Source organism: Mycolicibacterium diernhoferi, from assembly GCF_019456655.1.
GTDB classification, from domain to species: Bacteria; Actinomycetota; Actinomycetes; order Mycobacteriales; family Mycobacteriaceae; genus Mycobacterium; species Mycobacterium diernhoferi.
Genome location: NZ_CP080332.1, coordinates 2970298 through 3421135 on the forward strand (window position 1 = coordinate 2970298; position 450838 = coordinate 3421135).

The window sequence follows — 450838 nt, forward strand, 5'->3', positions numbered from 1 at the left end:
TCCACCCGACCACACTCGGTTACGCCGCCTCGTCACCGCCGCGTTCTCGGCACACGCGATACGCGGGTTGCGTCCGGCCGTCGTCGACATCGCCGACGAACTGCTCACCGCGATGAGCCACCGTGCGCCGGGCCGCGTCGATCTCATGCAGTCGTTGGCTCTGCCACTGCCGATCCGGGTGATCGGCGAGCTACTCGGTGTCCCACCGGCAGCCCGTACCCGGTTCTCTTCGCTCGTGCATCCCGTCCTGAGCTCCAGCGATCCCGACGAGGAGCGTCGTGCAGGGGTGGAGTTGACTCAGCTCTTGCAGACGATCGTCGCTGCCAAGCGGAAGGAACCGGCCCACGATGTGCTCGGTCACCTCGTCCATGTCCGCGACAACGATGATCGGCTCAGCGAGGACGAGTTGCTGGGCACGGTATTTCTGCTGATCGTCGCCGGCTATGAGACGACGGTGAACCTCATCGCCAACGGTGTACTGGCGCTGCTCCGCCACCCGGCGCAGATGGCGGCACTGCGCGCTGACCGATCCCTGCTGCCCGCCGCCGTCGAAGAGACGCTGCGGTTCGAAAGCCCACTCAACACCGCGACCGTCCGATTCACCGGTGAACCGATCCGTGTCGACGGCATCGAGATCCCGGCCGGAGAACTGGTGGTGATCGCCCTGCTGGGCGCCAATCACGACGAGCGTCGGTTCCGCGACCCCGACACCTTCAACCTGCTCCGCACCGACAGCCGCCATCTCGCGTTCGGTCACGGCATCCATCACTGCATCGGGGCGCCACTGGCCCGGATGGAAGCCGAGATCGCGCTGGAAGGACTGCTGTCGCGTTTCCAGCACATCGAACTGGCCACCGATGAACCGCTGAAGTACCGGTCGAGCATCTTGATGCGCGGACTTCTGAGCCTGCCCGTCCATATCGGTGGCCGACGCTGAGCCTGCCCGCCTGGATCCTCGACGACGGGGATCCACCTGAGATCCAAAGGACATGTCATGAGCACGCTTCTCCACATCGACTCCTCGGTCCGCACTGCGGGATCTGTCAGCCGCGCGCTGACTGCGCGCGCAACTGCCCGGTGGTGCGCGGTCAATCCGGCTGGGACGGTGAAGTATCGCGACTTGGCTGCCGATCCGATACCGCACCTGAATGCCTCGAATGGTCTGGCGTTGATGACGCCACCGGAGCGACACAACCCCGCCGAGGCCCGGACCTATGCGTTGAGCAAGAGCCTCATCGACGAGATCAAGGCGGCAGACACCGTGGTGCTGGGTATGCCCTTGTACAACTATGCCGCGCCCAGTTCGGTGAAGACCTGGGTCGACCATATTGTCGCCGGCGGATTGTCGTTCACCCCTGACGGCACCGGCCTGCTCGCAGCGACGGACTTCGTCGTGATCGAGAGCCGCGGCGGCAGTTACCTTGAAGGCACTCCGAAACATGGTTGGGACCACGCGGAATCATGGATTGCACATGCTGTTTCGTTGACCGGACTCAAACCGCAGATCATCGTTGCCGAGCTGACCATGGCCACCGATGACGCCCGCATGGCCCACCATCGGCCGCTGGCCGAGCAGAGCCTGCAGCGCGCACGCGCGGAGATCGACTGCCTGTGGGGTGGAGTGCCGACCATGGCAGTGCCGCCGAGAGAGGCGGCACAGCTTGGTCGGCTGCGCGGGTGAGGCGTGGGCCCGCCGGGATCAGTCGAACATGACGACCGCACGCCCGACGATGTCGCCGCGACCCAGCGCTTCGAGACTGTCGTTTAGGTCGTCGAGCTTCGTGGTCACCACGTTGTGTCTGATCTTCCCCTCGGCGGCGAGGGTGAGGACCTCCTGCAGGTCGGTGCGGTTTCCCCAGAACGACCCGAAGGCGCCCAGGCCACCGATTCCGGTGACGACCACCGTCCGCCTCATGGCCGGGGATCAAGGGGAGACTCAGGGGCAAGAGGTCACAGAAGTAGCCGTCCAGAAGCTGATAGTCACTGCGACACATGCCCGTGGCCTTGACCTTGAGCAGCACCTGTCCGGGCCCCGGCTCGGGAACGGGTACCTCATCGATCTCGAGTGGTCGCCGGAAGTCGTGAATGCGTGCGGCTTTCATCTTCATGGTTGCCTCTTTCGGAGAGAAACATGGACCTCGGTGGCCATGAGGCTTTGATACCTTCGGAATTCTCACCAGAGGTGGCCGCGTGGGCGTTCTGTGTGCAAGCTGCACACACATTCGCCGAAGGCGCTGTCGTCGACATGGGTGGCCCTCTCGGTGCTAGGAAAACCTCGGTCTGTGTCCCGTGCCGCGGCACCGCCAGCATGGCTTCATGAGTGTGCAGATGGATTGCGAACGAAGCGGGCAAACCCCCGCTGACTCTTGATGATTCGTTCCTTCAGAACCCGTACCTCGTTTCGGCCGATCGGCCGGCCACAATCACAACAGAAGGAGCACTCGTGAGTATCGACATGGCCCATGCGGACGGCACGCTGCGCCACGATTACGTCATCGTCGGCGCCGGGTCTGCCGGATGCGTACTGGCGGCCCGGTTATCCGAGAACCCGGACACCAGGGTGCTGTTGTTGGAATCCGGACCTGAGGACACCCGGTCCGAGATCGCCGTGCCACTCGCGTGGCCGGCCCTGTGGGGGACCGAGGTCGACTACGCCTACGACACGGTTCCGCAGGCGGGCACCGCCGGGCTCCGGCACGACTGGCCGAGGGGACACACGCTCGGGGGCAGCAGCAGCATCAACGCGATGGTGTTCCTGCGTGGGCACCCGAACGACTTCGACAGCTGGAATTGTCCCGGCTGGGACTACGAGTCGGTGCTGCCGTATTTCAAGCGTATGGAAACGGTGGAGGGTGGCGATCGGCGTTACCGTGGCACAGACGGCCCGATGCGCCCGGCACGGGCCCATCCGGACGCGGCCAACCCGCTGTCCGAGGTCTTCATCCGGGGGGCTGCCGCAGCCGGTTTCCCGCTCACCGACGACTTCAACGGCGCATGTGCGGAGGGCGCCGGCTGGCACGATCTGTCGATCACCGGCGGTGCACGGCAGAGCACCGCCAGGGCCTACCTGCACCCGGTGCGCGGCCACAGGCCCAATCTGACCGTCCGGACCGGAGCTCGGGCCCGCAAACTGATCATCGACGGAAACCGTTGCATCGGTGTCGAGTTCGATCAGATGGGTCGGACCATGTCGGCGTTCGCCGGAGTCGAGGTGATCGTCAGCGCGGGTGCGGTGGACTCGCCGAGACTGCTACTGCTGTCGGGAGTGGGTCCGGCGGCCGAACTCGAGGCCATCGGCGTCGAGGTGGTCCACGACCTACCCGGGGTCGGCCGAAACCTGCACGACCATCCGGCGTGCGGGGTGGTGTACGAAGCCGCACAGCCGTTACCCGTCGGACAGCACAACCACGCCGAAACGTCGATGCTGTGGCGCAGCGACGCGTCCCTTGCCGGCCCTGACATGCAGCTCATGTTCATCCACGTGCCGTTTCACCCGCCGCACCTGTCCGCGCCCGCGAACAGTTTCACGTTCGGGGTCGCTCTGATGGCGCCGGAGGCGCGCGGATCGATCCGTCTCTCCGGGCCGCAACCGCAGCGTCCACCGCTCATCGACCCGAACTATCTCGGATCCGAGGCCGACCTGCGGCGGATGGTCGACGGCATCGGGGTGGCGCGTGAGATCGCGGCCAGCGAGCCGTTCGCCCCGTGGCGTGCTCGCGAGGTACTGCCCGGGCCCGACGCCGCCGATCCGAAGGCGTTGCGTTCCTTCTTGTCTACCGCCGCGTGCACCTATTACCACCCGGTGGGCACCTGCATGATGGGTCTGGGTTCGGACGCGGTGGTGGACCCCCGACTGCGGGTGCACGGCCTCGAAGGTCTGCGGGTGGCGGACGCGTCGGTGATGCCGAGAGTGGTGTCGGTGAACACAAACGCCGCCACCATCATGATCGGGGAGAAGGCGGCCGACCTGATCCTTCAGGGGGCTCTGGAAGGCTGATCAACCCGATCCCCACCTCAGCGCGACGAGTGCTGCCGCGGCCGGCCGGTCAGCCGGCCGTGCGCAGCACCGCGAAGGACTGCCCGGGGATCACGGTTCCGTCGGCCGAACTACCGGGCTCTTCCCAGGCCAGGACGGTATCCCCGCGCACCGGCACGCGCACCGCGTCGACCCCGAGATTGCAGACCACCGCCAGCGCGCCCCGCCGCATGATGATCCAGCGTGCCTCCTCGTCGTACTGCACCCGCAGATGGGTCAGCCATGGGTCGGCGAGATCGGGTTCGGTGCGGCGCAACGCGATCAGCCCCCGGTAGGCCGCCAGCAGTCGGGCGTGCTCACCGTCGGTCACCTCGGCCCAGTTCAGCTTGGATCGCAGGAACGTCTCGGGATCCTGCGGGTCGGGAATCTCGTCGGCATCCCAGCCGTGCGCGGCGAACTCGGCCTTGCGGCCCTCGGCGGTGGCGCGGCCCAGTTCCGGCTCCGGATGTGAGGTGAAGAACTGGAACGGGCTGCTCGACCCCCACTCCTCACCCATGAACAGCATTGCGGTGTAAGGAGATCCGAGTGCCAGTGCCGCCTTGACGGCCAACTGCCCGGCGGTCAGGTTCTGCGAGGGGCGGTCACCGGTGGCGCGATTGCCGACCTGATCATGGGTGAGGGTGTAGGCCAGCAGTCGGGTCGCCGGAATGGTGGCGGTGTCCAGCGGCCGCCCGTGCCGGCGGGCCCGGAACGACGAGTAGGTACCGGCATGGAAGTAGCCGTGCTGCAACGTCTGCGCCAGCGCCTCAAGAGTGCCGAAGTCACCGTAATAGCCCTGCCGCTCACCGGAGACCGCCGTGTGGATGGCGTGGTGGATGTCGTCATCCCATTGCGCGGTGAGGCCGAGGCCACCACGGTCCCGCGGAGTGATCAACCGCGGATCGTTCATGTCGCTCTCGGCGATCAGGGACAGCGGTCGACCCAATTCTGCCGCCAGCGCGTCGGTTTCGGCGGACAACTCTTCGAGGATATGGATCGCAGTGGTGTCCACCAACGCATGCACGGCGTCCAGGCGCAGACCGTCGGCACCGAAATCGCGCATCCAGCGCAGCGCACAGTCGATGATGTAACGGCGTACCTCGTCGGCGCCCGCATCGGCGATGTTGACCGATTCACCCCACGGATTGGAGCCGGTGGACAGGTACGGACCGAACCGCGGCAGGTAGTTCCCGGACGGCCCGAGATGGTTGAACACCGCATCGATGAGAACCCCGAGCCCGTGGGAGTGACAGGCATCGACGAAGCGCAGCAGCGCATCCGGTCCGCCGTAGGGTTCGTGCACCGCGTACCAGAGCACACCGTCATAACCCCAGCCGTGGGTGCCGCTGAAGGCGTTGACGGGCATGAGTTCCACGAAGTCGACGCCCAGATCGACCAGATGGGGCAGCTTCTCGATCACCGCATCCAACGTGCCCGTCGGACTGAAGGTGCCGATGTGCAGTTCGTAGATGACCGCGCCCTCGATGGAGCGCCCGGCCCAGGTCGGTGCGGGGCCCGGCGGGCTCCACAGTTGCGACGGTGCGTGCACTCCGTCGGGCTGGCGCGGCGAGCGGGGGTCGGGCAGCACGGTGTCGTCATCGTCGAGAACGAACCCGTAGCGGCTGTCCGGTGCGGCCGGCACCGTCGCGCGCCACCAGTCACCGGACGTCCGCTGCATCGGATACAGCGCGCCGTCCACGTGCAGCCGGACACGTTCGGGACGCGGCGCCCACACCGCGAAGTCGCGCTCAGCCATCGACTCGCTCCAGCAGTGCCACCGGCAGATCGGCGAACAGTTCGGTGGCCGCCGGGGCGCCCGCATGGGTGCGGCCGGTCAATCGGTCGATCCACATTCCCTCCGGCAAGGTGAGAATTGTGTCGCCCCAGCCGGTTTCGGCGAGCTTCACCGTCCACCGTGACACCGCCACCAGGACATCGTCGCCGCGCAGGAAGGAGATCAGGTGGGCCGCGGCCGACCCCGTGGCCGGTACCGGCCGATAGCTCCCGTCCAGGAAGACGTCCGGGCGGTCCCTGCGTAACCACAGCGCGGCACTGACCACCCGCATCTTCGGGTCGGTGCGTGCCCGCAGCGCCGCGCGCCGCACCGCGTAGTCCACCGGTCTGCGGTTGTCCGGGTCCACCAGGCTGTCGTCGAACAACTCGGTGCCCTGATAGACGTCCGGGACACCGGGAACGGTGAGCGCCAGCAGTTTCTGGCCGAGGCTGTCGTTGTGGGCGTGCGGATCGGCGCGCGCCACCAACGCCGTCAACTCCTTGGAGACCGGTCCGTCGATGATCGCGTCGATCCAGTCGTGCACGCCCGCTTCGAACTCGGTGTCCGGATCATTCCAGCTGGTGTACGTCGCCGCCTCCCGGATCGCCTTCTCGGCATAGGCGTGCAGCCGGGTGCGCAGGGCATCGGTCACCTCACCGTCAACCGGCCAGACCCCGAAGATGTTCTGCAACAGGAACAGTGTCGTCTCCTGGTCCGGGGCGAGCACGACCTTCGACCACCGGTCGACGCGCTCGGCCCACTCGTGTGCCAGCTGGGACAGCACGCCGATCCGGGCCCGCACATCCTCGCTGCGCTTGGTGTCGTGGGTGGACAGTGTCACCATCGCGTGCGGCCACAACCGGGCCCGGGTGGCGCAGCGCTCGTGGAACTCCGCCGCGCTGACCCCGAACAGTGCGGGTTCGCCGCCGACCTCGTTGAGCGAGACCAGCCGCGCGTCGCGGTAGAACAGGCAGTCTTCGACCGATTTCGCGGTCACCGCCCCGCACAGCTGCTGGATGCGGGTGGCGGCCTCACCGTCGTGGGCCAGTGCGGCGGCCACCAATTGCAACGGCGGGTCCAGTTCGGGGCGGGCCCGTACCGTGCCCGCGATGGCCGTCGGGGCGATCCAGGCGAGGTCGAGATAGTCGAACCGGTACACGTGCACATGGGCCAGCAGCGCGCTGACGGCGTCGGCCAACAGCGGGTGATCGGCACCGGCGTCCGCGACGATGGCCCGCCGTACCCGGGCCAGTTCGCTGCCCAGGGTGACCGTCGCGGATGCCGTCTTCAAGTCCGCGACGCGTTGTTCGTCGGCGCTGTAGTCGACGCCGGTGGACTCGTAGAGCGCGGTCAGGGTGGGTTCGGCCGCGGGATCGATGAACAGGCCGCCGATTTCGCGGAGCGCGTCGTAGCCGGTGGTCCCGTCCACCGGCAGACCGGTGTCGAGCGCCTCCTGCGGCGCCAGGATCTTCTCGATGACGATCCACGCCGCGGGGCCGACGAGGTCACGCAGGTCGGTGACGTACCCGGCCGGTTCGGCCAATCCGTCCGGGTGATCGATCCGTAACCCGTCGACGAGCTCCTCGGTGAACCAGCGCCCGACCTCGGCGTGGGTCGCTTCGAACACCTCGGGGTCTTCCTGGCGTAGACCCGCCAACGACGTGATGGAGAAGAACCGGCGGTACCCGCACAGATTGTTGCGCCAGCCGATCAGCTTGTAGTGCTGGCGGTCGTGCACCTCGCGGCCGGATCCACCGGCGGTACCCGGGGCGATCGGCCACACCCGGTCACCCAGTCTCAGCACGTCCCGATCGACGGTGAGGTCGTCGACGTCCTCGTCGGATTCCAGCACCGGCAACACGATTCGGCCCCCGGGGTCGAGGTCCCAGTCGATGTCGAAGTAGCCGGCGTACGCGGACTCGCGGCCGTTCGTGAGCACATCCCACCACCAGGCGTTCTGCCGTGGGTCGTCGACGCCGACATGGTTGGGCACGATGTCGACGACCAGGCCCATGCCGCGGGCGCGCGCCTGCGCGGACAGCGCGGCCAACCCGTCCGCGCCACCGAGGGACTCGGCCACCGTCAGCGGGTCGGTGACGTCGTAACCGTGCGTGGACCCCTGGGCGGCGGTCAGGATGGGGGACAGGTAGAGGTGCGAGACGCCGAGGTCATCGAGGTAGTCCAGCAGCTCGACGGCATCGGTGAAGGTGAACGCATCGCCGCGCATCTGAAGGCGATATGTGGAGAGCGGGACACCCATCAGCCGTTACCGCCTAGGTCGTTTTCCGGAGCACCCGAAGCGATCGTGCCTGCAGTGCGATCTTCTCGCCCGCAGATATCGTCACCTCGTCGGCACCGGCGGGATCGCCGGTGTCCAACGCGGTTACCCACTTTTGCGCGTAATCATCCGGTGGCAGCACGAATTCCAGCGGTTGGTCGTGTGCATTGAAACACAGCAGGAACGAATCGTCGCGTACCCGCTCACCGCGGGCGTCGGGCTCCGGGATGGCCTCACCGTTGAGGAACACCGCGATGCTCTTGCCGAAGCCGGAATGCCAGTCCTCGGGGGTCATCTCCACGCCGGCCGGTGTCAGCCAGGCGATGTCGCGTTCGTCCTCACCGCTGCGGATGGGGTTGCCGGCCAGGAACCGCCGCCGCCGGAACACCGGGTGCTTCTTGCGCAGTGCCACCGCCTTGCGGGTGAAGTCCAGCAGTTCGGCGTTGTCCTCGAGTTTGGACCAGTCCACCCAGGCGACCGGCGAGTCCTGGCAGTAGGCATTGTTGTTGCCGCCCTGGGTGCGCCCGATCTCGTCGCCGTGGCTGATCATCGGCGTGCCCTGGGACACCATCAGGGTGCCGATCACGTTGCGCATCTGACGGGCGCGCAGGGCCAGGATCTCCGGGTCGTCGGTCGGGCCCTCGACGCCGCAGTTCCAGGACCGGTTGTGGCTCTCGCCGTCGCGGTTGTCCTCGCCGTTGGCCTCGTTGTGCTTCTCGTTGTAGGACACCAGATCGGCCAGGGTGAACCCGTCGTGACACGTGACGAAGTTGATGCTGGCACCGGGCCGCCGGCCGGTGTTCTCGTAGAGGTCCGAGGAGCCGGTCAGCCGGGAGGCGAACTCACCGAGGGTGGCGGGCTCGCCCCGCCAGTAGTCGCGCACGGTGTCGCGGTACTTGCCGTTCCATTCGGTCCACAGCCCGGGGAAGTTGCCGACCTGGTAGCCGCCCTCGCCGACGTCCCACGGCTCGGCGATCAGCTTGACCTGACTGATCACCGGGTCCTGTTGCACCAGATCGAAGAACGCGCTCAGCCGGTCGACGTCGTAGAACTCGCGGGCCAGGGTGGAGGCGAGGTCGAACCGGAAACCGTCGACGTGCATCTCCAGCACCCAGTACCGCAGCGAGTCCATGATCAGCTGCAGGGTGTGCGGGTGGCGCGCGTTGAGGCTGTTGCCGGTGCCGGTGAAGTCCTTGTAGAACTGTTCCTCACCGTCGAGCAGGCGGTAGTACGCCGCATTGTCGATGCCGCGGAAGTTCAGCGTCGGCCCCAGGTGGTTGCCCTCGGCGGTGTGGTTGTAGACGACGTCGAGGATCACTTCGATCCCGGCCTCGTGGAAGGAGCGCACCATCGCCTTGAACTCGGCGACCGCGCCGCCCGCGTGCCGGCTGGCCGCATACCCGGCGTGCGGCGCCAGGAAGCCGAAGGTGTTGTAGCCCCAGTAATTTCGCAGTCCCAGGTCGAGCAGCCGGTGGTCGTGCAGAAATTGGTGCACCGGCATCAACTCGATGGCCGTCACGTTCAGCGACTTGAGGTGCTCGATGATCGCCGGGTGCGCCAGGCCGGCGTAGGTGCCGCGCAGCTGTTCGGGGATGTCCGGATGCATCTGCGTCAGGCCCTTCACATGGGCCTCGTAGATGACGGTCTCGTGATACGGGGTTCGGGGCGCTCGGTCCGAGCCCCAGTCGAAGAACGGGTTGATCACCACGCTGGTCATGGTGCTGCCGAGGGAGTCCACCGGAGGCTCCGCACGGGTGACGGCCGGGTGCTCGGATTGCGGATCGTAGGAGTACAGCGCCTGGGTGAAGACGAAGTCGCCGTGGAAGGACTTGCCGTACGGGTCGAGCAGCAGCTTGCTGGGGTCACAGCGGTGGCCGGCGGCCGGGTCCCACGGCCCGTACACCCGGAACCCGTAGCGCTGGCCGGGGCTCACCGTCGGCAGGTAGGCGTGCCAGACGTATCCGTCCACCTCATCCAGCGGGATTCGCTGCTCGGTGCCGTCCTTGGCGATCAGGCAGAGCTCGACATTGTCGGCCACTTCGGAGAACAACGAGAAGTTGGTCCCGGCGCCGTCATAGGTCGCCCCGAGCGGGTAGGGCGTGCCCGGCCAGACCGTGATGTCCATGTCACCACCAGCCGGTGGCAGCTGCCAGCTGACGACCCAGTTCGTTGGTCATGGTGCGCATGTACGTCGCCGACAGGTGGTGAGAGTCGTGATACATCAACACATTTCCCTCCACTACGCGACAGAAGTCGGGCCGGCACACCGCATCGCTCATATCGAGTGGCTTCAGGTTCGGGAACCGTTTCACGAAGGCCAAGGTCGGGTTGTCGTCGGACAGTACCGCAGCACGCTTGACCCCGCAGGAGACGGCGTCCCCGCCGTCGGCCAGGCAGTCGGCCGGGAAAAAGGGCTTGTTGTTGCTGCGCACCAGCCAGGGTGTGTCGCGCATGGCCAGCACGTCGATGCCGGCATCGAGGAACTCTTGCCAGATACCGACATAGAACCCCGGCATCACATCGCCGGGCTTGATGTTCCACGGCCGGGTCGAGGTGGTGAAGACGTAGTCGGGCTTGTCCGCCAACAGCTTCGGCATCACCTTTTCGTTCCACTCCCGGCACTTCGGGTAGGGCCGGTTGTCACCCATCACGAGCGGCTTCTGCTCGGTGGTCAACGGGCAACCCATCTTCAGGTAGGTGACCACCTTGAAGTCGTGCATCCGGCCCAGCAGGTCCAGCGCGGTGAGCCAGTGCTCGGCGTGCGAACCGCCCGCCAGCGCAATCGTGCGTTGGGCGTCCTTGTTGCCGTAGGTGCAGTTGATGACGTCGACATTGCTGAAGTCGCTGATGCAGCCGGCGTGGGTGGATTCCGGGACGTCGTCCTTGGCCTCCAGCACCGTGGGCCGCATCGGCAGTTTGGGCACCTTGGCGTTGTTGATCAGTGCCCGGGCGCCGGGGTAGTCGCGGGCCGACAGGCCGGACAGTTCCTTACCGCTGGCCCGTTCGACGGTGACGTGCTCGCGCCAGGTGAACGAGGTGGCGGTGAGCGTGACACCCAGCAGGGTGACGATCGAACCGAGGACGATGGTCGGGCGGCGCATCCGGGTACGCCACGGCACGACGACCTCGTTCACCTGCCGCGGGGCCGGCGCCTTGTAGCGCAGCGGGGTTTCGACGTAGCGGGTCGTCAGCCAGGCCAGGACCCCGGACACCAGCAGCACGATCGCACCGTCGAGGAAGCCGGCATGGTCGCGGCCGCTGTAGGCCAGCCAGAAGATCAGCAGCGGCCAGTGCCACAGGTACAGCGAGTAGGCCATCGATCCGAGCGCCACGAACGGCTTGCTGGCCAGCAACCGGTTGGGCAGGGGCAGTTTCCCGCCGGTGTGGGGATCGGCGGCGCGGTTGGCCGCGGACAGGATGAACAGCACGGTCGCACCGACGGGCACCAGGGTCCACGGGCCGGGGAATTCGTTCACCCCGTCGATGAACCAGCCGCACAGCAGGATGGCCAGCAGCGAGACGGTGGCAACCACGGTGCGGACCCACATCGGCCAGCGCACGTAGGGGACCAGGGCGCCGATCAGCGCGCCGAGGGTCAGCTCCCAGGCACGGGCGAAGCTGTTGTAGTACGCCACGGCCTGATCGGTGTTGTGCGCGATGATCGCGTACACGAACGAGGCGACGGTCAGCGCGGTCAGCACGACGATGAAGACCCAGCGCAGATGCCGGCCGAGCGGTCTGCGCAGCAGATAGGCGAACGCGAAGATGATCGCCAGCAGCGCGATGTAGAACTGGCCCTGCACCGACATGGACCAGATGTGCTGCAGCGGGCTGACGGTCTCACCGGCGCGCAGATAGTCGGAGGCGGTGCTGGCCAGCTCCCAGTTCTGGTAGTAGCCGAGGCTGGCCAGGCTCTGGTCGGCGAAGGTCTCCCAGCGTGTCTCGGGCTGGATGAGGATGGTCAGCACCGCCCCGGCGGCGAGCACCACGATCAGCGCGGGCAGCAGCCGGCGGACCAGTCGCACCACCTCGGGTACCGGGCGCAGCACGGTGGAGGTGTCCAGAGCCGCGCGCAGCAGCCGACCGCCGAAGAAGAAGCCGGACAGCGCCAGGAAGACGTCGACGCCGCCGGACACCCGCCCGAACCAGACGTGGAAAACGGCTACCAGGGCGATTGCGACCCCGCGCAGTCCGTCGAGGTCATGTCGGTAGAAGCCCGAGTCGCGCGTACCCGATCTGGGTTTGGCGGCCGGCGCGGACCCGGTGCGGGCCGCGGGTCGGGAGGGAGCGAGGGTCATCATGGTCGGGGAGTCAATCTACCGAAGAATGCTGGGTGACTCAGGTCGCGGGCGTGACGTCACACCTGTCGCGCGAGGCGATAGGGTCCGGTGCCATGCCTGCGTTGACGCCGTCGGAGATCAGCGCGATCGACGCCGCGCACATCTGGCACCCGTACAGCACCATCGGTGCCGGGGCATTGTCGCCGGTGGTGGCGCTGGGCGCCAAGGGCGCCTGGCTCACCGTCGAGCACGGCGGCGAACCCGTCGAGGTGCTCGACGCGATGAGCTCGTGGTGGACGGCGGTGCACGGGCACGGCCATCCCCGGCTGGACGCCGCGATCACGGCGCAGCTCGCCACCATGAACCACGTCATGTTCGGCGGCCTGACCCACGAGCCGGCGGCCCGGTTGGCGCAGCTGCTGGTGCAGATCACCCCGGCCGGCCTGGAGACGGTGTTCTTCAGCGATTCGGGATCGGTGTCGGTGGAGGTCGCGGTGAAGATGGCGCTGCAGTACTGGCGCAGCCGGGGCCGCCCGGCCAAACACCGATTGATGACGTGGCTCGGCGGCTACCACGGGGACACCTTCACCCCGATGAGCGTGTGTGACCCCGACGGTGGCATGCACTCGATCTGGACCGACGTGTTGGTGCGCCAGGTGTTCGCCCCGCAGGTCCCCGGCGGCTACGACGCCGACTACGTGGCGGCCCTGGAACAGCAGCTGGCCGAACACGCCGAGGAACTGGCCGCCGTGATCGTCGAGCCGGTGGTCCAGGGCGCCGGTGGCATGCGCTTCCACGACCCGCGCTATCTGAACGATCTGCGCCGGATGTGCGACGAGCACGGGGTGCTGCTGATCTTCGACGAGATCGCGACCGGTTTCGGGCGCACCGGTGAACTGTTCGCCGCCGACCATGCCGGCGTCACCCCCGACATCATGTGCGTCGGCAAGGCGCTCACCGGCGGGTACGTCACCCTTGCCGCCACCCTGTGCACCGCGCACATCGCGCAGACCATCAGCGCGGGGGAGCCCGGCGCGCTCATGCACGGCCCGACCTTCATGGCCAACGCACTGGCATGCGCGGTGTCGGTGGCCGCGGTCGAGCTGCTCCTGGAAGGGGATTGGCGGACCCGGGTCCGGGACATCGAAGCGGGGCTGCGGGCCGGGCTGGAGCCGGCCCGAACACTGCCGAACGTCGCCGACGTGCGGGTGCTCGGCGCCATCGGCGTCATCGAGATGCGCGAGCCCGTCGACATGGCGGTCGCCACCGAGACCGCGCTCCGACACGGGTTGTGGCTGCGGCCGTTCGGCAGGCTCGTCTACGCCATGCCACCGTTCATCTGCACCGCCGAGGAGGTCGACCAGATCGGTGCGGGCATGGTCGAGGTCGCGCGTGCATTAACCTGAACCGTGAATTGAACACCGTTCAGGAGAGGCTGCACCCGTGACCCGAACCGGTCTGTCCCCGCTGGCCTGGCTCGCCGATGTCGAGAAACGTCGCCGCGCCGAGGGGTTGCGCCGCTCGCTGCGGGTCCGGCCGCCGGTCGGCACCGAACTCGATCTCGCCTCCAACGACTACCTGGGGCTGTCCCAGCACCCCGCCGTGCTGGACGGCGGCGTGCAGGCGCTGCGCACCTGGGGCGCCGGCGCCGGCGGATCGCGGCTGGTCACCGGCAACACCGAACTGCACGAGGAATTCGAGTCCGCGCTGGCCGGCTTCGTGGGCGCCGAGTCCGCGCTGGTGTTCTCCTCGGGGTACACCGCAAACCTCGGTGCGGTCACCGCGTTGACCGGCCCCGGCGCACTGCTGGTCTCCGATGCACTGACCCACGCCTCCATCGTCGACGCCTGCCGGCTGTCCAGGGCCCGGGTCGAAGTGACCCCGCACCTCGATGTCGCGGCCGTCGAACGGGTGCTGGCCACCCGCTCCGAGGAGCGCGCCGTGGTGGTCACCGAGTCGGTGTTCAGCACCGACGGGGTGCTGGCCCCGCTGCGCGAACTGCACGAGGTGTGCCGCCGGTTCGGCGCCCTGCTGATGGTCGACGAGGCGCATGGGCTCGGCGTGCGCGGAGCCGGTGGCCAGGGGCTGCTGCACGAGGTCGGTCTGGCCGGTACACCCGACGTGATCATGACGACGACGCTGTCCAAGGCGCTGGGCAGCCAGGGCGGCGCCGTACTGGGCCCGGCCGCGGTGCGGGCGCATCTGATCGACACCGCGCGGTCGTTCATCTTCGACACCGGTCTGGCGCCGGCCGCCGTCGGCGCCGCATCGGCCGCGCTGCAGGTGCTCATCGCCCAGCCCGAACTGGCGACCGCGGTGTTGGCGCGGGCAGCCGAACTCGCGCAGATCTGCGGCATCGATGAGGTGCCCACTTCGGCGGTGGTGTCGGTGATCCTGGGCGATCCCGATGTGTCCGTCGGCGCGGCCGCGGCCTGTCTGGAAGGTGGCGTGCGGGTGGGCTGCTTCCGGCCGCCGACCGTCCCGGCCGGCACCTCACGGCTGCGACTGACCGCGCGCGCCTCGCTGAGCGATGAGGAAATGGTGTTGGCGCGCCAGGTCCTCACCGATGTGCTCGGCGCTGTGCGGTCATGACCTTTCTGATGGTGACCGGCACCGACACCGGCGTCGGTAAGACGGTGACGACAGCCGTGCTGGCGTGCGCGGCGCGGTCGGCGGGCCTGGACGTCGCGGTGTGCAAACCGGTACAGACGGGCACCGCCGACGGGGATGACGATCTCGGCGAGGTCGGCAGACTGTCCGGGGTGACCGCCCTGCACGGCGGCTGGCGATATCCCGAGCCGCTGGCCCCGGCGGCCGCGGCCGATCGGGCCGGGCTGCCGTTACCGACCCGCGGCGAGCTGTTGGATGCGCTGCACGCGGCGGATGCGCCGGACAGGTTGACGATCGTGGAGGGCGCCGGCGGGCTGCTGGTGCAGCTGGGCGCCGACGGGGTGACGCTGCGCGATCTGGCCGCGGAGTTGTCGGCCCCGGTTCTGGTGGTGGTGGCCGCGGGACTCGGCACCCTCAACCACACCGCGCTGACCCTGGAGTCGCTTGCCGGGCAAGGTATTTCCACCGCCGGTCTGGTGATCGGCGCCTGGCCGGAGTGCCCGGGTGTCGCCGAGCAGGGCAACCGGGAGGCGTTGGCGCAGCTGGCCGAACTGCGCGCGGTGCTGCCCGCCGGGGCCGCGCCGTTGAGCCCGGAGGGGTTCGAGATGCTCAGCACCGAGGCCTTCGACGAGAACTGGATCGCGAGTCTGGTGTAGCCATGGTGCATTCGGTCGAACTGCTGCTGGACACGGACGCCGATGCCGCCGTCCGCCGCGTCTGGGACGGACTCGCCGAGGCCGGGGTGCGCAGTCAGTCCGCGCATCGGTCGCCGACCAATCGCCCGCACGTCACCATGACGGTCTCCTCCGGGCTGTCCGATCAGGCCGATGATGCCTTGACCGCGGTGCTGGACCGGCTGCCGCTGCCGTGCCGACTCGGAGCCCCGACGCTGTTCGGGCGTGGCCCGTTCACCCTGGTGCTACTGGTGGTGCCGTCGGTGGAACTGATGGACCTACACAACGAGGTGCATCGGATCTGCCTGCCGCACATGACGTCCGGGCCGCTTCCGCATGCTGAACCCGGACAGTGGACGCCGCACGTCACGCTGGCCCGGCGGATGGACGCCGATCACCTACGAGACGCGATGACGGTGGCTTCGGCGACGACCCCGATCGTCGGTGAGTTCGTGGCCATCCGGCACTGGGACGGCGACGCCCACCGCGAGCACCCGATTGGCATGCCCGGCTCGACCGGTTAAAACGGTGGTGGGTCCGGGTCGCTGCCGGAATGGACCCCGCCGCTCAGGATGTCGTCGATGATGTCGCTTTTGTTCAATCCCTCGGCGCGCGTAGTGCTGTCCTTCGCTGCTGACGCGAGGGCGAGTTCGGTTGCGTTGCGGGTGCGTTCGGCGTTGATGCGGTGTGCGCGGTCCTGGGCGCGGGTGCGTTGCCGGGTGGGCATCTTGGCACTGCTGTGATCGTCGTGGATGAGGCTGATGTGTCGCGGCGGCGGGACGGTGGTGTGGATGTTCCAGTGCGGGAACAGGATCGCCGCACCCGGGGTACTGACATAGGTGTGCCCGGTCGGCGAGGTCCATTCCGTGGCGCCGTCGGGCCGTGCCTTGACGGTCCAGCCGTTCGGGCCGGAGCGGAACGTTTTCACCAGATGATGTTCACGGCACAGCGGACGCAGGTTGCCCGGATGGGTGGCCCCGGCCGGCCACGGGATCACGTGGTCCAGATCGCAGCGGTGCGCGGGTTTCGAGCAGCCGGGGAAGCTACAGGTCTGTGAGCACATCCGCACGAACGCGGTCAGCGCCGTGGAGGGCCGGTATTGACGTTCGGTGGGCAGGTCGGCGACCTCGCGCAGGGGCCGGACCTTGGCGCCGGTGGCGATGAGGTCGGCCAGCATGGCGGCCGGGATGACGGTGCCGTCGAGCATCACCCCGGCGCCCGCCCCGGGGACGGTGGCCGCGGGCGCGGGGGTATGGGCCGCGGGCTGGGCCGGCGCGTCCGGTTCCGGGGTCGGCGCCGGCGTTCCCTCAGGCTCGGTTTCGGGTTCGGTAGGTGTGGGACCCGAATCGAGCCCGGGCTCATCCGTGGGCTGCGGCCCAGGCCCGGTCTGTGGGGCGGGCCTCGCATCGGCACCGGGCACCTGATCGGCCAGCATGTAGATGTTCACCGCCATCGACCGCGGATCTTTCCCACTACCCGCACAGCCCGGGTCCCCGCACCGGCAGGCCAACCGCTGCAGCGACGGCCCGACGATGCCGAGGGCACCCAGGGCATCGGCGCGGCGCTCCCGCACGGTACGCGGATCATTGGCGCACACGGTGTCCGCGAGATCATTGAGGCGCTGCTGCAGGGCCTGCTTGTCAGTCGCCCGCAACCGCCCCCAGAACGAGCACACCCCGTTGGGGTCATCACGGTCATCGAACTCGACATAGAGATCCTTGGCGGCCGCCTGGGACCGGATCACCGCGATCGGGTCGAACTTCTCCACCCACAAATCCACCGCCCGGATCAGCGCGGCTTCCGACAACGCCCCGTACTCGGTGGCTTCTGCGGCGATCGCGGCATCGATCAACGCCAACGCATCCTCATCGGTCACCAGATGGGTACGCCAGGTGATCTCCCCGATCACCCTCGCCGACACCGCCCCCGACCCGAACAACGCCGCGGTCCGCGGCAGCCGCTCCCGCAGCGCCACCCCGATCCGCATCTGAGTCGAGGCCGCATGCGGACTCAGATTGCAGGCCGCACCCACCTGCGCCTTCGCGAACGCCCACCCATCGACCACCTGATGGGCGATCACGTCATCCTCGTCCTCGCACTGCCGGGCCGTCACCTCGGCGACCAACGCCAACCGTCGTGCCGCCATCGCAGCCTCGCCCCGGGTCGCGGCCGTCAACGCGGAGATGAGCTCCTCATCGCCCATCCCCGCCAACGCGACCCGATCGAACATATGTTCGACATTACCGGACCCCTGTGACGCGCGCCACAAAGAAGGTCCCCGGCTGTGGATAACTCAGCGGGCCCGGCGCCAAGCCCGGCGGGCCTATTCGACGGTCAGGTCCCGGTGCGCCGCGATACCGTCCACGAGCAGGCCGAGGCCGAACTCGAATCGGTGGCCGGCATCCTCGGTGAGGGCCGATTGGCTCTCCGGGAGCTCCGCGCCCGCAGCGTCCCACTGCAGCCGGGACTGTTCGTCGACTGTGAAGCCCAGTACGTAGTACACGACGGTCCGGGCGGCCAGTTCGGCATGCGCGGAGTCGATGCCGGACTCGGCGGTGGCCCCGGCGAGTCGCTGCAGGACCTGCGTCATCGCCTCGGACTGGCCGGCGGCGAAGCTTGCCGACACCAGTTCGGCACCGTCGGTGTGCGAGAGCAACGCATCTCGCAGGCGGCGGCAATCCGCACTGACGTGCTCGCGCCAGCCCGCGGCGGACTCCGCAGATCGCAACGCGGGCTGCAGGATTCGGTCGGCCACTGCACCGAGCAGTTCCTGCTTGTTGGCGAAATGCCAGTACAGGGCACCCGGGCTGACGCTCAGTTCGCGCGCAAGCCGGCGCATGGTCAGGTCGGCGATCCCGAAATTGTCCAGGATCGCCGTGGCGGCATCGACGAGGTCATGTTTGTGCAGCTGCACACCGTTACTCTAACCTGAACGGTGTTCAAGTCGAGACCGTAGGGACTGATTTAGGGAGAAGCACCGGTGACGGACATTCTGGTTCAGGCGCGCGAGCAGGTACTCGAGCGCGGCGTCGGCCTCGATCAGGACCAGACCCTGCAGGTGCTGCAGTTGCCCGACGATCAGCTCGACGCGCTCCTGGAACTCGCGCACGAGGTCCGGATGAAGTGGTGCGGTCCGGATGTCGAGGTCGAGGGCATCATCAGCCTCAAGACCGGCGGCTGCCCCGAGGACTGCCATTTCTGTTCGCAGTCCGGCCTTTTCGCCTCGCCGGTGCGCAGCGCCTGGCTCGACATCCCGAGCCTGGTAGAGGCCGCCAAACAGACCGCCAAGACCGGCGCCACCGAGTTCTGCATCGTGGCAGCCGTCCGCGGACCCGACGAGCGGCTGCTGTCCCAGGTCGCCGCCGGCATCGAGGCGATCCGCAACGAGGTCGACATCCAGATCGCCTGCTCGCTGGGCATGCTCACCGAGGAGCAGGTGCAGCGCCTGGCCGATATGGGTGTGCACCGCTACAACCACAACCTGGAGACCGCCCGCTCGTTCTTCACCAATGTCGTCACCACCCACACCTGGGAAGAGCGCTGGGACACCCTGCGCATGGTGCGCGAGGCCGGTATGGAGGTCTGCTGTGGCGGCATCCTGGGCATGGGCGAGACCCTCGAACAGCGTGCCGAGTTCGCCGCGAACCTGGCCGAACTGAACCCGCACGAGGTACCGCTGAACTTCCTGAACCCGCGCCCGGGTACCCCCTTCGGTGACCTCGAGGTGCTGCCGGCCGCGGATGCGCTGCGGGCGGTGGCGGCGTTCCGCCTCGCGCTGCCGCGCACCATGCTGCGCTTCGCCGGTGGACGCGAGATCACCCTCGGCGACCTGGGCGCCAAGCAGGGCATCCTGGGCGGTATCAACGCCGTCATCGTCGGCAACTACCTCACCACGCTGGGCCGTCCCGCCGAGGCCGACCTGGAACTGCTCGACGATCTGCAGATGCCGATCAAGGCTCTGAACGCCACGCTGTAGAAATTAGTGGTGATGCTCGAGATGAGTGAGAGCCCGGCCCTGCCCGCGCCGGTCGGCGCCGGTGTCTACAACGTCTACACCGGTGCCGCCGTCGACGGCGCCGCCGGGGCCGTCATCCCGACTGCTGCTCAGCTGGGGCTGGAACCGCCGCGGTTCTGCGCCGAGTGTGGTCGCCGGATGATCGTGCAGGTCCGGCCGACGGGCTGGTGGGCCAAGTGTTCGCGGCACGGACAGGTGGACTCCACCGACCTGGATATGCGCCGATGAGCGCTTGCGCGAAGAGGAAACTGGCACGATGAGCGCTTGCGCGAAGAGGAAACTGGCACGATGAGCGCTTGCGCGAAGAGGAAACTGGCACGATGAGCGCTTGCGCGAAGAGGAAACTGGCACGATGAGCGTTAACCCCCCACCTCGTCTCTCGCACCGCGCCGCGGCCCTGCGCATCATCGGAACCCTCACGGTCGCCGGTGTCGCGATCGGGGCACTGTGGGTTTTGCTGGCGCCGCCGGTCCAGGGTGTGGTGGCGCTGACCCGCTCCGGTAACCGGGTGCGGGCCTACCTCGGCAGCGATTCCGACCACTTCTTCCTGGGCGCGTTCCTGTTCATCGGACTGCTGAGTGCGCTGGCTGTCGTCGCCGCGGTGGCGGTGTGGCAGTGGCGGGCGCATCGCGGCCCTGCGCAGGTCCTGGGCCTCACCGCCGGTATGGCTGCGGCCGCCGGTGCCGCTGCCGGAGTCGGTGCGGCACTTGCACATTGGCGCTTCGGCACCGTCGACGTGGACGGCGCGCCGGTCAGCGAGGCGAATCGGGTGCACTACGTGTTCGAGGCGCCCGCGGTGTTCTTCGGGCACGCGCCACTGGTCGTCGCGGCGAGCATCGTGGTGCCTGCCGCGGTGGCGGCACTGACCTACGCCCTGCTGACGGTCTCGACCACGCGTGACGATCTGGGCGCCTGGCCGCCGGTCGACTACGCCGGCGTGTACCCGCCCCGGGTCGTTCCGGCCGCAGCGGCGGACCCGGTGGCCGATCGACCCGCCGCCCCGCACGCTGCTCCGTAGCCGAACCGCTCGGCGCGGAAAAACATAGCCCCCACAAAGCCGGCTCACAGCGTTATATTTCGGGCGCATATCCGGGGCTCAGTCGTGCGCACGCAGGAATCCCCGTTCGACGTGACGAAACCTGTGGAGAGCCGCCATGCCGCTGCTGGAGTACAAGACGACCCCGTCGTGGTTGCTGGAACCGCGTCGACGGGCGGTGTCGCTGATTCCGATTCCGCTGATGCGCAAGGCCCTGTACCTGATGATGATCCGCAAACGTGGCAACTTCACCGACCCGCAGACCTTCAACGAGAAGGTGAATTGGCGGATCTTCAACGATCGGCGGGACCGGATCGTCAAGGCCTGCGACAAGATGTGGATGAAGGAGATGGCCCGGGAGGCGTACCCGGGAGCGGACCTGCGTATCCCCGAGACCCTCTGGTCGGGAACCGATCTGCGGGACGCCCCGGACCTCACGACGTTGCAGCCGTGGGTGCTCAAGCCCAACGCCAGCAGCGGGCACGCACTCTTCGGCCCTGATGCGGACACCGATCTGGACGCGTTGGTACGCAAGACCCAGGTTTGGTTCGAGGAGACCCCGCTGGAACTGGGTGAGTGGGGCTACAGCGAGGCCCGCCCGCTGCTGTTGCTCGAGGAGCGCATCCCGACCCCGGACGGTAAGGCGCCCGTCGACTACAAGTTCTTCGTGTTCGACGGCCGCGTCGAGCTGGTCCAGGTGAATCGTGGCCGATTCGGCACCCGGCAGACCGCCACGTTCCTGGACGCCGATTGGCGCCGGCTGCCGGTGCGCTGGCGCATCCAGCCGGTGGCCGACGAGCCGAGGCCGGCCGAGCTGGACAAGATGCTGGAGATCGCCTCCACGCTCGGAGCCGACTGGGATTTCATCCGGGTCGACCTGTACGCCGTCGACGGCGAGGTCTGGTTCGGCGAGTACACCCCGTATCCGGGCAGCGGACTGCTGCGCTACAAGCCGATGAGTTTCGACGTGGAGCAGGGGCGGCACTGGAAGCTGCCGGCCCTCGTGGACGTGCAACGCGGCCGGCCGTGATTTCGTGCACGACGGGTGTGTGGAACCGCAGAATGTGCGGCTGAACGCCCGAGTTGACGTACGGGTCAATTTTGGTTCGCCGCGCTTGCGATACCTCGGCAGGACCTCGAGCTAAGGCGCTGGTCCCGAGCAATATCGGTGAAATTGATTGCGGCCGAAACTAATTCATCCGCAACTACTTTGCGGAGCAACGGTGGCGTGATCTTGAATTTGCGGTGTTCGGACGTCGATTGGGGGTTAGCGTTCTGCCGACGCCGGCCGTAGATGTCCGGCGCGTGAGCCGGAGCGGGGGCACGATGTCCTGGTCATCACATCCCAGTATGGGGTCGTCATCGGGGTCCGTGCGACACCTGGCGCCGCAGCAGGTTCGGCTCCGTTGGGCCGATGAAGGACGCACCGGTTGCAGCGTGCAACCGGCGGGCAGTAACTCGTCGGATGAGGTTGTCCGGTGCCCGCGCTGAAATATCGCACCACCCCACGCTGGTTGTCCGGTTCCCGCCAATGGGTCATCGACAGAATTCCGGTGCCGCTGATGCGGCGGGGCCTGTACCTCATCGTTTTCCGCAAGCCCGGCAACTTCACCGATCCGAAGACCTTCAACGAGAAGGTGAATTGGCGGATTCTCAACGACCGCCGGGATCGCATCGTCAAGGCCTGCGACAAGATGTGGATGAAGGAGATGGCCCGGGCGGCCTACCCGGGGGCGGATCTGCGCATCCCCGAGACCCTCTGGTCGGGAACCGATCTGCGGGACGCCCCAGACCTCACGACGTTGCCGCCGTGGGCGCTCAAGCCCAATGCCAGCAGCGGGCACGCGGTGTTCGGCCCGGACGCCGACACCGACCGGCAAGCGCTGATCGAGCAGACCCGCGACTGGCTCCGTGAGACGCCGGCGGAGTCTGGTGAGTGGGGCTACGCCCAAGCTCGCCCGGTCCTGCTGCTAGAGGAGCGCATCCCGACCCCGGACGGACTACCGCCCACCGATTACAAATTCTTCGTCTTCCAAGGGAAGGTTGCGTTCATCCAGATCAATTGCGGACGCTTCCAAGGGAAGTTGACCGCCAGTTTCATGGACGTGGACTGGCGTCCGTTGCAGGTCTGCCAGCCTGGCAGGCCGGTGGTTGAAATGGAGCGTCCGCCGGAGTTGGACAAGATGATCGACTTTGCCCGCACCCTGGGCGCCGGGTGGGACTTCATTCGTATCGACTTGTACGCCATCGACGGTGAGGTCTGGTTCGGCGAGTACACCCCGTATCCGGGCAGCGGGCTGCTGCCCTTCAAGCCGATGAGTTTCGACGTGGAGCAGGGTTGGCACTGGAAGTTGCCGGCCTTGGATGACGTCCAGCCCGGCCGGCCATGAAGCCGCAGCCCGGTCAGCGGTCGAGCACCGACATCGGCAGTCGGTGCACCCGCCGGCCGGTCAGCACCTTGGCGGTGATGACCGCCAGCCGCGCCATGCCCCTGTAGGTCGACGGGTTGAACAACGTCGGCCACTTGGTGCGCAGCAGGTGCTCTTCGAGTGGACGTTCGGCGAACCGGTCGGACAACCAGCGCAGGGCCATCGGCGCCGACATCGGGTGCAGCAGCAGATGCTCGCTGAACAGGTCCCGGTGATAGGTGACGTTCGCCCCGCCGGAGGAATAGGCGTCGGCGAGTTCGTCGATGCCGTCGACGGAGATGATCTCGTCGTGCACCGCCTGGATGATCAGGACCGGGGGCGTCGGTACGGCCGTTCCCAACTTGATGTCCTCGAAGACGTGCTGCACCTCGGGGGTGGACAGGACCTGTTCCAGCGGCTGATCCAGCAGGTCACCCATATCGGTGCGCCACAACCGCACGATGGCTTCGACCGTGGTCATGTGGTGCAGCTTGTCGAGCAGCGCGCGGCCCTTCTCGCTGGCGTGCTCGGCGATGATCTTCTGCAGGCCGGGGTAGACGTCGGCGAGAGCCGCGACCACCAGCGCGGGCAGCGCCGCGGCGAAGGTGCCGTTGAGCTTGCGGAAGGTGCGGCCCAGATCCCCGACCGGGGACCCCAGCACCGCGCCGACGATGTTGAGTTCGGGCGCGTAGGTACCGCTCATCTCGGCGGCCCACGCGCTGGCCAGCCCGCCCCCGGAGTAGCCCCACAGCCCGATCGGCCCTTCCGGTGACAGCGTGAGCTGCTCGGAGGTCAGGGCCGCACGCAGCCCGTCGAGCACCCGGTAGCCGGGCTCGTACGGGGTGCCCCAGGACCCGTTGACGCCCTCATGGTCGGGCACCGACACCGCCCAGCCTTCGGCGATGGCGGCGGCCACCAGCAGCATCTCGAACTGCGGTACCGATCCCGGGGCCACCGCGTGCCGGCGCAGGGCATAGGAGGGGAAACATCGCGACGAGATGGCGTCGATGGCGCACTGGTAGGACACCAGCGGGCAGAGCGGCTCGGGCCCGCGTTCGGCCGGGATGACCACCGTGGTGGCGGCGGCCTCGGGATTGCCGTTCATATCGGTGGTCCGGTACAGCAGTTGGACGGCGCGCACCTGCTGGGGGATCAACCCGAGGAAGGCCAGCTCGACATCACGGCTGCGCAGCACGGTGCCGGGGGTGGCGTGCCGGAAGCCTTCGGGAGCGACGTAGAAGGGATCGTCCTTCGGGAGCTGCGGACGCGCGGCGCGGTCCAGCTCTTCGTGGGGGACGGCACCGATCCACTCAGCGTCAGCAGAGGCGGCGGAACCGGCGAGATCCATCCGGGCATTCTTACTTAAGAATGGTCTAAGAATCCACTCCGACTCACCCTGGTGGCCTTAATGCCGCAAATTCGTCGGTGACCCGATACCGGGCCTCGGTGAAGCGGTACAACGCCGCGGGCCGGCCGCCGTTGCGGCCCGAGCGCGCCGTGGTGCCGGTCCGGGTGATGACCTTGCGGCGCTCCAGCACCCGTTGCAGGTTGGTCGCGTCCACCGGGTGCCCAAGTGCCGCGCTGTAGATGTCGCGCAGTGTGGATAGTGCGAATTCCTTTGGGGCCAGCGCGAACCCGATATTGGTGTAGGACAGCTTCGCGATCAGCCGGGCATGCGCGTTGGCCACCATGGTGTGGTGGTCGAAGGCCATCGGCGGGAGGTCCGAAACCGGGTGCCAGCGGGTGTCCGACGGCAGCTCGGGGTTGGCAGGGGAGGGCACCAGGCCCAGGAAGGTCGACGCGATGGTGCGTGGCCCGGGCACCCGGTTCGGGTCGGAGAAGACCGCCAACTGTTCCAGATGGGCCAGTTCTCGCAGGTCGACCTTCTCGGCGAGCTGGCGCCGCACCGAACTGGTCATGTCCTCGTCGTGTCGCAGCTTGCCGCCCGGCAGTGACCAGGCGCCGCGCTGCGGATCCATGGCGCGTTCCCAGAGCAGAACGCTGAGCTCGGGTTTCTTCGTGGACAGTTGCCGAACCTGGAGCACGACTGCAAGCACTTCGTGGTGGGTGCTAGCATGTGGCATGTTTTCGATTGTAAGTCGAAAACCTGGATCGGCCAAAAGGAGACCGCCATGACCGTCCTTGACCGGACCGCGCAGCTGAGCAGCGTGCTTGCCTCGGGCATCGTCGATGGCCCCGGCGGCTACGGCGGAATCGTCGCCGACGAGCAGTGGGCGGCCGAGATCCGCCGCCTCGCCGATCTGCGCGGGGCGACGCTGCTGGCGCACAATTACCAGCTGCCCGCCATCCAGGACGTCGCCGACCACGTCGGGGACTCGCTGGCGCTGTCGCGGATCGCCGCGGAGGCGCCGGAGGACACCATCGTGTTCTGCGGTGTGCACTTCATGGCCGAGACGGCCAAGATCCTGTCCCCGGAGAAGACGGTGCTGATCCCCGACCAGCGGGCGGGCTGCTCGCTGGCCGATTCCATCAGCGCCGACGAACTGCGCGCCTGGAAGGACGAGTTCCCGGACGCCGTGGTGGTGTCCTACGTCAACACCACCGCCGCGGTGAAGGCGCTCACCGACATCTGCTGCACCTCCTCGAATGCCGTCGAGGTGGTCGCCTCCATCCCGGAGGACCGCACTGTGCTGTTCTGCCCGGACCAGTTCCTGGGCGCCCATGTCCGGCGCGTCACGGGCCGCCAGAACCTGCACATCTGGGCCGGCGAATGCCACGTGCACGCCGGGATCAACGGCGACGAACTGGCCGACCAGGCCCGCGCGCATCCCGACGCCGAACTGTTCGTGCACCCCGAATGTGGTTGCGCCACATCGGCGCTGTACCTGGCGGGGGAGGGCGCGGTGCCCGAGGACCGGGTCAAGATCCTGTCCACCGGGGGCATGCTCGACGCAGCCCGAGCGACCCAGGCCCGCCAGGTGCTGGTGGCCACCGAGGTCGGCATGCTGCACCAGTTGCGCCGTGCCGCACCCGAAGTCGACTTCCTTGCGGTGAATGACCGGGCGTCGTGCACCTACATGAAGATGATCACCCCCGCGGCGTTGCTGCGCTGCCTGGTCGACGGCGCCGATGAGGTGCACGTGGACGCCGATGTTGCCGCGGCCGGACGACGCAGCGTGCAGCGCATGATCGAGATCGGACAGCCCGGCGGCGGGGAATGACCAGCCCCGCTTGCGGGGGCGCCGGGTACTGGCAGCAGCGCGCCGACGTCGTCGTCATCGGTACCGGGGTCGCCGGTCTGGTGGCGGCATTGGCCGCCGCCCGGCAGGGCCGAAAGGTACTGGTACTCAGCAAGATTGCCGAGACCGCCACGTTCTACGCCCAGGGTGGCATCGCGGTGGTGCTGCCCGACTCCTTCTGTGAGGACGGGGACTCCGTCGACGCGCACGTCGCCGACACCCTGGCAGCGGGCGGCGGGCTGTGCGATGCCGAGGCGGTCCGATCCATCGTCGCCGGCGGGTACGACGCGGTGGCCGACCTGGTGGCCGACGGTGCGCACTTCGACGAATCCACCCCCGGACACTGGTCGCTGACCCGCGAGGGCGGGCACAGCCGGCGGCGGATCATCCACGCCGGCGGCGACGCCACCGGCGCTGAGGTCCAGCGCGCACTGAACCTTGCCGCCACCCATCTCGACATCCGGCGCAACCACGCCGCCCTGCAGATCTGTCACGACGGCGACCAGGTCACCGGGGTGCTGGTACACAGCCACGACGGTCTCGGTGTCGTGCACGCGCCGTCGGTGATCCTGGCCACCGGCGGGCTGGGGCACCTGTACTCGGCCACCACCAACCCGGACGGCTCCACCGGCGACGGACTCGCGCTGGCCCTGCAGGCCGGCCTCAGCGTCACCGACATCGAGTTCATCCAGTTCCACCCCACCATGTTGTATACCGGCCCGGCCGGCGGGCGCCGCCCGCTGATCTCGGAGGCGCTACGCGGCGAGGGCGCGGTTCTCGTTGACGGCCAAGGCGATTCCATCACCGCAGGGGTGCATCCGCTGGGCGACCTGGCACCTCGCGACGTGGTCGCCGCCGCGATCGACGCGCGGCTGCGCGACACCGGCGAGCGCTGCGTGTACCTGGACGCCACCCGCATTCCGGCTGTGGCCGAACGCTTCCCGACCGTGACCGCCGCCTGCCTGGCCGCCGGTATCGACCCGGCCGTCCAACCGATCCCGGTGGTGCCAGGCGCGCACTACAGCTGCGGCGGTGTCCGCACCGATGTGCACGGCCGCACCGATCTGCCCGGACTGTTCGCCGCCGGCGAGGTGGCCCGCACCGGTATGCACGGCGCGAACCGGTTGGCGTCCAACAGCCTGCTGGAGGGCCTGGTCGTCGGCGGCCGGGCCGGCCGCGCCGCCTCGGCGCACGCGCACGGCGCGGGGACGGTCCGCGCCGACGCACCCCAGACCCTGTCCGTGCCGGTGCTGCCGCGACCGGCCCTGCAACGAGCCATGAGTGAGCACGCCTCGGTGGTGCGTGATGCCGACGGCCTGCGCCGTCTTGCCGACCTGCTGGCGGACGCCCCCCGGCGGCCGGTCACCGACCGGGCCGGCGCCGAGGATGCGGCCCTGACCCTGACGGCGCGCGCCATCTCGGCGGCGGCCGCCGAACGCACCGAATCCCGCGGTTGCCACCATCGCGCCGACTACCCGCAATCGGATACCGCACAAGCGATCAGCGCGTCGGTACGCATCGACGCCACCGGGGCGCCGGCCGTCAGCGCGCCGGTCGGAGCCCGCTGATGACACAGACGCCCCAAGGAGTGCCGGTGACCCCCGCCGTGACAGGACTGTCCGCAGCCGAACTCGAGGAGGCCCGGGCCCTGATCACCCGGGCGCTCGACGAGGATCTGCGCTACGGCCCGGATGTCACCACGCTGGCCACCGTTCCCGCCGATGCGACGACCACCGCGTCCATGGCCACACGGGAACCGGGTGTCGCCGCCGGGGTGGACCTCGCCCTGCTCGTGCTCGACGAGGTGCTCGGCGCCGACGGGTACACGGTGCTGGACCGGGTCGCCGACGGAACCCGCCTCGAGGCCGGCCAGTCCCTGCTGCGCGTCACGGCACCGGCGCAGGGGCTGTTGACCGCCGAGCGCACCATGTTGAACCTGGTCTGCCATCTGTCCGGGATCGCCACCGCGACCGCCCGCTGGGTGGCCGCCGTCGAGGGCACCCACGCACAGATCCGGGATACCCGTAAGACATTGGCGGGCTTGCGGTTTCTGCAGAAGTACGCGGTGCGCGTCGGCGGCGGGGTGAACCACCGGATGGGCCTCGGGGATGCCGCGTTGATCAAGGACAACCACGTCGCCGCGGCCGGTTCGGTGCTGGCCGCGCTGGAGGCCGTGCGCGCCGCCGCACCGGGTCTGCCGTGCGAGGTCGAGGTCGACTCGCTCGAGCAACTCGACGACGTGCTCGGCGCAGGGGTGGAGCTGATCCTGCTGGACAACTTCCCGGTCTGGCAGACCCAGATCGCGGTGCAGCGTCGCGATACCCGCGCGCCGGCAACGAAACTCGAATCATCGGGTGGGCTGTCGCTGGAGTCCGCGGCGGACTACGCGGCGACCGGGGTGGACTACCTGGCCGTCGGCGCGCTCACGCATTCGGTACGCGTGCTCGACGTCGGCCTGGACACCTAACCGTCGCTGCCGTCGGCACCGTTGCCGCTGGTCGCGGTGGACCCGGTGCCCGTTCCTCCGGCGCCGCCGGTGCCGCCGGGGGCACCCAGCCCGCCGCGCCCACCGTCACCGCCCAAGCCGCCGCGGCCGGTACCGGTTGTGGCAGAGGCATTTCCGCCGTTTCCTCCGTTGCCGCCCTTCTGGAACAGGCTGCCCCGGCTGGACCCGCCGTTACCGCCGCGCCCGCCGAACGCATTGCCTGCGTCGGTCTCGGCGGCGCCGCCCGCGCCGCCCTTGCCGCCGCGCCCGATGCCCGCGCCTCGACCACCGAGCCCGCCGTTGCCCGCCGTGGCGTTGCCGGTCTCGGCCTGGGCATTGCCACCGGTTCCGCCGCGGCCGCCGGTGCCGACGAGCGATGCGTGACCGCCGTCCCCGCCGCCGCCCGCATACCCGTCGGTGGTGCCCCGCGCGGAGCCCCCCATCCCGCCGCGGCCGGCGTTGCCGATGATGCTGTTGCCGCCGTTGCCGCCCACAGCGCCAGTTGCCAGCCCGGAGTCTGACGTCCCCGTGCCGCCCGCTCCACCCGCACCACCGTTGCCGATCAGCCCGGCGCGCCCACCGTGCCCGCCGGCCGCCCCTCGCGCGGCACGATCGGTGGCGTACGCGTCGCCACCCTTGCCGCCCGCTCCGCCTGAGCCGACAAGCTGACCGCCGTTGCCGCCGTTGCCGCCGATGCCGCCGATGTTGGAGGCGGTACCGACACCGGTGTTGATGCCTCCCGCGCCACCCTTGCCGCCGTTGCCGATCAGGCCCGCATCGCCACCATCGCCGCCCCTACCTCCCAGGTGGCCGTTGCCTCCGGCACCGCCGTTGCCGATCAGCCCAGCTTTTCCGCCGTCACCACCCGGACCGCCGTTCATCCCGTCCCCACCTCTGCCACCGATGCCGAGCAGCAGGCCACCGTCGCCGCCCTTACCGCCGGTGAGGCCGGTGCCTCCGGCACCGCCGTTGCCGATCAGCCCGGCTTTTCCGCCGGCACCGCCCTGCTGGCCGTTGATCGTGTCGCCGCCCCTGCCGCCATTGCCGATCAACCAGCCGCCGTTGCCGCCCTTCTGCCCGGGCGCACCGGTCGCGCCGTTACCGATCAACCAGCCCCCGTTCTGGCCGGGCTCAACTCCGTTGCCGATCAGCCAGCCGCCGTTGCCGATCATCGGCCGGATGTCCTCACCGACGACGAACGCGACCGCGTGGCCGCCGCCGGTGGTGGCCAGGGTGGCGGCCGGGGTCGCGAGGGTGCCGGCGCTCAGCGACCGGTCGTCCTCGGTGTCCGTGCGCAGCACGGTGCGGTCGCGGGTCGTCGCCGACGGGACCGACTCATCATCGATCTCGACCGAGGCCGTCACCCTGGCCACCACCGGCGCCGAGGGAACAGCCACCGGGGTGTAGAGCGTGTTGGGAGTGGCCACCGCAGTGAACAACGGTGCCGAGGTGGCGACGGGCAGGATTGTCGGCGCCGCCAGAGCGACGGGAACGGCGACGGCAGTGGCCGGTCCGGGCGGTGCCGGCGTGTCGATAACGGCGACACCGGTCGCAGTAAGGATTCCGGCGGCCATTACGGAAGTGAGGATCGCGCGCTTTGCCGTCGTCGAATTGGCAGGCCTCATGGCGGCATGTCCCTTCATCGGTGAGGGTGCAGAGTGGGGAAAGTGACCGAGCGTCGAGATGTTGCGTTGAAAAGTATTCATACACGCCAGTGATTAGATGTGCAGGAGTGTTGATAAAGCTCGTTGACAAGCATGAATGCGCGTCTGCGATCCCGCAGGGACGCAGTTTCCGGCGCTTGCTGAACTGTATTCCGCGTAGCCCAGGGAATGGCAACACGCTCCGTGGTGAACGATCCGGTTCGACGCCGGATTTACCCGGTGGGATCAACCTTCAGCAAAGCTGAAAAGCAATGGATTCCGTTTGCTGACGCCGCCGATTCAGGCGGCGGCAGCGCCCTTGTGTACCAGCGACAGCAATGCCGCGGCGGTGGCGAACAGTCCGGAGAAGACCCGGTTGAGCACTTTCTGCTGGCGCGGTGTGTGCAGCCAGTCGACCAGTCTCGCCGCCAGTCCGGTGTACAGACCCATCACCACCAGGTCGACCACCACCATCGTCACGCCGATGGCCAGGTACTGCGGCAACAGCGGCGCGGTGGGCACCACGAATTGCGGCAGCACGGCCAGGAAGAACACCAGCCCCTTGGGGTTGGTGGCGTTCACCAAAAATCCACGGACCAGTAGGGCCCGGCGCGTGGTGTCCGCCGGATCGCCGATCTGCTCACGAAGGTCGCGCGTCGCTGTCCGCCATTGCCGCACGGCCAGATAGATCAGGTAGCCCACGCCGAGCCACTTGATCACCGTGAACGCCACCACGGAACTGGTCACCACCGCGCCCAAGCCGATCGCGACCAGGATCAGCTGCAACATCAGGCCGATCTGCAGGCCGAGGATGCTCCAGTATCCGCGCCGCAACCCACAGTTGATGCCGGTGGCCATCGACTGCACCGCCCCGGCCCCTGGAGACACACTGATCGCGAGCGCCGCACCCAGGAACGTCAGCCACACCTGCCAGGACATGCGGTCAGTGTCGCAGAACCCGGCAAGCGAATATCAGGCGATATCGGCCACGAACACCCCGGCCTTGCGGGCCCCGATCCGGGCGATCCACGGCAGCGCCGGGTCCGAGGTGCCGGCCTCCAACACCCGCGGGTTGACCAGGTGCAGATCCTTGCGGAAGACGTGGATGTCCGCCTGGCCGGCGGCCAGCACGTTCTTCACCCAGTTGGTCTTGCCGTGGGCGAGCAGGATCGCCAACGTGTTGCCCTTGCGGTAGGACGTGACCGGGGTTTCGTAGGCCTTTCCGGAACTGCGTCCCGTGTGTTTGATCACGCTGAACCCGGGCAGTTTCCTGCTGATCGGGGTCATCACCGGGTTGATGTATTTGATCTGGAAACTCTCCAGCCAGGGCGGAAAGATCATCGGAACGCCCGCGACGTTGTTCGGGTGCTCGTTTCTGTTCGGACGGCTGGACCCTGATGGCGACGCGGACATGACGGCTCCCGAATTCGATTTGGCCTGCTCTGGGACAATGGTGGCGTGACATCCCCTCGATCCCTCATGTCCCGCATCGACCTGCGCGGCGCGGATCTGTCCGCAGCCCGGTTGCGGACAGCGCTGCCGCGCGGCGGCGTCGATGTGGACGCGGTGGTACCAAAGGTCCGTCCGATCGTCGACGATATCGCCGCGCGGGGCGCCACGGCAGCCCTTGAGTACGGCGAATCCTTCGACGGTGTCCGGCCGGAGACCGTCCGGGTCCCCGCCGAGAAGCTGCAGACCGCGCTGACCGAGCTGGACCCCGCCGTACGCGCCGCCCTCGAAGTCGCCATCGAGCGGACCCGGGTGGTGCACGCCGATCAGCGCCGCACCGACACCACCACCACGCTCGCGCCCGGCGCCACCGTCACCGAACGCTGGGTGCCCGTCGAGCGGGTCGGGCTCTACGTGCCCGGCGGCAACGCCGTCTATCCGTCCAGCGTCGTGATGAACGTGGTGCCCGCCCAGACCGCCGGCGTCGACTCGCTGGTCATCGCCAGCCCACCGCAGGCCCAGTTCGGCGGACTGCCGCACCCGACCATCCTGGCCGCGGCCGCCCTGCTCGGCGTCGAGGACGTCTGGGCCGTCGGCGGCGCCCAGGCCGTCGCGCTACTTGCCTACGGCGGCACCGACACCGACGGCACCGAGTTGCCCCCGGTCGACATGATCACCGGTCCGGGCAACATCTACGTCACCGCCGCCAAGCGCATCTGCCGCTCCCAGGTCGGCATCGACGCCGAGGCGGGCCCCACCGAGATCGCGATCCTGGCCGACCACAGCGCCGATCCGCGGCACATCGCCGCCGACCTGATCAGCCAGGCCGAGCACGACGAGATGGCCGCCAGCGTGCTGGTCACCGACAGTGTCGCCCTTGCCGATGCCTCCGATCTCGAGGTGCAGGCGCAGTTGGAGACCACCAAGCACCACGAGCGGGTGACCGCCGCGCTGACCGGTAAGCAGTCCGCCATCGTCCTGGTCGACGACATCGACGCCGGCCTGCGCGTGGTGAACGCCTACGCCGCCGAACATCTGGAGGTACAGACCGAGGACTCCGCGGCCGTCGCCGCCCGGGTCCGCTCGGCCGGCGCGATCTTCGTGGGCGCCTGGTCACCGGTCAGCCTCGGCGACTACTGCGCCGGCTCCAACCATGTGCTGCCCACCGCAGGGTGCGCGCGGCACTCCAGCGGCCTGTCCGTGCAGACCTTCCTGCGCGGCATCCATGTCGTGGAGTACGACGAGGCCGCGCTCAAAGATGTCTCCGGGCACGTGATCACGCTGTCGAAGGCAGAGGATCTCCCTGCCCACGGTGAAGCGGTACGCCGGAGATTCGAAAGGTAGCAATGGCGAAGATCACCCTGGCAGACCTGCCGCTGCGGGAGAACCTGCGCGGCAAGTCCCCGTACGGGGCGCCCCAACTGGCGGTGCCGGTGCGGCTGAACACCAACGAGAACCCGCACCCGCCGACCGCGGCGCTCATCGAGGATGTGGCGGCGTCGGTGCGCGACGCGGCGGGCGAGTTGCACCGCTATCCCGACCGGGACGCGGTGGCCCTGCGTACCGATCTGGCCGCCTATCTGACCGGCCAGACCGGCGTCGAGGTGACCGTCGAGAACGTGTGGGCCGCAAACGGGTCCAACGAGATCCTGCAGCAGTTGCTGCAGGCGTTCGGTGGGCCGGGGCGCAGCGCCATCGGTTTCGTGCCGTCGTATTCGATGCACCCGATCATCTCCGACGGCACCCAGACCGAATGGCTGGAAGCCGCCCGCAGCGAGGACTTCTCGCTGGACGTGGACGCCGCGGTCGCCGCCGTCACCGCCAAGACACCCGATGTGGTTTTCCTGGCCAGCCCGAACAACCCGTCCGGCCAGAGCATTTCGCTGCAGGATCTACGCCGGGTGCTCGACGCGGCCACCGGCATGGTGATCGTGGACGAGGCCTACGGCGAGTTCTCGTCGCAGCCCAGCGCGGTGACGCTGATCGGCGAGTATCCGGCCAAGCTCATCGTCACCCGCACCATGAGCAAGGCGTTCGCGTTCGCCGGCGGCCGACTCGGCTACCTGGTCGCCGATCCGGCCGTGATCGACGCGCTGCTACTGGTCCGGTTGCCCTATCACCTGTCCTCGCTGACCCAGGCCGCCGCCCGGGCCGCGTTGCGGCACGCCGACGACACACTGGGCAGCGTCGCGACGCTGATCGCCGAACGCGAACGCATCACCGCGGCGCTGACCGAGATGGGTTTCCGGGTGATCCCCAGCGATGCGAACTTCGTGCTCTTCGGCGGATTCGCCGACGCTCCCGCGGTCTGGCAGAGCTACCTCGACGCCGGGGTACTGGTCCGTGACGTCGGCATCCCCGGATTCCTGCGCACCACCGTCGGGCTGGCCGACGAGAACGATGTACTGCTCGACGTGAGCGCCAAGATCGCCGCGTCGGGCGTCCTCGGCGGCAGCGAAGCCTCGAAACAACAAGCCCCACAAGGAGCCTCGTCATGACGCGTCGCGCAAGAGTCGAACGCAAGACCCGCGAATCCGACATCGTCGTGGAGATCGACCTCGACGGCACCGGTCAGGTCGACATCGACACCGGGGTCCCGTTCTTCGATCACATGCTGACCGCCCTGGGCAGCCACGCCAGTTTCGATCTCACCGTGCACGCCAAGGGCGATGTCGACATCGAGGGCCATCACACCGTCGAGGACACCGCGATCGTGCTCGGCCAGGCGCTCGGCGAGGCGCTGGGGGACAAGAAGGGCATCCGCCGGTTCGGGGACGCCTTCATCCCGATGGACGAGACGCTCGCGCACGCCGCCGTGGACGTGTCGGGCCGGCCGTACTTCGTGCACACCGGTGAACCGGACTACATGGTGGAGTTCACCATCCAGGGATCGTCGGTGCCCTACCACACCGTGATCAACCGGCACGTCTTCGAGTCGCTGGCGTTCAATGCGCGGATCTCCCTGCACGTGCGGACCCTGTACGGGCGCGATCCGCACCACATCACCGAGGCCGAGTACAAGGCGGTCGCCCGCGCGCTGCGCCAAGCGGTCGAACCCGACCCGCGGGTGTCCGGCGTGCCGTCCACCAAGGGCGTTCTGTGAGTTCCAAGGTCGTCGTCCTGGATTACGGGTCCGGCAATCTGCGCTCGGCGCAACGCGCCGTGGAACGGGTGGGCGCCGAGGTCACCGTCACCGCCGACGCCGCGGAGGCCTTCGAGGCCGACGGTCTGGTGGTGCCCGGGGTCGGCGCCTACCAGGCGTGTATGGCGGGCCTGCGCGACATCGATGGCGAGCAGATCATCGCCAAGCGACTCGCGGCGGGCCGCCCGGTACTCGGTGTCTGTGTGGGTATGCAGATCATGTTCAGCCGCGGTGTGGAGTTCGGCGTCGAGACCGACGGCTGCGGTCAGTGGCCCGGCGCGGTGACCCGACTCGACGCGCCGGTGATCCCGCACATGGGCTGGAACGTCGTCGACGCGCCGAAGGACAGCACGCTGTTCCGCGGCCTCGACGCCGATACCCGGTTCTACTTCGTGCACTCCTACGCGGCCCAGACCTGGCAGGGCGACCCGGACGCGCTGCTGACCTGGGCCACCCACGAGGTGCCGTTTCTGGCCGCAGTGGAGAACGGGCCGCTGTCGGCCACTCAATTCCATCCCGAGAAGAGCGGCGACGCGGGCGCGACGCTGCTGCGCAATTGGGTCGAGAGCCTCGGCTGACGAGGCAAGTAAGGTAATCGCACGTGTCTCTGATTCTTCTTCCCGCAGTCGATGTCGTCGAGGGCCGCGCCGTGCGCCTGGTTCAGGGTGTGGCAGGCAGTGAAACCGAGTACGGCTCGGCACTGGATGCGGCCCTGGGCTGGCAGCGCGACGGCGCCGAATGGATCCATCTGGTCGACCTGGATGCGGCGTTCGGCCGTGGCTCCAACCGCGAACTGCTCGCCGAGGTGGTCGGGCAGCTCGACGTCGCGGTGGAACTGTCCGGCGGTATCCGCGACGACGAGTCGCTGCGGGCCGCGCTGGCCACCGGCTGCCGGAGGGTGAACCTCGGAACCGCGGCGCTGGAGAACCCGCAGTGGTGTGCCGCGGCGATCGCCGAGCACGGCGACAAGGTGGCCGTCGGCCTGGACGTGAAGCTGGAGAACGGGGACTACCGCCTGCGTGGACGCGGCTGGGAGACCGACGGTGGCGACCTGTGGCCGGTGCTCGATCGGCTTGTCGGCGAAGGCTGTTCACGCTTCGTGGTCACCGATGTGAGCAAGGACGGCACGCTCAACGGCCCGAACCTGGAACTGCTCGGCGCGGTCACCGATCGCACCGACGCCCCGGTGATCGCCTCCGGCGGGGTGTCCAGCCTGGACGACCTGCGCGCCATCGCCACGCTGACCGAGCGCGGCGTCGAGGGAGCGATCGTCGGTAAGGCGCTCTACGCCGGGCGTTTCACGCTGCCCGAGGCGCTCAGCGCGGTCGCCGGCTGATGATCGAGCCCGGGAAGCTCGCGGCGCTGCTGGCGACCGCCGCAGATGTCCTCGACGACGCGTCGGGTCCCTTCGTCGCCGGGCACCGGGCCGACTCCGCAGTCCGCAAGCAGGGCAACGACTTCGCCACCGAAGTGGACCTCGCCATCGAACGTCAGGTGGTGGCCGCGCTCACCGAGCGGACCGGTATCGGTGTGCACGGTGAGGAATTCGGGGGTGCCCCCATCGATTCCGAACTGGTCTGGGTGCTCGACCCGATCGACGGCACCTTCAACTATGCGGCCGGCTCGCCGATGGCGGCGATCCTGCTCGGGCTGCTGGCCGACGGTAAGCCGGTCGGCGGGCTGACCTGGCTGCCGTTCACCGGTAACCGCTACATCGCGGCCGTCGGCGGCCCGGTGCGCGACAACGGGACCGAGTTGCCGGCGCTCAAGCACACCACCACGCTCGCGGATTCGATCATCGGAATCCAGACGTTCAACATCGACTCGCGCGGACGCTTCCCGGGCCGCTACCGGGCCGAGGTGCTGGCCAATCTGAGCCGGGTGTCCTCCCGCATCCGCATGCACGGTGCCACCGGTGTCGACCTGGCGTATGTCGCGGCCGGGATCCTCGGTGGCGCGATCAGTTTCGGCCACCACATCTGGGATCACGCCGCGGGCGTGACGCTGGTGCGCGCCGCCGGTGGCATCGTCACCGACCTGTCCGGTGCCGACTGGACCCCGGAATCGAAATCGGCGCTGGCGGCCGCTCCCGGCATCCACGAGCAGATACTCGAATTGGTGGCCGCCGCCGGTTCCCCGGAGGATTACTGACATGGGTGTAGCGGTTCGGGTCATCCCGTGCCTGGACGTCGATGACGGCCGGGTGGTCAAGGGTGTCAACTTCGAGAATCTCAGGGACGCCGGCGACCCTGTCGAACTGGCGGCCGCCTATGACGCCGCGGGCGCCGACGAGTTGACCTTCCTGGATGTCACCGCCTCGTCGTCGGGTCGCAGCACCATGCTCGACGTGGTGCGCCGCACCGCCGAGCAGGTGTTCATCCCGTTGACGGTCGGCGGCGGGGTGCGTTCGGTCGCCGATGTGGACGTCCTGTTGCGGGCCGGCGCCGACAAGGTCTCGGTCAACACCGCGGCGATCGCCCGTCCGGAACTGCTCGCCGAGCTGTCGCGTCAGTTCGGCTCGCAGTGCATCGTGTTGAGTGTGGATGCCCGCACGGTGCCCGAGGGATCCGCCCCGACCCCGTCGGGCTGGGAGGTCACCACCCACGGCGGGCGCCGCGGCACCGGCATCGACGCGGTCGAATGGGCCCGCCGCGGAGCCGAACTCGGGGTGGGGGAGATCCTGCTGAACTCGATGGACGCCGACGGCACCAAGGCCGGTTTCGACCTACCGATGCTGCACGCGGTGCGCGAGGCGGTGACGGTGCCGGTGATCGCCAGCGGCGGCGCGGGCGCGGTGGGCGACTTCGCCCCCGCGGTGAAGGCCGGAGCCGATGCGGTGCTCGCCGCCAGCGTGTTCCACTTCGGTGAGCTCACGATCGGTGAGGTGAAGGCCGCCATGGCTGCCGAGGGGATCGAGGTCCGATGAGCGCAGCGAAGAGGGCGAATCCAGGTGAGGTCCGATGAGCGCAGCGAAGAGGGCGAATCCAGGTGAGGTCCGATGAGCGCAGCGAAGAGGGCGAATCCAGGTGAGGTCCGATGAGCCTCGATCCCGCGATCGCTTCGCGCCTCAAGCGCAACGAGGCCGGCCTGTTCACCGCGGTGGTACAGGAACACGGCACCGGTGACGTGCTGATGGTCGCCTGGATGGACGACGACGCGCTGGCCCGCACCCTGGAAACCCGTGAGGCGACCTACTTCTCGCGGTCCCGGGGTGAACAGTGGATCAAGGGCGCCACCTCCGGGCACACCCAGCACGTGCATTCGGTGCGCCTGGACTGCGACGGCGACTGTGTGCTGCTGGTGGTCGATCAGGTCGGCGGGGCCTGCCACACCGGCGATCACACCTGCTTCGACGCCGATCTGCTGCTGCCGGCCGACGACTGAGCACGTACCCGTTCCTCGTCGCTTCGCTCGCCCCGGCGATGCGGTGCCGGGACTTGTCGGTACCGTCGGCCACAATGACCTGGTGAAGAACGACGACCGGGCGCCCGACACCGCCGCGGCCCGCAAGGCGCGCGGCGCGTTCTTCACCCCACCGCAGATCACCCGGTACCTGGCCGACTGGGCGATCCGCAGCAGTGCGGACGCGGTCCTCGAGCCGTCCGCCGGCGATGCCGCCTTCCTGGTCGCGGCCACCGAACGGCTGCGCGAACTCGGGGCCGAGGCGCCCGCCCTCGACGGGGTGGAGATCCACCCGGCCAGCGCCGCCACGGCGCGGCGCCGGGTCGCCCAGGCCGGCGGCAAGGCCCGGATCCGCACCGCGGACTTCTTCGACATCACCCCCGAACCCGGCTACACCGCGGTGCTGGGCAACCCGCCCTACATCCGCTACCAGGAATTCCGCGGTAAGCAGCGGGCGCAGTCCCGGCGGGCGGCGCTGCACGCCGGGGTCACCCTGTCCGCGCTGGCCTCCAGCTGGGCGGCCTTCACCGTGCACGCCGCGCTGTTCCTGCGCCCCGGCGGCCGGATGGCGCTGGTGCTGCCGGCCGAGCTGCTCAGCGTCAACTACGCCGCGGCGGTACGCAAATTCCTGTTCGACCGGTTCGCCAGCGTCGAATTGGTGATGTTCGACGAGCAGGTGTTCCCCGGGGCCGAGGCCGATGTGGTGCTGCTGCTGGCCGACGGATTCGGCGCCGGGCCGTCCGGGCATGCCGTCATCCACCGTGCCCGCAACGCCGAGTCGCTGACTTCCGAACTGGTGCAACGTCATTGGTCGCCGGTCGATCCCTCGGACAAATGGGTGAGCGGGCTGATCGGCAGCCGCGCGGTCGACGAGTTGCAGACCCTGCATGACGGCGGCCGGTTCAGCACCCTGGAGCACTGGGGTGACACCACCTTGGGCATGGTGACCGGCAACAACGGCTTCTTCGCGTTGTCCCCGGCCCGGGTGTCCGAACTCGGGTTGCGCTCCGCGGATCTGCTGACGCTGTCCCCACCCGGCAGCGGGCACCTTCGCGGGCTGACCCTGTCGCCGGGGCAGTTGGCGAGCCTCGGCGCCGACGGGAAGTCGGTGCACCTGTTCCGGCCCACCGGGCGACTGTCGGCGGCCGCGCAGCGCTACGTCGAGGCGGGCCACGCCGCCGGGGTGCATCTGGCCTACAAATGCCGGGTCCGCACCCCCTGGTATCTGGTGCCATTGGTCGCACCGGCCGACCTGCTGCTCACCTGTATGAACGCCGACACGCCACGGCTGGTCACCAACCGGGCCGGGGCGCATCACCTGAACTCGGTGCACGGGGTGTACCTGCGCTCGGAGTTCGCCACCCTGGGCCGGGACCTGTTGCCGTTGGCCGCACTGAACTCGGTGACCCTGCTGCACGCCGAGATGGTCGGCCGCGCCTACGGCGGCGGGGTGCTCAAGATCGAACCGCGCGAAGCGGATCGCTGGCTGGTGCCCAGCCCGGAACTGATCGCCGAACGGGCGGACGAACTGCGGGCCGTGCGGCGCACCGTGGCCGCGCTGCTGGGCAAGGGCCGGTTGCTGGATGCGGTCGACGCCGTCGACGACGCACTGGCCCTGAACGCCGATCTGGAATCGGTTCAGGCGGCGCGTCATTCACTGGCCTCCAGAAGGGCGGTAAGGTCTCGGCGTGCCCGCTGAGCCCTCGACGAAAGCCACCGCGTGGGCCATCTTCGACCGGATCGTCGCCGACGCCGCGCCCGGCGGGATTCATACCAACCCCTGGGTGAAGATCGGCGACACCCCGACCTTCCAGCCCGACTTCCGGGTGCTGCGCAAGCTGCTGGGGGTGCCGCTGTACCTGGACGCACCCTCGACCACCGGTGTACCGGCGCTGGCCCTGGACGTGTGGATGTCCTACGAACTGCGCCGGGCGGGATTCGACGCCGATGCGGTGTGGCCGCGCCCCACCGATCCGCGGATCATGCCCAGCGCCATCGCCGCCCTGCTCGAGGCGCTCCCGCAGAAGGAGCGCCTGCTCATCGAGCAGCGGTTGCGCCGGTCGATGAAGGGGGTCGCCGGTTCCAGCGCCAGCGTGCTCGGCAAGCACTACATGAAGCAGGTCGACGTGGTCATGTCGGACTGGGACACCGGGCCCGAATTGCTGATCAGCACCAAACGGATGGACTCCAGCTTCGGCAAGAACGCCGCCAACCGGGTCGAGGAAAGCTACGGCGACGCCAAGAATCTGCGACTGAGGCATCCGATGGCCGCGCTCGGCTTCGTCTACGGGCTGCGCTCGACGATCCTGTCCTCGGAGCCCGACAAGGCCGAGTGGCTGATCGACCTGCTCGGCAAGCTCGGCACCGAGGACGACGCCTACCACGCCGTGGCACTGGTGATGATCGACTATGACGCCGACCTCACCGAGGCCGCCGGCGAGGAAGTCGACAGCGTCGAAAAGGCGGAACCCGACACACTTTTCGAGATCGTCGATGTCGCCACCGCCGCAGTCGACGCGGCGCTGGCCGCCCTGCCGGACATCGCCATCCGGCATGACGTGGTGCCGCCGCAGCTACAGCCGGCCCGATTCCTGGAGATCATGGTCAACCGGGTCATCGAGACCACACCGGTCACCCGGCACCGCGAGGCCCGGCGCCGGCGCAACAGCGCACCCGAGGGTTAGATCACCCGCGAGCTGGCTTTTGCCCGGGCGCTCCACCGACCGTCGGAGAACCCCACCGTCACCGGGTGCCGGAACGCCTCGGTGACGTTCTCGGTGGTCACCGTCGTGCGCGCGTCACCGGCGGCCACCGTGCGGCCCTCACCGATCAGCAGCGCATGCGTGGTGCTGGTGGGCAGTTCCTCCAGGTGGTGCGTCACCAGGACCGACGCCATCTCCGGATGCGTAACATCCAGCGTGTCAATGGTTTCCAGCAACTGCTCGCGGGCGGCCACGTCCAGTCCGGTGCTGGGCTCGTCGAGCAGCAGCAGCTTGGGCTCGGCGATCAGCGCCCGGGCGATCAACGCCCGGCCCCGCTCGCCGTGCGACAGCGTCGGCCACACCGCGTCCGCGCGCGCCGAGAGCCCGACGGTGTCGACCAACTCGTCGGCCCGGCGGCGCTGTTCGGGGCTGGGCGTCCAGTGCGCCGCGGTGTCGACGGTGGCGGTGAACCCGGTCAGCACCACCTCCCGGACCGTCAGCGGGTACTGCAACCGGTGCCGGGGATTGACGTGCCCGATGGAACGGCGCAGCACCGTCAGGTCGGTGCGCCCCATCTGCGCGCCCAGGATGCGCACCGTGCCGCTGCTGGGAAACGTCACGGCCGCACAGAACCCCAGCAGGGTGCTCTTTCCGGCACCGTTGGGTCCGAGCAGCGCCCAATGCTCCCCGGCCTGCACCGTCAGTGAGATGCCGTCGATGATCTGCTTGCCGTCGCGACGGAAGGTGACGTCGCAGATCTCCAGTACCGGTGTCACCGGGCGCGGGCCCGCAGCACCTCGAGCGCCTTGTCGGCATGGGTGTCCATGCTGAACTCGCTGGAGATCACCTCGAGCACGGTGCGGTCGGTGTCGATCACGAACGTCGTCCGCTTCACCGGCATGAACTTCCCGAGCAGTCCGCGCTTGACCCCGAACGCGGTGGCCACGGCGCCGTCGGCATCCGAGAGCAGCGGGTAGTCGAAGCCCTGCTGGTCGGCGAACTTGGCCTGCTTGTCCACCGCGTCGGTGCTGATCCCCACCCGGGATGCGCCCACGGCGGCGAACTCGGCGGCCAGATCGCGGAAGTGACAGGCCTCCTTGGTGCAGCCGGGCGTCATGGCCGCGGGATAGAAGAACAGCACCACCGGACCGTCGGCGAGCAACGCGGTCAGGCTGCGGCGGGTGCCGGTCTGATCGGGCAGTTCGAACTCGGCAGCCCGGTCACCGGTCTTGATGAGCGTCACGGCTGCATACGCTACGCCGAGCGACTGACGGCCGTCTGGGAAGATTGACCCCGTGCAACCACCTTCGCCGTCCGCCACGCTGGCCGTCACCACGACTCGTGAGGTCTTTCGGGAGCTCGCCGCCGGGCATCGGGTGGTCCCGGTGACCCGTAAGGTGCTCGCCGACAGCGAGACACCGCTGTCGGCGTACCGCAAGCTGGCCGCCAACCGCCCCGGCACCTTTCTGCTGGAGTCCGCGGAGAACGGCCGGTCCTGGTCGCGGTGGTCGTTCATCGGGGCCGGCGCGCCGTCGGCGCTGACCGTCCGCGACGGCCAAGCGGTGTGGCTGGGCAGCACCCCCCAGGACGCGCCGTCCGGCGGTGACCCGCTCGGCGCGCTGCGCAGCACCCTGGATCTGCTGGCCACCGCCGCGCTGCCCGGACTTCCGCCGCTGTCCTCGGGGCTGGTCGGGTTCTTCGCCTACGACATGGTGCGCCGGCTGGAGCGTCTTCCCGAACTCGCCGTCGACGACCTGGGCCTGCCGGACATGCTGTTGCTGCTGGCCACCGATATCGCCGCCGTGGACCATCACGAGGGCACCATCACCCTGATCGCGAACGCGGTGAACTGGAACGGCACCGACGAGCGGGTGGACGAGGCCTACGACGACGCGGTGGCCCGGCTCGACGTGATGACCGCCGCGCTCAGCGAGGCGCTACCGTCGGCGGTGGCCACCTTCAGCCGTCCGCAGCCGCAGTTCCGGGCGCAACGCACCGTCGAGGAATACAGCGCGATCGTGGACAAGCTGGTCGGCGACATCGAAGCCGGTGAGGCGTTCCAGGTGGTGCCGTCGCAGCGCTTCGAGGTGAGCACGTCGGCCGACCCGCTGGACGTCTACCGGATGCTGCGGGCCACCAACCCGAGCCCGTACATGTATCTGCTCAACGTCCCGGACGGCGACGGCGGACTCGACTTCTCCGTCGTCGGTTCCAGTCCCGAGGCATTGGTCACGGTGAAGGACGGCAAGGCCACCACCCATCCGATCGCGGGGACCCGTTGGCGCGGGGACACCGAGGAGGAGGACCTGCTCCTGGAGAAGGAGCTGCTGGCCGACGAGAAGGAACGCGCCGAGCATCTGATGCTCGTCGACCTCGGCCGCAACGATCTCGGCCGGGTCTGCGAGCCGGGCACCGTGCGGGTGGAGGACTACAGCCACATCGAGCGCTACAGCCACGTCATGCACCTGGTCTCCACGGTGACCGGCCACCTGGCCGGCGACAAGACCGCGCTGGACGCCGTCACGGCCTGCTTCCCGGCCGGCACGCTGTCCGGGGCGCCCAAGGTCCGCGCCATGGAACTCATCGAAGAGGTCGAACTGACCCGGCGCGGCCTCTACGGCGGCGTGCTGGGCTACCTGGACTTCGCGGGCAACGCCGACTTCGCCATCGCCATCCGGACGGCGCTGCTGCGCGACGGCACCGCCTACGTCCAGGCCGGCGGGGGAGTCGTGGCCGATTCCAAGGGGCCCTACGAGTACAACGAGTCCGCCAACAAGGCCAAGGCCGTGCTGAGCGCGATCGCGGCCGCCGAGACGCTCACCCAACCGCAGTCCCCGACGCCATGATCAGGATCGCGCAGGCCCTCCTGGTTGTCGGTGCACTGGCGCTGTGGCTGGCCTCGCGCCTGCCGTGGGTGGAGGTCAGCACGTTCGACGGCCTCGGGCAGCCCAAGACCTCGACGCTGTCTGGTGCGGAGTGGTCCACGGCGCTGGTCCCGCTCGCGCTGGTGCTGCTGGCCGCCGCGGTCGCCGCGCTGGCGGTACGCGGCGCGCTGCTGCGGGCGGTGGCCGTCCTGGTGGCGGTGACCGGGGCCGGGATCGCCTATCTGGGCATCAGCCAGTGGGTGTTGCACGATGTGGCGGTCCGCGGCGCGAACCTCGCCGAGGTGCCGGTCTCGGCGCTGGTGGGCTCCCAACGCTTCTACTGGGGCGCCGGCATCGCGGTGGTGGCGGCGGTGATTGCGCTGGTCGCGGCCGGTTTACTGATGCGCGCGGCGGCGACGGCGCGGCCCGGCGCCACCCGCTACGCCAACCCGGCGGCCCGCCGTGACGCGGTGCGGTCCGAGACGGCCGACGGCGCGAGCGCCGATGACATGACCGAGCGGATGATGTGGGATGCGCTGGACGAAGGCAGCGATCCCACCAGTGAGCCGGGCCCGCCGGAACCGGGCACCGATCCGGACAAGAAGGGTCGGTGACGGATGGTGTGGCGCAGCCGACTAACCTCATGACATCAAGCGGGGTCGATGTGGACCCTTCCGGGGGGAACCCGGCCGACGGTAAAGGACGATGGCCAATGAGTTCGGCAACCGTGCTCGACTCCATCATCGAGGGAGTCCGCGCCGACGTTGCCACCCGTGAAGCTGCCGTGAGCTTCGCCGATATCAAGCAGCGGGCCAAGGATGCACGGCCACCACTTGACGTGTTGGCCGCACTCCGAGCGCCCGGCATCGTTGTGATCGCCGAAGTCAAGCGTGCCAGCCCGTCACGAGGTGAGCTGGCGTCGATTGCAGATCCGGCAGAGCTGGCGCGCGCCTACGAGGACGGCGGCGCGCGCGTCATCAGCGTGCTGACCGAGGAACGCCGTTTCCACGGCTCGCTCGACGACCTGGACAATGTGCGTGCCGCGGTGTCGATCCCGGTGCTGCGCAAGGATTTCATCGTCGGGCCGTACCAGATCCACGAGGCCCGTGCGCACGGTGCGGACATGCTGCTGCTGATCGTGGCGGCGCTGGAGCAGAAGGCCCTGGAGTCGATGCTCGACCGCACCGAATCCCTCGGGATGACTGCACTGGTGGAGGTGCACACCGAGGAGGAGGCCGACCGGGCGCTGCAGGCCGGGGCCACCGTCATCGGCGTGAACGCCCGTGACCTCAAGACCCTCGAGGTGGACCGCGACTGCTTTGCGCGGATCGCACCGGGGCTGCCGTCGAACGTGATCCGGGTCGCCGAGTCCGGCGTCCGGGGCACCGCCGATCTGCTCGCCTACGCCGGCGCCGGCGCCGATGCGGTGCTCGTCGGGGAGGGCCTGGTCACCAGCGGTGACCCGCGCAGCGCCGTGTCCGATCTGGTCACCGCCGGGGCCCACCCGTCGTGCCCGAAACCCGCCCGCTGATCCTCACCGATGAGCTCGCACGAAAAGAACCTGTAGAAATGGGCGATATCGCCGGCCCCGAGCTGCCGCAGACCAGCGCCGCACTCGCCGAACCCACCAGCCACGACCCGGACACCAAGGGGCATTTCGGGCCCTACGGCGGACGGTTGGTCCCCGAGGCCCTGATGGCGGTCATCGAGGAGGTCACCGCGGCCTACGAGAAGGCTCGCAGCGATCAGACCTTCCTCGACGAACTGGATCGATTGCAGCGCCACTACAGCGGGCGCCCGTCCCCGCTGTACGAAGCGGAGCGCCTGTCCGCCCACGTCGGTGGTGCGCGGATCTTCCTGAAGCGAGAAGACCTCAACCACACCGGCTCCCACAAGATCAACAACGTGCTGGGGCAGGCGCTGCTGGCCCGGCAGATGGGCAAGACCCGGGTCATCGCCGAGACCGGCGCCGGCCAGCACGGGGTGGCCACCGCGACCGCGTGCGCGCTGCTCGGGCTGGAGTGCGTCATCTACATGGGGGCCGTGGACACCGCACGCCAAGCGCTCAACGTGGCCCGGATGCGGTTGCTCGGCGCCACGGTGGTCTCCGTGGAGTCCGGATCGAAGACCCTCAAGGACGCCATCAACGAGACGTTCCGTGACTGGGTGGCCAACGCCGACAACACCTTCTACTGCTTCGGGACAGCGGCCGGACCGCATCCCTTCCCGCTGATGGTTCGCGATTTCCAGCGCATCATCGGCCTGGAGACCCGGGTGCAGATCCGCGAGCAGGCCGGCCGGCTGCCGGACGCCGTGGTCGCATGCGTCGGCGGCGGATCCAACGCGATCGGCATCTTCCACGCCTTCATCGATGACCCCGCGGTCCGGCTGGTCGGGTTCGAGGCGGCCGGCGACGGCGTCGAGACCGGACGGCACGCCGCGACGTTCACCGGCGGGTCGCCGGGGGCGTTCCAGGGGTCGTTCTCCTACCTGCTGCAGGACGAGGACGGCCAGACGCTCGAATCCCATTCCATCTCAGCCGGTCTGGACTACCCGGGCGTCGGCCCCGAGCACGCGCTGCTCAAGGACGCCGGACGCGCCGAGTACCGGCCGATCACCGACACCGAAGCGATGGACGCGTTCCTGCTGCTGTGCCGCACCGAAGGCATCATCCCGGCCATCGAGTCGGCGCACGCGGTGGCCGGGGGTGTGAAGCTGGCCGCCGAACTCGGCGCCGGGGCGATCATCGTGGTCAACCTGTCCGGCCGCGGCGACAAGGACGTGGAGACCGCTGGAAAGTGGTTCGGAATCATGGAGGACGCGTGAGCGGGGCCAGCGGACCGAGTCGCCTCTCGGCGGTCTTCGACAGCTGCCGGGCCGAGGGCCGCTCGGCACTCATCGGTTATCTGCCGACCGGTTATCCCGATGTCGAGACCTCGATCTCGGCGATGACGGCGATGGTCGAGTCCGGCGCCGACATCATCGAGGTGGGCATCGCCTACTCCGATCCCGGAATGGACGGCCCCACCATCGCCCGCGCCACCGAGGCGGCGCTGGCCGGCGGCGTGCGCGTGCATGACGCGCTGCGCGCGGTCGAGGCGATCAGCAACGCCGGCGGGCACGCTGTGGTGATGAGCTACTGGAACCCGGTGCTGCGCAAGGGCGTCGACACGTTCGCGCGCGACCTGGCCGCTGCCGGCGGCCTCGGGCTCATCACCCCCGATCTGATCCCCGACGAGGCCGACGAGTGGCTGGAGGTCTCCGACCGGCACAACCTCGACCGGATCTTCCTGGTGGCCCCGTCATCGACCCCGGAACGGCTCGCCATGACGGTGCGCGCATCCCGCGGGTTCGTCTACGCCGCATCGACGATGGGTGTGACCGGCGCCCGTGACGCGGTGTCCAATGCCGCGCCGGAGCTGGTGGCCCGGGTCAAGGAGGTCTCCGACATCCCGGTCGGAGTCGGCCTGGGCGTCCGCTCGCGTGAGCAGGCTGCCGAGATCGGCGCCTACGCCGACGGGGTGATCGTCGGATCCGCTCTGGTGTCCGCGCTCGACGAGGGGTTGCCCGCCCTGCGATCCCTGACCGCCGAACTGGCCGAAGGCGTTCGGCAGGCGGTACGCGCATGACGGTGACGACCCTGGCCTACATCCCGAGCCCCGCTCAGGGTGTCTGGTACCTCGGCCCCGTCCCGCTCCGCGCCTACGCCCTGTGCATCATCGTCGGCATCGTCGCCGCGCTCGTCATCGGTGACCGTCGCTGGGAGGCCCGCGGCGGCGAGCGTGGCGTGATCTACGACATCGCCTTGTGGGCGGTGCCGTTCGGTCTGGTCGGTGGCCGGCTCTATCACGTCCTGACCGACTGGCCGACCTACTTCGGGGCGGGTGGCGCCGGGCTCGGTGCGGCATTCCGGATCTGGGACGGCGGTCTCGGAATCTGGGGTGCGGTGGCGCTCGGTGCCGTCGGTGCGTGGATCGCCTGCAGGCGGCGCGGTATTCCGCTGCCCGCGTTCGGTGATGCGATTGCACCGGGAATCATCCTGGCGCAGGCGATCGGTCGGCTCGGCAACTACTTCAACCAGGAACTCTACGGGCGCGCCACAGATCTGCCGTGGGGCCTGGAGATCTACGAGCGGGTCGATGCCGCCGGATTCCGGGACACCCTCAACGGGGTGTCCACCGGGAAGCTGGTGGCCGTCGTGCACCCGACGTTCCTGTACGAACTGCTGTGGAATCTGCTGATTTTCGCGCTGCTGATCTGGGCGGACCGGCGCTTCAAGCTCGGCCACGGCAGGGTGTTCGCGCTGTACGTGGCCGGGTACTGCCTGGGCCGGTTCTGGATCGAGTTGATGCGCAGCGATACCGCGACGCTGATCGCCGGGATCCGGGTCAACTCGTTCACCGCGACATTCGTGTTCATCGCCGCCGTCGTCTACATCATGGCGGCGCCCAAGGGTCGTGAGGATCCGGCGAGCTTGCGGGGCAACGCCCCGGCCGATCGGGATGCCGCGGCCGAGGAACCAGCCACCGAGGTGATCGCGGCGGGCGCGATGACCGGTGTCGTCGCAGCGGCCACGGCCGCGGGTGCGGACGAGGCGGGTGCGGACGAGGCGGGTGCGGACGAGGACGAAGGCACCGCCGCTTCCCAGGAGCCCGACCTCGCCGTCGTGGACGCCGCCGAAGAGGCCGATGAGGTCGAAGAGGGCGTCGCTACCGAAGTGCTCGTGGTGGCCGAGGCCGACCAGGAGGCCGACGGGTCGGCGGAAGCAGAGCTGGCCGACGAACTCGACGCCGAGGAGGAGGCCGCAGCCGAAGAGTCTGAGGCCGAGAAGTCGGTGGCGGAAGCCGAGGGCGAAGCCGAAGCGGAAGCGCTTGAGTCCGAAGCCGATATCGAGGCCGAGGCCGAAGCAGAAGCGGAGCTGGCCGACGCGCTCGACGCCGAAGAGGAAGCCGCTACCGAAGAATCGGCGGCTGAAGCCGAGGCCGAGGTGGAAGCCGAAGCGCTTGAGTCCGAAGCCGATATCGAGGCCGAGGCCGAAGCCGAAGAGCTCGAGGGCCAAGCCGACGAGGACGCCGACTCGGAGACCGAAGCCGAAGCCGAAACCGAGGTGGCCGAAGCGGAAGCCACCGACGAAGCCGAACTCGAAGAGGCCGAGGCTGAAGCAGAAGCCGAAGAACTCGAGTCCGAAGCCGATTTGGCCGAAGACGCTGAGCAGGACACCCCGGCAGTCGACGAGTCCACGGGTGAAGCGGAGGCTGTCGAATCTGTCGTCTCCGATGAGGCCGAGGCCGAAGAGATCGTCGCCGAGGTGCTCGAATCGGTCGATGCTGCCACCGCCGAAGCCGAAGACGTCGACGGCGATGAAGTCGAGGCCGAAGACGTCGAAGCCGAATCCGGTTCGGCCACTGAAGAGTCCGAGCCACCGGCCGCTCCGCAAGCGCCTGCTGCCACCCCCGCTGCTGCTGGTAAGACTTCTCGTCGCCCGCGGTGGTTGCGGCGGAAGGGCTGACCGGCCACGCATTTCCACCGGCAGGTCACGGCCGCGCCAGGATTTGTTTCGGTGATATTTCCGCGGTGAGTCCACCGTGAGTACCGCTGCGCACCACCGCCCCCGGCGGCGTCGTGAGTTGGTGTTGACAAACACGACACCGCGGGGCAACGGATGCGGCATCGCCGGCACATAGCTTTCCTCTCAACCGTTTCCGCTGCTGGGAGGACCTCGTGCTCAAGACAAGCCGCAACCGAGACATCGTGCACTGGGATGCCGAAGATGTCGACGCCTGGGAGGGCACCGACGGCCGGACCCCCGGCAAGGACATCGCGAAACGCAATCTGATCTGGTCGATCTTCGCCGAGCACGTGGGCTTCTCGGTGTGGTCCATCTGGTCGGTGATGGTGCTGTTCATGCCGCAGGACGTGTACGGCATCGACGCTGCCGGCAAGTTCTACCTGGTGGCCATGCCCACCCTGGTCGGCGCCTTCATGCGTATCCCGTACACCATCGCGCCCGCCCGATTCGGTGGCCGCAACTGGACGGTCGTCAGCGCACTGCTGCTGCTGATCCCGCTGGCGATGACGCTGTGGGTGATGGCCCAGCCGGGCACCTCCTACACCACCTTCATGGTCGTCGCGGCGTTCGCCGGCCTGGGCGGCGGCAACTTCGCCTCCTCGATGGCCAATATCAACGCCTTCTACCCGCAGCGACTCAAGGGCTGGGCGCTGGGCCTCAACGCCGGCGGCGGCAACATCGGCGTGCCCTTCATCCAGTTGATCGGCCTGCTGGTGATCGCCACCGTCAGCAACACCGCCCCCTACCTGGTGTGCGCGATCTATCTGGTGCTGGTCGGCCTGGCCGCGGTCGGGGCCGCGCTGTTCATGGACAACCTCGGCAACCAGCGTTCGAATCTGAGTGCCATGGCAGAAGCATTGCGCTACAAGGATTCCTGGGTGATGAGCTTCCTCTACATCGGGACCTTCGGCTCGTTCATCGGGTTCTCGTTCGCATTCGGTCAGGTGCTGCAGATCAACTTCCTGGCCGGCGGTGACACCCCCGCCCAAGCCTCGCTGCACGCCGCGCAGATCGCATTCCTGGGTCCGCTGCTGGGCTCGATCTCGCGTCCATTCGGCGGCAAGCTGGCCGACCGCATCGGCGGCGGGAAGATCACCCTGTACGTCTTCGTGGCGATGATCTTCGCCGCGGGCATCCTGGTGGCCGCCGGCGTGCTGGACGACTCGATGGCGGGGGCACCGACCGGGGCCCAGATGATCGCCTACGTGGCCGGATTCATCCTGCTGTTCATCCTGTCCGGTCTGGGCAACGGCTCGACCTACAAGATGATCCCGTCGATCTTCGAGGCCAAGGCGCAGGGCCACGACGAGTGGAGCAAGGACGAGAAGGCCGCCTGGTCGCGCAGCATGTCCGGCGCACTGATCGGCTTCGCCGGGGCGATCGGCGCACTGGGCGGCGTATTCATTAACATCGTGCTGCGGATGTCCTACGTCAGCGACGCGAAGTCGGCCACCAACGCGTTCTGGGTGTTCCTCGGCTTCTACGTGGTCTGCGCGTTCGTCACCTGGTTCGTCTTCCTGCGGATGGGCGCGGCCCGCCAGAGCCCCGCGGACGGCCGGCTGCCCGAATCCGCCGTCACCGCTTGACCTGCAATTTTCATCCGGACGAGCTGCCCTTGCAGCGAGCTCACCGAGGGGCGGGGCTCGCTGTGAGGTGCAGTTTTCGTCGCGCTAACGTCGCCTCAAAGGAACCGGAACAGTGCCCGCTGACGATGGTGACATGACGGCACCCGGCACCACCCGCACCGCGTGCTCCTATTGCGGAGTGGGCTGCGGCGTGGAGGTGAGCACCGCCCCGGATCCGGGCACCGGGCTGCCCGTCATCGCGAAGGTCAGCGGAGACAAGCTGCACCCCGCCAACTTCGGCCGGCTGTGCACCAAGGGGGCCACCCACGCCGAGTTGATGGCCGCGACCGACAACCGGCTGACCACCGCACTGGTCCGCGGAACCCGGGGTGGACAACCCACACCGATGCCGGTGGACGAGGCGGTCGCCGAAGCGGGCCGGCGGCTACGCGCCATTCTCGACACCCACGGCCCCGACGCCGTCGCGCTGTACGTGTCCGGGCAGATGTCGCTGGAGGCCCAGTACCTGGCCACCAAACTGGCCAAGGGCTACCTGCGCACCGTGCACATCGAGTCGAACTCCCGGCTGTGCATGGCCAGCGCCGGCACCGGATACAAGCAATCCCTGGGCGCCGACGGCCCGCCCGGCTCCTACACCGACTTCGAGTCCGCCGACCTGTTCCTCGTCATCGGCGCGAACATGGCGGATTGCCATCCGATCCTGTTCCTGCGGATGGCCGACCGGCTCAAGGCGGGCGCCAAGCTCATCGTGGTGGACCCGCGGCGCACCGCCACCGCCGACCGGGCCGACCTGTACCTGGCGATCACGCCCGGCACCGATCTGGCGCTGCTCAACGGGCTGCTGTACCTGCTGGTCGAAAATGGGGACATCGACCAGGATTTCATCGCCGAGCACACCGAGGGCTGGGACACCATGCCGGCGTTTCTGGCCGACTATCCGCCGGACCGGGTCGCCGAGATCACCGGGATCCCGGCGGCCGACATCCGTGCCGCGGCCGCGATGATCGCCGCAGCGGGGGAGTGGATGACCTGCTGGACGATGGGCCTGAACCAGAGCACGCACGGCACCTGGAACACCAACGCCATCTGCAATCTGCACCTGGCCACCGGCGCCATCTGCCGCCCCGGCAGCGGCCCCATGTCTCTGACCGGTCAGCCCAACGCCATGGGCGGGCGTGAAATGGGCTACATGGGGCCCGGATTGCCCGGCCAGCGCGTCGTGCTCTCGGCTGAGGACCGGGCCTTCTGCGAGGAGCAGTGGGGGCTGGAGCCGGGCACCATCCGCCCCGATGTCGGACCCGGCACGGTGGCGATGTTCGAGCAGGCCGCCGCCGGTCAGATCAAGGCGTGCTGGGTCATCTGCACCAATCCGGTTGCCAGCGTGCCCAATCGGGACACCGTTATCCGTGGGCTGGAGACCGCCGAGCTGGTGATCACCCAGGACGCCTACCGCGACACCGCCACCAACCGCTACGCCGACATCATGCTGCCCGCCGCCCTGTGGGCCGAAACCGACGCGGTGATGATCAACTCGGAGCGCAATCTGACGCTGCTGCCGCAGTCGGTGCCACCGGCCGGTGAGGCCAGAGCGGACTGGGAGCTGATCTGCGGTGTGGCCGAATACCTGGGTTTCGGAGATGATTTCGCCTACAAGTCCAGCGCGCAGATCTTCGACGAGATCCGCCGGTTCGCCAACCCGCGCACCGGATACGACCTGCGCGGCGCCAGCTACGAGCGGTTGCGCGAGACGCCGCTGCAATGGCCCTGCCCGCCCGGGGACGATCATGATCGCCATCCCATCCGGTACCTCAACGACGGGGTTTCCCAGACGTTGCACGTCGACGAGCACGGGCATCGGCCCCGGCTGGCGTTCGCCACCCCGTCGCGGCGCGCCAGGTTTTTCGCCCGGCCGCACATGGACGCCCGCGAACTTCCCGACGACGAGTACCCGATGGTGCTGAACACCGGGCGCCTGCAGCACCAGTGGCACACCATGACCAAGACCGGACAGGTGGCCAAGCTCAACAAGCTCAACGGCGCGCCCTTCGTCGAGATCCACCCCGAAGACGCTGCGGTGCTGGGGATCACCGGACGGCATCGGGTCGAGCTCACCTCCCGGCGCGGCCGGGCCGTGCTGCCGGTCCTCATCACCGATCGGGTGCAGCCCGGCAACGTGTGGGCACCGTTCCACTGGAACGACGAGCACGGTGAGCACCTCACGGTCAACGCGCTGACCAATGACGCCGTCGACGCCGATTCGCTGCAGCCCGAGCTGAAGGTCTGCGCGGTCCGGCTGCGCCCCGTCGCAACCGAGCGGCCCGACCCGCTCGGACTGGCCGGCACGGCACCGGAATTCAGCCAGGACGAACGGTGCTATCTGGCCGGCTTCTTCACCGGCCTGGATGCCCACCCCGTCGGGGTACCGGTGCTGCCGCCGACGGCTCCGGTGCGGGCGCAGGTCCGGCTGTGGGTCGACGGTCTGCTCGCCGGAACCTACTCGCGGGCCACCGGCGAGACCGGTGTCGAACCCGACGACGAAACCGGACCGATGGTGTTGTGGGCATCCCAGACCGGCAACGCCGAGGAGTTCGCCGCCCGACTGGCCGGACGGCTGCCCGGCGCCCGCCTGGTCACCATGAACGAGGCCGCCCTCGAGGACGTCGCGGCCGCCGAACAGGTGGTGTTCGTCACCAGTACATTCGGTGACGGCGGACCGCCGGACAACGGCGCTGAGTTCTGGGAGCGCCTCGCATCCCCGGACGCGCCGGCCCTGCACGGAGTGCGCTACGCAGTGCTGGGCATCGGCGACAAGGCCTACGACAACTTCTGCGGGCACGCCAAATCCCTGGATGCCCGGTTGACCGACCTCGGCGCCAGCCGGACCCTGCAGCGCGTCGACTGCGAGATCTACGACGAGGTGCCGATGGCGGCCTGGGCCGAGCAGCTGGTCGCCGATCTGGGCTGCAGCGATACCCGGGGCACATCGGCTCCCGCGGTTCCGGCGCCGCTGAACCGAAACGCCCCGGTGCTCGCCCCGCTGTGCCGCAACACCCGGCTCACCCCGTTGTCGGCACGGAAAGAGGTGCGACAGTTCGGCTTCGACATCTCCGAACACGTCGCCGAGCGCGGTGTGGGCTATTCCGTCGGCGACTCGCTCGGCGTGTTCGTCACCAACGCGCAAGAGTCGGTGACGGCCTGGCTGGCCGCGACCGGACTCTCCGGCAACGAGGTCATCGAGGTCGACGGCGCCGACACCGATCTGCGCAGTGCGCTGACCTCGTCCTACGACATCTGCCGGATCACCCCCAACCTGTTGGGCTTCGTCGCCGAGAACTGCCGGGAGGCCAGGCAACTACGCAAGCGCCGGGACAGCCTCGACGGCTGGTTGGAGGGCCGAAACGGGCTCGACATCGTCGAGGAGTTCGCCCTGCGGGCCGACCCGGTCCAATGGCAGGACGCGCTGGTCCGACTGACTCCGCGGCAGTACTCGATCAGTTCCAGTCCGCTGGTCAGCCCCAACGAGATACATCTGACCGTGTCGGTGGTGCGCTACCGCAGCGCGCGGGGCGCCATCCGGGGCGGGGTGGCGTCCACCCACCTGGCCGACCGGGCCGCGTCGGTGCCGGTGTTCGTGCAGCGCTCGCCCAATTTCCGGCCGCCCGCCGAATCGTCGACCCCGATGATCATGGTCGGCCCGGGCACCGGGATCGCCCCCTTCCGCGGCTTCCTGCAGGAACGGCGCGCCCTCGGACACACGGGCCGCAATTGGCTGTTCTTCGGCGACCAGCACCGCGCCGAGAACTTCTACTACCGCGAAGAACTGGAGCAGTGGGTGGCCGATGGGCTGCTCAACCACCTCGACCTGGCGTTCTCCCGTGACCAGGCCAACCGGATCTATGTGCAGCACAAGATGCTTGACGCCGGCGCCGAACTGTGGCGCTGGATGGAGGACGGCGCGCATGTCTACGTCTGCGGTGACGCCACCCGGATGGCCCGCGACGTCGACGACACGCTGACGAAGATCATCCGCACGTACGGGTCGATGTCCGCCGAGGCCGCCCACGACTACAAGAAGGAACTCGTCGCGACGAAACGGTACGTCCGCGACGTGTACTGAGCCTCCCCGCCGGCCGCCACGCACAATGGAACGGTGAGCGACGAACCAGACACCTACGTCCGGGTGTACGCCTCCCGCGTGCACAATCTGCGTGGCGTGGACGTCGCCGCCCCACGCGACGCGTTCGTGGTGTTCACCGGCGTATCCGGATCGGGCAAGTCCTCGCTGGCATTCGGCACCATCTACGCCGAGGCACAGCGACGCTACTTCGAATCCGTGGCGCCGTATGCCCGCCGGTTGCTGCTGCCCAACGACGCGCCCAAGGTCGACGACATCACCGGTCTACCGCCCGCGGTGGCGTTGCAGCAGCGACGCGGGGCCACCAGCAGCCGGTCCACCGTCGGGACCGTCACCACCCTGTCCAACCTGCTGCGGATGCTGATGTCGCGGGCCGGGACCTATCCGCCCGGCGCCACCGAACGCCTGGACTCCGATGCGTTCTCCTCGAACACCGTCGTCGGCGCATGCCCGGACTGCCACGGCCTGGGCCGTATCCACCGGGTCACCGAACAGACCTTGGTGCACGACCCGACGCTGACCATCCGCGAGGGCGCGGTCTCGGCCTGGCCGGGCGCCTGGCAGGGCCAGAACCTGCGCGACATCCTCATCACACTCGGCTACGACATCGACAAACCGTGGCGCAAACTGCCCAAGCGCCAACGTGATTGGATCCTGTTCACCGACGAGCAGCCCACCGTCGAGATCGACCCGAGCCGGCATCCGGTCACTGCGGAGTACTACTACAACGGCACCTTCTCCAGCGCCGAACGCCACATCCGGCACACCTTGGCGAACTCGCAGAGCGCGATGATGCGACGCCGTGCCCTGCAGTACGTGGACAGCATCGACTGCCCGGCGTGCGGCGGCGCCGGCCTGCGGCCCGAGGCACTCGCGGTGACCTTCGCCGGCCACAACATCGCCGAACTGGTGGCGCTGCCACTACAGATGCTCGCCGATGTACTCGAACCCGCCGCCACCAGAACCGAATTCGACGCCGCCTACGAGTCCACCGAATCCGGCGAGCACACCGAGGTGGCCACCATGATCGCCGCCGATCTGGTGGCCCGGATCGCGGTGCTGGTCGACCTCGGGCTGGGCTACCTGAGCCTGAATCGGCGCACCCCGTCGGTGTCGCCCGGTGAACTGCAACGCCTGCGGCTGGCCAGCCAGCTGCGCGCCGGGCTGTTCGGCGTGCTCTACGTCCTCGACGAGCCGTCGGCGGGTCTGCACCCGGCCGACGCCGAGACCCTGCTCGAGGTGCTGGACCGGCTGCGGCGCGCCGGGAACTCACTGTTCGTCGTCGAACACGATATGGACGTGGTGCGCCGCGCGGACTGGATCGTCGACGTCGGCCCCGGTGCCGGGGAGCAGGGCGGTGACGTGCTCTACAGCGGCCCGGTGGCCGGGCTGGCCGACGTCGAGCGCTCGATCACCCGGCGCTACCTGTTCGATGCCCGGCCGACGTCGAGAACCACGACCCGGACGCCGACAGGCACGCTGAGCCTGCGCGGCATCGCCTTCCACAACCTGCGCGGTGTCGACGTGGACATCCCGTTGGGCACGTTCGTCGCGGTCACCGGGGTGTCCGGCTCGGGCAAGTCGACGCTGGTCTGCAAGGTGCTCGGCGACGTGATCGCCCGCGAACTGGGCATCTCCGAGCCGGTCGAGGACAGCGGCGACGGTGACACCGAACTACTCGACATCGACCAGGACGCCAGTATCGGGGTGCGCGTGGACGGGGCCGAGGTGATCGACCGACTGGTCACCGTGGACCAGAAGCCCATCGGACGGACACCGCGGTCCAACCTGGCGACCTATACCGGGCTGTTCGACGCGGTGCGAAAAGCGTTCGCCGACACCGAGGAAGCCCGTCGGCGCGGCTGGAGCGCCGGGCGGTTCTCGTTCAACGTGGCCGCCGGCCGGTGCGACACGTGCCAGGGCGAGGGTTTCGTCGCGGTGGAGCTGCTGTTCCTGCCCGGTACCTATGCCAGGTGCCCGGCGTGCGGCGGCGCCCGCTATTCGGACGAGACACTGGAGGTCACCTACCGGGACCGCACCATCGCCGACGTGCTGGCCATGACCGTGGACGAGGCCGGCGAGTTCCTGGCCGATCTACCCAGCGCGGCAAGGAGTCTGGCCACCCTGCGCGACGTCGGGCTGGGGTATCTGCGGCTCGGGCAACCGGCCACCGAACTGTCCGGCGGCGAGGCGCAACGCATCAAACTGGCCACCGAACTGCAGCGCGCCAAGCGCGGGCACACGGTGTATGTGCTCGACGAGCCCACCACCGGCCTGCACCCCGCCGACGTGGAGCTGTTGGAGGCCCAGCTACACCGCCTGGTCGACGCCGGGAACACCGTCGTGGTGGCCGAACACGATATGTCCGTGGTGGCCGGGGCCGACCACGTCATCGACCTGGGCCCAGGGGGTGGGGACGCGGGTGGCACGGTGGTGGTGGCGGGCACCCCACGGCGGGTGGCCGCGCACAAGACCAGCCGCACCGCACCGTATCTGGCCGCGGCCCTGACCTGAGCTACACCGCGTCGATATCGCGGGCGGCGCCCTTGTCGGCCGACAGCGCCAGGGCCGCATAGGCGCGCAGGGCGGCCGACACGGTGCGCTGACGATCCTTCGGGCGGTAGCCGCCGGAGGCCTCCAACGCCGCGCGGCGGCGGTCGAGTTCCTCGTCGGGCACGTCGACCTGGATGCTGCGGTGCGGGATGTCGATGGTGATCAGATCGCCGTCCTGCACCAGGGCGATGGTGCCGCCCGCGGCTGCCTCGGGGGAGACGTGGCCGATCGACAGGCCCGATGTGCCGCCGGAGAACCGGCCGTCGGTGATCAACGCACACTGGGCGCCGAGCCCGCGGCCCTTCAGATATGCCGTGGGATAGAGCATTTCCTGCATACCGGGCCCACCCTTGGGGCCCTCGTAGCGGATCACCACGACGTCGCCGGGCTGCACCCGCTTGTTGAGGATGGCGTCCACCGCATCCTCCTGGGATTCCAGCACCACGGCCGGGCCGGAGAACTTCCAGATGGATTCGTCGACGCCCGCGGTCTTGACGATGCAGCCGTCCACCGACAGGTTGCCGCGCAGCACCGCCAGACCACCGTCGGCGGAGTAGGCGTTGGCCATGTCCCGGATGCAGCCGTTCTCGGCGTCGGTGTCCAGGCTCTCCCACCGCTCGGACTGGGAGAACGCCGAGGCCGAACGCACACAGCCCGGTGCGGCGTGGAACAGTTCGACCGCCTCGTCGGTGGCCGATCCACCGCGAATGTCCCAGTCGCGCAGCCACTGTGCCAGCGAACCGGTGTGCACGGTCTGCACGGTCTCGTGCAGGTGCCCGCCGCGCCACAACTCGCCGAGGATCGCCGGGATGCCGCCGGCCCGGTGCACGTCCTCCATCAGGTAGTGGCCGTTGGGGGCGACCTTGCACAGGCAGGGGACCATCTGGCTGCGCTTCTCGATGTCCTCGAGGGTGTAGTCCAGTTCGGCCTCGCGCGCGGCGGCCAGCAGGTGCAGCACCGTGTTGGTGGACCCGCCCATCGCGATGTCCAGGGCCATCGCGTTGTCGAACGCCTCACGGGTGGCGATGGCCCGCGGCAGCACGCTTGCATCGTCGTGGTCGTAGTAGCGACGCACGATGTCCATCACGGTGGCACCGGCCTTCTCGTAGAGGGCGCGGCGCGCGGTGTGGGTGGCCAACACCGACCCGTTGCCGGGCAGGGCCAGGCCCAGCGCCTCGGTGAGACAGTTCATCGAGTTCGCGGTGAACATGCCCGAGCACGACCCGCAGGTGGGGCAGGCGGCCTCTTCGATACGGGCGATGTCGTCATCGGAGACCTCGGTGTTGACGGCGTCGGCGATGGCGGACACCAGGTTCAACCGGGTCTTCACGGTGCCGTCGACCAGCATGGCGGTGCCGCCCTCCATCGGCCCGCCCGAGACGAACACGGTGGGGATGTTCAGGCGCAGCGCGGCCATCAGCATGCCGGGGGTGATCTTGTCGCAGTTGGAGATACACACCAGCGCGTCGGCGCAGTGCGCATTGACCATGTACTCCACCGAGTCGGCGATCAGCTCGCGCGACGGCAGCGAGTACAGCATGCCGCCGTGGCCCATGGCGATGCCGTCGTCGACGGCGATGGTGTTGAACTCGCGCGGCACGCCACCGGCGGCCGAGATCGCCTCGGACACGATCCGGCCGACGGGCTGCAGGTGGGTATGACCGGGGACGAACTCGGTGAAGCTGTTGGCCACCGCCACGATCGGCTTGCCGATGTCGGAGCCGGCGACGCCGGCGGCGCGCAGCAACGAGCGCGCCCCTGCCATGTTGCGACCGTGGGTGACCGTGCGAGACCTGAGTTCAGCCATAACACACAGCGTGCCGTTCCGGGCACCTACGTGGGAAGACGGTGTTGATACTAGTACTGGCACTACTACCCTGAGGGAGTGGACAAGAAGAGTCGCCAGCGCGCGGTGCTGGGGGAGTTCCTGCGGGCCCGGCGCGAGGCCGCCCCGCGCGCCGAACTGGGGTTCCCGGCGGTGCCCCGGATGCGTACGGCCGGGCTGCGCCGGGAGGAGGTCGCGGTGCTGTCCGGGGTGAGTGCCACCTGGTACACCTGGCTGGAGCAGGGCCGCGACATCAATCCTTCCAAACAGGTGCTCGACGCGGTGGGCCGCGCGCTGCGGCTCTCACCCGCCGAACACGACTACGTGCTTGCCCTCGGCGGCTACACCGCGGACTCGGCCGCCACCGTGGACGCCGGACCGCCGCCGCCGCACATCCAGCGGTTCCTCGACGCGCTGGCCGGATATCCGGCGTTCGCCATCGGACCGACCTGGACCATCGTCGCCTGGAATCGGGCGTACGCGGCGCTGTACCCCAACGTCGAGACGATCGCGGCCGCCGACCGCAATCTGCTGGCGCTGGTGTTCCTGGATCCCGCCATCCGGGAGTTGTTGCCGGACTGGGAGATCGACAGCCAGCGGTTCCTGGCGGAGTTCCGGGCCGAGGCCGGGCCGCGGGTGGGCGAGCCGTCCTACACCGCGCTGATCGACCGGCTGTTCGCCGAGAGTGAGCACTTCCGGGCGGGCTGGCAGGCCAGCAGCATCGAGCGGTTCGCCTCTCGGGAGCGCCGGTTCTTCAACGCCCGCGTCGGTGAGTTGCGGCTCGAGCATCATCAGCTGACACCCGCGGATGCACCGGATATCCAGATCGTGGCGTATCTGCCGGTGCCCGGCAGCGGGGCCGCAGAACGATTGGCAGAGTTGATCACTGGATGATCGAAAGAGAGTGTGTGTCCGAGGGGGGACTTGAACCCCCACGCCCGTTAATAGGGCACTAGCACCTCAAGCTAGCGCGTCTGCCATTCCGCCACTCGGACATTTCTCCGCGCCGTCGGCGAGGAGCGACTAAGGCTAACGGATAGGGGCGCTCAGTCCCAAACCAGCACCGTGAAGAGGTGCGTCACCTCACCCGTCGGCGGGCACGCGGTGGTACGAATGGTGACTGTGACCGTGCCTTCCGCCAGCTCCGCCGACGAGGTCGTCGACCTCGTCAGCAAGCTGATCCGATTCGACACCTCCAATACAGGTGACCCGGCGACCACCAAGGGCGAGGCCGACTGCGCGGAATGGGTGGGCGACCGACTCCGCGAGGTCGGCTACACCACCGAGTACGTCGAGGCAGGAGCACCCGGGCGAGGCAACGTGTTCGCCCGGCTGGCCGGCGCCGACCCGAACCGCGGCGCGCTGTTGATCCACGGCCACCTCGACGTCGTCCCCGCCGAACCGGCCGACTGGAGCGTGCACCCGTTCTCCGGGGCGGTCAAGGACGGCTACGTGTGGGGCCGCGGCGCGGTCGACATGAAGGACATGGTCGGCATGATGATCGCCGTCGCCCGGCACTTCAAACGCCACGGCATCGTGCCGCCGCGGGATCTGGTGTTCGCGTTCGTCTCCGACGAGGAGCACGGCGGCACCTACGGGGCGCAGTGGCTCGTCGACAACCGGCCGGACCTGTTCCACGGGGTCACCGAGGCCATCGGGGAGGTCGGCGGCTTCTCGCTGACGGTGCCGCGCCGCGACGGCGGTGAGCGCCGCCTCTACCTGATCGAAACCGCCGAGAAGGGCCTGGCCTGGATGCGGCTGACGGCGCGCGGGCGGGCCGGACACGGTTCGATGGTGCACGACGACAACGCGGTCACCGAGGTGGCCGAGGCGGTGGCCCGGCTGGGCCGGCACGAATTCCCGTTGATCCTGACCGATCCGGTCGCCCAGTTCCTCGCCGCCATCTCCGAGGAGACCGGTTACGAGTTCGACCTGGACTCACCGGACCTGGACGGCACCATCGCCAAGCTGGGCGGTATCGCCCGGATCATCGGCGCCACCCTGCGCGACACCGCGAATCCGACCATGCTCAAGGCCGGCTACAAGGCCAACGTCATCCCGGCCGTCGCGGAGGCGGTGCTGGACTGCCGGGTGCTGCCGGGCCGGCGGGCGGCCTTCGAACGGGAGGTCGACGAACTGATCGGCCCGAATGTGGTGCGCACCTGGGAGCGCGACCTGCCGTCGTATGAGACCTCGTTCGACGGTGATCTGGTGGACCAGATGAACGCCTCCCTGCTGGCGCTGGACCCGGACGCCCGCACGGTGCCCTACATGATGTCCGGCGGAACGGACGCGAAGTCGTTCCAGCGGTTGGGAATTCGGTGTTTCGGCTTCGCCCCGTTGCGGCTGCCGCCGGACCTGGATTTCGCCTCGTTGTTCCACGGCGTCGACGAACGGGTACCTGTCGACGCACTAGAGTTCGGGGCCAAGGTCCTCGAACACTTTCTCACCCACTGCTGAAAGGGCGCGATGAGCCAGTCACCGTACGACAACCTTCCGCAACTGCCGACGTTCACGCTGACGTCGGAGTCCGTCACCGACGGGCAGCCGTTGGCCAACGACCAGGTCAGCGGGATCATGGGCGCGGGCGGCAACGACGTCTCACCGCAGCTGAGCTGGTCGGGCTTCCCGGAGGAGACCCGCAGCTTCGCGGTGACGGTGTACGACCCGGACGCCCCGACCCTGTCCGGCTTCTGGCACTGGGCGGTCGCGGACCTGCCGGTCAGCGTGACCTCGCTGGCCGCCGACGCCGGTAACGGTGATCCGCTGCCCGGTGGTGCCGTCACGCTCAGCAACGATGCCGGGCTCAAGCGCTTCATCGGCGCGGCCCCGCCGGCCGGACACGGCCCGCACCGCTACTACATCGCGGTGCACGCGCTGCCGGTGGAGAGCCTGGGGCTGCCCGATGGCGCCACCCCCGCCTACCTCGGCTTCAACCTGTTCGGCCAGGCCATCGCCCGCGCGGTCATCCACGGCACCTACGAGCAGAAGTAGCTCACTGCCGAGGCGGTCAGCGCGTGGCCGCGCCGACCGCCTCGGACAGCGACGCGTAGCCGCCCTCGTGCAGCCTGCGCGCGATGCCGTCGTGAATCCGCTTGGCCCACAAGCCGCCGCCGTAGATGAACCCGGTGTAGCCCTGCAGCAGCGTCGCGCCGGAGATGATGCGTTCCCAGGCGTCATCGGCGGTCTCGATGCCGCCGACGCTGATCAACACCAGCTTGTCGCCGACCCGCGCGTAGAGCCGGCGCAGTACCTCCAGCGACCGCTCGGCGACCGGCGCGCCGGACACCCCACCGGCGCCCAGCGCCTCCACACCCGGGGTGCGCAGGCCCGCCCGCGAGATGGTGGTGTTGGTGGCCACGATGCCGGCGAGATCCAATTCGACTGCCAGATCCGCGATCTCATCGATGTCGGAATCGGACAGATCGGGGGCGATCTTGACCAGCACCGGGGCGGATGTCGCCTCCCGGACCGCGGCCAGAATCGGCCGCAGCGAGGCCACCGCCTGCAGGTCGCGCAGTCCGGGGGTGTTCGGCGAACTGACGTTGACCACCAGGTACGAGGCCAGCGGACCGACCAGGCGGGCGCTCTCGGCGTAATCCTCGACGGCGAGTTCGGGCGGCGTCACCTTGGTCTTGCCGATGTTGACCCCGATCGGCACATCGGGGGAGTGCCGGGTGAGTTGCACCGCCAGCGCCCCGGCACCGTGGTTGTTGAAGCCCATCCGGTTCAGCAGCGCACGGTCCTCGGGCAGCCGGAACAGCCGGGGCTGCGGATTACCCGGCTGGGCCTGCGCGGTCACGGTGCCGACCTCGGCGTAGCCGAATCCGAGCGAACCCCAGGCGCCCAGGCCGTGGCCGTCCTTGTCGAAACCCGCCGCCAGACCCAGTGGGCCGGGGAAGCGCACACCCCAGACGGTGCTGGCCAGTGCCGGGTCGCGGGGCGCCAACCGGGCGCGCAGCAGCCGCCGGGCGAGTCCGGTACCGGTGGCCAGACGCAGGACGGCGAACACCAGGCCGTGAATACGTTCGGGATCGACCAGGAAGAAGGCCTGGCGAAGATAGCGGTAGATCACAGGACGGGCTGCTCGCCGAGAACCGACTTCTTGCGCCGCAACAGAACCCGACGGCTGCCGTCGGTGTAGGCCCGCACCCGGGTCAGCTCCCACCCGCGGTACTGCGCTTCGATCGACAACCGCACCGACGCCGAGAGCCGGGTGACATCCGGTGGCAGCCGCAACGGCACCCAGTCGTATTCGTCGGACAGGTCACCCGCCCATCCGACCGGCATCCGTCCTCGCTGGACCGTCGTCATAACCGTCTCCTCATCGCTGCGGCGCCGCGTCGGGGATCGCCTGCACCCCGGCACCGGAACCGGACACCACGTAGAGCGTGTTCGTGGCGTCGTCGAAGGCCAGGGTGTTGGGTTGCTGCACGGTCCGATAACGCACCTTCTCCACGGGTATTCCGGTAGCGAGATCGTATCCAACGACGGTATTGGTCGCCGTCTGTGACACCCAGGCCAGATCGGCCGAGCCGGTCACCCCGTAGGGGGCATCGTGCACCGGGAAGCGCTGACGCAGGATGAGCGGCTCGGTGCCGTACACCAGCAGCGCCCCGCCGCGGGTGTCGGTGACCAGCACCCGGCCCGCCGGATCGGTGGCCATCATGGTCGCGCCCTCACCGGCGCGGAGAGCCTGCTCGGTGCCGGTCCCGTCACCGTCGATCTCGGTGACCGAGGTCTGGCCACGGTCCAGCACCACGGTCGAGTCGTCCTGCGCGACAAGGACGTCCACCCGGGCGAACTTCTTCAACTCGGCGGCGACCGTGGTGTCCGAGCCCAGCGTGTACAGCGTGCCGTCGGCGCTGCCGAGCACCAGACGGCCGTCCGCATGCCGGGCGATGGCGGTGAAGTCGGTGTCCGCCCGGCCCTCGACCTCGACCGGGGTGGCGGCCGCGGCGGCGACGTTCACCCGCAGATAGCCGCCCCGCACAGCCAGCCACACCTCACCGCTGCCGTCGCCGGTCAGCGCGGTGGCCTCGGCGGGCAGGGCGATGGTGTAGGACGTGCCGGCACTCGGCAGGACCGTGAGCACATCGGCCGGGCCGAGCACGACCAGCGAGGAGGTACTGATATCGAAGGTGGCGGCGGTACCCGGGCCGGCCAGCGGGCGCACCGCACCGTCCAATACGCCGGTGACCGGCGGAGACACCGCCGGCAATGCAACCGGAATAGTCGGTGGTGGCGAATCAGAGGGGCTCGATGAGCACCCCGATGCAACGGCGGCCACCACGGCGAATACCGCCGTCATCCGAAGGCGGAATGCGGATTTCGTGTCCAATGGCCCCGATATCTCCTGATTTCGTTGAAGCAGTGGTTCCGATTTCAAAGTTTAGGCAAACGACGCCTAATCGGACGGTTACGTCAATTCGGCGGTAAGGTTCGGCTATGACTGTCGCGCCGGGAACGGATCTGATGGCAGACGACTTCACCATCGAAGACATCTCCACGGGTGTGCACGCCAGTGGGTTCGGATCGCTCGGCGATGGTCGTAGCTTCTCCTTTCACGTCGAAGACCGGCAGTTCCTGGTCATCGAGGTGTATCGGCCCCGGCTGAGCGGACCGGTACCGCAGGACGAGGACATCGTCGCGACCGCGACCCGCCGCCTGACCGATATCGACGTCACCGATGAGCGCAGCGTAGCCGCCGCGGTCCGAGACGCGGTCGCCGGAGCCGAGCCGGTGCGCACAGCACGCTGACACGCACCCCACGGTACGGTCGTCCGCGTGATTGACGTATCCGCGATGTCCTGGCTGCAGGTCATCGTGCTGGCCGTGGTCCAGGGACTGACCGAGTTTCTCCCGGTCTCATCCTCCGGGCATCTGGCGATCGTGTCGGAGGCATTCTTCGGGGGCGATGCGGGTGCCTCCTTCACCGCGGTCGTGCAGATCGGCACCGAGATCGCGGTGCTGCTGTACTTCGCCAAGGACATCGCCCGCATCCTGACGGCCTGGTTCGGTGGACTCACCAACCCCGAGCGGCGCACCCCGGACTACTGGCTGGGCTGGTGGGTGATCATCGGCACGGTGCCGATCGGCGTGTTCGGCTTCACCCTGCAGCACTACATCCGCGACGACATCCGAAACCTGTGGGTGATCGCCACCGCGCTCATCGTCTTCTCGTTCGTCATCGCCGCCGCGGAGTACTGGGGCAAGCAGACCCGCGCCATCGAACAGTTCACCTGGCGCGACAGCCTGCTCATCGGATCCGCGCAGGCGCTCGCCCTGATCCCGGGCGTCTCCCGGTCCGGCGTCACCATCAGCGCCGGCCTTTTCCTCGGCCAGAAACGGGAGGCCGCAGCCCGATTCGGCTTCCTGCTCGCCATCCCGGCGGTGCTCGGTTCCGGACTCTACGAACTGCGCCATGTGTTCGAGCCCGGGACGACGGGGATGAGCGCCACCGGGCCACAGATCGTGGTCGGCACCCTGATCGCGTTCGTCGTCGGCTACGCCGCGGTCGCCTGGTTCCTGCGGTTCCTGGTCCGCCACAGCATGTACTGGTTCGTCGGCTACCGGCTGATCCTCGGGGTGACCGTGCTGGTACTGCTGTCCACCGGCGTACTGGCCGCGCAGTGATTCCGGGTGCGGGCCGCACAATGATTCCGGGTGCGGGCCGCACAATGATCCCCGAGAGGACCCCATGACCGTCATCCTGCTGCGGCACGGCCGCTCGACCTCGAACACCGCGCACACGCTGGCCGGGCGCTCCGAGGGTGTCGACCTCGACGCCGTGGGCCGCGAGCAGGCGCAGGCGGTGGTCGACCGGATCGGCGACCTGCCGGTCAAGGCGATCGTGCGGTCACCGCTGCTGCGGTGCGAACGCACCGTGGAGCCGCTCGCCGCGGCCCTGGGGATCCAACCGATCGTCGATGAGCGCATCTCCGAGGTGGACTACGGCACCTGGACCGGGCGCAAGATCGGCGAACTGTTCAAGGAACCGTTGTGGAAGGTGGTCCAGCAGCAGCCCAGCGCGGCGATCTTCCCCGAGGGTGAGGCCCTGGCCGGAGTGCAGGCCCGGGCGGTGGCCGCGGTCCGCGAGCACGACCGCCGGCTGGCCGCCGAACACGGCTCCGACGTGCTGTGGCTGGCGTGCACCCACGGCGACGTCATCAAAGCGGTGCTGGCCGACGCGCTGGGCACCCATCTGGATTCCTTCCAGCGCATCACCGCCGACCCGGCCTCGATGAGCGTCATCCGTTACACCGAGACCCGGCCGTTCGTGCTGCACGTCAACCACACCGGCAACGGGCTGACCGCCGGATTGGCCGCCAAACCCGGCCCCGAGGCCGGTGCTGTCCCGTCCGGGGACGCGGTGGTCGGCGGCTCCACCGACTGAGGTAGACCCGCTACCGGTATTTTGAAAGGTGCCATGGCACGCGCAATTCACGTCTTCCGAACTCCCGACCGCTTTGTGGCCGGGACTGTCGGGCAGCCCGGAAACCGCACGTTTTATCTGCAGGCGGTGCACGACAAGCGGGTGGTGTCGGTCATGCTGGAAAAGCAGCAGGTGGCAGTGCTCGCCGAACGTATCTCGGCGCTGCTGGTGGAGATCAACCGGCGCTTCGGCACCCCGATCCCGCCCGACACCGGTGAGGTCGGTGATCTGAGCCCGCTGGTGATGCCGGTGGACTCCGAGTTCCGGGTGGGCACCATGGGTTTGGGCTGGGACGCCGAGGCCCAGACCGTCGTCGTGGAACTGCTGGCCGTCTCGGACACCGAGTTCGACGCCTCGGTGGTGCTCGACGACGCCGAGGACGGCCCGGACGCGGTCCGGGTGTTCCTCAGCCCCGAATCCGCACGGGAGTTCGCCACCCGGTCGAATCGGGTGATCTCGGCCGGTCGGCCGCCGTGCCCGCTGTGCGACGAGCCGCTGGACCCCGAGGGGCACATCTGCGTGCGCCTCAACGGCTACCGGCGCAGCGCCCTGGGTGGGGCGGCAGACGATGAACCCCCCTTCTGAGCAGCAGGTACTGACCGAGGGCGAACTCACCGTCATCGGCCGTATCCGCTCCGCGAGCAACGCCACCTTCCTGTGCGAGGCACAGCTGGGGGAGCAGACGGTGCACTGCGTCTACAAACCGGTCGCCGGTGAGGCCCCGCTGTGGGATTTCCCGGACGGCACGCTGGCGGGACGGGAGCGCGCCGCCTATCTGGTGTCGGCCGCGCTGGGCTGGGACATCGTGCCGTACACCATCATTCGTGACGGACCGGCCGGCCCGGGCATGGTGCAGCGCTGGGTCGATCAACCCGGCGACGCGCTGACCGAGGATGCCGCCGAACCCGCTGACCCGGACGCCGGACCCGATCTGGTCGACCTGCTGCCTGCGGGCCGGTTACCGGCCGGCTACCTGGCGATCCTGCAGGCCTACGACTACGCCGGGGACCCGGTCACCCTGGTCCACGCCGACGACGACCGGCTGCGCCGGATGGCCGTGTTCGACGTGCTGATCAACAACGCCGACCGCAAGGGCGGGCACATCCTGACCGGGGTGGACGGACGCGTTCGCGGCGTCGACCACGGGGTGAGCCTGCACAGCGAGGACAAACTGCGCACCGTGCTCTGGGGCTGGGCCGGCAAACCCGTCGACGACGAGACGCTCGCCGCGGTGGCGGGGCTGCGCGACAAGCTCGACGGTGAGCTGGCCGAGCAACTCGGTGAGCACCTCACCGCCCGCGAGGTGGCCGCGCTGCGGGCCAGGGTCAGCGAGCTGCTGGATCATCCGGTGATGCCGACCCCGGATCGGCACCGGCCGATCCCGTGGCCGGCGTTCTAGGACGTCACATCGAGGTGCGGGGACCGAACCCCTCGAACGGATTCCACGACTGGCTGCCCCGGGCGTGCAGGTAGTAGGCGTAGTTGGCGGTGGACATGATCGCCCCGGCGAACGCGAACGTGATCACCTGGGTCAGGAACTGCGACGCATGCAGCGATGCGAGCAGTACCCCCAGCCCGAAGCCGATGCCCAGCAGCGTGGTGCCCTTGCGCCACATGCCCTTGACGTAGAAGTAGATGAAGCCGAACAGCAGCGCCCACACGTTCGACGTCAGGCGCACCTTGTCCCAGAACGGCAGGGTGCGGTAGGCGGCCTTGGCCACCGGTGACGAGTTGGGCAGGCCGTACAGATCGAAGAAGGCGAACCGGCGCTGCCAGGAGGGGGCGAGTTCGCCCGCCGCGGGTGCGGTCATGAACGGGTCGCCTTTCGAGAAAATCCGGGTTTGATCGAGCCCATCTTGAGCCATCGAGGCGCATCGTGGAGCGTTTCCCGACACGTGCCCTGCGACCCGGCCCGGCGGCCAAGCAATACTGGGTCGGTGAATTCCGCCGCGCAGACCGACGCCGACGTGGCCGCCATGGTCGCTGCCGAGGCGGGCGAACTGCTGGTGGCGTTGCGCGAGGAGGTCGGTTTCTACGACTCCTACGAGCTCGGTGACGCCGGAGACCGCCACGCCAACGTGCTGATCCTCAAACGGCTCGCCGAACTGCGCCCGGGCGATGCGGTGCTCTCCGAGGAGGCGGCCGACGACCTGTCCCGGGTGCACGCCGAGCGGGTGTGGATCGTCGACCCGGTCGACGGGACCCGGGAGTTCTCCATGCGCGGGCACGCCGACTGGGCGGTGCACATCGCGTTGTGGCAGCGCAACGGAACTTCTGAGGGCCTGATCACCGACGCCGCGGTCGCGCTGCCGGCGATCGGTGAGGTCTACCGCACCGACACGGTGACCGCCCCACCGCCGCGCCGCGAGGGACCCATCCGCATCACCGCCAGCACCTACCGGCCCCCGGCGGTGCTGTGGTGGCTGCGCGAGCATCTCGATATCGAGGTGGTCCGGATCGGTTCGGCCGGCGCGAAGGCGATGGCCGTGGTGCGCGGGGACGTCGACGCCTACATCCACGCCGGCGGGCAGTGGGAGTGGGACTCGGCGGCGCCGGCCGGGGTGGTGCAGGCCGCCGGGCTGCACGCCTCCCGGCTGGGTGGGGCGCCGCTGATCTACAACCGCCGCGACCCCTACCTGCCGGACCTGTTGATGTGCCGTACCGAGCTGGCCGACACACTGCTGCAGAGCATCCGGTCCGCGTTTTGACCCGGATCGCCGATTGCGGGAATGTATTCGGCGCCGAACTTGTCGGTTCCGGTGAGCGACAACCGGCACGACCACACCATCGAAAGGCATCGGTGACCGAACACCCTAGAGTCGACGTCATGCAGTCCTGGCCGGCGCCGACCATTCCCACGTTGCCCGGCCGGGGTGTACCGCTGCGCCTGTACGACACCGCCGACCGGCAGGTGCGCCCGGTGTCACCCGGCCAGACCGCCACCATGTACGTGTGCGGGATCACCCCGTATGACGCGACCCACCTCGGCCACGCCGCGACCTACCTGGCCTTCGACCTGGTCAACCGGGTGTGGCGGGACGGCGGACACGATGTGCACTACGTGCAGAACATCACCGACGTGGACGACCCGTTGTTCGAACGGGCCGAGCGCGACGGTATCGACTGGCGTGAGCTCGGCGACCGCGAGACGCAGCTGTTCCGGGAGGACATGACCGCGCTGCGGGTGCTGCCACCGCGCGACTACGTGGCCGCCACCGACGCGATCGCCGAGGTGATCGCGCTGGTGGAGAAGATGCTGGCGTCCGGGGCCGCGTACGTGGTCGACGATGCGCAGTACCCGGACGTGTACTTCCGCGCCGACGCCACCGAGCAGTTCGGCTACGAATCGGGTTACGACCACGACACCATGGCGCGGCTGTTCGCCGAACGCGGTGGTGACCCGGACCGCGCCGGTAAGGCCGATCCGCTCGACGCCCTGCTGTGGCGCGCGCAGCGGCCGGGCGAACCCAGCTGGCCCTCACCGTTCGGGGCCGGCCGGCCGGGCTGGCATGTGGAGTGCACGGCCATCGCCCTGGACCGCATCGGGACCGGACTGGACATCCAGGGCGGCGGGTCGGATCTCATCTTCCCGCACCACGAGTTCTCCGCCGCGCACGCCGAATGTGTCACGGGGGAGCGCCGATTCGCCCGGCACTATGTGCACGCCGGGATGATCGGCTGGGACGGGCACAAGATGAGCAAGAGCCGCGGCAACCTGGTGCTGGTGTCGCAGTTGCGCGCCGACGGGGTCGATCCGGGTGCGGTGCGGCTGGGACTGTTCGCCGGTCACTACCGCGCGGACCGGTACTGGAGCCCGGCCATCCTGGACGAGGCCGACATCCGGCTGCAGCGGTGGCGCGCCGCGACGGCGCTGCCGTCCGGACCGGATGCCACCGATGTGCTGAGCCGGGTGCGCAGCTACCTGGCCGACGACCTGGACACCCCCAAAGCGCTTGCCGCTCTTGATGGCTGGTGTACCGACGCGCTGACCTACGGCGGCGGTGACCAGTCGGCTCCAAAGCTGGTCGCCGACATCGTCGACAGTTTGCTGGGTATAGACCTTTAACCACCCACCTGCAGGAACGACACGGCGGGTACGTTGACCGCCATGAGCTCCCTGCACGGCAAGGTCGTCTTCATCACCGGTGGTGCCCGTGGGGTGGGCGCGGAGGTGGCCCGCCGGCTGCGCCGTAGGGGCGCGAAACTGGTGCTCACCGACCTGGACGCCGCGCCGCTGGCCGAGCTGGCCGCCGAGCTGGGCGGTGACGCTCACGTGCTGACCGTCCTGGCCGATGTGCGTGACCTCCCGGCCATGCAACGCGCCGCCGACGCGGCGGTGGCCCGCTTCGGTGGCATCGATGTGGTGCTGGCCAACGCCGGTATCGCCTGCTTCGGCTCCGTCCTGCAGGTCGATCCCGCCGCCTTCAAACGGGTGCAGGACGTCAACGTCGTCGGCGTCTTCAACACGGTCCGCGCCACCCTGCCGGCGGTCATCGAGCGGCGCGGCTACGTGCTGGTGGTGTCCTCGCTGGCGGCCTTCACCTCGGCCCCGGGGCTGGCGGCCTACCACGCCTCCAAGGCCGGCGCCGAGTACTTCGCCAACACCTTGCGCCTGGAGGTCGCCCACCTCGGGGTGGACGTCGGGTCCGCGCACATGAGCTGGATCGACACCCCGCTGGTGCAGGACGCCAAGGCCGACCTGGCCGCGTTCCGTGAGATGCTCGCCCGGATGCCCGGCCCGCTCAAGCGCACCACCACGGTCACCGAATGCGGTGCCGCGTTCGTCAAGGGCATCGAGCGCCGCAAGAAGCGGATCTACAGCCCGCGCTGGGTGGGGGTGTTCCGGTGGATCCGCCCGCTGGTCTCGACCCCGTTGGCCGAGCGCGACATCCGGCGGTTCACCCCCGAACTGCTGCCCGAACTCGACGCCGAGGCAACCGCCCTGGGCCGCAACACCAGCGCACGCACCGAAGCATTGGAGAAGCAGTGACCCGTCTGCTGTCGGTGATGGTCCTCATCGCCGCCCTGGCCGGCTGCAGTCCCGCCGCCAAGGAACCGGATCCGACCCCCACGCAGAGCGCTGCCGAGGATCGTCCGGTCTCCCTCGACGAGGCCCGTGCGATCGCGAAAGAGGCCTACGTCTACGGGTTTCCGATGGTCGACAACTATCGGGTGCAGTACGCCTACTTCGTGGACAAGGAGGACCCGGAGTACAAGGGCGGCTGGAACGCCATCCACAACTTCGCACGGGTGTCCACGCCCGCGGACACCGCGATCCAGACCCCGAATTCGGACACCCCGTACTCGTTCGTCGGCGCGGACCTGCGCGCCGAGCCGTTGGTGCTGACGGTGCCACCGATCGAACAGGACCGCTACTACTCCCTGCAGTTCGTCGACGGCTACACCTACAACGTCGGGTACGTGGGCAGCCGGACCACGGGCAACAACGGCGGGCGCTACCTGCTGGCCGGGCCCGGCTGGCAGGGCGAGAAACCCGAGGGCATCGACGAGGTCATCCGGTCCGGCACGGATCTGGCGTTCGTGCTGTACCGCACCCAGTTGTTCGGGCCGTCCGACATCGACGAGGTCAAGTCGATCCAGGCCGGTTACCAGGTGGCGCCGCTGTCGGTGGCGCTCAACCAGCCGTCGCCGGCGGCCGCCCCGCCGATCGACTTCACCCCGCCGCTGACCGCGGAGGCGCAGAAGACCTCGCCGCAGTTCTTCGAGGTGCTCAACGCCGCGCTGCGGTTCGCCCCGGCGCAACCGGGCGAACAGGAACTACGGGACCGGTTCGCGCGCATCGGCATCGGGCCGGGCGGTGACTTCGACGCCGACAAACTGAGCCCGGAGATGCGCACGGCCGTCGAGGACGGCATGGCGGACGCCTGGGCCGAGTTCGACGCGTTCAAGAAGGACAAGGTCGACACCGGCGAGGTCGGCTCGGCGCAGTTCTTCGGCACCGCCGAGGACCTCGACGGCAATTACCTGTACCGGATGGCCGGCGCGGTGCTGGGCATCTACGGCAACACCGCGGCCGAGGCGCTGTACCCGAGTGCGATGAACGACTCCGACGGGGCGCCACTGACCGGGGCCCAGCGCTACACCTACCGGTTCGAGCCGGGACAACTGCCACCGGTCAACGCGTTCTGGTCGCTGACCATGTACGAGCTGCCGTCCAGTCTGCTGGTGGACAATCCGATCAACCGGTATCTGATCAACTCGGAGATGCTGCCGCAGTTGGTGCCCGACGCGGACGGCGGCTACACGCTGCTGATCCAGCACGACTCGCCCGGGGCCGACAAGGAACCCAACTGGCTGCCGGCACCCGAGGGACCGTTCGCCCTGGTGTTGCGGCTGTACTGGCCCAAGCCGGACGCGCTGAACGGCAGCTGGCAGGCGCCGCAGCCGGAGCGGGTCGGTTAGCGGCCACGCCTACGCAGGTACCGCTCGAACTCGGCGGCCAGCGCGTCGCCGTCGATCTTGCCCAGCGCCTCGTTCATGTCCACCTCGGCGTCGCCGCGTTCCTCCAGTGACTGCACGTACTCGGCGATCTCGTCGTCCTCGGCGGTCATCTCGGTGACGGCCTGCTCCCACTCCTCGGCCGCGGTGGGCAGATCGGCCAACGGCACCTCGATGTCCAGGACGTCCTCGACGCGCCGTAGCAGCGCCACGGTGGCCTTCGGGTTGGGCGGCTGGGACACGTAGTGCGGAACCGCCGCCCAGAACGTCACCGCCGGGATCCCGGCCTGCACGCAGGCGTCCTGGAACACCCCGGCGATACCGGTGGGTCCCTCGTAGCGGGTCTCCTCCAGGCCGAAGAGCTTGGCCGATTCCGCCGAGTACGCGGCACCGGACACCGGGACCGGGCGGGTGTGCGGTGTGTCGGCGAGCAGCGCACCCAGAATGACGACGGTGTCGACGTTCAGCTTGTCGGCGATGGCCAGCAGTTCCGCGCAGAACGTGCGCCAGCGCATGTTCGGTTCGACCCCGTGCATCAGCACGATGTCGCGGTCGCTGCCCGGCGGGCGGCAGTGCGAGATCCGCATCGACGGCCAGACCAACTCACGTGTGACGCCGTCGATCTGGCGGATCACCGGGCGATTCACCTGGTAGTCGTAGTAGCTCTCGTCGTCGATCTCGACGATGGTCACGGCTTCCCAGATCGCGTCCAGGTGCTCCAGGGCTCCGCTGGCCGCGTCGCCGGCGTCGTTCCAGCCCTCGAAGGCCGCCACCACGACTGTGTTCTGCAGCTCCGGCAGGCCGGGCACGCTCGGATCCGACGGTGTCACACTGCCAGCGTAAGCCCTGGATCGCAGCGAGGAGCCACGGCGGGCCACACGGCGATTTGCGGCCCGGATCCCCGTGGTCAGGGCGGTGCGGGACAAATCCATTTGGCTAGCCGGACTACTCTGTTCCTGTGACCGCCGGCTTGCGACACCCACGCGACACCCGCCGACCGGACCTGTTCGGCCGGCGTGTCATGCCCGGTGCCGGCGTCAAGGCCGGTGCCCGCGAGGTCGAGGCCAAATGCGTTGGACTGCAACAGGTCCAGCCCTGGTGTCGTTGACCTGCCGACAGGTCCCGCGAACTGTCATCGCGGTGACGAGTTGGGCGTCCGGACGTCGATCGGGTGACGACGTAGACTTTCCAAGGTCGAGAGGCGTTGCAACGGTTATCTGGGGGCTGTTTCCCCTGGTATCCGCCACGCTCGGCAGAGTCAAGGACGCCTTCCGCCACGGAAGGAGTGCACGTGACAGGCCTTGAGCCGAACATCCGCCCGGACTGCACCGACGAGCTGACCGCCGCTCTGCAGCAGCGCATCGTGGTGATCGACGGCGCCATGGGCACGGCGATCCAGCGCGACCGCCCCGACGAGGACGGCTACCGCGGTGACCGGTTCACGGAGTGGCCGACGGCGCTGCAGGGCAACAACGACCTGCTCAACCTGACGCAGCCGCAGATCATCGAGGGCATCCACCGCGAGTACCTGGAAGCGGGCGCGGACATCCTGGAGACCAACACGTTCAACGCGAACGCGGTCTCGCTGTCGGACTACGACATGGCCGACCTGAGCTACGAGCTGAACTACGTGGGCGCCGCCCTCGCCCGCAAGGCCGCCGACGAGTACAGCACCCCGGACAAGCCCCGCTACGTCGCCGGCGCCATCGGGCCGACGACCCGCACCGCGTCCATCTCACCGGACGTCAATGACCCGGGCGCCCGCAACGTCTCCTACGACCAGCTCGTGGCCGCCTACTTGGAGGCTGCCAACGGCCTGGTCGACGGCGGCTCCGATCTGATCATCATCGAGACCATCTTCGACTCGCTGAACGCCAAGGCGGCGGTCTTCGCCGTCGAGACGCTGTTCGAGCAGCGCGGCCGGCGCTGGCCGGTGATCATCTCCGGCACCATCACCGACGCGTCCGGGCGCACGCTGTCCGGCCAGGTCACCGAGGCGTTCTGGAACGCGATCCGGCACGCGAGACCGATCGCGGTCGGCCTCAACTGCGCCCTCGGCGCACCGGAGATGCGGCCCTACATCGCCGAGATGGCACGCATCGCGGACACCTACGTCTCCTGCTACCCGAACGCCGGCCTGCCCAACGCCTTCGGTGAGTACGAAGAGTCTCCGCAGCGCCAGGCCTCCTACATCGCCGAGTTCGCCGAGGCCGGCCTGGTCAACCTGGTCGGCGGGTGCTGTGGCACCGCGCCGCCGCACATCGCCGAGATCGCCAAGGTCGTCGACGGCAAGGCGCCTCGCGAACTGCCGCAGATCCCGGTGGCCACCCGGCTGTCCGGCCTGGAGCCGCTGAACATCTCCGACAGCTCGCTGTTCGTGAACATCGGGGAGCGCACCAACATCACCGGCTCGGCCCGGTTCCGCAACCTGATCAAGGCCGAGGATTACGACACCGCGTTGTCGGTGGCGCTGCAGCAGGTCGAGGTCGGTGCGCAGGTCATCGACATCAACATGGACGAGGGCATGATCGACGGCGTCGCCGCGATGGACCGGTTCACCAAGCTGATCGCCGCCGAACCGGACATCAGCCGCGTCCCGGTGATGATCGACTCCTCGAAGTGGGAGGTCATCGAGGCCGGCCTGAAGAACGTGCAGGGCAAGCCGATCGTCAACTCGATCTCCCTGAAGGAGGGCGAGGAGAAGTTCATCCGCGAGGCCCGGCTGTGCCGCAAGTACGGCGCGGCCGTCGTCGTGATGGCCTTCGACGAACAGGGCCAGGCCGACAACCTGGAGCGCCGCAAGGAGATCTGCGGGCGCGCCTACCGGATCCTGACCGAAGAAGTCGGCTTCCCGGCCGAGGACATCATCTTCGACCCGAACTGCTTCGCTCTGGCCACCGGTATCGAGGAGCACGCCACCTACGGGATCGACTTCATCGAGGCGTGCGCCTGGATCAAGGAGAACCTGCCCGGGGTGCACATCTCCGGCGGCATCTCGAACGTGTCGTTCTCGTTCCGCGGCAACAACCCGGTCCGCGAGGCCATCCACGCGGTGTTCCTGTTCCACGCCATCAAGGCCGGCCTGGACATGGGCATCGTCAATGCCGGTGCGCTGGTGCCGTACGACTCGATCGACCCCGAGCTGCGCGAGCGCATCGAGGACGTGGTGCTCAACCGCCGCGCGGATGCCGCCGAGCGGCTGCTGGAGATCGCGGAGCGGTTCAACAGCAAGAACTCGGGAGAGGGTGACGAGCGAGCTGCCGCCGAATGGCGCAGCTTGCCGGTTCGCGAACGCATCACGCACGCCCTGGTCAAGGGCATCGACGCGCACGTCGACGCCGACACCGAGGAACTGCGGGCCGAGATCGATGCCGCCGGCGGGCGGCCGATCGAGGTGATCGAGGGCCCGCTGATGGACGGGATGAACGTCGTCGGCGACCTCTTCGGTGCGGGCAAGATGTTCCTGCCCCAGGTGGTGAAGTCGGCCCGGGTGATGAAGAAGGCCGTCGCCTATCTGCTGCCGTTCATCGAGGCCGAGAAGGAGGCCTCCGGCGCGGCCGCCGGTAAGGACACCAACGGCACCATCATCATGGCGACCGTCAAGGGCGATGTCCACGACATCGGCAAGAACATCGTCGGAGTCGTGCTGCAGTGCAACAACTTCGAGGTGATCGACCTCGGGGTGATGGTGCCCGCGCAGAAGATACTCGACGCGGCCAGGGAGCACGACGCGGACATCATCGGGTTGTCCGGTCTGATTACCCCGTCGCTGGACGAGATGGTGAACTTCGCCGTCGAGATGGAGCGCGAAGGACTGCAGATCCCGCTGCTGATCGGCGGCGCGACCACCTCGCGCGCCCACACCGCGGTGAAGGTGGCGCCGCGCCGCAGCGGCCCGGTGGTCTGGGTCAAGGACGCGTCCCGCTCGGTGCCGGTCGCCGCGGCGCTGCTCGACGACAGGCAGCGGCCCGCGCTGCTGGAGGCCACCGCGAAGGACTACGCGGCCCTGCGCGAACGGCACGCCCAGAAGAACGAGCGGCCGATGCTGACCCTGGAGAAGGCCCGGGCGAACCGCACCCCGATCGAGTGGGACGGCTACACGCCACCGGTGCCCGCCCAGGGTGTCGGGGTCCGCGAGTTCATCGACTACGACGTGGCCGAGTTGCGCGAGTACATCGACTGGCAGCCGTTCTTCAACGCCTGGGAGATGAAGGGCCGGTTCCCGGACATCCTGAACAACCCCGTGTCGGGGGAGGCCGCCCGCAAGCTGTACGACGACGCCCAGGAGATGCTCGACACCCTGATCAAGGAGAAGTGGCTGAGGGCCAACGGGGTGATCGGGTTCTTCTGCGCCAACGCCGTCGGCGACGACATCGAGGTCTACACCGACGAGAGCCGGACCGAGGTGCTCACCACGCTGCACAACCTGCGCCAGCAGGGGGAGCACCGCGCCGGCATCCCGAACCGGTCCCTGGGCGACTTCGTCGCCCCCAGAGAAACGGGCCTGCGGGATTACGTCGGCGCGTTCGCCGTCACCGCGGGGCTGGGCAGCCAGGACAAGATCACGGAGTTCAAGGCCGACCACGACGACTACAACGCGATCCTGCTGGAGTCGCTGGCCGACCGGCTGGCCGAGGCGTTCGCCGAACGGATGCACCAGCGGGTACGCCAGGAGTTCTGGGGTTACCAGCCCGACGAGCAACTGGACAACGCGGCGCTGATCGGGGAGAAGTACGTCGGGATCCGCCCGGCGCCCGGCTACCCGGCCTGCCCCGAACACACCGAGAAGGCCACCCTGTTCGAGTTGATGGACGTCACCGAGCGGACCGGCATCGAGCTGACCGAATCGATGGCGATGTGGCCCGGGGCCGCGGTCAGCGGCTGGTACTTCTCGCACCCGCAGTCGCAGTACTTCGTGGTGGGCCGGATGGCTCAGGATCAGATCGCCGACTACGCCCGGCGCAAGGGCTGGACCCTGGCCGAAGCCGAGCGCTGGCTGGCACCCAATCTCGGCTACAACCCGGAGGACTGAGGCTCAGCCGAACCGGTCCGCGTTCAGCTTGGCCCACTCGGCGATCGAGATCGCCGGTGCGCCAGTCAGTTCGGCGACGAGGTCGTTGGCCTGCTGGGGTGTCTGCACGCCGGCCGCCAGGAGGTCGACGTACCAGCTCGCCTGCTCACCCATGACCGGCGCGAGCGTTGCCAGCGCCTCCTCGCGGCTACACGTCTCGAACCGGACCGGCCTGCCGATGCCGATCCCGATCTGTTCGGCGATCTGGGCCCGGGTCAGCGCCTCGGGCCCGGTGAGCTCATACATCCGGCCCAGGTGCGCATCGTCGGGTGCGGCGAGCAACGCCGCGGCGACGCGGGCGATGTCGTCCATCGCGATCGGCGCCTCCACCACGTCGGGGTAGGGCTCTCGAACCGTGCCGGTCGCCGCGATCTGGGTGGCCCACATGGCGAAGTTCTCGCAGAACTCACCCGGCCCGAGCTGGATGGCCGGCACCGCGGCCGCCGCGATCACGTCGGCATGCTGCTGCCAGTGCGCGCCACCGGAGAGCGCCACCACATAGGACACGCGGGCCGCGGCGATCATCTCGCACGTGATGCCGATCGTCGGCGGGTACGGCGCCAGGTACACCCGGTCCACATCGGCCAGCGCCACCGACATCGTCTCCGGCCTGCCGAGGAAACCGGTGACCACCTCCACGCCGTCGGGCAGATTCGCCTTGGCCGGATCGGTGGTCAATGCCCGGATATCCCGGACTCCCAGCTCGAGCAGTCGATCCACGACCTTGCGGCCGATGTTGCCGGTGGCGCCCGTCACAAGAACCGTCATGGCACCACGTTAGCCGCGCGCCCCGACGAGCTTCGATTTCCGGGCCCCCGGAGTCGATGAGAGGATGGCACCCATGCGTGCTGTGTTGTGGGATATGGATGGCACCATCGTGGACTCCGAAAAGCTCTGGGACTTCGGCATTCACGAGCTCTACCGCCAACACGGACGGCAGCTGAGCGCCCAGGTGCGGACCAGCACGATCGGCGGCTCGAGTGAGACCGTGATGCAGATCGTGTACGCCGACCTGGGCCTGGATCCCGACCCCGCGGACATGGCCCGGACCGCGGACTGGCTGCACGAATACGTCGGGGGACTCTTCGCGACCGGCCTGCCGTGGTGCGCCGGCGCCCGGGAAATGCTCGACGGCCTGACCGCCGCCGGGGTTCCGATGGCGTTGGTGACCAACACCCGTCGCGATCTGGCCGATCAGGCCCTGGAGTCGATCGGCCGGCACTACTTCTCGGTTTCGGTGTGCGGGGACGAAGTGCCCGCGGGCAAGCCGTCGCCCGACCCGTATCTGCGGGCCGCCGAGCTGCTGGGTCTGGATCCCGCGGACTGCCTGGCGATCGAGGACTCGGTGACGGGCTCGACGTCGGCGGAGTCCGCCGGGTGCGCGGTTCTGGTCGTGCCCAATGAGATCGAGGTGCCGTCCGGCCCGCGCCGGCGGCACGCCGAATCCCTGGCCGGGCTGACAGTGCACGATCTACGGGTGGTGCACACCGAACTCGGCGCCGATCAGGACGAACGCAGCGCCTGATTTCCTCTCCGGGTAACGGTCCATTACCCACCGCGTCTGTGCGATTGTGATGTGGCACCCATCACAGCGCGCTGCGGAAGGACGAGTCGATGACACACGGTCCGGTCGGCGGAGATGACGCCTCGTTCCTCGACGATGATTCCGGGTTCAGTTCCGGCCGGACGGCGGTGAGAATCGCCGCGGTGGCCGCGCTCGGCGGCCTGTTGTTCGGCTACGACAGCGCGGTCATCAACGGTGCGGTGTCCTCGATCCAGGAGGACTTCGGGATCGGCAACTACGCCCTGGGGCTCGCGGTGGCGTCCGCGCTGCTGGGCGCCGCGGCCGGTGCCCTGTCCGCCGGCCGCATCGCCGACCGGATCGGGCGCATCGCGGTGATGAAGATCGCCGCCGTGCTTTTTCTCATCAGCGCATTCGGCACCGGACTGGCCCCCGAGACCATCACCCTGGTGGTGTTCCGCATCATCGGCGGCATCGGTGTCGGTGTCGCCTCGGTCATCGCGCCCGCCTATATCGCCGAGACCTCGCCACCCGGAATCCGCGGCCGCCTGGGCTCGCTGCAGCAACTCGCGATCGTGCTGGGCATCTTCATCTCGTTCGCGGTGAACTGGCTGCTGCAGTGGATCGCCGGCGGGCCCAACGAGGTGTTGTGGCTGGGCCTGGACGCCTGGCGATGGATGTTCCTGGTGATGGCGGTGCCCGCCGTGCTGTACGGCAGCCTCGCTTACACCATTCCGGAGTCGCCGCGTTATCTCGTTGCCAGCCATAAGATTCCGGAAGCCCGCCGGGTATTGACCATGCTGCTGGGGCAGAAGAACCTGGAGATCACGATCACCCGCATCCGGGACACCCTGGAGCGCGATGACAAGCCGTCCTGGCGGGATCTGAAGAAGCCGACCGGCGGCGTCTACGGCATCGTGTGGGTCGGTCTGGGCTTGTCGATCTTCCAGCAGTTCGTCGGGATCAACGTCATCTTCTACTACTCGAATGTGCTGTGGCAGGCCGTCGGTTTCAGCGCCGACCAGTCGGCGGTCTACACCGTGATCACCTCGGTGATCAACGTGCTCACCACCCTGATCGCGATCGCGCTGATCGACAAGATCGGCCGCAAACCGCTGCTGCTGATCGGCTCGGCGGGTATGGCGGTCACCCTGGCCACCATGGCGGTCATCTTCGCCAACGCCACGGTCAATCCCGACGGCACCCCGAGCCTGCCCGGCGCGTCCGGCGTGGTCGCGCTGGTCGCCGCGAACCTGTTCGTGGTCGCGTTCGGCATGTCCTGGGGTCCGGTGGTGTGGGTGCTGCTGGGGGAGATGTTCCCCAACCGCATCCGCGCGGCCGCCCTGGGTCTGGCCGCCGCAGGCCAGTGGACGGCCAACTGGCTGATCACGGTCACCTTCCCGGAACTGCGCAATCACCTGGGCCTGGCCTACGGCTTCTACGCGCTGTGCGCCGTGCTGTCGTTCCTGTTCGTGACGAAGTGGGTGCGCGAGACCAAGGGTGTCTCGTTGGAGGACATGCACGCCGAGGTGCTCAACGAGGAGGAGCGTCCGGCGTCCCGGTGACCGGCCGGGCGCCCGAGGTGAAACCCGCGTGACCGCGGGAACGGGCGCGTGAAAGAATTGCGGTCCGTGAAGACCTTCGACGGCCTGTTCGCCGAGCTCAGTGAGAAAGCACAGACCCGGCCCGCCGGTAGCGGTACGGTCGCGGCGCTCGACGCCGGGGTGCACGGGCTGGGCAAGAAGATCCTCGAGGAGGCCGGCGAGGTGTGGCTGGCCGCCGAGCACGAGAGCGATGACGCGCTCGCCGAAGAAATCAGCCAGTTGCTGTACTGGACTCAGGTACTGATGCTCAAGCGCGGCCTGAGCCTCGACGACGTGTACCGGAACCTGTGATGTCGGACGCTTCGCGGGCCGGGGTGCTGCGGGTCGCGGTACCCAACAAGGGGGCGCTGAGCGAGTCGGCCGCCGAGATCCTGTCCGAGGCCGGTTACCGGCGACGGACCGACTCCAAGGATCTGACCGTCGTCGACCCGGCCAACAATGTCGAATTCTTCTTCCTGCGGCCCAAGGACATCGCGATCTACGTGGGGTCCGGGCAACTCGACCTCGGCATCACCGGACGCGATCTGGCCGCCGAGTCCGGCGCGCCGGTGCGGGAACGGTTGGCGCTGGGGTTCGGGTCCTCGACGTTCCGTTACGCCGCGCCGGCCGGGCAGAACTGGACCGTCGACCAGCTGGGCGGTAAGCGGATCGCCACCGCGTACCCGAATCTGGTCCGTAAGAACCTGGCGGACAGGGGAATCGAAGCGACCGTCATCCGCCTGGACGGCGCCGTGGAGATTTCCATCCAGCTCGGGGTGGCCGACGTCATCGCCGACATCGTCGGTTCCGGACGCACCCTGGGGCTGCACAATCTGGTGGCCTTCGGGGAGTCGCTGTGCGACTCCGAAGCGGTCCTGATCGAACGGACGGATGCCGAGCCCGATCCCGCCCGTGACCAGCTGGCGGCCCGTGTCCAGGGCGTGGTGTTCGGCCAGCAGTACCTGATGCTCGACTACGACTGCCCGCGCAGCCTTCTGGAAGCCGCCAGTGCCGTCACACCGGGGCTCGAGTCGCCCACCATCGCCCCGCTGGCCGACCCGGACTGGGTTGCGGTGCGGGCGCTGGTACCGCGACGCGACGTCAACTCCATCATGGATGAGCTCGCCGCGATCGGCGCCAAGGCGATCCTGGCCTCCGACATCCGGTTCTGCCGCTTCTGAACCGGCTCCCGAGCCCACCCGATTAGCAGGGCCTGCCGTCGTCCTGCGTGTTAGCGTCCGGGAATCATCGGTGTGCCCGGAGGTGGTCATGACGATCGTTCTCGTTCTGGTGCTGGCCCTGCTGATCGGTGTCGTCGCCGGCCTGCGGGCACTGACGCCACCGGCCATGGTCGCCTGGGGCGGTGCACTGGGCTGGATCGATCTGGACGGCACCTGGGCCCAGTGGGTGGCCCACCCACTCACCGTCACGGTGCTGACCATCCTGCTGGTGGTCGAGCTGGTCACCGACCAGCTCCCCAGCACCCCGGCTCGGACGGTGGCCGTGCAGTTCTCGGCCCGGCTGCTCACCGCCGGGTTCGCCGGCGCCGTCCTGGTCACCGGCGCGTTGGCCACGGTCAAGACCGGCACCGTGGTCTCCGGGATCGGGGCGGGGGTCATCGGCGCGGTGCTGGGCACCATGGGCGGCTACCGGGCCCGTAAGGCGCTGGTGGAGCGCAACGGCGGCAAGGACCTTCCCATCGCGCTCATCGAAGACGCCGTGGCCGTTCTCGGCGGATTCGCCGTGGTCGCTCTCGCGACTCTGATCTGATGCCCGCCGACGTCACCGAGTTCGACGCGATCATCGTCGGTGCCGGTCAGGCCGGACCACCGCTGGCCGGCCGGCTGACCGCGGCCGGTCAACGGGTCGCGGTGATCGAACGCAAACTCGTCGGCGGCACCTGCGTGAACTACGGGTGCATCCCCACCAAGACCCTGGTGGCCAGTGCGCATACCGCGCACATCGCCCGCCGCGGAGCCGACTTCGGCATCGACACAGGTGAGATCACCGTCGACATGACGAAGGTCAAGGCCCGCAAGGACAAGATCGTCGAGGGCGACCGGCGCGGTGTGGAGAACTGGATCGAGGGGATGGACGGCGCGACCCTGCTGCGCGGGCACGCCCGATTCACCGATCCACACACCCTCGACATGGACGGCAGGGCGCTGCGCGCCGACCGGATCTTCCTCAACGTCGGGGGCCGTGCCGTGGTGCCGGACCTGCCGGGCCTCTCCGAGATCGACTACCTGACCAATGTGTCTGTGCTGGAACTGGATACGGTGCCCGAACATCTCGTCATCATCGGCGGGAGTTACATCGCCCTGGAGTTCGCGCAGATGTACCGCCGGTTCGGTGCCCGGGTGTCGGTGATCGAGCGTGGTCCGCGACTGACCTCCCGCGAGGACGAAGATGTCTCCGCGGGTATCCGCGACATCCTGGAGGCCGAGGGGATCGAGATCCACACCGGCGCCGATGACATCCGCTTCACCAAGCTGGAGAACGGATTTCAAGTCAGCCCACGCGCCGGCGCCGCCCCGATCGTCGGGAGCCACGCGTTGATCGCCGTCGGCCGGACACCCAACACCGACGATCTCGGTCTGCAGCACGCCGGCGTGCGTACCGATCACCGCGGCTACATCGAGGTCGACGACACCCTGCGTACCGATGTCGAACACATCTGGGCGATGGGGGACTGCAACGGCCGGGGTGCGTTCACGCACACGTCCTACAACGATTTCGAGATCGTGGCCGCGAACCTGCTCGACGATGATCCGCGCCGGGTCAGTGACCGGGTGCCGACCTACGCGCTCTACATCGACCCGCCGCTGGGCCGAGCCGGGATGACCGCCGACGAGGTGCGTCGTTCGGGCCGGAAAGCGTTGGTGGGCAAGCGCCCGATGACGCGCGTCGGGCGCGCGGTGGAGAAGGGCGAGACCCAGGGCTTCATGAAGGTGGTGGTCGACGCCGACACCGAGGAGATCCTGGGCGCCGCGATTCTCGGCGTCGGCGGTGACGAGGTGGTGCACGCCATCCTGGACGTGATGACCGCCAAACTGCCCTACACGGCGATATCGCGGACCATGCACATCCATCCCACCGTCAGCGAGCTGGTGCCCACCCTGCTGCAGGACCTCAAGCCGCTCGATTAACGCGCGGCCCGCATCATCCGCAGCGCCCCGATCTCCGATCCGTTCTTGGTCAGCTCGATGTTGAGCCACAGCACCGTGTCGGCGACGGTCCGGCCCCCGCCGGGCCCCCACGGGAAAGCGCATGGTGCGCCGAGATCGTCGTGGCTCAGCGTGGCCAGGATCTGCCGCCACCGATCGCACAACGATCTGATCGCCCGCACCGAGTTCATCGGGCCGGGCCAACCGATCTCGCCGGGTGGCCGTGCGGGCCGGCCGGTCAGCTCGTCTGCGGCCGCCGACCACCAGTAGATGATGTGCCAGGTGAGCCACCCGACGGTCGGTACCGGGATCGGGTCCGGTTCGGTCTCGGCCCAGTCCGGGTACCAGGATCCGGCCGCATCGCGATGCATCGTCCACACCACCGCCGCGGGTTCCCAGAGGAAATCCTCCTCGGTCAGTGCGCTCAGGTGCAGATCGGTCAGCGCCCAGGCCAGATCGAACTGACCGCGCAGCGCCTCGATCACGGCACCCGCTGCACCAGCAGGGTCTGCGCCGAGGTGCCGATGAATCCGTGCCGGTCGAAGATCTCGGCCGTCGTCACCCCGATGCCATCCGGGCCGATCGACCCGCGGGCCCGCAACGCGAAATCGTTGCCGCGCGGTGCCCGATGCAGGTGCACCGCGGTGTCGGTGTTCATGAACACGAACCGGTCGGGATCCAGCGCCGCGCCCACACCGTTGGCCGAGTCGACCACCATCGCCAGCCGCTGCAGGTCGGTGAGCGGCTCGGAATCCACCAGCGGCACAAGCGGACTCATCCAGGACACCGCGGGCTCGCCGGGCGCCGTCTGCTGCCGGCGCCAGCTCACCGTGTCCAGATAGCCGGGGGCGCCCATCCATCCGTGCGCGTCGGCCGAGGCCGCGCCCTCGACCAGGGGTGGGTACCGGTCGGTGGCCGCGTCCGCGGTGTCGCTGGCCGCCAGCAGCCAGGCACTCACCCGGGCCAGCACCCGGTCGGATCCCTCCACCGCGCGCATCTCCGCGACCGCCATCGTGATCCGCGCGCCGGGGCGCTCCACCCAGGCGCGGACCTTCACCGGGGCCACCGGGATGGCGCCCAGGATGTCCAGCAGGAGCCGACCCACCCGCAACTCCGGGCGGTCGGTGTAGAGCTCCTCGATCGTCTTGGTCAACAGCGCCAGCGGCGGCGACCCGTGCTGGATCGAGGAGTCCCAGTTGCTGGCGGTGCCGATGCTGGATTCGAAGAACTGGAAACCGTCGGACTCGGGAAGCCGTCGGTAGTGGGAGTCGCTCACTCTGGCACCATCTCCGGGGCGCTGCGTCCCTGGGGCTCGGGCTGCTCCGGCCAGCCCGGGTACAGCGGCGGGGTGCCGCCGAACTCCGGGCAGAACTGCTGATGGGCGCACCAGCCGCACAGCTTCGACCGACTGGCCCGGAAATCGCCTGTGCTACCCGCGGATTGGATCGCCCGCCAGATCGCGGTCAGTGTCCGCTCGAAACGCTGGAGCTCGTCGACATCGGGGGAGTAGTCGAGCACCTGGCCGTCGGCGAGGTAGAGCAGCCGCAGTTTCGCCGGCAGCACACCACGCGACCGCCACAGTGCGACGGCGTAGAACTTCATCTGGAACAGCGCCTTGGCCTCGGCCAGGGCCCACAGCTGCGACGGCGACTTGCCGGTCTTGTAGTCGACCACCCGCATCTCACCGGTCGCGGCGATGTCGATGCGGTCGACGAAGCCCCGCAGCAGCGTGCCGTCCTCCAACTCGACCTCGACCCGTTGTTCACAGCTGTGCGGGTCGAACCGCGTCGGGTCCTCCAGCCGGTAGTAACCGGACAACAGCTTGCGGGCGTCGCGCAGCAGTTCGGTGCGCATGGCCGCGTCCAGTTCCAGCCCCGATTCACCGGCCTCGGCCACCACCCGGTCCAGGGCCGGATCGACCAGCGTCAGCGCGGTGTCGTGGCCGCGCTCGGCCGCGGGCAGTGCGTAGAGCTCCTCGAGCGCGGCGTGCACCACCGACCCCCGCAGCTGGGCGGCCGAGACGGGTTCGGGCAGCCGGTCGATGGCCCGGAAGCGGTACAGCAGCGGGCACTGCTTGAAGTCGCTGGCCCGTGACGGGGACAGGGCCGGACGCCAACCGGTCCGCGAAGGTGCTGGCGCGCTCATACCCAGCAGCCTAAGCCCGGCTCCCGACAACCTTTCGGATGACGACGATTCGGAACGGTGGCGGCGCGTCTGGCAGGCTGACCCCGTGCAAATCACTGGTCCGTTCGTCGTCGGCGATCGCGTACAACTCACCGATGCCAAGGGACGGCACTACACCATGGTGCTCGCGCCCGGTGCCGAGTTCCACACCCACCGCGGCGCCATCCCGCACGACAACGTGATCGGCCAACCCGAGGGCAGCGTCGTCAAGTCCACCAACGGCGACCCCTTCCTGGTGTTGCGGCCGCTGCTCATCGACTACGTGCTGTCCATGCCGCGCGGTGCGCAGGTGATCTATCCCAAGGACGCGGCCCAGATCGTGCACGAGGGCGACATCTTCCCCGGTGCTCGGGTGCTGGAGGCCGGCGCGGGTTCCGGCGCGCTGACCTGTTCGCTGTTGCGCGCGGTGGGGCCGACCGGCCAGGTCATCTCCTACGAGGTGCGCGACGACCATGCCGTGCACGCCATCAGGAATGTGGAGACGTTCTTCGGTGAGCGGCCGGCCAACTGGGACCTGCGGATCGCCGACCTCAACGAATACCCCTCAGAGGGCCCGCAGGTGGACCGGGTGGTCCTGGACATGCTGGCGCCCTGGGACGTCCTGGACACGGTGTCCACGGCGCTGGTGGCCGGTGGCGTGCTGATCGTCTACGTGGCCACCGTCACCCAGCTGTCCCGCACTGTGGAGGCGCTGCGCGAGCAGCAGTGCTGGACCGAGCCCCGGGCCTGGGAGACCATGCAGCGCGGCTGGAACGTGGTCGGCCTGGCGGTGCGGCCGCAGCACAACATGCGCGGGCACACCGCGTTCCTGATCAGCGCCCGCAAGTTGGCGCCGGGCACCGTGACGCCCACCCCGCTGCGCCGTAAACGACCCCAGGTCTGATCCGGCTACTCGTCGGTGCTGCGGTGCAGCCCGCGCCGGGTGCAGAGCAACTCCAGCTCCGGTCGGGCCGCCACCAGACGTTCGGCGGCGTCGAGCACGTCGACGACGTGCGCCCGATCGCCGGCCACCACCGAGATGCCGATGCCGGCGCGGCGGTGCAGATCCTGGTCCCCGGTTTCGGCCGCCGACACGGCGAACCGTCGGCGCAGTTCGGCGATCACCGGGCGGATCACCGAGCGCTTCGCCTTCAGGGAGTGCACATCGCCGAGCAGCAGGTCACATTCCAGCCAGCCGATCCACATGGTCCTACCGTGGGGGTTCCGGCGGCGGGGGCGGACCCAGTTCGAGCAGCTGATCGGCGGTGTCCCGGGTCAGCTGCCAGGCCCCCTCGTACGGGGTGAACTGCATCGGGAAAGTGAACGGCGGCGCCTGGGGGCCCGGGTTGGCCGATTCGGCGGTGACTGTGGCCACCACATCGCCGTAATCGGTGGGTGACCAGGTCAGATCCGCGGCGCGGAAGGTCAGCGGCGCCAGCCCGCCGTCGACGGTCGCCTTGGCGAACCGGTCCAGCGCGGGCCCGTCCTCGGCGGTGGCGTGCTGAACCAGCGCCACCTTCTGCTCACCGGGAATCGATGGGTCGGCGAGCTGCTGCAGGACGGCGGTCAGCGCTTCGGGCGCCGGCAACGGCGCCTGCGGAGCCGTCTGGGGACCGGGCGTCGCCGTCGAGAACGGCGACGGTTCGGGCATCGGTGGCACCGGCTCCTGCGCGCAGCCCGACAGTCCGAGCACCAGCACCGAGATGGTGGCGCTCAGGACCGCCCTGGCGGGCAGCGCAGCGAGGCGGCGCATCGTCGTGGCGTCAGCCAACCGCCGAGAGCAGCGCCATCGCGGACTGCTTGGAGACCTGCCAGCCGGTGGGGCTGGGACCGGCGATGAAGGTGACGCCCTGGGTGGCGGTGCCGCCGGTGGCCGCGGTGGCGGTCACGTTCGCGGTGGCAACCGGGCCGTTCACGTCGATGTCGACGACGTTGAAGGTCAGCGGGAACTGTCCCTTGGCGGCCGCGTTGCTGTAGGCACGGTCGGCGGCGATGGTCTCGATGCGGCCCATACCGCCCTCGATGAAGGCCTTCTTGCCGGCGAATCCGCCCGGTCCGGCGAGCCCGGCGAGCGTCTGCACCAGCGGCGCCTGCAGTTCGGGCGCGGGCGCCTGGGGCATCGGGGTGTCCCATACGACCGGTGTGATGGCCGGGGCGGCGCCGGACGCAACCGACGTCACACCCGCGGTCGCAGCGGTAACGATGCCGGCTGCTGCCGCGCTGGTTACGAAGCCGATTGCGAGGGTTTTGAAGATCACAGTGGGCCTTTCAATGGGGCAGACTCATCAAGGAGGTTAACAGCGTTGCGGGTGTGTCGAATTCCTAGAGCAGACACAATGGCTCAATCGCCGGTAGCGTTGAAGGTGTTACTGCACCAGCATTCGGTGCGGGAGGGAGCGCAACATGAGTGAGTCCGAGCGTTCTGAAAGTTTCGGAACACCCCACGAATCCGGTATGTCCGTCGAGGATGCCGCCGAGTTGGAGCGTTTGCGCCGGGAAGCCGCCGCACTGCGCGAACAACTGGAGGGCACCGTCGGACAGTCCAGTGGGTTGCGTACCGCCCGCGACGTTCAGCAGCTCGAGGCGCGGATCGACTCCTTGGCGGCACGTAACGCCAAACTGATGGACACGCTCAAGGAGGCCCGTCAGCAATTGCTGGCGCTGCGCGAGGAGGTGGACCGGCTCGGTCAGCCGCCCAGCGGCTACGGGGTGCTGCTCGCGACCCACGAGGACGAGACCGTCGACGTCTTCACCTCCGGACGCAAGATGCGGCTCACACTGTCCCCGAACATCGAACCGGCCGGCCTCAAGCAGGGCCAGACGGTGCGCCTCAACGAGGCGCTGACCGTCGTCGAGGCAGGCACCTTCGAGGCGGTCGGTGAGATCAGCACCTTGCGCGAGATCCTGTCCGACGGGCATCGCGCGCTGGTGGTCGGGCACGCCGACGAGGAACGCATCGTGTGGCTGGCCGAACCGCTGATCGCCGAGGAGTTCCTGCCCGAGGGCACCGTGGTGGAGCCCTCGCTGGACGGTGAACAGCCCCGCAAGCTGCGCCCCGGCGACTCACTCCTGGTCGACACCAAGGCCGGGTACGCCTTCGAGCGCATCCCCAAGGCCGAGGTGGAGGATCTGGTGCTGGAGGAGGTGCCCGACGTCAGCTACGGTGACATCGGCGGCCTGACCCGGCAGATCGAGCAGATCCGCGACGCGGTGGAGCTGCCGTTCCTGCACAAGGATCTGTACCGGGAGTACGCGCTGCGCCCGCCCAAGGGTGTGCTGCTCTACGGTCCGCCCGGGTGCGGCAAGACGCTGATCGCCAAGGCGGTGGCCAACTCGCTGGCCAAGAAGATGGCCGAGCTGCGCGGCGAGGACTCCCGCGAGGCGAAGTCGTACTTCCTGAACATCAAGGGCCCCGAGCTGCTCAACAAGTTCGTCGGCGAGACCGAGCGTCATATCCGGCTGATCTTCCAGCGGGCGCGGGAGAAGGCGTCCGAGGGCACCCCGGTGATCGTGTTCTTCGACGAGATGGACTCGATCTTCCGTACCCGCGGCACGGGCGTGAGCTCGGACGTGGAGACCACCGTGGTGCCGCAGTTGCTCAGCGAGATCGACGGCGTCGAGGGCCTGGAGAACGTCATCGTCATCGGCGCCTCCAACCGCGAGGACATGATCGACCCGGCCATCCTGCGGCCCGGCCGTCTGGACGTGAAGATCAAGATCGAGCGGCCCGACGCCGAAGCCGCCCAGGACATCTTCAGCAAGTACCTCACCGAAGATCTGCCGATCAACGAGGACGATCTGCAGGAGTTCGTCGGTGACCGCTCGCTGACGATCAAGACGATGATCGAGAAGGTCGTGGACCGGATGTACGCCGAGATCGACGACAACCGGTTCCTGGAGGTCACCTACGCCAACGGTGACAAGGAAGTCATGTACTTCAAGGACTTCAACTCCGGCGCCATGATCCAGAACGTGGTGGACCGGGCGAAGAAGTACGCCATCAAGTCGGTGCTGGAGACCGGGCAGAGGGGTCTGCGTATCCAGCACCTGCTCGATTCGATCGTCGACGAGTTCGCCGAGAACGAGGACCTGCCGAACACCACGAATCCCGATGACTGGGCCCGGATCTCGGGCAAGAAGGGGGAGCGGATCGTCTACATCCGCACCCTGGTCACCGGGAAGACTTCGTCGGCCAGCCGGGCCATCGACACCGAGTCGAACCTGGGCCAGTACCTGTAGTCACCTGTAGCCGAACGGTCGTGAAGGGCCGCAGAACCCACCGGTTCTGCGGCCCTTCGCGTCTGCCGGCACGGGATGGGTACCGTCAGGCCTTGGCGCACATGGTGGTTGGCCGACCTGGCAGGTCTGTTCACCTGACCACAGCACGGTCACTTCGTAGGGAATGGCGATGATCCCCAGCGCCAGGAAGAAGGCGAACAGCCCGGCGGTGAACAGCACCACCTGAATCGTCTGGGCCACCACCATGACCGCGACCACGTTGATCCGCTCGGGCAGGGAACCCCTCGAGGCCCCGGAACCGGTAAGGCACAGTGGACGGATGCGACGTGGACTGGCCCGACCCGGCAACTGGGGGATCTCGGCGCGTTCGGCGTTCGTCGCGGCCAGTGTGGTGTTCGTCGCTCTCGGCGTGACGGGCATGGTGCTGGCCGGCGTGCTGTACCGATCGATGCTCAGCGAGGTCGACAATGCCGCCGCGGCGCGGGTGGCCCGGGCTGCGGCGATCATCGCCGCGCGTGGCCCGGACGGGCTCGATGACACCCTGCTCAGCACGGACTCACGCATCCTGGCGGTCCAGGTGATCGGTGCCGACGGAACCGTGCTCCGCCGGTCCCCGGGGGCCCCGGCCTCGCCGCTGATCCCGGTGGGAGCGCTCGGGACCGGCCCGCGAATCGGTATGCCCGAGCATGATTCACCCTTCGGCCAGATCCGGTTCAGCGCGCAGACGATCAGCGGCCCGGACGACGCGCAGTACACGGTGGTGGTCGGGGAGGGCAGCCCGCTGGTGTTGTCCACGGTGGGCACCGTGGTGACCGCGCTGGCGGTGGCCGCTCCGGTGGTCATCGCGGTGTCGGCGGCCGCGACATACCTGTTGGTGCGCCGGTCGATGCGCTCGGTCGATGACATCCGATCCCGGGTCGCCGCCATCACCACCTCCGATCTGACCGAACGGGTCCCGGTGCCCGACAGCCGGGACGAGATCGCCGCACTGGCGGTGACGATGAACGAGATGCTGGCCCGCGTCGAGGCAGGCCATACGGCACAGCAGCGGTTCGTCGGCGACGCCTCCCATGAACTGCGCAGCCCGCTGGCCACCATCATCTCGGCACTGGAGGTCGCCCAGGCGCACCCGGATCTGCTCAACGCCGATCTGGCCGAGCACACGCTGATGCCCGAGGCGCAGCGGATGCGCTCGCTCATCGACGATCTGCTGTTGCTGGCCCGCGCCGACGAACAGGGCTGGAACATCCGCCATGACGATGTGGATCTCGACGATCTGGCGGCCGGCGAGATCGAGCGGATCCGGCGCGAGCACGCTCTGGAGGTGACCGCCACGATCACCCCGGCCCGGGTGACCGGGGACCCGGCGGCGCTGGCCAGGGTGCTGCGCAATCTGCTGGATAACGCTGCGCGGCACGCAACCTCGGTGATCGAGGTCGACCTGCGCCGCGCCGGTGCCGATGTGGTGCTCATGATCGGCGACGACGGGCCCGGAATACCCGCACCGGACCGGCTCCGGGTGTTCGACCGCTTCGTGCGTCTGGATGAGGGCCGCTCACGGGGTGCGGGCGGCACCGGTCTGGGGTTGGCGATCGTCTCGGAGATCGTCGCCGCACATCTCGGGCAGGTGCGCATCGAGGACCGTCCCGGCGGTGGGACGCGTGCGGTGGTTCAGCTGACCGCCGTTGGACTGGCGACCGATCAGTGGTCGGCGGCCAACCGGTAGCCGACGCCGCGGATGGTCTCGATGGTGCTGGTGCCGAACGGAATATCGATCTTTCGGCGTACGTAGCCGACGTAGACCTCGACGACGTTGTCCGGCCCGTCGTAGTGGGCGTCCCAGACGTTGTGCAGGATGTCGGCCTTGGTCACGGCGACGTTCTTGTTGCGCATCAGGTACTCCAGTACCCCGTACTCGCGCGGGGTCAGTGACAGCGCCTTGTCGCCGCGCGCCACGGTGCGCCGGCCCGGGTCCAGCGTGAGGGTGCCGGCGGTGAGCACCGGCGGCGTGTGCGGGGCCGCCCGCCGGACCAGGGCACGCAGTCGGGCCACCAGGACGATGAACGAGAACGGCTTGGTCAGGTAGTCATCGGCGCCGAGATCGAAGGCGTCGGTCTGGTCGTACTCGCCGTCCTTGGCGGTCAGCATCAGCACCGGTGTCCACACTTCCCGGGCCCGCATCCGGCGCAGCACCTCGTAGCCGTTGAGACCGGGCAGCATGATGTCCAGGACCACGACGTCGAAGTCGTTCTCGGTGGCCTGCCACAAACCGTCGATCCCGTTGGCGGCTTCGACCACGGAGAAGCCTTCGGCGCGTAATCCGATGGCAAGGGTGGAACTCAGACGGGGCTCGTCCTCGACGATCAGCACTCTCATAACGTCTCTATGTCTACCGCGTCCGCGCAGAGGTCGGCGCGCCACGCTGTTCGCGGTACCCCCATGTCAGGGAGTCAACGATGAACATGAAGGCCAATGCGCGGCGCGCCGACGGTCTGTTGAGCCTGCGTTGACTCCGCACGCTAGCCCCCGCAACGCCGGTTGGTGCGCAATTCGCAGAACCTATGCATTGCCGGGAACCACCGGGGTTTCGTCGGCCAGTCGATAGCGGTCGCGGGCGTCGAGGGTGACCCGCAGATCCTGGATCAGCGGGTCGAGGAACTCGGCGCGGTAGTCGCCGTCACCGACGGCCCTGGCACTGATGTACATGAACGTCAATGCGCCGAGGAACATCGAGATCTGGATCAGCGCCTGGGGGACCGGCAGCGTCATACCCAGCAGATACCCGTCGCTGGAGCCGTTGCGTGTCCACTCCGCCAGCAGGGCCGGGCTCAACAGGATCAGGCCCAGGACGAAGAAGATGAGCCCGGTCACGATCGCGACCATCAGCACCTGCAGCACCTGCGAGGCCACCAGCACGAACACCACGTTGACGCGTTCGATGCGGGTCACCGGTACCCGTTGCTCGGGGGCACGCAGCCCCTCGAACGGGGTGCCCCGCAGACCGGGATCGTCCCCGCTGGGCCGCTCGGTGGTGGTCAGCATCGGCCGCACCCGTTCGACGGTGGCCGATGTGACGAATGCCACCGCGAGCAGGCCGAGAAAGCCGAGCGCCAACCACAGCCGGGTGCGGCTGACGAGGGAGGCCATCAGCCACATATAGGTGTTGAAGAAGGCCAGCACGGTCAGCAGCATCACCGGCAGGGCGCGTACGAAGAGGCTCCCGGCCAGCGCCAGGTTGTGTGCGGTGGCGTCGAGCGCCCAGCCCAGGATCGCCCCCACGCCCGTTGCGGTGAGCGCCAGGATCACCGCGATGACCACCCCGACGTAGACGAGGTCGATCCCGATCCGCGGGGTGGGCCCGCCGAACACCGCGCCGAGCACCGAGGTCAGCACCGCGACCGCGGCCGCGACCGTCCGGCTGCGCAGACTGTCCAACCGGCACACCCACCAGCCCACCGCGGCCGCCACCGGCAGCACCAGTACCAGCAGCGCGAGGATGAACCATTCGTCGCGGGTCGGCTCGCCGGCAATGTCGATGGTGTGTTCGTCGGTGAGCGCCACCACCGCTATCGAGTTGACCATGAATACCGCGAAGGCGGCGAGGGCAGGGGCTGCCCTCGGCCACAGCCGTCTGGCCAGCGCGCCCGGCGGGAGCACCCCGGGCAGGCCCCGGCGCAGGAACCATGCGTGTGCCTCGATGCGTTGCACGACACCTCCTCTTGGTGGCAGTCGAATGGTAATCACCTCGGCGGCGCGCAGCCGCGCGCCGTGCCGCACAAATATCGCGGGCCGGAAAAGAAAAGCGGCCGAATTCAAGTGTGACGGGGATCATGGTTTAGATAACGATTCTATAACGGTCAGGTTTGACAGGGGCCTCTGTCAATCACCGCGTTCACGCAGGTGAGTGCCCGATCGGCAGAAATCACGTCGGCCAGATGTGGCGTGTCACAGCTTGATTCGTAACTTGTGGTCTGGATACGTTCGGCTCACCGAAGACTTGAAACGTAATGAGATCGATGACTGCTCGGTGGTGACTTTTACTCAATATGAACGGCGTACAAAACGCACCGGATACACGTATTCGGGCTCATAAAACTCCGGCGATCGCTACCCAGATCGCACTACGGCGTCCACGCGGATCCGACGCCATCCCCATTCGCGAGCTGGTGGCCGAAACCGGGGTATTGGATCTCAATTCCACCTATGCATACCTGCTGCTGGCGACCGATTTCGCCGAGACGTCCATCGTCGCCGAAGTGGCCGGTGACCTGCACGGTTTCATCACCGGATACCAGCCACCGAGCAGGCCCGATGTGCTGTTCGTCTGGCAGGTGGCGGTTGCCCCTCGCGCCCAGCGCGGCGGCCTGGCCGCGGCGATGTTGGACAGCCTGGTCGCACACGTCCGGTCCCAGCGCGGACATGCACCGCTGACCGTCGAGGCCACCGTCGCGCCGGGCAATGCGAGTTCGCGGGCCTTCTTCGGTGCGTTCGCTCGCCGTCACGGCGTGCCGCTGCGCGAACATCCGCACTTCACCGCTGCCCAGCTCGATCCCGATCAGGCGCACGAGGACGAACCGCTGCTGCGGATCGGCCCGCTCGCCTGAGCACCCCACCCTGTTTCCCGTCACGCCGAAATCCCTTGGAGGACATCCCTTGTTGCTCGACACGCCCCTGACAGCCGCCACCGGCCCGATTGAGGACGATCTGCCGGCGGTGTTCTCCGCGGTGGAATCGGAGGTCCGCAGCTACTGCCGTGGCTGGCCGACCATCCTGGCCACCGCCAAGGACTCCTGGGTCACCGACACCGAGGGCCGTCGCTACCTGGACTTCTTCGCCGGCGCGGGAGCATTGAACTACGGGCACAACAACGATCAGCTCAAGAGCGCTCTGCTGGACTACCTCAGCGGCGACGGCATCGTGCACTCGCTGGACATCGCCACGACGGCCAAACAGAACTTCCTGGAGACCTTCGACCGACTCATCCTCAAGCCCCGCGGGCTGGACTACAAGGTCCAATTCCCGGGGCCGACCGGGACGAACTCCGTCGAGGCCGCCTTGAAGCTCGCCCGCAAGGTGACCAGCCGCGAGTCGATCATCAGTTTCACCAATGCATTTCACGGGATGACGTTGGGTTCGCTCTCGGTGACCGGTAACTCGATGAAGCGGGCCGGCGCGGGCATACCGCTGGTGCACGCCACCCCGATGCCCTATGACAACTACTTCGGCGGTGTCACCGAGGACTTCCATTGGTTCGAGCGCGTTCTCGACGATTCGGGCAGCGGCCTGAACCGGCCGGCAGCGGTGATCGTCGAGACCGTGCAGGGTGAGGGCGGACTCAACGTGGCCCGCCTGGAGTGGCTGCAGGAACTGGCGAACCTGTGCCGCAAGCGCGACATCCTGCTGATCGTCGACGACGTTCAGATGGGTTGCGGCCGCACCGGTGAGTTCTTCAGCTTCGAGGCCGCCGGCATCGTCCCCGATATCGTGACCCTGTCGAAGTCGATCAGCGGCTACGGCCTGCCGATGGCGCTGACGCTGTTCCGACCCGACCTCGACGTCTGGGCGCCGGGGGAGCACAACGGAACGTTCCGGGGCCACAACCCCGCCTTCGTCACCGCCACGAAGGCGCTCGAACTTTATTGGGAAAAGCCCACATTCGCCGCCGAGACGGCCGAGAAGGGCCTGCTGCTGCGGGCCGGCCTCGACGAGATCGCGGCGGCGTACGACGGTGTGTCGGCGCGCGGCAGGGGGATGGCCCAGGGCTTGATGTTCACCGACGCCGACCTCGCCGCCGACGTGTGCCGCAGCGCCTTCGAACGCGGCGCGTTGATGGAGACCAGCGGACCGTCCGACGAGGTCGTCAAGCTTCTGCCCCCGTTGACCACGTCGCGCTCGGATCTGGAGGCCGGCCTGCAGATCCTGGCCGAATCCGTTGCCGCGACCGTCTAGCCACCGACCGGCCCGACAAGGGAAAGAGGTACCCAATGATCGTCCGCACCACCACTGAGATCACCGGCACCGAGCGCGATATCAGCGCCGGAGCCTGGCGCTCGAAGCGGATCATCCTGGCCGGCGACGGCGTCGGCTTCTCCTTCCACGAGACCACCATCGAGGCCGCATCGGTCAGCGAATTCCACTATCAGCACCATGTCGAGGCGGTGTGGGTGGTGGAGGGCTCCGGCACCCTCACCGATCTGGAGACCGGCGAGGTCCACCCGCTCGGGCCCGGCACCATGTATCTGCTCGACGGGCATGAGCGCCACCGGGTCACCGTCGACGAACAGATGCGCATGCTGTGCGTGTTCAACCCGCCGGTGACCGGTGACGAGGTGCACGACGAGACCGGCGCGTACCCGGCCCCGCAGGTGGTGGCATGAGCGAGGCTTGCGGAGCGAGCATGAGCGCACTGCAGCAGCAGGTCCACGATCCGTACCCGACCCGCCTCGAGCACGCCATCACCCCGATCGAACGCATCGAGCCGACGGTGTGGGGCGATGACGGCAGCGGTCCGCTCGGCGCGGCCGAACTGAACGACTTTGCCGCACAGGGCTATCTGGTCCGCCCGGACACCGTCGACAGCGATGCGTTGGGACCGCTGGGAAACGAACTGGAAAGGCTGGCGGCCGAGCTCGACAGCGACGACCCCCGGGTCATCAGGGAACCCGGCGGTTCGATCCGGTCGATCTTCGCGCCCCACCTGCTGAGCACGCTGGTCGCCGGCGTCGTGCAGCTGGACACCGTGCTGCCGGTCGCCCGTCAACTCCTCGGCGGTGACGTCTACATCCACCAGGCGCGGATCAACCTGATGCCGGCGTTCACCGGTACCGGTTTCTACTGGCACTCCGATTTCGAGACCTGGCACGCCGAGGACGGCATGCCGCAGATGCGCGCGGTGTCCTGCTCCATCGCGCTGACCGAGAACTATCCGTACAACGGCTCGCTGATGGTGATCCCGGGATCGCACCGCACCTTCTATCCGTGTGTCGGCGCCACCCCGGACAACCACCACAGTTCCTCGCTGGTGGCCCAGCGGTTCGGGGTGCCCGACCAGAACACCCTGACCAAGGCCGTGGATGCCGACGGGATCGACCAGTTCACCGGACCGGCCGGGTCCGCGCTGTGGTTCGACTGCAATCTGCTGCACGGCTCGGGCTCCAACATCACCCCACTGCCGCGATCCAACGTCTTCCTGGTGTTCAACTCGGTCGACAATCAGCTCGGCGCGCCGTACGCCGCGGCCGGCATCCGCCCGGAGTACCTGGCGGCCCGGCGCACCCGCTCTCTCGGGCTCCCGGCGTCGCGCGCCCAGTGCTGCTGATCACGGCCTTTACCACGTCCCCTAGGCTGACCCCATGCAACGGATTATCGGCACCGAGGTCGAGTACGGCATCTCCTCGCCGTCGGACCCCACGGCCAATCCGATCCTGACGTCCACTCAGGCGGTACTGGCCTACGCGGCGGCCGCCGGGCTGCAGCGCGCCAAGCGCACCCGGTGGGACTACGAGGTCGAGTCCCCACTGCGCGACGCCCGTGGCTTCGATCTGTCCCGGTCCTCGGGTCCGGCGCCGATCATCGACGCCGACGAGGTCGGTGCGGCGAACATGATCCTGACCAATGGGGCCCGCCTCTACGTCGATCACGCGCACCCGGAGTACTCGGCGCCCGAGGTCACCGACCCGATGGACGCGGTGATCTGGGACAAGGCCGGCGAGCGTGTCATGGAGGCCGCGGCCCGGCACGTGGCCAGCGTCCCCGGCGCGATCAAGCTGCAGCTGTACAAGAACAACGTGGACGGCAAGGGCGCGTCCTACGGCACGCACGAGAACTACCTGATGTCGCGTCAGACTCCGTTCTCCTCGGTCATCGCCGGGTTCACCCCGTTCCTGGTGTCGCGCCAGGTGGTCACCGGGTCCGGGCGGGTCGGGATCGGACCCTCCGGCGACGAACCCGGTTTCCAGCTGTCCCAGCGCGCCGACTACATCGAGGTCGAGGTCGGCCTGGAGACCACCCTCAAGCGCGGCATCATCAACACCCGCGACGAACCGCACGCCGACGCCGACAAGTACCGCCGGCTGCACGTCATCATCGGTGACGCCAACCTCGCCGAGACCTCGACCTACCTCAAGGTGGGCACCAGTTCACTGGTGCTGGACCTGATCGAGGAGGGACCGGCTTTCGGCCTGGATCTGTCCGACCTGGCACTGGCCCGGCCGGTACACGCCGTGCACGTGATCAGCCGCGACCCGTCGCTGCGGGCCACCGTGGCACTTGCCGACGGCCGCGAACTGACCGCCCTTGCGCTGCAACGGATCTACCTCGACCGGGTGGCCAAGCTGGTGGACGCCCGCGATCCCGATCCGCGGGCCGAGCACGTGCTGGAGACCTGGGCCCACGTGCTCGATCTGCTCGAGCGCGACCCGATGGAGTGCGCGGAGATCCTGGACTGGCCCGCCAAGCTGCGGCTGCTGGAGGGCTTCCGGCAGCGGGAGAACCTCAGCTGGAATGCGCCGCGCCTGCACCTGGTCGATCTGCAGTACTCGGACGTGCGCCTCGACAAGGGCCTCTACAACCGGCTGGTGGCGCGCGGCTCGATGCAGCGTCTGGTCACCGAGCAGGAGGTGCTCGACGCGGTCGACAACCCGCCGACGGACACCCGGGCCTACTTCCGGGGCGAATGCCTGCGTCGGTTCGGCGCGGATATCGCCGCGGCGAGCTGGGACTCGGTGATCTTCGACCTCGGCGGGGATTCGCTCGTCCGGATTCCCACCCTGGAGCCGCTGCGGGGGAGCAAGGCACACGTCGGTGCGCTGCTGGATTCGGTGAACAGTGCGGTCGAACTGGTGGAGCAGCTCACCACATAAGCTTCGCTATCCCCGGCAGGGACGATGTTGACCGGTAGTGTGAAAGAACTGGACGAGCAATCAGGAGGCAGCGATGGCTCAGGAGCAGACCAAGCGCGGCGGTGGCGGCGGCGAGGACGACGACGCCGGCGGCCCGACGGCAGCCGGGCAGGAGCGTCGCGAGAAGCTGGCCGAGGAGACCGACGATCTGCTCGATGAGATTGACGACGTCCTGGAAGAGAACGCCGAGGACTTCGTGCGCGCGTATGTCCAAAAGGGTGGCCAGTGACGGCCTGGTCAAATAAGCCTTTCGCCGATTCGCTCGATCTCACATCACCCCATCTGAACCTGTCCTCCTTCTCGGATTTCCTGAGCAGGCAGGCCCCGGAGCTGCTGCCGGGCGGTGTCTCGCACGCCGCCGCCGGCGGTGTGGAACTGGCTCACGGCACCACGATCGTGGCGCTGAAGTATCCCGGGGGCGTGCTGATCGCGGGTGACCGGCGGGCGACGCAGGGACACATGATCGCGAGTCGCGACGTCCAGAAGGTGCACATCGCCGACGATTACGCGGCCACCGGCATCGCCGGCACCGCCGCGATCGCCGTCGAATTCGCCCGGCTGTACGCCGTCGAGCTCGAGCACTACGAGAAGGTCGAGGGTGTCCCGCTGACCTTCCGCGGCAAGGTCAACCGCCTCGCCACCATGGTGCGCGGGAACCTCGGTGCGGCGCTTCAGGGATTCGTCGCGTTGCCGCTGCTGGTCGCCTTCGACGTCGACGCCGCCGATCCGGTCAGCGCTGGGCGCATCGTGTCCTTCGACGCGGCCGGTGGCTGGAACATCGAGGAGGAGGGCTACCAGGCGGTGGGTTCGGGATCGCTGTTCGCGAAGTCGTCCATCAAGAAGCTCTATCCGCAGGTCACCGATGCCGAGACCGCGCTGAAGGCGGCCATCGAGGCGCTGTATGACGCTGCCGACGACGACGCCGCCACCGGTGGACCGGATCTGGTCCGCGGCATCTATCCGACCGCCGTGCTGATCGGCGCCGACGGCGCCGAGGAAGTGACCGAGGCGAGGATTGCCGAGTTGGCCCGCGAGGTCATCGAGCACCGGACCCGCACGGACGGGAACGGCTGATGAGCTTTCCGTACTTCATCTCGCCTGAGCAGGCGATGCGTGAGCGTTCCGAGCTTGCGCGCAAAGGTATTTCGCGTGGACGCAGTGTCGTCGCGCTGGCCTACGACGGCGGTGTGCTGTTCGTGGCGGAGAACCCGTCACGGTCGTTGCAGAAGGTCAGTGAGCTCTATGACCGGGTGGGCTTCGCAGCCGTCGGCCGGTTCAACGAGTTCGACAAGCTGCGCGTCGCCGGTATCCAGTTCGCCGACACCCGCGGCTACGCCTACGACCGCCGCGACGTCACCGGCCGCCAGCTGGCCAATGTGTACGCCCAGGCGCTCGGCACCATCTTCACCGAACAGGCGAAACCGTTCGAGGTGGAACTGTGCGTCGCCGAGGTGGCGCATTACGGGGAGACGAAAGCTCCTGAGCTGTACCGCATCACCTACGACGGTTCGATCGCCGACGAACCGCATTTCGTGGTGATGGGCGGCACCACCGAGCCGATCGCGGCGGCGTTGGAGCAGTCCTACACCGAGAACGCCAGCCTGGCGGATGCGGTCACCATCGCGGTCAAGGCACTGCGCACCGCAGGCAATGGCAATGAGCCGCGGGTGCTGGAGCCGTCCACCATGGAGGTGGCGATCCTGGATGCGAACCGTCCGCGCCGGGCGTTCCGCCGGATCACCGGGGCGGCGTTGGAGGCTCTGGTTCCCGCGACCGAAGCGGATCAGCCCGCGGCCGAATAGTCGCCGATTGCGTTGACCACCGCGTGTCGGTTCGGGCAGCGGGGGCGCTTTGTGCTGGAAGGGCTGCGTGCGGGGAGCTGAAACTGGTCCCGGCGCGAGCCCGTCTTGCCCACCGATACCGAGACCCACCCCGTAAGCTCGACTGTGTGCAGCGACGGATCATGGGAATTGAGACTGAATTCGGTGTGACCTGCACGTTCCACGGTCACCGCCGACTCAGTCCGGACGAGGTTGCCCGCTACCTGTTCCGGCGGGTGGTGTCCTGGGGCCGCAGCTCCAACGTCTTTCTCCGCAACGGAGCCCGGTTGTACCTCGATGTGGGCTCGCATCCGGAGTACGCCACCGCGGAGTGCGACAACCTGGCGCAGCTGATCACCCACGACCGGGCCGGGGAGCGGGTGCTCGAAGACCTGCTGATCGACGCCGAGCAGCGGCTGGCCGATGAGGGCATCGGCGGCGACATCTACCTGTTCAAGAACAACACCGACTCGGCGGGCAACTCCTACGGCTGCCACGAGAACTATCTGATCGTCCGGGCCGGGGAGTTCTCCCGGATCTCCGATGTGCTGCTGCCCTTCCTGGTGACCCGCCAGCTGATCTGCGGGGCCGGCAAGGTGCTGCAGACCCCGAAGTCGGCCACCTTCTGCCTGTCCCAGCGCGCCGAGCACATCTGGGAGGGCGTCTCCTCGGCGACCACCCGGTCGCGTCCCATCATCAACACCCGCGACGAACCGCATGCCGATGCGGAGAAGTACCGCCGGCTGCACGTCATCGTCGGCGACTCGAACATGAGCGAATCGACCACGATGCTCAAGGTCGGTACCGCCTCGCTGGTGCTGGAGATGATCGAGGCCGGAGTCGCGTTCCGGGACTTCTCGCTGGACAACCCGATCCGGGCGATCCGGGAGGTCAGCCACGATCTGACCGGCCGTCGTCCGGTGCGGCTGGCCGGCGGCCGGCAGGCCAGCGCCCTGGACATCCAGCGCGAGTACTACGGTCGCGCGGTCGAGTACCTGCAGACCCGCGAGCCGAACACCCAGATCGAGCAGGTCGTCGACCTGTGGGGCCGCCAGCTCGACGCGGTCGAGAGCCAGGACTTCGCCAAGGTCGACACCGAGATCGACTGGGTGATCAAGCGCAAGCTGTTCCAGCGCTACCAGGACCGGTACAACATGGAACTCTCGGATCCGAAGATCGCCCAGCTCGACCTGGCCTATCACGACATCAAGCGTGGTCGCGGCGTGTTCGACCTGTTGCAGCGCAAGGGCCTGGCGGCCCGGATCACCACCGACGAGGAGATCGACGCCGCGGTCAACACGCCTCCGCAGACCACCCGCGCGAAACTGCGCGGTGAATTCATCAGCGCCGCACAGGAAGCGGGCCGGGATTTCACGGTGGACTGGGTGCACCTGAAGCTGAACGACCAGGCCCAGCGCACGGTGCTGTGCAAGGACCCGTTCCGGTCGGTCGACGAGCGGGTCAAACGGCTCATCGCGAGCATGTGAGCGCATTCTTCGGCCCGTCGTGCACGGGTGTGGCAGCGCGGACGCCCTAAGCTTCTCGGGGTGGCGACATCCAAGGTCGAAAGACTGATGAATCTGGTGATCGCACTGCTGTCCACCAACTCGTATCTGACGGCGGAAAAGATCCGCAAGAGCGTCGCGGGCTACGCCGACAGCGCCAGCGACGAGGCGTTCTCGCGGATGTTCGAGCGGGACAAGAACGAGCTGCGCGACCTGGGCATCCCGCTGGAGACCGGGAAACTCTCCTCGTTCGACGCCACCGAGGGCTACCGCATCAACCAGAAGGCCTACGCGCTGCCGCCGGTCGAGCTGACCCCGGAGGAATCCGCGTCGGTCGCGGTCGCGACGCAGCTGTGGCAGTCCCCGGAGATGGTCACCGCCACCCAGAGCGCCCTGCTCAAGCTGCGCGCCGCCGGCGTCGACGTCGACTCCGAGGACGCCGGGGTGGCCTTCACCTCCACCGCCGCACTGCCCGGTCTGCGCGGCTCCGAAGAGGTGCTGCGGGTCCTGTTGGCCGCCACCGACTCTGGCCAGGTGGTCCAGTTCGAGCACCGGCCGTCCCGCAACGAGCCGTACCGGACCCGCACCGTGGAGCCGTGGGGCGTGGTCACCCACCGCGGCCGGTGGTACCTGGTCGGGCACGACCGCGACCGCGCCGACACCCGCACCTTCCGGCTGTCGCGCATCGCCCCCGGCGCCAAACCCGTCGGCCCGGCCGGCGAGGTGCGGGTGCCCGAGGGGGTCAATCTGCGGCAGATCGTGCAGCGGGTGGTCGCCGACGTCCCGACCGGCGAGCAGGCCACGGTGTGGATCGCGCAGGGCCGAGCGACCGCGCTGCGCCGCCAGGCCACCTCGGCGACGCCGCGGGTGTGGCGGGGCCGGCCAGGGGAGGAGATCACCGTCGACATCGGCATGTACGACCGGCTGGCCCGGGAGATCGCCAGCTACGGCACCGACGCGGTCGCCCTGGAGCCGCGGTCGCTGCGCGAGGATGTGCTGGCCCGGCTGCGCGCCCAGGCAGGTGCCTCGTGAGTCCCAGCGAGAAGCCGGAGGCGGATCGCGCCATCAGCAGCAGCGAGAAGCCGGAGGCGGATCGCGCCATGAGCCCCAGCGAGAAGCCGGAGGCGGATCGCGCCATGAGCCCCAGCGAGAAGCCGGAGGCGGATCGCGCCATCAGCAGCAGCGAGAAGCCGGAGGCGGATCGCGCATGAGTCAGGTATCGAACCGGCTGGTCCGGCTGCTGAACATGGTGCCGTATTTCCAGGCCAACCCGCGGGTCACCCGCGATGAGGCGGCCGCCGCGCTGGGGGTGACCCGCAAACAGCTCGACGCGGACCTCGACCAGCTGTGGATGTGCGGACTGCCCGGCTACGGCCCCGGCGACCTGATCGATTTCGATTTCACCGGGGACACCATCGAGGTGACGTTCACCGCCGGCGTCGAGCATCCGTTGCGACTGACCTCCACCGAGGCCACCGGGATCCTGGTGGCGCTGCGCGCGCTGCTGGATGTGCCCGGCATGGTGGATCCGCAGGCCGCGCGCAGCGCCATCGCCAAGATCGAGTCCGCGGCCGGCACCGCGGCCGCACCGGACGCGGTGGCCGAGGATGCCGACGAGCCCGAGAGCGCGTCGGCGGCGGCGGTCCGGGACGCCACCCGGGCCGGCAAGGCCCTGGCACTGGAGTACCACTCGGCGTCGCACGACACCGTGTCCAGCCGCGTGGTGGATCCGATCCGGGTGGTCCTGGTCAGCGACCACAGCTATCTGGAGGCCTGGTGCCGCAGCGCGGAAGGGGTGCGGTTGTTCCGGTTCGACCGCATCGTCGACGCGCGGGTGCTCGACGAGCCCGCCGCCCCACCCGCGCCGGCCGTACAGGCGGGCCCGGACACCGCCCTGTTCGACGCCGATGCCGATGATCCCTCGTTGCACTCGTCGCGTCTGCTCATCGACCGCTCCGCGGAGTGGATGTTCGACTATTACCCGTTGCGGGTCATCACCGAGCTGCCGAACGGTGCGTGCGAGGCGGCGATGACCTACGCTTCCGATGAGTGGATGGCCCGGTTCGTGCTGGGCTTCGGCTCGGCGGTGCGGGTCCTGGCGCCGCAGTCGCTGGCCGACAAAGTCCGGGAGACGGCCGCGGCGGCGGTTCGCGCATACGAGGACGAGTAGACTCGGTGACAATCTCTGGAGGTGTTTGAATTGGGCGGTCTTCAACCGTGGCACTGGCTGATCGTTATCGCGGCTTTCATCCTTCTTTTCGGTGCCAAGAAGCTCCCGGACGCTGCGCGTTCGCTGGGTAAGTCGATGCGCATCTTCAAGTCGGAGATCAAGGAGATGCAGGCTGACGGCGCCGAGAAACCGGACGCCACGCTGCCCGCGACCCCGGTCACCTCGGAGCGGGTGGTCGATACCCCGGCGCCCGAGCATCCCGGCGATAAGCGATCGGCCTGAACGCTGCCACGTCCGTCCCCTCGCGGTGTGACGTCGCGCCGCTAGAGCGCGCCTGCCTGCGTCGACGTTAAAGGCTGTCCGTGCACACCCCTGGAATCTTCAAGAAACTCGACCCGCGTCAGCGTCGCGCGCGGGTCAATCCCGACGGCACCATGTCGTTGGTCGACCACCTCGCCGAACTGCGTAACCGGTTGCTGATCGCCACCGCCGCGGTGGTCCTGACCACCGTCGTCGGCTTCATCTGGTACACCCACGGTTTCCTGGGCGTCCCCAGTCTCGGCGAATGGTTGCGCGGCCCGTACTGCGCGCTGCCGGAGTCGGCCCGGGCCACCATCGCGCCGGACGGCCAATGCCGGCTGCTGGCCACCGGTCCGTTCGACCAGTTCATGCTGCGCCTCAAGGTGGCGCTGATGGCCGGCGTCGTCATGGCCTGCCCGGTCTGGCTGTATCAGCTTTGGGCGTTCATCACCCCCGGCCTCTACAACAAGGAACGCCGCTTCGCGATGGCGTTCGTCGCGTTCGGGGCGGTGCTGTTCATCGGCGGCGCGGTCCTGGCCTACGTCGTGCTGTCCACCGCGCTGAGTTTCCTGCTCACCGTCGGCAGCGACGTCCAGGTGACCGCGCTGTCCGGCGACCAGTACTTCGGCTTCCTGATCAACCTGCTGTTGGTCTTCGGGATCAGCTTCGAGTTCCCCCTTCTGATCATCATGCTCAACCTGACCGGGGTGCTCAGCTACGCCAAACTCAAGGAGTGGCGCCGCGGTCTGATCTTCGCGCTGTTCGTGTTCGCCGCGTTCGCCACGCCGGGCTCGGATCCGTTCTCGATGCTCGCGCTGGCTTTCGCGCTGACGTTGCTGCTCGAATTCGCGATCCAGATCGCACGCCTACACGACAAGCGGAAAGCCAAACGGGAAGCGCTGGCCGAGGTGCCCGAGGATGAGGCCGCACCGATCCCGGCCGCCGAGCCGATCGCCCCGCCGACGGCGGTGTCCTCCCAGGCGTTGTTCGATGACGACGCCACCTGAGACCGGGCCGGAACTGGCGGCGTTCGTCGCGCAGTTGCCGTTCGGGCTGGACCCCTTCCAGATTCGCGCCTGCGCCGCATTGGAGGCCGGGCACGGTGTGCTGGTCTGCGCGCCGACCGGCGCCGGTAAGACGGTGGTGGGCGAGTTCGCCGTGCACCTGGCGCTGGCCGCCGGCCACAAATGCTTCTACACCACGCCGATCAAGGCGCTGAGCAATCAGAAGCACCTCGATCTGACGCACCGCTACGGCGCCGACCGGGTGGGCCTGCTGACCGGGGATCAGTCGATCAACGCCGATGCACCGGTGGTGGTGATGACCACCGAGGTGCTGCGCAACATGCTCTACGCGGACTCACCCGCACTGCAGGGGCTCTCGCATGTGGTGATGGACGAGGTGCACTTCCTGGCCGACCGGATGCGCGGCGCGGTCTGGGAGGAGGTGATCCTGCACCTGCCCGAGGAGGTGCGGCTGGTCAGCCTCTCCGCGACGGTGAGCAACGCCGAGGAGTTCGGCGGCTGGATCCAGACCGTGCGCGGGGACACCACCGTCGTGGTCGACGAGCACCGGCCGGTGCCGCTGTCCCAACACATGATGGTCGGTAAGCGGCTCTTCGACCTGTTCCAGTCGGGCGGCAACAAGACGCTCGTCGACCCGAATCTGCTCCGCCACATCGCGCACCGGAGGGAGGCCGACCGGCTGGCCGACTGGCAGCCGCGGGGGCGCGGCCGGGGACGCCAGGGCCGGCCCGGCCTGCACCGCGGACCGTCGCGGCCCGACGTGATCGCCACCCTGGACGCCGAGGGCCTGTTGCCGGCAATCACTTTCGTGTTCTCCCGGGCCGGCTGCGATGCCGCGGTGAAACAGTGCCTGCGGGCGCCGCTGCGGCTCACCGACGATGACGAGCGGGCCCGCATCGCCGAGGTGATCGACCGGCGGTGCGCCGATCTCGCCCAGTCCGATCTGGCCGTGCTCGGCTACTACGAGTGGCGCGAGGGCCTGCTGCGCGGGCTGGCAGCACACCACGCCGGCATGCTGCCCGTCTTCCGGCACACCGTCGAGGAACTGTTCACCGCGGGTTTGGTGAAGGCGGTGTTCGCCACCGAGACACTGGCCTTGGGCATCAACATGCCGGCCCGCACGGTCGTGCTGGAACGGCTGGTCAAGTACAACGGTGAACAGCACGCGCCGCTCACACCGGGGGAGTACACCCAGCTGACCGGACGGGCCGGGCGCCGCGGGATCGACGTGGAGGGCCACGCGGTGGTGCTGTGGCACGCCGACGACAGCGCGGCCGAACCCGCCGAGGTGGCCGGGCTGGCCTCCACCCGCACCTTCCCGCTGAAGAGTTCGTTCGCGCCGTCCTACAACATGACGATCAACCTGGTGCACCAGATGGGCCCGGATCAGGCCCGCAAACTGTTGGAGCGGTCCTTCGCCCAGTACCAGGCGGACCGTTCGGTGGTCGGCCTGGTGCGCGGCATCGCGCGCGGCGAGAAGATGCTCGACGAACTCGCCGCCGAACTCGGTGGCCGGGACTCACCGGTGCTCGATTACGCCCGGCTGCGGGCGACCATCACCGCGCGTGAACGGGCGCAGTCGCGTGCGTCGCGGCTGCATCGTCGCCGCGCCGCGGACGAGGCGCTGGCCGCGCTGCGCCGCGGCGACATCATCACCATCACCCACGGCCGCCGCGGCGGACTCGCAGTGGTGCTGGAGCCCGCCCACGACCGCGACGACCCGCGGCCGCTGATCCTCACCGAGCACCACTGGGCGGGCCGGATCTCGTCGGCCGACTACTCCGGTGCCTCCGCACCGCTCGGGTCGATGGCCCTGCCCAAGCGCGTCGAATACCGTCAGCCCCGGGTCCGCCGTGACCTGGCGTCCGCGCTGCGCTCGGCGGCGGCGGGGCTGGATGTGCCGTCCCGGCGTGAGAAGACCGTCGACCGGGACACCGACGCCGAGCTGGCCGGGCTGCGTGAGCAACTGCGCCGCCATTCCGCGCACAACGTGCCCGACCGGGAGGCCCAGCTCCGGATCGCCGAGCGCTATCTGCGCATCGAGCGGGACAACGAGCAGATCCGGCAGAAGGTGGCGGCGGCGACGAACTCGCTGGCCCGCACCTTCGACCGGATCCTGGTGCTGCTCACCGAGCGCGGCTTCATCGAAGGCACCGGCGACACGCCGAGGGTCACCGAGGACGGCCGGCTGTTGGCGCGGATCTACAGCGAGAGTGACCTTTTGGTCGCCGAGTGCCTGCGCCACGGCGCGTGGGAGGGGCTGACGCCGGCCGAACTGGCCGCGGTGGTCTCGGCGGTGCAGTTCGAGTCCCGCGGTGACGGGACCGGCCCGCAGGGTCTGCAGACCCCGACCGCGGACATTCGGCGGGCCCTGACGGCCACCCGCCGGCTGTCGGCGCAGATCCGCAGCGACGAACAGCGCCACCGCATTGCCCAGAGCCGTGAACCCGACGACGGTTTCGTCGCCGCCATCCACCAGTGGGCCAGCACCGGCAACCTGGCGTCGTCGTTGGCGGCTTCGGACGGCAACGGCAGTGGATCCCCGCTGTCGGCGGGCGATTTCGTGCGCTGGTGCCGTCAGGTGCTGGATCTGCTCGACCAGGTCCGCATTGCTGCGCCGACACCGGCGCTGCGGACAACCGCGAAACGCGCCCTCAACGACATTCGGCGAGGCGTCGTAGCTGTTGATGCAGGGTAATGTGGCGGCGTAGATCCGCAGCGGCGGGTCTCGACGATGCAAGACGCGCCCGGATCAAGGAGAAACGATGAGCGGACCGCAGGGATCTGACCCCACGCAGGCGTGGTCGGGTCAGCCGCCGCAGTCCGGCGGTGCCCCGTCTTCGGGCGACCAGCCCGCGTGGCAGCCCGCGCCGGGTGAGCAGCCCGCGTGGCAGCCTCCGTCACAGCCCGAGCCGCAGACGGGCGACGCCCAGCCCTGGCAGCAGCAGCCGGCCTACCAGCAGCCGCAGACCCCCCAGCAGTACCCGCAGTACCAGCAGCCTGCCTACAACCCGCCGCCTCAGCAGCCGTATCCGCAGCCTGACCAGTACGGTCAGCAGCCCACCGGGTACGCGCCGCAGGGTTACCCGCAGTACGGCCAGCAGCCGGGTCAGCCGCCCTACGGTCAGCCGCAGTACGGCCAACCGGGCCAGTACGACCCGCAGCAGTACGGGCAGTACAACGCGCCCGGCGGCGAGGAGACTTCGAAGAAGTCGCTGGCGGTCATCGGTACCGTGATCGGCGTCCTGGTCGGCGTGATCATCGCGGTGGTGCTGGTGCTCGGTTTCTGGAAGCCCGGCTTCTTCGTCACCACCACGCTGGACGTGGACGCCGCGCAGACCGGCGTGCAGCAGATCCTGACCGACGAGGCCAACGGTTACGGCGCCAAGAACGTCAAGGACGTGCGCTGCAACGACGGTGTCAGCCCCGAGGTCAAGAAGGGCGACACGTTCACCTGCCAGGTGAGCATCGACGGCACCAAGCGTCAGGTCACCGTGACGTTCCAGGACGACAAGGGCACCTACGAGGTCGGCCGCCCCAAGTAAGCACGAACAGTCGCGAATGGCCCCTGAACAGTGGTTTCAGGGGCCATTCGCGTCTTTTCGCGAGAGGAACGCTAGGGGAGTTTGTCCAGCGCTTTCTGCAGCCGCCCGACCGAGGACAGCACCCCGTACTTCTCCGCCAGTGCCGCCACCCGGCCCGGGTCGGCCGGGGCCAGCGGCAGCACATCGGTCGGGGTGGACAGCGTGACGGGTGCATCCAGGGCGACCCGCACCACCGGTTCGGCGGCCTGGATGTACTCGTCCGCGGCGAGCAGCTTCTTGCGCTGCGCGGCAGGCATTTTCGACGCCGGATCCGCTGCCGCGGCGACAATCGCGGCCAGCGACCCGTGCTGGGCCAGCAGCGTCGCGGCGGTCTTCTCCCCGATGCCCGCGACGCCGGGCAGCCCGTCGGACGGGTCACCGCGCAGCAACGCGAGTTCGGCGTAGGCGGCCCCGGCCCGCGCCGCGGGCACGCCATAGGTGTCGGCGACCTCGGCCGGCCCGAACAGCACCGCCTTGGCCAGTCCCCGCCCGATGTAGAGCACCCGGATCCCGGGCTCCTCGTCGCTGACCAGCTGGAGCAGGTCGCGGTCACCGCTGACCACGATCGCCGGATCGCGCTGCTCGTTGGCGGCCAGGGTGCCCAGCACGTCATCGGCCTCATACCCGGGCGCGCCGGCGGTGGCGATTCCGAACGCCGCAAGGATGTCCATGATCATCTCGACCTGGGGGGTCAGGTCGTCGGGCACCTCCTCGATGTCGGGGGCGCCGTCGGGGCGGGCCTCTTCGACGCGGTGCGCCTTGTAGGACGGAATACGGTCCACCCGCCACTGTGGGCGCCAGTCGTCGTCGCGGCACACCACGAGCCGGGACGGCTGGTGCTGGGTGACCAGGGTGGAGATGGCGTCGAGGAACCCGCGCAGCGCGTTGACCGGACGCCCGTCCGGGGCCGTGATGGAGGACGGCACCCCGAAGAACGACCGGAACCACATGCTCGCGCCGTCCAGCAGCAGCACCGGGCCGCTCATGCTGCGGTCCCGAACAGGTAGGAGCCCACGGTGGTCAATCTGTCCTCATTTCCCTCGTCGTACAGGTGCACCCGCACCGCGACGGTGCCGGCGGCGCCGTCGAATCGTTCGGCCTCGACCCGGAACGGGCCGGCCTTGCCGCGGGCCAGGAACATCACGTGCGCGGAGATGCCTTGCACATCTGAGCCGGCCGCATCGGCTGCCGCGGTCTCCAAGATGACGAACTGCGGGCCGATGTGCAGCGCGGCGTCCGGCGAGGCCACCTCGGCGGACAGTTCCGGTAGGCCCCAGTTTCCGTCGTCGCGCCGGTACCCGCCGAACACCTGCCACAGCGGCGGGAGATCGGGGGAGTCGACCACCTCGATGTTGTCGACCTCCATCTTCTGCAGGCCCCCGGGCGGCACGCCGATGCTCACGCCCTGGCCCTCGATCAACGCGAGCACCCGGTCCGGCCGGTCGGCGTCGACGATCTTGGCCCGGCTGTAGCCGAATTGGCGGCCGCGCTTCAGCGGCTCGGAGACGATCTCGATGCGACGCACATCGCGGCCGGGATCGAGGATCTGGCAGGAGTGGATCACCGGGTTGGGCACGGCCTCCAGATCCGACATGTGACCACTCTCGGGCGCGGAGATGCCGAGCACCGCGAACAGCAGACCGCCTCGGGCATTGCGCATGTCGTGACGGACCGTGACGGTGTCCTCGACGTCACGCGGATCCATCGAGGCATACATCCGCCCGATGTAGCGGTAGCTGAGCAGACCGCCCCAGCGCCGCCGCAATTCCTCGGCGTAAGCCTCCTGCTGGTCGGTCAGTTCACGAATATCGCGGAGCATCGCACTAGCCTATGGGCATGGCTACTGCCGGCGACGTCAATCTGTTCCCCACCGAGGTCTACTCCCAGCGCATCTCCGCGGCCGCGGCCGGCGCGGCGAATGCCGGCCTGGCGGGTCTGGTCATCACCCCGGGCTATGACCTGCGCTATCTGGTCGGCTCGCGGGCGCAGACCTTCGAACGGCTGACCGCGCTGGTGCTGCCGGCCGACGGGTCGGCACCCACCGTGGTGGTACCGCGGCTGGAACTGGCCGCGCTGCGCGAATCCGCGGTCGCCGAACTCGGTGCCACGGTTGCCGATTGGGTGGACGGTGAGAACCCGTACGAACTCGTCGCGCGCGCGCTGCGCGGATCCGGCACCGAGCCGGTCACCGTCGCGGTCACCGATTCGATGACCGCACTGCACCTGCTGCCGCTGGCCGAGGTGCTCGGGGCGGTGCCGGTGCTGGCCACCGAAGTGCTGCGCAAGCTGCGGATGATCAAGGACGCGAGCGAGGTCGACGCACTGCGCAACGCGGGCGCGGCCATCGACCGGGTGCACGCCCGGGTGCCGGAGTTCCTGAAACCCGGACGTACCGAGGCCGACGTCGCCGCCGACATCGCCGAAGCCATTGTCGCCGAAGGCCACTCGGAGGTCGCGTTCATCATCGTCGGGTCCGGCCCCAATGGCGCCGACCCGCATCACGAATGCTCGGACCGCGAACTGCAGGTGGGTGACATCGTCGTCGTCGACATCGGCGGGCCCTACGCGCCCGGCTACAACTCCGATTCCACCCGCACGTACAGCCTCGGCGAGCCCGACGCCGAGGTGGCCCGCCGGTACGCGGTGCTGCAGCGGGCCCAGGCCGAGGCGGTGTCGGCGGTGCGGCCGGGGATCAGCGCCGAAGCGGTCGACGCCGCCGCGCGGGACGTGCTGGCGGGCGAGGGACTGGCCGAGTGGTTCGTGCACCGCACCGGGCACGGCATCGGACTGTCGGTGCACGAGGAGCCCTATATCGTCGCCGGCAACGAGATCACCCTGGAGCCCGGGATGGCGTTCTCGGTGGAACCGGGCATCTACTTCCCGGGCAAGTGGGGTGCCCGGATCGAGGACATCGTCATCGTCACCGAGGACGGGGTGGAGCCGGTGAACCGGCGCCCGCACGATCTGGTCGTGGTGCCGGTTTAACTGTCGCTGCGGTCCAGCAGGGTGGACGAGCCCAGCACCCGCTCCACCTTGACCTCGATGACCACCCGGCGGGGATTGACCCGGGGGGTGCGGTAACGCTGGGCGTAGCGCAGTTCGGCGTCGCGCACGGCCTCCGGGTCGGCGCTCACGGTGGCGGTGCCCTCCAGCGACAGCCAGCGCGCCCCGTCGACCTGGCTGAGCACCGCGATACCGCGCTCCTTGGCATTGACGGCCTTCTGCGAACCGCCGGTGGTGATGACCCGGGCGATGTGCGTGATCGGATCGAAGGTGAAGCCGACCGCCACGACGTGCGGCGAGTTGTCGCTGCGCAGGGTCGTCAGCATGGCCAGATGACGCTCGGTCAGGAAGGCCAGCGCATCGGTGGTCAGTCGGGTAGTCGCCTTGCGACCGGATGTAGCCATCGGGGTCCACGCTAGCGCAGGTCATAATCTGAGCCATGAAGGACACGGGCCTGGTCGTGATTTTCGGCGGGCGCAGCGAGATCGGTGTGGAAGTGGCGGTGCGCATCGCCGCCGGACGGCCGGTCGTGCTGGCGGCCCGCCGTGCCCACGACCTGGCCGCCGAGGTGGATGCCGTCCGCGCGGCCGGCGCCACCGCGGTGCAGGTCCGCGAGTTCGACGCGGACGACACGGCCGCGCATCGGGGGCTGGTCGAGTCGATCGTCGCCGAGCACGGTCGGATCGGCACCGCGGTGCTGACCTTCGGCGTGCTCGGTGACCAGGCACGCGCCGAGACCGACGCCGGACATGCGGTCGCGGTCGCGCACACCGACTATGTGGCGCAGGTGAGTCTGCTGACCGTGCTGGCGGATTCGATGCGCCGGGCCGGCGGCGGAGAGCTGGTGACCTTTTCCTCGATCGCCGGGGTGCGGGTGCGCCGCGCCAACTACGTGTACGGGTCGGCCAAGGCCGGCCTGGACGGTTTCTGCAGCGGGCTTTCCGATGCCCTGCGCGGTTCCGGTGTGCGACTGCTGGTGGTTCGCCCGGGCTTCGTGATCGGGCGGATGACCGAGGGGATGACCCCCGCCCCGTTCTCCAGCACCCCGGCCCAGGTGGCGGCGGCCACGGTGGCTTCCCTGGCCAAGGGCCGACGCACGGTATGGGTGCCCTGGCAGGTGGGGGTGATCGCGGCGGTGTTCAGAATTCTGCCGGGCCCGATCTGGCGGCGGTTGCCGCGATGAGCGCCTGGAAAATCGTCGTCGTCGGCATCGGCGCCGACGGCATGTCCGGCCTGGCCCCGTCCTCGGCCGACGAACTACGCAGCGCCACAATCATTCACGGCGCACCCCGGCAACTCGACCTGCTGGATCAGACCATCACCGCGCCCCGCCGCCCGTGGCGGTCCCCGCTGCTCGCTGACGTCGAGCGCATCCTGGACGAAGCGACCGGTGATGTGCACGTGGTGGCCAGCGGGGACCCGATGCTGCACGGTATCGGCGCCACGCTCATCCGGGTGCACGGCGCGGACCGGGTGCGCGTGCTGCCGCACGTGTCCTCGGTGACGTTGGCCTGCGCCCGGCTCGGGTGGAGCGTGCAGGACACCGAGGTCATCAGTCTGGTCACCGCCCCGGCGCTCACCGCGGTCCGCCGCGGTGGGCAGGCGGTGGTGCTGAGCCGGGACGGTTCCAGCCCCGCCGAGGTGGCCCGCCTGCTCGCCGAGCACGGCCGCGGCGACTCGGAATTCGTTGTGCTGGAACAGCTCGGCGGCCCTGAGGAACGGATCCGCCGGTCGGTGGCGCGGGACTGGACCGGTGCGGTCGCCGATCTCAACGTGATCGGTATCCGGTACCTGCCCGACGATCGGCGCGCACACGCCCTGCCCGACGATGAGTTCGCCCACGACGGACAGATCACCAAGCAGGCGATGCGGGCGGTCACCCTGGCCGCACTCGGCCCGCGGCCCGGGGAGCTGCTGTGGGATGTGGGGTCCGGGTCGGGCAGCGTGGCGATCGAATGGTGCCGAAGCGGGCCCGGTTGCACCGCGGTCGCTTTCGAACGCGCCGAGGTGCGGCGACAGCGCATCACCGGCAACGCGATATCGTTCGGCGTGCGAGTTGACGTGCATGGTCAGGCTCCCGACGCCTTCGCGGCGGTGACGGCGGCCGGTGCGCCGGCGGCGATCTTCGTCGGTGGCGGAGCAACCACGCCGGGTCTGCTCGACGCCTGCCTACAGCATCTGGCCCCCGGCGGTCGGCTGGTCGCCAACGCGGTGACCGCAGAATCGGAAGCCGTTGTCACACAGTGGCACTCGAAGATCGGGGGAGAGTTGCGCCGGTTCCAGCACTATCAGGGCGAACCGATCGGCGGGTTCACCGGGTTCCGGCCGGCCTTCCCGGTCACGCAGTGGGCGGTGGTCAAGTGACGGTCTTCTTCATCGGCGCCGGTCCCGGCGCGGCCGATCTCATCACGGTGCGCGGTCAGCGACTGCTGAACCGCTGCCAGGTGTGCCTGTACGCGGGCTCGATCATGCCCCCGGATCTGCTCGAGTTCTGCCCGGCCGACGCCAGGATCATCGACACCGGACCGCTGACCCTCGATCAGATCATCGACGAGCTGGCCGCCGCCGATGCGGCCGGCCTCGATGTGGCACGGCTGCATTCCGGGGATCCGTCGATCTACAGTGCGCTGGCCGAGCAGTGCCGCCGACTGGACGCGCTGGGGATCGGCTACGAGGTCGTGCCCGGGGTGCCGGCGTTCGCGGCGGCCGCCGCGGCGCTGGGCCGCGAGTTGACCGTGCCCGGGGTGGCGCAGACGGTGACGCTCAGCCGGGTCGCGACGCTGTCCACGGCGATGCCGGAGAAGGAGTCGCTGGCCGCGCTGTCGGCGCCGGGGGCCACCCTGGTCCTGCATCTGGCCGCCGCCCAGGCCGAGACGATCGTCGCCGAGCTGACCGCCGGTGGCTACACCCGCGAAACTCCCTGTGCGGTAGTGGCTTACGCCAGCTGGCCCACCGAGAAAGTGGTGCGTTGCGCGCTGGGCGATCTGGTCGAGCAGTTGCGCGCCGCCGGGATCACCAAGACCGCGGTGATCATCGTCGGCGATGTCCTCGGGGACGTCTTCGGCGCCGAAGGTGCCACCGAAAGCTACCTGTACTCGTCGGGCCGGCGCCGCGGAAGCCGGCATTGAACACGCCGGCGCGGGTGCTGCTGTTGGGCGGCACCGGAGAGGCACGGGCGCTGGCCGCGCGGCTGCATCCGCGGGTCGCGGTGATCAGTTCGCTGGCCGGGCGGGTGCCCGACCCGGCGCTGCCGGTCGGCGAGGTGCGCATCGGCGGGTTCGGTGGCCGCGATGGGCTGGCGGACTGGTTGCGCGCCAACGCCATCACCGCGGTGGTGGATGCCACCCACCCGTTCGCGGCCACCATCACCGCCAACGCGGCCGCCGCCGCGGCACAGGCCGGCCTGCCGCATGTGGTGCTGGCCCGTCCGGCCTGGCCGGACGGGGACGCCATCGTGGTGGCCGCCGATGTCGAGGCCGCCGCCGTGGTCAGCCGCAACGGCTACCGCCGGGTGTTCCTCACCACCGGGCGTTCGGGCACCGCGGCGTTCCGGGATACCGATGCGTGGTTCCTGATCCGGGCGGTCACCGCGCCGAGCGCCGACCTGCTGCCGGCGCGGCACGAGCTCCTGCTGTCCCGCGGCCCGTACCGGGTCGACGGTGAAAGTGACCTGATGCGCAAGCACGGCATCGACGCGCTGGTGACCAAGAACAGCGGCGGGGACATGACCCGGGCCAAGCTGGACGCCGCCGCCGAACTGGGAGTGCCGGTGATCATGGTGAGCAGGCCCGCCCTGCCCGCCGGGGTGCAGGTCGTACACAGTGTGGACGCCGCTTTGGACTGGCTGACCGCCCGGTCCTAGATGAGTGCCAGGGTGTCGAGTTCGCGGATCGCCCGGCAGGACCGCTCGGCCATGGCCAGCATCATGTCGTCCCCGCGTTCGGTGGACGTCGCGAATGCGACGCCGAACACGATGATCAGTGGCGCCTGCAGCATGCCGAGGCGGTAGTCCCGCCAACAGGTTTCCAGGTCGTAGTCCTGCACGCCGAGGGCGCAGAGTTCACCGTGGTAGTCGGCGACCAGCTCCTGCTCCGCGGCGGCGCGGGTCTGGGGGTCCAGGCTGGTGCCGGTGAAGTAGGCGAGATCGCGTGTGGGCAAACCGGAACCGAGGGTCTGCCAATCGACGATGGTGACCTGCGTGCGGGCCGGATCGAACAGCATGTTGTCCAGCCGGTAGTCACCGTGCAGCAACGCGAACCGGTTCGTCTCGGCCATCAGCCACGGCGTCACCATCGCCATCGACGCGGCCAGCGTGGCCCGGTCGTCTGCGCTCATCCGGTCACCGAGCTTCTCCAGGGTGATCTCGGTGGCCATCTTGGCGACATCGCCCATGCCGGAGGCCATTCCGGCGTCGGGCTTGGGCATCGCGATGCCGGGGAAGTCGCTCAGTTTCGGGTCGCACCAGCTCGGCGCGTGCAATCCGGCCAGTGCACGCACGGCCAGCTTCGCTTCGGCGACACTGCATCCGGCGATCTGGTCGCCCTGCTCGGCGGGTGCCATGTCGGCCAGCAGCAGCACGAATTCGGCTCCGTCACCGGCGATCTCGCAATGGTAGTTGCGGGGGATGGGTACCCGGACCAGGTCCGCGACGTTGGCGTAGAAGGCGTGCTCGGAGCGGTATCCGATGGCGACCCGGTCGCGGACGGTGTCATCCTGCGAGGGCAGTTTGACGGCGAACGTGCCGGGCAGCCCGCCCTCGTCCCCGCCGTACCGGACGGTGAGCCGGTAGGTCGCACCGGTCTGCCCGGTCCCGATCGGCGTGATGTCGATGCCGCGGACGTCGGCGCCCAGCACACCACCCAGCCAGGCCGGTGTCACATCCTCGGGACTGCGGGGGATGGCGTTGCTCATGACGTCTGATCTCCGATCACCGTGCCGTAGATGGTGTGCAGCCAGATGGTCTCCGCGCCGGCCACGAGGTCGTCCCGGGTTCGCGGCCCACCCAGGATGAGGCGTTCCAGCAGTCGGTCGTTGAGTTCGAGCAGCACCCCGGCGAGCACCGCGGCGGCAGGGCCGTCGGGGGCGCGGCCGGCGGCTCGCTCGGTGTCGATCATCGCCGCGATCGGCGGTACGAAGGCCTCCCGCGCGTTGTCCCAGATCTCGCGTACCGCACTGCTGGCCGCGCGGGCGTCCAGCATCGCGGCAACCAGATAGCGGTGCGCGGCACCGGTATCCATCAGCGCGTCCAGCATCGAACGGATGCGGCTGCGCGGCGATCCGGCGGTGGAGGTGACGATGTCGCCGGCGGCGAAGACATCGTCGTACATCGTCTCGAGCAGGCCGGCGACGGCCGCGGCCTTGTTCTCGAAATAGAAGTAGAACGCCGACCGGCTCACCCCGGCGCGCGCGGCGACCTCGGCGATGTTGACGGCCTCGAAGCTGGTGGCGCGCAAGGCCTCGTCGAAGGCGGCCAGGATGGCGGCACGGCGTTGATCGCTGCGCTGGGCCGCGCGCCGGTCGGTCAGCGAACGGCGCAGCGCTCCCGGTTGCCCGGCGACATCCTTGCCCGGCTGCACGAGCGGGACATTATCCCCGCCGCTGACAACTGTCAACGATTCCCGACAGTTGTCAGCTCCGGTGTCCGCTCGGGTAGGTCCGCGGGGTGAACACCCGGTCACCGTGCCATTGGGTCTGCGAAGACCCGATGATCAGCAGGCAACGCATGTCCACCTGGGCCGGGTCCAACTCACCCAGCGGCACCACCCGCACGGTCTCGTTCGGGCCGGCCACATCGCGTCCGATGACCACCGGGGTGGCGGGGTCACGGTGCTCGAGCAGCAGCTTCTTCATCTCGCCCACCTGCCAGGTGCGCGTCTTGGACGCCGGGTTGTAGACCGCGATGGCCAGATCCGCGGCGGCCGCCGCGCTGACCCGCTTGGCGATGATCTCCCAGGGCTTGAGCCGGTCCGACAGCGAGATGACGGCATAATCGTGGCCGAGTGGGGCGCCGACCCGGCTGGCCACCGCTTGGGCGGCGGTCATCGCCGGGATCACCCGCACCGGCACATCCGGCCAGGCCTTGGCCTCCTCCAGGACCGCGGTGGCCATCGCGAACACACCCGGATCACCCGAGGACACCACCACGACGGCCTTGCCCTGCTGGGCCAGTTCGCAGGCCAGCCGGGCGCGGGCCATCTCGTCGGTGTTGTCGCTGGCGTGGCGGGTCTGTCCGGCGCGGGCACCGACCCGGTCCAGGTAGGGAAAGTAGCCGATCAGGTCGGTGGCGCCGGCCAACTCGCGCCGCGCCTGCGGGGTGATCCAGTCCAGGTCGCCGGGCCCGAGTCCGACCACCGCGACGCTGCCGCCCGGGCGCGGCGCGGCCGCCTCGCCGGGCAGCATCACGATCGAAAAGTACGGCACCGAGGTCTCGTCGACCTCGGCGGCGCTGAGCACCCGCTGCTGATCGGTGCTGGCCCGCTCCACGTAGAGCGCCCGGTCCAGCCGGCGGGTCGCCGAAAGCGCTTGCCGGACATCCGGGTACGACTTGCCCAGCTTCATGATGACGGCCGCGTCGGTATCGGCCAGACGCCGGGTGAGTTCGGCGGCGGGCAGCGTGCCGGGCAGGATCGTGAGCACCTCGTCGCCCTGCACCAGCGGAGTACCGGTGGCGGCCGAGGCCGCGCTGACCGACGTCACGCCCGGCACGATCACGGCATCGAAGCGCTCGGTGAGCCGGGTGTGCATGTGCATGTAGGAGCTGTAGAACAGCGGATCGCCCTCGGCGAGCAGGGCGACATTGTGCCCGGCGTCCAGATGCACCGCGATCCGCTCGGCGGCCTCGGCGTAGAACTCCTCCATGGCGCCGGCGTACCCGCCCGGATGGTCGCTGGTCTCGGTGGTCACCGGGTAGACCAGATGCTCCTCGACCTGACCGTCACGCAGGTACGGTTCGGCGATGCGACGGGCGATGCTGCGGCCGTGCCGCGCACTGTGATAGGCCACCACATCGACCTCGCCGATCAGGCGGGCCGCCTTGACGGTGACCAATTCCGGGTCGCCGGGGCCCAACCCGACGCCGTACAGGGTGCCCTTGCGCTGTGTGCTCATTCCTTCTCACTCGCAATCGCATTCACCGCGGCGGCGGCCATCGCACTGCCGCCGCGCCGGCCCGTCACCACCAGATAGGACATCCCGCGCGGCCGCGCGATCAGCTCGTCCTTGGACTGCGCGGACCCGACGAAACCGACCGGCCCGCCCAGCACCGCGGCGGGCACCGGGGCGCCCTCGTCGATCAGCTCGAGCAGCCGGAACAGCGCCGTCGGCGCGTTCCCGATCGCCAGCACCGCACCGCCGAGCCGGTCGGCCCACAGGTCGACCGCGGCCGCCGAGCGGGTGCTGCCCAGCGTGGCCGCCAGTTCCGGTGCGCGGGGATCGGCGACCAGCGAGACGACCTCGTTGTCGGCGGGCAGGCGGTTGCGGGTGATGCCGGCCGCCACCATCGACGAGTCGCACAGCACCGGCGCCCCCGCGGCCAGCGCGGCGTGCGTCCTGGCCACCACGTCGGCGGTGAAGGCGACATGGTCGGTGACGTCGACCTGGCCGCAGGTGTGGATGAGCCGGACCACCACGCGGGACACGTCCTCGGGGAAGCGGGTCAGATCGGCTTCGTCCCGGATCGTCGCAAACGATTGCCGGTAGATCTCCGCAGCGTCGCGGGTGTAGTCGAGCACGCCGATCACCCTACGGGTGGCGCTCCTCATAGCCGTCCCCGGTGGCCACCAACACCTGGGCGCCGACCGGGCTGCCACAGGCCCGCGGGCAACCGACGAAATGCCGGTGCACACCCGGGGTGCCCTGCCCCAGTGCCTGCCGCGCGTCGGCCCGCACATCGGCCAGCGACTTGTCACACCCGGGACTGCCGGTACAGGCGCTCACGGTCAGCCACGGCGAGTTCTCGTCGAATACCAGCCCCAGCGGGGCCAGCACCCGCAGCGACGCGTCGGCGACGTCCTCGGCCAGGTCGCACACCAGCACCGAGCGCCACGGCGTCACCACGATCGGCGCCTCGATGGCCGCCAGGAACTCCGCGGTGCGCGCCGGCAGCACACCCAGCGGCACCGCGGCGCCCAGCGCCACCCTGTCTCCGACGGGATCCGCCGTCTGCGGGATCCAGCCCACCGGCGGCCGACCGCTGTGAGGGGGATAGTCGTATCCCGCCTCGGCGGTGACCGTGAACCCGTCCAGCAGCACCCCGGGATCGTCGAGCTCGGTGACGCGCCACCGCTTTCCCCGGATCGCCTGGAAGCGGCGGGCGATCTCGACCATGGTGGGCACCGCGTCCTCGGCGGCCAACCGGACACCGGTGTCCACGCCGGCGAGTAACAGCGCCACGTCCTCGGCTCCGGCCACGACGCCGACGTCGGTGCGCAGCCCGGCCACATCGGCGCGTCCGTCGTCGAGGGAGAACCAGAACCGTCCCGGTAGGGCGGCCAGGGCAGGGTCGGCCTGCAGGGCGGCGTCGAGTTCGCCGACCCAGCCGCGGACATCGCGCAGTCCGCCGCTGCGCCCCGACAGTGGGGAGGACACGATGTTGCGGACCCGCTCATGGGTGGCCGAGGGCAGCAGTCCGGCGCCGGCGAGAGTCTCGGCGACCAGACCGGTTTCGGTGATGCCGCGGATCTGCAGGCTGCCCCGCGAGGTCAGCTCCAGCATGCCGGTGCCGTGCCGGGAAGCCAGGTGCGCGAGGGTCTCCAGCGCCGCCGCCGAGAGGACACCGCCGGGTAGACGTACCCGTACCAGGCCACCGTCGGCCGCCTGGTGCACCTGCAGCGCGCCGGGGCAGGCGTCCTGATCACGGGTGCGGCTCACGGGTCCACGGTAGCCCTGCGGTGCCCCGTCGCAGCCAGACCGGGGCGGTGACCGGGCACCGGAAAACGAGTAGTCCACTACCCGGTCCCGGGTCTGGGCCCGGTCCTACTGTTGCCCGGCATGGAGGCGCATTCCAGCGTCGGGTGGGTCCGCAAAGTATGTAGGAGGACTCGAAATGTCCGATCTCACACCACATCTGGTTCACCGGCCGCATCTGCCGCACCCGGATCTGCATCGCATCGCCGATGTGGTGCACCATGCCGGGGAGAAGGCCCATGCGATGTTCGAGCACGAGGAGAAACACGCGTGCCAGCGGTACCCGTTCATCGAGGACGCGCTGATGTCGCGGGAGATGGGCCGCCTCTAGATCAGCCGGCTGCGCCCGCCCAGGTCAACGGCGCGGCCACGAGCCCGGTGTGAGATCGGCCACAGCGCCGCGCGCGCTGTCGGCTCCGGCACAGAATGCGGGCGGCGGTGCTTGCGCGGGCTAGGTTTTCAGATAACCCGGTACCGCCGGTACCCCCTTTTGAGAGGAGGCGACGTCATGGCTTCACTGATCGCAATCGCACTTGGCGTGGTTCTGGTGATCGCCGCCATCTGCGCGCCCTATCAGGACTCCTGGTACGGCCGCTGGAGCCGTTCGGAACACTGACCGGCCGGCCACGGGAAGCCGCTGGTGAGGTAGAAATGGTCAGTGCCGAGTGTGCTGCTGCTGTCGACGTCCGATACCGATCTGATCACCGCCCGCGCCAGCGGCTCGGACTACCGATGGGCGAATCCGTCCCGGCTTGTCGACGATGACCTGAGCCGCGAACTCACCGAACTGCTCGACGGCGTCGACATCGCGGTGGTGCGGATTCTCGGGGGCTACCGCGCCTGGCAGGACGGTATCGACGCCCTGGTGGCCAGCGGGGTTCCCACCGTCGTGCTGTCCGGGGAGCAGTCGCCCGACGCCGAACTGATGCGGCACTCCACGGTGCCCGCCGGCGTCGCCCTGCAGGCCCACATCTATCTGGCCCAGGGCGGCGTGAAAAATGTGGCGAATCTCCACCATTTCTTGAGCGACACCCTGTTGATGACCGGCGAGGGATTCGAACCGCCGGTCGCCATCCCGACCTGGGGCGTGCTGGACCGCTCAGCGGCCGACACCGGCGCCGGCCCGACCGTCGCGGTGCTCTACTACCGCGCCCAGCACCTGGCCGGCAACACCGGCTACGTCAGCGCACTGTGCGATGCGATCGCCGAGGCGGGCGGGCGGCCGCTGCCGGTGTACTGCGCGTCGCTGCGCACCGCCGAACCCGAACTGCTCGAGCTGCTCGGCACGGCCGACGCGCTCGTCACCACGGTGCTCGCCGCCGGGGGAGCCACTCCGGCCACGGCGGGCGCCGGCGGAGCCGACGACAGCTGGAACGTCGCCCACCTGGCCGCCCTCGATGTGCCGATCCTGCAGGGGTTGTGCCTGACCAGTTCGCGCGCCAGATGGTCGGAGAACGACGACGGCATGTCTCCGCTCGATGTCGCCACCCAGGTCGCGGTGCCCGAGTTCGACGGCCGCATCATCACGGTTCCGTTCTCCTTCAAGGAGATCGACGACGAGGGCCTGATCACCTACACCGCCGACCCGGAACGTTGCGCCCGGGTGGCCGGACTGGCGGTCCGGCACGCCCGACTGCGCCACGTCGACCCGGCCGACAAGCAGATCGCCCTGGTGTTCTCGGCGTATCCGACCAAACACGCCCGCATCGGCAACGCCGTGGGCCTGGACACCCCGGCCAGTGCGGTGGCGTTGCTGCGGGCCATGGACTCGCACGGCATCGACATCGGCGAGTTCCCGGGCATCGCGGCCGAGGACGGTGACGCCCTGATCCACGCGCTCATCGCGCGTGGAGGACAGGACCCCGACTGGCTGACCGAAGAGGCGTTGGCGCTCAACCCGATCCGGGTGTCCGCGGTCGACTACCGGCGCTGGTTCGCCACCGTGCCGGCCGAGCTGGCCGAGGCCGTGGTGGCGCACTGGGGTCCGCCGCCGGGCGAGCTGTTCGTCGATCGCAGCCGGGACCCGGACGGCGAAATCGTCATCGCGGCAATGCGATCGGGCAATGTGGTGATCCTGGTGCAGCCGCCGCGCGGCTTCGGCGAGAACCCGGTGGCGATCTATCACGACCCGGACCTGCCGCCGAGCCACCACTACCTGGCCGCCTACCGCTGGCTGGACGGCGAGTTCGGCGGGGACTTCAAGGCCGACGCCGTCGTCCACCTCGGTAAGCACGGAAACCTGGAATGGCTACCGGGCAAGACGCTCGGGATGAGCGCCGACTGCGGTACCGATGCCGCCCTTGGCGATCTGCCGCTGATCTACCCGTTCCTGGTCAACGATCCGGGCGAAGGCACCCAGGCCAAGCGGCGGGCCCACGCCACCCTGGTCGACCATCTCATCCCGCCGATGGCCCGCGCCGAAACCTACGGTGACATCGCCCGTCTCGAGCAACTGCTCGACGAGCACGCCAACGTATCGGCGCTGGATCCGTCGAAGCTGCCGGCCATCCGTCAGCAGATCTGGACGCTGATGCGCGCGGCCAAGATGGACCACGATCTCGGGCTGGAGGACCGGCCCGACGAGGATTCCTTCGACGACATGCTGCTGCACGTCGACGGCTGGCTGTGCGAGATCAAGGATGTGCAGATCCGCGACGGCCTGCACATCCTGGGCCGCGCCCCGGAGGGGGAGTCCGAACTCGACCTGGTGCTGGCAATCCTGCGGGCCCGCCAGCTGTTCGGCGGGGAGCAGACGGTGCCCGGCCTGCGCCAGGCGCTCGGGCTGGCCGAGGACGGCGGAGATGAGCGCACCGCCGTCGACGCCGCGGAGGAGGCGGCCCGCGGCCTGGTCGCCGGTCTGCAGGCCGCGGGCTGGGACGCCGCCGCGGTGGACGGGCTGACCGACGACCCGGTGATCGCGGACATCCTGCGGTTCGCCGCCACCGAGGTGGTGCCGCGGCTGCGCGGCACCGATGGCGAGATCGCGGCGATACTGCGGGCGGTGGACGGGCACTACATCCCGGCCGGGCCGTCCGGTTCGCCGCTGCGGGGCCTGGTCAACGTGCTGCCCACCGGCCGCAACTTCTACTCGGTGGATCCCAAGGCGGTGCCGTCCCGGCTGGCCTGGGAAACCGGTGTGGCGATGGCGGATTCGCTGCTGGAGCGCTACCGCGCCGACTACGGGGACTGGCCGTCCTCGGTCGGCCTGTCGGTCTGGGGCACCTCGGCGATGCGCACCGCCGGCGATGACATCGCCGAGGTGCTGGCACTGCTCGGGGTGCGCCCCAAGTGGGATGACGCGTCGCGGCGGGTGGTGGACCTGGAGGCCATCTCACTGGCCGAACTCGGCCGGCCCCGCATCGATGTCACGGTCCGTATCTCGGGTTTCTTCCGGGACGCGTTCCCGCACGTGGTGACCATGCTCGACGATGCCGTCGCGCTGGTGGCCGGCCTCGACGAAAGCCCGCAGGACAACTTCGTGCGCGCCCACGCCCAGGCCGACCTGGCCGAGCACGGTGATCAACGACGCAGCACCACAAGGATTTTCGGTTCCAAGCCGGGCACCTACGGGGCGGGCCTGCTGCAGCTCATCGACAGTCGCAACTGGCGGGACGACGCCGACCTGGCGCAGGTGTACACCGCGTGGGGCGGCTTCGCCTACGGCCGCGACCTGGACGGGGCACCGGCCGCCGACGATATGAGCCGCCAGTACCGGCGGATCGCGGTCGCGGCCAAGAACACCGACACCCGCGAGCACGACATCGCCGACTCCGACGATTACTTCCAGTACCACGGCGGCATGGTCGCCACCGTCCGCGCGCTGACCGGTAAGGATCCCGCCGCCTACATCGGGGACAACACCCGCCCGGACGCGGTGCGCACCCGCACCCTGAGCGAGGAGACCACCCGGGTGTTCCGCGCGCGTGTGGTCAACCCGCGCTGGATCAACGCCATGCGCAGGCACGGCTACAAGGGGGCTTTCGAGATGGCCGCCACGGTCGACTATCTGTTCGGCTACGACGCCACCGCCCATGTGATGGCGGACTGGATGTACGAGCAGCTCAGCCAGAGCTACGTGCTCGACGACGAGAACCGTAAGTTCATGAACCAATCCAACCCGTGGGCGCTGCACGGGATGGCCGAGCGGCTGCTGGAAGCGGCCGGCCGCGGGATGTGGGCGGCCCCGGAGCCGGCCACCCTCGACGGTCTCAAACAGGTGCTGCTGGAGACCGAGGGTGAGCTCGAAGGCTGAGCACTCCCGCGGCCGACATAGGATTCACAGCATGGCTCTCACCTTCTCCGATGTCGCCAAGGCCGACTACATCCTGCTGACCACGTTCACCAAGGACGGCAGGCCCAAGCCGACCGCCATCTGGGCCGTCCCCGAGGGTGACCGGCTGCTGGCCATCACCCAGGCGAAGTCCTGGAAGGTCAAGCGAATTCGCAACACCCCCCGGGTGACGCTGGCCGTGTGCGACCGCGCCGGCAACCCCAAGAGCGAGCCGGTGGAGGCCACCGCGGCGATCCTGGACCAGTCCGCGGTGGCCCGGGTCTACGACGGCATCGGCCGCCGTTACGGACTGTTCGGCAAGGTGTTCAACCTGTTCTCCAAATTGCGCGGCGGCATGAAGAACAATGTCGCCCTGGAGCTGCGCGCGGCCGCCTGACATGACCGGAAGCTATCCTGCACAGACCCCGCAGCAGACCCGGCACAAGGACATCGGCCGGCTGCTGTTGCGCTGCCCGGACCGGGCCGGCGTCATCGCCGCGGTATCGACGTTCCTGACCGAGGCCGGCGCCAACATCATCTCGCTCGATCAGCACTCGACCGAGCCCGAGGGCGGGATCTTTCTGCAGCGCACCGTGTTTCACCTGCCCGGCCTGTCCGCCGCCGGGCCCGAACTGGAACGTGAGTTCGCCGCCCGCATCGCACCGGCCTTCGACATCGAATACCGGTTCACCGACGCGGCCAAGCCGAAGCGGGTCGCGATCCTGGCCTCCAAGGCCGACCACTGCCTGCTGGATCTGCTGTGGCGTAACCGCCGCGGCGAACTGGACATGACAGTGGTCATGGTGATCGCCAACCACCCCGATCTGGCCGATCAGGTGCGCCCGTTCGGCGTCCCGTTCGTGCACATCCCGGCCACCCGGGAGAACCGGGCCGAGGCGGAAGCGCGCCAGCTCGAACTGCTGCGCGGCAACGTCGATCTGGTGGTGTTGGCCCGCTATATGCAGATCGTCACCCCGGAGTTCCTGGCCGCCGTCGAGGCCCCGCTGATCAACATCCACCATTCGTTCCTGCCCGCCTTCATCGGCGCGAACACCTACCGTCGTGCCAAGGAACGCGGTGTGAAGCTGGTCGGGGCGACCGCGCATTACGTGACCGAGAACCTCGACGAGGGACCGATCATCGAGCAGGACGTGGTGCGCATCGACCACACCCACACCGTCGAGGACCTGGTGCGCCTGGGCGCCGACGTGGAGCGCGCGGTGCTGTCCCGAGCTGTGCTGTGGCATTGCCAGGACCGGATCGTCCGGCACGGCAACGAGACGGTCGTTTTCTAGGGCGGCGCATCGACAACTGACCCGCGGCTCAGGAACCTGCCGCACCTCCCGGTCGTTGTCGTGACATGGCAAAGCGGTTGTTCCTGATCTACCTGCTGGTCGAACTGGCGGTGCTGGTCGCCCTGGTGTCCACCATCGGGTTCGGCTGGACGGTGCTCGCGGTGCTCGCAACATTCATGATCGGCCTGCTCTTGGCCGGCTCGCAGGTCGCGCGCCATCTGCGGCGGCTGCAGGCGGCTCTGAACTCCCGGTCGTCCTCGTCCGAGCTGGCCACCGACAGCGCCCTGGTCGCACTCGGGGCGATTCTGGTGGTGGTCCCGGGCCTGGCCAGTTCGGTGCTGGGCGCCCTGCTGCTGATGCCGCCCACCCGGCGCATCGCCCGCCCGGTCGCCGTCGCGCTGGTCGGCAGGGGACTGGCCAACGCCGCTCCGCTGCGGGTGACCTACATGGCGACCGGCATGAGCAGTCCGCACCGCCCGCGGGTCGACTATGTGGACGGCGAGGTCATCGACGTGGACGGCGAGGTGATCGACGTCGTCGACGCTCGGGCGAGCGAAGCGGCGGGGGAAGGGTTCGAGGGCACCGAACCGACGGTGCTGGAACGCCGCAGCACCACGGGCGATTAACCTGTCACCTTCGTGACCACTCTGCTGCTCAACGGTCGGGTACACAGCCCGGCCGCACCCGACGCCACGGCCATCGCATTCAGCGACGGCCCCGACGCCGCGGTGGTGTGGCTCGGCGCCGATGACACCGCCCGATCGGAGTTTCCGGACGCCGACGTCATCGACCTCGACGGCGCGTTCGTGGCACCGGCGTTCGTGGACAGCCACGTCCACCTGACCGCCACCGGACTCAGCCTGACCGGGCTGGATCTGCGGTCTGCGACCTCACGTGAGCATTGCCTGACGCTGGTCGCCGAGCACGCACGACGCCATCCCGACGGCATCATCTGGGGGTCGGGCTGGGACGAGTCGGGTTGGCCGGACCCGACCCCGCCGACGACCGCCGACCTCGATCGTGTGCTCGGCAACCGGCCCGCCTACCTGACCCGCGTCGATGTGCACTCGGCCGCGGCCTCGGCCGCGCTGCGCAGCGCGGTACCCGGGATCGCCGAGGCGGCCGGCTTCGACCCGCAACGGCCGCTGACCGCCGACGCCCACCACCGCGCCCGCGCGGCGGCCCGCGAACTGCTCACCCCGGCGCAGCGCCGGGCCGCGCAACTGGCGGCCCTCGATGCCGCGGCCGGCCACGGCATCGTCGCGGTGCACGAATGCGGCGGCCCCGACATCGGGGGACTCGACGACTGGCAGGCACTACACGCGCTGGAACACGGCGTCGAGGTCACCGGCTACTGGGGCGAGGCCGTGCAGACCGCCGAGCAGGCCCGCGCGCTCATCGCCGCGACCGGCGCGGCCGGCCTGGCCGGGGATCTGTTCGTCGACGGAGCACTGGGGTCGCGCACCGCCTGGCTGCATGAGCCCTACGCGGACGCCCCGCACAGTTGCGGCAACAGCTATCTGGACACCGACGCGATCACCGCCCATCTGCTGGCCTGCACCGAGGCCGGCGTCACCGCCGGGTTCCATGTGATCGGCGATGCCGCCGTCGCCGCGGTCACCGATGCGCTGCGGCTCGTGGTGGACCGCTTCGGCGGCCCCGCGGTGGCACGGTGCGGGCACCGGCTGGAGCATCTGGAGATGGTGTCGCCCGAGCAGGCCGCCGACCTCGGCGCCTGGGGGGTGATCGGCAGTGTGCAGCCGAATTTCGACGCGTACTGGGGCGGACCGGACCGGATGTATGCCCAGCGTCTCGGGGTTTCCCGAGCCGCGGCGCTCAATCCGTTCGCGCTGTTAGCATCCCAAGGCGTGCCCCTCGCCTTCGGCTCGGACAGCCCGGTCACCGGGCTGAATCCGTGGGCGGGCGTCCGGGCCGCCATCCACCACCGCACCCCCGGCAGTGGGGTGTCGGCGCGGGCCGCGTTCTCGGCGGCCACCCGCGGCGCCTGGCGGGCCGGCGGCAAGCGTGACGGGATGACCGGCACCCTGGTCCCCGGAGCACCCGCCTCGTACGCGATCTGGGACGCCGGCGAACTCGCAGTGGCCACACCCGCGACCGAGAAGGCCGAACGCTGGTCGACCGATCCGCGCTCCCGGGTGCCCGCGCTGCCGCAGTTGACCGACGAGGCGGAGTTACCGCGCTGCCTGCGCACCGTCCATCGGGGCACCGTCCTCTTCGAGGACCGGTGAGGCATGCCTGACGTCGACGCCCCCGACGCTGACGCCGACGCCGAGGTGTCCGAGCAGCAGGTCACCCCCGACGGCCGGGCGATCCGATTCCTGCGCGCCGCCGGGCAGGCGCTGACCGTCCGGCTGATCCGGCTCGCGGCGTCGCTGACCGGCGGTGTGCTGATGTACCTGAGCTTCCCGCCGGTCGGCTGGTGGTGGGCGGCGTTCCCGTCGCTGGCGCTGCTGGGATGGGTGCTGACCCGCAGCCAGACCACCCGGGCCGGCGGATTCGGATACGGCCTGCTGTTCGGGCTCGCCTTCTATCTGCCCCTGCTGCCCTGGATCGGTGGTCTGGTCGGCACCGGGCCGTGGCTCGCGTTGTCCCTGCTGCAGGCGCTGTTCCCGGCGGTGTTCGGGCTGTTGGCCGTGCTGGTGCGCGGTCTGCCCGGCTGGCCGGTGTGGTTCGCCGCGGAATGGGTGGTTGCGGAGTGGCTGAAATCGAGTGTGCCGTTCGGTGGGTTCCCGTGGGGTGTGGTGGCCTACGGGCAGGCCGAGGGGCCGCTGGTGCCGCTAGCCCAGATCGGTGGCGCGCCGCTGGTCTCGGCCGCGGTGGCGCTGGTCGGGTTCAGCCTGACCGCGCTCCTGCTGGAGGTGGTGCTGTGGTGGCGGCGCACGCATCCCGCCGCCGGGTCGGACGCCGCCCGGCCGGAGGCCGTGCTGCCCGGGGTGTGCATCTGTGTGGTGCTGCTCGCGACCGCGCTGGTGTGGCCCGGGGTGCGGCAGGCCGGGGTGGGCGCCGGTGAGCACCCGTCGGTGACGGTGGCCGCCGTCCAGGGCAATGTGCCGCGGCTGGGGCTGGACTTCAACGCCCAGCGGCGGGCGGTGCTGGACAACCACGTCGCCGAGACGCTGCGCCTCGCCCAGGACGTGCGGGCCGGACGGGCCCCGCAACCGATGGTGGTGATCTGGCCGGAGAACGCCTCCGATATCGACCCGTTGCGCAACACCGATGCCGCCGCCGCGATCTCGGAGGCCGCCCGTGCCATCCAGGCGCCGATCCTGGTGGGGACCGTGCTGGCCGCGCCCGGTTACACCCGCTCCTCCCCGGTCGCGACGAACACGGTGCTGGTGTGGGAGCCGGAGACCGGGCCGCAGGACCGGCACGACAAGCGCATCGTGCAGCCGTTCGGCGAGTATCTGCCGTGGCGCAGCTTCTTCAAACGCTTCTCCTCCTACGCGGACCGGGCCGGCTACTTCCAGCCCGGCGAAGGCAGCGGCGTGGTGCAGGCGGCGGGCATCCCGATCGGTGTGGCCACCTGCTGGGAGGTGATCTTCGACCGCGCCGTCCGGCACTCCGTGCGCAACGGCGCCCAGCTGCTGGCGGTACCGACGAACAACGCGACCTTCGACGCCGCCATGAGCGCCCAGCAGCTGGCCTTCGCCCGGCTGCGGGCCGTCGAGCACGACCGGTACGTCGTGGTCGCCGGGACCACCGGGATCAGCGCGGTGATCGCGCCGGACGGGCACGCCCTGTCCAGCACGGAATTCTTCGAGCCGGCGTACCTGGACAACGCGGTGCGGCTGAAATCGAACATCACCTTCGCCACCGACTGGGGTCCGGTGGTGCAGTGGGTACTGGTGGGATTCGGCCTCGCCGGTGTGATCGCCGCCATGCTGCACAATGGGAGGTTCGTGCGCGTACGCAAAAAGGCCGGAACGCGCACCCGAAACGGCTCGCAGGACGAGCTCACCGAACAGGAACAGCCCGGTGAGGGCAGTGAGGACGAGGGAACAGCATGAGCGATCAGGTGTCGCCCAGCCGGCGCACGCTGGTGATCATCCCTACCTACAACGAACGGGAAAACCTGCCGCTGATCGTGGGGCGGGTCCATGCTGCGCTACCCGACGTGCACATCCTCGTCGTCGACGACGGCAGCCCGGATGGCACCGGCCAGCTGGCCGACGAGCTCTCGCTGGCCGATCCCGACCGTATCCACGTCATGCACCGGGTCAGCAAGGACGGCCTGGGTGCGGCGTACCTGGCCGGCTTCGACTGGGGGCTGAGCCGCGAGTACACCGTGCTGGTCGAGATGGACGCCGACGGTAGCCACGCCCCGGAGGAACTGCCCCGTCTGCTGGCTGCCGTGGACGGCGGCGCGGATCTGGCGATCGGGTCGCGGTATGTGCCCGGCGGCACCGTGCGCAACTGGCCGTGGCGCCGGCTGGCCCTGTCCCGTACCGCGAACACCTACTCCCGGGTGCTGCTCGGGGTCGACATCAACGACATCACCGCCGGCTACCGCGCCTACCGGCGGGAGGTGCTGGAGAAGATCGACCTGTCCGCGGTGGACTCCAAGGGCTACTGCTTCCAGATCGACCTGACCTGGCGGGCCATCAACGCCGGGTTCACGGTGGTGGAGGTGCCCATCACGTTCTCCGAACGCGAGTTGGGCGTGTCCAAGATGAGCGGATCCAACATCCGCGAGGCGATGTTCAAGGTCGCCGAGTGGGGTATGCGGGGGCGGCTGGACCGGGCCAGGGGAGTCAGCACGAGGCCCGCGGCGCTGTAAGCGCCCATCCAGCCCGGCGCTGTAAGCGCCCAGAAAACAAACGAGCGTGCGGGTCCGGATACCGGACACGCACGCTCGACTGGTTCGGTCAGGCGGTGTCAGCCGCGCCGACGGGTCTTGATGATGTCGAGGCGCTCCTTGAGCAGTTCCTCGAGCTCTTCCACCGAGCGCCGCTCCAGCAGCATGTCCCAGTGGGTACGCGGCGGCTTGACCTTCTTCGGCTCGGGGACGTCGCCGTCGATCAGCGTGCCCTCCATGCCGTTCTTGCACGGCCAGGTGCCGGGGATCTCGGCGTCGTCGGCGAACGGCACCTCGAACTCTTCGCCGTTATCGGTGCGGTAGCGCGCCACCTGGCGGGGCGCCAAGTCATGGTTGCGGTCGGTCTCATAGCTCACGGCACCGAGCCGGCTACCCCTCAGAACACGATCAGCCATCGTCAACTTCCCTTCAAAACGCGCATTTCAGTCCGGATTGTCAACGCGGCGGAGCTATGCCGAGTTCCCGACTCAATCCACCAGGATACGGCAGATGCTGGGCACCTCCGGCCCGGCGGTCTACAGTCGGCGCGTGACTTCCGCAACGCCTGGTACATCCACTGCGCCGAGGTCGTCCGCCACGCGGCGGCGCAGCCGGCCCCAGCCGTGCCGATGGTGCGGCCGCGAAGTGCCCGACGCCGGATTGGGCAGGCGGCGCCAGTATTGCCGCCAATCCTGCCGCCAGCGCGCCTATGAACAACGCGCCCAGGTCAAGGGCACCTCGGTGGCCGCGGACGCGGTGGTCCTGACGGCCGAGGAGGCCGCCGACCTGTCCGATCGCATCTACCAGGTCAGATGCGCGGCCGAGGACGTGTCGATCGCCGCCGAGGAGGGGGTCGTCGGCGCCGAGTTGCGGCAGTTGTGCGAGGCGCTGCTGGCGGCGGCGAAGGCCGCCGACGGCTGGCGCTGACCCTCCGTCTCAGCAGGACAGCCGCACGCCGATGCCGGGCGGCGCCGCCGACTCGGTCAGGCAACCGAATCCGTCGACGCCGTCGGCGTCCATCCGGACCGCGGAGCGCTCCGCGTAGTTGACGCACAACACCGCATCGGCGTCGGACCGGCAGCGGAAGTCACCGAATGCCAGCGAGGAATCACCGGTCAGCGCCGCCCCTTCGCCGTCGACGAACGGGCCGGGATCGCCGCGCTGGGAACCGATTTCCACGGCGGTGCCGTCGAAGTCGACCCAGTTGCCCTTCCACACGGTGAACACGTCGGCGGGTCGCGGCGGGGGGTCGTCGAGGTCCACCAGGCAGGCCAGCGCCCCGTCCCGGTACTTCGGCGTGCTGATGCAGTTGACGGTGTCGGTGGTGAAGGCGACACCGCCGTCGAGGTCGGTGCCGGTGCCGTCGCGGGTGACGGTGCCGAAGTCCTCGGGCGCGGCCGGTTCGCCGTCCTCGATCCAGGAGATGACCGCGCCGATGTCCGCGCCGGGCTTGAGCTCACCGGACGGCTGTGCTGACGAGCTGGTCGTGGCGGGCGCACCGGTGCCGCTCGTCGCGGTCGGTGGGGCCACCGACAGGGGAGTGCGCGCGGTCGATTGTTCGGAATCCAGGGTCTGTGTGCAGCCCGCCACCAGCGCAGATGTCATCACCAACAGCAGCAACCGCATTCGGCCAGGGTAGCGGGCCGCGACGCGGTGCCGCCAAGGCGCGGCAAACGGCCCGATCTTCGCTAACGTCGGCGTTATGCACGAACACACCGTCCGGGTCCGCATCAACACCGGAACCGTCGAGGGATTCACCCGCAACGGCGTGCACCGCTGGCGGTCGATCCCGTACGCCAAGCCCCCGGTCGGCGCCCTGCGCTACCGGGCGCCGGTCCCCGCCGAGCCGTGGCCCGGGGTGCGGTACTGCCACGGATTCACCTACTGCGCACCGCAGGACAGGATGTACACGCTGCTCGGGGTGGGCAAGTACCAGCCGATGAGCGAGGACTGCCTGACCCTCAATGTGGTGGCCCCGGAATCCCCCGAGGATGACGGCCCGCTGCCGGTGATGTTCTTCATCCACGGGGGCGGCTACATCCTGGGTAGTTCGGCCACCCCGGTGTACGACGGGGTGGCGCTGGCCCGGCGCGGATGCGTGTTCGTGTCGGTCAACTACCGACTCGGCGCCCTGGGCTGCCTGGATCTGTCGGCGCTGTCCACCCCGGAGCACCCGATCGACGGCAACCTCTTCCTGGCCGATCTGGTGCTGGCGCTGAAGTGGGTGCAGGAGAACATCGCGGTGTTCGGTGGCGACCCGGACAACGTCACCATCTTCGGGGAGAGCGCCGGGGCGCACGCGGTGGCCACCCTGCTCGCGGTGCCCGCCGCGCGCGGCCTTTTCGCGCAGGCGATCTCGCAGAGCCCGGCCAGCGGGATGCAGAGCGGCCCGGAGACCGCCGCCGCATTCGCCGAACAGTTCGCCGGGGTGCTGGGCGCGTCGGCGCGCGACGGCGCCGCGGCCGTGATGTCCGCGCGCCCGGCCGAATTGGTGGCGGCGCTGCGGGAACTGGTGATCCGCGGCGGCCAGGACATGCCGGGCGCCTTCCCGGTCGGGCCCACCTGGGGTACCGAGATGTTGCCGCAGGACCCGGTCGAGGCCATGCGCGCCGGCAATGCGCACCGGGTGCCGCTGATCGTCGGCACCAACGCCGATGAGGGCAAGTTGTTCACCCGCTTCCTGAAGCTGCTGCCCACCGACGAGGCCAGCATCGAGGCGCTGCTGGCCGCGGCCGGCCCCGAAACCCGGGACCGGATCGTGTCCGCCTATCCGGACTATCCGAGCAAGGCGGCGTGTATCCGGCTGGGCGGGGACTTCACCTTCGGCACCGCCGCCTGGGACATCTCCCACGCGCACAGCGCCCACGCCCCGACCTACACCTACCGCTACGACTACGCGCCCCGCCTGCTGGACATGTCGGGCATGGGGGCCACCCACGCCACCGAACTGCTCGCGGTCTTCGGTATCTACCGCACCCGGCTCGGTGGGCTGCTCACCGCCGCCGGTGACCGCGCCTCGGCGCGCCGGGTCAGCCGGGAGGTGCAGGCCCGTTGGGGTGAGTTCAGCCGCACCGGCAGTCCCGGCGAGGGTTGGCCGCGTCACGACGAGAGCATGCGCGCGGTGCTGGTGTTCGATCGGCAGACCCGGCTTCATTACGACCCCGACGCCGACCGGCGCCGGGCCTGGCAGGGGTTCACGCTGGCCGCGCGTTAGCGGCTTGACCGAACCGCTGCGCCACCGCCCCGGGTGTGGTTGTTTGGTCCGATGGTGCACCCGCTGGATCCCCTCGGCCCCGACGAATTCACCGCGGTCACTGAGATCCTGGGCCGTGAGCACGGCGTCGGAGACGGCTGGCGGTACGCCTCCATCGAGTTGGCGGAGCCGGACAAGGCCGCGCTGTCGGACTTCGAGGCCGGCGGGGCCGCCCCGCCGCGGCGTGCTGTCGTGGTGTGCCTGGACCGCACGGCCAACGCCACCTACAAGAGTGTGGTGTCACTGACCGAGGGCCGCGCCGTTTCGTTCGAGCATCTCCCTGGCGTCCAGCCCAACTTCACCGTCGACGAGTTCCTCGAGTGCGACCAGATGTTGCGCAGTCACCCGGACTTCCTGGCGGCCCTGGCGGCCCGCGGTATCACCGATATCGACTTGGTCTTCGTGGACACCTGGACCTACGGGGACGCGGTCATCCCCGACGAGTTCCGCGGCCGGCGGCTCGGCTGGTCGGACACCTGGCTCAAGGACGGGCCGGGGATGAACCCGTACGCGCATCTGGTCAGCGGACTGCACTGCGTCATCGATCTCAACAGCATGGAGCTGCTGCGCGTCGAGGACACCGGCAGCATCGAAACCCCAGCCGTGATGGGTGAATACGTGCCTCGCCACATCCCCGAGCACATCCGTGCGGCATCGCGCCGGGAGCCGCTCAAACCTCTGCACATCACCCAGCCCGATGGCCCGTCCTTCACGCTGGAGGGCAACCTGCTGCGCTGGCAGAACTGGTCGCTGCGGATCGGATTCAATTACCGCGAGGGGATGACGCTGCACACCGTCCGCTATCGGGACGGCGACCGTGAACGCTCGATCGCGCACCGGATGTCGTTCGCGGAGATGGTGGTGCCCTACCGCGACTCCTCGGTCGATCACTACCGGCGCACCGCGTTCGACATCGGGGAGTGGGGACTGGGTTTCATGACCCAGTCACTGGAACTGGGGTGCGACTGCCTGGGCGAGATCCGCTACCTCGATGCGGTCCTGCACAACAGCAAGGGCGAGCCGTACACGATCGCCAACGCGATCTGCATCCACGAGGAGGACGCGGCGGTGCTGTGGAAGCACGTCGACCACGACTCGGGGGCCGAGGTGCGCCGGATTCGCAGGCTGACCGTGTCGTTCCACGTCACCGTGGCCAATTACGAGTACCTGGTGTACTGGCGGCTGTACCAGGACGGCAACATCGAGTGCGAGGTGCGGGCCACCGGCATCATGGTGACCACGCCGCTGCCGGCCGGCCGAACCAGCCCCAACGGCACCCTGGTCGACGAGCGCACCTATGCGCCGTTCCATCAGCATTTCCTGGTGGCGCGTCTCGACCTGGACGTGGACGGCACCGACAACACCGTCTACATGTCCGAGTCCTATGCCGAGCCGACCGGGCCGGACAATCCGTACGGCCTGTCGATGGTGAGCCGCAATGTCGCGCTGCGTACCGAGGAGGACGGCAAACAGGACGTCGACTTCTCCACCCAGCGAGGCTGGAAGGTGGTGAACACCAACGTCGTCAACGGTCTCGGTACCCACCCGTCCTACAAGCTGGTGCCCACCGGCGCGCTGCCGGCGATGTTCGACGCCGATTCTCCGGTGTTGCGGCGCGCCAACGTCATCGGCCATACGCTGTGGGTGACCCCCAACCATCCCGAGGAACGCTGGCCCGCCGGGGAATTCGTCAATCAGTCGGTAGCTGACACCGGGCTTGGCGAATGGACCAAGGCCAATCGCCCGATCGAGAACACCGATGTGGTGCTGTGGTACGTCTTCGGCATCCACCACACCACCCGGCCGGAGGACTGGCCGGTCATGCCGGTGGACGTGGTGTCCTTCTGGCTGAAGCCGTTCGGGTTCTTCGACCGCAATCCGGCGCTGGATGTGCCGCCCACCCCCCGCGAGTGTCACAGCTAGTTGACACCTGTCATGTGTGATTGGCGCCACTGCTAGGTTGCCTCTGTGGACCTCACCCTCATCGAACGCCCCACAGACCTCACCAACGACTGGCTGACCGCCGCGCTCGGCGCGGGCACCGTGACCGGACACGAGTTCGAGCGCATCGGCACCGGCCAGATGAGCGAGTGCTACCGGGTCACGCTGACCTACGCCGAGGGCGAGAGCGGACCGCCGACTGTCGTGCTCAAGGTCGCTGCCGCCGACCCGAACAGCCGGGGCACCGGACTCGCGCTGGGACTCTACGAACGCGAGGTCCGGTTCTACGCGGAGATCGCGCCCCGCTTGGAGGGCCCGTTCGCGCCCTGCTATCACCACGCCTACGACCCGGAGACCGGGGCGTTCGACCTGCTGCTCGGCGACGCCGCGCCCGCCACGGTGGGCGACGAGATCCGCGGCGCCACACCGGAACAGGCGCTGCTGGCGCTGTCCCAGCTGGGCCGGGTACACGGCCCGCTGCTCGGCGACGACGCGTTGGCCGACGCGGCCTGGCTGAACCGGGAGTCGCCGGTGAACCAAGCGCTCCTGGCGGGTCTGTGGGCCGGGTTCTCCGAGCGCTTCGGTGACCGGATCGCCCCGGAACACCGACAGGTCTGCGAACGGCTGGTGGAGGTCTTCGACGAGTATCTGGCCGGTGAGGCCGCCGCGGTGCAGGGGCTGGTGCACGGCGACTACCGCCTGGACAACATGCTGTTCGGCGAACCGGGCGCGGATCGCGCGCTGACGGTGGTGGATTGGCAGACCGTCACCCGGGGGTCCGCGCTGATCGACGTCGCGTACTTCATGGGCTGCGCGCTGCCCGACGAGGTGCGCCGCACGCACTACGACGCGTTGCTGCGCGCCTATCACGAGGCACTGGGCGAGCATTCCCCGCTGTCCCTGGACGACGTCCGGGACGGGGTGCGCCGCGCCGGCTTCTTCGGGGTGATGATGGCCATCGTGTCCTCGATGCTGGTCGAGCAGACCGAGCGCGGCGACGCGATGTTCATGACGATGCTGGCCCGGCACTGCGCCCACGTGCTGGACACCGACGCGGTGGCGCTGTTGCCCGCAGCTGCGGCACCGGAACCGCTGGCCCCGAGTCCGGCCGACGAGGGCCCGCACGCGCACACCGACGAGGAACTCTGGAATGAGAGCTGGTACTTCGATTTCGTCGATCCCGCACAGGGTCTCGGCGGCTGGGTGCGGCTCGGCCTGATCCCGAACCAGGAGCGGTCCTGGATCAATGCGCTGCTGTGCGGACCCGGTATGCCCACGGTGGCGGTCAATGACCTGGCCGCCCCGCTGCCTGCGGACCCGGCGCGGGTGCGCGCCGACGGGATCGACCTGGGCCTGTCGCCCACCGTGCCGCTGCAGAGCTACCGGGTGACCCTGCGCGCCCACGGCCAGGCCTACGACGATCCGGCCGGGCTGCTGCGCGGGGAATCCGGGCGGCCGGTGGAGGTGGGGCTGGACCTGGAGTTCACCTCGGTGAGCACCCCGTACCAGTACCGGCTGACCCCGCGCTACGAGATCGCCTGCACGGTGACGGGGACGGCGACCGTGGACGGCCGGGTGTACCCGCTCGACGCGGTGCCCGGTCAACGCGATCATTCCTGGGGTGTGCGGGACTGGTGGGCCATGGACTGGACGTGGAGCGCCCTGCACCTCGACGACGGCACCCACCTGCACGGAGTGGACATCCGTATCCCCGGTGTGCCGCCGATCGGGATCGGCTACCTCCAGCAGGACGGACAACCGCTGGTCGAACTCACCGCGGTCACCGCGGAAAACGCTTTTGCCGCCGACGATCTGCCGGCCGCGGCCTCGTTGACGCTGGCGCCCGTCGGGGTCCGGGTGGACGCCGACATCCAGGGGCACGCGCCGGTGCTGCTCACCTCGGCCGACGGTCGGGTCAGTCGGTTCCCGCGGGCCTGGGCGAAGGTCACCACCGCGGACGGCCGGACCGGTGTGGGCTGGCTGGAGTGGAATCGCAACCAGCCCTAGGGCAGGGTGGTGCGCGTGATGGTGCTCAAGTCGACGTTGCTGTTCGTGCTGGCCGCGATCCTGGAGATCGGGGGAGCCTGGCTGGTGTGGCAGGGCTTGCGCGAACACCGGGGCTGGCTGTGGGCGGGCGCGGGCGTGATCGCCCTCGGCGCTTACGGTTTCGTCGCCGCGTTCCAGCCGGACGCGAACTTCGGCAGGGTGCTCGCCGCCTACGGCGGTGTCTTCGTCGCCGGCTCGCTGATCTGGGGCATGGTCGCCGACGGCTTCCGGCCGGACCGCTGGGACATCTCGGGCGCACTGGTCTGCCTGCTCGGGGTCGGGCTGATCATGTACGCACCCCGGTAGCGGGATCGCTCAGGGACGGTCGTTGTCCAGGTCGCTGCGGTCCAGGCCCATCGGGGTGCTCGCGGGTACATCGCCGGCTGCGACCACCAACCGGGTCAACGGGGTGAGCGCGCCGAACAGAGTGCCCAACTCCGCATCGTCGAGTACGTCGAATGCCGAGAGCGCCAAGCGATCTGTGGTCTCCTCGAGCTCGGCCTTGAGCGCGGCCCCGGCCGGGGTCAGCGCCCCGGCGCCGTCGAGCAGGCCGCGGTCGGCGAGTTCGGTGACGTGACGCTGCCATTGCTCCTCGTCGTAGTCGCGGCTGCGCATGATCATCTCCTGCGGCACCCGGTCCGCGGCGGCGTGCAGGACGTTGGATTGGCGGCCGCTGATGCCGAACACGTTGAGCGCGGCGATGTGTCCGTCGCCGCGCTGCTCCCGTAGCAAGGTGGTTGCGTGCCACAACCGGGCCAGTGGCTCGTCCGGCCAGGGCAGGGCCAGGTTGGCGGCGAACAGCGGCCGCCCCTCGGCCGGGGCGTGCCGCGCCGCCTTGCCCAGCAACTCGCCGGCCGCAGCGATGGCGTCGGTGTCGGTGAACCCGTAGCGGTGCAGGGCGGCCACCGCGGAGTCCGCCCGAACCTGCAGGACCGTGTCCGGGGTGGCGATCGCCCAGGCCGCGGGGAGTACCTTGGCGACACGCGAGGGGGCGAAATTGTAGAACAGCGCCGCGACCACTTCGGGCGCGACCGGGCCCAATGGCGCGGACCGCGCGGCGAAATAGCCCATCCAGAAGCCGCGGTAGCCCAGGCCCTCGAGTGCGCTACGTGCCTCCGGCGCGAAATAGGTCACCGCGTGCACCGGCTCGAGCCGATCGAAGAGGCGGCGGGCAATGGAGGTGGGTCGGCTCATGCCGACAGTCAATCACCGCCGCCGTCATCGGCGACCGCCGAGGCGGCCTCGTCGATGATCGACCGCATGGCACGTTCGGCGCCATCGGCGTCACGCAGGCGGATGGACCGGGCCACCTCGTCGTGCAGCGCGATGGCCGCCGGGTTGGGCGCGGCCGGCATCATGCCGTGGTGAGTGCGGCCGGCCAGCACCTCGGCCACCACCGCGTAGAGGGCCCGGAACATCTCGTTGCCGCTGGCTTCCAGCAGGGTGCGGTGAAACACCTTGTCCGCCTGCAGGTATGACTCCAGATCGCCGGAGCGCCCGTGCATCACCATGTCCGACACGGCGGCCGCCATGATGCGGCACTGGTGCGGGTCGGCCCGCCGCGCCGCCTGCGCGGCGGCGGCAGGCTCGAATCCGCGGCGTAGTTCGGAGAGCGAGACGAGTTGGGCGGCACGGTCGCCGGAGTCCAGTCGCCATCGGATGAGCCTGGGGTCGAAGACATTCCAGTTCTCCGGCGGTTGGATGGTGATGCCCACCCGACGCCGGGAGGCCACCATGCCCATGGACTCGAGGACGCGCACGGCTTCGCGCGCGACGCTGCGGGAGACGTCGTGCTCGGCGCTGACGTGCTCCAGGTTTATCACCTGCCCGGCGGGGTATCTGCCGGACACCACGGCGGTGCCCAACGCGGTCAGCACGTTCTCATGCAGCACGCTGACATTGGACGTAGATGCCACGGATACATCCTGTCATGGCCCATGGACACCACATATGAGCAGATCTTTTCGTGCTCTGCTTGAAATGCTATGACGATTGATTCCGTTCGCCGACGCGGACGACTTCCACCCGACGGCGAACATCACGAAGATGACCGCCGATCAGCCGCTCGATGACGACCGTCCTGGTGCTCGATCTGTTCATCTGAGGACCTGGGTACCCCCGGCGAGTTCATCGTGCTTGCCCTGCTTGGTCGCGCTGCCGCTGATGGTCACCGCGATCACCAGGATGGCGATGACACCGAGCAGGCCGCCGATCAACGGGATGATGGGCAACAGTGTGAACGCATTGCGGATCGCCGACTGCCGCAGTGTGGGTTTCGCCCCGCCGGGGCCGTGCACGGACAGCCCGAGGATCTTCTTGCCCGGGGTCGAGCCCTGAGCGACCTCGAAGGCGACGAAGTAGATGAAGGTGAGCAGACCGGTGAACAGTCCGGTCACCCAGATGTTGGACAGTGTGTCGGTGAAGAACGCCAACACGAATGCGACGATGCCGATGAGGATCCCGTCGATGACGCGGGCGAAGAAGCGGCGGGCGAGGCCGCCGGGCTTCCCGCCGGCGGCGCTGTAGGTACTCGGGTACGGATCGAATCCACCGGTGCTCATACCTGCGAACCTACCCGCCCGCGCGGCGTCGGCGAGCGGTTGAAAACGGACGGGTTTCACGGTCGGCGGGCGACACCGCGCAGCACGGTGTCTCGAGCGGGGCGGCGTCGACCCGCAGAGACCTGACCTTCTGGCCGGCCCGCACCAACGACTACAACGCGTCCGTGCTGACCGGATGGAGCGAGACCGTGGAGCCGAGCGAGGCGTGCGGCATCAACAGGTCGGTGGCGATCCGAATGCCGTTGCAGCTGACCAGGACAAGCTAATCCCGAACGGCCACGCCACGGATCACGGTGTCCCGGGAATGGGTGAGGGCACGGTCGGATCCCAGTTCACGCAGGATGTTCTCCGGGATCCACTGCACACCGATCACACCGCGGGCCAGCAGGTCCGCGTTCGGGCTGTCGACCCGGATCTCCCCGGAGCGAATGCCCTCGGAGAGCATCGTCTTCATCTGCCGCACCCGGGTCGAGAACGACCAGCCGGGGTCCGCGACATCGGGCGGGGACTGTCGCATCCAGGCCAACTGAATCCGGAACTCGTCCGGGAACTGGTCCAGTGCATTGATATTGAGCCAGCTCAGCGCATCCAACTTCTCCAGCGGCGTGGAGTCCGTACCCAACACCGCGCTCCAACCGCCGCCGACCTTGTGGCCGAAGGCAAGCATGATCGACATCAGCAGTTCGTCCTTCGACCCGATGATCCGGTATACGGTCCCGGTGCCCATCCCGGCCGCCGAAGCGATATCGCGGATGGTGGTCATCTCGTAGCCACGCCTGCCGAATTCGCTGCGCGCAACGGCACGGACGTGTGCGGCCTTGTCGCTGCCGGCCGGTTCGGCGTTCTCCGACCAACTCTTGACCACCTCGTCGGCGGTTGCGAACGCGGCCGAACGATCCAGTTGTGCGTCGGTGAGTTCGTGACTGGCCAGCCCGTGCAGATGGATGCGGCACAGCAGGCCGGCCACCTGGTCGCTGCTGCCTTTGTGCCGGATCACGTCGAGCCCGACATGCAACATGCTCTGGCAGATCCGGTCGGCCAGCGTGGGTAGATCCATCTCGGGCCTGATGGAGCCGCTGCAGCGGCCCGCGCGCAGCAGCTGCAGCATGGCGGACTGGATCCCGGCCGGCCGCTGCTTGGTCAGTTCGATCAGCTCGGGGTCCGAACTGGGGCCTTCGTAGAACGACATCTGCAGCGCGGCGCGATGCGCCACCGCACACCGCGCAATGGCGCGGCCCAGGCCGACGATCTGCTCTTCTATCGGGCGCGGGTCAGGGGAGTCGAGCCCGCGCAGCGCCTGCTCGCCGACGAGGTCCAGCGCCGCGTGGTAGCGCCGGATCAACTCGACGAGGATGGCCTCCTTGGATTCGAAATGGTGATAGAGGCTGCCTGCGAGGATGCCCGCCGCCTCGGCGATCTGCTGTAGCGAGGTCCGCAGTCCCGATTCGGCGATCACGTCGTTGGCGGTCTGCAGGATCTCGATCCGGCGCGAATCCGGGGAGCCTGACGGTTGGCCGGCCATCAACTCCCTGCTCTCGTGTCCGAATCCGGTAGGAACCACCGATTCTACGACCTCGCCTTGAACCGGCGGGGTATTGCATATCCCGGGCGCCGAACACCACAGTGCCCGCAGCACGCTGCCGCGGCCCAGCTCGACGGTCTGGAACATGCCGCCGCACAACTGCTGGACCGCATGAAAGCTCCCGATGGGCCGCCGATCTGGCGGCGGTCCTTGGCGTACCCGATGGCCGTGTCCAGCAGCGACTGCGCGGCACCGAGTGCATCCGCGGCAGCCAGCACCAGCACGTCGTCGTGCAGTGCGGCGACGGACTGGTCCCCGGCGGCACCCAATCTCCGCCCCGGGGCGTCGTCGAAGTTCACCCGGAACACCTTGTGGGTGTTGGCGATTCCCGGCACCGCCGAAAGCTGCAGACGGGCGGTCGGCACCGAATGCAGGGCCCGGCCCCGAGATTCGGGCGTGCGGACTATCCGAAGTCGGACCGGTATCCAGACGCGAACGCTGGCAATCGATCTCGCCGAAGAATCCGCCGCCGCCCAGATCCCCGAGGCCACCGAGGACCTCGAGATCGGCACCCTGGTGTACTGCGCGGGAGCCGATCCACGGTACGCACCGTTCCTGACGAGTCCGCTGGCCGCCGCCGAGGCGATGGCGCAGCGCAATTGCATGGCTCCGATGCGGTTGTGCCACCACTTCGCCGCGCCTTCGACATGGTGTTCGCCGAGGCGCTGGACAACCTCGGGAACGGCCCCACCGTGTTGGTCGGCGACGTGATGAAGGCCGCCGCACAGGTGCTGGGCTCGATGCCCCGCAAACAGGCCGTGGAGGTGCTGACGGCGGCGGGCGCCGCCACGATGGGATGAGCGCACGCTAGGGTGCCGACATGGCGAGTGCGAGCAGTGACATCTGGGAGGTGTTGTCGACGGCGCGGACGATCCGCCGTTTCACCGACGAGCCTGTCGACGACGCAACCCTGGCCCGCTGCCTGGAAGCCGCCACCTGGGCCCCTTCCGGGGCGAACGCACAAGCCTGGCGGTTCGTCGTGCTGCGTTCACCCGAGTTGCGCAAAGTGGTCGCCGCGGCCGCGCGGCTGGCGCTGGAGGCCATCGAGCCGGTCTACGGGATGAGCAGACCGACCGAGCAGGAAACCGACCTGATCGCCCGCAACAACCGGGCGACCTACGAGCTGCACGACCGGGCCCAGGAGTTCACCTCGGTGCTCTTCGTCCAGAAACGATTCCCGACGGCCTCGGATCTGCTGCTGGGCGCATCCATCTTCCCGGCGATGCAGAACTTCCTGCTCGCCGCCCGCGCGCAGGGCCTGGGCGCCTGTCTGACCAGCTGGGCCTCCTACGGCGGGGAGGCGCTGCTGCGCGAGGCGGTGGGGGTACCGGAGGACTGGATGCTCGGCGGGCACATCGTCATCGGGTGGCCGAAGGGCCGGCACGGCAAGCTACGGCGCCGCCCGCTCACCCATGCGGTCAGCCTGGACCACTGGGACCAGCCCGCCGACGACCTGCTTGCCGGCGCGCGCTGAACGGTCCTTTCACCCAACATGATTCGCCGTTCCTGGCGGTACGGCACCCGCACACACGCCTCGTATCCCGGGCGATCGTGTACGCCGACGACCACGGCATCGTCGTGCCCCGGATGGCGGCGGCCGCCAGGCCCGGTTGGCACTGTGCGACGATGCGCAAATGAGTGCGCGCCCGTTCCACTTCACCCAGACCGAGCAGGACACCTTCCTGCCCAGCGCCTACGCGCAGAGCCACTGGGGCCCCGACCACCTCAACGGTCCGGCCCTGGTCGGGTTGGTGGCGCGGACGCTGGAGGAGAGCTTCGGCGACCCGGAGTTCCTGCCGTCCCGGCTGACCGTGGATCTGTTCAAGGCGGCCCGCGGGGTTCCCACGCACACCAAGCTGGCCCTGGTGCGCGACGGGCGCCGGGTACGCAACGCCGAGTGCGAGCTGGTGCAGGACGGGGTGACGGTGGTGCGGGCCACCCTGGTGCAGTACCGGCTGTCCGAGCCGCCCCGCGGCCAGGAGTGGGTGGCCCCGGCGACGTTCGTCGGGCCCGCCGATCGTGACGAGAGCCGGGGGATCGCCATCGGCAGCGACGAGGCCGGCTGGAGCGATGCCATCGCCGACCACCAGAACGCCTCCCGGAAGCGCTTCCTCAACCGCACCATCGACGTGGTGGACGGACAGCCCAATTCGCCGTTCGTGCGCGCCGCGATGGCGGCCGAGGGCACCAGTCTGGTCACCAACCTCGGCACCGCCGGGGTCGGCTACATCAACGGCGACCTCACGGTGGCGCTGGCCCGGTTGCCCCGCGACGAGTGGATAGGTGTGCAGGCCGATTCGCACTGGGCGGCCGCCGGAATCGCGGTGGGCACCGCCACCTTGTTCGACAGCGAGGGCGCCATCGGTTCCGGGATGGTGACCGCGGTCAGCAACCCGGCCGCCCAGATCGACTTCGGCAACGACCCGTTCCCGGAGCGCACCCGCTGAGGCCACGGGTGCGCGGGAACCGGTCGGAGCCGGTGCGGACCTGACCGAAGCTCAGGCGTCGATCTTCTTGCGCCGGTATAGCGTTCCGACCGCCAGTAGCAGCAGACTCGCCACCAGAATCGCGGTGGCCAGCACATTGATCTGCGGTGGCACCGCGGCCTTGACCGCCGCGTTCACATACAGCGGGTAAGTGACCGTGGAGCCGCTGACGAAGTAGGTGACGATGAAGTCGTCGAGCGACAGCGCGAAGGACAACATGGCTGCGGCGATGATGCCCGGCACGATCAGCGGCAGCGTCACCTTGAAGAAGGTCCGGGTCGGGCTCGCGCCCAGGTCCAGCGACGCGTCCTCCAGGGTCCAGTCGAAGCCGCGCACCCGGGCCCGCACCGTCATCGCGATGAAGCTGACCTCGAACGCCACGTGTGCGATCAGGATGGTGACGTACCCGGTGTTCCAGGACAGGTCCAGGAACAGGGTGAGCAGCGAGGCGCCCATCACCACCTCGGGTGCGGTCAACGGCAGCACCATGAAGGTGTCCACCGCCTTGTAGCCCCGGAACCGTTGGCGCACCAGCGCGACGGCCAACAGGGTGCCGAGCACCAGGGCGATGGCGGTGGATACGAAGGCGACGTTGAGGCTGAGCTTGAGTGCCTCGGTGAGCGCCGGGTACTTGAACGGGTCCGCCCAGTTTTCCAGGGTGAAGCCCTGCCAGGTGTAGTTGAACTTGCCTGCCGGCTTGTTGAACGAGAACAGGATGATGACCAGGATCGGCACGAACAGGTACAGCAGCACCAGTCCGGCGACGATCCGCAGCGAGTAATCGCCCCACTTGGGCCGGGCCTTCACCGGTTTGGCTCCGGCCGGGCGGGGGGCCGGCCGGGCGGCGGTGGTCGTCATACCAGGTCCTCCGTGCCCAGGGCGCGGGTGTACATCAGCACGCCGACCAGGATCAGGCCCATCAAGCCGAGGCTGAGCGCGGCCGCGGCCGGGTAGTCCTTGACCACCAGGAACTGCTTCTGAATCACGTTGCCGATCATGGTGGTCTGGGTGCTACCCAGATAGTCGGCATTGATGAAGTCACCGACCGCCGGGATGAACACCAGCAGGCTGCCCGCCAGGGCGCCCGGCATCGCCAGCGGCAGGATCACCTTCCGAAAGCTGCGTGCGCCACCGGAATACAGGTCCCGGGAGGCTTCCAGCAGACGCGGGTCGATCTTCTCCAGGCTGACGTAGAGCGGCAGGATCATGAAGATGATCCAGTTGTAGGTCAGTCCGCCGATCACCGCCCAACTCGTCGAGAGCAGCCGTCCCTCATCGGGGAGCAGGCCGATGCTGCCCAATGCGGTGACCACCCAGCCCTCGTCGGCCAGGATCGTTTTCCAGGCGATGGTCCGGATCAGGAACGTGACGAAGAACGGCAGGATCACCAACCCGAGGATCAGGTTCTTGAAGCGGCCGGCCTTGAAGGCGATGACATAGGCCAGCGGGAAGGCCAGCAGCAGGCAGAGCACGGTGGCCGCCAGCGCATACCCGAAGGACCGCAGAATCTGGTCCTGGTACAGCACGAACGCATCGATGAAGTTGGAGAACTTCCAGTCGAAGGTCAGCGTCGGCAGGTACACCGACCCGCCGGACGTCGACAGCGAGGTGCGCGCCAACGAAAAGAACGGCACCACGAAGAAAATGGCGAGATAGGCCAGCGCGGGCAAGATCATCAAATACGGCGCGATCTTGCTCCGCTGCCGGCTGCTGGTTGCGACTCCGGCCATTTATGCTCCCTGCGTTCGCTGTGCCACCGACCTAGCCACCGGTGACAGCGGCGAACATGGTGTTGAATTCCTGCGTCTGCTCGTCGGTCAGCGGTGCCCACGACTTCAGCTGCGCCTGCACCTCCGGCGTCGGGTTGATCAACGGGTTCGCGGCGGCCGCGGGATCGACCTTGGCCAGTTCGTCGGTCATGTCCGAGAGCACCCCGACGAACTGGGTGTAGGCGACCAGCTTGGCGTAGTTGGCCCGGTCGTAGATGTAGTCGATCCAGGCCTCGGCGCCCTTCTGGTTGCGGGTGGTGTACGGGACCACCATGGTGTCGATGAACCAGTCGCCGCCGGACTCCGGGACGATGAACTGCAGGTCCGGGTTGTCGGCCTGCAACTGCACCACGTCACCCGAATAGGCCTGTGCCACAGCGATGTTCCCGGCGGCCAGATCGTCGGCGTAGTCATTGCCGGTGAAGCGGCGGATCTGCCCCCGGTCCTTCTGCTCCCGGACCAGATCAACGGCCTTCTGGATGCTCTCGGTCGTCGGGTTCTCCGGCGAGTTGCCCTGGGACAGCATGATCATGCCCAGGCCGTCCTGGACGTCGGAGAACAGGCTGACCCGGCCCTTGAAGGCGGGATCCCACAGATCGTCGATGGTCCTGATGTCACGACCGGTCGCGGCGCGGTTGTAGGCCAGGCCGACCATGCCGGTCATGTAGGGCGCGGTGAACTTCCGGCCCGGATCGACCTGCGAATCGAGCAGGTCGGCCCGCAGGTTCTTGCGGTTGGGCACACCCGATTCGCTGATCTCGTTGAGCCAGCCCAGCCCCTTCACGCGGGCGGCCATGAACTCGGTGGGCACCACCAGGTCGGTGCCGATGTCCTGCTTACGTGACAGCGGCTCCTTCACCTTGGCGAACCACTGCTCGTTGTCGTTGAAATCTTCCTTGTAGTCCACCGTGATGCCGGACGCCGTCTGGAAGGCTGCGACGAAACCGTCGGCCATGTACAGCGGCCAGTTCGAGACCCGCAGCAGAGCTTCGTCCTGCGCGGCGGAGGAGGTATCCGACGAGCTGCCGCCGTCGGATCCGCAGGCGGCCAGGAACGAGGAGCCCAGCACTGCGGCCGCGGCGGCCGCCGCGCTGCCGCCGATGAACCGGCGCCGGCTGGTGCGGTTGGCGGCCAGGCGGGACAGCAGTCGGGGGTCGATCTCGTTGGACATTCGGGGCCTTTCGTCAAGTGTTGGCGGAGAAGCTCAGTTCGCGGGGTCCGGGTCGGTCAGGACTCGTCGAGCATCTCCTCGAGATCCTCGGTGGTGGGGATGTCGGCGGCGGGCAGCACCAGGGAGGCCTCCGGCGACCAGTGGGTGTAGACCTCGTCACCCGGCCGCAGCAGCGGCAGATTCTGTTCCGGCCCGACGTGCGCGACGATGGTCGAGTCGTCGGGGGCGGTGACCGAGAGCCGCACCACCGGCCCCTGGAAGGTGAGGTCGCGCACGGTGCCGCGAACCACAGCCAGATCGCCGGTCGGTGGGTCGGTGGACACCCGGACCCGTTCCGGTCGGATCATCAGGGTGGCGTGCCCGCCGGGCTCGATGGTCGTCTCACCGGGACGCGACTTGAGCTTCGTGCCGAGCACCTCGATCTCCACGAAGTCTCGGTTGGTGCGGCCGGTCTGCCGGCCGGGCCACAGGTTCGCCTGGCCGATGAAGCCGGCGACGAACACGGTCGCGGGCCGGTCGTAGATGTCGGTGGGGCTGCCGATCTGCTCGACGTTGCCGGCGTTCATGACCGCGATGCGGTCACTCATCGTCAGCGCCTCTTCCTGATCGTGGGTCACGTAGATGAAGGTGATCCCCACCTCGCGCTGGATGCGTTTCAGTTCGAACTGCATCGCATGACGCAGCTTCAGGTCCAGCGCGCCGAGCGGTTCGTCGAGCAGCAGGGCGCTGGGGTAGTTCACCAGCGCGCGGGCCAGGGCGACGCGCTGCTGCTGGCCGCCGGAGAGCTGGCCGGGCTTGCGCTTGGCGAAGTCGGTGAGCCGCACGGTCTCGATGATCTCGTCGACCCGGCGTTTGACCTCGCCTTTGCCCTTGGTCTTGTCGATCTTCATGCTGCGCGGGCCGTAGGCGATGTTGTCCCAGACCGTCATGTGCGGGAACAACGCGTAATGCTGGAAGACGGTGTTGACGTTGCGCTTGTGCGGGGATACCCGGGACACGTCGACGCCCTCAAGGCGGATCGCTCCCTCGGTCGGGGTCTCGAAGCCGGCGATCATCCGCAGCGTCGTCGTCTTGCCACACCCCGAGGGGCCGAGCATGGAGAAGAACTCGCCCTGGGCGATGGTGAAGTCCGCGTCTGCCACCGCGACATAGTCGTCGAAGCGTTTGACCACATGGTCGATCTCGATCACGGGGTCACCCTTGCGGATGGTGCCCCCGTGCTCGCCGGTGGTGTGGTCTGCGGCGGTGGTGTTGGTGCCGGTCAGGGTCGGGCCTCTCTCGAGATTGCGGTCCGTGTGAGTAAACAATCGCGGATCGAAGCGCCCTGCGCAAGCGATTCCGCAACGAATTTACATTCCGACAATGGAATCCATAGGTTTCTCCGCCCTCGGGGACAGAATCCGCTGCGCCGATGTGTGACCTGCACGGCCATCGGAAGCGGGCGACCGGGTCACACCCGGTGGGGCGTGATCGAATACTCGCATGACCGGCGGTGCGACAAGGGCCTCTCAGCCATCGAATCCGAAACCGGCGAACCACGCGTTGACGTCGCCGTCCTTCAGCGGTCGGTCCCCGTCCGGGGCCGGCGACCTGTCCGTGGAGACACACGGGATCGCCCCGGTGGCCCGGGAGAGCCGATACGGGACGCCGGCGCGGTTGTTCACCGTGTGGTTCGCACCCCAGGTGAACATGACCGGCGTCTTCACCGGCACCCTGGCCATCCTGCTCGGTCTCGGCTTCTGGCTCGGCTTGCTGGCGATGGTGATCGGCACCGTCCTGGGCGCGCTGGTGGTCGCCTACCTGTCCACCTGGGGACCGCGCACCGGCACCGCCCAGCTGCCCACCGCGCGGATGGCGTTCGGCCCCGGTGTGCCCCTGCCGGCGGCGTTGCAGTGGCTGTCCTCGATCGCCTGGGACGCCCTGGTCGGACTGTTCGGCGGGCAGGCGCTCGCACTGCTGCTCGGCATACCGTTCTGGGTGGCGGTGCTGATCGTGCTGGCGGTGCAGGGCGCGGTCGGTTTCGTCGGCTACGAGCTCATCCACCGGCTGCAGGCGGTGCTGACCGTGGTGCTGTTCGCCACCTTCGTGGTGTTCGCGGTCAAGCTCGTCACCGGCGGCGGCCACCCCGTCATCACGCCGGCGCAGCTGACCGGCGCGGATCTGGTGGGCGCCTTCGTCCTCGAAGTGACGGTCGCGCTCAGCCTCACCATTTCCTGGGCCAGCTACGCCGCGGACTTCAGCCGCTACCTGCCGGTCGACTCGTCGCAGGCGCGCGTCTTCGGGTACACGTTCGGCGGGATCGTGCTGGCCTACATCTTCGTGCAGGCCATCGGGATCGCCGGCGCCGGGGCGATCGGTGATCACACCGCCGAGGGGGTGCGCGAGGTGATGGGCGGCGGGGCGCTGGGCGCGCTGGCGTTGCTGGTCATCGCGCTGGCCTCGGTCGGGTCCGGCGTCATGAACGACTACAGCGGCTCGCTGGCCCTGCAGACCCTGGGGGTGCGGGTGCGCCGCCCGGTGTCGGCCGTGCTGGTCACCGTGCTGGCCTTCTTCCTCATCCTGTGGCTACACAGCGCCGACACCGCCACCCGGTTCCTCGACGTCCTCCTGCTCATCGGGTACTGGATCCCGGCGTTCGTGGCGATCATCGTCATCGACTGGGTGCTGCGGACCCGCCGCGCGACCGACCTTTTCGTCGACGTCGCGGCCGCCGTCACGCCGCGCCGGCACGCCGTCGCCGCGCTGGTGGTCTTCGTGCTCTCCTACGCCGCGGCCATGCCGTTCATGAACACCTCGCTCATCCAGGGGCCGGTTGCCGCCGCCTGGCATGGCGCCGACATCGCGTACTTCGTGAATTTCTTTGTCGCCGCAACGCTTTACGGGGGTTACCGGATCATCGGTGACCGCCGCACGGCAAGACGTCCCGGCTAGTCCCGTACCGTCGCGAAGAACGCCCGGACATCCTCGACGAACAGTTCGGGTTGTTCGAACGCGGCGAAGTGCCCACCGCGCGGCATCGTGGTCCACCGGGTGATGTTGTAGTGCGGCTCGCACCACGGACGCGGGGACCGCAGGATCTCCTTCGGGAAGGCCGCGACGCCGGTCGGCACGGCCACCGACTCGCCCTGCCCGAACGCCCGGAAGCTCTCCCAGTAGAGCCGCGCCGAGGACGCCCCGGATCCGGTCAGCCAGTACACCATCACGTTGTCGAGCAACTCGTCCCGGCTGAGCACGTTCTCCGGGTGCCCGTCGCAGTCCGTCCAGGACCAGAATTTCTCCACGATCCAGGCCAGCTGGGCGACCGGAGAATCGACCAGACCGTAGCCGAGGGTCTGCGGCCGGGTCGACTGTTGTTTCGAGTAACCGGAGTCCCACTTGTTGTAGTGCTTCATCGCCGCGAAGGCCTGCCGGTCCTCCTCGGTCGGGTTCTTCAGGCTCCCCTCGGTGGGCCGGCCGATCGGCATGTTGGTGTGAATGGCGATGCAGCCGTTGCCGCTGCCGTCGGCACCGGCGGTGCGCCCGAGCTGGGTGGTGACCGCCGCGCCCCAATCCCCGCCCTGCGCGCCGTACTCGGTGTAGCCCAGGCGCTGCATCAGGGTGGCCCAGGCGGCCGCGATCCGCTCGATGCCCCAACCCGTGCTGGTGGGTTTGCCGGAGAACCCGTACCCCGGCAGGGACGGGCAGACGACGTGGAACGCGTCCTCGGCCCGGCCGCCGTGGGCGGTGGGGTCGGTCAGTGGCCCGATCACCTTCTGGAACTCGACGATCGACCCGGGCCAGCCATGCGTGATGATCAGCGGCAGGGCGTCCGGGTGGGGTGAGCGCTGGTGGACGAAATGGATGCTCAGATCGTCGATGTCCGTACTGAACTGGGAGAAGCGGTTCAGCAAGGTTTCCCGGGCCCGCCAGTCGTAGCCCTCGGCCCAGTACCCGGCCAGCTCCCGGATGTAGGACAGCGGCATGCCCTGACTCCAGTCGTCGACGCATTCGGGGTCCGGCCACCGGGTGCGCGCCAGCCGCTCGGCCAGATCGGCGAGCGCATCGTCGGGGACGTCGATGCGGAACGGGCGGACTTCATCCTGGGCGTCTTCGGCCATGAACTCATCGTGGCACGTAGATGTACGTCGGTTCGGAACGTCCGCGCAGTATCACCGAGCCGTGTCCGGCCCAGTGCCCGGATTCGTCATCCGCGCGCTCCAGCGCCGCGCCGGATGCCGCGATACGTCCGGGCAGCGACTTGGCGACATCGGCCAGCCGGGCCGCCTCGTTCACCGGATCGCCGATCACCGTGTACTCGTAGCGGTTCTGGGCACCGATGTTGCCCGCAAACACCGGTCCGGCGGACACCCCCACGCCGAAATCCAGCGTCAGCCGCGCCAGGGTGGTGCCGAGCCGGCGGGCGGTGGCCAGCGCGTCGGCGGCCGCCCGCTCGGCCGCGATGGGTGCCCCGAACACCGCCAGCGCCGCGTCACCCTGGAACTTGTTGATCAGCCCGTGGTGTTCGTCGACGGCGGCGACCACGATGCGGAAGAACTCGTTGAGCACCTCCGCGACCTCGCTCGGGCTGTGGTTCATCGCCAGTTCGGTGGATCCGGTGACGTCGATGAACAAGATCGCCACCTCGCGTACCTCGCCGGTCAGCGCCTCCTCGGCGTCCAGCGACTCGAAGGCGAGTCGCACCACGGCGTCACCGACGTGCCGGCCGAACAGATCCCGCAACCGGTCCCGTTCCTGCAGCCCGGTCACCATCCGGTTGAAACCGCTTTGCAGGCGGCCGATCTCGGACTGCTCGTAGACATCTACCTGCTGATCGATGCGGCCCTGCTCGACTCGGGCCATGGCATCGACAATGTCGCGCAGCGGGTCGGAGATCGACAGCGAGACCAGGATCAGCGACCGCAATCCGAGGAACACCGCGACCAGCGACAGCAGGATCACCGGAATGTCGATCGAGGCCGAGGTCGGGATGAACCAGCCGTTGGCCCGGCAGAGCACCAGGATCACGATGGTCACGCTGGGCAGCGCCGTGGTCAGCGTCCACATCAGCAGCAACCGGGCGGTCACGCCGGGCGCGGTGACCCGGCTCTCGAATTCGCGGTTCGCGGCGGCCACGATCGGCCGGATGATGCGCTGGGTGAACAACAGGCTGCTGCTGACGGTGGCCGTCCCGCCGAAGAGCACCGAGACACCGAGCAGCACCGCCAGCGCCACACCCTGGTCGCGATTAACCACCAGGAAGACGATGCCCGCGGCCAGCCACACGGCCAGCAGCAGAAAGGACTGACGCCGGACGATGTTGATGGCGGCGCGACGCTGGGCGAGGTCCGGTTGAGCACCGGCCTCGAACCAGCGCAGTGAGGGCCCGATGTTGAGCCGGGCGCCGTAGCCGGTCACGACGGTGCTGACCACGATCACCACGATCAGTGTCACCAGGTTGGTTTGGTTGAGCAGCGACTGGGTGCCGACGATGGTCTGACGGCTCAGCGACACCAGCACGCCGACCACCTCGGCGGCGGTCATCAGGTGAGCGAAGACCAGGCCCGCGGCGTACCGCAGGGCCGGATGACTGGGCTGTGCCGACCGCGGCCTCGGGTCAGCGGGGGAGTGCTCGTCGAGGCCACGGTTCACCGCCTCAGGCTAGAGCCCGACGTGCTCTGCCGATGCCGTCCGACACCCGCGGCGGTTCGGATCGGCGCGGGAAATGTGGTAGCGCGACGACACCACCGGCGACGGATCGAGCGCTGCAACCACGCCGCTCCGAAACCGCTGGCAGCGCCCGCGCCTCCGACGGGCAGTCGTACCGACGCCCGCCCGGCCTGTGTCCCGGGCCACTGCCTGCCGCGCGCCCCGGCGCGAAAACGCCGTGGGCCCGGTCACATCCGAGTCGGCACGGCGTCGATTAGATCCCGCTGAATACAACCGGTGACGATCGGAGCGGTCTCGCACAGACTTGCGGGGTGACCCGAGTGATCCGTTTCAACGCCTTCGACATGAACTGCGTCGCCCACCAGTCGCCCGGACTGTGGAAGCACCCCGAGGACCAGTCGTGGCGATACAAGGACATCCGCTACTGGACCGAGCTGGCCCAGCTGCTGGAACGTGGCCGCTTCGACGGGTTGTTCATCGCCGATGTGCTGGGCACCTACGACGTGTACGGCGCCAGCGACGAGGCGGCCATCCGGCAGGGTGCACAGATCCCGGTGAACGACCCGATGCTGCTGGTGTCGGCGATGGCGCTGGTCACCGAGCACCTCGGGTTCGGGATCACCACCGGCACGGGCTTCGAGCATCCGTACCCGTTCGCCCGCCGGATGTCCACGCTGGACCATCTGACCAACGGCCGCATCGGTTGGAACGTCGTCACCGGCTACCTCCCGGCGGCCGCCCGCAACATGGGCCAGACCGATCAACCCGCGCATGATGCCCGCTACGACCACGCCGACGAGTACCTGGAGGTGTTGTACAAGCTCTGGGAGGGATCCTGGGAGGACGACGCCGTCGTCCGCGACCGCGAGAAGGGGATCTTCACCGACCCGGACAAGGTGCACCACATCGGCCATTCCGGCGCACACTTCTCCGTGCCCGGGGTCCATCTGTCCGAACCCTCGGTGCAGCGCACCCCGGTCATCTACCAGGCGGGCGCGTCCCCGCGCGGAGTCCGTTTCGCCGCCGAGAACGCCGAGGCGATCTTCACCGGCGCGCCCACCAAAGAGATTCTGCGCGAGACGGTTTCGACCATCCGCCGCGAGCTCGAGCTGGCCGGCCGGGACCCATACTCGGCGAAGATCTTCAACATGACCACGATCATCACCGGCGCGACCGACGAAGAGGCGCACAACAAGCATCTGGAGTATCTGGCCTACGGCGATCCGGAGGGCGCGCTGGTCTTCATGTCCGGCTGGATGGGCATCGATCTGGCCCAGTACGGCCTGGACGAGCCGATCGGCAACGTGGACTCCAACGCCATCCTGTCCGCGGTCAGGGCCTTCCAGTCCGCCGACCCGAAGGGCGGGGAGTGGACGGTGGGCGATATCGCCGAGTGGGGTGAGATCGGCGGCATGGGGCCGCGGATCGTGGGCTCGGCCGAGCGGGTCGCCGACACCCTGCAGGAATGGGTCGAGGAGACCGACGTGGACGGGTTCAACCTCGCGTACGCCATCACACCGGGATCGTTCGCCGACTTCGTCGAGTACGTGGTGCCGGTGCTCACCGAGCGTGGGGCCTACCAGACCGAGTACACCCCCGGCTCGCTGCGCAACAAGCTGACCGGGGTGGGCGACCGGCTGCCCGCCGAGCACCGCGGTGCGAGCTACCGGGTGGGCGGGCCCAACTCGACGGTGATCGATCGTCCGTCGACCCAGCCGTCCTCGTCGGCATCGCAGGCGGCGCAGCCAGCGCGGGGCCGCTGACGGGGTGGCCTTCGCTCCGTACGTCGCACGGATCGGTAGGCCGCCGGCCCCGATGACCGGCGATTAGACTGCGGCACTGGCGGATTCCCGTGTCATTGGCACGGGTACCGGACCGACGGTCCCGGCACGCGGCCAAGGCCAGTGGACTGTAGCGGGTTATCCAGTCCGGCGATACCGCGTCAGTAGGGTGAGACGGCGTTCGACCTGACCCACTCGCGTTCTGCGTCGGTGTTGGCCGGCGGTGGGATCAGGCCATTGATCATCCACATCTCCTCGCTGGTCTCGTCGACATGGAACTCCCAGTGCAGCCCGCGATGCGGATCCAGGTAGGGCGCCATGATCGACTTGATCCAATGGCTGATGCGATGTCGGCCGGCTGAATCGGTGCTGTGCCGGGCGATGTGGTCGATGACGATCCGCACGCCGACCGCGGTGGGCTCGCCGCCGACGTAGAAGTTCGACGGCTCGGTCTCGGTGAAGATGACCACGACGTAGAAGCGCGGTAGCCCGGCCTTCTCGTAGTGGTCGGTGATCCGTGATGCGAGGTCGCGCTTCGCGTCGTCGGTGAAGATTCCAGGCGTGTGGTGAATGGTCCAGAGCGGCATGCGGTGTGTCTCCTCGGGCGGGCGGGTCAGTGGGCGGGCGGGTCAGTGGGCGAACGCGAAGACGAGGTCTTCGACCGGGCCGGACAGTTTGGCCTTCACGGCGGTGGTGACCTCGTCGACCAGCACCTCGTGTGCGCCCGCTTCCAGGGCGTCCAGGATGGTGTCGGCGACGGTGGCCGGTGCGGATTTGGGCAGTCCGATCGCGGAGACCATCTCGGTGTCGATGAACCCGACATGCACGCCGAGCACCTGGGTGCCCCGGGCGCTCAACTCCACCCGCAGCGAGTTGGTCAACGACCAGATGGCCGCCTTGGACGCGCCGTAGGCCCCGCTGCCGGCCAGCCAGGACAACACCGAGTGGATGTTCACCAGCGCCCCGCCGCCCCGGGTGGCCAGTACCGGCGCGAGCGCCCTGGTGACCCGCAGCGGACCAAGCGTGTTGGTCTCGAAGGTGCTGCTGATGTCGGCGAAGTCGCCGGTTAGCAGGGTGCCGGGCAGCAGGGTGCCGGCATTGTTGACGACGATGTCGACGTCGGTGGCCTGCGCGGCCAGTGCGGCGACGGACCTTTCGTCGCGCACCTCGAGCGGGAGGCTGACGACACCGGTGCGGGTGTCCGAGTACGGCTCACGGGCGGTCGAGTACACCTTCGCCGCTCCGCGGGCGAGTACCTCGTCCACGAGTGCCGAACCGAGACCGCGCCGCCCTCCGGTGACCAAGACCGTTGCCCCGTGCACTGCGACCATGACTGCCTCCTCTGATCTGAATAACGATTACGTTACTTAGATCGAAGCACGTCCCGCTGACTAACGCAAGCATTAGTTACAATGGGGTGATGGCGATGACACTCGAGCGGCGACTGCGGGACCGTGGGACCTGGACCATCGGAGATGCCTGTTCGGCGGCCAAGGTGCTGAACCTGCTCAGCACCAAGACGACATTTCTCACCGTTAGGGAATGTTTCTACGGCACAACCCGATTCGAGGACTTCGTGGAGCGCGTCGGCTCGTCGGCACCGGCGGTGTCGCGCGCGCTCAAGCAATTGGAGAGCGCCGGCGTGGTACGGCGGGTGCCGTATCAGGAGCCCGGAAGCCGGGCGCGCGACGAGTACCACCTCACCCCGGCGGGGGAGGACCTGCTGCCACTCTTCCTGGCGCTGATGCAGTGGGGCGATGAGTATCTGCAGGACGGGAATCCGCCGCTGTCGTTCGTCGATCCCGAGGGCCGGCAGGTCCGGGTGCGGGTCACCGCCGACACCGAATCGCCTGCCATCCGCTCCGACGACCTCCAGATCCGCTACAACGGCTGATCCCCGGGCTCGCGGTTAAGCTGCGTCAATGGCGCAGGCAGGGGAGTCCAACGGTGCTGCGCTGAGTCCGTTCTCGGTCTTCTCGGTGCTGTACACCATCGCGATCGCCGTGGAAGTGGGCGAGCAGTGGCTCGATCCCTGGTTTGCCGGCGGGTTCATCCTGGCCGCCGGGGGCGCGATCATCACCGGCATGACCCGGGGCAAGTTCCTGGCGTTGCTGATCGCGGCGACAACCTACTTCGGGGCGTTCCGCTTTCCCGATGTGGCCAACCACGTCAACCTGATGCTGTGCCTGAACGTCGCGATGATCGCGGTGCTCGGGTACTCGGTGATCCGGCGCCGCACCGACCCCGAAGCCGACTACACCGTCCTGCTGCCGGTGCTCCGGCTGAGTTTGATCCTGGTCTACGTCATCGCCGGGTTCGACAAACTCAACTCGGACTTCTTCGACCCCGAGGCATCCTGTGCGACAGGCATGCTCGCGTCGATCGTCACCGCCATGCAGACCCGGATCCTGGGGGTGCCGGTGGTGCTGCCCATCGCCGTGGCCGCGGTGCTCGGCGGTTCCCGGCTGCTGCGGCGGGGCCGGTTCGGGACGCCGGGGAACCGGGTGTTCACGGTGGCGGTGGCCGGGGTCGGGGCCGCCGGACTGGCCGCCGTGGTGCTGATCCTGCTCGCCGGATCCCCGACCGAGGCCGGGCTGCCACCGGTGATCGGGATGATCGCCGCGTTGTCGGTGATCAGTTGGGAGTTGGGGGGCGGTCTGCTGCTGAGCGTGCCCCGGTTGCAGGCCGGCATCCTGGCCTTCTCGCTGACCATGCACGCGGCGCTGGCGCTGATCGGGTTCGTGGATTTCGGGGCACTGGCCTTGGCCCTGCTGTTCACCTTCGTGCCGGCCGATCACCTGCCGCGACTGTCCGCGCCGTCGCGGGTGCTCGGTTACGCCGGGATCTGCCTGTCGGTGACGGTGCTCAGCGGTTGGAGCGCGCATGTCCGCCCGGTGCCGGACCTCGCCCTGCTCACCGGCCTGCTGTTCGACATCGCGGTCCTCATCGCGGTGTGGCCGCAACTGGCCGCGGTGTTCTCCACGGACCGCGACCCACCCTGGCGAGGCGTGCACATCCTGGACAACCGGACTCCGGCGTGGCTCTACGCCGTCCCGGTCCTGCTGCTGTTCATCGGTATGACGCCGTATCTGGGCCTGCGCACCGCGGGCAACTTCTCCATGTTCAGCAATCTGCGCACCGAAGGGGAGAGGTCCAATCACCTTCTGCTGGGCAGCAATCCGATCAAGATGTGGGGATACCAGGAAGATGTGGTCTGGATCCTCGACATCGACGACCGGTTCGGCGCGACCATCTACCACTACGACGGGTCACCGCGCGGATATGCGTTGCCGGTCGTGGAGTTCCGCAAGTGGGTCCACCACTGGGGCCGGGCCGGCCACCGCGTGCCGATGACCTACGCCTACGACGGATACCGCCACACCACCGAGGACATCGTCACCGATCCGGTCTGGCGGACCGACACCCGCAGCCCCGAGATGGCGCTGCTGGACTTCCGCTACATCCAGCCCGGGCAGCCCAACTACTGCCGGTGGTGAGCTAGTTGCGCACCACCACGACCGGCGCCTGCGAGAGTTGCGCGACGGTCGAGGCGACCGAGCCGAGCAGCAGACCCGCGAATCCGCCACGGCCCCGACTGCCGACGACGACCAGCTGGGCTCGCTGGGATTCCTCGACCAGCCAGTGCGCGGGCTGATCCCGGACCAGTCGGCGGTGGACCTGCACGGTGGGGAATTCCTCCTGCCAGCCGGCCAGCCGCTCGGCGAGTGCCACCTGGGCTTCCTCTTCGTAGACATGCCAGTCCAGACCGAACATCGGCAGCGCTCCGACATCGCTCCAGGCGTGCACCGCGACCAGATCGACACCGCGCAGTGCGGCTTCTTCGAAGGCGAACCGGGTGGCCGACTCAGCCGACGGCGAACCGTCGACGCCCAGGATGATCGGCGCGGACGAATCGGCGACGTCGTTCTGGTGGATCACCACCACCGGGCTGTGCGCATGGTGGAGCAGGCCCGCGGCGACCGATCCCAGCGGGAGCCGTTTGTGACCGCCGGTTCCCCGGTTGCCGACGACCAGCATCGTCGCCGACCGCGACGCCTCGGCCAGCGTGCCCACCACCGGAGAGGGCCGCGATTCGGTGCGAACCGCGACCGTTTCGTTCTCCCCGAGCGCGGCGCGGAACACCTTTTCGGCTTCCTCCAGCACCTTGTTCGATGAATCTTCTTGCTGCTCAGCAATAATCGGCTCCGTCGGCAAGGCCGACCAGGTCGCGATCACCGGTGCGGTGACGTGCAGCAGAGTCACGGTCGTCTTGCGGCGCAGACCTTCGGAGGCCGCCCACGCGACTGCGGCGTCCGAAGCCGGCGAACCGTCGACGGCGACGACGATACCGAGCTGCTCGGCTGGGGATGACATGTCCTGCTCCTCTGTGACGTTTGCCGTTGACGGTAGTCGAACGCGGATGACCCCGGCAGGGTCCAAAGTCCTTCGTTCCCGACTGTAACCGAGCCGATCCGCAGGTCCCGCATTGTTAGCGGGATCGCCTGCACACCAACGACTATGGTAGAGGCACCGACCAGTGCAGCACCGTTCCGCCGGCGTTACCGGGGGCGAGGGTCAACGTGCCGCCGCCCTGCTCGGCCCGGCTGCGCAGGTTCCTCAGCCCGCTTTCGGTGATGCTCTCATCGATGCCGCGCCCGTTGTCGGTCACCGTGATCGCCAGATCATCGTCGACCGTGACCAGCAGGGTGAGTTCGGTTGCGCCGGAATGGCGAACCGCGTTACTCACCGCCTCGCGCACCACGGCTTCGGCATGATCGGCCAGCGCCGAATCGATCACCGACAACGGTCCGACGAACTGGATACTGGTGCGCAGCCCGGCCGCCGAGAACTGATCCACCGCCTCCTGCAGACGCTGCCGCAACCGCACCGCACCCGACGCCCCGCCGTGCAGGTCGAAGATGGTGGTGCGAATCTCCTGGATGACCTCCTGGAGGTCGTCGACCGAGGCCGACAGCCGTTCCTGCACCTCGACAGATCGGGCGCGCGCGACGGTGCCCTGCAGCGACAGCCCGACCGCGAACAGTCGCTGGATGACGTGATCGTGCAGATCCCGGGCGATCCGGTCCCGGTCGGTGAGGACGTCGAGTTCGCGCATCCGACGTTGGGTGAGGGCCAACTGCCAGGCCAGTGCGGCCTGGTCGGCGAACGAGGCCGCCATCTCCAACTGATCCCCGGTGAAGGTGCGGGCGCCGGCCGGGCGCAACGCCACCAGTACCCCGGCGACCGAGTCGGTGCCGCGCAGTGGCACCACCAGAGCGGGTCCGGCCTCGCGGAGGACATCGGTCGACACGTCGAAGACGTCACGCCGCTGGGGGAGTGCCCGGCGCAGTGCCTCGCCGAGGGAGTTACCGGCTGCCGGCAGCGGAGGCACCGCGTGCACCGAAACCGGGCTGTCCCCGGCAATCTCGGTGACGAGCAGGTCGAGCACGTCGGATGTGTCGTCGGCCGGGACCGCGACGAACGACACCTGCGCGCCGGTGAGTTTGAGGACTTCCTCGGCGATCAACCGGAACACCCGGCCGGGATCGGTGCCGGCCAGCAGTTCGGTGGCGATATCGCGGGTCGCCTCGATCCAGGACTGCCGGGCGCGTGACTGCTCGTAGAGGCGCGCGTTGTCGATGGCGATGCCGGCCGCCGCGGCGAGCGCCTGCGCCAGCACTTCGTCGTCCTCGCTGAACGGCTGCCCGGTGTTCTTCTCGGTCAGGTAGAGGTTGCCGTACACCTCGTCCCGGATGCGCACCGGGACGCCGAGGAAGGTGCGCATCGGCGGATGGTTCGGTGGGAACCCGACCGAGGCCGGGTGGTCGGTGATGTTGTCCAGCCGAATCGGCGTCGGCGAGTCGATGAGCAGGCCGAGCACGCCGCGGCCCTGGGGCAGCGGCCCGATCGCGGCGCGGGTCTGCGCGTCGATGCCCTCGTAGACGAACTCGACGAGTTCGTGTCCGTGATCGTCGCCGCGCACACCGAGCGCGCCGTACCGGGCGTCGAGCAGTTCGATGGCGGTGTGCACGATCGTGCGCAGGGTGACCTCCAGATCGAGCCCGGATGTCACGGCCAGCATCGCCTCGACGAGACCGTTGACGCGGTTACCGCCCTCGACGATCTGCGCGACGCGGTCCTGCACTTCGCTCAGTAATTCGCGCAGCCTCAGCTGCGACAGCGTCTCCCGGAGAGGTCGGACACCGCCGTCACCGTCTGCTGCGACACCGTCGGACACCGGGCCAGTCACACCGAGCATTGTGCACCGGTGCCGGGGTGAGGGCCAATGTCATACGGCAGGATGGGCAGCGGGTGGGACCCCGCGAAAGGACGTCGATATGACCGAGACCGCACAACCCGTCGTGGTCGGGGTGGACGGCTCCACCAGTGCCGTGGCAGCGGCCACCTGGGCCGCCGGGATCGCCGCTCGGCTGGGAGCGCCCCTGCACATCGTGTACGCGATGCCCTACCTCGGTCACAACTTCAGCGATGCTGCGGCGGCTGTGCGTGCGGCGGCGATCGCGGGGCAGCACGAGGCGGCCGAGTCCATTCTCGGCGCGGCGGCTGACGCGGTGCGGCGCGCCGAGCCCGGCCTGAAGGTCACCACCAGCGCTCCGTCCGAGCCCGCCGACGATGCGTTGCACGCCCTGAGCGCGCGGTCGCGGCTGATCGTGCTGGGTTCGCAGGAGGTGTCGGCGGCAGCGGCATTGCTGGTCGGTTCGCTGACGCTCAAGACGATCGGGGGCGCGGCCTGCCCGGTGGTGGCCTGGCGCGGCGAAACCACGGCGCCGACAACGCAACCTGTCCTGGTCGGTGTCGACGACAAGAGCAGCGACGCCGCGGTCGGCCTGGCCTTCGAAATCGCCGCCGCGCTGAAGGTGCCGCTGCGGGCGGTGCGGTCCTGGTCGACTCGCCGGCCGCCCGGCGACGTCACGATCCCGTTCCTGGTCGACTGGGACGCTTTGAAGGCCATGGAGTGGACCGCGCTGACCACCGCGGTCGAACCGTGGGCGCAGCGCTACCCGGACGTCGAGGTCAGCCTGTTCGTCGAACCCGCCAAGCCCAGTCAGGCCCTGCTCAAGCATCTCGACGACGCCCAGCTCGTCGTCGTCGGCACCCGCGGGCACGGCGTGCTGACCAGCACCCTGATCGGGTCGACAAGCCTGAACCTGCTGCACCACTCGCCGGTCCCGGTCGCGGTGTGCCGCCCGGCGGCGGACTAACTCGCCCCGGGCGACTGCGCCACCGGCTCGGCGGTCTGCGTCACGGCGGTCTGTCGCCCCAGCGCCAGGAACAACGCCCCGCCGACGAACGCCGCGACACCGGCGAACACCAGGAAGCCGTTGAAGCTGTCGCTGAACTGCAGGGTGCGGCTCAGGATGAACGCGCCGAGCGCGGATGAGACGCCGATGGCCGCGGACAGGATGCTCAACACGGTGCTGTAGAGGGTCAGGTCGAAACGCCGCGCCACCAGGTAGGCGATGACGTCACCTTCGGCTCCCCACGCGGCGCCCAGGCAACATACCGCCACCACCAGTACCGCGAAGCCGTCCCACGGGGATGCGACGAGCAGACAGCCCACCCCGGGCAGCGCCATCGCCACGGCGGCCACCCGTTGGGCGGGGAAGCGGTCCAGGGCGACCCCGCAGACGAACCGTCCGACGATCACGGCGGTGGCGAAGACGGAGATCAGCGCGGCGATCAGGCTGCCGTTCGTCCCGGGCCCGCTCAGCGAGTCACCGAGGACGACACCGAGCTGGCTGGTGGTGACGGTGTGGTACAGGTTGCACAGCAGCACGCCGATCAGCAGGATCCAGAACACCCGGGTGCGCCCGATCAGCCGGTAATCGTGGCCGGTCTTGCCTTCCCCTCGGGTCCGTCGCACCGACGGGTCCTCGGCGGGGAGCAGGACCAGCGCCAGCGCGCCGATCACAGCGATGGTCGCGGCGATGGCCAGGCAGCCGGTGCGCCAGCCGTGCGCGTTGTTGATCACCTCCAGCGCGGGTGCGCCGACCGCGCCCAGCAGCGGCGGTCCCGAGATAGCGATGGCCAGGGCGAGTCCGCGAGCCTTGTCGAAACAGGTGGCCACGATCCGGCTGTAGATGGCCGGGGTGGTGGCGACACCGAGCCCGATCAACACGACGTTGATCGCGAAGTACTGCCAGATCGGCCCGGACATCAGTGCGTAACCGGCCCAGCACAGCGGGAGGCCGACCACGCCGACCACCGCGATGCGGCGCACCCCGAACAGATCGGTGAGCCGGCCGTAGACCGGCAGGAAGACGAAGGTCAGCAGGGTGATCGTTCCGGTCAGCACGAAATCCGCACGGTCCCAGCCGAATTCTGCGAGGAACCGGGGCCCCATCGCGGCGTTGGTGTATGCGCTCAGACTGAGCCCGGCGCTCAGGCCCGCCGTGGCCGCCGCCAACGGCCGCCAGTTCGTCCGGAGCTCACCGAAGTAGGACATGGCGGCCTTTCGCGGTACGGACAGGAGTTACAAATCTACCGTGCAGTGTTGCCCTCCCAGACGCGCCGTCATGGGTACCGTAAGTGCTTCGGCAGACGGGCGAGGGAGCGAGCATGCGCAGAGTGGTCCAGGTCTCGACCGGCAACGTCGGCCGTCACGCGCTGCGCGCCCTGATCGGGCGTCCCGATCTGGAGCTCGTCGGCGTGCATGCGTCCGGGCCGGACAAGATCGGTCGCGATGCCGGCGAGCTGTGCGGGCTGGACAGACCGGTCGGCATCGCCGCGACCGGCGACGTCGAGGCACTGATCGATCTCGCTCCCGACTGCGTGGTCTACACCGCGCTGGCGGAGACCCGCCCGATGGAGGCCATCGAGCAGCTGTCCCGATTCCTGCGGGCCGGCATCAACGTGGTGGGCACATCGCTGGTCTGGATGGCCGCGCCGCGATACGCCGAGGACTGGGTGCGTGAACCGCTGGCGGCGGCCTGCACGGCCGGCGACTCCTCGCTCTACATCAACGGGATCGACCCGGGCTATTCCGGAGACACCCTGGTGCACACCGCGGCGAGCCTGGTGACCCGTATCGGTTCCATCACCGTGCAGGAGATCTTCGACTACGGAAACTACGATGATGCCGAGTTCACCGGCGCATCAATGGGTTTCGGCACCGAAGAGTCGGCCGAGCTGCCGCCGCTGTTCCTGCCCGGCGTGGTCGAGTCACTGTGGGGACCGCAGGTACGCGCCCTGGCCGCGAATCTCGGTGTCACCCTCGACGAGATCCGCCAACGGACCGAACGCTGGTTCACCCCGGACCCCATCGGATGCACCATGATGGCGGTGGCGCCGGGCCAGATGGCGGCGGTGCGGTTCGCCACCGAGGGGGTGCTGGACGGGCGTGTCGTCATCACCCTGGAACACGTCAACCGGCTGACCGCCGCGGCCGCACCGGAATGGGACTTCCCGCCCGATGGGCACGTCGGGGTGCACCGGGTGGTCATCGAGGGAGAGCCTCGGGTCGAGATGAACACCCATCTGTCCCATCCGGTTTTCGATCCCACCGATGCGGGCTGCATCTCGACGGCCGCTCGGGTGGTCAATGCGATCGACTGGGTGTGCGACGCACCGGCCGGGTTGGTCGCCGTCGAGGACGTCCCGCAGTCGGCGCTCATGCGGGGCCTGCTGTGGGCCGAGGTCTGACACACCGGAAGCCCGGGGGGAGGGGCGTTCGAGCCAGGTGCTCAATCGCCCAGCTACCGGTCCGGGTCCGCTGAGCCGTTCTCGACATAGTCCTTGACCCGTTCCAGAGTCTTGGTCATGTCCCGGATGTTGCGACGCTTACGGAGGAACATCGCGACGTCCAACAGCTTGGGCCCGGGCATGTGGAAGGACTCGGTGACCGCGGTGGACGGACCGCGGGATTCGAAGCGGTAGTGCCAGTTGTTGACGGCGCGGTTGCCTGCGAGCACCGCGAAGCCGAACTCCTCGCCCGGCGTGCAGGCCGTCACCCGGCAGGTGGTCCAGTAGACCGGGCCGATCTCGTTGCGTTTGACGTGCCCACGGAACTTCGCGCCGAGCGCGGGTCCGGTCGCGCCGTCGAGCCATTCGGCCTCGAACGTCTCCGGCGAGAACTTTCCGGTGTTGCGGATATCGGACACGACGTTCCACACGTCGATGGCCGGGGCGTCGATGACGACGGTGGCAGAACCCTGCATTCCGTGACGCTATCAGCCCGCAAAGACCTAGGTGGCGCTCATCGCCTGATACCGACGCAGCGCCTCGGCGCGTTCCTGACCGTGATCGACGATCGGTCCCGGGTAGCCCGCCGGGCGCGGGCCCTTCTTCAGGTGCGGATCGTCGGCCTCGGCGAGCTCGGGAATCCAGCGCCGCACGTAATCGCCTGCGGGATCGAACTTCTGGCCCTGTGTGGTGGGATTGAAGACCCGGAAGTACGGTGCGGCATCGGTGCCGCTGCCGGCACACCACTGCCAGCCGTGCTGATTGTTGGCCATGTCGCCGTCGACCAACTGCTCCAGGAACCACCGCGCCCCCCACTGCCACGGCAGGTGCAGGTCCTTGACCAGGAACGAGGCGGCGATCATCCGCACCCGGTTGTGCATGAAACCCGTCTGCGCGAGTTGCCGCATGCCGGCGTCGACGATCGGGAAGCCGGTCTCGCCACGCTTCCACGCCCCGAACAGCTCGTCGGCATCGGCGCCGCTGTCGGTTTCGATGGCGTCGAAGTCGGAGTTCCAGTTCCACCATGCACTGCGCGGCCAATGATTGAGTACGTCGGCGTAGAAGTCGCGGAAGGCGAGCTCGCGCAGATAGGCGGCATCGCCGGTGCACCGCATGTGCAGATCCGCAGCCATGGTCCGCGGGTGGATGGTGCCGAATTTCAGCGGGCCCGACATCCGGCTGGTGCCGGCGAGGTCGGGCCGGTTTCGATCCTCGTCGTAGGACTCCAGCTCGTGCTCGACGAACCGCTTCCACTGCGCCAGTGCGGCGGTCTCTCCGGCGGTGACGTCCATGTCCGCGCCCGGGTCGGGAATCTGCGCCGGCCGCAGCGACCGGTGCGATAGGTCCGCGGGGTCCAGCCAGGTCGCCGATGTCACCGACGACGTCGCCGGGGCACGCCAGCCGTGTTCCCGCCACCGGCGGAAGAACGGCGTGAACACCTTGTAGGGGCTGCCGTCGTCCTTGACGACGCGGCCGGGGGAGACCAGGTAGGGGGAGCCGGTCGCCACCAGCTCGACGGCGCCGAGCGCCTCGGCGACCCGCTCGTCGCGACGGCGCCCGTACGGCGAGAAGTCGGCCGAGATGTGAACCGCATCCGCACCGATCCGGCTGGCGATCAAGGGGATCCGGGTCTCCGCTGCACCCCGGACCACCAGCAGTCTGCCGTCGAGCTGGTCCTGGAGATCGCGCAGGCTGTCGCCGAGGAACTGCAGCCGTCGCGGACCCGAGGAGGCCACCAGACGTGGATCCAGGACGAAGCACGCGAGCACCTCACCATCGCCCTCGGCGGCCGCCGGCAGTGCGGGCAGATCGGTCAACCGGAGATCACGACGGAACCACAGCACGCTCGGCATCCGTCCATTCTGCCTTGCCTGCCGGAGTGGGCCTTGTACCCTCGGATTTGCTTGCGGTCCAGTTGTTTTAGCAATCTGTGGATAGATTCGCCGCCTGCGAGCCCCGACCGGGGTTCAACCCGCCAGGGCCGTGAGGATTGCGGCCGTCGACTCGTCACGGGCGTGGCGATAGCCGGTACCCGCCCACAGGTGCACCAGATCCGCATCCCCGGCCGCGGCGGCGGCCTTGCGCAGCGGGCTGGTCAGGTGGTGGATCGCGGGATACCCCAGCGGGGCGATCTCCTCGTAGCGGTCGATGAAGCTGTTGCGCAGGCCGCGCGCGGGACGGCCGGTGAACGCTCGGGTCAACACGGTCTCGGTACGCGCCGGGTCGATCAGGGCGGCCCGGTGGGTGGCCGAGGCGGCGCTCTCGTCGGCACGCAGCAAGACGGTGCCGACAGCGGCCGCGATGGCACCGGCGTCGAGGACCCCGGACACCGCCTCGGCTGTGGCGAGGCCGCCCGCCGCGATGACCGGAAGACCCGTCTCGGCCCCGATCCGGGCGACGAGGTCGGTGAGCGGTACCGCTTCGGGCAACCGGTCCGGGGTGAACGTCCCGGAGTGACCCCCGGCCACGACGGCCTGGACGACCAGGATGTCTGCGCCGGCGTCGGCGGCCGCCCGGGCTTCGGACAGCGCCGTCACCGTCTGCGCCACGACCGTCCCGGCCCGTCGAAGGGAGGTGATCACCCGCTTCGGCGGCAGACCGAAGGTGAAGCTGACGACGGGTACCGGGTCGGCCAGCAGAACGTCGATCTTGTCGTCGAACGCGTCGTCGTCGTCGACCGGGTCGGCGGGCAGGGTGAGGCCGAACCGGTCCGCCTCGCTACGCAGCGCGTCGGCGTAGCGGCGGTACTCCTGGGCCGTGATGGGCACCGGGTTGGGCACGAAGACGTTGACCCCGAACGGTATCGAGGCCTCCCGAACCGTCGCGATCTCGGCGGCCAGGTTCTGCGGACTCTTGTAGCCGGCGGCCAGGAAGCCCATGGCGCCGGCTCGCGCGGCCGCGATGACCATGGCCGGTGTGGTCGCACCGCCGGCCATCGGGGCGGCCAGTACCGGAAGACTCAACCCGAGTCCGGTCAGCGCGGAACTCTTCGGTGACGTCATGGCGGCTCCTCGCTGTCGGCCTACATCAACCTGCTGACGGTGAACGCAGCCGCCTGTTCCACCATTCCGTTGACGCCGTACTGCTGGTGCGGACCACTCGACCCGGACGGGGCCGTACCGGAGCAGACCGTATCGCCGGGCGCGCAGAACTCGAGCGACTTACCGGCATAGGCCGGGCCGACGTCGATGTCCGCCGCGCCGTACTTCTCCGCGGACCAGCCTGCCGGTGTCCCGAACAGCACCACCGCCGCGACATTGTCGGCGACGTCGGCGGGCAATGGCAGGGGAGCCGCACCGGGGGCGATGCCGGCCGGCACCACGCCGGAGGTCGCCAGGGCCGTCACCACCGCACCCTGCGAGTACCCGCCCAGCACCAGTTGGGTACTGGGGCACACCGACGTCACACCCTGGACGTGAATCGATTCGTCGCGCACGCCTTCGACGACGCTCATCTTGAACACGGTGCCGCCGGTGAAGTTGCTGCTGGCGGGATAGTTCACACCGTGCACGCCGACCGTGCGGGGGAATGCCTGTGCGCGTAGCGAATCGACGAATCTCTGGCCGACGCCACCGACGCCGGGCGGCTCGGCGGTCCCCCTCGCGAACACGACGCCGATGTCGGGGCACGATTGCGATCCGGCCGCCGGAACGATGACCGGCAACGCCGCCACGGCCAACACGGTCGCGACGATGAGCCGGACCACGATTCGCATACCAACGGTCACTGATCTCCCCCCGATATCCTGCTTGAACTATGGCAGAGCCAGGGGCTGCCGGCGGCGTTTCTCCCCGCTGAAACGCCGACCCTTTCACCTGACCCGCCACCGTTCATCGCGCCGCCCCGGGAGGGCGTTACAAGACTCCACGCGCCGCCGTCACACCAGGAGAACACCGCGGCCGCCGACACGGCACGGCCGGGCTGGACATGTTGGCCTCGGTACTCGGGGCCGCGCACTGACCGTCACCGCGAGCAAGCCGGGAGAACCGACCAGGTCGGACGGCCGGCTGATCCATGTCGACGGGGCGCTGCCGCGCGCCGCGCCCGACGGCAGCGATCCGCATATCCGCGGCCAGATCTTCCGGTCGGCGACCTCAGTGCCGGTGCTGTTCGACCCGGCCTGAGTCGGGTGACAGACCGGCGACCTGCACTGTGCGGTGGCTGATGTGCAGGAACCCTCCGCCGGCGCGATCATGGCTTTGTAGATCGATGCGAAACGCGACCGCTGAGGAGCCATCATGACCGCGTCACTCGTGCCCCCGTTCACCCTCGAGACGGCGACCGCGAAGGTGCGGGCCGGGGAGGATATGTGGAACACCCGGACCCCAGAACGGGTGGCCCTCGGCTACACACCCGACAGCCGGTGGCGTAACCGCTCGACCTTCGTACAGGGCCGCCCGGCCATCGTCGAGTTCCTCACCGGCAAATGGGAATCCGAGCTCGACTACCGGCTGATCAAGGAGCTGTGGGCCTACGGTGGTGACCGGATCGCCGTCCGGTTCGCCTATGAGTATCACGACGGCGCGGGACGATGGTTACGCGCCTACGGCAACGAGAACTGGGAGTTCGACGCCGACGGGCTGATGAAGACCCGGCACGCCAGCATCAACGACGTCGCGATCACCGATGCCGAACGGTTGTTCCACTGGGACGACCGGGGACCCCGTCCCGCCGATCATCCAGGCCTGAGTCAGCTGGGACTGTGAGCGTCAACGATCTGCCACGGGTGCCGGCCTCGGCGGTGAAGACGAACAGCGTCTGATCGGGATCGCCCGGCGTCATGAAGGTTTCGTAGTCGACGTCGAACCTGCCCACCACCGGATGACGCAGCCGCTTGGTCCCGTGGGTGCGCTGATACACCCGGTGCTGTGCCCACCACCGGCGGAAATCGGCGCACGGCGGAGACCGGCCGCGAGCAGCGACCACGCGGCCTCGATCGTTCGCAGCCTCGCCCTCTGAGGCCGATATCGCAGGTCTGTAGCCTGTACATCGTGAACCACCTGGCCTACGTCATCGCCGGATCCGAGGCGACGGGCGGCGCCGGCCTGCAAGCAGACCTGCGCACGTTCCAGCAGCTGGGCACCTACGGCCTGGGCACGGTCACCTGCATCGTGTCGTTCGACCCGAAGGCGAACTGGACGCACCGCTTCGTGCCGATCGAACCGCAGGTGGTGGCCGATCAGATCGAGGCAGCGACGGCCGCCTACGACCTCGACGTGGTCAAGATCGGCATGCTGGGGACACCCGCCACCATCGATGTCGTCGCCAATGCTCTGGCCGGGCAGACCTGGCGGCACGTGGTCGTCGACCCCGTGCTGATCTGCAAGGGCCAGGAACCCGGGGCCGCCCTGGATACCGACACCGCGTTGCGGGAGCGCATCCTGCCGCTGGCGACGGTCGTCACGCCGAATCTGTTCGAGGCCGGGGTGCTGTCCGGGATGGAGCGCATCGATTCGGTGGACGACCTGGTGGAGGCCGCCAAGCGCATCGCCGACCTGGGCCCGCGCTACGTGGTGGCCAAGGGCGGCGTCGAACTCCCCGGTGACGAGGCCGTCGATGTGCTGTTCGACGGCACCGACGTCGAGATCCTGCGGGTGCCCAAGGTCGGGCGCGAGCGGGTGGCCGGCGCGGGGTGCACGCTGGCCGCTGCCATCACCGCCGAACTCGCCAAGGGCAGCGACGTCAGCGAAGCCGTGCGACGGGCGAAGGACTTCGTCACCGCCGGGATCAACGGCCGGATCTCCGGGAACGCACCGTTCGACACGGTGCGGCAGGGCGCGTAGTAGCGCTCTTTGCTGCGCCAGTTCCCTTGCCCTCCATGACCTGTGGTGTTTGACGAAGATGGGCAGTGGGTAGCCACCCTCAAACAACTGAGGAGCGGCGCCCATGGAGACTGCGACGTGCGACCCTGCGGGATACAGAGTTCGGCTGAGCCATCACGAGATTGAGCTCGATGACGGTCACCGGGTCGGTGTGTCCGTTGGTGGATGCGGTGTGCCGCTGGTGTTCCTGCACGGGCTAGGGCTGGGTCGCCGTGCTTATCTGCGCATGTTGAGCCGGGTCGCCGGACTCGGGTTTCTCGTGATCGCCGTAGACGCTCCGGGGCACGGGGATACGCATGACCTTCCGGTGCCCGGCGCCGAGTTCACCGACCGGGCAACGGTGATTCTGCGCACCCTTGACGCCCTCGGAGTAGACAAAGCCGTCCTCGCCGGCCACTCGATGGGCGGCCGGATGGCTATTCAGATCGCGGCGCTGGCACCCGAACGGGTCTTGGCGACATTGCTTTTCGATGCCGCAGCCGGGGCGCCCTTCGACGCGGCGGTCCGGACGGTCATGCGGTCACCCAGCCAGATGCTGCACACGGTGGCCGGTGCACTCTACGACCTGTCCCGCGATCCGCTGCTCATGAAGGTCGAGGCCGTCGGGCGTTACCTGCAGATGCTTCGCGTGGTCCTGATGGGCAAGATCATGGCACCGACCGGTTTCTGCGGCGCCGCACAGGCTTTGATGCAGTCCGGCGATTCGAGTTCACTTCTTGACATGATGCGGCGCCAAGCCGTGCCGACGATCGTTCTACACGGTGCCGACGACGCCATCATTCCATTCGAAAATGCCTGTGCGGTCGCCGAAACCGCCGACGCCGTGCTCTACAAGGTTGCCGATGCCTGCCATTCTTGGCTGATCGCTCAGCCCCACCGCGGCGCGGGCGCAGTTCGCCAACTGCTCAGTGGTGAACTGGGCCAGATCCTGCGCACCGCAGCCGATGCGCGGAGTATCGCTGACTGGCAGGATGGCACCGAATGGGAAGCCGCGACGCTCCGGGCGGATGCGCCGGTCACCCGGTTGCGCAACGACGACCTGATTGCGCAAGAGACCGTCTGCGAGGTCGTCGAGATGGAGCGGGTGTGGCCCGACCGGGCAATAGCGCCTGATGAGCTCACCGCGGGCTTGACTGCCTGAGGGGCGCCAACATGCCGTTGACCAGCACATTTCTGCCCGGCCAACGAGTCCGTTAGGGTGTCCGGCATGACCGAACAGCTCGACACCGCCCACCCGGATCTGGTCACCGTCGAGGTGCCGACGCACTGGTACAACCTGGCGGCCGAGCTCTCCGAACCCATACCGCCGCACCTGCATCCCGCGACCAAAGAACCGGTCGGCCCCGATGACCTCGCGCCGCTGTTTGCCAGCGGGCTGATCGCGCAGGAGGTGGCCGCCGAGACCTACATCGAGATCCCGCAGGAGGTGCGGGAGATCTACACGATGTGGCGGCCGTCTCCGCTGTTACGCGCCCGGCGGTTCGAGAAGGCCCTGAACACCGGGGCCCACATCTACATCAAGTACGAGGGTGTGAGCCCCGTCGGCAGCCACAAGACCAACTCGGCGGTAGCGCAGGCCTACTACAACCACATCGACGGGGTGCGGAAACTGACCACCGAGACCGGCGCCGGACAGTGGGGTAGTGCCCTGTCGTTTGCCGGGGCCCAGTTCGGTCTGGAGGTCGAGGTGTGGCAGGTCCGCGCCTCGTACGAGTCCAAGCCGTATCGCGGGCATCTGATCCGGACCTACGGTGGCACGGTGCACTCGAGCCCGTCGACGCTCACCGAGGCGGGCCGCGCCATCCTGGCCAAGGATCCGGACACCACCGGCAGCCTCGGCATGGCGGTCAGCGAGGCGGTCGAAGTCGCCGCGGCCGACCCGGAGGCCCGTTACGCGCTGGGCAGCGTGCTGAACCATGTGGTGCTGCACCAGACCGTCATCGGCCAGGAGGCCGTGGCGCAGCTGGCGCTGGTGGAACCCGACGGCGCCGACGTCGTCTTCGGGTGCGCCGGAGGCGGTTCCAACCTGGCCGGCCTCTCGTTCCCGTTCCTGCGGGAGAAGATCCACGGCCGGTCGAACCCGCGGATCGTGGCCGCTGAACCGGCCGCGTGCCCGTCGATCACCCAGGGTGAGTACCGCTACGACCACGGTGACGTCGCCGGGTTGACCCCGCTGCTCAAGATGCACACGCTCGGCATGGATTTCGTGCCGGACCCGATCCACGCCGGTGGGCTGCGCTACCACGGGATGGCGCCCGCGCTCAGCCACACCGTCGAGCTCGGCCTGGTCGAGGGCGTGGCGATCTCGCAGCACGACGCGTTCGCCGCCGGGGTGCAATTCGCGCGGACCCAGGGCATCGTGCCGGCTCCGGAGTCGACGCATGCCATCGCGGCTGCGGCCGCGCACGTCGCCGATGATCCACGGGAGCAGGTCGTGGTGATCGGCCTGTCCGGGCACGGCCAGCTGGATCTGCCGGCCTATGCGGAGTACCTCGACGGCAAGTTCTGAGCCCGGCGGTTTGCGGGCGCGACTATCCTCGACATGAGGCTTTTCTGGAGGAGGTGAGCCACGTGTTCCATCTGCGGTCGCGCGACCAGTCGATCGAGGCGACCCTCAAGCAGATCGAACACCGGGTGCTCGAGGAGCTCCATCTGCCCCTGTGGGCACGTCGCGTGGCGTGGACCGCATCCGTGGTGTTGATCATGACCGGGATCACCGCATGGGTCGTAGGCGCGGGTTTACCGCTGGCCGCATCCGCGCTGGGCACCGGCGCTGCGATCTCTTCGGTGGTCGCGCTGCGGCGACGCCGGTTCCGGTGGTGCGTCGCGGCGGCCTACCTGGCCGGGTTGTCGACGGTCGCCGGTGTCGGCGCGTTCTGGTGGTCACGTACCAGCTCGGCGGGCCCGGTCCTGGCGATCTCGACCGGTGCATCCGTCGTGGCCGCGGCGGCGCTCACGGCTGTGTGGGTCTCGGTGGCCATCACCCCGGTGAACGATTCGCACCCGGACATGCGGAAGCCCTCGAAACGAAGGTGGGGTGTCCGCGAGAGCGGCGACACCATCACCTGGCCGCCGCCGTCCGCGGGGCCGCGCCGTCCCGATCGGAAGTGACGGTGTGGCGCACACGGGCGCAAGGACACTTAGGCGGGTTTCGCGACAAGGACACCAGCGATTCATCGACGACTTTGTCCGTGCGTGGGTAACGGTCATGAACAATGACCACTTCGACGTGCACCCATGACCGTGGCGGGAATGCCGTTGTCCTGCAGGGAGGACTGTCCACCACCGATCGCGTGATGACGCGATCGGTGGCCGAGGCGGCGCGTTCTGCCCCGGCGGCCCAAGAGCCGCCCCGGGCTGTTGACCTGCTTCTCGATGGCCTGGCCGTCCGATTGACCGACGGTTACGTTGCTGCCGCACCCCTGTTGGGGAGGGCTCTGCAGGAGTATCTGCGCGAGGATGAGGCAGGGCTGGCAGACCCGCGCTGGCATTACCTGACCCACCGCGTCTGCCTGGATCTGTTCGATCGCGCGGCGGGCAAGGTGCTGGTCGCGCGACAGATCGAAACATTGCGTGCTGCAGGCGAATTGAATGTTCTCCCCGCGGCGCTGTATCAGTATGCCGGGTTGTGCATCACGGACGGACTCTTCAGCCAGGCCACGGGTTTGGTCGTGGAAGCCGAAGCGATCATGGCCGCGACGGGTGCGACACCGTTGGCATCCATCCGGCCCTACCTCGCCGCCTACCGCGGGCAGGAAGCGCTCTGTCGGACGCTGGTTCAGTCAGCGATTGACGAGGCCACCGTTCGTGGCCAGGGCGGCGAGGTGACGGTGGCTCTCGTTGCGAAGGCGATCCTGCACAACAGCCTTGGACAGTACGGCGAGGCACTGGAGGCATGCGCTGCGGCAGCGCAATTCGACGACACCGGATACTACGGCTACGTGCTGGTCGAGATGATCGAAGCGGCGACGCGCTGCGGGGAAGGGCAGATCGCAGCCGATGCACTGGCGCGTCTCACTCAACGTGCAGAGGCCAGCCGCACCGACACCGCCCTGGGTCTCGCCGCTCGATCTGCGGCACTGGTCGCCGGAGACGATCCCTCCGCGGAAGCCCACTATCAACTGGCAATAAGTTTGCTGGAGCACGGCTATGCCCTCTACGCGGTGCGCACACGACTTGTGTACGGGGAGTGGCTGCGCCGGGTTCGGCGACGCCGTGACGCCAGAGTTGAATTGCGGATAGCCTACGACTCCTTTGCTGCGATGGGGGTCGAGGGTTTCGCGGACCGGGCTCGCCGCGAGCTGACGGTCGCCGGTGAGACGGTCAACACCGGACCCGCCGGGCGAGCGGTGGAACTGACAGCGCAGGAAAGTCACATCGCCCAACTCGCCCGCAGCGGCCACACCACGTCTGAGATTGCCGGGCAGCTCTTCTTGAGCCCCCGCACCGTGGAGTGGCACTTGAGCAGAATTTTTGCCAAGCTCGGGATCGCCTCGCGCCGAGACCTGCGCAACGTGGATTTCGACAGCGCACCCTAGCGTCACGCGGATGGGCGGCAGCCGTCGAACCCGCAATGCCCGCGTCGCGCTAACCCGTAGTTAGTACGGGCATTGGTCGATAGCTCTGGCCATGGCGGCCGGGCACGGCATATACCTACTGCAGAAATGCCTTTCAGAGGACGCACACATGCCGGAGACGCACGCCCCACTCCCACCGTTCACCTACGCAACGGCCATCATCAAAGTCCAGGCCGCCGAGGACGCCTGGAACTCCCGTGATGCCCACCGGGTGAGCCTCGCGTACACCGAGGACAGCCAATGGCGAGACCGCGACAACTTCATCACCGGCCGCGACGCGATCATCGACTTCCTCAGCGAGAAATGGAAGCGCGAACACGAGTATGCATTGCGCAAGAGCCTCTGGTCCTTCACCGACGACCACATCGCGGTCCGGTTTCAATACGAATGGCACGCTACATCCGGCCAGTGGTACCGCAGCTATGGAAACGAGTTGTGGGAATTCAGCGACTCCGGCCTGATGCGGCGACGTGAGGCCAGCATCAACGACATCGAGATCGACGAAACCGATCGGCGCTACTTCGGCCCACGAGACCCCCATACGCATCTCGAACTCGCGCTGCGCTAACTGCGAGTGAGTCAAGGCCCACCGATGAGAAGAAGGGAGCCCAGCATGACCGACACCGATATCAACACCCACAATGCAGTACCCACCATCGACGGCGACGAAGGCGCAACCGTTCTGGGCCCAGACAACGTGGCCATCGGCGTACAGAACCCCGGCGCCCCAAGCACCGACTCCGGCAGCCTGCCCAACCTCAAGTGGTCGTTCGCCGCCTCGCACAACCGGCTCCTCAACGGAGGCTGGGCACGAGAGGCGACAGTCCGCGAATTGCCGGTGGCCACCACCCTGGCCGGGGTCAACATGCGACTCACGGCGGGCGCGTATCGGGAACTTCACTGGCACCGGGAAGCAGAGTGGGCTTTCATGTTGGCCGGCAGCGCGCGCATCGCCGCCATCGACCCAGACGGCCGCAACTTCATCGACGACGTTCACCGCGGCGACCTGTGGAACTTCCGCGCCGGTTTCCCGCACTCGATCCAGGCACTGGAGGATTGCGAGTTCCTGCTCGTCTTCGACGACGGGAACTTCTCGGAGAACGAAACCTTCCTGGTCACGGATTGGTTCGCGCATACCCCCAAACACATCCTGGCCAAGAACTTCGCCGTGCCCGAATCCTCGTTCGCCAACATCCCCACCGCCGGCGAGATCGAGCACAGCCGCTACATCTTTCCCGGTGAGGTGCCCGGCGCCCTCGTCGATGACATCGCCGCCGCACAGTCCCCGGTCGGCACGGCCGAACGGATGAGCCACCGCATGCTCGCCCAGGACCCCGTCGAAGTCCCCGGGGGCAGCGTGCGCATCACCGACTCACGCAACTTCCCGTCCGCATCGACGATCGCCGCCGCCTACGTCGAATTGGCCCCCGGCGCGGTTCGCGAGATGCACTGGCATCCCGCCCACGACGAGTGGCAGTACTGGATCTCCGGGCACGCCCGTATGTGTGTATTCGGATCCAGCGGCAAGGCGAGAACCTTCGATTACTACCCCGGTGACGTCGGCTACGTGCCCAGCGCGATGGGCCACTACTTCGAGAACGTCGGCGATGACCCAGTGGTGATGCTGGAACTGTTCCGCAGCGACCGCTTCACCGACGTGTCGGCCAACCAGTGGCTGGGGCTGACTCCGCAGGAGGTCGTCGCCGCCACGCTGAATCTCGATCGCAGGACCGTGGACGCCTTCCGCACCGATAAGCCACTCATCATGCCGAGCGAGAAGTAGGGGAGTCCATGAAGATTGAAGGTTCAGTGGCATTGGTGACCGGTGCTAGCCGCGGGCTGGGCCGTCACTTCGTCGAGCAATTGCTCTCTCGGGGCGCGGCGAAGGTCTACGCCGCGGCGCGCCACCCCGATGGGATCACCCTCGACGGCGTCATTCCGCTGCGCATCGACCTCACCGACCAGGCGAGCATCGATGCCGCCGCCGAAGCAGCCGGTGATATCACGTTGCTCGTCAACAACGCCGGGGTCTTCACACCCGGCGGGGTCTTGTCGGCGCCGATGGCCGACATCCGCGCGGACATGGACACGAACTACTACGGAACCCTGGCGGTAACCCGTGCCTTCGCACCGCACCTGATCGCCAACGCACCCGCAGCCATCCTGAACGTGCTGTCGGTGTTGGCCTGGTTGCACCCCAGTGGCTTCGGTGCATACGCAGCGGCCAAGGCTGCCGTCTGGGCCCAAACCGACGTCGTACGAGAGGAACTGGCAAGCCACGGTGTCGACGTCACCGCACTGCATGTTGGATTCATGGACACCGACATGACGGCCAACATCGATGCACCCAAGGAGGATCCGGGAGTCGTCGCCGCCCTCGCCCTCGACGGTGTCGAACACCGTCTCACCGAGGTGCTCGCCGATGAGCGCTCCCGAGACGTCAAGTCCCAGCTGTCCCTGGACCGCGGCGCTGTCACCTCGACAGCGCCGGCGCCCTGACCGGCACGAGAGCCCGAGCGAACAGCAATCAACCACGAACGCATATCCCAAGAAAGGTTGCCAGACATGGCCGTCGACAGCTATACGACCACGCCGACTCGCTTCACCGAAGTCGAGGGTTCGCGGTACGCCTACCGCGAGGTTGGCGACGAAGGACTACCTCCATTGGTTGCACTCAACCACTTCAGGGGGACCCTCGACACCTGGGATCCGACATTGATCGACGGGTTGGCCAAGACCCGCCGCGTGATCGCCATTGACAACGCCGGCGTATCCCGGTCCGAGGGCACCACGCCCAACAATGTTGCCGACATGGCCCGCGACGCCGCTGCCGTGATCAGGGCACTCGGACTCGAAACGATCGATCTCCTCGGCTTCTCCCTGGGCGGTTTCGTCGCACAGCAACTGGTGCTCGACAACCCAGAGTTGGTTCGTTACCTGATTCTGGTCGGGACCGGCCCCGAGGGCGGCCGCGACTTCGCACGGTTCACTCCGGGGGTGCAGGAAGTCGGCATGCGCCCACATCCCGTGCCCGAAGACCTGGTGTATCTCTTCTTCGCCCACACCGATCACAGCCGAAGCTTGGGCAAGGCCTACCTCGAACGGCTGGTCCGCCGCACCACCGACAACGAGCCGGAGGTCAGCGCACACACCACCAGTGCCCAGCTGGAGGCTATCGGCGCGTGGGGGACTCCACCCGATGAAGCTCAAGACCGATACGCAAAGCTAGCCGGCATACGGCAGCCGACCCTCGTGGTGAACGGAATCGAAGATCGGCTAGTCCCCACCATCAACTCCTATACGTTGGCCCGGTATATCCCGAATGCGCAACTGATCCTTTACCCCGATGCCGGGCACGGCTCTCAGTTCCAATACCCCGAACGCTTCGTGGCCGATGTGAACACGTTCTTCAACCAGGTAGCACTGACCTAGGAGCGTCTCACACCCCGCCTGCGCGCCGAGGTGGCTGGACGGGGAAGTTGATCCCGGCGCTGTGCGTGCTCCACGACGACCCAATCAACAGATATCCGAAACCCGCTTCCTCCGGTACGGCGTTGTCGAAAGCCAATGTGGCGCTGCGCAGTTGGGGCAACGCCCATGTATCTCAATTCGTCACAGTGACGTTTCGTAATCGCGACACTGGGCAGGGCGGAGGTCGCACCGGGGGATGCCCGTGCCACGCGCAACCGTGACCCACCAACACATGCGACAGAAACAACTCGGCACCGAAGGGAATCGCCAAGCCGTCAGATCGCGGCCAGGAATGAGCGACTGCACGGCCCGCCGCGAATGCGGCACCGATTGCAGTCCGGCGCACGGTATCAACGGGAAACTCGGCGCCGGCACCCAGCAACGCGCAGACACCGTTGCAGGACAGAGCAATTAGATCCAGCGACGCAGATACAATTTGTCACTGTGACGTATTGAGCCGGCGGCGCCCGTCGCCGAGAGGCGGGACAGAAGGCGTCAGCCAGCGGCACATCCCGCCGGATCATGGTGACGACCCGGTCGCCAGGCCGGCCTAACCGGCCGCAGCCGGCTCGGGCGACGGTCCGGCGCGGGCGACGATGATGGCCACACCTGAGCCAGCCGGGCGGGCGACTGGGCGCAATCCGGAGAGGACTGAGACCCGGCCAGGAACGGCGCGGACAGACCACAGATCTGCGGCACACCTGCACAAACAGGTAGGCACAGGCCTACGCGGACCGTTCGCCCACGTCAGGTTTGTGCCGATAATCTACATTATGTCAACTAAAGTACCTCATATCGCATAGCGCCAGCCGCGATGAACATCGTCCGTGTCCCCGTCTCTTTACATCTGGCGGTTCTTCGCAGAAAAGCTGGCGGACTTCGAATGTTGGCCGCGCCGCTCATTGAATCCGGCGGCCCCTTCAGTCAACCGCCAGCGACATTGAGACTGGACACAGATGCTGGCCCTGGCTCAGCTCAACAAGGTGCGACGCCGAAGGGCCGATGCGGCCTGCCGCGTCGCCTCGGTCAGCGGCTCGGGCAGATTATCGAGGTCGAACCACCGCATCGCCGACAACGCCTGCGGTTCGAGAACGGAGGGTGTGCCGTCATAGCGCTCGATGAGATAGACCGGAGCAACCCAGTGTTGGCCAGCCTGACGATCGATCTGGTCGACGACGCATAGGAGCAGGCTCGGTTCGATGGAGATGCCGAGTTCTTCACGGATCTCGCGCGTCACCGCGGCCGCCACGGACTCAAACGGGTCGACCTTCCCTCCCGGGAGGCCCCAGCAACCCGCCTCCGGATTGCGCCTGCGGCGGACAAGCAGCAGGTTACCGTCCTGGATGATCGCTGCACCACATCCGACGCGTGGGCCAGAGCCATCAGCGTTCATCGCGACTGATCCACTTCGTCTCCGTTGAAACTTGGTGGGTGAGTAATCCGTTCAGCAAGTCGGTGGGTGAATCCGACGAGAGAAGCATCTGTCGATGCACGGGCTTCAAGAAACTCTCGTCGACAACATGGTCTAGGAAGGCCAGCAATCCGTCGTAGAAGTCGAGGGTGTTGAGCAGCCCGCACGGTTTTGCGTGCGCGCCAAGCTGAGTCCACGTCCACACTTCGAAAATCTCTTCGAGAGTGCCGATTCCTCCGGGCAGGGCAATGAAAGCATCGGACAGCTCAGCCATCAACGCCTTGCGCTCATGCATGGAATCGACAATCCGCAGATCCTGTAGACCGGTATGCGCGACTTCGCGTTCAACAAGGGCCCGTGGGATCACCCCGATAACCTCGCCGCCAGCGGCCAAAGCCGAATCTGCAACTGCTCCCATGAGTCCGACGGCGGCTCCCCCGTAAACCAGACCGATCTGACGCTCAGCCAGTAGTGCGCCCAGTTCCACTGCCGATGTGCGATATTGGTCATGGCGACCCAAATTCGACCCGGAGAAAACACAGATCCGATTCATGAATGAATCCTTACATGAGTTGCTCGGCCGATGTTCCTTGGGGGATGCTGAGCGGGACCTGACCACCCTCCGATTTCGCTGCGTTGTCGGCGCAATATCGGCGCACCTACGCCCTGGCCATGCCCACAGCCCAACGCTGACGGCCGCGTTGCTGCGCGGTTAGTCTCCGGCGGCGCAGATGGTGTGTGATTCCTAGATGCGAGTGTTCCTGTCGCAGAAGCATTCTGCCTGCATCTGCAGTTTGAGCATCAGCGACTTCGATTTCGCGGCTGTCCAGCACTGCTTTCATATGAAAGATCACCAACCCGTTTAATTCTCAACGTGTTTCACGTCGCGCGACTGACTCCGCCTTTCGTTTCTTCGAGCTCCGTCTAGGCCGAGTGCGGGCGCGTCCGCAGGTGCGCCCACCCTGATGGCCTGCAGCATCAAATGAATCTGAATCACACAAACCCGACTCTAGAACCGGGTGGACTCAGAAACGGGGACTCGCCACGACGCCCAACCCAAGACCTCATCGAATAACTGGCGCCGGGGCGCTCGACGCCAGCAAGAGGTGGCCTGCCCTACCGCCACTCCCCTACACGCCGTCAGCAGCAAACCCCGCCCACTCGGCCCGACGCGTGACGCAGGGACATCGAGGTGTGCTGGCGCGCCATTAAACTACTGCACATTGCATCAGATGAATCATGGCTCGCTCTCTTGCCGGACACCGCTCCTCCCATCGTTTTCGGCTGCGCTGCACAGCTTCGGCCCCCGGGACAGCGGTACGGACTCGTGTCGGCTGCCGCCCTGGTCAGCCGGCCGGGTCCCCACGAAGCTGGCCTAGATCGCGCTACTGTGGATGACACCTGCAGCATTGGGGCTCGCCATGGGACAACACGCCAAAACCGGTCCGTCGACTGCGGCGGCGCCACTGACGCCCGCGGACATGGAGCGCATCGGAACGGTCGATGATCGCTACCAGTCCTACAACATCGAGATGATCGAAGTCACCGGCGGGGAGTTCTGGGCACCTTACGGCCCAGAGGGCGCCGTGGCGACGAATTCCGCACTGCTGCAATATCGTCCACCGCTGGACCTCGCGAACCGCCGGCTGCGGACGCTGGCCGCCGCTCTGGGCCCCGCATACGTCCGGGTCAGCGGCACCTGGGCCAACAACACGTACTTCCCCGACGCGGACGAGACTGCCACCGAGCCGCCTGCGGGCTTCACGGGGGTGCTGACACGCCGGCAGTGGCAGGGCGTGGTCGACTTCGCGCACGCAGTTGACGCGGAGATCGTCACGTCATTCGCGATCGGTCCCGGCACGCGCGACGAGGTAGGGGCCTGGACCCCGGATCAGGCCCTTTCTCGGGTCGCCTACACGCGGGAACTGGGCGGCTCGATCGCCGCGGCCGAGTTCATGAACGAACCGAACGCCGCGGCAATGGGCGGGGCGCCTCCCGGGTACAGCGCGGCGGCCTTCGGCGCCGACTTCCGGCGGTTCCGGGAATTCGCCGCCCGCGTCCTGCCTGACATGGTCGTCCTCGGGCCGGGTTCGGTCGGCGAAACGGCGGGCGTATCCATCCACGCGGCGGGGGTCGAAGGTTTCATCCCCACCCGGCATCTGCTCGCCGCGTCCCGGCCTGCGACGGTTGACGCCTTCTCGTATCACCACTACGGAGCGTTGTCGCTGCGGTGTGCCGCGCTGGCCGAGTCGGCAGCTGGTGGGGAAGATACCGGCGCGCAAGCCCTCTCCACCACTTCGCCGGATGACGCCCTTTCGGAGCAGTGGTTGCGGCGCACGGATGAAACCCTTGCCTTCTATCGCCCGCTTCGAGATGAGTTCGCCCCCAGCGCACCGTTCTGGAACACCGAGACAGCGGAAGCGGCGTGCGGAGGGAACCCTTGGGCGGCTACGTTCCTCGACACCTTCCGCTATCTCGATCAGCTCGGGCGGCTCGCGAAACAGGAGGTGCGAGTCGTCGCGCACAACACACTCGCGGCCAGTGACTACGGTCTGCTGGACGAGACGACGCTGCTTCCCAGGCCGAATTACTGGGGTGCCTTGCTGTGGCGGAAACTGATGGGGACAACCGTGCTCGAATCGGGCGTACCGCAGCCGGGTCGCCATGTCTATGCGCACAACCTGCGCGGCACACCGGGTGGCGTCGCGGTGCTGGTGATCAACACCGACATGGATTCCTCACTCACCCTGTCGATACCGACCGCGGGCGAACGCTACACACTGTCGTCGGACCGGCCACGAAGCACGAGTGTCCGGTTGAACGGGACGGAACTCGCCTTGGACGTGGCGGGCGCACTGCCAGAACTGCATGGGGTTCCGACGCCCGCAGGCGATGTCGATTTCGCGTCGGCCACGATCACCTTTCTGGCATTGCCGGAGGCGGCCAACCAGGCGTGCCGCTGACTGATCCGATGGTAAACAGCGCTTCGCCACCAACGGTTCTCGGTCAGGTGCTCACCATAGCCTTCCCGACCGCTAAGGCCTTGGAAGACGTTCACCGCTCCCCCTAATTTGACGGCAATCTCGATCGACGCCGTCCAAGGGCCTGGCCAGACATCCGCTCAGGCGTTCTGTGAGATCCGTCACCGGCACGCAACCAAAATTCTGACAGCTGTCAAAGAATGATCGGGGTGTCCCCCACTTCTGTTGAGGCAAAGATCTTTCGAGCCGATTACGACCTAAGCGGGTTTGAGGCCCCAGGGCGTCGGGCAAGATCAACTCATGCGAAATCTCTCAGTCCGTTCGGCCGCCGCCGTTCTTGCGGCCGCTCCCATTGCTGCCCTGTCGCTGTTCGGTGCCGGGATCGGTTCGGCAGCGCCCCTGAACTGCGTCAACGGCCAGTTTTGGGATCCCATCACCAATACCTGCCAAACGCCGCGTCCTGCGGAACACTGTGCCCCCGGCCAGTACTGGAACGCCCTGTCCAATGTCTGCCGGTCAATCGGTCTGCTATAGCCCGCTTCACGGCCCCAAGCGGTCGAGGAATACGAGCGAATGGACGACGGCGCAATTCCTTTCCGGCACTGCATATTGCGCCAAACGAAACGGCACCCGGCCTGGATACCAGCACCGATCCCCCAACGCTTCCGACTGGTGCCCGCGTCGTTTCGTCCTGGCTACGTCGTAGGCTCACGGCATGCACGACGTGACTCTGGCCGCCGCGGGGACGGCGGCGATGCTGACGGTGGGGCTCGCGGCCTATGCAGCGTTGATCCTCGTCAGCATCGCGGTGGCACTCGCCGCCGCCCGCCAGCGCCGGCGACGCCGCGCGATCGCTGCCGCGACGCTGGTTGGGGCGTTGACTGTGGGCGGGCTGGTTATCGCGATTCTCAGCAGCATCGCGTAACGCCGGGTTACCCGAGCCGTCGCGTGCTCCACCGCGACAGATCCGCCTCCAATACTGCCGAATCACGGTCGGGAAACACCTCATCGGTGATCTCCAACTGTCGGATGCGGTCCAGTTGAAATCCGCGGATCCCTTGGCGGAGCCGACACCATCCGACGAACAACCACGCAGCACCTCCGCGTAGCAGACCCATCGCCTCCACGTCCCGGGTCGTGTGAGTCTCACCATCCTTGGCGGTATAACTCAACCGGACGACCCGGCGCGCGGCGATCGCCTCCGGAATCAGCGCGACCGCCGCCTCGGACGAGGGCTGGGCATCGATGACGAACATCGACGCCAACGCCTCGTCAATCGGCGCGAGCTGATCCTCGCGGCTGATTGCGAGAACCTTGGCCCGCGCCCGACGCGCCGCCGCACCGTACGGCGAGGTCTCCAGCAAACCCAGCCCCGCGAGCACCGCCAGCGATTCCGGAACGGTGAGATTCAGCGGCGGCAACGAGTGTTCCCGCAGAATCGAATACCCACCCGACACCCCGTGGTCGGCATAGATCGGGACTCCCGCGAGCTGCAGCGACTGGATATCCCGCTCGATCGTGCGCTTGGACACCTCGAACTCCTCCGAGAGCCGAGCGGCCGACCATGGCCGACGTGATCCCCTCAGCAGATCCACCAACGCGTACAACCGTTCGGCTCTCCTCACGAGCTCAAGTCTCCCGGTCTCAGGTCAGGTGCGCGCGCGTTCCGTTCACCGACCACACCTCGCGAATCAGCCCATCCTCGGTGAAGTCGAAGACATCGATCCCGCCCGCAACAACATCCCCGGCCCGCATGTCCACAGCATCCGCCCGTGCGCGCCGTCCACCGCCCGCGCGACTTCGGTGAACACCACACCCGGATGCCGCTCGCGCCACCGGTCTAGGAACTGCGCGAAACTGTCCCCACCCAGAACGTCGTCGCCCGGGTTCGACCCGTCCTCCTCGGGGATCAGGAAATGAATCCGGAAATCCGCACTGCAGATCCGACGCGCAATCTCACTGTCCGTGTTCCACATCTGCAACCACACCGCCAGTGCCGCATCCGCGGCAGCCGTGTCTGTTTCCACCATCTTCACGTTCTCGGTCATGACACCAGCGTCAGCCACTACCACGACAACGGTATGTCGGTGTTCGGAACGATCGACTTCACACTTGTGGCCGAGAGCGCCTACGGGAATGCTCCGATCCCGGACCGCCATCGCGCACACTAGGACACGCAACGAAGCGCAATGGAGGAACGGTGCCGGAAACCAGGCCTGTGGCCGAATACGACTACATCATCGTGGGCGCAGGCAGCGCGGGCTGCCTGCTCGCCAATCGGCTCAGCGCCAACCCGGATCACCGGGTGCTGTTGATCGAGGCCGGCGGCAAGGACAACTGGTTCTGGATCAAGGTGCCGGTGGGCTATCTGTACACCATTGCCAACCCCCGCACCGACTGGTGCTTCACCACCGAGCCCGATCCGGGCCTGGCCGACCGCAGCATCATCTACGCGCGCGGTCGCGTGATCGGCGGCTGCTCATCGATCAACGCCATGATCCACATGCGCGGGCAGGCCAGCGATTACGAGCTGTGGGCGCAAGCCACCGGCGACGACCGATGGCTCTGGGGTGGCCCCGACGGCCAGACCCTGGATATCTACAAGGAGCTGGAACACTACTTCGGCGGCGCCGACGACTGGCACGGTGCCGACGGTGAAATCCGGGTCGAGCGGCCCCGCGTGCGCTGGAAGATCCTGGACGCCTGGCAGGCCGCTGCCGCCGAGTCGGGCATCGAGCCGAAAGAAGAGTTCAACCGGGGCGACAACTCCGGCAGCGCGTACTTCCACGTCAATCAACGACGTGGTCGGCGCTGGTCGATGGCCGACGCCTTCCTGCACCCGATCTCCCACCGCTCCAACCTCACCGTCTACACCCAGACCCAGGCTCTCCAACTGCTGATGGACGACCAGGTCCGCGACGACCAGCGTCACGGCGCCTGGACCACCGCCCAGCACCGCGTCACCGGTCTACGCCTGCTCAAAGACGGCCAGACTGTCGACGTCCGCGCGCGCCGGGAGGTGATTCTGAGTGCCGGTGCCATCGGCTCGCCGCATCTGATGCAGGTCTCGGGCCTGGGCTCCGCCGCGCTGCTCACCCAACATCAGGTGCCGGTGGCCGTCGATCTGCCCGGAGTCGGCGAGAACCTGCAGGATCACCTGCAGATTCGATCTGTCTACCGCGTGAAGGGCGCGCGGACCGTCAACACGCTCTACCGGAACTGGATCACCCGGGCGGGCATGGGAATTCAGTATGCACTGCTGCGCTCCGGGCCCATGACGATGCCGCCGTCCACGCTCGGAGCGTTCGCCAAGAGCGATCCGAGCCTGGCCAGCCCCGATATGGAGTGGCATGTGCAACCGCTGTCGTTGCCGAAGTTCGGCGAGGCCCTGCATCCCTTCGCCGCCATCACTCCCTCGGTCTGCAACCTGCGCCCCACCTCGCGCGGCCATGTGCGGATGGCCACCGCGGATCCGCTGACCAGCCCGAAGATCCTGTGCAACTACCTGTCCACCGACGCCGACCGTGACGTCGCCGTGCGCGGCCTCCGGATGACCCGCCAGATCATGGCGGCGCCGGCCCTGGCCCGCTACCAGCCGGAAGAGATGCTTCCCGGCCCACAACTGGTCAGCGACGACGACCTGCAGACCGCGGCCGGTGAACTGGGCACCACGATCTTTCACCCGGTGGGGACCTGCGCGATGGGCGCCTTCGACACCCGCGGTCGGCCGCGCTCGGCCGCCACCGTGCTTGACACCGACTGCCGGGTGTACCGCGTCGCCGGCCTGCGCGTGGTGGATGCCTCGGCGATGCCCACCATCACCTCGGGGAACACCAACGCACCGGTCATGCTGATCGCCGAACGCGCGGCGCGGGCGATCCTGCAATGAGTCGGTGAGCCTTTCGGGTCAGACCCCGGCCACGCCGTCGATACGTTCACGGATCAGGTCAGCATGTCCGCAGTGCCGGGCATACTCGGCGATCATGTGGGTGTAAATCCAGCGCAGACTCACCGAGGTGCCCATGAATTCGCTGGTGTCGTCGAGGCCACGCTCGGCGCAGTTGGCACGCGCATACTTGATCTCGTTCTGCCACACCTCAATTGCGGCACCGTAGGATGCGTCCCCAGAGATGTCGAAGCCGCCGTCATGACCCGCGGGATGATCGCCTGGTCCGAAGATAGGGGGCGCCACTTCGCCGGCAAGTACCCGGCGAAACCAGTTCCGCTCCACCTCCGCCGCGTGTTGCACCAACCCGAGCAACGTCATAGGCGACGGCTGTACCGACGCGACCCGCAGCCGCTCATCATCGAGACCCTCGCACTTCAACGCCAACGTCGCGCGGTAGAAGTTCAACCAACTCTCCAGGGTGGTCCGCTCATCAGCGTTCATCGGCGGCATCACACGCTCCATCGAGGTCATGCTCATCGATGCTGCCACGATCCGGAATAAAACCCCGCACCCGATGACTTGCCGCAAGAGTCGCCCCTTCCCGACTCAGGAGCATTCCATGACCCGACCCGTCCGCGTCGCCGTGCAGATTCAGCCCGGTGGAACGCCCGACTACGCCACCTGGCGCGATGCTGTCCTGGCCGCCGACGACCTCGGCGTCGACGTCATCTTCGGCTACGACCACTTCCACCGACCGGCGATGAAGGCCATCGTCGACGGCAAGCCCGTCATGTTCGACGAGCAACCCGACGTCGCCAACTTCGAGGGCTGGACCGCGCTCGCGTCGTGGGGCGAGATCACCTCACACGCCGAGATCGGGCTCCTCGTGACCGGGGTCGGCTACCGCAACCCGGACCTGCTGGCCGACATGGCCCGCACCGTCGACCACATCAGCCGCGGCCGCCTCATCCTGGGACTCGGTGCGGGTTGGTACGAAAAGGATTACACCACCTACGGTTACGACTTCGGCACCTTCGGTTCCCGCTTCGACCTGTTCGACGAGAGCCTGATCCGCATCGAAAACCGGCTCGCCGCACTGGTTCCGCCACCCGTGCGCGAGATCCCGATCCTCATCGGCGGCACCGGGCCCAAACGCTCGCTGCCCGCCGTGGCCAGGCACGCCGACATCTGGCACGCGTTTCAGGATCTCGACGCGTTCCGCCGCTCCAGCGACCGCGTCGACGAGCTGGCGGCTTCGTTCGGCCGCAACGGCGCCGATATCGAACGCTCGACCCTCTGGGCGACCGCCGAGAGCGCCGAGGCCTTCCGCGAGGCCGGCGTCACACTGTTCCAAACCGAACTCACCGCCGACGACGGCTACGACCTCACGTCGCTCAAAGAGGTGATCACCTGGCGGGACAACGGTTGATCACCGTGCTTGTCGACCGGCCGGGCAGGCTGCATGGCGACCACCCTTGCGGGCGGTTCCCGCGGCGGCAACCGATTTTCCGTTAGTGCTGATTCCCCTTGCGCATGCTGATCGCCAGCTCCTCCATCTCGGCTTCGGTCGGAGCCCGCAGCGGCAGTGGCCTCGTGCCCTCCGCGCGCGGCGCCAGCGCGTCGAACACCAATTCCAGGTAACGCCGCCATAGTTGGGGCTGGCTCGGGGTGCGCATGGTGCTGACCACCATCATGAGCGCACCGACATCCAATGGCTCGACGTCGGCGCGAACGGCACCCTCCCGCTTGGCGCGATCCAGCAGGCTCGCCACCGCGGGTTCGATCCGACGGCGCACCCGCACCAGGCGTTCATCGCGAAATGAACTGCCGGCCACCAACTCCTGCAGACCGCGATCCTCGATCTGCATCTCCACCGCCCGCTCCAGGAACCATCGCAGACCGGCCAGCCCGTCAGGCTTTTCCAGGGCGGCGTCCGCCACGTCGACCAGCGCGTCCACGCGCGACTCGAACAACGCGATGACGAGTTCGGCACGTTCAGGAAACCGGCGGTACACCGTGCCCACCCCGACCCCGGCACGCCGCGCGATCTCCTCATAGCCGACGTCCAGGCCCACCTCGGCGAACGCCTCGGCGGCTGCGTCGAGGACACGCTGACGGTTGCGCGCGGCGTCCCGTCGCAGCGTCTTCCCGTCGCTGTCGACGGACGATTCGGGGCGCAGCACGCCGCCAGGATACGAGACGTCGTCGAGCTGTCGGTCCCCGCGCGCTGTGCTGAACGCCACGTCACTACCCCACTCTTCGAAATGGAAACGCGCTTCCGGATAGCCTACATTGAAACGGAAGAAACTTTCCGCTTTGGAGGCCAAGTGACCACCCTGAACTCGACGCGCCCGGCAGAACCGCGCGCCGGCGGTCGGCACCGCGCGCCCGACCCCAGCGCGAAGCGCACCATCGGCGGGTCGAAGTGGTTGATCCTGGGCGTCATTGCGCTGGCCCAATTGGTCGTGGTGCTCGACGCCACCATCGTCAACATCGCCTTGCCGTCGGCCCAACTGGATCTGGGCTTCTCCGACGACGCCCGGCAGTGGCTGATCACGGGATACGCCCTGGCCTTCGGATCGCTGTTGTTGGTCGGGGGTCGCCTGGGCGACCTGGTGGGACGCAAGCCGATGTTCCTCGTCGGGTTGATCGGTTTCGCATCCGCGTCGGTGCTCGGTGGTGTGGCGGGCGGCATCGAAGTGCTGATTGCCGCCCGTGCGCTGCAGGGTGTCTTCGGTGCCATGCTGGCCCCCGCAGCGCTTTCACTGCTGACCGTCACATTCACCGAAAAGGATGAGCGCGCGAAGGCGTTCGGCGTCTTCGGCGCCATCTCCGGCGGCGGCGGCGCGATCGGCCTGATTCTCGGCGGCGCCCTGACCGAGTATCTGTCCTGGCGCTGGTGCCTCTACGTCAATGCGCCGTTGGCCCTGATCGCCGTCATCGGCACCGTCATCCTGATCCCAGCCTTGGGCCGCTCGGAGACCCGGGCACGCCTCGACCTGCCCGGTTCACTGGTCATCGTCGGCGGTCTGGTCGCGCTGGTGTACGGCCTGGGCAACGCCGAAGCGCAGGGCTGGACCAGCACCGTGACGCTGACCTGCATCGCCCTGGGCGTCTCGCTCATCGGCATCTTCCTGCTCATCGAACGTGACGTCGCCAATCCTCTGTTGCCGCTGCGCATCCTGGCCGACCGCACCCGAGGCGGCGCCTACGTGGCACTGCTGGTCTGCGGCGCAGGAATGTTCGCCGTCCTGCTGTTCCTGACGTTCTACCTGTCGACGGTCAAGCAGTTCACGCCGCTGCAGACCGGCTTCGCGTTCCTGCCCATGATCGCGGCGCTGGCCGTGTCGGCCACCGCTCTGGCAAAAGTCACCGCCACGGTGGGACCCAAGCTCTCGGTGTTCACCGGCATGCTGTTGGCGGCCGTCGGCCTGCTGCTGTTCACCCAGTTGGGGTTCGACAGCTCGTACGTGACGCATGTGGTGCCGGGTCTGGTGATCACGGGCCTCGGCCTGGGTCTGGTGATGGCGCCCGCGATGGCGGCCGCCACATCCGGGGTGCAGGCCGACGACGCCGGTGTCGCCTCCGCGGCGGTGAGCACGTTCCAGCAGATCGGCGGGTCGATCGGCACGGCTGTGTTGAGCGCGCTGGCCGCGGCCGCAGCCTCGGACTACCTGCAGGGCCGCGTACCCAACCCCGCGACCCAGGCGATGGCCGCGATGGAGAGCTACACCACCACGTTCTTCTGGGGTGCGGTGATCTTCGCCGCCGGCGCGCTGGTCTGTGGGCTGCTGTTTCCGCCCGGTCCCATCGAGTCCGATACTGCGGTCACCCCCGTGCCGGCGCACTGACGCGCTGCTCAGCCCGGCGCAAAGCGGCCCATCCGGCCTCTCGAAGGCGGACACTGGGGCTATGTCCACTGCACTCTGGTTCGTCGCGGCGGTGGTCGCCGTCGGCACCATCGCCGGAGGCTTGATGCGGATGCGGGCATGGTTGCAGAAGCCGGTCCCGCCCGAGGTGATCGAGGCCGCACACCGCGACGACGAGGACGCCGATTAGGCGCGGCTACCCGGAACCGGCTCACCGAGCGCGCGGCACGCGCGATCCTCGAGCGAGTGGATGGCCTACGGAAAGGTGATCACGACCTTGTCGGCCACGCCCGGAGTTGCGGCCAGTTCGAGCGCGTCACCGACCTTGTCGAACGGCATGGTGTGGCTCACGATCAACGCGTACTTCTCCCAGTTCTCGACGAGATCCTTGGTCACCTCGAAGATTTCATCGGGATAGCCCATCGAACCGGTGACGGTGATTTCGTTACTCATGATGTTGACGAAGTCGATCGGCACCTGTTCCTTGTGCACCCCGACCACACCCAGGGTGGCGTGCCGTTTCGCCGCAGCCAGCGCGGTGTTCACCACGGCAGGTGCGCCCGCAGCGTCCAGGTAGATATCGGTTCCGGCCTTCCCGGGCCACATCGCTTCGCCCTCGCCGTGCAGCTCGATCAGCCGTTCGACGACGTTCTCCTCGGTCGAGTTGACAACGGCGTCGGCTCCGATCTGCAGCGCCTTGTCCAGCCGGCGGGCAAGGATATCGACGACCACCACATGGCCGGCACCGAGTGACTTGAACGCCAAGGTTGCTCCCAGGCCGACGGGGCCGGCCCCGAACACCACCACCTTGTCCCCCGGTTTGGGGTTGCACCGGTTGGCGCCGTGCCTGGCGACCGCCATGGGTTCGTTGAGCGCTGCGACCTCCCAAGGGATGTGATCGGGAATGACCTCGAACGAGAGGCCGCGGACCGCATTCTCGATCAACAGATAATCAGCCAAGGCACCCGTGGCCCCGCCATTGCCGATGATCCCGCTCGGCGCGGCCATCGGGTTGATGACCACATGGTCGCCGACGCTGACCCCGTTGACCTCGGCCCCGACGTGCGCCACCTCGCCGGCGGGTTCGTGGCCGAGCGGCGTGCACCCCTGGCGTGGAGGTACTCCCCCGATGCTGATGTAGAGAGCATCGGAACCGCAGATTCCGCAGGCACGCATACGGACGAGGATGTCTGCCGGCCCCGGCTGTGGCTGTTCGACATCGAGCAGTTCAGTTGTGCCTGGTGCGGTGACCGTCGAAACCTTCATTGCGGCATCCCTTCTGGTTCAGCGCTGGCTGGGCTCAACTGCCGAGCATGACCAATCCGCCGTCGACGGCGATCAGTTGGCCGGTAATGAAGCGGGCGCCCGGGCTGCTGAGGAACACCAGCACCGGGCCGATGTCGCGCAGTGGGTCTCCCAGGCCTCCGCCGAGCGGGATCGACTGCTGCAGTTGTTGATCGAGAAACGGCGCCGCGTCCGGGCCCAGGAAGTCACGTAGTCGCTGGGCGCCGGGGGTCTCCACGGCCGGTGCCAGCACATTCGCGGTGATCTGTTGGGAGGCCCATGCTCTGGCTGCCGAGCGCGTCCATGCCGCCACAGCCGCCTTGGCGGCCGCGTAGCCCGCGGCCAGAGGGCTGCCCATGACGGCTTCTGCGGAGCCGAAGTTGATGATCTGCCCACCGGAATTCTGCATCAGCCCGTACGCGGCCTGGTTGGTCAAGACCGTCGAGGTGAAGTTGGTGGCCATCACGGCATCCAGATCCGCCGGTTCGATCTGGCCGGGGATCCCCGGTTTCCATGCACCGGCAGCGTGGATCAGGACGTCGAGTCCGCCCAACTGGGTCCGGATGGTGCTGAAGAGTTGCTCGACACTTGCCGCGTCGGTGACATCGCACGGCAGCCAGTCGGCAGCCTCGGTCTGTGGCGGCTGATGGTGGAAGGTGGCCACCACCTGTGCACCCGCCGAGGACAGCGCACTGACCGCTGCGGCCCCGATACCGGTGGCGGCACCTGTCACCAGGACGCGGCGGCCTTCCAATTCGGTCATGATCCATCCCTGCGCATGGCGTCCAGAAACCCCGGCCAGTCGGGGAACACTGCCCGATCGACGATCTCGATCCGTAACCCGGTCGGATCGATGTAGTAGGCGAATGTCGAGTGTCCTGTGCCGCTGGGCCGGGCTTCCAAACGATAGCCCGCGGACTCGAGTTGGGCTGCCGCCGAGTCGATGTCATCGACCCAGTAGCCGAGGTGGTGTGCGGCCTGCCCCGCGGCGGCGGTCCAGACCGAACCGGGCACCGCCTGTACCAGCTCCAGGTGCGGGGCCTGGAGCGAGTAGACGAACGTGAACGGCACATCGATGTCCCCGCCGTCGGTGGCCACCGACAGGGTGTATTGCACGGGTTTGGTCCATTCATAGCCGGCGGCCTCGGTCAGCCGCGCCGCCGCCGCGTCGACGTCGTCCACAATCAGCCCAGTGTGGTAGAGGTCGGCCGGGTTCACAGCGCGCTCTCCATCTCGATGTCGAACTTCTCTAGGTAGTCGGCGAAGATCGGGGTGAGACCCTCGACCGTGAGGCCGTACTCGTCAAGGGTGTAGGCATTCTGGCCGAATCGGTCCTGGGGGTGAGCAGCCAGCCAATTCCGCATACCGGCTTCGGTTTCCGCGTCGAACGGATCACCCAACCATTCGTAGATGCGGCGGATGACGTCCATGGGGTCGTTCATCATCTCGTGGTAGTACATGTCGAAGAACCGGTCGTCACCGATCCGTTCACGGCTGCGCAACGGACGTGCGACGTGTTGGCTCATCTGTTCCGTGAGGTTGGTCGCCCAGTCGACGGAGCCTTGGGCTTCGGGCGTGAGGACCATGCTCTTGGGAAGCGTCAACAGGTTGCCCAACGAGCCCGTCGCCTTGAAGGGATCCCGGTGAGCCCAGATGAACCGGGCGTCGGGGAACACCTGCAGCAGGGTGTCGATGTACACCGAATGCGACGGCATCTTCAGGCTCCAGGTGCCCGGCGCTTTCGATTGGAGTACTTGCAGATAGCGCTTCTGATACTCGTAGGCGCTGGTCATATCGGCCTCGTTGATCAGCCATCGTGCGTAACGCGGGCTTGCCAAGAACGCATCCCAGGATAGACCTTTGAAGTCCTGGTTGTGGATGAACATGCACTCGGTGGGTCCGTCGGCATCCTCCCAGTGCGGCAGCGGCATCTTCGCCGCCCTCACCAACTCCAGGATCTGTTTCTGCTCCTCCAGGAGTGCCAGACAGCGTGGGTCGGTGCGCAACGCACCGGTGGCCGGCGGCGGTACCGGGGTCATGCATTCCCAGTGCAACAGGGACCGGCGATTGGGATCCTGGTCGAGCAGGTAACTGATGACGGTGGTGCCGGTGCGTGGCATCCCCAGGGTGAAGATGGGGCGCTCCACCGGGGTGTCGAGCACCTCGGGATGGCGCTGGATGTAATCGTGCACCTTCAATCGGCGCTCCAGCGCCTTGGCTGCGTCGTCGATGATGCGTTCCCGGCCGGCCGGGGTGAACGCCGGCGAGGAGTTCACCTCATCGAGCACGATCGCCAGACCTTCACGCCAGGAATCCGAGTCGATGTCGACCAGTCCGGTGCGTCGGGAGGCCAGCTTCAGAACGTCGTCGGGGGTGCTGATGGAATCGAATTCATTCATTTCGCAGTCACTTTCAGACAGTCAGGTAGCCGCCGTCGACGGCGATCGTGGTACCGGTGATATAGCGGGCAGCATTGCTGGACAGGAACAGCACCGCCGGCGAGACCTCGTCGGCCATGCCCATCCGGTTCATCGGGATGTGGCGCAACTCGGGCTCGAGCATCTCCGGGATGTCGAGCACAGGGTGGGTCAGTCGGGTGTCGATCAGCCCGGGCGCCACGGCGTTGACCCGAATCCCGTCATCGACCCAACGTCGGGCCAGGTTCTTGGTGAACGCCACCATCCCCGCCTTCGATGAACTGTAGGCCGGAACGTTGACCGCCGAGACGAACGCCGACATCGACACCGTGGTGACCACACTCGCTCCGCCGGGCACCGTGCTGGCCTTGAGTCGATCGTGGCAGGCAAGGGTGAGTCGCACGTGGGCGAACAAGTTGACCTCAACCGATCCGGCATAGCCGTCGGGGTCCCACTCGTCGGCCTGACCGGCATACGGGCCACCGGCGTTGTTCACCAACACATCCAGATCACCCAGTGATGCCGCGAGCTCGTCGATTGCGGCCTTGTCCGACATCTGGCATTGCCGAAACTGCATCCCTGCCAGGTCGACCTCCGGATAATCGGCGGCCGAAGCCCGAGTTCCGGTGACCGTGACGTCGGCGCCGGCGCGGGCGAAGTCCTTGCCGATGGCGTGGCCGATGCCGCTGGTCCCACCGGTCACCAGCACATGAGTGCCGGTGAAGTCGAAGCTGACGTCGTTGGCGATCACGGTCATTCAGCGTCCCTCAGTTCGTTGATGGATTTGGTGAGCCAGGCTCTCTCCCAGAAGTTCTCGGTGCCCGCGAGTAACGCCTCGTGAGCTTCCGCGGCTGCCGCGCGCGCCCCGGTGTGCGTCGATTCCACGGCCAGTACCAGATCGGTCAGGTGGATCGCCTGTACCGGCCGGTCGGCATCGAGATGAGTACGCGCGGCCGCCACCAGGGCATCCGTCCCGGCGGCGGCGACCACATCGGGAGCAACGGAATCATTTGGCACTCCATATAATTCGGTGGTGGACTTGTGCCGAAACCATCCGGTGTACATTTCCCAGATCGCTCGCACGTTCCAGGAGGTCCTGCCGTACCCTTCCCCGATGTCGAGATGCTCGGGAACCATCACGTCCCGCATCGCGGTGTGCAGGTCGGCGCCGGAGTTCATCAGTCCAAGGGTGCGGTCGTGGACGGTCTGCATGGCGTCACGCATCGCCGTCACCTCTTCGGTGATGAGATCCGCGCCGACGATGGGGTCGAAATGACCGGTGATGATCTTTTCCGGCTGGTAGTCCAGCACCGTGTTCAGTGACTCGATGTAGAGGATCGGATCACGGTATCGGTCGCCCCGAATCGTCATCAGATTGGGCACATGCCCGAATAGCGGGCCGAACAGGTTGCCGGTGAACAGAATTCGATCTTCTGGAAGCCACATCACCAGCGAATCCGTGGTCTCGCCGCCGGGCGTCCAGGCCAGTTCGAAGCGTCGACCGCCCACTTCGAACCGATGATCACAATCGAAGGTGGTGGTGGGCTCGGGGAATGAGAAGTCGATGGATGCGGGATCCAGAGTCTTCAAATGTTCAACGACGGCGTCGGTGAACTTCTGGAACGCGAACGACGTCTTGGGCACCCGGTAGCCCATCAACTGGGCATTGTCATCGCGCCAGTAGCGGTAGTTGCGGTGCATCACCACGTCGGTCTCGGGATCACGCAGCGCATTCACCGCACCCCAGTGGTCGGTATGCCCCTGGGTGATGACGATGCTTCGCGTCGGACCGGCGACCTCCGCAAAGGCCCGCTTACGCAAGTGCCCTTCGAACACCAACCCGGCGTTGACGATCACGCGACCGTCGTCCGTGGCGACCGCATATGCGTTGGACACGCCGGGTGACATCCAAATGTCATTACCGAGCGGGACCGCCGGTGTGTCAGTTGCGGATTCGAGATCCGCGGCACCGGGACGCCTCCGGTGGATACCGGCCATCTCCGCCTCCTCTATGTTTATAGAGGAGGATCCTCTAGAAACGTAGAGGTAAAGTCAATAGGCAAACCGGCGACGACGAGGAGGACGCCCATGGGGTTGCGCGGATTGTCGGGAAAGGTCGCGGTCGTGGCGGGCGGTGCCAGCGGACTGGGGGCTGCCACCGCCGCGCGGTTGGCACAGGAGGGCTGTCGCGTTGTGGTCGGAGATGTCGCCGTGGATGCAGCCGTCGAGACCGCCGAGCGCGTCAGCGACGCCGGCGGAACGGCCGTGCCGGTCGCCTTCGACCTCGCCGATCCCTCGTCGGTAGCCGATCTCATCCGAGTTGCGTCGGAGACATTCGGCGCCGTGGACCTGCTCTTCAACGTCGGTGCCGACATGTCCACCCTCCGCGCCGACACCGACGTGGTGGGTATCGAGCTCGACGTCTGGGACCGGGTTATGACGGTGAGTCTGCGCGGCTACCTGGCAGCGATGAAGCACGCGATTCCGGCGATGTTGCAGAACGGTGGCGGCGCGATCGTCAACATGTCGTCGGCTGCGGCGTTTCAGGGAGAACCCACCCGCCCCGCCTATGCCACCGCGAAGGCCGGCATCGGCGCGCTCACCCGCCACGTGGCGTCGCGGTGGGGAAAAGAAGGAATCCGGTGCAACGCCATCGCCCCGGGCTTCACCGCGACCGAGACGATCCGCAACGCGCCACAATGGCCCGAACTCGAGGTCGCCGCGCTGCGGCGCATCCGCGGCACCCGCGTCGGCCGGCCCGAGGACGTCGCCGCACTCGTGGCGTTTCTGCTCTCCGATGAGGGCGAATGGATAAACGGTCAGGTCGTCAACATCGACGGCGGTACAGTACTGCGCTGACCCGGAAACGAAATGGATACCAACAACCCCTCGACACGCCGACGCGACGGCGACCAGCGGCGTCGCGAGCTGTGTGACGCGGCAATCCAAGTACTCGCCGAACACGGCTCGCGCGGCCTGAGCCACGGTCAAGTCGACCGCTACGCCGACGTTCCCGAAGGCACCACCTCGTACTACTTCCGTACCCGGGCCGCGCTGTTGCGCGGAGTCGGAAAACGCGTCGCCGAGATCGACCTCGCCAACCTACGGTCGATCGTCGAGCATCATGTCGATCCGCGAGTACCGTTCGCCCACCTCGCCGAGCTGACGCTCATGCAGGCCGATGGCCCCGGACTTGCGCTCAACCGAGCGCGTCACGAACTCCTGCTCCACACCGCGCGCGATCCTGAACTGGCCGAAGCCTCGGCAAAGGTCGTCAACAGAACGATCGCCCTGGTCCAAGAGGCCATCGCACACCTACAGCCCGAAACCACCGACACCGAACTCCTGGACGCTCAGACGGACGCCGTCGCCACCTTCATCACCGGAGTGTTCACCCGGCTCGCAGGCGGTGACCGCACCTTCACCGATCCCGACCGCCTCGCCTGCCAACTGGAAGCCATTGTTGACGCGATCAGCAAGACCATGCCAGGTTCCGGTAAGGCGCCAGGGCCAGATTGAGGTCAGGGCGAGCGCACGGCCGCACCCACCAACCCCATCCCGAACAGCGCGGACGCGAGGTCCCCGGCGATTACCTGTCGCGTAACAGTCAAATTCCGGGACGTTTGCCATACTCCGGGCATGGACACCCGCGAGACAGTCACCGAGCTGCTGCGCCGGATTGCCGCCGGCGACCCGACGAAGATCGCGGAGCTGTACGCCGAGCGGATCTCCTGGCAGCTCAACTGGCCGGACGGTGACTACACCGAGAGCCTCCCCTGGATCCGACAGCGAGATACTCGCGCCGATGTCGCCGAGCATTTCCGGCTAATCGCCGATCATCACGTCGCCGAACAGAGCACTGCCGAAGTGCATTCCGTATTGGTCGACGGCTCCGAGGCCATCGTGCTCGGCGCTTTCCACAACACCGCCAAGTCCACCGGGCGCCGATACGACGCCGCCTTCGCCCTGCACCTCACGGTCGAGGACGGACTGATCACCCGCCACCACGCCTACGAGGACAGCCTTGCGGTCATGCGGGCCTTCGCGAGGCCAGGGGCCGACTCCGCATAACGGGACCTGGTCGGCATGCGGACGTTCCGGAAATAGATGTATGACCAGGTTGTCCACCCCGTAGAAAGTTCGCGTGATTCAGCGCCGCTATTGACCAATGGGCCGGAGTGGTCATACGTTCATGACGAATCTGCCCGAAGATCGCCAGGACCGCCGACGGAAAGTCGATGGCAACAATGACCATGAACTCCACCGCACCCAACGTCCTCGACGCCGGGCTGCCCACACTCAGCTACGGACTCACCGCCTCCCCGCTCGACATCCTCGACGATGTCCGGGCGGCGCAGGCCCGCGCACCCATTGCCATCGGGCCCCTCGGCCCGGAGATCCTGTCCTATGAACTGGCCCGGGACTTCCTGCGCGACGAGCGATTCCGCCTACCACCGGGCATCACGCTGGCTGCGCAGGGCATCACCTCAGGTCCGCTGTACGACAAGATGGCGAACAGCCTGCTGGGCTTGAACGGTGCGCCCCACACCCGGCTGCGCAAGCTGGTCTCCAAGGCCTTCACGCCACGTGCCACCGCATGCCTGCAGGACACCATCCGCGAGGTGATGAACGAACTGATCGATCGCGTGCTGGACGCCGGCCGCTGCGACGTCGTGACGGCTATCGCCCGCCCCTACCCCACCCCCATCATGTGCGCCCTGATCGGGGCGCCCCGCGAGGACTGGCGGCTGTTCGCGGACTGGACGGAAGAGGTATTCCAGGCGCTCAACTTCCAGCCGGACGTCAACTTCGACGAGTCCGCGATCATGCGGGCATGGAACGAACTCGACGCCTACGTGGACGACATGGTGACCACCCGTCGTGTGAACCTCACCGGCGACCTGCTCTCCGAACTCATCCGCGCCGAAAGCGACGGCGATCGACTGACTCTCGACGAACTGCGCATGTTGGTGGCCGGCTTCCTGATGGCCGGAACCGATACCACACGCAACCAACTTGCCGCATCGGTGCAGGTGCTCTGCGAGCACCCGGACCAGTGGAGGAAGCTGCGCGACCATCCCGAGCTCGCGATGCAGGCCGTCGAGGAGAGCATGCGCCACTCGCCGGCGGCCAGTATCGTGCCGCGGGCCGCGACCGAGGACGTCGAGTTCGGCGGCTACCTGTTCCCGGCCAGAACCTTCGTCCTGGCGAACACCTTTGCCGCGAACCGCGACCCTGCTATCTACGCCGACGCCGACCGCTTCGACATCGCACGCACCGACCACCTGCCCCCGATTCTGACCTTCGGCGGTGGAGCCCACTACTGCCTCGGAGCCAATCTCGCGCGCCGCGAACTGGCCGAAGCCCTGCTGGTCCTCACCCGCCGACTGGACGCGCCCCGGCGCGTCGGTCCGGCACCCTGGAAATCTCTGCTCGGAATGACCGGACCGACAACACTTCCCATCGAATTCACCGGTGCCAGCCTGGAGTCGGCGCATGCGTAGTCGCGGGTGGGCGGGTTCGACACCGTCCTCCGACGAAGAGGCCATCGCCCGAATACTGGACGCGGTGGACGAAGTGGTCACCGAACACGGAGCCGCGATACGGCTGGCCGACGTCGCCCGCCGGCTCGGCGTCACCCGCCAGACCGTATACCGTTACTTCCCCAACGCCGACGCACTGCTCATCGCCAGCGCGATGCGCGCGGTCGACGGATTCATCGATCAGGTCGTGGACCAGGTAAGCGGCGTCCACGACCCCGTCGTCGCGGTGGTCGAGAGTGTGTGCTTCGCCATCGAGACCCTGACGGGCGATCCCCAACTGGAGCGTCTGCTGGCCCAACGACAGGAGGGCGAAGCGGTCACCTCGCTGAGCTCCGACACCGCAAAGTCGTTCTGCCTGACCTTCTTCGGCCGTCTCGACGTGGACTGGCCGCTGCACTGCTTCGACGGCACCGCGCTCGGTGATCTCACCGAGATGACCCTTCGCACACTGCAATCCCTGTTGACCGACCCCGGAGGGCCGGCCCGGGACGGCGCCGAACTACGCCGGTTCGTCACCCGGTGGCTCGGACCGGCGATCCTGTATCCGCGGATGGCATCGCTGTCGAACATCGGGGCGCCGACCACGACGATCGCAGGATGACGATGGTGTCATCGATCTTCCTGAAAGCGGCGAAGGTGTCTTCGGGCACACCGAGCACGGCGGACAGCACCCGCGGAGGAAGCCCTGCTGGAACCAGCCACCGTCGTGCGTGGTCTTGGGCGACGCACCGAGCCGGAACAGATGCGACTGTGAGGTGATGGTCTCCGCCGGAATGCGGGGATCACCGAAACGCGCGGCGTCTTCGGTCATCTCGATTTGTCGGGGCACGGTTCAGCCAACGCTGTCATCGCTGCCCCGAGGATCCGGGGCCGGCGGGGATGACACCTAGACTGGCTGACCGTGCAGATCGTCGCCATCCACATCGCGCCCGGACGTAAGGTGCCGACGCGTTCGGTGCCCACCGTGGACGCCGAGGCCGGCAAGGGGCTCGTCGGCGACCGGTACCACGGCGCCAAGCACCGCCACGTCACCGTGCAATCGCGCGAACTCCTGGACCGGGCGGCGTCCGATCTCGGCCATCCCATCGACCCCGGTGCCACCCGGCGCAACATCACCGTCGACACCGGTGAGATCCCCACCCGACCGGGGGACCGCATACGCATCGGCGACGTCGAACTGGAAGCGGTACGGATCGCAGCACCGTGCCGACTGTTGGACGACTGGATCGCACCCGGAGCGGCCAGGGCAATGCACATGCGCAGCGGAACCGTCTTCCGGATTCTGACCTCCGGACCGATCTCGGTCGGCGACGAGGTCGAGCTGCCGGCTCTCGGCTGAGCGCCACTCACAACACTTAGCCCTTGCGCTAAGTATTCCGGCGATGAATACTAAGCCTTGTGGCACAGCATTCAGCCGAGCTCGATGAGGTCTTCCAGGCGTTGGCGGACCCGACCAGGCGCGCGGTGATCCATCAGCTCGGCCGTGGGCCGGCGAGCGTCGGAGATCTGGCCCACGAGGCCACGATGACACTCCCCTCGTTCATGAAGCACGTGCGGATGCTCGAGTCGACCGGCCTGATCCACACCGCGAAGGTCGGCCGGGTACGGACCTGCAACCTCAACCGCGATCGGCTCGCGATCGTCGAGGACTGGCTGGCTCAGCAGCGCCGCATCTGGCTGGAACGCACCGATCGCCTGGAGCAGTTCGTCACCAACCCCAAGGAGTAACACGCCATGAACCCCGATCTGGACCTCAGCATCCACCGCATCATCCGCGCGCCCCGCAAGGCGGTATGGGAAGCCTGGACCGACCCCGCGAACCTGGCGCAGTGGTGGATACCGTCACCGATGCTGTGCCGCGTCGAACGTTTGGAGGTCCGCCCGGGTGGCGCGTTCGTGACCCAGTTGAGCGACGACGACGGCCTCACCTTCGTCCCGCATATGGACGCGTGCTTCCTGGTGGTCGATGAGTTCGAGCGGATGGTGCTCACCAACGCCGTCGACAGCACCTGGCGTCCGGCGTCCCCGGCGCCGATCGCGATGACGGCCGACGTGAGCATGCGCGATCACGCCGAGGGCACCGACTACCGCATCGTCGCGCGGCACGCCGATCCCGCCGCCCGGGACAAGCATGCCGAGCTCGGTTTCGCCGAAGGCTGGGGCACCGTGGCCGACCAACTCGCAAGCTTCGCGGCAGCACGAACTGACCAAACGTGAAAAGACGCTGCGCCCTGGAGATTACGGAACGCTCGGAGGCAACGCCGCAGCAGATTTCCTGTCGCCCAGCGCCGCGCGCTGAGGCCCGTCGCTAGCGAGCCGACGCCGGCACCGCATCGGTGTAGAAGCGCATGCGTTCCCGTAGCTCGTCGGGGTCGATGCCGAAGTCGGCGGCCTCGTAACGGTGTTTCCCCTTCCCGTCGCGAGGCAGTGCGCGGTGGTGATCGCTGAGCATCGCCACCGTGTCGGGGACCTCCAGGTCGACGGCGGCGTAGATCCGGTGCAGGATCGCGTCGGGATCGGCCACCAGATCCGAGTAGTGCACATCAAGCCACGTAACGGTATGTGCCGCTGCGGATTTCCTGGCCTCCACCGCGCGGCGCAGCCACAGCTCGGTCTGCGCGGTCTGGAACCGTCCCACATCGTGACCGTCGACGTCGTCGCTGTAGGTCGATCGGTAGGTCGCGAACAGGCTGGTCCCTGAAGCCACCGTCTCGACGATGTCGCGGTGCAGTTGGATCACACAGGCGCCCGGATACGCCGCGATCAGGTGCTCAAGCTCGGCGGTGTGTGCCGGCGCCTTGAGCACCCACCGCCGGCCGTCACCGGCGTCGAGGATCTGCAGGATGCGCCGATGCTGAAGGTATTCCGCGGCAAAGGATTCCCCGGCCAACCAGCGGGCATAACCGTCGAGCCGGGTGGTGGCGGTGAATCCCCAGTTGTGCAGGGTCGTGCCCATCGCCAGCACGCATTCCTCGGCCAGATCCGGTCCGGAATCGTGCACCGCAGCCATGGTCGGGTTGAGCACGTGCAGCAGATGATGCCCGGCCGTGGCGGCCGTCATCCGTTCCGCACGCTGCCGCGGGTTCAGGTCGCCGGCCAAAAGCCATGGCACACCCAGTTCGGCGGGCAGCGGTACCCGCAACCGGGGGTCGCGCCCCAGCAGCCGGAACAGGAAGGTGGTGCCGGTGCGCCATCCGCCGGTGATGACGATCGGCGGCGTCAGGGGCCGCTGCACGGTGTGGGGATGCTCGCGCAGGTAGGTGTCGATCGCGGAGCGGGCACGCAGTCGTCCGACCGCGGTGCCGTGCGCGTTCCTGGCGCCCAACGCATTGAGTCGGCCGTCCTCGGCCGCCGACTCCAGATACTGCGTCAGCCCCGGCTTCCAGTCCGACGGCTCACCGAAGACGGCGGAGCCGTGGCCGCGGGAGGCCCGGTCGATCACCAGATCGACGGCGTCCAAACCCAATCGGTACTTGTCGGGATGGACCGCCCGGTCGTCTTCGGCCTTCCGGTAGACCCGCTGGGCCGCGGGGGTCCGGGCCGGCGGATACCACCGCGTCATCGCGCTCCTGTGATGTCACGGAGCGCCATACGGGTGACGGTGGGCAGCTGCGGTGGGTGCTCGGGCTGCAGGAAGCGCATCACGATGATGCCCTCCGGGCGGCCCTCGGTGTCGATCCAGTCGGCGTCGGTCTCCCCCGCGCGCTCGGCGGCCAGCACGAACCGGTACCGATTGTCGGCGATGGTGGCGGTGGCCCCCGTGTAGGAGACCCGGCGGTGCCGGTGGTCGAGGGAGTTGAGAAATCTACTGTAGGCCAAGATGTTCCAATAGCGGCAGTCCACCAGCTCACCTTCGATCAGCAGCGCCTCGCCCGGTGCCAGCTGCCATCCGCCGCGCAGGTAGTGAATTCCGGGCTCGGTGTAGACAGCGCCGCCGCGCATCTCCTCCCAGCGCCGGACCTGGTTGGGCTGTGCCAGGTCCGCCGCCGTGGCAGCTGCCCAGATCTGGGGCAGATAGCTTGTTGCCGTCGCCAATCTGGTCAGCTGACGGGAGAACCGGTCCGGGTCGATCGGTGCGGGTACGGGCGGTTCGGCCACCGGCTCGATGCCGCACCACCCGATCGTGTCGCGGTGCACGTCATTGTGAAAATGCCGGACCCACACCACGGTGGCGCCGGCCGGCAGGTCCAGCCAGTAGCCGGTCGCCGGCCGATCCCCGCCGAGGGCGATCTCATAGGTACCGGATTCGTCGAAAGTCAAGGATTCGCTATCGATCCGGGCGGTGGCCTGGGCTTCGGTGCCGCCGGCACCGGCATACACCGTGATCGACACGTAGGCGGCATCGCCGCGGTTGCCGCGGATCCGGTATTGCCCGCCTGCGTGGATGTCAGCGACCCAGTAGCGGAAGTCCGGGTTGTCCATCAGAAACTTCTGGCGCCAGTCGTTGAACGGGACCAAGTCTGGTCTGTCGCGGTCCACCTCGGACCGGCTCAGGTGATTCGCCACCGACCTCAACAACGCCCGAAGACCGTCCGCCTGCTCGGCCCGGGACAAATCCGCGGTGTCGGCGACAACCTGCTCCCCCGCCGCCCGCAGAGCGTCGACGAATCCATGCCACGCGTCGACCTCGGGGCGCGACTGCTCCGCGGGCCTTGACATGCAAGGCAGCGTACGTCACCGAGATGCCGATGCCGCGCCATTGGGGAAACTGACACCGGCGCCCCAGCCGCCGGCGGCGACGGTCAGCTGGTGAACTCTGGAATGGTCATCTGGGCAACGCATTCCACGGCGACCGACTCCGGATCCCGCAAGAACGAAGCCATCACCTCACGACCACACTCCGACTCCTCGAAAACGTCGTGGCCGATCGCCGGGAAACGCACCACAGTACTGTTCGGCAGGGTCTCGGCGACGACATCGGCGAGACTGACCTGCGTGATCGCGTCGAAGGTGCCGGCCATCACGAGCACCGACAGCTCGCTGCGGACCGGTTCGGCGAACCTCGCGTCACTTGCGCTGACATCCCACACCTCGCAGTCATCCATCGGACGACCGAACTGCGGTTGTAGTTCCAGCACCGCCGCTGGAAAACCCGGGAATGCCGCACGCCCCGCAGCCGCGATGTCCTCCCGCGTGGTGAAGGGCGCGAACTCACCGCAGATGACGCCGAGCTTGAGACCGTGGCTGTAGGTGTCCGGGACCTGCATCCCTTGCGCCAACGACTCGGCGAGAGCACGTCCCTCTCCGCGCGCCGTCGCGTGGATCAGTTGCGGTAGCCCCGGGTAGCGCTCGGGATCCATGCTCGCGAGCACCGCGACATTGGCCAGCTTGTACCCATCGAGCACGACGGTCTGGGCCGCTCGGTCAGGTGTTGCCGGGAGATCAACCACCAGCGGGTCTTCTGCCAGTCGGCGCACCGTGGCCGAGAACTCAACGGCGAGGCCGGGATAGGCTGCTGCGCAACGCGGTTGCGCGGCACACGCGTCGAACAGGGCGTTGAGACCACCGGCGGAGCTGCTCCAGAGGTTAGTGAGCAGGTTTTTCTGCGGCGGGACAACGGAGTCGAGGACGACGCTGCTGATGCCCTCGGGATGGTCACGCATCATTTGCAGCACCACATCGGTGCCGTAGGAGACGCCGTACACATGCCAGGACTCGATGCCCATGGCTCGCCTCAGGTCCGCGAAATCCGCGGCATTCTCGATGGTGTTGAAAGCAGAAAGGTCGATCCCGTCGGCCGTGAACCGGTCGTGGCACTCGCGGACTGCGTCCACACTTCGTGCAGCCAACGCGGGATCCAGCCGCGACGTTCCCGTCGCTTCTGCTGTGACCTCATCGAACTCTGGACATGTCAACTGTGGGTCGGCGTGCAGGGTGCCGCGCTGGCTGACCAAGATCACGTCACGGTCGCGATTGATTCCCAACTCCCGCAGCTGTTCACCGAACGGCAGGATGGAACCGCCCGGACCGCCGTTGACGTAGACCATCGGTTCCGGATCGGGTTCCGGCGACTGGGCCGGCAGCGTCGCGATGGCGAGTGTGATCGTCCGGCCATTCGGTTGGGACCGATTCTCCGGAACGGTCAGAGTGCCGCACACAACATCGGAGCCCAGCGTGAATTCCTGCTCCCCCGGCAACATCAGTGTCGGACACGGCGAGGATACGTATGACGCACCGGTGTCCGTCATCTCGCCGGCGCCGACCGGCTGCGTCGCTCCCTCGGAGTGCGAACACCCGGCCGCCACGACCAGCAGTGCGGCGACGACGCCGACCCGACAACATACTGACGCAAGAGTCAATATCATCAGCCCAACCTAGCCTGCAGGATCGCCTCGCACCCTCGAACGAGGGTTTCACCCTTCTCGCGTGCGCGATGGGGCCGCCCGCGGGGTGGTCAGGACATGACGACGGTCTGATTGCGGCCCTTCGATTTCGCTCGGTACAGCGCGTTGTCCGCCACATCGAGCAACTCGGTGAGGGTCGTTTGCGGTTGGCCCGCCGCGACACCGAAACTGGCTGTCACACTGGCCGACCCGGCGTCCCGTCCGAAGCCTTGCTCGACCATCCGGATCCGGACCGACTCGGCCCACGCCACCGCCGATTCCACGCCGACTGCCGGCTGGAGGACGGCGAACTCCTCGCCGCCGAGCCGACCGATCACCCAGCCGTCCTCACCGGCGTCGGACAGCATGGCGGCAAAGGCAACGAGCACTCGGTCCCCGCCGGAATGGCCCCACGTGTCGTTGACGGTCTTGAAGTTGTCCAGGTCCGCCAACACCAGCGCACAGAACTCCTCGCCGGCCAACAGCGTTTCCGCACACCGGTTGAAGCCGCGCCGGTTGAGCAGTCCGGTCAACTCGTCACGATCGCGCTGAAAGCGCAACTCCTCCACCATGTCCAGCACCGTGACGGCGAGTAGCGCCACCATACATGCGGGCAGCACGATCGTGGCCGCGACTCGGACACCCAGCGACAGGTTGGACTGCAGGTAAGCATCCCAATCTGCGTCCGTGATGGTCTCGTGCGGCACCTTCGACAACAGTGCGGCGACGGCGTTGCCACCGAGGACCACCGACAGCGCGGTCACCGCCGAGACGGCAGTCTTATCGGCACCACTGGTGGGTGTGCGCTTCCACAACCGATGGGCTACCGCCATCAACAGCACTGCGGTGCCGAGGTTTTGGGTGATCATCCGCCCCACCAACAGTGGTGAGACATACGCGAAATACCACACCAGCAGAATCGAGGGCACGAGGTAGGCCAGCGCTATCCCCCGCGGCAACCGGTCACCGACTCGCCGTAACACGGCATCGGCGAGCCAGACCATGGCCACCGGGAAGAGGACCCCATGAATCGACGCCGCCAGCGCGATCGCCAAGTTCAGCGACAGCGCGATGCCGCTGATGATGTAGAGCGCGATCGCACCCGCGAAGTACAGCGCGCAGGTGCGGCCGCGGTCGATGACCCACACCACGGCGAAGAGCAGCCCGATGCCGGCCATCGCAGCGGACCCGAGATTGACTGCCAGCAGCCAACCCGTCGACATCAACACCTACCCGCTGGGCCGCACCCGATCACTACACCCTTTCTCAGCAAACTCATTGCGTTAGCAGAATGCGCGCCGCAACTCCTTGGTCGAGGCCATTCCGGAAACACAGGACGATGGCGGGGAGTCTACTTTGCCACGGTGAACGGGTGCCAACGGTCCCCTGGGCACGTGCATCGACGGTCGTGACCGACGGTGCGCGGGCGCAACGAAATTAGCCCGGCTACGTCGTGGGCAAGGCCGCTAGGTCACTGGCGGCGGCGCGGGAGCGACGGCCTGGTTGTACAGGTCCGCGGCCCTGTTCAGCGCGGCCCGAACGGTGTTGTAGTAGCGCGTCCCCACCCCGCCATTGCGCTTGGCCAGTTGCGGGTTCTGGGCGAGCGTGGCCGCCTGCACACTGTCGCCGGCTATGCCATGCCTGGTGTAGGCCTCGACGAATCGCGCAATGAAGCGGGTGATCGCCAGGTTCGGGTCTTGGCGTTCAGCGACGGTGCCGAAACTTGCCTTCTCCTGGAACAGGCCGATGACCTCGTCGGCCGCCGTTCCCGGCCCACCGTAGGCCTGCACACCGCCGGACACGGTCGGGCGGAAACTGGACTCGATGTCCGCGGTGGCGATGACGGTCTTGATCTGCTCTTCGCTGAGCCCGGCCGCCCGTCCATGGCCCACGATGGCCTTGACGATATCCTGCGCGCTGGAGTCCTTGGTCACAACCGGTGGCGCGGGGGGCACGACCACGGGTGGCGCAGCCACGACCATCGGCGCATCGGGTATGGGCGTTGCGATGGGTGCGTTTTCCGGCGCCCGCTGCTCGACGGCGACCTCTGCGGGCTGGGGCGTCGATGGAAGCAGCACGGTCGCACCGCCGAGGCCGGTGACAACCAGAAGGGTCGACGTGATTTGCTTCAGGCGTTTCTGATCTCCGAAGATATTCGCCAGTCGGCCGAGTTTGGACATGGTCTTGCTCACTTCTATGGGTTTGGACTTCGCGGACCCGCGCCGGACACGGCCCCGTCCCCCTGGGCGCTGAAGAAGGCAGGGTGGACTGCCCATCGGCAGGCGGCGATTGAACGCCAACCCGACCCGGATTACGCCAGGGATAGTTTGCTATTTGTGTTGCTACTGCGTTGATACGAGATTGGCCCACAGCCGGTGCGTCGCGCCTATGGCGCCTGACGCATCGTTGCCACAGATGTGACACATGCCACTCGACCTGCTTCTACCGCACGGTAACAAGTTGCCATAAGTGTAATGGGCGTTATGAAATACTTCAAAGCGGCAGCTCGGGGCGGGTGCACCCGCCTGAATGCCAACCGTCGGCGTGTTTGCGGTCACGTCGGGACCGCGGCCTTCGTGCGTGACATGGCCACGGGTCGGGCGCACACTGGTGCAATGGAGGCACCTGGGCGACCCGGGCCAGAGTCGGGTCGCGTGCTCGACGGCCTGTCAGACGTCCGTGCGTTCTTTCACAACAACACCACTCCCCTGTACTTCATCTCGCCGACCCCGTTCAATCTGCTGGGTATCGACCGTTGGGTGCGGAACTTCTTCTACCTCAACTACTTTGACTCTTTCGAGGGTGAGCATCCGCGGGTCTTCGTGCCCCGCCGGCGCGACCGCGTCGATTTCGGGTCCATGGGCGATGTGTGCAACCACCTCCTGCAGGATCCCGAGACGCTCGATTTCGTCGCGCAGCGCGGCCGTGGCGGCAAGGCCTGTTTCGTGATGCTCGACGAGGAGACCCAAGCTCTCGCCCACCAGGCCGGACTCGAGGTCATGCATCCGCCGGCGGACCTGCGGCATCGCCTGGACTCCAAGCTCGTCATGACGAGCTTGGCCGATGAGGCGGGTGTGCCGAGCGTGCCGCACGTGATGGGCCACGCCGGCTCCTACGACGAGCTGACAGCACTCGCGCACAGCGCCGGGCTCGGTGATGACGTCGTCGTCGAGATCGCCTATGGCAACGCCGGCAGTGGAACATTCTTCGTGCGCGGCCGGCGGGACTGGGACCACTGCGCCGGCCGGCTGACCGGGCAGAACCTCAAGGTCATGAAGCGCATCCGCAACGTCGAGGTCTGCCTGGAGGGCACCGTGACCCGCCACGGCACGGTGATCGGTCCCCCGATGACGAGCCTCGTCGGGTACCCGGAGGTGACCCCGGGCAGGGGCAGCTGGTGCGGCAACGACATCTGGCGAGGGGCGATGCCGCCGGCCCAGACGCGCGCCGCACGAGACATCGTCGCCAAACTGGGCAGTGTGCTGCACCGCCAGGGGTACCTCGGCTACTTCGAGGTGGACCTGCTGCAGGACCTGGACTCCGATGAGCTCTACCTCGGCGAGGTGAACCCGCGCCTGAGCGGCGTCAGCCCGATGACGAACCTGACCACCGAGGCCTACGCCGACATGCCGCTGTTCCTGTTCCACCTGCTGGAGTACATGGATGTCGAATACGAACTCGACATCGACGAGATCAACTCGCGCTGGGAGCGCGGCTACGGTGAGCACGAGGTCTGGGGTCAGCTGATCATCTCCGAGACCGCCCCGGATGTGGAGATCTTCACCTCCACCCCACGCACGGGTGTGTGGCGTCTGCACGACGACGGGCACGTTTCATTCGCGCGCCCCGGCAATGATTGGGCGACGCTGCTCGACGAGTCCGAGGCCTTCTACATGCGTGTCGCAGCACCGGGCGAGATTCGCTGTGCCGGAGCTCAACTCGGCGTACTCGTCACTCCCGGGCACCTGCAGACCGACGACTACCAACTCACCGAGCGCTGCCGGCACTGGATCCACGGCCTCAAGTCGCAGTTCACCTCGACTCCGCTGTCGCCGACCACCCCGATGGTGTCGCGATTGGTCGCCCGCGCGTGAGCAGCCCCCCGGCCGGCATCTCGCTGGCCAACTGGCTGTCGGAGCCCTACGCGCACTGGGCATTCCAGCACGTGGACGACTTCGTGCCGACCGCGGTGATCTCGCGTGGGACCGGGCCGGTCGCGGCGTTGGACCCGGCCGACACCCCACTCGGTGACATCCGTCTGACCGACAGCACCGGCGCGCCCACCACCGTCGGCGCCGTCCTGGCGGGCACCGCGACCGACGGATGGGCGCTCGCTGCCCGGGGCTCACTGCTGGCCGAGGATTACTTCGAGGGCTTCACCCCCCACACCCGGCACCTGCTGTTCTCGGTGAGTAAATCGCTGATCGGCGCCGTGGTCGGGGTGCTGCACGGACACGGTGCGATCGAACTCGACGCACCGGTGACCACCTATGTTCCCGCCTTGGCGCACTGCGGCTACGCCGGTGCGACGGTGCGCCACCTACTGGACATGAGGTCCGGTATCGCCTTCTCGGACAACTACCTTCATCCCACCGCGGAGATACACCTGCTGGACCAGGCGGTCGGCTGGGCACCGCGCACCAGTCCGGACGCCCCGTCCTCGCTGTATGACTTCCTGCTCACCCTGCGGCAGAAGACGGCCCACGGCGGGCCGTTCGAGTACCGCTCGTGTGAAACCGACGCCCTCGGATGGATCTGCGAGATCGCAAGCGGCCGGCGGATGCCCGCACTGATGTCGGAACTGCTGTGGAGTCACATCGGCGCTCGCAGTGACGCGACCATCGGCGTGGACGCCGACGGCACGGGTTTCTTCGACGGCGGCGTCAGCGCATGTCTGACCGACCTGATCCGGTTCGGGTCGCTGTTCCTGCATGACGGTGTTTCCCTGACGGGCCAACAGGTTGTTCCGGCGGCATGGATCGCCGACACGCTCGCGGGCGGGCCCGACTCGCGGCAGGCGTTCGACGCGGGCCCCGGCGAGAACCCGATGCCCGGTGGCATGTACCGCAATCAGGTGTGGTTTCCGCGCGCGGGCAACAACGTCGTGTTGTGCCAGGGCATGCGCGGTCAGCTGGTCTACGTCAACCGCAGCGCCGGGATCGTCGCCGCCAAGGTGTCCACTCAACAGGACGCCGGGGACGCACAGATGCTGCTGGACACGCTGCGCGCATTCGACGCCGTGGCAGACGAATTCGGCTAGAGCCGCACCATGGCGCCGGTATCGGCATCCTGCGGCAGCGAACCAGACGGTTGAAGCTGCGCGGGAAAGGGCATCCCGCTGGTGCTGCATCACAGCCTCGGCCGAAGGGGGCGTCATGGACGACGACACCAACAGCGAGATCGCCAAGTGGGATCCGGCCATGGCGCAGCGGATCAGCAATCTGATCGGGCCGATCGTGTCGCGCTACTTCCGCGCCGATGTCAAGGACATTGCGAATGTGCCGGCGACCGGTGGAGCACTGGTCGTCGCCAATCATTCCGGAGGAGTGCTCACCCCCGACGTACTGATCTTCGCCCCGGCCTTCTACGGTGCCTTCGGCTACGACCGGCCGCTGCACATCCTGGCGCACTACGGGGTGCTGATGGGACCGTGGGGATCGATCCTGTCGCAGGCCGGCGCCATCGAGGCCTCACCGGAGAACGCCGAGACCGCGTTGAGATCGGACGCCGTGGTCCTGGTCTTCCCCGGGGGCGATTACGACGCCTTCCGGCCCTCCCAGTCCGCCAACGTGATCGACTTCGAGGGCCGCACGGGCTATGTCCGCACCGCGCTACAGACCCGTGTGCCGATCGTGCCGATGGTGTCCATCGGCGGTCAGGAGACCCAGTGGTTCATGGCGCGCGGCGACAGACTGGCGCGGCGTCTCGGTCTGCACCGGATCCGGTTCAAGGCACTGCCACTGACCTTCGGCCTGCCGTTCGGGCTCACCACCGTGCTCCCGGCCAACATCCCCTTACCTTCGAAGATCGTGATGCGCGTGCTGCCGCCCATCGATGTGACCGAGCAGTTCGGCGAGGACCCCGATATCGATGAGGTCGACGCGCACGTGCGGGCGGTGATGCAGACCGCTCTCGACGAACTGGCCCGACAACGACGGTTCCCGATCCTGGGCTGATGCCCAGAGTCGATGATCAGGACGACGTCTCGGCGGCAAGCCGCGCGAGCGTGTCAGCGAGTTGATCCTCGGTGACGAGCGGAAACTTCACCTTCTCCCGCAGTTTCTTGTCGGTGACCTTCGACCAGTCGTAGGTGTGGCGGACCAACGTCTCGCCGGGTCCCTGCGGTTCCAGTTCCCACAACCATTCCCACCCGGGCGGTTCGGTCCCGGCCGGCGCGGTCTTCCAGGCCAGCAGCTTGTCCTTCACATAGCCGGACACGTGGTTGTCGGTCTTGTACTCACCGCCCATGTGATCGCCCTGCATGTTCATCGTGAACACATCGCCGACCTTCTGGATCCGATCGGCATGGTCCACACTGCGGATGAATCCGGATCCGTCGAGCGCCGGGTGCCGGTTGGGGTTCGAGAGGATGTCGAAGACCGCATCGACCGGAGCTGCGATGGTTCGTTCGACAGTAACCTTGGTGTCTTCGCTCATAGGTTGTCACTGCCCATACTCACCCGTCCGGAAACGTTCCCGAGAGGATCCGCATGGTCGCCATTCCCGAAGGTTACGAATCGCTGCTGGAACGCCCGCTGTATGGGCACCTCGCCACCGTCCGGCCCGACGGCGCCCCGCAGGTCAACGCGATGTGGTTCGCCTGGGACGGGGAAGTGTTGCGCTTCACCCACACCAACAAGCGGCAGAAGTTCCGCAACATCTCGGCCAACCCCGCCGTGGCGATGTCGGTGATCGACCCGGACAACCCGTACCGCTATCTCGAGGTGCGCGGCGTGGTCGAAGAGATCGTGCCCGATCCGACCGGAGCGTTCTACCTTGAACTCAACGATCGCTACGACGGGCCGCTGACCGAGCCCCCGGCAGACAAGGCCGACCGGGTGATCCTCGTGGTGCGCCCGACCGCCTTCAGCAAGCAGTAGCCGATCATGCTGGTGGCATTCAGCGTCAGCCCCTCCGGCGGCGACGAGGACGGCAGCGTCGGTGCCGCGGTGGCCGAGGCGGTCCGGGTGGTACGGGCATCTGGTCTGCCCAACGAGACCAACGCCATGTTCACCAACATCGAAGGTGAGTGGGATGAGGTCATGGCGGTCGTCAAGCGGGCGGTGGACGCCGTGGCGGCCGCCTCCCCCAGAGTCAGCCTGGTTCTGAAAGCCGATATCCGTCCCGGCCACGTCGGGCAGCTCACCGCCAAGGTGCAACGTATCGAAGATGCGCTGGGGCCGGGTATCTGAGGTCAGGTCCCATCTGCCGGCGGCCGGCCCAAGTAGTGAAAAGTGGCTCCACCGGTCCATTCTCGTCCCACCTTCGGTGTCGGTGTCGTCGCCTCGCGCTAGACACTGCCTCCCGCGCGGCCCCCACCGCCGGCGGGACGCAATCGGGCGATGATGCCGTCCAGGTCACGGCGGAACATGTCGGGCCGGAAGACGTGGCCGCCGGGGACCTCGTGGGCTTCGTGCGGAATACCGGCGGCGCGCAACCGGTCACGGAATTCGCGTTGCCCGGCCAGCACCTGGGTCTCGTTGACACTGTCGAACCAGTTGAGCGGGTCCGGACTGGTCCCGGCCACCAGGAAGATCCGCTTGTTCTGGTAGCTGGGAATCCGCTCGATCGGGTTGTCGGCGCTGACCCGGGCCCGATCCCAGTTCGGCGCGCCGTAAACCGTTCCTCCGGCCAGGTCCAGGACCGCCGAGGTGATATTCGCCCAATGCACCACCAGTCCGAAGTCCCGGCGCAGGCTGGCCGGGCCCGAATGCGCACTGACCGAGGCGAAATGGCCGTAGTACCTGGCGGCGTACTTCAAGACCCCGAAGCCGCCCATGGAGAATCCGGCGACCGCGCGACCGTCGTACTCGGGGTAGGTCCGGAAGTTCGCCTCGATCCACGGGAGCAGTTGCGCGATGTGGAACGTCTCCCAGTTCCGCGCGCCGACGAAGGAGGTCACCGGGTTGGAGTACCAGCCGGCGTGCCCACCGTCGGGCATCACGACGATGATCGGTTTCCCCGCCGTCAGACCGCGGATGCCGAGGAAGTCGAACTGGCGGAAATCCTCGTTGCCGCCGTGCAGCAGATACAGCACGGGATACGTCCGCCCGCCGGTCCGGTAGTCCTCGGGCAGCAGCACATTGACCCCCGGGTTCCAGCCGATCGCGGCGGTCTGGAACCGGTAGTACCACAATCGGGGGTCGTTCTCGTTACGGTCCACGATGCGCAGTCCGAACCCGTCACTGCGTCCGACGAAGATGACCAGCACCTGCCCGACGTTGATCACGGCAGGGTCGGCGATGCCGTTGACCGAGGCGATCAGCGGATAGAACGAGGCATCGCCGTAAAATCGGGATGCCGACGCCGACAACGTATCCCCGGCTGCCATCCGGTATCTGGCGATCTCCGGGATGACGAGTCGCTGCCCCACCCCGAGTGCACTGGATTCGGGTATCCCGCTGGCGCCGGCGATCAGCCAGTCCAGCTGCGCGTCGCCGTAGAAGCGCGTCGCCAACGCCGACAACGTATCCCCGGCCACCGCCGCGTAGCGGGTGTAGTCGGGAAAGACCAGCCGCTGACCCACGCTGAGCGTGTTGGGATCGGGTATGCCGGCGGCGGTGGCGATCAATCGGTAGAGGTCCTGGTCGCCGTAGAAGCGCAGGGCCAGCGCCGACAACGTCTCCCCCGGGACCACCGTATGAGTTCTGACCATGACATTCCCCCTAGGCCACCTCCGCTGAGTTCGATTGTGCTCGCGGACCGGCGGGAAATGTCCGGATTATCCGACTACGAGGAGCCTGCATCCCGACTGCGCGGCACGATCATCGTCGGCACCGGGGCGTGGCGCAGGATCCGCGCCGCCGCCGAGCCGAGGAACACCTGTGCGGCGGGCCCAGCCGCACCGGAACCCAGTACCAGGATGTCGCCCGGCCCCCACTCGATGCCGTCGACCGCATCACGCCACGTCGGCCCGGACCCGACCACCACCTCGGCGGCGACCGATCGGATCTTCTGAAGCTGGGCCGCTATTCCGGCCTTGGTCCGGTCCGCCCACTGCTTGATCACCAGGTCCTCGGCTGCTGGTTCGATGGCACCGCTGTACATCGTCATCGGACGTACGGTGAACGAGGCGATGCGCAGTCGCGTCCCCCACCGCTGAGCCAGCTGCGCACTGGTCGCGATCAGACCCACCGCATCGGCCTGCCCGCCATAGGCCACCGTGAGTCGCCGGATCTGGCCGGCCTGTGCGGGATAACCGCGGGGGGCGATGGCGACCGGCAGCGCTGCGGTGTGCACCAGCCGGTCGGTGACGCTGCCAAGCGCGATGCGGCCCAGCAGCCCCGCCGAGGACGAGCCCACCACCACGAGATCCGCGTGCACCTCCGCGGCGAGCTCGGTCAACCCCTCCGGGATGGATCGGGCCTGGTGCACCACCCGCCACACATCGAGCTCGCCGAGGTACTCGGCGGCCAGCCGGTTCAGGACGCCGTTGGTCTGGTCGCTGAGGAACTGCAGGTAATCGTTCTCCGCGGGGTCCGGCCTGGCCGGCCAGGGCCGCTCCACGATCGCCGCGGCCACGATCCGGGCACCGGTGCAGCGTGCCAGTTGCGCCGCCAGATGCAGCGGAGCCGGCCCCTGACCGCTCGCACTGAACCCCACCAGGATGGTCACTCTCGAACCTGTTCCACTGCAACGGACTTGGCGACAACGTGGGTGACCGGCACCGTGAATTGAGTACGGGCCCGGTCGATCACATCGAAGCGGTGCCATATCGAGAACTCCGGCGGCAGGGTCGCGATCACGATATGGTCCGGACCGAACCTGGTGGCGGCGTCCTCCAGTGCGCGTAGCGGGCGGTGGTCACCGAGTTCGCCCTGCGCGTCCAGGTTTTCACCGTGCAGCGTGGCCAGCACCGCGTCGAGCCTGTTCCGCGCCGCCTGTTCGGTCGCCTCGGTGACGTCCCGTGGGCCGTGGGTGGCGGCCGCTCCGGTGTCGACCGGGCTGGCCGGCACCACCACCAGGAAGGTCGATTCCCGGTCGGTCCCCATCCGGCGCAGTTCGTCGCGCAACTCCTCAGAATCCACGGTTCGGTTGGCCAGCACCAAGACCCGGCGGGCACCACCGACGGGGAACTCCGGCCGGTCCGGCCCGCCGAGCGGGCGGCGTTTCACGAACCACTTGTTCACCGCGAAGAGCCCGATCACCACCGCCCACGACAGCAGACTGAGCATCAACTGAGACCGCAGTTCCCGGTCGATGAACATCTGCACCAGGATGCCCACGATGCCCAGCGCGGTGAGGACGGACAACACCGGGAACAACCACATCTTCACCCGCAGTTCCGAATCGGGGGTCCGGTAGCGCAACACGATCTGTGAGATCGCGATCAGCAGGTAGACGAACAGGATGATCGCACCGCTGGAGTTGAGCAGGAACGCGAAGATGGTGTCGGGCGAGACGGCCGCGGCGATGACACACAGGAACCCGACCACCGAGGACGCCAGGATGGCGTTGGCCGGGACACCACGCCGGGTTACCTTGACCAGCGACGACGGCGCCTCCCGTCGCGCGGCGAGCACGAACAGCATCCGGGACGAGGTGTACATGCCCGAGTTCAGACAGCTCAGCACCGCCGTCAGCACCACCGCGTTCATCACGTGGTCGGCGTACGGGATGCCCATCGCGCTGAAGGCCGCGACAAACGGTGAGGCGGCTACGTTCTCGTCGTTCCACGGGACGATGGTCACCAACACCAGCACCGCCCCCACGTAGAACACCAGGATGCGCAGGATGACCGAGTTGGCGGCCCTCGCGACGGCTCGTTCCGGGTCCTTGGATTCCGCCGCGGCGATGGTGGCGATCTCGGCGCCCACCATGGAGAAGATGACCGTCACGATGCCCACGGTGATCACCCCGAAACCCATCGGCATGAAGCCGCCGTGACTGGTCAGGTTCGAGAAGTCGGCGGATTTATCCGGCCACAGCCCGAAGATGAACGCCGTGCCCGCCGCAATGAAGGCGATGATGGCGGCGACCTTGATGCCGGCGAACCAGAACTCGAACTCGCCGTAGGACGATACCGAAAAGAGGTTGGTCGCAGTCATCAGGACCATGAACACCAACGCGGACAGCCACAACGGGACATCGATCCAGTACTGGATGATCTTGGCGCCGGCGATCGCCTCGAAGCCGACGACGATGACCCAGAAGTACCAGTACAGCCATCCGACGGAGAAGCCCGCCCAGTCCCCCAGGGCGTTGCGGGCGTAGTCGGCGAACGAGCCGGTGGACGGGTTGGCGACGGCCATCTCGGCCAGCATCCGCATCACCATGATGATCAGCACGCCCGCCATCCCGTAGGTGAGGAAGACCCCCGGGCCGGTGTCGCGGATGACGACGCCGGAACCTACGAACAGGCCCGCGCCGATGACGCCTCCGATGGCGATCATGGTCAGCTGACGCTGACTCAACGCCTTCTTCAAAGTGGGTTCCGCGCTCATGGAAACCTCCGCTCACGGTGGAGACGACACCGTCGTATACCCACATACGCGCCGCGTCACTCCCTCGAGGCGTTCTGCCGCCGACGCAGTCGTCGAGCCCGTCGCCCATGATGGGAGACGCTGTTGGACGACTGAGTCCCCCTCCGCACAGAAGAGGCGTCATCTTGGCCCCACATCCCACCCGTGCGCGTCTCGACCGCCTGCGCGTCGTGGCGTCCACCCCGGTCAGCGAAGCACTGGTCAGCCACATCGTGGCGCGCGAGCCGCGAATCGACTTCGCCCGCGACGAGGCGCTGCTCCCGCCGCAGCGTTTTGCCGGCGACCATGCCGGAGACCCGGCGTTCCGGCGCACGGCCGAACAGCAGCGCGCCTTCGAGGACCTGGTCGACAGTGCACAGGCGCTCTACGGCGTGCCCGACGAGCACCCGGCCGCGCTGCAGCGCACGGTGCGCAACAACCCGGATCTTCGGTGGGTGCACACCATGCCCGCCGGCGGTGGCGCTCAGGTCAAGGCCGCGGACCTCACCGCGGACGAACTCGGCCGGATCGCCTTCACCACCTCCGCCGGTGTGCACGCAGAACCGCTGGCCGAGTACGCCCTGTTCGGGCTGCTGGCCGGAGCCAAGACCCTGCCGCGCCTGCTCCGCCAGCAGCGCGAAACCCGATGGACCGACCGGTGGGAGATGGGGCTGCTGAGCACACAGCGTGTCCTTCTCGTCGGCCTCGGCGGTATCGGCCGTGTCGTTGCGGCCAAACTCGCCGCACTCGGCGTCACCGTGGTGGGCACCAGCCGCTCGGGCGAACCCGTCGACGGCGTGCAGGAACTGGTACACCCGGACAACCTGGTCGACGCCGCAACCGATGTGGACGGCATCGTGGTCAGCCTGCCCGGCACCGCGGCCACCGATGGCCTGGTGGACGCAAAGGTGTTGCGCGCGGCCAAGCCCGGTTTCACCCTGGTCAGCATCGGGCGGGGCGCCGTCATCGACGAACCGGCCCTGATCGACGCACTGCGCGACGAGCACGTGGGTTTCGCGGCCCTCGACGTGTTCGCCGCCGAGCCGCTGGCCACCGACAGCCCGCTGTGGTCAGACCCCCGGGTACTGATCAGCCCACACACCGCGGCGCTCAATTCTGCCGAGGATCGACTGATCGCCGAACTGTTCGCCGACAACGCAACCCGGTTCCTCGACGGGCAGCCGCTGCGCAACCGGGTCGACACGGTCGAGTTCTACTGACCGCCGGCGGTGTATCTCGCGATGACCGAAGGGGGACAACGGCTTCCGATGTCGGCAAGCGTCGGCGACCACCACCCCGCATCGGTCACCGCGCCCGGTGCGGAGCCTCCTGCCGGTACGGGTCGCCGGCAGGAGGCCGCGCGGATCAGCCGGCCAGGATGCCGCCGTCGATGGGGTAGATACCGCCGGTGCAGTAGCGGGACCGGTCGGACACCAGGTACAGCACCAGGTCGGAGACCTCCTGTGCCGTCGCGATGCGCGGGATCGGCTGGCTGGCCATCCACTCGTCGAAGTCGAAGTACGGGTTCTGGGCCATGATGACCTTCTCCTCGTCGAGCATCGGGGTGTCCACCGAGGACGGCGCGATGGCGACGACACGGATGTTGTCCGCGGCGTACGTCAGCGCGGCCGACTTGGTGATGCCCGCGACGCCGGCCTTACTGGCCACGTAGCCCGCATAGCCCCAGGTGCCCTTGACGCCGAAAACCGAAGAGATGTTGACGATCACGCCGCCACCGGCACGGCGCATGGCGGGTACCGCCGCACGCATGCCGCGGAACACACCGGCGAGGTTGGTGTTGATCACTGCGTCCCAGTTCTCGTCACTGAGCGAGTCGACCGGTTCGCACATCACAATGCCGGCGTTGTTGAGCAGGATGTCGACCTTGCCGAACTCCTTCTCGGCGTCGGCGATGACGGTCGTCCAGTCCTCGGTGGAGCGGACGTCGAGGTGGCGGTAGATGGCCTTGCCCCCGTTGCCCTGGATCTCTTCGGCGACGGCGGTACCCAGTTCGTCCCGGATATCGGTGACGACCACGTTCACGCCGGCCGCGGACAGCGCCCGGGCATGCGAGGCACCCTGGCCACGCGCACCACCCGAGATGACGGCGGTCTTACCTGCGAGGTCTTCAAACATGTCAGAGCTCTTTCGTTCGTATTGACGGGTCCGGCGGTCCCGTTGGGGCACAGCGAAATTCGGATCAATGCCACCATCGTCGTCGCCGGCCGCGGTCCCCCACCGAGGTTCCGACAGCCGCTTCTCGGGCAGACGACATGATCACCGGAGCAATGTTCCTACAAATGATGAAACACCGCGACCCGAGGATCGTCAAGACCCGGTTCGGGCGCGTCGGTGGAGCACCCACAAGACTGCCGGCCCAGACGACGAACGGGCCGGACCCGGAATTTTCTGCAGCTCAGCGCAATGCGCCGAGCGATGACCCCCGGGTGGGCTAAGCCACCCGGCTCACCTGCGCCGCGGATTCTCCGATCGTGGCATGGCCATCACCGATCATGGTGCGCAGCAGGGCTTGTTGCTCCCGCTCTCCACGTCGCGCCGCGCGGTCCATCCCGCCGGGCATCGTCATGTCCACGGCACTGCGCGCCACATTGACGGGCAGCCGCAACAACGGATACCACGGCGGGACGAAGGCCGGAAGCCCGAGCATCCGCATCGCGCGCGGACCGAGGAAGGCGCTCGTCACCGACAGGTGCTGGGCCCGCGCCATCCGGCGACGCAGCGCCCGCAGATTGTCGTAATGCCAGGCCAGTGGATCGTCGGCCATCGGCGTGGCCAGTTGACGTGTCGTCTCGTCGGGCGCCGACAGGGCCGTCAGGGTGTGGTAGAGCACCCGGATACCGTCCCGGAAGTTGTGCGGCAGCCATTCGTCCTGCACGCCGATCAGCCAACCGACATAGCGGGTCAGGTGCGCGACGGCGTCCAGGTCCTGCGGCGAACTGAGGATGCCCATGCCGAGGCTGGCGGCCGGCGGGGCGATGAGCGCGCCGATCAGGGTGGCCGCCATGTCGGTCTGGTTCACCGGCACACCCCACTCGTCGGCGCGCCAATCGGGCATGGCGCCCACATGCCTGCGCACGAAGGCGTGGATGAGGCGGACCCGGATGGTGGACTGGTATCCGCCACCGAGCGGCTCCAGACCGCCCTCGGCGATCACATCCATGGCCCACTGCATGGTCTCGGCGAAGCGCTTGTTCGACCCCTTCTCCAGGGCACCGGTGCGCAGCAGGGTCCTGTTGAACCCGGAGAACTGGTAGCCGCCGAGCAGCGACACATCACGCGCGACGTACATGCCGTCGGCCCCGCCCCGCCGCATCACCAGTTGGCCGCGGCGGATGATCTCCGGGTCGACCCAGGACGGCGTGGCCTCGATGTCGGTGAAGAAGTCCTTCAGCGGCTGCGGAGCGTCGGGCACGGCGGCGATGCCTTCGCGCAGCGCACGGTCGAACAGCGGCCGGGTCTGCGCCAGCCCGGTGTCGACCATCCAGTCCAGCAATCGGTCCATCGGTTCGTCGCCGACGGTGAGCCGCTCCCCCAGTCGGCGCCACTTCCGATCCGACGGTTTACGGATTCCCAGGCCGAAGGCCAGCAGCTTGATCATTCCCGGCACCGGACGTGGGCCGGCGGGATGCCGGGTCGGGATACCCGTGGACACGACCATGGTCATCGACGCTCCCCTTTGAGCTTTTGACAACGTATGTAGTCAGTAGGGTACGCGGCGCGTGGCCACTGTCAACGAACCGGGTGGGTACTGTGCTCGCCATGCGCACGCCCCGCAACCCCGACGGCGACGCGCCGCTGTGGCGGCGGGCAGGAATGGAACTCAAGAGCTTCGTCCGGCGCCGGCTGGCGGACAGGGGTATCGCGGTGAGGCCGCCGGACCGGCCGTACCTGGTGGTGCCGATCCTGGGCCAGTCGAACGCCTTCGGCATGGGGCTCCCGCTGGATCGCGACGGGGCCGACAAACCCCACCCGATGGTGCACCAGTTCGCCAACAGCGGGCCGTCCAAGAACACCGTGGTACTCGGAGCCGATCCGCTGTTCCATGAAACACCCTCGTGGCGTGTCGGTTTCGGTGTCACCTTCGGCAAGGCGCTGACCGAGGAGACCGGCCGCGCGGTCCTGCTGGTGCCGTGCGCCCGCGGTGACACCAGCTTCCATCCGAAGAACGGATACACCTGGGACATCGCCGACACCCGCACCCGACGAAACCTGTACCGGGAGTCGGTGCGCTCGATCGATGCTGCCCTGGCCGCGTACCCGGGCAGTACGGTGGCCACCGTGCTGTGGCACCAGGGTGAATCCGATGTGCCGCTGATGTCCGGCGCGGACTATCAACGCAAACTGGACACGCTGTTCGGTGATCTCCGAGACCGCTATGGCGCTCAGACCCCGATCATCCTGGGCGGCATGGTGCCCGAGGAAATGGAACTCAGCGGCAAGGATTACACCGCCATCAACGCCGTGCATGAGGACACCCCGCGTCGACTGCCGCGGACGGCCTTCGTGCCCGGCAATCGCGACTCGTACAACAGTGCCGTCGACCGGCACTACAACGCGACCGGTATCCGTGCGCTGGGTCGCGACATGTGGCTGGCCTACCGGCAGATCGCCGCCGACGACCTGCACAGCCACCGCCGCTGAGTCACCCCGGTACCGACACACCGGCGCGGGCGGCCCGTTCCTCCGCAGTTCCCCTGGTACGGCGGACTTCTCGGCGCCATGCCATCAGGTTGGCGACCAGCTCGGCACGGCGGCCCTCTGGTATCGCCGGATCGGTGGCCCGCCAGCGGCGTCCGTCGATGACGATGAAGTGCCCATCGTCGGTGGTCGCCGGTTCGCCCATCGACTCATGGTAGGCCGGGCCTGTACCGGGTGCGGCGCATTCGCCAAGGGCACCAACACATCCTGCTGCCCGGACATCGCGATGTGTGACACCGCCGGGAGCACGTGCTTAAGGCCGGCCCAATCCGGGTAACACACCGGAGTCGATCCTTCCGTGCAGTCTCGGTACTGCACGGCAGCCGCACTAGAGAAACGAGCCTCGTATGACCGTCGTTCACACCGCCCGCCGTCTGCCGATCGCGGCCGCCATTGCCGGCGTCGTCCTTGTCGGCGGGCTGACCGCCTGCAGTTCCGACAGCGACAGCGGCACCTCGACCGAGACGTCGACGACCGAATCGACGATGACCACCATGACAACCGAACCGGAGCCCACGACGATGGCCCCGTCATCACCGATGGCGCCGGCCCCTGCTCCCGGCGCCGGGGCCGGCGAGGGCGGGGCCACCGCAGGTGTCCCGGGCGCCGGAGCCGGTGCCGGACCCGGCGGAGCCACCGCAGGTGTCCCGGGCGCCGGAGCCGAAGCCGGACCCGGCGGAGCCACCGCAGGCGTCCCGGGCGCCGGAGCCGGTGCCGGACCCGGCGGAGCCGGTGCGTGCGTCGGGGACCTCTGTGTCGGCACGCCCTAACCTGCGCTAGCAGCGCCTCGCCCCCCGGCGGGTGCCCGCGGCGACGCGGGCCACCCGGCCGGGGGTGACCAGGGCCGGCCCGGAATCCACGCCCTGCAGAACCCGCAGAAATGTCTCTGTCAGCACCCGGTCGAATGATGCGACTGCCATGAACCGGGTGGTGTACGCGTTGAAGACGCGTTGGGGCCATCTGGCCCATCCATCGACCGGGGTGACGGCGAAGTCGTTGAGCCGATTGCCCTGCCACAGTGGGGCGATCCGCTTGGCCGCCGCGCGGAAGTATGCCCGGCCCACCTCCTCGGCCCCCGTTTCGGCGACGGTCTTGTGCAGTACCCGGGCCTGCAGCGCCGCCGACGTCATCCCCTGGCCGTACACCGGATTGAGGCTGCACACCGCATCGCCGATCACCAGCAGCCCGTGCGGGAGCGCCGCCAGCTTGTCGTATCGCCGCCATACGCTGCTCGGGTACCTGCGGTGCTGCACGCTCCCGATGGGCTCGGCCGCGCGCAGCATCGCACCGAGGTGCGCAGGCAGGTGGTGATCTGCGCCGGCGAGAATTCCCGCCCGGTCGGTCGGCAACTGGTGCCCGGCCACGCCGATCAGGGTGAAGATGACCGTGTCGGCTTCATAGGCGATCAGACCGGCGCCGGTGGGCCGATGTAACGACGGGCTGATAATGGCCACCTTCTCATGCATATCTGCCGACACCCGGAACAGCTGCGTGGCGTAGGTCAGCTGCACCCGGTACGTATGCTCGTCTGGACGGCGAAAGCCGTTATCGGCCAGCCATGCCGGGGTGCGCCCGCCACGCCCGCCGGCGTCCACGATCACGTCGGCAGGCAGTTCGCGCTCACGGCCGGTGGCCCGGTCGCTGACGCGTAGCGCAGCGACCGCACCGCCGCGTAGCACCGGCCCGATCGCGTCGTGCCCGTCCACGACATCGACATTGGCCAGGGCGCGCACCCGGTCGCGGACGACGGACTCGAGCAGGGGCCGACTGGCGAGCACGATGTTCAGCGCATCGGGGTCGGCCAGCGAGCCGTCCCGCAGCAGGGCGTGCCCGCCGATTTCCAGATACGCCTGCGACAGATCGCGGGTGTCGAGGGCCGGAGCGCCCTTGCGGAGCAGTTCGGTTGCCAGTCCAGGGAAGAACTCCTCCAGAACACGGAGCCCCGAGCTGAGCAGCTGGTGCAGATGGTTGCCCTGAGGCGCCCCGGGCCGCTGACCGACGCCTTCGGGTAACGCGTCGCGTTCGACGACGGTGACCGAGTCGAAGGTGTCCGCGAGCGCGCGGGCGGCCAGTAGACCGGAGATACTCGCCCCGCACACCACCGCTCGCCTCGACACCGCATCCTCCTCGGCCCGTCATGAGCGAAGTGGTGGTGCTCGCCGGGACGAACACCACCACTTTCGCGCTTCTCGACAGCGAGCGATCAGTCCAGGTCGAACCGATCGTTGTTCATCACCTTCACCCAGGCGCTGACGAAGTCCTCGACGAACTTGGCCTTGTTGTCGTCCTGGGCGTAGACCTCGGCCACCGCGCGCAACACCGAATTGGAGCCGAAAACCAGGTCATTTGCCGTCGCCGTCCACTTCACCTCACCGGTGCCGCGGGCATACCCGGTGTAGACATTCTCCGCCGACTCCGAACCCTTCCATTCGGTGCCCATATCAAGCAGATTCACGAAGAAGTCGTTCGTGAGGGCGCCCGGCCGGTCGGTGAACACGCCGTGCTTGGTGCCGCCGTGATTGGCTCCGATGGCGCGCAGACCGCCGACCAGGACGGTCATTTCCGGGGCGGTCAGGTCCAGGAAGTACGCCTTGTCCACCAGGAGTTGCTCGAGTGCGGTCTTCTCCCCGGGGCGGACGTAATTGCGGAAGCCGTCGGCCTGCGTCTCCAGCACGGCGAAGGATTCGACATCGGTGTCCTCCTGGCTGGCGTCGGTCCGGCCCGGAGCGAAGTGCACCTGAACGTCGAAGCCGCCGTCCTTGGCAGCCTTCTCCACCGCCGCCGAGCCTGCCAGCACGATCAGGTCGGCCAGCGAGATCTTCTTGCCGCCGGCGGCGGATGCGTTGAAGTCCTGCTGGATCTTCTCCAGGACCGGGAGCACCTTGGCGAGCTCGGAGGGCTCGTTGGCCTCCCAGCTGCGTTGCGGCTCCAGCCGCAGCCGGGCACCGTTGGCGCCACCACGCTTATCCGTGCCGCGGAAGCTCGCCGCCGATGCCCATGCGGTCTTGACCAGTTGCGGCACCGCCAGCCCGGACTCGAGCACCTTGCTCTTCAGCGCGGCGATGTCCGCCTCGTCGACCAGTGGATGATCGACCGCGGGAACGGGGTCCTGCCACAGCTGGGGCTCGGCGACCCACGGACCGCGGTACCGGCTGATCGGCCCCATATCGCGGTGCATCAGCTTGTACCAGGCCTTACGGAAGGCCTCGTCCATCTCTTCGGGATGATCGAGCCAGCGCCGGGTGATCGGCCCGTAGATCGGGTCGACGCGCATCGAGACATCGGTGACCAGCATGGTGGGCTTGCGCGGCGGGCCGCCGAACGGATCCGGGATGGTCGCCGGGGCGTCCTTGGCCTCGAACTGCCAGGCATCACCGGGGCTCTTGGTGAGTTCCCACTCGTTGCCGTACAGGTTCTCCAGGAAGGCATTGCTCCACTGGCTGTTGGTGCCGGTCCAGATCACCTCCAGGCCGCTGGTGATGGTGTCACCGGCGTTGCCGGTGCCGAACGGGCACTTCCAGCCCAGGCCCTGCTGCTCGATCGGTGCGCCCTCGGGCTCGGGGCCGACGTCGTCGGCGCTGGCGCCGTGCGTCTTACCCAGGGTGTGACCGCCGACGATCAGCGCCGCGGTTTCCTCGTCGTTCATCGCCATCCGCGCGAACGTCTCGCGGATATCGTGGGCCGCGGCCAACGGATCCGGCTTCCCTTCCGGCCCTTCGGGATTGACGTAGATGAGGCCCATGGTGGTCGCACCGAACGGCGCGGCCAGCTTGCGATCGGAGTCGTTGGTGCCGCCGTAACGCGCGTCGGTGCCGAGCCAGGTGTCCTCCTGGCCCCACAGCATCTCCTCGGGCTCAAAGATGTCCTCGCGGCCGAACCCGAAGCCGGCGGTCTCGAACCCGGACTGCTCCAACGCGGCATTGCCGGCATACGCGATCAGATCGGCCCAGGAGATCTTGTTGCCGTACTTCTGCTTGATCGGCCACAGCAATCGGCGCGCCTTGTCCAGGTTGGCGTTGTCGGGCCAGCTGTTGAGCGGAGCGAAGCGCTGCGCACCCTGACCGGTGCCACCACGCCCGTCGAAGATGCGGTAGGTGCCGGCGGCGTGCCAACTCATCCTGATGAACAGACCGGCGTAATTGCCGTAGTCGGCGGGCCACCAATCCTGCGAAGTCCTGATCAAATCGATGACATCTGCTTTGAAGGCGTCGAGATCGAGCTTGGCGAATTCGGCGGCGTAATCGAAGCCCTCCCCGAGTGGGTTGCCCTTCGGGTTCTGCTTGTGCAGCACGGACACGTCGACCTGTTCCGGCCACCAGTCCTTGTTGGTCAGCGGTGCATGCGCCTTGGGGGTCGGCGTGTCGATCGCCGGATTCTCCGATTCGCTCTTGCTCTGGGTCTTGGCGCCGGACTGCGGAGGCCGGGCATCAGAGGTGTCAGACATCTTCTCGCCTTTCATCGGTCGTGTGCAGGCTGCACTACGTTTTCAGGAGGTAACTCAGGAGGAGGTCCGCGCTTTCACGCAGTCAGGACACAATCCCCAGTAGATGACCTCGGCTTCGTCGATGTCGAAGCCCAGGTCGTCGGAGGCTGTCAGGCAGGGGGCATCGCCCACGCTGCAGTCGACGTCGGCGATGGTGCCGCACGATCGGCACACCACGTGATGGTGGTTGTCACCGACTCGGGATTCATAGCGGGCAGTCGCCCCCGCGGGTTGGATGCGGCGGGCCAAACCGACTGCGGTCAGAGCGTTGAGCACGTCATACACGGTTTGACGGGAGATATCGGGCAGCTGTCGTCGAGCCGCGTTGAAGATGACCTCGGTGTCCGCGTGCGGATTCTGATCGACAGCGTCCATGACGATGAGCCGCGGCCGGGTGACGCGTAGTCCGGCCGCCCGTAATGCCGTCGCACTCCCCGGGGCGTGAACCATCTTCTCGAGTCTGGCCCCTCTTCTGGAAGGTATCAAGTTTTTCGCGAAATTCGTTGCGGGTCACAATGATGCAACTCAGGTGCGCCCCGGATGCCAGCACAGGAGTCGGGCGGCGAGCCGGCCTACGCCGACCCGCCGCCCGTGGAAGCAGCAGAATTATTGCCGGATAACGTTATTCGCTACGCGACAATACGGACCGCGATGCACGGCCGTCGGTCTTCAGTGAATCTGCGGATCGGGCGGGTTGTCCGCCGCTCGTCCGGTCGCGGCATCGCGAATGTGATCCACCGTGGCTGCGACCATGCCGACGGTCTTGAGCGCGGCCGGACTCGGCGGGGTGTCCGGGTGCGGACGAGTGGGCGCAATCTTTTTGGCCCGCTCCAGCTTCTCGCCCAGTTTCACCAACTCTTCCCGGGAGACCGCCGCCTCGAACTGGGGCCACACGACCTCCTGCTCGAACGAGATGTGGTCCCGGCCCAGCTGGACGAACTGCTGCAGCGCCTCCTGGTAGTCGGGCTCCCCGGGTTCGCCGTCCTCCAGGCGCTGCAGCAGCTGTTTACCGAGTTGCTCCTGCTCCACCGCCTTGTCGGCGAGGGCGTCTCCGTTCTCCACCGCATCGCGCACCGCAGGCCAGAAGTACTGCTCCTCGATGGCCTCGTGCTGGGATTCGGCGATGACCAGGTTCGTCACCATCGTCTTCAGCCCACTGCTCGCCGCTCCGGTGCCTCCCGGGGCGCCGTCGAGCACCTCGAGCATGCCCAGCACGCTCTTGTGGTCCTCGCGCAGGAAAGTCAACGCATCCATGTCTCACTCCTCTCCGGGACGACGGGTCAGCTGGTGGCGGTGTGGTGCTCGTGGGTGAACGGCTTTTCGGCATCGATGCCGGGCTGTCCGTCCGGGTTCTTCTCGGCGCCGGCATTGTTGCGCAGCGAGGTGCCCAGCCACTGTTGTTCGGGCTTCTCGACGTAATCCCATTCGATGCCTTCGGGCCACGGACCCTGTCCCTCGTTCCACGGGCCCCGCACCGAGCCGTGTCCGTTGCTCATGTTGAATGCAACATTCTGGAAGCGGGGATCCCCCGGCAGCTGTCCCGGCGGGAAGTTGACCGGCAGTTCGTTCAGCGCGGCGGTGAACTGTTGGTAGTGCGCCACCTCGCGCGACATCAGGAACGTCAGGGTGTCCTGCACCCCCGGATCGTCGGTGAACTGCTTGAGGTATTCGTAGACCACCTTGGCTCTCGACTCGGCGGCCAGGTTGTTGCGCAGATCGACTGAGGGGTCGCCGTTGGCGTCGATGAAGGCACCGGTCCAGTTGTTGCCGGCGGAGTCCTTGACATCCGGACCGCCGCCGCTGAGCACCAGGAACATCGGGTTGACCGCGACCTGGTGGATCGCCTGCTCCTTGCCGGTCTTGGAGGCGACCGCGGGCATCCAGTCACAGCGCTGGTGAGCGATCTTGAGATCGTCGTTGAGCCCGTCCAGCAGCATGGTGATCGTGGTGCCGACGATCTCGAGGTGGCTGAGTTCCTCGGTCGCGATGTCCATGAACAGGTCGTACATCTTCGGGTTCTTCTCCCTGAGCACGAACGCCTGGGTGAAGTACTGCAGCGCGGCTGTGAGTTCGCCGTTGGCGCCACCGAATTGCTCCATGAGCAACGAAGCGAAACGCGGGTCCGGCTCGGTGACCCGGACTTCGAACTGTAGATCTTTGTTGTGAGTGAACACGACGCCTCCCGGCACGATCGATCGAGATCGCAATCTCGTCTCCGAAATTGCTCGAATCAGTGGGTTCCGGCGATCCGGTGGGCTGCAGATCGCGGTACCCGACGTGTACCCCTCACTCACCAGATCAAACACCCGGGCACGCTCCCTACCTGACGGGTGCTTCGAAAACCATTGTTCGGCAACGAATTAGCGCGGTTATCCCGAAAACGAGCAAAACCGCGGGATCAGCGCAGTGCCCCGAGGTTCTGGACGGAGTTGCGCACATCGGAGGTGATCACCTTGGCGACCAGTGCCCCGACCGGCCCGCTCAGCAGTCCCCCGGACAGTTCGGCCAGCAGATGAAACGTCGATCCGGGCCGGTCATCGGCCACCCGCATGGTCAGCCCGATGTGCACCCCTCCGCGCCCTCTGCCCTGCAGCCTGATCCGGCTGGGCTCGTCGTATTCGGTCACCTCCCAGTGGATGGTGTTGCGAAATCCCTTGACCTTGATGAGGGAAGACACCTGCGTGCCTTCGCCGATGACCGCAGGGGGAAGGCCGCGCCAGCCCGCGAAGATGGTCAGCCATTCGTCGAATCGCTGCAGATCAGATGCCAACTTCCACGCCTGGTCGGGCGTCAGATCCGACGAAACCGAAACATCAACCTTGGCCATATTCCCCGTACTTCCTCTCCGGTTCGGTGCTGTTCCGGCGTCGGGTACCCGAATCGGGCCGTCCCGTCACGTGGTGGGGCCCATTCGGCGATGACGTCCCCGACGCGCAGGTCAACGCGTCCGATCCAGCCCGTCCAGCAGCAGTTCGGCCGTGTAGACCAGCGCCGCCCGCGGATCCGCCGCGGCGTCGGCGGCCACGGCGGCCGCCGTCCCCACCCGGGATGCGAGCGGGAACTCGCGGCCCCGCATGGCTTCCGCCAGGGCCGGGGACACCTGCTGCCACCACTGATTGTCGTCACGGAAACTGGCCGCGCGGGCCCGTTCCAGTCCGACCTGGTTGCGCGCCATGGCCGACGCGAGCCCGAGCAACCCGGCCAACGCATGGTCCATCTGCACATCGGTCAGACCGATGCCGTCGAAGGCGGCGAGTTCGGCCTCGTACTTGGCGGTCGCGCCCGGACCCGGCACCAACCGGTCGGCCGGAATGTCCAGCGTCCATGGCTCGGCCACCGCGGCGTCGTAGTTGCGTTCGGCGACGAACAACGCGGCGCTGCGCCAATCATCCTGTGCGGCTGGAAGATTACCGTCGACATAAAGGTCGCCGGCATGCGCATCCACCATCAGCGCCAGCAACTCCGCCTTACCCGGCACATGTGAGTACAGGCTCATCGGAGCCGCGTTCAGTGCCGTCGCCACGCGACGAATGGTGACCGCTGCCGCCCCGTCGACCCGGGCGATCGCGCGGCCGGCGTCGACGATCGCACTCAGCGACAACCCGGATCGCCCGACCGGGCGATCCGGGTCCCACAGCAGGCGCAGGAGCCGTATCGGGTCGCTCACGCCATCAGTCGCACTGGACATCATCCACCTCTTCCGTACACTGTACGGTACAGCGTACGGAAGGCCCGGCCGCGTCATCCGTTTGGAGTCCCATGTCCCTATTGCATCAACTGGACCTGCTACTGGCCGCCGGTGTCGCCGAAGCCGCCGCCGTCAGCGCCGATGAACTACGCGGCTACGCGGCCGTGCTACCGGACGGACCCGATGTCGTCCTCGCGGTACATCCCCGGCTCGCGTCGGCCCGCGCGCTCGCCGCGCTGCTGCGTCATGACGGCCGGACCGGCTTCGTCGTGAGCGACATGACCGATCTGGACGAGTTCGTGCCGACCGGCGGAGTCTGCATCCCGGACGCTCCGTTGTACCTGGTCCACGACGTCGACCGCGGCGACGACATGCGCAACTGGAGTCCGGACGAGTCGCTTCCCGCGCTACAACAACGCGGACGGACGCCACTGACCATCAACGAAGGGATCAGTTGGCTGCTTCAGGAGCCGAAGCAGCTCGAACCCAACCACTGCTTCATGACCATCGCATCCCGCAAGCCCAAACCCCGCGGTCTCGACGCCAGGACCCCGGCGATCTGGATCAGCGGCGGGACGGGTCGCGATGGGACCGACCGCCGCGGCGCCCCGAAGGTCGGCTGGTGCTGGGCGGGAAACCGGCACCTGGCTGGGCATGGCCTCGGCATCACGGCGCAGCCCTAGTTGAGGGTCCCGGCTTCCACATCCCCGCGGCGCACGCGCACCTGGAAACTCTTTTCGCCCCAGCCGTCGGACAGCTCGAAATGCACCCGCTTGGGGCTGCCGAAAAGCGTGGTCGTGGTGACGGTGCCGGTGGCGCCCTCGGGTACCACCGGTACGTCTATCCCCTCGATCCGCCGACGTGCGGTCACCACGTCACCCTTGCGAAACCCCATTGTCTGCGATCCCCTCGTATCGCCTCACGCTGCATGCGGCCCTCGCCGCGCAGCCCTCCCTTATTCATGGTGGCCAAGGTCCGATTGTGCGCAAACGTTTTTCCCGCGAAGCCGCAGCCGACCCCGGCCGCGAAGAGGCACGCCGGTAGCGTGGCGAAGGTGAATTGTTCTCGCGTACCTTCCTCCATCGCGCTGCTGGCCGGTGCCGCAGCGATTGCCATGACCGTCTCGGCGTGCGGTTCGGACACTCAGAGCGCTGCCTCGACGAGCTCCTCCACCGCGACCGAAGACGCGTTCGACCTCCCGGCCACCGACATGGCCCCGGTGGCGAGCCCGTGCCCGTCGGCGGCCCCGGAGTCCTCGGGCGCACCCGAGTGGACGCTGTCCGGCGCCACCGGCAGCATCGCCGTCACCGGCTCCACCGACGCGGCCGCACCGGTCGTGGACGTCGAGGGACCGTTCAGTGTCACCGAGACCCAGGTGCAGACCCTCAAGGAGGGTGACGGACCGGTCGTCCCGGAGACCGCGACGGTGTCGGTCTGCTACATGGGTGTCAACGGGCGCGACGGCAACGTCTTCGACAGCAGCTACCAGTCGGGCTCCCCGGTGGACTTCCCGCTCGACGGCGTCATCCCCGGATTCCAGAAGGCCATCACCGGGCAGAAGGTCGGATCGACCGTCGCCGTCGCGATGACCTCCGCGGACGGCTACGCCGAGGGCCAGCCTGCCGCGGGCATCCAGAAGGGTGACACGCTGATCTTCGCGATCAAGATCCTCGAAGCCGCGAACTGAGCCGGTCCGCCGGCCGCAGCCTCCGGGCCGTGGCCGGCGGGACGGACAAACCTATCGGGCCCGACGCGCCAGTTTCGCCGGTTCGAGTACGAACACCGTCTTGCCCTGCTGGCGGATCCATCCACGGTTGGCGAACTCCGAGAGCGCCTTGTTGATGGTCTCGCGCGAGGATCCGACCAACTGCGCGAGTTCGAGCTGGGTCAATTCGTGGTCGACCCGCAGCACATCGTCCTCGGAGCGGCCGAAGCGTTTCGCGAGATCGAGCAGCTGCTTGGCCACCCGGCCCGGGACGTCGGTGAAGATCATGTCGCACACGTCGTCGTTGGTGCGGCGCAGACGCCGCGCGAGTACCCGCAGTAGCTGCTCAGCGATCTCGGGGCGCTCGGTGATCCAGCCCGACAGTGCCTGTCGCGCGACCGCCGCCACCCGCACCTGGGTCAGCGTGGTCACCGTCGCGGTGCGTGGCCCCGGATCGAACAGCGCCAGTTCACCGAACGTCTCGCCCGGGCCCATCACCGCGATCAGGCTCTCACGTCCGTCCACCGACCGTCGGCCGACCTTGACCTTGCCCTCGACGAGCACATACAACCGGTCGCCGGGCTCGCCCTCGGTGAAGACCGTGTGGTTGCGCCGGAAGGTGATCCATTCCACCTCGGATTCCAACGCCGTCATGGCGTCCGCATCGACATCCTGAAAAATGGCGGTGCGCGCCAAGACCGCGTTCAACGAGTTGCCTTTCCGGACCGGTACTGGACGACGGCTCCCCCTGCGCGGCCGCCGACAGCCGGGGCACGCAACAGAAGAAACACTACAGTTAAGCGGTCCCGCGTAAGTTACGAGGGGTTAAGCCCGGAGCAGCAATCCGACTGGGTCCGAGCCTGGCGCACTGACGTGCGCCCGTTGAAGAATAACGTGCGTCAATTCCGTCCGTGGCAGGCCGTCCGCGGCGGTCACTACCATCGGCGGACAGCACCTGTCGGCAGCACGGAGGAAGGCACACACGATGCGAATTCGGTTCCGGTCGGTCCCTGCTCTGCTGGCCTCGGCCGCCCTGGCCGGCGCGGGCATGCTGGCGGGCCCCTCGCCTCGGGCCACCGCCGAACCGTGCCCGGACATCGAGGTCGTCTTCGCCCGCGGGACCACCGAACGCCCGGGCCCCGGCAGCGTCGGTAACGCCTTCACCGAGGCACTGCGCGGCCAGGTCGGCGAGAAGAGCGTCGACCTGTACCCGGTCAACTACCCGGCGAGCCACAACTGGCCGACGGTGGTGGACGGGGTCAACGATGCCAGTGCCCGTATCCGTCAGGTCGCGACGGCCTGCCCGGACACCAAAGTGGTACTCGGCGGGTTCTCTCAGGGCGCCGCCGTGGCGCAGTTGGTCACCGCGGATCCGCCGACGATCCCGCCGAACTCGTTCGCCTTCGGCACCACCACCCCGCTCGCGCCCGAGGTCGCCGACCAGGTAGATGCCGTGGTGCTGTTCGGCAAGCCGAACGACCGTTTTCTGTTCCTGATCGGGCAGCCCAACGTACCGGTGGGGCCGGCGTTCGCGGCGAAGACCCTCGACCTGTGCGCGGTCAACGACCCGGTCTGCTCGGACGGTCTGGACCCGGTCGCGCACAACCTGTACACCCGCAACGGCATGGTGACCGACGCCGCCGCCTTCGTCGCCGCACGCGTCTGAGACCACGGGATTTCAAGGGTTTCCCATCACGCAAGTCCCGGCAGGCTGGAAGCCGGACAGATGGGAAGGCAGGCGGTCGTGAATGTTTACGAGGCGGTCGAAAGTCGCCGGGCGGTACGCGGATTCACCGATGATCCGGTACCGGTGGAGGTCTTGGAGCGGGTTCTGAAGGCGGCATCCTGGGCTCCGTCGGGATCCAACCTGCAGCCCTGGCACGTCTACGTCGTCACCGGTGCGCCGCTGGCGCAATTGAAGAAGGTCGCGGTCGCGCGGGTCGCGGCGGGCGACCCCTGGGACGAGCGGGAATTCCAGCTGTACCCGCCGGAGCTGAAGGTTCCCTACAGCGAGCGCCGGTCCCGCTTCGGCAAGGAGCGCTACTCGGCACTGGGCATAGCGCGGGAGGATTGGGAGGCCCGCCAGCGCGCGGCCATCGCCAACTGGGACTGTTTCGGCGCGCCTGCGGCGCTGTTCTGCTTCATCGACCGGGGCATGGGCCGGCCGCAATGGGCGGACCTCGGGATGTACCTGCAGACCGTGATGCTGCTGCTGCGGGCCGAGGGGCTGCACAGCTGCCCGCAGATGGCGTGGTCGCAGGTCCGCACCTCGGTGGAGGAAGCGCTCGATCCCCCAGCCGAACTCATGCTCTTCTGCGGGATGTCCCTCGGCTACGAGGACCCGGACGTCGATTTCATCCGCACCCTGCGGGCACCGCTGCACGAGACGGTGACCTTCGTCGGGGACATCGATCAGCCCCGCGGTAGTGCTGGCAGGAATACAACCAGTGGCGCCTGCGTCAATGTGCAGGTGAGTCGGTGACGGGATGCTGATCACACACTCGTTCAGATCACTCCCGACGAAGGATCGAAAATGGCCACCACCCGCTCGTATCGCTTCGAATACCTCGCCGCCATCGTGCTGGTCCTGGCCGCCACGATGGGGCCCCTGACCACCGCCCGCGCATTCGCCGCACCCGGGAACCCATGCCCGGACGTGGAAGTCGTGTTCGCCCGCGGCACCTTCGAAGCCCCGGGCATCGGCGCGACCGGGCAGGCGTTCGTCGACGCACTCAGCAGCCGGGTCGGCAGCGACACCGTCGACTCCTACGGCGTGAATTACCCGGCATCGCTTGACTTTCGGGCGGCGACCGCCGGTATCGCCGATGCCACCAACAGGATCCAGACCGTCGCCGCGACGTGCCCGGACACCAAGATCGTGCTGGGCGGCTATTCGCAGGGCGCGGCGGTCGCCGGCTACAGCACCTTCGACGCCGTGCCGGCCGGGCTCGCACTGCCCGCCGACATCACCGGACCGATGCCGCCATCGGTCGCCCCGCACGTGGCCGCGGTGGTGCTGTTCGGGACACCGGACACCTGGTTCCTCAACATCGTCGACCGCGAGGCGCCCCCGGTGACCGTGGGATCGTTGTACTCCGCCAAGACCGTTCAACTGTGCGCGCCGGGCGATCCGGTGTGCTCCCCGGGCGGTCTGGATCGCAGCGCCCACAGCGCGTACAAGACCAACGGCATGGCCGAGCAGGCGGCCGACTTCGCCGCCCGCGCCGTATCGTCGGCAACGGTCGCCTGAGGCCCCGGACCGGCGCCACGGAACGCCGCGAGGGCCGCGCGCGAGTCGCATCGCTCATAGATGTTGACACGGGCGGGATGATCTCGACCGGACTTCACGGCTCAACTCAGCGAATCGCCACCATTCCACGGTTTCGGCGGGAAAACTGTTGGGTACAGATCAACAGGCCTGTCGGCTGCCAGCGGAATTGCCAGCGACGTCCCCGAAGGAGTCCACCATGAGTCTTCGCCGATCCGCACAGTTTCTGGGGGCCGGTGCCCTGATCGCCTCGGGAATGGCGGTGGGCACCACCGTCCCGACCGCCTCGGCCGAACCCTGCCCCGACGTGGAGATCGTCTTCGCCCGCGGCACCTCCGAGGCTCCCGGTGTCGGCGGCACCGGACAGGCCTTCGTCGACGCTGTGCGCGCGCAGACCCCGGGCAAGTCGGTGGCCGTCTATCCGGTGAACTATCCGGCAAGCGACAACTTCGGTAATCGAATTGCGTTCGCACAGACGGTAGTCGACGGTATCCGCGACGCCGGCGCACGCGTCGAGTCCATGTCCAAGACCTGCCCGGACACCAAGATGGTGCTCGGCGGTTTCTCCCAGGGCGCGGTCGTCGCCGGCTATGTGACCGCGGACGCCATCCCGGACGGCATCCCCCCCGAGTACCTCTCGGAGCTCCCGAAGCCGCTGCCCGACGATGTGGCCGATCACGTCGCGGCGGTGGTGCTGCTGGGCAATCCCTCGGATGCGTTCCTGAGCCAGTTCGGCGCGCCGATCGGCAAGATCGGCCCGCTGTACGAAGCCAAGACCCTGGAACTGTGCGCCCCCGGCGACACCATCTGCGACGGCTCGCCCGGCGGCATCCCGTCCATGGCGCACGTGATGTACCCGATGAACGGAATGGCCACCGAGGCCGCCGCGTTCGCCGTCAGCAAGGTATAGCCCGGCCGGCCGGGGTCCCTCGGGCTTCGCGCAGCCCCCCGGTGCACGATGATGGACCCATGGAGTCGACGCGGATAGATCGCTGGCTGTGGGCCGTGCGGCTGACCAAGACCCGCCCGGACGCCGCAGCCGCCTGCCGGGGCGGGCACGTCCGCATCAACGACCGGGTCGCCAAACCGTCCACCACGGTCTCGCCCGGCGACCAGGTGCGTGCCCTGGTGGGCGATCGAACCCGGATCGTGGAAGTGGTACGGGTGATCCAGAAACGGGTGGGGGCCGCCGACGCGGTGACCTGCTATCTGGACCGGACTCCGGTGGTTCCGCCGACGACCGCGGCCCCGGTGGCTGTGCGCGATCGGGGCACCGGCCGGCCTACCAAGCGCGACCGGCGGGTTCTCGACAAGTGGCGGACAGGACTGGGCTGACACGCCCGGTCACCGCCGTCAGTTCAGCGGGCCCTGCTCGATGATGGTCGGTGGCAGCGGTGCGGGGGCCGGGCCCGGTGGCGGCGCGCCGGGCGCGGGCACGTCGGCCGGGGCGGCGCCGGGCGCGCCGATGGGCAGCACCTCCGGCGGCGGGTTGGGATCCGACAGCGAAACAAAGCCCGGAGGCAACGGCGGGCCGCCCATTTGCGGGGTTCCTTCGACCCGAAGCGACGGGGTCGACGACGACGGGTCGGTCAACGAGGTATAGCCCGGGGGCAACTTGGGTGCCGGGCCGGCGCCCGGCGGAGGCCCGACCGGGGCCCCGCTCTGCCCGGCTTCGGAGAACGCGGCCATCGGGTCTGGGGACCGGGCGGCGTTCCACAGGTCCTTGATGTAGCCGAACGCACCACCGGACTGGCCCTGGCCGTACGCCGGATCGCTCATCTCGGGCACCGGCGGCGGTCCGGCCGGCGGCGGGGCCGGTGGCGCGGCGACCAGCTCATCCGGGTTCATGACCACCGGCTGCCCGGGAGGCGGCGGCGCCCCCGGATCCACCGGCACCACCGGGACCGGTTCGGCTGCGGCGAGTCCGGCCGAGAACATCGCGCTCCCGGCCAGCATGGTCGACGCCAGCGCGAGCCTGACGGTGGGGCGCGTCACGGCACGCTGTCGAACGGTCATGGGTCAAAAGGCTAGCGTCTCCGGGCCGATGGCGTCACCGTTAGGCGCCCGGCTGTGGGCCGGGGCCGGGGGCGCCGGCATCGTCCGCGTTTGCCGGGTCCTCGCGCGGCGACTCGGCGCCGGTATCGTCCTCGGCGACCGTCTCGGGTTCCAGCGCCACACTCTGAGCCCGCGGGGCGGCCGCCGCGGACACCGGCGGGTGCTCGGCCGGCTGCAGGCGCACCACCCGGCCGACGGCGCGGCGCAGGCCCGGCGGGCCCTCGATCCGGACGAGATCGCCGATGCGTCCGGCCCGGTATCGCAGCGGTGAGCCGAGCAGCTCACCCATCACCACGCCGCTGCCGATGGCCAGCGCGATCGCCACCGCGGACAGCAGCTGTGCGATGCCGTCCAGGAACCGTTCGTCGACGGCGAAATAGAACACCGACCGGAACACCGCGAGCCCGGGCAGCATCGGGGTGATGCCCGCCGTGGCGATCACCAGCGCGGGGGCCTGCCGCCGGATGGATATCAGCGTGGCCAACAGACCCACGCCGACCGATGCGATGCCCGTCGCGAACACCACGCCGAACTGGGCGTGCCCCAGCCCGATCAGCACCGCCTGCGCCGCGCCGGCGGCGATACCGGCCGTCACCACCGACCGCAGCGGGGCGTAGCTGGCCAGTGTCAGACACACCCCGGCGAGGGCCGCCCCGAAAACCGCGACCCCGATTCTCAGCGGCCCACTCGGCACGATGATCGACTGGGTGGCGTCGATGTGCAGCTCGATCTGGATCCCCGCCAGGGTCGCGATCTGAAGACCGGCGACGATGCCGACGACGATGCCCGCGGTGAGGAACAGCGCGTCGCCGAGTCGCCCGACGGCGGTGACCATGTACCCGGTCAGCGCGTCCTGCACCGAACCCACCAGGGTCATCCCGGACAGCAACACCACGATGCCGGTGGCGACCAGGGCGGTCGGGTTCTGCCCGGCGAACCGGTAGGCGGCGACGGCCACCAGGGTGGCGATCGCAGCGCCGGCGGCGTGCTGGAAGAAGAACGGGGTCCCGACCCGGTTCAGGTACCGGCCGACCCGGTCGATCACCGCCGAGGTGACCGCGGCGAGCACACAGATCAGCCAGGTGCCGCCCAGCAGCATGGCGATGCCGAGCGCGAAGCCGGCCCAGCCCGCGGTGGCCAGCCAGCGCGGGTACGGATGCGGCCGTTCGCTGAGCACATCCATCGCCGCGTGCGCCTGGTCGACGGAAACGCCGCCGGAGGTGATGCGGCGGACCAGCTTGTCCAGCTCGGCCAGCCGGGTGTAATCGGTGGCGCGGTGGCGCACCGACCGCACGATCGTCAACGGCGGGCTGTCCGAGGTCGGCAGCGCCGACACGATGATGACGGAGAAGGTGATGTCGACGACGCAGTCGGCCAGCTGATAGGCCTGCGCGACATCCTGAGCGGTCGCGACAATGTCGGCGGTGCCCGAACCGGAGGACAGCATCACCTCCGCCAACCGGATTGTCAGGTCGAGGACCTTACGGGTGTGCACGTCTCCGACGTGGGGGGCGCTGCGCCTGCGCTGTCCCGCGATGGGCGCCGGATCCCGGCGTCCACGAAGCGCGCTCCGCAGGCTGCGACGGGCGCGGGCGGTCTCTTCGGATCGGTCGAAATCCATCACGGTCACGATACTGATCGCCACACCACCGGTGCCAGAACGGCATCTCCAGTGCCGCATCGTTTTCCGTCCGGGCGGTCGGTCAGCGACGCCAGAACAGGTGGTGTGTCACCCCGGTCGGGCTCGGGACCACATCGCGGTGGTACCTGTCCAGGAGTTCGTCCGGCGATTCCCACAGCCTCGATCCGGCGCCGAGTTCGACTGGGGCGACCGCCACGTGCAGGGTGTCGATCAGGTCGGCGTCGAGGAACTCACGGATGGTGTGTGCGCCGCCGCCGAGTCGGACATCCTGGCCCCGGGCTGCCTGCTTGGCGCGCTCGAGCGCGGTCTGGGGATCCGCATTGAGGAAGTGAAACGTCGTGTCCGACAAGCTGAATGACGGGCGCTCGTGGTGAGTGAGCACGAAGACCGGGGTGTGGAAGGGCGGCTCGTCGCCCCACCAGCCCTGCCAGTCGTGGTTCTCCCACGGGCCGCGGTGCGGGCTGAACTTATTGCGGCCCATGATCTCCGCGCCGATATTGCGGGCGTAGTCCCGGGTGAAGTAGTCGTCGATCCCCCGGCTGCCGCCCGGGTCGGTGCGGTTGGGCCAACTCGCGGTCGCGCCGGCCCACGACAGCATGGTCTGCGGATCCGCGTGCCCGAACGGACGCTCGAAACTCTGGCCTCGGCCCGCGCCGAACCCGTCCTGCGAAACCGCGAAATTCTGCACCCTCAGTAGCTGCACGTGTCCTCCTGGATCTGCGACCGACATAGTGCAGACGGCCCGGGACACAGAAAATCATCGCCGGCGGGGCGGAGAGTCAGAAATGCACGAAACCCCGGATCCGCCCGTCGCTGCTCATACGAGCGCGACGACCGGTCCGGGGTCCGAGAAGAGTCTTAGAGAGCGGTGACGCCAACCGCCTGCGGGCCCTTGTTGCCCTGGGTGACCTCGAACTGCACGCGCTGGTTCTCCTCCAGATTGCGGAATCCGCCGGACTGGATCTCGGAGTAGTGCACGAACACGTCGGGTGCGCCGCCGTCAGGAGCGATGAAGCCGAAGCCCTTTTCGCTGTTGAACCACTTGACGGTTCCTTCTGCCATTTCTTACTTCTTTCTTCTCACACGGACGAACGTGGTGTCGTCCGAGGCTTGGGTGGCGAACTCTGGTCGCCAAATCTGTTGCGTTTCAAGGAAGTACGGTTGACGACGCAACCGTGATGAGGAGTGTCTGGGATACCGGCCGCAATTCAGCCGAACTCAGACCCGGCCTCACGAATGCGACGTTCTGGTCCAGCCTACCAATGAAATCGCCTCAGCGCCTAATTTGGTGACTTTCGGTCGACCACGGGCGCGCCGTTCACCGCTCGGCCAGGACATTCGCGAACTGATCGGCTGTACGGATCCAGCCGGCGTGAAAGCTCTCGTACTCGTCCGGGGGCAGCATGGTGTGCTCGATGGACATCAGCGTCTGATCATCCTGCAGCGGCTCGAACGTCACTTCGACCACGCTGGCGGTCGTGGGGTCCACCCAATAGGAATTGGTCCAGGTGAATTCCAGGCGTCGGGGGCGGTCGATGACCGTGAACCGTCCGGTGATGAGCACACTGACGCCCTCGTCGTCGACGTCGAATCGGAAGGCACCACCGACAATCGGGTCGACATCCACCGTGACGCACCGGGTCGGACGCGGGCACATCCACTCCCGAAGCGAGGCCGGGTCCAGCCATTCGTCGAAGACCACTTCGGGTACGGCCGGCATGATTCGCCGGACCCGCACCACGAGCTCATCGGTCATGTCGCGCCCGGTTCCGCCGGAGCCGCGCGGCCAGCGCATCGGCGCGGGCGGACCAGAAGTCGGCCTGCTCGTCCATCCACTGTGTCGCCGGGGCAAGCCCCTCCGCACGCAACGACAGCCAGTGCTCGCGGCCCCGCACCTCGCGGGTCACCAGGCCCGCGTTCTCCAGCACCCCGATGTGGCGGGACACCCCGGCGAAGGTCATCGGCATCGGCTCGGCCAGGTCGGTGATGCGGGCGGCGCCGGCCCGTAGCGCCTCCAGCAGCCGGCGGCGCGTGGGATCCGCCAACGCTGCGTAAGCGCGGTCCAGCACCTGATCTTCAACCATATTGTTGACTATAACGGCAACCCGTGGTCTGATCGAGAACACAAATTCAACTAATTGGTTGAATGTTGTCCCGCTCGGTTGGAGATTCGCCGCCGCAGGCGCAAGGGGGTTGTCATGCAGACACCGGAGATCGTGTCCGCCCAGGAATGGGCAGACGCCCACAACCAGATGCTGGTCAAGGAGAAGGAACTGACCCGGGCCCGGGATGAACTGGCAGCGTTGCGCCGACGCATGCCGTGGACCCTGGTCCCGAACAACTACATCTTCGAGGGGCCGCGCGGTCGGCTGAGCCTGCTCGACCTCTTCGACGGCCGCCGACAGTTGATCGTCTACCGCGCGTTCGCCGACCCCGGGGTCGGTGGATGGCCCGACCATGGATGTGTCGGCTGCTCCCTGATGGCCGACCACGTCGGCAATCTCAGCCACCTGCATGCCCGCGACACCACGCTGGTCTACGTGTCCCGGGGTTCGCAGCGCGACATCGCCCGGATTCAGGACAGGATGGGCTGGGACCTGCCGTGGTACACCATCGTCGGGGAACCCGGCGCGGCGTTCGACACCGATTTCGGAGTCGACCAGTGGCACGGCACGAACGCGTTCATCCGGCAGGGCGAGGACATCTTCCGGACCTACTTCATCAACGACCGCGGCGATGAGGCATTCGTGAACACCTGGAGCTTCCTGGATATGACCGCGCTCGGCCGCCAGGAGACCTGGGAGGATTCACCGGCCGGCTACCCGCAGAGTCCGCCCTATCAATGGTGGCGATGGCACGACACGTACGGCGATCACTGATCCGCGGGGGTCATCGGCGATGATCGCTACGTGACAGATCCGCAGAAGATTGTTACGTCGCCGCTGACCGTGCCCGCGCTGCTGGCCGCGCGGGTCCGGGCCTGCGCGCCGGATACCTACGTGGTCAGTCCCGCCGGAGCGCTGACCTACCGCGAGGCCGACGCCCGGTCGGCCGATATCGCACGCCGACTACTGGCGGCCGGCATCGGGAAAGGCAGTCGGGTCGGGCTCTTCTTTCCCAACGACCTGGACTGGGTCACCTGGTGGCTGGCGCTGTCGCGAATCGGCGCGCTGGTGATCCCGCTGAGCACGCTGTACGCCCCGGCCGAGATCGCGAAGGTGCTCCGGCTGGCAGATATCGGGACGTTGATCGCCCCGGGGCAGGTCCTGGGCACCGACGTGGCAACCCGTCTGGAAACGGCACTGCCCGGTCTCGCCGGCCAGGTCCGCGACGCACTCGTCCTGCCGGGCGCACCGTATCTGCGCCGGATCGTGCTGACCGAGGACAGCGAATCGGGTTGGGCCACCCGGTTCGGCGCGATGACCGCCCAGGTTCCCGGCGCCATCCTCGCCGCGGTGGAAGCCGAGGTGTCCCCCGCGGACCTGGCGATCATGGTGCACACCTCGGGTTCCACCGCGGACCCCAAGGGCGTATTGCACACCCACGGCACCCTGGTCCGGCAGACATCGACCTGGCCGGCCGCGATCCGCGCGGTCACCGGCTCCGAGGCGCGACCCCGAATCCTGTGTGCCATGCCGTTCTTCTGGGTGGGCGGGCTGCTGGCGGCGATGGGCGCGCTGCACGAGTCGATCACCTTGCTGGTGCTGCCGCGGCTGGATCCCGGCACGGCACTGGATCTGATCGAGCAGCAGCACGGCACCGGTCTGATCGGCTGGCCCGCCTTCACCCAGCGGGTGCGCGATCATCCCAGCTTCGCCGGCCGCGACCTGTCCGGTGCGCCGATGCTGCGCGACGGTCCGCTGGACATCGCCATGACGGATGTGCCGGACGGATTTCCGGTGCACCGCACCATGTCCGAAACCGCGGGCGGATTCGCCTATACCGATATCGCCATTGTCGATGACGACGGTGCCGCGGTCCCGGACGGCGTCGTCGGGGAACTGCTCATCCGGGGCGTCGGGGTGATGGCCGGCTACAACAAGCGTGAGCGTGCCGAGGTTTTCGACGTCGACGGCTGGTATCACACCGGAGACCGCGTCTACCGGCGCGCCGATGACCCGCGATTGTTCTACGTCGGCCGCACCACCGATCTGATCAAGTCCGGTGGCGCGAATGTGTCCCCGCTCGAAGTCGAGGCGGTGATCTCCGCGCTGCCCGGGATCGCGCAGTGTGTGGTGATCGGTGTCGCACATCCCGAGCGGGGTGAAGAGGTCTGCGCCGTCGTGGTGCCGGCGGGCCCGGATCCGGATGTCGACGAGATCCGCCGCCTCACCCGGGAGCACCTGTCGGTGTACAAGGTGCCCACCCGGTGGGTGATCGCGACCGGCGCGCAGATACCGACCCTGCCCAGTGGAAAATTCGACCGTAAAGCACTGCTGGGCATGGTGATCGACGGAGTGCTCCACACGCAGAGCTGACCCACTCAGTCGAGAAGATCGCGGAAACGGCCGGCCGGGAAGGTGGTCGCACCGGCCGCGCGGACCCGGGCACTCAGCGCTCCGTCGGAGGTCACCACCGTGATGTCCTGCGGTGCGCCGTCGGCCTGGACCAACCGGACGATCTCGTCGTCGGCAGAGTTCGCGGCCGCGCGCGGTGCGTGGCGCACCGCGATCACGCCGGACTGCAACGCGGGCGACATCAGCTGCTCCAGGACCACCGTCACCTCGGATTCGGTGGCCCGGGCCCAGTGTTCCAGCCGGTCGACGAGGGTGCGCACCGCGCCGTGGCGGTCCCTCCACCAGCCATCGGGCCGAGAACCGACGACGTTCATGGCGTCCACGATCCAGCGCACGTCATGACAGTACGGCCGCGCCGCACCCCATTGAGCACTTGACACCTGTCAAGTACGCTGGATTCCATGCTCGCCGAGGATGTCCTGCCCACCGTGCCCACCACCACCGCCGAGGCACTGGAATTCTTCGACGCCGCTCCGGCGGCGGAGCCGGAGTTCATGATCGGCACCTGGCACGGCGCCGAATTGCCGACCGCGCACCCGATGGACGGGTTACTGGCCGCCAGCGGCTGGTGGGGCAAACAGTTCCTCGACGCCGAAACCGTGCACCCGCTGCTGTTCCCGAAGGACGGCGGGACCGCGTTGTGGGCGCTCAACCCGGTGCTGGCATTCGGCGGGCTGGGGTTGGCGACGAAGATCCCGTTGGTGCGCAATCTGTCTCTGGTACAGCCGATCTCCTCGTTGCGCCCGGCGTTGCGGACCAAGACGCCGAAGGCACGCCTGCGCACCACCCGGTATCGCGGCGTCGACAGCGCGACCATGATCTACGACAACCTGCCGATCAACGACGTGTTCCGCAGGGTGCCCGACGCCCCGGCGGACACGGTCATCGGCGCGATGGACTACCGCGGCGCGAAACGCCCGTACTTCTTCGTCCTGCAACGCGACGATTCGCTTCCGGTCCACTGACCCCTTGCGCAGGCGCCCCGGCTCGCGGGTGAAGATCAGGCGATGATGCGCACCAGATACGGGGTCATCGAGGCCGTCCGCACCGGCGAGACCGCGACGCCGGAGTCGGTGGCCTCGACCATCTGCGCGTTGCCGATGAACAGCGCCACGCTCTGGGTGCCCTCCGGACCGTAGAAGATCAGATCACCGGGCAGCGCCTGTTCGGGGAGCACCTTCTGGCCGACCTTGTACATCTCGCCCGAGGACCGCGGCAGCTTCACCCCGACGCCGGCGAATGCGTACACGACGATGCCCGAAGCGTCGAAGCCCACCACATTGGCGGCCGGGTCGGGGACCGTCGCGGCACTCGGAATCAGCGGTGCCGCCACCGGGGCCGGCGGGGCCAATCCCGGGAAGTTGAGTCCGGGGACGCCGCCGGGGATCGCGGCAGCGGCCGGATCGACCTCGACCGGGGTCTCCCGGACGACACCGCGGGTGGGGCCGTTGGCGTCACCGCCGCCGTAGGCGAACGGCACGCCGCGCTGCGACAACGCGCGCTTGATCACGTAGTCGACGGCCTGCTGGTTGCGCACCGGACGGGTGTTGAAGGGTTCGGCGGATGCGACGCCGGGACTCACCAACAGCAGAGCCAGGCCGAGTACCAAAGCACAGAAGCGTCTCATCGCCAGCGTCAACTCTTTCAATTCGGGTCGGTAACGTGGCAGCGCTAATTGACGCCACCACAAGTATTTGTACCGACTGTCCCGAGCTTTGCCCAATTCAATTGGCGCACACCGTGAATGAGATACGCATTCGTGACCCGACGGTGACCTGCCGAACCGGGCGTGACCGAACCGGAACCGGACCGAGGCGTATTCGCAAGCGCAGAACAAAACGGCACCGGCGGGCAGCCTGCCCACCGGTGCCGTTGCGGCGAAACTGATCTACTGCAGCGCGGCGAGGGCTGCGTCGTAGTTCGGCTCCTGCACGATCTCGGGAACCAGCTCGGTGTAGGCCACGTTGCCGTCGGCGCCGATCACCACGACGGCACGACCCAGTAGCCCGGCCATCGGACCGTCCGCCAGGGTGATGCCGTAATCCTCGCCGAAGCTGTCCCGGAACGCCGATGCCGATCCGACGTTCTCGATGCCCTCCGCGCCGCAGAAGCGTGCCTGCGCGAACGGCAGATCCTTGGACACGTTCAGCACCGTTGCGCCGGTGGCGGCGGCACGCTCGTTGAAGGTCCGCACGCTCGCCGCGCAGATGCCGGTGTCCACCGACGGGAAGATGTTGAGCAGCACAGGCTTGCCGCTGTACTGCTCACTGGTGACGGCGCCGAGGTCGGAGCCGACGAGGCTGAAGGCCGGGGCCGGCGAGCCCACCGCGGGCAGCTCGCCGACGGTGTTGATGGGGTTTCCCTTGAGTGTTATCTGTGCCATGCAGACCAGTCTGTCAAAGATCACGTCACCGGTGGGGCCCCGGGGTCCACGACGGCCACGTGCCACGATGGTGGGGTGATCGAGCTGCCCGCCGCGGTCCGCGCCATGAGTGCCCGCGGGCCGCAGTGGCAGACGTGGGTGGACGGTCTGCCGAAGTCGGTGGCCGGCCAGCTCGACGACTGGGATCTGGTGCCCGACGGCGCAGCACTGCACGGTTTCTGCTCGGTCGTGCTGCCGGTACGCACCGGCGACGGTGTGCCCGCCATGCTCAAGGTCGCGTTCCCCGACGACGAATCCGAGCACGAGCATCTTGCGCTGCGACGCTGGGACGGCAACGGCACGGTGCGGCTGTTGGGCGCCAATCCGTACCGGCGGGCGATGTTGTTGGAACGTCTGCAGGCCCGCAGCCTCGACGATGTCTGGGATCTGGAGGCCTGTGAGGTCGTAGCGGGGCTGTACCGCCGGATCCATGTGCCCGCGCTGCCGCAACTGCGCCGGCTCGCCGACTTCGTCCGGACCGGGAACGCCGACCTGGCCGCACTGCCGCGCAGCGCTGCCCTGCCGCACCGGCTGGTGGAACAGGCGCTGTCGTTGGGTGCCGATCTGGTGACGGACACCGGGGCCGCCGACACCATCGTCCACGGGGACCTGCACTACGACAACGTGCTGGCATCCGAGCGGGAACCGTGGCTGGTGATCGACCCGAAACCGATGGCCGGCGACCCGCACTACGAGATCGCCCCGATGCTGTGGAACCGCTGGGACGAGCTGTCCGGTTACGTCCGCGACGGTGTGCGACGGCGGTTCCACACGCTCGTCGACGCCGCCGGATTCGACGTCGACCGGGCCCGGGCCTGGGTGATCGTGCGGATGATGCACAACGCGATGTGGGAGCTCACCGAGAACACCGGGGGTGGCAGGGCACCGAACTCCGCCTGGCTCACCACCTGCGTGGCCGTCGCCAAGGCAGTGCAGGACTGATGGTCGGCTAGACCCGAACCGGCAGGGACAGCATGCCCCGCAGTGTCACGTTCGGCTTGTATTGCGGTTCGCCGCCGAGTTCGGCCTTCGGGAATCGTTTCGTCACCGCGGTCAGCGCGATCGAGGCCTCCAACCGGACCAGCGGCGCCCCCAGGCAGAAGTGCGCGCCATGACCGAAGCCCAGATGCCGGATGCCGGTCCGGTCCGGATCGAACGTGTCCGGGTCCGGGTTGGCCGCCGGGTCGCGGTGCGCGGCGGCGAGCAACACGATCATGGTGTCGCCCTTGGGGATGACCGTCTCCCCTATGGTCATCTCCTCGCCCGCCACCCGGCCCAGCAGCTGCGCGGGCGGATCGAAGCGCAGCGTCTCCTCGACGACCCGCAGCGCCCGTGCCGGGTCGGCGCCGAGCGCCGACCACTGCCTGCGGTCCCGCAGCATCGCCAGTACCGAGGTCGCCATCAGGCTCACGGTGGATTCGTGCCCGGCGATCAGCAGCAGATTGCAGGTCGAGATGATCTCGTCCTCGGTGAGCTGATCACCGGACTCCTCGACGGCGATCAGCGCCGAGAGCAGGTCATCGCCCGGGCTGCTGCGGCGGCGTTCGATCAGGTCACGGAAGTAGGTGCGCAGCCATTTGCCCGCCTCGATGCGGTCGGTGAAACCTTCGGGCACATCACCGGTCGCGCTCAGAAACGGGTCGACGGTCTGCGCCAGGAGGGTCGACGCATGCCCGAACTTCGGTTCGTCCTCGACGGGCACCCCGAGCAGCCGGCAGATCACCGCGACCGCCACCGGGTACGCCAGCCCGCTGACCGCGTCGAACTCGCCGCATTCCTCGGCGGTGTCCAGCAGCGCGTCGACCGTCGCGACGATTTCGTCTCGCAGCTGATTGATCACCCGTGGCGCGAAGGCCTTGGCCACCAGCTTGCGCAGCCGGGTGTGGTCGGGCGGGTCCAGGAACAGGAAGGCGGGTGTGCGGCGCTTGTCCACCAGGCCGGCCAGCCCGAAGGGCCGCGGCTGTTCCCCGGCCGCGATCTGGCGCTGCGCGATGGCCGACTTCATCCGGTCGCTGGCCGAGGCCGGATGGCGCAGCGCGGCATCGCAGTCCGCGTAGGAGGACAGCACGGTCAGGCTGATCTCCGGAATTTGCAGCGGACCGTGTTCGCGCAGGTCACGGTAGGCAGGGTAGGGATCGACACGGTTGGACGGGGAGAGTGCCTGCCCGAGCAGGACCGCCGGTTCGGACACCGAAGTCATGTCCTCATTGTGCAATCGCGCTTTTCAGCTGTGACCGCCACCACCGGATTCGGTCCGGATCGGTGACCGCGTACCTGGTCAGCAGCTCCGGCACCGGGGCCGGGGACATGGGCGCAACCGGCAGGAAGCCGTCCACCGGCGCCAGGATCCGGGACGCCGCCACCAGGTCCGAGTCGAGCAGCGACGTCGAACCGAGGCTGCACGCGAAGGGCAGCTCGGGCAGCGCGCCGGCCAGCGCCACTCCCACCGCCACGCCGATGCTGGTCTCGACGCCCGAGGTGACGGTGCACGGCAACCCGCACGCCTCGGCGATCCGCAAGGCGCGCCGTGCACCGCCGAGCGTGCCGCAGTGCAGCACGGCGATGTCGGCGGCGTCCGCGAGTCCGGGGTCGCCCAGCGAGGACTCCAGGGATTCGTGGACGGCGACCGGGGGTCGGACCTTCGGCCGCACCTGGGCCAGCTCCGCGGTGGTCCGGCACGGCTGCTGGACGAATTCCAGCCCGGCGGCCGCACGGTCCAGCGCCGCGATCGCGGTCACCGCGGCGTCGGTGCTCCAGCGGCCCTTGGCGTCACAGCGGATGCTGCCATCGAAGCCGAGCGCATCGTGCACCGCCTGTACCCGGGCCACGTCGTCGTCCAGGGTGTGCGCCGGGTCGCCGACCTCGACCGTGGCGGTCCGGCATCCCGACCGGGTGACCAGTTCGTGTGCGCGTTGCGGATCCGTCGCGGACACCGTCACCGCCACCGGCACCCGGCCCCGGCGGGCGTCCGGCCAGCCGACGGTGCCCGCCTCGGTCGCCGCGGTCAGCCAGCGCACCAGCAGGTGGTCGGCACACCCCGGCGGCGGGCTGAACTCCCCCCAGCCCTGCGGGCCCTCGATGAGGATCCCTTCGTGCACCGTCACGCCGTCGCGCATCGGTATGGCGAACACCGGAGCGGTGTCCAGATCGGTCAACGTCTGCACAAGCACAGCACGCTATCCGACGATGCCGTCGGCGGTGGGCAGCTCAACGAATCGTGTACAGCGGTACCAACATTTCAGCCGGGGTCAGCGAACCGTGATGGCCGACCAGCCGGGACTGCAGCGGTTCGGCCGCCGACCGGGTGATCGCGCGATCGCCGTTGGCCACCACGACGACGTCCCCGATGCGCGGTTGCACATGAGCCGACACCGTGGGCCCGAGCCAGCCCGCCTCGACGACCTCGGTGCGGGTCAGCACGGTGAAGTCGCTGCCGAGCGCGTCCCGCCAGGCGGCCGCCACATCGGCCGCCGCGCCCGCGTCGGTGTACACGTGTCGTGCCCGGGGCTCGCCGCCGAGTCCTCGCACCCCGGCCTGCAATTCGGTGCGGCGGTCGAAATCGACCGGATCGGTGACGTGCACCATGCCGTGGTCGGCGGTGACGACCAGGGCTGACCCGGCGGGCAGCCGTTCGGCGATCAGCCGGATGGTCAGGTCGATCTGCTGCAGTTCCAGCGCCCAGGATTCCGAACCCGGCCCGCGTACATGCCCGGTCAGGTCCAGGTCGCCGTGATAGGCGTAGACCAGGCTGCGGTCGCCGGCCTGCAGCGCTTCGATCACGCCGTCCACCAGGTCCCCCGACGAAAATGACGGCCGGAAGTCGCCACCGCGCAACGCCGCCCTGGTCAGGCCCGATCCCGCCTGATACATCGGCGCCACCTGGGTCACCACCACGCCGTCGGCGACCGCCCTCTCGAACGCCGTTGCCGTCGGCTGAAACTGCTCGGGGACAAGCTCTTTGAGGAGATCAACCTTCGGGCCCTCGCCCATCAACCGCCACTTGAGCGGATTCATCAACCGGTCGTGATCGGGGACCGCCAGCAGATACCCGACCAGACCGTGTTCTCCCGCGGGCAATCCGGTGCCCAGCGAGGCCAGGCTGGCCGCGGTGGTGCTGGGGAAGCCCGCCGTCAACGAGCGAGTCGGCCGGGCAGCCAGGAATGGTGCCACTTCGTGGCGCGCGGCCACCAGGTCCGCACCCATGCCGTCGATCAGCAGGACCGCGACCCTGCGCACCCCGTCCAGCCCCAGCCCCACCCGGTCGGTCTCCCCCGGCACCCCGAGCACCGCGAGTATCGACGGGACCAGATCGGCGAGCGCACCGTCGCCGTACCGCGGAGTGACGAACATGCAGACAGGCTATGCGGTGTCGGCTGGCACTAGGCTGGCCCGCATGCCGAGCGTGCTGACGGTCAATCTCGCCCATCCGTTCACCAACCCGGACACGAAGAAGAAGCCGACCGGAATCGACAAGCGCCCGACCGACGACCCCGTCGAGGTACGTCCGCCCGGACCGATGCGCGGCGGCCTGGGCAGCGGACTGGTCGGGGATCTGGTCAGCGAACAGAAGTATCACGGCGGAGACGATCAGGCGGTGTACGCCTACGGCCGGGAGGATCTCGACTTCTGGGAGGCCGAACTCGGGCGCCCGATCGGCAACGGGGTCTTCGGGGAGAACCTGACGACCGAAGGGATTGACGTCACCGGGGCCCGCATCGGCGAGCGTTGGCGGGTGGGGGCGGACGGCCTGGTGCTGGAGGTCACCCGACCGCGCACCCCGTGCCGGACGTTCGCGGCGTGGCTGGAGGTCAACGGCTGGATCAAGACGTTCACCGCGCAGGCGATCCCGGGCGCGTACTTTCGCATCATCACCCCCGGCACGCTGCGCGCCGGCGACGCCATCGAGGTCGTGCACCGCCCCGATCACGAGGTGACCATCGGCCTGGTCTTTCGCGCCATGACCACCGAACCGAGTCTGTGGCCGGCCCTGCTGGCCGCCGATGCGCTGCCGGAACCGTTGATGGAGAAGGCGCGCAGGCGCGCCGCACGGTGACCGGTCGGCTCAGCGCGCGGGCGGCAGCGCGGCGGCGATGAGCGGCGCGATCCGCTGGGCCAGGTAAGCGTGCCCGGCGTCGTTGGGATGGACCCCGTCGACGGCGATCAGATCGGGCCGGTCGACGAACCAGCGTTCGGCGAGCGGATCGACGAATGTGGCGCCCGAGGCCCGCGCGACCGTGGCCAGGGCATCCCTGATCTGCAGGATCCGCACCGGCACATCCGCTGTCGGCCACGGTGGCCCGATCACCAGGAACCGGGCGGTCGGCGCCTTACGCCGCGCGAGTTCGTAAGCGCTGCGCGCCAATCCGGCCACTTCGACGGCCTCGACCGGCTGATCGTTGCGGGACCCGAAGAACACCACGAGCGCATCATCGGGCCGTACCGCGCGTGCCGTCAGGTCGCCGAACGTGCTGTTGTGGTCGCCCCGCACGCCGTACCCCGCGCGGCCCTCGGCCGCCACGTCGGCGGCCACCGGTTTGCCCTCCGCCGCCAGCAGTTGCCAGGCCAGCGCGGGCCAGCCGCTGGTGCCGTGGCCGCCCAGATCGGTACCGGTGGTGTAGGAATCGCTGATCACCGCGACCCGGCTCAATGTGGACTCCCGGCCCACCAACTGCACGGCGACCGGGGCGGGCGGTGCCGCGGCGACCAACAACGCAACCGAGGCCACCAGCATGGTCAGACGACGCACGGGACATCCTCCTCGGTGAACAATCTGCGTCAGCCTACTCGACGCGCAGATACCGTGGCGCGCAGAACGATTCGTGTCAGGCCGAGAGTTTGGAATCGACCCGGTCGGCGGCGACCCGTTTCACCTCCGGCGCCGCGGCCCGGACGTCGACCATCCGGCGCATCCAGTGCCGGGCGGGTTCTTCGACGAGGTGGTAGAGCAGCGCCGAACTGGCCAGGGTGACGGCCAGGATCGCGGTGAGCAGCCAGGGACCGCCGGGCCCGACCAGCGTGAGCTCGAACTGTTGGGCGGCCCAGATCCAGGCGGTATGCACCAGTTCGTGAACCATGTAGAGGCTGAAAGAGATCTGCCCGCCGTAGACCAGCGCCCTGGCGGACAGCAGTCGCGGCAGGGTGCCGGTCCCGATGGCCAGCGTCACCACCAGCGGGACGAACAGCAGATCGACCACACCGCCGCTGTCGATCACGCTCGGGATGGGATGACCGTCGAGCCAGTAGAGGATGCCGATGATGGCCGCGACCAGAAGGATTGACGCCACCCCCGCCGCGGTCCTGGTGCGTTCGGTGGGATGCAGCCGGCGCACCGCCGCGCAGGCGATGGCGCCGGCGGTGAACTGCAGCAGGATGCGGGGCAGCCAGCTCCACGGTGTGTAGAACTGGCCGCTGGCCAACAGGAACATCACCGGAGGCAGGGTCGCCGCGAACGCGAGCAGCAGCAGGCTGCGGGCGCGGGTGGCCCGCGCCAACCGGAAGATCACCAGCGCCAGGAATCCGAACGTCAGGTACGCCAGCCATTCGGCGCTGATCGACCAGGCCGGGCCGTCCCAGCTGGAACCGTCGAAGTACGGCTGGAACCACAGCTGCACGAGGAAGAGCTGGCGGATATAGCTCGTCGCGGTCAGGGTGTCGGCGTTCTCGGCCGGCACGTGTCCGACGTTGAGGGTGAAGATGATCCACAGCGCGGCCAGGTGCAGTGTCACCAGGTAGACCGGCCACACTCGGGCCAACCGCATCCACAGGAAATGCAGGGTGTCCCGGGTCGACCAGGCCGGGCCCATCCGGTCCAGGTAGTTCCACGCCAGCACGAATCCACTGAGGATGAAGAAGAGGTCGACGCCCTGGGCGCCACTGTTCAGAACGGGCGCGAGCGCGGAGCTGAGATCGGGGACCGCATCTTGGAGCAGTGGGCGGAAGTGGAACAGCACCACCCAGACCGCAGCGAAGAGCCGAAGACCGGTGAGGGCCTTGATTTCTCCGCTGCGCACAACACTCTTTCCCGCGTTTCGATCGTCATCCGCGCTGACGCGCACTCACCGGGCGGACAGCTCCCCACGCCCAGACAGCCGGTGACCACCGAAGAATAACAGTGCTACCGGGTCTGGCGTGAGCAGCGAAAACCGCGACGTTGCTGGAGAACTCCGATCAGGGCGTGCCGGCCGGCGGGGGCGCAGGCTGTGGCGGGTTCGCGTCATACTGCGCAGCGTTGCGGTTGAGCGTGTCGAGATAGAGCTTCCACTGCAACGCCGCGACCATCGGGTGGGTACCCGGTCCGGGCGGCGGCTGATTGGTCAGCTGCCAGGTCTGGCATCCGGTGGTCTTGAAGTAGCCGTCGTCCGCCTTGATCTCGACGACTTGGGGCTGCTTGGTGAAGGCGCGGTCCAGCGTCTCGCCCGGCTCCCCCTCGGGGGTGAGGCCGGCGATGCGCCGCCATGAGCAGGTGCCCTCGGGCAGCGGGCCCCCCGAGCCGTACACGCCGGGAAGGATGTCGGTGCCCACCTTGTAGGTGCCGTCCTTGTCGATCACATTCGCGGGCGCGGCCGGAGCGGCAGTGCCGGGATCGGCCGGGGGCGCCTCGAGCGACGGGCTGACCGGAATCGCCGGATCGGCGGGCTCGGCGGCCGCAGGCCCCGCGGCGACCAGTCCGGCGAGCGCCAGCGCGGCGGACACGGTGATCGACAGTTTGAGCCCCATGGCAGTCCAGGGTAGGCGCGCATCGATACCTTCGGGAATACCGTGGGTACCGTCACAACACCGACGCGTGCGTCGTCGGGCCGGACCGAGGTCGGTCGCCCGCGTCCCGGCCGAGACGCTCCCGCGATCGGCCGCCGAGGTGGAAACCGCCGCCGCACCCACCTCGCGGGGCCCCGTTTGAACCGGCCAATCCGCAGGTAGAGGCCTTGCCGTGCGACCGCACAGGCGACGTGGCGCGGACGCCGGATACGGGCTCCACGTTCACTCTGTTATATGGGCTAAGCTCTCCCTTACCTCAGCAGGCATGTGGTCGAGGTAACAATTTTCAAGGGCGCCGGCCGGACCGGCCCGGGACGGCTCCCGCCGGTTCGCGACGGGGCGAGACAAGGCAGCGGGGAACTCGATTCTCGATGACGATTCTGAAGCGGATCTGGATCCCACTGGTCATCGTCGCCGTGGTGCTGGTGGCGACGTTCACCGTGATGCGGGTGCGGACCTTCTTCGGCACCGGCCCGGGCTACATCTCCACCGAGAACAGTGCCTCCGATGACACCGAGCCGTTCGACCCGAAGGTCGTCAAGTACGAGATGTGGGGCGAGCCCGGCGCCACGGCGAACGTGAACTACATGGATCTGGACGCCAAACCGGTGCGCGCCGACAACGTCACCCTGCCCTGGGAGATCACCTTGAGCACCACCGCACCGTCGGTGTTCCCGACCATCTCCGGCCAGGGTGACGGCAGCACGCTGTCCTGCCGGATCACCGTCGATGACGAGGTGAAGGACGAGCGCACCGTCAACGGCGTCGGCGCGCACACCTATTGCCTGGTCAAGTCCGCATGAGCGAGCAACGCGAGCGAATCATCGGCACTGAATGCGGCGCCCGAGCCTGCGAGGTGGCCGCATGAGCGAGCAACGCGAGCGAATCATCAGCGTTGAATGCGGCGCCCGAGCCTGCGAGGTGGCCGCATGAGCGTAGACGAACTGCGGACCGACACCATCCCGGTCACCCAGCCCCCGCGCCGGGGCGCCATCCCCCGCACCATCCGCACGCTGGCGCTCCCGATCATCCTGGGCTGGATCGCGCTACTGGTGGTTCTGAACAGCGTCGTCCCGCAGCTCGAAGAGGTCGGGCAGCTGCGCGCGGTCTCGATGAGCCCGGACAACGCACCGTCCATGATCGCGATGAAGCGGGTCGGCGCGGTCTTCGAGGAATTCAAGTCCGACAGTTCCGCGATGGTGGTCCTCGAGGGCGAGGAACCGCTGGGCGAGGCGGCACACAAGTTCTACGACGAGCTGATCGACAAACTGGAAGCCGACACCGAACACGTCGAGCACGTCCAGGATTTCTGGGGCGACCCGCTGACCGCCGCCGGCGCCCAGAGCCCCGACGGCAAGGCCGCCTACGTTCAGGTCTATCTCGCCGGCAACCAGGGCGAGGCGCTGGCCAACGAGTCGGTGGAGGCCGCGCAGGACATCGTCAACAGTGTCACTCCCCCGCCCGGGGTGAAGGCCTATATCACCGGCCCGTCGGCGCTGGCCGCCGATCAGCACATCGCCAGCGACCGCAGCGTCCGGGTGATCGAGATGCTCACCTTCACGGTCATCATCGCGATGCTGCTCATCATCTATCGCTCGTTCGTCACCACCGTCCTCGTGCTGGCGATGGTGGTCGTCGCGCTCGGCATCACCCGCGGCGTCATCGCCTTCCTCGGCTATCACGAGATCATCGGGCTCTCGATGTTCGCGGTGAACCTGCTGGTGACACTGGCCATCGCCGCGTCCACCGACTACGCCATCTTCCTGATCGGCCGATATCAGGAGGCACGCGCCGAGGGCGAGGACCGGGAGTCGGCGTACTACACCATGTTTCACGGCACCGCTCATGTGGTGCTCGGCTCGGGCCTGACCATCGCGGGCGCCACCTTCTGCCTGCACTTCACGAAGCTGCCCTACTTCGTCTCGCTGGGCATCCCGCTGTCGATCGGCATGGCGGTCGCGGTCCTGGTCGCGTTGACCCTCGGGCCGGCCGTCATCTCGGTGGCCACCCGGTTCCGCAAGATTCTGGAGCCCAAGCGCACCATGCGCACCCGCGGGTGGCGCAAGATCGGCGCCGTCATCGTGCGCTGGCCCGGACCCGTCCTGGTCGCCACCATCGCATTGTCGATGGTGGGTCTGCTGGCGCTGCCGGGCTATCAGACCAACTACAACGACCGGAAGTATCTGCCCGACGACCTGCCGGCCAACGTCGGCTACGCGGCGGCCGATCGGCACTTCTCGCAGGCCCGGATGAACCCGGAACTGCTGCTGGTGGAAAGCGATCACGATCTGCGTAACTCGGCGGACTTCCTGGTGATCGACAAGATCGCCAAGTCCGTCTTCCGGGTGCCCGGTGTGGGCCGGGTGCAGGCCATCACCCGCCCGCAGGGCACCCCGATCGAGCACACCTCGATCCCGTTCCAGATCAGCATGCAGGGCACCACGCAGAAAATGAACGAGAAGTACCAGCAGGACATGATGGCCAACATGCTCAAGCAGGCCGACGACATGCTGACGACGGTCACCAACATGGAGAAGATGAGTTCGATCACCGTGCAGATGGCTGCGGTGACGAACTCGATGGTCACCAAAATGAAGGACATGACGCTCGACATCGCCGAATTGCGGGACAACATCTCGAATTTCGACGATTTCTTCCGGCCGATGCGCAACTACTTCTACTGGGAACCGCACTGCTTCAACATTCCCGGCTGCTGGGCGCTGCGCTCGATCTTCGACACCCTCGACGGCATCGACGTGATGACCGACGACATCGAGGCCATCATCCCGGACATGGAGCGGCTCAACGCACTGATGCCGCAGATGGTCGCGCTGATGCCGTCGATGATCGCGACGATGAAGAACATGCGCACCTACATGCTGACCATGTATCAGACCCAGAAGGGCATACAGGATCAGATGTCGGCGATGCAGGACAATTCGTCGGCCATGGGCGAGGCCTTCGACGCCGCGCAGAACGACGACTCCTTCTATCTGCCGCCGGAAACCTTCCAGAACGAAGACTTCAAGCGCGGCATGAAGAACTTCCTGTCCCCCAACGGGCATGCGGTGCGCTTCATCATCAGCCACGAGGGCGACCCGATGAGCCCGGAGGGGATCGCCCACATCGAGGCGATCAAGCAGGCGGCCAAGGAAGCCATCAAGGGCACCCCGCTGGAAGGCTCCAAGGTTTATCTGGCCGGCACCGCCTCGGTGTTCAAAGATATGGCCGAGGGCTCCAAGTGGGATCTGATCATCGCCGGGATCGCGTCCATCGGGCTGATCTTCATCATCATGCTGATCATCACCCGCAGCATCGTGGCCGCCGCGGTGATCGTCGGCACGGTGACGGTCTCGCTGGGTTCGGCGTTCGGGCTCTCGGTGCTCATCTGGCAGCACATCATCGGCATCCCGTTGCACTGGATGGTGCTGGCCATGGCGGTGATCGTGCTGCTCGCCGTCGGGGCGGACTACAACCTGCTGCTGGTCGCCCGGTTGAAGGAAGAGATCCACGCGGGCCTGAACACCGGCATCATCCGGGCCATGGGCGGCACCGGTTCGGTGGTGACCTCAGCCGGTCTGGTGTTCGCGTTCACCATGATGTCGATGGCGGTCAGTGAACTCACCGTGATCGGGCAGGTCGGCACCACCATCGGCCTGGGCCTGCTGTTCGACACCCTGGTGATCCGGGCGTTCATGACGCCGTCGATCGCCGCACTATTGGGTAAGTGGTTCTGGTGGCCGCAACGGGTGCGCGAACGCCCGCTGCCGGCACCGTGGCCCAAACCCGAAGCCGTCGGGGCTGCCAGCTCCTCACAGGAATGAGTCGATGATGTTCAAGCCCATGGTGGCCATCGTGACCGCCGGCGCCGCTTCCGCACTTGTGCTGGCTGCACCGGCGCAGGCCGACCCGGACACCGCCTTCGCCAAGGAACTGCAGAGCTACGGCATCTACGGGCAGAAGGACTACAACGCCTGGATCGGCAAGATCGCCTGCAAACGCCTCGACCGCGGGGTGGACGTCAACGCCCGGGACTCGGCGAAATTCGTCTCCGATCAGCTGCAGCGCGGCAGCAGCACCGAACAGGCCTGGCAGTTCCTGGGCGCGGCGATGAACTACTACTGCCCCGACAAGCGCGTTCTGCTCACCGCACAGTAGGGAGTCCATCATGGCGAAGATCACGAAAATGGGTGTGGCCACCCTCGCGGCGGCCGCCGCCCTGACGCTGGCCCCGGCGATCGCATCCGCCGACGCCACCGACGACTACCCGATCCCCAACAAGATCCTGCACACCCCGTGCACCGCCGAGCAGATCCTGGCCGCCACCCGCGACACCAACCCGGTCTACTACGAGCGCTACATGATCGACTACAACAACAAGTCACCGGAAGTGCACCGCGCCGTCCAGGACCGCATCCACTGGTTCTTCGCCATGGACTACGCCGGCCGCCGCCAGTACTCCGAGGACACCGCCACCAACGCCTTCTACGAACAGCTGTCCTGGAACTGGCCGAACTGGGCCAAGATCTTCTTCAACAACAAAGGCGTCGTGGCGGCATCCACCAAGGTCTGCATGAACTACCCGCCCGACGACATGTCGGTCTGGGTCTGGTGAATCCGAATCGGTCGTAGGCCTCGTCGCCGCACCGCATTCACCCGAGGTCCCCGGAACGGATTGCAACGTTTCGGGGACCTTTCTGTTGCCGGAGCCGTCGGCGCCCGTTGCATGGCGTCTGAACATGCTGTGCTGCAATACATTTCGAACTCCGAAGCCGACGAACCAGAGTGCCAACACAATTCATATTCGTCGTGACATGACGTTGCTCGCACACCTCAGACGACCATGCCGCACAACATGTTTGCGAGAACTGCAGAACGCGTCCAGCAACTCTCGAATATCGGTCTCCGACAAGGGTGTTCACCAGGGCTTTTACGAGATCGAGTACGCGATACCGAATTGTGAAGGCAGTCACAGAATTTTGCTCGGGCCCTAATCGCTCTGTTACCGTTCGTCGGCATGTTTGCTGTAGCTTCACTTCTGGCGCTCGTGAGCCAGGTGTCGGGAACGCCGTACATCTCCGGTGGGGATAGCCCCGCAGGGACCGACTGCTCGGGCCTGGCATCATGGGTCAGTAACGCCGCCACGAATCGTCCGGTCTTCGGTGACCGGTTTCACACCGGAAATCAGGAAAGCGCCCTGCTGGCCCGGGGCTTCCGGTACGGCACCCAGCCCGGTGCCCTGAACATCGGCTGGAACAGCGGCCACACCGCTGTCACGCTGCCCGACGGCACGCCCGTCTCGTCCGGCGAGGGCGGCGGCGTCAAGATCGGTGGCGGAGGCGCCTTCCAACCCCAGTTCACCAAGCACATGCACCTCCCGGCGGACCCCGCCCCGGCACCGGCGCCCGAGGGCTTCCTCCCGCCGCCGCCGTCCGAGCTGCCGCCGCCACTGCCCGCCGACGCCATGGCCCCCGCACCGCTCAATGTTCCTCTGCCGCCGCCGGTCGATCCGATGGCTCCCCCGCCGCCTCCGGCCGACCCGATGGCGCCGCCGCCCGCCCCGGAAGGGCTGCCGCCGACCTTCCCGTTGTAGCGGTTACACGTAGCGGGGCCGACCGGCCAACGCTCCCAGCACGATCTGGGTGATGTAGACCACCATCAGCATCAACCAGGGCACCGTCCAGCCCCCGCTGATCTCGTGCAGCAGACCGAACAGGAACGGTCCGACGCCCGCCAGCAGGTAGCCGAGGCCCTGAACCATCCCGGACAGCCGGGCGGTGTCCTCGGCGGTCCGGGCACGCAGCGCGATCACCGCGAGCGCCAGCGAGAAGACACTCATGCCCAGGCCCAGCAGGACCGTCCAGAGCACGGGCGCGGCGGCCGGCGCGACGGTGAGGCCGAGGACCCCGGTGATCCCGATCAGGCCCAGCCCGACGATCCAGCCGCTCTGGCCGGCCCGTCGGGCGGCCATCGGTGCCACCACGATGCTGATCGGCACCGCGATCAGGGCGTTGAGCCCGAGCAGCAGTCCGGCGTCGCCCTGGCTCAGCCCGTTGTCGATGAAGACCTGGGGCAGCCAGCCCATCACCACGTAGGCCATCATCGACTGGCAGCCGAAGAAGCCGGTGATGATCCAGGCCAATCTGCTGCGCAGCAGTGACCGCCCGGGCGCGGAGGCGGTCCGCGTCACCGACATGGACTCGCGTCGCGACCACATGACGACCAGCCAGACGGCCAGCGCCACCAGGGCGAGCACCGCCCAGGCGCCCAGCGCGAACCGCCAGCTGTCGAATATTCCGTCGAGTGCCGGGGTGAGGGCCGAACCGGCGGCGCCGCCGCCCTGGAGCGCGGCGGTGTAGATCCCGGTCATCAGCCCGATCCGGGTCGGGAACGACGCTTTGATGACCACCGGGATGAGCACATTGACCAGGGCGATGCCGGCGGTGGCGACCAGCGTGCCGCCGATCACCACAGCTGGCCCGTCGGTCACCCGGAGCAGCAGGCCCACCGTGAGTGTGAGCAGGCCGCCCGCGATCGCCGGGCCGAGTCCGAAACGTCTGGCCAGCCGCGGTGCGCCCAGGCCGGCGGCGGCGAAGCACAAACCCGGCAGGGTGGTCAGCACGCCGGCCCACAGCGCCGAGGTGCCCAGTCCGTCCCGCATCTCGCCGAGCAGTGGGCCGACGCTGGTGATGGCGGGCCGCAGATTGAGTGCGGTCAGCACGACCGCGACGATCAGGAGTACCCCGCCGGCCGCTCTCTCGGCCGGGCGCAACTGCACCGATCCGTCAGATGGGGCAGTCCCGAAAACGGGCTCCTGCTGGCGGGTTCGACTCACCTGCACTAGCGTGCCATACATCCGATGATTGGATGAAAGGGTTTTCCATGCCGCTGGCCGTCACCCGCCGCACCGGGCTGGTCGAGCAGGTCATCGATCAGCTGCGCACATCGGTGAGCACCGGCGAATGGCCGGTGGACACCAAGATCCCCACCGAACCCACCCTGGCAGAGACGTTGGGGGTCGGCCGCAATACCGTGCGCGAGGCCGTCCGCGCGCTGGCGCACAGCGGGATTCTGGAAGTGCGGCAAGGCGACGGGACCTATGTGCGAGCCACCAGCGAGGTCTCCGGCGCTCTACATCGGCTCTGCGGCAACGAATTCCGCGACGTGCTTCAGGTCCGCCGTTGCCTGGAAGTCGAAGGCGCACGGCTGGCCGCCTCCGCCCGGACCGACGCCGATCTGACCGAGCTCTGGCAGCTGCTGGAACGCAGCGAAGCGCTGCAGAACGACGGTCCGGCCGCCGATTTCGCCCGGGCCGACGCCGACCTGCATTTCGCCGTGGTGAGAAGTTCGCAGAACCTCGTGCTGACCGAGCTCTACCGCGGGCTCACCGAAGTCGTGTCGGCCAGTGTCATCACCACCACCGAGGACCCACCGGTCGCCGGACTCGCCAGACACCGTGGGCTCATCGAGGCGATTGCCGCACAGGACATCGAGCGAGCGGGCCGCGAAGCCGGCGGCTTCCTCGACGAACTGCTGAGCCGGCTACCCGACCACGACTGAGCCGGTTATTCCGGCGTCAGCACGTCACTGTTGACGAAGGTCAGCGATCCCGAATCCAGCAGCACCGCCCAGCGGCGAGCCGGATCCGCAATATGGTTGTCGCCGATGTCCACCGAATAGCCTGCGCTGTCGCCGAAGTCGTCGACGATCACGCCCACGACCTCTTCATCGGTGCCGGCGTGCACGCGCACCCGCACGTCGACGGCGAACTCGCTGTCGTCCGCGTGATCCTGGTCGTGGTCGTGGCCGCCGGCCTCGGCGTCGACGGTTTCCTGAGCTGTCACCAGCGCTCCCCTGTCATCTTCGGCGACCACGGCTGGCGGTCGTCGTCCGATCCCATCATGGACATCAATGCGCGGAATACATGTCATCTAGCCGACCGACAAACCTCGTCAGCTAATACACCGGGCCGTGCAACCGCGCATCGTCCGATATCCATGATCGCAGACTTCTTCTGTCGCGACGCCACTACTCAATCCAAATGCACTCCATTGCGATCATTTCGCATTTCGGACGAGACACAATTCGTCGGTCTCCGCACCCGCAGACACCGGCTGACCATGCTCGATGACGGCGGGATCGGGGCACATCGTCGTCCCGCATCGCCGAGCCGAGCGCATCATTCGATCCGATGTTCGAAACACGGCGGATGAACGAGGTGGCCGATCCGACGACGATTCACGCGCCCGGGAATGAAATGGTCGCCGCCGAAGCCGGGGCCCGGTCACCGGCCCTGCTCCGCTAACCTCTCAGCGTGATCGTGCTGCTGCCCCCGTCGGAAACCAAACGATCCGGCGGCGACGGCCCGCCACTGCGTCTGGATCAACTCAGCTTCCCCGCGCTCAACGAGCTGCGGGCCGAGCTGGTTGCCGAGCTCGGTGCGCTGTCGGCCGACGTGGCCGCCTCCCGGCGGGCACTCGGCTTGACCGTCAAGCAGGACGCGGAGATCGAGCGCAATGCCACCCTGACGAGCACCCCGACGCTGCCCGCGATCGATCGCTACACCGGAGTGCTCTACGACGCTCTCGACATCGACTCGCTGCGCGGCGCCGCCGCGGCCCGGGCCAGGGCCCGGCTGGCCGTCGGCTCGGCGCTGTTCGGTCTGTTGCGCGCCGACGATGCGGTGCCCCCGTACCGATTGTCCGCCGGGTCCAAGCTGCCCGACCGCCCGACGCTGGCGGCCCGGTGGCGACCGGTTCTCGAACCGGTGCTCGCCGAGATCGCGGCCCAGGAGTTGATCGTCGATCTGCGCTCCGGGTCGTATGCCGGGCTCGGGCGGGTCTCCGGCGCGGTCCGGGTCAACGTCCTGGCCGAACACCCCGACGGACACCGCACCGTGGTCAGTCATTTCAACAAGGCGCACAAGGGAAAACTGGCCCGGGCCCTGGCCACCAGCAAGGCCGAGCCCGACGACGCGGCCAAGGTTGCTACGGTGGCGCGGCGGGCCGGCATGCAGGTGGAACGCGAGGGTGACGACCTCGTGGTCGTGGTGCCCGCCTGAGCGGGTCGCTGGAGTTAAACCGTTTCATAACAACGCGATCACGGCCCGCGTCGGGGCAAGGATCATTCGTGTGCGGCTGTTAGCTTCGCCTGCATGACGCCTTCGACAACGATGCGGCGCTGGCTGCGCCGAGGCGCGTCCGCGGTCCTCACGACGCTGGTGCTGGGCTCGCTGGTCAGCGCACCGCCGGCGGCAGCGTTCTCCCGGCCCGGACTACCGATCGAGCAGCTGGACATCCCGTCGGCGTCGATGGGGCGCAACATCCGGGTCACGTTCCAGGGCGGCGGGCCACACGCGGTGTATCTGCTCGACGGGTTGCGCGCCCAGGACGACTTCAACGGCTGGGACATCAACACCGCCGCGTTCGAGTGGTACCACGACTCCGGGGTGTCGATGGTGATGCCGGTCGGCGGCCAGTCGAGCTTCTACACCGACTGGTACCAGCCCGCGGTCGGCTCCGGTGGAACCCTCACCTACAAGTGGGAGACGTTCCTCACCCAGGAACTGCCGGCCTGGCTGGCCGCCAACCGCGGTGTCAGTCCGGTGGGCAATGCCGTTGTCGGTCTGTCGATGTCGGGCGGATCGGCACTGACGCTGGCAATCTGGCACCCGACCCAGTTCATCTTCGCCGCATCGCTGTCCGGGTTCGTCAACCCGTCGCTGGGCCTGTGGCCGACGCTGATCGGCCTGGCGATGCGCGATGGCGGCGGTTACAACGCCACCAGCATGTGGGGTCAGACCAACGACCCCGCCTGGCGCCGCAACGACCCCATGGTCAATGTCGGGATGCTGGCCGCGAACCGGACCGCGATCTGGATCTACTGCGGTGACGGCACCCCGTCCGAACTCGACACCGCCGGCGACTTCGGCGGAATGTTCAGCTCCCAGTTCCTGGAGAACATCACGCTGAACACCAACAAGACGTTCCAGCAGCGGTATCTGGCCGCCGGTGGTCGCAACGGGGTGTTCAACTTCCCCAAGGACGGCACGCACAGCTGGGCTTACTGGGGTTCTCAGTTGCAGGCGATGAAGCCCGATCTGTTGCGTGTCCTGGGCGTGACCCCGCCCGCCCCGCCACCGGTGCTTCCGGCGCCGGTGGTGCCCGCCCCGGCCGCGGCCCTGCCCGCGGTGCCGGCACCGGCGGCACAGGTACCGGTGGTTCCGGCGCCGGCGGTACGGGTACCGGTGGTTCCGGCGCCGGCGGTACGGGTACCGGTGGCCACCCGACCCGCCTGAGCAATCCCCGACCCGCCACGGCCGGTGTCGGTAGCGTGACCGTATGAAGTTGATCTCGCCGACCGATGCGCTGTTCCTCGTCGGCGAGTCACGGGAGCACCCGATGCATGTCGGCGGACTGCAACTGTTCGAGCCGCCCGCCGATTCCGGGCCCGACTTCCTCGCCGACCTGTACGCGGCCATCTCCGAGCACGACGACTTCCAGCCCACGTTTCGCAAGCACCCGGCGCGACTGTTCGGTGGAATCAGCAATGCCACTTGGGCTTTCGACAACGAGGTGGACGTCGACTACCACCTGCGGCGGTCCGCCCTGCCGCGCCCCGGACGCGTTCGGCAGCTGTTCGAGCTGACGTCACGGCTGCACGGCACGCTGCTCGACCGGCACCGCCCGCTATGGGAGGCCTACTTCGTGGAGGGCCTCGACGACGGCCGCTTCGCGGTGTACACCAAGATCCACCACTCGCTCATCGACGGCGTATCCGCGCAACGGCTGATGATCCGCACCCTGACCACCGATCCCGAGGACCGGGAAGTCCGGGTGCCCTGGGCGCTGCAGACCAAGAAGCGCACCACCGCCCCCTCGGGTCAGGCATCGTCGTTGTTGCGTGCCGTCGGCGACGCCGCCGGGGCGGTGGCCGGCCTCGCGCCGACGACCGTCTCGCTGGCCCGCGCGGCGCTGCTCGAACACCAGTTGACCCTGCCGTTCCAGGCACCCAAGACCATGTTCAACGTCCCCATCGGCGGTGCGCGACGGTGCGCGGCGCAGTCCTGGAAGCTGGAACGGATCAGATCCCTCAAGTCCGCGGTCCCCGACTCCACCATCAACGACGTGGTGTTGGCCATGTGTTCCGGTGCGTTGCGCTCCTACCTCGAAGAGCAGCACGCGCTACCCGAAACCCCGTTGGTGGCAATGGTTCCGGTGAGCCTGCGGGGTGAGCACGAGCAGGACGCCGGCGGCAACATGGTCGGCACCATCCTGTGCAACCTGGCCACCGACGAGGTCGACCCACTGAAGCGGCTGGAAACCATCAGCGCGTCCACACGGGACAACAAGCGCATCTTCAGCCAGTTGCCGCGCACCCAGGCGCTCGCCCTGTCCGGCTTCCTGATGGCCGGCCTCGGGCTCAGTCTGGTACCCGGGTTCGTCTCCTCGGCGCCGCCGCCCTTCAACATCGTCATCTCCAACGTCCCCGGCGCGCGTGAGCCGATGTACTGGAACGGAGCCCGGTTGAACGGAAGCTATCCGTTGTCGATCGCCCTCGACGGACAGGCCCTGAACATCACCCTCACCAACAACGCCGACAATCTGGACTTCGGCCTCGTCGGCTGCCGCCGGAGCGTGCCGCATCTGCAACGGTTGCTGACGCACCTGGAGAATTCGCTGGCCGCCCTGGAACGGGCCGCCGGACTCTGAGTCCGCGGACCGGGAAGAAAGGAACTCGGGCGGCACGCTTTTGGGTCGTGTTGTGGTTGATTACCCGCATGGTCGGCCGTCGCAGTCACGGGACGGGCACCGCTTCGTATCGGATCGGTGTCGGCCAAAATCTGCAGTTTGCGCAAATTCGGAACCGCGATAGGTTCGCCTCGTAGTCAGCCGAGGGGAACCGCAAAATCCATGTCACACACCGTAAATCGCCTTGCGCTGACATCCTTTGCCACGGCGGGACTGTACTGCGGTGTCCTCGTGCTGCCAGCGCAGGCGTTTGCTGAGCCCAGTCCCGGGGTGCCGTGCCTGGAGTTGGTTCATGATCTGGCCGCCGCACCGGAGATCATTCCCCAGTCCCTGGAGGGCGGCGCCGCCGCGCTGACCGAGGCCCTCACACCCGCCCCAGCACCGGTCGAACCCCCGCCCGCGCCGGTCGAAGCGGCAGCGCCGCTGATCGAAGCCGCCGCCGTGCCTGCGCCACCGGCGGACGTCGCCGCGCCCCCGGCACCCCTGCCCGTCGCCGCGCCGCTCGCGACACCGGCGGACAGCGCCGTTCCCATCGCCGCGTCCGCGCCGGTCGCAGAGGCCGTTTCGGTACTCGATACCGCTGTCGCCGCCCCGGCACCCCTGCCCGTCGCCGCGCCGATCGCGGCACCGGTGGTTCCGGTGGCGACGCCACCGGTCCCCGTGGTGGCGCCACCGGTCCCCGTCGTGGTGCCGCCCGCGGCGGTGCCGGCCGTCACACCCGCGGCACCTCTGGTGCACGCGGCGGCGGTCCCGGCCGAGGCTGCCCCGCCGATCGAAGCTGCTCCCCCGCCGCCGGCCGAGGCGGCACCGCCGCTGCCGCCGATCGAGGCAGCGCCGATTCCTGCGCCTCCGGCCGAAGCAGCGCCGCCACCACCCGTCGAGGCCGCACCGCCTCCACCGCCGGCCGAAGCAGCGCCGGCTCCCGCGCCGCCGATCGAGGCGGCCACACCACCGCCACTGCCGGAACCTGCACCGCCGGTGGATATTCCACCCGCTGCGCCGCTGGTCGAGGCGGCCATACCGGTCGAGGCCGCCGTACCGGTCGCCGCGGTGGCGCCCATCGACGCCGCCGCGCCCGTTGCGGTGGCAGTGCCCCCGGCACCCACCGCGGCGGCACTCGTCAGCGATGCCGCGGGCAGTGTGCTGCCGGCCATCGCGAATGTGCCGTCGGTGCTCGCGGCCACGCCGCCGCCCCCGCTGGCGTTACCGTCGGTACCCGGACTCCCGACGCTGCCGACCGAGCTCACGATCCCCCGCGACTTCGTATGCGAAGGCACGGCGTGGTCGGCGCAGACCGACGGCGAAGGCGATGTACGAACACCGGGCAGCGTGGAACGCGAAGCGGGCCGGGTCGACTGGTAACCCCGCGTCAGACGCTGGGCGCGCGCACCACCACCGGCACCGCCGGGAAGTAGATCGCCATCTCGGAGCGTGATTTGCGCAGTGCCGCGGTACCGTAACCGCGCTTACGCAGGTCCGGACGGATCCAGATGCGCACCTCGACCTCATGGTCGACGAGCTCACCCAGAACCAGGCCGACCTTCTCCTCACCCTCGAGGGCGACGAACCAGGCCGCCTCCTCGGCGTCCAAACGTCCCAACGCGGAGGAGATCTCGTCGTCGAGGCTGCCCGCCGGGACGCCCGAACCGTCGCCGGCCGTGTGCAACTCGTCTATCCGGGCGGCGAAGATATCGCGGTCCTGCTCGCCCGAAAAGGCCCGCAGCACCACCGTTTCAGCGGACGCGGCGGGCCGCTCGTTGAGGGTGAACGTGAGCTGGGAGTTGAGGTCCTCCAACTCGGCGGCGATGAGCGCACGGGAGTCCCGGGTCAGCCGGTCGAAAGACAGCCCGATCACCGCTTCACTGCCGGCGTGGGAGGTGCCGAGCAGGTCGGCGATGGCGGCGACCGCCGAGTTCCGGTCGGCGGCGTCGACGATGACATCGAGCACCTCGTGCCGGCGGTCAAGCGCCTTGACCAACGCGTCGGCGATATCGCGGCGGGCGGCGGCACGGTCCAGATCGGTCATGGACCAAGCCTAGATCGTGCCGCCGTCCGGTGCGCCGGAACCCCGCTGCGCACATGCGTCAGACCTGAGCGAACCGCTTCTCATCGTAGATCCGGGCCCACTCGGCCCGCGGCCGGATCGAGGTGTCGACGTCGGTCGCGGTGGCACGTAAGGCGCCTACCGTTGCCTGTTCGCGGGGTGTCAGCTTGAACGGGTCCCAGCCGAAGAACCGGCAGGAGTTCTCCCAGGTGATCTTGTTGATGTCGGAGTCCGAGGCCCCGGCCCCGAGCAGTTCGGCGTGCACCTTCTCCGGGGCGTCCGGCCAGAAGCAGTCCGAGTGCGGGTAGTCGCACTCCCAGGCGATGATGTCGATGCCGATCTCGTGCCGCAATTTCAGCGACGTCTTGTCGGTGACGTAGCAGGCCAGCGAGTGCTCGCGGAAGACGTCGGAGGGCAGTTTGTCACCGAAGTCACGGCGCAGCCACTTCTGGTTGGTGTAGTGCCGGTCGGAGCGATCCAGGTAGAACGGGATCCAGCCGATGCCGCCCTCGGAGAATGCGAACTTCAGGTCCGGGTAGTTGCGCATCGCCGGTCCCCACAACAGGTCCTGGGCGCACATCGCCGACACCTGGGTGGCCAGGATGATCAGGTTGTCGATCGGTGCGTTGGGCGCCATGCTGATTGCGCCGAAACCGGTGCCGATGTGCAGGCACATCACCACCTGCTCCTCGGACAGGGTGCGGAACACCGGGCCCCAGTATTCCTCGTCGTGGTAGCTCGGAATGCCCTCCAGATGCGGCAGTTCGGGCATGGTGACCGCACGGCAGCCCTTGGCGGCGACCCGGCGGATCTCCTTGCACATGGCCTCCGGGTTCCAGGTCGGAAGGATCGCGATCGGGATGAAGCGGTCCGGGTAGCTGCCGGCCCATTCGTCGATGTGCCAGTCGTTGTAGGCCGACACCATGACCAGGGTGACGTCTTCCCGGGTCATGTTGAGGTGGCGGGCGGAGAAGCCGGTGAACGTCGGGAAGCACATCGAGGCGAGGATTCCGTTGCGGCTCATGTCCCGGACCCGCTCGTGCACGTCGTAGACACCGGGGCGCATCTCGGCGAATCCGGCGGGATCGCGGCCCCATTCCTCGGCCGGCCAGGACACCACCGCGTTGAGGCCGCTGACGCCCTGCGGCCGGCCCTGATACATCCACTGGTCGACGCCCTTCTCGTCGGTCACGACGATGGGGGCATCGGCCTTGTACTTGGCCGGTACGTGGTTCAGGAACATGTCCGGCGGTTCCACGACGTGGTCGTCGATACTCACCAGAATCAGGTCGTCGGTCTGCATACCTAACTAGTACCCTCGGAATCCGTGACCGTCTCTGCGCGATCGGACAGAGGTTTGACGTTTTCGGCCAAGCTGGGCAGCCCCGGCCGGCCCGTGATCGAGTTGCGCCGCGGGGGCCGGGCACCTGCGGGCAGTTACCTCTACGAGGGCGATGGGCTGATCACCGGCTGGCACTCCCATGAGGTGCATCAGATCGAGTACGCCCTGCACGGCGTCGTCGAGGTGGAGACCGATGCCGGCCACTATCTGCTGCCGCCGCAACAGGCGGCCTGGATCCCGGCCGGGCTCGAACACCAGGCGGTGATGAACCCCGACGTCAAGACCATCGCGGTGATGTTCGAGCCGCAGCTGATTCCCGACGGCGGCGACCGGGCCCGGATCATCGCGGTCTCACCGCTGATCCGCGAGATGATGATCTATGCGCTGCGCTGGCCCATCGAGCGGCGCGGCGTCGACGAGGACGAGGCGGTGTCCGACGGGTTCTTCCGCACCCTGGCACACCTGGTCACCGAGGCGCTCGATCACGAGGCCCCGCTGAGCCTGCCCACCTCCGAGGACCCCATCGTCGCCGCGGCGCTGGCCTACACCAAGGAGAATCTCGCGTCTGTGACGGCCGAGGAGGTGAGCCGGGCGGTCGCGGTGTCCGAGCGCACCCTGCGCAGACTGTTCGCCGACACCCTCGGGCTGTCGTGGCGGACCTATCTCCTGCACGCCCGGATGCTGCGCGCGATGGCCCTGCTCGCCGCGCCCGGGCAGTCGGTGCAGGCGACGTCGTCAGCGGTCGGCTTCGACAGCCTCAGCTCGTTCACCCGCAGCTTCACCCAGTTCTGCGGCGAGACACCGTCGGCCTACCGGAAAAGGGTTGCCGGCGAGAAGAATTGATTCACCCAGCCGCCTCGGGGCTGTCACCTCGACGGAACAGCCCGTCCCGCAGCAGACCGTTGACCGACTCCTGCCAGCGGTGCAGTTGCTCCGAGGAGGTGAACGCCCCGGACATGTGCCGTTCGATGTGCCCGCGCATGCTGATCGTGCCCAGGGCCAGGATCATGGAATTGATCACCGCCCACTGGAGGTCGATGTCGGGCCTGGTCTCACCACGCTCGAGGCGGGTCTGCCACCGCAGGGTGCCCACCTCGTACAGGGTGTCGAAGATCGTCGCCCCCAGTTGGCTGCCGTCCACCAGCGCCCGGCCCAGATACGCGGCGATATCGGGATGATCGGAGATTATCCGCTGGACCCGGTGCCCGACCTCGGAGACCGAGTCGGGCGCGAGATCGGAGACCGGCTGGGCCATCGGGGTGATGACCACATCCAGCACGTACCGGTCGACGGCCTCGATCAGGCCGGCCTTGGTGGCGAAGTGATGCTGGACCAACCCCAGCGAGACGCCGGCCGCGGCGGCGACCCCGCGCAGCGTCGTGGCGGACGTGCCGCATGCCGCGAAGCTCCGTAGCGCCGCGGTACGGATCTTGTCGATGCTGCTCGGTTCCACACCATCCGCCGCAGCGGCCTCAGGACTCACAATTGCCACCGTAGTCAATCTCACTCCGTCGCGACTCGACGATACGGGCGTACCGTAAGTACGATACATCCGTATGGTCCAACCGACTAGGGAAGGGACGGTGGGGGGACGTGTATCCGATATCGATCGAAGACGGAGTGTGGACGGCGCCGTGCACGCAGAATCCCGACCGGTGGACAACGACGGCCGATGAGGGTGCCAAGGCCCTGTGCCGCGCCTGCCCGCGCCGCTGGCAATGCGCCAAGGAAGCCTGCGTGACCCCGGGCGCGGAGGGACTGTGGGCCGGCATCGTGGTGCCGCCGTCCGGGCGCAGCAGGCAGTTCGCCCTCAAACAGCTGCGTTCCCTGGCCGAGCGCAATGCAGGCACCCGACGATGACGACCTGACTTTCCGATCCGCACCACTACCCCATCTCCTCAGCGCGGTTGCGTGCCCGAACAATCCGGGTCGACCTGTATTGCGTAGGACGTGGTGACGCTGATCTGGGCCCCGGTGGACTCGAAGGTGTCGCAGCCGGCGACCGCCGTGACCGCGTTCGGTCCGCCATGGCGGGCCATCGCGCCGCGGTCGATCGCATCGTCCATGAAGTCCTCCTCGATCGCATGGGTGGCAACGGAACCGGCGTCCGAACGAGCCTTGCATGTCGGCGTCCCGCGCATGGTGAGGCCGCGATATTGCAGGCCTGTAATCCATGACACACTCAGCGCATGGTTCCTCCCATCGCGCGCCCCAAGCTTGAGGGCAATGTCGCCGTCGGCGTGGACCGGCGGCTCGGTTTCGCGGAGTTCGGCGATCCGCAGGGGCGGGCGATCTTCTGGTTGCACGGCACACCCGGGGCCCGCAGGCAGATCCCCGCAGAGGCCAGGGCGTATGCCGAACTGGAGAAGATCCGGCTGATCGGGGTGGACCGGCCGGGAATCGGATCGTCGACCCCCCACCAGTATCCGAACGTGCTCGCCTTCGCCGACGACCTCCGCACCATCGCCGACACCCTGGGCATCGATAAGTTCGCCGTCATCGGACTGTCCGGCGGCGGTCCCTACACCCTGGCCGCGGCCGCGGCCATGCCCGAGCGGGTGGTTGCCGCCGGCGTGCTCGGCGGCGTAGCCCCCTACGTCGGCCCCGACGGCATCAGCAGCGGACTGATGAACCTCGGCTCCACCGTTGCCCCGGTGCTCGAGGTCGCCGGCATGCCCATCCGGCTGGCCGCCGCCACGCTGATCAAGTTCATCGCACCGGTCGGCTCGCCGGTCCTGGAGATCTACGCCAGGATCTCCCCCGAGGGCGATCGCCGACTGCTGGCGCGCCCCGAATTCAAGGCGATGTTCCTCGACGACCTGCTCAACGGCGGACGCAAACAGCTGTCGGCGCCGTTCTACGACATCGTCGACTTCGTCCGCGACTGGGGATTCCGCCTCGACGAGGTGAAGGTACCGGTGCGATGGTGGCACGGGGACAAGGACCACATCGTCCCGTTCGAACACGGCGTTCACGTGGTGTCCCTGCTGCCGGACGCCGAGATGACGGTGCTGCCCGGTGAAAGTCACCTCGGGGGCCTCGGCTTCGCCGAGGAGATCCTCCGTAGCATGCTCGACATCTGGGATCGTGACGGCCACGGATCTCACTGACATTCTCTGAAACTCTCTGAAAGGAGTTCGGCACGTGGAACTTTCGGGCACCGGAATCTGGAGTTCACACCTTCGGTACGGCGACGCGCAGCAAGCCGCCGAGGCCGCGGCCGAACTGGAGGAACTCGGCTACACGGCCCTCTGGATCCCCGATGTCGGTGGGCCGGTTCTCGATTCGGTGGAGAACCTGCTGAGCGCAACCAAGTCCGTCACGATCGCCACCGGCATCCTCAATCTCTGGATGCACGATCCTGCCGATGTCGCGGCTGCTCATGCCCGGTTGTCGGCGGCACATGGCCGGCGCTTTCTGCTCGGCATCGGCGTCAGCCATGCGCCGCTGATCGACTCCAAGTCCCCTGGCACGTACCGCAAGCCACTGGCTGCCACGGCGGCGTTCCTGGACGGCCTCGACAACGCCGAACAGCCGGTGGCTCCCGAGGACAGAGTGCTGGCCGCGTTGGGACCGAAGATGCTGCGGCTGGCCGCCGATCGTTCACGCGGCGTCCACCCGTACCTCGTCACACCCGAGCACACCGCCACCGCACGCGAGGTCCTCGGCGACGGGCCGCTGGTGTTGCCCGAGCAGACCGCCGTCCTCACCGAGGACCCGGAGACGGCACGCCCCATCGCGCGCAAGTGGCTGCAGAGCTACCTGGCACTGCCCAACTACGCGAACAACCTGCTGCGTTCCGGCTTCTCCGAGGATGACGTGCATTCGGTCAGCGACCGCCTGGTCGACGCGATCGTGGTGTGGGGTGACGAGGATGCGATCCTGGCGCGGGTCGACGAACACAAGGCTGCCGGCGCCGATCATGTGTGCGTGCAGATCCTCGACTCCGACCTGTCGGCGCTTCCGCTCGAGCAGTGGCGCCGGCTGGCTCCCGTGCTGAACTGATACGGCCGGTGGAGCACGGCCATGGCTGACCTGGACATCGGTGTCTACGTCCCACAGATGGGTTTCTCCTATCAGGACGTGCTGCACCGCGCACTGCGCTGCGAGGAACTCGGCATCGGATCGCTGTGGCTATACGACCATCTCTACGGCCCGGGGATGCCCGAGATCGACTCGCTGGAGGCCTGGACGCTGGCCACCGCGCTGCTGAGCCGCACCGAACGGCTACGTGTCGGGCATATGGTGCTGTGCAACCAGTTTCGGCATCCGCTGCTGGTGGCGAAGATGGCGACCACGCTGGACCAGATCTCCGCGGGGCGGCTGCAGTTGGGTATCGGCAGCGGGTCCATCGAGGATGAGCACCGCCGTGCCGGACTGGACTGGGGGACGTTCGCGACCCGGTCCGCCCGGCTCGGCGAGTCGCTGGAGATCCTGACCCAGGCGTTCGGGACCGGCACCGTCGACTTCAGCGGCGAGCACTACACGGTGCAGGACATGCCGATCCGGCCCGGGGCCGTTCAGCAGCCGCGGCCGCCCATCGTCGTCGGTGGCGTCGGCGAGAAGTACACCCTGCCCTTGGTGGCCCGCTACGCCGACGTCTGGAATGTGCCCACCTACGCGCTGGGCGAATTGGCGCACAAACTGTCGGTGCTGCAATCCATCTGCGCCGATATCGGGCGCGACCCCGCGTCCATCGTGATGTCGGTCGAGGCGGTGATGGCGCTCGCCCCCGATGAGCGGTCACTGCCCGACGTCCGCGCATTCGCAGAGAAGCGTTTCGGCGGACCGGGTTTCGGGCTTGCCGAAGGCGGGTTGATCGGCACCGCCCCGATGATCGCCGAGCGCCTGCGACAGTGGCAGGACATGGGCTTCGGCCAGGTGGTGCTGTTCACCCATGACCGCGCCTCCGACCAGACCCTCGAAGGCCTGGCCGCCGGGGTCATCGCGGAGTTCGCGAGCTAACCGGACCGCTGCGCGAGCAGTTCGCCGCGCAGCAGGTGCATGGCGACCGTCGTGGACCGTTCCCGCACATCGGTGCGGTCTCCGGGCAGCCGCACGGTGCGGACCAGGGTGGGCCTGCCGGCCAGCGCCACCCCGAAACACACCGTGCCGACCGGTTTTTCGGCCGATCCACCGCCGGGACCTGCGATCCCGGTGATCCCCACCGCGGTGTCGGCGCCGAACCGGGCCAGCGCACCCTCGGCCATGGCGCGGGCCACCGGCTCGGATACCGCGCCGTGATCGGCGATCAACGCGGGGTCGACACCGAGCAAGTCGACCTTGGCCTGGTTCGAGTAGGACACCACACCGCCGGCCAGATAGGCCGACGAACCCGCCCGGTCGGCGATCCGGGCCGCGAGCAGGCCGGCCGTGCACGATTCAGCGGTGGCGAACGTCCGCCCGGCGAGCAGCGCGGCGACCTGATCATCGATCAGCGCCCCGTCCTCGGAGAACAATTCAGCCGGGTAGCGGTCCCGCAGCAGATCGATCAGGGCGGTGTAGGCATCCGAGGCGGTCGACTCATAGCGTGTGACGATCTCCAACTCGCCGCGGCGCAGACAGGTGGTGATCTCCAGCTCGGCGAAACCCTCGATGCGAGATTCGGCCTCGCGCAACGTTTCTGCCAGGCCGGACTCCGCCAGCCCGAACATCCGCACGGTGTCCTGCCGGTAGACCGTGCGCCCGGCGATCGCCTGCTGCACAGCGGCGGTCTCGACCGCCCGCGGCCACATGGGTTGCAGTTCACGCGGCGGGCCGGGCAGCACGACGATCGCGGGCCTACCGGGGCCGGGCTCGACGACCACACCGGGTGCGGTGCCCACCGGGTCGAGAATTTGCGCGCCGGCGGGCACCATGGCCTGCTTGCGGTTCGCGGCCATCACCGCCTCGAAGTCGACCTCGCCGCCCCGGGCCGCCATCAGGGTGCGCAGGATCTCCGCGATCCGCGCCTCCAGAGCGGTGTCGAGCACCAGATCACGGCCGGCGAAGTGGGCCACTGTGGCGACCGTCAGATCGTCGGCCGTCGGCCCCAGCCCGCCGCTGGTGATGATGAGGTCGACCCCTTGTGCGGCCAGGAACTGCAGCTCGGCCTCGATGTCGGCGGCCCGGTCCCCGCATTGGGTGACGTAGGCAAGCTCCACCCCCAGCTCCAGCAGCCGGTCGGCGATCCACGGCCCGTTGAGGTCCTGGACCCGCCCGGTCAGTACCTCGGTCCCGGTGACGACGATGCCGGCGCGCACACTCATGCGCTGAGCCTATGCAGCGCGGACGTCAGCGCGACAGCCAGCCCTTCACCGTCGCCAGATCGCGGGAGTACTGCTCCATGATGTCGTCCTGATGCCGTGAACTACCGCTGAGCGCGTCGTCACCCGACCAGATCACCCGGATACGGGCGGCACCACGCATGTAGATGTCCACCCGGTCCGCGACCCGCCGATTCCAGCCGCGCTCCTCGCCGGTGGCGGCAAGGGTCTGCCGTTCTGTTGCGTCGGCCATCGTGATCCTCCTGTGCTGGGCGCCCCGGTTCAGAGACTGCCGCCCATTGTCCCCTGCCCCGACTGCCCGCCGGGGACCGACCCACGGGGGACGCTCAGAAGGTGCCCTTGTGCGGTACGTCGGTGATGAGCCCGCCGTCCACCACGAACTCGCCGCCGGTGGCGAAGGATGATTCATCGCTGGCCAGGAACACCACGAAGGTGGACACCTCTTCGGAGGTGCCGGGGCGGCCCAGCGGGGCGGTGACCATGTCGTCGGGGAAGTACTTGGTCATCGGGGTGCGGATGAAGCCGGGGTGCAGCGAGTTGATCCGGATGTTGTGCACCCCGAGTTCGATCGCCGCCGACTTCGCCAGGCCGCGCACCGCCCACTTGGAGGCGACGTAGGGGTGCACCATCGTCGCCCCGCGCATGCCCTCGATGGACGACACGTTGATGATGGAGCCACCGCCGGCGGCCTTCATCGGTTCGACGACGGCCTGCATACCCAGGAAGGTGCCGGTCAGGTTGACGTCGATCACCTTCTGCCACTTGGCCATGTCGAACTGACCGATCTTGCCCAGCGCCACGATGCCGGCGTTGTTGACCAGGACGTTGAGCGTCCCGAACGCCTCCAGTGCGGTCGCGACGGCAGCCTCCCACTGATCGGCCTGGGTGACGTCGAGCGGGACGTATCGAGCCGCATCACCGAGTTCCTCGGCGACCGCCCGGCCCTTCTCGTCGAGGATGTCGCCGATGACCACCTTGCCGCCCTCGGCGACCAGTGCCCGGGCGTGCGCGGCGCCCATCCCTTGAGCGCCGCCACTGATGAGTGCAACTTTTCCGTCCACGCGTCCCATGGCCGGGAAGGCTACCGTAGCGAGCTGAAACTTAGAACATGTTCCAATTTCCGCACGGCCCCCGCATACTGCGAGGACCACACACTCTCCAGGAGACCCGTATGCCCATTCGCGTGGCACTCGTCGGCACCGGAAACTGCGGTCAACTGGCGTTGATCCAGCTGATCGAGGACCCGCGGTTCGAGCTTGTCGCGGTGGGCACCTCGACCGAGGACAAGGTCGGTGTCGACGCGGGCACGCTGGCCGGACTCGATGTGCTCACCGGCGTGACCGCGACACCGGGCATGGACCAGGTGCTCGCCACGAAGCCGGACTGCCTGGTCTACTGCGCCATGGGCGACACCCGCCCCATCGAGGCCACCCGCGATGTGACGGCGGCGCTGGCCGCCGGTATCAACGTGGTCGGCTCGGCGCCCGGTGGCCTACAGTTCCCGTGGGGCGCCATGCCGGCCAAGGCCATCGCCCGCGTGGAGGAGGCTGCCGCGCAGGGCAATTCGAGCGTCTACATCACCGGGGTGGACCCGGGCTTCGCCACCGACCTGGTGCCCTTCGCGATCGCGAGCACGTGTCAGCGCATCGACCAGATCAAGACCATGGAGATCGCCGACTACGCCACGTACGACGGCACCGAGGTGATGTCGATCGTGATGGGCTTCGGCAATCCCCTGGACCAACCCGGCATGCTCTTCCTCCCCGGCGTCTTGAGCGCGGCCTGGGGCACCGCCATCCGGATGCTGGCTGCCGGCCTCGGTGTCCAGGTCGACGAGATCACCGAACACTACGAACTCGAACCGGCGCCCGAGGACATCCCCGTGGCCACCGGCGTCATCGCCGAGGGCACGGTCGCCGCGATGCGCTTCGAGATCAACGGGATGGTCGACGGCGTGCCCGTCATCGTCGTCGAGCACGTCACCCGGGTGCGTCCGGACCTGCGCCCGGACTGGGCCCAGCCGGCCCAACCGGGGGGCTCCTACCGCATCGAGATCACCGGTGAACCGTCCTACGTGGTCGACATCTGCCCGACCAGCACGCGCGGCGACCACAATTACGCGGCGATCCTGGCCGCGGCGGGCCGGATCGTCAACAGCATCCCCGAGGTGATCGCGGCGCCGCCAGGTATCCGCACCACCCTCGACCTGCCCCTGGTCACCGGCAAGGGGCTGTACGCCGCGCAGTAGGGCGCCATTGCCCCACCGCGCGGCGACGGACTCAGCTGAACGAGGAGCGCGGCGCGCCGATGCCCGGATCGATCTTGACCGGGCCGGCGGCCGAAGGGGCGATCGGGAAGTCGAAGATCGCGGTCGGAATGTACACCGTTGCACAGGCATTCGGTATGTCCACGACACCGGACAGCCTGCCCTCGATGGGCGCGGCGCCGAGCAGCAGATAGGCCTGCTCCGGGCTGTAGCCGAACTTGGTCAGGTAGTCGATCGCGTGCAGGCAGGCCCGCTGGTAGGACAGATGCGAGTCCAGGTAGCGCTGTTCGCCGTCGAGAGTGACCGAAGTGCCGGAGAATGCCAGCCACTCCGAGTACTGCGGATCGGTGTTTCCCGGCATGAAGATGGCGTTCTCGCTGACCCCGTAGGTCTCCATGCCGCCGGGGATCACGTCGACGCGCAGGTCGATGAACCCGCCCATCTCGATGGCCCCACAGAAGGTGATCTCGCCGTCACCCTGCGAGAAGTGCAGGTCGCCCACCGACAGATTGGCGCCGTCGACGAACACCGGGTAGAAGATGCGGCTGCCCTTGGTGAGGTTCTTGATGTCCTGGTTGCCGCCGTTCTCCCGCGGCGGGGCGGTCCGCGCGGCCTCGGCGGCGGCCTTGACGAAGCCATCCCCGGAGAGGCCACCCAGAATCGCGTCCTGAGGCTCGGGCGGCAGCGCCAGTGGCGGCACCCGGTCGGGGTCGGTGGCGATCAGCGCCGCCTCGCGGGTGTTCCAGGTGGACAGCAGTTTCGCCGACGGCGCGGTACCCATCAGTCCGGGGTGGACGATGCCGGTGAACTCGACCCCGGGAATGTGGCGCGAGGTCGCCTTCTGCCCGGAGAAGTCCCAGATCGCCTTGTAGGCATCGGGGAACTGTTCGGTGAGAAAGCCGCCACCGTTCTCGGTCGGGAAGATCCCGGTGTAACCCCAGCCCTGGCCGGCCAGCGGGCCGGAATCCTCCTGCGGGATCGGGCCCACGTCGAGGATGTCGACGATCAGCAGGTCGCCGGGCTTTGCACCCTCGACCGCGATCGGGCCGGACAGCACGTGCACCGTGGTCAAGGGGGCGTTGAGGATGTCGTCGGCGGAATCGTCGTTGACGATCGCACCGTCGAACCACTCACGGCAGTGCACCCGGAACGAGTCACCCTTCTTGACCGTCACCGCCGCCGGGATATCCGGATGCCAGCGATTGTGGCCGAGCTTCTCCTGGTCGGTGAACTTCTTGGTGGAATCCAGCGGGAATACGACGTCGGGCATGGAAACTCCTTATGCTCGTGGCAGTTTCTGGTGAAGTGGATTGGTGGTGACCTTCTGGCGCCGGCCTGGCGCCGACGGTCGGGTCACCACCGCCGGCCGGTCGGCGGTCGCCCGGGTGGCATCCTGCAGTGCCATCGCGGCACCGGAACGGCCCAGGTTCGGGGCCGCGATCATCCTGCGGGCCGGACCCGCACAGGTGGGACAGTCGATGACGTCGGGACGATCATTCATCGAATACAGCTGCGCCGTAACATCGCAGCCTGACTTGCAACGAAATACGTAGAGAACCAATAGGTTTCCTCACGGTGTCTGACGGTTGCACTGAAGACAACCGCAACACTACCGCCGGGGGCCGGGGTCGGCAGGGCACTTGGACAAGCCTACATACGAACCGGATGCGGGTGTAGCGGTGTACAGACGTACCCACCGGCCAGCCCTGAACCGCAGCGACTACTTTGCGCCGGAGTGCTTCCCGCTCAACGGATCAGCGGCGCGGCACGGCGCCTGCGTTACCGGTGGCGGCGTGCCGGGCCGCGGTGTCGCGCATCCCCATCTTCACCGCGGCCCACAGAGCGATGCGGAAGTTGATCCGGTCGGTCTCTTCGAACGGATTGGCGCCGGTGAGCTCGGTGACCTTCGCCAACCGGTTACGCAGCGTGTTCACGTGGACGTACAGCGTGTTGGCGGCGGAGCTGATGTCGCGACCCGGCGCCAGGAAGGCCTCCAGGGAGGACACCAGATGGGAATTGTTCACCCGGTCGTGATCGACCAGCGGGACCAGCAGCCGCTGCACGAACGGGACCAGCCGGACCTTCGGGACGGCTGCCAGCAGGCCGTCCAGGGTGGCGATCTCGTCGATGTGCACAGTGCGCCGCCACCGGACGGCTTCCTGCAACGCCTCCATGGCCTCCGGGATGGCATAGGCCATCGACTGGGCGTCCGGCGCCATCGCGACGCCGCAGACCAACTCGGACTCCGACAGCGCGGCGGTGAATTCCTCGGTGTGCGCGCACAGCGCCACCAGGCCGTCGTCGAGGAGCGCCACCGTACCGCCGTGGGAGTCCACCAGCTGGTGCACCGCACCGTGGGAGTCCGGCGCGAAGGCGCACACCACCACCGGGCCGGCGGCCAGGCCATGCTCGGCCAGGGCACTCTGCACCGGGCCGACCCCCAACGTGCCCGCCACGAACCAGCGCAGGAGCGACCCCAGGTCGCGTTCCCGGGCACCGACCTCGCGGTCGGCGGTTCGCATCGATTCGGCCCAGTCCACGATCCGCCGGAACGGAATCTCGGCGGGCAGCGTCAACAGCGGCAGGCCCGCATCCTGGCAGGCGTGCAGCAACGCCGCCGGTGGCTCGTCGAACAGGTCGCCGAGTCCGACCACCAGTGCGCTGACACCCTGACCGGCCAGCGTGCTGACGTACCGCCGGACCGCCGCGTCCGGCTGATCGGCCACCGGTACGCCGACGCTGAGGATGAGCTCCCCGCCCGACAGGTACGGCGAGGGGTCGGCCAACTCGGTCGGATAGACGTAGCGGATCGGCTGCGCCGACTCCCGGATCGGCGTCAGCGCGCCGACCTGCAGAGTCGGTTCCGAGAGCAGGTCGCACAGCCGCATGGTGCCGTCGTGCGGTGCTGCACAGTCGACCGCCGCAGCGCGCTCCGCTATCCGCCCAGCTGAGGTCATCGGTACCTCCCAGCGAGAGCGTTCATGTCAGGCGAGTCTAGGACCGTGAAACCATCGCTACAGGTCGAGGGCCAGTCTGCTGCCGCAGCGAGCCCGTGATACGCAAATCATCATAGTGCTGTTCGCCTGCCGCTCGCTCTCGGTCAGCAAATCGTCACGGTGGTCAACATCACCGCCGAGCACCTTGGTCTCACAGGTCCCGCAGAACCCGGCCCCGCAGGAATAGGGCGTGTCCGGCAGCGCCTGCAGCACCGCGTCGAGCACGCTCTCCCCCGCCCCCACCGAGACGGTCACCCCAGTGCGGACCAGTTCCACCTCGAAGGCCTCGTCATCGTCGGCCGCCACGGGTGCGGAGCTTCCGTCGGCGGTGAACCGCTCGATGTGCACCACCCGGTCCGCGAACTGCTCCCCCGCCTGCTGGACGGCCGCCAGCATCCCCGGCGGGCCGCAGCAGTACACGTGGGTGCCCGCGGGACTGGCGTCGAACAGCCCCGCGATGTCGGGCAGCCCGTCCTCGTCCTGCGGCATCACCGTGACGTCCGCCCATGCCTGCAGACGGTCCAGGTACGCCATCGCCGTCCGGGTGCGCCCGCCGTAGACCAACCGCATCGGAGGCGGGCTGGGCTGGGCCCGCAGGGCTTCCATCATCGCCAGGATGGGGGTGATGCCGATCCCGCCGGCCAGGAACAGGTACTGCGGGGCCGGCCCCAACTCGAAGTTGTTGCGCGGCTCGCCGACCTCCAGTGCCTCCCCGATGCGTAGCTGTTGGTGGATCTCGCGTGAGCCGCCCCGCCCGTCGGCCACCAACAGCACCGCCACGGTGTAGCTGTACGGATCGTCGAGCGGACCGCACAGCGAGTACTGCCGGACCAGGCCCGACCCGAGGGTGAGCGGGACATGGGCGCCGGGCGCCCATGCCGGCAGCCGCTCCCCGGTGGGACTGCGCAGTTGCACCGAGATCACACCGTCTGCTTCCAGCCGGAGTTGTGTGACGTGCAGCTTCATCGCATCAGTTCCGCCCGGGCTCGTCGGTGTTCAGTCCGCGCGCCTCCTGGATGGCCTGCACCGCGAATTGCGTTGCCCGGCGGTAGTTCAGCGTGTAGATGTCCGCGGGTGCGGAGACTTCGACAGCCTGGCCGGCCAGCGGAACCTCCTTGGGTTCAAGGCCACCCAGTATCGGGGTGTCCTCGTTGAACACCTTGGTCTCGATTTCCAGGATCTCGTCGACGGTGCCGCCACGGAAGTCACGATCGGTGGCGACACCCCAGAAGATGATGCACTTGTCGTAGCTGACCGGGGACGGGAAATCCACCAGATACCGCTTGCCGGTCTCCGGTCCGAAGTCGTACAGGATCGTCGCGATACCCGGCGCGTAGGAGTGGTAATGCATCCAGGAGTCGCCGATGTCGGAGAAGTCCGAATCCGGCACCTGCTGGTAGAAGTAGGACGCCCAGACCTCGCGGCCCTCCCGCTTGACGTCGAGATCGGAGACCACCGGATTCACCTCGCCCATCGAATCCGCGTGCACGAACGGGAAATGCGCCATGTCACGGAAGTTCTCGGTCGCCGCCATGAAGCCGCAATCGGCGTGAATCGGTTCGGCCGCACGCCATTCCAGTTCCAGATCGGCGATCTCCGGCGGGTTCGGCAGGTCGAAGACCGGGTCTCCCAGGCACGTCCAGATGTGCTCGAACCGCTCGATCACCGGGTAGGCCTTGATCGCGGCCTTCGGCGGAATCCGGCCGCCCTCGGGCAGTGAGGGGATGGCCGTGCACGCTCCGGACTGGCCGTCGAACTGCCATCCGTGGTACGGGCAGGCGATACTGTCACCTTCGACGACACCGTCGGCCAGGTTGCCGCCACGATGGATGCAACGGCGATCGGTGACCCGGGCCGCGCCGGTGGAATCACGGAAGACCACCAGGTTGTGATCGAGCAGGCGGGCCTCCTGCGGTGTGTCGATGTCCTGTGAGCGGGCCACCACGAACCACACGTGCTGATAGGCCTCACGGAGCTTCTCCGGGGTGAGCGCTTCCTGTTTCATCGGTCGATACTCCTTACGGTGGGCGTGAATTCGGGTCGGGTCAGGGTGCGCGGGGTGAGCTGCTGGGCCCGCACATGCTCGGCGATCTGTGCCATGCTCGCGATCCACACGTCGTCCATCGCGGCGACGTCGGCGATGAACTCCCGCAGTGCTGCCGCGCGGCCGGGCCGTCCGGACAGGAACGGGTGGTTGGTGAGGATCCAGGCACCACCCACCTCCCGCATTGCGTCGAGTTCACTTCGGTAGAGCTCGATCGCCTTGGCCGGTGTCTCGATCATTCCGACGGAGAAGTCCGGCACGAAGCAGTACTGCTGCCAGTCGTCGAGCGCCCAGCTGACCGGGAGTTCGACCAACGATTCACCGTCGGTGACTGCGAGTTCGTAGGGATGATCGGAATCCATCAGGGTGGAGTCGTAGAGGAAGCCGAACTCGGCGAGCAGTTTCGGTGTGTGCCAGTTCATCTCCCACATCGGGGCGCGGTACCCGACCGGGGTCACCCCGGTGACCTCGACCAGCGCGTCCATACCGCGCTGCAGATACGCGCGCTCGGTGGCCTCGTCGACACCGACCAGCGACTCGTGCAGGTAACCGTGATGGGCGATCTCGTGTCCGGCCGTGACGAGCGAGCGGATCGGCTCGGGATGCCGGTGTGCGGTGTAGCCGGGAACGAAGAACGTGGCCGGGACCTGCAGGTCGTCCAGGATGCCGAGCAGCCGCGGTATGCCCACCAGCGGCCCGTAGGCCTGATGCGACATCGAGCCCATCCGATCGGCGAAGGCCGGATCTGTGGTCAGCAGCGGAGATTCGGCATCCACGTCGAAGGTGAAGGCCACGGCGCAGGTCTTGCCGTCCGGCCAGGACACCGGTCCGGCGGGGATCAGCGCGGTCATCGCTGCACCTTCCTTGCGAATACGGACAGGAACTCCCAGGTCACGTTGGCGGCAGCGATCGAGGTGATCTCGGCGTGGTCGTAGGCCGGAGAGACCTCCACGACGTCGGCGCCGACGAGGTTCACGCCATCCAGACCGCGGACGATGTCGAGCAGTTCACGGCTGGACATGCCACCGGCCTCGGGGGTCCCGGTGCCCGGCGCGTGAGCCGGGTCCAGGACGTCGATGTCGACCGAGACGTAGACCGGCGCGTCACCGACCCGTTCCTTGATGCGTGCCAGAACGCCTTCGGCGCCCAGACTGTCGATATCGCGGCAGGTGATGACCGAGAACCCGAAGTTGGCGTCCTCGACCAGATCCTGGCGGCTGTAGATCGATCCGCGAACCCCGACATGGACATTGCTGTCGAGCAGGAGCCCCTCTTCATAGGCCCGCCGGAACGGCGATCCGTGCGTGATATCGGCTCCGTAGTAGGTGTCCCAGGTGTCCAGGTGCGCGTCGAAGTGCACCAAGGCCATCGGGCCGTGCACCGAGTGCGCCGCCCGCAGCGACGGCAGTGCCACCGAGTGGTCGCCACCGAGGATGACCGCCCGGGCTCCCCCGGCCAGCAGACCGGTGAGCTCCCCGCTGATCTGGTCCACCGCCTGGCCGATGTCGAAGGGGTTGCAGGCGATATCGCCGGCGTCGGCGATCTGGCAGACCTCGAACGGGCTGATGTCGAGTTCCGGGTTGTAACCCCGGATCAACCGCGAACCCTGCCGAATGGCGTTGGGGCCGAAGCGGGCACCCGGCCGGTAGGTGACGGCGCTGTCGAACGGCACGCCCACCAGGAGGACGTCGGCACTGCTGACATCCTCCAGCCGCGGCAGCCGAGCGAAGGTCGTCCAGCCCGCGTAGCGAGGTTGCTGTTGGGGGTCGGCCGGCCCCACGATGGCACGGCCGCTGTCGTTGCTCATTTACTACCTTTCCTGGCTTTACTGGCTTTCTCAGACACGATTTCTGGACAATCCGCCGTCGACGTTCACGATCTGGCCGACAGCTGCCCCGAGTTGACGCTGGCAGAGCAGTCCGATGGTGGCGGCCACCTGCTCCACCGAGCCCACCGCGCCGGTCGGCGGCAACGGTGCGGACGCGTCGCAGACCGACCACTCCGAATCCACCGCGCCGACGGCGACGGCATTGACACCCACCCCGAAACGGCCGAAGTCACGGGTCAGGGTTTTGGTCAGAGCGACAATCCCGCCCGCGGCGGTCGCCACCGCCGAAAGGCCCGCACCCCCGATATGCCAACGCGAGGTGGTCAGCACGATGCGTCCGCCGGAGTTGTTGTCGCGCATCGAGGTTGCCGCCGCCTGCGCGAAGAGGAAGCTTCCGGTCAGCGCGGAATCCACATGCTGCCAGAAGTCCGTCATCGACAGTTCGGTCAGGGGTGCGACGGTGGGCAGTCCGTGCGCGAGGACGAGGGCATCGATGCCGCCCATCGCCGCCACCGCCCGTTCGACCGCATCCTGCGCCTGCTCCACCGCACCAGGTCGGGCGTACACCTCCGGCGGGCCGTCGGGCACCGGGGCGTACCCCGCTGCCGCGTAGGTCCCGAAGGTATCTGCCCCACCGGCGATGAAGTGCTCGCGCACCGCCGCACCGAGTCGAGTATCCACACCGGTGACGAGCACCCGCGACTTGGCATCCATCAGATCACCGTTCCGCTGTTGACCGACAACACTTCTCCGCACAGGAACAGGTCCTCCTCCACGAGCGCGCGGACCAATTCGGCCACCTCGCCGGGCAAGGCGATGCGTCCGGCCGGGATGCTGTCGAGGAAACCCTGCTCCCGTTCCCAGGAGTCGGCGGGCAGCAGCGGGGTATCGCACGGGCCCGGCGCCACCGCGTTGACCAGCACCCCGTCCGGGGCCACCTCGACGGCGATGCTGCGCAGCAGGCTCAACGCGGCGGCCTTCGCCGCGGCGTAGTGCGCGTCGTTGCTGCCGCCGCCGATGGCGCGCTCGGAGGCGATACCGACGATCCGTCCGCTGCCCCGCTCGCGCATCTCCGGGAGCACCGCTGCGCAGATATGTGCCAGGCCGCCGACGTGGACGCGCAGCATCCGCTCCCAGGCCGACGGTGAGATCTCCAGCGCCGGCGTCTCCTCATAGTGCCCGGCACAGATGACCGCAGCGTCGATGCGGCCGAAACGTGCTCGGATTTCTGCGATCCCGTCCGCCACGGCACTTTCGTCGGCGACGTCGGCGACCAGCCACATATCGGTGTCCGGCGCCGGCTCCCGCGATATCGAGGTGACGATCCAGCCCCGCGCCCGGAGCAACCGCGCGATCGCCGCACCGATGCCGCTGCCGGCGCCGGTGATCACGGCTACCTGTCCGATGTCGCTCACACCGGCTCCTTCACGGTCTCGGCCGCCGGTTCGGCGTCGCCGTCCGGAGTCGCCCGCCCGACCTTTCGAACCTTCACGATCACCACGCCCAGGGCGAGGATCGCGCCCATCGCAACGAAGAAGGCCCAGTTGATGAACCACGATTCGGACACCGTGCGCGGCCAGACGATGTTGACGAAGGCGAATCCCGCCCACAGCGTCGCCAGCGTGGTCACCGGGGTGCTCCACCGGCCCAGGCTCCACGGTCCGGGTTCCCATTTGCCGCGCAACCGGGCGACCAGGCCGGTCACCAGGGGAAACAGGAAGGCCAGGTAGTAGCCGCCGGCCGTGAAGGTGACCAGCACCGAATACACGTCGGTGGCCGAGATCAGGTAGACCACAGCACCGATCACGGTGGTGACCAGAATTGCGCTCATCGGCTGCGCTTCGGCCTTGGACAGTTTGGCCAGCACCCGGGAACCCGGGAGGACCTTGTCGCGGGCGAAGGCCCAGATAACCCGGGACGCCGAGGCCTGCAGCGCCAGGAAGCTGGCCAGGAAGCCGATGACGAATGTCAGCAGGATCGGTTTGACGGCGGATTCACCGAGCGCGGCGCCGAGCACGTAGGTCACCGGGTCGCTGACCTCGCCGGAGGCGATCTTGTCGAAGTCCGGCACCGCCAACGTGACCGCCAATGAGGCGTACGCGATGACGATCGCGATGAACGACACCGAGAACAACATCGCCTTGGGGACGTTGCGCTGCGGTTCCTGGACTTCTTCGGCGATCGCACCGGCACTTTCGAAGCCCAGGATCGACCAGCTGGTGAAGGCCAGCGCAGCCAGGAACGGGCCGGAGATGTACGCCCAGGTCCAGCCGCTGCCGAAGTCGACGCCTTGCAGGATGACGTCCAGACCGTGATGGCGATGGAAGATCAGCAGGTAGGTGCTCAGGCCGACCGAAGCGATGATCTCGGCGACGATGCTGCCGACCATCAGGGTCTTCAGAAAGATCCGGCCCAGGATGTTCGCGCCGGTGCCGGCGAGCAGGATCAGCAGCGCGATGATGCTCTGCTGCACCGCGGTTGGGCCGTGGATGCCGACCAGCTCGGCCAGGAAGCCGGCGCCCCCGTAGGCCACGGTGGCCATGATGATGACCAGCGCCCACATGTAGACCCAGCCGGCGAACCAGCCGGCCACCTCACCGGCCAGCCGTTTGGTCCACTGGTAGATGGATCCTTCGAAGGGCCAGCGGGAGACCAGTTCAGCGAAGGCGAGCGCGATGATGAACTGGCCGGTGCCGACGATGACGAAGGTCCACCAGAAGCCGGGGCCGGCGGTGGACAGCGACAGCCCGTAGATGCCGTACATCGCCACGATCGGCGATATGAACGCGAAGGCGAACGCGAACGCCGACCACAGCGAAAACTCCCGCTTCAATTCCGCTGGCGCGGAGGTTGTTTGACCGCTCGATGTCACTGAGTCACCCTTTCGCAAGCTCTCGGATACCGGAAGTATGGGCACGGATGTTCCGGTGCGGCAGCACGATCCCGCGATCTCGGGTGGCGCGCACAGTTGACGGATGCGGCACTGTAGGGCCGTACAACGTCGCCGCGCCGAACCGGCACGGCGTAGCTGCCGCCCATAGACTCGCGGCGCTCACAGCCACACCGGACAGCCACGAATAGATGAGGTGTCGTGACCGACAACCCTGAGATCGCCGACTTCCTGCACGCCGTGGAACGGCGCCTGCACACGTGTGTCACCGGTGCAGTTGCTGAGCAGTTGCAGCTGATCGACCCCGAACTCAGCAGCTTCGCCCAGGTGAGTCTGTCCGCGGTGACCGGGGGTGGCAAGCGGCTGCGGCCCCGGTTCGCCTTCTGCGCGTGGCGGCTCGGCACCCCCGATCCGCAGCGCACCGATGCGATCGTGGCGCTGGCCGCGTCACTGGAACTGCTGCACGCGGCGATCCTGGTGCACGACGACATCATCGATCACTCCGACCTGCGCCGCGGCCGGCCGTCGGCGCGCGCCGCACTCGCCGGCCAGCACCGGGAGCGGAACTGGTGGGGTGCCGCCCAGGAGTTCGGTGACGGCGCGGCTCTGCTGGTGGGTGACCTGCTGTGGTCGGCGGCGCACGACGAGTTCGACGACATGACCTCCGCGCTGCCGCCTCAGCTCCGCAGGCAGGTCGCCGGGTGTTTCCGGTCCATGCGGGTGGAAGTGCTCTCCGGCCAGTTGCTGGAGCTGCGTGCGCAGGCCGCGCGCGACTACCGGCCCGACACCGCAGAGCAGATCCAGCGTTACAAGACGGGCTCCTACACCGTGGTGCGCCCGGTCGAACTGGGCTCGATCCTCGCCGGCTCCGCCACGCCCGCGGTCACGGACCCGCTGCGTAGCTACGCGGTGGCCGTCGGCCAGGCCTTCCAGCTGCGCGACGACCTCGCCGACCTGTTCAGCCCGACCGAATCCACCGGGAAGCGGCCCGGCGACGACATCCGCAGCGGGAAGCCGACCGAGTTGCTGGGCGCCACCCTCACGATGGCCACCGCCGCCGACGCTCAAAGCTTGACGCCGATCGTCGGCGATGCCGCGGCCGACGACGACCGGATCGCCGATGCCCAGCGGATCGCGCTGAGGTCCGGTGCGGTCGACCGCACCCGCAGCCGCATCGGCGGCCTCGTCGCCACCGCGGAGCAGGCGCTGTCCCGGCTGCCGGCGACGGTGGATCCCGGCGGGCGGGTGGAGCTCACGCGCCTGCTCACCGAGTGCACCGACCTGTCCTTCCTGCCCGCCGGGTGACCACCGCGCGCGGGAACCGCACAATGGAGGAGTGACCGACCCGCTAGTGGCCATTGCCGCGAGTCCGCCGGGGCCCCAGATCGGAGCCTTCTTCGATCTCGACGGGACCCTGGTGCGCGGGTTCACCGCCACGGTGCATGCCGGCCATCGGATCCGAAACCGCCAATCCGGATTCGGCGAACTGTCCGGGATCCTGGAGGCCTCGGTCCGCTACAAGCTCGGGCGGATGGAGTTCGCCCGGCTGTTGCAGCGCGCTGCGGGCTACCTGGCCGGCGATGCACTGGCCGACCTGGAGGCGCTCGGTGAGGACCTGTTCAACGCGCGCATCATCGGGCGGTTGTTCCCGGTGATGACGGAGGTGGTGGCCGCCCATCAGCAGCGCGGTCACACGGTGGTGATGAGTTCCTCGGCGCTGACGATGCACGCCGGCCCGGTCGCGCGGCACTTGGGGATCGAGCACGTGCTGTGCAACCACTTCGAGGTCGACGACGCCGGCAAGCTGACCGGCAGGATCGTCCGGCCGATCATTTGGGGCGGCCAGAAAGCAAGAGCGGTAATGGAATTCAGCTCCGAACGCGATATCGATCTGGCCGGGAGCTTCTGCTATGCCGACGGCACCGAGGACCTGCCGGTACTCAACGCCGTCGGGCATCCGAATGCGGTGAACCCGCGGCCCGGCCTGGCCACCGCCGCGGCCCGCAACGGCTGGCCGATCCTGCGGGTCAGTCCCGAGGCCGACCGGCGGTGGTGGTCCCGCGACCAGCGCTCCGGGACTCGATGATCGCCCGCACCGTGCGCCGGCACCGCCCACAGTCGGCGCCGGCACCGCAGGCGATCGCCACCTGTTTGGTCGTGCAGGCGCCGCAGTCCACTGCCTCGATCACCTCGTGACTGGTGATGCCGTTGCACAGGCAGACGAACATCAGCCCTCGATGCGCATCATCTGCTGGAACTGACCGATGAACACCGGCGGATAGGCGCCCACTCCCGCCTCGGCCAACCACTCGGCCGCGTCGTCGGAGTCGTGCAACCAGCGACGGGCGCTGGATTCGTCGTTGATCTGCTGCAGGATCAGTACCTCGTGTGCGTCGTCGAGCGCACGGAAACTCCAGAACCGCTGCACTCCCGAGGCACGGAAGGCGTCTCGGGCGGCATGCACGTGCGCGCTGAGCGCGCCCAGATCGGCGACCGGGGTCACCATCGACACCATCACCGGCGGGGCCGGATGCTCGTCGTGGTCGAAGTCGATGCGCTCGAACAGTTCGCCGGCGAACACCGCGGGCAGGTCCTGGACACCGACGGCGTCGAACCAGTCGAAGAACACCCGGGATCGCAGCAGATCCAGGACGGGTTCGCGGGAATGGATGCCGAGGATGACCAGTACCCGCTCGGGATCGGTCGTCGAGGTGTAGACCAGTACATGGTGCACACCCATGCCGGCCAGCGCCGACCGCCGGCGCTGCAACAACGGCCAGACCGCGCTCGGGTCCGGCACCCGGTAGTCCGAAACCAGCACCAACGAGTTCGCCAGCCAGTCCTTCATATCGTCGGCACTCCCCGATCGCGAATAGGGCCGCTGTTAATACAACTTCCGAAAAACGGTAATGGCATTCTCGCACGCTGTCGAGGTCCGCGCGGCCGAATAAGCCAGCCGTCCTTGCCAGAATCGGCGGTCGGGATACTAAACTAGAACACGTTTCAGTCGCGCGACTCGCGATCGCCCAATCTAGGAGCAGTATGCATACCGCCCTCTGTGACCAGCTCGGCATCGATTTGCCGATCTTCGCCTTCACCCACTGCCGCGACGTGGTCGTCGCGGTCAGCAAGGCCGGCGGATTCGGCGTGCTCGGCGCGGTCGGATTCACCCCCGAGCAGCTCGAGATCGAGCTCAACTGGATCGACGAGCACATCGGCGACCATCCCTACGGCGTGGACATCGTCATCCCGAACAAGTACGAGGGCATGGACGCGACGGACCTGGATCCCGAGGTCCTCAAGAAGACGCTCAACGACCTTGTGCCCCAGGAACACATCGACTTCGCCAAGAAGGTGCTGGCCGATCACGGTGTGCCGGTCGACCACAGCGACGACGACGCCCTGCAGCTGCTGGGCTGGACCGAGGCGACCGCCACCCCGCAGGTGGAAGTGGCCCTGCAGCACCCCAAGTGCACGCTGATCGCCAACGCGCTGGGTACGCCGCCGGCCGACATGATCAAGCACATCCACGATGAGGGCCGCAAGGTCGCCGCACTGTGCGGATCGCCGTCGCAGGCCCGCAAGCACGCCGACGCCGGCGTGGACATCATCATCGCCCAGGGCGGCGAGGCCGGTGGGCACAGCGGCGAGGTCGGCTCGATCGTGCTGTGGCCGCAGGTCGTCAAGGAGGTCGCGCCGGTGCCGGTACTGGCCGCCGGCGGGATCGGCAGCGGCCAGCAGATCGCCGCCGCGCTGGCGCTGGGCGCGCAGGGCGCCTGGACCGGCTCGCAGTGGGTGATGGTCGAGGAGTCCGAGAACACCCCGGTGCAGCACGAGGCCTATGTGAAGGCATCCAGCCGCGACACCGTGCGCAGCCGCTCCTTCACCGGTAAGCCGGCCCGGATGCTGCGCAACGACTGGACCGAGGCCTGGGAGAACCCGGAGAATCCGAAGCCGCTCGGCATGCCGCTGCAGTACATGGTGTCGGGTATGGCCGTCGCCGCGACGCACAAGTACCCCAACGAGTCCGTCGACGTGGCGTTCAACCCGATCGGTCAGGTGGTCGGCCAGTTCACCAAGGTCGAGAAGACCTCCACCGTCATCGAGCGGTGGGTGCAGGAGTACCTGGAGGCGACCAATACGCTCAACGACCTCAACGAGGCGGCGTCGGTTTAGTTTTCCGTTCGAAACGCACGAAGTGGCTGCTCCCGGACCTCGGGAGCAGCCACTTCGTGTTTCTCAGCGTGCGGCGGGAGCGGCTCAGCCGACCGGGGGCGCCGGAAGCGGCACCACCGGAGCCGGAGCCGGGACGGGCGCCGGGACCGTCGGTGAGATCGGCACGTTCGGCCCGGGCGCCTGCGCCGGGATCGGGGTGTTCAGGTTGCGCTGTGAGATCCCGAGTAGCAGCGCTTGTTTGCCGCTGAGTTCCTGGTTCTGTACCGCATGCCACAGGTCGCGCAGATAGCTCACGTTCGGCGACTCGGTACCGGCCATCACGCTGGGATCCATGGTCGCTCCCGGCGGCGGGGCGTCGGGGCTGGGCAGGTGCGGGACGCCTTCGGGCGCGGCGACGGTCTGGGCGGCGGTCTGGGCGGGCTCGGCGACGGTCTCACCCACCGGAGGCAGCGGTGTCGGCGGAACCTCGGGTTCGGCCATCGCGGGCGCCGCGAACATCAGCGCTGTACACCCGCCGGCGACCACCATCAAGGCCTTGGCTGCGATATCGATCCTCACCGACGCTCCTTCCTCGGATGACTGTTCCTGGGCTCCTGTGAAGTTGTTCCGTCCCGGCGCGCAATTCGTTACAGGTACGAAAGCTTTGCCGACTCGAGGACGCAGACTACGCCTCTGGTGTAGCAATGCGGTAGGACAGCATTCCTATCGCGGAGGTTGCGCAATGCCGACACCCGACCTTCCTCCCGGATTCGACTTCACCGATCCGGACATCTACGCCGAGCGCCTTCCTGTGGACGAATTGGCTCAGATGCGCAAGGTTGCCCCGATCTGGTGGAACGCGCAACCGGAGGGCGTGGGCGGATTCGATGACGGCGGCTTCTGGGTGGTGACCAAACACAGGGACGTCAAGGAGGTCTCGCGACGCAGTGACGTGTTCTCCAGCCTGGAGAAGACCGCCCTGCCCCGCTACAAGGACGGCACCGTCGCGGCCCAGATCGACTCCGGCAAGTTCGTGCTGCTGAACATGGATGCCCCGCACCACACCCACCTCCGCAAGATCATCTCGCGGGCCTTCACCCCGCGGGCCATCGAGCAACTGCGCGCCGACCTCGCCGAGCGGGCCCGCCAGATCGCGGCCGCCGCGGCCGCGTCCGGACGTGGAGACTTCGTCGAGCAGGTGTCCTGCGAGTTGCCGCTGCAGGCCATCGCGGGGTTGATGGGTGTGCCCCAGGAGGACCGGATGAAACTGTTCCACTGGTCCAATCAGATGGTGGGTGACCAGGATCCGGAGTTCGCGACCAACGACGCCATCAGCGCATCGGTGGAACTCATCACCTACGGCATGCAGATGGCCGCCGAACGCAGCGCCAACCCCGGCGATGATCTGGTCACCAAACTGATGCAGGCCGACGTGGAGGGCCACAAGCTCTCCGATGACGAGTTCGGTTTCTTCGTCATCCTGCTGGCGGTGGCGGGCAACGAGACCACCCGCAACTCGATCACCCAGGGCATGATGGCGTTCACCGATTTCCCCGATCAGTGGGAGTTGTTCAAGCGCAAGCGCCCCGGCACCGCCGCCGACGAGATCGTCCGGTGGGCGACACCGGTCACGTCATTTCAGCGCACCGCGCTGGAAGACACCGAACTGGGCGGGGTGCCGATCAAGAAGGGGCAGCGGGTGGTGATGTTCTACCGCTCGGCCAACTTCGACGAGGAAGTCTTCGACGACCCGTTCCGGTTCGACATCCTGCGTGACCCCAATCCGCATGTGGGCTTCGGCGGCACCGGGGCGCACTACTGCATCGGCGCCAACCTGGCCCGGATGACGATCGACCTGATGTTCAACGCCATCGCCGACGCCATGCCCGACCTCACCCCGCTGGCCGCCCCCGAGCGACTGCGCTCCGGCTGGCTCAACGGCATCAAACACTGGCAGGTCGACTATGCGGGGTCGACCAAACAGGCTGCGGCGCGCTGACCCCGGGAGCGTTCCGGTAGTCCAGCAGTGAACGCCAGTAGTCCTCGTCGATCTCCCCGTTGCGGCGCAGCACCATCGCCAGTCCGGTGGCCATCGCGATACCGAGCAGCCCCAACCACAATCCGGCCAGGGCGATCACCACCCAGAGCACCGTGGTCAGCGTCGGCCACGGTGACAGCACGGCCAACGCCGGCGCGAAGAAGAACCCGGTGCCGATGTACCAGGACGAACCCGCGCGGTCGCAACGCAGGACCATGCGAAGCCACCCGGGCACCGGCGCTTTGGCCTCAGTGTTCGTCATGCCTTCACGGTGGGCCGCCGAGGTCAGCGCCGCAATTACCCGGCAGGTAATGGTGCCGCCGCCGTTCGTGGCCGACACTGGCTGGGTGACCGGTGTTCAAATACAGAGTCCGCCGTTCGGTTCGCTGATGAAGTCGTGGCGCCGGCGCCGCCGTCTCAGCCAGCTCGATCTTGCGCTGGAGGCCGATGTGTCGGCCCGCCACGTCAGCTTCATCGAGACCGGCCGCTCGACGCCGAGCCGGGCCATGGTGTTGCGGTTGGCCGCCGCGCTGCAGGTGCCGGCCCGCGAGCAGAATCAGCTGCTCCTCGCGGCCGGGCTGGCCCCCGCCTATTCCGAACGCACGCTGGACGATCCCGGGATGTCCGCGGTACGCACCGGGGTGGAGCGAGTTCTCAACGCCTACAATCCATTTCCGTGTCTGGCCGTCGACCGTGATTGGAATGTGCTGCAGATCAACGCCGGTGCGAACCTGCTGATCGAGGGGGTGGCCGCGCATCTGCTGGCCGAACCCAACGCCCTGCGCATCTCCCTGCACCCCGACGGTCTGGCCCCGCGCATCCGCAACCTGGCGCAGTGGCGCCATTTCGTGATCGGGCGGCTGCGGCGGGAAACCGCACTGAGCGGATCGGAGGAGGCCGCAGCTCTGCTGGCCGAGATCGAGTCCTACCCGGGCGGCCAGAACGAGACCGCGGATCTCGGTGGTGTCGTGGTACCGCTGGAACTGCTCGGCGACGACGGGCAGGTGCTCACCTTCCTGAGCACCGTCACCACCTTCGGGACCGCGCTGGACCTGACCGCCGCCGAACTCAGCATCGAGGCGTTCCTACCCGCCGACGACGCCACCGCCCGGGCGCTGCACGCCGGCAATTAACTCGCGCGGCGCAAAACCGTGGCCGCCGAACGCCATTGCGAGCAGGGTCATCCCCATGACCGCCACCGCTGATGCCCCCGCCCTGACCCCGGCCGCCATCTCCAGGCTCCAGGTGCCCACCCTCGACGAGCTGGAACGGCCCGCCGTGAAGGGCTTCTTCGCCAAGCAGCAACGCGATGAGGGCCTGACGTCCAACTGGTTCCGCGCCCTGTCGCTCAACGAGGGCGACCTGGAGCGGTTGAACGGCTATCTGCTGCCGCTGCTGGGCACCGACGGGCGCGGCGGGCTCACCGAGCGGGAACGCGAGGTCATCGCGACCGTGGTGTCCGGTGAGAACCGGTGCGCCTACTGCCACACCAATCACGCCAACAAGCTGGGCAAGGTCGCCGGGGACTGGTCCTTCGGCCAGCGGGTGGCCATCGACCACACCCAGGTCGCCGAACTCACCGAGCGCGAACGTGCGCTGGGCGACCTCGCGGTGCTGGTCAACAACCATCCCCAGCAGATCCGCGAGGAGCATTTCGCCCGGCTGCGCGAGCTGGGCCTCGACGATCACCTGATCCTGGAGGGCATCTCGATCGCGGCGTTCATCGGTGCCACCAACCGGATCGGCATCGCGCTGGCGGTGCCGCCGAACCCGGAGTACACCGGCATCCCCGGGCAGTAGCCCACCCGGTACATAATTGGTCTGACCACTTGACCTCTTACCGTGACGCTGCCAGGCTGAGCCCATGGCGTTGCAACCGGTGAACCGGCGCTCGGTGCCCGAGGAGGTGTTCGAGCAGATCGTCGCCGACGTGCTCAGCGGCGAGATGAAGCCCGGCGACCCGCTGCCCAGCGAGCGCCGCCTGGCCGAGGTGCTGGGGGTGTCCCGGCCCGCGGTGCGGGAAGCCCTCAAACGGCTCACCGCCGCCGGTCTGGTCGAGGTCAGGCAGGGTGACACCACCACGGTGCGCGACTTCCGCAGGCACGCCGGACTCGACCTGCTCCCCCGGCTGCTGTTCTCCGCCGGTGAACTCGACACCGCGGTGGTGCGCTCCATCCTGGAGACCCGCCTGCACAACGGGCCCAAGGTCGCCGGGCTGGCCGCGGCCCGGCGGGGCCCGGAGCTCGCCGGCCTGCTGGACGCCACCATCGAGGCGCTGCACGGCGCAAGCGATCCCACCGAACGGCAACGGCACGCTCTGACCTTCTGGGATCACCTGGTCGACGCCGCGGATTCCATCGCGTTCCGGTTGATGTACAACACGCTGCGGGCCACCTACGAGCCGGCGTTGCCCGCACTTGCCGCGATGATGGCCGCCGAGGTCGACCGGCCCGAGGCCTACCGCGCGATCGCCGCCGCGGTCGATGCCGGTGATCCCGAGGCCGCGGCCGGCGCGGCCCGCGCCCTGCTGGAACCCGCCACCACCGCGCTACTCGGCGCCCTCACCGACTTGGAGGTGCCGCGATGAGCACCCGCCGCGGCCTCACCCTGACCCAGGCGGGCCGGGAGTTTCTGCGCCATCCCTCGCCGTGGATGCTGGCCGGCGCCCTGGCCGCCGCGGCCGGCGCCCGGATCGCGGTCGGCGACTGGCAACGCACCGATCTGGTGCTGCCGCTGGTGATGCTCGCGGTGTTCCCGTTCGCCGAGTGGGTGATCCACGTCGTCATCCTGCATTGGCGGCCGCGCCGGATCGCCGGTGTGACAGTCGATCCGCTGCTGGCCCGCGAACACCGGGCCCACCATGTCGAACCGCGCGACCTGCCGTTGGTGTTCATCCCGTGGCGGTCGCTGCTGTGGATCCTGCCGCTGGCCGTGACGATCGCACTGACGGCGTTCCCCAGTCTGGGCCGCGGCCTGACGTTCCTGGTGTTCCTCACCCTGCTCGGCATCGGCTACGAGTGGTGCCACTATCTGATCCACACCGACTACAAACCCAAAACCGCCGTCTACCGGTCGATCTGGCGCAATCACCGACAGCACCACTTCAAGAACGAGCACTACTGGTTCACGGTGACCAGCAGCGGTACCGCGGATCGGATGCTCGGCACCTACCCCGATCCGGGCACCGTCGAGTCCTCACCGACCGCGCGCAACCTGCACGCCGACGCGTGACGGTTCGCGAAAACCTCAGGCCTGCACGATGATCGGGTCGCCGATGCTGACGTTGTTGTAATACCAGTCGGCGTTGTCGGGGCTCAGGTTGATGCAGCCGTGGCTGACGTTGGCATAGCCCTGCGATCCGACCGACCAGGGCGCGCCGTGCACGTACACGCCGCCCCAGGTGACCCGGACCGCGTCGTAGACGGTGAGCTTGTAGCCCTCGGGGTCGTCCAGTGGAATGCCGATGGTGCGCGAATCCATCACGACCACGCTCTCTTTCCCCAGCGCGGTGAACCGGCCGACCGGAGTGGGGAACTTGGGCTTGCCCATCGATGCCGGCATCTCCCGGGCCACCTCGCCGTCGATGCTCACGGTGAAGGTGTAGGCGCTGATGTCGGCGACGCCGACCACCTGGGCGCCGGTCTCGAAGGACGTCTTCAAGCCGTCGGCCTGCACGGTGATGGTCGAGTGCGCGGGCCAGTACTCGGTCGGGGTGAAACGCACGGTCGAATCATCGAGCCATTCGTAGCTGCCGTCCGGAACCGTGGGCGCCGAGAACGAGATGCCCCGCTCGGCCGACGCCCGGTCGACAACCGGTCCGCGGTAGGTCACGGTGACCGGATAGGCCACACCGACGACGTCACCGGCCGCCGGGGACACCGCCACCGCGGCGCCCTGGGTGTGGACCGCGGCCGAACCCGTGGCCGTCGACGTCGACGACACCAGCGCCACAACCCCCGCGACGACCAGCAGATTCTGAAAAATTCTGCGCAAGCTCGGTGAACCTCCCCTGATTCCGGACTTCCGGACCTGGCGTGCTGACTACATGGTAGATCGTGCCGGGTCCGGAAATTGTTAGCCGGCGACCGCTTCGGCTGGTCAGCCCATGGACGGCGGCCGGATGACCGCCGGCGGCCCCTGCTCGTCCCCACCGAGCCGCAACCGATCCCTGATCCGCTGGAGCAGCGGCTTCTTGGGCGGTTCGTACACCGGCGACACCACCGGGGGCGGCGCCACCGGCGGTGGGGCCAGCACCTGGGGCGGCGGCGCCGGCGCGGGCGCCTCGACGGGTGCCTCATAGGGCAGCTGGACGGGGGCGGTATCCAGTACGGGAACGACCTCGACCGGCGGCGGCACCGCCTCGACGACCGGCTCGACAACGGGTGCGACGGCCTCGGCCGGCTCGGCGATGACCGGGGCCTCGGCCGGGGGCACCGGCACAGGAGCCGGTACCCGGGACGGCGGGGCCGGTACGGAAACCCGCTCCGCGGTGGCGACCGGCTCGGGCGGGGCCGTCTGGCGCGGCGACAGTTGCACCGCGACCGCGACGGAGGCGGACACCACGAACGTCAGCACACCGGCGGCCAACAGCCCGGTGAAGGCCTGCGACGGGGACGGACGACGCCCCCCTGCGCTGTGCCGGCCGCCTCGGGGCCCAGCGGTGAACGACCCGGTGTCCAGCGGCAGGTCGGCGCTGTGCGTCGAGGCGAGCGCGGCTCCCCGCGCCAGCGCCAGCGGAGCCTCCGGGGGTGCGAACACCGGAACCGAGAGTGCCTCCTGCAGGCGCGGCAGGACCGCGTCGAAGCCACCGGCGGACCCGACCAGCACCAGCGCCTCGGGCTGCCAGTCGGCCCGGGTGAACACCGTGCTGAGCCAGCCGATCAGACTCTCGTCGGAGTCGATCGTGTGGTTGATCGCCGTCTGCACCGCGCCGTCATCGGTGTGCACGATCAGCGCGATGGCGGTATCCGGTTCCAGCACACAGACCGCACTGGTGCGGTATCCGATGACATCGGCCATCCCCCGGGCCAAGGCCTCGGTGGCCTCCGGCAGCCGGATGGGGACGACGTTGCCGAAGCCCGATTCGGTCAGCGACTCCATCAGCAGAGACGCCTCGGCGTCCGCGTCGTCGCTCCAGGTGACACCGATGGACGTCAGTCGCCGGCCGTGCGACGCGGCGATCGCCTCCACCGCGGCGGCGGCCTGCTCGCTGGCCGCCCGTACGTCGGCGCCGTCGACGGCCATCTCGAAAGCGTCCTGCGGACCGCCGGCCCGGTGCCCGTCGCCGTCGTCCGGGTCTCCGCCCACCACCACGACAGACAGCGATCGAGTTGTCATCGACAAGCCGAGCACCGCGTCCACATGAACCCCTTCGGACCCTCGGTCGCACATGCGCGACCATCGAGACGTTGCAGTCATCGTCCCGTTACCGGGCTGACACTACATCCGGAAGCCTGCCGGGACCCACCCGTGCGCGACATTGCCCTCGGTCGGGGTTTGCCATATGCCAAGCCCGCCGACGTTACCGCGTGAGCTCGAATTTGCCCGTCGCGCAAGCGTCGCTCCGGGCGGGTGTGACTCGGGCCGACCGCATCCGCATCCCGCCGTCGCCGTGCGAAGGTGAGGTAATGACTGGGGAGGACCACGCCGGGAACATCGGGGCCGCGCACCCGACATCCCGCACCATATTCGGCCATCCCATCGGACTGGCCAATCTGTTCGGTGTCGAACTCTGGGAACGCTTCTCCTTCTACGGGATGCTGACGATCCTGGGTTACTACCTGTACTACTCGGCGACCGATGGCGGCCTGGAGCTGTCGAAGGCGACCGCCACCGGCATCGTCGGGGCCTACGGCGGACTGGTGTATCTGTCCACGGTGCTGGGCGGTTGGCTCGCCGACCGGGTGCTCGGTATGGAGCGCACCGTGTTCTACGGCGGGATCGTCGTGATGCTCGGCCATATCGCGCTGGCGGTGCTGCCGGGATTAACCGGTGTGGCAACGGGTCTGGTGCTGGTGGCGTTGGGCTCCGGGGCGCTCAAGGCCAACGCGTCCTCCCTGCTGGGCACCCTCTACGACAAGGGCGACGCCCGCGCCGACGGCGGGTTCACCCTGTTCTATCTCGGTATCAACCTGGGCGCCTTCATCGGTCCGCTGATCACCGGGCTGTTGCAGACCCGTGTCGGGTTCCACTACGGATTCGGCGCCGCGGCAATCGGTATGGCGCTGGGCCTGACCCAATATGTGGTGTTCCGCCGTAACCTCGGCAGCCACGGGCGCGAGGTGCCCAACCCGCTGCCGCGTTCCGGTGTGCTGCCGGCCGTCGGGATCCTCGTCGGGGTGATCGTCGTGGTCGTCGCCGCGTTCGCCACCGGTCTGGTGACGCTGGCCAATCTGTCCCAGGTCACCACCGGCGTCATCATCGTCGCGTCCATCGGTTACTTCGTGCTGATGCTGAAGAGTCCGAGAGTGTCTGTGCTGGAACGGACCCGCATCAGCGCGTTCATCCCGTTGTTCATCGCCAACGCGGTGTTCTGGTCGTTGTTCCAGCAGATCTTCACCGTGCTGGCGGTGTATTCGGACGAGCGGATGAACTGGTCGATCTTCGGCTGGACGGCCCCGTCGAACTGGATCGGGTCGATCGAGCCGGTCTGGATCATCCTGCTCTCGCCCGTCTTCGCCGTCATGTGGACCCGGCTCGGCCGGCGGGCGCCGACCACACCCCGGAAGTTCGCCTACGGCGTCATCGGTATGGGCGCAGCGTTCCTGCTGTTCCTGCCGATGGCCGGAACCACCGGGCGAGCCGTGCCCGCGCTGCTGGTGGTCGCCATCATGGCGGTCTTCGCGGTCTCGGAACTGATGATCTCGCCGATCGGCCTGGCGGTCACGACACAACTCGCCCCCGACGCGTTCCGGGCGCAGATGATGGCGCTGTACTTCTTCTCGGTCGGACTCGGGACCTCGATGTCCGGGGTGCTGGCCGGCTACTACGACCCGGCCCACGAGTTCGCGTACTTCGGCATTCTCGGGCTGGTCGCGATCGCGGCGGGCCTGATCGTGCTGGCCTTCACCGGCCGCATCAGCCGCCTGATGGAGGGCGTGCACTAGCGCGTCGACTGCGCGACCGCAGGGCGGTTACCACAGCTTGACGGGATCTACGCCGACTCGTGATGCGCTCACCCGGTCAAACGCTGCGAGCTCGGCGGAGAATCGAAGTGCGCGCAGCGCGTACGTCCACTGACACCGAGGTCAGGTTGGCGAAGGAGAACTGCCCGATGAGAACCGTGCTGTCCGAAGACCTGTTCACCGGACCCACCGGGCCGGGCACGGCGTACGTGCTCAACTGCGGGTGGGGCGATTCCACCGCGGGCTGTACGTGCGGGTGGTCGGGCCGGCGCCGGCGCCTCAAGGCGGCCGCCGAACAGGACGCCTGGGCGCACAGCGCGCGCCACGGCTGCGCGGTGTCAGTGCCCCTGGTCAACCCCGACCGCTGCTGAGGCGCCCACGATGTCGGCGAGCAGCGCCGGTTCGATGTTCCCGCCGGACAGCACCACCACGGTGGGGCCGGCCGGAGTTGCGTGCCGCCGGTAGGCGGCCAGCCCGACCGCGCCGCTGGGCTCACTGACCAGACGCGCCCGCACCGCGAGTTCCGCAACCGCGGAACGTATTTCGTCTTCGGACACGGTCAGCACATCGGTCAGCACATGCTGCAGATGCGCGAAGGTCAGCTCCGACGGTTCCGATCGCAGACCGTCGGCGATGGTGCGGTTACGCTCCTGGATGGACATTCTGACCGGACTGCCGCGGCGCAGGCCCGCCGCGGTGTCGGCCGCCAATTCCGGTTCCACACCGAAGATCTCGGCATGCGGGCACAATGCCCGGATCGCGGTGCCGATACCGGAGGCGAGCCCACCCCCGCTGACCGGAACCAACACGGTGGCGACGTCGGGTAGGTCCTCGGCGATCTCCAGTCCGATGGTGCCCTGGCCGGCGATGATGTCCGGGTGGTCGAACGGCGGCACGAGGGTGGCGCCGGTTTCCGCGACCAGTCGGGCGGCCACCGCCTCGCGCTGTCCCGCTTCGCACAACACGACCCGGGCGCCGTGACTGCGGGTGCGCACCACCTTGATCTCGGGGGTCTCCTCCGGCATCACGATGTGGGCCTCGATACCGAAGCGCGCGGCCGCGTAGGCGACGGCCTGGGCGTGGTTCCCGCTGGAGTACGCGACGACACCGCGCCGGCGTGCCGCCGGGTCGATGCGGCTGATCGCGTTCAATGCGCCGCGGACCTTGAACGCGCCGATCACCTGCAGGCTCTCGGGTTTGATCCACAGCGGGCGGGCCGGGTCCGCCCAGGCGGCCGGGATGAGCGGGGTACGCAGAATGCTGCCGCGCAACCGTTCGGCGGCCGACCGGATGTCGTCGACCGTGACCAGGGTGGGCGCGCTCATCGGGGGTCCGCCGGCAAGAGAATCACAGATCGATGGTAGCCGCGCGGCACGGAGGCGCCGTTTGTGGTCCGGCGTAGTTGTGGTGCATCGTAATTCGGGTGACGTCGCTGAAAGTGGTGCCTCGCTACGCCGAAATCGACCAGCAGGGTGTGGTCTTCAACGGCCACTACCTCACCTGGTTCGACGAGGCCTGCACCGCGCTGCTGGACGAGGTGTCGGTGAGCTATCCCGAACTGATCTCCTCAGGCGTCGATTTCCAGGTCGTGCACAGCGAGATCGATTTCCTCGCATCGGTCCGGTGGCGAGACGATGTGCGCGTCGACGCCGTCTGCGACCACGTCGGCATCACCAGCTTCGCCATCGCGTTCACGGTGCTGCGGTCCGCCCCGGACACCGACGGTATCGAGCAGGTCGCCGTCCGCGGGCGCAATGTGTACGTCGTGGTGTCCACCGACACCTGGGTGAAACGACCGCTGCCCGAACGTCTGCGCGAGGCGCTGGAAGCTCGCTGAGCGGGTTTGCGGAGTGTTACCGGGATGAGTCCGGGTAACACTCCACAAATCACGGCTTGTACAGGGTGAACTGGCAGACGTCGGTATAGCCGTCCCGGAACAGCTCGGCGCATCCGGTCAGGTACCGCATGTAGCGGTCGTAGACTTCCTCGGACTGAATCGCGATGGCCTCGTCGCGGCGCTCGCGCAGCGCATCCGCCCAGATCGTCAGGGTCCGCGCGTAGTGCAGTCGCAGGGACTGCACCCGCTGCACCTCGAACCCGGCCTTGACGGCGTGGTCCTGCACCACCGACACGAACGGCAGCTGCCCGCCGGGGAAGATCTCGTCCATGATGAATTTGAAGAACTTCAGCTTCGTCATGGTCAGCGGCAGTCCGCGGGCGGCGAACTCCTCGTCGCTGGGTTTGACGATGGTGTGCAGCAGCATCGAACCGCCGGACGGCAGCGCGCCGTAGGCCATCGCGAAGAAGTCGTCGTAGCGGCCGGCACCGAAGTGCTCGAAGGCGCCGATCGACACGATGCGGTCCACCGAGCCGGTGAACTGCTCCCACCCCTGCAGCAGCACCGTGCGGGAGCGTTCGGTGTCCAGTCCGTCGAACACGGCCTGGACGTGTGCCTGCTGGTTGCGGCTCAGGGTCAGACCGATGACGTCCACGTCGTAGCGTTCGATGGCGCGGCACAGGGTGGCGCCCCATCCACAGCCGATGTCGAGCAGGGTCATGCCGGGCTGCAGGCCCAGCTTGCCCAGGGACAGGTCGATCTTCGCGTACTGCGCTTCCTCCAGCGTCATGTCCTCACGCTCGAAATATGCGCAGCTGTATGTCTGGGTGGGATCCAGGAACAGACGGAAGAAGTCGTCGGACAGGTCGTAGTGCGACTGGACGTCCTCGAAATGCGGCCGCAGGCCGACCCCCGGGACCTGGTTTTCGGATACGGGCAAAGCAGCCCTTTCACTCGTGCGCGAACTCGAACCGGCTCGCCAGGTGTGCGAGCCTCCCCCCTTTGCGTGAAGTTTAGCCCGGAAGCGGGGCCCCCGGCCGTCAGCGAACAGTCCGACGCACTCCCCCGGCCGACTGACCCCGTGTGACCAGCGCCGTTCACCAGCAATCTCGGGACATCACAATCCGGATCGGTGCGAGCACGGGCGAACCGCTGGGCGTCCCTTGAATTGGCACCGGCAACGGCCCACAGTGGAAACATGACCGACCAGTGGATCCAGGGGCACGTCCTGCAGCGGATCACCTTCCGTGATGGTCTGGTGCTCAACTTGGACGACTACAACGAACTCGTCATTTCCGTCCCGTTGGATTTGACATTGCCGCAGATCGGAGGCATGGCGGGCGCCGGCGAGCCGGAGGTCGTGACCATCGATCCGACCGCCGTGCGCAACGAGCAGAAACCGCTCTTCGATTTCGCCGGGGCGACCTGCACGCACGCCGACTGGGATGCAGACGGCAGCCTGCACCTGGGGTTCTCCGGCGGGCAGCACATCGACGTCCGCAGCGACGATGCGCACACCTCCTGGGAGCTGTACGGCAAGCACCACGGCTATGTCGCCTGCCTGCCGCACGGCCGCGTCCGGGTGGTCCGTCACGACCTGCCCGAACCGGCCACCGACTGACCGGCGCCGATTCACCGGCGCCCGGTGCCCCGCGGCTCTAAGCTACGGCCATGCCCATCGCGCAGCGGGTGAACGGAGCGCCGCCGCAGCCGGTGTCGTTGGCCGATATCGACCTCGGGTCCTGGCGGTTCTGGCAGCGTGACGACGACTTCCGGGACGGCGCCTTCGCCACGTTGCGGCGCGAGGCACCGGTCTGCTTCCACCGTCCGATCACCGCTGATGGGGTGGAGGCCGGCGCCGGTCACTGGGCACTCACCCGCTACGACGACGTGCATTACGCGAGCCGTCATCCCGATCTGTTCAGCTCGAGCCCGAACATCACGATGGGCGATCAGACACCCGAACTCGCGGAGTACTTCGGATCGATGATCGCCATGGACGATCCCCGGCACAGCCGGCTGCGCAATATCGTGCGGAGTGCGTTCACGCCGCGCGTGGTCGCCCGGATCGAGGATTCGGTGCGGGCCCGGGCGCGCCGTCTCGTCTCGGGGATGGTCGCCGATCATCCCGACGGCCGCGCCGACGTGGTCGCGACGCTGGCCGGGCCACTTCCGCTGCAGGTGATCTGCGACATGATGGGTATCGCCGAGTGCGACCACGACACGATCTTTCACTGGACGAACGTCATCCTCGGGTTCGGTGACCCCGACCTGACCACCGACTTCGACGAGTTCGCGCGCGTCGCAATGGATATCGGCGCGTATGCGACGGCGTTGGCCGAGGATCGGCGGGCCCGGCCCGGCGATGATCTGACCACCGCCCTGGTCGCCGCCGAAGTGGACGGCGAGCGGTTGACCTCGGCGGAGGTGGCGTCGTTCTTCATCCTGCTCGTCGTCGCCGGAAACGAAACCACCCGTAACGCGATCAGTCACGGGGTCGCCGCGCTGAGCCGGTTCCCGGACCAACGCGACCTGTGGTGGTCCGACTACGAGGCGCTCGCACCGACCGCGGTCGAGGAGATCATCCGCTGGTCGTCTCCGGTGGCCTACATGCGCCGCACGCTGACCCGCGACACCGAACTCGCCGGCGTGCCGATGGCGGCCGGCGACAAGGTCACCCTCTGGTACGGGTCGGCCAATCGCGACGAGAGCCGGTTCGCCGATCCCTGGCGCTTCGACGTGCGGCGCAGCCCCAACCCGCATCTGGGATTCGGTGGCGGCGGCGCGCACTTCTGCCTCGGCGCCAACCTGGCACGCCGCGAGATCACGGTCGCGTTCGAGGAGTTGCACCGCCAGGTCCCCGATGTCCGCGCCGACGGCGAACCGGATCGGTTGCTCTCGGCGTTCATCCACGGCATCAAGCGGCTACCGGTGCGCTGGACGCCGAGCGGTTAGCGATCCGCGGGGCGAACGGCCTGGGCCCCCTCCCGGCCGACCCGCGCCCCGATGGCGGCACCCGCGACGAACGCCGCCGCGAGCAGACTCACGATGACCCAGGCCAGCACGCCGGACCCACCGACCAGATCGCTGAGATTCGACAGGATGAGCGCCAGCGCGGTCAACAGACCGAGCAGGCCCGCCGCCGGGGCGATCCACACCCGCCACACCGAATGGCCACGCCGGTCCCGGGCGAAGAACACCAGCACCGCGACGCTCGTCGCGATCATCAGGATGACGACGCCGACGGTCGTGGCGCCGGCGAACCAGGTGTAGAACTGCCCAGCCGGATCCAGGTCGAACAGCACCGCGAGCAGCACGCTGACGGCGACAAATCCCGAGATCCACAGCGAAGCCTTGTGCGGCGAGCCATGTTTGGGGTGCGGACGGCTCAGCGACTCGGGCAGGACGTTGCGCTGTGACAGCGCGAACACGTAACGCGACACCACATTGTGGAAAGCCAGGATGCAGGCGAACAGGCTGGTGAAGTACAGCACGGTGATCAGATCGGCGCCGAACACCCCGATGTAGCGCGCGGCGGTGTCACCGAGGAAGGTGCCGCCGGCGTCGGTGGCCTGCGCGACGGCGGCTTCGTCGCCCCAGCCCGAGATGAGCGCCCAACTGGTCACCGTGTAGAACACGCCGATCAGCACCAGCGCCAGATAGGTCGCCCGCGGGATCGTGCGTTCCGGGTCCCGCGCCTCGTCGCGGAAGATCGCAGTGGCCTCGAAGCCGACGTAGCTGATGATGGCGAAAAGCAGTCCGATGCCCAATGATCCGGAGAACACCGCATCGGGGGTCACGATGCCGGCGGACAGGCCGTGCGCTCCCCCACGCGCCACGATCACCGCGTCGAGTACCGCGATGATGGCGATCTCCGCGGTGAGCAGCACCGCCAGCACCTTGCTGGACAGTTCGATGTTCCGATACCCGAGGTAGGTGGTGACCACGAAAGCCGCGGCCGCGAACAGCCACCAGGGCAGGGTGGGTCCACCGAGCAACTCGACGACACCGATACCGGCCGGGCCGATCAGCCCGTACACACCGGCCTCGATCGCGACGTAGGTGACGATCGCGACGAACGCGATGCCGATGCCCGTCGGAAAGCCCAGCGACTGACGGACATACGAGAAGAACGCACCCGCCTCCGTGACGAACGGGGTCATCGCGGTGAACCCGACACTGAACAGCAGCAGGATCAAGGTGGAGATGACGAACGTCGCCGGGAAGCCGGCCCCGTTGCCCGAAGCCAGCCCGAGCGGCACCACACCGCCGATCACGCCCAGTGGCGCCGCCGCGGCCACCACCATGAACACGATCGACGCCACCCCGAGGTTGCCCCGCAGCTTGCGCGCGGGCTGGTCCGGTGGACCGCTCAGTTGCTCAGGTACCGTCGTGATTTCAGACATGGGAGACCGTTCTTCCTGCCGACCTGGACGTTGCTCTTCGCAGACCGTAGGTCGGCCGCCGGTGACCGACCAGGGCTGCGGTCACCATGCGTTAAAGGCCGTAACAATCCGACACATTCGGCGCGGCCACCCGCGTTGCGATCGGCTGTGGCATCAGTACCCTTCGGGTCATGACGAGCAGCGTGCGGTCGGTCAGCACGAAAGGGCTACGGCCCCTACGGGTCGGCGCCACCCCGCTGCCGCACGCCGAGATCCTGGAGAACGTCCGGCCGGATCTGGCCGCGTTGGGTGTCGACCTGCAGGTGGTCGTGTTCGAGAGTTTCGACGAGCCCAATCTTTGGCTGGCCGCCGGCCGGTTGCATGCCAACTACTTCCAGTACCTGCCGTTTCTGCAGGAGTTCAACCGGAGTCACGGCGCCGCGCTGGTCCCGGTGGTTCCCGTCCACATCGAACCCTTCGGGCTGTATTCCAGCCGGATCTCAGAGCTGGCGGCGCTGCCCGAGTTCGCGGAAGTGGCGCTGCCGTCGGATCCGGTGAACGCCGATCGGTCGCTGCGGATGCTCGACCGGCTCGGGGTGATCGGGTGCATGCCGGCGCCCGGGCACCTGAGCGCCACCGCCGATGTCCGGGCCAACCCGCTCCGGTTGGTGTTCAAGGAGTTGACCAGCTGGACGTTGCACACCGCACTCGACGATTTCGATGCGGTGTTCCTGTTCGGCCCGCAGGCCATGGACCGCAATGTGCGCACCCATGCCGCGCTGCACTGCGACACGGCCGACCCGGCCTACGCCGAGTATCTGGTCACCGGCCCCACCGGCCGTGACGACCGCGATATCGGGGCGCTTGCCGACCTGCTGACCGGGTCCGGGACCCGACGGTTCATCGAGTCCACGTACGCCGGTCAGGTGACGCCCGCCTTCTGAGTTGCACTCACGCCGCGGGAAACCGTGGCCAGGCACCCCTGCGGTACGGCATCATGGCGCGGTGTACCAAGCAGGCCTGCCCGCGGCCACCGACTCCGCCGCTGCGGTGCAGGTGGTGCTGGTGTTCGACGTGCCGGCAGGGTTCACCGAACTACCGGCGCGCACCGCGCAGTTGGCGGACGAGTTCGGCCGGGTGATCGCCGACTCGGTGCCGGGAGTGCGGGTCCGTCCCGCGGTCATCACCTCCGCCCACGATGCGGCGGCGCCGGACCGTGACCCGGCGTCGCGACCGTTCGACGGACTGCTGATCGCCAGGGCCGGTCGGGAGGTCCGCGCCGGCGGGGCCCCGGTACGGCTGAGCTACCTCGAATTCGAACTGCTGTGCTTCTTGGCCGAGCATCCGCGCCAGACGGTGTCGCGTGCGCAGCTGATGCGCGAAGTCTGGGCCGGCACCGCGGGTGCGGAGCACACCGCGCTGTCCGGTCGCACCGTCGACACCCATGTCCGCAGGCTGCGGGTCAAACTCGGCGGATACGCCGGAGTCATCACCACGATCCGGGGCCGCGGGTACCGCTTCGATCCGGGACCCGAGGTGCGCTACCTACCGGCCGCGGCGGATCGCCACCGGGCCTGAGTTCCTCAGAGTGTGGCGGTGACCGGGCCGGCGGCGCGGCAGAACATGACCGCCGGGCTGCCCGAATTCGCGCAGCTGCGACCGGTGGCCACATAGCTGGCCCCGGGGACGTACGGGGCGAGGGTCACCCGCGCGGTGGTGGGCCCGCCGGCCTCCTCGCACATCGGGGCCAGCGGGCTGCCCACCCGCTGCAGGCAGGCGACCTGCATTTGCGGTTCCGCGCGGTTGCAGACCCCCGGCGACACGGATGCCCACACCATCGGGGTGCCGGACACGTCGATCACCTGGGGTGCCGACACGGTCGTGGCGCAGCCGGGCTCCTCGGGCGCCGCGACGGCGGGGCCCGAGCCGTACAGCGCGCCGATCATCAAGACCGGCAGGACCAATCCGGGTGCTTTCATGTCCGGAATCGTATGGCACCTTCTCCTCGGACAGGTGCGCCCGGTGGAATTCGGTGTTCGAACGCCCACGGGGTGCGACCTGCGCGCGCATACTCTGCATCCATGGGGGTTTCAGCGGTCCCCGGCGCGCTACGCGGCCGGGTCGCGGTGGTGGCCGGTGCCACCCGCGGGGCCGGCCGCGGTATCGCCGCGGGGTTGGCCGAGGCCGGAGCCACCGTGATCTGCACCGGTCGCAGCAGCGTGAGCGGATCCGGCGGTTCGGACTACGACCGCCCGGAGACCATCGAAGAGACTGCCGCACTGGTCAATACGTTGGGCGGCTGCGGTGTCGCGATCCAGGTCGACCATCTGGTGCCCGATCAGGTTCGCGCGTTGGCCGACCGGCTGCGCACGGACTACGGCACGATCGACATCCTGGTCAACGACATCTGGGGAGCCGAGGTACTGAAGGGCGCACCGTCGACCTGGGGACGGCCGATGTGGGAGCACGATCTCGATGCCGGCCTGCGGATCCTCGATCTCGGGGTGCGCACCCATCTGATCACCGCCCACTGCCTGCTGCCCCTGATGGTCTCCCGACCGGGTGGCCTGCTGCTCGAGATAACGGATGGGACAACCGAATACAATGCCGAAACGTTTCGACTCTCGGTGTTCTACGACCTCGCCAAGACGGCCCTCAACCGGCTCGCCTTCAGCCTCGGACATGATCTGCGGCGGGTCGGCGCCACCGCCGTCGCGGTCAGCCCGGGCTGGCTGCGTTCGGAGATGATGCTGGACAACTACGGTGTGACCGAGGACGACTGGCGCAAAGCCCTGTGCGCCGGCCGCGACGACGGATATCCCAGCGCGCCACCGGGATTCGCCGAATCGGAGACACCCCGGTTCGTCGGCCGGGGCGTGGCCGCGATCGCCGCCGACGAGCACCGGGCCCGGTGGAACCAGCGGTCGGTCACCTCCGTCGCGCTGGCCCGCGAGTACGGGTTCACCGACATCGACGGATCCTGCCCCGACGGGTGGGCAACGGGCTGAGCCCGGTCAGCCGACGTGCGCCGCCAGCCAGTCCAACATCCGCTGCCAGGCGTCGGCCGCCGCGCCGGGATCGTAGCGGTCGCCGGTGTCGTTGAAGAATGCGTGGTTGGCCCCGGGTTCGATGACCAACTCGTGCACCAGACCGGCCCGCTGCAAGGCCGCCCGGGCGGCCGGTTCGGTCGCATTGACGCGCTGATCGAGCTCGCCGTAGAAGCCCAGCACCGCGACGTCCCTGCTGCCGGCGAAATCCGGATCGTCGGGCGTCGGGCCGTAGAACGGGACGGCGGCGGCCAGTTCGGGCACACCCGCGTCCAGCAGCCGCCACACCAGTCCGCCACCCATGCAGAAGCCGACGACCGCCGCCTTCGCGCCGGGTGTGCGCGCCTGGACCTCGCTGATCCCGGACCGTAGATCGGCGATCATGTCCGCGGGCGCGCGGTTGCCCAGCGCGGCGGTCGCCTCGGCGGGGTCGGCGAACGTGGCGGTGCCGCCGTCGGCGGAGAGCAGGTCTATCGCCAGGCTCGAATACCCGACCCCGGCCAGCCGGCCGGCAACCGAACGAACCCAGTCGTTGAGGCCCTTGTTCTCGTGGATCACCAGGACGGCGCCGCGCGGCACGGGCGCCGCGGCCCATGCGCCCTGCAGTTCGCCGCCCGGTCCGGCCCAGGTCACCGGGGTCGTCTGCACGGCGGTGGCCATCCCCGGCGGCGCTGCGGCAGGGGCCGGCGGGGACGGTGTGTCGGGCTCCGCCGTGCTCGTGGTGGAATCCGGGGCGCTCTTGCCGCAGGCCGCGATGACGGCTGCGGCCGCCGACGTGCCGAGGCCCAGTAGCGCGAGCCGGCGCAGCGCTTCCCGACGGGACAACAACCCATCGGCGTGGTCGGTGGCGATCTCTTCGGCGATGTAGCGCTGTAAGGGCGTCACGGCCTTGAGTATGTGCCGATCGACCGCCGGTTTCGAGTAGACACCTTTTTCGATCTGTTCACGATTTTCGTTGACACCCGTACCCGGCGCTGCTCTGATGGCTGAGTGACTTACGACACGATCATCCGCGGAGGCCGCTGGTTCGACGGCACCGGCGCACCGTCGGCGGTACGCGACATCGGGATCCGGAACGGCCACGTCGCCGCGATCAGCGCCGAGGCACTCGATGACAGCGGATGCCCGCAGATCCTGGATGCCGCCGGGAAATGGGTGTTGCCGGGACTTCTCGACATTCACACCCACTACGACATCGAAGTGCTCGGCCTGCCCGCACTGCCCGAGTCGCTGCGCCACGGTGTCACCACGGTCATGGTCGGTTCGTGTTCGTTGTCCACCGTGCACGTCGACGGCACGGAGGCCGGTGACCTGTTCGGCCGGGTCGAGGCCATCCCGCGGCAGTTCGTGATCGACGCCGTCGACCGGCACAAGACCTGGACCGGGGCCGAGGAGTATGTGCAGGCGCTGGAGTCGCTGCCGTTGGGCCCCAACGTCGCGGCCTTCATCGGGCACTCCGACATGCGCACGAAGGTGATGGGTCTGGATCGGGCCACCCGCAGGCGGCGCCGTCCCACCCGCGGCGAACAGTCCGAGATGGAACGGATGCTGACCGAGGCGCTCGACGCAGGGTTCGTCGGAATGTCCTCGCAACAGCTGCTTTTCGACAAGATTGACGGTGAGGCGTGCCGGTCCCGGACACTGCCCTCGACCTACGCCGGTCCGCGCGAACTGCGCCGGCTCAAATCGCTGCTGCGGCGCACCGGCCGGGTCCTGCAGTCCGGACCCGACATTGCGAATCCGCTCAACCTCGGTTCGCAGCTCGCCCAGTCGCTGGGAGTCTTGCGCAATCCGCTCAAGACCAGCCTGCTGTCGGCGGCCGACATCAAGGCCAACCCGCATGCGGTCAAGGTGCTCGGCCCGCTGGCTCGGATGGTCAACGCGATGGGCGGCAACTTCCGCTGGCAGCATCTGCCGGTGCCCTTCGAGGTCTACGCCGACGGCATCGATCTGGTGGTGTTCGAGGAGTTCGGCGCCGGGGCCGCCGCGCTGCACCTGCGCGATGAGGTGGAGCGCAACGAGCTGTTGCGGGATGAGGCGTACCGCAGGCAGTTCCGCAAGGACTACGAGAACCGGCTCGGCGTTCGGGTCTGGCAACGCGATTTTCACGACGCCGAGATCGTCGGTTGCCCGGATGCCACCGTCGTCGGCAAATCCTTCGGCCAGGTCGCGCTGGACCGCGGCCTGCACCCGGTGGACGCATTCCTGGATCTGGTGCTGGCCCACGGGCGCGATTTGCGTTGGCGCACCACGATTTCCAACCACCGACCAGAGGTACTGAAGAAGCTCGCTCGCGATCCCGGCATCCAGCTCGGGTTCTCCGACGCCGGTGCACATCTGCGGAACATGGCGTTCTACAACATGGGACTGCGACTGCTCCGACACGTACGCGATGCGCACAACGCCGGGCGGCCGTTCATGACGATCGAGCACGCCGTGCACCGGCTGACCGGCGAGCTCGCCGACTGGTATCGCCTAGACGCCGGGCACCTGCGCATCGGTGATCGCGCCGACGTCGTGATCATCGACCCCGAGCGGCTCGACCATTCCCTGGAGTCCTACGCCGAGGAGGCCGTCGACTGCTACGGCGGGCTGTCCCGGATGGTCAACCGCAACGACGACACCGTCAACGCCGTGTTCGTCGGTGGCCGCGCGGTGTTCCTGGACGGCCGGCCCACCGATCTCCTCGGCCGGCAGCGCACCGGACGCTTCCTGCGGGCCGCGCACCGCTCCCCCGCATTGTCCTCGGGCACAGAAGATCTGGCCCATGTCAACTGAGCAGACGGTCCTGGGCATGTGGCGCGCATTGTCGGCGCGCGACTGGGACCAGGTGAAGACCCATCTCTCCCCGGACTGTATCTACGCCGACATGCCGGTGGGACCGGCCGCGGCGGCCCGCGGGCCCGAGGACATCGTCAAGAGACTCAAGATCGGGCTGGAACCGCTGGCCGGCTACCAGAACCACGACGGCCTGCTCGTCGCCGACGGCCCCAACGTGATGTACGAGCACTCCGAGACCTGGACCTGGGTCAGCGGGGAGGTCGCCGTGCTGCGCTTCGTCACGGTGCACGAAGTCGTCGACGACAAGCTCACCCTGTGGAAGGACTACTGGGACATGAGTGCGCTGGCCGCGTTCGCCCCGCCGAACTGGTTGTCCGATTTCGCCACGGCCGACATGTCCTGGGTGTACGACGCCACCGGGCAGATCTGACGAGTCGGTCTCGCGTCGTCCCGCCCCCGCCTAGGGTCCAATCATGAGCAGCACCGAACTGCCACCCGGCCCGCCGCTGCCGGCCGCGGTGCAGGGCGTGCTGATGATGAACTTCTGGGCGCAGTACGTTTCCGCGTGCCGGCGCCGCTACGGCGAGGTGTTCACGCTGCGGGTGGCCACCATCGGCACCATGGTCTATCTGGCCGATCCGGCGGATATCAAGACGGTGTTCGGCGGGAACCCGTCGGTGTATCACGCCGGAGAGGCGAACGCCATGCTGACCGGCCTGCTCGGCCCGAATTCGGTGCTGGTGATCGACGGCGATGTGCACCGGGACCGCCGCCGGCTCATGCTGGCACCCTTCGGCCGGGAGGCCGTCGCCCGCCAGACCGCGGTGATGGCCGAGATCGCCGCGGACAACATCGCCGGATGGCCGGTCGGCACCGAATTCCCGGTGGCGCCCCGGATGTCGGCGATCACGCTGGAGGTCATCCTGCGGACCGTCATCGGCACCACCGACGACGACCGGTTGGCGCGGCTGCGTGCCGTCATGCCGAAACTGCTCAGACTCGGGGCCTGGAACTCGCTGCCCGTCGCCGTGCCCGGCCTGCAACGGCTCAAACCGTGGCATGGGTTCCGGGATCGGCTGCACGAGGCCGACCGCCTGCTCTACGCCGAGATCACCGAGCGCAGGGCCGATCCGGACCTCGGTGATCGCCCCGACGCACTGTCGATGCTGGTGCGATCGGGCATGTCCGACGCCGAACTGCGCGATCAACTGATGACCCTGCTGGTCGCCGGACACGATACGACCGCGACCGGACTGTCCTGGGCGCTGGAACTGCTGACCAGACATCCCGCGATCCTGGAGAAGGCCACCCGTGCGGCGCGCACCGGCGGCCCGGAGGCCGACGGATATATCGACGCGGTCTGCAAGGAGGTGCTGCGGATCCGGCCGGTGGTCTTCGACGTCGGCCGTGTCCTGACCGAGCCGACCGAGGTGGCCGGGCATCTGCTGCCGGCCGGGGTGATGGTGGCCCCGGGTATCGGGCTGGTGCACGCCGACGCCGCCCGGTATCCGCACCCCGATCGTTTCGATCCGGGCCGGATGCTGGGCGCGGCGTTGGGCCCGACCACCTATCTACCGTTCGGCGGCGGCGATCGGCGCTGCCTGGGTGCGAACTTCGCCCAGGTCGAGATGGCCGTGGTGCTGCGGGAAGTCCTGCGCCGGGTGGATCTGGCCACCACCACCGCACCTGGGGAACGCCAGCGGATCAAGGGCGTCATCCTGGTGCCGCACCGGGGCGCCCGCATCCGGGTCCGGGCGATGCGCGCCGCGCAGGCACCGGACCAGGCAGGCTGCCCGCACCGCAATGCCACGAAATGATCAAACCGGGTGCCGAGTGGGTACGTAGTAACGGCTGAGGCCCGACTAATCCAGCCGCGGGCCCGGTCCGAACCGGAGGTCCCCCATGAGATTGCCCGCCCTCAGATTCCGCGGTGCCCGGCGCCTGCGAGCGCTTGCCCTGAGTCTGGCCGCCCTGGGCCTGCTGCTGGGTTTGGTCAGCGCCCCGGCCGCCCTGGCCGACGACCGCCTCGATTTCACCGGCACCACCCTGTCGGGGGCGCCGTTCAACGGTGCCACCCTGCAGGGTAAGCCCGCGGTGCTGTGGTTCTGGACGCCGTGGTGCCCGTTCTGCAACCAGGAGGCCCCAAGCGTCAGCAAGGTGGCCGCGGCCAACCCGGATGTGACGTTCGTCGGGGTGGCCGCCCGCTCGGATGTGGCCGCGATGCAGAACTTCGTGTCGCGCTACAACCTGGGCTTCACCAACCTCAACGACGCCGACGGTTCCATCTGGGCGCGATTCAACGTGCCCTGGCAGCCGGCCTATCTGTTCGTGAAGCCCGACGGGGCCTCGACCTTCGTGAACAACCCGACGTCGGCGATGTCGGAACAGGACCTGGCGAACCGGGTCGCCGCGCTCACCGCCTAGATGGACGCCGATCTGCTCGGTCTTGCGTTCGGGGCCGGGCTGATCGCCGCGGTCAATCCATGCGGGTTCGCGATGCTGCCCGGCTATCTGAGCCTGGTCATACAGGCGGACGCGGGCAGCGGACGGGCGGTGGGGCGCGCCCTGACCGCCACCGCCGCCATGACGCTGGGGGTGGTGGCGGTGTTCGCCGCCTTCGGTGCACTGACCGCCTCGGTCGCCTCGACGGTGCAGCAGTACGTTCCGTTCGCCACCGTGCTGATCGGTGTCATCTTGGTGATGCTCGGCGGTTGGCTACTGATCGGCAGGACGCTGACGCTACCGGTGCATGCCGGTTCGCGGTGGGCGCCGACCGCACGGGTCGGATCGATGCTCGGCTACGGACTGGGATTCGCGCTGGCCTCGCTGTCCTGCACGGTCGGCCCGTTTCTGGCGGTGACCGCGAGTGCGGCCCGCGCGCCGTCCTGGCGTGACACCGTGCTGGTCTATCTGGCGTACGCGGGCGGTTTCGCGGTGATCGTCGGTGCGCTGGCCGTCTCCACCGCCTTCGCCAGTTCCGCTCTGCTCGACCGGATCCGCCGAATCCTGCCCTATGTCAACAGGATCAGCGGAGGGCTGCTGCTCGTCGTCGGCGCGTATGTGGCCTACTACGGCATCTACGAGATACGGCTGTTCCACGCCGGTGGCGACCCGGCCGACCCGGTGATCGGGGCGGCCGGGCGGCTGCAGGGCGCGATCGCCGGCTGGGTGTACGAGCACGGCGGATGGCCGTGGCTGGTGGTGCTGGTCGCGTTGGTGTCCGCCGCGGCCGCAATCGGATTCAGCCGGCGAGCAGGACGGTCCCGGCGGCGATCAACGCAATCACCTTGACCGACTCCAAACCGACATAGACGAAGTGGGCCTGGGAACGCGGCAGAGTCTCCGCGTCCGGGCCGGCGGCCAGGACGGCATCGGAGCGCCTCGTCAGCGCCGGCCGGACCGCAACCAGTTGCCCGGTCAAGGCCAGCACCGCGACTGCGAAAGCGACCAGCACCGTCGGCCCGGGGCCGGTCACCACCAGCGCGACGGCGACGACGACTGCCAGCACCACCTCCACGCCGTTGAGCGCGCGGAACACCAACCGGCCGATTCCCAGGCCGATCGGCAACGTCACGCCGGGCGCGCGGAATTTCAGTGGCGCCTCGATGAACGAGATGGCCAGCACCATGCCGAGCCAGAGGAAGATCAGGGCGGCCGCGAGCGCCGCAGTGGTCGTCATCGGGCTCCGATCACAGGGTGATCTTGCAGGATTGGCCGATGTCGAGGGTGCGCAACATCCGCCCCATGCCCAGCCACATGGCGCACGAGAGCGCGAGGTCGGTCAGCAGTTCCTCGCTGAACTCCGCCCGGCAGCGTTCCCAGAAGTCCTCGTCGTCGCGCAGCCCGGTGTGGTCACTGGCGAAGCGTTCGGCGAACTCCGCGGCGATCCGTTCGGCAGGACTGTAGCCCGGCCAGGTCCGCCACTGCGAAGCGTGGTCGTAGAGGTCTTCGTCGACCCCGGCCTCCAGGCCCGCCGAGTCACGGGTGTTCTGGCAGACCACGCATTCGTTGTCCCGCGCGATGACCATCCGGGCCAGTTCCCGGACCCGCATGGGCAGCCGGTTCTTGTTGTAGACGGCGTGGGTGAAACCGGCCATCGCGACGCCGATATCGGGTGACTTGGTCACCCAGGCCGCGGCATCGTCGTCTGCGAAATCTCCGATTCGGCTCATGCCCGGAGCGTACGCCGGACGACCGCAGATTGGAACGTGTTCTAGTTTGTCGGTGCCGTGCCGACGAGTTCGCGGCCCTCGGTCCACTCCCGCTGCAGCACCATCCGGTGCGCGATGCGTTCCAGCGCCGCCTCCACCTGTAACTTGTCCGGCCTGCCCAGGTAATCCGGGGCCTCGGCCAGCCGCTGCACCAGTTTGGCGACCAGTGCGCCGATGGCGACGTCGACCTGACGGGCGCCGGCCTGGGTCAGCCACAGCCGATCCCCGGTGCGCAGCGCGTACCCGGTCTCGACGAGCCGGTCGAATACCGGCTCCAGGATCTCCGGCGGGATCCGCCGGGCGTCGGCGATGGAGCCGATCGAGGCCCAGCCGTGCACCTGGTTGTGCCGGTAGATCTGCACCGCCGCCCACAGCCGAGCCACGTCGAGCTCACACCCCGGGGCGTCGACGAGCTTGCGCAACCGGATATCCGGCGAGTCCCGGAAGGTCCTGCCCACCGCAAGCTCGAGAATCTCGTCGGAGGTCTCCATCACCGGCATCCCGAAGCCGTCGCCGAGGTCGGCGGCCGATGCCGACTCCATCTCGCGCAGCGGGATCTCCTTGAGGAACAGCGACACCACGAACCCGAGAAACGCCACCGGCGCGGCACACAGGAAGACCAGTCCCAGCGAATCGGCGTAGGCGCCCACGATCGGCGCCGCCACGTCGGCGGGCAACTCCAGCAGCGCCTTCGGGGACTCCGCCGCGGCCGGCGGTGCGCCGCTGGCGACCAGCGCCGGACCGATCCGGCTGTTGAGGAAGTTCGCGAACAGGGAACCGAAGATGGCCGCGCCGAACGCGCTGCCGATGGTCCGGAAGAACGTGACGCCCGACGTCGCGACGCCCAGGTCGGTGAAGTCCGAGGTGCTCTGCACCACCAGCACCAGCACCTGCATGCACAACCCGATACCGGTGCCGAGCACCAGCAGATACAGCGACTGCAGCCACACCGAGGTCTGGGCATCCATGGTGGACAACAGCACGAACGCCAGGCACATGATCGCGGTGCCGAGCACCGGGAAGATCTTGTAGCGCCCGGTCCGCCCGACGATCGAGCCACTGCTGATGGAGGTGAGGAGCATGCCCGCCACCATCGGAAGCGTTCGCAGACCCGATTCCGTCGCCGAGACCCCGTCCACGAACTGCATGAACGTCGGCAGGAACGTCATGGCCCCCAGCATCGCGAAGCCGACGATGAACGCCAGCACGCAGCACACGGTGAACACCGGGCTGGCGAACAGTCGGATCGGCAGGATCGGTTCCGCCGCACGGGTTTCCACCCAGACGAAGGCGGACAGCACGACGATCGAACCGAGGAAGAGGCCGATGATCACCGGCGACGTCCACGGGTATTCCGAACCGCCCCAACTGGTGGCCAGGATCAGCGCCGAGGCGCCCACCCCGACCAGCGCGATGCCCGCATAGTCGATGACGGGACGGCCGTGCCGAGCGAGCGCCGGGATGGCGACGGTGGCCACCACGAACACCACCGCGGCGACCGGGACATTGATCCAGAACGCCCACCGCCAGCTGAGGTGATCGGTGAAGAACCCGCCGAGCAGCGGACCGATCACGGTGGTGACGCCGAAGACCGCGCCCAGCGCACCCTGGTACCGGCCGCGGTCCCGCAGCGGGATGACCTCGCCGATCACCGCCGTGGCGGTGACCATGATGGCACCGCCACCGATCCCCTGCAGCGCCCGCGCGGCGACCAGCATGGACATCGAGTCGGCCAGGCCGCACAGCACCGAACCGACGAAGAAGAACACCACCGAGACCTGGAAGACGGCCTTGCGACTGAAGAGGTCGCCGAGCTTGCCGACGACGGCGGTCGCGATCGTCGAGGCCAGCAGATAGCTGGTGACCACCCAGGACTGATGGCCTGCGCCGCCGAGATCGGACACCACCGTCGGCAGCGCGGTGGCCACGATGGTCTGGTCGAGGGCGGCCAGCAGCATGCCCAGCAGAATCGCGACGAAGATGATGTTTCGCCGTTGCGCGCTGACCGGCGGGCTGCTTTCGCCGGCTTCTCCGGCCGTTCCGGCTTCCCTGGACGTCACTGACTCCCCCATAGGTCGCCCCGACCCATCAAATGATTAGCTCGGCTATCTAATATACGCCGGGCCGATGGAACCTCGGAACGGGTACCGGTTAGGCAGTACCCGAGCGGCCCATGGGGGAAACCGTGGCCGTGGCGGGGCTATTGCGGGGGCCGCGATACGCACTGCGCGGAGTACAACTCCTCACCGAGGGTGTTCATCAACTGCAGCTGGGTTTCCAGGTAGTCGATGTGCCCTTCCTCATCGGCCAGGATCGCCTCCAGGATCCCCGCGGAGGTGGCGTCCTGCTTCTCCCGGCACATGATGATGCCCGGCTTCAGTCGCGCCACCACCTCGTACTCGATGGCGAGATCGGATTCGAACTGCTCCCGCAGGGTCTGCCCGACCCGGAGGGAGAACAGCCGCTGATAGTTCGGTAGGCCGTCGAGAAGCAGAATGCGGTCGGTGATCGTCTCCGCATGACGCATTTCCTCGAATGATTCTTCCCGCGTATGGCGAGCCAATTCGGTGAATCCCCAATTATCTTGCATTTTCGAATGCAGGAAATACTGGTTGATCGCCGTGAGTTCACTCGTCAACTGCTCATTGAGCAATTTTAGAACTTCCGGATCGCCTTGCATGTCGCTCCTAAGCACCGTGAGGGCTGGTCAAGTGTCGCTAATGCCGTGCCTGTCTGAATCTAGTCGAGTCGAGGGGTGGCAGCGAGAGCAGTCGAGGCGGTTCGGAGACAAATTTCGGCCGGCTTCGGCGATCCGTAGGTGAGGCTAACCCTAGTCAGAGGCCTAGTTATGGACTGGCTTGCCTTAGTTAGGTTACACTGACCTAACTCTCGGGCAGCCGCCGTCGGCGCCCCACACCCCGACCCGGACGGAGAGGCAGAAACGGTGAACGGCGACAATTCACATTCGTTCCGTCCGGTCGTTTTTCCCATTCCCCGAATTGCTCAGGCACGGCCCGCCGCGGCCGATTTTTTTCGCTTTGCTCAGGCCCGTAATTTCAGCCGATCGTCCGGCATGTATTCGGCCGGGGCGAAAGGCGAATCGTTCGCAAATTCGCCGCGGCCTACGGGCAAGGCGGCCTGAACGCATGTTCGTGTGTCTGTGCACCGGTGCCACCACCCAGGCCGTCCACGACGCGGTGGCCGCCGGTGCCACCACGTCCCGGCAGATCGCCGAGGCGTGCGGCGCGGGATCGGACTGCGGCCGGTGCCGTCGCACGGTGCGCGCCATCCTCGCCGCCTCCCGCACCGTCGAGTGCCCGGTGCACGCGGTCGGCTGACTCCTCAGCCGCGCTTGTCCACGAAAGAGGCCAGCGCGTCGACATTGGCCGCCTGCCCCAGCAGTTCGGCGAACAACGCGTTCTCGCGCTCACTGGCCGCGGCGATACCGGGGCGGATCGCGTCCATCATCGTCTGCTTGACCGCGAGCAGGCTGTTCAGCGGCCGCGCGGCCAGCACCTCGGCGTGCCTGCGAGCCTCCGCCAACAGGTCCTCGGGCTCACACACCTTCCACACCAGACCCATTCGCAGCGCCTCGGCGGCCTCCACCCATTCCGAGGACAGCAGCAGCCACGCCGCGTTCTGCCGACCGATCAACCGCGGCAACAGGTATGAGGACGCCGCCTCCGGCGGAACCCCCAGACTGGTGAACGGACATTTGAGCCGGGCGGTGCTCGACATGAAAGCGAGGTCGGCGTAGCCGAGGATGGTGGTGCCGATACCCAGCCCGATCCCGTTGACCGCACAGATCAGCGGTTTGGGGAAGGCGGCAAGTGCCTCGATCATCCCGCGGAATCCGTGCTTGCCGGGTTGATAGTCCGGGTCGGTCACCAGCTTCTGCATCTCGACCAGGTCGTTGCCCGCACTGAACGCACGCCCCGCACCGGTCAGCAGCACCACCGACACCTCCGGGTCCTCGGCCGCCGCCAGCAGCGCCTCGGTGGTCGCGTCGTAGAGCGCCTCGCTGAAGGCGTTGAGCGCCTCCGGGCGATTGAATGTCAGCGTGCGTACCCGATTCTCATCGGCGATCAACAGGGTCACGCTTGCAGCGTAAGGGTCGGCGTCCACAGCACGTAGCGACTGGTCGGCACCGTGTCGATGTTGCGATCGGCGCCGAATCGCGCCACGCTGGCCCCCATCCGCCCCATCCGGTCGGCGAGGTCGGCGTCGTCGGCTGCCCCGAAGAAGGCGTGCAGATCCGACACCGCCTCGATCGGGAACAGTTCCTCGACGATGGCGTCCACCGGCGGCGCGTCCGCGGTGATCGCCCGCACCACGGTGTTCTGCGTGTAACCGAACGTCGCCTGGGTGGCGATCGCCACCGGTGTGTGGTCGATATGCCAGCGCTGCAACCAGATTGCCTCGTCCAGTTCGTCGGGACGACGCAGCAACGCGACATTGGCCAATCCGGGGGTGCGCGCTCGGTACGGTGTCCGGGCCAGGCAGCGGGACCGACTCGGTCACCAGATAGGCGGCCATCTCCTGGCATTCGGTGGCCAGCAGTTCCAGTGCCGCGGTGAGCGGCGCACCGTAGTACTGCTGGGTCCAGATGCTGACCACCGCGCACACCGGCGGGTCCAGCGTGGTGAGTGTCATCAGCGATGCGCTCACCACCTCATCGCGCACATTGACCGTCAGTCCGGCGAGATCGAGTTCGGACAACTCGGTCGCCACCCGGGTCCGCAATCGGGTGCACCACTGTTCGCCGGGGTTTGTCGCGCGCAGCACGACCATCACCTTTTCCACCAGCCGAACCTAACAATCGGCGGCGAATCGATCACCGGCCGATCACACCTTTGCGATCGCACCTGACACACCGGCCGGTCGGGACACAATGGCCTGATGACCCTCGGCCGCCAGCTGCGACTGACGTTGTACGACGGCGGCGCCGTGCTACGAAGTCTGGCCGGCGTCCTGGGAGTGGTGCTGCTGGCCAATGCCGTGCATTCCCCGGCGGCCGCCGTGAGCACCGGGGCCGCGGCCATCGTCGCCGGCGCCAGCGCGCTGCAGGACAGCCCGCGCAGCCGCTTCCCCACGGTCGTGATCGTCTCGCTGGAGATGGCTCTGGCCGCGCTGCTCGGCGCGGTGACCGAAGCCAACACCTTCGCCTTCATCGTGGTCATCGCGTTGTGGTGTGTGGCCGCCGGACTGCATTGGGCCATCAGCGCCAATGCCGGGTTGGTGGCCGCGGCAGGTGCCGCCGTGATGGTGACCTCGGTCCCGGCCGAGCACGACGTCGGGTCGGTGCTGGCGGTGGCGATGCTCGCCCTGACCGGCGGGCTGCTGCAGGCCATGTTGATCGTCGTGTGGCCACAACGACGCTGGCGTACCCAGCGCAGCGCGCTGACTCGCGCCTATCTGTCCCTGGCCGCCGACGCCGACCGGATCGCGGTGGATTCCGACACCACCATCGACCGGGAGCCGCTGATCCGGCTGCGGGACGTATTCACGGTGAGCGAGGCGCTGGCCAAACGGCGGCCACCGATCTACCGCGGCTGGTACAGCCTGCCCGAGCGGATCGCCGAATCGCTGACCGCGCTGGGGCCGCACTACGACAAGGACGAGGCCGTGGCGCGGGTGCTGCACAGCGCCTCCGAACTGCTGGTGACCATCGCGCATGCCCGGCGTCGTGCCCGCTCCGACCTGGCCTACGCGACCGGCCAACTCGACGGCGCGGCCACCGCGGTGCAGGGCCCCGGACGGGAGGCCGCGATGCTGTTGTCGGCCCAGTTGCGCGAGGCCGTCGAATTGCGGTTCGGACAATTCGAACCGGACCAGGTGGCGCATCTGCGCCGCACCGGCGTCCCGGACGCGCTCACCGCGGTGAGCGGTCTCGTGCGGGCTCAGATGGTCAGTAGTTCACCGATTCTGCGGCACACGCTGCGCCTCGTCGTGGCCACCGCGATCGGAGTGGCGCTGTGGAAGTTCGCCGATATGCCGCACGGTGTGTGGATCCCGCTGACGGTCCTGATGGTGCTGCGTCCCGAAACCGCCCACACCTACACCCGCTGCGTCGGGCGGATCGTCGGGACCGCAGCGGGTGTGGCCCTGGCCGCCTTGCTGACCTCGCTGGCCGATCCCACCGGTGCGGCCTCGGCCGTGCTGGCGGTGGTGTTCCTCGCCGGCGGCTATCTCACCGCAGAGATCAGTTACCTCGGGGTGACCATCGCCATCGCCGGGACCCTGGTCTTCCTGATGAACATCGGTAACGCTTCCAGCGCGGGCGCGGTCGGGGATCCCCTGCTGGCGGTGGTGGTCGGCGGCGGGCTGGCCGTCGCTGTCCATGTGCTGATCCCCGACAACGCACTGGTCCGGTTGCGGCAGCGCGCCGGCGAACTGCTGAAGACCGAGATCGACTATGCGGCAATGGTGATCAGAGCTTTCGTACACGATCTGGATCATCCGAAAGAGCAGCTCGAATCCGCCTGGGGGCGGGCGGTGAGCGCCCGCGCCGCCTTCGAGGCCACCGCCGGCGCGACCGGCACCGAGTCCCGTGCGCTGCGCCGTTGGATGCGGTCCTACCGCGCCGCACTGAACTCCGTCACGACCTCGTGCGCCGCTCTGGAAGCCCACCTGCCTGCGCATCCCCCACCCAACCTGAACCGCGAATTCGTGGCCGCGGTGGACGATTACGTCAAGGCACTGTGCGGTGACCCGGCCACCCCGGCGGCGCCCTGGAGCGTCGACAGCGACGCGTTGCTGACGGCCAGCGCGAGCGTGCGCGAGGCCTCGGCATTGCTGACCGACGACCACGCCGCCGAACGGCTGCTGGTCGGCGAGATCTGCAACATCACCACGGTGGTGACCGACATCGCCGCCACCGACATCAAGCTCAGCCAGTGAGGATCAGTCCTGTACCCACCTGGGCCGGATGAACACTCCCTCGGCCTGCACCGTGGGCCCTTCGGCATCCGAGATGAAGCCGGTGGCAAAGGTTTTCACGCCTTCGGTACGCTCGGCGGCCGCCTGCACCCGCAACGCACCGAGTCGGGTGGGACGTAGATAGCGCAGGCTGATGGTCCCGGTCAGTCGCGGACTGGTGGCCGGGCTGGCCGCCTCGCCGAGCATGTGGTCGAGGATCAGTGCGGCCACTCCCCCGTGCACGTGCCCCGGCGGCCCCTCATAGGCCGCGCCCAGGGTGAAATCGGCGGACACGCTGCCGTCGGGATGGTGCTGCACCGACAACGGCGGCGCGACCGGGTTGCGTAGCCCGATCACGGCGTTGCCCCAGGGCATCCGGTCGCCCTGCTCGGTGAACCGCACCCCGAACGGGCCGTCGATCTGCTTGCTGCGCAGAGCGGCCGTCGCCGCATCGATCTGCGCCTTCGCGGCCGCCACCGTCTCGGCGGCGGCGTCTGTGCGGATGGTCGCATCGATGAGTTCACGCACCGATTCGGTCAGCGGCCGATAGATCTCACGCAATCGTTCGACGTCCTCGGCGCTGAGGTCCTCGACAGTGAAGTCCAACATGCAAGAACTAGAACATGTTCTACCGGCGCTGTCGAGTGCACCGGTCCGCCGCGTACACCGGACGGCCCATCGGCCCTCCAGCGAAACACGCGTACCGGGCACGCGAGGGACTTTTCGCGCGACCGCTACGCGTGTCTCGGCGCTGCGGTGCGGGTCACAACGCCGTTGGCCGGGTGTCATAGATAACCTGATATTTCGTAGTCATCTGTCTACGAAGTCACTTAGGCTCGTGACCATGGCTGCCCGAACACACAGCGCCGACCCCCGCGCCGAACGGGTCCGCACGCGCCTGCACGAGGCGGCGTTCGCACTCGCCCACGAACATCCGGTCGACGAGCTCACCGTCGCGGGCATCGTGGGCCGCGCGGGTGTCAGCCGGCAGGTGTTCTACCAACACTTCCGTGACCGTGACGATGCGGTCGCAGCCGCGTTCTCGGTGGCGTTCGAACAGGCCACCGCCGACATCGGCGGCGACCCGCGGGTGTGCATCATGCGACTGTTCGACTTCGCCGGCGAGCACCGCGCGATGTACCGCAATGTGGTGCCGAGTTCGGTCACCCAGCGCGTGGTCAGCGCCTTCCGCACCGAGCTGGCCCCGGCCTGCGCCGAGATCGCCAGAACCGGCACCGGCCCGGGCGGCCCCGTCACCCCCATCGCGGGGCTGACCGAGGAGGCGGTGACCCGCTTCCTGGTCGGTGGGTTCATGGAGGTGCTGCGCGCCTGGATGGAGGAGCCCGAGGCCCGGGACGCCCGCGACCTCCGCGACCGGGTGGCCGCGGCCTTCGACACCGTCAACGCACTTCTCACGCCGCCCGACGCCGCGGCGCGGTTCTGATGGGTAAGCACAGCGCGCCGGCGGCCGCACCGACCGTCCAGCAGACGGCACCCGAAGGACACGGCGTCACCCGCGCCCAGGTCCGCTATGTCGCGCTGGCGATGGTCACCTTCTCCCTGCTGGTCCTTGCGATGATCGCCAGCTATGCCGGCGCCTTCGCCAAACCGACGCTGCATCACCTGGACGTCGCGGTCGTCGCGCCCGCCCAGCTGATCGACGCCCTGGACAACCGGGACGGACTGGATGTCACCGCAGTCGCCGATGCTGCGGCAGCCCGCACTCAGGTCCTGGAACGCAGGGCCGACGCCGCGCTGGTCGAATCGTCGGGCCGACTGGACATCTACGTGGCCGGCGGGGGCGGCCACAGCGTCGCCGCCGCCGCCGAGACCGTCGGACGCGCGGTGGCAGGCGAAGCCGGGCTGGTTCCCTCGGTCACCGATATCGCACCGACCTCGGCGGGTAATCCCTCGGGCACCGTCGAGTTCTACGCGATCATCTTCGTGTCCCTCGGCGCCTCCATCGGGGCCACCGCCTTCGGTTATCTGGTCGGGTCGGTGCGACGGCCGTGGACACTGGCGCTGCGCACCGTCACGCTCTCGACGTATGCGGCCCTGCTGGCCGGCGTCGTCACCATCTATGTGGACACCGGAATCGACGCCCTCGGCGCACATCCGTGGCAGGTGTTCGGCGCACTGTGGCTCTACGCGATGGCCGTCGGGGGCGCGGTCACCGGGGTCTCGGCCGCGTTCGGCACCGTCGCCGCACTGATCGTGACCGCATTCCTGGTGATCGTCGGCAACGCGGCCGCCGCCGGGCCGGTCGGCCTGCCGCTGCTGTCGGGCTTCTACACGGTGTTCAACCGCATCGTGCCGCAGGGGTCCGGGGTCGCACTGCTGCGCAGCATCGAGTACTTCGGCGGCCACGGCGCCGTGACACCGATTGTCACGCTGGTGATCTGGGCCGCGACGGGCGCGGCCCTGGCGATGCTCGCCACCACCGTCCGGATGCCCGCGGCGCAGCGTTTGTGGCAACGCGTCGCCGTGCACGGCTGAGGAGACCTATCGTTGCCCCATGAGCGAGCCGTACTACGACCTGGGGTCCTACTCCCGCAGGGTCGAGACGTCTTCGCCGCAGGCGCAGCTGTGGTTCGACCGGGGGTTGGTGTGGGCCTACGCGTTCAACCACGGGGAGGCGGTGCGCTGTTTCGAGCGTGCCCTCGAACATGACGGCGATCTGGCCATCGCGCGCTGGGGCATCGCCTACGCCGTCGGCCCGAACTACAACAAGGCGTGGGATGCCTTCGACCCTGTCGAGCTGGCCGGCGCGTTGGCCCGGGCCCGCGCGGAGCTCGCCGCCGCGGCCGGCGGACACGCCTCGACGACCGAGCGCGCACTCATCGAGGCACTGGCGGCGCGTTTCCCGACCGACGACCCACTCGACGACGCGGCCCTGACCGACGGACACCGGGCCTATGCCGCGGCCATGTCCGTGGTGGCCGAGACCTGCCCCGACGATGTGGATGTACAGGCGCTGGCCGCCGACGCGTTGCTCAACGTCACCGCATGGGCCTTGTGGGACAACACAACCGGCCGGCCGGCCGCGGGCTCCCGGGTGATCGAGGCCAAGGCGCTGCTCGATGCCGCACTCGCCGGCCCGGCCGGACGGCGCCATCCGGGTGTCCTGCACCTCTATATCCATGCCATGGAGATGTCGGCGCATCCGGAGGACGCACTGCCCGCCGCCGACCTGCTGCGTGGGCTGGTCCCCGACGCCGGCCACCTGCAGCACATGCCGAGCCACATCGATGTGCTCTGCGGTGACTACCGGGCGTCGGTGGTGGCCAACCAGGCGGCGGTGCGCGCCGACCGCACGTTCGTCGAGCAGGCCGGCCCACTGAACTTCTACTCCCTCTACCGCGCACACGATCTGCACTTCGTGGTGTACTCGGCCATGTTCGAGGGCAACTACCGGATCGCCGAGGAGGCCGCCACCGAACTCGCCGAACAGTTGAGCCCGGAGCTGCTGGCCATCGACTCGCCGCCGATGGCGGACTGGCTGGAGGCGTTCGTGCCGCTGCGGGTGCACGTGCTGGTGCGGTTCGGCCGCTGGGACGAGTTGATCGCGTTGGGCCTGCCCGAGGACCCCGAGCTGTACTGCACCACCGCCGCCACCGTGCACTACGGTCGCGGCATCGCATACGCCGCCACGGGCCAGTTATCTGCGGCCCGCGCCGAACAGGCGGCGCTGGCTGCGACGTACGCACGCATCCCCGAATCCCGCTACCTGTTCAACAACACCAGCCGCGACATCCTGGCCATCGCGATCGCCATGCTCGACGGCGAAATCGCTTACCGGGAAGAACGTTTCGAGGAGGCGTTCACGCTCCTGCGACAGGCGATCGCACTCGATGACGCGCTGCCCTACGACGAACCGTGGGGCTGGATGCAGCCGACCCGGCACGCTTACGGGGCGCTGCTGGCCGAGCAGGGCCGAGTCGAGGAGGCCGCCGCGGTCTACGCGGCGGATCTGGGGCTGGACAACACCCTGCGGCGCTCCTGCCAACACCCCGGAAACGTCTGGAGCCTGCACGGATACCACGAATGTCTGCGCCGGCTGGGCCGCGACGCCGAGGCGCGGATCATCGCCAAGCAGCTCGACGTGGCCCGCGCACGGGCCGACGTCCCGGTGCTGGCATCCTGCGCGTGCAGGCTGGATGTCAGCCCGGATGTCACGGCCGAACCGTCCCCGTGTTGCGATTGAATGAATTTGCTTGGCTCACAATGTGTCATATCGCCCATTCCCGGCACCGAGGGCCTATTCTTGCCGGTAGCAAGCGGTAACGGGGGGCTCGCACAATCTTGGGTGATGTGCCGCCGTCCGCTGTGGAGAGGACGCCCGATGACGCGCGAACGCCATGCAGAAGAACCCTTATTCGCCCTCGTCCGGATGATCCGGGGTGCCGTCGAGGACCCGGTGCGCTCGGCGGGCGGCAATGACCGCGATGTCGAGGCGATCGCCGTCGCGGCCGCCTACGCGGCGTGGTGCTGGGGGGCGGCACCATCTGCCGACATCGAGCCACCGGGCTTGAACCGAATGCCCGCGTAGACTGCCGGTGTGGCGATCAGCGACGAGGACCTCGACCATCTGCGTCGCTGCGTCGGACTCGCCCGCACTGCGCTCGACGGCGGTGACGAGCCGTTCGGCTCTCTGTTGGTCGATGAGAACGGCGCCGTCCTGTTCGCCGACCACAACCGGGTCAAGGACGGCGATGCGACCCAGCATCCCGAATTCGCCATCGCCCGGTGGGCCGCTGAGCACCTGACACCGGGACAGCGCGCCGCCGCCACCGTCTACACCTCCGGTGAGCACTGCCCGATGTGCTCGGCCGCGCACGCCTGGGTCGGGCTCGGACGCATCGTGTACGCCGCCTCCTCCGAACAGCTCGGCCGATGGTGCGCCCAGTGGGGCACGCCCACCTCCCCCGTCGCGCCGTTGCCCATCGGCGTCGTCGCGCCCGGTCTCGTCACCGACGGTCCGGCACCGGATCTCGAGAACGAGATGCGTGCCCTGTACGAAGCGAAGTTCCGCCCGTGACCGATCCGGACTGGGTGCGTCACGTGATCTGGTGGCATATCTACCCCCTCGGTTTCGTGGGCGCCTTCCCGGCGCAGTCCGCGCCGACCGAGGACCAGCATCGGCTGCTGCGCATCATCGACTGGCTGGACCACGCGGTCGAGCTCGGCGCCTCCGGTCTGGCGCTGGGCCCGGTGTTCGCCTCGCGCACACACGGTTACGACACCACCGACCACCGGCGTATCGACCCTCGGTTGGGTACCGACGCCGACTTCGACCGGCTGATCGAAGAATGCCGCCGGCGCGGGCTGCGGGTGCTGCTCGACGGTGTCTTCAACCATGTCGGCACCGACTTCCCCCGCTACCGCGACGCCCTGCACAGCGGATCCGGAGAATGGTTTCGCCGCGGCCGCAACGGATTCGCCACCTTCGAGGGTCATGGTGAGCTGATCGCACTCAACCACGCCAACCCCGATGTGGTGGCCTACACCGTTGAGGTCATGGACCACTGGCTGAGCCGGGGCGCCGACGGCTGGCGGCTGGACGCGGCGTACGCGGTGCCGTCGTCGTTCTGGGCGAAGGTACTTCCGCAGGTACGCGGCCGTCACCCGCAGGCCTGGTTCGTCGGCGAGATCATCCACGGCGACTACCCCACCCAGGTGCAAGCCGGCGGGCTGGACTCGGTCACCCAGTACGAATTGTGGAAGGCGATCTGGAGCAGCCTCAACGACGGCAACTTCCACGAGCTCGACTGGGCACTGCAGCGGCACAACACATTTCTGCAGACCTTCGTACCGCTCACCTTCATCGGCAACCACGACGTCAGCAGGATCGCCAGCCAGCTGACCGACATCCGCCACGTCGAGCATGCACTGGTGCTGTTGCTCACCACCGGCGGGACACCGAGCATCTACGCCGGTGACGAGTGGGCGTGGCGCGGCGTCAAGGAGGAGCGCGCCGGTGGGGATGACGCGGTCCGGCCGGAGTTCGGGTCCCGGCCCGACGGCCCCGACGACACCCTGTCGCTGCATCAGTACCTGATCGGGCTGCGCCGCCGCAACGCATGGCTGCACACCGCGACCACCGAAGCGCTGCAGCTGAGCAACACCGGCTACGTCTACCGGACCGGAACCGGGACGGATTCCCTGGTGGTGGCGCTCAACATCGGCGACGCACCGATGAACGCGGACCTACCGGCGGCGGGTCGGGTCATCGCCGGGTCGGGTGCCCCGCCGGTCGACCGGGTGCAGCAGCTCGTCGTTCCGCCGCACGGCTGGGTGATCGTCGACTAGCGCGAATCGTCCTTGGACCAGGTGTAGGGCTGCTCGGATACACCGCGGTCGCCCAGCATGAAGGCCCGGTGGTAGCGGCCGGCGCGGGCGATGGTGGCCAGCCAGGTCGCCACCGTACTGATGCGGTTGCGCACGCCGGTGAGAAACGCGATGTGGATGAACCCCCATCCCAGCCAGCCCAGGAACCCGGCGATGCGGATCGGACCGATCTGCAGCAGCGCGTTACCCCGGCTGATGTAGGCCGCCGACCCCAGATCGCGGTATCGGTAACGGCGGCGCGGCTTACCGTCGAGGTCGCGGCGCACACAGGCGGCCACATGCAGCCCGCCCTGCATGGCGTTCTCTGCGACCCCGGGCAGATCTCCGCTGCCGACGAGATCGCCGACCACGAAGATCTCCGAGCGCCCGGGCACCGACAGGTCGGGAGCGACCATGATGCGCCCGGAGTGGTCGGCGTCGGCACCGAGCACCTCGGCCACATGGCGTGCGAACGGCACCGCCTCCACGCCGGCGGTCCACAGCACCGTCCGCGCGGCGTACTGCTCCGCCGGTCCGCCGGCCTTGGGCGTCACGGTGACCCCGTCGCGGCCGACGTCGGTCACGTGCACACCCATGTGCAGTTCGACGCCGAGGTTCTGCAGCGTGCGGACGGCCTTGCCGGCCAGGCCCGGTGCGAAACTCTTGAGCACCCGGTCACCGCCGTCGAACAGCAGCACCCGGGCATCCTCGGGTGCGATGCTGTGAAACTCGTTGGCCAGAGTGCGGGTTGCGACCTCGCGGATCTGGCCGGCGATCTCCACGCCGGTCGGTCCGCCCCCGGCGACCGCGAACGTCAGCCAACTGTCCCGCTCCGGTCCGGGTGCCAGCGTCTCGGCGATCTCGAACGCGGTGAACAGCCGCTGCCGGATGCACAGTGCGTCATCGAGGGTCTTCATCCCCGGCGCCCACTCGGCGAAATGCTCGTTGCCGAAGTAGGACTGCTTCATCCCCGCGGCGAGCACGAGTACGTCGTAGTCCAACGAGAAGGTGGTCTCGTCCGGGCGCATGGCTGTCACGGTGCGGGTGTCGGGGTCCAACCGGACCGCCTCGCCGAGCAGTGTCCGCACGTTGCGGTGCCGCGAAAGTTCTTCCCGCAGAGACCGGCTGATGTGCCCGATGCTCAGCGTCCCGGTGGCGCACTGATAGAGCAGCGGCTGAAAGAGATGCCCGGCAGCACGATCGAGCAGAGTGACGTCCACATCGGCGCGACCGAGTCGACGGGCACAGAACAGGCCGCCGAAGCCGCCGCCGATGATGAGCACCTTCATACGATCCGCGCGCATCGCTCCTAGACTAGCCGCAATCCGGAGGCGGGCGATGCCATGTTTGCTAAGCAGAGCGCCAAATCAGCCCGGCCAGGTTAAGCTCCCCGACTGATGACGACGACAACTGAATCCGGCCCCGAGGTCGCGCCCCCCACCGCGGACTCACCGCGCAGGCGCCGCCGCACGCTGTCCCGGATGAGCATCCAATCCAAATTGCTGGTCATGTTGTTGGCCACCAGCGTCCTTTCGGCGTTGGTTGTCGGCTTCATCGGCTACCAGTCGGGCCGGAGTTCGTTGCGGGACGCGGCGTTCAACCGGCTCGACGAGGTGCTCTCGGCGCAGACCCGTCAGCTGGAGGCGGAGTTCCGTTATTTGCGCGAGTCCCTCGTGATCTACACCCGCGGCTCCACCGCCATCGAAGCGGCCCGCGCGTTCACCGCCGGATTCGACCAGCTCGCCGACGCCACCATCACCCCGGCGCAGGAGAAGGCGATCGTCGACTATTACCAGACGGAGTACGCCGAGATCACCAGCGAGGCCACCGGCCAGGAAGTCGACGTCCGGGGCATGCTGCCCACGTCGAACGCGCAGAAGTACCTGCAGGCCCACTACATGGCCCCGTACCCGGACTGGAACGACGCGATCAAGGTCGACGACGCGCGGGACGGCAGCCCGTGGTCGGCGGCCAACGCCCGGTTCAACGATTTCTTCCGGCAGATCGTGCACCGGTTCAAATTCGAGGACGCCCTGCTGCTCGATACCCGGGGCAACGTGGTGTACTCCGCCTATAAGGCGGCCGATCTGGGCACCAACATCCTGTCCGGGCCGTACAGCGGCGGCGACCTGACCGATGCCTACCGCAAGGCGCTGGAGACCAACGTCGTCGACTACGTGGGCGTCACCGACTTCAGCAACTACCAGCCGTCGGCCGCACCGACCGCCTGGATGATCTCCCCCATCGGCGCGAATGGCCGCATCGACGGTGTGCTGGCGCTGCAGTTCCCCACCGCCGGGGTCAACCGGATCATGACGATGGAAGGCAAGTGGGAAGAGGCCGGCATGGGTGAGACCGGGGAAACATTCCTGGTCGGGCCGGATGGCCTGATGCGATCCAACTCTCGGCTGTTCGAGGAGGATCCCGAGGAGTTCGAGACGCGGGCCGTCGAAGCCGGAACCCCGCCGGATGTCGCGAGGCAGTCGCTGCAGGCGGGCACCAACATCCTGATGCAGCCGGTCAGCGACGAGGCCACCCGCCGGGCGTTGAAGGGCCAGACCGGCACCATCATCGAAGAGGACTACCTGGCCCATGAGGCGCTGCAGGCCTATGCGCCGGTCGACCTTCCCGGCCTGGATTGGGTGATCATCGCCAATATCGACACCGAGGAAGCCTTCGCGCCGGTGTCGTCGTTCACCCGCAACCTGGTGCTGTCGACGGCGGCGATGATCTTCCTCGTCTCGATCGCCGCGATGCTGTTGGCCCGGTTGTTCATCCGGCCGATCCGGCGCCTGGAAGCCGGCGCCCAGCAGATCAGTTCCGGGGACTACGGGGTCACGGTACCGGTCCACTCCAAGGACGAATTCGGTGATCTCACCGTCGCTTTCAACGATATGAGCCGCAACCTCGCGATCAAGGAGGACCTGCTCAACGAGCAGCGTCAGGAGAACAACCGGCTGTTGCTGTCGCTGATGCCAGAGCAGGTGGTGGCTCGGTATCGCGAAGGCGAGGAGACCATCGCCCAGGATCATCAGAACGTCACGGTGATCTACGCCGGTATCTCCGGCATGGACGAACTGGCCGCGGATCTGAGCGCCGGCGAAGGTCTGGAACTGGTCAACCGGCTGGTCCGGCAATTCGATGCGGCGGCCGAGAGTCTGGGCGTGGAGAAGGTCCGCACCTTGCACAACGGCTATCTGGCCAGCTGCGGGGTGAGCGTGCCCCGGTTGGACAATGTGCGGCGCACCGTGGACTTCGCCATCGAGATGCAGCGCATCATCGATCGTTTCAACAGTGAAACCGGTAACCGGCTCAAGTTGCGGGCGGGCATCGACACCGGCACGGTCACCAGCGGGCTCATCGGGCGTTCCAGCCTGGCCTACGACATGTGGGGCTCCACAGTCGATCTGGCCAACAGCGTGCAGAGCGGTTCGCCGCAACCCGGCGTGTACGTGACCTCGCGGGTCTATGACGCGATGAACGACACCCGGCAGTTCGCTCCGGTCGACGCGGTCGATGTGTCGGGTCGTACCGAGCCGGTATGGCGCCTGTCGGAGCACCGGGCATGAGCGACCTGCTGGACACGCCCTGGTTCTACTGGGCCCTCGGGGTGTCGCTCGGGCTGCCCGTCGCCCTGATCGTGTTGACCGAGATCCGTAATGCCCTGATACGGCGCGGAAGTGGACTGGCCGGTGCAGTCGGGCTGGTGCGCAACTTCATCGTGCCGCTCGGCGCGCTGCTGCTGTTGTTGGTCAAGGCCAACGAGGTGTCCGCCGAGGCCACCCCGGTGCGGGTGATCGCCACCGCGTTCGGCTTCATGGTGCTGATCCTGCTGCTGTCCGGGTTCAACGCCACGCTGTTCCAAGGAGCGCCAGAAGGCTCCTGGCGCAAGCGGATTCCGTCGATCTTCCTGGACGTGACCCGCTTCGTCGTCATCGCGATCGGCCTGGCGCTGATCCTGTCCTACGTGTGGGGCGCCGATGTGGGCGGACTGTTCACCGCGCTCGGCGTCACCTCGATCGTGCTCGGCCTGGCACTGCAGAACGCGGTCGGCCAGATCGTGTCCGGTCTGCTGCTGTTGTTCGAGCAGCCCTTCCAGCTCGGCGACTGGCTGGACACCCCGTCGGCGCGCGGCCGGGTGGTCGAAGTGAACTGGCGGGCAACCCATATCGACACCGGTGGCGGCGGTCTGCAGATCATGCCCAACTCGGTGCTGGCGGCGGCGTCGTTCACCAATCTCAGCCGACCGGCCGATGCGTATTCCATTTCTGTCACCAGCGTCTTCGGGCTGCAGGATGCGCCCGACGAGGTGTGCGCGATGCTGGCCCGGGTGGCGGGCACCCTGCCGCAGGTGCGGCCCGACGCCACTGCGAAAGCGGTTGCCGTGGGCGGGCAGGAGTACAAGACGACGATCCCGCTGCGGTCGCCGGCCGACGCCGGGGCGGCCCGCGCGACCTTCCTGCGCTGGATCTGGTACGCGTCGCGGCGTGCCGAGCTGCATCTCGACGAGGCCGAGGATGACTTCGCCGGTCCCGAACGGGTCGCCGATGCGATGCGCGTGGTGGCCACCTCACTGCGACTCAACCCGAGTGAGCTCGCCGAGATCGCCCCGCATATCCGGGTGACCCGGTACGGAACCGATGAGACGGTGCAGGTTCAGGGCGAGGTGCCGGCCAGGATGACGTTCGTGGTGGGCGGCCGGATCCGGGTCGTCAGCCGCCGGGAGGACGGTTCGGTGGTGGTCGTCGGCACGTTGGAGTCCGGCGATTTCCTCGGCCAGACGACGCTGACGCGGGAACCGGTGCTCGCCGGCGCGCACGCGCTCGACGAGACCACCGTGCTGCAGATCGAACGCGATCAGCTCGAGGCCCTCGTCATGCGCAAGCCGGCGCTGCTGCACGAGATCGGCCGTGCGATCGAGGAACGCCGGGAGACGACGCGGCGCGTGCTGGCCGCGGTGGACTCCGCCCAGTAACGGCGAAACCCCTGGCACGGGGTTCGGGTAGCGGCCGACAGGGTCTCAACCCCGAGTCGCAATCGTTAGCAACCCGCGATCTGGGCGCGCCGCGCTGTTACGCGTGTGACTGGTGTGGTGCATGGTCAACTACCTCACGAAGAAAGCAACGGCGATTGCTTAACACGTGAAGAAAGGTGGGTTGGTTGCCGTTATGAAGTTCATCAGAAATATCCGTGGCGGATTGCTACGCAGGGCGGCGGTGTTGGCCGCTTCGGTCCTGGTGCTGCCCGGGCTGATCGGCTTCGCCGGGGGTTCGGCGACCGCTGGAGCGTTCTCGCGCCCGGGCCTGCCCGTCGAGTACCTCGACGTGTTCTCCCAGTCGATGAACCGCAACATCCGGGTGCAGTTCCAGGGCGGCGGACCGCACGCGGTCTACCTGCTCGACGGTCTGCGCGCCCAGGACGATTACAACGGCTGGGACATCAACACCGCGGCCTTCGAGTGGTACCACGACTCGGGCCTGTCGGTGATCATGCCGGTCGGTGGCCAGTCCAGCTTCTACGCCGACTGGTACCAGCCCTCGAAGGGCAACGGCCAGAACTACACCTACAAGTGGGAGACGTTCCTGACCCAGGAACTGCCCGCCTACCTGGAGGCCACCAAGGGCGTGTCGCGCGTCGGCAACGCGGTTGTCGGTCTGTCCATGGCCGGAAGCGCATCGCTGAACTACGCGATCCACCACCCGCAGCAGTTCATCTATGCTGCATCGCTTTCCGGCTTCCTGAACCCGTCCGAGGGATGGTGGCCGATGCTGATCGGGCTGGCCATGAATGATGCCGGCGGCTTCAACGCCGAGAGCATGTGGGGCCCGTCCTCGGATCCCGCGTGGCGGCGCAACGACCCGATGGTCAACGTCAACCAGCTGGTCGCCAACAACACCCGGGTGTGGATCTACTGCGGCACCGGCACCCCGTCGGAACTGGACGTGCAGGGCAACGTCGGCAACCTGATGGCCGCGCAGTTCCTGGAGGGCTTCACGCTGCGCACCAACGTCAGCTTCCGCGACAAGTACATCGCGGCCGGTGGCACCAACGGTGTGTTCAACTTCCCGGCCGCCGGCACCCACAGCTGGGGCTACTGGGGCCAGCAGCTCCAGATGATGAAGCCGGACATCCAGCGCGTGCTCGGAGCTCAGGGCGACGCCTAGTGCGCGTCTGAATCACCAAAACCCAGGAAGCCTGCCGTCTCCCCCGAACGGCAGGCTTCCTGCTTTTGTGCGCAGGATCAGCCATCGGACGAAAAGGAAACCCACCGGCCGATGGTTCACCGGTGCATCATCGGCGGCAGCCTTACAGTGAGCCGATGTCAGCCGATGACGAGCCGGCCCCGGCCCTGCACGTCCAGCATCGTGTCGATCCCGGCGCACTCGCGCTGGCCACCGTCGGTGGTGCCGTCGCCTTCATCTTCGCCGGTGAGGACTGGGATGTGCTGGCGGTCGTCATCGGGCTGATGTTGCTGTTGATCCTGCTGGCCCACCATCATCCCGCGCCGACCGGCCGCACCCCGCGTGCCTGGTTGCTGCGCGGCGCATTCGGGGCCACCACCGGATTGGCGTTCTCGATAGCCGTCGCCCCGGCGATCCAGTTCGGTGTCATCGGTCCCTACTTCCACACCGAAGACGACGAGGGCTACTCATTCGACGCGTGGAACACCACCGTGGTGTTGTCCGTGGTCTGGTTGGCCGCCGCCGTACTGCTGGCCGTGTTCGAACCGCGGATCGCGCGGTGGCTGGACCGGGCGCGGTAGCTCACCGGTCATGCCCGCCGGGCGTCACGCCCCGGATGCGTCGTCGCCGGTCCGGGCCTCGGATGCTGCGATCCGCAGGTGCGCCGTCATGAGCAGGTTGTCGAACGTCTCCCGGTCGGGAAGCTGTTGCCCTCCACCGACACACCTGAAATCCGACATCAACTGCTCGGCGAGGGCACGGAGCTTGACGTTGCTCTCCTGCGATCGCCACCGCAACAGATCGAACGCGGCGTCCGCGTCGATGCGGTACACCACGCTCAGAACCCCTTTGGCCTGCTCGATGACGGCGCGCTGATCGGTGATCTCGGCGACGGCCGCGCTGATCAACTTCTCGCGTCCCGGGGTGACATCGATGTAGAACCCGTGGGTCCCGACGACCCCGTGGTCGTCCTTGATCGGCTGGCTGACGACCAGGACCTCGCGGATCTCCCCTGCGACAGTGATGATCCGATGCCGCGTGCAGAAAGCCCTGTGTGTCACCAGAATCTGCCCCAAGGTCGCGGCGACCTGCTCGCGGTCCTCGGAATGCTTGTGCCCGAGCACCATCTGGGTGGTCGGCGCAGCGGTGCCGGGCTCGTACCCGTGCATGATCTCGACTTCCGGTGACCACTCCCACCGTTCGTCGGCAAAGTAGAACCGGTACCAGCCGACGCGCTGCGGAATGCCACCCGCCAGTGCCTGCTCTACCGGTGTCACCTCGACTGCGTCACCCGCGCCCACGACAGCAAACAGTAGCGGATCGGGGCGCCCGAACCGCGGTGAGCGGTGGACTCAGGGTCCCGCTGTTGCTTAACGCGACTGCGCCCTCTGGCGAGTCCACCTGGCGGAGACCAGCGCAGCCGACCGACAAAACCGCCTGCAGAAGGAGTCCCCGGCACGCGGCGAAGTAAACCTGACCGAGCGGAAACGCCGTAACCACTCAACGACAACCCCGTTCGGATCGAGCGGTTTTCAGGAAGGACGAAAGGAGTCGTGCGCAGCACGCGGTGCGTGCTTGACCATGATGTGCCGCGCCACGGTGTACTCGGCCACCGCGGCCTGGCTCATGTCCTTCCCGAACCCACTGGCCTTCACTCCGCCGTGCGGCGCCTCTGACGCGATCGGCAGGTGGTCGTTGACCCACGTCACACCGGCCTCGATGGCGTGCGCGGTGCGCAGCGCGCGCGCCACATCGGAGGTCCAGACCGAGGATGCCAGACCGTAACGGGAGTCGTTGGCCAGCCGGACCGCCTCCGCCTCGTCGTGGAACGGCAGAACCACCAGCACCGGCCCGAAAACCTCATCCTGGACGATCTCGGAAGACTGCTCGGCACCGGTGATCAGGGTGGGCGGGTAATAGGCGCCCGGACCGTCCGGGAGCACACCGCCGGCACGGACCGTGGCGCCCGCCGCGACGGCGCGCTCGACGAAACCGTGGACCCGGGTGCGATGTTCGGCGCCGATCAGCGGACCGATATCGGTCGACGGATCGTGCGGGTCGCCGACCCGGATCGCGCCGAACGCGGCGGCGAGGCGGTCGACGAGGTCATCGACGATCGACTCGTGTGCATACACCCGGGTTGCCGCAGTGCAGTCCTGCCCGGAGTTGTACGTCGCGCCCATCGCGATACCGTGCGCCGCGTCATCGAGATGGGCGTCCTCGAACACCAGACACGGTGCCTTTCCGCCGAGTTCGAGATGCACCCGCGCACCGCGCAGCGAGGCGGTCGACATCACCTGACGTCCGGCACGCGTGGAGCCGGTGATGGAGACGAGTTGCACGCGCTCATCGGCGACCAGCGCCTCACCGACAGTCTGGTCGCCGGTCACCACCTCCAGCACGCCCGGCGGAATGCCGGCCTCGACGGCCAGCTGGGCGATGTAGAGCGTGCTCGTCGGTGTCGTCGGTGCGGGTTTGATGACGATGGTGTTGCCTGCGGCCAGGGCAGGCCCGATCTTCCACAGCCCCATGATCATCGGGAAGTTCCACGGCGCGATCCCCACCACCGGCCCCACCGGCCTGCGCACGATCATGGAGGTGTACCCCTCGCTGAGCAGGCCCGCGCCGGTCTCCTCCAGCGAGCGTCCGGCACCGGCGAAGAACCTCAGATTGTCTGTGCCGAAGGGAAGTTCGCCGTCCCGGAAGACGGCTACGGGCTTGCCGGTTTCGGCCACCTCGATCGCGGTGAGCTCGGCGGCGTGCGCGTCGATGAGATCGGCCCAGCGCAACAGGATCCGGGCCCGTTCCCCCGCCGTGCGCCGCGACCAGTCCGGGAAGGCCTCCGCCGCGGCGGTGACGGCCTGTTCGGCCTCTTCGACGGTCGCCTCCACGAGGGTGGCCGTCGGTTCCCCGGTCGCCGGATCGATCAGGATCCGCTCGGTGCCGGAACCGGCGACTCGTTCACCCCGATGGAATCGTCCTGCGGTCATGCGCATACTCCTCAACTGTTGAAGCCCACACCGAAGCGGTCGAGTGTGCGCAAAAGGATTCCCCTACGGCCGGTTTCGTCTTCGCGGGCCAGCGCCGCACGGGTCAACTCGACCGCCGGCCAGCGCAGCGGTTCGGGCGGGAACGGCACCGCTGTGCCGGTGACGGCTTTGAGCCGGGTCCGTTCGGTCTCGCGTCCGGTCAGCAGATCGAGCGCCACCCGGGCACCGAAGCGCGTGGATGCCACCCCGAGGCCGGTGAATCCGACCGCATAGGCCAGCCGGCCGCCGAATGCGGTGCCGAAGATCGGGGTGAACCTGCTGGTGGTATCGATGACGCCGCCCCAACGGTGGGTGAACGGCACCTCCGCCAGTTGCGGGAACGTCTCCCGGAAGTGCTGTGCCAGCAGCCGGTGGGATCGGTCGCGCAGTTCCAGTTCGGGCGCCACGGCGTTGCCGTAGTGGTAGATCGCGTCGTATCCGCCCCACACGATCCGGTCATCGCGGGTGCGGCGGAAGTAGTGGAACTGGTTTCCGGCGTCGGTGAGCCCCTGGTTCTGCGTCCAGCCGATCGAGGCCACCTGGTCCGCGGTGAGCGGTGCGGTCGCGAGCACGTAGTCGTACACCGGCAGGATCCAGTTACCGAGCCGCCGCAGCAGCGGGCGGTACGCGTTGGAGGCGAGTACGACGTGCGAGGCGTCCACCTCGCCGTGGGCGCTGCGCACCGTGAGATTGCCGCCGGTGCGGGTGATTCCGGTCGCCGCGGTGCCCTCGAAGATCCGGGCCCCCATCTCCTCGGCGACCCTGCGCATTCCCAGCACCAGGGCCATCGGGTCCACCAGCCCGCCACCCCGGATGCGCAGCCCGGCAAGGAAGGCGCTGGTGTGGATATCGGCGCGGACCTGGTCGCGGTCGAGGAACTCGACGTCCTCACCGTGGCGGAGGTAGCTCGCCACGGCGTTGCGCAGCGCCTCGACCTCGTGCGGGGTCCGGGCCAGGGTCGTCTTGCCGACCATCCGCAGATCAGCGTCGATGTTGTTGCGCTGCAGGAATTCTGCGATCTGTGCGACATTCTCCCGGCCAAGCCGTTGGAGTTCGGTGAGTTCATCCGGCCACATCGCCTCACCGTGGGCGATGCCGTGGGTGAGCGACTCCGAGACGAATCCGCCGTTGCGGCCCGAGGCCGCCGCACCCACCCACGACTGTTCGAGGATGACGACCCTGCGGCCGGGATGCTCGGTGAGTGCCTCGATCGCCGCCCACAGGCCGGTGTACCCGCCGCCGACGATGACGAGATCGGCGCTCACCCGTCCGCGCAGCGGTTCGGTCTGTGGGCCGGTGTGCACACCCTCCCACCACACGGGACGAGGTTGGGCATCGCGCAGCTCGTCCTGCAGGTGGTGGCTGGATGTCATGGTGGGGCTCCATCGTGGTTCAACGTCGGGATGCCGTCGGGCAGCGACGGATGACACGACGATAGTTGCACCGAGCTTCAAAGAAGGCAACACGTAACTTCCCACGTCAAACGACGTGCATATGTAAAACCTGAGTAACTGTTCAAATTTCTACTGGCTGCATGACCGGATCTTTGGCACAGTGACACCCGACATGGTCGGAGGAGGAAGCGATGGCGGTGAGCCGCACCGAACGGCGCGCGAATCTGCTCGACGCCGCCCAGCGTGCGGTGATGAAACACGGCGCCGACGTGCAGCTCAATCAGGTGGCAGCCGAGGCCGGCCTCACCTCGGGCGCGGTCCTCTACCACTTCCCCGATGTCCAGACGCTGCTGATCGAAGCCAACCGCGCGGGTATGGAGCGGTTCTACGACGAACGTCTACGCCGCATCGAAGGGATCGCCGAACCCGACCGGCGCCTGGTGCTGACCATCGAGTCGGGTTTGCCGGTCGATTCCGACGATCCGGCCGTCAAGCTGCTGTGTGAACTCGGCGGGGCCGCCGGACGTTACCCCACCTACGCTGTGCTGCTCACCGCACTGTTCGACCGCCAGGTCGCGATGTATCAGGTGATCCTGGAATCCGGCGCCGCGCAGGGCGTCTTCGCACTGAGTTCACCGTCACTGACCATCGCCCGAAACATCGTGGCATTGGAGGACGCCTACGGCTACCGCATGGTGGCCCGTCATCCGAGCCTGGACGCCGACGCATCCACCGAACTGATCCTCGACTACGCGCGGGTGGCAACCGGCCACCCCCTGCCCCGCCGTGACCACGGCGAAAGGACGCAATGATGACCGACGCCGTTCCCAACGACCGGACACTGACCATCATGTTCTGGCCGGAGTCCGCCTACGGGCCCACCAACCAGTGCATCGGCGTCGCAGCCAAGCTCCGGGAACGCGGGCACACCATCGTCTTCGCGGCGGAGTCCTCCTGGGCCGGCAAGATCGCGCCCTTCGGTTTCATCGAAGAACTCGTCGACCTCGCCGAGCCGGCCGCGGGCGACGAGGACGCCGACGCCGGCCAGTTCTGGACCGACTTCATCGCCGAGACCGCACCCGAGTTCGCCAAGTCGACCTTCGACCAGCTCGAGTCATTCATCAAACCGACCTATCAGGCACTCATCGACGGTGCGAAGTACTGCGAGCCGCGGCTGCGCGAGATCATCGCCGAACACCAGCCCGATGTCATCGTCGAGGACAACGTCGTGCTGTTCCCCGCGCTGACCACCGCGGGCAAGCCGTTCGTCCGGGTCATGTCGTGCAGCCCACTTGAGGTGCCGGGACCCGATGTGCCGCCGCCGTTCTCGGGTCTGCCCAGCGCCGACCGCTCAGACTGGCAGGCCTACCGGGACGAGTTCGACCGTGCCCTGCGGCCGATGTGGGAGGACTTCGACGCCTGGGTGCGCGCCCAGGGCGGCGCCCCGCTGCCGGACCTGGAGTTCATGCCCCGCGACAATGCGGCCACCCTCTACGTCTATCCGGCCGAGGCCGACTACGTCGACCAGCGTCCGCTGGACCCGTCGTGGACCCGGATCGATTCCAGCGTCCGGGAGACCGACGAGGACTATGAACTGCCCGCCGCGATGGCCGATCGCCCAGCCGACAGTGCATTGATCTATCTGTCGCTGGGCTCTCTCGGCGGGGCCGACGTCGCGCTCATGCAACGGTTGATCGACATCCTCGGCAAGACCCGGCACCGGTTCATCGTCAGCATGGGCCCGCAGGCCGACAAGCTCACCCTCGCCGACAACATGGTCGGGGCGCAGATGCTGCCGCAGACCCGGATCATCCCCCTGGTCGACGTGGTGATCTCGCACGGCGGCAACAACACCACCACCGAGGCCCTGCATTTCGGTAAGCCGCTGATCGTGCTTCCGCTGTTCTGGGACCAGTACGAGAACGCCCAGCGTGTCCACGAACTGAACCTCGGTGCGCGGCTGGCCACCTACCACTTCGCCGACGAGGAACTCACCGGCGCCCTGGACCGCATCCTCGCCGATGACGATCTGCGGCAACGGGTTTCCGACATCGGAACCGCCGTCCGGGAACGTGACGGGCTGGGCCGGGCGGCCGACGTCATCGAACGCGTGGGCCTGGCAGACCAGCGCGCCGCAGACTGACCGTGCCCGCCGACTCCACCACCGACGTGTTGCGCCTCGGGGCGCGGCACGTCCTGGCCGTCACCGATGCCGACGGCGCGCTCGCGGCCGTCCCGATCGTCGACCCCGATGGCGCCCGGCAGCGGGCCACGGCCGGCAGCGGCGCCGCCGACGCGCTCCTACGGTTCATCGCCGAACATCCGGGGCGTTCGAGGCACGGCCGGTTCACCGTGGTGTCCTGGGTCGACCGGTACTCCCCGGGGATCGAGCAGCCGATCACCGTAGACCAGACCAACGAATCGGTGATCGTCGGCGACCGGGCCGTGGTGAAGTGGGCGACGCACCTGGAATCCGGGCCGCATCCGGCGCCGCGCCGGTTGGCGACCCTGACCGCCGCCGGGTTCACCGCCATGCCGGCGCCGTGGGCCGTGCTGACCTGGGCCCCCGGCGAGGGCCCGGAGACGCTGGTGGCGACGGTCACCGGCTACCTGCCCGGTGCCGTCGACGGCTGGACCTGGGCCAAGGACATGTTCATCGCCGCGGCGCGCACCGGTGACCTGACCGCCGTCACCGCCACCTGCGACACCCTGGGTGCGGTGGTCGCCGACCTGCACGCCGCACTGGCGGCCACCGTGGTGCGGTCCACCCCCGCCGACGCCCGACGCTGGCGCGACAACGCCTTCACCACGCTGTCCGAGGCGCGCGCGCTGGCCGGCCCGGCCAATGCGGCCCTGTTGACCGAACACGCCGATGCCGTCGCGGCGACCCTGGAGAGCCTCGCGGATCTGGTGGACGTGCCGATCCTGGACGCGCACGGCGATCTGCACGTCGGACAGGTACTGCGCACCGACGACCGGTTGGTCATCACCGATTTCGACGGCAATCCGGTGCTGGCACCCGCCGAGCGGGTACTGCCGGTGCCGGCCGCGGTCGATCTGGCCGGCATCCTGCAGTCGCTGTCCCATGTGGCCATCGTCGCGGCCCGCCGCGGCGAACTCGACCCGGTCACCTTGGCCCCGGTCGACGAGGCGGCCCGGGCCGCGCTGCGAAACGCCTACCTGGGCAGGCTCGCCCAGACCGGTCACGCCGACCTGCACATCGACACCGCGCTACCGGCGCTGCGGCTGCAGCAGGTGCTGCGCGAGATCGTCTACGCCGGGCGCCACCTACCCCGCTGGATGTATGTCCCCGATGCGGCACTGCCCGCCCTGATCAACGAAACGAGCTCATGAACCCCGACGGCTTCGCCTCCGACCTCGCCCGTAAGCCGGATGTCCTGACGGACCTGGCAGATGCACTGGCACAACGTAACCCGTGGGCACACGTGGTTCCCGGCGACACCTCCCGGGTGGTCTTTCTCGGCATGGGCTCGTCGGCGTATGCCGCCGGTGTCGCCGCGGCGCGGTTGCGCGCCCGGGGCATCTGCGCGGTGTCCGAGATCGCCTCCTCGCAACTGCTCCCCCACTGGGGGCCGGGGACGCTCGTGGTGGCCACCTCGGCCTCCGGCGGCTCGGTCGAAACCCTCGACGCCCTGGGGCGCGTCGAGGACTCGGCCTACACGGTGGCACTGACCAACACCCCCGGCTCGGCGATCACCGCGGCGTGCGAGGCGACCGTCGAACTGCTGGCCGAACCCGAGGTCGGTGGGGTGGCCTGCCGCAGCTACCAACACACCCTGGCGTTGCTGATGGCGCTGGAATGCCACCTGACCGGCACGCCGACCGATTCCCTGGTCGAGTCGGTCGCCGCCGCGGCGCGCGCCAGCGATCATCTGCTGCGCGCCGAAAAGGATTGGCTACCTGAGGTTTCCGACCTGCTGCTGGGTCGCGACGAGACGCATCTGGTGGCGCCCGCGCATCGGTTGTCCTCGGCCCAGCAGGGCGCGCTGATGTTCCGGGAGGGCCCGCGCCGGTCGGCGATCGGCTGTGAGAGCGGCGACTGGAGCCACGTCGACGTGTACCGCACCAAGAACAGTGACCTGCGGATGCTGGTGTTCGCCGGTTCGGCGTGGGAAGCGCAGATGGCCGAATGGACCGGTCCGCGCGGCACCACCGTGGTCGGTGTCGGCGGCGAGGTGCCTACGGCGACCGCCACCCTGCGCTACCCGGGCGACGACGCCGACGATGTCCGCCTGCTCACCGAGACGCTGATTCCCGAACTCGTCGCGGCCCGGGACTGGCAGGCCGCCGCGGCGGGATGAGCCTGCTGCTCAGTTCTGCACGGTCGGCCGGATGGTGAGGTCCCCGATCTCCACACCGTCCGGTTGCTCGATGGCGAAGGCGATGGCGCGTGCGACCGCGTCCGGCGCTAGACCGAAAGTATCCATGTTGGTCCGGATCTGGTTGCGCAGCACCGGGTCGGTGACCGTCCCGTCGAACTCGGTGCGGACGAATCCCGGGGAAACGGACGTGGTCCGGATGACCCCGTCGGTGGACTCCTGACGCAGTGCCTCTATCACCGTGCGGACCGCGTTCTTGGTACCGGCGTAGACGCCCATCTGCGGCAGGATCTTCAACCCGGCCGTCGAGACCGTGGTGACGAAATGCCCACTGCCCTGGCGCCGGAACACCGGTTGCGCCGCGGCGATACCGTGCAGCACGCCACGCAGGTTGACATCGATCATCGCCGACCAACTGGCCACATCGCCATCGGCCAGCGCTCCGATGGAACCCACCCCGGCATTGGAGACCAGCACATCGAGTCGGCCGAACTCATCGACGGCCACCGCCACCAACCGCAGCAGATCCTCCGCGCGGGTGACATCGGTGGCGACGGTGCGCACCTGATCAGGTGGCAGCTCGGCGGCGATGCGCTCGAGCCGGTCGCTGCGTCGTGCGCCCAGCACCACCCGCGCGCCGCGGGCGGCCAGCAATCGTGCCGTCGCCTCACCTATTCCACTGCTCGCGCCGGTGATCGCCACGACCTTGCCGGTTATCGGATCCATGTTCTCCATGAGGGCTACGACCGTGAACGGGCTTCCGGTATTCCTGTCACACCGTGGTGAGGTCGGTTCCGCGGGTCTCGCTGATCCGCCACACCGCCAGTACCGTGACCAGCCCGCAGCCGGCGGCCAACACCACCAACGGCGTCCGCGACACACCGTGCGCGTGCAGGCTGCTGGCGATCAGCGGCGTGAAACCGGCACCGAGCAACGCCGCGAGTTGGTAGCCCATCGACGCGCCGGTGTAGCGCACCGCCGTCCCGAACATCTCCGAGAACAGGGCGCCCAGCGGGGCGTACATCATCGACTGGATCGCCTGCGCGATCATCATCGCCACCACCAGGTAGGTCTGCGAGCGCAGGTCCACCAGCGCGTAGAACGGCCACGCGTACACCATGATGCCGACCGCCCCCGCGAGCATCACCGCGCGGCGACCGACGCGATCCGACAGCGCCGAGAACAGCGGGATGGTGACCAGTCCGATCAGCGAGGTGAAGATCAGCGCGGTCATCACATCGGTGCGGTGATAGCCGATCGCGGTGGCGTAACTGATCATGTACGTGCTGATGAGCGCCGTCAGCGCGAACGGCCCGATGCCGACCGCGCAGGCCAGGATCAGCGTCCGCGGCTTCCGCAGGACCTCCAGGAACGGCAGGCGGGGGCGCGTGGCCTGCGCCGACCGGGCCGCGGCCTCGAAGACCGGGCTCTCGGTGATCGACAGCCGCACGTAGATGCCGATACCCAACAGCACCAGACTGATCAGGAACGGGATCCGCCAGCCCCAGGACAGCAGCGCCTCGTCCGGGAGCAGCGTGACCAGGGTGACGACGGCGACCGAGAGCAGCGACCCGATCGGCGATCCCATCTGCATCACGCCGTTCCAGAACCCGCGGCGGTCGGCCTCGGCGTGTTCGGTCACCATCAGCGTCGCTCCGCCCCACTCGCCGCCGATCGCGACACCCTGGATCACCCGCAGCAGCACCAGCAGGATCGGTGCCGCGACGCCGATCGCCGCGTACGTCGGGAGCAAGCCGATGAGAAAGCTGGCCGAGCCCATCAGCACCATCGTCAACACCAGCATCGACTTACGTCCCAGCCGATCACCGAAGTGCCCGAACAGGATTCCACCGACCGGGCGGGCCAGGTAGCCGGCCGCCAAGGTGCCGAAGGCCGCGATGGTGGCCGCGGCCGGACTGGAGTCGGGGAAGAACACCAGCCCGAACACCAGCGCGCTCATGGTGCCGTAGACCAGGAAGTCGTAGTACTCGATGGCGGTACCCAACAGACTCGACAACGCGACGCGCCGCAACAGCGCGGGCTCGGCCACCGATGCGTCCGGCATGGATTCTCCTCATGGTGGGGTGCGGCTGGCGACATCCTCCTGCCATCCGGGCCGCGGGTGGGGACGTTGTCTCGCCGACCGGAACACGAGGGTGTCTTTCTGCGGTGGATCGTGTGGAATCGTGGGATGACAGTCGATTACCGCGAAAGCCTCCGTGAAATCAGCACCCCCTCGGGGGTACTGCGCTATCACGAGGCCGGCGACGGCCCCCCGCTGCTGTTGCTGCACGGATCCGGACCGGGTGTCACGGGCTGGCGGAACTACCGGGGCAACATCGACGTGTTCGCCCGGCACTTCCGCTGTCTGGTGCTGGAGTTCCCCGGGTTCGGTGTCAGCGACGACTTCGGCGGCCACCCCATGCTGGACGCGCAGGGCGCTGCCGTGCAGTTCGTCGATGCGCTGGGTCTGGAGCGTGTCGATGTGATCGGCAACTCGATGGGTGGCGGGGTGGGGATCAACTTCGCGACCCACCACCCGGACCGGATCGGGAAGCTGGTGACCATCGGCGGGATCGGCACCAACATCTTCAGTCCCGGCCCCAGTGAGGGGATTCGGCTGCTCCAGGAGTTCACCGAGGATCCGACCCGTCAGCGTCTCGTCGACTGGCTGCGCTCGATGGTCTACAGCGAGGCATTGGTCACCGAGGAGCTGATCGCCGAACGCTGGGAGCTGGCCACCGACCCCGAGACCCTCGCGGCCGCGCGGCGCATGTACGGCAAGGCCGCGTTCGCGGCGATGATGGAGATGATGCGCACGGCCGACTTCCCGCTGCCGTGGGCCACCATGCACAAGGTGGCGGCGCCGACGCTGCTCACCTGGGGCCGCGACGACCGGGTGAGTCCGCTGGACATGGCACTGGTGCCGATGCGGACCATCCCCAATGCCGAGCTGCATGTGTTCCCGAACTGCGGGCACTGGGTGATGATCGAGGCCAAGGCCGCCTTCGAGCGGGCCGTGCTGGCCTTCCTCACCGACGGCGCATAGCGCACCCGATCACCGAATGACCGGTGGCACGCGATCTTTCCGCCGTCGCGTGCCCCGGTCCCGCAGCCGAACCGGTACCCGTGTCACCGGCGCTTGATCAGAGAAAATCCCTTGTATCCGGCGCCGGCGACCTCGGCACAGATGTCGAGGTACGTGGCGAAGCCACCGATGAAGAGCATGAACACCCGCGGCTTGCCCGGAACGTTGGCGCCCATGTACCACGAGTTGGCCTTGGGGAACAGGGTCGCCTCGGCACGCTTATTGCATTCGGTGACCCAGTCGTCGACCGCATCCGCGGTGGCCTCGATGGCGGCGAGCCCGTGTTCGTCGAGGTGATCGATAGCGTCGGCGATCCAATTGACGTGCGCCTCGGCATGCAACACCATGTTGGCCAGCACCGCGGGCGCCCCGGGACCGGAGACCAGGAACAGGTTCGGGAATCCGTCGACCCCGAGACCCAGGTAGGTCCGGGGGCCGCCGGCCCAATCGTCGACCAGGCGCTGCCCGCCGCGGCCGACGATGTCGATCTTGGCCAGGGTGCCCGTCATCGCGTCGAAACCGGTCGCCAGCACGATGGCATCCACGTCGAAATGCTGTTCGCTGGTGTTGATCCCGGTGGCGTCGATCGACTCGATCGGTGTCTTGCGGACGCTCACCAGCTGGACGTTGGCCCGGTTGAAGGTCTGGAAGTAGTTGGTGTCGGTGCAGATCCGTTTCGTCCCGATCGGATGATCGGTCGGGATCAACAGGTCCGCGACGGCCGGATCGTCGATGACCGCGCGCACCTTCTCCTCGTAGAACTTGCGGGCCTCCTCGTTGGCTTCCGCGTCGATCATCTGGTCGGAGAACGTCTTGGAGAACAGCACCCCGCCGAGATCCCACCGCCTCTCGAACGCCTCCCGGCGCTCCTGGGCGCTGGCCTCCATCGTCAACTGGGGATGCGCGACGTGCGGCGAGCCGCCGCCGCTGCGCCAGGACTTGTGACGCCGATCGGCGTAGGTGGCCTTCGCCTGCTCGACCTCCTCCGCGCTCAGCGGCCGGTTACCGGCGGGCACACTGTAATTCGGGGTGCGCTGGAAGACGTAGAGCTGCGCGGCCTGCGCGGCGATGATCGGGATCGACTGAATGCCGGACGACCCCGTGCCGATGACCGCGACCCGCTTGCCGGTGAAGTCGACGTCCTCGTGCGGCCAGTGCGCGGTGTGATAGGTCTCGCCGACGAAGCTGTCGAGCCCGGCGATGTCGGGCTTCAGCGGGGATGACAACGGTCCGGTGGCCATCACCACGAAGCGCGCCGAGACGACCTCCCCGGTGTCGGTGGTCACCGTCCACCGCAGCGCATCCTCGTCGAACACCGCCGAGATGACCCGGGTGTTGAAGGTGATACCCGAGCGCAGGTCCAGCTTGTCGGCGACCCACTTGATGTAGGCCAGGATCTCGCCCTGGGTGGCGTACTTCTCCGTCCAGGTCCACTCCTGCTGGAGCTCATCGGAGAACGAGTAGCTGTAGTCGAGACTCTCCACATCGCAACGCGCGCCGGGGTACCGGTTGAAGTACCAGGTTCCGCCCACCTCCGGCGCGGCCTCGAAGACGCGCACCGAGCGGCCCTGCTCGCGGAACTTGTGCAGGGCATAGAGGCCGCCGAAGCCGGCGCCGACCACCACAACGTCGACATGGTCCTGAGTCGCAGTCACCTCCCGAACGCTAGGGCCGCCGGGTCCGCCGGGTCCGAACGTTTCCCGGTCAATGGTCATCCGATTCGGCGGTCATCCGATTCGGCGGTCATCCGAATCTGTCCCGTCCACCGGTAGCGCCACCCCGCGGGCACGGGGCGGTCGGTCAGACTTGCCGGCCATGACCGACGCCGAAACCGACAGCCGCCCGCCGGCTTCCGCCCGGGCCGTGCCCCTCACCGTTACCGAGGTGATCGAGGAGAGCGCCGATGCCAAGTCGCTGGTGTTCGCCATCCCGGCCGATCACCGTCAACGATTCGGGTACCGGCCCGGCCAGTTCCTGACGCTGCGCATCCCGAGTGACCAGACCGGCTCGGTGGCCCGCTGCTATTCACTGGCGAGTTCCCCGCACACCGACGATGCACCCAAGGTCACGGTGAAACGCACCGATGGTGGATACGGATCGAACTGGTTGTGCGACAACGTCTCCGTCGGCGACACCATCGAGTCGCTGCCTCCCTCCGGCCTCTTCAGCCCGCGCGACCTGGACGCCGACTTCCTGCTGTGGGCGGCCGGCAGCGGCATCACACCGGTGATGTCGATCCTCAAATCCGTGCTCACCGCGGGAACCGGCCGGGTGGTGGTGTGCTACGCCAACCGCGATGAGGCGTCGGTGATCTTCGCCGCCGAGCTGCGCGAACTCGCGGCCCGGTACGCGGGCCGGCTCACCGTGCTGCACTGGCTGGAATCGGTCCAGGGCCTGCCCACCCGCGCGCAGCTGGGGAGCTTCGCCCAGATGTTCGCCGGCTGCGAATCGTTCATCTGTGGGCCCGCGCCGTTCATGACGGTGGTCAAGGAAGCCCTCACCGAGGCCGGAATCCCCCGGGACAAGATCCATTTGGAGGTCTTCCAGTCGCTCGACGGAGATCCGTTCGCCGAACCCGGTCCCGACACCGGCCCCGCCGCGGACGACGGTCCGGCCGCCGAGGCCCGGATCCGCATCGACGGTGACGTACACGATCTGCGTTGGCCGACGGGCCGCAATCTGGTCGACACCATGCTGGCCGCCGGCATCGAGGTGCCCTACTCGTGCCGGGAGGGTACCTGCGGCTCCTGCGCGGCCACCGTTGTCGACGGCCGGGTCGAATTGGGAAACACGGCCATCCTGGAAGAAGACGACATCGCGGACGGCCTTTTTCTGGCCTGCCAGGCCCGCCCGCTGTCCGACACCGTCGAGGTCGAGTTCTAGACCGGTCGAGACGCCGATTCACGTCCGCTGACCGGGACGCCACCCGCAGGCCGAGCATCGAAACGGACACCATCACAGACATGACACAACGGGTGATCGACCGTCTCGGCGAGTTCGCCGATCAGCTGCGCGGGCAGGCCGAGGAGGCCGAGAAGATCGGGAAGCTGACCGACGACACGGTCAAGACGATGAAGCAGATCGGCAACATCCGGCTGCTGCAGCCGAAGAAGCACGGCGGGCTGGAGGTCCATCCCCGCGAGTTCGCCGAGACGGTGATGGCCACCGCGGCGCTCGACCCGTCCGCCGGGTGGATCAACGGCGTCGTCGGGGTGCACCCCTATCAGCTGGCCTACGCCGATCCACGGGTGGGCGCGGAGATCTGGGCCGACGACGTCGACACCTGGGTGGCCTCGCCGTATGCACCGCAGGGGGTCGCCAAGCCGGTGGACGGCGGCTACATCTTCAACGGCCGCTGGCAGTTCAGTTCGGGAACCGATCACTGCGACTGGATCTTCCTCGGCGCGATGATCGGCGATGAGAACGGCGCACCGCTGATGCCGCCGCAGATGCTGCACATGATCCTGCCGCGCAAGGACTACGAGATCGTCGAGGACTCCTGGGATGTCGTCGGCCTGCGCGGCACCGGGTCCAAGGACGTCATCGTCCGGGACGCGTTCGTGCCCGCCTACCGCACCATGGACGCCATGAAGGTGATGGACGGTACCGCCCAGAGCGAGGCCGGGATGACCGACACCCTCTACCTGATGCCGTGGTCGACGATGTTCCCGCTGGGTATCTCCTCGGCCACCATCGGCATCGCCGAGGGTGCCCTGGCCGCGGCGCTCGACTACCAGCGCGAGCGCGTGAACTCCAGTGGCGTCGCCGTCAAGGACGACCCGTACGTGATGTACGCGATCGGGGAAGCGGCCGCGGACATCAACGCCGCCCGCCAGGAACTGCTGGCCAACGTCGACCGGATCTACGACATGGTCGACGCCGGCAAGGAGGTGTCTTTCCAGGACCGGGCGGCCGGCCGCCGCACCCAGGTGCGCGCCGTGTGGCGCGCGGTGTCCGCGGTCGACGAGATCTTCGCCCGGTGCGGCGGCAACGGCACCCGGATGGACAAGCCGCTGCAACGGTATTGGCGCGATGTGCACGTCGGCCAGGCGCACGCGATCCACGTTCCCAGCACCGTCTACCACGCGTCGGCACTGAGCTCGCTCGGCGTGGACCCGCAGGGTCCGCTGCGGGCGATGATCTAGGAGTACTGAAAACATGAGTCTGATCAAAAGCCTCGGTTACGTGACCGTGCAGGCCACCGATCTGCCACGCTGGCGCCAATTCGCTTTCGACGTCCTGGGTTTCGCCACCGGTCACGGTCCAGACCCGGAGTCGCTGTATCTGCGGATGGATGAGCGGGCCGCACGCATCATCGTCTCCCCCGGCGACACCGACAAGATCGTGACGGTCGGCTGGGAGGTGCGAGACGGCCGGGATCTGGACGCCGTGAAGCGCAGGCTGGAAGCCGCGGGCACACCGTACAAGGAACTCTCGCTGGCCGAAGCCGACCTCCGCCGGGTCGAAGAGGTCATCGCGTTCGAGGATCCGGCCGGCACCGCCCTGGAGGTCTTCCACGGACCGGTGCTCGACCACAGCCCCGTCGTCGCGCCCTTCGGTGCGCGGTTCGTCACCGGCGATCAGGGCCTCGGGCACGTGGTGCTGCCGGCGTTGGACGTGCCCTCGATGGTGGACTTCTATACCGACGTGCTCGGCTTCGTGGCCCGCGGCGCCTTCCGGGTCCCGGTGCCGCCGGAGTTCGGGCCGGTGCGGGTCCGATTCCTGGGCGTCAACCAGCGCCACCACAGCCTGGCCCTGTGCCCGGCCGGGACGCTGCGCGACCCGGGGCTGGTCCATCTGATGGTGGAGGTGGACACCCTCGATGCGGTCGGGCAGGCGCTCGACCGCGTGCACCGGGACGGTTTCCAGCTGTCCTCGACGCTGGGCCGGCACACCAACGACAAGATGGTGTCGTTCTACGTCCGGGCCCCCGGCGACTGGGACATCGAGTTCGGTACCGCCGGCATGCGTGTCGACGAGAGCTACTACACCGCGGAGGAGATCACCGCCGACAGCTACTGGGGTCATCAGTGGGTCGATGATCTGCCCGCCGCCATGCGCCCCTGATCCCGCCCGCGGACGCCTTTCCGCACGTCACACCCGGTCGCGTAATCACGCGGCCGGGTTTCGGCGTTTCCGGCGCGTTTCACAATCGCCGCATTCATGTGACAGCAGCCACACCGATGTGATAGTTCTATATGACCATTAGGCATATGCCTATTAGTTATATGAACAGCCCGGAGGTTTCCCGATGACCGTGACGATCGACGCCCCGCCCACGTCCGTCGGCAAGACAGCCGTCGAGACCCCGAGTGCCGTCATCGACCGGGTGTCCCTCGTCCTCGACGCCTTCGACGGGCCGGGCCGGCTCACCCTCGCCCAGATCGTCCGGCGCACCGGCCTGCCCCGGTCTTCGGCACACCGGATGCTCGAACGACTGGTGCAGTTGCGATGGCTGCGCCGCAGCGGACGGGACTACGAGCTGGGCATGCGGCTGGTGGAATTGGGCTCGTTGGCCGTGCACCAGGACCGGCTGCACAAGGCGGCGATCCCGATGCTGCACGAATTGCACGCGGCCACCGGCCTCGTCGTCCATCTCGCCGTGCTGGAAGGACCCGACGTGGTCTACATGGAGAAGGTCGGCAACCGGATGACCGCCGCCATCCCGACCCGGGTCGGTGGACGCCAACCCGCGCACTGCGCCGCGGTCGGCAAGGCGATGCTGGCCTTCACCGACGCGGACAGCGAGTCCCACGGCACGGCTCCGCTGCCCCGGCGGACGAAGTACTCCATCTCCACACCCGCCCAGCTGCGCAATGAACTGCTCAAGGTGCGCTCCCACGGCATCGCGTTCGACCGCGAGGAGTCGGTGCCCGGCTTCGGCTGCGTGGCCGCGCCGATCGGTGATCCCGGCGAGGCCGTCGCGGCCGTGTCGGTGTGCGGTCCGATGGGACAGATGAAATTCGACCAGCAATTCGTCGCGCCCGTCCGGATGGCGGCGATGGGAATCTGGCGCGCGGTCGAGGGCGGCCCGACGCGGGTGGCCCCGACCCTGCAGCAGATGCGGCCGCTGCGCGGCCTCGTCGGCCAGCACGCCGGACGCAACCCGAACGGCCGGCACGCATGAGCCTGGATCCTCAGATCGCGGCCATCATCGAGTCGCTGGACGCCGGTTTCCCGCCGGTGCACACCATGACCGGTGAACAGGCCCGCGCCGTCATCCGGTCGCGGTTCGTTGCCCCGGACCATCCAGAACAGGTCGCCTCGGTCGAAGATCGCGAAATCGCGGGGCCGGACGGGCCGGTGACGGTGCGCATCTATCGGCCACACGCCGCCCTCCACGGTCCCGTCCCCACCCTGGTCTACGCCCACGGCGGCGGCTGGGTGTTCTGCGATCTGGACAGCCACGACGGGCTCTGCCGAGACTTCACCAATCGCCTTCCCGCCGTGCTGGTTTCGGTGCACTATCGCCGCGCTGCCGAGGAAGGACAGTGGCCGGCCGCGGCCGAGGACGTCTACGCCGCCGCCGTCTGGGCGGCAGCGCACATCGACGAACTCGGCAACGACCCGGACACCCTCCTGGTCGGTGGCGACAGCGCCGGCGGCAATCTGGCCGCCGTCACCGCGCTGATGGCGCGGGACCGCATCGGGCCCCGGCTGGCCGGGCAGGTGCTGCTCTACCCCGTGATCGCCGCGGACTTCGACACCGAGTCCTACCGGCAGTTCGGCGCCGGGTTCTACAACCCGACACCCGCGCTGCAGTGGTACTGGGACCAGTACGTGCCGGTCCTCGCAGACCGGACCAACCCCTACGCCTCACCGCTGTCCGCCGCGGATCTGTCCGGACTTCCCCCGGCGATCACCGTTGTGGCCGGCCATGATCCGCTGCGTGACGAGGGACTGGCCTACACCGCAGCACTGCAGGCCGCCGGGGTGCCGACGGTGTCCCGGTTCTTCGAGGGCGGCGTGCACGGCTTCATGACGATGCCCGCCTTCGACATCTGCTCCCGCGCCCGCGCTCAGGTCTGCTCGGACGTGGCCGGACTGGTGGGCAGCGACGGTCGCTTCAAGACAGGCACCTCTGCGCCGTAGCGCTGCGCCGGGTCCAGCACACAGTGCGTGCGGCCGAATACCGTCACCATGCACTTGTTGTTGTGGTTGCAGCGGCTGCGCACGCCGGGGTCGGCGGTCATCTTGTTCACCAGGTCCGGTTCGCGCAGCAGGGCCCGGCCCATCGCGACGAAGTCGAATCCCTCGCGCATCCCCGTCTCGATGTGTTCCCGGTTGGTGATGCCGCCGAGCAGAACGAGCTTGGTGTTCTTCATGACCGGCACGAACTGGCGGGCCGCGGACAGCATGTAGAGATCCTCATACGGATAGTTGCCCATCACGCCCTTGCCCAGCACCCGCACCCCGGGGCGCAGCATCGGCGGCATCACCTTGGCGAACTCCCGCACCGGCACATCGCCACGGAACAGGTACATCGGCCGATAGACCGACGAACCCTGCGTCAGCTCGATGGCATCGAGGGTGGCATCACCATCGAGCAGTTGCGCCGTGCGCAGCGCCTCGTCGATCCAGATGCTGCCCGGCAGACCGTCGTCCATGTCGAGTTTGGCGATCACCGCGATCCGGTCGCCGACGACGGCACGCACCCGCTGCGCAATCTCGCGCACCAGCCGTGACCGGTTGTCGATGTCGCCGCCGTATTCGTCCTTGCGCCGGTTGATCAACGGGCTGAGGAACGAGCTCGGCAGGTACAGGTGGCCGAAATGCAGTTCCACGGCGTCGAATCCGGCGTCCACGGCGACCTGGGCCGCGTCGGCGAACTGTTCGATGACCGTCGCGATCTCGTCCCGCCGGATCTCCCGGCAGTAGGCGAACGAGGTCGGGTTGACGAACCTGCTCGGCGCCACCGCCGTCACACCGGTCAGCTTCTTCGGCGCCACCACCCCGGCGTGGCCCAACTGCGCCGAGATGGCCGCCCCGGCGCCGTGTACCGCCTCGGTCAGCCGTCGCAGGCCGGGCACCGCTTCGGCGTCCATCACGATCTGACCCGGAGCGCTGGCCCCCTGGCGCGACACACAGCAGTACGCGACGGTCGTCATGCCGACCCCGCCCTCGGCGAAACCACGGTGGAAGTCGATCAGGTCGTCGGTGACCCGGCCGTCCGGTGAACGCCCCTCCGAGGTGGCCGCTTTCACGACTCTGTTGCGCAACCGGACAGGCCCGAGTTGGGCGGGGCCGAACGGATCGGGGCTGAGGTCGGTCATCAGACCACCGTCGACCCCGCAGCGCCGCACGTCAACGCCGGTCTCCCGATGGCCGGGAACGGCCGCGGCCGCCGCCGGGTGCCACCCTAGGCTCAGCTGCATGGCAGCCGGTGAAGTCTTCGTCATCGACCGCGTGGTCACTCGCCCCGGGCGGGCCCGCGAGTTCGTCGACACCTACCTGGCCGGCTACGCGCCGGGGGCTCGAGAGCGCGGCATGACCCTGTGCAATGTGCTTGTCTCACCGCCGATCTGGCATGAATCCGAGTCCAACACCGTCACCGTCACCTGGTCGCTGCCCAGCGCCCGGGCCTGGTGGGAGATGACCTGGCAGGGCCGGCCGGACCCTGAGCTGGGCGCCTGGTGGGACAGCGTGGCCGAGTTGATCGTCGAGCGCGACCGCAGCGCAGCCGCGGCCCACGACGATGTCGAGGGGCTCTGCGATGTATAGCCTCACCCGTCTGATCGACGTCCCCGAGGCCGACCGCAGCCGGGTGTCCGACGACCTTCGACACCTGGCACAGTCCGCCGGCGCGGCCCGGTACCTGGTCGCCCCCACCGATGCGGGCAGCCGCAACGGCGGTGATCTGCTGCTGCATCTGCGCTTCGCCACCGCCGCCGAACGGGATGCGGTGGCCGCCGATGTCGCTGCCGCACTCGCGGATCCGGCGGTCACCAGGGTCAACGGTGCGGACTATTGCGGCTCCCCCACCCTGCTCGGCGGACGCCCCCGCGGCACCGTCTACCGCACCCTGCTGTTGCGGGTGGATCCCGGCACCGAACCGGGCACCGTCGCACGCTTCGAGGCCGATCTGGGCCGGTTACCCGGATACGTGTCGACAATCAGCGCCTGGCAACTCAGCACGCCCGAGCACACCGTCGGCAACTCCTGGACCCACGTCTTCGAGCAGGAGTTCAGCGATGTCGACGGCATCATGGGCGCCTACCTGATGCACCCGATCCACTGGGCGGTGGTGGACCAGTGGTTCGACCCGGAATGCCCGGGATTCATTGTGCACGAGCGGGTGTGCCACAGCTTCTGTTCGATGGAACACCCGGTTCTGCATACCGCCCACTCAGAGAATGCGGACAGTACCGATGCGCGGTAACGGGACATCCATCGCCCCAGAGGAGTTCGACGCCGACTCCATTCCACAGTTCCGCCACATCACCCCGGCATTCCGCACCTTCAGCGGCCACGACGCACTGTCCGCACTACCGCGAGAACTGGAACGGCTGGGCGCCGAGCGGGTCGTCATCTTCTGCGGCGCATCGATGCTTCGCCACAAGACGGCGCTGGAGCGGGTGGAGTCCGCGGTTGGACGCCGTCTTGTCGGCAGATTCGAGAGCGTGCGCGAGCACAGTCCGGTGCCGACCGTGATGCAGGCACGCAACCGTCTCGCCGAGCTCGACGCCGACGGCGTCATTGCCGTCGGCGGTGGATCGTCGATCGTGACCGCCCGCGCCGCGGCGATTCTGCTTGCCGAGGACCGGAGTCCGCACGACCTCTGCACCCGTCGCGTGGAGGGGCGCCTCGTCAGTCCAAAACTGGGGCAGCCCAAGATTCCGGTCTGGGTAGCACCGAGCACGCCGACAACCGCGTACGCAAGGGCGGGTTCGGCGGTGCGGGATCCCGACACCGGTCAGCGGCTCTCCTTCTTCGATCCGAAGACACGTGCTCAGGGAGTCTTCTTCGACCCCGTCATCGCATCGACCGCTCCGATACCGTTGGCGGTCGGGGCGGGTCTGACGGCCTTCGTCGCCGCTGTCGACGGGTTGCAATCGGCCAACGTGGATCCGCTCGCCGAGGCGCTGCTGTCGCATTCGCTGCGGATGCTGCTGACATGGCTCCCGCGAGCGGTTGCCGAACCCGACCGTGCGGGTCCGCGACTCCAACTGATGGCCGCCGCGTTGTTGTCAGGGCAGGGCAGTGACTTCGTCGGATCGGGCCTCGCGGCATCGATTTCACATGCTCTCGGACCGAAGGCTGCCGGCTCCAACGGAGTCGTCGAAGCGCTCCTGCTGCCGCACACCATCCGCTACAACCAGCCGGTCACCCGAGAGCGACTCACCGACATCGCCGCCCACATCGGTGACGATACGAGCGCGGACGCCGTCCTGAACGCGGTCCACCAACTCCTGGACGCGGTCGCGTCCCCACGGCGTCTGCGCGATATCGGGATCTCCCCCGCAGTTTTCGACGAGGTCATCGAGCACGTGGCCGATGACTGGTTCACCACGCAGGTACCCCGTCCGGCCGACCGTGTGCAGCTTCTCGAACTGCTCACTGCCGCTTGGTAGGTCGCGCGGAACCTCACACACCCGCCGGCAGGATGTTGGGGTTGGCGTTGGCCGGTGGCTCCAGCGGCGGCAGGGTGGTGGTGCCGTCCAGGCTGTGCACGGCGAGTTGTTGTGACCACGGGTAGTGCAGGCTGAAGGCGACCAGCCCGGTGCGTTCGGCGGCCGGCCGGTGGCACATCGCCAGCACGGTCTCGGCGAGGTATTCGACCGGCTCGGTCGGGAAACTGTCCGGGATCAGGCTGGCCGCACCGGGTGTGCGGACCGCGCTGGACGGCCCGACCGCGTTGACCGCGATATCGGAGTCCACGAGTTCGGCGGCCACACCCTGGGTGAAGCGGTGCAACGCGGCCTTCATCGATGCGTAGATGACGTCGCCGGAGGTCTTGTTGTACTCCCGGTAGGGCCTCGCCGGTGCCAGCCCGGTGACCGAACCGATGTTGACGATCCATCCGGCGCCCTGGCGGCGCATGTGTGGGACCGCCGCCTGGGTCAGCACGAACGGGGTGCGGACGTAGTGCTCGATGGTGCGCTCGAAGGTGTCCATCGCCATGTCCTCGACGACCGAATAGTCGGCGTAGCCGGCATTGTTGACCAGGATGTCGAGCCGTCCGGTGCGCTCGATGACCTGATCGACCAGCCGGGCACGCTGCTCGGTGTCCTCCAGGTCGCAGGCGATGCCGAACGCGGTCCCGCCGGCGGCTTCGATGAGTTCGATGGTCTCACCGATGGTGCCGGGCAGTTCGGCGGCCCGGCCGGCGCGGGTCGATACCGAGGGCTCGTAGGACCGGGCAATCACCGCCACCGTGGCCCCCTCGGCGGCGAGCCGCTGCGCGATGGCACGCCCGATCCCTCGGCTACTTCCGGTCACCAAAGCTGTTCTGCCGAGCAGTAATCCGGTCATCGGACGAGCAGATCCTCTTCGTTCGGGGCGCGGTGGCTCTGCCACACGTCGATGAGCTTGAACGGGAAGGCGGTCACGATCCGGCCGCCGGAGCGGTAGTACGTGTGCGCCGTCGGGGTGTGGCACCACACCGTCTGTGCCATCGTCTCGTCGATGTGTCGCACATAGGCCTCGAACGCCTCGGGTGTGACCTCCAGCGTCGACGCCTCACGCTGGGCCATCAGCTGCAGGCATTCCATGAGGTAGTGCACCATCACCTCGACACCGAAATTGTGCCCGGCACCGTGCCCCGGGCTGTAGTTCGGCGCCGAGGAGATGAACATGTTCGGGAAGCCCGGCACCAGCCCGCCGCGATAGGCGCTGGGGCTGTCACCCCACACCTCGGCGAGTCGGACGCCGTCACGGCCGCGGATATCGATGGTGGACAGGAAGTCCAGGTGATAGCCGGTGGCGTAGATGATCACGTCGAGGTCGATCTGGCGGCCGTCCTGGGTGAGGATCCCGCGTTCGTTGACGGCGGCCGGTTCGCTGGCCTCAACGTCGACGTGCTCACGGGTCAATGCCGCGTAGTAGCCGCCGGGGTCGCGGATGATCCGCTTGCCGTACGGTGCGAAATCGGGGGTGACCTTCTTGCCGAGGTCGGTGTCGGCGCCGAAGACGCGGTCGATGTAGTCGCGACACATCTGCAGCAACACATCGTTGGCCGGCGAGATCGAGAGGTGCTCGGCGGCCCACTCCGGGTCCCGCACGATGACCGGGTAGTTGTTGTCCGCGGTGCCCCAGAACGACTTCAGCCGATTCCAGTTGGCGTAGAACGGTACATGGGCGTTGAGCCAGCGACGGTGTGCGGGCACGTCATCGGTCAGGCGTTTGCGCGGCGCCACCCAGTGCGGTTGGCGCTGGAACACCGTGAGGTGCTCCACCTCGTCCACGGAGGCGTCCACGATCTGTACGGCGGTGCAGCCGGCACCGATGATCGCCACCTTCTTGCCGCGCAGCGACAGTTCGGGATCCCATTCGGCGGAATGGATGCTCACGCCGCCGAAGGTGTCCCGGCCGGCCAGTTCGGGCCAGCGCGGCCGGTTGAGGTAACCGGCGGCCGGCACCACGACATTGGCGTAGCTGACATCCTGGGTGCCGTCGGCGGCGACGGTGCGCACCTCCCACAGCTTGCGGTCCTCCACCCAGCGCAGCGCCTGCACCTCGGCGCTGAAGCGGATGTGGTCACGCAGCGCGTTCTTGTCGGCGACCGACTTCAGGTAGCGCTGGTATTCAGCGCCCTGTGGGTAGTAGCTCGACCAGTCACCGTTGATGTCCCGGGACAGTGAGTAGTAGGCCGACGGGGTGTCGACACCGATGCCCGGGTAGACAGTCGTGTACCAGGTGCCGCCGACATCGTCGTTGCGGTCGATGATCTCGTAGGCGATTCCGGCGGCGGCGCATTCCAGCGCTGCGGCCATGCCGGCAATGCCGGCGCCGATGATCGTGACCTTGAAGTCGGCCGGAAGTTTCGCGGTCCGCGGCAGGACGGGCTGCGAGGGCTGAAAGCCGCCCTGCTCCAACAGCAGTCCGATGTACTCGGCACCGACGTCGGTGCCCAGCGCGAGCGGTGCGACCCGGGCGAACAGCTCCGGATCGTCGCCAGGCACAGCCCCGGCCGGTCGCGGGTTCGCCAGCGCCTCCACCAGCGCGTCGACCAGTTCCGCGTGAGTTTCCGGATCTGTGCTGCCTCGCTGTTCGGGCGGGTCTGGGGTGAACGTGATCCGGTCGGCGAACCGGTCCACGACGCTCACCTCACCGGTCACCTGCGCCAGCACCGCCACCAGGATTCCGGCATCGGCTTCCTGCAGGTTGGCCCGCAATTCTGCGAGGTCCAGCCGCACTTCGGCGGCTGCCACGGTCACAGCGATCGTCATCGATCCTCCTCGGTCGTGGCATCGAGTATGTGGTCGCCGAAGGTGGACCGGCGGCCCGATTTCTACTGAGCGGGACGCCATGCGCAGTAATCCGCGGCCACGCCTACAGTCCGGGGCATGGATGATCTGCACGCCGTCCTGGCCTCGGCGCGTAGCCATGCCCTCGGTGACATTCCGCGGCGCTCGGCACGAAGGCAACCCCACAAGACGGCGATCATCGACGGCGACGTGACCCTCACCTTCGCCGAGTTCGAGCGTCTGGTCGATCGTGCGGCGGCGGCGTTGGCCGACAACGGCTTCGGCGTCGGCTGCCGGGTGGCGGTGCTGGCACACAACTGCTGGCAGTACGCGGTGCTGGCGTTCGCGACCGCACGTGCCGGGGTGGTGCTGGTGCCGGTCAATTTCATGCTGACCGCCCAGGAGATCGCCTTCATCCTCGAGCACAGCCAGGTGACCGGCTTCCTCGTCGAGGCAGATCTGGTGCCTACGGCCGAGGCGGCGATGCAGTGCGGCGGGCGGGTCGAGGCGAAGGCCGCCCTCGTATTGTCCGGCCAGACGCTGCCGCCGGACTGGGCGGACTTCGACCGGTGGTTGCAGACCAGCTCCCCCGCGCCCAACCCGTATGTCGAGGACGACCAGCTCATCCGCCTGATGTACACCAGCGGGACGGAGTCACATCCCAAGGGCGCCATGCATTCCAGCCGCAGCCTGATGGGCAACTACATCAGCTCGATCATCGCCGGCTCCATGGAGGGCAGTGACGTCGAGATCCATTCCCTGCCCCTGTATCACTGCGCCCAGCTCGACAACTTCCTGATCACCGATGTGTACCTCGGCGCGACCAGCATCATCCTGCCCCGCCCGGATCCGGAGCTGGTGCTGCGGACGATCGAAGAGCATTCGGTGACCAACTATTTCGCACCGCCTACGGTGTGGATCTCGCTGCTGCGGTCACCGGTGTTCGATCAGGTGGACCTGTCCAGTCTGCGCAAGGGTTATTACGGGGCTTCTGCGATGCCGGTGGAGATCCTGGCCGAGATGCGCGAACGGCTGCCCAATCTGCGGTTGTGGAACTTCTACGGCCAAACGGAGATGGCTCCGTTGGCGTCGGCCCTGGGACCGGATGAGCAGGATGCCCACGCCGGGTCAGCGGGCCGTTCGGTGATCAACGTGGAGACGGCGATCCTCGACGAGGACAACACCCCGGTCATCCCCGGTACCGTCGGCGAGATCGCGCACCGCAGTCCACACCTGATGCTCGGGTACCTCGACGATGACGTCAAGACCGCAGAGTCGTTCCGCGGCGGCTGGTTCCATTCCGGCGACCTCGGCTATTACGACGAGCACGGTCTGCTGCATGTGGTGGACCGCAAGAAGGACATGATCAAGACCGGCGGCGAGAACGTCGCAAGTCGAGAGGTCGAAGAGGTCATCTACCGCCATCCCGGAGTGGAGGAGGTGGCCGTCTTCGGCCTGCCGCACCCGGTGTGGGTCGAACAGGTGGCCGCCGCGGTGGTGACCCGCGACAGTACGCACCTCACCGAGGATGAACTGCTGGTCCACTGCCGGTCGCACCTGGCCGGCTTCAAGACCCCCAAGCAGATCCTCTTCGTCGACGCGCTGCCCAAGAACCCCAGCGGCAAGCTCCTCAAACGCCTCCTGCGAGAACAGTTCAGCTAGGGCGTGCCTCCCATATGGGTGCCGGTTCTGAGGCGATGCGGTGACGGCGGCATCGCGATATCGGTTCTTCAATGACGCTCAGCGGGAGATGGTTTCGAGGCTCTTGCCATCGAACGACGGACTCCGAGGTCATCCGTTCGGTGATGACCGGCGTGTCGTGGAAGAGATTCTCTACCGGTACCGCACCGGCGTTCCGTGGCGTGATCTGCCGCGTGCTGAGTTCGGGCCGTGACAGACGGTATGGAAACGTCACCGTCGTTACGCCGGCGACGGGACCGGGTGCTGATGGCGCTGTTGTCGATGGCTGACACCGAGGTCCGGTTGGATCGGTCGGCGAGATCCTCGTACCGCGTCACCGTGGGCGAGCACGTTCACGACCAGATGCGGTGATCGCCGACCGGGCCTACTCCAGCGGAGTCACCCGACGCCAGCTGCGTGGCCGCAGGATCACCGCAGTCATTCCGCAGAAACGCGAGGGGAACGCCGCCCACCAACGCCGTGAACAGGCCGGTGGTCGTCCACGGCGTTGGCGAGTTCCACTACAAGCAGCGCAATCTCGTCGAACGATCATTCGCACTGCTCAAACAATGGTGCGGACTGGCCACCCGCTACGACAAACTCGCCATCGTCTACCGCGCAGCCGTCGTCCTCAGCGCGCGCATCAGCTGGACACGCCCATTAGGAGACACGCCTAATCAAAGGTGATGACGACCTTGTCGGCTGCGCCCGGCGTGGAGACACACCGCAGTGCCTCGTCCAGATCATCGAAATCAAACGTATGACTGATGATGACCCGGTACTTCTCCCAATTGTCGACGATGTCCTTGGTTACCTCGAAGATCTCGTTCGGATAGCCCATCGACCCCACGATGGTCAGTTCGTTGCTCATCACGTTCATCAAGTCCAAGCTGATCGGCTCTTTGTGGACGGCGACGATACCCAGCTTGGCACCGCGTTTGGCCACGCCCAGGGCCGTGTCGAGCACCGCCGGCACCCCGGCGGCATCCAGGAAGACGTCGGTGCCTGCCCTGTTCGGCCACATGGAGTCCCCTTCGCCGTGGAGGTCGATCAGCCGGGCGGCCAGGTCCTCCTCCGCGGAGTTGATCACGGCATCCGCCCCGACCTTCAGCGCCTTCTCCAACCGGTCCGGCAGAATGTCGGCCACCACAACGTGTTGGACTCCGCGCGATTTCAGGGCGATGGTGATGCCGAGCCCGATGGGCCCCGCCCCGAACACCAGCACCTGATCACCGTGTCGAGGCGCGACCTGGTTGACCGCGTGCAGGGCCACCGCCATGGGTTCGTTGAGCGCCGCCACCTGGTAGGGAACGTGGTCGGGGATGACCTCCACGCTCCGACCTCGCACGGCGTTCGTGATGAGTAGATACTCGGCCAGTGCACCGGTCGATCCGCCGTTGCCGATGATGTCATCGGCAACCGCCATGGGGTTGACCACGACACGGTCGCCGACGGCGATGTCTCGTACCTCGGCGCCGACCTCTACCACCTCCCCGGCTGGCTCATGACCGATCGGCATGCACCCCTGCCGGGGCGGCAATCCGCCGATCGAGATGTAGAGGGTGTCGGAACCGCATATTCCACATGCCCGGATCTTGACGAGGATGTCGGCGGGTCCCACGGACGTGGCCTGCACATCGACGATGTCGACCTGTTGGGGCGCGGTGATGATGGCTGCTCTCACTTTGGAGTTCCCTTCTCATAGCTGTCGTCGGTCAGTTCAGTAGAGGCTGTAGCCGCCGTCGACGACCAGCGCGGATCCGGTGCTGTAGGCCGCGTTGGCGCTGCATAGGTAGAGGATGGGGCTGGCGATCTCGTCGGGTTCGGCGAAGCGGCCGAGTAAGATGCGGTCGATCTGCCCCTGTTTGATCTCGGGTACATAGTCCATGGGCGCTGTCATCCGGGTCGCGACCACGCCGGGTACCACGGCGTTGATCCGGACACCGTCTGCGGCCCACTTCGCGGCGAGGTTACGGGTCAGAGCGAGTACGCCTGACTTGGCCGACCCGTATCCGGGGACCACCGGTACGGCACGTATCGCGGCCATGGAGGCCAGCATCACCACGCTCGCCCCGCCGGCCGCGTTCGATGCCTTCAGTGCGCTGTGCAGTCGCTCGGTCAATCGGAATGGTGCCAGCAAGTTCACCTCCACCGATGCGGTGAACCCCGCCACGGTGGATTCGTCCAGGCCACCGGGGAAGTTTGCCCCGGCGTTGTTGATGAGAATGTCCAACTCCGTGAATGATTCGGCGAGGGAATCGATGGCGGACGAATCGGTCAACGCCAACTGCCGGTATTGCAGCCCGGACAGGTCGACGTCGTAGTCCTGCGGCCCTCCCCGGGTGCCGGTGATCGTGACATGCGCGCCGCTGTCGCGTAACAGCGTGGCCGTCGCGTGACCGATGCCACTCGTGCCGCCGGTGACCAACGCTGTCGCACCGGTGAAATCGAACGTTACGCGGTTGGTCATGCCAGCTTCGCGATCTGCTGGTGCAGCCAGGCGGTTTCCCAGAAGTTGGTGCTGCTCTCCAGCAGCAGCTCGTGGGCGGCGATCAGCACGTCGGTGGCCTCCTTGTTTGCGGGATCGGTTTGATTGACGATTTCGGCAAGTCGCAGGGCCCGGACCGGCTCTCCGGCGTCAAGAAGTGTGCGTGCCCGGTGCAGAACCGTTGCCGTGCCGGCAAGTTCGAGCAGGTCGGCTTCTGTTCGGTCCGGGTGCTCGGCGTAGAGTTCGGCCGTGGATCGGTGATGGAACCAGCCCGCATAGTTCTCCCAGATCGCGCGGACGTTCCAGCGGACCATTCCGTAGCCCTGCCCAACCTCCAAGTCGGCGGGCAGCACCACCTCCCGCATCAGCGTGTGCACATCCTTGCCGGCGTTCATGCCCTCCACCGTCCGGTCGTGGATGTAGGACACGGCGTCGCGCAGCCGAGTCAGTTCCCATTCGATACGGTCCTTGCCCACGATGGGACCGAAGTGACCAGTGAGCAGGGTTTCGGCACCAAGTGCGCGGACTCGATCGATGGACTCCACAACCGTCAACGCGTCCCGGTAGCGGTCGCCGCGCATGGTAACCAAGTTCGGGATGTGCCCGAACAGCGCACCGAACACGTTGCCGCACAGGCACACGCCTTCGTCTGGAAGCCACACCACGAGGCTGTCGGTGGTTTCGCCACCGGGCGTGGCGTACAACTCGAGACGGCGGCCGCCCAGTTCGATGACAAGTTCGTCGTCGAACGTGACCGTTGGGATCGGAACGCTCTGTGCGGGTACCGATCCGAATCTCGCCGTGGTGCGCTCGATGGTGGCCATCACCTTGTCGATCCACGCGAATGCGGAGTTCCGGGCCCGGAACTCCGCAAGCAACTCATTGTCCCGCCGCCATGTCTCCCAGCTCGTCTGGGCGACGATGTCGGTGCCGGGGTCGGCTATCGAGTCGATGCCACCGACATGGTCGACGTGCCCTTGAGTGAGGATGATGTAGCGGATCGGCGCCGCATCGACGGCATCGAAGTTCGCCCGGTGCACCGGCCCCTCGAAACCCATCCCCGTGTTCAGAACGATCCGGCCCGCGTCGGTCGTCAGCATGAAGGAATTGGACAACCCTGGAGACAGCCATATTCCAGGACTGACCTCCTCGGCGGGCGCGCCGGCACCGACGATGTCGTCGGCGCCGGGCCGACCCAGGTACACGGGTTCGTAGGTACTCACGCTTCCTCCCGCACGTCGAAGCGATCGAAGTAGAACCCGAAGCGGGCCCGGATCTCGTCGGGCGATCGCCCGAAATGCCCTTGGAGGTCATATCGCAGGCTGCCGTGTTTGCCGCGCGGGTTGTCATCGAGGTACCGGCGGAAGGCCGCGCGAGCCTCCGTGGTGAGTTCCGTGCCGTTGTACGCGTACAGGGTCTCCAGGATCGACATCTCGGTGCCGTTGAGGTGGTGGAACGCGATGTCCACACTCTGGTCGGATCCGACGAGTTCACGGTCCCGTACGCACGCCCGCAGCAGCCTCTCGACGCGGTCGATCCAGTAGTCCACCAGCCCGTCTGGGTCGATCTCCTTGCGCCGGACGCGATCACCGTAGGCCAGCATCGTGACGGCAGACTGGATGACCGCCACCGGATCCCGGTGAGTGAAGGCGACGGTCGCGTCCGGGAATGTGCGCATCAGCGGTCCGAGTTGCTCACAGTGTTGCGGCGACTTCAGCACCCACTGCCGCGGGCCCCGCAGAAAGGTCAGTGCCTGCAAAATGGAGCGCAAATATCCGTAATGCGCGTCCTGGTCCAATCCGAGATAGAAGTCGCGCCATTGTGGAACCCGGCCATGCCACTCCAACACATAGCTCGCGAAGTCCAGGTCGAGAAGCTCCACCTCCTCCTCGATCGCTTGGGGGAACCGGTCATGCATGGCCTGGATCAGAGGGGTCACCACGTTCGCCGATTCGTGCTCGGTAACACTGCGCGCGAACCGAGGGTCGACGCCGTTGACGTCTGGCCCCTCACCGTGTAGCGGGAAAGGTTCCTGACTCTCCCAGTACGGCAGCGCGCGTCGCCGGGAATCCGCTGCGATGAGGTTCACCAGATGTGTGGTGCCGGAGCGCGGGAGCCCGACGACGATGATCGGCTTCTCGATCTCGATGTCGTGGATCTCGGGATACCGGCGGAGCAGATCGGTCAGTAGCAATCGCTGGGAGAGCAGCCGCACGATCCGGTTGTGCAGGATGAAACGGTTGAGGTTGGTGTTGCCGGAGTCCGCGTCGACTGCCCCTGCGTACGCGTCGAGCCGTTGACGAAAGTCACTGGGCCCGAAGTCTTCCAGACCGGTCTTTGCGATCGCCTCGGCCATGAGCGCTGCCGGATCCAGGTCGATGGTCACGGCTTCGAGCTGGTCGAGTATTCCCCGTTGCACCGGGTCGAGTACCGGGCTGGTCAGATCTTCGATGGCTAGTACGGCGGCGGCCATGCGACTCCTCCGTCTTTCTGTGGTGTGACGAGTATTCGTTGTAGGCTTCGAATATATGAACGCCAAGCTAGGCCCGCCCCGAGACGCGGGTCAAGACCCTTCACCGCCGACGCGACGTGTCGTCGCGATCGTGGAACTCCTCGCTGCGGCCGCCCCAGAGCCGTTGACGCTGGCCGAAATCTGCCGCGACCTGCGCATCAGCCGCTCCACCGGGCACGCCATCCTGGCCACGCTGTGTGCCTGCGACTGGGTTCTCCGCGACCCACTCAGTGGGAGGTACGCGCTGGGCGGTGGCATGCCCAGGGCCAACCCGGCCAGCGTGCCGATGTCACGACTGCTCCGCGAACCGATGCGTCGACTGTGTTCCACACTCGGCGTAGCCGTGTGTCTTTCGGAAGTCAGGGACGGCGCCATCGTGGTTGTCGAATCGATCGCTCCGGACGCAGGGCGCCCCCTCGTGCAGGCCGGCCAACAGTTGCCCTTCGTCGCACCGTTCGGGCGCGAATTCGTCGCGTGGGCACCGGCGACTGCACGCCGCCGGTGGCTGGATGCCGCGGGTCCGGTCAACGACGTCTTCCACGCCCGAATTCCGCAGGTGCTCAACGAACTCCAGGTGCGCGGCTATGGAATCGAGCGGCTCAGCGACCCACTGCTGAAGGTGTACACGGCGCTACTGGCCCTCGACGGCGGCAACGTGGCCGACCCGGTGGCGGTACGCCTGGCCGGCGCCGTCGCCGATCTGACGATCGTCGACTTTCTGCCCGGCGAACTGGCTCAGATCGACCAGAGTCCACTTGCGACCATCTCGGCTCCGATCTTCAGCGGGGAGGGCAACGTCGTGATGTCGGTGTCGGCGCAGGCATACAGTCGCCTCACCCTTGAGCAGGTTCGCAGCACCGGCGATCGCCTTATCGAGTTCGCAGAAGAAGCGAGTTCTTTGATTGCGCAGCATGTCCTGTTTATCGGAGATTCACCGAACGCCGATATCGGGTAGCCGGACTGCCCAGATAGCGACGCTCCCGATCAGCGGGATGTGAGTCGGCACACACTCCAACTGTCCATAGCATTCCGTATCACCCAACGGCACAACGTGATTCGGCGTCGGTAGACGTCAGATGAAAGGGCTCAGCACATGACTGGATCACACCTTCGATACGACCCGTCCACGCCGGAATTTCAGACCGAACTGTGGGATGTATACCGCGCCATGCGAGACGATCACCCGGTGTACCAAGACCCGGACGGCCAGTTCTACGCGCTGACCCGATTCGACGACGTCTGGGCGGCCGCCGCCGACCACGAGACGTTCTCCAGCAAGGTGGCCGAGGCCAACGAGCTGCTGCCCCAACTGATCTTCATCGACCCGCCGCGGCACGGGGCACTGCGCAAGCTGGTATCCCGGGCCTTCACCGCACGGCGAGTGGCGGCGATGGAGGACGACATCAGGCGATCCATCCAGGGACTGCTCGACGAAATCGCCGCCGCCGGCGACACCTGTGAATTCCAGCACGACTACGCCGCAGTCATCCCCAGCGTCGTCGTCGGCAGCATGATCGGGCTCGACGAGCAGCACGTCGCGCCCATGCGCACCTGGACCGAGGCCTTCATCGGACTTGCCGACACCGGCGCACCGCTGGAAGCGGCGATGAACATCTACGCCATGTTCGCCGAGTTGCTCGAAGAACGTCGCCGCAACCCGCGCGACGACCTGATGACCGCACTGCTCGACGCGGAAATCGACGGAGAACGGCTCACCGACCAGGAACTGCTCGGGTTCTGCCTGCTGCTGGTGCTCGGCGGCAACGACACCACCGCCAGCCTCATCGGGTCCGGCACGGTACTGCTGCTGCGACACCCCGAACAGCTCGACGTGCTGCGCAGCGACCCGTCGCTGTGGCCGTCCGCGATCGAAGAGATGCTGCGCATCGAGGCCCCCACCCAGGCGTTGCCACGTACCGCCACCCGCGACGTCGACTTGCACGGTGTTCGGATCCCGGCCGGATCTCGGGTCATGTTGGTGTGGGGCGCCGCCAACCACGACGACCGTGAGTTTGCGGACCCCGAGCGATTCGATGTGACACGGCACGTGCAACGCCACACATCGTTCGGGCACGGCGCGCACTTCTGCATGGGATCCGGGTTGGCCCGCCTGGAGGCCCGCCTTGCCTTTGCCGAGTGGTTTCAGCGGTTCCCCGACTGCAAACTGGGCGGCGAACCGGAACGCATTACCTCTGTCTGGGCTCGCGCGTTCGACTCCATTCCGCTTCGGCTTTGCTGACCGACCCCCAGACCACTTGTTAACCGCTGGGCGGGAAGCACGGGTCACAGCGCGAGCGGACGCCGTTAACGTGCCGTCATCCGGGTCGGTCATGCGCCGACCCGTCTATGAGCGAGAGGATTTCGAGCCCGTGAGCCCAGCTCCGTTCCAGGGTCGCATCGCCCGATTCGACGAACCCGGCAAGCCGTTCGAAATCGAGTCGGTCACCTTGCCCGGCATCGGTCCCGGCGAGATCTTGATCAAGGTCACCCGCGCCAACATCTGCGGCTCCGATGTGCACGCGTGGCACGGCACCTTCGCCACCCGTGGTCTGGGCGGGCAACTGCCGACCGTGCTTGGCCATGAGATGGTCGGCGTCATCGCGGCGATGGGTGACGGCGTCCACGCCGACTCCAACGGCAAGCCGCTGACCGAGGGCACCCGGGTGGTGTTCCCGTACTTCTTCTGCTGCCACACCTGCCGGAACTGCCTGGCGGGCCGCCGGAATGCATGTCTGAACCTGAAGATGGCGATGCTGGGTCGCGCCGACGAGCCGCCCTACTTCGTCGGCGGCTACGCGGACTACTTCGTGCTTCCCGCGGGCGCGGTGGTGTACACCGTCCCGGACGGGGTATCCGACGAGATCGCGGCCGGCGCGAACTGTGCGCTGTCCCAAGTGATGTACGGGCTGGAACGGGTGGACCAGCAACTCGGTGAATACGTGGTGGTACAGGGCGCGGGTGCACTGGGCCTGTACGCCGTGGCGGTCGCCAAGGCCCGGGGCGCCGCCAAGGTCATCGCCATCGACGGTGTGCCGGAACGGCTCGAACTGGCCACCGCATTCGGCGCCGATGCCGTCATCGACATCACCGAGGTCAGCACCGAGAAGGAACGCGCCAAGATCGTCCGCCGGCTCACCGACGGGCAGGGCGCCGATGTGGTGGTCGAGGTCGTCGGGCATCCCTCGGCAATCGACGAAGGTCTGAAGCTGCTCGGGCAGTTCGGCCGATACGTCGAGATCGGCAATATCAACATCGGCAAGACCTTCGAATTCGATCCGTCCCGATTCGTGTTCTCCAACAAGACGATGGTCGGCGTGTCGCTCTACGACCCGGCGGTGCTGTCCCGCGCCCTCGACTTCCTCGACGAGTACCAGCACAAGCTGCCATTCGACCGGCTCGCCGCGGCCTGCTACTCCCTCGATGACATCAACGATGCGTTCGCCGCCGCCGAGACCAAGCGCGATGTCCGCGCCAGCATCGTGCCCTGAACCCCGCCATACCGAAAGCCAGCGAAAGTTCTTGATGAGCAACCACCAATACACCCGCACCAAGCTCTATATCGACGGTGAATGGGTCTCCCCCGCCGGCACCGACACCATCGAGGTGATCAATCCGGCGACCGAGCAGGTACTGGGTACCGTCCCGGGCGGTACCGACGCCGATGTGGATGCCGCCGTTGCGGCGGCCCGCAACGCCTTCGACCCGCTGATCGGCGTACCCGAACGGCGGGAGCGGCTCGACGCGGTGATCACGGCGATGGAGAAACGCCTCCCGGACATCGCCGAGACCATCACCGCTGAAATGGGCGCGCCGATCCGGATCGCGCAGACGGTGCAGACCCAGGTGCCCCTGGCGGTGGCGCGCGGATTCGCCGATGCCCTGGCGGGTTTCGAGTTCGAGGAGCGCATCGGCAATTCGCTGGTGACGCGCGAACCCTACGGGGTGGTCGCGGCCATCACCCCGTGGAACTACCCGCTGTACCAGGTGGTGGCCAAGGTCATTCCGGCGATCGCGGCGGGCTGCACGGTGGTGCTCAAACCGAGTAACGAGGCGCCGTTGTCGGTGTTCGAGTTCGTCGAGGCCCTGCAGGACGCCGGGCTGCCACCCGGAGTGGTGAACCTGGTGTCCGGTCCCGGCCGGATCATCGGGGAACGGATGGCCGAGCACCCGGGCGTCGACTTCGTCTCGTTCACCGGCTCCACCGGTGTCGGCAGCCGTGTCGGCGAACTCGCCGGTCGGACCGTCAAGAAGGTGGCCCTCGAGTTGGGTGGCAAGTCAGCCAATGTGATCCTCGACGGCGCCGACCTTGCCACCGCGGTGAAGGTCGGCGTCGGCAATGCGTTCCTCAACGGTGGTCAGACCTGCATGGCCTGGACCCGGATGCTCGTCCCGCAGTCCCGCTACGGTGAGGCTCTCGACATCATCGAGGCCGCGGTCGCCAAGTACACCGTGGGCGACCCGACCGATCCGGGCACCCGGATCGGGCCGTCCGCGTCGCTCGCCCAGCAGCAGACAGTGCTGGGCTTCATCGAACGCGCGTCCGGCGACGGCGCCCGGCTGCTGACCGGGGGTTCGCAGAAGGTGCGCGACGTGGGCTATTACGTCGCCCCGACGGTGTTCGCCGATGTCGATCCGAACTCCGAACTCGGCCAGGAGGAGGTGTTCGGACCGGTGCTGGCCGTGATCCCGTTCCGCGACAGCGACGACGCATTGGAGATTGCCAACGGCACCCCGTACGGACTGTCGGGGGCGGTCTGGGCCGCCGACGATGACACCGCAATCGCCTTCGCCCGGCAGGTGCAGACCGGTCAGCTCGACATCAACGGCGGTAAGTACAACCCGGCCGCTCCCTTCGGGGGCTACAAGAAGTCCGGCATCGGCCGCGAACTCGGCCGGATCGGCTTCGAGGAGTTCCTACAGGTGAAATCGCTGCAGCTGCCGTGACCGAGCCCATTCGTATCAGCAGGACCGGGTCCGTCGAGACCTGGACCATCAACCGGCCCGAGTCGGGCAATGCGATCACCGGCAAGGATGTGATCGCCGCGTTCGAGGCGGCAGCCGAAGGGGCCAACGCCGACATCGCCGTCCGGGCCGTCATTCTCACCGGCGAAGGCAAGATCTTCTCCGCCGGCGGCAACGTCAAGGAGATGGCCGACCGCCAGGGCATGTTCGGTCTGGACCCGATCGAACAGCGCTGGGCGTACGTCGACGGCATCCAACGGATCCCGCGGGCCCTGGGCCGACTGGAGGTGCCGATCATCGCCGCCGTCAACGGCGCCGCCGTCGGCGCGGGCTGCGATCTGGCGATGATGTGCGATATCCGGATCGCCTCCGAACGTGCATCGTTCGCGGAGAGTTTCGTCGCGCTCGGACTGATCCCGGGTGACGGCGGATCCTGGTTCCTGCAACGGGCGATCGGCTACGAGCGCGCCGCCGAGATGACCTTCACCGGCGACCGCATCGACGCGCCGACCGCACTGGCCTGGGGTCTGGTCAGCCGGGTCGTCCCGCATGACGAACTGGTGAGCACGGCGACGGAGCTGGCCGAGCGGATCGCGCAGAACCCCTCTCACTCGCTGCGGATGGCCAAGCGCCTGCTGCTGGAGTCGCGCACCGGGACATTGGAATCGACGCTGGCCATGGCCGCGGCCATGCAGCCGCTGGCCCACGCCGATGCGGAGCATCAGCAACGCATCGCGCGCTGGCGGAGCAGCTGATGGCACAGTTCCGACTGGTGCCACCGGCCTCCGCCGATCCCACCGCCACCGCGGCGCTTCGTGCCGAGGTGCGCGGGTTCCTTGCCGAACAGCGCGCCGCAGGCACCTATTCACCGGCGGCGGACAGCTGGCTGAGCGGATGGGATGAAGTGTTCACCGAGGCGCTCGCCGCCCGCGGCTGGCTCGGCATGACCGTCCCGAAGGAATACGGCGGGCACGGTCGGTCGTTCATCGAACGGTTCGCCGTCACCGAGGAACTGCTCGCCGGGGGTGCCCCGGTGGCCGCGCACTGGATCGCCGACCGACAGATCGTGCCGTCGTTGTTGAAGTACGGCATCGAGGTACAGAAGCGGGAATTCCTCCCCGAGATCGCGGCGGGCCGGTGTTTCTTCGGCATCGGCATGAGCGAACCCGACTCCGGTTCCGACCTGGCCAGTGTCCGGACGAAAGCCACTCGGGTGGAGGGTGGTTGGTCACTGACCGGCACCAAGGTGTGGACCTCTGGCGCGCATCATGCGCACGCCTTCATCGTCCTTGCCCGCAACGCGCCCGCCGATCCCGCGCACCGCCATGCCGGACTCAGTCAGTTCATCGTCCGCTTCTCCGGTCCGGGTGTCGAAGTGCGACCGATCATCTCGATGAACGGCGGGCACCACTTCAACGAGGTGATCCTCGACGAAGCCTTCGTCCCCGACGACATGGTGTTCGGTGAGATCGGCGACGGTTGGCGCCAGGTGACCTCGGAGCTCAGTTTCGAGCGCAGCGGACCGGAACGGTTCCTGTCCACCTTCACGGTCCTGGCGTCGTGCGCAGACGAAATGGCGGCGGGAAACATCGTGCCCGACGCCGATCTCGGGCGGCTCGTCGCCCGGGTCGCCGGCCTGCACCAGATGTCGACGGCGGTGGCCGGCGCGCTGGAACGGCACGAGAACGCGGATGTCGCCGCGGCGGTGGTCAAGGTACTGGGCACCACCACCGAGGGCGATATCGCCGACTACGCCGATCTGCGGATCGGCGACCACAGCTCGGTCGACGCCGCTCTGCACGACGCAATTGTCCTTGCCGTGGACCAGCGTCCGGGGTTCACGTTGCGCGGTGGAACCAACGAAGTGCTGCGCGGTGTGATCGCGCGCGGATTGGGCATGCGATGACAGACTCCCACGTTCTGCAGTCGTCGGCGGTCGACACCGACCTGGTCACCATGATCGACGCGGTGTTCGCCGATCACCGCTCATCCAGGCCGTCCGGTGCCCCCGTGCTGGACCTCGACTTGTGGCACAGCCTCGATGAACTCGGTTTGGTGCGGTTGACCGAGTCCGAGACATCTGGCGGGAGCGGCGCCGGCTGGGCCGAAGCCGCCGAACTGATGTCCGCCGCCGTGCGTCACGGCGTGCGCGTCCCGTTGCCGGAGCACGATCTGCTGGCCGGATGGATGCTCACCGCCGCAGGATTACCCCCCAGCGAGGGGGTGCGCACCATCGCGGTGCTGGACGGGTCCGGGGCGGCCACCGCCGCGCCGTGGGCGTCGTCAGCGCAGCACATCGTGGCGGCGTGGCCCGTCGAGAGCGGATACGAGGTCACCGATCTCACCGCTGACCAATGCCGAATCACACCTGGTACCAACATGATCGGCGAGCCGCGCGACAATATCGCGGTGGACCTGTCCACATGCAGGGGTGTGCCTGTGTCCGCCGAGCTCATCGACGTGCTCCGGCTCAAATCGGCTCTGGTGCGGTCGATTCAGGTGTGCGCCGCGTTGCAGCAGATTCTGCACCTGAGCATCGAGCACACGTCCTCGCGAACGCAGTTCGGGCGGGCACTATCGAAGTTCCAGGCCATCCAGCACATGGTCTCCGATATCGCCGCCGAAACCGCGCTCGCACAAGCGGCCACCGAGGCCGCGCTGACCGCCGCGATCACCAGCGACTGGACCGCCGGCAACCTCGAATTTCTGGTCGCCGTGGCCCGGTCCTGTACCGGCCACGCGACCTCGGTGGTGGTGCGCAACGCCCACCAGGCACACGGCGCCATCGGCACGACCATCGAGCACCGGCTGCACGAATACACCCGTGCGGCACTGGCCTGGCGTTCGGAATACGGGTCGGTGCGGCACTGGGATCACGCAGTGACCCGCGCCGCGTTGGCCGCCGGCGCATCGGGGTTGTGGCCGTTGATCACCGACTGAGCGCAGCCCCGTTTGGTGTTCCACTGACCGGTCAACCTCATGTCGGTGATCAGCCATCACCGGTTGACTCGTGAGCATGACCAACCAGATCGCACTGTCGGAAGTTCAGGAGTTCATCGCCGGCTTCTGGTATCACTACGACCAGGGGCAGTTCGATGTGCTCGCCACCTACGTCGGCGATGAGATGGAGTACCTGAGCCGCTCCGATTCCGGGAACTGCCCGTTCGAGGACCTGCTGGCGGCCGAGCTGCACGGTGGTGCGGAGACGCTGGCGTGGCTGAGCAAGCACCGCGACGAGAACCCCTACCCGTTGCGTCATCACGCCACCAACATCTTCCGCACCGGTACCGACGGCGACGTCACCACAGCCCGCTTCTACCTGTACGTCAACCAGGTCACCAACAATGTGCCCTTCGATGTGTCGTCGGGGGTTGTCGATGTCGGTATCAGGCGCTCCGGAGATGCACTGGTGCTCACCTCGATGACGGTGGTCCTCGACGCGGAGGATTCGATTCCGTTCGCGGAGCACCGCGCAAAGCTCAGCACGACGAACGCCTGACGGTGGACTCAGCCGACGCACGCCGGACCTTCGGTGGCGGTATCGCGGTCATCACCGGCGCCGGTGCCGGCATAGGCGCCGGCCTCGCCCGACACGCCCACCGGCTGGGCATGACCGTGGTGCTGGTCGACGTGGACGAGCGTGCCGTGACGAAGCTGCGCGACGAACTGGTCGCCGACGGCGGAACCGCACATGTCGAGGTGTGCGATGTCCGGGATCCCGACGCGCTGGTGGCGTTGGCGGAGCGCGTGTACTCCGATATCGGCCCGGTACGGCTGCTGGTCAACAATGCCGGTGTCGAGCAGTTCGGATACTTATGGGACACCCCGGTGGCCAACTGGAACCGGGTGATGGACATCAATGTCAGCGGTGTCTTCCACGGTGTGCGCGCGTTCCTGCCGAAGATGATCACCGCCGGCACACCCGCCTGGGTGTGGAATCTGTCCTCGATCGGCGGGGTCGCCGCGGTACCGCTGCAGGCGCCCTACATCGTGAGTAAACACGCGGTGCTGGCACTGACCGAGTGCCTGCGCCTGGAGGTGGAACTGGCCGGCCACGGCGACCTCATCCGGGTGCAGGCGGTGCTGCCCGGCGCGGTGAAGTCGAACATCTTCGAAGCCGCCGGCGGCGTGGAGGACGGCGATGACCGTGCCGCCGAGTCCCAGCGCGAAGCGATGCTCGACATCAAGGCTGCGGCAATGGATCCCGTCGAAGCCGCCGAGGTGGTGTTCGAGCAGGCCGACCGTGGCGACTTCTACCTGCTGACGCAGCCCGACTATGTCAGCTCGGCCATGGCCGACCGCGCCACGGTGCTCACCACTCGGGTGCCTCCGCAGCTGCGCACCGCCCAGCGCTTCGATCCGGACAAACACTGAGAGGGTTTCGCCGATGAGCAACCCGTACCGGCCGGTGCTGGACCCCGATGCCGCCGCCCGGGTGGCGGCCTTCGGCCCCCCGACGCCGATGCGCGAGCGCGGGTTTCAGGCGCTCCGCGATGCCATCGAATCGGCACCACCGCCGGCCGACATGCCCGCGATGGCCGATATCTCGGAAGCCACGGTGCCCGGGACCGGCGGACCCGTCCCGGTGCGGATCTACCGTCCGGAGAACAGTGCTGATCCGTCACCGGCGATCGTGCATCTGCACGGGGGCGGGCTGGTGATGGGTTCGAATCATTCGTTCGAGCCGTTGGCGCGCGCACTCGCCGCCGCAAGCCAGGCCGCCGTGGTCGCGGTCGACTACCGCCTGGCCCCGGAGAATCCCCCGCCGGCGCAGTTCGAGGACGCCTGGACGGTCACCGAATGGGTTGCCGACAACGCCGAGTCGCTGGGATTCGACCGCTCCAGGATCGTCGTGTCCGGAGACAGCGCGGGCGGAGGCGTGGCCGCCGCCGTCGCGCTGTCCGCGCGTGACGAGGGTGGACCGGAGCTGTTCGCGCAGGTGCTCATGTACCCCGGTGTCGACCGTGACATGGCCGCAGCGTCGGTTCTCAACAACCCGGCCGCGCCGATGCTGCTGCACGACGACATCGTCTATCTGCACGAGCTCGCCGATACCGGGGCCTCCGCAGCCCATGACACGCGGCGGGTGCCGGCCTATGCCACCGATCTCACCGGTTTGCCGCAAGCCATCGTGGTGACCGCCGAGCTGGATCCGATCCACGACTGGGGTGAGCGTTATGCCGCCCGGTTGCGCGACGCCGGTGTCCAGACCACCCTCACCCGGTATCCGGGGATCTACCACGGCTTCCTGATGCGGTCGCAAGCCACCGCACGCGGCCGGCTGGCGATGGCCGAGATCGGCGCTCTCCTGCGGGCGAAGTTCGCCAATCCCATGGATTTCGACGTCTGAACGTCCCGATGGCCGGACATCGACCGTTCGAACACCGTTGACGCAAACCAGAATCGACGTTAGCAACGGCGCGGATGACCGCCGGAATCGAGAAAAGGAGTACCCGTGACGCTCACCGATGAACGGCGCATGGAACTGTCGGACATTCTGCGTCCCGTGGCGCCGCCCCGCGAGGTCGACAACGTCTACACCGAGGATCAGCGCCAACGCCTGCTCGATGTCGTCCGACAGGATGCCCCCTGGCGGCTCATCATCGCCCAGCACTTCTCGTCACCCGAAGAGCTGATGGCGACCATGAGCGGTCAGTTCCCCGAGGGTTTCACCCCGACGCTGGACCTGTTCCTGACCCCCACGTTTCGGGGACACCTCGCCAATCACGGCACCGTGCTGTACCCGGAACTGCACGACTGCTTCTACAACGCCGAGTTCCTCGCACAGGCGAAGTCGTACTGGGGTGCGGAGTACGCCAAGCCACAGATGATGCTGTTCAACATCAACGGGCCGTGCTGCAACCGTGATCCCGGCCACCTCGATTCGCCGAGTTTCCGCGGCGTGCGCTACGAGAACGCTCCCACCTGGCTGGTCAGCGTGATGGGCAAATCCGGCCTGTTCAAGGACTACCTGGTCAAGATGGCACAGGTGATCACCTGGTTCTCCCACGACGAGGGCAGCGGTTTCACCTACTGGCCGGACGGCCCGTTGAAGACTCCCAAGCGGCTGTTGCCTCCGGTCTACAACCGTGGCGTGGTGGTGCAGAACGAGATGATGGTGCACCGCGGCGAGGCCAACGGCCCGCTGGAGCAGCAGATGCCGGCCGGTCTGGCGTTCGACACGGTGTTCGCCGGTGATCCCGCCGACCGCGACCAGTGGGTGCTCAAGAACGGCGACGACGTGATCGCCCGCCATCACTCCGACGAACTGCGGTTCCTGGTGCACTGGTCGGCCGAGGTGTTCTCCGACTTCGACGAGCTGAAGAAGAACATGGACGGCTCCGACGACCTGACCATTGACAAGGCCATCGACATGATGGTCGACGACCTGGCGAAGAAGGGCATCAAGCTCGATATCCCGAGCGCCCCGCTGCACGACCCGGCCTTCATCGGCGCGCTCAATGCCGCCTACGACATCGGTGGCCCGGCAAGCTATCCGGAGGAAGCCCCGCTGAGTGCGTTCGTGCTCGGCTGACGCACACATCGGCACACACGAAGGCCCCGGTCTCCGAAAGGAGCCCGGGGCCTTCGTTGTTGACGGATGCGGTCTTGGACCGCCTCCTGGTCGAGTCAGTGCAGCCGTGCGGCGGCGTCGGCACCGGCGCGCCGGCCGCTGAACACGCAGTCCGAGATCGACAGACCGCTGACGTAGCTGTTCGAGCACACCCCGACGGCATTGCGGCCGGCCGCATACAGCCCGGGCACGACGCCACCGTCGCGGTGCCGGACCGCACCGGTGGTCTCGTCGACCACCAGTCCACCCAGCGTCAGCCCGGGGATCGGGTAGAACATCGACGAATCCGCCGAGATATTGATGGAGTAGAACGGCCCACGGTCCATGGGTGGGCACAGCGAGGGGTCCTTGTGTGCGGGATCGCCTGCACTACTGCGGATTCCGTGATTGTACTCATCGACGGTCTTACGCAGGCCGGTGACGTCGATACCATTCTTCTCCGCGATGCCTTCGATGGTGGCGGCCTTCTTGTGCCCGATGGACCGCAGGTACCAGATCTGCAGCCGTTGGAACACCTGGGTCTGTTCCTTGATCTGCTCCTTGATCTTTCGCCAGGTGGCGGCGTCGTAGATCGCCCACCCGGTGCCGCCGAACTCGCGCATCATGACGTTGCCGTGGCTGGCCCCGTAGAGATCCTCGTTGACGATGCGGCGGCCGTCCGCCCCCACGCTGAGCCCCTCCAGGAAGGCGCTGGGTGGGGACAGGAACCGCCAGGCCGTGACATTACCCATCTTGTCGGTCACTCCCCCGGCGTCCAGTCCGAGCCGAATCCCGGTCCCGTCGTCTCCCACGGTGCCCAGCGGCGAGATCTTCAGGAACTCCGGGGCGTATCGCTTCACCCAGTCGCGGTTGTTGATGAAGCCGCCGGCGGCCAGGATCACCGCCGGGGCGTGGGCTTGTGTTTCGCTGCTGGCCTTCGCACGCAGCCTCTCGGCACGCGCAACGGCACCCTCGACCACGCCGGGCATCCAGGTACCGAGTTTCCCGGTGCCTTTGAAGATGAGTCGGTGTTTCCGCGCGCTGCGGTGGCCATGGTCCAGCACCTGGTACCGGACGCCGGTGACCCGGCCGTCGTCGGCCTGGATCAGGCCGTGCACGTGTGCGAGCGGGACGAAGTCGACACCCTTCGCCTTCGCCGAGTCCCGCAACCGTTCGAACAGGACTCGCCCTGAACTCATGCCGGGTGCGAGCACCCGGTGCCCGCGCGGGGCGGGCTGGGCGTGTGTCACGTAGGGGAAGGCCTTCTCGTTGCCCGAGTAGTACAGGTAGTGGTCATCGGTGGGATACGAGGTCTTGTAGGACGGCACCGCACCACCCCGGAACTCGACCCCCTGCGCCTTGAGCCAATCGATCATGGCGGGGCTCTGCTCGCAGAACCGGCGCAGCGTTTCGGGGGTCACGGCACCGGCGACTTCCTGGTCGAGGTAGGCCAGCATGTTCTCGACGCTGTCGACGTAGCCGCCGGCCCGCTGTTCGGCGGTCCCGGCCCCGGCATAGACGATCCCACCCGAGTAGGCCGTTGCACCGCCGCCGTAACCGCGGTCCAGGACCAGCACCCGTGCGCCGCGATCGGCGGCCTCGATCGCCGCGGCGGCACCGGCGGCCCCGAATCCTACGACGATGACGTCATATTCGCGAGGTGTGGACATCGATGCTCCGATCAGAGGACGGATTTGATCTGTTTGGCGACAAGCCGGGCGGTGCGCCGGGGCGCCAGCCGGGACAGCGTGTACAGCAGGTGGGCATCGGTACCGATGATCACCCGGTAGCGGTCCTTGGCGATTCCGGCGACGATCTTCTTGCCCGCCGCCTCGGGGGTGGTGGCCGGTGCACGCCGCCCTCCGGCGTCGAGCATCTCGACCCCCGAGTTCTGCGCCAGGTTGGTCGAGACGTTGCCCGGGAACAACGTCACGACATGGACGTTCGTATCCGCGAGTTCGGCGTCGAGTCCCTCGCTAAACTGCTGCACGGCGCCCTTGCTGGCGCTATAGAGGATCTGGCTGGCGAACGGCAGCAGAGCCGACAGGCTCGACATGTTGGTGATGTTGGCTTCCGGCCGGGTGAGCAGCAGGGGCAGGAAGGCCCGGCACATCTGGATGGTCCCGGTGACGTTGACAGCCATCACCCGGTCCAGATCGTCATCGCCGAGGTCAGCGAAAAGCGCGAATCTCTGGGCGATCCCGGCGATGTTGACCAACCCGTCGACCTGGCCGTGCACGTCGAGTACCTGGGCGGGTAGGGCGGCCACCGCGTCGCGGTCGGTGATGTTCAGGACGTGGGTGGACAGCCGCGTCCCGGTGCCGCGGGCACGCTCGGCCGTCCCGGCGAGACCCACCTGATCGAGGTCGACGGCGGCGACGTGCGCGCCCCGCCGGTGCAGACCCAGCGCGACCTCGCGTCCCATCCCGTTGCCGGCGCCGGTGACGACGAACACCTTATCCGGGATGCGCATGAGCACCTTCGGGTTCCGTGAACCCCATCCGGGTACGGGTGAGGTGGATGGACCGGATGCGCCACTGCCCCGCGGTCTTGATGTACGTCTCGTGATAGTGGCCCGCGCCGCTGAGAGTGTGACCGCTGGGAAAGTCGACGATGTCGGCCATCGCCCAGATGGCCGACGCGGTGGTCGGTGATTCCAGCACGATCTCGGGCGTGTGACCGTGATGCACGGTGGTGCACCCGTCGAGGACACCGCGGATCGATGCGACGAGTTCGTCGACACCCGCCCAGGTTTGTGCCGCCGCATCGGCACCGTGGGTGGTCACCGCGTTGTCGAATGTGCCGACGACCTCATCGTCGAACAGCGACCGCCACGAGTCCCAGTCCTTGGTGTCCAGATATCGGAAGTAGCGCGCCTTCAGCTGCCGAAGAGCCTCGATGTCCTCGCAGGCCGGGCACCCGGTTGCGTGCGTCATGAGCTATTCCTCTCCGTTGGATGACCATTCGGTCTCGTCGAGCACCGGGAGCGTCCCCCGGTGCACCGAGGCCTCGATGGCCTCACGGAGCTGCGGGCAGAGTGCGAGGGCGTCGTCCGGTTCCGGCATCCGTCCCCCGACCGGGCTCGGGCCCGCACCGCGCCGGGCACACCGGGCAAGGGAGTCGGCGGTCCACTGCACGCTGGTCTGCTCCCAGCTGCTCTTGCGGACCAGCACCTGCGCCCCGCAAGCCCCGCAGTCGACCGGCGTCATCGGTACGTCGGCGAGACGGTTGTCGGGGCGCACCCTCACTGGGTGATCCCGACCAGCCTCGGCAGCCGGCCGGCCGCCACATTGGCCTCGGCCTCTTTGTTCCATGCTTCCCGCGGGCGGGTGGTGTCGATCTCGAACTCGAAGCGGTCCACCATATCCGGGGTCACGTCGGCGACGTCGACATAGAACTGCTCGTACCAGCGGCGCAGCTGATAGACCGGGCCGTCCTCTTCACACAGCAACGGGTTGTCGATGCGTGCCTTGCGGCGCCAGATCGCGACGTCCTGCTCGAAACCCATCTTGACGAAGTCACCGAGCGCGACCGCCATCTGCACAGCATCCTCATCCGGCAGTCCGGCCGGCTTCTCGACGATGATCCCGTACTGCAGCACAAAGGAATCCGCATCGATCGGGTAGTGGCAGTTCAGCAAGATGGTCCGCTGATCGCCGTAGTCGTAGTGATAAGTGAGGTCGTCGATCATGAAGGACGGACCGTAGTACGAGGCGACCGAGGTGGTGCCCAGGATCTGCGGTCCCTCGCCGCCGCGGAGATCGGGCCGGGAGTCGCTGCGATAGTACTGGGTGGCGATGTGATTCTCGAAGATGTTCTTGAACCCGGTGGGCAGCCCGCCGTGGATGTAGAAGAAGTGCGCCATGTCCACGACGTTGTCGATGATCTCGCGGCAGTTGGTGTGCACCACCGTGCTGTACCAGTGCCAGTCGGTCCAGCCGTCGGAGCCGACGCCTTCGATGTGGGGAATCGTCACGTCGGCGGGCGGTGCCTTCTTCTCCGGGTCGTTCCAGACGAACAGCATGCCGTCCTGCTCGAGGGTCTGCCATTTCGCGGTGCGGGCGAGCTTGGGCACTCGGCGGCTGTACGGAATCTGCTTACAGCGGCCGTCGCCGCCCCAGCGCCAGTCGTGGAACGGGCAGGCGATCTCGTTGCCCTTGACCTCGCCGTCGGACAGGTCGCCACCCATGTGACGGCAGTAGGCGTCCAGCACGTTGATCGTGCCGTCCTCGCCGCGGAACACCACCAACTTGGTGCCGAATGCCGTGATCGCATGCGGTTTGCCGTCCCCGAGATCACGGGTCAGTCCCAGGCAGTGCCAGCCGCGGGCGAACCTGGTCGGCGCGGCCTGCGCCTCGATCTGCCGAACTTCTTCTGCACTGTCGGGCTGCAACGACGTCATCTCCGGCCATCCTCGCTCTGGTTATGTACTGGGAGAGAACTCCGTTGTAGCACCGTGTTTCTGGCCTCAGGGCCCTGGTGTTCCACTGACCGGGCGGCCCCGAAGACACAACTGCTCTGCGCATCTGAGAATCGGATGCGTGACCTCTGCCCAGAACATCACCGTCGATCTCCTCATCATCGGCTCCGGAACCGGCATGGCCGCTGCGCTGGCGGCTCACGAGCTCGGCCTTTCGACGCTGATCGTGGAGAAGACCGCGCTGGTCGGCGGCTCCATGGCGCGCTCCGGCGGCGCCTTCTGGATGCCGGGGAATCCCATCCTGGCCCAGGCAGGTTCCGGGGACACCCTGGAGCGGGGACGTGCCTACCTCGACGAACTGGTCGGCACGGACGCCCCGCAGGACAGGGCCCATGCGTTCGTGGAGTTCGGGTCCGCCACCATCGAGATGCTGCGCCGCACCACACGGATGAAATTCCAGTGGGCCAAGGGGTATTCGGACTACCACCCCGAGAGAACCGGTGGCAGCGCGGCCGGGCGTACCTGCGAATGCCGCCCGTTCGACACCGCGGTCCTGGGCGCCGAACTGGCCCGGCTGCGCCCCGGTGTCATGAAGTCGAACTTCCCGATGCCGGTGACCGGCGCGGACTACCGATGGCTGAACCTGATGGCCCGCACGCCCGGCCGGTCGTGGCCGCGCATCCTGCTGCGGGCCTTCCAGGGCATCGGCGGCCTGGCGCTGCGACGCCGGTACGCCGCCGGCGGGCAGGCCCTGGCGGCCGGGTTGTACGCCGGTGTCCTGGCCGCCGACATACCGGTGTGGACCGAAGCGACGGTCTCCACGCTGCTCACCGACGGGGAGCGGGTCAGCGGTGCGGTGGTGGACCGCAACGGAACCGCGGTGACGGTCACCGCGCGGCACGGAATCGTTTTGGCCACTGGCGGTTTCGACCACCAGATGAGCTGGCGGCACAAGTTCCAGTCCGAGCGCCTGGGCGCCCACCACAGTCTGGGATCGGAGGGAAACACCGGAGACGGTATCCGGCTGGGGCAGGACCTGGGCGCGGGCACCGCTCTGATGGATCAGGCCTGGTGGTTCCCGGCTTTCGCGCCGCTGCCGGGTGGTGAGCCGACCGTGATGCTCGCCGAACGGTCACTGCCGGGTTGCCTGCTGGTCGATCAGGACGGCAGGCGCTTCATCAACGAGGCCATCGATTACATGTCCTTCGGCCAGGAACTGCTGCGGCGGGAGGATGCCGGTGACCCGGTGGAGTCCATGTGGATGATCTTCGATCAGCGGTACCGCAACAGTTACCTGCTCGCGGCGGAACTGTTCCCGCGGATGCCGATCCCGCAGAGCTGGTATGACGCCGGGATCGCCTACCGCAGCGCTGATCTCGGAACGCTGGCGGATCAGATCGGCGTCGATTCCAAAAGCTTCCTGGCCACGATGGACCGCTTCAACGGGCTGGCGGACTCGGGGGTGGACACCGATTTCGGGCGCGGGGCCAGCGCCTACGACCGGTACTACGGCGATCCGACCATCACGCCCAATCCCAACCTGCGCCCGCTGGACTCCGGCCCGTTCTACGCGGTCAAGGTGGTGCTCAGCGATCTGGGCACCTGTGGTGGGGTCCGGGCCGACGCCCGCGGCCGGGTGCTGCGCGAGGACGGAACCGCGATCGACGGTCTCTACGCGCTCGGCAACACCGCGGCCAACACCTTCGGCCGGACCTACCCGGGCGCCGGCGCCACGATCGGGCAGGGGCTGGTGTTCGGGTACATCATCGCCCAGCACGCCGCGGGCAGAATCAGTTGAGCCTGACCCGCCGCTAGTCGGCCGCCGGGTCGTCGTCCTGGTCCTCGGCGGCAATCCGGCGTTCCACCTCGTACCAGTATTCGCGCACCGGGAACTGGACCCCCGCGGGGTTCTCGCCGAAGGCGTCCTGTACCGCGTCGAGATCCTTGATCATCTGCAGGGCCATCTCACGTTCGACCGCGTAGTACTGCTCCGACCACTTCAGTGCCAGCCGGGCATACGCCCACGCCGGTTGCTCGCTGGTCCAGCGCACCTCCGTCGCGGCGGCCTGGTGCAACTGTTCGGCATAGGCGGCGTGCTCGGTGAGGATCTCGCGGAGACGTCCGGGCTTGAGCAGATGTCCGAGCATCACCCTCAGCATCGGGTTGTGTTTGAGGCTGGGCGGTTCCACCGGGTCCTCGTTGGCCCACCGACTGACCGCCGCCTGCCCCTGCTCGGTGATCCGGTACATCCGCCGACTACGGATACCCGCGTCCACCCGGGAACTGACCAGACCGAGCCGCTCCAGACGCTTGAGCTCCGAATAGATCTGGCTGTATGCAGGACTGGAGTAGAAGAACCGGATGGCCCAGTCGATCCACTTCTTGATGTCGTAACCGGACAGCTCGTCACCACTGGTGAGCAGCCCCAGCAACGCCCAGCCGGTGGGCGACACATTCAGCCCACCAGGTGCGCTCGCGGTGTCATCGGTCACCCACCAAGGCTAGCAACGCCCGCTACGCACCGCCGCCCGACTACCGCTGACCGGGAGAAGACGTTGCGGCAGCGACGATGGAGCGGGAAGAGTGACCGTCCATGACTGAGATTCCCACCGAGGTCGATGTGCTGGTCGCCGGGTCGGGCGGCGGCATCGCCGGAGCGTATACCGCGGCCCGCGAGGGCCTTTCGGTCTTACTCGTCGAGGCCACCGACATGTTCGGCGGGACCACCGCGTATTCGGGCGGCGGCGGGGTGTGGTTCCCGTGCAATCCCGTCCTACAGCGCGCCGGAACCGACGACACCATCGACGCGGCGCTGAACTACTTCCACGCCGTCGTCGGCGACCGCACCCCGCGGGAGTTGCAGGACGCCTACGTGCGCGGCGGCGCCGGTCTGATCGAGTACCTGGAGCAGGACCCGGCGTTCGAGTTCACCGTGCTGCCCTGGCCGGACTATTACGGCTCGGCGCCCGACGCCCGCAACGACGGATACCGGCACACCATCCCGCTGCCCGTGCCCGACTCCGCGCTCGGCCGCTACGCCGGGTCGGTGCGCGGCCCGCTGGACACCGAAAGACTCGGAGTTCCCGCGCCCGAGGTCCTATCCGGGGGCAGGGCCCTGGTCGGCCGGTTCCTGGCCGCCCTCGACCGGCTGCCCAACGTCACCTGCCTGCGCAGTACCCCGCTGGTGGAGCTGATCACCGAGGACGGCCGGGTCGTCGGCGCCGTGATCGAGCACGAGGGCGCCCCGATCCGGGTCACGACCCGCCGCGGAGTGCTGCTGGCCAGTGGCGGATTCGAACAGAACCCGGCCATGCGCGCCGAATACGGCGTACCTGGCGAGGCGAACGACACCATGGGCGGCCCGGGCAGCACCGGCGGCGCGCATCGGGCCGGTATGGCGGTGGGCGCCGATGTCGACCTGATGGATCAAGCCTGGTGGTCCCCGGGGCTGACGCACCCCGACGGGCGTTCGGCGTTCGCGCTGTGGTTCACCGGTGGCATCTTCGTCAACCAGGATGGGCGCCGGTTCGTCAATGAGTCGGCACCCTACGACCGGCTCGGCCGCGAGGTCATCCGCCAGCTGCAGGACGGCTCGGCCGGCCTGCCGTTCTGGATGGTGTACGACAACCGTGACGGGAACGTGCCCCCGGTCCAAGCCACCAACGTGTCGATGGTCGACGCCGCGCAATACCGCGAGGCGGGGCTGTGGCACACCGCCGACACGGTGGCCGGACTGGCGGAGGCGATCGGGGTGCCCGCCGCCGAGTTGGAGGCCACCATCGAGCGGTTCAACAAGCTGGCAGCCAGTGGGGTGGACGACGACTTCGGCCGCGGCGCGGAGGCCTACGACCGGGTGTTCACCGCGGGCGAGTCACCGCTGGTGCCCATCGACCGCCCGCCGTACCACGCCGCCGCGTTCGGGTTGTCCGATCTCGGCACCAAGGGCGGACTGCGCACCGATACCCACGCCCGGGTGCTACGCGCCGACGGCACGCCCATCGACGGCCTGTACGCCGCCGGCAACACCATGGCGGCGGTGTCGGGCACCACCTACCCGGGTGGCGGCAATCCGATCGGCGCATCCATGCTCTTCAGCCACCTTGCCGGGCTGGATATGGCCGCTCAGGACGCTGCGCAGTGAGTCGGTCACTGAGCCCCGAGCAAGCCCAGCACATCGAGGACCTCTACGGTCCCTTGACGCAGTCCCTGCGAAGGCTCATCGACGTCACGATTCGCAGCGAGGCCGACGATATCGAAGTGGCACAGGCGCATCGGTTGATCGAACAGGCGGCCGACCTGTTGAGTTCACGCCTCGATCCGGGACCGTTCGGGGTGCGCACCACCACCGATGGCGGCATGCTCCCGTGGGGCAATGTGGCGATCGGGATGCGCAATGCGATCGCTCCCCCGCTGAACGTCATCCGCGATGACAGTGGCAGGGCCACCGTGGATTTGGTGTTGGAGGCGCCCTACGAGGGCCCGGCGGGCCATGTCCACGGTGGGGTGTGCGCGCTGCTGCTGGACCACGTGCTCGGCGCTACCGCTCACCGGCCCGGGAAGCCGGCCTTCACCGGTACGCTGACCCTTCGGTATGTGGCACCCACCCGGTTGGGCAAGCTTCGGGTCGAAGCGTGGATCGACAGCGAGACCGAGTCGAAAACCATTGCCGCGGGCCATATCAAAGACGCCGACGGTGTGGTGACCGTGCAGGCCGAAGGCATCTTCATCCGACCGAAAGCGAAACCATGACCGCAACTGTGCAGCCCGCGTTCGAAGGGTGGTTTTCCACCGACGACGCCGGCCAGACGCACCTCATCGGCGGCAAGTGCACCCAGTGCGCCACCTACGTCTTCCCGCCCCGGGAAAACAACTGCCCCAACCCCGGCTGTGACAGCGACACCCTGGCCCTCGTGCCGCTGTCCCGGCACGGGAAGGTGTGGAGCTACACCGAAAACCGCTACGCACCCCCACCGCCCTACCCGTCCCCGGACCCCTTCGAACCGTTCGCCGTCGCCGCCGTCGAACTCGCCGACGAAGGCCTCATCGTGCTCGGCAAAGTCGTCGAAGGCACCCTGGCCGCCGACCTCAAAGTCGGCATGCCCATGGAACTGACCACCATGACCCTCTACGTCGACGACGACGGCATCGCACGCACCACCCACGCCTGGAGGATCGCCCAATGACAGTGTCATCCCCCGAGTCGCTGCGCTCCTGCCCGCCGCCAGAGCCGGTCTACATTCTGGGTGCCGGCATGCACCCCTGGGGCAAATGGGGCCGCGACTTCACCGAATACGGCGTCGTCGCCGCCCGCGCCGCCCTGGCCGAAGCCGGCCTCGACTGGCGCCAAATCCAACTCGTCGCCGGCGCGGACACCATCCGCAACGGCTACCCCGGCTTCGTCGCCGGCGCCACCTTCGCCCAAAAACTCGGCTGGAACGGCATCCCCGTCACCTCCAGCTACGCCGCCTGCGCCTCCGGCAGCCAAGCCCTGCAATCCGCCCGCGCCCAAATCCTGGCCGGCATCTGCGACGTCGCCCTCGTCATCGGCGCCGACACCACCCCCAAAGGCTTCTTCGCCCCCGTCGGCGGCGAACGCCGCAACGACCCCGACTGGCAGCGCTTCCATCTGATCGGCGCCACCAACACCGTCTACTTCGCCCTGCTGGCACGCCGGCGCATGGACCTCTACGGCGCCACCGTGGACGACTTCGCGAACGTCAAGGTCAAAAACGCCCGCCACGGGCTGAACAACCCCAACGCCCGCTACCGCAAAGAAGCCACCGTCGACGACGTCCTGGCCTCCCCCGTCGTCTCCGACCCACTACGACTGCTCGACATCTGCGCCACCAGCGACGGTGCGGCCGCCGTCATCGTCGCTTCCAAAGCGTTCACCGAAAAACACCTCGGCTCGACACAAGGCGTCCCGTCGGTGCGCGCGGTCAGCCTGCAATCCCCGCAATACCCCCAACACCTGCCCGAACTGCCCGACATCGCCACCGACTCCACCGCCGTCATCCCCGGCCCGCAGCGCGTGTTCAAAGACCAGATCCTCGACGCCGCCTACGCCGAAGCCGGCATCGGCCCCGAAGACCTGTCCCTGGCCGAGGTCTACGACCTGTCCACCGCCCTGGAACTCGACTGGTACGAACACCTCGGCCTGTGCGAAAAGGGCGAAGCCGAACACCTGCTGCGCTCCGGGGCCACCACCATCGGCGGCCGCATCCCGGTCAACGCCTCCGGCGGCCTCGCCAGCTTCGGAGAAGCCATCCCCGCCCAAGCCATCGCCCAAATCTGCGAACTCACCTGGCAACTCAAAGGCCAAGCCACCGGCCGCCAAGTCGAGGGCGCCACCGTCGGCGTCACCGCCAACCAAGGCCTCTTCGGCCACGGCTCCTCGGTCATCATCGCCAAGTAGTTCTCACACCGGGTCGAGTGCCGAGATCAACCACTTCCCATCGGATTTGGCCAGACTGACCACCACACTGCTGGCGGTCAGTGACGGCTCGGGCCGGTCACGGCTGGTGGTCTCCTGATTCAGAAAGACCAGCACCTTCGCCGAGTTCGGTTCCATCTCCATCAGCGCCGAGTTCAGCACCTGCGCATTCGCTGTGATGCCCCGATCCCGCACGGCCGGCGCCACCACCTCGGCGGTGAACCTTCCGTAATAGGTGAGGAAATCCCCGGCCATCAACGACTGCGCACGTTCCATATCGCGATCGAGGGTCTCCGGCGAGTAGGACAGCAGCGCGACGGTGGCGCTGGATGCCGCATCGACCGCCACCTGTTCGGCGACCGCATCGGTCTGCTGAATCTGCCGGAAGCCGGTCAAGTACACCACCGTCGCGAAGACGGCCGCGGCCACGACCGGCACGATGAGCAGGATGCCCTTCCGGCGCGAAGTCAGCCGGGCTCGCGGTGTGTCGATGGTCATGACACAAACTCCACATTCGACATCTTGATCTGATTACCGTCACGCTGCAGGTCCACCAGGAGCCGCCAGTTCCTCGGGGCCTCGTCGGTGCCCTCGGCATCGGTGACAGTGGAGGATGCGGACACCAACACCACGGCTGAGTCCGCCGTCATCGACTCCACCGCCGCCGCATTCGCGGTCACCGTCGTACTCACCTTGGCGTCCCGGGACACCTTGATGAAATCCTCGGCAGCGCCTTCGAATTCCGTACGGAACGGATCGGTCGAGTTGTCGACGATCCGCTGCACGTCGTCCTCGGGATTCTTGAAGTCGATGGACATCAAGGTGATCACTGCTTGGCGCGCCGCGGCGACGAATTCGGCCCTGTTGCGGTCCTCGGCCGCAACGTTCTGCTGCTGTTTGATCATCAGCCCGCCTGCGGCGAGCAAGCCGGCCGTGCCCAGCACCGCGATGACCGCAGCCACCCGGCCCGTCTTGAGACGGCGTCTGGGCTCCGGAGTATCCGTCTCGGCCTGATCGGCCGGTGCGACGGTCTCGGTCAGCACCTCAGTTCTCGACATAGCGGCACGCTATGGGGAACGGCCGGCGCTGCAGCGGCGATCTCCCATCCAGTGGGTACGCCACCCAGCGGAGCGCTTCACCAGTGCCGTATCGCGCAGAGCGCGCCCTTCGGTCCCTCGGCGGTGTCCACCAGCACGCCGTCCACCGACAGTTCGCAGCGGAACATCGGTTCCCCCGATGACGGTCCGCTGGTGGCCGCCACCATGGCCCACCGGTCGGGATCGACCAGTGCGGCATGCAGGACCCATGGCTTGTCCGGGCCGATGTCGACCCGGACCTTGGGACTGAACACGTACGGGTTGTGGCTGTAGTCGGCCCAGGTGGGTGGATCGACGTCGCGGAAGTAGATGTCGGCGGACACCGGGGTCGCGGTGGTGACGGAGTAGACGATCTGGCGCGCGGGTGGCGGTTCGGCCTGTGCCGGCGTGGCCGTCACCACCATTGTCCCCACACCCAGTGCCGCGGCGAGGGCCCTAGACATCGCCGCGGCTCCACAGCGCGGAACCGTCTCTGGCCTGGCAACTGAGGAACAGTCCGTCCGGCGCCTGGGCAACCCAGTTCTCGTACCCGGCGCAGCCGGTGCCGATCTCTTTCACCCCCGCCATCGACGGTGAACGGAAGTACCGCGGTTCATACCGGCGCGGCGACCCACAGAAGACCATCCGGCCCCAGGAGGTCGTGCCGAAGACGTAATGGGTGGTGTTCGAGCAGGGCGCGCCCAGTGTCACCGCCGGCGTGATGCCCGGCGTACAGTCCGGGCCATCGCAGGTCGGCGGGTCTGCTTGTGCCGGAACGGACGTCACCAGTGCGGCGGCCAACGACGCGGCAACCGCGATCACGCTCCTCTTCACGCCCGGCACTCTGTCAGGCAGATGCACCCGGCCGCGGTCGGTGGTCCACTCAGCGGACAGGTTGCGCCCCGGCTCCCGGCCCGGCGGTATTTACTGTGGGCGCCGCTGTGTCCGTGCAGTGGACCAGTTCGAGGAGCAGGCAATGCCGCGTGTACCCGCATTCGTCACCGCCATGGCCGTCGCGGCCCTGACCGGCATGGGGATGAGTCCCTCTGCACAGGCCGACAATCCGGATTGGGGTATCAACGGGACCTACACCGCCACCTCCAACGGCGAGTGGGCCCGCAAGAATGAGGTGTTCTACGACCAGGCGAGCCTGCGCAGCACCTGGACGGTCAACACCCGATGCAGCTACCCGGGTGAATGCACCGGAACGGTGCAGAGCGACTTCGGTTGGACGGCGCCGATCTACCAGAAGAGCGGGGTCTGGTACGTCAAACACACGGTCGAGAACTGGATTCCCTGCCCCGATGGCAGCACCGCGCCCGGCCTGCAGACGTTCCGGTTCAAGCCGATGACGCCCGAGGGCGCCAACTTCGACGCGTCATCGGACGTCCTTGTCGGAGAGGACCTCACCACCGGACCGAGCGGTGCCTGCGGCGTGAGCAAGCCGGTGTACATCAACATGCCGTTCAAGCTCGTCAAGGTCGGTTGATCCGGTCCGCCTCGACCACGGCCTACTGGGGCAGCAGGTCTTTCCAGCTCTGCGCGGGCTGCGCCACCAGATCGGTCTGGGTGTAGACCTTGCCGTCGGGGGCCGCGTACTGCCCGGTCTGCGGGTTGTAGGTGGCGAAGGCCACCGACGGTCCTTCTGATCCGCTCTCATGAGCACTCGGTGCCGCCGGCACCGCGCCGCCGTCGGCGGGTGCCGCAGGTGGCCCCGGCACAACGCCACCCTCGGCGGGCGGCAGCGGGGTCCCTTCGACGGGCCCGAAGATCTGCTCCTGGAAAGTGATCCGGTCATCCGGGGCGACGCCCTGTGCGATCAGGTTGGGGTCGATCGGGTACGGACCGGTGGCATGCTGCCGCATGGCGAGCGGCTCGTACGAGCGGTCGCTCTCACAGATCTCCACCGTCGGCGCACGCTTGCCCGGCTGTGCCATGCACGGGAAATTACGCGCACCGCGCACGCCGATCGGCGAATCCTGGGGAAGCTTGCAGTACAACCCCTCTGGGGTGTCCACATCGCTCAGGTCGGCCGGCGAGCGCCAGGACGAGGGCGGCAGGAACCCGACCGAACACGCGGGCGGATCCCCGAGGGTGAGGCTGAACTCTGAAAGAGCCATGCCCGTCGGGTTGTTCAGCGACGATCCGTAGGACTGGGTGGCCGCAAGATACGGTGGCAGCAGCACCAACAGCTGTTCGATCGAGGCGTTGTAGGTGACCCCGATCTTCCCGACGGTGGTCAGATTGGCCAGCAGCACCGGCAGCGTCGGCTTGATCTGATTCAACAGACGCGATGCTTCGTCGGCGGCGCCCGCCCCGGTGCGCAGGATGGTGCGCACCTGTTCGTCGCGCCCGGCGATCTGACCGGTGATGCCGGCGAGGCTACTCGCCCAGGTGCGGATGGAATCCACCTTCTCGGCCTGGCCGTCCAACAGCGGGCGGCCGTCCTCGATGAGGTCGCGGGTGTTCTCGGCCGCATCGTCGAAGCCGGCGGCCAACCGACCGGAGGCGTCCAGGAGAGCACCCAGGTCCTCACCGGTTCCGTTGAGCGCCTTGAAGGATTCGTCGAGCAGGTCGCTGAGCTTGCCGGTCGGGATACTGTCGACCAGTGCACTCATCTGGTCGAGCATCGGTCCGACGGCCTCGGGCAGTGACGCGTTCTCGGCGCCGATGACCGATCCGTCCTCCAGGTAGGGCGCACCGTCGGTGCGCGGGACCAGGTCCACGTACTGCTCACCGACGGCCGACACACTGCGCACATTCGCCTGCAGGTCTGCGGGGATCTTCGGAGAACGTTGCAGCGACATGGTGATCTCGGCACCGCTGCGGGTGGGCCGGATCTCGGTGACCTTACCCACCTCGACACCCCGATAGGTGACGTTCGAGAACTGGTACAGGCCGCCGGTCGCCGGAACCTGCAGCGTCACCCCGATACGGCCGATGCCGAACAGGACCGGCGCCTGCAGGTAGACGAAGATCATCGTGCCGAGGCCGACGACCGACGCGATCGTGAAGATGATGAGCTGGGTGCGGACGAACCGTGTCAGCATCAGTTGCCCCCTTCGGTGAGCGCGGGCGGCGCCACGGCGGCCGGGGGGTCGATGAGCGGTGGGATGGTGGCCACCTCGGTGGGCATCGGTGTCACCGGCGCCATCAGCGGATCCCGGGTGTAGGTCGAGTACCACGGATCTCCGGGCGCCGGGACCATGGTGGCATTCGGCTCACCCCACCTGGTGCCCAACAGGATTCCGCTCTTCAGCCGCGGGATGGTGAAGTCGAAGACGATGAACTGGTTCATGTAGTCACCGCGGATACCGCGGTCGATGAACTCCTGGGTGTACGGGTAGGTGGGCAGATAGGACAGGGCGGTCGCCAGGTCGGGACCCACATCGGCCAACGCGCGCACCGTCGGCTCGAGATTCTGCAGGTTGCGCACGATATCGCCGTGTGACTCGTTGATCAGCTGCGAGGCGGTGTCGCTGAAGCCGCCCAGCTTCGTCAGCGCGGAGGTGATGCGGGGGCGCTGCCGGTCCAGGACATCCAGTGCCGCCGGGATCCGGTCCAGCGCGCGGGTCAGCACCTCCCGCTGCCCCGCGAACGTCCCGGCGAGCCTGTTGAGCGCGGCGATGGAGGCAATGATGTTGTCCTGCTGGCCATCGAGCAAGCCCACCACCTTGTTCATCCGGGTGAGCAGTTCACGGATCTGGCCCTGGCGGCCGTCGAGGGCGGCGTTGAAATTGTGCACGATATCGCCGATGTGAGTGAGCCCACCGCCGTTGACCACCACCGACAACGACGAGAGTGTCTGCTCGGTGGAGGGGTAGGTCGAAGTCTTGGCCACCGGGATCGTCGCGCCCGGCGTGAGCCGCCCGACCGGGTTCTCACCGAGGGGTGGATCCAGCGCCAGGTGCATCGAACCGAGCAGGCTGGTCTGACCCACCGTGGCGACGGCATTCTCCGGCACCACCACGCCGGGTCTGACCGAGACGTCCACATTGGCGGTCCAGTCATCCACGGTCATCCGGCGAACCGTGCCGACCACCACGTCGCCGACCATGACCGGTGAATTGGATTCCAGGGTTCCGACATTGGCGATCTGGACGCGGTAGGTGGTGGCGTCCGCACCGGTTCCGACGGTGCCCGGCAACGGGAGTGAGTTGATGCCGTCGAACGAACATCCGGAGGTCACCAGCACCGCGCAACATGCCATCGCGGCCCAGCTGCGCATCGACTTCGGTGTCGTCACGGTGTCCCTCCCTGGGCCGGACCCGGCGCGGCCTCGGCGGGCAGCAGCAGGTCCGTCAGATTCGTCGCGGTCGTCGGTGCCGCCGGCGGCGCAACCGGCAATCCGGGCGGAATCGGCGCACCCGGGAACAGCGCCGGGGTGCGGGCCGCGGGCAGCCCGGTGGGCGCGTAGGCGCCGGGCGGTTGCGCCGGGTCGGTCCAGCCCGGCGGTGGCGGCACGTCGCCGGCACCGGTGTAGGCCGACACCGACGGCGGTATCTCGGCGGGAGCCGGGGTGGTCCCGCCGCCACCGGGTGCCAGGGCCGGATCGGTGTAGATGACGTTCTTGGGCGCCGGTCCCAGATAGGCGTTGAAGGGGAACGGCAGATGGTTGAAGTTCATCAATCGCAATGCCGGACCCAGGTACTGGGCGCAGGCCCTACCGGACTCCTCGGCGGTGACGTTCTCCACCGCCGAGATCGCCGAGCAGATGGTGGCGACCGGGTTGGCGAAGTTGTTCATCGCGAACGACCCGCGGGGTCCGCCGGTGTCGGGGTTGTAGATGTTGTAGCCGTTGACCAACGCGTTCGGCGCCGCGTGCAGCACGTTCTTGACGGTCATGCTGTTGTCGGAGAGCACCTGGGTGACATTCGCCAGCCGTTGGATCTGTTCGGCGGTCTGATCTCGGGAACCGGCGACGAACTTCTGCACCTTGACCACGGCCGAGGACAGCTCATTGATGGCCGAATCCAGGTCTGCTCGACTGCCGTTGACGACGCTCGTGACGTCGGCGAGGCGATCCTGGAACTGCACGATCTGGGTGTTGCTGTCCCGCAGCGCGGTCACGAACACCTGCAGATTCTTGATGACATCGACGATGTCGCCGCTGCCCTCCCCGAGGACCCGGCCGACATCCGAGAGCTGGGTGATCGTTTCCCGCAACCGGTCTCCATTGCCCGCCATGGCATCTGCGGTGCTGTCGATGAAGCGGCCGAGCGAGGTTCCGGAGACACCGCTTTCCGGGCCCAGCTCCGTGGCCAAGCGGGTGAGCTGCTCTTTGATCTCGTCCCACTCGACCGGGATGGCGGTGCGGTCCGCACCGATCTCGGCACCGTCGGCCATGGTGGCTCCGCTGGCCTCGGGTGTGGCGCCGTAGGCCGGTGTCAGTTGCACGTATCGGGCAGCGACCAGGTTGGGCGCCACGATGATCGCTTTGGCGTCGGCGGGTACCGGGACATCGCGGTCCACCTCGAGGGTGACCCTGGTCCGGGTGCCCAGCGGTTCGATCGCCTTGATGGTGCCGACCCGCACACCGACCACCCGCACCTCGTCACCGGGATAGATGGCGGTTGCCGATTCGAAGTACGCGGTGATCGTCTTGGGGCTCAGGAAGTACTGGTACCCGGCGAACCCCGCGCCCGTGACGGCCAGCGCCGCCGCGGCGACCGCAGCGATCTTCTTGACCCGCGGGCCGAGCGCGATCATCGCGAACCTCCGGGAATACCGTTGTAGGGGAACGGGAATTCGGCACGTGGGCCGGCGTTGTCGGGTGGCTGCCCCGCATCGACACCGCGCCGGAACCCGAGCGCATAGTCGAGGAACGGTTGAATCGCCGGCCCGGGCAGCAGGTTGGACGCGAATCCGTAGTAGTAGAAGCCGTTGTTGACGGCCTCCCCCTGGGTCAGCTGGTACTTGGCCAGGCCGGTCAGCGTCTTGGTGAGGTTGTCGCGGTTACGCTCCAGCATCTCCGAGACACGGTTGAGCTGTTCCAGGGTGGGGGCGAGTTCGGCTTCGTTCTCGTCGACCAGCGCGGAGAGTTGTTGCGCGACAGCGGTGGTGTTGGCGAGCAGGTTGACGATCGAGTGCCGGCGGTCCTGCAGCACCCCGAGCAGGTCGTTGGCGTTGAGGATCAGGCTGTTCACCTGTTGGCTTCGCTCCGAGAGGATTCCGGTGACATCGGCGGCGGTCGTGAGCAGGCCGCTCAGCGATTCGTTGCGCTTGTTCAGCGACTTCGACAGTCGGCTCACCCCGTCGAAGGTGGGGGCCAGTTGGGGTGCCAGCCGTTCGATGGTTTCGGACAGGACATCCAGTGATTGGTTGATCGCCGCGGTATCGGTCTGTGCGGTGTTGGAGGTGAACTCGTCGAGCGCGTCGGTCAGCGAATACGGCGACGAGGTACGAGTCACCGGAATGACGCCGAGCGAGCGGATGCGGCCGTTGCCGCGTGGTTCGATCTCCAGTACCCGTTCGCCGAGCAGCGTGCCGATGCCGATCTGTGCGGTGGTCTGCTCCCCCAGGCGCACCTTGCTGTTCACCGCGAAGGTGACCAGGGCCTTGCCTTGATCGGGGCCCTTGCCGAGTTCCACATCGGAGACCGTGCCGACCGTGACACCGGAGACCTTCACGTTGTTGCCCGCCGTCAGCCCGCCGGCTTCAGCGAAGACGGCCTGGTATCTGACCGAGGTCGCCATCGCCACCAGTTGCTGGGGCTGAAGTCCGACGGCGATGATCAGGACCATCAGCACGAGGCCGATGAATCCGGAACGAACCAGCGATGATTGACGGTATTTCAGCATCAGGGCTCTCCGCACCTTCCGGTGTTCTGGATGACCCAGGGGAAGTGGGCGGTTCGACCCTGGAGATCGGACACGCGGACCGAGACTCCGCAGATGTAGAGGTTGAGCCAGCTGCCGTACGAGCCCAGTCGGACCAGTTTCCGGTAGTTCTGCGGGGTCTTCTGCATCGTGAGATCGAGCCGGGCCAGATCGGTGTCGTTCGACAGCAGCGGCGCCAGTCGGGTCAGCTGATCCACGGTGCCGGACAACGCCGGACGGGTGTCGGTGAGCAGGTCGGCCAGCGACGCGGTGCCGTTGTCGAGGGCGGTGATGGCCTCGCCGATCGGGTCGCGTTCCGCGGCGAGACCGGTTACCAGGCGTTCCAGCCCGTCCACCGCGCCGGAGAACTTCTCGCCGTCTTCGGACAACACCGCCAGCGTCTCGTTGAGGTTGTCGATGAGGCTCTCCACGGTCTGGCCGTTGTCGGCCAGGGCGTTGGTGAACGACGAGGTCCGGGCGAACAGGGACTCCAGATCGCCGCCCTGGCCTTGCAGGATCTGGATCAGGGAGTTGGTCAGCGCGTTGACGTCCTCGGGGTTGAGTCCCTGGATGACCGGCTTGAGACCGCCGAGCAGCAGGTTGAGGTCGAGCGCGGGCTCTGTCTGTCCGACCTCGAAGCGTGATCCGGGCGGCCGGATTCTGGTCGACCCCGGCTGGTCGATGAGTTCCAGATAGCGGTCACCGACGAGATTCAGGTATCGCACGGTCACCTTCGTGTTCTCGGTGAGCCGGATGTGGTCGTCGGCGTCGAAGGCCACCAGCACGGTGTTGTCCGGTTGCAACTCGACGTCCCGCACGGTGCCCACCCGGATGCCCGAAATCCGGACCGAGTCACCGGCTTTGAGACTCGAGGAATCGGCGAACACCGCCGAGTACCCGGCGGTCGCCCCTGACCGGTACTGACTGAAGATCGCGAACAGGCCGGCCGTCAGGACCACCATGGTGACTGCGAAGGCGCCGAATTTGATCGCCGTTCTGGTGAAGCCGCTCATCCGGGCTGCCCGATCTGTGCGGTGTTGCGCGGCGGGCCGCCGATCGGGCCGAACAGTGCCTGCTTGAGGCCGTCGGAATTCAGCAGGATTCCTTCGTTGCCGTATTGGGCGGGATTCGCGTTGACATCGGTGATCACGAACGGCGGGTGCTTCTGGAACGGCACCTTGGGCAGATCGGTGCACTGCGGCCCGCCGGTGGCGGCCACCTTCGGCAGGTTCTGCGGATAGCGGTAGCGCTCCTGCCCGAGGACGACCGTCTGCAAGAGCAACCCGCCGGGCAGCGGTGTGCCGGGTGCCTTGGCCAACTCCACGGCGCCGCCGAGACCGCAGGTCAATGCCGCGTTGTACTCGTTGGTCAGATCGGTTGTCGGGACGAGCAGTCGCATCACATCGGTGATCGCACCGCGGTTGGAGCCGATGACGTCGGTGCCGGTATCGGCCAGACCGATGACGCTGATCAGCAGGGTGTCGAGGTTGGTTTGTTCCTCGACGAGCGTCTCACTCATGCGCGTCGATGCCTCGACGGTCGCGATCAGATCGGGGGCGGCGTCGGCGTAGGCATCGAACACCTCGGGTGCGACGGTGAGTTCGTGTTCCATGGTCGGCAGGCTGGGATCGATCGTCGCCAGGAAGCCGTCGAAATCGGACAGCATCTGCCCGATCTGGTCACCTCGTCCGTCCATCGCGGTGGCCAACGCGCCCATGGTCTCGTTGAGTTTGGTGGGCTCGATCTTCTGCAGCACCGTGGACAGCTGTTGGAAGACCGTGTTGATCTCGACGGTGACGTGGCCGGCGTCGAGCACCTGCCCCGCCGTCAGCGCCTGCGCCGACGGGTTCTCCGGCGGGATCAGTTCGACGAATTTCGAGCCGAACACCGTCGTGGACGCGATGTCCACGCGGACGTTGGCCGGGATGATGTCGAGGTACGACGGATCCATGGCCAGGTGCAGTTTGGCCCTGCCGTCGGGCAGCGATTCGATGGACTGCACCGAACCTACCTGCGCACCATGTAGTTTCACCTTCGCATCGGCGTTCATGACCAACCCGGCACGTTCGGACAGCACGATGACCGGCACCGATTCGGTGAAACTGCCGCGGAACAGCCCGATGGACAGCGCGACGATCGCGAGTGCCACGCCCACCGTCGCCGACCCGATCAGGGGCCGTTTGACCGTTGAACTCATCGCCACTGCGCTCCCCTATCCCGACAGGTTGAAGTTGCCGTTGGAGCCGTAGATCGCCAGCGACACCAGCAGCGTCACCGAGATCACGACGATCAGGGAGGTCCGGACCGCGTTGCCGACTGCGACCCCGACACCGGACGGCCCGCCGCTGGCGAAGAACCCGAAGTAGGTGTGCACCAGCAGCACCGCGATCGCCATCAGGATGGCCTGCAGGAACGACCACAGCAGATCCGTCGGGTTGAGGAAGGTGGAGAAGTAGTGGTTGTACAGGCCCGCCGACTGCCCGAACAGACCCACCGTGGTCAGCTTGCTGGCCGCGAACGACAGGATCACCGCGATCGAGTACAGCGGGGCGATGGCGATCATGCCGGCGACGATGCGGGTGCTCACCAGGTACTCGACGGGACGGATGGCCATGGCGTCCAGCGCGTCGATCTCCTCGTTGATGCGCATGGCACCGAGTTGGGCGGTGACCCCCGCCCCGAAGGTGGCGGCCAGACCGATGCCCGCGACGACGGGAGCCGATATCCGGACGTTGATGAATGCCGCCAGGAAGCCGGTCAGGGCTTCGATCCCGATGTCACCCAGCGAGCTGTATCCCTGCACGGCCAGGGTGCCGCCCGCGGCGAGAGTGAGGAAGCCGACGATGACGACCGTCCCGCCGATCATCGCCAAGGTTCCTGCACCCATGCTGATCTCGGCGATGAGACGGATGATCTCGCGGCGGTAGTGCACGAAGGCATGCGGCACACCGGCCAGTGCCCGCCCGTAGAACATGGTGTGATCGCCGATCCGCCCGAGGGCGTTCACCGGCCGGTTCAGTTCCCGCGTCACGGACGGGTGAAGTGTGCGCACAGCAGTCATCGGCTAGTCCGCCGTCATCTGGATGCCGATGGCCGTGACCAACACGTTCACCACGAACAGGGCCATGAACGCGTAGACGACGGTCTCGTTGACCGCGTTGCCGACGGCCTTGGCGCCACCGCCGCTGATCATCAGCCCGCGGTAGCAGGCGACGAGCCCGGCGATCAGGCCGAACAGACCGGCCTTGACGCATGAGATGAGCACTTCGGGCACCCCGGTGAGCAGGGTGATGCCGGCGGCGAAAGCCCCCGGGTTGACGCCCTGGATGAAGATCGAAAAGACGTATCCGCCAAGGATTCCGATGATCACCACCAGGCTGTTGAGCAGCAGCGCCACCAGCCCGGAGGCCAGCATCCGGGGAGTCACCAGCCGTTGCACCGGGTTGATGCCCAGCACCTCCATGGCGTCGATCTCCTCGCGGACGGTGCGGGACCCGAGGTCGGCGCACATCGCCGTCGCGCCGGCCCCGGCCACGATGAGCACGGTGACCATCGGGCCTACCTGGGTCACGGCGCCGAAGGCGGCCCCGGCGCCGGACAGGTCCGCCGCACCCAGTTCGCGCAACAGGATGTTGAGGGTGAAGCTGACCAGCACCGTGAAGGGCACCGCGACCAGAATCGTCGGCATCAGCGAGACGCGGGCCACGAACCAGGACTGCTCCAGGAATTCTCGTCCCTGGAACGGCCCGCGGAACAGGAACTTGACGGCGTCCGCCGACATGGCCAGCAATCCGCCGATGGCCCGCATCGGGCCGGGCCCACCCGACCTGAAGATCGGTATCCCCGACGACCAGCGGTCCTGGGTCTTGCTGACCATGTACCGAAGAACCTCCACGACTGGTTCTGCCGAACCTCACAACCGGCCTGCCGGCACGCTGACCACAAGACGGTGACAGCAGCGCATGACCTGCGGCACACCGCGTCCCATCCACCGGGAAGCATCAATCGGCAACGGGTCTGCGGGCCGCAACGTAGCGTGCGGACCGGAAGAGTCAGCGTTCATCGAACGAAGTAGGAGCCGCACAGTGACCGAAGCCGACCTCTCGCGTTACCGGGGCCGCCGGGTACTCATCACCGGCGCGGGTTCGGGCATCGGGCAGGCCTGCACGCTGCGGATCTTGGCCGAGGGCGGGCGCGTCGTCGCCGCCGACGTCAGCCCGGAAGGGTTGGCCGACACCGTCGACAAGGCGGGTACCGACCGGCTGTCCACGGTGGTGATGGATGTCGGCGCCGAGGAGTCGGTGCGGGCCGGGGTCGCCGAAGCGGTCTCCACACTGGGCGGGCTGGACACCCTGGTCAACGCCGCCGGGATCCTGCGTTCCTCGCATCTCGCCGAGACGACGCTCGCCGACTTCGAGCAGGTGCTGCGGATCAACCTGGTCGGGACGTTCCTGGTCACCCGGGAGGCCAGCGCGGCACTGCACGACGGTGACGGCCCGGCGGTGGTGAACTTCAGCTCGACCTCGGCGCACTTCGCGCACCCGTACATGGCCGCGTACGCGGCATCCAAGGGCGGGGTGTTGTCGATGACGCATGCCTGGGCCTCGGAGTTCGCCAAGGCCGGGATCCGGTTCAATTGTGTTCAGCCCGGGTCGATCTCGTCCGGGATGACCGACGGTACCGGTGCGGCACGGCAGAGCGTCGGGCCCGGTCTGCCCGAGGACGCCGATTACACCCTGTTCGGCAAGGTCGCCCCGATGTTGCCGCTGGACGGCGGGGCCATCTTCGCCCAGCCGGATGCGGTGGCCGGTGTGGTGGCGATGCTGGGCAGCAAGGACGCCTACTTCATCACCGGCACCGAGGTGCGGATCGACGGCGGCGCCCACATGTAGCAGCGGGTCGTACGGGGTTCACGGAGAAGCGATGAGGAAGGGTTCGTCAATGAGGGTGGTGCGGCTGCTGGGCGCGCTGGTGATGGCAAGCGTGCTGCTGGCGCCCGCGGGCAGGGCCGAGCCCTTCTTCGCCAACTATCAACTGGTGATCCCGGACCGCTACGACTTCCACACCTGGGCGTGGTCGGTATCACACTGCATCCCGGCCGCCGAGGACTGCCGGTCCATCAGCGGTATTCCGATGCCGGTGGCCAAGGCGTTCGACTATGTCGGGCAGGCCCACCTCGCCGACGGCCGGTACACCATGACCGTCGATGTTCCGGACGGATTGCGCTGCGGCAACGTGTACTACGGGCCGATCGTCGCGACCCGCGACGTGTACTCCTGGGATGCGGTGACGATGCAGGGCACGCTGGCGTCCTCGTTCGCGGCCGGGTGTGACGGCGCACCCGGGACGTTGACGTACCCGTTCTCCCTGGTGAGGCTCTGACGGACCTGCGGCGTGTTCGCCCACAGCGCATCCGCCTCCATCCCGGGAACAACGACACACCTCCGGTAGTTGAGTGCATCAGAATCAACTTTGGAGGATTTGATGCCTGAAGCCATCGCAGTCCCGGTCTTGTTTGTCAGCGAACCCGTCCTGCTGCCCGGCATGGTGGTGCCCATCGAACTCGATGACGCCGCCCGTGTCGCCGTCGAAGCCGCCCAAGCCGCGGCCCCGGAAGGCCAGGAGGGCAAGCTGCTGATCGCCCCGCGTCTGGACGACCGCTACCCCACCCACGGCGTGCTCGCCTCGATCGTGCAGGTCGGACGCATTCCGGGCGGCGGTGCGGCGGCCGTGGTCAAGGGTGGCCGTCGCGCGCAGATCGGCGCCGGCACCACCGGTCCGGGTGCCGCGCTGTGGGTCGAGGTGACCGAGGTCACCGACGCCGAGGCCACCGAGGAGACCAAGACGCTCGCGGCCGAGTACAAGAAGTTGCTGCTGGCGATGCTGCAGCGCCGCGAGGCCTGGCAGATCGTGGATGTGGTCAACAAGATCAGTGATCCGTCCGCCCTGTCCGACACCGCCGGCTATGCGTCGTACCTGACCGCCGAGCAGAAGCGGGACCTGCTGGAAACCGAGGATGTGGCGGTCCGGCTGAGCCGGCTGATCGAGTGGACCGGCGAACACCTGGCCGAGGTCGAGGTCAGCGACAAGATCGCCGAGGACGTCCGGGCCGGGATGGACAAGCAGCAGAAGGAATTCCTGCTGCGCCAGCAACTGGCCGCGATCCGCAAGGAACTCGGCGAGGCTGAACCGGAAGGGTCCGACGACTACCGCGCCCGTGTGGAGGCCGCCGACCTTCCCGAGAAGGTCCGCGAGGCCGCACTGCGCGAGGTCGGCAAGCTGGAACGCACCAGCGATCAGAGCCCGGAGGGCGGCTGGATCCGGACCTGGCTGGACACCGTCCTGGACCTGCCGTGGAACGTCACCACCGAGGACTCCGCCGATCTGAAGGCCGCCCGGGAGATCCTGGACGCCGATCATCACGGTCTGGAGGACGTCAAGGACCGCATCGTGGAGTACCTGGCGGTGCGGGCCCGCCGCGCCCAGCGCAACATGGCAGTCGTCGGCGGCCGGGGTTCCGGCGCGGTGATGGTGCTGGCCGGTCCTCCCGGTGTCGGCAAGACCTCGCTGGGTGAGTCCGTGGCACGGGCCTTGGGCCGCAAGTTCGTTCGCGTCGCCCTCGGCGGTGTGCGTGACGAGGCCGAGATCCGCGGGCACCGGCGTACCTACGTCGGCGCGCTGCCGGGCCGGATCGTGCGGGCCATCGGCGAGGCCGGGTCGATGAACCCGGTCGTGCTGCTCGACGAGATCGACAAGGTCGGTTCGGACTACCGCGGCGACCCGTCGTCGGCGCTGCTGGAGGTGCTGGATCCGGCGCAGAACCACACGTTCCGCGACCACTACCTGGAGCTGGATCTGGACCTGTCCGACGTGGTGTTCCTGGCGACGGCCAACGTCATCGAGAACATCCCGTCCGCGCTGCTGGACCGCATGGAGCTGATCCAGATCGACGGCTACACCGAGGACGACAAGGTGGCCATCGCCCGGGATTACCTGCTGCCCCGCCAAGCCGAACGTGCCGCATTGACCTCCGACGAGGTCGAACTGACCGAGGCGGCGCTGCACAAGATCGCCGCCGACTACACCCGCGAACCGGGGGTGCGGCAGTTCGAGCGGCTGCTGGCCAAGGCGTTGCGCAAGGTGACCACCAAGCTGGCCGACAACGACGTCACCAGCATCACCATCGATGAGCCGGATCTCGTTGAGTACCTGGGTCGTCCGCGGTTCACGCCGGACTCCGACGAGCGCACCGCGGTGCCCGGCGTGGCGACCGGTCTGGCCGTCACCGGTCTGGGTGGCGATGTGCTCTACATCGAGGCGGGTGCGGTCGATGCCGAGCCGGGTTTGAAACTCACCGGCCAGCTCGGCGACGTCATGAAGGAGTCCGCGCAGATCGCGCTGTCCTACGTGCGGGCACACGCCGAGCAGTTGGGCGTGGACCCCGAGTCGCTGGACCGCCAGATCCACGTGCACGTGCCTGCGGGCGCGGTGCCCAAGGACGGTCCGTCGGCGGGCGTCACCATGGTGACCGCGCTGGTCTCGATGGCCACTGGGCGTCAGGTCCGCGGGGACGTCGGGATGACCGGCGAGGTGACGCTCAACGGTCGGGTGCTGCCCATCGGCGGCGTCAAGCAGAAGCTGCTTGCCGCGCAACGGGCCGGGCTGAAGACGGTGTTCATCCCGCAGCGCAACGAGCCCGACCTGGACGAGGTCCCGGCCGAGGTGCTGGAGGCGCTGGATGTGCGTCCGATGACCGATGTCGCCGAGATCGTCGCGCTGGCTTTGGAACCGGCCGTCGAAGCCGCGACGACCGCTGCGGCCTGACAACCGAATACCGCGAGAAGACGCGAATGGCCTCGATATCGCAGGATGAAGCGGCCATTCGCGTCTGCTCGCGCAGATAGGGTGAGGCCGTATGACGGGCAAGACGCACCACTACGAACTCGACATCACCTGGACCGGCAACACCGGCACCGGCACCAGCGCCTACCGGGCCTACGAGCGGTCCCATGACGTCAGCGCGCCGGGGAAGCCGACCGTCATCGCCGGCAGCGCCGACCCGGCGTTCCGCGGCGACCCGCAGCGCTGGAATCCCGAGGAACTGCTGGTGGCCTCGTTGTCGCAGTGCCACATGCTGTGGGTGCTCGCGCTGTGCGCGCAGGCCGGTGTGACCGTGACCGGCTACGTCGACCGTCCGTCGGGCACCATGGCGCAGACCGCGGAAGGCGGCGGCCATTTCACCGAGGTGGTGCTGCGCCCGACCGTGCACCTCGCCGACCCCGCGCAGGCCGAGGCGCTGCCCGACATCCACGAACGGGCCCACAACCTGTGCTTCATCGCGAACTCGGTCAACTTCGAGGTCCGTTGCCAACCGAACGTGGTCGGCGCGCCTTAAAATCCGACTGTCATGGCCTACGACGAAGACCTCGCGGAACGCATTCGTGAACTGCTCGCCACCACCGCCGGTGTCGACGAGAAGCGCATGTTCGGCGGGTTGGCGTTCCTGGTGCACGGCCATATGGCCGTGTGCGCGTCGGCCCAGGGCGGCCTGATGGTGCGGGTGGCCGCCGAGGACACCGCGAACCTGCTCACCCGGGCGCACGTCGAGCCGATGGTGATGGCCGGCCGGGACGTTCTCGGCTGGATCCGGGTCTCGCGCGCCGGTCTGGACGGTCGGCGGCAGCTACAGCCCTGGGTGACCCGCGGCGTGGCCTACGCGTCGAGTCTGCCCCCGAAGTAACCGCCGCCGGAGTTTGTCGTCTCGGCACCCGGGTATGCCTGCAGGATGGCTGCAACCACCTGCATGGCGCAGCGCCTGCTGCACCGGGCGGGCACCACCTATGCCGCCGAGGCCGGGATCACCCTCCGCGACAAACCCAAACCGCTGTTCCAGCTGCTGACTTTCGCCATGCTGGCCAGCAAGCCGATCGCCGCCTCGGTCGCGGCGGCGGCGGCCCAGGAGATCTTCCGCGCCGGGCTGCGCACCCCGGCGTCGGTACTGCGTGCCGACCGCTCGGCGATGATCGCGGCGTTCGGGCGGGCCGGCTACGCCCGATACGACGAGAGTTCTGCGACCAGACTCGCCGAACTGGCCACCACCGTGCGCGACCGCTACGCCGGGGATCTGCGTAACCTCGCCGAGGAGTCCGGTCACGACGGGCGCGAAACCGCACGGGCCCTACAGCAGTTCAACGGCATCGGGCCGACCGGTGCGGACATCTTCCTGCGCGAAGCGCAGAGCGTATGGCCCTGGGCCCAGCCATATTTCGACGACCGCACGCTCAGCACGGCGCGGGCACTCGGGTTGCCGGCCGAACCCGATGCCCTGCTGTCGGCCTCCGACGGCCGGCCCGCTGAGTTGGCCGCCGCGCTGGTGCGGGTCTCGCTCGACGACGAGCTACGTCGCCGCGTGACGGCCGATTGATCACGATAGAACGGAGAACGCCATGCCCACCGTCGTCATCATCGGAGCCGGATTGGCCGGTGCCAAAGCCGCTGAAGCACTGCGGGACAAAAATTTCGGGGGACGGATCATCCTGTTCGGAGACGAACACCAGCTGCCCTATGAACGGCCACCGCTGTCCAAGGACTACCTCGCGAACAAGAAGACGCTCGCCGATTTCACCGTGCACCCCGAAGAGTGGTACCGCGACCACGAGATCGATCTGCGGCTGGGCACCGAGGTACAGATCATCGACTCCGGCGGGCACTCCGTGGGTTTCGACGACGGGCGCCACGAGCACTACGACAAACTGCTGCTCGCCACCGGGTCGCGGGCACGCCGGCTCGACCTCCCGGGAGCCGACGCCGCGGGGGTCCATACGCTGCGCACCGTCGATGACGCGTCCGCGCTGCTGGCGGTCCTCGACCCGGGCAGCCGGCTGGCCATCGTCGGGGCGGGGTGGATCGGCCTGGAGGTGGCCGCCGGGGCCCGGGGACGCGGGGCCGCCGTCACCGTCGTGGAGGCCGCCGAACTTCCGTTGCTGGCCGCCCTCGGCCCCGAGGTCGCCGAGGTGTTCGCCGAACTGCACACCGAACACGGTGTCGACCTGCGGTTCAACGCCGACGTGCAGGGGATCACCGCCGCCGGCGACGGGGTCACCGGGCTGCAGCTGGCCGACGGGTCGACGGTCGCCGCCGACATCGTCCTGATCGCGGTGGGCGCGCAGCCCAATATCGGGCTGGCCGAGAAGGCGGGCCTGGAACTGTCCGATGGCGGCGTGGCGGTCGACGCGTCACTGCAGACCAGCGATCCCGACATCTACGCCGTGGGTGACATCGCCGCGGCCCGCCATCCCCTGTTCGGCGACCGGATCCGCACCGAACACTGGGCCAACGCGCTCAAACAACCCGCTGTGGCGGTGGCCGGCGTGCTCGGCAACCCGGGCAGTTACGACGAGTTGCCGTACTTCTTCACCGACCAGTACGACCTCGGCATGGAGTATGTCGGCCATGCCCCCGAGTACGACTCGGTGGTGTTCCGTGGTGACGTCGGCGCCCGCGAGTTCACCGCGTTCTGGCTGGACAAGGACGCCCGTGTGCTGGCCGGCATGAACGTCAACATCTGGGATGGCCTGGACGACATCAAGGCCCTCGTCCGGTCCGGGAAGACGGTGGACGCAGCGCGGCTGGCGGACCCGGAAGTGCCGCCGGCCGCGCTGCTCTGATTCAGCCCAGCGTGGCGGTCCCGTCGGCCCGGACGGTGACTTTGGCCCCGGCGATGTCCTCGTCGACGCTGGCCTGGGCCTCCGAGCGGTCGGTGAGCACCGCCAGGGTGCGGCTGCCCTCGGGTGTGAGCACGGCCAGCAACGCCTTCTCGGGCAGGCCCTCCCGGTCGTAGGGGGTGGTCCAGGTCTCGACCGTGCCGGTGCCCTCCCACTCGACCTCGCCGACCCGGGTCGGTTCGGCGTCCACCGTGGACTGCACATCCTCCCAACGGAATTCGTGGGTAGGCGGCTCGGTGCCGTACACGCCGAAGCTGTGCTTGGTGAGGTAGCCGCCGTTGGCGGTGATCAGTCCGCGGGTGCCCGGGTTGGCGGTCAGCTGCTCGGCCATGGTCGCGATGGAGTGGGTGACGTAGTTGTTCCACGGGCCGCCCGCGAAGGTCAAACCACCGGTCACGGTGAGCGGGCGCTGCGGGTCGTCCAGCGGCAGGCCGAGTTCGTTGGCCGCGACCTGGACCGCGGACGGGAAACACGAGTAGACGTCGACCAGCGCGATGTCGTCCAGGCTCGCACCGGCCAGCTCCAGCGCACGCTTCCCGGCGATCCGGATGGCCGGTGAGCCGTAGAACTCGGCGCGGTGGATCAGCGCGTAGGTGTCGTGGGCGTCGGTCCCGGCGTACGGGAAAACCCATCGCTCCTGCGGGATCTGGAGATGGGTCGCCTTCTCCGCCGACATCACGATCAACGTCGCGCCCTGATCGACCATGTTGTTGGAATTCAGCAGCTTGGTGTACGGCGTGCTGATCATCCGGTTCGCCGGGCCGGGCTGCGCGATCTCCTCGGCCGTCAACGCCTGCTGGTTCCAGGCGTGCGGATTCTGCGCCGCCACAGCGCTGAACCGCGCCCACAGTTCACCGATGCGTTGCTGGTGCTCGGCCGGGGTGGCACCGGACTTGATGCGCAACGCCTGCTCGAACATGGGGTACACGTACGACGGTCGGTCCACACCGACGCGCACCTCCCCCGGCCCGAACAGGTTGAACTCGTCCTCGGAGCCCGGCGCGGGCGCCACCGATTCGTCCTGCTTGGTGCCCGACATCTTCTCGCCGCGGCCGCGCACCCGGGTCCGCGAACGCCAGGTCTCACCGCCGGTGATCAGCACGGCGTCGTTGCGGCCGGCCTGGATGTCCAGGCAGGCCTGGTTCACCAGGGACTGCGGCACGTTGCCGCCGATCGGCGTGTACCGCGTCGCGGCACCGTCGGCGCCGATGCGCTGGGCCAGCAGCAATCCCGCATCGCGGTAGCGCCAGGACAGCAGGTTGACCACCCGGATCGAGTCGACCGCGGCGAGCACCCGGGGGTCGGCAGCGGCGCGGGCCGCGGCCTCCATCAGGTCGACGGGTTCGGTGGTCGCGCTCTCCTCGCGCTGATTGACCTGGCCGTACCCGACGAGCACCGGGGTTCTGGGGTCGATGGTCACTGCGTATTCCTCTCGATGCGAACGAAAATGACTGTCGCGCAGCCAGGCTCAGGCGGGCCCGACGCGGTAGATGGATTTGAGCACCTGGTAGGCGGCCAGGCCCTCGGGGCCCAGTTCACGGCCCAGGCCGCTGGACTTCACCCCGCCGAACGGGGCATTGACGTCCAGTTGATATTCGTTGACGCCGATGGTGCCGGTGCGCACCGCCCGGGCGACATCGGTGGCGCGTTCGACATCGGGTGACCACACCGTCCCCCCGAGCCCGAACTCGCTGTCGTTGGCGATGTCGATCGCTTCCTGGTCGGTGGCGTACGGGATCACCGTGAGCACCGGTCCGAAGATCTCCTCCTGCGCGATGCGTGCCGAGTTGTCGACATCGGCGAACACCGTCGGGGCGACGAACCAGCCGCGCGGTTGATCGCCCGGAACCGAGCCGCCGGCAACGAGTTTGGCCTCGGACTTGCCGATATCGATGTACTCGAGCACCCGCTGCTGCTGACGCCGGCTCACCAATGGACCGATGTCGGTGGACTTCTGCAGCGGATCCCCCACCACCAGGCCGTCGGCCAGACCCGCCACCGCGTCGACGACCTCGGCATACCGTGAACGCGGAGCCAGGATGCGCGAACTCAGGTGGCAGGTCTGCCCGTTGTTGACGAACGAGGCCGACCGCAGTCCCTTGATGGTGGCGTCCAGATCCGCGTCATCGAGAATGATCGCCGCCGACTTCCCACCGAGTTCCAGGGTCACCGGACGCAGCAGCCGACCGCAAGCTTCGGCGATGACCCGTCCGGCGGCGGTGGACCCGGTGAAGGCCACTTTGTCCACGCCGGGGTGCGACACCAGATAGGCACCGGCCGCCGGGCCACCGGCAACGATGTTGAGCACACCGGCGGGCAGTCCGGCCTCCTCGGCCGCCTCGGCGAAAACCAGAGCGTCCAAGGCCGTTTCGGGCGCAGCTTTGAGCACCATGGTGGCGCCGGCGGCCAGCGCCGGGGCGATCTTCATGATGGCCAGCGCCTGCGGATAGTTCCACGGGGTGATGGCGGCGACGACACCGACGGCTTCCCGGCGCACGATGGTGTGCCCGATCGCCGCGGGGCGCACCTCTTCGGCCTCGGACCTGTCCAGCAGGTCGGCGTAGTACCGCAGCAGGACCGCGGGGAACATGCCGTTGGCGCCCTTGGACAGCCGGATCGGCATCCCGTTCTCCCGCGAGCACAGCTCGAAGGTGCCCGCGGCGCGCTTCTGCAGCGCGTCGGCGAACAGCCGCAGCGCCCCGGCCCGCTCCTGCGCCCCGGCCGACGACCATCCCGGCAGGGCTGCGCGTGCCGCGGCGACGGCGTCATCGATCTCTGATTCCGTTGCTGCGGAACCCAATCCGAGCTGCTGCTCGGTGGCCGCCTCGATGACCGGGGTGGCCTCGGATGCGGCGCGGAACTGTCCGGCGATGAAGACGGAGGCAGTGGTCACGGTGCGGTCCTCTGGTCGCTGGTGCTGCCGATCAGCACGCTGTTCTCGAATAAAACACCGTCGGCGACGAGGCGGTCGATCTCGTTCTGGTCCAGGCCGAGTGCGCGGTGCGCGATGTCGCGGGTGTGCTCACCGGCGGTCGGCGCGGGACGCAGGTCGCCGCGCGGGATCCGCCGATACCGCGCGGGTCCGGTCTCGCTGGGCATCGCTTCCTCGAACAGCGGGTGCTCCAGACCGCTGTAGAGCGAACGGAACTGCAGCTGGACATCGTCGAGCACATCCGCCGGGCGGTTCATCGGCCCGGCCGCGATACCGGCCTTCTGCAGTTGCTCGGTGATCTCGAACTTGTCCCGGCCGCTGGTGTAGGCACCCAGGATGGCCGTCAATGCAGCGCCACCCTCGGGCAGATCGATGCCGATCAGGGCAGCCAGGGTGTCCCGGTCGGACTGGTCGCGCACCGAGATGACGCACCATTCGTCGTCCCCGGCGCACGGGCAGACCGCGTGCACCGCGGGATCCTCGGTGATGGGCAGGCCCGACTGCGCGGCGGCTTCGGCGACGTACTCCACGGCGAGCTGGTTGACCGCCACCTCGGCCTGCGAGATGTGCACGTGCGCACCGGTTGCGGTGCGCTCGCGGTGGATCAGCGCGGCCAGCGCGCCGATCGCGGTGATCCGCGCCGCCACGTGGTCGGGGAACACGGTGGTGGCGTCGAAGAACTGCGAGGACTTCTCCTCCTGCCCACCCGCGGCGCGCCACAGTCGGGTCACCCCGGTGGTGGCACGCACCAGCGGGCCGTAACCCATCCGGGCGCTCCACGGACCGGTGGCCCCGAAGGCGCTGCTTTCGGCCAGGACCACGGTCGGGTTCAGCTTCTGCAGCACCTCATAGGAGAACCCCAGGGCGTCGAGCGTTCCCGGTTTGAAGTTGGCGAACACCGCGTCGGTCCGGCCGACCAGCGACTTGAAGATCTCCGCACCCTCGGGATTGCGCAGGTTCACACCGAAGCTGAGTTCGTTGCGGTGGGTGAGCGCCCAGGACGGGCTCATCGCCTGCCCGGGTGCGGTCTGTCGCAACCCGTCCGGGTAGGCCGCGCTCTCCACCTTGACCACCCGGGCACCCAGATCGGCGAACAGCCGGCCGAGTTCCCCGCCGGCGACGATCACGCCGAGGTCCAGGATCCGCAATCCCTCGAACGGCCGTTGCCCGCTCTTGCGGGGCCGACCCGGTGTGTTCCGCGCGGCCCGCCACTGCGGTTCGGCGTGCTCGTGCGCGGGCGTGGTCAGGCCGCGGTGGGTTCCGTCGACGACGAACGGGCCGACGGGCACGGTGACGGTGTCCCCGCCGGCGGTGGGCATCGGCGCGAGCGCGCCGACGGCACGGAAGTGGTCGGAGGCCAGCGCCTCGGCCGGGGTCTGCACGGCCGCGATCGGGACTCCGCGGGACTGGCCCTGCTCCACCAGATCCGCCATCGACTGGTCGGCGAACAGCTCCCCGATCGCCGCGTTGAGCTGCTTGGAGGCGGCGAATCGTGCGGCGATGGAGTCGAATTCGGGGCCGGCGAACTCCTGCGGTTCACCGAGCCAGGCCCGCATGCCGCGCCACTGGCGCGCCGACAGCAGGCAGATCCGCACGAAACCGTCGCGACAGCCGAAGGTCGGATAGATCTGCTGGTTGCGGGGACGCCCGCGCCAGCCGCCGGAGCGCTTGAGCCCGGACGCCGCCTGCCCCTGCGAACCGAAGGGCGGGTCGAGTGCCTGCACGACCGCCTCGAAGCGGGAGAAGTCGATGTAGTCACCGCCGCCGTGCCGGAGTTGGTGGTAGTAGGCGGCCAGTACGGCCCACGCCGCCTGCGCCGCGGCGGTCGCCGTCGCGATGCCCGTCGGCGGCAGCACCGGCGTGCCGGTGGCCGGCCCCGAACGCGACAGTGCGGTGGACATGGCATAGAACACCGCGTCGGTGCCCTGCCAGGACCGGTAGGGCCCGTCGGTCCCGAAGTCGGTGACCGACATCGCCACCAGTTCGGGATGCCGGTCGGCCAGTTCCGCGCAGGAGGTACCGAAGGCGGCGGTCAAAGCACCGTCGTCGACGACGATGTCCGCGCCGGTGACCAACTCGTCGAAGCGCCGCCGGTCGGCGTCGGCGGCGGGGTCCAGGGTGGTGATGCGTTTGTTGGCATTGTTGAGGGCGAACGGCACGCTGGTGCCGCCGACGAGCGGGGCGGCGCCGCGGTCCGCCTGCTCACCGGGCAGTTGGATCTTGAGCACATCGGCCCCCAGATCGGCCAGCAGCCGGGTGACGCCCGCGGCGTCCTCGCCGGTCAGGTCGAGAATACGGACGCCCGCCAGCAGGGGCTGCGGGGTCGTCACAGCGTCATCTCCAGCACGCTGGACACCCTATCGCGTCAGTTCGCTAACTTAGGTAGACAACCGCGGCACGTACAATTACTAACGATGTCTGATGCCCGCGCGGTGGCCCCACCGATCGAACTGCCCGCCCACCCGCTGGTGGGGCAGCTTTCTGCGCTGCACCACTTCCGGATTTACGTCGACGTCGCGGTGGTCGTGGTGGTCCTCGCGCTCACCAATCTGGTGGCGCATTTCACCACGCCCTGGGCGAACGTCGTGATCGTGCCCGCCGCCGCCATCGGTCTGGTGGCGCTGATGCGCTCCCGCGGGCTGGGCTGGGCGGAACTGGGATTGGGCCGCGAGCACTGGCGCTCGGGCGCCGGGTACGCGGCCGCGGTCGCCGGGCTGGTGCTCCTGGTCATCGCCATCGGCGCCTTGCTGCCGTGGACGCGCCCGATGTTCATGAACAACCACTACGCCACGTTGTCCGGCGCCCTGATCGCCTCGATGGTCATCATCCCGTTGCAGACCGTCATCCCCGAGGAACTCGCGTTCCGCGGGGTTCTGCACGGCACCCTCGATCGCGCGTGGGGTTTCCGCGGGGTCGCGGCCGCCGGGTCGCTGCTGTTCGGCCTCTGGCATATCGCCAGTTCGTTCGGCCTGACCAGCGGCAACGTCGGCTTCTCCCGCATCCTCGGCGGTGGCGTGTTCGGCATGGTCGCCGGTGTGGTGGGCGCCGTCATCGCGACGGCCGCGGCCGGCTTCGTCTTCACCTGGTTGCGCCGGCGCAGTGGCAGCCTGATCGCGCCCATCGCGCTGCACTGGTCGCTCAACGGCATGGGCGCGCTGGCCGCCGCGTTGGTCTGGCACGCGTCCACCTGACCGCGGCAGACCTGACCTCGGCGGCCGGCGCCCCTGCCGGCTAGGACTTCTTCCCGGCTAGGACTTCTTCGTCACCAGGCCGACGATCCACAGCAGGATCACCGAGCCCAGCACTGCGGTGAACAGCGTGAACCACCAACCCCCACCTGCGGTGTCGACGAAGAAGCTGAGCAGAAAACCACCGATGAGCGCACCGACGATGCCGATCACGATGTTCATCAGGATGCCGGAGCCACCGCCCTTGACGATCTTTCCGGCTATCCAGCCGGCGATGGCACCGATGATGATGTAGCCGATCCAACCGACGCTCGTCTGCGTCGTCGAGCGAGCAAGAAATTCCGTAGCGGCCAGCATGTCCATGAGCGAACTCCTGCCTGTAAACCCTTGTCGGGCGACGCCCGGCCCCAATGCCGGGCTGCCTTCTGGTCTACCGGGGTCCGGTAACGATCGTGCCCGCCAAACGGGCACGATCGTTCATCGTCACAGACCTGGGGGTAACTAGGCCGGCAGCATCCCGGGCGCGGTGTTCGGGTCGACCGGCACCGGCACCCCGACACCCGGACGGGCGGGAGGCGCATTCGGATCCGGCGGCGGAGCGTTCGGGTCCGGGGGCGTGTTCGGGTCGGCCGGCGGCGGCGGGGGCGGAGCCGGCGGAGTCCACGGCCGGATCGACTCGGCCAGCGCCACCGCGGCGCCCTGGTCGACCGGGTTGTTGGCGGTGCCGAGCCACACCACGAACCAGCGCTCCGGCGCCCGGCTGCCCCGTGCGGCACCGGCCGCCGGCGCACCGACCACACCGGCCCAGATCTGACCGGTGGGCTTGTCGGTATCGGTGAACTTGACCTCGTAGTAGGACGCGGAGCCGGTGAGATCACCCGCGCTCAGCGGCGTGGTCTGCTGGCCGAGCCGGGTCCCCGGGAACGGCATGAAGAACTCGCCCATATCGGACGCGAGCCGGGCTGCAGCCTTGGCGTTGTCGGCCTCGGATCCGGCGAACAGCTTGAGGTCCAGACGCCCCAGCAGGACGCTGGTGTCGCTGGGCGACTGCTCGGTACCGGGCGGCGGGATCTTGGTCAGCAGCGCCTGGCCGTAGGACAGCTGGGTGGCGTCGGCCACCTTCCATCCCTCGGGCAGCAGATAGCTGAACCCACCCGGGGCGTTGTTGACCCGGCCGGGTTCCGGCTCGGGCGCGGGCGGCTCGGCGGCAGCATTCGGATCGGGTGCCGGCGCGTTCGGGTCGACGGGCGGAGCATTGGGATCCGGCGGCGGCGCGTTCGGGTCCGCGGGCGGCGGGGGCGGAACGCCCGGCGGCAGCGGGTCGGCCGGCGGCGCCGGATCGACCGGAGGAGCCGGCGCGACGGGCTCACCCGGCAGCGCCGGGGCGGGCGGGGCCGGCTCGACGGGCGCGGGTGCGGGCGGCACCGGCTCCGCGTACGACACGGCGACCGGAAGCGTCAGGGCCGCCCCGGAGGCAACCGCGGCAGCCGCCGCTACCGCCGCAAGCCTCGTCGAGAGTCGCCTGCGGTGTGAGTCATTCACGTCCGACTGATCCATGGGGAAGAAAATACCGTGTTACAGCCGTGACGCAAGTGTGAGTTGCTCTTAGAGTGCACAGCGGCGATGTTGCTGAGCTACACATACGCCGACGCAGTTAGCTGTAGCACCAATTGCTGAGTTTGCCGCCCACGACGGAGCGCACCGGTGACGCTCGGGTGCGCCGCGCGGACCGCCGGTGGGGGTTCTGCACTGCACGTCGCCGCCGGTCCGCCAGACGTTACGAGGGCCGCCGCTTCCGGACCGCCGCTCTGGCGCGTCGAATTTCGTCACGTAGCTACCGTCCAGTAACATAATCGCAACGCGCTGGCTTCAGCGTCGACCAAGGAGGTTCCATGGAGATGCTCGTCACCGGCGGCGATACCGAACTCGGTCGCGCCATCGCCAGTGGATTCCGGGACGCGGGCCACAACGTGGTGATCGCAGGATCCCAGCGCGCCGAGCTCGAAGTGGCCGCCAAGGAACTCGACGTCCGGTACGTCGTCTTCGACACCAACGACACCGCCACCCTCGACACGGCGCGCAGTGCGTTCCCGCAGCACCTCGACGGCATCGTCAACGTGCCCGCACCGCGCTGGGACGCCGGCGACCCGCGCACCCACACGCTGGCCGACCGGGCCGCGACGTGGCGCCACGCGCTCGACACCACCGTGCTGTCGGCGGTGCTGACGACCGCGGTCCTCGGCGACCAGCTGAGCTCCGGCGGATCGATCATCAACGTCGTGCCGACCAACCCCGCCGAGGGCAGCGCCGACGCCGCCATCAAGGCCGCCCTGGCGAGCTGGACGGCCGGTCAGGCCGCCCACTTCGGCATCCGTGGCATCACCATCAACCTCGTCGCGGCGGGCCGCAGCGCCGACTCCGGGTACGACGGCCTCGACCGCGGATCCGCCTCCACCGCCGACGAAATCACCCGTTTGGCACTGTTTCTCACCACGCCGGCGGCCCGGCACATCACCGGCGAGACGCTGCACGTCAGCCAGGGTGCACTCGCCAGCTTCGGCTGAGATATTCCATCGTTCGCCCCGAGCTGAAACGGGGTGGTCACGGCACCCGACTGTGGTTTCGTGACACCATGATCAAACTCGGACTTCAGATCCCGAACTTCTCCTACGGCACCGGCGTCGCCGAACTCTTCCCCACCGTGATCGCGCAGGCGCAGGAAGCCGAGCGCGCCGGCTTCGACTCGGTGTTCCTGATGGACCACTTCTACCAACTGCCCGGCCTCGGTGCGCCCGAAGAACCCATGCTGGAGGCGTACACCGCGCTCGGCGCACTGGCCACCGCCACCGAACGGGTGCAACTGGGCACGCTGGTCACCGGCAACACCTATCGAAACCCCGCCGTGCTGGCCAAGACCATCACCACCCTCGACGTGATCAGCCAGGGCCGCGCGATCCTGGGCATCGGCACCGGCTGGTTCGAGCTCGAACACGACAGCCTGGGCTTCGAATTCGGCACCTTCACCGAGCGGTTCAAGAAGCTCGACGAGGCCCTGCAGATCATCGTGCCGATGCTCAAGGGCGAACGCGTCACCGTGGACGGGACCTACTACCGCACCCAGGAAGCCTTCGCCAATCCCCGCTTCCGCGAACATGTTCCGCTGATGATCGGCGGCAGCGGCGAGAAGAAGACCATTCCGCTGGCCGCGCGGCACTTCGACCACCTCAACATCATCGCGGGCTTCGATGAGCTGCCACACAAGCTGAATGTGGTGCGCCAGCGCTGCGAGGAGATCGACCGTGACCCCGCGACCCTGGAGACCAGCATGCTGGTCGTGGCGATGATCGGCGAGCAGTACACCGCGGAGATGATCCCCGAGGACTTCAAACAGCAGGCGGTGTTCGGGACTCCCGAACAGGTCGCCGAACAGCTCAAGGAGAAGGTCTACGACGCCGGTGTCGACGGCGTGATTCTCAGTCCGGTCACCATCGGCGGATACGTACCGGGCGGCGTGACCGCCGTCGCCGAGGCGTTGAAACCGGTGATCTCGGGGTAACCCTGGACCGGAAGTGCTCTCGGGTTCGGTTGCGCCATCTCACTGCGCTGGTGAGAAGGCCACCGACTACCCTAGGGTTGTATTAACAAAGTTATTGCTGGCCTTGCTAGGAGCAGAAATGAGCCACCCCGGAGCTACGGCGTCGGATCGGCACAAGGTAGTCATCATCGGTTCGGGTTTCGGTGGGCTGAACGCCGCACAGGCGCTCAAGCGTGCCGATGTCGACATCAAGTTGATCGCCCGCACCACCCACCACCTGTTCCAGCCGCTGCTGTACCAAGTGGCCACCGGCATCATCTCCGAGGGTGAGATCGCGCCGCCGACCCGGCTGATCCTGCGCAAGCAACGCAACGCGCAGGTGCTGCTGGGCGACGTCACCCACATCGACCTGGAGAACCAGACGGTCGATTCGATCCTGCTCGGGCACACCTACAGCACCCCGTACGACACGTTGATCCTGGCCGCCGGTGCCGGCCAGTCCTACTTCGGCAACGACCACTTCGCCGAGTGGGCGCCGGGTATGAAGAGCATCGACGACGCCCTGGAACTGCGTGGCCGCATCCTGGGGGCCTTCGAGCAGGCCGAGCGCTCCAGCGATCCGGTACGCCGCAAGAAGCTGCTGACCTTCGTCGTCGTCGGTGCCGGTCCCACCGGTGTCGAGATGGCCGGCCAGATCCAGGAACTGTCCGACCAGACCCTCAAGGGCAGCTTCCGGCACATCGACCCCACCGAGGCGCACGTCATCCTGCTCGACGCCGCACCGGCGGTTCTCCCCCCGATGGGCGAGAAGCTCGGCCGCAAGGCCCAAGAGCGGCTGGAGAAGATGGGCGTGGAGATCCAGCTGAACGCCATGGTCACCGACGTCGACCGCAACGGCATCACCGTCAAGGACAAGGACGGCAGCCTGCGCCGTATCGAGTCGGCCTGCAAGGTGTGGTCGGCCGGCGTGCAGGCCAGCCCGCTCGGCAAGGATCTGGCCGCCCAGTCCGAAACCCAGATCGACCGGGCCGGTCGCGTCATCGTCAACCCGGACCTGTCGATCCCGGGCCACCCGAACGTCTTCGTGGTCGGCGATATGGCCTTCGTCGAAGGTGTGCCGGGCATGGCGCAGGGCGCCATTCAGGGCGGCAAGTACGTCGCCGCGATCGTCAAGAACGAGGCGGCCGCCCGCGCGCACGGCACCAAGCCCAAGCCGCGGGTCCCGTTCAAGTACTTCGACAAGGGCTCGATGGCCACGGTGTCGAAGTGGAACGCGGTGGCCAAGGTCGGCAAGCTCGAGTTCGGTGGCTTCATCGCCTGGCTCGCCTGGCTGGGCCTGCACCTGATCTACCTGGTCGGCTTCAAGACCAAGATCGCCACGCTGCTGTCGTGGACGGTGACGTTCCTGAGCCGTCAGCGCGGTCAGCTCACCATCACCGAGCAGCAGGCGTACGCCCGGACCAGGATCGAGGAACTCCAGGAGATCGCGGCGGCGGTGCAGGAGGGCGAGAAGGCGGCGAGTTAGCCGCCCAACCGTTGTCCCTGCCAGGTCGACAGGCTGCCGCCGCCGGCCAGTTCCAGCAGTGTGCCTGCCCCGTCGAAAGTAATTTCGGGGTAACGCAATTCACTGATACACGCCATCGGCCTGCCGAGTTCGTCGTCGGCGACCGATCCGGCGCCCAACTCGACACGGTGCCGCAGCAAGGGCCTGCCTGCCACGTCCGCGTGCAATGCCGAGGTCCAGAACCCCTGGTGCTCACCGGTTCTGCCGATCTGCACACTCTCCCGTACCCGCGCGGCGCCGGACTCCCCCACCCGCACCCGGGTGCTGGTGTGGTGGCGGGCATCGGCGGCGACGACGGTGGGCTGCGGATCGACATCGAGCTCGCCATCCACCTCCAGGTCCCACGTGCTGTGCGATTCCGTGCAGCCCGCGCCGGGTAGCACCAGGGTGGCCGCCACGGTGCGGACCCGCAGCCGGGCGCCGGCCTCGACGATGATCCGCACCGAGATGACGTCGCCGCCGAGTGGGGTGGCTGCCGCGGAGAGCAGGTGCACCGTGTCGGATTCCGTTCGGCGCGCGGCCAATCCGCCCGTGCATTCGATGCGCGGGCCGCGGCCGGGCCGGGCCACCAGCAGGACGTCCGAACGCATGTCTACTCGCCGCTGGAAACCGGTACCCGAAGCTGCTCGCGCACCCACTGCAGGACGGGCGTGGCGGCTGGGTCGTCGGTCAGCGAGATGAGCACGAACGGCCGGTCCCCGCGCACCGTGGTGGAGTCCCGGCGCATGACGTCGAGGTCCGCACCGACCAGCGGGGCGAGGTCGGTCTTGTTGATCACCAACAGATCCGAGAAGGTGACCCCGGGGCCGCCCTTGCGTGGCACCTTGTCGCCGCCGGCCACGTCGACCACGAAGATCTGGACATCGATCAGACCCGAGGAGAATGTCGCGGTCAGATTGTCCCCGCCGGATTCGACCAGGATGAGATCCAGGCCGGGGTTGCCCGCGATCAGATCATCGATGGCGTCCAGGTTGGCGGTGATGTCGTCACGGATGGCCGTGTGCGGGCACCCACCGGTCTGCACGGCGGCGATGCGCTCATCGGGCAGCACCGCATGCCTGCGCAGGAAGTCGGCGTCCTCGGTGGTGTAGATGTCGTTGGTGAGCACCGCCAGCGAGATCTCGTCGCGCAACTGGCGGCACAGCGCGGCCACCAGCGCGGTCTTGCCCGAGCCGACCGGCCCGCCCACTCCGATGCGCAGCGGCTCCCCGGGTTGACGCACCCGCTTGGGCCGGTCGTGGTGGGTGTGCGGCTCACCGTCTATGAAATGTGGTGGCATGTCAGGACCTTTCGTTCAGGAGACAAAGAGTGGCCGCTCGCGGGCGGCGTGATGCTCGGCCAGCACGTCGAGCAGCGGGTCGGACAGATCTGCGAGTTCCTCGACCGCGACCGCCGCGGTCTGCTCGCACAGCGGGGCCAGTTCGAAGGTCAGTGCCGCCACGTCGGCGGGGTCGAGTGCGAGCAACCGTTGCGCGGCGGTCGCCGAGCCGGTCATGGTGGTGTACACCAGCGACAGCGCGGTGTGTTCGGGCGCCACCGCGCCGGCGGTCCCGACCACACCGGCCGCCACCGCGAGATGCGGCCTGGTGCCGAGTGCACTCCAGGGGTGCTGCGGCCACACCCTTTTCGCCAACCGCAGCAGCCCGCGCCCCTGCGCGCGGGAGGCCGCGCGGCCCGCCGGTGACGGTGTGCGGGCGTCGGTTTCGGCGTCAGCGGCCTCGACGGTCAGCACGCCGGTCTGCACCGCCGCCGCCAACGAGGCTGTCACCAATCCCTGGCAGCGGATCCGCCTGCGCAGGTAGGCCCGCAGGGTGGGAACGTCGAGGACCAGCCCACTGGTGATGGCCTCCTCGACGCCACCGGAATGCACGTGCCCGCCGGTCGGCAGCCGGGAGTCGGCCAGGGTGAGCAGGGTGGCCAGGGACGTGGGCGACGCGGGGTTCAGCCCGGGCGAGCGAAGAGTCGAAGCCATCAGAACAAGAAATAGCGCTGCGCCATCGGCAGTTCGGCGGCGGGCTGTTCGGTCCACACGTCACCGTCGATGCGCACGGTGAACGTGTCGGGGTCGACCTCGATACGCGGCATCGCATCGTTGAGCGGCATCTGCGCCTTCCCGACCCGGCGGACATTGCGGACCGGCACCAGCTTTCGCCGGATGTCCAGGCGTTGTGCCAGGCCGTCCTCGATCGCAGCCGGCGCCACGAAGTGCACCGACGTGGCTGCCGCCGCGGCAGGCGCGGCGCCGAACATCGGGCGCGGCAGCACCGGCTGCGGGGTCGGGATGGAGGCGTTGGCGTCACCCATGGCCGCCCAGGCGATCATGCCGCCCTTGACCACCGCGTGCGGACGCACCCCGAAGAACGCCGGCTCCCACAGCACCAGGTCGGCGAGCTTGCCGACCTCCACCGAACCGATCTCACCGTCCAGGCCGTGGGCCACCGCCGGGCAGATGGTGTACTTCGCGACGTAGCGGCGGGCCCGGTTGTTGTCGGCCGCACCGTCGCCGGGCAGCGCACCGCGGCGGCGCTTCATGACGTGTGCGGTCTGCCAGGTACGCAGCACCACCTCCCCGATCCGGCCCATCGCCTGGGCATCGCTGCCGATCATCGAGATGGCCCCGATGTCGTGCAGCAGGTCCTCGGCGGCGATCGTCGACGGCCGGATGCGGCTCTCGGCGAACGCGAGATCCTCGGGGATGCGCGGGTTGAGGTGGTGGCACACCATCAACATGTCGAGGTGCTCGTCGAGGGTGTTCACGGTGTGTGGCCGGGTCGGGTTGGTGGAACTCGGCAGCACATTCGGTTCCCCGGCGACCGTGATGATGTCGGGTGCGTGCCCGCCACCGGCGCCCTCGGTGTGATAGGCGTGGATGGACCGGCCCTTCACCGCGGCCAGGGTGTCCTCCACGAATCCCATCTCGTTGAGGGTGTCGGTGTGGATGTTGGCCTGCACGCCGGCGGCGTCGGCGACCGTCAGGCAGGCATCGATGGCCGCCGGTGTGGTGCCCCAGTCCTCGTGCAGTTTGAATCCCGCTGCGCCACCGCGTAGTTGCTCCCACATGGCCTCGGCGCTGACCGTGTTGCCCTTGCCCAGCAGCGCCACGTTCAGTGGCCAGGAGTCCAGGGATTCCAGCATGCGCGCCAGATGCCAGGAACCCGGTGTCACCGTGGTGGCCTTGCTGCCCTCGGCCGGGCCGGTGCCGCCGGCGATGATGGTGGTGATGCCGCCGCCCAGGGCTTCCTCCATGATCTGCGGGCAGATCAGGTGCACGTGGCAGTCGATGGCGCCGGCGGTGACGATGCGCCCGTTGCCCGCGATGATCTCGGTGGACGGCCCGACCACCAGATCCGGATGCACCCCGGACATGATGTCGGGATTGCCGGCCTTGCCGATGGCCACGATGCGGCCGTCCCGGATCCCGATATCGGCCTTGATGATTCCCCAGTAGTCGATGATGACCGCGCCGGTGATCACGGTGTCCGGCGCGCCGTCGGCCCGGGTCGCCCGGGCTTGGCCCATGGACTCGCGGAGCACCTTGCCGCCACCGAAGACCGCCTCGTCGCCCGCCAATCCCGGTCCGCCGCTGCGATCCTCGGTGATCTCGACGAACAGATCGGTGTCGGCCAGCCTGATCCGGTCACCGGTGGTGGGACCGTACAGCGCGGCGTAGCGATCGCGGGAGAGTGCGCTCACAGGGGCGGATCCATTCTGCCGGGCGGGTTCAGGGACAAACCGTGGACCTCACGTGTCCCGCCGAGCGGGACCAGTGAAACCTGCTGGGCGATACCGGGTTCGAAGCGCACGGCCGTTCCGGCCGGGATGTCGAGCCGGTACCCGCGGGCGGTCTCGCGGTCGAAATCCAATGCGGAGTTGGCCTGCGGCAGATGCACGTGGCTGCCCACCTGCACCGGCCGGTCGCCGGTGTTGACCACATCGACCGAGATGCGCGGCGCCCCTTCGTTGAGGCCGATATCGCCGTCGCCGAACACATACTCACCGGGGATCATGCGCGATCCGCCTCCGGATTCTCGCTGGGAATCATGGCGCCACTCTCACGGGATCGGATGGTGCACGGTCACGAGCTTGGTGCCGTCCGGGAACGTCGCCTCCACCTGGACGTCGTGCAGCATCTCCGGAATGCCCTCCATGACCTGTTCGCGGGTCAGTACCTCACGGCCGCTCACCATCAACTCGGCCACGCTGCGCCCATCCCGGGCGCCCTCCAGGATGTGGTCGGTGATCAGCGCGACCGCCTCCGGATGATTCAGGGTGAGACCGCGTGCCTGCCGACGGCGCGCGAGTTCGGCAGCATAGGAAATGAGTAACCGCTCTTGTTCATGCGGCGATAAACGCATAGTGGGCGATCCTGCCACGCCTCGGGCGAGTCAGCAGCGCTGCGCGAGTATCGGCGATATCACGCCGCGATGTTCTGCAACCGCACCTGACCGCGGGCCACCGTGCGGCCGTCCTCGTCGCTGATGGTGATCAGCCACAGCTGCTGGCGGCGGCCGCGGTGGATCGGCGTCGACACCGCGGTCACCACGCCGGATTTGATGGCACGCAGAAAGTCGGTGTTGTTGTTCACACCGACGACGGTGCCGCCGCCGTTCTCCATGAGCCACGAGTGCCCGGAGACACTGGCGAGGCTTTCCACGATCGCGCAGTAGACCCCGCCGTGCACGATGCCGAACGGCTGCTTGACCTTGTCGGTGATGATCAGCTGGGCGCGTCCCCCGTCGGGAGTCACGTCCAGGTATTGCAGTCCCAGTTCTCTGTCGAAGCCGGCGCCGAGGCCGGGCGGCACGGAAGAAGTCACGAGTTCAGTGTCTACACCGTCGGGCGCCGGTGCGGGCCTCCGGGAATGCGGAAGGGCCCCACGCGCAATGCGTGGGGCCCTTCCTTCGAGTGGACCGGGGGTCTCTGCAGCCCTCAGGACTCCGGCTCGGTCCGTTGGCCTCGCCGTTTCAGGATAGGCAAGGCTTGCCTAATTTAGCAAGGCTTTCGCGGCACCGATCCTGCTCGCGCCGCGCACCGGCAGACCGAAGCCCACCAACGCGTCGAGGATCGCCTGCCCCCGGCACATGCTGGTCAGTTCGCTGGAGCCGGCGAGCAGGGGTACCTGCGTCGAGGCGCCGACGACGGCCGCACCGACGATGTTCCACATGGCCGCGATGGCAATGGCGCCGTCACTGACCTGGTAGAGCTTCGCGAACAGCGGGGCCAGCGCCCGGTGGCTGCGGTGCGCGACCCAGGTGGCCAACGCCGCCTCGCTCGGCAGCGCCACGATCCCGTCACGCCGGGTGCGCACCGTGCCCACCGTGGAGCGCGAGGCCAGATGCGGATCGTCGGGCAGCGCCCGCAGGGTCGGATCCACCACCCCGACCCAGTCGATGGCGCCTTCGGAGTCCACGTGCACCCACAGATTCTCCAGGCCGGTGTCCCACGCGCGCCCTTCCAGCGCGACCAGCGGCACCACCCGTCCGATCACGACGTGCGCCAGCGTCGCCGCCAACTGCTGGGCGACCGCGGCAGGACTGTCGGTCTCGGCGACGCCGGCATCGAACATCGCCTGCAGACGATCGGTCGTCATCACCTCCACCAGCGGCCACCACCGCCGCCGGGACAGATCCCCCATCACCGCCACGCCGTACACCCGCGGGCATTCCGGGTAGAGCTCGCGCAGACGCCTGCTCGAATCGTGCAGCGGCAGCGCCCGCCTAATCGACATGCGTGCGATCAGCGGATCCTCGATCACGACCGTCATCAGCACCTCCTTCTCGGTTAGGTTAGCCTTACTATAGTCATCCGGATCGCCGGGGCCAGCTCCTGTGACTGGACTCACAGGAGCCGAGGAAAAAGGCCGTGACCGGCACAGGAAGGCACAACACCGGGCAATCACCCGGAAGTGCAGGTGGGATACGACGCACGGTAGTAAGCGCGTAGTACGCTGAATCCATTGCTCAGGGGAGTGAACGAAACATGGCCAAATTGACGCGGCTCGGGGAACTCGAGCGCGAAGTGATGGACCACCTCTGGACTTCGCCCGAACCGCAGACGGTTCGGCAGGTCCACGAGGCCCTTGCTGCGCGCCGCGACCTTGCCTACACGACGATCATGACGGTCCTGCAGCGGCTGGCGAAGAAGAATCTGGTGGTCCAGCACCGCGACGACCGCGCACATCGCTACGCACCCACCCACGGCCGCGACGAGCTGGTCGCCGGACTGATGGTGGATGCCCTCGACCAGGCCGCGGACTCCGGTAGCCGCGAGGCCGCGCTGGTGCATTTCGTCGAGCGAGTCGGCGCCGACGAGGCCGACGCGCTACGCCGCGCCCTGGCCGAACTGGAATCCAAGCACCGCATGACCCCACCGGCTGGTAATTCAGGTACCCCCTGAGGGAGACTAGCGGCGTGTCCGCGCTGGCCTTCTGCATCGTGGCGCTGGTGCTGGTCGGCCCGGTGCCCGCGCTTCTCGCTCGCGCGTCATGGCCGCTGCGGGCGCCCCGCGCGGCCATCGTGCTCTGGCAGGCGATCGCACTGGCAGCCGTCCTCTCGGCGTTCTCCGCAGGCATCGCCATCGCCAGCCGGCTGTTCGTGCCCGGCCCGGACGGCCGCCCCACCGCCACCCTGACCAGCGAAATCGCCGTCCTCGGCTGGCCGCTGTGGACGCTCTACGTCATCGTCTTCGCGCTCACACTGATGATCGGCGCCCGGCTGATCGTGGCCGTCCTGCAGGTCGCCGTGGCCACCCGCCGACGGCGCGCCCGCCACCGGATGGTCGTCGACCTGGTCGGCATGTCGCGCGACGCGGTCCCGACTCCGGTCCGGCGCCCCAGCGGTCTGCGGATCCTGGGCGTCGCCCAGCCGATGGCCTACTGCCTGCCCGGCGTCCGCAGCAGCCGGGTCGTGGTCAGCGAGGGAGCCCTCACCACGCTGTCCGAGGCCGAGATCGCGGCCATCCTCACCCATGAGCATGCCCACCTGCGCGCCCGGCACGACCTTGTGCTGGAGATGTTCACCACCGTCCATACCGCGTTTCCCCGGTTCGTCCGCAGCGGCAGCGCGCTCGACGCCGTCCGCCTGCTGATCGAGCTGCTCGCCGACGACGCCGCGGTCCGGGTCGCCGGTCCGACCCCGCTGGCCCGCGCCTTGGTCGCCTGCGCCGGCGGGCACACTCCGTCGGGCGCATTGGCCGCCGGCGGGCCGACAACCGTGGTGCGGGTGCAACGCCTGTGTGGCGAAGGCAATAGTCTTTCCCTGGCAGTGGCGGCCTACACCGCCGCCGCCGCGATCCTGGTAGTCCCCACGGTGGCCCTGGCAGTTCCCTGGCTCACCGAGTTGCACCGCTTGTTCAGTCATTAGGGCTGATGCCCTGAGCCGGCGGCGATTAACCCGACGTCTGACGATTCGAAAGGCTCCCGCATGACCAATTCGGGCAATACCGGCAAGGCACAGATCGGGGTCACCGGCCTCGCGGTCATGGGGTCCAACATCGCGCGGAACTTCGCCCGGCACGGTTACACCGTTGCGCTGCACAATCGCTCGGTGGCCAAGACCGACGCGCTGCTGGCCGAGCACGGCTCCGAGGGCAACTTCATCCGCAGCGAGACCATCGCCGAGTTCCTGGACGCGCTGGAGAAGCCGCGCCGGGTGCTGATCATGGTGAAGGCCGGGGACCCGACCGACGCCGTCATCAACGAACTCGCCGACGCAATGGACGAAGGCGACATCATCATCGACGGCGGCAACGCCCTCTACACCGACACCATCCGCCGGGAGAAGGCGATCCGCGAACGCGGCCTGCACTTCGTCGGCGCCGGCATCTCCGGTGGCGAGGAGGGCGCGCTCAACGGCCCGTCGATCATGCCCGGCGGCCCCGCCGAGTCCTATAAGTCCCTCGGCCCGCTGCTCGAAGAGATCTCCGCGCACGTCGACGGCGTGCCCTGCTGCACCCACATCGGGCCCGACGGCGCCGGACACTTCGTCAAGATGGTGCACAACGGCATCGAGTACTCCGACATGCAGCTCATCGGCGAGGCCTACCAACTGCTGCGCGACGCCCTCGGCCTGGACGCCGGCCAGATCGCCGACGTGTTCACCGAGTGGAACGCCGGTGACCTGGACAGCTACCTGGTCGAGATCACCGCCGAGGTGCTGCGCCAGGTCGACGCCAAGACCGGCAAGCCGCTGGTCGACGTCATCGTCGACGAGGCCGAACAGAAGGGCACCGGCCGCTGGACGGTCAAGTCCGCGCTCGACCTGGGTGTCCCGGTGACCGGCATCGCCGAGGCGGTGTTCGCCCGCGCGCTGTCCGGCTCGGTCGCCCAGCGCAAGGCCACCACCGGCCTGGCCTCCGGCCGGCTCGGCGACAAGCCAACGGATGCAAAGGCTTTCATCGAGGATGTACGCAAGGCGCTGTACGCCTCGAAGATCATCGCCTACGCGCAGGGCTTCAACCAGATCCAGGCCGGCTCGGCCGAGTACGACTGGAACGTCGCCCCCGGCGACCTCGCCACCATCTGGCGCGGCGGCTGCATCATCCGGGCCAAGTTCCTCAACCGGATCAAGGAAGCCTTCGACGCGGAACCCGATCTGGCCACCCTGATCGCCGCGCCGTACTTCCGCGACGCGGTCGAGTCCGGGGTGGACGGCTGGCGCCGGGTCGTGGTGACCGCCACCGAACTCGGTATCCCGGTGCCCGGGTTCTCGTCCTCGCTGTCCTACTACGACGCGCTGCGCACCGAGCGGCTGCCCGCCGCTCTCACCCAGGGTCTGCGGGACTTCTTCGGGGCGCACACCTACGGCCGCATCGACACCCCCGGCGGGCAGAAGTTCCACACCCTGTGGAGCGGCGACCGCAGCGAGGTCGAGGCCTAGCCTCCGGAGCCCGTTCGCGATGTCACCCTGACAGCGGAACCACGTACATGTGTCCATGACGGTGCTGTCAGGGTGACATTGCGCTGCGCACACCCCCACTAGACTCGTAGCCGATGAGATTTCTCGAGGGCCACAACCCGCCGTACGACCTGACCTACAACGACGTCTTCGTCGTGCCGGGGCGCTCCGATGTGGCGTCGCGGTTCGACGTCGACCTGTCCACCGTCGACGGCTCGGGCACCACCATCCCGGTGGTGGTGGCCAACATGACCGCGGTCGCCGGCCGCCGGATGGCCGAGACGGTCGCCCGCCGCGGCGGCATCGTGGTGCTACCGCAGGATCTGCCGCTGTCGGTGGTGTCCCACACCGTCGACTTTGTGAAGAGCCGCGACCTGGTGGTCGACACCCCGGTGATGCTGGCGCCCGACGATTCGGTCTCCGACGCGATGGCGCTGATCCACAAACGCGCCCACGGGGCGGCCGTGGTGGTGTTCGAGGGACGACCGATCGGCGTCGTCACCGAGGCCGCCTGCGCCGGGGTGGACCGCTTCGCCCGGGTCCGTGACATCGCCATCGGCGATTTCATCACCGCGCCGGTGGGCACCGATCCGCGCAAGGTGTTCGACCTGCTCGAGCACGCACCGGTGGACATCGCGGTGCTGACCGACGGCAAGGGCGAACTGGCCGGTGTGCTCACCCGCACCGGAGCGATCCGGGCCGGCATCTACACCCCGGCGGTGGACGCCGCGGGCAAGCTGCGGATCGCCGCCGCCGTCGGCATCAACGGCGACGTCGGCGCCAAGGCCCGCGGCCTCGCCGAGGCCGGGGTCGATCTGCTCGTCATCGACACCGCACACGGACACCAGACCAAGATGCTCGACACCATCGCCACGGTCGCCTCCCTGGAGTTGGGCCTGCCGATCGCCGCGGGCAACGTGGTCTCGGCCGAGGGCACCCGCGACCTGATCGGCGCGGGCGCGTCCATCGTCAAGGTCGGCGTCGGTCCCGGCGCCATGTGCACCACCCGGATGATGACCGGCGTGGGTCGGCCCCAGTTCTCCGCTGTCGTCGAATGTGCCGCCGCGGCAAAGGAACTCGGGGGTCACGTGTGGGCCGACGGCGGGGTGCGTCATCCCCGCGACGTGGCGCTGGCACTGGCTGCCGGTGCGTCGAACGTGATGATCGGCTCCTGGTTCGCCGGCACCTACGAGTCCCCCGGCGACCTGCTGCGCGACCGCGACGGGCTGCCCTTCAAGGAGAGCTACGGGATGGCCTCCAAACGGGCGGTGGCCGCCCGCACCGCCGCGGACAGCGCCTTCGACCGGGCCCGCAAGGCGCTGTTCGAAGAGGGCATCTCCAGCTCACGGATGAATCTGGACGCGGCGCGCGGAGGGGTGGAGGACCTGATCGACCACATCACCTCCGGGGTGCGCAGCACCTGCACCTACGTCGGTGCGGCCACCCTTCCCGAACTGCACGAGAAGGCGGTGCTGGGCGTGCAGTCGGCCGCCGGGTTCGCCGAGGGACATCCGCTGCCGACGGGTTGGTGACGGTCACACCGCGCGGCACGGCCGCGGGCTCCCCCGGCCAGCACCGCCACATCCCGCCCGCAAAGCCGCTACAACACCCTGCGGCAAAGCCGCTACGATATAGCGCATCAACGACGCATCGCGTCGCCCGAACAGAAAGGAATCCCGTGCCACAGGCACCCGTGGAAGCCCACGGATCAACGTCGGGCTTCGGGATTCCGGCCGGGTCCCCCAGCTCGGAACCCTCCGACGCCGAGCCGTCCAGTAGGCGGCCGGGCGCCCGGCCCGGCAGCCATCCGGTGAGGTGGCGATGAGCCTCACCATGACCATCCTCAGCCTGCTCGCGTTCATTCTCCTGACCGCGGGAACCGCGCTGTTCGTGGCGGCCGAGTTCTCGCTGACCGCGCTGGAGCGCAGCACCGTCGAAGCCAACGCCCGGGCCGGCGGACGGCGCGATCAGTTCGTGAGCAAGGCGCACCGCTCGTTGTCGTTCCAGCTGTCCGGGGCGCAGATCGGCATCTCGATCACCACCCTGGCCACCGGTTACCTGGCCGAACCCGTGGTGGCCCGGCTGCTCTACGGGCCGCTGACGGCGCTGCGCATCCCGGCCGATTGGGTCAGCCCGATCGCACTGGTGCTCGCGCTGCTGATCGCCACCTCGGTGTCGATGATCTTCGGCGAACTGGTACCCAAGAACCTGGCCGTCGCCCGACCGCTGCCGACCGCCCGGGCCGCCGCCGCTCCGCAGTGGTACTTCTCGAAACTGTTCACCCCGGTCATCAAGGCCACCAACGGCACCGCCAACTGGATCCTGCGCCAGATGGGCATCGAACCTGCCGAGGAACTGCGTTCGGCCCGCTCACCACAGGAACTGGTGTCCCTGGTGCGCAACTCGGCGCGCAGCGGGTCGCTGGACGCCGACACCGCCGTGCTGGTGAACCGCTCCCTGCAGTTCGGTGACCGGTCCGCCGAGGAGCTGATGACCCCGCGCTCCAAGATCGAATCGCTGGAGATCGAGGACACCGTCGCCGACCTGATGGCCGCCGCCATGCGCACCGGTCACTCGCGCTTCCCGATCGTCGACGGCGATCTCGACCAGACCGTCGGCATGGTGCACGTCAAGCAGGTGTTCGAGATCCCCACCGAGCGCCGCGCCACCACCAAACTCTCCCGGCTGGCCGTGCCGGTACCGACGGTACCGTCCACCCTCGACGGCGACTCGGTGATGACGCAGATCCGCGGCAACGGAATCCAGACCGCCATGGTGGTCGACGAATACGGCGGCACCGCGGGCATGGTCACCTTCGAGGACCTGATCGAGGAGATCGTCGGCGATGTCCGCGACGAACACGACGACGCCACACCGGACGTGGTGCAGAGCCGCTCCGGCTGGCAGGTGTCGGGGTTGCTGCGCATCGACGAGGTCGACTCCGAGACACCGTTCCGCGCCCCCGAAGGGGATTACGAGACCATCGGCGGGCTGGTGCTGGAGAAGCTCGGGCACATCCCCGAGGAAGGCGAAACGGTGGAATTGACCGAGTTCGACCCGGATCATCCGGGCGACGAACCGGTGCACTGGCAGGCCCGCATCCTGAAGATGGACGGCCGCCGCATCGACCTGCTGGAGCTCGTCAAGACCGAAGGACGCTCCGAATTCGAGGGTCCCGATGGGCGGTGATCTGTTGGCGGTCGCCCTGACCGTCCTGCTGCTCGGGGCCAACGCGTTCTTCGTCGGCGCGGAATTCGCGCTGATCTCCGCCCGCCGGGACCGCCTCGAAGCGCTCGCCGAACAGGGCAAGAAACGCGCGGTCACGGTGATGCGCGCGGCGGAGCACCTGTCGCTGATGCTGGCCGGCGCGCAACTGGGCATCACCATCTGTTCGATCCTGCTGGGCCGGGTCGGTGAGCCCGCTGTTGCGCACCTGCTGGAGAAACCGTTCGCGCTGCTCGGGGTCGGCGATGCGGTGCTGCACACCGTGTCGTTCATCGTCGCGCTCGCGGTCGTGGTGACCCTGCACGTGCTGCTGGGCGAGATGGTGCCCAAGAACATCGCCATCGCCGGCCCGGAGACCACCGCGATGCTGCTGGTCCCGCCGTACCTGGTGTACATCCGCGCGGTCCGCCCGCTCATCGCGTTCTACAACTGGGCCGCCAACTCCACCCTGCGGGCGTTGCGGGTGGAACCCAAGGACGAGCTCGACATCACGGTGTCGACCGTCGAACTGTCCGAGATGATCGCCGAATCGCTGTCGGAGGGCCTGCTCGACCGCGAGGAGCACACCCGGCTGACCCGGGCCCTGCAGATCCGTGATCGCACGGTGGCCGACCTGGCGATCCCGTTGGACCAGATCCGCGCCGTCCCGGCCTCGGTGGACGGGTCCGGCCCGACCCTGGCCGCGGTCGAGCAGGCGCTGTCCGAGACCGGGTATTCCCGGTTCCCGGTGACCGACGCCGGCGGTGCCTACATCGGGTATCTGCACATCAAGGACGTTCTCGAGGTGATCGACGAGTCGCCGACCGTGCTGGACGCGGCGATAGTGCGGCCCCTGATCCGGCTATCGTCCACCCTGCCGCTGCCCGACGCGTTGACCCGGTTGCGGCGCAACAAGAGTCACCTGGCCCTGGTGACCGACGGCGGGTCGGTCACCGCGATGGTGACCCTGGAGGATCTGGTGGAGGACCTGGTCGGCACGGTGCGCGACGGGACGCACCGGATCTGATGACGGCGCCGTCGGTGTCGGTGCTCGGGCAGGCGCAATGGTCGGCCCGCGAGTCCGCACACCAGCAGCGGGTGGCGGGTTTCCTCACCCCGCACCTGCAGCGGGCCCAGCGCGGCGAGGCCCACCCGGTGTGGGATTTCCTGTTCACCTACTACAGCCTGCGGCCCCGCCAGTTGCGTCGCTGGCACCCCGGCTTCGGGGTGGGTCTGCAGGGCCCGGACGCCGGGCGTTTCCTCACCCGCACCGGCTATCGGCGCACCGAGGACACGGTGACCGTGACGGCCGAACTGCTGGAGTCACGCCGCGATACGGTCACGTTCATCGCCGAACTGCTGGCCGGTACCGCGGACCGGCCCGCCCGTTTCAACTGTTTCGGGTTACACGAGTGGGCGATGGTGTACCGCGCACCCGCGGTGCGCCACGGCCAGGTGCCGCTGCGGCTCGGATCCGCGGGCACCGATGCCGTCGTCGACTCGATGCCGCTGCGGTGCAGCCACTTCGACGCGTTCCGGTTCTTCACGCCGTCGGCCGCCCCGCTCAACGCCGACCAGCTGCGCCGTGACACCCAGACCCGGCACGAGCAGCCCGGCTGCATCCATGCCGGGATGGATCTCTACAAGTGGGCCTACAAGTTGGGGCCCTTGGTGCGCTCCGAGCTGGTGATGGACTGCCTGGAGCTGGCCGCCGAGGCCCGCGCGATCGACATGCGGGCCAGCCCGTACAATTTGACCGCCTACGGTTTCGCTCCGATCACCATCGAGACGGCCGACGGCCGCGCGGAATATGTGCGGGCCCAACAGGGCCTCGCCAGACGTGCCGCACCGCTACGAGCGGAGCTGGCGCGGCATTGTGAGTATCTTCTTCGCTCCCGGCGGACAGCTCAGGCACCAAGTCATGGCTAGTTACCGATGGGTAAACTAGATCGACAGCTATGGGAGGAAACATGACCGAGCGCGTTACGGTGGGCAACCTGCGGGTCGCCAAGGTGCTGCACGACTTCATCACGACCGAAGCGTTGCCCGGCACCGGCCTGGACCCCGACAGCTTCTGGGCAGGCGTGGACAAGGTCGTCACCGACCTCACCCCACAGAATCAGGAACTGCTGGCCCGCCGCGACGAGCTGCAGGCCCAGATCGACCGCTGGCACCGGGCGCGGGTCATCGGCCCCCTGGACGCGGACGAATACAAGCAGTTCCTGACCGACATCGGCTACCTGGCCCCCGAGCCCGCCGACTTCACCATCACCACCTCCGGCGTCGATGACGAGATCACCAGCACCGCGGGCCCGCAGCTGGTGGTGCCGATCCTCAATGCCCGCTTCGCCCTGAACGCCGCCAACGCGCGCTGGGGATCGCTGTATGACGCGCTGTACGGCACCGACGTGATCTCCGAAGCGGACGGCGCGGAGAAGGGCACCGGCTACAACCGGGTGCGCGGCGACAAGGTCATCGCCTACGCCCGCAACTTCCTCGACGAGGCGGTGCCGCTGGCGTCGGGATCCTGGGCCGACGTCACCGAGATCAAGATCTCCGACGGCGCGCTGACCTTGAGCGTTGACTCCTCGGGGGAGCCCTCGTCGGCGCGTCTGGCCGATCCGAGCGCCTTCGTCGGTTACACCGGCGAGCTCGGCGACTCCGCCTGGTCGGTGCTGCTCAAGCACAACGGCCTGCACATCGAGATCCTCATCGACCCCGAGTCGCCCATCGGCTCGACCGACAAGGCCGGCGTCAAGGACGTCGTGCTGGAGTCCGCGATCACCACGATCATGGACTTCGAGGACTCGGTTGCCGCGGTCGATGCCGAAGACAAGGTGCTCGGCTACCGCAACTGGCTGGGGCTCAACCGCGGCGACCTCTCCGAAGAGGTTGCCAAGGGCGGCAAGTCGTTCACCCGGGTGCTCAGCCCGGACCGCACCTTCACCCGCCCAGACGGCGAGGGTGAGTTGACACTGCCCGGCCGCAGTCTGCTGTTCGTCCGCAACGTGGGCCACCTGATGACCAACGACGCCATCGTTTTCAGCGCCGACGGTGAGGACGGCCCGGAGGTCCCCGAGGGCATCCAGGACGCCCTGTTCACCTCGCTGATCGCCATGCACGGCCTCAAGACCGGCGCCGACAACGACGGCGCGAACGGCCCCTACGCCAACAGCCGCACCGGCTCGGTCTACATCGTGAAGCCCAAGATGCACGGCCCCGACGAGGTCGCGTTCACCTGCGAGCTGTTCAGCCGGGTCGAGGACGTCCTCGGCCTGCCGCAGGGCACCCTCAAGGTCGGCATCATGGACGAGGAACGGCGCACCACGCTCAACCTCAAGGCGTGCATCAAGGCCGCCGCCGACCGCGTCGTGTTCATCAACACCGGCTTCCTGGACCGCACCGGCGACGAGATCCACACGTCGATGGAGGCCGGCCCGATGATCCGCAAGGGCGCCATGAAGAGCCAGCCCTGGATCAAGGCCTACGAGGACGCCAACGTCGACATCGGCCTGGCCGCCGGGCTGTCCGGGCGCGCCCAGATCGGTAAGGGCATGTGGGCGATGACCGACCTGATGGCCGACATGGTCGAGCAGAAGATCGGCCAGCCACGCGCCGGCGCCACCACCGCGTGGGTGCCCTCGCCGACCGCCGCCACCCTGCACGCCATGCACTACCACCAGGTCGACGTGTACGCGGTGCAGGCCGAGCTGGCCGGCAAGCAGCGGTACCGCCTCGAGGATCTGCTGACCATTCCGCTGGCCGGCGAACTGGCCTGGTCGCCCGACGAGATCCACGAAGAGGTCGACAACAACTGCCAGTCCATCCTGGGCTACGTGGTGCGCTGGGTCGACGCCGGTGTCGGCTGCTCGAAGGTGCCCGACATCCACAACGTCGCCCTGATGGAGGACCGCGCCACGCTGCGCATCTCCAGTCAGCTGCTGGCCAACTGGCTGCACCACGGCGTCATCACCGAAGGCGATGTGAAGGCCAGCCTGCGCCGGATGGCCGCGATCGTCGACCAGCAGAACGCCGGTGACGCCGACTACCTGCCGATGGCCACCGACCCGGAGGCCAGCATCGCGTTCCAGGCCGCCCAGGAGCTGATCCTGTCCGGCGCCCAGCAGCCCAGCGGATACACCGAGCCGATCCTGCATCGGCGTCGGCGGGAGTTCAAGGCGCGCGCCGCAAGCCAGTGACTAGACTTCGGCGGGGCATGCGACACGACGAGCTAAGAGGGTAGGGATGGGCAGGCACAGCATTCCCGACCCAGACGACGCCGACGACCGGGGCGGGAACGGAACCGAGCCGTACCGGCCCGAGCCCGATCGGGAGTCAGCGGCCGACCACGGGTCTACCACCGGCGATGAACCGGCCGGAGACAGCGCGTCGGAATTCGGCGACTTCGGATACCAGACCGATGATTACCGTTCCGACGACGACTACCGCGCCGACGAATACGGGACCGACGACTACCGGGCCGACGACTACCGGGCCGACGACTACGACGAGCCGGCCCCGGCTCCGCGCGGCTTCCCAGCCGTGGCCGACGAGGACCAGCCGACCCAGGCGTTCTCGGTCACCGGCCGTCAGCGCGCCTTCGACAACGGCGAGTGGACCGGTTCGCACCGCGCGGTGACGACCGGTCGCCGCAAGGTCAGCCCGCTGGTCATCGCCGCCTTGGTCACCGTGGTCGTCGTGGTCGGCGCGGTGATCCTGTGGCGCTTCTTCGGTGACGCGCTGTCCAACCGCAGTCAGGCCTCCGCCGATCGCTGCGTCGAGGGCGAGATGACCGTCTCGGTGATCGCCGACCCGGCGATCGCCGATCACGTGACGACGCTGGCCGAGCAGTACAGCAAGGACGCCGATCCGGTCGGTGACCGCTGCGTGAAGGTCGCGGTCCAGGCTGCCGACTCCGCTGCGGTGATCAACGGATTCACCGAAACCTGGCCGGGGGATCTCGGTGAGCGGCCGGCGATGTGGATCCCGGCCAGCTCGGTCTCCGAGGCACGGCTGGAGTCCGTCGACGACAAGGCCATCATCGACAGCCGGCCGCTGGTCAGCACCCCTGTGGTGGTGGCCGCCCGGCCCGAGCTCAAAGAAGCGCTGGCCCAGCAGAACTGGTCGACGTTGCCGGGACTGCAGAGCAATCCTGCCGGGCTCGACGGGCTGAACCTGCCGGGCTGGGGCGGACTGCGCCTGGCGCTGCCGCTCACCGGCGACTCCGATGCCAGTTTCCTGGCCGCCGAAGCGGTGGCCGCGGCCTCCGCACCGGCCGGGGCCCCGCCGTCCGACGGCGCCGGGGCCGCGCAGCGGCTGTTCGGAGGCCAGCCCGAGTTGGCCGACACCGCGGCCGACACCGCGCTGGACACCCTGATCAACGCCGCCGACCCGGCGACCGCCCCGGTCCACGCCGTCGTCACCACCGAGCAGAAACTGGTCCAGCGGGCCGCCGACCTGCCGGACGCCGGTGCGAAGCTCAGCGCGTGGATTCCGCCGGGACCGGCCGCCGTCGCCGATTTCCCCGGGGTGCTGCTCAGCGGCGACTGGTTGTCCAAGGAACAGGTCAGCGCGGCCAGCGAGTTCGACCGCTACCTGCGTAAGCCCGAGCAACTCGCGAAGCTGGCCGAGGCCGGATTCCGGGCCGAGGGCACAACCCCGCCGAGCAGCCCGGTCACCGATTTCCCGCAACTGGCGCAACGGCTGTCGTTCGGCGATGCCGCGTCCCGTGCCGCCCTGGCGACCCGGTTGACGGCGCCTGCCCGGGACGGCGCGGTCACCGTGGTGCTGAATCAGTCGATGCCCGTCGACGAGGGCGGCCGCAGCCGGCTGAGCAATGTGACCACCGCACTGAACGACCGGCTGCAGGTGCTGCCGCCGTCCACGTCGGTGGGGCTGTGGACGTTCGACGGGGTGGCCGGCCGCTCGGTGACCACCACCGGGCCGCTCGGCGACGATGCGCGGTCGGCGGCGCTCAGTTCCAGCCTGCAGGGGCAGACCGCATCCGGTGGCGGGGCGGTGTCGTTCACCACCCTGCGACTGGTCTACGGCGAGGCGGTGACGAACTTCCGTGAGGGCGTACCCAATTCGGTGCTGGTGATCACCTCCGGCCCGCACACCGACCGCAGCCTGGACGGCCCCGGGTTGGTGTCCTACATCCAGGGCGCGGTGGACGAGCAGCGCCCGGTCGCGGTGAACGTCATCAACCTCGGTGACGACCCGGACCGCGCGACGTGGGAAGCCGTGGCCCAGGCCAGCGGCGGCGAGTACCGCAGCGTGCCGAACTCGGCGGACCCCGCGCTCGCCGACGCGGTGGCGGAACTGCTGGGTTAGTCGCAGTTACGCGGTCGCGGTGGCGCACTCCTGTGGGGCGCGCCAAGCGCGCGGCAGCGCCACCGCGAGGCCGATCACGCCGAGGATCACCGGAACCAGCAGCGCCGCCCGGTACGAGTCGAGTTGACCGGCGCCGGCCGCCGTCGCCGCCACCTGGACCGCGGTGGTCGCGGCCAGCCCGATCGCGGCCCCGAACTGGAATGTCGTGTAGAGCAGCCCGCTGGTCAGTCCCTGCGCGGACTCCTCGACACCGTCGGTCGCGGCGATCGTCAGCGGCCCGTAGGCCAGGGTGAACGCGATGCCGAGCGCCAGCAGGCTGGGCAGCATGCTCAGATACACCCAGTCCCGTTCCACGCCGAGGAACAGCAGGAAGGACAGCGCCGCGCAGGCCATTCCGGCCGCGATGACGCGCCACAGCCCGAAGCGGCGCACCAGGATCGGGGTGAGCGTGGGCGCCAGGATCGCGTCGATCGCGACGACCAGCAAGGCCAGTGCGGTGGACAGCGCCGACCAACCCCGCAGCTCCTGCAGGTAGAGCACGATGATGAACTGGAAGCCCATGAAGCCGGCGGCCAGACAGCCCGCCCCGAGGTAGGCGTTGACCTGCGGGCCCGACCGCAGCAGAGCCAGCGGCACCAACGGATCGGCGGCGGCGCGCTGCCGGGCGCCGAATCCGACGAACGACACCAGCGCGATCAGACCGAGCCACACCGAGCCGAGAACCGTTCCGTGGGCGGCATTCTCGATGGCCGTCACGGTGAGCACCACGGCCCCGGTGACGAGCACCGCACCGGGCAGGTCGAGGGACCGGCGGGCGGTGACCTCGTCGCGCGGGATCAGCGGGAGTGCCAGCAGCAGCACGGCCGAGGCCAGCACGACCGGGGCGAAGAACACCCACCGCCAGCCGAACGAGGTGAGCAGGCCGCCCGCGACGAGTCCGAGCGAGAATCCGGCCGCACCGAGACCGGCGTAGATGAGTACGGCCCGGTCCCGTTGCGGGCCTTCGGGAAAGCTCGTGGTGATGATCGCGAGCCCGGCCGGCATCAGGAAGGCCGCGGCGATACCGGTGAGGACCCGGACCCCGATGACGGTGGCGCCGTTGGGGGCGATGCCGCCCAGCGCCGACACCCCGATGAAGATGACCAGTGCGGTCAGGAAGACCCGCCGCCGCCCGTAGACGTCGGCGGTACGGCCACCGAGCAGCATGAATCCGCCGTAGCCGATCACGTATCCACTGACGATCCACTGCAATTCGACGGTCGGCAGGTCGAGCGCCCGCCGGATGGTGGGCAACGCGATGTTGAACATCGCGATGTCGATGCCTTCCAGGAACGCCGCCCCACACAGCGCCGCGAGCAGCAGCGCCGCGCGGAGTCTGGAGGTCGACTTCACATCGGTAGCGCCCATATGCCCACCTTCAGTTCCTATTGGTAACTGACCACATCATCAGGCACCATGGAGCCGTGGCGGAAGAAGGCACTTTGAAGTCAGTCGGTACCTCGCAGGGAACCGACTGCTGCCCGGATGCCTTCCAGTGGGACCGGCGGGAGGACTGCGAGGTCCGGCAGATCCTCGACCGGATCGCCGACAAGTGGTCGCTGCTCATCATCGCCCTGCTCGACGACGGCTCCCTGCGGTTCACCGAGCTCAAGCGTCGGATCGACGGGGTCAGCCAGCGCATGCTGACCGTGACGCTGCGCCAGCTCGAGCGCGACGGGCTGGTCCGGCGCACCGTGCACCCGGTCGTCCCGCCCCGGGTCGACTACGAGCTCACCGAACTGGGCCGCACCCTGCACGAGACCGTGCAAACGCTGGTCCGTTGGACCGAGGCGCACCAAGGCGATATCGCCGCAGCGCGCCGGCGCTTCGACGAGGCCAACGCACCGTCGGACCGGGGCTGACCCGCGGCGTCAGACCGCGAGCAGCCGCAGCGCTTCGGCGGCGAACACCTCGGGCACCTCGACCTGCGGGTAGTGCCCGACGCCGGGCAGCTCGATCACCGTCGCGTCGGGTCGTAGTTCACGCAGCCCGGCCAGCACGTTGACGGTGGCCACCGGATCGTCGAGGCCCCACAGGAAGTTCACCGGCTTGTCCCACGCGGTGATCGCCCCGTGCCAGCGCTGCGCGTAGCGCACACGCTCGTCGAGGTAGGCGCACAGCAGGTGCATGATGCGGTGGCCGTCGTTGTGCGCCAACAACGCCCATTGCGCCTCGGCCTCGTCCGGCGACAGCGGGTGCCCGGCGCTGAACAGTCGGGCGAACCCGCGCACGAATCCGGCGCGACCGGTCAGCCGGGACAACACCGGACCCAACGGCCCGCGCAGCACCTTCTGCGAGGGACGCAGGCTGGCCCGCTCCAGGATCACGCTGCCGTTGGTGAGCACCGCGGACCGCAGGTCGAACGGCAACCGCCCCTCGACATCTCGGGCGAGCAGTTCGGTGGCCACCGAGGTGCCCATGTCGTGCGCGATCATCGTCACCGGTCCCTGCACGGTCCGGGCGAGCACCTCGGCCACCAGGTCGGCCTGCTCCAGCAGGCTGTTGCGGCGCCGCGGCTTGTCCGACAACCCGAACCCGAGAAAGTCCAGCGTCACCCAGGCCCGGCCGGCCAGGGCAGGCACCACCTCGCGGTAGTCGAAGGAACTGGACGGAAACCCGTGCAGCAGCAGCACCGTCGGGCCGTCACCGTCGGCGGACCGGACGAACACCCGCCCCGCCGGGGTGTCCAGGAAGCGTCCACCATCGCACCACTGTTGGACCGTCGGCGGCAGCATGCCGGCGAGCCTAGGCGAACCGGTGCGGATGCGCGCCCGCTTACGCGAACGCGGTTACCGGCGGGCAGGAACACACCAGGTTGCGGTCCCCGTAGGCGGCATCGATCCGGCGGACCGGCGGCCACACCTTCGCCCGGAAGCCCTTGCCCAGCGGGTAGGCGGCCTGCTCACGGGTGTACGGGTGCGACCAATCGGCCACCAACAGCGATTCCGCGGTGTGCGGGGCGCCGCGCAGCGGATTGTCGTCCGCCGGCCACTCCCCCGACCCGACCTTGTCGATCTCGGCGCGGATGGCGATCATGGCCTCGCAGAACGCGTCGACCTCGGCCAGGCTTTCACTCTCGGTGGGCTCCACCATCAAGGTTCCCGCCACCGGGAAGCTCATCGTCGGCGCGTGGAAACCGAAGTCCGCCAGTCGTTTTGCCACATCATCGACGGTGACCCCGGTGGCCTTGGTGATTCCGTTGAGATCCAGGATGCATTCGTGGGCGACCATGCCGTTCTCGCCGGTGTAGAGCACCGGGAAGTACTCGTCGAGCCGGCGGGCCACATAGTTCGCCGAGGCGATCGCGGTCAGCGAGGCCGCCCGCAGACCCGTCGCGCCCATCATCCGGATGTAGGTCCAGGTGATCGGCAGGATCGACGCCGAACCGTACGGGGCGGCCGACACGGTGTACTTGTCACCGAGTTCATCGGCCAGCGGATGCCCGGGCAGGTAGGGCGCGAGGTGGCTGCGCACCGCGACCGGCCCGACCCCGGGACCGCCACCGCCGTGCGGGATGCAGAACGTCTTGTGCAGGTTCAGGTGGCTGACGTCGCCGCCGAAGCGACCGGGCCGGGCCAGTCCGACGAGCGCGTTGAGATTGGCGCCGTCGACGTAGACCTGACCGCCCGCATCGTGCACGGCCGCACAGATCTCGGCGACATCGTGCTCGTACACCCCGTGTGTGGACGGGTAGGTGATCATCAGCGCGGCCAACCGGTCGGCGTGCTCGGCCACCTTGGCGCGCAGATCGTCGAGGTCCACGTCGCCGTTGGCGCGGCAGCCGACCACCACCACCCGCATGCCCACCAACGCCGCGGACGCCGCGTTGGTGCCGTGCGCGCTGGACGGGATGAGGCACACATCCCGGTTGGTATCGCCATTGGCGCGGTGGTAGGCCTCGATGGCCAGCAGCCCGGCGTACTCGCCCTGCGATCCGGCGTTGGGCTGCAACGAGATCTCGTCGTAGCCGGTGATGGCGGTCAGCCAGGTCTGCAGATCGGCGATCAGCCGGCGCAGCCCCGGGTTGTCCGATGCCGGCGCGAACGGGTGCTGCTTGGCGAACTCGGCCCAGGTGATCGGCTCCATCTCCGCGGCCGCGTTGAGCTTCATCGTGCACGAGCCCAGCGGGATCATGCTGCGGTCGAGCGCGATGTCCTTGTCCGCCAAGGCCCGCAGGTACCGCATCATCGAGGTTTCGGTGCGGTACAGGTGGAAGGCCGGATGCGTCAGGAACTCCGAGGTCCGGGTGGCGATCGTCGATTCCGGCGCCGCCGCCGGGGTGACTCCGAACGCGTCCAGCACCGCAGCGACATGCTCATCGGTGGTGGCCTCGTCGCAGGACACCGACACGTGGTCGGCGTCGACCCGCCACAGGTTGATGCCGGCGGCCTTGGCCGCGGCCACGATGTCGTCGGCGCGGCCGGGCACCCGGGCCAGCACGGTGTCGAAGTAGGCCGGGTGCACCAGCGAATCTCCCAGGGCCGCAGCGATCGTCGCGGCGTGCCGGTGCACGCGGCGGGCGATGGCGGTCAACCCGGCGGCGCCGTGGTAACTGGCGTACATGGCGGCGATGACGGCCAGCAGCACCTGCGCGGTGCAGATGTTGCTGGTCGCCTTGTCCCGGCGGATGTGCTGCTCGCGGGTCTGCAGGCTCAGGCGATAGGCGTCCGCGCCATCGCTGTCCTTGGACACCCCGACCAGCCGGCCCGGCAACTGGCGGGCATGCTTGGTGTGTACGGCCAGGTACCCGGCGTGCGGTCCACCGAATCCCATTGGCACACCGAAACGTTGGGTGGTGCCGAAGGCCACGTCGGCGCCGAACTCTCCCGGCGGGGTGATCAGCGTCGCGGCCAGCAGGTCGGCGCCGACGGCGACCAGCGCGCCACGTTCGTGCGCCTGGTCGACCAGACCCGACCAGTCGGTGACACGTCCGCTGGCGCCCGGCAACTGCACGATGACGCCGAAGAAATCACCCTCGGGCAGGCCCTCGCGCAGGTCGGCCGTGATCACCTCGATGCCGAGCGGTTCGGCGCGGGTCGCGATGACGGCGGCGGTCTGGGTGTACACGTCGACGTCCACGGCCAGCCGCTTGGACGGGCCCTTGACCGCGCGGTGCATGAGCGTCATGGCCTCGGCGGCGGCGGTGCCCTCGTCGAGCATCGAGGCGTTGGCGACGTCCATCCCGGTCAGGTCGCTCACCATGGTCTGGAAGTTCAGCAGCGCCTCCAGGCGTCCCTGGCTGATCTCGGGCTGGTACGGCGTGTACGCGGTGTACCAGGCCGGGTTCTCCAAGATGTTGCGCTTGAGCACCGGCGGGGTCAGCGTGTCGAAGTAGCCCTGCCCGATCATCGACACCGCCACGGTGTTGGAGTCGGCCAGTGCGCGCAGCTCGGCGAGCGCCTGCTCCTCGGTGGCCGGCGGCGGCAGCTGATCCAGCCCCGGTGCCAGCCCGTCGGCGCCCACCGCGTCGAGGATGCCGGTCGGCAGCGCCTTGACCGCCAGTTCATCGAGGGAATCGACGCCGATGACGCCCAGCATGGTGGCGATGGCATCGGCGTCGGGCCCGATGTGGCGGTCGGCGAAACGCGACTGGAACTGGTCGGACACATGAACTCCCGGTCGAGGCGGTCTACGTACGCGCGCGCACGTCAGTGCCCTCTCCCTCTGTCGGGGGTGCCTGAGAGATTCAGTCCGCGGGTGGACCTTTCCCCATGGGCGGGTGCGCAGGGCACCGCTTTCCAGAGGCATCGTGGCCGTGTGCGGTCCGGGGGCCTGAGAGGTTGACGGAGAGGTATTGCTCCTTCGGCGCCCGTGGCTGGCGGCCACGGAACTCTCCCGCGCAAGGGCGATGCGTCGTTGATTCTACCGCCCGGCCAGATCCAGCGCCGTCCACGCCAGCGCAGTCGCCCCGTCACGCAGCGCGGCCTCGGCCTGCGGGCCCACCGCGGCGTCGGCGAATTCCCGCTGATGGTTCACCGCAGGCAGCGACCCGATGCCCAGATACGGGTGGATCGCCCGCACCACCTGGGACACATTGCCCATGTCGGTCGACGCGGTGCGCATCGCCGCCGCGCCCTCGGCCGGCTCGGCCAGCATGTCCCGCCCCAGCTCCGCGGCGTTGGCGATGAACAGGTCCAGCAGGTCCTCGTCGGTGCGGAATTCCGCGTACGGCGGGGACTCCAGCTCGATCTCCAGCTCGCATCCCGTCCCCAGGGCCCCGGCGGCGAAACAGTCGCGGATGCGGCGTTCGATGCCGGCGAGCTCGGCCAGGGTGCGGGCCCGCACATACCAGCGGCCGGTGGCCGAGTCCGGGATCGCGTTCGGTGCCGTCCCGGCGTCGGTCACCACCCCGTGTACCCGGGTGGTCGACGGCAGCTGCTGGCGCAGCAGCCCGATCGCCACCTGGGCGACGGTGAACGCGTCGGCGGCGTTCACACCCAGGTGCGGGTAGGCCCCGGCGTGCGCGCTGACGCCGCGGTAGGAGACCCGCCAATGCGCGACCGCCAGCGGTTCGGCGCGCGGGGCGTCGACAGGGCCGGGGTGCATCATCAGGGCCGCGTCCAGGCCGTCGAACTCGCCGGCCTCCAGCATGCCGATCTTGCCGCCGCCGCCCTCCTCGGCCGGGGTGCCGATGACGTGCACGGTGATACCGGTGTCGCCGGCGGCGCGCACCATCAGCGCCGCGCCGACCGCGGACGCGGCGATCAGGTTGTGCCCGCAGGCGTGCCCGAGGCCCGGTAGCGCGTCGTACTCGGCGATGAAGGCGATGTGCAGCGGCCCGTCGCCGGCGCGGGCGTGGAACGCGGTCTCCAGTCCGGCGGCCCGGCGGTCGACGCTGAACCCCTGCCCGTCGAGCAGGTCGGTCAGCATCCGGTGAGCCCGCACCTCCTGCCAGGCGATCTCGGGATCGGCGTGCAACCGGGTGCTGATGCCGCGCACCAGCTCCCAGTTGCGCGTCAGGTACCCCTGGGCGAGGGCTTTAGAGGTCACCCGGGACCCCGAAGCTCGGTGCGCCGGCGGGGTCGAGGGCACGACGGACGTAGTCGTCGCGCTGGGGTTCCCAGACCTCCCACAGTGCGGCCAGCTGTGTGTACGGGTCCTCGGACCAGTCCACCCGCAGAGTGGTCTCGGGCCACTCGACCTCGCGGTAGACCAGCAGCCCGGCGGCGTGGATCGGGCCCTCTTCGCCGCCGGCGTCCAGTGCGGCGGCCAGTCCGTCCAGCAGCCGCCGTTCGAACTGGGTGGCCGCGGAGGTCTCGTAACCCCGGACCAGTTCGGTGATGGTGGCCGCCGAGGCCAGCATGTTGCCGGCCCCGACGACGCCGTCACCGGCGAGGTGGTGGTGGGTGCCCAGGGCCCCGGCGCCACTGAACGCGGCGCTGCGACCCGCCCGGTCCAGCACGGTCAGCTGCCGGTAGTCGCGCATCGGGTGCGCCTCGACGACGGTGTCCAGGGCGGTCCGGGCGTCCGCGCCGGCGGCGAGCTGATCCAGCAGCAGGGGGCCCAGCCGGGGGTCGGTGACGTTCTGGCTGGCGGCCGCCCCGAGTCCGGGCCGGATGTTCAGGCAGCGCGAGGCCACCGCGGGCGAGGACGAGGCGATGACCATGCCGAAGGCGCCGGTGTCGCGGTCCAGCGCGGCGAGCGAGAACGTCATGACGCCCCCTGCCGCACCGCGATGACGTCCACCTCGACCAGCCACTCGGGCCGGGCCAGGGCGCTGACCACCAGCCCGGTGGACACCGGGTGCACGCCCTTGAGCCACCGCCCGATCACCCGGTACACGGCCTCGCGGTAGCGCGGATCCACAAGGTAGACGGTCACTTTGACGATGTCATCCAGGGTGGCGTCGGCCTCGGCGAGCAGGGTGGCGATATTGGACATCGCCTGCTCGGTCTGGGCGGCCACATCGCCGACGCCGATGTTCTCGGCGGTGTCGAGGTCCTGGCCGATCTGGCCGCGCAGGTAGATGGTGTCCCCGGCCACCACGGCCTGGCACAGATCGTTGTCGAGGTTCTGCTCCGGGTAGGTGTCGCGGGTGTTGAACGGGCGGATTCTGGTGTGTGTCACTGGCCCACCCGGTCGGACAGTTCGGCCGCGGACTTGACCAGCGCCAGCGGGCCGTCGAAGTCGAAGTTGCGGTAGACGGCCTGGTAGTGCGCGAACGGCGGTGCCTGGGCGAACAATTGGAAGGTCAGCCGGTGCCCGGCGTAGTCGCTGTTGAGCAGGTCGCGGGCGAACGCCAGCAGTTTGCGACGGTCGTCGGCCTGCCACTCGTCGGTGATGGAGTAGTACTTCTCCAGCCATTCCGAGGCGCCCGGGACGCCGAAGGTGGCCGAGTCCGGGGTGATGCAGATCTGGCCGCCGCACAGTTCGCGGGCGTAGTGCATCATCTGCGGCAGCTGGGTCTGGGCCCACACCCGGCCGGCGTACAGCAGCGACTGGTTGGGCATCAGCAGCCCGCCCGGGCTGGTCTCGGCGTTGGCGATCGAGGCGGTCAGGTGGGCATCGATGCCCTCCCGGTAGCAGGCCAGCATCGCCAGCTTCTCCTGCACGGCCGGGTTGTTGTCCAGCCCGGTCTGGCGCACGTTGTGCAGGGCCGCACCGATCATCAGGTCGGCGAACCGGATCGACCGGTGCACGTAGGGCAGCGCGCTGTAGCGGTGCAGGCAGCTGCGCACGAAGGTGGCGGCCCGGGTGTGCCGGTAGAACAGGATGTCGTCCCACGGGATCAGCACGTTGTCGAAGATCACCAGCGACTCGACCTCGTCCACCCGGTTGGACAGCGGGTAGTCCGCGGCATCGCGGCGGCCGGCGAAACCGGTGCGGCAGATGAACTTCAGGTTCGGCGCGTTCAGATCGGCGATGAACCCCACCGCGTAATCGGAGAGCTTGGAGTCGCCCCAGTTGGCGATGGTCGGCTTGGTGTAGGCCTGGGTGGCGTACGGCGCGGCGGTCTCGTACTTGGCGCCGCGCACGATGATGCCGTCGTCGGTCTCCTTGACCACGTGCAGCAGCATGTCGGGGTCCTGGTCCTGCGGGCGCTTGGACCGGTCGCCCTTGGGGTCGGTGTTGGCCGAGATGTGGAACGGGTCACCGGTGGCGGCCTTGTTCACGTGCCGGCGGATGTTCTCGGCGAACCGCGGGTCGACCTCGTTGAGCACGTCCTGCCCGTCGTAGAGGGCCCACATCTCACCGATGGTCTCGTCCCCGACCCGGGTGACCACGCCGCGGGCCTCGTCGAGGACCAGGTCGATGGCCTTGCGCTTGTCCTGCCAATCCTGTTGGGTCAGCGGCATCTTGTTGGCGATCGCGTTGCGCTCACCGTTCTCGTCGACGTAGCTCATCACGTCCTGGGTGGCGGCCTCGTGCGCCAGGTCGTAGATGCGGGCCCGGATGTCGACGATGGGCGCGAACATCGGGTGCTTGGTGACGTCGCGCACCTGTTCACCGTCGATGTAG

Annotated in this window: 441 protein-coding genes, 1 tRNA gene, 7 pseudogenes and 2 riboswitches (2 of these 451 running past the window's edge); of the genes and pseudogenes, 249 read left to right on the forward strand and 200 right to left on the reverse strand. The window is 68.1% G+C overall.

Translation table 11 applies throughout. The features are described from left to right. Positions 1-937: the 3' portion of a cytochrome P450 family protein gene (locus K0O62_RS14015; RefSeq protein WP_073854867.1), read on the forward strand. It extends 293 nt beyond the left edge of the window; 937 of the gene's 1230 nt are visible here — the last part of the coding sequence; its start codon lies beyond the left edge, outside the window; it ends in the stop codon at positions 935-937. 57 nt (positions 938-994) lie between these two features. After that, entirely contained in the window at positions 995-1681 is a 687-nt protein-coding gene (locus tag K0O62_RS14020) for an FMN-dependent NADH-azoreductase (RefSeq protein ID WP_073854869.1), read from the forward strand. 18 nt (positions 1682-1699) lie between these two features. On the opposite strand, the gene K0O62_RS28665 is transcribed toward K0O62_RS14020, so the two are convergent. Together K0O62_RS28665 and K0O62_RS28975 are read right to left on the reverse strand one after the other, a co-directional pair. Then, positions 1700-1903, reverse strand: a complete 204-nt coding sequence (locus tag K0O62_RS28665) for an alcohol dehydrogenase (protein ID WP_234799990.1) — start codon at positions 1901-1903, stop codon at positions 1700-1702. Between the two features lie 58 nt (positions 1904-1961). Beyond that, positions 1962-2222: pseudogene (locus K0O62_RS28975) on the reverse strand (hypothetical protein); the annotation flags it as partial. A 221-nt stretch (positions 2223-2443) separates the two neighbouring features. Here K0O62_RS28975 and K0O62_RS14030 point away from each other — a divergent pair. Then, positions 2444-3997, forward strand: a complete 1554-nt coding sequence (locus tag K0O62_RS14030) for a GMC family oxidoreductase (protein WP_234799991.1) — start codon at positions 2444-2446, stop codon at positions 3995-3997. Between the two features lie 49 nt (positions 3998-4046). Here the strand turns inward: K0O62_RS14030 and treZ are convergent, their stop codons facing one another. Genes treZ through sucT form a run of 4 tightly spaced genes read right to left on the reverse strand, consistent with a single transcriptional unit; the run spans position 4047 to position 12368 of the window. Continuing rightward, positions 4047-5771 carry a malto-oligosyltrehalose trehalohydrolase gene (treZ, locus tag K0O62_RS14035; protein ID WP_073854873.1) on the reverse strand — a complete coding sequence of 575 codons (1725 nt, stop codon included), beginning with the start codon at positions 5769-5771 and terminating at the stop codon, positions 4047-4049. After that, the gene (gene treY, locus K0O62_RS14040; RefSeq protein WP_073854875.1) at positions 5764-8049 is read right to left on the reverse strand and encodes a malto-oligosyltrehalose synthase; all 2286 of its coding nucleotides are present in this window, start codon (positions 8047-8049) and stop codon (positions 5764-5766) included. The genes treZ and treY overlap by 8 nt, the downstream gene beginning before the upstream one ends. Positions 8050-8062: 13 nt before the next feature. After that, entirely contained in the window at positions 8063-10192 is a 2130-nt protein-coding gene (gene glgX / locus K0O62_RS14045) for a glycogen debranching protein GlgX (RefSeq protein WP_073854877.1), read from the reverse strand. 1 nt (position 10193) lies between these two features. Further along, entirely contained in the window at positions 10194-12368 is a 2175-nt protein-coding gene (gene sucT / locus K0O62_RS14050) for an acetyltransferase SucT (RefSeq protein WP_073854879.1), read from the reverse strand. A 92-nt stretch (positions 12369-12460) separates the two neighbouring features. Here sucT and K0O62_RS14055 point away from each other — a divergent pair, with 92 nt between their 5' ends. Genes K0O62_RS14055 through K0O62_RS14070 form a run of 4 tightly spaced genes read left to right on the forward strand, consistent with a single transcriptional unit; the run spans position 12461 to position 16155 of the window. Beyond that, entirely contained in the window at positions 12461-13753 is a 1293-nt protein-coding gene (locus K0O62_RS14055; RefSeq protein ID WP_073854881.1) for an adenosylmethionine--8-amino-7-oxononanoate transaminase, read from the forward strand. A 37-nt stretch (positions 13754-13790) separates the two neighbouring features. Then, entirely contained in the window at positions 13791-14939 is a 1149-nt protein-coding gene (locus K0O62_RS14060) for an 8-amino-7-oxononanoate synthase (protein WP_073854883.1), read from the forward strand. After that, positions 14936-15613 carry a dethiobiotin synthase gene (bioD, locus tag K0O62_RS14065; RefSeq protein ID WP_073854885.1) on the forward strand — a complete coding sequence of 226 codons (678 nt, stop codon included), beginning with the start codon at positions 14936-14938 and terminating at the stop codon, positions 15611-15613. Before K0O62_RS14060 ends, bioD begins: the two co-directional genes overlap by 4 nt. A gap of 2 nt (positions 15614-15615) precedes the next feature. Beyond that, positions 15616-16155: a 2'-5' RNA ligase family protein gene (locus K0O62_RS14070; protein WP_073854887.1), complete on the forward strand. Its 540-nt coding sequence runs from the start codon at positions 15616-15618 to the stop codon at positions 16153-16155. Here the strand turns inward: K0O62_RS14070 and K0O62_RS14075 are convergent. Together K0O62_RS14075 and K0O62_RS14080 are read right to left on the reverse strand one after the other, a co-directional pair. Next, positions 16152-17861, reverse strand: coding sequence for an HNH endonuclease signature motif containing protein (locus K0O62_RS14075; RefSeq protein WP_073854889.1), 1710 nt, complete (start codon positions 17859-17861; stop codon positions 16152-16154). The genes K0O62_RS14070 and K0O62_RS14075 overlap by 4 nt on opposite strands. 93 nt (positions 17862-17954) lie before the next feature. Next, positions 17955-18545, reverse strand: coding sequence for a TetR/AcrR family transcriptional regulator C-terminal domain-containing protein (locus K0O62_RS14080; RefSeq protein ID WP_073854891.1), 591 nt, complete (start codon positions 18543-18545; stop codon positions 17955-17957). Positions 18546-18611: 66 nt separating this feature from the next. Between K0O62_RS14080 and bioB the strand changes: the two genes are divergently transcribed. From bioB to K0O62_RS14105, 5 genes are all read left to right on the forward strand, one after another. Next, positions 18612-19607, forward strand: coding sequence for a biotin synthase BioB (gene bioB, locus K0O62_RS14085; RefSeq protein ID WP_073854893.1), 996 nt, complete (start codon positions 18612-18614; stop codon positions 19605-19607). A gap of 21 nt (positions 19608-19628) precedes the next feature. Next, positions 19629-19874, forward strand: a complete 246-nt coding sequence (gene bsaP, locus K0O62_RS14090; RefSeq protein WP_234799992.1) for a biotin synthase auxiliary protein BsaP — start codon at positions 19629-19631, stop codon at positions 19872-19874. Between the two features lie 124 nt (positions 19875-19998). Then, positions 19999-20664, forward strand: a complete 666-nt coding sequence (locus K0O62_RS14095) for a DUF2567 domain-containing protein (protein WP_073854895.1) — start codon at positions 19999-20001, stop codon at positions 20662-20664. A 136-nt stretch (positions 20665-20800) separates the two neighbouring features. After that, entirely contained in the window at positions 20801-21712 is a 912-nt protein-coding gene (locus tag K0O62_RS14100; RefSeq protein WP_073854897.1) for an ATP-grasp fold amidoligase family protein, read from the forward strand. Between the two features lie 448 nt (positions 21713-22160). Beyond that, positions 22161-23072, forward strand: coding sequence for an ATP-grasp fold amidoligase family protein (locus K0O62_RS14105; protein ID WP_073854899.1), 912 nt, complete (start codon positions 22161-22163; stop codon positions 23070-23072). A gap of 13 nt (positions 23073-23085) precedes the next feature. Here the strand turns inward: K0O62_RS14105 and K0O62_RS14110 are convergent, their stop codons facing one another. Both K0O62_RS14110 and K0O62_RS14115 read right to left on the reverse strand, forming a co-directional pair. Continuing rightward, positions 23086-24438 (reverse strand): lipase family protein, encoded by a 1353-nt coding sequence (locus K0O62_RS14110; RefSeq protein ID WP_073854901.1) that lies wholly within the window; start codon positions 24436-24438, stop codon positions 23086-23088. A gap of 43 nt (positions 24439-24481) precedes the next feature. Then, positions 24482-25174 (reverse strand): NUDIX hydrolase, encoded by a 693-nt coding sequence (locus K0O62_RS14115; RefSeq protein WP_073854903.1) that lies wholly within the window; start codon positions 25172-25174, stop codon positions 24482-24484. Positions 25175-25222: 48 nt separating this feature from the next. On the opposite strand from K0O62_RS14115, the gene nadA reads away from it, so the two are divergent. From nadA to nadC, 3 genes are read left to right on the forward strand one after another with little or no spacing between them, the layout of a single operon-like run. Then, the gene (gene nadA, locus K0O62_RS14120; protein WP_073854905.1) at positions 25223-26272 is read left to right on the forward strand and encodes a quinolinate synthase NadA; all 1050 of its coding nucleotides are present in this window, start codon (positions 25223-25225) and stop codon (positions 26270-26272) included. Beyond that, complete coding sequence (locus K0O62_RS14125; protein ID WP_073854907.1) at positions 26269-27858, forward strand: L-aspartate oxidase; 1590 nt, start codon at positions 26269-26271, stop codon at positions 27856-27858. The genes nadA and K0O62_RS14125 overlap by 4 nt, the downstream gene beginning before the upstream one ends. A 26-nt stretch (positions 27859-27884) precedes the next feature. Continuing rightward, entirely contained in the window at positions 27885-28757 is an 873-nt protein-coding gene (gene nadC, locus K0O62_RS14130) for a carboxylating nicotinate-nucleotide diphosphorylase (RefSeq protein ID WP_275564749.1), read from the forward strand. On the opposite strand, the gene K0O62_RS28880 is transcribed toward nadC, so the two are convergent. From K0O62_RS28880 to K0O62_RS14145, 3 genes are all read right to left on the reverse strand, one after another. Continuing rightward, on the reverse strand, positions 28754-30349 hold the full coding sequence (locus K0O62_RS28880; protein WP_165636949.1) for a PGRS repeat-containing protein: 1596 nt from the start codon (positions 30347-30349) through the stop codon (positions 28754-28756). The two genes, nadC and K0O62_RS28880, sit on opposite strands and share 4 nt — an antisense overlap. A 369-nt stretch (positions 30350-30718) precedes the next feature. Next, entirely contained in the window at positions 30719-31357 is a 639-nt protein-coding gene (gene rhtB / locus K0O62_RS14140; protein ID WP_073854913.1) for a homoserine/homoserine lactone efflux protein, read from the reverse strand. A gap of 33 nt (positions 31358-31390) precedes the next feature. Further along, positions 31391-31759, reverse strand: a complete 369-nt coding sequence (locus K0O62_RS14145; RefSeq protein WP_372512817.1) for a nitroreductase family deazaflavin-dependent oxidoreductase — start codon at positions 31757-31759, stop codon at positions 31391-31393. Between the two features lie 138 nt (positions 31760-31897). On the opposite strand from K0O62_RS14145, the gene hisD reads away from it, so the two are divergent. The 10 genes from hisD to K0O62_RS14195 all read left to right on the forward strand — a co-directional run bounded on the left by hisD (position 31898) and on the right by K0O62_RS14195 (position 41095). After that, a complete protein-coding gene (gene hisD, locus K0O62_RS14150; protein ID WP_073854917.1) occupies positions 31898-33211 on the forward strand; it encodes a histidinol dehydrogenase in 1314 nt (437 codons plus the stop codon). Positions 33212-33213: 2 nt separating this feature from the next. Next, entirely contained in the window at positions 33214-34365 is a 1152-nt protein-coding gene (locus K0O62_RS14155) for a histidinol-phosphate transaminase (protein WP_073854919.1), read from the forward strand. Next, positions 34362-34970 (forward strand): imidazoleglycerol-phosphate dehydratase HisB, encoded by a 609-nt coding sequence (gene hisB, locus K0O62_RS14160; protein ID WP_073854921.1) that lies wholly within the window; start codon positions 34362-34364, stop codon positions 34968-34970. The genes K0O62_RS14155 and hisB overlap by 4 nt, the downstream gene beginning before the upstream one ends. Further along, positions 34967-35587, forward strand: a complete 621-nt coding sequence (gene hisH / locus K0O62_RS14165; RefSeq protein ID WP_073854923.1) for an imidazole glycerol phosphate synthase subunit HisH — start codon at positions 34967-34969, stop codon at positions 35585-35587. The genes hisB and hisH overlap by 4 nt, the downstream gene beginning before the upstream one ends. Positions 35588-35610: 23 nt before the next feature. Further along, positions 35611-36345 (forward strand): bifunctional 1-(5-phosphoribosyl)-5-((5-phosphoribosylamino)methylideneamino)imidazole-4-carboxamide isomerase/phosphoribosylanthranilate isomerase PriA, encoded by a 735-nt coding sequence (gene priA / locus K0O62_RS14170; RefSeq protein WP_073854925.1) that lies wholly within the window; start codon positions 35611-35613, stop codon positions 36343-36345. Beyond that, positions 36345-37160, forward strand: a complete 816-nt coding sequence (locus K0O62_RS14175; RefSeq protein WP_073854927.1) for an inositol monophosphatase family protein — start codon at positions 36345-36347, stop codon at positions 37158-37160. Before priA ends, K0O62_RS14175 begins: the two co-directional genes overlap by 1 nt. A 1-nt stretch (position 37161) precedes the next feature. Then, positions 37162-37935 carry an imidazole glycerol phosphate synthase subunit HisF gene (gene hisF / locus K0O62_RS14180; RefSeq protein ID WP_073854929.1) on the forward strand — a complete coding sequence of 258 codons (774 nt, stop codon included), beginning with the start codon at positions 37162-37164 and terminating at the stop codon, positions 37933-37935. Between the two features lie 110 nt (positions 37936-38045). Further along, complete coding sequence (gene hisI, locus K0O62_RS14185) at positions 38046-38393, forward strand: phosphoribosyl-AMP cyclohydrolase (RefSeq protein WP_073854931.1); 348 nt, start codon at positions 38046-38048, stop codon at positions 38391-38393. A 79-nt stretch (positions 38394-38472) separates the two neighbouring features. Further along, positions 38473-40110 (forward strand): HsdM family class I SAM-dependent methyltransferase, encoded by a 1638-nt coding sequence (locus K0O62_RS14190; protein ID WP_073855304.1) that lies wholly within the window; start codon positions 38473-38475, stop codon positions 40108-40110. Beyond that, positions 40100-41095, forward strand: a complete 996-nt coding sequence (locus K0O62_RS14195; protein WP_073854933.1) for a hypothetical protein — start codon at positions 40100-40102, stop codon at positions 41093-41095. The genes K0O62_RS14190 and K0O62_RS14195 overlap by 11 nt, the downstream gene beginning before the upstream one ends. On the opposite strand, the gene K0O62_RS14200 is transcribed toward K0O62_RS14195, so the two are convergent. Both K0O62_RS14200 and K0O62_RS14205 read right to left on the reverse strand, forming a co-directional pair. Further along, positions 41092-41889, reverse strand: coding sequence for an ABC transporter ATP-binding protein (locus K0O62_RS14200; RefSeq protein WP_073854935.1), 798 nt, complete (start codon positions 41887-41889; stop codon positions 41092-41094). The two genes, K0O62_RS14195 and K0O62_RS14200, sit on opposite strands and share 4 nt — an antisense overlap. Further along, entirely contained in the window at positions 41886-42356 is a 471-nt protein-coding gene (locus K0O62_RS14205) for a peroxiredoxin (RefSeq protein ID WP_073854937.1), read from the reverse strand. Before K0O62_RS14205 ends, K0O62_RS14200 begins: the two co-directional genes overlap by 4 nt. 52 nt (positions 42357-42408) lie before the next feature. Here K0O62_RS14205 and K0O62_RS14210 point away from each other — a divergent pair, with 52 nt between their 5' ends. From K0O62_RS14210 to K0O62_RS14250, 9 genes are all read left to right on the forward strand, one after another. Then, a complete protein-coding gene (locus K0O62_RS14210; protein ID WP_073854939.1) occupies positions 42409-43959 on the forward strand; it encodes an anthranilate synthase component I in 1551 nt (516 codons plus the stop codon). Beyond that, positions 43956-44591 (forward strand): TIGR02234 family membrane protein, encoded by a 636-nt coding sequence (locus K0O62_RS14215; protein ID WP_073854941.1) that lies wholly within the window; start codon positions 43956-43958, stop codon positions 44589-44591. The genes K0O62_RS14210 and K0O62_RS14215 overlap by 4 nt, the downstream gene beginning before the upstream one ends. Positions 44592-44689: 98 nt before the next feature. Beyond that, complete coding sequence (gene trpC, locus K0O62_RS14220; protein WP_220045460.1) at positions 44690-45508, forward strand: indole-3-glycerol phosphate synthase TrpC; 819 nt, start codon at positions 44690-44692, stop codon at positions 45506-45508. A gap of 38 nt (positions 45509-45546) precedes the next feature. After that, on the forward strand, positions 45547-46803 hold the full coding sequence (gene trpB / locus K0O62_RS14225) for a tryptophan synthase subunit beta (protein WP_073854945.1): 1257 nt from the start codon (positions 45547-45549) through the stop codon (positions 46801-46803). Next, positions 46800-47606, forward strand: coding sequence for a tryptophan synthase subunit alpha (trpA, locus tag K0O62_RS14230; protein ID WP_073854947.1), 807 nt, complete (start codon positions 46800-46802; stop codon positions 47604-47606). The genes trpB and trpA overlap by 4 nt, the downstream gene beginning before the upstream one ends. Continuing rightward, positions 47603-49486 (forward strand): prolipoprotein diacylglyceryl transferase, encoded by a 1884-nt coding sequence (gene lgt / locus K0O62_RS14235; protein ID WP_073854949.1) that lies wholly within the window; start codon positions 47603-47605, stop codon positions 49484-49486. The genes trpA and lgt overlap by 4 nt, the downstream gene beginning before the upstream one ends. Positions 49487-49698: 212 nt before the next feature. Continuing rightward, on the forward strand, positions 49699-51132 hold the full coding sequence (locus tag K0O62_RS14240; protein WP_073854951.1) for a nitrate/nitrite transporter: 1434 nt from the start codon (positions 49699-49701) through the stop codon (positions 51130-51132). Between the two features lie 133 nt (positions 51133-51265). After that, positions 51266-55249, forward strand: coding sequence for a bifunctional nitrate reductase/sulfite reductase flavoprotein subunit alpha (locus K0O62_RS14245; protein ID WP_073854953.1), 3984 nt, complete (start codon positions 51266-51268; stop codon positions 55247-55249). A gap of 33 nt (positions 55250-55282) precedes the next feature. Then, positions 55283-57781, forward strand: a complete 2499-nt coding sequence (locus K0O62_RS14250; protein ID WP_073854955.1) for an excinuclease ABC subunit UvrA — start codon at positions 55283-55285, stop codon at positions 57779-57781. A gap of 1 nt (position 57782) precedes the next feature. Here the strand turns inward: K0O62_RS14250 and ilvD are convergent, their stop codons facing one another. Continuing rightward, positions 57783-59627 (reverse strand): dihydroxy-acid dehydratase, encoded by a 1845-nt coding sequence (gene ilvD, locus K0O62_RS14255; RefSeq protein ID WP_073854957.1) that lies wholly within the window; start codon positions 59625-59627, stop codon positions 57783-57785. A gap of 78 nt (positions 59628-59705) precedes the next feature. Here ilvD and K0O62_RS14260 point away from each other — a divergent pair, with 78 nt between their 5' ends. Beyond that, a complete protein-coding gene (locus K0O62_RS14260; protein WP_073854959.1) occupies positions 59706-60539 on the forward strand; it encodes a helix-turn-helix transcriptional regulator in 834 nt (277 codons plus the stop codon). Between the two features lie 15 nt (positions 60540-60554). On the opposite strand, the gene K0O62_RS14265 is transcribed toward K0O62_RS14260, so the two are convergent. After that, positions 60555-60640: transfer RNA gene (locus K0O62_RS14265), tRNA-Leu, on the reverse strand. Between the two features lie 118 nt (positions 60641-60758). On the opposite strand from K0O62_RS14265, the gene K0O62_RS14270 reads away from it, so the two are divergent. Continuing rightward, positions 60759-62105 carry a M20/M25/M40 family metallo-hydrolase gene (locus tag K0O62_RS14270; RefSeq protein WP_073854961.1) on the forward strand — a complete coding sequence of 449 codons (1347 nt, stop codon included), beginning with the start codon at positions 60759-60761 and terminating at the stop codon, positions 62103-62105. 9 nt (positions 62106-62114) lie between these two features. Beyond that, positions 62115-62639, forward strand: a complete 525-nt coding sequence (locus tag K0O62_RS14275; RefSeq protein ID WP_073854963.1) for a YbhB/YbcL family Raf kinase inhibitor-like protein — start codon at positions 62115-62117, stop codon at positions 62637-62639. Positions 62640-62655: 16 nt separating this feature from the next. Here the strand turns inward: K0O62_RS14275 and K0O62_RS14280 are convergent, their stop codons facing one another. From K0O62_RS14280 to K0O62_RS14290, 3 genes are read right to left on the reverse strand one after another with little or no spacing between them, the layout of a single operon-like run. Further along, positions 62656-63717, reverse strand: coding sequence for a quinone-dependent dihydroorotate dehydrogenase (locus K0O62_RS14280; protein ID WP_073855305.1), 1062 nt, complete (start codon positions 63715-63717; stop codon positions 62656-62658). Beyond that, the gene (locus K0O62_RS14285) at positions 63717-63959 is read right to left on the reverse strand and encodes a DUF5703 family protein (RefSeq protein WP_073854965.1); all 243 of its coding nucleotides are present in this window, start codon (positions 63957-63959) and stop codon (positions 63717-63719) included. Before K0O62_RS14285 ends, K0O62_RS14280 begins: the two co-directional genes overlap by 1 nt. Positions 63960-63969: 10 nt before the next feature. Next, entirely contained in the window at positions 63970-64956 is a 987-nt protein-coding gene (locus K0O62_RS14290) for a YncE family protein (RefSeq protein WP_073854967.1), read from the reverse strand. A 137-nt stretch (positions 64957-65093) separates the two neighbouring features. Between K0O62_RS14290 and K0O62_RS14295 the strand changes: the two genes are divergently transcribed. The 5 genes from K0O62_RS14295 to K0O62_RS14315 all read left to right on the forward strand — a co-directional run bounded on the left by K0O62_RS14295 (position 65094) and on the right by K0O62_RS14315 (position 68479). Further along, positions 65094-65405, forward strand: coding sequence for a hypothetical protein (locus K0O62_RS14295; RefSeq protein ID WP_073854969.1), 312 nt, complete (start codon positions 65094-65096; stop codon positions 65403-65405). Between the two features lie 45 nt (positions 65406-65450). Next, positions 65451-66281, forward strand: coding sequence for an undecaprenyl-diphosphate phosphatase (locus tag K0O62_RS14300; RefSeq protein WP_073854971.1), 831 nt, complete (start codon positions 65451-65453; stop codon positions 66279-66281). Between the two features lie 64 nt (positions 66282-66345). Beyond that, positions 66346-67041, forward strand: a complete 696-nt coding sequence (locus tag K0O62_RS14305; RefSeq protein WP_073854973.1) for a histidine phosphatase family protein — start codon at positions 66346-66348, stop codon at positions 67039-67041. Positions 67042-67074: 33 nt separating this feature from the next. Beyond that, the gene (locus K0O62_RS14310; RefSeq protein WP_073854975.1) at positions 67075-67665 is read left to right on the forward strand and encodes an Rv2134c family protein; all 591 of its coding nucleotides are present in this window, start codon (positions 67075-67077) and stop codon (positions 67663-67665) included. Then, entirely contained in the window at positions 67649-68479 is an 831-nt protein-coding gene (locus K0O62_RS14315) for an Rv2133c family protein (protein ID WP_073854977.1), read from the forward strand. The genes K0O62_RS14310 and K0O62_RS14315 overlap by 17 nt, the downstream gene beginning before the upstream one ends. Positions 68480-68483: 4 nt before the next feature. Here K0O62_RS14315 and K0O62_RS14320 read toward each other — a convergent pair whose 3' ends face one another. Next, a complete protein-coding gene (locus K0O62_RS14320; protein WP_073854979.1) occupies positions 68484-68891 on the reverse strand; it encodes a DUF2628 domain-containing protein in 408 nt (135 codons plus the stop codon). A 165-nt stretch (positions 68892-69056) separates the two neighbouring features. On the opposite strand from K0O62_RS14320, the gene K0O62_RS14325 reads away from it, so the two are divergent. From K0O62_RS14325 to K0O62_RS14340, 4 genes are all read left to right on the forward strand, one after another. Further along, entirely contained in the window at positions 69057-69788 is a 732-nt protein-coding gene (locus K0O62_RS14325) for a 3'(2'),5'-bisphosphate nucleotidase CysQ (protein ID WP_073855306.1), read from the forward strand. Positions 69789-69907: 119 nt separating this feature from the next. Continuing rightward, positions 69908-71146 (forward strand): cysteine--1-D-myo-inosityl 2-amino-2-deoxy-alpha-D-glucopyranoside ligase, encoded by a 1239-nt coding sequence (mshC, locus tag K0O62_RS14330; protein ID WP_073854981.1) that lies wholly within the window; start codon positions 69908-69910, stop codon positions 71144-71146. Between the two features lie 42 nt (positions 71147-71188). Further along, positions 71189-72070, forward strand: coding sequence for an SDR family oxidoreductase (locus K0O62_RS14335; protein WP_073854983.1), 882 nt, complete (start codon positions 71189-71191; stop codon positions 72068-72070). Between the two features lie 17 nt (positions 72071-72087). Continuing rightward, positions 72088-73503 carry a DUF1254 domain-containing protein gene (locus tag K0O62_RS14340; protein WP_079244134.1) on the forward strand — a complete coding sequence of 472 codons (1416 nt, stop codon included), beginning with the start codon at positions 72088-72090 and terminating at the stop codon, positions 73501-73503. On the opposite strand, the gene K0O62_RS14345 is transcribed toward K0O62_RS14340, so the two are convergent. After that, positions 73500-74369, reverse strand: coding sequence for a PAC2 family protein (locus tag K0O62_RS14345; protein ID WP_073854986.1), 870 nt, complete (start codon positions 74367-74369; stop codon positions 73500-73502). The two genes, K0O62_RS14340 and K0O62_RS14345, sit on opposite strands and share 4 nt — an antisense overlap. Positions 74370-74824: 455 nt before the next feature. Between K0O62_RS14345 and metH the strand changes: the two genes are divergently transcribed. Next, a complete protein-coding gene (gene metH, locus K0O62_RS14350) occupies positions 74825-78571 on the forward strand; it encodes a methionine synthase (protein WP_073854988.1) in 3747 nt (1248 codons plus the stop codon). Between the two features lie 3 nt (positions 78572-78574). Here metH and K0O62_RS14355 read toward each other — a convergent pair whose 3' ends face one another. Then, positions 78575-79378: an SDR family oxidoreductase gene (locus tag K0O62_RS14355; protein ID WP_073854990.1), complete on the reverse strand. Its 804-nt coding sequence runs from the start codon at positions 79376-79378 to the stop codon at positions 78575-78577. Positions 79379-79451: 73 nt separating this feature from the next. Here K0O62_RS14355 and K0O62_RS14360 point away from each other — a divergent pair, with 73 nt between their 5' ends. The 6 genes from K0O62_RS14360 to K0O62_RS14385 all read left to right on the forward strand — a co-directional run bounded on the left by K0O62_RS14360 (position 79452) and on the right by K0O62_RS14385 (position 84864). After that, positions 79452-80135, forward strand: coding sequence for an HAD family hydrolase (locus K0O62_RS14360; protein ID WP_073854992.1), 684 nt, complete (start codon positions 79452-79454; stop codon positions 80133-80135). A gap of 89 nt (positions 80136-80224) precedes the next feature. Further along, positions 80225-81697, forward strand: a complete 1473-nt coding sequence (locus K0O62_RS14365) for a sugar porter family MFS transporter (protein ID WP_073854994.1) — start codon at positions 80225-80227, stop codon at positions 81695-81697. Positions 81698-81745: 48 nt separating this feature from the next. Then, positions 81746-82027, forward strand: coding sequence for a phosphoribosyl-ATP diphosphatase (locus K0O62_RS14370; RefSeq protein WP_073854996.1), 282 nt, complete (start codon positions 81746-81748; stop codon positions 82025-82027). A 23-nt stretch (positions 82028-82050) separates the two neighbouring features. Next, entirely contained in the window at positions 82051-82896 is an 846-nt protein-coding gene (hisG, locus tag K0O62_RS14375; protein WP_073855307.1) for an ATP phosphoribosyltransferase, read from the forward strand. Between the two features lie 88 nt (positions 82897-82984). After that, positions 82985-83485: a DUF4126 family protein gene (locus K0O62_RS14380; protein WP_073854998.1), complete on the forward strand. Its 501-nt coding sequence runs from the start codon at positions 82985-82987 to the stop codon at positions 83483-83485. After that, the gene (locus tag K0O62_RS14385) at positions 83485-84864 is read left to right on the forward strand and encodes an FAD-containing oxidoreductase (protein WP_073855000.1); all 1380 of its coding nucleotides are present in this window, start codon (positions 83485-83487) and stop codon (positions 84862-84864) included. Before K0O62_RS14380 ends, K0O62_RS14385 begins: the two co-directional genes overlap by 1 nt. Here the strand turns inward: K0O62_RS14385 and K0O62_RS14390 are convergent. From K0O62_RS14390 to K0O62_RS14400, 3 genes are read right to left on the reverse strand one after another with little or no spacing between them, the layout of a single operon-like run. Continuing rightward, positions 84861-85367, reverse strand: coding sequence for a DinB family protein (locus tag K0O62_RS14390; RefSeq protein WP_073855002.1), 507 nt, complete (start codon positions 85365-85367; stop codon positions 84861-84863). The two genes, K0O62_RS14385 and K0O62_RS14390, sit on opposite strands and share 4 nt — an antisense overlap. Then, positions 85364-86158, reverse strand: a complete 795-nt coding sequence (locus K0O62_RS14395) for a thioesterase family protein (RefSeq protein WP_073855004.1) — start codon at positions 86156-86158, stop codon at positions 85364-85366. Before K0O62_RS14395 ends, K0O62_RS14390 begins: the two co-directional genes overlap by 4 nt. Beyond that, positions 86155-87027, reverse strand: a complete 873-nt coding sequence (locus K0O62_RS14400) for a RecB family exonuclease (RefSeq protein WP_073855006.1) — start codon at positions 87025-87027, stop codon at positions 86155-86157. The genes K0O62_RS14395 and K0O62_RS14400 overlap by 4 nt, the downstream gene beginning before the upstream one ends. Positions 87028-87112: 85 nt before the next feature. Here K0O62_RS14400 and K0O62_RS14405 point away from each other — a divergent pair, with 85 nt between their 5' ends. Then, positions 87113-87949, forward strand: coding sequence for a tRNA (adenine-N1)-methyltransferase (locus K0O62_RS14405; protein WP_073855008.1), 837 nt, complete (start codon positions 87113-87115; stop codon positions 87947-87949). A 5-nt stretch (positions 87950-87954) separates the two neighbouring features. On the opposite strand, the gene K0O62_RS14410 is transcribed toward K0O62_RS14405, so the two are convergent. From K0O62_RS14410 to K0O62_RS14420, 3 genes are read right to left on the reverse strand one after another with little or no spacing between them, the layout of a single operon-like run. Then, entirely contained in the window at positions 87955-88251 is a 297-nt protein-coding gene (locus K0O62_RS14410) for a DUF503 domain-containing protein (protein ID WP_073855010.1), read from the reverse strand. Between the two features lie 4 nt (positions 88252-88255). Next, positions 88256-88798, reverse strand: coding sequence for a lipoprotein LppK (lppK, locus tag K0O62_RS14415; protein WP_073855012.1), 543 nt, complete (start codon positions 88796-88798; stop codon positions 88256-88258). A 10-nt stretch (positions 88799-88808) separates the two neighbouring features. Then, positions 88809-89303, reverse strand: a complete 495-nt coding sequence (locus tag K0O62_RS14420; RefSeq protein ID WP_073855013.1) for an MTB12 family secreted protein — start codon at positions 89301-89303, stop codon at positions 88809-88811. Between the two features lie 145 nt (positions 89304-89448). Here K0O62_RS14420 and arc point away from each other — a divergent pair, with 145 nt between their 5' ends. After that, positions 89449-91284, forward strand: a complete 1836-nt coding sequence (arc, locus tag K0O62_RS14425; protein ID WP_073855014.1) for a proteasome ATPase — start codon at positions 89449-89451, stop codon at positions 91282-91284. A 66-nt stretch (positions 91285-91350) separates the two neighbouring features. Here arc and K0O62_RS28680 read toward each other — a convergent pair. Beyond that, a pseudogene (locus tag K0O62_RS28680) lies at positions 91351-91563 on the reverse strand (hypothetical protein); the annotation flags it as partial. Positions 91564-91603: 40 nt separating this feature from the next. On the opposite strand from K0O62_RS28680, the gene K0O62_RS14435 reads away from it, so the two are divergent. Next, the gene (locus tag K0O62_RS14435; protein ID WP_073855015.1) at positions 91604-93010 is read left to right on the forward strand and encodes a HAMP domain-containing sensor histidine kinase; all 1407 of its coding nucleotides are present in this window, start codon (positions 91604-91606) and stop codon (positions 93008-93010) included. Here the strand turns inward: K0O62_RS14435 and K0O62_RS14440 are convergent. After that, the gene (locus K0O62_RS14440; RefSeq protein ID WP_073855016.1) at positions 92986-93660 is read right to left on the reverse strand and encodes a response regulator transcription factor; all 675 of its coding nucleotides are present in this window, start codon (positions 93658-93660) and stop codon (positions 92986-92988) included. The two genes, K0O62_RS14435 and K0O62_RS14440, sit on opposite strands and share 25 nt — an antisense overlap. 183 nt (positions 93661-93843) lie before the next feature. Then, on the reverse strand, positions 93844-94992 hold the full coding sequence (locus K0O62_RS14445) for a hypothetical protein (RefSeq protein ID WP_073855018.1): 1149 nt from the start codon (positions 94990-94992) through the stop codon (positions 93844-93846). A 338-nt stretch (positions 94993-95330) separates the two neighbouring features. On the opposite strand from K0O62_RS14445, the gene ectA reads away from it, so the two are divergent. The 16 genes from ectA (at position 95331) to K0O62_RS14525 (ending at position 110549) form a co-directional block, all read left to right on the forward strand. Continuing rightward, a complete protein-coding gene (gene ectA, locus K0O62_RS14450) occupies positions 95331-95888 on the forward strand; it encodes a diaminobutyrate acetyltransferase (protein WP_073855020.1) in 558 nt (185 codons plus the stop codon). Positions 95889-95940: 52 nt separating this feature from the next. Continuing rightward, positions 95941-97233, forward strand: a complete 1293-nt coding sequence (gene ectB / locus K0O62_RS14455; RefSeq protein WP_073855308.1) for a diaminobutyrate--2-oxoglutarate transaminase — start codon at positions 95941-95943, stop codon at positions 97231-97233. A gap of 35 nt (positions 97234-97268) precedes the next feature. Then, complete coding sequence (locus tag K0O62_RS14460) at positions 97269-97661, forward strand: ectoine synthase (protein ID WP_073855022.1); 393 nt, start codon at positions 97269-97271, stop codon at positions 97659-97661. A 20-nt stretch (positions 97662-97681) separates the two neighbouring features. Continuing rightward, positions 97682-98602 carry an ectoine hydroxylase gene (thpD, locus tag K0O62_RS14465; protein ID WP_073855024.1) on the forward strand — a complete coding sequence of 307 codons (921 nt, stop codon included), beginning with the start codon at positions 97682-97684 and terminating at the stop codon, positions 98600-98602. Positions 98603-98636: 34 nt separating this feature from the next. Then, complete coding sequence (gene dop, locus K0O62_RS14470; RefSeq protein ID WP_073855026.1) at positions 98637-100145, forward strand: depupylase/deamidase Dop; 1509 nt, start codon at positions 98637-98639, stop codon at positions 100143-100145. Positions 100146-100218: 73 nt separating this feature from the next. Further along, on the forward strand, positions 100219-100413 hold the full coding sequence (locus K0O62_RS14475) for a ubiquitin-like protein Pup (RefSeq protein ID WP_073855028.1): 195 nt from the start codon (positions 100219-100221) through the stop codon (positions 100411-100413). Beyond that, positions 100410-101258 carry a proteasome subunit beta gene (prcB, locus tag K0O62_RS14480; protein ID WP_234799995.1) on the forward strand — a complete coding sequence of 283 codons (849 nt, stop codon included), beginning with the start codon at positions 100410-100412 and terminating at the stop codon, positions 101256-101258. The genes K0O62_RS14475 and prcB overlap by 4 nt, the downstream gene beginning before the upstream one ends. Continuing rightward, entirely contained in the window at positions 101258-101986 is a 729-nt protein-coding gene (gene prcA / locus K0O62_RS14485; RefSeq protein ID WP_073855030.1) for a proteasome subunit alpha, read from the forward strand. The genes prcB and prcA overlap by 1 nt, the downstream gene beginning before the upstream one ends. A gap of 146 nt (positions 101987-102132) precedes the next feature. Next, positions 102133-103491 carry a Pup--protein ligase gene (gene pafA, locus K0O62_RS14490; RefSeq protein WP_097933798.1) on the forward strand — a complete coding sequence of 453 codons (1359 nt, stop codon included), beginning with the start codon at positions 102133-102135 and terminating at the stop codon, positions 103489-103491. A gap of 60 nt (positions 103492-103551) precedes the next feature. Further along, a complete protein-coding gene (locus tag K0O62_RS14495; RefSeq protein WP_073855032.1) occupies positions 103552-104541 on the forward strand; it encodes a helix-turn-helix transcriptional regulator in 990 nt (329 codons plus the stop codon). Continuing rightward, the gene (locus tag K0O62_RS14500) at positions 104538-104720 is read left to right on the forward strand and encodes a hypothetical protein (protein ID WP_073855034.1); all 183 of its coding nucleotides are present in this window, start codon (positions 104538-104540) and stop codon (positions 104718-104720) included. The genes K0O62_RS14495 and K0O62_RS14500 overlap by 4 nt, the downstream gene beginning before the upstream one ends. Then, positions 104717-105679 carry a helix-turn-helix transcriptional regulator gene (locus tag K0O62_RS14505; RefSeq protein WP_073855036.1) on the forward strand — a complete coding sequence of 321 codons (963 nt, stop codon included), beginning with the start codon at positions 104717-104719 and terminating at the stop codon, positions 105677-105679. The genes K0O62_RS14500 and K0O62_RS14505 overlap by 4 nt, the downstream gene beginning before the upstream one ends. Before the next feature lie 30 nt (positions 105680-105709). Beyond that, positions 105710-105961, forward strand: coding sequence for a Sec-independent protein translocase subunit TatA (gene tatA, locus K0O62_RS14510; protein WP_073855038.1), 252 nt, complete (start codon positions 105710-105712; stop codon positions 105959-105961). A gap of 80 nt (positions 105962-106041) precedes the next feature. After that, complete coding sequence (tatC, locus tag K0O62_RS14515; protein WP_073855040.1) at positions 106042-106986, forward strand: twin-arginine translocase subunit TatC; 945 nt, start codon at positions 106042-106044, stop codon at positions 106984-106986. Then, positions 106970-109702 carry a DEAD/DEAH box helicase gene (locus tag K0O62_RS14520; RefSeq protein WP_073855042.1) on the forward strand — a complete coding sequence of 911 codons (2733 nt, stop codon included), beginning with the start codon at positions 106970-106972 and terminating at the stop codon, positions 109700-109702. Before tatC ends, K0O62_RS14520 begins: the two co-directional genes overlap by 17 nt. 67 nt (positions 109703-109769) lie before the next feature. Further along, a complete protein-coding gene (locus tag K0O62_RS14525; RefSeq protein ID WP_073855044.1) occupies positions 109770-110549 on the forward strand; it encodes a DUF4333 domain-containing protein in 780 nt (259 codons plus the stop codon). 71 nt (positions 110550-110620) lie between these two features. On the opposite strand, the gene K0O62_RS14530 is transcribed toward K0O62_RS14525, so the two are convergent. Both K0O62_RS14530 and K0O62_RS14535 read right to left on the reverse strand, forming a co-directional pair. Beyond that, positions 110621-111574, reverse strand: coding sequence for a 5'-3' exonuclease (locus K0O62_RS14530; RefSeq protein WP_073855046.1), 954 nt, complete (start codon positions 111572-111574; stop codon positions 110621-110623). Next, positions 111571-112407: a hotdog fold domain-containing protein gene (locus tag K0O62_RS14535; RefSeq protein ID WP_073855048.1), complete on the reverse strand. Its 837-nt coding sequence runs from the start codon at positions 112405-112407 to the stop codon at positions 111571-111573. The genes K0O62_RS14530 and K0O62_RS14535 overlap by 4 nt, the downstream gene beginning before the upstream one ends. An 11-nt stretch (positions 112408-112418) precedes the next feature. On the opposite strand from K0O62_RS14535, the gene K0O62_RS14540 reads away from it, so the two are divergent. Next, positions 112419-113573 (forward strand): M24 family metallopeptidase, encoded by a 1155-nt coding sequence (locus K0O62_RS14540; protein WP_165636950.1) that lies wholly within the window; start codon positions 112419-112421, stop codon positions 113571-113573. Here K0O62_RS14540 and K0O62_RS14545 read toward each other — a convergent pair. Beyond that, a complete protein-coding gene (locus K0O62_RS14545; RefSeq protein WP_073855050.1) occupies positions 113570-113995 on the reverse strand; it encodes a F420-dependent biliverdin reductase in 426 nt (141 codons plus the stop codon). The genes K0O62_RS14540 and K0O62_RS14545 overlap by 4 nt on opposite strands. A gap of 35 nt (positions 113996-114030) precedes the next feature. On the opposite strand from K0O62_RS14545, the gene dprE2 reads away from it, so the two are divergent. From dprE2 to K0O62_RS14565, 4 genes are read left to right on the forward strand one after another with little or no spacing between them, the layout of a single operon-like run. Further along, on the forward strand, positions 114031-114774 hold the full coding sequence (gene dprE2, locus K0O62_RS14550; RefSeq protein ID WP_073855052.1) for a decaprenylphospho-beta-D-erythro-pentofuranosid-2-ulose 2-reductase: 744 nt from the start codon (positions 114031-114033) through the stop codon (positions 114772-114774). Then, positions 114771-115955, forward strand: coding sequence for a precorrin-6y C5,15-methyltransferase (decarboxylating) subunit CbiE (cbiE, locus tag K0O62_RS14555; RefSeq protein WP_073855054.1), 1185 nt, complete (start codon positions 114771-114773; stop codon positions 115953-115955). Before dprE2 ends, cbiE begins: the two co-directional genes overlap by 4 nt. Then, positions 115952-116719: a precorrin-4 C(11)-methyltransferase gene (cobM, locus tag K0O62_RS14560; protein ID WP_073855056.1), complete on the forward strand. Its 768-nt coding sequence runs from the start codon at positions 115952-115954 to the stop codon at positions 116717-116719. The genes cbiE and cobM overlap by 4 nt, the downstream gene beginning before the upstream one ends. Then, positions 116716-117453 (forward strand): cobalt-precorrin-6A reductase, encoded by a 738-nt coding sequence (locus K0O62_RS14565; protein ID WP_073855058.1) that lies wholly within the window; start codon positions 116716-116718, stop codon positions 117451-117453. Before cobM ends, K0O62_RS14565 begins: the two co-directional genes overlap by 4 nt. Here K0O62_RS14565 and K0O62_RS14570 read toward each other — a convergent pair. From K0O62_RS14570 to cobG, 5 genes are read right to left on the reverse strand one after another with little or no spacing between them, the layout of a single operon-like run. After that, positions 117450-118502, reverse strand: a complete 1053-nt coding sequence (locus K0O62_RS14570; RefSeq protein WP_073855060.1) for a phosphotransferase family protein — start codon at positions 118500-118502, stop codon at positions 117450-117452. The two genes, K0O62_RS14565 and K0O62_RS14570, sit on opposite strands and share 4 nt — an antisense overlap. After that, positions 118499-119167: a TetR/AcrR family transcriptional regulator gene (locus tag K0O62_RS14575; protein ID WP_234799996.1), complete on the reverse strand. Its 669-nt coding sequence runs from the start codon at positions 119165-119167 to the stop codon at positions 118499-118501. Before K0O62_RS14575 ends, K0O62_RS14570 begins: the two co-directional genes overlap by 4 nt. Before the next feature lie 52 nt (positions 119168-119219). Continuing rightward, entirely contained in the window at positions 119220-120698 is a 1479-nt protein-coding gene (locus tag K0O62_RS14580) for a precorrin-2 C(20)-methyltransferase (protein WP_073855061.1), read from the reverse strand. Further along, a complete protein-coding gene (locus K0O62_RS14585) occupies positions 120695-121321 on the reverse strand; it encodes a precorrin-8X methylmutase (protein WP_073855313.1) in 627 nt (208 codons plus the stop codon). Before K0O62_RS14585 ends, K0O62_RS14580 begins: the two co-directional genes overlap by 4 nt. A 10-nt stretch (positions 121322-121331) precedes the next feature. Next, positions 121332-122459 carry a precorrin-3B synthase gene (gene cobG / locus K0O62_RS14590; protein ID WP_073855062.1) on the reverse strand — a complete coding sequence of 376 codons (1128 nt, stop codon included), beginning with the start codon at positions 122457-122459 and terminating at the stop codon, positions 121332-121334. A gap of 175 nt (positions 122460-122634) precedes the next feature. Here cobG and K0O62_RS14595 point away from each other — a divergent pair, with 175 nt between their 5' ends. The 8 genes from K0O62_RS14595 (at position 122635) to K0O62_RS14630 (ending at position 132858) form a co-directional block, all read left to right on the forward strand. Then, positions 122635-122826 carry a hypothetical protein gene (locus K0O62_RS14595; RefSeq protein ID WP_073855064.1) on the forward strand — a complete coding sequence of 64 codons (192 nt, stop codon included), beginning with the start codon at positions 122635-122637 and terminating at the stop codon, positions 122824-122826. 327 nt (positions 122827-123153) lie between these two features. Further along, positions 123154-126747 carry a cobaltochelatase subunit CobN gene (gene cobN, locus K0O62_RS14600; protein WP_073855066.1) on the forward strand — a complete coding sequence of 1198 codons (3594 nt, stop codon included), beginning with the start codon at positions 123154-123156 and terminating at the stop codon, positions 126745-126747. Positions 126748-126778: 31 nt separating this feature from the next. After that, a complete protein-coding gene (locus K0O62_RS14605) occupies positions 126779-127162 on the forward strand; it encodes a PPOX class F420-dependent oxidoreductase (RefSeq protein WP_073855067.1) in 384 nt (127 codons plus the stop codon). Between the two features lies 1 nt (position 127163). Next, positions 127164-128060 (forward strand): formyltetrahydrofolate deformylase, encoded by an 897-nt coding sequence (gene purU / locus K0O62_RS14610; protein ID WP_073855069.1) that lies wholly within the window; start codon positions 127164-127166, stop codon positions 128058-128060. A 65-nt stretch (positions 128061-128125) separates the two neighbouring features. After that, positions 128126-128686 carry an FxsA family protein gene (locus K0O62_RS14615; protein ID WP_073855071.1) on the forward strand — a complete coding sequence of 187 codons (561 nt, stop codon included), beginning with the start codon at positions 128126-128128 and terminating at the stop codon, positions 128684-128686. 12 nt (positions 128687-128698) lie between these two features. Further along, entirely contained in the window at positions 128699-130309 is a 1611-nt protein-coding gene (locus K0O62_RS14620; RefSeq protein ID WP_073855073.1) for an amidohydrolase, read from the forward strand. Positions 130310-130312: 3 nt separating this feature from the next. Continuing rightward, positions 130313-132088 (forward strand): apolipoprotein N-acyltransferase, encoded by a 1776-nt coding sequence (gene lnt, locus K0O62_RS14625; RefSeq protein ID WP_079244181.1) that lies wholly within the window; start codon positions 130313-130315, stop codon positions 132086-132088. Further along, positions 132085-132858: a polyprenol monophosphomannose synthase gene (locus K0O62_RS14630; RefSeq protein WP_073855075.1), complete on the forward strand. Its 774-nt coding sequence runs from the start codon at positions 132085-132087 to the stop codon at positions 132856-132858. The genes lnt and K0O62_RS14630 overlap by 4 nt, the downstream gene beginning before the upstream one ends. Positions 132859-132956: 98 nt before the next feature. On the opposite strand, the gene K0O62_RS14635 is transcribed toward K0O62_RS14630, so the two are convergent. After that, positions 132957-133292 (reverse strand): RNA polymerase-binding protein RbpA, encoded by a 336-nt coding sequence (locus K0O62_RS14635; protein WP_073855077.1) that lies wholly within the window; start codon positions 133290-133292, stop codon positions 132957-132959. A 133-nt stretch (positions 133293-133425) separates the two neighbouring features. Between K0O62_RS14635 and K0O62_RS14640 the strand changes: the two genes are divergently transcribed. Further along, positions 133426-133803 (forward strand): hypothetical protein, encoded by a 378-nt coding sequence (locus K0O62_RS14640; protein ID WP_073855315.1) that lies wholly within the window; start codon positions 133426-133428, stop codon positions 133801-133803. A 9-nt stretch (positions 133804-133812) separates the two neighbouring features. On the opposite strand, the gene K0O62_RS14645 is transcribed toward K0O62_RS14640, so the two are convergent. Then, positions 133813-134502: a hypothetical protein gene (locus K0O62_RS14645; protein WP_073855079.1), complete on the reverse strand. Its 690-nt coding sequence runs from the start codon at positions 134500-134502 to the stop codon at positions 133813-133815. Between the two features lie 76 nt (positions 134503-134578). On the opposite strand from K0O62_RS14645, the gene K0O62_RS14650 reads away from it, so the two are divergent. Genes K0O62_RS14650 through K0O62_RS14665 form a run of 4 tightly spaced genes read left to right on the forward strand, consistent with a single transcriptional unit; the run spans position 134579 to position 140422 of the window. Beyond that, the gene (locus K0O62_RS14650) at positions 134579-136090 is read left to right on the forward strand and encodes a carboxylesterase/lipase family protein (protein WP_073855081.1); all 1512 of its coding nucleotides are present in this window, start codon (positions 134579-134581) and stop codon (positions 136088-136090) included. Positions 136091-136141: 51 nt separating this feature from the next. Continuing rightward, positions 136142-138052, forward strand: coding sequence for a primary-amine oxidase (locus K0O62_RS14655; protein WP_205870613.1), 1911 nt, complete (start codon positions 136142-136144; stop codon positions 138050-138052). A gap of 45 nt (positions 138053-138097) precedes the next feature. Continuing rightward, positions 138098-140077, forward strand: coding sequence for a DUF7064 domain-containing protein (locus tag K0O62_RS14660; protein ID WP_073855084.1), 1980 nt, complete (start codon positions 138098-138100; stop codon positions 140075-140077). An 18-nt stretch (positions 140078-140095) separates the two neighbouring features. Next, positions 140096-140422, forward strand: a complete 327-nt coding sequence (locus K0O62_RS14665; protein WP_073855316.1) for a YnfA family protein — start codon at positions 140096-140098, stop codon at positions 140420-140422. A 9-nt stretch (positions 140423-140431) separates the two neighbouring features. Here K0O62_RS14665 and K0O62_RS14670 read toward each other — a convergent pair whose 3' ends face one another. Next, on the reverse strand, positions 140432-141310 hold the full coding sequence (locus K0O62_RS14670) for an SCO6745 family protein (protein WP_073855086.1): 879 nt from the start codon (positions 141308-141310) through the stop codon (positions 140432-140434). Positions 141311-141318: 8 nt separating this feature from the next. Beyond that, a complete protein-coding gene (locus tag K0O62_RS14675) occupies positions 141319-142032 on the reverse strand; it encodes a FadR/GntR family transcriptional regulator (RefSeq protein WP_073855088.1) in 714 nt (237 codons plus the stop codon). A 76-nt stretch (positions 142033-142108) separates the two neighbouring features. Between K0O62_RS14675 and K0O62_RS28685 the strand changes: the two are divergent. Next, positions 142109-142192: pseudogene (locus tag K0O62_RS28685) on the forward strand (gluconokinase); the annotation flags it as partial. A gap of 20 nt (positions 142193-142212) precedes the next feature. On the opposite strand, the gene K0O62_RS14680 reads toward K0O62_RS28685, so the two are convergent. The 3 genes from K0O62_RS14680 to K0O62_RS14690 form a co-directional block, all read right to left on the reverse strand. Continuing rightward, positions 142213-142677, reverse strand: coding sequence for an RDD family protein (locus K0O62_RS14680; protein ID WP_073855090.1), 465 nt, complete (start codon positions 142675-142677; stop codon positions 142213-142215). A gap of 262 nt (positions 142678-142939) precedes the next feature. Beyond that, positions 142940-144199, reverse strand: a complete 1260-nt coding sequence (locus K0O62_RS14685) for a TetR/AcrR family transcriptional regulator (protein WP_073855092.1) — start codon at positions 144197-144199, stop codon at positions 142940-142942. 44 nt (positions 144200-144243) lie between these two features. After that, positions 144244-144624, reverse strand: coding sequence for a hypothetical protein (locus tag K0O62_RS14690; RefSeq protein ID WP_073855094.1), 381 nt, complete (start codon positions 144622-144624; stop codon positions 144244-144246). A 40-nt stretch (positions 144625-144664) separates the two neighbouring features. On the opposite strand from K0O62_RS14690, the pseudogene K0O62_RS28690 reads away from it, so the two are divergent. From K0O62_RS28690 to K0O62_RS14705, 3 genes and pseudogenes are all read left to right on the forward strand, one after another. Next, positions 144665-145059: pseudogene (locus K0O62_RS28690) on the forward strand (SDR family NAD(P)-dependent oxidoreductase); the annotation flags it as partial. Between the two features lie 20 nt (positions 145060-145079). Next, complete coding sequence (locus tag K0O62_RS14700) at positions 145080-145733, forward strand: nitroreductase family protein (RefSeq protein WP_073855096.1); 654 nt, start codon at positions 145080-145082, stop codon at positions 145731-145733. Between the two features lie 160 nt (positions 145734-145893). Then, positions 145894-146706 (forward strand): acyl-CoA thioesterase domain-containing protein, encoded by an 813-nt coding sequence (locus K0O62_RS14705; protein WP_073855098.1) that lies wholly within the window; start codon positions 145894-145896, stop codon positions 146704-146706. A gap of 51 nt (positions 146707-146757) precedes the next feature. On the opposite strand, the gene K0O62_RS14710 is transcribed toward K0O62_RS14705, so the two are convergent. The 4 genes from K0O62_RS14710 to K0O62_RS14725 are packed head-to-tail and all read right to left on the reverse strand — an operon-like array spanning position 146758 to position 150875. Continuing rightward, positions 146758-147603, reverse strand: a complete 846-nt coding sequence (locus K0O62_RS14710) for an ABC transporter permease (protein WP_073855100.1) — start codon at positions 147601-147603, stop codon at positions 146758-146760. Further along, entirely contained in the window at positions 147600-148475 is an 876-nt protein-coding gene (locus K0O62_RS14715; RefSeq protein WP_073855102.1) for an ABC transporter permease, read from the reverse strand. The genes K0O62_RS14710 and K0O62_RS14715 overlap by 4 nt, the downstream gene beginning before the upstream one ends. Positions 148476-148506: 31 nt before the next feature. Further along, positions 148507-149685: a polyamine ABC transporter substrate-binding protein gene (locus K0O62_RS14720; RefSeq protein WP_073855104.1), complete on the reverse strand. Its 1179-nt coding sequence runs from the start codon at positions 149683-149685 to the stop codon at positions 148507-148509. A gap of 56 nt (positions 149686-149741) precedes the next feature. Beyond that, positions 149742-150875, reverse strand: a complete 1134-nt coding sequence (locus K0O62_RS14725; RefSeq protein WP_073855317.1) for an ABC transporter ATP-binding protein — start codon at positions 150873-150875, stop codon at positions 149742-149744. A gap of 292 nt (positions 150876-151167) precedes the next feature. Between K0O62_RS14725 and K0O62_RS14730 the strand changes: the two genes are divergently transcribed. Then, positions 151168-152616 carry a purine-cytosine permease family protein gene (locus K0O62_RS14730; RefSeq protein WP_073855106.1) on the forward strand — a complete coding sequence of 483 codons (1449 nt, stop codon included), beginning with the start codon at positions 151168-151170 and terminating at the stop codon, positions 152614-152616. On the opposite strand, the gene K0O62_RS14735 is transcribed toward K0O62_RS14730, so the two are convergent. After that, positions 152613-153782: an epoxide hydrolase family protein gene (locus K0O62_RS14735; RefSeq protein WP_073855108.1), complete on the reverse strand. Its 1170-nt coding sequence runs from the start codon at positions 153780-153782 to the stop codon at positions 152613-152615. The genes K0O62_RS14730 and K0O62_RS14735 overlap by 4 nt on opposite strands. A gap of 4 nt (positions 153783-153786) precedes the next feature. Further along, the gene (locus tag K0O62_RS14740; RefSeq protein WP_308214405.1) at positions 153787-155313 is read right to left on the reverse strand and encodes an adenylate/guanylate cyclase domain-containing protein; all 1527 of its coding nucleotides are present in this window, start codon (positions 155311-155313) and stop codon (positions 153787-153789) included. Between the two features lie 329 nt (positions 155314-155642). On the opposite strand from K0O62_RS14740, the gene K0O62_RS14745 reads away from it, so the two are divergent. Next, entirely contained in the window at positions 155643-157094 is a 1452-nt protein-coding gene (locus tag K0O62_RS14745) for an LLM class flavin-dependent oxidoreductase (protein WP_073855110.1), read from the forward strand. A 179-nt stretch (positions 157095-157273) separates the two neighbouring features. Here K0O62_RS14745 and K0O62_RS14750 read toward each other — a convergent pair whose 3' ends face one another. Together K0O62_RS14750 and K0O62_RS14755 are read right to left on the reverse strand one after the other, a co-directional pair. Further along, the gene (locus K0O62_RS14750; RefSeq protein WP_073855112.1) at positions 157274-157699 is read right to left on the reverse strand and encodes a tautomerase family protein; all 426 of its coding nucleotides are present in this window, start codon (positions 157697-157699) and stop codon (positions 157274-157276) included. 42 nt (positions 157700-157741) lie between these two features. Further along, the gene (locus K0O62_RS14755) at positions 157742-158443 is read right to left on the reverse strand and encodes an SDR family oxidoreductase (RefSeq protein WP_073855114.1); all 702 of its coding nucleotides are present in this window, start codon (positions 158441-158443) and stop codon (positions 157742-157744) included. 95 nt (positions 158444-158538) lie between these two features. On the opposite strand from K0O62_RS14755, the gene K0O62_RS14760 reads away from it, so the two are divergent. Together K0O62_RS14760 and K0O62_RS14765 are read left to right on the forward strand one after the other, a co-directional pair. After that, a complete protein-coding gene (locus tag K0O62_RS14760) occupies positions 158539-159006 on the forward strand; it encodes a winged helix-turn-helix transcriptional regulator (protein ID WP_205870638.1) in 468 nt (155 codons plus the stop codon). Between the two features lie 28 nt (positions 159007-159034). Further along, entirely contained in the window at positions 159035-160609 is a 1575-nt protein-coding gene (locus tag K0O62_RS14765; RefSeq protein WP_079244286.1) for a hypothetical protein, read from the forward strand. A gap of 1 nt (position 160610) precedes the next feature. Here the strand turns inward: K0O62_RS14765 and K0O62_RS14770 are convergent, their stop codons facing one another. Continuing rightward, positions 160611-161486, reverse strand: coding sequence for a universal stress protein (locus tag K0O62_RS14770; RefSeq protein WP_073855118.1), 876 nt, complete (start codon positions 161484-161486; stop codon positions 160611-160613). Between the two features lie 142 nt (positions 161487-161628). Next, complete coding sequence (locus K0O62_RS14775) at positions 161629-163371, reverse strand: sensor histidine kinase (RefSeq protein ID WP_079244285.1); 1743 nt, start codon at positions 163369-163371, stop codon at positions 161629-161631. 79 nt (positions 163372-163450) lie between these two features. On the opposite strand from K0O62_RS14775, the gene K0O62_RS14780 reads away from it, so the two are divergent. Then, entirely contained in the window at positions 163451-164335 is an 885-nt protein-coding gene (locus tag K0O62_RS14780; protein ID WP_073855120.1) for a universal stress protein, read from the forward strand. Here the strand turns inward: K0O62_RS14780 and K0O62_RS14785 are convergent. Continuing rightward, positions 164332-165579 (reverse strand): MFS transporter, encoded by a 1248-nt coding sequence (locus tag K0O62_RS14785; RefSeq protein ID WP_073855122.1) that lies wholly within the window; start codon positions 165577-165579, stop codon positions 164332-164334. The genes K0O62_RS14780 and K0O62_RS14785 overlap by 4 nt on opposite strands. 113 nt (positions 165580-165692) lie before the next feature. On the opposite strand from K0O62_RS14785, the gene K0O62_RS14790 reads away from it, so the two are divergent. Further along, positions 165693-166775 (forward strand): NAD(P)H-dependent amine dehydrogenase family protein, encoded by a 1083-nt coding sequence (locus K0O62_RS14790; RefSeq protein ID WP_073855124.1) that lies wholly within the window; start codon positions 165693-165695, stop codon positions 166773-166775. A gap of 53 nt (positions 166776-166828) precedes the next feature. Here K0O62_RS14790 and K0O62_RS14795 read toward each other — a convergent pair whose 3' ends face one another. The 4 genes from K0O62_RS14795 to K0O62_RS14810 form a co-directional block, all read right to left on the reverse strand. Continuing rightward, positions 166829-167290, reverse strand: a complete 462-nt coding sequence (locus K0O62_RS14795; protein ID WP_073855126.1) for an SRPBCC family protein — start codon at positions 167288-167290, stop codon at positions 166829-166831. A gap of 27 nt (positions 167291-167317) precedes the next feature. Further along, on the reverse strand, positions 167318-168667 hold the full coding sequence (locus K0O62_RS14800) for a cryptochrome/photolyase family protein (protein ID WP_073855128.1): 1350 nt from the start codon (positions 168665-168667) through the stop codon (positions 167318-167320). Positions 168668-168781: 114 nt separating this feature from the next. After that, positions 168782-169816 carry an NAD(P)H-dependent flavin oxidoreductase gene (locus K0O62_RS14805; RefSeq protein ID WP_073855130.1) on the reverse strand — a complete coding sequence of 345 codons (1035 nt, stop codon included), beginning with the start codon at positions 169814-169816 and terminating at the stop codon, positions 168782-168784. Positions 169817-169836: 20 nt separating this feature from the next. Next, positions 169837-170529: a cutinase family protein gene (locus tag K0O62_RS14810; protein ID WP_073855132.1), complete on the reverse strand. Its 693-nt coding sequence runs from the start codon at positions 170527-170529 to the stop codon at positions 169837-169839. 523 nt (positions 170530-171052) lie between these two features. On the opposite strand from K0O62_RS14810, the gene K0O62_RS14815 reads away from it, so the two are divergent. Next, positions 171053-171520 (forward strand): nuclear transport factor 2 family protein, encoded by a 468-nt coding sequence (locus K0O62_RS14815; RefSeq protein WP_073855136.1) that lies wholly within the window; start codon positions 171053-171055, stop codon positions 171518-171520. On the opposite strand, the gene K0O62_RS14820 is transcribed toward K0O62_RS14815, so the two are convergent. Then, a complete protein-coding gene (locus tag K0O62_RS14820) occupies positions 171435-171740 on the reverse strand; it encodes an MmyB family transcriptional regulator (RefSeq protein WP_372512816.1) in 306 nt (101 codons plus the stop codon). The two genes, K0O62_RS14815 and K0O62_RS14820, sit on opposite strands and share 86 nt — an antisense overlap. Before the next feature lie 65 nt (positions 171741-171805). On the opposite strand from K0O62_RS14820, the gene thiD reads away from it, so the two are divergent. The 9 genes from thiD (at position 171806) to K0O62_RS14865 (ending at position 180645) form a co-directional block, all read left to right on the forward strand. Further along, on the forward strand, positions 171806-172597 hold the full coding sequence (gene thiD / locus K0O62_RS14825; RefSeq protein ID WP_097934165.1) for a bifunctional hydroxymethylpyrimidine kinase/phosphomethylpyrimidine kinase: 792 nt from the start codon (positions 171806-171808) through the stop codon (positions 172595-172597). 211 nt (positions 172598-172808) lie between these two features. Further along, entirely contained in the window at positions 172809-173777 is a 969-nt protein-coding gene (locus K0O62_RS14830; RefSeq protein WP_234799997.1) for an alpha/beta fold hydrolase, read from the forward strand. Between the two features lie 66 nt (positions 173778-173843). Continuing rightward, on the forward strand, positions 173844-175145 hold the full coding sequence (locus K0O62_RS14835) for a TrpB-like pyridoxal phosphate-dependent enzyme (RefSeq protein ID WP_073855140.1): 1302 nt from the start codon (positions 173844-173846) through the stop codon (positions 175143-175145). Positions 175146-175207: 62 nt separating this feature from the next. Continuing rightward, entirely contained in the window at positions 175208-175747 is a 540-nt protein-coding gene (locus K0O62_RS14840) for a hypothetical protein (RefSeq protein WP_073855322.1), read from the forward strand. Between the two features lie 104 nt (positions 175748-175851). After that, complete coding sequence (locus tag K0O62_RS14845) at positions 175852-177174, forward strand: helix-turn-helix transcriptional regulator (protein WP_083603691.1); 1323 nt, start codon at positions 175852-175854, stop codon at positions 177172-177174. Between the two features lie 148 nt (positions 177175-177322). Then, positions 177323-177781, forward strand: a complete 459-nt coding sequence (locus K0O62_RS14850; RefSeq protein WP_073855323.1) for a nuclear transport factor 2 family protein — start codon at positions 177323-177325, stop codon at positions 177779-177781. Positions 177782-177826: 45 nt separating this feature from the next. After that, entirely contained in the window at positions 177827-178996 is a 1170-nt protein-coding gene (locus tag K0O62_RS14855; protein ID WP_073855144.1) for a cupin domain-containing protein, read from the forward strand. 8 nt (positions 178997-179004) lie between these two features. Continuing rightward, complete coding sequence (locus tag K0O62_RS14860; protein WP_073855146.1) at positions 179005-179712, forward strand: SDR family oxidoreductase; 708 nt, start codon at positions 179005-179007, stop codon at positions 179710-179712. Positions 179713-179778: 66 nt separating this feature from the next. Continuing rightward, positions 179779-180645, forward strand: coding sequence for an alpha/beta fold hydrolase (locus tag K0O62_RS14865; RefSeq protein ID WP_073855148.1), 867 nt, complete (start codon positions 179779-179781; stop codon positions 180643-180645). A gap of 1009 nt (positions 180646-181654) precedes the next feature. Here K0O62_RS14865 and K0O62_RS14870 read toward each other — a convergent pair. Together K0O62_RS14870 and K0O62_RS14875 are read right to left on the reverse strand one after the other, a co-directional pair. Then, entirely contained in the window at positions 181655-182077 is a 423-nt protein-coding gene (locus K0O62_RS14870) for an NUDIX hydrolase (RefSeq protein ID WP_073855150.1), read from the reverse strand. After that, complete coding sequence (locus K0O62_RS14875) at positions 182067-182648, reverse strand: LOG family protein (protein WP_073855152.1); 582 nt, start codon at positions 182646-182648, stop codon at positions 182067-182069. Before K0O62_RS14875 ends, K0O62_RS14870 begins: the two co-directional genes overlap by 11 nt. Before the next feature lie 841 nt (positions 182649-183489). Here K0O62_RS14875 and K0O62_RS14880 point away from each other — a divergent pair. Both K0O62_RS14880 and K0O62_RS14885 read left to right on the forward strand, forming a co-directional pair. Further along, positions 183490-185058 carry a hypothetical protein gene (locus K0O62_RS14880; RefSeq protein WP_073855154.1) on the forward strand — a complete coding sequence of 523 codons (1569 nt, stop codon included), beginning with the start codon at positions 183490-183492 and terminating at the stop codon, positions 185056-185058. Positions 185059-185791: 733 nt separating this feature from the next. Beyond that, positions 185792-186001, forward strand: a complete 210-nt coding sequence (locus K0O62_RS14885; RefSeq protein ID WP_073855158.1) for a hypothetical protein — start codon at positions 185792-185794, stop codon at positions 185999-186001. A 7-nt stretch (positions 186002-186008) separates the two neighbouring features. Here K0O62_RS14885 and K0O62_RS14890 read toward each other — a convergent pair whose 3' ends face one another. Beyond that, positions 186009-186701, reverse strand: coding sequence for a helix-turn-helix transcriptional regulator (locus K0O62_RS14890; protein WP_073855160.1), 693 nt, complete (start codon positions 186699-186701; stop codon positions 186009-186011). Between the two features lie 66 nt (positions 186702-186767). Then, positions 186768-187124, reverse strand: coding sequence for a nuclear transport factor 2 family protein (locus tag K0O62_RS14895; RefSeq protein WP_234799999.1), 357 nt, complete (start codon positions 187122-187124; stop codon positions 186768-186770). A 170-nt stretch (positions 187125-187294) separates the two neighbouring features. Between K0O62_RS14895 and K0O62_RS14900 the strand changes: the two genes are divergently transcribed. Beyond that, positions 187295-188965 (forward strand): GMC family oxidoreductase, encoded by a 1671-nt coding sequence (locus tag K0O62_RS14900; protein WP_097934161.1) that lies wholly within the window; start codon positions 187295-187297, stop codon positions 188963-188965. Positions 188966-188983: 18 nt separating this feature from the next. On the opposite strand, the gene K0O62_RS14905 is transcribed toward K0O62_RS14900, so the two are convergent. After that, positions 188984-189496 (reverse strand): DinB family protein, encoded by a 513-nt coding sequence (locus tag K0O62_RS14905; protein ID WP_073855164.1) that lies wholly within the window; start codon positions 189494-189496, stop codon positions 188984-188986. An 88-nt stretch (positions 189497-189584) separates the two neighbouring features. Here K0O62_RS14905 and K0O62_RS14910 point away from each other — a divergent pair, with 88 nt between their 5' ends. Beyond that, a complete protein-coding gene (locus K0O62_RS14910; protein WP_073855166.1) occupies positions 189585-190394 on the forward strand; it encodes an LLM class F420-dependent oxidoreductase in 810 nt (269 codons plus the stop codon). 82 nt (positions 190395-190476) lie between these two features. Here the strand turns inward: K0O62_RS14910 and K0O62_RS14915 are convergent, their stop codons facing one another. Next, positions 190477-191208, reverse strand: coding sequence for a TetR/AcrR family transcriptional regulator (locus tag K0O62_RS14915; RefSeq protein WP_165636951.1), 732 nt, complete (start codon positions 191206-191208; stop codon positions 190477-190479). Between the two features lie 84 nt (positions 191209-191292). Between K0O62_RS14915 and K0O62_RS14920 the strand changes: the two genes are divergently transcribed. Both K0O62_RS14920 and K0O62_RS14925 read left to right on the forward strand, forming a co-directional pair. Beyond that, positions 191293-192816, forward strand: a complete 1524-nt coding sequence (locus K0O62_RS14920; RefSeq protein ID WP_073855167.1) for an MFS transporter — start codon at positions 191293-191295, stop codon at positions 192814-192816. 61 nt (positions 192817-192877) lie between these two features. Next, positions 192878-193024 carry a hypothetical protein gene (locus K0O62_RS14925; protein ID WP_097934159.1) on the forward strand — a complete coding sequence of 49 codons (147 nt, stop codon included), beginning with the start codon at positions 192878-192880 and terminating at the stop codon, positions 193022-193024. Between the two features lie 65 nt (positions 193025-193089). On the opposite strand, the gene K0O62_RS14930 is transcribed toward K0O62_RS14925, so the two are convergent. Genes K0O62_RS14930 through K0O62_RS14955 form a run of 6 tightly spaced genes read right to left on the reverse strand, consistent with a single transcriptional unit; the run spans position 193090 to position 198533 of the window. Continuing rightward, positions 193090-194100 (reverse strand): zinc-dependent alcohol dehydrogenase, encoded by a 1011-nt coding sequence (locus tag K0O62_RS14930; protein WP_073855169.1) that lies wholly within the window; start codon positions 194098-194100, stop codon positions 193090-193092. Between the two features lie 34 nt (positions 194101-194134). Continuing rightward, on the reverse strand, positions 194135-194884 hold the full coding sequence (locus K0O62_RS14935) for an SDR family NAD(P)-dependent oxidoreductase (protein ID WP_097934157.1): 750 nt from the start codon (positions 194882-194884) through the stop codon (positions 194135-194137). Beyond that, on the reverse strand, positions 194878-195336 hold the full coding sequence (locus tag K0O62_RS14940) for a VOC family protein (RefSeq protein ID WP_073855173.1): 459 nt from the start codon (positions 195334-195336) through the stop codon (positions 194878-194880). Before K0O62_RS14940 ends, K0O62_RS14935 begins: the two co-directional genes overlap by 7 nt. Next, positions 195333-196517, reverse strand: coding sequence for a sulfotransferase family protein (locus K0O62_RS14945; protein ID WP_073855175.1), 1185 nt, complete (start codon positions 196515-196517; stop codon positions 195333-195335). Before K0O62_RS14945 ends, K0O62_RS14940 begins: the two co-directional genes overlap by 4 nt. A gap of 13 nt (positions 196518-196530) precedes the next feature. Beyond that, entirely contained in the window at positions 196531-197292 is a 762-nt protein-coding gene (locus tag K0O62_RS14950) for an SDR family NAD(P)-dependent oxidoreductase (RefSeq protein WP_073855177.1), read from the reverse strand. Beyond that, positions 197289-198533, reverse strand: coding sequence for an alkyl sulfatase dimerization domain-containing protein (locus tag K0O62_RS14955; RefSeq protein ID WP_073855179.1), 1245 nt, complete (start codon positions 198531-198533; stop codon positions 197289-197291). The genes K0O62_RS14950 and K0O62_RS14955 overlap by 4 nt, the downstream gene beginning before the upstream one ends. A 90-nt stretch (positions 198534-198623) precedes the next feature. On the opposite strand from K0O62_RS14955, the gene K0O62_RS14960 reads away from it, so the two are divergent. The 8 genes from K0O62_RS14960 to K0O62_RS14995 all read left to right on the forward strand — a co-directional run bounded on the left by K0O62_RS14960 (position 198624) and on the right by K0O62_RS14995 (position 204295). Continuing rightward, a complete protein-coding gene (locus K0O62_RS14960; protein ID WP_073855181.1) occupies positions 198624-199394 on the forward strand; it encodes an SDR family NAD(P)-dependent oxidoreductase in 771 nt (256 codons plus the stop codon). 12 nt (positions 199395-199406) lie between these two features. Continuing rightward, positions 199407-200054, forward strand: a complete 648-nt coding sequence (locus tag K0O62_RS14965) for a TetR/AcrR family transcriptional regulator (RefSeq protein ID WP_073855183.1) — start codon at positions 199407-199409, stop codon at positions 200052-200054. 120 nt (positions 200055-200174) lie between these two features. Next, positions 200175-200606 carry a nuclear transport factor 2 family protein gene (locus K0O62_RS14970; protein ID WP_073855185.1) on the forward strand — a complete coding sequence of 144 codons (432 nt, stop codon included), beginning with the start codon at positions 200175-200177 and terminating at the stop codon, positions 200604-200606. 176 nt (positions 200607-200782) lie between these two features. Beyond that, a complete protein-coding gene (locus tag K0O62_RS14975; RefSeq protein WP_073855187.1) occupies positions 200783-202039 on the forward strand; it encodes a cytochrome P450 in 1257 nt (418 codons plus the stop codon). After that, a complete protein-coding gene (locus K0O62_RS14980; protein ID WP_073855189.1) occupies positions 202032-202679 on the forward strand; it encodes a TetR/AcrR family transcriptional regulator in 648 nt (215 codons plus the stop codon). The genes K0O62_RS14975 and K0O62_RS14980 overlap by 8 nt, the downstream gene beginning before the upstream one ends. Before the next feature lie 300 nt (positions 202680-202979). Further along, positions 202980-203417 (forward strand): MOSC domain-containing protein, encoded by a 438-nt coding sequence (locus tag K0O62_RS14985; RefSeq protein ID WP_073855191.1) that lies wholly within the window; start codon positions 202980-202982, stop codon positions 203415-203417. A gap of 59 nt (positions 203418-203476) precedes the next feature. Beyond that, the gene (locus K0O62_RS14990; protein WP_073855193.1) at positions 203477-203806 is read left to right on the forward strand and encodes an ArsR/SmtB family transcription factor; all 330 of its coding nucleotides are present in this window, start codon (positions 203477-203479) and stop codon (positions 203804-203806) included. A 6-nt stretch (positions 203807-203812) separates the two neighbouring features. Beyond that, a complete protein-coding gene (locus K0O62_RS14995) occupies positions 203813-204295 on the forward strand; it encodes an SRPBCC domain-containing protein (RefSeq protein ID WP_073855195.1) in 483 nt (160 codons plus the stop codon). Between the two features lie 91 nt (positions 204296-204386). Here K0O62_RS14995 and K0O62_RS15000 read toward each other — a convergent pair whose 3' ends face one another. The 5 genes from K0O62_RS15000 to K0O62_RS15020 form a co-directional block, all read right to left on the reverse strand. After that, positions 204387-205640, reverse strand: a complete 1254-nt coding sequence (locus K0O62_RS15000) for a sulfotransferase family protein (RefSeq protein ID WP_073855197.1) — start codon at positions 205638-205640, stop codon at positions 204387-204389. Further along, entirely contained in the window at positions 205637-206737 is a 1101-nt protein-coding gene (locus K0O62_RS15005) for a DUF1214 domain-containing protein (protein WP_073855199.1), read from the reverse strand. Before K0O62_RS15005 ends, K0O62_RS15000 begins: the two co-directional genes overlap by 4 nt. An 83-nt stretch (positions 206738-206820) precedes the next feature. After that, on the reverse strand, positions 206821-208323 hold the full coding sequence (locus tag K0O62_RS15010) for an alpha/beta fold hydrolase (protein WP_220045461.1): 1503 nt from the start codon (positions 208321-208323) through the stop codon (positions 206821-206823). A 149-nt stretch (positions 208324-208472) separates the two neighbouring features. Further along, positions 208473-209624 (reverse strand): GGDEF domain-containing protein, encoded by a 1152-nt coding sequence (locus K0O62_RS15015; protein WP_073855201.1) that lies wholly within the window; start codon positions 209622-209624, stop codon positions 208473-208475. A gap of 243 nt (positions 209625-209867) precedes the next feature. Beyond that, positions 209868-210593, reverse strand: a complete 726-nt coding sequence (locus K0O62_RS15020; RefSeq protein ID WP_234800000.1) for a hypothetical protein — start codon at positions 210591-210593, stop codon at positions 209868-209870. 423 nt (positions 210594-211016) lie between these two features. Here K0O62_RS15020 and K0O62_RS15025 point away from each other — a divergent pair, with 423 nt between their 5' ends. The 3 genes from K0O62_RS15025 (at position 211017) to K0O62_RS15035 (ending at position 214577) form a co-directional block, all read left to right on the forward strand. Beyond that, positions 211017-212495 (forward strand): biotin carboxylase, encoded by a 1479-nt coding sequence (locus K0O62_RS15025; protein WP_073855203.1) that lies wholly within the window; start codon positions 211017-211019, stop codon positions 212493-212495. Beyond that, positions 212492-213661, forward strand: a complete 1170-nt coding sequence (locus K0O62_RS15030; protein WP_073855205.1) for a serine hydrolase domain-containing protein — start codon at positions 212492-212494, stop codon at positions 213659-213661. The genes K0O62_RS15025 and K0O62_RS15030 overlap by 4 nt, the downstream gene beginning before the upstream one ends. 115 nt (positions 213662-213776) lie before the next feature. Further along, positions 213777-214577 (forward strand): lysophospholipid acyltransferase family protein, encoded by an 801-nt coding sequence (locus tag K0O62_RS15035; protein ID WP_079244314.1) that lies wholly within the window; start codon positions 213777-213779, stop codon positions 214575-214577. Positions 214578-214593: 16 nt separating this feature from the next. Here K0O62_RS15035 and K0O62_RS15040 read toward each other — a convergent pair whose 3' ends face one another. After that, complete coding sequence (locus tag K0O62_RS15040; protein WP_073855207.1) at positions 214594-215058, reverse strand: SRPBCC family protein; 465 nt, start codon at positions 215056-215058, stop codon at positions 214594-214596. 53 nt (positions 215059-215111) lie between these two features. On the opposite strand from K0O62_RS15040, the gene K0O62_RS15045 reads away from it, so the two are divergent. Continuing rightward, positions 215112-215501, forward strand: a complete 390-nt coding sequence (locus K0O62_RS15045; RefSeq protein ID WP_073855209.1) for a PPOX class F420-dependent oxidoreductase — start codon at positions 215112-215114, stop codon at positions 215499-215501. Between the two features lie 6 nt (positions 215502-215507). Next, positions 215508-215813 (forward strand): thiamine-binding protein, encoded by a 306-nt coding sequence (locus K0O62_RS15050; RefSeq protein WP_073855211.1) that lies wholly within the window; start codon positions 215508-215510, stop codon positions 215811-215813. A gap of 98 nt (positions 215814-215911) precedes the next feature. On the opposite strand, the gene K0O62_RS15055 is transcribed toward K0O62_RS15050, so the two are convergent. From K0O62_RS15055 to K0O62_RS15065, 3 genes are all read right to left on the reverse strand, one after another. Next, positions 215912-217276 carry an alpha/beta hydrolase-fold protein gene (locus K0O62_RS15055; protein ID WP_073855213.1) on the reverse strand — a complete coding sequence of 455 codons (1365 nt, stop codon included), beginning with the start codon at positions 217274-217276 and terminating at the stop codon, positions 215912-215914. 74 nt (positions 217277-217350) lie between these two features. Then, complete coding sequence (locus tag K0O62_RS15060) at positions 217351-218235, reverse strand: universal stress protein (RefSeq protein ID WP_073855215.1); 885 nt, start codon at positions 218233-218235, stop codon at positions 217351-217353. Then, positions 218232-220064 (reverse strand): amino acid permease, encoded by a 1833-nt coding sequence (locus K0O62_RS15065; protein ID WP_073855217.1) that lies wholly within the window; start codon positions 220062-220064, stop codon positions 218232-218234. The genes K0O62_RS15060 and K0O62_RS15065 overlap by 4 nt, the downstream gene beginning before the upstream one ends. Positions 220065-220264: 200 nt before the next feature. On the opposite strand from K0O62_RS15065, the gene K0O62_RS15070 reads away from it, so the two are divergent. Beyond that, complete coding sequence (locus K0O62_RS15070; RefSeq protein WP_234800012.1) at positions 220265-221302, forward strand: D-2-hydroxyacid dehydrogenase; 1038 nt, start codon at positions 220265-220267, stop codon at positions 221300-221302. Positions 221303-221447: 145 nt separating this feature from the next. On the opposite strand, the gene K0O62_RS15075 is transcribed toward K0O62_RS15070, so the two are convergent. Then, a complete protein-coding gene (locus K0O62_RS15075) occupies positions 221448-222218 on the reverse strand; it encodes an SDR family NAD(P)-dependent oxidoreductase (RefSeq protein WP_073855221.1) in 771 nt (256 codons plus the stop codon). A 316-nt stretch (positions 222219-222534) separates the two neighbouring features. Beyond that, complete coding sequence (locus K0O62_RS15080) at positions 222535-223767, reverse strand: oxygenase MpaB family protein (RefSeq protein WP_276035490.1); 1233 nt, start codon at positions 223765-223767, stop codon at positions 222535-222537. A gap of 95 nt (positions 223768-223862) precedes the next feature. Between K0O62_RS15080 and K0O62_RS15085 the strand changes: the two genes are divergently transcribed. Next, positions 223863-224744: a sialate O-acetylesterase gene (locus K0O62_RS15085; protein ID WP_073855225.1), complete on the forward strand. Its 882-nt coding sequence runs from the start codon at positions 223863-223865 to the stop codon at positions 224742-224744. Between the two features lie 16 nt (positions 224745-224760). On the opposite strand, the pseudogene K0O62_RS15090 reads toward K0O62_RS15085, so the two are convergent. Further along, positions 224761-224946, reverse strand: a pseudogene (locus K0O62_RS15090) (hypothetical protein); the annotation flags it as partial. A gap of 202 nt (positions 224947-225148) precedes the next feature. On the opposite strand from K0O62_RS15090, the gene K0O62_RS15095 reads away from it, so the two are divergent. Then, positions 225149-225571 carry a hypothetical protein gene (locus tag K0O62_RS15095; RefSeq protein WP_131817378.1) on the forward strand — a complete coding sequence of 141 codons (423 nt, stop codon included), beginning with the start codon at positions 225149-225151 and terminating at the stop codon, positions 225569-225571. A gap of 6 nt (positions 225572-225577) precedes the next feature. Here the strand turns inward: K0O62_RS15095 and K0O62_RS15100 are convergent, their stop codons facing one another. The 7 genes from K0O62_RS15100 to K0O62_RS15130 all read right to left on the reverse strand — a co-directional run bounded on the left by K0O62_RS15100 (position 225578) and on the right by K0O62_RS15130 (position 232951). Continuing rightward, entirely contained in the window at positions 225578-226918 is a 1341-nt protein-coding gene (locus tag K0O62_RS15100; RefSeq protein ID WP_131817379.1) for an FAD-dependent oxidoreductase, read from the reverse strand. A gap of 86 nt (positions 226919-227004) precedes the next feature. Continuing rightward, a complete protein-coding gene (katG, locus tag K0O62_RS15105) occupies positions 227005-229245 on the reverse strand; it encodes a catalase/peroxidase HPI (protein ID WP_073855229.1) in 2241 nt (746 codons plus the stop codon). 54 nt (positions 229246-229299) lie between these two features. Further along, positions 229300-229734, reverse strand: coding sequence for a Fur family transcriptional regulator (locus K0O62_RS15110; protein WP_073855231.1), 435 nt, complete (start codon positions 229732-229734; stop codon positions 229300-229302). A gap of 219 nt (positions 229735-229953) precedes the next feature. Continuing rightward, positions 229954-230538 carry a hemerythrin domain-containing protein gene (locus tag K0O62_RS15115; RefSeq protein ID WP_073855233.1) on the reverse strand — a complete coding sequence of 195 codons (585 nt, stop codon included), beginning with the start codon at positions 230536-230538 and terminating at the stop codon, positions 229954-229956. A gap of 26 nt (positions 230539-230564) precedes the next feature. Beyond that, positions 230565-231458, reverse strand: coding sequence for a manganese catalase family protein (locus K0O62_RS15120; RefSeq protein ID WP_073855235.1), 894 nt, complete (start codon positions 231456-231458; stop codon positions 230565-230567). 224 nt (positions 231459-231682) lie between these two features. After that, entirely contained in the window at positions 231683-232111 is a 429-nt protein-coding gene (locus K0O62_RS15125; protein WP_073855236.1) for a type II toxin-antitoxin system Rv0910 family toxin, read from the reverse strand. A gap of 111 nt (positions 232112-232222) precedes the next feature. Next, the gene (locus K0O62_RS15130) at positions 232223-232951 is read right to left on the reverse strand and encodes a TetR/AcrR family transcriptional regulator (protein WP_165777148.1); all 729 of its coding nucleotides are present in this window, start codon (positions 232949-232951) and stop codon (positions 232223-232225) included. Between the two features lie 92 nt (positions 232952-233043). Here K0O62_RS15130 and K0O62_RS15135 point away from each other — a divergent pair, with 92 nt between their 5' ends. Then, a complete protein-coding gene (locus K0O62_RS15135; RefSeq protein ID WP_234800001.1) occupies positions 233044-233655 on the forward strand; it encodes a DUF5701 family protein in 612 nt (203 codons plus the stop codon). Here K0O62_RS15135 and K0O62_RS15140 read toward each other — a convergent pair. Then, positions 233652-233843, reverse strand: a complete 192-nt coding sequence (locus K0O62_RS15140) for a hypothetical protein (protein ID WP_131817380.1) — start codon at positions 233841-233843, stop codon at positions 233652-233654. The genes K0O62_RS15135 and K0O62_RS15140 overlap by 4 nt on opposite strands. Positions 233844-234086: 243 nt before the next feature. Here K0O62_RS15140 and K0O62_RS15145 point away from each other — a divergent pair, with 243 nt between their 5' ends. Beyond that, positions 234087-234659, forward strand: a complete 573-nt coding sequence (locus K0O62_RS15145) for an FKBP-type peptidyl-prolyl cis-trans isomerase (RefSeq protein ID WP_073855239.1) — start codon at positions 234087-234089, stop codon at positions 234657-234659. Between the two features lie 51 nt (positions 234660-234710). Here K0O62_RS15145 and K0O62_RS15150 read toward each other — a convergent pair whose 3' ends face one another. Continuing rightward, on the reverse strand, positions 234711-235385 hold the full coding sequence (locus K0O62_RS15150; protein ID WP_073855241.1) for a Crp/Fnr family transcriptional regulator: 675 nt from the start codon (positions 235383-235385) through the stop codon (positions 234711-234713). A gap of 277 nt (positions 235386-235662) precedes the next feature. On the opposite strand from K0O62_RS15150, the gene K0O62_RS15155 reads away from it, so the two are divergent. The 5 genes from K0O62_RS15155 (at position 235663) to K0O62_RS15175 (ending at position 239280) form a co-directional block, all read left to right on the forward strand. Beyond that, positions 235663-236343: a cutinase family protein gene (locus K0O62_RS15155; protein ID WP_073855243.1), complete on the forward strand. Its 681-nt coding sequence runs from the start codon at positions 235663-235665 to the stop codon at positions 236341-236343. Positions 236344-236421: 78 nt separating this feature from the next. After that, positions 236422-237159, forward strand: a complete 738-nt coding sequence (locus K0O62_RS15160; protein WP_079244212.1) for a nitroreductase — start codon at positions 236422-236424, stop codon at positions 237157-237159. Between the two features lie 51 nt (positions 237160-237210). Continuing rightward, the gene (locus tag K0O62_RS15165) at positions 237211-237927 is read left to right on the forward strand and encodes a cutinase family protein (RefSeq protein ID WP_073855245.1); all 717 of its coding nucleotides are present in this window, start codon (positions 237211-237213) and stop codon (positions 237925-237927) included. A gap of 217 nt (positions 237928-238144) precedes the next feature. Further along, positions 238145-238855 carry a cutinase family protein gene (locus K0O62_RS15170; RefSeq protein WP_073855247.1) on the forward strand — a complete coding sequence of 237 codons (711 nt, stop codon included), beginning with the start codon at positions 238145-238147 and terminating at the stop codon, positions 238853-238855. Between the two features lie 59 nt (positions 238856-238914). After that, positions 238915-239280: an Hsp15 family ribosome-associated heat shock protein gene (locus tag K0O62_RS15175; RefSeq protein ID WP_073855249.1), complete on the forward strand. Its 366-nt coding sequence runs from the start codon at positions 238915-238917 to the stop codon at positions 239278-239280. A gap of 18 nt (positions 239281-239298) precedes the next feature. Here K0O62_RS15175 and K0O62_RS15180 read toward each other — a convergent pair whose 3' ends face one another. From K0O62_RS15180 to K0O62_RS15205, 6 genes are all read right to left on the reverse strand, one after another. Continuing rightward, positions 239299-239961, reverse strand: a complete 663-nt coding sequence (locus tag K0O62_RS15180; protein WP_079244227.1) for a hypothetical protein — start codon at positions 239959-239961, stop codon at positions 239299-239301. Positions 239962-240001: 40 nt separating this feature from the next. Next, complete coding sequence (locus K0O62_RS15185; RefSeq protein WP_073855330.1) at positions 240002-241621, reverse strand: threonine/serine exporter family protein; 1620 nt, start codon at positions 241619-241621, stop codon at positions 240002-240004. A gap of 82 nt (positions 241622-241703) precedes the next feature. Next, on the reverse strand, positions 241704-242345 hold the full coding sequence (locus K0O62_RS15190) for a dihydrofolate reductase family protein (RefSeq protein ID WP_234800003.1): 642 nt from the start codon (positions 242343-242345) through the stop codon (positions 241704-241706). A gap of 155 nt (positions 242346-242500) precedes the next feature. Beyond that, entirely contained in the window at positions 242501-242704 is a 204-nt protein-coding gene (locus K0O62_RS15195; RefSeq protein ID WP_073855253.1) for a cold-shock protein, read from the reverse strand. 256 nt (positions 242705-242960) lie between these two features. Then, a complete protein-coding gene (locus K0O62_RS15200) occupies positions 242961-243398 on the reverse strand; it encodes an SRPBCC family protein (RefSeq protein ID WP_073855331.1) in 438 nt (145 codons plus the stop codon). After that, positions 243388-243726, reverse strand: a complete 339-nt coding sequence (locus K0O62_RS15205; protein WP_073855255.1) for an ArsR/SmtB family transcription factor — start codon at positions 243724-243726, stop codon at positions 243388-243390. The genes K0O62_RS15200 and K0O62_RS15205 overlap by 11 nt, the downstream gene beginning before the upstream one ends. A gap of 114 nt (positions 243727-243840) precedes the next feature. On the opposite strand from K0O62_RS15205, the gene K0O62_RS15210 reads away from it, so the two are divergent. Together K0O62_RS15210 and K0O62_RS15215 are read left to right on the forward strand one after the other, a co-directional pair. Then, positions 243841-244521 carry a DUF899 domain-containing protein gene (locus K0O62_RS15210; protein WP_073855256.1) on the forward strand — a complete coding sequence of 227 codons (681 nt, stop codon included), beginning with the start codon at positions 243841-243843 and terminating at the stop codon, positions 244519-244521. A gap of 30 nt (positions 244522-244551) precedes the next feature. Then, positions 244552-246120 (forward strand): class I adenylate-forming enzyme family protein, encoded by a 1569-nt coding sequence (locus K0O62_RS15215; protein WP_372512815.1) that lies wholly within the window; start codon positions 244552-244554, stop codon positions 246118-246120. A 5-nt stretch (positions 246121-246125) separates the two neighbouring features. On the opposite strand, the gene K0O62_RS15220 is transcribed toward K0O62_RS15215, so the two are convergent. Further along, entirely contained in the window at positions 246126-246494 is a 369-nt protein-coding gene (locus K0O62_RS15220) for an NYN domain-containing protein (protein WP_073855258.1), read from the reverse strand. Positions 246495-246560: 66 nt separating this feature from the next. On the opposite strand from K0O62_RS15220, the gene K0O62_RS15225 reads away from it, so the two are divergent. Further along, complete coding sequence (locus K0O62_RS15225; RefSeq protein WP_073855259.1) at positions 246561-247124, forward strand: DUF4334 domain-containing protein; 564 nt, start codon at positions 246561-246563, stop codon at positions 247122-247124. A gap of 35 nt (positions 247125-247159) precedes the next feature. Here K0O62_RS15225 and ripD read toward each other — a convergent pair whose 3' ends face one another. Both ripD and tpx read right to left on the reverse strand, forming a co-directional pair. Next, a complete protein-coding gene (gene ripD, locus K0O62_RS15230; RefSeq protein WP_073855260.1) occupies positions 247160-247786 on the reverse strand; it encodes an NlpC/P60 family peptidoglycan-binding protein RipD in 627 nt (208 codons plus the stop codon). Positions 247787-248047: 261 nt separating this feature from the next. Next, positions 248048-248542: a thiol peroxidase gene (gene tpx / locus K0O62_RS15235; RefSeq protein ID WP_073855261.1), complete on the reverse strand. Its 495-nt coding sequence runs from the start codon at positions 248540-248542 to the stop codon at positions 248048-248050. Between the two features lie 75 nt (positions 248543-248617). On the opposite strand from tpx, the gene K0O62_RS15240 reads away from it, so the two are divergent. Further along, positions 248618-249523, forward strand: a complete 906-nt coding sequence (locus K0O62_RS15240) for an aminoglycoside phosphotransferase family protein (protein ID WP_079244226.1) — start codon at positions 248618-248620, stop codon at positions 249521-249523. Positions 249524-249530: 7 nt separating this feature from the next. Here K0O62_RS15240 and K0O62_RS15245 read toward each other — a convergent pair whose 3' ends face one another. The 3 genes from K0O62_RS15245 to K0O62_RS15255 are packed head-to-tail and all read right to left on the reverse strand — an operon-like array spanning position 249531 to position 252931. Further along, positions 249531-250781: a cytochrome P450 gene (locus K0O62_RS15245; RefSeq protein ID WP_073855333.1), complete on the reverse strand. Its 1251-nt coding sequence runs from the start codon at positions 250779-250781 to the stop codon at positions 249531-249533. A 4-nt stretch (positions 250782-250785) separates the two neighbouring features. Then, positions 250786-251745 (reverse strand): o-succinylbenzoate synthase, encoded by a 960-nt coding sequence (locus tag K0O62_RS15250; protein ID WP_073855262.1) that lies wholly within the window; start codon positions 251743-251745, stop codon positions 250786-250788. 43 nt (positions 251746-251788) lie between these two features. Next, the gene (locus K0O62_RS15255) at positions 251789-252931 is read right to left on the reverse strand and encodes an alkaline phosphatase family protein (RefSeq protein WP_073855263.1); all 1143 of its coding nucleotides are present in this window, start codon (positions 252929-252931) and stop codon (positions 251789-251791) included. Positions 252932-252974: 43 nt separating this feature from the next. On the opposite strand from K0O62_RS15255, the gene K0O62_RS15260 reads away from it, so the two are divergent. Then, positions 252975-253634, forward strand: a complete 660-nt coding sequence (locus K0O62_RS15260; protein WP_073855264.1) for an MOSC domain-containing protein — start codon at positions 252975-252977, stop codon at positions 253632-253634. Positions 253635-253643: 9 nt separating this feature from the next. Here the strand turns inward: K0O62_RS15260 and K0O62_RS15265 are convergent, their stop codons facing one another. The 3 genes from K0O62_RS15265 to K0O62_RS15275 all read right to left on the reverse strand — a co-directional run bounded on the left by K0O62_RS15265 (position 253644) and on the right by K0O62_RS15275 (position 256297). Then, positions 253644-254327, reverse strand: coding sequence for an Rv0518 family GDSL lipase (locus K0O62_RS15265; protein ID WP_372512814.1), 684 nt, complete (start codon positions 254325-254327; stop codon positions 253644-253646). A 76-nt stretch (positions 254328-254403) separates the two neighbouring features. Then, positions 254404-255591: an acyltransferase family protein gene (locus K0O62_RS15270; RefSeq protein ID WP_073855266.1), complete on the reverse strand. Its 1188-nt coding sequence runs from the start codon at positions 255589-255591 to the stop codon at positions 254404-254406. A 157-nt stretch (positions 255592-255748) separates the two neighbouring features. Then, positions 255749-256297 (reverse strand): Rv1352/Rv1906c domain-containing protein, encoded by a 549-nt coding sequence (locus tag K0O62_RS15275; protein ID WP_073855267.1) that lies wholly within the window; start codon positions 256295-256297, stop codon positions 255749-255751. Positions 256298-256707: 410 nt separating this feature from the next. Here K0O62_RS15275 and K0O62_RS15280 point away from each other — a divergent pair, with 410 nt between their 5' ends. From K0O62_RS15280 to K0O62_RS15300, 5 genes are all read left to right on the forward strand, one after another. Further along, on the forward strand, positions 256708-257139 hold the full coding sequence (locus K0O62_RS15280; protein WP_073855268.1) for an MmpS family transport accessory protein: 432 nt from the start codon (positions 256708-256710) through the stop codon (positions 257137-257139). Positions 257140-257265: 126 nt separating this feature from the next. Continuing rightward, positions 257266-260160 carry an MMPL/RND family transporter gene (locus K0O62_RS15285; protein WP_220045462.1) on the forward strand — a complete coding sequence of 965 codons (2895 nt, stop codon included), beginning with the start codon at positions 257266-257268 and terminating at the stop codon, positions 260158-260160. A 7-nt stretch (positions 260161-260167) separates the two neighbouring features. Beyond that, a complete protein-coding gene (locus tag K0O62_RS15290; RefSeq protein WP_234803649.1) occupies positions 260168-260494 on the forward strand; it encodes a DUF732 domain-containing protein in 327 nt (108 codons plus the stop codon). Between the two features lie 10 nt (positions 260495-260504). Continuing rightward, positions 260505-260951: a DUF5078 domain-containing protein gene (locus K0O62_RS15295; protein ID WP_073859787.1), complete on the forward strand. Its 447-nt coding sequence runs from the start codon at positions 260505-260507 to the stop codon at positions 260949-260951. A gap of 402 nt (positions 260952-261353) precedes the next feature. Next, positions 261354-261929 (forward strand): glycoside hydrolase, encoded by a 576-nt coding sequence (locus K0O62_RS15300; RefSeq protein WP_073859786.1) that lies wholly within the window; start codon positions 261354-261356, stop codon positions 261927-261929. Between the two features lie 3 nt (positions 261930-261932). Here K0O62_RS15300 and K0O62_RS15305 read toward each other — a convergent pair whose 3' ends face one another. Then, positions 261933-263171, reverse strand: a complete 1239-nt coding sequence (locus K0O62_RS15305) for an MFS transporter (RefSeq protein WP_372512851.1) — start codon at positions 263169-263171, stop codon at positions 261933-261935. 47 nt (positions 263172-263218) lie between these two features. On the opposite strand from K0O62_RS15305, the gene K0O62_RS15310 reads away from it, so the two are divergent. Next, the gene (locus tag K0O62_RS15310) at positions 263219-263896 is read left to right on the forward strand and encodes a FadR/GntR family transcriptional regulator (RefSeq protein ID WP_073859784.1); all 678 of its coding nucleotides are present in this window, start codon (positions 263219-263221) and stop codon (positions 263894-263896) included. 5 nt (positions 263897-263901) lie between these two features. Here K0O62_RS15310 and K0O62_RS15315 read toward each other — a convergent pair whose 3' ends face one another. Beyond that, positions 263902-264180, reverse strand: coding sequence for a hypothetical protein (locus K0O62_RS15315; RefSeq protein WP_079244679.1), 279 nt, complete (start codon positions 264178-264180; stop codon positions 263902-263904). A gap of 470 nt (positions 264181-264650) precedes the next feature. Here K0O62_RS15315 and yaaA point away from each other — a divergent pair, with 470 nt between their 5' ends. From yaaA to K0O62_RS15335, 4 genes are all read left to right on the forward strand, one after another. Continuing rightward, positions 264651-265397, forward strand: coding sequence for a peroxide stress protein YaaA (gene yaaA, locus K0O62_RS15320; RefSeq protein WP_073859783.1), 747 nt, complete (start codon positions 264651-264653; stop codon positions 265395-265397). A 93-nt stretch (positions 265398-265490) separates the two neighbouring features. After that, on the forward strand, positions 265491-266633 hold the full coding sequence (locus K0O62_RS15325; RefSeq protein ID WP_073859782.1) for an esterase family protein: 1143 nt from the start codon (positions 265491-265493) through the stop codon (positions 266631-266633). 43 nt (positions 266634-266676) lie between these two features. Beyond that, on the forward strand, positions 266677-268047 hold the full coding sequence (locus K0O62_RS15330; protein WP_073859781.1) for a WS/DGAT/MGAT family O-acyltransferase: 1371 nt from the start codon (positions 266677-266679) through the stop codon (positions 268045-268047). A 270-nt stretch (positions 268048-268317) separates the two neighbouring features. Next, complete coding sequence (locus K0O62_RS15335) at positions 268318-269448, forward strand: hypothetical protein (protein WP_207764090.1); 1131 nt, start codon at positions 268318-268320, stop codon at positions 269446-269448. Positions 269449-269455: 7 nt separating this feature from the next. Here K0O62_RS15335 and K0O62_RS15340 read toward each other — a convergent pair whose 3' ends face one another. Together K0O62_RS15340 and K0O62_RS15345 are read right to left on the reverse strand one after the other, a co-directional pair. Continuing rightward, complete coding sequence (locus K0O62_RS15340; RefSeq protein ID WP_073858632.1) at positions 269456-270112, reverse strand: GNAT family N-acetyltransferase; 657 nt, start codon at positions 270110-270112, stop codon at positions 269456-269458. 58 nt (positions 270113-270170) lie between these two features. Next, a complete protein-coding gene (locus tag K0O62_RS15345; RefSeq protein WP_073858633.1) occupies positions 270171-271433 on the reverse strand; it encodes an amidohydrolase family protein in 1263 nt (420 codons plus the stop codon). Positions 271434-271457: 24 nt separating this feature from the next. Here K0O62_RS15345 and K0O62_RS15350 point away from each other — a divergent pair, with 24 nt between their 5' ends. Further along, positions 271458-272315: an AraC family transcriptional regulator gene (locus K0O62_RS15350; RefSeq protein WP_073858634.1), complete on the forward strand. Its 858-nt coding sequence runs from the start codon at positions 271458-271460 to the stop codon at positions 272313-272315. Position 272316: 1 nt separating this feature from the next. Here the strand turns inward: K0O62_RS15350 and K0O62_RS15355 are convergent, their stop codons facing one another. Beyond that, on the reverse strand, positions 272317-272955 hold the full coding sequence (locus K0O62_RS15355) for a TetR/AcrR family transcriptional regulator (RefSeq protein ID WP_372512850.1): 639 nt from the start codon (positions 272953-272955) through the stop codon (positions 272317-272319). A gap of 110 nt (positions 272956-273065) precedes the next feature. Here K0O62_RS15355 and K0O62_RS15360 point away from each other — a divergent pair, with 110 nt between their 5' ends. Continuing rightward, a complete protein-coding gene (locus K0O62_RS15360; protein ID WP_073858636.1) occupies positions 273066-273332 on the forward strand; it encodes a WhiB family transcriptional regulator in 267 nt (88 codons plus the stop codon). Positions 273333-273370: 38 nt separating this feature from the next. Here K0O62_RS15360 and K0O62_RS15365 read toward each other — a convergent pair whose 3' ends face one another. Then, positions 273371-273538, reverse strand: coding sequence for a hypothetical protein (locus K0O62_RS15365; protein WP_165637035.1), 168 nt, complete (start codon positions 273536-273538; stop codon positions 273371-273373). A 123-nt stretch (positions 273539-273661) separates the two neighbouring features. Here K0O62_RS15365 and K0O62_RS15370 point away from each other — a divergent pair, with 123 nt between their 5' ends. From K0O62_RS15370 to K0O62_RS15380, 3 genes are read left to right on the forward strand one after another with little or no spacing between them, the layout of a single operon-like run. Further along, positions 273662-274582 (forward strand): alpha/beta fold hydrolase, encoded by a 921-nt coding sequence (locus K0O62_RS15370; RefSeq protein WP_073858637.1) that lies wholly within the window; start codon positions 273662-273664, stop codon positions 274580-274582. Positions 274583-274616: 34 nt separating this feature from the next. Beyond that, entirely contained in the window at positions 274617-275477 is an 861-nt protein-coding gene (locus K0O62_RS15375; RefSeq protein ID WP_073858638.1) for an LLM class F420-dependent oxidoreductase, read from the forward strand. 21 nt (positions 275478-275498) lie between these two features. After that, positions 275499-276437, forward strand: coding sequence for an LLM class flavin-dependent oxidoreductase (locus K0O62_RS15380; RefSeq protein WP_073858639.1), 939 nt, complete (start codon positions 275499-275501; stop codon positions 276435-276437). Here K0O62_RS15380 and K0O62_RS15385 read toward each other — a convergent pair. From K0O62_RS15385 to K0O62_RS15395, 3 genes are all read right to left on the reverse strand, one after another. Next, positions 276434-277720, reverse strand: a complete 1287-nt coding sequence (locus K0O62_RS15385; RefSeq protein ID WP_073858640.1) for a competence/damage-inducible protein A — start codon at positions 277718-277720, stop codon at positions 276434-276436. The genes K0O62_RS15380 and K0O62_RS15385 overlap by 4 nt on opposite strands. Before the next feature lie 25 nt (positions 277721-277745). Further along, positions 277746-277970 carry a hypothetical protein gene (locus tag K0O62_RS15390; RefSeq protein WP_073858641.1) on the reverse strand — a complete coding sequence of 75 codons (225 nt, stop codon included), beginning with the start codon at positions 277968-277970 and terminating at the stop codon, positions 277746-277748. Between the two features lie 94 nt (positions 277971-278064). Then, positions 278065-278808, reverse strand: coding sequence for a glucose 1-dehydrogenase (locus tag K0O62_RS15395; RefSeq protein ID WP_073858642.1), 744 nt, complete (start codon positions 278806-278808; stop codon positions 278065-278067). Between the two features lie 101 nt (positions 278809-278909). Between K0O62_RS15395 and K0O62_RS15400 the strand changes: the two genes are divergently transcribed. Further along, the gene (locus K0O62_RS15400) at positions 278910-279986 is read left to right on the forward strand and encodes an NAD(P)H-dependent amine dehydrogenase family protein (RefSeq protein ID WP_073858643.1); all 1077 of its coding nucleotides are present in this window, start codon (positions 278910-278912) and stop codon (positions 279984-279986) included. A 31-nt stretch (positions 279987-280017) separates the two neighbouring features. On the opposite strand, the gene fmdA is transcribed toward K0O62_RS15400, so the two are convergent. The 10 genes from fmdA to K0O62_RS15450 all read right to left on the reverse strand — a co-directional run bounded on the left by fmdA (position 280018) and on the right by K0O62_RS15450 (position 289744). Continuing rightward, on the reverse strand, positions 280018-281274 hold the full coding sequence (gene fmdA / locus K0O62_RS15405; RefSeq protein ID WP_073858644.1) for a formamidase: 1257 nt from the start codon (positions 281272-281274) through the stop codon (positions 280018-280020). A gap of 9 nt (positions 281275-281283) precedes the next feature. Continuing rightward, the gene (locus tag K0O62_RS15410; RefSeq protein WP_162295836.1) at positions 281284-281505 is read right to left on the reverse strand and encodes a zinc ribbon domain-containing protein; all 222 of its coding nucleotides are present in this window, start codon (positions 281503-281505) and stop codon (positions 281284-281286) included. Positions 281506-281758: 253 nt separating this feature from the next. Further along, on the reverse strand, positions 281759-282961 hold the full coding sequence (locus K0O62_RS15415; RefSeq protein ID WP_073858646.1) for a PucR family transcriptional regulator: 1203 nt from the start codon (positions 282959-282961) through the stop codon (positions 281759-281761). Positions 282962-283018: 57 nt separating this feature from the next. Further along, the gene (locus K0O62_RS15420) at positions 283019-283966 is read right to left on the reverse strand and encodes a PDR/VanB family oxidoreductase (RefSeq protein WP_073858647.1); all 948 of its coding nucleotides are present in this window, start codon (positions 283964-283966) and stop codon (positions 283019-283021) included. Positions 283967-283970: 4 nt separating this feature from the next. After that, positions 283971-285005, reverse strand: a complete 1035-nt coding sequence (locus tag K0O62_RS15425) for a Rieske 2Fe-2S domain-containing protein (protein WP_073858648.1) — start codon at positions 285003-285005, stop codon at positions 283971-283973. Continuing rightward, positions 285002-285895 (reverse strand): polysaccharide deacetylase family protein, encoded by an 894-nt coding sequence (locus tag K0O62_RS15430; RefSeq protein ID WP_073858649.1) that lies wholly within the window; start codon positions 285893-285895, stop codon positions 285002-285004. Before K0O62_RS15430 ends, K0O62_RS15425 begins: the two co-directional genes overlap by 4 nt. Next, on the reverse strand, positions 285892-286851 hold the full coding sequence (speB, locus tag K0O62_RS15435; RefSeq protein WP_073858650.1) for an agmatinase: 960 nt from the start codon (positions 286849-286851) through the stop codon (positions 285892-285894). Before speB ends, K0O62_RS15430 begins: the two co-directional genes overlap by 4 nt. Positions 286852-286881: 30 nt before the next feature. After that, positions 286882-287586, reverse strand: a complete 705-nt coding sequence (locus K0O62_RS15440; RefSeq protein WP_073858651.1) for an SDR family NAD(P)-dependent oxidoreductase — start codon at positions 287584-287586, stop codon at positions 286882-286884. Further along, positions 287586-288287: an SDR family NAD(P)-dependent oxidoreductase gene (locus K0O62_RS15445; protein ID WP_073858652.1), complete on the reverse strand. Its 702-nt coding sequence runs from the start codon at positions 288285-288287 to the stop codon at positions 287586-287588. The genes K0O62_RS15440 and K0O62_RS15445 overlap by 1 nt, the downstream gene beginning before the upstream one ends. Next, positions 288284-289744 carry an APC family permease gene (locus tag K0O62_RS15450; RefSeq protein WP_073858653.1) on the reverse strand — a complete coding sequence of 487 codons (1461 nt, stop codon included), beginning with the start codon at positions 289742-289744 and terminating at the stop codon, positions 288284-288286. The genes K0O62_RS15445 and K0O62_RS15450 overlap by 4 nt, the downstream gene beginning before the upstream one ends. A gap of 219 nt (positions 289745-289963) precedes the next feature. On the opposite strand from K0O62_RS15450, the gene K0O62_RS15455 reads away from it, so the two are divergent. Then, positions 289964-291067 carry a polyprenyl synthetase family protein gene (locus tag K0O62_RS15455; protein ID WP_109789082.1) on the forward strand — a complete coding sequence of 368 codons (1104 nt, stop codon included), beginning with the start codon at positions 289964-289966 and terminating at the stop codon, positions 291065-291067. Positions 291068-291098: 31 nt separating this feature from the next. Beyond that, on the forward strand, positions 291099-291848 hold the full coding sequence (locus K0O62_RS15460) for an HAD family hydrolase (RefSeq protein WP_073858654.1): 750 nt from the start codon (positions 291099-291101) through the stop codon (positions 291846-291848). Here the strand turns inward: K0O62_RS15460 and K0O62_RS15465 are convergent. Continuing rightward, on the reverse strand, positions 291790-291990 hold the full coding sequence (locus K0O62_RS15465) for a (2Fe-2S)-binding protein (protein ID WP_073858655.1): 201 nt from the start codon (positions 291988-291990) through the stop codon (positions 291790-291792). The genes K0O62_RS15460 and K0O62_RS15465 overlap by 59 nt on opposite strands. Further along, a complete protein-coding gene (locus K0O62_RS15470) occupies positions 291990-292610 on the reverse strand; it encodes a fatty-acid--CoA ligase (protein WP_073858656.1) in 621 nt (206 codons plus the stop codon). Before K0O62_RS15470 ends, K0O62_RS15465 begins: the two co-directional genes overlap by 1 nt. Before the next feature lie 194 nt (positions 292611-292804). Here K0O62_RS15470 and K0O62_RS15475 point away from each other — a divergent pair, with 194 nt between their 5' ends. Beyond that, entirely contained in the window at positions 292805-293938 is a 1134-nt protein-coding gene (locus K0O62_RS15475) for a nitronate monooxygenase (RefSeq protein WP_073858657.1), read from the forward strand. An 84-nt stretch (positions 293939-294022) separates the two neighbouring features. Here the strand turns inward: K0O62_RS15475 and K0O62_RS15480 are convergent, their stop codons facing one another. Further along, positions 294023-294496, reverse strand: a complete 474-nt coding sequence (locus tag K0O62_RS15480) for a hypothetical protein (protein WP_073858658.1) — start codon at positions 294494-294496, stop codon at positions 294023-294025. 163 nt (positions 294497-294659) lie between these two features. Here K0O62_RS15480 and K0O62_RS15485 point away from each other — a divergent pair, with 163 nt between their 5' ends. Continuing rightward, positions 294660-295916, forward strand: a complete 1257-nt coding sequence (locus K0O62_RS15485; protein WP_073858659.1) for a cytochrome P450 — start codon at positions 294660-294662, stop codon at positions 295914-295916. On the opposite strand, the gene K0O62_RS15490 is transcribed toward K0O62_RS15485, so the two are convergent. Then, positions 295861-296217, reverse strand: coding sequence for a hypothetical protein (locus K0O62_RS15490; protein WP_073858738.1), 357 nt, complete (start codon positions 296215-296217; stop codon positions 295861-295863). The genes K0O62_RS15485 and K0O62_RS15490 overlap by 56 nt on opposite strands. A 127-nt stretch (positions 296218-296344) precedes the next feature. On the opposite strand from K0O62_RS15490, the gene K0O62_RS15495 reads away from it, so the two are divergent. The 4 genes from K0O62_RS15495 to K0O62_RS15510 all read left to right on the forward strand — a co-directional run bounded on the left by K0O62_RS15495 (position 296345) and on the right by K0O62_RS15510 (position 299186). After that, positions 296345-297088: a helix-turn-helix domain-containing protein gene (locus K0O62_RS15495; protein ID WP_234800250.1), complete on the forward strand. Its 744-nt coding sequence runs from the start codon at positions 296345-296347 to the stop codon at positions 297086-297088. Positions 297089-297143: 55 nt separating this feature from the next. Next, complete coding sequence (locus tag K0O62_RS15500; protein WP_073858660.1) at positions 297144-297755, forward strand: peroxidase-related enzyme; 612 nt, start codon at positions 297144-297146, stop codon at positions 297753-297755. Positions 297756-297819: 64 nt separating this feature from the next. After that, positions 297820-298542, forward strand: a complete 723-nt coding sequence (locus K0O62_RS15505) for a FadR/GntR family transcriptional regulator (protein WP_073858661.1) — start codon at positions 297820-297822, stop codon at positions 298540-298542. Continuing rightward, positions 298539-299186, forward strand: coding sequence for a sterol desaturase family protein (locus K0O62_RS15510; protein WP_073858662.1), 648 nt, complete (start codon positions 298539-298541; stop codon positions 299184-299186). The genes K0O62_RS15505 and K0O62_RS15510 overlap by 4 nt, the downstream gene beginning before the upstream one ends. A 15-nt stretch (positions 299187-299201) precedes the next feature. Here the strand turns inward: K0O62_RS15510 and K0O62_RS15515 are convergent, their stop codons facing one another. Then, complete coding sequence (locus tag K0O62_RS15515; RefSeq protein ID WP_372512852.1) at positions 299202-299939, reverse strand: L,D-transpeptidase; 738 nt, start codon at positions 299937-299939, stop codon at positions 299202-299204. 114 nt (positions 299940-300053) lie between these two features. After that, positions 300054-301316 (reverse strand): DUF7159 family protein, encoded by a 1263-nt coding sequence (locus K0O62_RS15520; RefSeq protein ID WP_073858663.1) that lies wholly within the window; start codon positions 301314-301316, stop codon positions 300054-300056. Positions 301317-301582: 266 nt separating this feature from the next. Between K0O62_RS15520 and K0O62_RS15525 the strand changes: the two genes are divergently transcribed. Both K0O62_RS15525 and K0O62_RS15530 read left to right on the forward strand, forming a co-directional pair. Continuing rightward, positions 301583-303061, forward strand: coding sequence for a peptide MFS transporter (locus K0O62_RS15525; protein WP_073858664.1), 1479 nt, complete (start codon positions 301583-301585; stop codon positions 303059-303061). Positions 303062-303228: 167 nt separating this feature from the next. Then, positions 303229-303450 (forward strand): hypothetical protein, encoded by a 222-nt coding sequence (locus K0O62_RS15530; protein WP_073858665.1) that lies wholly within the window; start codon positions 303229-303231, stop codon positions 303448-303450. Here K0O62_RS15530 and K0O62_RS15535 read toward each other — a convergent pair. Next, a complete protein-coding gene (locus tag K0O62_RS15535) occupies positions 303418-304404 on the reverse strand; it encodes a threonine ammonia-lyase (RefSeq protein ID WP_073858666.1) in 987 nt (328 codons plus the stop codon). The two genes, K0O62_RS15530 and K0O62_RS15535, sit on opposite strands and share 33 nt — an antisense overlap. 98 nt (positions 304405-304502) lie before the next feature. Between K0O62_RS15535 and K0O62_RS15540 the strand changes: the two genes are divergently transcribed. Next, on the forward strand, positions 304503-304916 hold the full coding sequence (locus K0O62_RS15540) for an acyl-CoA thioesterase (protein ID WP_372512849.1): 414 nt from the start codon (positions 304503-304505) through the stop codon (positions 304914-304916). Between the two features lie 49 nt (positions 304917-304965). Here the strand turns inward: K0O62_RS15540 and K0O62_RS15545 are convergent, their stop codons facing one another. Next, on the reverse strand, positions 304966-305856 hold the full coding sequence (locus K0O62_RS15545) for a cyclopropane mycolic acid synthase family methyltransferase (RefSeq protein WP_073858667.1): 891 nt from the start codon (positions 305854-305856) through the stop codon (positions 304966-304968). Between the two features lie 258 nt (positions 305857-306114). On the opposite strand from K0O62_RS15545, the gene K0O62_RS15550 reads away from it, so the two are divergent. Both K0O62_RS15550 and K0O62_RS15555 read left to right on the forward strand, forming a co-directional pair. After that, a complete protein-coding gene (locus K0O62_RS15550; protein ID WP_073858668.1) occupies positions 306115-306537 on the forward strand; it encodes a DUF6188 family protein in 423 nt (140 codons plus the stop codon). A gap of 50 nt (positions 306538-306587) precedes the next feature. Continuing rightward, the gene (locus K0O62_RS15555; RefSeq protein WP_073858669.1) at positions 306588-307871 is read left to right on the forward strand and encodes a cytochrome P450; all 1284 of its coding nucleotides are present in this window, start codon (positions 306588-306590) and stop codon (positions 307869-307871) included. On the opposite strand, the gene K0O62_RS15560 is transcribed toward K0O62_RS15555, so the two are convergent. Next, the gene (locus tag K0O62_RS15560; RefSeq protein ID WP_073858670.1) at positions 307868-309322 is read right to left on the reverse strand and encodes an APC family permease; all 1455 of its coding nucleotides are present in this window, start codon (positions 309320-309322) and stop codon (positions 307868-307870) included. The two genes, K0O62_RS15555 and K0O62_RS15560, sit on opposite strands and share 4 nt — an antisense overlap. 170 nt (positions 309323-309492) lie before the next feature. Between K0O62_RS15560 and K0O62_RS15565 the strand changes: the two genes are divergently transcribed. Together K0O62_RS15565 and K0O62_RS15570 are read left to right on the forward strand one after the other, a co-directional pair. Next, positions 309493-310245, forward strand: coding sequence for a MetQ/NlpA family ABC transporter substrate-binding protein (locus K0O62_RS15565; protein ID WP_073858671.1), 753 nt, complete (start codon positions 309493-309495; stop codon positions 310243-310245). A 61-nt stretch (positions 310246-310306) separates the two neighbouring features. After that, positions 310307-310879 (forward strand): winged helix-turn-helix domain-containing protein, encoded by a 573-nt coding sequence (locus tag K0O62_RS15570; protein ID WP_073858672.1) that lies wholly within the window; start codon positions 310307-310309, stop codon positions 310877-310879. Positions 310880-310884: 5 nt separating this feature from the next. Here K0O62_RS15570 and K0O62_RS15575 read toward each other — a convergent pair whose 3' ends face one another. Continuing rightward, positions 310885-311280: a hypothetical protein gene (locus tag K0O62_RS15575; RefSeq protein ID WP_073858673.1), complete on the reverse strand. Its 396-nt coding sequence runs from the start codon at positions 311278-311280 to the stop codon at positions 310885-310887. A gap of 102 nt (positions 311281-311382) precedes the next feature. Between K0O62_RS15575 and K0O62_RS15580 the strand changes: the two genes are divergently transcribed. Further along, entirely contained in the window at positions 311383-312309 is a 927-nt protein-coding gene (locus K0O62_RS15580; RefSeq protein WP_073858674.1) for an SDR family oxidoreductase, read from the forward strand. Positions 312310-312315: 6 nt separating this feature from the next. Here the strand turns inward: K0O62_RS15580 and K0O62_RS15585 are convergent, their stop codons facing one another. Then, a complete protein-coding gene (locus tag K0O62_RS15585) occupies positions 312316-313233 on the reverse strand; it encodes a dienelactone hydrolase family protein (protein WP_073858675.1) in 918 nt (305 codons plus the stop codon). 105 nt (positions 313234-313338) lie between these two features. Here K0O62_RS15585 and K0O62_RS15590 point away from each other — a divergent pair, with 105 nt between their 5' ends. The 5 genes from K0O62_RS15590 to K0O62_RS15610 all read left to right on the forward strand — a co-directional run bounded on the left by K0O62_RS15590 (position 313339) and on the right by K0O62_RS15610 (position 318420). Beyond that, a complete protein-coding gene (locus K0O62_RS15590; protein WP_073858676.1) occupies positions 313339-315126 on the forward strand; it encodes an N-acyl-D-amino-acid deacylase family protein in 1788 nt (595 codons plus the stop codon). After that, positions 315116-315559 carry a limonene-1,2-epoxide hydrolase family protein gene (locus tag K0O62_RS15595; RefSeq protein ID WP_073858677.1) on the forward strand — a complete coding sequence of 148 codons (444 nt, stop codon included), beginning with the start codon at positions 315116-315118 and terminating at the stop codon, positions 315557-315559. The genes K0O62_RS15590 and K0O62_RS15595 overlap by 11 nt, the downstream gene beginning before the upstream one ends. Before the next feature lie 43 nt (positions 315560-315602). Next, positions 315603-316946 (forward strand): cytochrome P450, encoded by a 1344-nt coding sequence (locus K0O62_RS15600; protein ID WP_073858678.1) that lies wholly within the window; start codon positions 315603-315605, stop codon positions 316944-316946. An 85-nt stretch (positions 316947-317031) separates the two neighbouring features. Further along, the gene (locus tag K0O62_RS15605; protein ID WP_073858679.1) at positions 317032-317553 is read left to right on the forward strand and encodes a protein disulfide oxidoreductase; all 522 of its coding nucleotides are present in this window, start codon (positions 317032-317034) and stop codon (positions 317551-317553) included. After that, positions 317554-318420, forward strand: a complete 867-nt coding sequence (locus K0O62_RS15610; RefSeq protein WP_073858680.1) for a cytochrome c biogenesis CcdA family protein — start codon at positions 317554-317556, stop codon at positions 318418-318420. It begins immediately after the preceding gene. Here K0O62_RS15610 and K0O62_RS15615 read toward each other — a convergent pair. From K0O62_RS15615 to bfr, 4 genes are all read right to left on the reverse strand, one after another. Further along, positions 318371-318808: a hypothetical protein gene (locus K0O62_RS15615; protein ID WP_073858681.1), complete on the reverse strand. Its 438-nt coding sequence runs from the start codon at positions 318806-318808 to the stop codon at positions 318371-318373. The two genes, K0O62_RS15610 and K0O62_RS15615, sit on opposite strands and share 50 nt — an antisense overlap. 10 nt (positions 318809-318818) lie before the next feature. Next, complete coding sequence (locus K0O62_RS15620) at positions 318819-319301, reverse strand: carboxymuconolactone decarboxylase family protein (protein WP_073858682.1); 483 nt, start codon at positions 319299-319301, stop codon at positions 318819-318821. 41 nt (positions 319302-319342) lie between these two features. Further along, the gene (locus K0O62_RS15625; protein ID WP_079244695.1) at positions 319343-321412 is read right to left on the reverse strand and encodes an MDR family MFS transporter; all 2070 of its coding nucleotides are present in this window, start codon (positions 321410-321412) and stop codon (positions 319343-319345) included. 128 nt (positions 321413-321540) lie between these two features. Beyond that, on the reverse strand, positions 321541-322020 hold the full coding sequence (bfr, locus tag K0O62_RS15630) for a bacterioferritin (RefSeq protein ID WP_073858742.1): 480 nt from the start codon (positions 322018-322020) through the stop codon (positions 321541-321543). A gap of 264 nt (positions 322021-322284) precedes the next feature. Here bfr and K0O62_RS15635 point away from each other — a divergent pair, with 264 nt between their 5' ends. Together K0O62_RS15635 and K0O62_RS15640 are read left to right on the forward strand one after the other, a co-directional pair. Continuing rightward, a complete protein-coding gene (locus K0O62_RS15635; RefSeq protein WP_131817454.1) occupies positions 322285-322482 on the forward strand; it encodes a hypothetical protein in 198 nt (65 codons plus the stop codon). A 4-nt stretch (positions 322483-322486) separates the two neighbouring features. Beyond that, positions 322487-322678: a (2Fe-2S)-binding protein gene (locus K0O62_RS15640; RefSeq protein WP_073858684.1), complete on the forward strand. Its 192-nt coding sequence runs from the start codon at positions 322487-322489 to the stop codon at positions 322676-322678. Positions 322679-322682: 4 nt separating this feature from the next. Here K0O62_RS15640 and K0O62_RS15645 read toward each other — a convergent pair whose 3' ends face one another. Together K0O62_RS15645 and K0O62_RS15650 are read right to left on the reverse strand one after the other, a co-directional pair. Further along, on the reverse strand, positions 322683-323438 hold the full coding sequence (locus K0O62_RS15645) for an enoyl-CoA hydratase/isomerase family protein (protein WP_073858685.1): 756 nt from the start codon (positions 323436-323438) through the stop codon (positions 322683-322685). Continuing rightward, positions 323435-324143: pseudogene (locus tag K0O62_RS15650) on the reverse strand (EthD domain-containing protein). The gene K0O62_RS15645 and the pseudogene K0O62_RS15650 overlap by 4 nt, the downstream one beginning before the upstream one ends. A gap of 96 nt (positions 324144-324239) precedes the next feature. Between K0O62_RS15650 and K0O62_RS15655 the strand changes: the two are divergent. Next, positions 324240-326240, forward strand: coding sequence for an FUSC family protein (locus tag K0O62_RS15655; protein ID WP_073858687.1), 2001 nt, complete (start codon positions 324240-324242; stop codon positions 326238-326240). Positions 326241-326243: 3 nt separating this feature from the next. On the opposite strand, the gene K0O62_RS15660 is transcribed toward K0O62_RS15655, so the two are convergent. Beyond that, positions 326244-326867, reverse strand: a complete 624-nt coding sequence (locus tag K0O62_RS15660) for a PaaI family thioesterase (protein ID WP_073858688.1) — start codon at positions 326865-326867, stop codon at positions 326244-326246. Between the two features lie 235 nt (positions 326868-327102). On the opposite strand from K0O62_RS15660, the gene K0O62_RS15665 reads away from it, so the two are divergent. From K0O62_RS15665 to K0O62_RS15690, 6 genes are all read left to right on the forward strand, one after another. After that, positions 327103-327702 carry a TetR/AcrR family transcriptional regulator gene (locus K0O62_RS15665; protein WP_073858743.1) on the forward strand — a complete coding sequence of 200 codons (600 nt, stop codon included), beginning with the start codon at positions 327103-327105 and terminating at the stop codon, positions 327700-327702. Further along, a complete protein-coding gene (locus K0O62_RS15670; protein WP_073858689.1) occupies positions 327702-328754 on the forward strand; it encodes a hypothetical protein in 1053 nt (350 codons plus the stop codon). Before K0O62_RS15665 ends, K0O62_RS15670 begins: the two co-directional genes overlap by 1 nt. 19 nt (positions 328755-328773) lie before the next feature. Beyond that, a complete protein-coding gene (locus tag K0O62_RS15675) occupies positions 328774-330462 on the forward strand; it encodes a hypothetical protein (protein ID WP_073858690.1) in 1689 nt (562 codons plus the stop codon). A gap of 138 nt (positions 330463-330600) precedes the next feature. Continuing rightward, positions 330601-330807 (forward strand): hypothetical protein, encoded by a 207-nt coding sequence (locus K0O62_RS15680; RefSeq protein ID WP_131817455.1) that lies wholly within the window; start codon positions 330601-330603, stop codon positions 330805-330807. A gap of 9 nt (positions 330808-330816) precedes the next feature. After that, positions 330817-331296, forward strand: a complete 480-nt coding sequence (locus K0O62_RS15685; protein ID WP_073858691.1) for a nucleoside deaminase — start codon at positions 330817-330819, stop codon at positions 331294-331296. Beyond that, positions 331293-332567, forward strand: coding sequence for an alpha-amylase family glycosyl hydrolase (locus K0O62_RS15690; protein ID WP_073858692.1), 1275 nt, complete (start codon positions 331293-331295; stop codon positions 332565-332567). The genes K0O62_RS15685 and K0O62_RS15690 overlap by 4 nt, the downstream gene beginning before the upstream one ends. Here K0O62_RS15690 and K0O62_RS15695 read toward each other — a convergent pair. After that, positions 332564-333874, reverse strand: a complete 1311-nt coding sequence (locus K0O62_RS15695) for an NAD(P)/FAD-dependent oxidoreductase (protein WP_097933785.1) — start codon at positions 333872-333874, stop codon at positions 332564-332566. The genes K0O62_RS15690 and K0O62_RS15695 overlap by 4 nt on opposite strands. Before the next feature lie 108 nt (positions 333875-333982). Here K0O62_RS15695 and K0O62_RS15700 point away from each other — a divergent pair, with 108 nt between their 5' ends. The 4 genes from K0O62_RS15700 to K0O62_RS15715 all read left to right on the forward strand — a co-directional run bounded on the left by K0O62_RS15700 (position 333983) and on the right by K0O62_RS15715 (position 339348). Then, positions 333983-336154: an adenylate/guanylate cyclase domain-containing protein gene (locus tag K0O62_RS15700; RefSeq protein WP_073858694.1), complete on the forward strand. Its 2172-nt coding sequence runs from the start codon at positions 333983-333985 to the stop codon at positions 336152-336154. Beyond that, entirely contained in the window at positions 336151-337560 is a 1410-nt protein-coding gene (locus K0O62_RS15705; protein WP_073858744.1) for a mechanosensitive ion channel family protein, read from the forward strand. The genes K0O62_RS15700 and K0O62_RS15705 overlap by 4 nt, the downstream gene beginning before the upstream one ends. A gap of 193 nt (positions 337561-337753) precedes the next feature. Then, entirely contained in the window at positions 337754-338749 is a 996-nt protein-coding gene (locus tag K0O62_RS15710) for an esterase family protein (protein WP_073858695.1), read from the forward strand. A 155-nt stretch (positions 338750-338904) separates the two neighbouring features. Continuing rightward, complete coding sequence (locus K0O62_RS15715) at positions 338905-339348, forward strand: hypothetical protein (RefSeq protein ID WP_073858696.1); 444 nt, start codon at positions 338905-338907, stop codon at positions 339346-339348. A 24-nt stretch (positions 339349-339372) separates the two neighbouring features. Here K0O62_RS15715 and K0O62_RS15720 read toward each other — a convergent pair whose 3' ends face one another. The 3 genes from K0O62_RS15720 to K0O62_RS15730 all read right to left on the reverse strand — a co-directional run bounded on the left by K0O62_RS15720 (position 339373) and on the right by K0O62_RS15730 (position 343169). After that, positions 339373-340068, reverse strand: coding sequence for a PAS and ANTAR domain-containing protein (locus K0O62_RS15720; protein WP_073858697.1), 696 nt, complete (start codon positions 340066-340068; stop codon positions 339373-339375). Between the two features lie 231 nt (positions 340069-340299). Further along, positions 340300-341757: an aminobutyraldehyde dehydrogenase gene (locus K0O62_RS15725; protein ID WP_073858745.1), complete on the reverse strand. Its 1458-nt coding sequence runs from the start codon at positions 341755-341757 to the stop codon at positions 340300-340302. An 11-nt stretch (positions 341758-341768) separates the two neighbouring features. After that, a complete protein-coding gene (locus K0O62_RS15730; RefSeq protein ID WP_073858698.1) occupies positions 341769-343169 on the reverse strand; it encodes an NAD(P)/FAD-dependent oxidoreductase in 1401 nt (466 codons plus the stop codon). A gap of 212 nt (positions 343170-343381) precedes the next feature. Between K0O62_RS15730 and K0O62_RS15735 the strand changes: the two genes are divergently transcribed. The 4 genes from K0O62_RS15735 to K0O62_RS15750 are packed head-to-tail and all read left to right on the forward strand — an operon-like array spanning position 343382 to position 347512. Further along, a complete protein-coding gene (locus K0O62_RS15735; RefSeq protein ID WP_073858699.1) occupies positions 343382-344002 on the forward strand; it encodes a TetR/AcrR family transcriptional regulator in 621 nt (206 codons plus the stop codon). Further along, positions 344002-345333, forward strand: a complete 1332-nt coding sequence (locus K0O62_RS15740; RefSeq protein WP_073858700.1) for a glycosyltransferase — start codon at positions 344002-344004, stop codon at positions 345331-345333. Before K0O62_RS15735 ends, K0O62_RS15740 begins: the two co-directional genes overlap by 1 nt. Positions 345334-345335: 2 nt before the next feature. Then, on the forward strand, positions 345336-346544 hold the full coding sequence (locus K0O62_RS15745; RefSeq protein WP_234800246.1) for a glucosamine kinase: 1209 nt from the start codon (positions 345336-345338) through the stop codon (positions 346542-346544). Then, a complete protein-coding gene (locus K0O62_RS15750; RefSeq protein WP_073858702.1) occupies positions 346541-347512 on the forward strand; it encodes an SIS domain-containing protein in 972 nt (323 codons plus the stop codon). Before K0O62_RS15745 ends, K0O62_RS15750 begins: the two co-directional genes overlap by 4 nt. 9 nt (positions 347513-347521) lie before the next feature. Here K0O62_RS15750 and K0O62_RS15755 read toward each other — a convergent pair whose 3' ends face one another. Together K0O62_RS15755 and K0O62_RS15760 are read right to left on the reverse strand one after the other, a co-directional pair. Continuing rightward, positions 347522-348256: an SDR family oxidoreductase gene (locus K0O62_RS15755; RefSeq protein WP_073858746.1), complete on the reverse strand. Its 735-nt coding sequence runs from the start codon at positions 348254-348256 to the stop codon at positions 347522-347524. 46 nt (positions 348257-348302) lie between these two features. Then, entirely contained in the window at positions 348303-349595 is a 1293-nt protein-coding gene (locus K0O62_RS15760) for an MFS transporter (protein ID WP_073858703.1), read from the reverse strand. A 126-nt stretch (positions 349596-349721) separates the two neighbouring features. Between K0O62_RS15760 and K0O62_RS15765 the strand changes: the two genes are divergently transcribed. After that, positions 349722-350579: an alpha/beta fold hydrolase gene (locus K0O62_RS15765; RefSeq protein WP_073858704.1), complete on the forward strand. Its 858-nt coding sequence runs from the start codon at positions 349722-349724 to the stop codon at positions 350577-350579. A gap of 83 nt (positions 350580-350662) precedes the next feature. Here K0O62_RS15765 and K0O62_RS15770 read toward each other — a convergent pair whose 3' ends face one another. Continuing rightward, positions 350663-352273, reverse strand: a complete 1611-nt coding sequence (locus K0O62_RS15770) for a flavin-containing monooxygenase (protein WP_372512848.1) — start codon at positions 352271-352273, stop codon at positions 350663-350665. A 160-nt stretch (positions 352274-352433) separates the two neighbouring features. On the opposite strand from K0O62_RS15770, the gene K0O62_RS15775 reads away from it, so the two are divergent. From K0O62_RS15775 to lipP1, 5 genes are all read left to right on the forward strand, one after another. Next, positions 352434-353501: a ferredoxin--NADP reductase gene (locus K0O62_RS15775; protein ID WP_073858706.1), complete on the forward strand. Its 1068-nt coding sequence runs from the start codon at positions 352434-352436 to the stop codon at positions 353499-353501. Between the two features lie 80 nt (positions 353502-353581). Beyond that, positions 353582-354763 (forward strand): acyl-CoA dehydrogenase family protein, encoded by a 1182-nt coding sequence (locus tag K0O62_RS15780; RefSeq protein ID WP_073858707.1) that lies wholly within the window; start codon positions 353582-353584, stop codon positions 354761-354763. Between the two features lie 13 nt (positions 354764-354776). Then, on the forward strand, positions 354777-355685 hold the full coding sequence (gene bphC, locus K0O62_RS15785) for a biphenyl-2,3-diol 1,2-dioxygenase (RefSeq protein ID WP_073858708.1): 909 nt from the start codon (positions 354777-354779) through the stop codon (positions 355683-355685). A gap of 184 nt (positions 355686-355869) precedes the next feature. Then, the gene (locus K0O62_RS15790; protein ID WP_073858709.1) at positions 355870-356745 is read left to right on the forward strand and encodes an IclR family transcriptional regulator; all 876 of its coding nucleotides are present in this window, start codon (positions 355870-355872) and stop codon (positions 356743-356745) included. Then, positions 356742-357710, forward strand: a complete 969-nt coding sequence (gene lipP1, locus K0O62_RS15795) for a LipP1 family hormone-sensitive lipase (RefSeq protein WP_073858710.1) — start codon at positions 356742-356744, stop codon at positions 357708-357710. The genes K0O62_RS15790 and lipP1 overlap by 4 nt, the downstream gene beginning before the upstream one ends. On the opposite strand, the gene K0O62_RS15800 is transcribed toward lipP1, so the two are convergent. Continuing rightward, positions 357638-358891, reverse strand: coding sequence for an NADH:flavin oxidoreductase (locus K0O62_RS15800; protein ID WP_073858747.1), 1254 nt, complete (start codon positions 358889-358891; stop codon positions 357638-357640). The two genes, lipP1 and K0O62_RS15800, sit on opposite strands and share 73 nt — an antisense overlap. A 100-nt stretch (positions 358892-358991) precedes the next feature. On the opposite strand from K0O62_RS15800, the gene K0O62_RS15805 reads away from it, so the two are divergent. Genes K0O62_RS15805 through K0O62_RS15815 form a run of 3 tightly spaced genes read left to right on the forward strand, consistent with a single transcriptional unit; the run spans position 358992 to position 361189 of the window. Beyond that, on the forward strand, positions 358992-359339 hold the full coding sequence (locus tag K0O62_RS15805) for a hypothetical protein (protein ID WP_073858711.1): 348 nt from the start codon (positions 358992-358994) through the stop codon (positions 359337-359339). Continuing rightward, complete coding sequence (locus tag K0O62_RS15810) at positions 359332-359997, forward strand: Dabb family protein (RefSeq protein WP_073858712.1); 666 nt, start codon at positions 359332-359334, stop codon at positions 359995-359997. Before K0O62_RS15805 ends, K0O62_RS15810 begins: the two co-directional genes overlap by 8 nt. Then, a complete protein-coding gene (locus tag K0O62_RS15815; RefSeq protein WP_234800247.1) occupies positions 359972-361189 on the forward strand; it encodes an iron-containing alcohol dehydrogenase family protein in 1218 nt (405 codons plus the stop codon). The genes K0O62_RS15810 and K0O62_RS15815 overlap by 26 nt, the downstream gene beginning before the upstream one ends. 13 nt (positions 361190-361202) lie before the next feature. Here the strand turns inward: K0O62_RS15815 and K0O62_RS15820 are convergent, their stop codons facing one another. Both K0O62_RS15820 and K0O62_RS15825 read right to left on the reverse strand, forming a co-directional pair. Beyond that, a complete protein-coding gene (locus K0O62_RS15820; protein ID WP_073858713.1) occupies positions 361203-362090 on the reverse strand; it encodes an SDR family NAD(P)-dependent oxidoreductase in 888 nt (295 codons plus the stop codon). Beyond that, positions 362087-364006 carry a flavin-containing monooxygenase gene (locus K0O62_RS15825; protein WP_073858714.1) on the reverse strand — a complete coding sequence of 640 codons (1920 nt, stop codon included), beginning with the start codon at positions 364004-364006 and terminating at the stop codon, positions 362087-362089. The genes K0O62_RS15820 and K0O62_RS15825 overlap by 4 nt, the downstream gene beginning before the upstream one ends. A gap of 117 nt (positions 364007-364123) precedes the next feature. On the opposite strand from K0O62_RS15825, the gene K0O62_RS15830 reads away from it, so the two are divergent. The 3 genes from K0O62_RS15830 to K0O62_RS15840 all read left to right on the forward strand — a co-directional run bounded on the left by K0O62_RS15830 (position 364124) and on the right by K0O62_RS15840 (position 366076). Then, entirely contained in the window at positions 364124-365686 is a 1563-nt protein-coding gene (locus tag K0O62_RS15830) for an acyl-CoA synthetase (protein WP_073858715.1), read from the forward strand. 88 nt (positions 365687-365774) lie between these two features. Further along, positions 365775-365918, forward strand: coding sequence for a transposase (locus K0O62_RS15835; RefSeq protein WP_079244236.1), 144 nt, complete (start codon positions 365775-365777; stop codon positions 365916-365918). Then, a complete protein-coding gene (locus K0O62_RS15840; protein ID WP_205870629.1) occupies positions 365915-366076 on the forward strand; it encodes a hypothetical protein in 162 nt (53 codons plus the stop codon). The genes K0O62_RS15835 and K0O62_RS15840 overlap by 4 nt, the downstream gene beginning before the upstream one ends. Positions 366077-366377: 301 nt before the next feature. Here the strand turns inward: K0O62_RS15840 and K0O62_RS15845 are convergent, their stop codons facing one another. Genes K0O62_RS15845 through K0O62_RS15860 form a run of 4 tightly spaced genes read right to left on the reverse strand, consistent with a single transcriptional unit; the run spans position 366378 to position 370665 of the window. Next, positions 366378-367388, reverse strand: a complete 1011-nt coding sequence (locus K0O62_RS15845; protein ID WP_073858716.1) for a zinc-dependent alcohol dehydrogenase — start codon at positions 367386-367388, stop codon at positions 366378-366380. A gap of 36 nt (positions 367389-367424) precedes the next feature. After that, the gene (locus K0O62_RS15850; RefSeq protein WP_073858717.1) at positions 367425-368174 is read right to left on the reverse strand and encodes an SDR family NAD(P)-dependent oxidoreductase; all 750 of its coding nucleotides are present in this window, start codon (positions 368172-368174) and stop codon (positions 367425-367427) included. Beyond that, on the reverse strand, positions 368171-369415 hold the full coding sequence (locus K0O62_RS15855; RefSeq protein WP_073858718.1) for an alkyl sulfatase dimerization domain-containing protein: 1245 nt from the start codon (positions 369413-369415) through the stop codon (positions 368171-368173). The genes K0O62_RS15850 and K0O62_RS15855 overlap by 4 nt, the downstream gene beginning before the upstream one ends. Beyond that, a complete protein-coding gene (locus K0O62_RS15860; protein ID WP_073858719.1) occupies positions 369412-370665 on the reverse strand; it encodes a sulfotransferase family protein in 1254 nt (417 codons plus the stop codon). The genes K0O62_RS15855 and K0O62_RS15860 overlap by 4 nt, the downstream gene beginning before the upstream one ends. A 55-nt stretch (positions 370666-370720) precedes the next feature. Between K0O62_RS15860 and K0O62_RS28980 the strand changes: the two are divergent. The 12 genes and pseudogenes from K0O62_RS28980 to K0O62_RS15915 all read left to right on the forward strand — a co-directional run. Then, a pseudogene (locus tag K0O62_RS28980) lies at positions 370721-370918 on the forward strand (helix-turn-helix domain-containing protein); the annotation flags it as partial. A 42-nt stretch (positions 370919-370960) separates the two neighbouring features. After that, the gene (locus K0O62_RS15865) at positions 370961-371659 is read left to right on the forward strand and encodes a transcriptional regulator (RefSeq protein ID WP_245006542.1); all 699 of its coding nucleotides are present in this window, start codon (positions 370961-370963) and stop codon (positions 371657-371659) included. A 213-nt stretch (positions 371660-371872) separates the two neighbouring features. Beyond that, on the forward strand, positions 371873-372943 hold the full coding sequence (locus tag K0O62_RS15870) for a cytochrome P450 (protein ID WP_165637038.1): 1071 nt from the start codon (positions 371873-371875) through the stop codon (positions 372941-372943). Positions 372944-373034: 91 nt separating this feature from the next. After that, on the forward strand, positions 373035-374192 hold the full coding sequence (locus K0O62_RS15875) for a zinc-binding dehydrogenase (protein WP_097933769.1): 1158 nt from the start codon (positions 373035-373037) through the stop codon (positions 374190-374192). Positions 374193-374226: 34 nt separating this feature from the next. Continuing rightward, complete coding sequence (locus K0O62_RS15880; RefSeq protein ID WP_073858722.1) at positions 374227-375648, forward strand: aldehyde dehydrogenase family protein; 1422 nt, start codon at positions 374227-374229, stop codon at positions 375646-375648. After that, the gene (locus K0O62_RS15885; protein ID WP_073858723.1) at positions 375645-376421 is read left to right on the forward strand and encodes a crotonase/enoyl-CoA hydratase family protein; all 777 of its coding nucleotides are present in this window, start codon (positions 375645-375647) and stop codon (positions 376419-376421) included. Before K0O62_RS15880 ends, K0O62_RS15885 begins: the two co-directional genes overlap by 4 nt. Next, positions 376421-377572, forward strand: a complete 1152-nt coding sequence (locus tag K0O62_RS15890) for an acyl-CoA dehydrogenase family protein (protein WP_073858724.1) — start codon at positions 376421-376423, stop codon at positions 377570-377572. Before K0O62_RS15885 ends, K0O62_RS15890 begins: the two co-directional genes overlap by 1 nt. After that, positions 377569-378606, forward strand: a complete 1038-nt coding sequence (locus K0O62_RS15895; protein WP_073858725.1) for an acyl-CoA dehydrogenase family protein — start codon at positions 377569-377571, stop codon at positions 378604-378606. The genes K0O62_RS15890 and K0O62_RS15895 overlap by 4 nt, the downstream gene beginning before the upstream one ends. 76 nt (positions 378607-378682) lie before the next feature. After that, positions 378683-379165, forward strand: coding sequence for a polyketide cyclase (locus K0O62_RS15900; RefSeq protein ID WP_073858726.1), 483 nt, complete (start codon positions 378683-378685; stop codon positions 379163-379165). 2 nt (positions 379166-379167) lie between these two features. Next, a complete protein-coding gene (locus K0O62_RS15905) occupies positions 379168-380040 on the forward strand; it encodes an SDR family NAD(P)-dependent oxidoreductase (protein ID WP_073858727.1) in 873 nt (290 codons plus the stop codon). A 13-nt stretch (positions 380041-380053) separates the two neighbouring features. Further along, complete coding sequence (locus K0O62_RS15910) at positions 380054-381016, forward strand: alpha/beta hydrolase (RefSeq protein WP_073858728.1); 963 nt, start codon at positions 380054-380056, stop codon at positions 381014-381016. A gap of 129 nt (positions 381017-381145) precedes the next feature. Continuing rightward, a complete protein-coding gene (locus K0O62_RS15915) occupies positions 381146-382201 on the forward strand; it encodes a hypothetical protein (protein ID WP_073858750.1) in 1056 nt (351 codons plus the stop codon). Positions 382202-382296: 95 nt separating this feature from the next. Here the strand turns inward: K0O62_RS15915 and K0O62_RS15920 are convergent, their stop codons facing one another. Genes K0O62_RS15920 through K0O62_RS15940 form a run of 5 tightly spaced genes read right to left on the reverse strand, consistent with a single transcriptional unit; the run spans position 382297 to position 386621 of the window. Continuing rightward, positions 382297-383889: an FAD-binding protein gene (locus tag K0O62_RS15920; RefSeq protein WP_073858729.1), complete on the reverse strand. Its 1593-nt coding sequence runs from the start codon at positions 383887-383889 to the stop codon at positions 382297-382299. An 11-nt stretch (positions 383890-383900) separates the two neighbouring features. After that, entirely contained in the window at positions 383901-384692 is a 792-nt protein-coding gene (locus K0O62_RS15925) for an SDR family NAD(P)-dependent oxidoreductase (protein WP_073858730.1), read from the reverse strand. Next, positions 384676-385155, reverse strand: coding sequence for a nuclear transport factor 2 family protein (locus K0O62_RS15930; RefSeq protein ID WP_073858731.1), 480 nt, complete (start codon positions 385153-385155; stop codon positions 384676-384678). The genes K0O62_RS15925 and K0O62_RS15930 overlap by 17 nt, the downstream gene beginning before the upstream one ends. A gap of 3 nt (positions 385156-385158) precedes the next feature. After that, positions 385159-385428, reverse strand: coding sequence for a hypothetical protein (locus K0O62_RS15935; protein WP_205870668.1), 270 nt, complete (start codon positions 385426-385428; stop codon positions 385159-385161). Positions 385429-385463: 35 nt separating this feature from the next. Then, positions 385464-386621, reverse strand: coding sequence for a 3-ketosteroid-9-alpha-monooxygenase, oxygenase component (locus tag K0O62_RS15940; protein WP_073858733.1), 1158 nt, complete (start codon positions 386619-386621; stop codon positions 385464-385466). 139 nt (positions 386622-386760) lie between these two features. On the opposite strand from K0O62_RS15940, the gene K0O62_RS15945 reads away from it, so the two are divergent. Beyond that, positions 386761-388437 carry a 3-ketosteroid-delta-1-dehydrogenase gene (locus K0O62_RS15945; protein WP_073858734.1) on the forward strand — a complete coding sequence of 559 codons (1677 nt, stop codon included), beginning with the start codon at positions 386761-386763 and terminating at the stop codon, positions 388435-388437. Positions 388438-388450: 13 nt separating this feature from the next. Here K0O62_RS15945 and K0O62_RS15950 read toward each other — a convergent pair whose 3' ends face one another. Then, positions 388451-389131, reverse strand: coding sequence for a PadR family transcriptional regulator (locus tag K0O62_RS15950; protein WP_073858735.1), 681 nt, complete (start codon positions 389129-389131; stop codon positions 388451-388453). A gap of 101 nt (positions 389132-389232) precedes the next feature. Here K0O62_RS15950 and K0O62_RS15955 point away from each other — a divergent pair, with 101 nt between their 5' ends. Genes K0O62_RS15955 through K0O62_RS15970 form a run of 4 tightly spaced genes read left to right on the forward strand, consistent with a single transcriptional unit; the run spans position 389233 to position 393054 of the window. Further along, positions 389233-390780, forward strand: a complete 1548-nt coding sequence (locus K0O62_RS15955; protein ID WP_073858736.1) for an FAD-binding protein — start codon at positions 389233-389235, stop codon at positions 390778-390780. After that, on the forward strand, positions 390777-391388 hold the full coding sequence (locus K0O62_RS15960; RefSeq protein WP_073858737.1) for a PaaI family thioesterase: 612 nt from the start codon (positions 390777-390779) through the stop codon (positions 391386-391388). Before K0O62_RS15955 ends, K0O62_RS15960 begins: the two co-directional genes overlap by 4 nt. Beyond that, complete coding sequence (locus K0O62_RS15965) at positions 391385-391822, forward strand: Zn-ribbon domain-containing OB-fold protein (RefSeq protein ID WP_220045463.1); 438 nt, start codon at positions 391385-391387, stop codon at positions 391820-391822. Before K0O62_RS15960 ends, K0O62_RS15965 begins: the two co-directional genes overlap by 4 nt. After that, positions 391819-393054 carry a lipid-transfer protein gene (locus K0O62_RS15970; protein WP_073859703.1) on the forward strand — a complete coding sequence of 412 codons (1236 nt, stop codon included), beginning with the start codon at positions 391819-391821 and terminating at the stop codon, positions 393052-393054. The genes K0O62_RS15965 and K0O62_RS15970 overlap by 4 nt, the downstream gene beginning before the upstream one ends. A 3-nt stretch (positions 393055-393057) precedes the next feature. Here the strand turns inward: K0O62_RS15970 and K0O62_RS15975 are convergent, their stop codons facing one another. The 4 genes from K0O62_RS15975 to K0O62_RS15990 all read right to left on the reverse strand — a co-directional run bounded on the left by K0O62_RS15975 (position 393058) and on the right by K0O62_RS15990 (position 394982). Then, positions 393058-393570 (reverse strand): hypothetical protein, encoded by a 513-nt coding sequence (locus K0O62_RS15975; RefSeq protein ID WP_073859704.1) that lies wholly within the window; start codon positions 393568-393570, stop codon positions 393058-393060. Continuing rightward, the gene (locus K0O62_RS15980; RefSeq protein WP_234800313.1) at positions 393567-394130 is read right to left on the reverse strand and encodes an Rv1363c family protein; all 564 of its coding nucleotides are present in this window, start codon (positions 394128-394130) and stop codon (positions 393567-393569) included. Before K0O62_RS15980 ends, K0O62_RS15975 begins: the two co-directional genes overlap by 4 nt. Positions 394131-394207: 77 nt before the next feature. Then, positions 394208-394612, reverse strand: coding sequence for an Rv2576c family protein (locus K0O62_RS15985; protein WP_073859705.1), 405 nt, complete (start codon positions 394610-394612; stop codon positions 394208-394210). Next, the gene (locus tag K0O62_RS15990) at positions 394605-394982 is read right to left on the reverse strand and encodes a hypothetical protein (RefSeq protein WP_073859727.1); all 378 of its coding nucleotides are present in this window, start codon (positions 394980-394982) and stop codon (positions 394605-394607) included. The genes K0O62_RS15985 and K0O62_RS15990 overlap by 8 nt, the downstream gene beginning before the upstream one ends. 142 nt (positions 394983-395124) lie before the next feature. On the opposite strand from K0O62_RS15990, the gene K0O62_RS15995 reads away from it, so the two are divergent. Next, positions 395125-395637 (forward strand): Rv2253/PknI dimerization domain-containing protein, encoded by a 513-nt coding sequence (locus K0O62_RS15995; protein WP_073859728.1) that lies wholly within the window; start codon positions 395125-395127, stop codon positions 395635-395637. A gap of 22 nt (positions 395638-395659) precedes the next feature. Here the strand turns inward: K0O62_RS15995 and K0O62_RS16000 are convergent, their stop codons facing one another. From K0O62_RS16000 to K0O62_RS16035, 8 genes are read right to left on the reverse strand one after another with little or no spacing between them, the layout of a single operon-like run. Next, positions 395660-397198 carry an MCE family protein gene (locus K0O62_RS16000; protein ID WP_073859706.1) on the reverse strand — a complete coding sequence of 513 codons (1539 nt, stop codon included), beginning with the start codon at positions 397196-397198 and terminating at the stop codon, positions 395660-395662. Next, a complete protein-coding gene (locus K0O62_RS16005) occupies positions 397198-398376 on the reverse strand; it encodes an MCE family protein (protein WP_073859707.1) in 1179 nt (392 codons plus the stop codon). The genes K0O62_RS16000 and K0O62_RS16005 overlap by 1 nt, the downstream gene beginning before the upstream one ends. Positions 398377-398390: 14 nt before the next feature. After that, positions 398391-399857 carry an MCE family protein gene (locus tag K0O62_RS16010; RefSeq protein WP_073859708.1) on the reverse strand — a complete coding sequence of 489 codons (1467 nt, stop codon included), beginning with the start codon at positions 399855-399857 and terminating at the stop codon, positions 398391-398393. After that, a complete protein-coding gene (locus K0O62_RS16015) occupies positions 399854-400948 on the reverse strand; it encodes an MCE family protein (protein ID WP_073859709.1) in 1095 nt (364 codons plus the stop codon). The genes K0O62_RS16010 and K0O62_RS16015 overlap by 4 nt, the downstream gene beginning before the upstream one ends. Continuing rightward, entirely contained in the window at positions 400948-401979 is a 1032-nt protein-coding gene (locus K0O62_RS16020; protein WP_073859710.1) for an MCE family protein, read from the reverse strand. Before K0O62_RS16020 ends, K0O62_RS16015 begins: the two co-directional genes overlap by 1 nt. After that, positions 401976-403163 carry an MCE family protein gene (locus tag K0O62_RS16025; protein ID WP_073859729.1) on the reverse strand — a complete coding sequence of 396 codons (1188 nt, stop codon included), beginning with the start codon at positions 403161-403163 and terminating at the stop codon, positions 401976-401978. The genes K0O62_RS16020 and K0O62_RS16025 overlap by 4 nt, the downstream gene beginning before the upstream one ends. Before the next feature lie 15 nt (positions 403164-403178). Continuing rightward, the gene (locus K0O62_RS16030; protein WP_073859711.1) at positions 403179-404027 is read right to left on the reverse strand and encodes an MlaE family ABC transporter permease; all 849 of its coding nucleotides are present in this window, start codon (positions 404025-404027) and stop codon (positions 403179-403181) included. Between the two features lie 3 nt (positions 404028-404030). Further along, positions 404031-404843: an MlaE family ABC transporter permease gene (locus K0O62_RS16035; RefSeq protein WP_073859712.1), complete on the reverse strand. Its 813-nt coding sequence runs from the start codon at positions 404841-404843 to the stop codon at positions 404031-404033. A gap of 208 nt (positions 404844-405051) precedes the next feature. Between K0O62_RS16035 and K0O62_RS16040 the strand changes: the two genes are divergently transcribed. The 7 genes from K0O62_RS16040 (at position 405052) to K0O62_RS16070 (ending at position 411633) form a co-directional block, all read left to right on the forward strand. Then, positions 405052-405858: an SDR family NAD(P)-dependent oxidoreductase gene (locus K0O62_RS16040; protein ID WP_073859713.1), complete on the forward strand. Its 807-nt coding sequence runs from the start codon at positions 405052-405054 to the stop codon at positions 405856-405858. Positions 405859-405907: 49 nt separating this feature from the next. Further along, positions 405908-406348, forward strand: coding sequence for a hypothetical protein (locus K0O62_RS16045; RefSeq protein WP_073859714.1), 441 nt, complete (start codon positions 405908-405910; stop codon positions 406346-406348). A 102-nt stretch (positions 406349-406450) separates the two neighbouring features. Then, positions 406451-408790 carry an endopeptidase La gene (gene lon / locus K0O62_RS16050; RefSeq protein ID WP_205870656.1) on the forward strand — a complete coding sequence of 780 codons (2340 nt, stop codon included), beginning with the start codon at positions 406451-406453 and terminating at the stop codon, positions 408788-408790. Positions 408791-408881: 91 nt separating this feature from the next. Next, positions 408882-409361, forward strand: coding sequence for an OsmC family protein (locus K0O62_RS16055; protein ID WP_073859716.1), 480 nt, complete (start codon positions 408882-408884; stop codon positions 409359-409361). A 12-nt stretch (positions 409362-409373) separates the two neighbouring features. Beyond that, positions 409374-409706, forward strand: coding sequence for a TfoX/Sxy family protein (locus K0O62_RS16060; RefSeq protein ID WP_073859717.1), 333 nt, complete (start codon positions 409374-409376; stop codon positions 409704-409706). A gap of 45 nt (positions 409707-409751) precedes the next feature. Then, positions 409752-410390 carry an endonuclease gene (locus tag K0O62_RS16065; RefSeq protein ID WP_073859718.1) on the forward strand — a complete coding sequence of 213 codons (639 nt, stop codon included), beginning with the start codon at positions 409752-409754 and terminating at the stop codon, positions 410388-410390. Between the two features lie 22 nt (positions 410391-410412). After that, on the forward strand, positions 410413-411633 hold the full coding sequence (locus K0O62_RS16070) for an NAD(P)/FAD-dependent oxidoreductase (protein ID WP_073859719.1): 1221 nt from the start codon (positions 410413-410415) through the stop codon (positions 411631-411633). A 1-nt stretch (position 411634) separates the two neighbouring features. Here K0O62_RS16070 and K0O62_RS16075 read toward each other — a convergent pair whose 3' ends face one another. From K0O62_RS16075 to K0O62_RS16085, 3 genes are read right to left on the reverse strand one after another with little or no spacing between them, the layout of a single operon-like run. Next, entirely contained in the window at positions 411635-413110 is a 1476-nt protein-coding gene (locus tag K0O62_RS16075; RefSeq protein WP_073859720.1) for an acetyl-CoA acetyltransferase, read from the reverse strand. Between the two features lie 48 nt (positions 413111-413158). Further along, positions 413159-414583 (reverse strand): aldehyde dehydrogenase, encoded by a 1425-nt coding sequence (locus K0O62_RS16080; protein WP_073859721.1) that lies wholly within the window; start codon positions 414581-414583, stop codon positions 413159-413161. Beyond that, positions 414580-416952, reverse strand: a complete 2373-nt coding sequence (locus K0O62_RS16085; RefSeq protein ID WP_073859722.1) for a CaiB/BaiF CoA-transferase family protein — start codon at positions 416950-416952, stop codon at positions 414580-414582. The genes K0O62_RS16080 and K0O62_RS16085 overlap by 4 nt, the downstream gene beginning before the upstream one ends. An 84-nt stretch (positions 416953-417036) precedes the next feature. On the opposite strand from K0O62_RS16085, the gene K0O62_RS16090 reads away from it, so the two are divergent. Continuing rightward, complete coding sequence (locus K0O62_RS16090) at positions 417037-417813, forward strand: CPBP family intramembrane glutamic endopeptidase (protein WP_073859723.1); 777 nt, start codon at positions 417037-417039, stop codon at positions 417811-417813. A 57-nt stretch (positions 417814-417870) separates the two neighbouring features. On the opposite strand, the gene K0O62_RS16095 is transcribed toward K0O62_RS16090, so the two are convergent. Together K0O62_RS16095 and K0O62_RS16100 are read right to left on the reverse strand one after the other, a co-directional pair. Beyond that, positions 417871-418173, reverse strand: coding sequence for a GlsB/YeaQ/YmgE family stress response membrane protein (locus K0O62_RS16095; RefSeq protein ID WP_073859724.1), 303 nt, complete (start codon positions 418171-418173; stop codon positions 417871-417873). 138 nt (positions 418174-418311) lie between these two features. Then, positions 418312-419367 (reverse strand): APA family fibronectin-binding glycoprotein, encoded by a 1056-nt coding sequence (locus K0O62_RS16100; protein ID WP_097933551.1) that lies wholly within the window; start codon positions 419365-419367, stop codon positions 418312-418314. Between the two features lie 335 nt (positions 419368-419702). Between K0O62_RS16100 and K0O62_RS16105 the strand changes: the two genes are divergently transcribed. The 3 genes from K0O62_RS16105 to K0O62_RS16115 all read left to right on the forward strand — a co-directional run bounded on the left by K0O62_RS16105 (position 419703) and on the right by K0O62_RS16115 (position 422870). Next, positions 419703-420374, forward strand: coding sequence for an SDR family oxidoreductase (locus tag K0O62_RS16105; RefSeq protein ID WP_073858097.1), 672 nt, complete (start codon positions 419703-419705; stop codon positions 420372-420374). 68 nt (positions 420375-420442) lie between these two features. Continuing rightward, positions 420443-421366, forward strand: a complete 924-nt coding sequence (locus K0O62_RS16110) for an LLM class F420-dependent oxidoreductase (RefSeq protein WP_073858098.1) — start codon at positions 420443-420445, stop codon at positions 421364-421366. A 118-nt stretch (positions 421367-421484) separates the two neighbouring features. Next, entirely contained in the window at positions 421485-422870 is a 1386-nt protein-coding gene (locus K0O62_RS16115; protein WP_073858099.1) for a type II NADH:quinone oxidoreductase Ndh, read from the forward strand. Here K0O62_RS16115 and K0O62_RS16120 read toward each other — a convergent pair. The 8 genes from K0O62_RS16120 to K0O62_RS16155 all read right to left on the reverse strand — a co-directional run bounded on the left by K0O62_RS16120 (position 422867) and on the right by K0O62_RS16155 (position 428673). Next, positions 422867-423499: an urease accessory protein UreD gene (locus K0O62_RS16120; RefSeq protein WP_073858100.1), complete on the reverse strand. Its 633-nt coding sequence runs from the start codon at positions 423497-423499 to the stop codon at positions 422867-422869. The two genes, K0O62_RS16115 and K0O62_RS16120, sit on opposite strands and share 4 nt — an antisense overlap. A gap of 2 nt (positions 423500-423501) precedes the next feature. After that, a complete protein-coding gene (ureG, locus tag K0O62_RS16125; protein WP_073858101.1) occupies positions 423502-424188 on the reverse strand; it encodes an urease accessory protein UreG in 687 nt (228 codons plus the stop codon). Between the two features lie 15 nt (positions 424189-424203). Further along, complete coding sequence (locus K0O62_RS16130) at positions 424204-424881, reverse strand: urease accessory protein UreF (protein ID WP_073858102.1); 678 nt, start codon at positions 424879-424881, stop codon at positions 424204-424206. Then, positions 424881-426602 (reverse strand): urease subunit alpha, encoded by a 1722-nt coding sequence (locus tag K0O62_RS16135; protein ID WP_073858103.1) that lies wholly within the window; start codon positions 426600-426602, stop codon positions 424881-424883. Before K0O62_RS16135 ends, K0O62_RS16130 begins: the two co-directional genes overlap by 1 nt. Next, on the reverse strand, positions 426599-426916 hold the full coding sequence (locus K0O62_RS16140; protein WP_073858104.1) for an urease subunit beta: 318 nt from the start codon (positions 426914-426916) through the stop codon (positions 426599-426601). The genes K0O62_RS16135 and K0O62_RS16140 overlap by 4 nt, the downstream gene beginning before the upstream one ends. Before the next feature lie 45 nt (positions 426917-426961). After that, entirely contained in the window at positions 426962-427264 is a 303-nt protein-coding gene (locus K0O62_RS16145; protein WP_073858105.1) for an urease subunit gamma, read from the reverse strand. Positions 427265-427323: 59 nt separating this feature from the next. Further along, the gene (locus K0O62_RS16150; protein WP_073858106.1) at positions 427324-427725 is read right to left on the reverse strand and encodes a PaaI family thioesterase; all 402 of its coding nucleotides are present in this window, start codon (positions 427723-427725) and stop codon (positions 427324-427326) included. Between the two features lie 168 nt (positions 427726-427893). Continuing rightward, positions 427894-428673: an iron reductase gene (locus K0O62_RS16155; RefSeq protein WP_073858248.1), complete on the reverse strand. Its 780-nt coding sequence runs from the start codon at positions 428671-428673 to the stop codon at positions 427894-427896. 215 nt (positions 428674-428888) lie between these two features. Here K0O62_RS16155 and K0O62_RS16160 point away from each other — a divergent pair, with 215 nt between their 5' ends. The 9 genes from K0O62_RS16160 to K0O62_RS16200 all read left to right on the forward strand — a co-directional run bounded on the left by K0O62_RS16160 (position 428889) and on the right by K0O62_RS16200 (position 441340). Further along, positions 428889-429305 carry a BlaI/MecI/CopY family transcriptional regulator gene (locus K0O62_RS16160; protein WP_073858107.1) on the forward strand — a complete coding sequence of 139 codons (417 nt, stop codon included), beginning with the start codon at positions 428889-428891 and terminating at the stop codon, positions 429303-429305. Between the two features lie 14 nt (positions 429306-429319). Then, positions 429320-430270, forward strand: a complete 951-nt coding sequence (locus K0O62_RS16165) for a M56 family metallopeptidase (RefSeq protein ID WP_073858108.1) — start codon at positions 429320-429322, stop codon at positions 430268-430270. 60 nt (positions 430271-430330) lie between these two features. Further along, positions 430331-431785 carry an NADP-dependent phosphogluconate dehydrogenase gene (gene gnd, locus K0O62_RS16170; protein WP_073858109.1) on the forward strand — a complete coding sequence of 485 codons (1455 nt, stop codon included), beginning with the start codon at positions 430331-430333 and terminating at the stop codon, positions 431783-431785. A gap of 113 nt (positions 431786-431898) precedes the next feature. Further along, the gene (locus K0O62_RS16175; protein ID WP_073858110.1) at positions 431899-433335 is read left to right on the forward strand and encodes a GuaB1 family IMP dehydrogenase-related protein; all 1437 of its coding nucleotides are present in this window, start codon (positions 431899-431901) and stop codon (positions 433333-433335) included. Positions 433336-433624: 289 nt separating this feature from the next. Further along, positions 433625-434992, forward strand: coding sequence for a hemolysin family protein (locus K0O62_RS16180; RefSeq protein WP_073858111.1), 1368 nt, complete (start codon positions 433625-433627; stop codon positions 434990-434992). Then, on the forward strand, positions 434982-436034 hold the full coding sequence (locus tag K0O62_RS16185) for a hemolysin family protein (RefSeq protein WP_073858112.1): 1053 nt from the start codon (positions 434982-434984) through the stop codon (positions 436032-436034). Before K0O62_RS16180 ends, K0O62_RS16185 begins: the two co-directional genes overlap by 11 nt. Next, the gene (locus K0O62_RS16190) at positions 436034-436936 is read left to right on the forward strand and encodes a 3-methyladenine DNA glycosylase (RefSeq protein ID WP_073858113.1); all 903 of its coding nucleotides are present in this window, start codon (positions 436034-436036) and stop codon (positions 436934-436936) included. Before K0O62_RS16185 ends, K0O62_RS16190 begins: the two co-directional genes overlap by 1 nt. A 41-nt stretch (positions 436937-436977) precedes the next feature. Beyond that, on the forward strand, positions 436978-439206 hold the full coding sequence (locus K0O62_RS16195) for a malate synthase G (protein ID WP_073858114.1): 2229 nt from the start codon (positions 436978-436980) through the stop codon (positions 439204-439206). Positions 439207-439252: 46 nt separating this feature from the next. Beyond that, the gene (locus K0O62_RS16200; protein WP_073858115.1) at positions 439253-441340 is read left to right on the forward strand and encodes a VWA domain-containing protein; all 2088 of its coding nucleotides are present in this window, start codon (positions 439253-439255) and stop codon (positions 441338-441340) included. A gap of 6 nt (positions 441341-441346) precedes the next feature. On the opposite strand, the gene K0O62_RS16205 is transcribed toward K0O62_RS16200, so the two are convergent. Beyond that, positions 441347-442747, reverse strand: coding sequence for an MFS transporter (locus K0O62_RS16205; RefSeq protein ID WP_073858116.1), 1401 nt, complete (start codon positions 442745-442747; stop codon positions 441347-441349). A 74-nt stretch (positions 442748-442821) separates the two neighbouring features. Between K0O62_RS16205 and K0O62_RS16210 the strand changes: the two genes are divergently transcribed. Beyond that, positions 442822-443241: a winged helix-turn-helix transcriptional regulator gene (locus tag K0O62_RS16210; protein WP_073858249.1), complete on the forward strand. Its 420-nt coding sequence runs from the start codon at positions 442822-442824 to the stop codon at positions 443239-443241. Between the two features lie 9 nt (positions 443242-443250). On the opposite strand, the gene K0O62_RS16215 is transcribed toward K0O62_RS16210, so the two are convergent. From K0O62_RS16215 to K0O62_RS16240, 6 genes are all read right to left on the reverse strand, one after another. After that, positions 443251-444114, reverse strand: coding sequence for an alpha/beta fold hydrolase (locus tag K0O62_RS16215; RefSeq protein WP_073858117.1), 864 nt, complete (start codon positions 444112-444114; stop codon positions 443251-443253). 40 nt (positions 444115-444154) lie between these two features. Further along, positions 444155-446986, reverse strand: a complete 2832-nt coding sequence (gene gcvP, locus K0O62_RS16220) for an aminomethyl-transferring glycine dehydrogenase (protein WP_073858118.1) — start codon at positions 446984-446986, stop codon at positions 444155-444157. A gap of 47 nt (positions 446987-447033) precedes the next feature. Continuing rightward, positions 447034-447129, reverse strand: a riboswitch (glycine riboswitch). Further along, positions 447130-447227, reverse strand: a riboswitch (glycine riboswitch). Between the two features lie 14 nt (positions 447228-447241). Continuing rightward, positions 447242-448369: a M20 family metallopeptidase gene (locus tag K0O62_RS16225; RefSeq protein WP_073858119.1), complete on the reverse strand. Its 1128-nt coding sequence runs from the start codon at positions 448367-448369 to the stop codon at positions 447242-447244. Continuing rightward, complete coding sequence (locus K0O62_RS16230; RefSeq protein ID WP_073858120.1) at positions 448359-449033, reverse strand: DUF1028 domain-containing protein; 675 nt, start codon at positions 449031-449033, stop codon at positions 448359-448361. The genes K0O62_RS16225 and K0O62_RS16230 overlap by 11 nt, the downstream gene beginning before the upstream one ends. Continuing rightward, positions 449030-449446, reverse strand: a complete 417-nt coding sequence (locus tag K0O62_RS16235) for a RidA family protein (RefSeq protein ID WP_073858121.1) — start codon at positions 449444-449446, stop codon at positions 449030-449032. Before K0O62_RS16235 ends, K0O62_RS16230 begins: the two co-directional genes overlap by 4 nt. Next, positions 449443-450838 carry the 3' portion of a 4-hydroxyphenylacetate 3-hydroxylase family protein gene (locus K0O62_RS16240; RefSeq protein WP_073858122.1) on the reverse strand. Its footprint extends 53 nt past the window's final position, so 1396 of the gene's 1449 nt are visible here — the last part of the coding sequence; its start codon lies beyond the right edge, outside the window — the gene reads right to left on this strand; it ends in the stop codon at positions 449443-449445. Before K0O62_RS16240 ends, K0O62_RS16235 begins: the two co-directional genes overlap by 4 nt.

What these genes read in the sequence shown, in the direction of transcription:
- K0O62_RS15615 (WP_073858681.1), bottom strand. Translation starts at nt 318,808, where the DNA reads ATGACGACCACTGCGGCGCTCGCGGCCGCCCTGATCTTCCTCTGGCTC.
- K0O62_RS14780 (WP_073855120.1), top strand. Translation starts at nt 163,451, where the DNA reads ATGACCGAGACCGCACAACCCGTCGTGGTCGGGGTGGACGGCTCCACC.
- K0O62_RS14895 (WP_234799999.1), bottom strand. Translation starts at nt 187,124, where the DNA reads ATGACCGAGAACGTGAAGATGGTGGAAACAGACACGGCTGCCGCGGAT.
- K0O62_RS14870 (WP_073855150.1), bottom strand. Translation starts at nt 182,077, where the DNA reads ATGAACGCTGATGGCTCTGGCCCACGCGTCGGATGTGGTGCAGCGATC.
- K0O62_RS14960 (WP_073855181.1), top strand. Translation starts at nt 198,624, where the DNA reads ATGGGGTTGCGCGGATTGTCGGGAAAGGTCGCGGTCGTGGCGGGCGGT.
- K0O62_RS14980 (WP_073855189.1), top strand. Translation starts at nt 202,032, where the DNA reads ATGCGTAGTCGCGGGTGGGCGGGTTCGACACCGTCCTCCGACGAAGAG.
- K0O62_RS15055 (WP_073855213.1), bottom strand. Translation starts at nt 217,276, where the DNA reads ATGGTCAGAACTCATACGGTGGTCCCGGGGGAGACGTTGTCGGCGCTG.
- K0O62_RS15535 (WP_073858666.1), bottom strand. Translation starts at nt 304,404, where the DNA reads ATGAGCGCGCCCACCCTGGTCACGGTCGACGACATCCGGTCGGCCGCC.
- K0O62_RS15575 (WP_073858673.1), bottom strand. Translation starts at nt 311,280, where the DNA reads ATGAAAGCACCCGGATTGGTCCTGCCGGTCTTGATGATCGGCGCGCTG.
- K0O62_RS15245 (WP_073855333.1), bottom strand. Translation starts at nt 250,781, where the DNA reads ATGACTTCGGTGTCCGAACCGGCGGTCCTGCTCGGGCAGGCACTCTCC.
- K0O62_RS14880 (WP_073855154.1), top strand. Translation starts at nt 183,490, where the DNA reads ATGACACCTGCAGCATTGGGGCTCGCCATGGGACAACACGCCAAAACC.
- bsaP (WP_234799992.1), top strand. Translation starts at nt 19,629, where the DNA reads ATGAGTGAGAGCCCGGCCCTGCCCGCGCCGGTCGGCGCCGGTGTCTAC.
- K0O62_RS15035 (WP_079244314.1), top strand. Translation starts at nt 213,777, where the DNA reads ATGGACGACGACACCAACAGCGAGATCGCCAAGTGGGATCCGGCCATG.
- K0O62_RS14400 (WP_073855006.1), bottom strand. Translation starts at nt 87,027, where the DNA reads ATGAGCGCGCCAGCACCTTCGCGGACCGGTTGGCGTCCGGCCCTGTCC.
- K0O62_RS15815 (WP_234800247.1), top strand. Translation starts at nt 359,972, where the DNA reads ATGCGGACAGTACCGATGCGCGGTAACGGGACATCCATCGCCCCAGAG.
- K0O62_RS15465 (WP_073858655.1), bottom strand. Translation starts at nt 291,990, where the DNA reads ATGTTCGTCTGCCTGTGCAACGGCATCACCAGTCACGAGGTGATCGAG.
- gnd (WP_073858109.1), top strand. Translation starts at nt 430,331, where the DNA reads ATGACCAATTCGGGCAATACCGGCAAGGCACAGATCGGGGTCACCGGC.
- K0O62_RS15400 (WP_073858643.1), top strand. Translation starts at nt 278,910, where the DNA reads ATGCCCATTCGCGTGGCACTCGTCGGCACCGGAAACTGCGGTCAACTG.
- K0O62_RS15225 (WP_073855259.1), top strand. Translation starts at nt 246,561, where the DNA reads ATGCTCGCCGAGGATGTCCTGCCCACCGTGCCCACCACCACCGCCGAG.
- K0O62_RS15195 (WP_073855253.1), bottom strand. Translation starts at nt 242,704, where the DNA reads ATGGCAGAAGGAACCGTCAAGTGGTTCAACAGCGAAAAGGGCTTCGGC.
- K0O62_RS15920 (WP_073858729.1), bottom strand. Translation starts at nt 383,889, where the DNA reads ATGTCCACACCTCGCGAATATGACGTCATCGTCGTAGGATTCGGGGCC.
- K0O62_RS15825 (WP_073858714.1), bottom strand. Translation starts at nt 364,006, where the DNA reads ATGACGATCGCTGTGACCGTGGCAGCCGCCGAAGTGCGGCTGGACCTC.
- K0O62_RS14850 (WP_073855323.1), top strand. Translation starts at nt 177,323, where the DNA reads ATGCCGGAGACGCACGCCCCACTCCCACCGTTCACCTACGCAACGGCC.
- K0O62_RS16155 (WP_073858248.1), bottom strand. Translation starts at nt 428,673, where the DNA reads ATGACGGTCGTGATCGAGGATCCGCTGATCGCACGCATGTCGATTAGG.
- K0O62_RS14950 (WP_073855177.1), bottom strand. Translation starts at nt 197,292, where the DNA reads ATGACCGTGATCGCCAACGACGTCAGCTTCGACTTCACCGGCACTCAT.
- K0O62_RS14965 (WP_073855183.1), top strand. Translation starts at nt 199,407, where the DNA reads ATGGATACCAACAACCCCTCGACACGCCGACGCGACGGCGACCAGCGG.
- ilvD (WP_073854957.1), bottom strand. Translation starts at nt 59,627, where the DNA reads ATGGCTGAACTCAGGTCTCGCACGGTCACCCACGGTCGCAACATGGCA.
- K0O62_RS14320 (WP_073854979.1), bottom strand. Translation starts at nt 68,891, where the DNA reads ATGACCGCACCCGCGGCGGGCGAACTCGCCCCCTCCTGGCAGCGCCGG.
- K0O62_RS16145 (WP_073858105.1), bottom strand. Translation starts at nt 427,264, where the DNA reads ATGCGTTTATCGCCGCATGAACAAGAGCGGTTACTCATTTCCTATGCT.
- hisI (WP_073854931.1), top strand. Translation starts at nt 38,046, where the DNA reads ATGAGCCTCGATCCCGCGATCGCTTCGCGCCTCAAGCGCAACGAGGCC.
- K0O62_RS15425 (WP_073858648.1), bottom strand. Translation starts at nt 285,005, where the DNA reads ATGAAACAGGAAGCGCTCACCCCGGAGAAGCTCCGTGAGGCCTATCAG.
- K0O62_RS15045 (WP_073855209.1), top strand. Translation starts at nt 215,112, where the DNA reads ATGGTCGCCATTCCCGAAGGTTACGAATCGCTGCTGGAACGCCCGCTG.
- K0O62_RS14290 (WP_073854967.1), bottom strand. Translation starts at nt 64,956, where the DNA reads ATGACGGCGGTATTCGCCGTGGTGGCCGCCGTTGCATCGGGGTGCTCA.
- K0O62_RS15390 (WP_073858641.1), bottom strand. Translation starts at nt 277,970, where the DNA reads ATGGCCGACGCAACAGAACGGCAGACCCTTGCCGCCACCGGCGAGGAG.
- K0O62_RS15895 (WP_073858725.1), top strand. Translation starts at nt 377,569, where the DNA reads ATGACAGACTCCCACGTTCTGCAGTCGTCGGCGGTCGACACCGACCTG.
- K0O62_RS14145 (WP_372512817.1), bottom strand. Translation starts at nt 31,759, where the DNA reads ATGATCTTTCCGCCCTGGCTGGAGAGTTTCCAGATCAAATACATCAAC.
- K0O62_RS14595 (WP_073855064.1), top strand. Translation starts at nt 122,635, where the DNA reads ATGTCCGATCTCACACCACATCTGGTTCACCGGCCGCATCTGCCGCAC.
- K0O62_RS15115 (WP_073855233.1), bottom strand. Translation starts at nt 230,538, where the DNA reads ATGGATGCGTTGACTTTCCTGCGCGAGGACCACAAGAGCGTGCTGGGC.
- cbiE (WP_073855054.1), top strand. Translation starts at nt 114,771, where the DNA reads ATGAGCGCCTGGAAAATCGTCGTCGTCGGCATCGGCGCCGACGGCATG.
- prcA (WP_073855030.1), top strand. Translation starts at nt 101,258, where the DNA reads ATGAGCTTTCCGTACTTCATCTCGCCTGAGCAGGCGATGCGTGAGCGT.
- K0O62_RS15700 (WP_073858694.1), top strand. Translation starts at nt 333,983, where the DNA reads ATGACGACGACAACTGAATCCGGCCCCGAGGTCGCGCCCCCCACCGCG.
- trpB (WP_073854945.1), top strand. Translation starts at nt 45,547, where the DNA reads ATGGGCGATATCGCCGGCCCCGAGCTGCCGCAGACCAGCGCCGCACTC.
- K0O62_RS14835 (WP_073855140.1), top strand. Translation starts at nt 173,844, where the DNA reads ATGACCGAACAGCTCGACACCGCCCACCCGGATCTGGTCACCGTCGAG.
- K0O62_RS14735 (WP_073855108.1), bottom strand. Translation starts at nt 153,782, where the DNA reads ATGGCCGAAGACGCCCAGGATGAAGTCCGCCCGTTCCGCATCGACGTC.
- K0O62_RS15385 (WP_073858640.1), bottom strand. Translation starts at nt 277,720, where the DNA reads ATGAGTGTGCGCGCCGGCATCGTCGTCACCGGGACCGAGGTACTGACC.
- K0O62_RS15670 (WP_073858689.1), top strand. Translation starts at nt 327,702, where the DNA reads ATGGGTAAGCACAGCGCGCCGGCGGCCGCACCGACCGTCCAGCAGACG.
- K0O62_RS14530 (WP_073855046.1), bottom strand. Translation starts at nt 111,574, where the DNA reads ATGAGCGGCCCGGTGCTGCTGCTGGACGGCGCGAGCATGTGGTTCCGG.
- K0O62_RS16015 (WP_073859709.1), bottom strand. Translation starts at nt 400,948, where the DNA reads ATGCTGAAATACCGTCAATCATCGCTGGTTCGTTCCGGATTCATCGGC.
- K0O62_RS14270 (WP_073854961.1), top strand. Translation starts at nt 60,759, where the DNA reads ATGGTGACTGTGACCGTGCCTTCCGCCAGCTCCGCCGACGAGGTCGTC.
- K0O62_RS14055 (WP_073854881.1), top strand. Translation starts at nt 12,461, where the DNA reads ATGCCTGCGTTGACGCCGTCGGAGATCAGCGCGATCGACGCCGCGCAC.
- treZ (WP_073854873.1), bottom strand. Translation starts at nt 5,771, where the DNA reads ATGGCTGAGCGCGACTTCGCGGTGTGGGCGCCGCGTCCCGAACGTGTC.
- K0O62_RS15510 (WP_073858662.1), top strand. Translation starts at nt 298,539, where the DNA reads ATGAGCACCCGCCGCGGCCTCACCCTGACCCAGGCGGGCCGGGAGTTT.
- K0O62_RS15915 (WP_073858750.1), top strand. Translation starts at nt 381,146, where the DNA reads ATGGAACTGTCGGACATTCTGCGTCCCGTGGCGCCGCCCCGCGAGGTC.
- thpD (WP_073855024.1), top strand. Translation starts at nt 97,682, where the DNA reads ATGAGCGCACTGCAGCAGCAGGTCCACGATCCGTACCCGACCCGCCTC.
- K0O62_RS16130 (WP_073858102.1), bottom strand. Translation starts at nt 424,881, where the DNA reads ATGGCTTCGACTCTTCGCTCGCCCGGGCTGAACCCCGCGTCGCCCACG.
- K0O62_RS15485 (WP_073858659.1), top strand. Translation starts at nt 294,660, where the DNA reads ATGCCGACACCCGACCTTCCTCCCGGATTCGACTTCACCGATCCGGAC.
- K0O62_RS14365 (WP_073854994.1), top strand. Translation starts at nt 80,225, where the DNA reads ATGACACACGGTCCGGTCGGCGGAGATGACGCCTCGTTCCTCGACGAT.
- trpC (WP_220045460.1), top strand. Translation starts at nt 44,690, where the DNA reads ATGAGTTCGGCAACCGTGCTCGACTCCATCATCGAGGGAGTCCGCGCC.
- K0O62_RS15000 (WP_073855197.1), bottom strand. Translation starts at nt 205,640, where the DNA reads ATGACGCGGTGGTATCCGCCGGCCCGGACCCCCGCGGCCCAGCGGGTC.
- K0O62_RS14460 (WP_073855022.1), top strand. Translation starts at nt 97,269, where the DNA reads ATGATCGTCCGCACCACCACTGAGATCACCGGCACCGAGCGCGATATC.
- K0O62_RS15275 (WP_073855267.1), bottom strand. Translation starts at nt 256,297, where the DNA reads ATGGGGCTCAAACTGTCGATCACCGTGTCCGCCGCGCTGGCGCTCGCC.
- K0O62_RS15735 (WP_073858699.1), top strand. Translation starts at nt 343,382, where the DNA reads ATGGCGGTGAGCCGCACCGAACGGCGCGCGAATCTGCTCGACGCCGCC.
- K0O62_RS16110 (WP_073858098.1), top strand. Translation starts at nt 420,443, where the DNA reads ATGATCAAACTCGGACTTCAGATCCCGAACTTCTCCTACGGCACCGGC.
- K0O62_RS14650 (WP_073855081.1), top strand. Translation starts at nt 134,579, where the DNA reads ATGCACGAACACACCGTCCGGGTCCGCATCAACACCGGAACCGTCGAG.
- K0O62_RS15015 (WP_073855201.1), bottom strand. Translation starts at nt 209,624, where the DNA reads ATGTCGACGGGTTGGCTGCTGGCAGTCAATCTCGGGTCCGCTGCGATG.
- K0O62_RS14505 (WP_073855036.1), top strand. Translation starts at nt 104,717, where the DNA reads ATGAGTCAGGTATCGAACCGGCTGGTCCGGCTGCTGAACATGGTGCCG.
- K0O62_RS16065 (WP_073859718.1), top strand. Translation starts at nt 409,752, where the DNA reads ATGGCTGCAACCACCTGCATGGCGCAGCGCCTGCTGCACCGGGCGGGC.
- dprE2 (WP_073855052.1), top strand. Translation starts at nt 114,031, where the DNA reads ATGAAGGACACGGGCCTGGTCGTGATTTTCGGCGGGCGCAGCGAGATC.
- K0O62_RS14710 (WP_073855100.1), bottom strand. Translation starts at nt 147,603, where the DNA reads ATGACGACCACCGCCGCCCGGCCGGCCCCCCGCCCGGCCGGAGCCAAA.
- K0O62_RS15975 (WP_073859704.1), bottom strand. Translation starts at nt 393,570, where the DNA reads ATGACCATCGACACACCGCGAGCCCGGCTGACTTCGCGCCGGAAGGGC.
- K0O62_RS15595 (WP_073858677.1), top strand. Translation starts at nt 315,116, where the DNA reads ATGTCAACTGAGCAGACGGTCCTGGGCATGTGGCGCGCATTGTCGGCG.
- K0O62_RS16105 (WP_073858097.1), top strand. Translation starts at nt 419,703, where the DNA reads ATGGAGATGCTCGTCACCGGCGGCGATACCGAACTCGGTCGCGCCATC.
- K0O62_RS15710 (WP_073858695.1), top strand. Translation starts at nt 337,754, where the DNA reads ATGAAGTTCATCAGAAATATCCGTGGCGGATTGCTACGCAGGGCGGCG.
- K0O62_RS16060 (WP_073859717.1), top strand. Translation starts at nt 409,374, where the DNA reads ATGGCCTACGACGAAGACCTCGCGGAACGCATTCGTGAACTGCTCGCC.
- K0O62_RS15365 (WP_165637035.1), bottom strand. Translation starts at nt 273,538, where the DNA reads ATGGACGATGCGATCGACCGCGGCGCGATGGCCCGCCATGGCGGACCG.
- K0O62_RS14535 (WP_073855048.1), bottom strand. Translation starts at nt 112,407, where the DNA reads ATGCTCCGCGATATTCGTGAACTGACCGACCAGCAGGAGGCTTACGCC.
- K0O62_RS14175 (WP_073854927.1), top strand. Translation starts at nt 36,345, where the DNA reads ATGATCGAGCCCGGGAAGCTCGCGGCGCTGCTGGCGACCGCCGCAGAT.
- K0O62_RS14930 (WP_073855169.1), bottom strand. Translation starts at nt 194,100, where the DNA reads ATGAAGGTTTCGACGGTCACCGCACCAGGCACAACTGAACTGCTCGAT.
- dop (WP_073855026.1), top strand. Translation starts at nt 98,637, where the DNA reads ATGCAACGGATTATCGGCACCGAGGTCGAGTACGGCATCTCCTCGCCG.
- K0O62_RS15525 (WP_073858664.1), top strand. Translation starts at nt 301,583, where the DNA reads ATGACTGGGGAGGACCACGCCGGGAACATCGGGGCCGCGCACCCGACA.
- K0O62_RS16070 (WP_073859719.1), top strand. Translation starts at nt 410,413, where the DNA reads ATGCCCACCGTCGTCATCATCGGAGCCGGATTGGCCGGTGCCAAAGCC.
- K0O62_RS14115 (WP_073854903.1), bottom strand. Translation starts at nt 25,174, where the DNA reads ATGCCACATGCTAGCACCCACCACGAAGTGCTTGCAGTCGTGCTCCAG.
- K0O62_RS14700 (WP_073855096.1), top strand. Translation starts at nt 145,080, where the DNA reads ATGGCGAGTGCGAGCAGTGACATCTGGGAGGTGTTGTCGACGGCGCGG.
- K0O62_RS15280 (WP_073855268.1), top strand. Translation starts at nt 256,708, where the DNA reads ATGACGATTCTGAAGCGGATCTGGATCCCACTGGTCATCGTCGCCGTG.
- K0O62_RS15495 (WP_234800250.1), top strand. Translation starts at nt 296,345, where the DNA reads ATGAAGTCGTGGCGCCGGCGCCGCCGTCTCAGCCAGCTCGATCTTGCG.
- bfr (WP_073858742.1), bottom strand. Translation starts at nt 322,020, where the DNA reads ATGCAAGGCGATCCGGAAGTTCTAAAATTGCTCAATGAGCAGTTGACG.
- K0O62_RS16140 (WP_073858104.1), bottom strand. Translation starts at nt 426,916, where the DNA reads ATGATCCCCGGTGAGTATGTGTTCGGCGACGGCGATATCGGCCTCAAC.
- K0O62_RS15870 (WP_165637038.1), top strand. Translation starts at nt 371,873, where the DNA reads ATGCGAGACGATCACCCGGTGTACCAAGACCCGGACGGCCAGTTCTAC.
- K0O62_RS14540 (WP_165636950.1), top strand. Translation starts at nt 112,419, where the DNA reads ATGGGCATGGCTACTGCCGGCGACGTCAATCTGTTCCCCACCGAGGTC.
- K0O62_RS14655 (WP_205870613.1), top strand. Translation starts at nt 136,142, where the DNA reads ATGGTGCACCCGCTGGATCCCCTCGGCCCCGACGAATTCACCGCGGTC.
- K0O62_RS14580 (WP_073855061.1), bottom strand. Translation starts at nt 120,698, where the DNA reads ATGAGCACACAGCGCAAGGGCACCCTGTACGGCGTCGGGTTGGGCCCC.
- K0O62_RS15180 (WP_079244227.1), bottom strand. Translation starts at nt 239,961, where the DNA reads ATGACCGTTCGACAGCGTGCCGTGACGCGCCCCACCGTCAGGCTCGCG.
- K0O62_RS14855 (WP_073855144.1), top strand. Translation starts at nt 177,827, where the DNA reads ATGACCGACACCGATATCAACACCCACAATGCAGTACCCACCATCGAC.
- K0O62_RS14355 (WP_073854990.1), bottom strand. Translation starts at nt 79,378, where the DNA reads ATGACGGTTCTTGTGACGGGCGCCACCGGCAACATCGGCCGCAAGGTC.
- katG (WP_073855229.1), bottom strand. Translation starts at nt 229,245, where the DNA reads ATGTCTGACACCTCTGATGCCCGGCCTCCGCAGTCCGGCGCCAAGACC.
- lgt (WP_073854949.1), top strand. Translation starts at nt 47,603, where the DNA reads ATGACGGTGACGACCCTGGCCTACATCCCGAGCCCCGCTCAGGGTGTC.
- K0O62_RS14125 (WP_073854907.1), top strand. Translation starts at nt 26,269, where the DNA reads ATGACCAGCCCCGCTTGCGGGGGCGCCGGGTACTGGCAGCAGCGCGCC.
- K0O62_RS15470 (WP_073858656.1), bottom strand. Translation starts at nt 292,610, where the DNA reads ATGAAGGACTGGCTGGCGAACTCGTTGGTGCTGGTTTCGGACTACCGG.
- K0O62_RS15560 (WP_073858670.1), bottom strand. Translation starts at nt 309,322, where the DNA reads ATGTCTGAAATCACGACGGTACCTGAGCAACTGAGCGGTCCACCGGAC.
- K0O62_RS15955 (WP_073858736.1), top strand. Translation starts at nt 389,233, where the DNA reads ATGACTGAGATTCCCACCGAGGTCGATGTGCTGGTCGCCGGGTCGGGC.
- K0O62_RS15605 (WP_073858679.1), top strand. Translation starts at nt 317,032, where the DNA reads ATGAGATTGCCCGCCCTCAGATTCCGCGGTGCCCGGCGCCTGCGAGCG.
- K0O62_RS14605 (WP_073855067.1), top strand. Translation starts at nt 126,779, where the DNA reads ATGGCTCTCACCTTCTCCGATGTCGCCAAGGCCGACTACATCCTGCTG.
- K0O62_RS14975 (WP_073855187.1), top strand. Translation starts at nt 200,783, where the DNA reads ATGACCATGAACTCCACCGCACCCAACGTCCTCGACGCCGGGCTGCCC.
- K0O62_RS15505 (WP_073858661.1), top strand. Translation starts at nt 297,820, where the DNA reads ATGGCGTTGCAACCGGTGAACCGGCGCTCGGTGCCCGAGGAGGTGTTC.
- K0O62_RS15440 (WP_073858651.1), bottom strand. Translation starts at nt 287,586, where the DNA reads ATGGATGCCAAGTCGCGGGTGCTCGTCACCGGTGTGGATACTCGACTC.
- K0O62_RS16005 (WP_073859707.1), bottom strand. Translation starts at nt 398,376, where the DNA reads ATGCGCAGCTGGGCCGCGATGGCATGTTGCGCGGTGCTGGTGACCTCC.
- K0O62_RS15985 (WP_073859705.1), bottom strand. Translation starts at nt 394,612, where the DNA reads ATGTCTAGGGCCCTCGCCGCGGCACTGGGTGTGGGGACAATGGTGGTG.
- K0O62_RS15370 (WP_073858637.1), top strand. Translation starts at nt 273,662, where the DNA reads ATGGTTCCTCCCATCGCGCGCCCCAAGCTTGAGGGCAATGTCGCCGTC.
- K0O62_RS15900 (WP_073858726.1), top strand. Translation starts at nt 378,683, where the DNA reads ATGACCAACCAGATCGCACTGTCGGAAGTTCAGGAGTTCATCGCCGGC.
- K0O62_RS15125 (WP_073855236.1), bottom strand. Translation starts at nt 232,111, where the DNA reads ATGGCCAAGGTTGATGTTTCGGTTTCGTCGGATCTGACGCCCGACCAG.
- lnt (WP_079244181.1), top strand. Translation starts at nt 130,313, where the DNA reads ATGCCTGACGTCGACGCCCCCGACGCTGACGCCGACGCCGAGGTGTCC.
- K0O62_RS15610 (WP_073858680.1), top strand. Translation starts at nt 317,554, where the DNA reads ATGGACGCCGATCTGCTCGGTCTTGCGTTCGGGGCCGGGCTGATCGCC.
- K0O62_RS16205 (WP_073858116.1), bottom strand. Translation starts at nt 442,747, where the DNA reads ATGGGCGCTACCGATGTGAAGTCGACCTCCAGACTCCGCGCGGCGCTG.
- K0O62_RS14645 (WP_073855079.1), bottom strand. Translation starts at nt 134,502, where the DNA reads ATGCGGTTGCTGCTGTTGGTGATGACATCTGCGCTGGTGGCGGGCTGC.
- K0O62_RS16095 (WP_073859724.1), bottom strand. Translation starts at nt 418,173, where the DNA reads ATGGACATGCTGGCCGCTACGGAATTTCTTGCTCGCTCGACGACGCAG.
- K0O62_RS14100 (WP_073854897.1), top strand. Translation starts at nt 20,801, where the DNA reads ATGCCGCTGCTGGAGTACAAGACGACCCCGTCGTGGTTGCTGGAACCG.
- treY (WP_073854875.1), bottom strand. Translation starts at nt 8,049, where the DNA reads ATGGGTGTCCCGCTCTCCACATATCGCCTTCAGATGCGCGGCGATGCG.
- K0O62_RS15430 (WP_073858649.1), bottom strand. Translation starts at nt 285,895, where the DNA reads ATGACCGCGCTGATCCCCGCCGGACCGGTGTCCTGGCCGGACGGCAAG.
- K0O62_RS14245 (WP_073854953.1), top strand. Translation starts at nt 51,266, where the DNA reads ATGACGGCACCCGGCACCACCCGCACCGCGTGCTCCTATTGCGGAGTG.
- K0O62_RS14680 (WP_073855090.1), bottom strand. Translation starts at nt 142,677, where the DNA reads ATGAGCACCGGTGGATTCGATCCGTACCCGAGTACCTACAGCGCCGCC.
- fmdA (WP_073858644.1), bottom strand. Translation starts at nt 281,274, where the DNA reads ATGCCCGACGTCGTATTCCCGCTGGATTCCACCAAGAAGTTCACCGAC.
- K0O62_RS14300 (WP_073854971.1), top strand. Translation starts at nt 65,451, where the DNA reads ATGTCCTGGCTGCAGGTCATCGTGCTGGCCGTGGTCCAGGGACTGACC.
- K0O62_RS16175 (WP_073858110.1), top strand. Translation starts at nt 431,899, where the DNA reads ATGAGATTTCTCGAGGGCCACAACCCGCCGTACGACCTGACCTACAAC.
- K0O62_RS16025 (WP_073859729.1), bottom strand. Translation starts at nt 403,163, where the DNA reads ATGAGTTCAACGGTCAAACGGCCCCTGATCGGGTCGGCGACGGTGGGC.
- K0O62_RS15715 (WP_073858696.1), top strand. Translation starts at nt 338,905, where the DNA reads ATGTCAGCCGATGACGAGCCGGCCCCGGCCCTGCACGTCCAGCATCGT.
- K0O62_RS15940 (WP_073858733.1), bottom strand. Translation starts at nt 386,621, where the DNA reads ATGACGTCGTTGCAGCCCGACAGTGCAGAAGAAGTTCGGCAGATCGAG.
- K0O62_RS14435 (WP_073855015.1), top strand. Translation starts at nt 91,604, where the DNA reads ATGCGACGTGGACTGGCCCGACCCGGCAACTGGGGGATCTCGGCGCGT.
- K0O62_RS16185 (WP_073858112.1), top strand. Translation starts at nt 434,982, where the DNA reads ATGGGCGGTGATCTGTTGGCGGTCGCCCTGACCGTCCTGCTGCTCGGG.
- K0O62_RS14845 (WP_083603691.1), top strand. Translation starts at nt 175,852, where the DNA reads ATGACCACTTCGACGTGCACCCATGACCGTGGCGGGAATGCCGTTGTC.
- K0O62_RS15640 (WP_073858684.1), top strand. Translation starts at nt 322,487, where the DNA reads ATGTTCGTGTGTCTGTGCACCGGTGCCACCACCCAGGCCGTCCACGAC.
- K0O62_RS14730 (WP_073855106.1), top strand. Translation starts at nt 151,168, where the DNA reads ATGACCGGCGGTGCGACAAGGGCCTCTCAGCCATCGAATCCGAAACCG.
- K0O62_RS15810 (WP_073858712.1), top strand. Translation starts at nt 359,332, where the DNA reads ATGTATAGCCTCACCCGTCTGATCGACGTCCCCGAGGCCGACCGCAGC.
- K0O62_RS15110 (WP_073855231.1), bottom strand. Translation starts at nt 229,734, where the DNA reads ATGGTTCACGCCCCGGGGAGTGCGACGGCATTACGGGCGGCCGGACTA.
- K0O62_RS15965 (WP_220045463.1), top strand. Translation starts at nt 391,385, where the DNA reads ATGACCGCAACTGTGCAGCCCGCGTTCGAAGGGTGGTTTTCCACCGAC.
- K0O62_RS16030 (WP_073859711.1), bottom strand. Translation starts at nt 404,027, where the DNA reads ATGACTGCTGTGCGCACACTTCACCCGTCCGTGACGCGGGAACTGAAC.
- K0O62_RS15185 (WP_073855330.1), bottom strand. Translation starts at nt 241,621, where the DNA reads ATGGATTTCGACCGATCCGAAGAGACCGCCCGCGCCCGTCGCAGCCTG.
- K0O62_RS15300 (WP_073859786.1), top strand. Translation starts at nt 261,354, where the DNA reads ATGTTTGCTGTAGCTTCACTTCTGGCGCTCGTGAGCCAGGTGTCGGGA.
- K0O62_RS15910 (WP_073858728.1), top strand. Translation starts at nt 380,054, where the DNA reads ATGAGCAACCCGTACCGGCCGGTGCTGGACCCCGATGCCGCCGCCCGG.
- K0O62_RS14750 (WP_073855112.1), bottom strand. Translation starts at nt 157,699, where the DNA reads ATGCCGCTCTGGACCATTCACCACACGCCTGGAATCTTCACCGACGAC.
- K0O62_RS14520 (WP_073855042.1), top strand. Translation starts at nt 106,970, where the DNA reads ATGACGACGCCACCTGAGACCGGGCCGGAACTGGCGGCGTTCGTCGCG.
- K0O62_RS14525 (WP_073855044.1), top strand. Translation starts at nt 109,770, where the DNA reads ATGAGCGGACCGCAGGGATCTGACCCCACGCAGGCGTGGTCGGGTCAG.
- K0O62_RS15325 (WP_073859782.1), top strand. Translation starts at nt 265,491, where the DNA reads ATGACGCCTTCGACAACGATGCGGCGCTGGCTGCGCCGAGGCGCGTCC.
- K0O62_RS15665 (WP_073858743.1), top strand. Translation starts at nt 327,103, where the DNA reads ATGGCTGCCCGAACACACAGCGCCGACCCCCGCGCCGAACGGGTCCGC.
- ectA (WP_073855020.1), top strand. Translation starts at nt 95,331, where the DNA reads ATGAACGGCGTACAAAACGCACCGGATACACGTATTCGGGCTCATAAA.
- K0O62_RS16120 (WP_073858100.1), bottom strand. Translation starts at nt 423,499, where the DNA reads ATGCGTTCGGACGTCCTGCTGGTGGCCCGGCCCGGCCGCGGCCCGCGC.
- K0O62_RS15175 (WP_073855249.1), top strand. Translation starts at nt 238,915, where the DNA reads ATGGAGTCGACGCGGATAGATCGCTGGCTGTGGGCCGTGCGGCTGACC.
- K0O62_RS15490 (WP_073858738.1), bottom strand. Translation starts at nt 296,217, where the DNA reads ATGACGAACACTGAGGCCAAAGCGCCGGTGCCCGGGTGGCTTCGCATG.
- K0O62_RS15555 (WP_073858669.1), top strand. Translation starts at nt 306,588, where the DNA reads ATGCCCATCGCGCAGCGGGTGAACGGAGCGCCGCCGCAGCCGGTGTCG.
- K0O62_RS15340 (WP_073858632.1), bottom strand. Translation starts at nt 270,112, where the DNA reads ATGACCGATCTGGACCGTGCCGCCGCCCGCCGCGATATCGCCGACGCG.
- K0O62_RS14670 (WP_073855086.1), bottom strand. Translation starts at nt 141,310, where the DNA reads ATGAGCCGACCCACCTCCATTGCCCGCCGCCTCTTCGATCGGCTCGAG.
- K0O62_RS15600 (WP_073858678.1), top strand. Translation starts at nt 315,603, where the DNA reads ATGAGCAGCACCGAACTGCCACCCGGCCCGCCGCTGCCGGCCGCGGTG.
- K0O62_RS16190 (WP_073858113.1), top strand. Translation starts at nt 436,034, where the DNA reads ATGACGGCGCCGTCGGTGTCGGTGCTCGGGCAGGCGCAATGGTCGGCC.
- K0O62_RS16100 (WP_097933551.1), bottom strand. Translation starts at nt 419,367, where the DNA reads ATGGATCAGTCGGACGTGAATGACTCACACCGCAGGCGACTCTCGACG.
- K0O62_RS14805 (WP_073855130.1), bottom strand. Translation starts at nt 169,816, where the DNA reads ATGACGTCACCGAAGAGTTCCGCGCTGACCGGACTCGGGTTGAGTCTT.
- K0O62_RS14615 (WP_073855071.1), top strand. Translation starts at nt 128,126, where the DNA reads ATGGCAAAGCGGTTGTTCCTGATCTACCTGCTGGTCGAACTGGCGGTG.
- K0O62_RS14295 (WP_073854969.1), top strand. Translation starts at nt 65,094, where the DNA reads ATGACTGTCGCGCCGGGAACGGATCTGATGGCAGACGACTTCACCATC.
- speB (WP_073858650.1), bottom strand. Translation starts at nt 286,851, where the DNA reads ATGAGCAACGACAGCGGCCGTGCCATCGTGGGGCCGGCCGACCCCCAA.
- K0O62_RS15675 (WP_073858690.1), top strand. Translation starts at nt 328,774, where the DNA reads ATGAGCGAGCCGTACTACGACCTGGGGTCCTACTCCCGCAGGGTCGAG.
- K0O62_RS14340 (WP_079244134.1), top strand. Translation starts at nt 72,088, where the DNA reads ATGGTCCTCATCGCCGCCCTGGCCGGCTGCAGTCCCGCCGCCAAGGAA.
- K0O62_RS15415 (WP_073858646.1), bottom strand. Translation starts at nt 282,961, where the DNA reads ATGACCTCAGCTGGGCGGATAGCGGAGCGCGCTGCGGCGGTCGACTGT.
- K0O62_RS15830 (WP_073858715.1), top strand. Translation starts at nt 364,124, where the DNA reads ATGGATGATCTGCACGCCGTCCTGGCCTCGGCGCGTAGCCATGCCCTC.
- K0O62_RS15085 (WP_073855225.1), top strand. Translation starts at nt 223,863, where the DNA reads ATGCGCACGCCCCGCAACCCCGACGGCGACGCGCCGCTGTGGCGGCGG.
- K0O62_RS15580 (WP_073858674.1), top strand. Translation starts at nt 311,383, where the DNA reads ATGGGGGTTTCAGCGGTCCCCGGCGCGCTACGCGGCCGGGTCGCGGTG.
- K0O62_RS15750 (WP_073858702.1), top strand. Translation starts at nt 346,541, where the DNA reads ATGAACCCCGACGGCTTCGCCTCCGACCTCGCCCGTAAGCCGGATGTC.
- K0O62_RS15740 (WP_073858700.1), top strand. Translation starts at nt 344,002, where the DNA reads ATGACCGACGCCGTTCCCAACGACCGGACACTGACCATCATGTTCTGG.
- K0O62_RS16020 (WP_073859710.1), bottom strand. Translation starts at nt 401,979, where the DNA reads ATGAGCGGCTTCACCAGAACGGCGATCAAATTCGGCGCCTTCGCAGTC.
- K0O62_RS14155 (WP_073854919.1), top strand. Translation starts at nt 33,214, where the DNA reads ATGGCGAAGATCACCCTGGCAGACCTGCCGCTGCGGGAGAACCTGCGC.
- K0O62_RS15565 (WP_073858671.1), top strand. Translation starts at nt 309,493, where the DNA reads ATGACGAGCAGCGTGCGGTCGGTCAGCACGAAAGGGCTACGGCCCCTA.
- K0O62_RS14795 (WP_073855126.1), bottom strand. Translation starts at nt 167,290, where the DNA reads ATGCAGGGTTCTGCCACCGTCGTCATCGACGCCCCGGCCATCGACGTG.
- glgX (WP_073854877.1), bottom strand. Translation starts at nt 10,192, where the DNA reads ATGGACATCACGGTCTGGCCGGGCACGCCCTACCCGCTCGGGGCGACC.
- K0O62_RS15705 (WP_073858744.1), top strand. Translation starts at nt 336,151, where the DNA reads ATGAGCGACCTGCTGGACACGCCCTGGTTCTACTGGGCCCTCGGGGTG.
- K0O62_RS14720 (WP_073855104.1), bottom strand. Translation starts at nt 149,685, where the DNA reads ATGTCCAACGAGATCGACCCCCGACTGCTGTCCCGCCTGGCCGCCAAC.
- K0O62_RS15080 (WP_276035490.1), bottom strand. Translation starts at nt 223,767, where the DNA reads ATGACCATGGTCGTGTCCACGGGTATCCCGACCCGGCATCCCGCCGGC.
- K0O62_RS15255 (WP_073855263.1), bottom strand. Translation starts at nt 252,931, where the DNA reads ATGTTCGTCACTCCGCGGTACGGCGACGGTGCGCTCGCCGATCTGGTC.
- K0O62_RS15295 (WP_073859787.1), top strand. Translation starts at nt 260,505, where the DNA reads ATGGCGAAGATCACGAAAATGGGTGTGGCCACCCTCGCGGCGGCCGCC.
- K0O62_RS16045 (WP_073859714.1), top strand. Translation starts at nt 405,908, where the DNA reads ATGAGGGTGGTGCGGCTGCTGGGCGCGCTGGTGATGGCAAGCGTGCTG.
- K0O62_RS15620 (WP_073858682.1), bottom strand. Translation starts at nt 319,301, where the DNA reads ATGAGCCGAATCGGAGATTTCGCAGACGACGATGCCGCGGCCTGGGTG.
- mshC (WP_073854981.1), top strand. Translation starts at nt 69,908, where the DNA reads ATGCAGTCCTGGCCGGCGCCGACCATTCCCACGTTGCCCGGCCGGGGT.
- bphC (WP_073858708.1), top strand. Translation starts at nt 354,777, where the DNA reads ATGAGTCTGATCAAAAGCCTCGGTTACGTGACCGTGCAGGCCACCGAT.
- K0O62_RS15200 (WP_073855331.1), bottom strand. Translation starts at nt 243,398, where the DNA reads ATGACCGATGAGCTCGTGGTGCGGGTCCGGCGAATCATGCCGGCCGTA.
- K0O62_RS15800 (WP_073858747.1), bottom strand. Translation starts at nt 358,891, where the DNA reads ATGACCGACCTCAGCCCCGATCCGTTCGGCCCCGCCCAACTCGGGCCT.
- arc (WP_073855014.1), top strand. Translation starts at nt 89,449, where the DNA reads ATGAGTGAGTCCGAGCGTTCTGAAAGTTTCGGAACACCCCACGAATCC.
- K0O62_RS14865 (WP_073855148.1), top strand. Translation starts at nt 179,779, where the DNA reads ATGGCCGTCGACAGCTATACGACCACGCCGACTCGCTTCACCGAAGTC.
- K0O62_RS15420 (WP_073858647.1), bottom strand. Translation starts at nt 283,966, where the DNA reads ATGAAGCTGCACGTCACACAACTCCGGCTGGAAGCAGACGGTGTGATC.
- K0O62_RS14075 (WP_073854889.1), bottom strand. Translation starts at nt 17,861, where the DNA reads ATGTTCGATCGGGTCGCGTTGGCGGGGATGGGCGATGAGGAGCTCATC.
- K0O62_RS28880 (WP_165636949.1), bottom strand. Translation starts at nt 30,349, where the DNA reads ATGGCCGCCGGAATCCTTACTGCGACCGGTGTCGCCGTTATCGACACG.
- K0O62_RS15260 (WP_073855264.1), top strand. Translation starts at nt 252,975, where the DNA reads ATGCCGAGCGTGCTGACGGTCAATCTCGCCCATCCGTTCACCAACCCG.
- K0O62_RS14275 (WP_073854963.1), top strand. Translation starts at nt 62,115, where the DNA reads ATGAGCCAGTCACCGTACGACAACCTTCCGCAACTGCCGACGTTCACG.
- K0O62_RS15145 (WP_073855239.1), top strand. Translation starts at nt 234,087, where the DNA reads ATGACCGTCTCGGCGTGCGGTTCGGACACTCAGAGCGCTGCCTCGACG.
- K0O62_RS14995 (WP_073855195.1), top strand. Translation starts at nt 203,813, where the DNA reads ATGAACCCCGATCTGGACCTCAGCATCCACCGCATCATCCGCGCGCCC.
- K0O62_RS16180 (WP_073858111.1), top strand. Translation starts at nt 433,625, where the DNA reads ATGAGCCTCACCATGACCATCCTCAGCCTGCTCGCGTTCATTCTCCTG.
- K0O62_RS16195 (WP_073858114.1), top strand. Translation starts at nt 436,978, where the DNA reads ATGACCGAGCGCGTTACGGTGGGCAACCTGCGGGTCGCCAAGGTGCTG.
- K0O62_RS14545 (WP_073855050.1), bottom strand. Translation starts at nt 113,995, where the DNA reads ATGGCTACATCCGGTCGCAAGGCGACTACCCGACTGACCACCGATGCG.
- K0O62_RS16090 (WP_073859723.1), top strand. Translation starts at nt 417,037, where the DNA reads ATGTCTGATGCCCGCGCGGTGGCCCCACCGATCGAACTGCCCGCCCAC.
- K0O62_RS15345 (WP_073858633.1), bottom strand. Translation starts at nt 271,433, where the DNA reads ATGCAGACCGACGACCTGATTCTGGTGAGTATCGACGACCACGTCGTG.
- K0O62_RS14885 (WP_073855158.1), top strand. Translation starts at nt 185,792, where the DNA reads ATGCACGACGTGACTCTGGCCGCCGCGGGGACGGCGGCGATGCTGACG.
- K0O62_RS14315 (WP_073854977.1), top strand. Translation starts at nt 67,649, where the DNA reads ATGAACCCCCCTTCTGAGCAGCAGGTACTGACCGAGGGCGAACTCACC.
- K0O62_RS14770 (WP_073855118.1), bottom strand. Translation starts at nt 161,486, where the DNA reads ATGTCATCCCCAGCCGAGCAGCTCGGTATCGTCGTCGCCGTCGACGGT.
- K0O62_RS15995 (WP_073859728.1), top strand. Translation starts at nt 395,125, where the DNA reads ATGCCGCGTGTACCCGCATTCGTCACCGCCATGGCCGTCGCGGCCCTG.
- K0O62_RS14910 (WP_073855166.1), top strand. Translation starts at nt 189,585, where the DNA reads ATGACCCGACCCGTCCGCGTCGCCGTGCAGATTCAGCCCGGTGGAACG.
- K0O62_RS16160 (WP_073858107.1), top strand. Translation starts at nt 428,889, where the DNA reads ATGGCCAAATTGACGCGGCTCGGGGAACTCGAGCGCGAAGTGATGGAC.
- K0O62_RS14775 (WP_079244285.1), bottom strand. Translation starts at nt 163,371, where the DNA reads ATGCTCGGTGTGACTGGCCCGGTGTCCGACGGTGTCGCAGCAGACGGT.
- K0O62_RS15970 (WP_073859703.1), top strand. Translation starts at nt 391,819, where the DNA reads ATGACAGTGTCATCCCCCGAGTCGCTGCGCTCCTGCCCGCCGCCAGAG.
- K0O62_RS15655 (WP_073858687.1), top strand. Translation starts at nt 324,240, where the DNA reads ATGACCCTCGGCCGCCAGCTGCGACTGACGTTGTACGACGGCGGCGCC.
- K0O62_RS14635 (WP_073855077.1), bottom strand. Translation starts at nt 133,292, where the DNA reads ATGGCTGATCGTGTTCTGAGGGGTAGCCGGCTCGGTGCCGTGAGCTAT.
- K0O62_RS14630 (WP_073855075.1), top strand. Translation starts at nt 132,085, where the DNA reads ATGAGCGATCAGGTGTCGCCCAGCCGGCGCACGCTGGTGATCATCCCT.
- K0O62_RS14070 (WP_073854887.1), top strand. Translation starts at nt 15,616, where the DNA reads ATGGTGCATTCGGTCGAACTGCTGCTGGACACGGACGCCGATGCCGCC.
- lppK (WP_073855012.1), bottom strand. Translation starts at nt 88,798, where the DNA reads ATGCGCCGCCTCGCTGCGCTGCCCGCCAGGGCGGTCCTGAGCGCCACC.
- K0O62_RS15310 (WP_073859784.1), top strand. Translation starts at nt 263,219, where the DNA reads ATGCCGCTGGCCGTCACCCGCCGCACCGGGCTGGTCGAGCAGGTCATC.
- K0O62_RS15410 (WP_162295836.1), bottom strand. Translation starts at nt 281,505, where the DNA reads ATGAATGATCGTCCCGACGTCATCGACTGTCCCACCTGTGCGGGTCCG.
- sucT (WP_073854879.1), bottom strand. Translation starts at nt 12,368, where the DNA reads ATGATGACCCTCGCTCCCTCCCGACCCGCGGCCCGCACCGGGTCCGCG.
- K0O62_RS15790 (WP_073858709.1), top strand. Translation starts at nt 355,870, where the DNA reads ATGACCGTGACGATCGACGCCCCGCCCACGTCCGTCGGCAAGACAGCC.
- K0O62_RS14705 (WP_073855098.1), top strand. Translation starts at nt 145,894, where the DNA reads ATGAGTGCGCGCCCGTTCCACTTCACCCAGACCGAGCAGGACACCTTC.
- K0O62_RS14570 (WP_073855060.1), bottom strand. Translation starts at nt 118,502, where the DNA reads ATGAGCAACGCCATCCCCCGCAGTCCCGAGGATGTGACACCGGCCTGG.
- K0O62_RS15935 (WP_205870668.1), bottom strand. Translation starts at nt 385,428, where the DNA reads ATGACGCCGGTCGACTGCGGGGCTTGCGGGGCGCAGGTGCTGGTCCGC.
- K0O62_RS15930 (WP_073858731.1), bottom strand. Translation starts at nt 385,155, where the DNA reads ATGACGCACGCAACCGGGTGCCCGGCCTGCGAGGACATCGAGGCTCTT.
- K0O62_RS15775 (WP_073858706.1), top strand. Translation starts at nt 352,434, where the DNA reads ATGACCGACGCCGAAACCGACAGCCGCCCGCCGGCTTCCGCCCGGGCC.
- K0O62_RS14785 (WP_073855122.1), bottom strand. Translation starts at nt 165,579, where the DNA reads ATGTCCTACTTCGGTGAGCTCCGGACGAACTGGCGGCCGTTGGCGGCG.
- K0O62_RS15395 (WP_073858642.1), bottom strand. Translation starts at nt 278,808, where the DNA reads ATGGGACGCGTGGACGGAAAAGTTGCACTCATCAGTGGCGGCGCTCAA.
- K0O62_RS15865 (WP_245006542.1), top strand. Translation starts at nt 370,961, where the DNA reads ATGCCCAGGGCCAACCCGGCCAGCGTGCCGATGTCACGACTGCTCCGC.
- K0O62_RS15380 (WP_073858639.1), top strand. Translation starts at nt 275,499, where the DNA reads ATGGCTGACCTGGACATCGGTGTCTACGTCCCACAGATGGGTTTCTCC.
- K0O62_RS14095 (WP_073854895.1), top strand. Translation starts at nt 19,999, where the DNA reads ATGAGCGTTAACCCCCCACCTCGTCTCTCGCACCGCGCCGCGGCCCTG.
- K0O62_RS15095 (WP_131817378.1), top strand. Translation starts at nt 225,149, where the DNA reads ATGACCGTCGTTCACACCGCCCGCCGTCTGCCGATCGCGGCCGCCATT.
- K0O62_RS14925 (WP_097934159.1), top strand. Translation starts at nt 192,878, where the DNA reads ATGTCCACTGCACTCTGGTTCGTCGCGGCGGTGGTCGCCGTCGGCACC.
- K0O62_RS14800 (WP_073855128.1), bottom strand. Translation starts at nt 168,667, where the DNA reads ATGCCGAGCGTGCTGTGGTTCCGTCGTGATCTCCGGTTGACCGATCTG.
- K0O62_RS14305 (WP_073854973.1), top strand. Translation starts at nt 66,346, where the DNA reads ATGACCGTCATCCTGCTGCGGCACGGCCGCTCGACCTCGAACACCGCG.
- K0O62_RS14955 (WP_073855179.1), bottom strand. Translation starts at nt 198,533, where the DNA reads ATGGCCGGTATCCACCGGAGGCGTCCCGGTGCCGCGGATCTCGAATCC.
- K0O62_RS14755 (WP_073855114.1), bottom strand. Translation starts at nt 158,443, where the DNA reads ATGGTCGCAGTGCACGGGGCAACGGTCTTGGTCACCGGAGGGCGGCGC.
- K0O62_RS15025 (WP_073855203.1), top strand. Translation starts at nt 211,017, where the DNA reads ATGGAGGCACCTGGGCGACCCGGGCCAGAGTCGGGTCGCGTGCTCGAC.
- K0O62_RS15890 (WP_073858724.1), top strand. Translation starts at nt 376,421, where the DNA reads ATGGCACAGTTCCGACTGGTGCCACCGGCCTCCGCCGATCCCACCGCC.
- K0O62_RS15475 (WP_073858657.1), top strand. Translation starts at nt 292,805, where the DNA reads ATGCATACCGCCCTCTGTGACCAGCTCGGCATCGATTTGCCGATCTTC.
- K0O62_RS15005 (WP_073855199.1), bottom strand. Translation starts at nt 206,737, where the DNA reads ATGTCAAGGCCCGCGGAGCAGTCGCGCCCCGAGGTCGACGCGTGGCAT.
- K0O62_RS15165 (WP_073855245.1), top strand. Translation starts at nt 237,211, where the DNA reads ATGGCCACCACCCGCTCGTATCGCTTCGAATACCTCGCCGCCATCGTG.
- K0O62_RS15780 (WP_073858707.1), top strand. Translation starts at nt 353,582, where the DNA reads ATGACACAACGGGTGATCGACCGTCTCGGCGAGTTCGCCGATCAGCTG.
- purU (WP_073855069.1), top strand. Translation starts at nt 127,164, where the DNA reads ATGACCGGAAGCTATCCTGCACAGACCCCGCAGCAGACCCGGCACAAG.
- K0O62_RS14440 (WP_073855016.1), bottom strand. Translation starts at nt 93,660, where the DNA reads ATGAGAGTGCTGATCGTCGAGGACGAGCCCCGTCTGAGTTCCACCCTT.
- K0O62_RS14715 (WP_073855102.1), bottom strand. Translation starts at nt 148,475, where the DNA reads ATGGCCGGAGTCGCAACCAGCAGCCGGCAGCGGAGCAAGATCGCGCCG.
- K0O62_RS14760 (WP_205870638.1), top strand. Translation starts at nt 158,539, where the DNA reads ATGACACTCGAGCGGCGACTGCGGGACCGTGGGACCTGGACCATCGGA.
- lon (WP_205870656.1), top strand. Translation starts at nt 406,451, where the DNA reads ATGCCTGAAGCCATCGCAGTCCCGGTCTTGTTTGTCAGCGAACCCGTC.
- K0O62_RS14765 (WP_079244286.1), top strand. Translation starts at nt 159,035, where the DNA reads ATGGCGCAGGCAGGGGAGTCCAACGGTGCTGCGCTGAGTCCGTTCTCG.
- K0O62_RS14665 (WP_073855316.1), top strand. Translation starts at nt 140,096, where the DNA reads ATGGTGCTCAAGTCGACGTTGCTGTTCGTGCTGGCCGCGATCCTGGAG.
- K0O62_RS15860 (WP_073858719.1), bottom strand. Translation starts at nt 370,665, where the DNA reads ATGGCCGCCGCCGTACTAGCCATCGAAGATCTGACCAGCCCGGTACTC.
- K0O62_RS14335 (WP_073854983.1), top strand. Translation starts at nt 71,189, where the DNA reads ATGAGCTCCCTGCACGGCAAGGTCGTCTTCATCACCGGTGGTGCCCGT.
- K0O62_RS14685 (WP_073855092.1), bottom strand. Translation starts at nt 144,199, where the DNA reads ATGGCCGGCCAACCGTCAGGCTCCCCGGATTCGCGCCGGATCGAGATC.
- K0O62_RS15680 (WP_131817455.1), top strand. Translation starts at nt 330,601, where the DNA reads ATGACGCGCGAACGCCATGCAGAAGAACCCTTATTCGCCCTCGTCCGG.
- K0O62_RS15205 (WP_073855255.1), bottom strand. Translation starts at nt 243,726, where the DNA reads ATGGTTGAAGATCAGGTGCTGGACCGCGCTTACGCAGCGTTGGCGGAT.
- K0O62_RS16055 (WP_073859716.1), top strand. Translation starts at nt 408,882, where the DNA reads ATGACGGGCAAGACGCACCACTACGAACTCGACATCACCTGGACCGGC.
- K0O62_RS15805 (WP_073858711.1), top strand. Translation starts at nt 358,992, where the DNA reads ATGGCAGCCGGTGAAGTCTTCGTCATCGACCGCGTGGTCACTCGCCCC.
- K0O62_RS15875 (WP_097933769.1), top strand. Translation starts at nt 373,035, where the DNA reads ATGCGCCGACCCGTCTATGAGCGAGAGGATTTCGAGCCCGTGAGCCCA.
- K0O62_RS14790 (WP_073855124.1), top strand. Translation starts at nt 165,693, where the DNA reads ATGCGCAGAGTGGTCCAGGTCTCGACCGGCAACGTCGGCCGTCACGCG.
- K0O62_RS14860 (WP_073855146.1), top strand. Translation starts at nt 179,005, where the DNA reads ATGAAGATTGAAGGTTCAGTGGCATTGGTGACCGGTGCTAGCCGCGGG.
- K0O62_RS16035 (WP_073859712.1), bottom strand. Translation starts at nt 404,843, where the DNA reads ATGGTCAGCAAGACCCAGGACCGCTGGTCGTCGGGGATACCGATCTTC.
- K0O62_RS14215 (WP_073854941.1), top strand. Translation starts at nt 43,956, where the DNA reads ATGATCAGGATCGCGCAGGCCCTCCTGGTTGTCGGTGCACTGGCGCTG.
- K0O62_RS14905 (WP_073855164.1), bottom strand. Translation starts at nt 189,496, where the DNA reads ATGACCTCGATGGAGCGTGTGATGCCGCCGATGAACGCTGATGAGCGG.
- tpx (WP_073855261.1), bottom strand. Translation starts at nt 248,542, where the DNA reads ATGGCACAGATAACACTCAAGGGAAACCCCATCAACACCGTCGGCGAG.
- K0O62_RS15135 (WP_234800001.1), top strand. Translation starts at nt 233,044, where the DNA reads ATGTCCCTATTGCATCAACTGGACCTGCTACTGGCCGCCGGTGTCGCC.
- K0O62_RS15530 (WP_073858665.1), top strand. Translation starts at nt 303,229, where the DNA reads ATGAGAACCGTGCTGTCCGAAGACCTGTTCACCGGACCCACCGGGCCG.
- K0O62_RS15050 (WP_073855211.1), top strand. Translation starts at nt 215,508, where the DNA reads ATGCTGGTGGCATTCAGCGTCAGCCCCTCCGGCGGCGACGAGGACGGC.
- K0O62_RS14325 (WP_073855306.1), top strand. Translation starts at nt 69,057, where the DNA reads ATGGTCGCTGCCGAGGCGGGCGAACTGCTGGTGGCGTTGCGCGAGGAG.
- K0O62_RS16200 (WP_073858115.1), top strand. Translation starts at nt 439,253, where the DNA reads ATGGGCAGGCACAGCATTCCCGACCCAGACGACGCCGACGACCGGGGC.
- K0O62_RS15760 (WP_073858703.1), bottom strand. Translation starts at nt 349,595, where the DNA reads ATGCCGGACGCATCGGTGGCCGAGCCCGCGCTGTTGCGGCGCGTCGCG.
- K0O62_RS14815 (WP_073855136.1), top strand. Translation starts at nt 171,053, where the DNA reads ATGACCGCGTCACTCGTGCCCCCGTTCACCCTCGAGACGGCGACCGCG.
- K0O62_RS16215 (WP_073858117.1), bottom strand. Translation starts at nt 444,114, where the DNA reads ATGCTGCCGCCGACGGTCCAACAGTGGTGCGATGGTGGACGCTTCCTG.
- K0O62_RS15040 (WP_073855207.1), bottom strand. Translation starts at nt 215,058, where the DNA reads ATGAGCGAAGACACCAAGGTTACTGTCGAACGAACCATCGCAGCTCCG.
- K0O62_RS15500 (WP_073858660.1), top strand. Translation starts at nt 297,144, where the DNA reads ATGACCGCCACCGCTGATGCCCCCGCCCTGACCCCGGCCGCCATCTCC.
- K0O62_RS15725 (WP_073858745.1), bottom strand. Translation starts at nt 341,757, where the DNA reads ATGACCGCAGGACGATTCCATCGGGGTGAACGAGTCGCCGGTTCCGGC.
- K0O62_RS15695 (WP_097933785.1), bottom strand. Translation starts at nt 333,874, where the DNA reads ATGAAGGTGCTCATCATCGGCGGCGGCTTCGGCGGCCTGTTCTGTGCC.
- K0O62_RS14310 (WP_073854975.1), top strand. Translation starts at nt 67,075, where the DNA reads ATGGCACGCGCAATTCACGTCTTCCGAACTCCCGACCGCTTTGTGGCC.
- rhtB (WP_073854913.1), bottom strand. Translation starts at nt 31,357, where the DNA reads ATGTCCTGGCAGGTGTGGCTGACGTTCCTGGGTGCGGCGCTCGCGATC.
- K0O62_RS15065 (WP_073855217.1), bottom strand. Translation starts at nt 220,064, where the DNA reads ATGAGCGCGGAACCCACTTTGAAGAAGGCGTTGAGTCAGCGTCAGCTG.
- K0O62_RS15075 (WP_073855221.1), bottom strand. Translation starts at nt 222,218, where the DNA reads ATGTTTGAAGACCTCGCAGGTAAGACCGCCGTCATCTCGGGTGGTGCG.
- K0O62_RS14385 (WP_073855000.1), top strand. Translation starts at nt 83,485, where the DNA reads ATGCCCGCCGACGTCACCGAGTTCGACGCGATCATCGTCGGTGCCGGT.
- K0O62_RS15290 (WP_234803649.1), top strand. Translation starts at nt 260,168, where the DNA reads ATGTTCAAGCCCATGGTGGCCATCGTGACCGCCGGCGCCGCTTCCGCA.
- K0O62_RS15210 (WP_073855256.1), top strand. Translation starts at nt 243,841, where the DNA reads ATGCAGACACCGGAGATCGTGTCCGCCCAGGAATGGGCAGACGCCCAC.
- K0O62_RS15880 (WP_073858722.1), top strand. Translation starts at nt 374,227, where the DNA reads ATGAGCAACCACCAATACACCCGCACCAAGCTCTATATCGACGGTGAA.
- K0O62_RS14110 (WP_073854901.1), bottom strand. Translation starts at nt 24,438, where the DNA reads ATGGATCTCGCCGGTTCCGCCGCCTCTGCTGACGCTGAGTGGATCGGT.
- K0O62_RS15330 (WP_073859781.1), top strand. Translation starts at nt 266,677, where the DNA reads ATGAAGTTGATCTCGCCGACCGATGCGCTGTTCCTCGTCGGCGAGTCA.
- K0O62_RS15835 (WP_079244236.1), top strand. Translation starts at nt 365,775, where the DNA reads ATGGTTTCGAGGCTCTTGCCATCGAACGACGGACTCCGAGGTCATCCG.
- K0O62_RS15820 (WP_073858713.1), bottom strand. Translation starts at nt 362,090, where the DNA reads ATGACCGGATTACTGCTCGGCAGAACAGCTTTGGTGACCGGAAGTAGC.
- bioD (WP_073854885.1), top strand. Translation starts at nt 14,936, where the DNA reads ATGACCTTTCTGATGGTGACCGGCACCGACACCGGCGTCGGTAAGACG.
- K0O62_RS16000 (WP_073859706.1), bottom strand. Translation starts at nt 397,198, where the DNA reads ATGCTGACACGGTTCGTCCGCACCCAGCTCATCATCTTCACGATCGCG.
- K0O62_RS15850 (WP_073858717.1), bottom strand. Translation starts at nt 368,174, where the DNA reads ATGACCAACCGCGTAACGTTCGATTTCACCGGTGCGACAGCGTTGGTC.
- K0O62_RS15625 (WP_079244695.1), bottom strand. Translation starts at nt 321,412, where the DNA reads ATGGGGGAGTCAGTGACGTCCAGGGAAGCCGGAACGGCCGGAGAAGCC.
- ripD (WP_073855260.1), bottom strand. Translation starts at nt 247,786, where the DNA reads ATGAGACGCTTCTGTGCTTTGGTACTCGGCCTGGCTCTGCTGTTGGTG.
- K0O62_RS14875 (WP_073855152.1), bottom strand. Translation starts at nt 182,648, where the DNA reads ATGAATCGGATCTGTGTTTTCTCCGGGTCGAATTTGGGTCGCCATGAC.
- K0O62_RS15155 (WP_073855243.1), top strand. Translation starts at nt 235,663, where the DNA reads ATGCGAATTCGGTTCCGGTCGGTCCCTGCTCTGCTGGCCTCGGCCGCC.
- K0O62_RS15755 (WP_073858746.1), bottom strand. Translation starts at nt 348,256, where the DNA reads ATGGATCCGATAACCGGCAAGGTCGTGGCGATCACCGGCGCGAGCAGT.
- ureG (WP_073858101.1), bottom strand. Translation starts at nt 424,188, where the DNA reads ATGCCACCACATTTCATAGACGGTGAGCCGCACACCCACCACGACCGG.
- K0O62_RS14970 (WP_073855185.1), top strand. Translation starts at nt 200,175, where the DNA reads ATGGACACCCGCGAGACAGTCACCGAGCTGCTGCGCCGGATTGCCGCC.
- K0O62_RS14945 (WP_073855175.1), bottom strand. Translation starts at nt 196,517, where the DNA reads ATGAATGAATTCGATTCCATCAGCACCCCCGACGACGTTCTGAAGCTG.
- K0O62_RS14285 (WP_073854965.1), bottom strand. Translation starts at nt 63,959, where the DNA reads ATGACGACGGTCCAGCGAGGACGGATGCCGGTCGGATGGGCGGGTGAC.
- K0O62_RS14475 (WP_073855028.1), top strand. Translation starts at nt 100,219, where the DNA reads ATGGCTCAGGAGCAGACCAAGCGCGGCGGTGGCGGCGGCGAGGACGAC.
- hisD (WP_073854917.1), top strand. Translation starts at nt 31,898, where the DNA reads ATGTCCCGCATCGACCTGCGCGGCGCGGATCTGTCCGCAGCCCGGTTG.
- K0O62_RS14020 (WP_073854869.1), top strand. Translation starts at nt 995, where the DNA reads ATGAGCACGCTTCTCCACATCGACTCCTCGGTCCGCACTGCGGGATCT.
- K0O62_RS16115 (WP_073858099.1), top strand. Translation starts at nt 421,485, where the DNA reads ATGAGCCACCCCGGAGCTACGGCGTCGGATCGGCACAAGGTAGTCATC.
- K0O62_RS14380 (WP_073854998.1), top strand. Translation starts at nt 82,985, where the DNA reads ATGACGATCGTTCTCGTTCTGGTGCTGGCCCTGCTGATCGGTGTCGTC.
- lipP1 (WP_073858710.1), top strand. Translation starts at nt 356,742, where the DNA reads ATGAGCCTGGATCCTCAGATCGCGGCCATCATCGAGTCGCTGGACGCC.
- K0O62_RS14360 (WP_073854992.1), top strand. Translation starts at nt 79,452, where the DNA reads ATGCGTGCTGTGTTGTGGGATATGGATGGCACCATCGTGGACTCCGAA.
- K0O62_RS15730 (WP_073858698.1), bottom strand. Translation starts at nt 343,169, where the DNA reads ATGACATCCAGCCACCACCTGCAGGACGAGCTGCGCGATGCCCAACCT.
- K0O62_RS15170 (WP_073855247.1), top strand. Translation starts at nt 238,145, where the DNA reads ATGAGTCTTCGCCGATCCGCACAGTTTCTGGGGGCCGGTGCCCTGATC.
- hisF (WP_073854929.1), top strand. Translation starts at nt 37,162, where the DNA reads ATGGGTGTAGCGGTTCGGGTCATCCCGTGCCTGGACGTCGATGACGGC.
- K0O62_RS15925 (WP_073858730.1), bottom strand. Translation starts at nt 384,692, where the DNA reads ATGCGCATCCCGGATAAGGTGTTCGTCGTCACCGGCGCCGGCAACGGG.
- K0O62_RS16010 (WP_073859708.1), bottom strand. Translation starts at nt 399,857, where the DNA reads ATGATCGCGCTCGGCCCGCGGGTCAAGAAGATCGCTGCGGTCGCCGCG.
- K0O62_RS15765 (WP_073858704.1), top strand. Translation starts at nt 349,722, where the DNA reads ATGACAGTCGATTACCGCGAAAGCCTCCGTGAAATCAGCACCCCCTCG.
- K0O62_RS15285 (WP_220045462.1), top strand. Translation starts at nt 257,266, where the DNA reads ATGAGCGTAGACGAACTGCGGACCGACACCATCCCGGTCACCCAGCCC.
- K0O62_RS16230 (WP_073858120.1), bottom strand. Translation starts at nt 449,033, where the DNA reads ATGACGTTCTCGCTCGCCGCGCTGGACCGCGACACCGGCGCCTTCGGC.
- hisB (WP_073854921.1), top strand. Translation starts at nt 34,362, where the DNA reads ATGACGCGTCGCGCAAGAGTCGAACGCAAGACCCGCGAATCCGACATC.
- K0O62_RS14810 (WP_073855132.1), bottom strand. Translation starts at nt 170,529, where the DNA reads ATGCGAATCGTGGTCCGGCTCATCGTCGCGACCGTGTTGGCCGTGGCG.
- K0O62_RS15550 (WP_073858668.1), top strand. Translation starts at nt 306,115, where the DNA reads ATGACCGACCAGTGGATCCAGGGGCACGTCCTGCAGCGGATCACCTTC.
- K0O62_RS15980 (WP_234800313.1), bottom strand. Translation starts at nt 394,130, where the DNA reads ATGTCGAGAACTGAGGTGCTGACCGAGACCGTCGCACCGGCCGATCAG.
- nadA (WP_073854905.1), top strand. Translation starts at nt 25,223, where the DNA reads ATGACCGTCCTTGACCGGACCGCGCAGCTGAGCAGCGTGCTTGCCTCG.
- K0O62_RS14410 (WP_073855010.1), bottom strand. Translation starts at nt 88,251, where the DNA reads ATGTGGATCGGCTGGCTGGAATGTGACCTGCTGCTCGGCGATGTGCAC.
- K0O62_RS15660 (WP_073858688.1), bottom strand. Translation starts at nt 326,867, where the DNA reads ATGTTGGACTTCACTGTCGAGGACCTCAGCGCCGAGGACGTCGAACGA.